The sequence below is a fragment of the Nocardia sp. NPDC049935 genome, from assembly GCF_055586645.1.
Map to the genome: position 1 here is coordinate 453,422 of NZ_JBVJHV010000003.1, position 377,427 is coordinate 830,848.

The 377,427-nt window shown below is 68.7% G+C and carries 335 protein-coding genes, 2 tRNA genes and 2 pseudogenes (1 of these 339 running past the window's edge); 152 read left to right on the forward strand and 187 right to left on the reverse strand.

What is annotated here, in order from left to right:
• The 5 genes from ACZ6SF_RS14975 to dapE all read right to left on the reverse strand — a co-directional run.
• Window positions 1-725, reverse strand: the 5' portion of a protein-coding gene (locus ACZ6SF_RS14975; protein WP_466062662.1) for a glucosyl-3-phosphoglycerate synthase. Its footprint begins 214 nt before the window's first position; the window shows 725 of its 939 coding nt (coding positions 1-725); the start codon lies at window positions 723-725; the stop codon falls past the left edge of the window.
• Window positions 722-1,603 carry a dihydropteroate synthase gene (gene folP / locus ACZ6SF_RS14980; protein ID WP_466062663.1) on the reverse strand — a complete coding sequence of 294 codons (882 nt, stop codon included), beginning with the start codon at window positions 1,601-1,603 and terminating at the stop codon, window positions 722-724. The genes ACZ6SF_RS14975 and folP overlap by 4 nt, the downstream gene beginning before the upstream one ends.
• A gap of 130 nt (window positions 1,604-1,733) precedes the next feature.
• Window positions 1,734-2,318, reverse strand: a complete 585-nt coding sequence (locus tag ACZ6SF_RS14985; protein ID WP_466062664.1) for an LOG family protein — start codon at window positions 2,316-2,318, stop codon at window positions 1,734-1,736.
• Window positions 2,312-3,112, reverse strand: coding sequence for an LOG family protein (locus ACZ6SF_RS14990; protein WP_466062665.1), 801 nt, complete (start codon window positions 3,110-3,112; stop codon window positions 2,312-2,314). The genes ACZ6SF_RS14985 and ACZ6SF_RS14990 overlap by 7 nt, the downstream gene beginning before the upstream one ends.
• Window positions 3,093-4,211, reverse strand: coding sequence for a succinyl-diaminopimelate desuccinylase (gene dapE, locus ACZ6SF_RS14995; protein ID WP_466062666.1), 1,119 nt, complete (start codon window positions 4,209-4,211; stop codon window positions 3,093-3,095). The genes ACZ6SF_RS14990 and dapE overlap by 20 nt, the downstream gene beginning before the upstream one ends.
• A 61-nt stretch (window positions 4,212-4,272) precedes the next feature.
• Here dapE and dapD point away from each other — a divergent pair, with 61 nt between their 5' ends.
• A complete protein-coding gene (gene dapD, locus ACZ6SF_RS15000) occupies window positions 4,273-5,220 on the forward strand; it encodes a 2,3,4,5-tetrahydropyridine-2,6-dicarboxylate N-succinyltransferase (RefSeq protein ID WP_466062667.1) in 948 nt (315 codons plus the stop codon).
• A gap of 422 nt (window positions 5,221-5,642) precedes the next feature.
• Here dapD and ACZ6SF_RS15005 read toward each other — a convergent pair whose 3' ends face one another.
• Window positions 5,643-7,058 (reverse strand): acyl-CoA synthetase, encoded by a 1,416-nt coding sequence (locus ACZ6SF_RS15005; RefSeq protein ID WP_466062668.1) that lies wholly within the window; start codon window positions 7,056-7,058, stop codon window positions 5,643-5,645.
• A 267-nt stretch (window positions 7,059-7,325) separates the two neighbouring features.
• Here ACZ6SF_RS15005 and ACZ6SF_RS15010 point away from each other — a divergent pair, with 267 nt between their 5' ends.
• Window positions 7,326-8,138: an oxygenase MpaB family protein gene (locus tag ACZ6SF_RS15010; RefSeq protein WP_466062997.1), complete on the forward strand. Its 813-nt coding sequence runs from the start codon at window positions 7,326-7,328 to the stop codon at window positions 8,136-8,138.
• Here ACZ6SF_RS15010 and ACZ6SF_RS15015 read toward each other — a convergent pair.
• The gene (locus ACZ6SF_RS15015) at window positions 8,080-8,829 is read right to left on the reverse strand and encodes a TetR/AcrR family transcriptional regulator (protein ID WP_466062669.1); all 750 of its coding nucleotides are present in this window, start codon (window positions 8,827-8,829) and stop codon (window positions 8,080-8,082) included. The two genes, ACZ6SF_RS15010 and ACZ6SF_RS15015, sit on opposite strands and share 59 nt — an antisense overlap.
• 134 nt (window positions 8,830-8,963) lie before the next feature.
• Between ACZ6SF_RS15015 and ACZ6SF_RS15020 the strand changes: the two genes are divergently transcribed.
• Window positions 8,964-9,830 (forward strand): oxygenase MpaB family protein, encoded by an 867-nt coding sequence (locus tag ACZ6SF_RS15020; RefSeq protein ID WP_466062670.1) that lies wholly within the window; start codon window positions 8,964-8,966, stop codon window positions 9,828-9,830.
• 5 nt (window positions 9,831-9,835) lie between these two features.
• On the opposite strand, the gene ACZ6SF_RS15025 is transcribed toward ACZ6SF_RS15020, so the two are convergent.
• The 5 genes from ACZ6SF_RS15025 to ACZ6SF_RS15045 all read right to left on the reverse strand — a co-directional run bounded on the left by ACZ6SF_RS15025 (window position 9,836) and on the right by ACZ6SF_RS15045 (window position 16,983).
• On the reverse strand, window positions 9,836-10,729 hold the full coding sequence (locus ACZ6SF_RS15025) for a proline dehydrogenase family protein (protein ID WP_466062998.1): 894 nt from the start codon (window positions 10,727-10,729) through the stop codon (window positions 9,836-9,838).
• Between the two features lie 76 nt (window positions 10,730-10,805).
• Complete coding sequence (pruA, locus tag ACZ6SF_RS15030; RefSeq protein WP_466062671.1) at window positions 10,806-12,443, reverse strand: L-glutamate gamma-semialdehyde dehydrogenase; 1,638 nt, start codon at window positions 12,441-12,443, stop codon at window positions 10,806-10,808.
• Window positions 12,444-12,525: 82 nt separating this feature from the next.
• Window positions 12,526-13,638 (reverse strand): succinyldiaminopimelate transaminase, encoded by a 1,113-nt coding sequence (gene dapC, locus ACZ6SF_RS15035; RefSeq protein WP_466062672.1) that lies wholly within the window; start codon window positions 13,636-13,638, stop codon window positions 12,526-12,528.
• An 8-nt stretch (window positions 13,639-13,646) separates the two neighbouring features.
• Entirely contained in the window at window positions 13,647-13,970 is a 324-nt protein-coding gene (fdxA, locus tag ACZ6SF_RS15040; protein WP_466062673.1) for a ferredoxin, read from the reverse strand.
• Window positions 13,971-14,403: 433 nt separating this feature from the next.
• Complete coding sequence (locus ACZ6SF_RS15045; RefSeq protein WP_466062674.1) at window positions 14,404-16,983, reverse strand: bifunctional FO biosynthesis protein CofGH; 2,580 nt, start codon at window positions 16,981-16,983, stop codon at window positions 14,404-14,406.
• A gap of 186 nt (window positions 16,984-17,169) precedes the next feature.
• Between ACZ6SF_RS15045 and ACZ6SF_RS15050 the strand changes: the two genes are divergently transcribed.
• Window positions 17,170-17,682 (forward strand): PH domain-containing protein, encoded by a 513-nt coding sequence (locus ACZ6SF_RS15050; protein ID WP_466062675.1) that lies wholly within the window; start codon window positions 17,170-17,172, stop codon window positions 17,680-17,682.
• On the forward strand, window positions 17,679-19,322 hold the full coding sequence (locus ACZ6SF_RS15055) for a PH domain-containing protein (protein WP_466062676.1): 1,644 nt from the start codon (window positions 17,679-17,681) through the stop codon (window positions 19,320-19,322). Before ACZ6SF_RS15050 ends, ACZ6SF_RS15055 begins: the two co-directional genes overlap by 4 nt.
• Here the strand turns inward: ACZ6SF_RS15055 and ACZ6SF_RS15060 are convergent, their stop codons facing one another.
• A complete protein-coding gene (locus ACZ6SF_RS15060) occupies window positions 19,323-19,610 on the reverse strand; it encodes a hypothetical protein (protein ID WP_466062999.1) in 288 nt (95 codons plus the stop codon).
• On the opposite strand from ACZ6SF_RS15060, the gene ACZ6SF_RS15065 reads away from it, so the two are divergent.
• A complete protein-coding gene (locus ACZ6SF_RS15065; protein WP_466063019.1) occupies window positions 19,492-19,833 on the forward strand; it encodes a hypothetical protein in 342 nt (113 codons plus the stop codon). The genes ACZ6SF_RS15060 and ACZ6SF_RS15065 overlap by 119 nt on opposite strands.
• A gap of 52 nt (window positions 19,834-19,885) precedes the next feature.
• On the opposite strand, the gene ACZ6SF_RS15070 is transcribed toward ACZ6SF_RS15065, so the two are convergent.
• Window positions 19,886-20,674 carry an Rv1157c family protein gene (locus tag ACZ6SF_RS15070; RefSeq protein WP_466062677.1) on the reverse strand — a complete coding sequence of 263 codons (789 nt, stop codon included), beginning with the start codon at window positions 20,672-20,674 and terminating at the stop codon, window positions 19,886-19,888.
• Between the two features lie 506 nt (window positions 20,675-21,180).
• On the opposite strand from ACZ6SF_RS15070, the gene ACZ6SF_RS15075 reads away from it, so the two are divergent.
• On the forward strand, window positions 21,181-22,344 hold the full coding sequence (locus ACZ6SF_RS15075) for a mannosyltransferase (RefSeq protein ID WP_466063000.1): 1,164 nt from the start codon (window positions 21,181-21,183) through the stop codon (window positions 22,342-22,344).
• On the opposite strand, the gene ACZ6SF_RS15080 is transcribed toward ACZ6SF_RS15075, so the two are convergent.
• Both ACZ6SF_RS15080 and ACZ6SF_RS15085 read right to left on the reverse strand, forming a co-directional pair.
• Window positions 22,292-22,579: a 4a-hydroxytetrahydrobiopterin dehydratase gene (locus tag ACZ6SF_RS15080; RefSeq protein ID WP_466062679.1), complete on the reverse strand. Its 288-nt coding sequence runs from the start codon at window positions 22,577-22,579 to the stop codon at window positions 22,292-22,294. The genes ACZ6SF_RS15075 and ACZ6SF_RS15080 overlap by 53 nt on opposite strands.
• A 48-nt stretch (window positions 22,580-22,627) precedes the next feature.
• The gene (locus tag ACZ6SF_RS15085) at window positions 22,628-22,804 is read right to left on the reverse strand and encodes a hypothetical protein (RefSeq protein ID WP_449995728.1); all 177 of its coding nucleotides are present in this window, start codon (window positions 22,802-22,804) and stop codon (window positions 22,628-22,630) included.
• Window positions 22,805-22,952: 148 nt separating this feature from the next.
• Here ACZ6SF_RS15085 and typA point away from each other — a divergent pair, with 148 nt between their 5' ends.
• The 4 genes from typA to ACZ6SF_RS15105 all read left to right on the forward strand — a co-directional run bounded on the left by typA (window position 22,953) and on the right by ACZ6SF_RS15105 (window position 28,060).
• Window positions 22,953-24,851, forward strand: coding sequence for a translational GTPase TypA (typA, locus tag ACZ6SF_RS15090; RefSeq protein WP_466062680.1), 1,899 nt, complete (start codon window positions 22,953-22,955; stop codon window positions 24,849-24,851).
• Between the two features lie 95 nt (window positions 24,852-24,946).
• Window positions 24,947-26,680, forward strand: a complete 1,734-nt coding sequence (locus ACZ6SF_RS15095) for an ABC transporter family substrate-binding protein (protein ID WP_466063001.1) — start codon at window positions 24,947-24,949, stop codon at window positions 26,678-26,680.
• On the forward strand, window positions 26,677-27,567 hold the full coding sequence (gene mshB, locus ACZ6SF_RS15100) for an N-acetyl-1-D-myo-inositol-2-amino-2-deoxy-alpha-D-glucopyranoside deacetylase (protein WP_466062681.1): 891 nt from the start codon (window positions 26,677-26,679) through the stop codon (window positions 27,565-27,567). Before ACZ6SF_RS15095 ends, mshB begins: the two co-directional genes overlap by 4 nt.
• A gap of 55 nt (window positions 27,568-27,622) precedes the next feature.
• A complete protein-coding gene (locus tag ACZ6SF_RS15105; protein ID WP_466062682.1) occupies window positions 27,623-28,060 on the forward strand; it encodes a hypothetical protein in 438 nt (145 codons plus the stop codon).
• Window positions 28,061-28,073: 13 nt separating this feature from the next.
• On the opposite strand, the gene ACZ6SF_RS15110 is transcribed toward ACZ6SF_RS15105, so the two are convergent.
• The 4 genes from ACZ6SF_RS15110 to ACZ6SF_RS15125 form a co-directional block, all read right to left on the reverse strand.
• Window positions 28,074-28,790 (reverse strand): DUF1906 domain-containing protein, encoded by a 717-nt coding sequence (locus tag ACZ6SF_RS15110; protein WP_466062683.1) that lies wholly within the window; start codon window positions 28,788-28,790, stop codon window positions 28,074-28,076.
• A gap of 147 nt (window positions 28,791-28,937) precedes the next feature.
• Window positions 28,938-30,113, reverse strand: a complete 1,176-nt coding sequence (locus ACZ6SF_RS15115) for a hypothetical protein (protein ID WP_466062684.1) — start codon at window positions 30,111-30,113, stop codon at window positions 28,938-28,940.
• 70 nt (window positions 30,114-30,183) lie between these two features.
• Window positions 30,184-30,783, reverse strand: coding sequence for a CHAP domain-containing protein (locus tag ACZ6SF_RS15120; RefSeq protein WP_466062685.1), 600 nt, complete (start codon window positions 30,781-30,783; stop codon window positions 30,184-30,186).
• Between the two features lie 114 nt (window positions 30,784-30,897).
• Window positions 30,898-32,340, reverse strand: a complete 1,443-nt coding sequence (locus ACZ6SF_RS15125) for an MFS transporter (protein ID WP_466063002.1) — start codon at window positions 32,338-32,340, stop codon at window positions 30,898-30,900.
• A 67-nt stretch (window positions 32,341-32,407) separates the two neighbouring features.
• Between ACZ6SF_RS15125 and ACZ6SF_RS15130 the strand changes: the two genes are divergently transcribed.
• Window positions 32,408-32,929 carry a MarR family winged helix-turn-helix transcriptional regulator gene (locus ACZ6SF_RS15130; protein ID WP_466062686.1) on the forward strand — a complete coding sequence of 174 codons (522 nt, stop codon included), beginning with the start codon at window positions 32,408-32,410 and terminating at the stop codon, window positions 32,927-32,929.
• A gap of 52 nt (window positions 32,930-32,981) precedes the next feature.
• Window positions 32,982-33,569, forward strand: a complete 588-nt coding sequence (locus ACZ6SF_RS15135) for a TerD family protein (RefSeq protein WP_466062687.1) — start codon at window positions 32,982-32,984, stop codon at window positions 33,567-33,569.
• 87 nt (window positions 33,570-33,656) lie between these two features.
• Here the strand turns inward: ACZ6SF_RS15135 and ACZ6SF_RS15140 are convergent, their stop codons facing one another.
• Window positions 33,657-33,953 (reverse strand): hypothetical protein, encoded by a 297-nt coding sequence (locus ACZ6SF_RS15140; protein WP_466062688.1) that lies wholly within the window; start codon window positions 33,951-33,953, stop codon window positions 33,657-33,659.
• A gap of 299 nt (window positions 33,954-34,252) precedes the next feature.
• Between ACZ6SF_RS15140 and ACZ6SF_RS15145 the strand changes: the two genes are divergently transcribed.
• Both ACZ6SF_RS15145 and ACZ6SF_RS15150 read left to right on the forward strand, forming a co-directional pair.
• Entirely contained in the window at window positions 34,253-35,227 is a 975-nt protein-coding gene (locus tag ACZ6SF_RS15145; RefSeq protein ID WP_466062689.1) for a helix-turn-helix domain-containing protein, read from the forward strand.
• Between the two features lie 99 nt (window positions 35,228-35,326).
• A pseudogene (locus ACZ6SF_RS15150) lies at window positions 35,327-35,422 on the forward strand (DUF397 domain-containing protein); the annotation flags it as partial.
• Here the strand turns inward: ACZ6SF_RS15150 and ACZ6SF_RS15155 are convergent.
• The 6 genes from ACZ6SF_RS15155 to ACZ6SF_RS15180 all read right to left on the reverse strand — a co-directional run bounded on the left by ACZ6SF_RS15155 (window position 35,414) and on the right by ACZ6SF_RS15180 (window position 41,674).
• Entirely contained in the window at window positions 35,414-35,677 is a 264-nt protein-coding gene (locus tag ACZ6SF_RS15155) for a FitA-like ribbon-helix-helix domain-containing protein (protein ID WP_466062690.1), read from the reverse strand. The pseudogene ACZ6SF_RS15150 and the gene ACZ6SF_RS15155 sit on opposite strands and share 9 nt — an antisense overlap.
• Window positions 35,678-35,843: 166 nt before the next feature.
• Entirely contained in the window at window positions 35,844-36,263 is a 420-nt protein-coding gene (locus ACZ6SF_RS15160) for a TIGR03668 family PPOX class F420-dependent oxidoreductase (RefSeq protein WP_466062691.1), read from the reverse strand.
• 61 nt (window positions 36,264-36,324) lie between these two features.
• Entirely contained in the window at window positions 36,325-38,277 is a 1,953-nt protein-coding gene (locus ACZ6SF_RS15165) for a vWA domain-containing protein (RefSeq protein WP_466062692.1), read from the reverse strand.
• Window positions 38,278-38,299: 22 nt separating this feature from the next.
• The gene (locus tag ACZ6SF_RS15170) at window positions 38,300-39,700 is read right to left on the reverse strand and encodes a sigma 54-interacting transcriptional regulator (RefSeq protein ID WP_466062693.1); all 1,401 of its coding nucleotides are present in this window, start codon (window positions 39,698-39,700) and stop codon (window positions 38,300-38,302) included.
• A 39-nt stretch (window positions 39,701-39,739) separates the two neighbouring features.
• Window positions 39,740-40,378, reverse strand: coding sequence for a maleylpyruvate isomerase family mycothiol-dependent enzyme (locus ACZ6SF_RS15175; protein WP_466062694.1), 639 nt, complete (start codon window positions 40,376-40,378; stop codon window positions 39,740-39,742).
• A gap of 249 nt (window positions 40,379-40,627) precedes the next feature.
• Entirely contained in the window at window positions 40,628-41,674 is a 1,047-nt protein-coding gene (locus ACZ6SF_RS15180) for a nitronate monooxygenase (RefSeq protein ID WP_466062695.1), read from the reverse strand.
• Window positions 41,675-41,867: 193 nt separating this feature from the next.
• On the opposite strand from ACZ6SF_RS15180, the gene ACZ6SF_RS15185 reads away from it, so the two are divergent.
• On the forward strand, window positions 41,868-42,329 hold the full coding sequence (locus ACZ6SF_RS15185) for an SRPBCC family protein (RefSeq protein WP_466062696.1): 462 nt from the start codon (window positions 41,868-41,870) through the stop codon (window positions 42,327-42,329).
• A 63-nt stretch (window positions 42,330-42,392) separates the two neighbouring features.
• A complete protein-coding gene (locus ACZ6SF_RS15190; protein ID WP_466062697.1) occupies window positions 42,393-43,046 on the forward strand; it encodes a class I SAM-dependent methyltransferase in 654 nt (217 codons plus the stop codon).
• Here the strand turns inward: ACZ6SF_RS15190 and ACZ6SF_RS15195 are convergent.
• From ACZ6SF_RS15195 to ACZ6SF_RS15240, 10 genes are all read right to left on the reverse strand, one after another.
• Window positions 43,025-43,723 carry an AraC family transcriptional regulator gene (locus ACZ6SF_RS15195; protein WP_466062698.1) on the reverse strand — a complete coding sequence of 233 codons (699 nt, stop codon included), beginning with the start codon at window positions 43,721-43,723 and terminating at the stop codon, window positions 43,025-43,027. The genes ACZ6SF_RS15190 and ACZ6SF_RS15195 overlap by 22 nt on opposite strands.
• Before the next feature lie 109 nt (window positions 43,724-43,832).
• Entirely contained in the window at window positions 43,833-44,249 is a 417-nt protein-coding gene (locus ACZ6SF_RS15200) for a PPOX class F420-dependent oxidoreductase (RefSeq protein WP_466062699.1), read from the reverse strand.
• A gap of 82 nt (window positions 44,250-44,331) precedes the next feature.
• Window positions 44,332-45,759, reverse strand: a complete 1,428-nt coding sequence (locus ACZ6SF_RS15205) for an MFS transporter (protein ID WP_466062700.1) — start codon at window positions 45,757-45,759, stop codon at window positions 44,332-44,334.
• A gap of 73 nt (window positions 45,760-45,832) precedes the next feature.
• Window positions 45,833-46,312, reverse strand: coding sequence for a MarR family winged helix-turn-helix transcriptional regulator (locus ACZ6SF_RS15210; RefSeq protein ID WP_466062701.1), 480 nt, complete (start codon window positions 46,310-46,312; stop codon window positions 45,833-45,835).
• An 82-nt stretch (window positions 46,313-46,394) separates the two neighbouring features.
• A complete protein-coding gene (locus ACZ6SF_RS15215) occupies window positions 46,395-47,180 on the reverse strand; it encodes an SAM-dependent methyltransferase (protein ID WP_466062702.1) in 786 nt (261 codons plus the stop codon).
• A 70-nt stretch (window positions 47,181-47,250) separates the two neighbouring features.
• The gene (locus ACZ6SF_RS15220; protein ID WP_466062703.1) at window positions 47,251-48,243 is read right to left on the reverse strand and encodes a glycine betaine ABC transporter substrate-binding protein; all 993 of its coding nucleotides are present in this window, start codon (window positions 48,241-48,243) and stop codon (window positions 47,251-47,253) included.
• Complete coding sequence (locus ACZ6SF_RS15225) at window positions 48,240-48,977, reverse strand: ABC transporter permease (RefSeq protein WP_466062704.1); 738 nt, start codon at window positions 48,975-48,977, stop codon at window positions 48,240-48,242. Before ACZ6SF_RS15225 ends, ACZ6SF_RS15220 begins: the two co-directional genes overlap by 4 nt.
• Window positions 48,974-50,311, reverse strand: coding sequence for an ATP-binding cassette domain-containing protein (locus ACZ6SF_RS15230; RefSeq protein ID WP_466062705.1), 1,338 nt, complete (start codon window positions 50,309-50,311; stop codon window positions 48,974-48,976). The genes ACZ6SF_RS15225 and ACZ6SF_RS15230 overlap by 4 nt, the downstream gene beginning before the upstream one ends.
• 58 nt (window positions 50,312-50,369) lie before the next feature.
• Window positions 50,370-51,014 (reverse strand): ABC transporter permease, encoded by a 645-nt coding sequence (locus tag ACZ6SF_RS15235; protein WP_466062706.1) that lies wholly within the window; start codon window positions 51,012-51,014, stop codon window positions 50,370-50,372.
• A 285-nt stretch (window positions 51,015-51,299) separates the two neighbouring features.
• Window positions 51,300-52,238 carry a TauD/TfdA dioxygenase family protein gene (locus ACZ6SF_RS15240; protein WP_466062707.1) on the reverse strand — a complete coding sequence of 313 codons (939 nt, stop codon included), beginning with the start codon at window positions 52,236-52,238 and terminating at the stop codon, window positions 51,300-51,302.
• Window positions 52,239-52,538: 300 nt separating this feature from the next.
• Between ACZ6SF_RS15240 and ACZ6SF_RS15245 the strand changes: the two genes are divergently transcribed.
• Complete coding sequence (locus tag ACZ6SF_RS15245; RefSeq protein ID WP_466062708.1) at window positions 52,539-53,951, forward strand: flavin monoamine oxidase family protein; 1,413 nt, start codon at window positions 52,539-52,541, stop codon at window positions 53,949-53,951.
• Between the two features lie 70 nt (window positions 53,952-54,021).
• The gene (locus tag ACZ6SF_RS15250) at window positions 54,022-54,435 is read left to right on the forward strand and encodes a PASTA domain-containing protein (protein WP_466062709.1); all 414 of its coding nucleotides are present in this window, start codon (window positions 54,022-54,024) and stop codon (window positions 54,433-54,435) included.
• A gap of 69 nt (window positions 54,436-54,504) precedes the next feature.
• Here ACZ6SF_RS15250 and ACZ6SF_RS15255 read toward each other — a convergent pair whose 3' ends face one another.
• Both ACZ6SF_RS15255 and ACZ6SF_RS15260 read right to left on the reverse strand, forming a co-directional pair.
• Entirely contained in the window at window positions 54,505-55,530 is a 1,026-nt protein-coding gene (locus ACZ6SF_RS15255; RefSeq protein ID WP_466062710.1) for an aldo/keto reductase, read from the reverse strand.
• 24 nt (window positions 55,531-55,554) lie between these two features.
• Window positions 55,555-56,451 (reverse strand): helix-turn-helix transcriptional regulator, encoded by an 897-nt coding sequence (locus tag ACZ6SF_RS15260; protein ID WP_466062711.1) that lies wholly within the window; start codon window positions 56,449-56,451, stop codon window positions 55,555-55,557.
• Between the two features lie 188 nt (window positions 56,452-56,639).
• On the opposite strand from ACZ6SF_RS15260, the gene ACZ6SF_RS15265 reads away from it, so the two are divergent.
• The 4 genes from ACZ6SF_RS15265 (at window position 56,640) to ACZ6SF_RS15280 (ending at window position 60,792) form a co-directional block, all read left to right on the forward strand.
• Entirely contained in the window at window positions 56,640-57,530 is an 891-nt protein-coding gene (locus ACZ6SF_RS15265; protein ID WP_466063003.1) for an aldo/keto reductase, read from the forward strand.
• 87 nt (window positions 57,531-57,617) lie between these two features.
• On the forward strand, window positions 57,618-58,916 hold the full coding sequence (locus ACZ6SF_RS15270) for an MFS transporter (protein WP_466062712.1): 1,299 nt from the start codon (window positions 57,618-57,620) through the stop codon (window positions 58,914-58,916).
• A 177-nt stretch (window positions 58,917-59,093) separates the two neighbouring features.
• Window positions 59,094-59,675 (forward strand): hemerythrin domain-containing protein, encoded by a 582-nt coding sequence (locus ACZ6SF_RS15275; RefSeq protein ID WP_466062714.1) that lies wholly within the window; start codon window positions 59,094-59,096, stop codon window positions 59,673-59,675.
• A gap of 229 nt (window positions 59,676-59,904) precedes the next feature.
• On the forward strand, window positions 59,905-60,792 hold the full coding sequence (locus ACZ6SF_RS15280) for an RCC1 domain-containing protein (RefSeq protein WP_466063004.1): 888 nt from the start codon (window positions 59,905-59,907) through the stop codon (window positions 60,790-60,792).
• A 19-nt stretch (window positions 60,793-60,811) separates the two neighbouring features.
• Here the strand turns inward: ACZ6SF_RS15280 and ACZ6SF_RS15285 are convergent, their stop codons facing one another.
• Complete coding sequence (locus tag ACZ6SF_RS15285) at window positions 60,812-61,402, reverse strand: isochorismatase family protein (RefSeq protein WP_466062715.1); 591 nt, start codon at window positions 61,400-61,402, stop codon at window positions 60,812-60,814.
• Between the two features lie 132 nt (window positions 61,403-61,534).
• On the opposite strand from ACZ6SF_RS15285, the gene ACZ6SF_RS15290 reads away from it, so the two are divergent.
• The 3 genes from ACZ6SF_RS15290 (at window position 61,535) to ACZ6SF_RS15300 (ending at window position 64,119) form a co-directional block, all read left to right on the forward strand.
• On the forward strand, window positions 61,535-62,518 hold the full coding sequence (locus ACZ6SF_RS15290) for a GlxA family transcriptional regulator (protein ID WP_466062716.1): 984 nt from the start codon (window positions 61,535-61,537) through the stop codon (window positions 62,516-62,518).
• Window positions 62,519-62,573: 55 nt separating this feature from the next.
• Entirely contained in the window at window positions 62,574-62,891 is a 318-nt protein-coding gene (locus tag ACZ6SF_RS15295; RefSeq protein WP_466062717.1) for a hypothetical protein, read from the forward strand.
• 358 nt (window positions 62,892-63,249) lie between these two features.
• Window positions 63,250-64,119, forward strand: coding sequence for a hypothetical protein (locus ACZ6SF_RS15300; protein WP_466062718.1), 870 nt, complete (start codon window positions 63,250-63,252; stop codon window positions 64,117-64,119).
• Between the two features lie 23 nt (window positions 64,120-64,142).
• Here the strand turns inward: ACZ6SF_RS15300 and ACZ6SF_RS15305 are convergent, their stop codons facing one another.
• On the reverse strand, window positions 64,143-65,057 hold the full coding sequence (locus tag ACZ6SF_RS15305; protein ID WP_466062719.1) for a hypothetical protein: 915 nt from the start codon (window positions 65,055-65,057) through the stop codon (window positions 64,143-64,145).
• A 386-nt stretch (window positions 65,058-65,443) separates the two neighbouring features.
• Here ACZ6SF_RS15305 and ACZ6SF_RS15310 point away from each other — a divergent pair, with 386 nt between their 5' ends.
• Window positions 65,444-66,256, forward strand: a complete 813-nt coding sequence (locus tag ACZ6SF_RS15310) for an SAM-dependent methyltransferase (RefSeq protein ID WP_466062720.1) — start codon at window positions 65,444-65,446, stop codon at window positions 66,254-66,256.
• Window positions 66,257-66,316: 60 nt separating this feature from the next.
• Here the strand turns inward: ACZ6SF_RS15310 and ACZ6SF_RS15315 are convergent, their stop codons facing one another.
• The gene (locus ACZ6SF_RS15315; RefSeq protein ID WP_466062721.1) at window positions 66,317-66,802 is read right to left on the reverse strand and encodes a hypothetical protein; all 486 of its coding nucleotides are present in this window, start codon (window positions 66,800-66,802) and stop codon (window positions 66,317-66,319) included.
• A 388-nt stretch (window positions 66,803-67,190) separates the two neighbouring features.
• Here ACZ6SF_RS15315 and ACZ6SF_RS15320 point away from each other — a divergent pair, with 388 nt between their 5' ends.
• A complete protein-coding gene (locus ACZ6SF_RS15320; RefSeq protein ID WP_466062722.1) occupies window positions 67,191-67,661 on the forward strand; it encodes a nuclear transport factor 2 family protein in 471 nt (156 codons plus the stop codon).
• Window positions 67,662-67,840: 179 nt separating this feature from the next.
• Window positions 67,841-69,292: an amidase gene (locus ACZ6SF_RS15325; protein ID WP_466062723.1), complete on the forward strand. Its 1,452-nt coding sequence runs from the start codon at window positions 67,841-67,843 to the stop codon at window positions 69,290-69,292.
• Window positions 69,293-69,304: 12 nt separating this feature from the next.
• Here the strand turns inward: ACZ6SF_RS15325 and ACZ6SF_RS15330 are convergent, their stop codons facing one another.
• From ACZ6SF_RS15330 to ACZ6SF_RS15340, 3 genes are all read right to left on the reverse strand, one after another.
• Window positions 69,305-69,721, reverse strand: a complete 417-nt coding sequence (locus ACZ6SF_RS15330) for a PIN domain-containing protein (protein ID WP_466062724.1) — start codon at window positions 69,719-69,721, stop codon at window positions 69,305-69,307.
• Window positions 69,718-69,969, reverse strand: coding sequence for a type II toxin-antitoxin system VapB family antitoxin (locus ACZ6SF_RS15335; protein WP_466062725.1), 252 nt, complete (start codon window positions 69,967-69,969; stop codon window positions 69,718-69,720). The genes ACZ6SF_RS15330 and ACZ6SF_RS15335 overlap by 4 nt, the downstream gene beginning before the upstream one ends.
• A 116-nt stretch (window positions 69,970-70,085) precedes the next feature.
• A complete protein-coding gene (locus ACZ6SF_RS15340) occupies window positions 70,086-70,730 on the reverse strand; it encodes a dihydrofolate reductase family protein (protein WP_466062726.1) in 645 nt (214 codons plus the stop codon).
• 88 nt (window positions 70,731-70,818) lie between these two features.
• On the opposite strand from ACZ6SF_RS15340, the gene ACZ6SF_RS15345 reads away from it, so the two are divergent.
• Entirely contained in the window at window positions 70,819-71,346 is a 528-nt protein-coding gene (locus ACZ6SF_RS15345; protein ID WP_466062727.1) for a winged helix-turn-helix transcriptional regulator, read from the forward strand.
• Here ACZ6SF_RS15345 and ACZ6SF_RS15350 read toward each other — a convergent pair.
• Window positions 71,343-72,332 (reverse strand): helix-turn-helix transcriptional regulator, encoded by a 990-nt coding sequence (locus tag ACZ6SF_RS15350; protein WP_466062728.1) that lies wholly within the window; start codon window positions 72,330-72,332, stop codon window positions 71,343-71,345. The two genes, ACZ6SF_RS15345 and ACZ6SF_RS15350, sit on opposite strands and share 4 nt — an antisense overlap.
• A gap of 121 nt (window positions 72,333-72,453) precedes the next feature.
• Between ACZ6SF_RS15350 and ACZ6SF_RS15355 the strand changes: the two genes are divergently transcribed.
• The gene (locus ACZ6SF_RS15355) at window positions 72,454-72,858 is read left to right on the forward strand and encodes a VOC family protein (protein ID WP_466062729.1); all 405 of its coding nucleotides are present in this window, start codon (window positions 72,454-72,456) and stop codon (window positions 72,856-72,858) included.
• Window positions 72,859-72,904: 46 nt separating this feature from the next.
• Here ACZ6SF_RS15355 and ACZ6SF_RS15360 read toward each other — a convergent pair whose 3' ends face one another.
• The 3 genes from ACZ6SF_RS15360 to ACZ6SF_RS15370 form a co-directional block, all read right to left on the reverse strand.
• Window positions 72,905-73,993, reverse strand: a complete 1,089-nt coding sequence (locus tag ACZ6SF_RS15360) for a hypothetical protein (protein ID WP_466062730.1) — start codon at window positions 73,991-73,993, stop codon at window positions 72,905-72,907.
• A gap of 185 nt (window positions 73,994-74,178) precedes the next feature.
• Window positions 74,179-75,258, reverse strand: a complete 1,080-nt coding sequence (gene ychF / locus ACZ6SF_RS15365; RefSeq protein ID WP_466062731.1) for a redox-regulated ATPase YchF — start codon at window positions 75,256-75,258, stop codon at window positions 74,179-74,181.
• Window positions 75,255-76,001 carry an oxygenase MpaB family protein gene (locus ACZ6SF_RS15370; protein WP_466062732.1) on the reverse strand — a complete coding sequence of 249 codons (747 nt, stop codon included), beginning with the start codon at window positions 75,999-76,001 and terminating at the stop codon, window positions 75,255-75,257. Before ACZ6SF_RS15370 ends, ychF begins: the two co-directional genes overlap by 4 nt.
• Window positions 76,002-76,126: 125 nt before the next feature.
• On the opposite strand from ACZ6SF_RS15370, the gene ACZ6SF_RS15375 reads away from it, so the two are divergent.
• The 4 genes from ACZ6SF_RS15375 (at window position 76,127) to ACZ6SF_RS15390 (ending at window position 79,164) form a co-directional block, all read left to right on the forward strand.
• On the forward strand, window positions 76,127-76,969 hold the full coding sequence (locus ACZ6SF_RS15375; RefSeq protein WP_466062733.1) for a helix-turn-helix domain-containing protein: 843 nt from the start codon (window positions 76,127-76,129) through the stop codon (window positions 76,967-76,969).
• 4 nt (window positions 76,970-76,973) lie between these two features.
• Entirely contained in the window at window positions 76,974-77,402 is a 429-nt protein-coding gene (locus ACZ6SF_RS15380) for a VOC family protein (protein ID WP_466062734.1), read from the forward strand.
• 167 nt (window positions 77,403-77,569) lie between these two features.
• Complete coding sequence (locus tag ACZ6SF_RS15385; RefSeq protein ID WP_466062735.1) at window positions 77,570-78,658, forward strand: DNA polymerase III subunit beta family protein; 1,089 nt, start codon at window positions 77,570-77,572, stop codon at window positions 78,656-78,658.
• Window positions 78,655-79,164, forward strand: a complete 510-nt coding sequence (locus tag ACZ6SF_RS15390) for a hypothetical protein (protein WP_466062736.1) — start codon at window positions 78,655-78,657, stop codon at window positions 79,162-79,164. Before ACZ6SF_RS15385 ends, ACZ6SF_RS15390 begins: the two co-directional genes overlap by 4 nt.
• A gap of 50 nt (window positions 79,165-79,214) precedes the next feature.
• Here ACZ6SF_RS15390 and ACZ6SF_RS15395 read toward each other — a convergent pair whose 3' ends face one another.
• Window positions 79,215-79,733 (reverse strand): pyridoxamine 5'-phosphate oxidase family protein, encoded by a 519-nt coding sequence (locus ACZ6SF_RS15395; RefSeq protein WP_466062737.1) that lies wholly within the window; start codon window positions 79,731-79,733, stop codon window positions 79,215-79,217.
• Between the two features lie 226 nt (window positions 79,734-79,959).
• Between ACZ6SF_RS15395 and ACZ6SF_RS15400 the strand changes: the two genes are divergently transcribed.
• The 4 genes from ACZ6SF_RS15400 to ACZ6SF_RS15415 all read left to right on the forward strand — a co-directional run bounded on the left by ACZ6SF_RS15400 (window position 79,960) and on the right by ACZ6SF_RS15415 (window position 84,686).
• A complete protein-coding gene (locus ACZ6SF_RS15400) occupies window positions 79,960-82,221 on the forward strand; it encodes a carbon starvation CstA family protein (protein WP_466062738.1) in 2,262 nt (753 codons plus the stop codon).
• Entirely contained in the window at window positions 82,218-82,475 is a 258-nt protein-coding gene (locus ACZ6SF_RS15405) for a YbdD/YjiX family protein (protein WP_466062739.1), read from the forward strand. The genes ACZ6SF_RS15400 and ACZ6SF_RS15405 overlap by 4 nt, the downstream gene beginning before the upstream one ends.
• A gap of 142 nt (window positions 82,476-82,617) precedes the next feature.
• Complete coding sequence (locus ACZ6SF_RS15410; RefSeq protein WP_466062740.1) at window positions 82,618-84,144, forward strand: Ada metal-binding domain-containing protein; 1,527 nt, start codon at window positions 82,618-82,620, stop codon at window positions 84,142-84,144.
• Window positions 84,144-84,686, forward strand: a complete 543-nt coding sequence (locus ACZ6SF_RS15415) for a methylated-DNA--[protein]-cysteine S-methyltransferase (RefSeq protein WP_466063005.1) — start codon at window positions 84,144-84,146, stop codon at window positions 84,684-84,686. Before ACZ6SF_RS15410 ends, ACZ6SF_RS15415 begins: the two co-directional genes overlap by 1 nt.
• 215 nt (window positions 84,687-84,901) lie before the next feature.
• Here ACZ6SF_RS15415 and ACZ6SF_RS15420 read toward each other — a convergent pair whose 3' ends face one another.
• Together ACZ6SF_RS15420 and ACZ6SF_RS15425 are read right to left on the reverse strand one after the other, a co-directional pair.
• Window positions 84,902-88,057 (reverse strand): AAA family ATPase, encoded by a 3,156-nt coding sequence (locus ACZ6SF_RS15420; protein WP_466062741.1) that lies wholly within the window; start codon window positions 88,055-88,057, stop codon window positions 84,902-84,904.
• Window positions 88,054-89,250 carry an exonuclease SbcCD subunit D gene (locus ACZ6SF_RS15425; protein ID WP_466062743.1) on the reverse strand — a complete coding sequence of 399 codons (1,197 nt, stop codon included), beginning with the start codon at window positions 89,248-89,250 and terminating at the stop codon, window positions 88,054-88,056. The genes ACZ6SF_RS15420 and ACZ6SF_RS15425 overlap by 4 nt, the downstream gene beginning before the upstream one ends.
• A 284-nt stretch (window positions 89,251-89,534) precedes the next feature.
• On the opposite strand from ACZ6SF_RS15425, the gene ACZ6SF_RS15430 reads away from it, so the two are divergent.
• Window positions 89,535-90,506 carry a DUF6542 domain-containing protein gene (locus tag ACZ6SF_RS15430; RefSeq protein ID WP_466062744.1) on the forward strand — a complete coding sequence of 324 codons (972 nt, stop codon included), beginning with the start codon at window positions 89,535-89,537 and terminating at the stop codon, window positions 90,504-90,506.
• Between the two features lie 40 nt (window positions 90,507-90,546).
• Here the strand turns inward: ACZ6SF_RS15430 and ACZ6SF_RS15435 are convergent, their stop codons facing one another.
• Window positions 90,547-91,554: a 4-hydroxy-3-methylbut-2-enyl diphosphate reductase gene (locus ACZ6SF_RS15435; protein WP_466062745.1), complete on the reverse strand. Its 1,008-nt coding sequence runs from the start codon at window positions 91,552-91,554 to the stop codon at window positions 90,547-90,549.
• Between the two features lie 177 nt (window positions 91,555-91,731).
• Between ACZ6SF_RS15435 and ACZ6SF_RS15440 the strand changes: the two genes are divergently transcribed.
• Genes ACZ6SF_RS15440 through ACZ6SF_RS15450 form a run of 3 tightly spaced genes read left to right on the forward strand, consistent with a single transcriptional unit; the run spans window position 91,732 to window position 94,033 of the window.
• Window positions 91,732-92,469 (forward strand): lipid droplet-associated protein, encoded by a 738-nt coding sequence (locus ACZ6SF_RS15440; RefSeq protein ID WP_466062746.1) that lies wholly within the window; start codon window positions 91,732-91,734, stop codon window positions 92,467-92,469.
• A complete protein-coding gene (gene xseA / locus ACZ6SF_RS15445; protein WP_466062747.1) occupies window positions 92,466-93,788 on the forward strand; it encodes an exodeoxyribonuclease VII large subunit in 1,323 nt (440 codons plus the stop codon). Before ACZ6SF_RS15440 ends, xseA begins: the two co-directional genes overlap by 4 nt.
• A gap of 2 nt (window positions 93,789-93,790) precedes the next feature.
• On the forward strand, window positions 93,791-94,033 hold the full coding sequence (locus ACZ6SF_RS15450) for an exodeoxyribonuclease VII small subunit (protein WP_466062748.1): 243 nt from the start codon (window positions 93,791-93,793) through the stop codon (window positions 94,031-94,033).
• A 3-nt stretch (window positions 94,034-94,036) separates the two neighbouring features.
• Here the strand turns inward: ACZ6SF_RS15450 and ACZ6SF_RS15455 are convergent, their stop codons facing one another.
• Window positions 94,037-94,606: a DUF4245 domain-containing protein gene (locus ACZ6SF_RS15455; protein ID WP_466062749.1), complete on the reverse strand. Its 570-nt coding sequence runs from the start codon at window positions 94,604-94,606 to the stop codon at window positions 94,037-94,039.
• Between the two features lie 133 nt (window positions 94,607-94,739).
• On the opposite strand from ACZ6SF_RS15455, the gene glpX reads away from it, so the two are divergent.
• The 3 genes from glpX (at window position 94,740) to ACZ6SF_RS15470 (ending at window position 97,756) form a co-directional block, all read left to right on the forward strand.
• A complete protein-coding gene (gene glpX, locus ACZ6SF_RS15460; RefSeq protein ID WP_466062750.1) occupies window positions 94,740-95,783 on the forward strand; it encodes a class II fructose-bisphosphatase in 1,044 nt (347 codons plus the stop codon).
• Between the two features lie 430 nt (window positions 95,784-96,213).
• Complete coding sequence (locus ACZ6SF_RS15465; RefSeq protein ID WP_466062751.1) at window positions 96,214-96,828, forward strand: LGFP repeat-containing protein; 615 nt, start codon at window positions 96,214-96,216, stop codon at window positions 96,826-96,828.
• A 70-nt stretch (window positions 96,829-96,898) separates the two neighbouring features.
• Window positions 96,899-97,756 (forward strand): acyl-ACP desaturase, encoded by an 858-nt coding sequence (locus tag ACZ6SF_RS15470; protein ID WP_466062752.1) that lies wholly within the window; start codon window positions 96,899-96,901, stop codon window positions 97,754-97,756.
• Between the two features lie 66 nt (window positions 97,757-97,822).
• On the opposite strand, the gene ACZ6SF_RS15475 is transcribed toward ACZ6SF_RS15470, so the two are convergent.
• The 5 genes from ACZ6SF_RS15475 to ACZ6SF_RS15495 form a co-directional block, all read right to left on the reverse strand.
• Window positions 97,823-99,223, reverse strand: coding sequence for a class II fumarate hydratase (locus ACZ6SF_RS15475; protein ID WP_466062753.1), 1,401 nt, complete (start codon window positions 99,221-99,223; stop codon window positions 97,823-97,825).
• An 87-nt stretch (window positions 99,224-99,310) separates the two neighbouring features.
• Complete coding sequence (locus ACZ6SF_RS15480; RefSeq protein WP_466062754.1) at window positions 99,311-100,024, reverse strand: ESX secretion-associated protein EspG; 714 nt, start codon at window positions 100,022-100,024, stop codon at window positions 99,311-99,313.
• Window positions 100,021-101,358 (reverse strand): hypothetical protein, encoded by a 1,338-nt coding sequence (locus ACZ6SF_RS15485; RefSeq protein ID WP_466062755.1) that lies wholly within the window; start codon window positions 101,356-101,358, stop codon window positions 100,021-100,023. Before ACZ6SF_RS15485 ends, ACZ6SF_RS15480 begins: the two co-directional genes overlap by 4 nt.
• 47 nt (window positions 101,359-101,405) lie before the next feature.
• Window positions 101,406-102,026, reverse strand: a complete 621-nt coding sequence (locus tag ACZ6SF_RS15490; RefSeq protein WP_466062756.1) for a DUF3558 domain-containing protein — start codon at window positions 102,024-102,026, stop codon at window positions 101,406-101,408.
• A 5-nt stretch (window positions 102,027-102,031) separates the two neighbouring features.
• Window positions 102,032-102,400: a hypothetical protein gene (locus tag ACZ6SF_RS15495; RefSeq protein ID WP_466062757.1), complete on the reverse strand. Its 369-nt coding sequence runs from the start codon at window positions 102,398-102,400 to the stop codon at window positions 102,032-102,034.
• Between the two features lie 299 nt (window positions 102,401-102,699).
• Between ACZ6SF_RS15495 and adh the strand changes: the two genes are divergently transcribed.
• Complete coding sequence (adh, locus tag ACZ6SF_RS15500) at window positions 102,700-104,217, forward strand: aldehyde dehydrogenase (RefSeq protein WP_466062758.1); 1,518 nt, start codon at window positions 102,700-102,702, stop codon at window positions 104,215-104,217.
• The gene (locus tag ACZ6SF_RS15505) at window positions 104,217-104,618 is read left to right on the forward strand and encodes a DUF779 domain-containing protein (RefSeq protein ID WP_466062759.1); all 402 of its coding nucleotides are present in this window, start codon (window positions 104,217-104,219) and stop codon (window positions 104,616-104,618) included. Before adh ends, ACZ6SF_RS15505 begins: the two co-directional genes overlap by 1 nt.
• A gap of 128 nt (window positions 104,619-104,746) precedes the next feature.
• Here ACZ6SF_RS15505 and ACZ6SF_RS15510 read toward each other — a convergent pair whose 3' ends face one another.
• On the reverse strand, window positions 104,747-105,019 hold the full coding sequence (locus ACZ6SF_RS15510) for a hypothetical protein (protein ID WP_466062760.1): 273 nt from the start codon (window positions 105,017-105,019) through the stop codon (window positions 104,747-104,749).
• 108 nt (window positions 105,020-105,127) lie between these two features.
• On the opposite strand from ACZ6SF_RS15510, the gene ACZ6SF_RS15515 reads away from it, so the two are divergent.
• Window positions 105,128-105,511 carry a DUF488 domain-containing protein gene (locus tag ACZ6SF_RS15515; protein ID WP_466062761.1) on the forward strand — a complete coding sequence of 128 codons (384 nt, stop codon included), beginning with the start codon at window positions 105,128-105,130 and terminating at the stop codon, window positions 105,509-105,511.
• A 444-nt stretch (window positions 105,512-105,955) separates the two neighbouring features.
• Window positions 105,956-107,305 carry a PhoH family protein gene (locus ACZ6SF_RS15520; RefSeq protein WP_466062762.1) on the forward strand — a complete coding sequence of 450 codons (1,350 nt, stop codon included), beginning with the start codon at window positions 105,956-105,958 and terminating at the stop codon, window positions 107,303-107,305.
• A 170-nt stretch (window positions 107,306-107,475) separates the two neighbouring features.
• On the opposite strand, the gene ACZ6SF_RS15525 is transcribed toward ACZ6SF_RS15520, so the two are convergent.
• From ACZ6SF_RS15525 to ACZ6SF_RS15535, 3 genes are read right to left on the reverse strand one after another with little or no spacing between them, the layout of a single operon-like run.
• The gene (locus ACZ6SF_RS15525) at window positions 107,476-107,889 is read right to left on the reverse strand and encodes a limonene-1,2-epoxide hydrolase family protein (RefSeq protein ID WP_466062763.1); all 414 of its coding nucleotides are present in this window, start codon (window positions 107,887-107,889) and stop codon (window positions 107,476-107,478) included.
• Window positions 107,890-107,930: 41 nt separating this feature from the next.
• A complete protein-coding gene (gene glyA / locus ACZ6SF_RS15530; protein WP_466062764.1) occupies window positions 107,931-109,226 on the reverse strand; it encodes a serine hydroxymethyltransferase in 1,296 nt (431 codons plus the stop codon).
• Window positions 109,227-109,249: 23 nt separating this feature from the next.
• Window positions 109,250-110,449 carry a DUF885 domain-containing protein gene (locus tag ACZ6SF_RS15535; protein ID WP_466062765.1) on the reverse strand — a complete coding sequence of 400 codons (1,200 nt, stop codon included), beginning with the start codon at window positions 110,447-110,449 and terminating at the stop codon, window positions 109,250-109,252.
• A gap of 182 nt (window positions 110,450-110,631) precedes the next feature.
• On the opposite strand from ACZ6SF_RS15535, the gene coaA reads away from it, so the two are divergent.
• Complete coding sequence (coaA, locus tag ACZ6SF_RS15540; RefSeq protein WP_466062766.1) at window positions 110,632-111,564, forward strand: type I pantothenate kinase; 933 nt, start codon at window positions 110,632-110,634, stop codon at window positions 111,562-111,564.
• Window positions 111,565-111,690: 126 nt separating this feature from the next.
• Here coaA and ACZ6SF_RS15545 read toward each other — a convergent pair whose 3' ends face one another.
• Window positions 111,691-112,479, reverse strand: coding sequence for an isoprenyl transferase (locus ACZ6SF_RS15545; RefSeq protein WP_466062767.1), 789 nt, complete (start codon window positions 112,477-112,479; stop codon window positions 111,691-111,693).
• Window positions 112,480-112,812: 333 nt separating this feature from the next.
• Between ACZ6SF_RS15545 and trhA the strand changes: the two genes are divergently transcribed.
• Both trhA and ACZ6SF_RS15555 read left to right on the forward strand, forming a co-directional pair.
• On the forward strand, window positions 112,813-113,436 hold the full coding sequence (trhA, locus tag ACZ6SF_RS15550; RefSeq protein ID WP_466063006.1) for a PAQR family membrane homeostasis protein TrhA: 624 nt from the start codon (window positions 112,813-112,815) through the stop codon (window positions 113,434-113,436).
• Window positions 113,437-113,501: 65 nt separating this feature from the next.
• Window positions 113,502-115,031 carry an adenylate/guanylate cyclase domain-containing protein gene (locus ACZ6SF_RS15555; RefSeq protein WP_466062768.1) on the forward strand — a complete coding sequence of 510 codons (1,530 nt, stop codon included), beginning with the start codon at window positions 113,502-113,504 and terminating at the stop codon, window positions 115,029-115,031.
• A 14-nt stretch (window positions 115,032-115,045) separates the two neighbouring features.
• Here the strand turns inward: ACZ6SF_RS15555 and ACZ6SF_RS15560 are convergent, their stop codons facing one another.
• Entirely contained in the window at window positions 115,046-117,091 is a 2,046-nt protein-coding gene (locus ACZ6SF_RS15560) for a thioredoxin domain-containing protein (protein WP_466062769.1), read from the reverse strand.
• A 163-nt stretch (window positions 117,092-117,254) separates the two neighbouring features.
• A complete protein-coding gene (locus tag ACZ6SF_RS15565; RefSeq protein WP_466062770.1) occupies window positions 117,255-119,606 on the reverse strand; it encodes a type I restriction-modification system subunit M/S in 2,352 nt (783 codons plus the stop codon).
• A gap of 644 nt (window positions 119,607-120,250) precedes the next feature.
• Between ACZ6SF_RS15565 and ACZ6SF_RS15570 the strand changes: the two genes are divergently transcribed.
• Genes ACZ6SF_RS15570 through ACZ6SF_RS15580 form a run of 3 tightly spaced genes read left to right on the forward strand, consistent with a single transcriptional unit; the run spans window position 120,251 to window position 126,398 of the window.
• Complete coding sequence (locus tag ACZ6SF_RS15570) at window positions 120,251-121,780, forward strand: type I restriction-modification system subunit M (RefSeq protein ID WP_466062771.1); 1,530 nt, start codon at window positions 120,251-120,253, stop codon at window positions 121,778-121,780.
• The gene (locus tag ACZ6SF_RS15575; RefSeq protein ID WP_466062772.1) at window positions 121,777-122,952 is read left to right on the forward strand and encodes a restriction endonuclease subunit S; all 1,176 of its coding nucleotides are present in this window, start codon (window positions 121,777-121,779) and stop codon (window positions 122,950-122,952) included. The genes ACZ6SF_RS15570 and ACZ6SF_RS15575 overlap by 4 nt, the downstream gene beginning before the upstream one ends.
• Window positions 122,949-126,398 carry a DEAD/DEAH box helicase family protein gene (locus tag ACZ6SF_RS15580; RefSeq protein WP_466062773.1) on the forward strand — a complete coding sequence of 1,150 codons (3,450 nt, stop codon included), beginning with the start codon at window positions 122,949-122,951 and terminating at the stop codon, window positions 126,396-126,398. The genes ACZ6SF_RS15575 and ACZ6SF_RS15580 overlap by 4 nt, the downstream gene beginning before the upstream one ends.
• A gap of 138 nt (window positions 126,399-126,536) precedes the next feature.
• Here ACZ6SF_RS15580 and ACZ6SF_RS15585 read toward each other — a convergent pair whose 3' ends face one another.
• From ACZ6SF_RS15585 to ACZ6SF_RS15595, 3 genes and pseudogenes are all read right to left on the reverse strand, one after another.
• On the reverse strand, window positions 126,537-127,445 hold the full coding sequence (locus ACZ6SF_RS15585) for a nucleotidyl transferase AbiEii/AbiGii toxin family protein (RefSeq protein ID WP_466062774.1): 909 nt from the start codon (window positions 127,443-127,445) through the stop codon (window positions 126,537-126,539).
• Complete coding sequence (locus ACZ6SF_RS15590) at window positions 127,445-128,059, reverse strand: type IV toxin-antitoxin system AbiEi family antitoxin domain-containing protein (RefSeq protein WP_466062775.1); 615 nt, start codon at window positions 128,057-128,059, stop codon at window positions 127,445-127,447. Before ACZ6SF_RS15590 ends, ACZ6SF_RS15585 begins: the two co-directional genes overlap by 1 nt.
• 138 nt (window positions 128,060-128,197) lie before the next feature.
• Window positions 128,198-128,362, reverse strand: a pseudogene (locus tag ACZ6SF_RS15595) (DUF255 domain-containing protein); the annotation flags it as partial.
• 70 nt (window positions 128,363-128,432) lie between these two features.
• Between ACZ6SF_RS15595 and ACZ6SF_RS15600 the strand changes: the two are divergent.
• Window positions 128,433-128,831 (forward strand): NUDIX hydrolase, encoded by a 399-nt coding sequence (locus ACZ6SF_RS15600; RefSeq protein WP_466062776.1) that lies wholly within the window; start codon window positions 128,433-128,435, stop codon window positions 128,829-128,831.
• 34 nt (window positions 128,832-128,865) lie between these two features.
• Here the strand turns inward: ACZ6SF_RS15600 and ACZ6SF_RS15605 are convergent, their stop codons facing one another.
• Both ACZ6SF_RS15605 and mca read right to left on the reverse strand, forming a co-directional pair.
• On the reverse strand, window positions 128,866-129,168 hold the full coding sequence (locus ACZ6SF_RS15605; protein WP_466062777.1) for a hypothetical protein: 303 nt from the start codon (window positions 129,166-129,168) through the stop codon (window positions 128,866-128,868).
• Window positions 129,168-130,034 carry a mycothiol conjugate amidase Mca gene (gene mca, locus ACZ6SF_RS15610; protein WP_466062778.1) on the reverse strand — a complete coding sequence of 289 codons (867 nt, stop codon included), beginning with the start codon at window positions 130,032-130,034 and terminating at the stop codon, window positions 129,168-129,170. The genes ACZ6SF_RS15605 and mca overlap by 1 nt, the downstream gene beginning before the upstream one ends.
• Window positions 130,035-130,155: 121 nt before the next feature.
• On the opposite strand from mca, the gene ACZ6SF_RS15615 reads away from it, so the two are divergent.
• Complete coding sequence (locus tag ACZ6SF_RS15615; RefSeq protein WP_466062779.1) at window positions 130,156-130,668, forward strand: DUF4307 domain-containing protein; 513 nt, start codon at window positions 130,156-130,158, stop codon at window positions 130,666-130,668.
• Window positions 130,669-131,134: 466 nt separating this feature from the next.
• Window positions 131,135-131,629 carry a transcription elongation factor GreA gene (gene greA / locus ACZ6SF_RS15620; RefSeq protein ID WP_449996293.1) on the forward strand — a complete coding sequence of 165 codons (495 nt, stop codon included), beginning with the start codon at window positions 131,135-131,137 and terminating at the stop codon, window positions 131,627-131,629.
• 131 nt (window positions 131,630-131,760) lie between these two features.
• On the opposite strand, the gene ACZ6SF_RS15625 is transcribed toward greA, so the two are convergent.
• On the reverse strand, window positions 131,761-132,903 hold the full coding sequence (locus tag ACZ6SF_RS15625) for a cystathionine gamma-synthase (protein WP_466062780.1): 1,143 nt from the start codon (window positions 132,901-132,903) through the stop codon (window positions 131,761-131,763).
• A gap of 104 nt (window positions 132,904-133,007) precedes the next feature.
• On the opposite strand from ACZ6SF_RS15625, the gene ACZ6SF_RS15630 reads away from it, so the two are divergent.
• The 3 genes from ACZ6SF_RS15630 (at window position 133,008) to ACZ6SF_RS15640 (ending at window position 135,357) form a co-directional block, all read left to right on the forward strand.
• Window positions 133,008-134,183, forward strand: coding sequence for an acyl-CoA dehydrogenase family protein (locus ACZ6SF_RS15630; RefSeq protein ID WP_466062781.1), 1,176 nt, complete (start codon window positions 133,008-133,010; stop codon window positions 134,181-134,183).
• Window positions 134,184-134,403: 220 nt separating this feature from the next.
• Entirely contained in the window at window positions 134,404-134,916 is a 513-nt protein-coding gene (locus tag ACZ6SF_RS15635) for a DUF4254 domain-containing protein (RefSeq protein ID WP_466062782.1), read from the forward strand.
• Window positions 134,917-135,018: 102 nt separating this feature from the next.
• On the forward strand, window positions 135,019-135,357 hold the full coding sequence (locus ACZ6SF_RS15640) for a DUF6401 family natural product biosynthesis protein (protein ID WP_466062783.1): 339 nt from the start codon (window positions 135,019-135,021) through the stop codon (window positions 135,355-135,357).
• Between the two features lie 51 nt (window positions 135,358-135,408).
• Here the strand turns inward: ACZ6SF_RS15640 and ACZ6SF_RS15645 are convergent, their stop codons facing one another.
• Window positions 135,409-136,350: a membrane protein gene (locus tag ACZ6SF_RS15645; RefSeq protein WP_466062784.1), complete on the reverse strand. Its 942-nt coding sequence runs from the start codon at window positions 136,348-136,350 to the stop codon at window positions 135,409-135,411.
• A 106-nt stretch (window positions 136,351-136,456) separates the two neighbouring features.
• Window positions 136,457-137,848: a cystathionine beta-synthase gene (locus tag ACZ6SF_RS15650; RefSeq protein ID WP_466062785.1), complete on the reverse strand. Its 1,392-nt coding sequence runs from the start codon at window positions 137,846-137,848 to the stop codon at window positions 136,457-136,459.
• Between the two features lie 124 nt (window positions 137,849-137,972).
• Between ACZ6SF_RS15650 and ACZ6SF_RS15655 the strand changes: the two genes are divergently transcribed.
• The 3 genes from ACZ6SF_RS15655 (at window position 137,973) to ACZ6SF_RS15665 (ending at window position 140,685) form a co-directional block, all read left to right on the forward strand.
• Window positions 137,973-138,434 (forward strand): hypothetical protein, encoded by a 462-nt coding sequence (locus ACZ6SF_RS15655; RefSeq protein ID WP_466062786.1) that lies wholly within the window; start codon window positions 137,973-137,975, stop codon window positions 138,432-138,434.
• Between the two features lie 80 nt (window positions 138,435-138,514).
• Window positions 138,515-139,387, forward strand: a complete 873-nt coding sequence (locus ACZ6SF_RS15660) for an SGNH/GDSL hydrolase family protein (protein WP_466062787.1) — start codon at window positions 138,515-138,517, stop codon at window positions 139,385-139,387.
• Between the two features lie 80 nt (window positions 139,388-139,467).
• Entirely contained in the window at window positions 139,468-140,685 is a 1,218-nt protein-coding gene (locus tag ACZ6SF_RS15665) for an acetyl-CoA C-acetyltransferase (protein WP_466062788.1), read from the forward strand.
• Window positions 140,686-140,828: 143 nt separating this feature from the next.
• Here the strand turns inward: ACZ6SF_RS15665 and ACZ6SF_RS15670 are convergent, their stop codons facing one another.
• Entirely contained in the window at window positions 140,829-141,176 is a 348-nt protein-coding gene (locus ACZ6SF_RS15670) for a hypothetical protein (protein ID WP_466062789.1), read from the reverse strand.
• 416 nt (window positions 141,177-141,592) lie between these two features.
• On the opposite strand from ACZ6SF_RS15670, the gene ACZ6SF_RS15675 reads away from it, so the two are divergent.
• Window positions 141,593-142,804: a helix-turn-helix domain-containing protein gene (locus tag ACZ6SF_RS15675; RefSeq protein WP_466062790.1), complete on the forward strand. Its 1,212-nt coding sequence runs from the start codon at window positions 141,593-141,595 to the stop codon at window positions 142,802-142,804.
• A gap of 102 nt (window positions 142,805-142,906) precedes the next feature.
• Here the strand turns inward: ACZ6SF_RS15675 and ACZ6SF_RS15680 are convergent, their stop codons facing one another.
• Together ACZ6SF_RS15680 and ACZ6SF_RS15685 are read right to left on the reverse strand one after the other, a co-directional pair.
• Entirely contained in the window at window positions 142,907-143,110 is a 204-nt protein-coding gene (locus tag ACZ6SF_RS15680; RefSeq protein WP_466062791.1) for a cold-shock protein, read from the reverse strand.
• Between the two features lie 388 nt (window positions 143,111-143,498).
• A complete protein-coding gene (locus tag ACZ6SF_RS15685; RefSeq protein WP_466062792.1) occupies window positions 143,499-144,008 on the reverse strand; it encodes a MarR family winged helix-turn-helix transcriptional regulator in 510 nt (169 codons plus the stop codon).
• A gap of 124 nt (window positions 144,009-144,132) precedes the next feature.
• On the opposite strand from ACZ6SF_RS15685, the gene ACZ6SF_RS15690 reads away from it, so the two are divergent.
• The gene (locus ACZ6SF_RS15690; protein WP_466062793.1) at window positions 144,133-144,558 is read left to right on the forward strand and encodes a Rid family hydrolase; all 426 of its coding nucleotides are present in this window, start codon (window positions 144,133-144,135) and stop codon (window positions 144,556-144,558) included.
• Window positions 144,559-144,597: 39 nt separating this feature from the next.
• On the opposite strand, the gene ACZ6SF_RS15695 is transcribed toward ACZ6SF_RS15690, so the two are convergent.
• The 4 genes from ACZ6SF_RS15695 to ACZ6SF_RS15710 all read right to left on the reverse strand — a co-directional run bounded on the left by ACZ6SF_RS15695 (window position 144,598) and on the right by ACZ6SF_RS15710 (window position 147,534).
• Window positions 144,598-145,689, reverse strand: coding sequence for a serine hydrolase domain-containing protein (locus ACZ6SF_RS15695; RefSeq protein ID WP_466062794.1), 1,092 nt, complete (start codon window positions 145,687-145,689; stop codon window positions 144,598-144,600).
• Between the two features lie 153 nt (window positions 145,690-145,842).
• On the reverse strand, window positions 145,843-146,262 hold the full coding sequence (locus ACZ6SF_RS15700; protein WP_466062795.1) for a PIN domain-containing protein: 420 nt from the start codon (window positions 146,260-146,262) through the stop codon (window positions 145,843-145,845).
• Window positions 146,259-146,477: a type II toxin-antitoxin system VapB family antitoxin gene (locus ACZ6SF_RS15705; RefSeq protein WP_466062796.1), complete on the reverse strand. Its 219-nt coding sequence runs from the start codon at window positions 146,475-146,477 to the stop codon at window positions 146,259-146,261. Before ACZ6SF_RS15705 ends, ACZ6SF_RS15700 begins: the two co-directional genes overlap by 4 nt.
• 202 nt (window positions 146,478-146,679) lie before the next feature.
• Complete coding sequence (locus ACZ6SF_RS15710) at window positions 146,680-147,534, reverse strand: Bax inhibitor-1/YccA family protein (RefSeq protein ID WP_466062797.1); 855 nt, start codon at window positions 147,532-147,534, stop codon at window positions 146,680-146,682.
• A 322-nt stretch (window positions 147,535-147,856) separates the two neighbouring features.
• Between ACZ6SF_RS15710 and ACZ6SF_RS15715 the strand changes: the two genes are divergently transcribed.
• Together ACZ6SF_RS15715 and ACZ6SF_RS15720 are read left to right on the forward strand one after the other, a co-directional pair.
• Window positions 147,857-149,041 carry a hypothetical protein gene (locus tag ACZ6SF_RS15715; RefSeq protein ID WP_466062798.1) on the forward strand — a complete coding sequence of 395 codons (1,185 nt, stop codon included), beginning with the start codon at window positions 147,857-147,859 and terminating at the stop codon, window positions 149,039-149,041.
• 43 nt (window positions 149,042-149,084) lie between these two features.
• A complete protein-coding gene (locus tag ACZ6SF_RS15720) occupies window positions 149,085-149,546 on the forward strand; it encodes a MarR family winged helix-turn-helix transcriptional regulator (protein WP_466062799.1) in 462 nt (153 codons plus the stop codon).
• Between the two features lie 14 nt (window positions 149,547-149,560).
• Here the strand turns inward: ACZ6SF_RS15720 and ACZ6SF_RS15725 are convergent, their stop codons facing one another.
• Window positions 149,561-150,682: a serine/threonine-protein kinase gene (locus ACZ6SF_RS15725; protein ID WP_466062800.1), complete on the reverse strand. Its 1,122-nt coding sequence runs from the start codon at window positions 150,680-150,682 to the stop codon at window positions 149,561-149,563.
• 237 nt (window positions 150,683-150,919) lie between these two features.
• Here ACZ6SF_RS15725 and ACZ6SF_RS15730 point away from each other — a divergent pair, with 237 nt between their 5' ends.
• Entirely contained in the window at window positions 150,920-151,726 is an 807-nt protein-coding gene (locus tag ACZ6SF_RS15730) for a hypothetical protein (protein ID WP_466062801.1), read from the forward strand.
• Window positions 151,716-153,284: a DNA polymerase Y family protein gene (locus ACZ6SF_RS15735; protein WP_466062802.1), complete on the forward strand. Its 1,569-nt coding sequence runs from the start codon at window positions 151,716-151,718 to the stop codon at window positions 153,282-153,284. Before ACZ6SF_RS15730 ends, ACZ6SF_RS15735 begins: the two co-directional genes overlap by 11 nt.
• 15 nt (window positions 153,285-153,299) lie before the next feature.
• Here the strand turns inward: ACZ6SF_RS15735 and ACZ6SF_RS15740 are convergent, their stop codons facing one another.
• Window positions 153,300-153,830, reverse strand: coding sequence for a hypothetical protein (locus tag ACZ6SF_RS15740; RefSeq protein ID WP_466062803.1), 531 nt, complete (start codon window positions 153,828-153,830; stop codon window positions 153,300-153,302).
• A 147-nt stretch (window positions 153,831-153,977) separates the two neighbouring features.
• Window positions 153,978-154,463, reverse strand: coding sequence for an AMIN-like domain-containing (lipo)protein (locus ACZ6SF_RS15745; RefSeq protein WP_466063007.1), 486 nt, complete (start codon window positions 154,461-154,463; stop codon window positions 153,978-153,980).
• A 311-nt stretch (window positions 154,464-154,774) separates the two neighbouring features.
• Between ACZ6SF_RS15745 and ACZ6SF_RS15750 the strand changes: the two genes are divergently transcribed.
• On the forward strand, window positions 154,775-155,929 hold the full coding sequence (locus tag ACZ6SF_RS15750) for a class I SAM-dependent methyltransferase (protein ID WP_466062804.1): 1,155 nt from the start codon (window positions 154,775-154,777) through the stop codon (window positions 155,927-155,929).
• A gap of 12 nt (window positions 155,930-155,941) precedes the next feature.
• On the opposite strand, the gene ACZ6SF_RS15755 is transcribed toward ACZ6SF_RS15750, so the two are convergent.
• Together ACZ6SF_RS15755 and ACZ6SF_RS15760 are read right to left on the reverse strand one after the other, a co-directional pair.
• The gene (locus tag ACZ6SF_RS15755) at window positions 155,942-156,577 is read right to left on the reverse strand and encodes a response regulator (protein ID WP_466062805.1); all 636 of its coding nucleotides are present in this window, start codon (window positions 156,575-156,577) and stop codon (window positions 155,942-155,944) included.
• Between the two features lie 144 nt (window positions 156,578-156,721).
• Window positions 156,722-158,161 carry an ATP-binding protein gene (locus ACZ6SF_RS15760; RefSeq protein ID WP_466062806.1) on the reverse strand — a complete coding sequence of 480 codons (1,440 nt, stop codon included), beginning with the start codon at window positions 158,159-158,161 and terminating at the stop codon, window positions 156,722-156,724.
• 157 nt (window positions 158,162-158,318) lie between these two features.
• Between ACZ6SF_RS15760 and ACZ6SF_RS15765 the strand changes: the two genes are divergently transcribed.
• Window positions 158,319-159,890: a PspC domain-containing protein gene (locus tag ACZ6SF_RS15765; RefSeq protein WP_466062807.1), complete on the forward strand. Its 1,572-nt coding sequence runs from the start codon at window positions 158,319-158,321 to the stop codon at window positions 159,888-159,890.
• Window positions 159,883-160,137, forward strand: coding sequence for a hypothetical protein (locus tag ACZ6SF_RS15770; protein WP_466062808.1), 255 nt, complete (start codon window positions 159,883-159,885; stop codon window positions 160,135-160,137). The genes ACZ6SF_RS15765 and ACZ6SF_RS15770 overlap by 8 nt, the downstream gene beginning before the upstream one ends.
• Before the next feature lie 62 nt (window positions 160,138-160,199).
• Here ACZ6SF_RS15770 and guaA read toward each other — a convergent pair whose 3' ends face one another.
• The 3 genes from guaA to guaB all read right to left on the reverse strand — a co-directional run bounded on the left by guaA (window position 160,200) and on the right by guaB (window position 165,167).
• Window positions 160,200-161,777 (reverse strand): glutamine-hydrolyzing GMP synthase, encoded by a 1,578-nt coding sequence (gene guaA / locus ACZ6SF_RS15775; RefSeq protein WP_466062809.1) that lies wholly within the window; start codon window positions 161,775-161,777, stop codon window positions 160,200-160,202.
• Between the two features lie 276 nt (window positions 161,778-162,053).
• Window positions 162,054-163,232, reverse strand: a complete 1,179-nt coding sequence (locus ACZ6SF_RS15780) for a GuaB3 family IMP dehydrogenase-related protein (RefSeq protein ID WP_466062810.1) — start codon at window positions 163,230-163,232, stop codon at window positions 162,054-162,056.
• A gap of 396 nt (window positions 163,233-163,628) precedes the next feature.
• Complete coding sequence (guaB, locus tag ACZ6SF_RS15785; RefSeq protein ID WP_466062811.1) at window positions 163,629-165,167, reverse strand: IMP dehydrogenase; 1,539 nt, start codon at window positions 165,165-165,167, stop codon at window positions 163,629-163,631.
• Window positions 165,168-165,435: 268 nt separating this feature from the next.
• Between guaB and ACZ6SF_RS15790 the strand changes: the two genes are divergently transcribed.
• Complete coding sequence (locus tag ACZ6SF_RS15790) at window positions 165,436-165,849, forward strand: DUF5319 domain-containing protein (RefSeq protein ID WP_030522220.1); 414 nt, start codon at window positions 165,436-165,438, stop codon at window positions 165,847-165,849.
• A gap of 226 nt (window positions 165,850-166,075) precedes the next feature.
• Here ACZ6SF_RS15790 and ACZ6SF_RS15795 read toward each other — a convergent pair whose 3' ends face one another.
• From ACZ6SF_RS15795 to ACZ6SF_RS15805, 3 genes are all read right to left on the reverse strand, one after another.
• Window positions 166,076-167,275: an anti-sigma-D factor RsdA gene (locus ACZ6SF_RS15795; protein WP_466062812.1), complete on the reverse strand. Its 1,200-nt coding sequence runs from the start codon at window positions 167,273-167,275 to the stop codon at window positions 166,076-166,078.
• On the reverse strand, window positions 167,268-167,846 hold the full coding sequence (locus tag ACZ6SF_RS15800; protein ID WP_450000385.1) for a sigma-70 family RNA polymerase sigma factor: 579 nt from the start codon (window positions 167,844-167,846) through the stop codon (window positions 167,268-167,270). Before ACZ6SF_RS15800 ends, ACZ6SF_RS15795 begins: the two co-directional genes overlap by 8 nt.
• Before the next feature lie 126 nt (window positions 167,847-167,972).
• Entirely contained in the window at window positions 167,973-168,869 is an 897-nt protein-coding gene (locus tag ACZ6SF_RS15805; protein WP_466062814.1) for a hypothetical protein, read from the reverse strand.
• A gap of 643 nt (window positions 168,870-169,512) precedes the next feature.
• Here ACZ6SF_RS15805 and ACZ6SF_RS15810 point away from each other — a divergent pair.
• Together ACZ6SF_RS15810 and ACZ6SF_RS15815 are read left to right on the forward strand one after the other, a co-directional pair.
• Window positions 169,513-169,806 (forward strand): WhiB family transcriptional regulator, encoded by a 294-nt coding sequence (locus ACZ6SF_RS15810; RefSeq protein ID WP_357427507.1) that lies wholly within the window; start codon window positions 169,513-169,515, stop codon window positions 169,804-169,806.
• A gap of 95 nt (window positions 169,807-169,901) precedes the next feature.
• The gene (locus ACZ6SF_RS15815; protein ID WP_466062815.1) at window positions 169,902-170,510 is read left to right on the forward strand and encodes a sigma-70 family RNA polymerase sigma factor; all 609 of its coding nucleotides are present in this window, start codon (window positions 169,902-169,904) and stop codon (window positions 170,508-170,510) included.
• A 52-nt stretch (window positions 170,511-170,562) separates the two neighbouring features.
• Here ACZ6SF_RS15815 and groL read toward each other — a convergent pair whose 3' ends face one another.
• On the reverse strand, window positions 170,563-172,170 hold the full coding sequence (gene groL / locus ACZ6SF_RS15820) for a chaperonin GroEL (RefSeq protein WP_466062816.1): 1,608 nt from the start codon (window positions 172,168-172,170) through the stop codon (window positions 170,563-170,565).
• A 103-nt stretch (window positions 172,171-172,273) separates the two neighbouring features.
• The gene (groES, locus tag ACZ6SF_RS15825) at window positions 172,274-172,576 is read right to left on the reverse strand and encodes a co-chaperone GroES (protein ID WP_030522227.1); all 303 of its coding nucleotides are present in this window, start codon (window positions 172,574-172,576) and stop codon (window positions 172,274-172,276) included.
• A 502-nt stretch (window positions 172,577-173,078) separates the two neighbouring features.
• Between groES and ACZ6SF_RS15830 the strand changes: the two genes are divergently transcribed.
• The gene (locus tag ACZ6SF_RS15830; RefSeq protein ID WP_466062817.1) at window positions 173,079-174,632 is read left to right on the forward strand and encodes a DUF7159 family protein; all 1,554 of its coding nucleotides are present in this window, start codon (window positions 173,079-173,081) and stop codon (window positions 174,630-174,632) included.
• Window positions 174,633-174,648: 16 nt separating this feature from the next.
• Here the strand turns inward: ACZ6SF_RS15830 and tsaD are convergent, their stop codons facing one another.
• The 7 genes from tsaD to ACZ6SF_RS15865 form a co-directional block, all read right to left on the reverse strand.
• Window positions 174,649-175,692, reverse strand: a complete 1,044-nt coding sequence (gene tsaD, locus ACZ6SF_RS15835) for a tRNA (adenosine(37)-N6)-threonylcarbamoyltransferase complex transferase subunit TsaD (RefSeq protein ID WP_466062818.1) — start codon at window positions 175,690-175,692, stop codon at window positions 174,649-174,651.
• On the reverse strand, window positions 175,689-176,204 hold the full coding sequence (gene rimI, locus ACZ6SF_RS15840) for a ribosomal protein S18-alanine N-acetyltransferase (protein ID WP_466062819.1): 516 nt from the start codon (window positions 176,202-176,204) through the stop codon (window positions 175,689-175,691). Before rimI ends, tsaD begins: the two co-directional genes overlap by 4 nt.
• Window positions 176,201-176,908 carry a tRNA (adenosine(37)-N6)-threonylcarbamoyltransferase complex dimerization subunit type 1 TsaB gene (gene tsaB / locus ACZ6SF_RS15845; RefSeq protein WP_466062820.1) on the reverse strand — a complete coding sequence of 236 codons (708 nt, stop codon included), beginning with the start codon at window positions 176,906-176,908 and terminating at the stop codon, window positions 176,201-176,203. Before tsaB ends, rimI begins: the two co-directional genes overlap by 4 nt.
• A gap of 85 nt (window positions 176,909-176,993) precedes the next feature.
• A complete protein-coding gene (gene tsaE / locus ACZ6SF_RS15850; RefSeq protein WP_466062821.1) occupies window positions 176,994-177,461 on the reverse strand; it encodes a tRNA (adenosine(37)-N6)-threonylcarbamoyltransferase complex ATPase subunit type 1 TsaE in 468 nt (155 codons plus the stop codon).
• The gene (locus ACZ6SF_RS15855) at window positions 177,454-178,473 is read right to left on the reverse strand and encodes an alpha/beta fold hydrolase (protein WP_466063008.1); all 1,020 of its coding nucleotides are present in this window, start codon (window positions 178,471-178,473) and stop codon (window positions 177,454-177,456) included. The genes tsaE and ACZ6SF_RS15855 overlap by 8 nt, the downstream gene beginning before the upstream one ends.
• Window positions 178,474-178,529: 56 nt before the next feature.
• A complete protein-coding gene (alr, locus tag ACZ6SF_RS15860; RefSeq protein WP_466062822.1) occupies window positions 178,530-179,678 on the reverse strand; it encodes an alanine racemase in 1,149 nt (382 codons plus the stop codon).
• A gap of 48 nt (window positions 179,679-179,726) precedes the next feature.
• Window positions 179,727-181,187, reverse strand: a complete 1,461-nt coding sequence (locus ACZ6SF_RS15865; protein ID WP_466062823.1) for an NAD(P)H-hydrate dehydratase — start codon at window positions 181,185-181,187, stop codon at window positions 179,727-179,729.
• Window positions 181,188-181,244: 57 nt separating this feature from the next.
• On the opposite strand from ACZ6SF_RS15865, the gene ACZ6SF_RS15870 reads away from it, so the two are divergent.
• The gene (locus ACZ6SF_RS15870) at window positions 181,245-181,652 is read left to right on the forward strand and encodes a cupredoxin domain-containing protein (protein ID WP_466062824.1); all 408 of its coding nucleotides are present in this window, start codon (window positions 181,245-181,247) and stop codon (window positions 181,650-181,652) included.
• A 25-nt stretch (window positions 181,653-181,677) separates the two neighbouring features.
• On the opposite strand, the gene glmS is transcribed toward ACZ6SF_RS15870, so the two are convergent.
• Complete coding sequence (glmS, locus tag ACZ6SF_RS15875) at window positions 181,678-183,561, reverse strand: glutamine--fructose-6-phosphate transaminase (isomerizing) (RefSeq protein WP_466062825.1); 1,884 nt, start codon at window positions 183,559-183,561, stop codon at window positions 181,678-181,680.
• 36 nt (window positions 183,562-183,597) lie between these two features.
• Between glmS and ACZ6SF_RS15880 the strand changes: the two genes are divergently transcribed.
• Window positions 183,598-184,482 carry a poly(ethylene terephthalate) hydrolase family protein gene (locus ACZ6SF_RS15880; RefSeq protein ID WP_466062826.1) on the forward strand — a complete coding sequence of 295 codons (885 nt, stop codon included), beginning with the start codon at window positions 183,598-183,600 and terminating at the stop codon, window positions 184,480-184,482.
• Between the two features lie 69 nt (window positions 184,483-184,551).
• Here the strand turns inward: ACZ6SF_RS15880 and ACZ6SF_RS15885 are convergent, their stop codons facing one another.
• The 9 genes from ACZ6SF_RS15885 to ACZ6SF_RS15925 form a co-directional block, all read right to left on the reverse strand.
• A complete protein-coding gene (locus tag ACZ6SF_RS15885) occupies window positions 184,552-184,935 on the reverse strand; it encodes a hypothetical protein (RefSeq protein ID WP_466062827.1) in 384 nt (127 codons plus the stop codon).
• Between the two features lie 102 nt (window positions 184,936-185,037).
• Window positions 185,038-186,828 carry a hypothetical protein gene (locus ACZ6SF_RS15890; RefSeq protein ID WP_466062828.1) on the reverse strand — a complete coding sequence of 597 codons (1,791 nt, stop codon included), beginning with the start codon at window positions 186,826-186,828 and terminating at the stop codon, window positions 185,038-185,040.
• Between the two features lie 2 nt (window positions 186,829-186,830).
• Window positions 186,831-187,148 (reverse strand): hypothetical protein, encoded by a 318-nt coding sequence (locus ACZ6SF_RS15895; protein ID WP_466062829.1) that lies wholly within the window; start codon window positions 187,146-187,148, stop codon window positions 186,831-186,833.
• A 318-nt stretch (window positions 187,149-187,466) separates the two neighbouring features.
• Complete coding sequence (locus ACZ6SF_RS15900) at window positions 187,467-187,658, reverse strand: PspC domain-containing protein (RefSeq protein ID WP_466062830.1); 192 nt, start codon at window positions 187,656-187,658, stop codon at window positions 187,467-187,469.
• A 139-nt stretch (window positions 187,659-187,797) separates the two neighbouring features.
• Entirely contained in the window at window positions 187,798-189,183 is a 1,386-nt protein-coding gene (gene glmM / locus ACZ6SF_RS15905) for a phosphoglucosamine mutase (protein ID WP_466062831.1), read from the reverse strand.
• Between the two features lie 195 nt (window positions 189,184-189,378).
• Window positions 189,379-189,891 (reverse strand): 30S ribosomal protein S9, encoded by a 513-nt coding sequence (gene rpsI / locus ACZ6SF_RS15910; RefSeq protein WP_449998393.1) that lies wholly within the window; start codon window positions 189,889-189,891, stop codon window positions 189,379-189,381.
• Complete coding sequence (gene rplM / locus ACZ6SF_RS15915) at window positions 189,888-190,331, reverse strand: 50S ribosomal protein L13 (protein WP_466062832.1); 444 nt, start codon at window positions 190,329-190,331, stop codon at window positions 189,888-189,890. Before rplM ends, rpsI begins: the two co-directional genes overlap by 4 nt.
• 149 nt (window positions 190,332-190,480) lie before the next feature.
• Window positions 190,481-192,340 (reverse strand): hypothetical protein, encoded by a 1,860-nt coding sequence (locus tag ACZ6SF_RS15920; RefSeq protein ID WP_466062833.1) that lies wholly within the window; start codon window positions 192,338-192,340, stop codon window positions 190,481-190,483.
• A gap of 88 nt (window positions 192,341-192,428) precedes the next feature.
• Window positions 192,429-195,065, reverse strand: coding sequence for an FHA domain-containing protein (locus ACZ6SF_RS15925; protein WP_466062834.1), 2,637 nt, complete (start codon window positions 195,063-195,065; stop codon window positions 192,429-192,431).
• A 114-nt stretch (window positions 195,066-195,179) separates the two neighbouring features.
• On the opposite strand from ACZ6SF_RS15925, the gene ACZ6SF_RS15930 reads away from it, so the two are divergent.
• Window positions 195,180-196,613: a neutral zinc metallopeptidase gene (locus ACZ6SF_RS15930; RefSeq protein ID WP_466062835.1), complete on the forward strand. Its 1,434-nt coding sequence runs from the start codon at window positions 195,180-195,182 to the stop codon at window positions 196,611-196,613.
• A gap of 20 nt (window positions 196,614-196,633) precedes the next feature.
• On the opposite strand, the gene ACZ6SF_RS15935 is transcribed toward ACZ6SF_RS15930, so the two are convergent.
• Window positions 196,634-198,310 carry an FHA domain-containing protein gene (locus ACZ6SF_RS15935; RefSeq protein ID WP_466062836.1) on the reverse strand — a complete coding sequence of 559 codons (1,677 nt, stop codon included), beginning with the start codon at window positions 198,308-198,310 and terminating at the stop codon, window positions 196,634-196,636.
• A 192-nt stretch (window positions 198,311-198,502) separates the two neighbouring features.
• Between ACZ6SF_RS15935 and ACZ6SF_RS15940 the strand changes: the two genes are divergently transcribed.
• Window positions 198,503-199,711 (forward strand): DUF7373 family lipoprotein, encoded by a 1,209-nt coding sequence (locus ACZ6SF_RS15940; protein WP_466062837.1) that lies wholly within the window; start codon window positions 198,503-198,505, stop codon window positions 199,709-199,711.
• Between the two features lie 91 nt (window positions 199,712-199,802).
• On the opposite strand, the gene ACZ6SF_RS15945 is transcribed toward ACZ6SF_RS15940, so the two are convergent.
• Entirely contained in the window at window positions 199,803-200,951 is a 1,149-nt protein-coding gene (locus ACZ6SF_RS15945) for an RNA-guided endonuclease InsQ/TnpB family protein (RefSeq protein WP_466062839.1), read from the reverse strand.
• 25 nt (window positions 200,952-200,976) lie between these two features.
• Between ACZ6SF_RS15945 and tnpA the strand changes: the two genes are divergently transcribed.
• The 9 genes from tnpA (at window position 200,977) to ACZ6SF_RS15990 (ending at window position 209,726) form a co-directional block, all read left to right on the forward strand.
• Complete coding sequence (tnpA, locus tag ACZ6SF_RS15950; RefSeq protein ID WP_466062840.1) at window positions 200,977-201,393, forward strand: IS200/IS605 family transposase; 417 nt, start codon at window positions 200,977-200,979, stop codon at window positions 201,391-201,393.
• A 383-nt stretch (window positions 201,394-201,776) separates the two neighbouring features.
• Window positions 201,777-202,931: a TauD/TfdA family dioxygenase gene (locus ACZ6SF_RS15955; RefSeq protein ID WP_466062841.1), complete on the forward strand. Its 1,155-nt coding sequence runs from the start codon at window positions 201,777-201,779 to the stop codon at window positions 202,929-202,931.
• A complete protein-coding gene (locus ACZ6SF_RS15960) occupies window positions 202,903-203,913 on the forward strand; it encodes an ornithine cyclodeaminase family protein (RefSeq protein ID WP_466063009.1) in 1,011 nt (336 codons plus the stop codon). Before ACZ6SF_RS15955 ends, ACZ6SF_RS15960 begins: the two co-directional genes overlap by 29 nt.
• Window positions 203,904-205,286 carry an alanine racemase gene (locus tag ACZ6SF_RS15965; RefSeq protein ID WP_466062842.1) on the forward strand — a complete coding sequence of 461 codons (1,383 nt, stop codon included), beginning with the start codon at window positions 203,904-203,906 and terminating at the stop codon, window positions 205,284-205,286. The genes ACZ6SF_RS15960 and ACZ6SF_RS15965 overlap by 10 nt, the downstream gene beginning before the upstream one ends.
• 53 nt (window positions 205,287-205,339) lie before the next feature.
• Window positions 205,340-206,488 carry a PLP-dependent cysteine synthase family protein gene (locus ACZ6SF_RS15970; RefSeq protein WP_466062843.1) on the forward strand — a complete coding sequence of 383 codons (1,149 nt, stop codon included), beginning with the start codon at window positions 205,340-205,342 and terminating at the stop codon, window positions 206,486-206,488.
• A gap of 98 nt (window positions 206,489-206,586) precedes the next feature.
• On the forward strand, window positions 206,587-207,936 hold the full coding sequence (locus ACZ6SF_RS15975; RefSeq protein WP_466063010.1) for an MATE family efflux transporter: 1,350 nt from the start codon (window positions 206,587-206,589) through the stop codon (window positions 207,934-207,936).
• A gap of 38 nt (window positions 207,937-207,974) precedes the next feature.
• Window positions 207,975-208,433, forward strand: coding sequence for a flavodoxin domain-containing protein (locus ACZ6SF_RS15980; RefSeq protein ID WP_466062844.1), 459 nt, complete (start codon window positions 207,975-207,977; stop codon window positions 208,431-208,433).
• Window positions 208,434-208,615: 182 nt separating this feature from the next.
• The gene (locus tag ACZ6SF_RS15985) at window positions 208,616-209,098 is read left to right on the forward strand and encodes a hypothetical protein (RefSeq protein WP_466062845.1); all 483 of its coding nucleotides are present in this window, start codon (window positions 208,616-208,618) and stop codon (window positions 209,096-209,098) included.
• A gap of 52 nt (window positions 209,099-209,150) precedes the next feature.
• On the forward strand, window positions 209,151-209,726 hold the full coding sequence (locus ACZ6SF_RS15990; RefSeq protein WP_466062846.1) for a TerD family protein: 576 nt from the start codon (window positions 209,151-209,153) through the stop codon (window positions 209,724-209,726).
• Window positions 209,727-209,748: 22 nt separating this feature from the next.
• Here ACZ6SF_RS15990 and ACZ6SF_RS15995 read toward each other — a convergent pair whose 3' ends face one another.
• Window positions 209,749-210,387, reverse strand: a complete 639-nt coding sequence (locus tag ACZ6SF_RS15995) for a TetR/AcrR family transcriptional regulator (RefSeq protein WP_466062847.1) — start codon at window positions 210,385-210,387, stop codon at window positions 209,749-209,751.
• 59 nt (window positions 210,388-210,446) lie between these two features.
• Here ACZ6SF_RS15995 and ACZ6SF_RS16000 point away from each other — a divergent pair, with 59 nt between their 5' ends.
• A complete protein-coding gene (locus ACZ6SF_RS16000) occupies window positions 210,447-211,115 on the forward strand; it encodes a class I SAM-dependent methyltransferase (protein WP_466062848.1) in 669 nt (222 codons plus the stop codon).
• A 37-nt stretch (window positions 211,116-211,152) separates the two neighbouring features.
• On the opposite strand, the gene ACZ6SF_RS16005 is transcribed toward ACZ6SF_RS16000, so the two are convergent.
• Window positions 211,153-211,554 (reverse strand): DUF4345 domain-containing protein, encoded by a 402-nt coding sequence (locus tag ACZ6SF_RS16005; RefSeq protein ID WP_466062849.1) that lies wholly within the window; start codon window positions 211,552-211,554, stop codon window positions 211,153-211,155.
• A gap of 119 nt (window positions 211,555-211,673) precedes the next feature.
• Here ACZ6SF_RS16005 and ACZ6SF_RS16010 point away from each other — a divergent pair, with 119 nt between their 5' ends.
• Entirely contained in the window at window positions 211,674-212,264 is a 591-nt protein-coding gene (locus ACZ6SF_RS16010) for a TetR/AcrR family transcriptional regulator (RefSeq protein ID WP_466062850.1), read from the forward strand.
• 3 nt (window positions 212,265-212,267) lie between these two features.
• Here ACZ6SF_RS16010 and ACZ6SF_RS16015 read toward each other — a convergent pair whose 3' ends face one another.
• A complete protein-coding gene (locus tag ACZ6SF_RS16015; RefSeq protein WP_466062851.1) occupies window positions 212,268-213,095 on the reverse strand; it encodes an NmrA family NAD(P)-binding protein in 828 nt (275 codons plus the stop codon).
• A gap of 102 nt (window positions 213,096-213,197) precedes the next feature.
• Between ACZ6SF_RS16015 and ACZ6SF_RS16020 the strand changes: the two genes are divergently transcribed.
• Window positions 213,198-213,797 (forward strand): TetR/AcrR family transcriptional regulator, encoded by a 600-nt coding sequence (locus tag ACZ6SF_RS16020; protein WP_466062852.1) that lies wholly within the window; start codon window positions 213,198-213,200, stop codon window positions 213,795-213,797.
• Window positions 213,798-213,804: 7 nt separating this feature from the next.
• On the opposite strand, the gene ACZ6SF_RS16025 is transcribed toward ACZ6SF_RS16020, so the two are convergent.
• From ACZ6SF_RS16025 to ACZ6SF_RS16040, 4 genes are all read right to left on the reverse strand, one after another.
• Window positions 213,805-214,455, reverse strand: a complete 651-nt coding sequence (locus ACZ6SF_RS16025) for a nucleoside triphosphate pyrophosphohydrolase (RefSeq protein ID WP_466063011.1) — start codon at window positions 214,453-214,455, stop codon at window positions 213,805-213,807.
• Between the two features lie 122 nt (window positions 214,456-214,577).
• Entirely contained in the window at window positions 214,578-218,192 is a 3,615-nt protein-coding gene (mfd, locus tag ACZ6SF_RS16030; protein WP_466062853.1) for a transcription-repair coupling factor, read from the reverse strand.
• A gap of 398 nt (window positions 218,193-218,590) precedes the next feature.
• Window positions 218,591-219,238, reverse strand: coding sequence for a ScbR family autoregulator-binding transcription factor (locus tag ACZ6SF_RS16035; RefSeq protein ID WP_466062854.1), 648 nt, complete (start codon window positions 219,236-219,238; stop codon window positions 218,591-218,593).
• Between the two features lie 165 nt (window positions 219,239-219,403).
• Entirely contained in the window at window positions 219,404-220,063 is a 660-nt protein-coding gene (locus ACZ6SF_RS16040) for a TetR family transcriptional regulator (RefSeq protein ID WP_466063012.1), read from the reverse strand.
• Between the two features lie 332 nt (window positions 220,064-220,395).
• On the opposite strand from ACZ6SF_RS16040, the gene ACZ6SF_RS16045 reads away from it, so the two are divergent.
• The 6 genes from ACZ6SF_RS16045 (at window position 220,396) to ACZ6SF_RS16070 (ending at window position 225,563) form a co-directional block, all read left to right on the forward strand.
• Window positions 220,396-220,466, forward strand: a tRNA-Gln gene (locus ACZ6SF_RS16045).
• Between the two features lie 43 nt (window positions 220,467-220,509).
• Window positions 220,510-221,982, forward strand: a complete 1,473-nt coding sequence (gene glmU, locus ACZ6SF_RS16050; protein WP_466062855.1) for a bifunctional UDP-N-acetylglucosamine diphosphorylase/glucosamine-1-phosphate N-acetyltransferase GlmU — start codon at window positions 220,510-220,512, stop codon at window positions 221,980-221,982.
• A gap of 15 nt (window positions 221,983-221,997) precedes the next feature.
• Window positions 221,998-222,978 (forward strand): ribose-phosphate diphosphokinase, encoded by a 981-nt coding sequence (locus ACZ6SF_RS16055; protein ID WP_450000821.1) that lies wholly within the window; start codon window positions 221,998-222,000, stop codon window positions 222,976-222,978.
• 119 nt (window positions 222,979-223,097) lie between these two features.
• Window positions 223,098-223,346 (forward strand): hypothetical protein, encoded by a 249-nt coding sequence (locus ACZ6SF_RS16060; protein WP_466062856.1) that lies wholly within the window; start codon window positions 223,098-223,100, stop codon window positions 223,344-223,346.
• A 66-nt stretch (window positions 223,347-223,412) separates the two neighbouring features.
• Window positions 223,413-224,537, forward strand: coding sequence for a hypothetical protein (locus tag ACZ6SF_RS16065; RefSeq protein WP_466062857.1), 1,125 nt, complete (start codon window positions 223,413-223,415; stop codon window positions 224,535-224,537).
• Window positions 224,538-224,645: 108 nt separating this feature from the next.
• A complete protein-coding gene (locus tag ACZ6SF_RS16070) occupies window positions 224,646-225,563 on the forward strand; it encodes a ribonuclease Z (RefSeq protein ID WP_466062858.1) in 918 nt (305 codons plus the stop codon).
• Window positions 225,564-225,567: 4 nt separating this feature from the next.
• On the opposite strand, the gene ACZ6SF_RS16075 is transcribed toward ACZ6SF_RS16070, so the two are convergent.
• A complete protein-coding gene (locus ACZ6SF_RS16075) occupies window positions 225,568-225,954 on the reverse strand; it encodes a cupin domain-containing protein (RefSeq protein WP_466062859.1) in 387 nt (128 codons plus the stop codon).
• Window positions 225,955-226,043: 89 nt separating this feature from the next.
• Window positions 226,044-227,489 (reverse strand): MFS transporter, encoded by a 1,446-nt coding sequence (locus ACZ6SF_RS16080; protein WP_466062860.1) that lies wholly within the window; start codon window positions 227,487-227,489, stop codon window positions 226,044-226,046.
• 66 nt (window positions 227,490-227,555) lie between these two features.
• Between ACZ6SF_RS16080 and ACZ6SF_RS16085 the strand changes: the two genes are divergently transcribed.
• The gene (locus tag ACZ6SF_RS16085) at window positions 227,556-228,218 is read left to right on the forward strand and encodes a TetR/AcrR family transcriptional regulator (protein WP_466062861.1); all 663 of its coding nucleotides are present in this window, start codon (window positions 227,556-227,558) and stop codon (window positions 228,216-228,218) included.
• A gap of 49 nt (window positions 228,219-228,267) precedes the next feature.
• On the opposite strand, the gene ACZ6SF_RS16090 is transcribed toward ACZ6SF_RS16085, so the two are convergent.
• Both ACZ6SF_RS16090 and ACZ6SF_RS16095 read right to left on the reverse strand, forming a co-directional pair.
• Complete coding sequence (locus ACZ6SF_RS16090; protein WP_466062862.1) at window positions 228,268-228,696, reverse strand: hypothetical protein; 429 nt, start codon at window positions 228,694-228,696, stop codon at window positions 228,268-228,270.
• Between the two features lie 248 nt (window positions 228,697-228,944).
• The gene (locus tag ACZ6SF_RS16095; protein WP_466062863.1) at window positions 228,945-229,418 is read right to left on the reverse strand and encodes a winged helix-turn-helix transcriptional regulator; all 474 of its coding nucleotides are present in this window, start codon (window positions 229,416-229,418) and stop codon (window positions 228,945-228,947) included.
• Between the two features lie 114 nt (window positions 229,419-229,532).
• On the opposite strand from ACZ6SF_RS16095, the gene ACZ6SF_RS16100 reads away from it, so the two are divergent.
• Complete coding sequence (locus ACZ6SF_RS16100; RefSeq protein ID WP_466062864.1) at window positions 229,533-230,441, forward strand: NADP-dependent oxidoreductase; 909 nt, start codon at window positions 229,533-229,535, stop codon at window positions 230,439-230,441.
• Between the two features lie 15 nt (window positions 230,442-230,456).
• Here ACZ6SF_RS16100 and ACZ6SF_RS16105 read toward each other — a convergent pair whose 3' ends face one another.
• The 4 genes from ACZ6SF_RS16105 to ACZ6SF_RS16120 all read right to left on the reverse strand — a co-directional run bounded on the left by ACZ6SF_RS16105 (window position 230,457) and on the right by ACZ6SF_RS16120 (window position 235,731).
• A complete protein-coding gene (locus tag ACZ6SF_RS16105; protein WP_466063013.1) occupies window positions 230,457-231,683 on the reverse strand; it encodes a CHAT domain-containing protein in 1,227 nt (408 codons plus the stop codon).
• A gap of 73 nt (window positions 231,684-231,756) precedes the next feature.
• Window positions 231,757-233,271, reverse strand: coding sequence for a tetratricopeptide repeat protein (locus ACZ6SF_RS16110; protein WP_466062865.1), 1,515 nt, complete (start codon window positions 233,269-233,271; stop codon window positions 231,757-231,759).
• A 1-nt stretch (window position 233,272) separates the two neighbouring features.
• Complete coding sequence (locus ACZ6SF_RS16115; RefSeq protein WP_466062866.1) at window positions 233,273-234,382, reverse strand: hypothetical protein; 1,110 nt, start codon at window positions 234,380-234,382, stop codon at window positions 233,273-233,275.
• A complete protein-coding gene (locus tag ACZ6SF_RS16120) occupies window positions 234,382-235,731 on the reverse strand; it encodes a hypothetical protein (RefSeq protein WP_466062867.1) in 1,350 nt (449 codons plus the stop codon). The genes ACZ6SF_RS16115 and ACZ6SF_RS16120 overlap by 1 nt, the downstream gene beginning before the upstream one ends.
• A gap of 132 nt (window positions 235,732-235,863) precedes the next feature.
• Here ACZ6SF_RS16120 and ACZ6SF_RS16125 point away from each other — a divergent pair, with 132 nt between their 5' ends.
• A complete protein-coding gene (locus ACZ6SF_RS16125) occupies window positions 235,864-236,400 on the forward strand; it encodes a lipoprotein LpqH (protein WP_466062868.1) in 537 nt (178 codons plus the stop codon).
• A gap of 98 nt (window positions 236,401-236,498) precedes the next feature.
• Window positions 236,499-237,299 (forward strand): hypothetical protein, encoded by an 801-nt coding sequence (locus ACZ6SF_RS16130; protein WP_466062869.1) that lies wholly within the window; start codon window positions 236,499-236,501, stop codon window positions 237,297-237,299.
• A gap of 52 nt (window positions 237,300-237,351) precedes the next feature.
• Here ACZ6SF_RS16130 and ACZ6SF_RS16135 read toward each other — a convergent pair whose 3' ends face one another.
• Window positions 237,352-238,524, reverse strand: a complete 1,173-nt coding sequence (locus ACZ6SF_RS16135) for an aminotransferase class V-fold PLP-dependent enzyme (RefSeq protein WP_466062870.1) — start codon at window positions 238,522-238,524, stop codon at window positions 237,352-237,354.
• A 252-nt stretch (window positions 238,525-238,776) separates the two neighbouring features.
• Between ACZ6SF_RS16135 and egtA the strand changes: the two genes are divergently transcribed.
• From egtA to egtD, 4 genes are all read left to right on the forward strand, one after another.
• Window positions 238,777-240,150, forward strand: a complete 1,374-nt coding sequence (egtA, locus tag ACZ6SF_RS16140) for an ergothioneine biosynthesis glutamate--cysteine ligase EgtA (protein WP_466062871.1) — start codon at window positions 238,777-238,779, stop codon at window positions 240,148-240,150.
• A 66-nt stretch (window positions 240,151-240,216) separates the two neighbouring features.
• A complete protein-coding gene (gene egtB, locus ACZ6SF_RS16145; RefSeq protein ID WP_466063014.1) occupies window positions 240,217-241,551 on the forward strand; it encodes an ergothioneine biosynthesis protein EgtB in 1,335 nt (444 codons plus the stop codon).
• The gene (gene egtC / locus ACZ6SF_RS16150; protein ID WP_466062872.1) at window positions 241,551-242,381 is read left to right on the forward strand and encodes an ergothioneine biosynthesis protein EgtC; all 831 of its coding nucleotides are present in this window, start codon (window positions 241,551-241,553) and stop codon (window positions 242,379-242,381) included. The genes egtB and egtC overlap by 1 nt, the downstream gene beginning before the upstream one ends.
• Window positions 242,378-243,349 (forward strand): L-histidine N(alpha)-methyltransferase, encoded by a 972-nt coding sequence (gene egtD / locus ACZ6SF_RS16155; RefSeq protein ID WP_466062873.1) that lies wholly within the window; start codon window positions 242,378-242,380, stop codon window positions 243,347-243,349. The genes egtC and egtD overlap by 4 nt, the downstream gene beginning before the upstream one ends.
• A 159-nt stretch (window positions 243,350-243,508) precedes the next feature.
• Here egtD and pth read toward each other — a convergent pair whose 3' ends face one another.
• Window positions 243,509-244,084, reverse strand: coding sequence for an aminoacyl-tRNA hydrolase (gene pth, locus ACZ6SF_RS16160; RefSeq protein ID WP_466062874.1), 576 nt, complete (start codon window positions 244,082-244,084; stop codon window positions 243,509-243,511).
• A 21-nt stretch (window positions 244,085-244,105) separates the two neighbouring features.
• Window positions 244,106-244,714 (reverse strand): 50S ribosomal protein L25/general stress protein Ctc, encoded by a 609-nt coding sequence (locus ACZ6SF_RS16165; protein ID WP_466062875.1) that lies wholly within the window; start codon window positions 244,712-244,714, stop codon window positions 244,106-244,108.
• A gap of 295 nt (window positions 244,715-245,009) precedes the next feature.
• On the opposite strand from ACZ6SF_RS16165, the gene ACZ6SF_RS16170 reads away from it, so the two are divergent.
• Entirely contained in the window at window positions 245,010-246,653 is a 1,644-nt protein-coding gene (locus ACZ6SF_RS16170) for a peptide chain release factor 3 (RefSeq protein ID WP_466062876.1), read from the forward strand.
• Between the two features lie 18 nt (window positions 246,654-246,671).
• Here ACZ6SF_RS16170 and ACZ6SF_RS16175 read toward each other — a convergent pair whose 3' ends face one another.
• Both ACZ6SF_RS16175 and ACZ6SF_RS16180 read right to left on the reverse strand, forming a co-directional pair.
• Complete coding sequence (locus ACZ6SF_RS16175) at window positions 246,672-247,301, reverse strand: nuclear transport factor 2 family protein (RefSeq protein ID WP_466063015.1); 630 nt, start codon at window positions 247,299-247,301, stop codon at window positions 246,672-246,674.
• 341 nt (window positions 247,302-247,642) lie between these two features.
• Complete coding sequence (locus ACZ6SF_RS16180; RefSeq protein ID WP_466062877.1) at window positions 247,643-248,695, reverse strand: Abi-alpha family protein; 1,053 nt, start codon at window positions 248,693-248,695, stop codon at window positions 247,643-247,645.
• A 228-nt stretch (window positions 248,696-248,923) separates the two neighbouring features.
• Here ACZ6SF_RS16180 and ACZ6SF_RS16185 point away from each other — a divergent pair, with 228 nt between their 5' ends.
• Together ACZ6SF_RS16185 and ACZ6SF_RS16190 are read left to right on the forward strand one after the other, a co-directional pair.
• Window positions 248,924-250,246, forward strand: coding sequence for a hypothetical protein (locus ACZ6SF_RS16185; protein ID WP_466062878.1), 1,323 nt, complete (start codon window positions 248,924-248,926; stop codon window positions 250,244-250,246).
• The gene (locus tag ACZ6SF_RS16190; protein WP_466062879.1) at window positions 250,237-251,070 is read left to right on the forward strand and encodes an Abi-alpha family protein; all 834 of its coding nucleotides are present in this window, start codon (window positions 250,237-250,239) and stop codon (window positions 251,068-251,070) included. The genes ACZ6SF_RS16185 and ACZ6SF_RS16190 overlap by 10 nt, the downstream gene beginning before the upstream one ends.
• A 3-nt stretch (window positions 251,071-251,073) precedes the next feature.
• Here ACZ6SF_RS16190 and ACZ6SF_RS16195 read toward each other — a convergent pair whose 3' ends face one another.
• On the reverse strand, window positions 251,074-252,882 hold the full coding sequence (locus tag ACZ6SF_RS16195; protein ID WP_466062880.1) for an ABC-F family ATP-binding cassette domain-containing protein: 1,809 nt from the start codon (window positions 252,880-252,882) through the stop codon (window positions 251,074-251,076).
• Window positions 252,883-253,013: 131 nt separating this feature from the next.
• Entirely contained in the window at window positions 253,014-253,985 is a 972-nt protein-coding gene (locus ACZ6SF_RS16200) for a 4-(cytidine 5'-diphospho)-2-C-methyl-D-erythritol kinase (protein ID WP_466062881.1), read from the reverse strand.
• Between the two features lie 132 nt (window positions 253,986-254,117).
• On the opposite strand from ACZ6SF_RS16200, the gene ACZ6SF_RS16205 reads away from it, so the two are divergent.
• Window positions 254,118-254,321: a heavy-metal-associated domain-containing protein gene (locus ACZ6SF_RS16205; RefSeq protein WP_466062882.1), complete on the forward strand. Its 204-nt coding sequence runs from the start codon at window positions 254,118-254,120 to the stop codon at window positions 254,319-254,321.
• On the opposite strand, the gene rsmA is transcribed toward ACZ6SF_RS16205, so the two are convergent.
• The 3 genes from rsmA to ACZ6SF_RS16220 all read right to left on the reverse strand — a co-directional run bounded on the left by rsmA (window position 254,322) and on the right by ACZ6SF_RS16220 (window position 256,437).
• Window positions 254,322-255,188, reverse strand: coding sequence for a 16S rRNA (adenine(1518)-N(6)/adenine(1519)-N(6))-dimethyltransferase RsmA (gene rsmA / locus ACZ6SF_RS16210; RefSeq protein ID WP_466063016.1), 867 nt, complete (start codon window positions 255,186-255,188; stop codon window positions 254,322-254,324). It abuts the gene before it with no gap.
• A gap of 77 nt (window positions 255,189-255,265) precedes the next feature.
• Window positions 255,266-255,403 carry a hypothetical protein gene (locus ACZ6SF_RS16215; RefSeq protein WP_466062883.1) on the reverse strand — a complete coding sequence of 46 codons (138 nt, stop codon included), beginning with the start codon at window positions 255,401-255,403 and terminating at the stop codon, window positions 255,266-255,268.
• Between the two features lie 200 nt (window positions 255,404-255,603).
• Window positions 255,604-256,437, reverse strand: coding sequence for a TatD family hydrolase (locus tag ACZ6SF_RS16220; RefSeq protein ID WP_466062884.1), 834 nt, complete (start codon window positions 256,435-256,437; stop codon window positions 255,604-255,606).
• Between the two features lie 79 nt (window positions 256,438-256,516).
• On the opposite strand from ACZ6SF_RS16220, the gene metG reads away from it, so the two are divergent.
• The gene (metG, locus tag ACZ6SF_RS16225) at window positions 256,517-258,082 is read left to right on the forward strand and encodes a methionine--tRNA ligase (protein ID WP_466062885.1); all 1,566 of its coding nucleotides are present in this window, start codon (window positions 256,517-256,519) and stop codon (window positions 258,080-258,082) included.
• A gap of 33 nt (window positions 258,083-258,115) precedes the next feature.
• On the opposite strand, the gene rsmI is transcribed toward metG, so the two are convergent.
• On the reverse strand, window positions 258,116-258,961 hold the full coding sequence (gene rsmI / locus ACZ6SF_RS16230; protein ID WP_466062886.1) for a 16S rRNA (cytidine(1402)-2'-O)-methyltransferase: 846 nt from the start codon (window positions 258,959-258,961) through the stop codon (window positions 258,116-258,118).
• Between the two features lie 332 nt (window positions 258,962-259,293).
• Here rsmI and ACZ6SF_RS16235 point away from each other — a divergent pair, with 332 nt between their 5' ends.
• Entirely contained in the window at window positions 259,294-260,913 is a 1,620-nt protein-coding gene (locus tag ACZ6SF_RS16235; protein ID WP_466062887.1) for a dolichyl-phosphate-mannose--protein mannosyltransferase, read from the forward strand.
• Between the two features lie 10 nt (window positions 260,914-260,923).
• Here ACZ6SF_RS16235 and ACZ6SF_RS16240 read toward each other — a convergent pair whose 3' ends face one another.
• Both ACZ6SF_RS16240 and ACZ6SF_RS16245 read right to left on the reverse strand, forming a co-directional pair.
• Complete coding sequence (locus ACZ6SF_RS16240) at window positions 260,924-261,283, reverse strand: GntR family transcriptional regulator (RefSeq protein WP_466062888.1); 360 nt, start codon at window positions 261,281-261,283, stop codon at window positions 260,924-260,926.
• A 29-nt stretch (window positions 261,284-261,312) separates the two neighbouring features.
• Entirely contained in the window at window positions 261,313-262,584 is a 1,272-nt protein-coding gene (locus tag ACZ6SF_RS16245) for an arginine deiminase (protein WP_466062889.1), read from the reverse strand.
• 129 nt (window positions 262,585-262,713) lie between these two features.
• On the opposite strand from ACZ6SF_RS16245, the gene soxR reads away from it, so the two are divergent.
• Window positions 262,714-263,286 carry a redox-sensitive transcriptional activator SoxR gene (gene soxR / locus ACZ6SF_RS16250; RefSeq protein ID WP_466062890.1) on the forward strand — a complete coding sequence of 191 codons (573 nt, stop codon included), beginning with the start codon at window positions 262,714-262,716 and terminating at the stop codon, window positions 263,284-263,286.
• Here soxR and ACZ6SF_RS16255 read toward each other — a convergent pair.
• Complete coding sequence (locus tag ACZ6SF_RS16255; RefSeq protein WP_466062891.1) at window positions 263,210-264,121, reverse strand: SDR family oxidoreductase; 912 nt, start codon at window positions 264,119-264,121, stop codon at window positions 263,210-263,212. The genes soxR and ACZ6SF_RS16255 overlap by 77 nt on opposite strands.
• Window positions 264,122-264,240: 119 nt before the next feature.
• Window positions 264,241-266,385, reverse strand: a complete 2,145-nt coding sequence (locus ACZ6SF_RS16260; RefSeq protein ID WP_466062892.1) for a hypothetical protein — start codon at window positions 266,383-266,385, stop codon at window positions 264,241-264,243.
• Between ACZ6SF_RS16260 and ACZ6SF_RS16265 the strand changes: the two genes are divergently transcribed.
• From ACZ6SF_RS16265 to ACZ6SF_RS16310, 10 genes are all read left to right on the forward strand, one after another.
• The gene (locus ACZ6SF_RS16265; protein WP_466062893.1) at window positions 266,384-266,692 is read left to right on the forward strand and encodes a hypothetical protein; all 309 of its coding nucleotides are present in this window, start codon (window positions 266,384-266,386) and stop codon (window positions 266,690-266,692) included. The genes ACZ6SF_RS16260 and ACZ6SF_RS16265 overlap by 2 nt on opposite strands.
• Window positions 266,693-266,760: 68 nt before the next feature.
• Window positions 266,761-267,204, forward strand: a complete 444-nt coding sequence (locus ACZ6SF_RS16270; RefSeq protein WP_449998487.1) for a GyrI-like domain-containing protein — start codon at window positions 266,761-266,763, stop codon at window positions 267,202-267,204.
• Entirely contained in the window at window positions 267,201-267,656 is a 456-nt protein-coding gene (locus ACZ6SF_RS16275; protein WP_466062894.1) for a GyrI-like domain-containing protein, read from the forward strand. Before ACZ6SF_RS16270 ends, ACZ6SF_RS16275 begins: the two co-directional genes overlap by 4 nt.
• 264 nt (window positions 267,657-267,920) lie before the next feature.
• Window positions 267,921-268,694, forward strand: coding sequence for a hypothetical protein (locus ACZ6SF_RS16280; protein ID WP_466062895.1), 774 nt, complete (start codon window positions 267,921-267,923; stop codon window positions 268,692-268,694).
• On the forward strand, window positions 268,684-270,834 hold the full coding sequence (locus tag ACZ6SF_RS16285) for an Rv1355c family protein (protein WP_466062896.1): 2,151 nt from the start codon (window positions 268,684-268,686) through the stop codon (window positions 270,832-270,834). Before ACZ6SF_RS16280 ends, ACZ6SF_RS16285 begins: the two co-directional genes overlap by 11 nt.
• A gap of 16 nt (window positions 270,835-270,850) precedes the next feature.
• Window positions 270,851-272,713: a bifunctional diguanylate cyclase/phosphodiesterase gene (locus tag ACZ6SF_RS16290; RefSeq protein WP_466062897.1), complete on the forward strand. Its 1,863-nt coding sequence runs from the start codon at window positions 270,851-270,853 to the stop codon at window positions 272,711-272,713.
• Between the two features lie 89 nt (window positions 272,714-272,802).
• On the forward strand, window positions 272,803-273,930 hold the full coding sequence (locus ACZ6SF_RS16295) for a glycosyltransferase (RefSeq protein ID WP_466062898.1): 1,128 nt from the start codon (window positions 272,803-272,805) through the stop codon (window positions 273,928-273,930).
• 210 nt (window positions 273,931-274,140) lie between these two features.
• Window positions 274,141-275,541, forward strand: coding sequence for a hypothetical protein (locus tag ACZ6SF_RS16300; protein ID WP_466062899.1), 1,401 nt, complete (start codon window positions 274,141-274,143; stop codon window positions 275,539-275,541).
• Window positions 275,542-276,602: 1,061 nt separating this feature from the next.
• Window positions 276,603-277,187, forward strand: coding sequence for a hypothetical protein (locus ACZ6SF_RS16305; RefSeq protein WP_466062900.1), 585 nt, complete (start codon window positions 276,603-276,605; stop codon window positions 277,185-277,187).
• Between the two features lie 7 nt (window positions 277,188-277,194).
• A complete protein-coding gene (locus tag ACZ6SF_RS16310) occupies window positions 277,195-299,316 on the forward strand; it encodes a hypothetical protein (RefSeq protein ID WP_466062901.1) in 22,122 nt (7,373 codons plus the stop codon).
• A 138-nt stretch (window positions 299,317-299,454) separates the two neighbouring features.
• Here the strand turns inward: ACZ6SF_RS16310 and ACZ6SF_RS16315 are convergent, their stop codons facing one another.
• The 7 genes from ACZ6SF_RS16315 to ACZ6SF_RS16345 all read right to left on the reverse strand — a co-directional run bounded on the left by ACZ6SF_RS16315 (window position 299,455) and on the right by ACZ6SF_RS16345 (window position 305,925).
• Window positions 299,455-299,898, reverse strand: a complete 444-nt coding sequence (locus ACZ6SF_RS16315; protein ID WP_466062902.1) for a DUF4254 domain-containing protein — start codon at window positions 299,896-299,898, stop codon at window positions 299,455-299,457.
• A gap of 267 nt (window positions 299,899-300,165) precedes the next feature.
• Complete coding sequence (locus tag ACZ6SF_RS16320; RefSeq protein WP_466062904.1) at window positions 300,166-301,380, reverse strand: alpha/beta hydrolase family protein; 1,215 nt, start codon at window positions 301,378-301,380, stop codon at window positions 300,166-300,168.
• Between the two features lie 112 nt (window positions 301,381-301,492).
• Window positions 301,493-301,565, reverse strand: a tRNA-Ala gene (locus ACZ6SF_RS16325).
• An 87-nt stretch (window positions 301,566-301,652) separates the two neighbouring features.
• Window positions 301,653-302,738, reverse strand: coding sequence for a divisome protein SepX/GlpR (gene sepX, locus ACZ6SF_RS16330; RefSeq protein ID WP_466062905.1), 1,086 nt, complete (start codon window positions 302,736-302,738; stop codon window positions 301,653-301,655).
• A 263-nt stretch (window positions 302,739-303,001) separates the two neighbouring features.
• Window positions 303,002-303,652 carry a GNAT family N-acetyltransferase gene (locus ACZ6SF_RS16335; protein WP_466062906.1) on the reverse strand — a complete coding sequence of 217 codons (651 nt, stop codon included), beginning with the start codon at window positions 303,650-303,652 and terminating at the stop codon, window positions 303,002-303,004.
• An 11-nt stretch (window positions 303,653-303,663) separates the two neighbouring features.
• Window positions 303,664-304,923 (reverse strand): molybdotransferase-like divisome protein Glp, encoded by a 1,260-nt coding sequence (glp, locus tag ACZ6SF_RS16340; protein ID WP_466062907.1) that lies wholly within the window; start codon window positions 304,921-304,923, stop codon window positions 303,664-303,666.
• Window positions 304,924-304,959: 36 nt separating this feature from the next.
• On the reverse strand, window positions 304,960-305,925 hold the full coding sequence (locus tag ACZ6SF_RS16345; protein ID WP_466062908.1) for a UTP--glucose-1-phosphate uridylyltransferase: 966 nt from the start codon (window positions 305,923-305,925) through the stop codon (window positions 304,960-304,962).
• Window positions 305,926-306,036: 111 nt separating this feature from the next.
• Here ACZ6SF_RS16345 and ACZ6SF_RS16350 point away from each other — a divergent pair, with 111 nt between their 5' ends.
• From ACZ6SF_RS16350 to ACZ6SF_RS16360, 3 genes are all read left to right on the forward strand, one after another.
• Entirely contained in the window at window positions 306,037-306,621 is a 585-nt protein-coding gene (locus tag ACZ6SF_RS16350) for a 5-formyltetrahydrofolate cyclo-ligase (RefSeq protein WP_466063017.1), read from the forward strand.
• A gap of 115 nt (window positions 306,622-306,736) precedes the next feature.
• Complete coding sequence (locus ACZ6SF_RS16355) at window positions 306,737-307,057, forward strand: FmdB family zinc ribbon protein (RefSeq protein WP_466062909.1); 321 nt, start codon at window positions 306,737-306,739, stop codon at window positions 307,055-307,057.
• Window positions 307,058-307,167: 110 nt separating this feature from the next.
• Window positions 307,168-307,863, forward strand: a complete 696-nt coding sequence (locus ACZ6SF_RS16360; protein WP_466062910.1) for an SAF domain-containing protein — start codon at window positions 307,168-307,170, stop codon at window positions 307,861-307,863.
• A gap of 138 nt (window positions 307,864-308,001) precedes the next feature.
• Here ACZ6SF_RS16360 and ACZ6SF_RS16365 read toward each other — a convergent pair whose 3' ends face one another.
• The 9 genes from ACZ6SF_RS16365 to ACZ6SF_RS16405 all read right to left on the reverse strand — a co-directional run bounded on the left by ACZ6SF_RS16365 (window position 308,002) and on the right by ACZ6SF_RS16405 (window position 316,675).
• Entirely contained in the window at window positions 308,002-308,676 is a 675-nt protein-coding gene (locus tag ACZ6SF_RS16365) for an MspA family porin (protein WP_357426764.1), read from the reverse strand.
• Between the two features lie 71 nt (window positions 308,677-308,747).
• A complete protein-coding gene (locus tag ACZ6SF_RS16370) occupies window positions 308,748-309,422 on the reverse strand; it encodes an MspA family porin (protein ID WP_466062911.1) in 675 nt (224 codons plus the stop codon).
• Between the two features lie 318 nt (window positions 309,423-309,740).
• Window positions 309,741-310,415, reverse strand: a complete 675-nt coding sequence (locus ACZ6SF_RS16375; protein ID WP_466062912.1) for an MspA family porin — start codon at window positions 310,413-310,415, stop codon at window positions 309,741-309,743.
• 80 nt (window positions 310,416-310,495) lie between these two features.
• A complete protein-coding gene (locus ACZ6SF_RS16380; RefSeq protein ID WP_466062913.1) occupies window positions 310,496-311,170 on the reverse strand; it encodes an MspA family porin in 675 nt (224 codons plus the stop codon).
• Window positions 311,171-311,789: 619 nt separating this feature from the next.
• Window positions 311,790-311,978 (reverse strand): hypothetical protein, encoded by a 189-nt coding sequence (locus ACZ6SF_RS16385; RefSeq protein WP_466062914.1) that lies wholly within the window; start codon window positions 311,976-311,978, stop codon window positions 311,790-311,792.
• A gap of 15 nt (window positions 311,979-311,993) precedes the next feature.
• On the reverse strand, window positions 311,994-312,548 hold the full coding sequence (locus tag ACZ6SF_RS16390) for a MogA/MoaB family molybdenum cofactor biosynthesis protein (RefSeq protein WP_466062915.1): 555 nt from the start codon (window positions 312,546-312,548) through the stop codon (window positions 311,994-311,996).
• Window positions 312,548-313,945 (reverse strand): S1C family serine protease, encoded by a 1,398-nt coding sequence (locus tag ACZ6SF_RS16395; RefSeq protein ID WP_466062916.1) that lies wholly within the window; start codon window positions 313,943-313,945, stop codon window positions 312,548-312,550. The genes ACZ6SF_RS16390 and ACZ6SF_RS16395 overlap by 1 nt, the downstream gene beginning before the upstream one ends.
• Window positions 313,946-314,462: 517 nt before the next feature.
• A complete protein-coding gene (locus ACZ6SF_RS16400) occupies window positions 314,463-315,980 on the reverse strand; it encodes a HAMP domain-containing sensor histidine kinase (protein WP_466062917.1) in 1,518 nt (505 codons plus the stop codon).
• 8 nt (window positions 315,981-315,988) lie between these two features.
• Window positions 315,989-316,675 carry a response regulator transcription factor gene (locus ACZ6SF_RS16405; protein ID WP_466062918.1) on the reverse strand — a complete coding sequence of 229 codons (687 nt, stop codon included), beginning with the start codon at window positions 316,673-316,675 and terminating at the stop codon, window positions 315,989-315,991.
• 450 nt (window positions 316,676-317,125) lie between these two features.
• Between ACZ6SF_RS16405 and ACZ6SF_RS16410 the strand changes: the two genes are divergently transcribed.
• The 6 genes from ACZ6SF_RS16410 to ACZ6SF_RS16435 all read left to right on the forward strand — a co-directional run bounded on the left by ACZ6SF_RS16410 (window position 317,126) and on the right by ACZ6SF_RS16435 (window position 322,704).
• Window positions 317,126-319,924, forward strand: a complete 2,799-nt coding sequence (locus tag ACZ6SF_RS16410) for a sensor histidine kinase (RefSeq protein WP_466062919.1) — start codon at window positions 317,126-317,128, stop codon at window positions 319,922-319,924.
• Window positions 319,921-320,328, forward strand: a complete 408-nt coding sequence (locus tag ACZ6SF_RS16415; RefSeq protein WP_466062920.1) for a roadblock/LC7 domain-containing protein — start codon at window positions 319,921-319,923, stop codon at window positions 320,326-320,328. The genes ACZ6SF_RS16410 and ACZ6SF_RS16415 overlap by 4 nt, the downstream gene beginning before the upstream one ends.
• Before the next feature lie 140 nt (window positions 320,329-320,468).
• Window positions 320,469-320,843, forward strand: a complete 375-nt coding sequence (locus ACZ6SF_RS16420; protein ID WP_357429953.1) for a DUF742 domain-containing protein — start codon at window positions 320,469-320,471, stop codon at window positions 320,841-320,843.
• A complete protein-coding gene (locus tag ACZ6SF_RS16425; protein ID WP_466062921.1) occupies window positions 320,824-321,456 on the forward strand; it encodes a GTP-binding protein in 633 nt (210 codons plus the stop codon). Before ACZ6SF_RS16420 ends, ACZ6SF_RS16425 begins: the two co-directional genes overlap by 20 nt.
• Window positions 321,449-322,363 carry an MHYT domain-containing protein gene (locus ACZ6SF_RS16430; protein ID WP_466062922.1) on the forward strand — a complete coding sequence of 305 codons (915 nt, stop codon included), beginning with the start codon at window positions 321,449-321,451 and terminating at the stop codon, window positions 322,361-322,363. The genes ACZ6SF_RS16425 and ACZ6SF_RS16430 overlap by 8 nt, the downstream gene beginning before the upstream one ends.
• A 20-nt stretch (window positions 322,364-322,383) precedes the next feature.
• Entirely contained in the window at window positions 322,384-322,704 is a 321-nt protein-coding gene (locus tag ACZ6SF_RS16435) for a hypothetical protein (RefSeq protein WP_466062923.1), read from the forward strand.
• Between the two features lie 271 nt (window positions 322,705-322,975).
• On the opposite strand, the gene rpmF is transcribed toward ACZ6SF_RS16435, so the two are convergent.
• Genes rpmF through mrf form a run of 3 tightly spaced genes read right to left on the reverse strand, consistent with a single transcriptional unit; the run spans window position 322,976 to window position 324,700 of the window.
• Window positions 322,976-323,149 (reverse strand): 50S ribosomal protein L32, encoded by a 174-nt coding sequence (rpmF, locus tag ACZ6SF_RS16440; protein ID WP_466062924.1) that lies wholly within the window; start codon window positions 323,147-323,149, stop codon window positions 322,976-322,978.
• A 1-nt stretch (window position 323,150) separates the two neighbouring features.
• The gene (locus tag ACZ6SF_RS16445) at window positions 323,151-323,420 is read right to left on the reverse strand and encodes a type B 50S ribosomal protein L31 (protein WP_466062925.1); all 270 of its coding nucleotides are present in this window, start codon (window positions 323,418-323,420) and stop codon (window positions 323,151-323,153) included.
• Window positions 323,420-324,700, reverse strand: a complete 1,281-nt coding sequence (gene mrf / locus ACZ6SF_RS16450) for a ribosome hibernation factor-recruiting GTPase MRF (protein WP_466062926.1) — start codon at window positions 324,698-324,700, stop codon at window positions 323,420-323,422. The genes ACZ6SF_RS16445 and mrf overlap by 1 nt, the downstream gene beginning before the upstream one ends.
• 178 nt (window positions 324,701-324,878) lie before the next feature.
• Between mrf and rpmB the strand changes: the two genes are divergently transcribed.
• The 6 genes from rpmB (at window position 324,879) to ACZ6SF_RS16480 (ending at window position 326,995) form a co-directional block, all read left to right on the forward strand.
• Complete coding sequence (gene rpmB, locus ACZ6SF_RS16455) at window positions 324,879-325,115, forward strand: 50S ribosomal protein L28 (RefSeq protein ID WP_466062927.1); 237 nt, start codon at window positions 324,879-324,881, stop codon at window positions 325,113-325,115.
• A gap of 7 nt (window positions 325,116-325,122) precedes the next feature.
• The gene (rpmG, locus tag ACZ6SF_RS16460; protein ID WP_357429947.1) at window positions 325,123-325,293 is read left to right on the forward strand and encodes a 50S ribosomal protein L33; all 171 of its coding nucleotides are present in this window, start codon (window positions 325,123-325,125) and stop codon (window positions 325,291-325,293) included.
• Entirely contained in the window at window positions 325,293-325,598 is a 306-nt protein-coding gene (rpsN, locus tag ACZ6SF_RS16465) for a 30S ribosomal protein S14 (protein ID WP_466062928.1), read from the forward strand. The genes rpmG and rpsN overlap by 1 nt, the downstream gene beginning before the upstream one ends.
• A 31-nt stretch (window positions 325,599-325,629) precedes the next feature.
• Complete coding sequence (gene rpsR / locus ACZ6SF_RS16470; RefSeq protein WP_466062929.1) at window positions 325,630-325,884, forward strand: 30S ribosomal protein S18; 255 nt, start codon at window positions 325,630-325,632, stop codon at window positions 325,882-325,884.
• A 200-nt stretch (window positions 325,885-326,084) separates the two neighbouring features.
• Window positions 326,085-326,549 carry a hypothetical protein gene (locus tag ACZ6SF_RS16475; protein ID WP_466062930.1) on the forward strand — a complete coding sequence of 155 codons (465 nt, stop codon included), beginning with the start codon at window positions 326,085-326,087 and terminating at the stop codon, window positions 326,547-326,549.
• A 155-nt stretch (window positions 326,550-326,704) separates the two neighbouring features.
• Window positions 326,705-326,995, forward strand: coding sequence for a hypothetical protein (locus ACZ6SF_RS16480; RefSeq protein WP_466062931.1), 291 nt, complete (start codon window positions 326,705-326,707; stop codon window positions 326,993-326,995).
• A gap of 100 nt (window positions 326,996-327,095) precedes the next feature.
• Here ACZ6SF_RS16480 and purH read toward each other — a convergent pair whose 3' ends face one another.
• The 6 genes from purH to sucC all read right to left on the reverse strand — a co-directional run bounded on the left by purH (window position 327,096) and on the right by sucC (window position 334,321).
• On the reverse strand, window positions 327,096-328,658 hold the full coding sequence (purH, locus tag ACZ6SF_RS16485; protein ID WP_466062932.1) for a bifunctional phosphoribosylaminoimidazolecarboxamide formyltransferase/IMP cyclohydrolase: 1,563 nt from the start codon (window positions 328,656-328,658) through the stop codon (window positions 327,096-327,098).
• The gene (gene purN / locus ACZ6SF_RS16490) at window positions 328,655-329,302 is read right to left on the reverse strand and encodes a phosphoribosylglycinamide formyltransferase (RefSeq protein ID WP_466063018.1); all 648 of its coding nucleotides are present in this window, start codon (window positions 329,300-329,302) and stop codon (window positions 328,655-328,657) included. The genes purH and purN overlap by 4 nt, the downstream gene beginning before the upstream one ends.
• Window positions 329,303-329,482: 180 nt before the next feature.
• Window positions 329,483-331,033 carry a cell division protein PerM gene (locus ACZ6SF_RS16495; RefSeq protein ID WP_466062933.1) on the reverse strand — a complete coding sequence of 517 codons (1,551 nt, stop codon included), beginning with the start codon at window positions 331,031-331,033 and terminating at the stop codon, window positions 329,483-329,485.
• 67 nt (window positions 331,034-331,100) lie between these two features.
• Complete coding sequence (locus tag ACZ6SF_RS16500) at window positions 331,101-332,030, reverse strand: DUF5336 domain-containing protein (protein ID WP_466062934.1); 930 nt, start codon at window positions 332,028-332,030, stop codon at window positions 331,101-331,103.
• Between the two features lie 170 nt (window positions 332,031-332,200).
• The gene (gene sucD, locus ACZ6SF_RS16505; protein ID WP_033243525.1) at window positions 332,201-333,115 is read right to left on the reverse strand and encodes a succinate--CoA ligase subunit alpha; all 915 of its coding nucleotides are present in this window, start codon (window positions 333,113-333,115) and stop codon (window positions 332,201-332,203) included.
• 42 nt (window positions 333,116-333,157) lie between these two features.
• A complete protein-coding gene (gene sucC, locus ACZ6SF_RS16510) occupies window positions 333,158-334,321 on the reverse strand; it encodes an ADP-forming succinate--CoA ligase subunit beta (protein WP_466062935.1) in 1,164 nt (387 codons plus the stop codon).
• 675 nt (window positions 334,322-334,996) lie between these two features.
• On the opposite strand from sucC, the gene ACZ6SF_RS16515 reads away from it, so the two are divergent.
• Complete coding sequence (locus ACZ6SF_RS16515; RefSeq protein WP_466062936.1) at window positions 334,997-336,295, forward strand: M23 family metallopeptidase; 1,299 nt, start codon at window positions 334,997-334,999, stop codon at window positions 336,293-336,295.
• A 42-nt stretch (window positions 336,296-336,337) separates the two neighbouring features.
• On the opposite strand, the gene ACZ6SF_RS16520 is transcribed toward ACZ6SF_RS16515, so the two are convergent.
• A complete protein-coding gene (locus ACZ6SF_RS16520) occupies window positions 336,338-336,763 on the reverse strand; it encodes a hypothetical protein (protein ID WP_466062938.1) in 426 nt (141 codons plus the stop codon).
• 97 nt (window positions 336,764-336,860) lie between these two features.
• Window positions 336,861-339,569 (reverse strand): DNA helicase PcrA, encoded by a 2,709-nt coding sequence (gene pcrA / locus ACZ6SF_RS16525; protein ID WP_466062939.1) that lies wholly within the window; start codon window positions 339,567-339,569, stop codon window positions 336,861-336,863.
• A gap of 357 nt (window positions 339,570-339,926) precedes the next feature.
• Between pcrA and ACZ6SF_RS16530 the strand changes: the two genes are divergently transcribed.
• A complete protein-coding gene (locus tag ACZ6SF_RS16530) occupies window positions 339,927-340,238 on the forward strand; it encodes a chorismate mutase (RefSeq protein WP_466062940.1) in 312 nt (103 codons plus the stop codon).
• Between the two features lie 99 nt (window positions 340,239-340,337).
• Here the strand turns inward: ACZ6SF_RS16530 and ACZ6SF_RS16535 are convergent, their stop codons facing one another.
• Window positions 340,338-341,792 carry an NAD-dependent succinate-semialdehyde dehydrogenase gene (locus tag ACZ6SF_RS16535; protein ID WP_466062941.1) on the reverse strand — a complete coding sequence of 485 codons (1,455 nt, stop codon included), beginning with the start codon at window positions 341,790-341,792 and terminating at the stop codon, window positions 340,338-340,340.
• Between the two features lie 478 nt (window positions 341,793-342,270).
• On the opposite strand from ACZ6SF_RS16535, the gene pgi reads away from it, so the two are divergent.
• Window positions 342,271-343,908, forward strand: coding sequence for a glucose-6-phosphate isomerase (gene pgi, locus ACZ6SF_RS16540; RefSeq protein ID WP_466062942.1), 1,638 nt, complete (start codon window positions 342,271-342,273; stop codon window positions 343,906-343,908).
• 4 nt (window positions 343,909-343,912) lie between these two features.
• On the opposite strand, the gene ACZ6SF_RS16545 is transcribed toward pgi, so the two are convergent.
• Complete coding sequence (locus ACZ6SF_RS16545; RefSeq protein WP_466062943.1) at window positions 343,913-345,277, reverse strand: hypothetical protein; 1,365 nt, start codon at window positions 345,275-345,277, stop codon at window positions 343,913-343,915.
• Window positions 345,278-345,453: 176 nt separating this feature from the next.
• Here ACZ6SF_RS16545 and ACZ6SF_RS16550 point away from each other — a divergent pair, with 176 nt between their 5' ends.
• Window positions 345,454-347,073: an acyl-CoA dehydrogenase family protein gene (locus ACZ6SF_RS16550; protein WP_466062944.1), complete on the forward strand. Its 1,620-nt coding sequence runs from the start codon at window positions 345,454-345,456 to the stop codon at window positions 347,071-347,073.
• Between the two features lie 31 nt (window positions 347,074-347,104).
• On the opposite strand, the gene ACZ6SF_RS16555 is transcribed toward ACZ6SF_RS16550, so the two are convergent.
• The 7 genes from ACZ6SF_RS16555 to ACZ6SF_RS16585 form a co-directional block, all read right to left on the reverse strand.
• Complete coding sequence (locus ACZ6SF_RS16555; protein ID WP_466062945.1) at window positions 347,105-348,241, reverse strand: lipase family protein; 1,137 nt, start codon at window positions 348,239-348,241, stop codon at window positions 347,105-347,107.
• A 124-nt stretch (window positions 348,242-348,365) separates the two neighbouring features.
• Window positions 348,366-348,896, reverse strand: a complete 531-nt coding sequence (locus ACZ6SF_RS16560) for a hypothetical protein (protein ID WP_466062946.1) — start codon at window positions 348,894-348,896, stop codon at window positions 348,366-348,368.
• A 140-nt stretch (window positions 348,897-349,036) separates the two neighbouring features.
• Window positions 349,037-349,834, reverse strand: coding sequence for a family 1 encapsulin nanocompartment shell protein (locus ACZ6SF_RS16565; RefSeq protein WP_466062947.1), 798 nt, complete (start codon window positions 349,832-349,834; stop codon window positions 349,037-349,039).
• Entirely contained in the window at window positions 349,831-350,883 is a 1,053-nt protein-coding gene (locus tag ACZ6SF_RS16570; protein WP_466062948.1) for a Dyp-type peroxidase, read from the reverse strand. The genes ACZ6SF_RS16565 and ACZ6SF_RS16570 overlap by 4 nt, the downstream gene beginning before the upstream one ends.
• 49 nt (window positions 350,884-350,932) lie before the next feature.
• Entirely contained in the window at window positions 350,933-351,259 is a 327-nt protein-coding gene (locus ACZ6SF_RS16575; protein WP_466062949.1) for a cupin domain-containing protein, read from the reverse strand.
• Window positions 351,260-351,384: 125 nt separating this feature from the next.
• On the reverse strand, window positions 351,385-351,906 hold the full coding sequence (locus ACZ6SF_RS16580) for a dihydrofolate reductase (RefSeq protein WP_466062950.1): 522 nt from the start codon (window positions 351,904-351,906) through the stop codon (window positions 351,385-351,387).
• Window positions 351,903-352,742 (reverse strand): thymidylate synthase, encoded by an 840-nt coding sequence (locus ACZ6SF_RS16585; protein WP_466062951.1) that lies wholly within the window; start codon window positions 352,740-352,742, stop codon window positions 351,903-351,905. The genes ACZ6SF_RS16580 and ACZ6SF_RS16585 overlap by 4 nt, the downstream gene beginning before the upstream one ends.
• 107 nt (window positions 352,743-352,849) lie before the next feature.
• Between ACZ6SF_RS16585 and cobF the strand changes: the two genes are divergently transcribed.
• The 4 genes from cobF to ACZ6SF_RS16605 are packed head-to-tail and all read left to right on the forward strand — an operon-like array spanning window position 352,850 to window position 357,089.
• Entirely contained in the window at window positions 352,850-353,590 is a 741-nt protein-coding gene (cobF, locus tag ACZ6SF_RS16590; protein ID WP_466062952.1) for a precorrin-6A synthase (deacetylating), read from the forward strand.
• Between the two features lie 36 nt (window positions 353,591-353,626).
• Window positions 353,627-353,872, forward strand: coding sequence for a DUF2630 family protein (locus ACZ6SF_RS16595; RefSeq protein WP_466062953.1), 246 nt, complete (start codon window positions 353,627-353,629; stop codon window positions 353,870-353,872).
• Between the two features lie 9 nt (window positions 353,873-353,881).
• The gene (locus tag ACZ6SF_RS16600; RefSeq protein ID WP_466062954.1) at window positions 353,882-355,384 is read left to right on the forward strand and encodes a dihydrolipoyl dehydrogenase family protein; all 1,503 of its coding nucleotides are present in this window, start codon (window positions 353,882-353,884) and stop codon (window positions 355,382-355,384) included.
• Window positions 355,353-357,089 (forward strand): carboxylesterase/lipase family protein, encoded by a 1,737-nt coding sequence (locus tag ACZ6SF_RS16605; RefSeq protein WP_466062955.1) that lies wholly within the window; start codon window positions 355,353-355,355, stop codon window positions 357,087-357,089. The genes ACZ6SF_RS16600 and ACZ6SF_RS16605 overlap by 32 nt, the downstream gene beginning before the upstream one ends.
• A 69-nt stretch (window positions 357,090-357,158) precedes the next feature.
• Here ACZ6SF_RS16605 and ACZ6SF_RS16610 read toward each other — a convergent pair whose 3' ends face one another.
• Both ACZ6SF_RS16610 and ACZ6SF_RS16615 read right to left on the reverse strand, forming a co-directional pair.
• A complete protein-coding gene (locus tag ACZ6SF_RS16610; RefSeq protein WP_466062956.1) occupies window positions 357,159-358,025 on the reverse strand; it encodes an Fpg/Nei family DNA glycosylase in 867 nt (288 codons plus the stop codon).
• Between the two features lie 9 nt (window positions 358,026-358,034).
• Window positions 358,035-358,625: a potassium channel family protein gene (locus ACZ6SF_RS16615; RefSeq protein WP_466062957.1), complete on the reverse strand. Its 591-nt coding sequence runs from the start codon at window positions 358,623-358,625 to the stop codon at window positions 358,035-358,037.
• Between the two features lie 172 nt (window positions 358,626-358,797).
• Between ACZ6SF_RS16615 and ACZ6SF_RS16620 the strand changes: the two genes are divergently transcribed.
• The 4 genes from ACZ6SF_RS16620 to ACZ6SF_RS16635 all read left to right on the forward strand — a co-directional run bounded on the left by ACZ6SF_RS16620 (window position 358,798) and on the right by ACZ6SF_RS16635 (window position 361,877).
• On the forward strand, window positions 358,798-359,397 hold the full coding sequence (locus ACZ6SF_RS16620; protein ID WP_466062958.1) for a Uma2 family endonuclease: 600 nt from the start codon (window positions 358,798-358,800) through the stop codon (window positions 359,395-359,397).
• A gap of 78 nt (window positions 359,398-359,475) precedes the next feature.
• Entirely contained in the window at window positions 359,476-360,129 is a 654-nt protein-coding gene (locus ACZ6SF_RS16625; protein ID WP_466062959.1) for a maleylpyruvate isomerase N-terminal domain-containing protein, read from the forward strand.
• Between the two features lie 76 nt (window positions 360,130-360,205).
• Window positions 360,206-360,871: a HEAT repeat domain-containing protein gene (locus ACZ6SF_RS16630; RefSeq protein ID WP_466062960.1), complete on the forward strand. Its 666-nt coding sequence runs from the start codon at window positions 360,206-360,208 to the stop codon at window positions 360,869-360,871.
• Window positions 360,872-360,887: 16 nt separating this feature from the next.
• The gene (locus tag ACZ6SF_RS16635; RefSeq protein ID WP_466062961.1) at window positions 360,888-361,877 is read left to right on the forward strand and encodes a MerR family transcriptional regulator; all 990 of its coding nucleotides are present in this window, start codon (window positions 360,888-360,890) and stop codon (window positions 361,875-361,877) included.
• Window positions 361,878-361,929: 52 nt separating this feature from the next.
• On the opposite strand, the gene ACZ6SF_RS16640 is transcribed toward ACZ6SF_RS16635, so the two are convergent.
• The 6 genes from ACZ6SF_RS16640 to ACZ6SF_RS16665 all read right to left on the reverse strand — a co-directional run.
• Window positions 361,930-362,598: an SDR family NAD(P)-dependent oxidoreductase gene (locus tag ACZ6SF_RS16640; protein ID WP_466062962.1), complete on the reverse strand. Its 669-nt coding sequence runs from the start codon at window positions 362,596-362,598 to the stop codon at window positions 361,930-361,932.
• A 13-nt stretch (window positions 362,599-362,611) separates the two neighbouring features.
• On the reverse strand, window positions 362,612-363,085 hold the full coding sequence (locus ACZ6SF_RS16645; protein ID WP_466062963.1) for a MarR family winged helix-turn-helix transcriptional regulator: 474 nt from the start codon (window positions 363,083-363,085) through the stop codon (window positions 362,612-362,614).
• 126 nt (window positions 363,086-363,211) lie between these two features.
• Window positions 363,212-364,432 carry an oxygenase MpaB family protein gene (locus tag ACZ6SF_RS16650; protein WP_466062964.1) on the reverse strand — a complete coding sequence of 407 codons (1,221 nt, stop codon included), beginning with the start codon at window positions 364,430-364,432 and terminating at the stop codon, window positions 363,212-363,214.
• On the reverse strand, window positions 364,383-365,045 hold the full coding sequence (locus ACZ6SF_RS16655; RefSeq protein ID WP_466062965.1) for a TetR/AcrR family transcriptional regulator: 663 nt from the start codon (window positions 365,043-365,045) through the stop codon (window positions 364,383-364,385). The genes ACZ6SF_RS16650 and ACZ6SF_RS16655 overlap by 50 nt, the downstream gene beginning before the upstream one ends.
• 17 nt (window positions 365,046-365,062) lie before the next feature.
• Window positions 365,063-365,974 carry an MFS transporter gene (locus ACZ6SF_RS16660; protein WP_466062966.1) on the reverse strand — a complete coding sequence of 304 codons (912 nt, stop codon included), beginning with the start codon at window positions 365,972-365,974 and terminating at the stop codon, window positions 365,063-365,065.
• A 179-nt stretch (window positions 365,975-366,153) separates the two neighbouring features.
• A partial coding sequence (locus ACZ6SF_RS16665; protein WP_466062967.1) for an amino acid adenylation domain-containing protein occupies window positions 366,154-377,427 on the reverse strand: 11,274 nt, incomplete at its 5' end.

Below are 377,427 nucleotides of genomic sequence, written 5' to 3' on the forward strand. Positions count from 1 at the left end.
ACCCCGAGGTTGACCTGCCCGATGGCGCCGAGGCCGAGACGGTCGTAGGTATCGAGCAGTAATCCGATCTCCACCCCGTAACCCGGGGCGAACGGAACGGCGGTGAGCAGTTCACGGGTGCCCGCGTACTCCCCGCCCAGCGGCTGCAGTACCGGGGTGAGGCCCGGTCGCAGCGCGGCCAGCAGCGGGCGTGCCACCAATTCGGTGACCCGGCCGCCCCCGTGCGCGTCCACGCCGCCGCCGTGTAGCAGCGGACGCCGGTAGTACGCCTTCACCAGATGCAGATCGGGCTTGGTGAGCAGCGGACCCAGCAGTTTCGGCACGAACGCCGGATCCGGATCGATCAGATCGGAATCGACGAAGGCCACCAGATCGCCGCTGGTCACCGCGAGCGAGCGCCACAGCACCTCGCCCTTGCCCGGTACCGGCTCCAGTTCGGGCACGGCCTGTTCGCGGGTGATGACCTCGGCCCCGGCCGCACGGGCGCGTTCGGCGGTCGCATCGGTGGACCCGGAATCCAGTACGACGAGCTCGTCCACCAGAGTGCCGAGCAGCGGCCGGATACTGGCCACCACCTCGGCGACGGTTCTCTCCTCGTTCAATGCGGGCAGCACCACCGAAACGGTGCGGCCGGCCTTGGCGGCGACCAGCTCGGCCACCGACCAGTCGGGGGCGTCCCAGGTATTGGTGGACGCCCAGCCGGGCTCGTGGTGTGAGAGTTTCATACGAGACCTCGCAGAGTTCGTACTGGGGGCCGGACCCCCTGGATCGCGGCGATCATGTCGACAACACGCCGGGTCGCGGCGACCTCGTGCACACGGAAGACCCGGGCGCCCGCCGCGGCCGACCACGCTGTTGCTGCCAATGTGCCCTCCAGCCGTTCGGAAAGTCCGGCACCTAATGTCTCTCCGATGAAATCCTTGTTGCTCAGCGCCATCAAGACCGGCCACCCGCTTTTTACAAGAACGTCCGCTGCCCGCAACAGTGCGAGCCCGTGATAGGTGTTTTTCCCGAAATCATGGGTCGGATCTATGAGGATGGAATCCCTGGCCACACCGGCCGCCGCGGCCGCTTCCGCCGCACCGACCACCGAGTCTGTGACCTCGGCCACCACATCGTCGTAACGGACCCGATGCGGGCGGGTCCGCGGCACCGCGCCCCCGGTATGACTGCAGACGATCCCGGTCCCCGTCTCCGCCGCCACCGTCACCAATTCCGGATCGGCTCCCGCCCAGGTGTCGTTGATCAGATCCGCGCCCTCGGCCACGGCCGCGCGCGCGACGCCGGACCGCCAGGTGTCCACACTGATCAACAGGCCGGGATAGGCCTCCCGGATGGCGGCCACGAACGGCACCACCCGCCGCGATTCCTCGGCCGCGTCCACCAGCTCCCCCGGACCCGCCTTCACCCCGCCGATATCGACCAGATCGGCGCCTTCGGCGACCGCCCGGTCCACCGCTGCCATCGCGGCCGTGTCGCCGAAGGTGGCGCCCCGGTCGTAGAAGGAATCCGGGGTGCGATTCACGATCGCCATCACCAGGGCTCGATCCGTCGCTACCGAACGTCCGCACAACGTCGGTGACGGGCGGACGGGTTCGAACATGTGTCGAGCTTAGTAGCGCATCGGCGCCGATGGGGTCCAGGGTCGAGGTCGGCGACCCGGGAGGAAGTCACAACGCGGCTATATTTCGAGCCCGAGACTGCTGTTCGGCCCTGAACGGCCTGGCCACGTCTCACCGCCCGATGCCGGGCTCCGGATGGTGCGCGGAGCCCGGGCCCAGCGCCGCGAAGGCCGTGCCGAGATCCACTGCCAGGGTGATGCGGTCGAGGGCAGCCTGCGGAACGAATCCCTGCTCACGCAGCTGCGCGAGCCAGGTGAACAGGCCCGTGTAGTGGCCGTCCGGGTCGAGGATCGCCATCGGTTTCGCGTGCTGGCCCAGATGACCGCCGGTCCAGGTCTCGAAGAACTCCTCCAGGGTGCCGATCCCGCCCGGCAGGGTCAGGAAGGCGTCGGCCCGGTCCTCCATCACCTGTTTGCGCTGCCGCATGGTGTCGGTGACGATCAGCTCGTCGGAGTCCACATCGGCGACCTCCCGGTGCACCAGATGTTTCGGGATCACCCCGACGGTATGCGCCCCGCCCGCCCGGGCCGCGGTCGCCAGCGCGCCCATCATCGATACGTTGCCGCCACCGGACACCAGCTGCCAGCCGCGGCGGCCCACTTCCGCGCCGACCCGGGCCGCCAGGTCCAGATACCCCGGATCGGAGGTACCGGCCGAGCAGTACACACACAGTGCGAACGGACGCGGGGTCACCATTCGTCCTTCCTCCCGACCTTCTCGATCGCGTTCGCCGGCTGCGAGCCCTCAACGATCGCCACCACCTCGGCGATATCGTCGGTGACGTGCAGGAGGTCGATATCGCCGGGTGAGATCCGGCCCTCGGCCGCCAGCGATGTGCGGATCCACTCCACCAGCGGCGCCCAGTACCGGGAACCGAACAGGATGATCGGGAACCGGGTGATCTTGCGGGTCTGTACCAGGGTGAGCGCCTCGAACAGCTCGTCCAGGGTGCCGTACCCGCCGGGCAGGCAGACGAAGGCCTGTGAGTACTTCACGAACATGGTCTTGCGTACGAAGAAGTAGCGGAAGTTGATCCCGAGATCGACCCAGTCGTTGAGGCTCTGCTCGAACGGCAACTCGATCCCCAGCCCGATCGAATAACCGCCCGCCTCGGACGCCCCGCGGTTGGCGGCCTCCATCACGCCCGGACCGCCCCCGGTGATCACCGCGAACCCGGCGCTCGCCAGCGCGGCGCCCAGCTCCCGCGCGGCCTCGTACTCCGGATGATCGGCGGCGGTACGCGCCGAACCGAAGACGCTCACCGCCCGGGGCACCTCGGCCAGCGCGCCGAAGCCTTCCACGAACTCCGCCTGGATACGCAGCACCCGCCACGGATCGGTATGCACCCAGTCGCTGTCCTCCCGCTGATCCAGCAGGTGCTGATCGGCGGTGCCGCCCCGGGGAGTCCGGGCCCGGCGGAACATGATCGGCCCGCGGAAGCGGGTCTTGGGTTTACCGGCCATCCCGGGTTCAGCGGAGTCGGTCGACATCGGGGGTGTCCTTCGTGAGGTAGGCGCGCAGCATTTCGGTGACGTCGGTGATCTGGGTGAGGGGGACGTGCTCGTCGCGTTTGTGGGCGAGATTGGGGTCCCCGGGGCCGAAGTTCACGGCCGGAATACCGCGGGCCGCGAAACGGGATACATCGGTCCAGCCGTATTTCGCCCGGATACCCGCCGATCCGTGCGCCCGCACCGTCTCGACCAGCCCGCGGGCGGCCGGCGCGGTGAGACCCGGCAGGGCGCCGGGGGCGGCGTCGGTGATCTCGAAATCCAGGTCGAGACCGGCGACGACCTCGCGCACATGCTCGACCGCCTGATCGACCGTCCGGTCGGGCGCGAACCGGAAGTTCACATCCACCTCGGCCGCATCGGGCACCACATTGCCCGCGACCCCGCCGCTCACACGGACGGCCGAGAGCCCTTCCCGGTAACGGCAACCGTCGATATCCACCTCCCGGGCCCGGTATTCCGACAGCCGGGTCAGCAGCGGCGCGAGCCGGTGGATCGCGTTGTCGCCGAGCCAGGCCCGGGCCGAATGCGCGCGAACCCCGGCGGTGCTCAGCCGGACCCGCAGCGTGCCCTGGCAGCCCGCTTCGATCCAGCCGCCCGACGGTTCGCCGAGAATCGCGAGATCGGCGTCCAGCCATTCGGGCAGTTCGCGTTCGATGACGTTCAGGCCGTTGAACTCGGCCGCGATCTCCTCACAGTCGTAGAAGATCAGCGTCAGATCGTGGGCGGGTTCGGCGATGGTCGCGGCCAGATGCAGGAACACCGCGTCCCCGGATTTCATATCGACCGATCCGCAGCCGTACAGCACCTCGGCCCCGTTCTCGGTGGTGAACCGGCCCGGCACATTGTCGGCGATGGGCACGGTATCGAGGTGACCGGCCAGCACGACCCGGGTGGGCCGGCCGCGATCCGTGCGCGCGAGCACCACGTTGCCGTGCCGGACGACCTCGAAACCGCTGGTCTGGGTGCGCAGCGCGGTTTCCACGGCGGTGGTGACCGCGTCTTCGTCCCGGGAGACGCTCGGGATGTCGACGAGGGCTGCGGTGAGGGCGATGGGGTCGGCACGCAGGTCGAGGGTCACGGCATACGAGCCTAGAGGTGGCCCACCACGCCGGGCCCGTCGGTGGGTAGGCTTCCTGTTCGTGAGCACTCAGGGAGCAACCGCTATCGGCATCGCCACTGTGACCGCGGACGGAACCGTTCTGGATACCTGGTTTCCCGCCCCCGAACTGGGCGATCCCGGCAGCACCGGTACCGAACGGCTCACCGATCCGCCGGCCGAACTCGCCGAACTGGTCGGCCCGGACACCGCGCGCGGTGTCGACGTGGTCGCGGTGCGCACCTCCATCGCCGATCTGTCGGCCGCCCCGGTCGACGCCCACGATGTCTACCTGCGGCTGCATCTGCTCTCGCATCGCCTGGTCCGGCCGCACACGGTGAGCCTGGAAGGACAGTTCGCGCTGCTGTCCAATGTCGTGTGGACCAACCACGGCCCGGCGGCGGTGGAGGGCTTCGAACTCACGCGCGCCAAACTGCGCGCCCGCGGACCGGTCACCGTGTACAGCGTGGACAAGTTCCCGCGCATGGTCGACTACGTGGTCCCGGCCGGCGTGCGGATCGGCGACGCCGACCGGGTGCGCCTGGGCGCGCATCTGGCGGCCGGTACCACCGTGATGCACGAGGGCTTCGTGAACTTCAACGCCGGCACCCTCGGCACCTCCATGGTCGAGGGCCGGATCTCGGCCGGAGTGGTGGTCGGCGACGGCTCCGATGTCGGTGGCGGCGCCTCCACCATGGGCACCCTGTCCGGTGGCGGCACCACGGTCATCTCGATCGGTGAACGGTCGTTGCTGGGCGCGAATTCCGGCCTGGGTATTCCGCTGGGCGACGACTGTGTCCTCGAGGCCGGCCTCTACCTGACCGCGGGCACCAAGGTCACCACCCCCGACGGCACCGTCGTCAAGGCGGCCGAACTGAGCGGGACCGACAATCTGCTGTTCCGCCGGAATTCGCGGACCGGCGCGGTGGAGGTCGTGCCGCGGGCGGGCACCGGTATCGAACTCAACGAGGCACTGCACGCCCACAACTGAGCTGTAATTTTGGAGCAGCTCCGCTGCTCGAGGTTCGGCCCTCCTGAGCGTCTGCTGTCAGCACTCGAGACTCGCGGCTGCGCCGCCTCGCTTCGAGCGCTGACAGCAGACGCGGGCCGAACCCTTTGTGGGCCTAGCTGGACTCGGCGCCGAGGATGTGCCTGACACGGATCGGTGTCGACGCCGGCAGGCGGACCCGAGTGTGACATAAGGCGGCGTGCTGTTCGCGGGGTCCTGCGCTTTATCCGGATGGTCGCATCCGTCAAAGGGTGGGGCCCGCCCGGTTCTGGAGCGACCAGAGGGAGGGAGCGCAGCGACCGACCGCCGGGAGTGAAGAACCGGGATGTCAGGGCCCCACCCTCGAGACGCGGAGCGTCTCCAAAATTACCGCCCCACCCTCGAGCGGCGGAGCCGCTCCAAAATTACAACCGCTTCTTCTGCACCTTGCCCATGGCATTGCGCGGCAGGGCGGTCACGAAGCGGATCTCGCGGGGGCGTTTATGGGCCGAAAGCTGTGCGCTCACATGGTCGATCAGTTCCTGTTCGGCGGGCGCCGGATCACGCGGGACCACGAACGCCACGATCCGCTGCCCCAGGTCGGCGTCGTCGAGGCCGACCACCGCCACCTCCGCGACTCCCGGATGACCCAGCAGCGTGGTCTCCACTTCGCCCGCGCCCACCCGGTAACCACCGGATTTGATGAGGTCCACCGATTCGCGGCCGACGATCCGGTGGAATCCGCCGGCATCGATCGCGGCGACATCCCCCGTGCGGAACCAGCCGTCCTCGGTCCAGCATGCGGCGGTGGCCTCGGACCGGCCGTAGTACCCGTCGAACAGCATCGGCCCGCGGACCTGGAGGCCGCCGATACTCGACCCGTCGTGCGGGACCGGTTGTCCGGATTCGTCGCGCAGCCGGGTCTGCACCCCGTGGACCGGTACGCCCACCCACCCCGGGCGGCGCTCCCCGTCGGCCCGTGCGGAGAGGGTGATCATGGTTTCACTCATGCCGTACCGCTCGATCGGCGCGTGGCCGGTGAGTTCGGCGAGCCGCTCGAAGACCGGGGCGGGCAGCGGCGCGCTTCCGGAGATCAGCAACCGCGCGGCGCTCAGTTGTTTCGCGGCGTCGGGCTCTTCGGTGATCCGGGTCCAGACGGTGGGAACGCCGAAGTACATGGTGCCCGCGGCGGCGGCGTAGTTCGCCGGCGTCGGTTTACCGGTGTGCACGAGCGGGCTGCCGACCCGCAGCGGGCCGAGCAGACCCAGGATGAGCCCGTGCACATGGAACAGCGGCAGTCCGTGCACCAGTACGTCGGCGGAGGTCCACGCCCACGCCTCGGCGAGGGCGTCCAGGCCGGCCGCGATGGCGCCGCGGGCGAGCACCACGCCCTTGGGCGGCCCGGTGGTGCCGGAGGTGTAGAGCACGAAAGCCGGTGCCGCCGGGTCGGGTTCCGGGTAGGTGTGCCAGGAGCGGGCGTGCTGCCGCACCGGCACCACGGGCAGGCCGGTGCCCTCCGGCGCTTCACCGAGCCAGGCCTGGGCGCCGGAGTCGGTGAGCATGTGATCCAGCTCCGCGGCACCGGAGTCGGGCGGCACGGGGACCACCGTCACCCCGGCGATCAGGCAGCCGACCACCGCGAGCACCGTGGGCACCGTGGGCCGGGCCAGCACCGCGACCCGCTCCGCCCGCGCGACCCGTTCGGCCACCGAGGTGGCCGCGCCGAGTAGATCGCTGCGCGACAGTGTCACCCCGTCGACGGTCACCGCGTCCGGGATATCGGCGCCCGCGGCGACGGCGAGGGGATCCAGGGAACTGAGCAGGCGCGGGCCGAGGGACATGGGCCCAAACTACTGGGCCGCCCCGGGCCCTGCCGCGGCAGGCCGCGCGGCCGAATTCGTAGAAGCGAAACATATTCGCGCCACTTTTCGGCGTAATTCGTGAAATGGGATTTCTCCGATGCGACTTGACACAATTGCGCCGTGGCGAGAAGGTGAACCGAAAGATTTCTCACACCCTCGGAAACGGCGACCCGCATGACCCGCTCTCCCCGCGAAGAGCCGATATCCCCCGATTCCACCGGCGACCCACTCCTTTCCGCCGGTGGAATGGGAGACGATTTCGATTTCCGCCCGTATATCGACGGGGCGGCCGTCCTGGGCGCCGCCGCCAATGTGATCATGCAGCTCGCCGTCCCCGGAGTGGGGTACGGAGTGCTGGAAAGCCCGGTGGACAGCGGAAAGCTCACCGTGCACCCGGTGAAACGCACGCGGACCACACTCACCTACCTGGCGGTGGCGCTGCTCGGCGATCCGGACGAACGCACGGCCTACCGCAAGGCGGTGGATACCTCGCACCGACAGGTGCGGTCCACCGCGCAGAGTCCCGTGAAGTACCACGCGTTCGACCGGAACCTGCAGCTCTGGGTGGCCGCCTGCCTGTACTGGGGCGCCCGCGACCTGCGCGATCGGATGCGCGGACGCCCCGCGCCGGAACTCGAGCACATCATCTACCGGCATTCGGCGCGCCTGGGCACCACACTGCAGGTCCCGCCCGAGATGTGGCCGCCGGATATGGCGGCGTTCGACCGCTACTGGGCCGAGAACCTGGCCCGGACCCGTATCGATCCGCCGGTCCGCGAGATGCTCGACGAGATCGTCGATCTGCGGATGTTCCCGCGGCCGGTGCAATGGCTCGGCGCGCGATTCAACCGCTGGGTCACCGCCGGGCTGCTACCGCCGCATCTGCGTGCCGAGATGGGAATGCGCTGGACAGACGGTGACGAACGGCGGTTCGGCCGGATGCTGCGCGCCCTCGGCCGCGTCTGGGCGGTACTACCGGTGCCCGTGCGTAATTTTCCGATCAATGGGTATCTGTTCGACTTCCGCATTCGCCGCCGGTTCGGCATGAAACTCGTGTGACCGCGATATGCGAATTATGAAAACAGTTCGATTCGGAATTCAGGATTCGGTGACGGTACCCGGCACCCGGCACCCGGAACGAGACCACGACATGATCGCGCGCGTACCGGCGCAACGCCTCGTCGTCGCCGAGCGGGATCACGGTCTGCGGAGTGAGGGCCAGCGAGAGCGCGGTCCGCGCGATCATCTCGGCCACCGGCAGCGGATCGTAGGCGGGCAGTTTGCCTTCGTCCTGCAAGCGCGTGATGAACTCGGCGAGATAGTCGCGGCCCAGCTCGATCACCGGGGCGCCCTGGGTGGTGAGATACGGCAGCACGATCTCGGGCTCGGTGTTCAGCAGCCGGTCCAGCAGTTCGTTGCTCCGCAATCCGTCCAGGAACGCGACGAACAGCTCGACGATCTGGTCCTCGGCGCCGGCGTCGCGTTCGACCTGACCCTGGACCGCCGCGTCGACACTCTCGATGAACTCGCGGGTCTGCAGCAGCCCGACGGCCTGGATCAGATCGGACTTACTGGAAAACCGCCGGTACAGTGTGGCGAGGGAGAGCCCGCCGCGCCGGGCGACCTCCACCATGCTGGTGCGTTTGATCCCGAAGTCGAGAAACGCGTGCAACGCCGCGGCGAGAACCGATTGGTCCTGATCGCGCCTGGGCGATCGAACCAGCGGCAACAACTGAGCCAGCGCACCCATCCCGGCACCTTTCCGTGCTCGCGACGTACCGATCAACGACCCGATAAGCATCGCACAACAGCCGCACCGGTTGACGCGACTTAGAGAGAATGAGATGGTTATCATATAACCTTCTCATTGGAAAGAGGTCACCGATGACCGCTCCCTGGCCGGCGTCGCAGAGCGAACCCGAACCGCAGTCCCTGTACGCTCCCGATTTCGATATCGAGGACCACATCGTCGGCATCACCGCCTTCCTCGGCGGCACCGCCAACGTGATCATGCAGCTGGGTTTGCGGCCGGTCGCCTACGGCGTCATGGAGAGCGACGTCAAGAGCGGCAATGTGATGGAGCACCCGTTCAAACGGCTGCGCACCACGCTCACCTACCTCTCCGTGGCGATGCTCGGCAGCGATGAGGAACGCAACGCCTACCGGCTCGCGGTCAACACCTCCCACCGCCATATCCGCACCAAACCCACCAGCCCGGTCAAGTACAACGCCTTCGACCCCAAACTCCAGCTATGGGTGGCGGCCTGTCTCTACTTCGGCTTCGTCGACCTGCTCGAGAAGGTGCAGGGCCCGATGGACGAGGCGACCGCCGACACCTTCTACGCGCACAGCATCCGGCTCGGCACCACCCTGCAGGTGCGCCCGGAGATGTGGCCGCCGAACCGGGCCGCGTTCTGGCAGTTCTGGGAAGACAACCTGAACAACCTCGAGATCGACGACACCACCCGCGCCTACTTCAACGACCTCATCGATCTGAAGATGCTCGCGCTTCCGGTGCGGCTGCTCTCGGCGAAATTCCATCGTTTCGTCGTCTCCGGCTGCCTGCCTCCGCAGATCCGCGAACAGATGCAGATGAACTGGACCGAGGGCAACCAGCGCTGGTTCGACCGCACCATGAAACTCATGGGCGTGCTGCTGAAGTTCCAGCCCCGGGCCATGCGCCAGTTCCCGATGAACTACTACCTGTGGGATATGCGCCGCCGGATGCGCAAGGGCAAACCGCTGGTCTGACCGGCTCAGCGGCCGGCCACCGCGCGCAGGAAGAACGCCAGGTTCGCCGGGCGCTCGGCCAGGCGCCGCATGAGATAGCCGTACCACTGCCCGCCGTAGGGCACGTAGATCCGCACGAAATCGCCCCGGCCGGCCAGCCGGAGCTGTTCATCGGTCCGGATGCCGTACAGCATCTGATATTCGACCTCGCCGCGGAAGCGGCCGTTCCGGGTGACCAGATCGGCCGCGGCGGCGATCAGGCCCGGATCGTGGGAGGCCACCAGCGGCCGGGCGCCGCCCCGCATCAGCAGCCGCAGACAGCGCAGATACGCGTCGTCCACCGCATCGCGGCGCTGATGAGCGACCGTCTCCGGCTCCCGGTAGGCGCCTTTGCACAACCGCACCCGCGCGCCCGCGTCGGCGAGGTCGCGGCAATCCTCCTCGCTGCGATACAGGTAGGCCTGCACGACCGTACCCAGCCAGGGGAAATCGGGCCGCACCTCGCGGATCGCCGCCAGTGTGCGCGCCGTGGTGGTGTGATCCTCCGCGTCCACCGTCACCCACACCCCGGCCTCGGCGGCCTTGGTACACAGCACCCGCAGGTTCTCGGTCGCGATCGCCGGACCGTCGGGCCCGAGTGCCTGTCCCAGCGCCGACAGTTTCACCGACACCTCCAGCGGCGCCGCACCGCGCGGCACCGCCGAGGTGTCCAGCGCGGCCAGATCGTTGATCAGCGCCAGATACTCGGCGACCGCGGCGTCGGCCCGCGACCGGTCGGTGGTGTTCTCGCCCAGGAAATCGATACTCACCGCCCGGCCGCTCGTCAGCAGTTCCCGGGCCGCCGCGACCAGCTCCGACCTGGTCTCCCCCGGGACGAACCGGCGCACCAGCGCGGCCGTCGCCGGGCTCGTGGTGAGCATCCGTTTCACCCGCTCCGAACCCGCCGCCGCGAGGATGGCGGGACGCAACGGGTTCACCGCGCACCTCCGGCGGGCCTCATTCGCGCTCCATATGCGGATAGCGATGGTCGGTATGCGGGACGAAGGTTTCCTTCAGCGCGCGCGGCGCCACCCAGCGCAGCAGGTTCAACGGCGACCCGGCCTTGTCGTCGGTCCCCGACGCCCGGGCCCCGCCGAACGGCTGCTGACCCACCACCGCACCGGTGGGCTTGTCGTTGACATAGAAATTCCCGGCGGCGAACCGCAACACCGCGGACGCCTCCTCCACAGCGTGCCGGTCCTGCGCGAACACCGCACCCGTCAACGCGTACGGCGCGGCCGACTCCACCTCCGCCAGAACCGTCCGGAACGCCCCCGGCTCGGCGTCATCGTAGACATACACCGAAAGAATCGGCCCGAAATACTCGGTCGCGAACGCTTCGTCGCGCGGATCGTCGGCCAGCAGTACGGTCGGGCGGACGAACCAGCCCTCACTGTCGTCGTACGTACCGCCGACCGGCACCGTCACGCCCGCCGACCGCGCCCGCTCGATCGCCCGCACACTCTTGTCGTAGGCCCGGCGGTCGATCACCGCGCCCCCGAAATTCGACAGATCCGCGATATCGCCGTAGCTCAGCTTCTCGGTGATCCCCAGGAAATCATCGCCCATCTCCCGCCACACCGAACGCGGGATATAGGCGCGAGACGCCGCCGAACATTTCTGGCCCTGATACTCGAAGGCGCCGCGGATCAGCGCCGTCCGCAATGCCACCGGATCCGCCGACGGATGCGCGACGATGAAATCCTTACCCCCCGTCTCACCGACCAGCCGCGGATATCCCCGATACCGGCCGATATTCGCCCCCACCTGCCCCCACAGATACTGGAAGGTCGCGGTGGAACCGGTGAAATGGATCCCCGCCAGCCGCGGGTCCGCGAGCGCGACCTCCGACAGTTCCCGCCCGTCGCCGGTGACCATATTGATCACCCCCGGTGGCAATCCCGCCGCCTCCAGCAACCGCATCGTGTAATAGGCGGCCAGGGTCTGCGTGGGCGAGGGTTTCCACACCACGGTGTTACCCATCAGCGCGGGCGCCGTCGGCAGATTCCCGGCGATCGCGGTGAAATTGAACGGGGTGATGGCGTAGACGAACCCCTCCAGCGGGCGATGATCGAGCCGGTTCCACACCCCCGGACCCGATTCCGGCTGCTGGGCGAGGATGCCGCGCGCGAACGACACATTGAACCGCCAGAAATCGACCAGTTCGCACGGCGCGTCGATCTCCGCCTGCGCCACCGATTTCGACTGCCCGAGCATGGTCGCCGCGGCCACCGTCTCCCGCCACGGCCCCGACAACAGATCAGCGGCCCGCAACAACACCGCCGCCCGCTCGTCGAACGGCAACGCCCGCCACCCCGGCGCGGCAGCGGACGCGGCCTCGATCGCCGCGGAAGCTTCGGTATGAGTGGTATCGGTATACGTCCCGAGCACCTGCCGGTGCCGATGCGGTGCCACGATCTCGCGGCGCTCCCCGATACCCGGACGGTGTTTACCGTCGATGACCAGCGGGATTTCGAGGGATTCACCCGAGAGTCCGGCCAGCCTGCCGAGCAGCCGCGCACGCTCCGGGCTACCCGGCGCGTAGGTGTGCACCGGCTCGTTGGCGGGGGTCGGGACAACTGTGACAGCGTCCATACCCCAGGCTAGCGCAGTATTTTTTGTGCGCGGCTTCGCCGCGCGGGGTTCGTGGAACTCGGCGCGGGAATCCCGCGCGAAGTTACAACCGCGTCGCCGCGGCCTCGATGCGTTCGTCGGTGGCGGTGAGGGCGATGCGGACGTGCTCGGAACCCGCCGGACCGTAGAAATCACCGGGGGCCGCCAGGATGCCGCGTTCGGCCAGCCAGTCGAGGGTGTCGCGGCAGGGCTCGCCGCGGGTGGACCACAGGTACAGTCCGGCCTCGGAGTCGTCGATCCGGAAACCCGCCCCGAGCAGCGCGGACCGCAAGATCTCGCGGCGGGCGCGGTACCGCTCCCGCTGCGCGGATTCGTGCGCGTCGTCGCCGAGCGCGGCGGTCATCGCGGCCTGGATCGGATACGGGACGATCATGCCGGAATGCTTGCGCACCTCCAGCAGTTCGGTCACCAGCTCGGGATCCCCCGCCACGAACCCGGCACGGTAACTCGCCAGATTCGAGGTCTTGGACAGCGAATGCACGGCCAGCAGCCCGGTGTGGTCACCGTCGGACACCCGCGGATCCAGGATCGACACCGCCGGCTCTTCCCAGCTCAACCCCAGGTAACACTCGTCGGAGGCCACGACGGCGCCGCGTTCGCGAGCGAACGCCACCACCTTGCGCAGATGATCGACCCCCAGCACCCGGCCGGTCGGGTTGGACGGCGAATTGAGGAAGATCAACGCCGGATTCTCCGGACCCAGCCGGGTGAGCCCGTCGGCCCGCAGCACCCGCGCGCCGGCGAGCAACGCGCCCACCTCGTAGGTGGGGTAGGCGACCTCGGGAATCACCACGAGATCGGCCGAGCCCAGTCCCAGCAGCCGGGGCAGTCCGGCGATCAGCTCCTTGGTGCCGATCACCGGTAGCACCGCGGCCTGATCCACCCCGGTGACACCGAACCGGCGCGCCAGCGCCGTCACGGCGGCGGTCCGCAACTCCGGGGTGCCGTAGGTGGCCGGATATCCGGGGACCGCGGAGGCGGCGCTCAACGCCGACCGGATCAGCGGATCCACCGGATCCACCGGCGTCCCGACCGACAGATCCACCAGACCGCCGGGATGCGCGGCCGCCCGGGCCTTCACACCGGCGATGGTGTCCCAGGGGAATTCGGGCAGACCCGCGCTCACCCGGCGACGGCGGGAAACCTCAGTGCTCACCGCGCGCTCTAGTCCTCGGCCATCGGCGGCAGCTCTTTGATGAACGCCGGATCGAAATCGACCTTGCCCAGTTTGGTCGCGCCGCCGGGCGAGCCCAACTCGTCGAAGAAGTCGACGTTGGCGTTGACGTAGCCGCTCCACTGATCGGGGGTGTCATCCTCGTAGAAGATGGCTTCCACCGGGCACACCGGCTCACACGCACCACAGTCGACGCATTCATCGGGATGGATGTACAGCATGCGGCCACCCTCGTAGATGCAATCCACGGGGCATTCCTCGATGCACGCCTTGTCCTTCACGTCAACGCACGGTTCGGCGATGATGTACGTCACTCCCGCTCCTAGTCTTCCTTCTTCCGGGTAACTGCGCCCGCGCACAAGTATCCCTGGCGCCCCATACGCTACTCCCGGTAAGCCTGGCCTAAATGTTGGAGCGGCTCCGCCGCTCGAGGTTCGGGCTGTAATTTTGGAGCGCTGACGCGCTCGAGGTTCGGCCCTCCTGAGCGCCTGCTGTCAGCACTCGAGACTCGTGGCTTCGCCACATGCGCTTCGAGTGCTGACAGCAGGCGCGGGCCGAACCCTTCTCGGCCTGGGTGAACTCGGCGCTCGGCGGGGCGTTTTTGTGGATCGGCTTTGTTCAGGGGCTTGCGCCGGGGGGCGCTGGTTGGTCGCGATTGTTTTGTGCGTGCGGTTGGGGCTGTTCTGTACGTGGTCGGCCGGTGTGCGTCGCGGTGATGCACACCGGCCGACGAATTCTACTGGGTTTCTACACCAGTTCCAGGCCCGGGACCGGGCCGCGACCTGCGGGGACTCCGTAGGTGGTGGTGCGTTCGCGGACGGGGCGTCCTATTCCTTCCGCTATATCTGTGAGTTCGGCCACTGTTTTCGCTGAGCCGTGCTGGGAGCCGGCCATCCGGGAGATGGTCTCCTCCATCAGGGTGCCGCCGAGGTCGTTGGCGCCGCTGCGCAGCATCACCTGGGTGCCGGTGGTGCCGAGTTTCACCCAGCTGGTCTGGATGTTGTCGATACGGCCGTGCAGCATGATGCGGGCCAGGGCGTGGGCCGCGCGGTTGTCGCGGTTGGTGGGGCCGGGGCGGGAGGCGCCGGCCAGGTAGAGCGGGGCGCTCTGGTGCACGAACGGCAGCAGGACGAATTCGGTGAAACCACCGGTTTCGTCCTGGATACCGCGCAGAACCCGCAGATGCCCGACCCAGTGACTCGGATTGTCGACGTGGCCGTACATCATCGTCGAGCTGGACCGGATCCCCACCCGATGCGCCGTGGTCACCACGTCGATCCAGGCCGAGGCCGGCAGTTTGCCCTTGGTGAGCACCCAGCGGACCTCGTCGTCGAGGATTTCCGCGGCCGTTCCGGGGATGGTGCCCAGCCCGGCCTCCTTCAGCGCGGTCAGCCAGTCGCGCACGCTCTCACCGCCGCGGGAGGCGCCGTTGACGATCTCCATCGGACTGAAGGCGTGCACATGCATCTCGGGCACGCGGGCCTTCACCGCGCGCACCAGGTCGGCATACCCGGTGACCGGCAGATCCGGATCGATACCGCCCTGCATGCAGACCTCGGTGGCACCGTCCACCCACGCCTCCCAGGCCCGGTCGGCGACCTCGTCGGTGCTGAGGGTGAACGCGTCGGCATCACCCTTGCGCTGGGCGAAAGCGCAGAACCGGCAACCGGTGTAGCAGATATTGGTGAAGTTGATATTGCGGTTCACCACATAGGTGACGTCGTCGCCGTTGACGTCGCGGCGCAGCCGGTCGGCCAGTCCGGCCACGGCCTCCAGATCGGGACCGTCGGCGGTGGCCAGCGCCAGGTACTGGGCGTCGGTGAGGCCGGCCGGATCCTTCTCGGCGGCGCGCAGCGCGGCCAGCACATCGGCGTCGAGGCGCTGCGGGGCCGCGGCCAGATCCCGGACCTGTTCCCGGATGGTGTCCCAGTCGCCGAACGCGTTGTCGATATCGCTGCGGGTATCGGTATTGCGGCCGTCGGTGTCGATCGCGGTGTTCAGATCGGTGCGGCCGGCCGAATCCCAGGATTCGTCCGGTTCCTGCCAGGGCAGACCCACCGGACGGGCCGCGCTGTCGGCCAGCCCGGTCTCCGGATCGGTGAGGGCGGCGACGTGCGCGCCGATGCGCGGGTCGATCCACGGGTTACCGGCCCGCACATACTTCGGATGCGCCGAGGTGCGCTCCACCAGCTCGAATCCGGCGGCGGCGGTGAGTTCGGCGAGGGTGTCGAGGTTGGGCCAGGGCCGTTCCGGATTGACATGGTCGGGGGTGACGGGAGAAACCCCGCCCCAATCGTCGATCCCGGCCTCGAGCAGGGCCCGGCATTCCTCGCCGGATACCAGGTTCGGCGGCGCCTGCACCGAGACATCCGGGCCGACCAGCAGCCGGGTCACCGCGACGGTCGCGAGGAATTCGGTCATATCGGCGTCGGGAGCGTGCCGCATGGCGGTGTCGTCCTTGGCCCGGAAGTTCTGGACGATCACTTCCTGGATATGCCCGAACGCCTTGTGCTGTTTGCGGATCGCGGCGATCGTATCGGCCCGCTCGGCCATCGTCTCGCCGATACCGACCAGAATTCCGGTGGTGTAGGGCACCGAGAGGCGGCCCGCGTCGGTGATGGCGCGCAACCGGACCGCGGGATCCTTATCGGGACTGCCGTAGTGGCAGTTGCCCTTCTCGGTGAACAGCCTGGTGGACGTGGTTTCCAGCATCATGCCCATCGACTGGGCCACCGGCTTGAGCCGCGAGATCTCCTCCCACGACATCACCCCGGGGTTCAGATGCGGCAGCAGCCCGGTCTCCTCGAGCACCAGGATGGATACCGCACGCAGATAGTCCAGGGTGGAGTCGTAGCCGCGCTCGTCGAGCCACTGCGCGGCCTCGGGCCAGCGCGCCTCCGGGCGGTCGCCCAGGGTGAACAGGGCTTCCTTACAGCCCAGTTCGGCGCCGCGGCGGGCGATATCGAGCACCTCGTCCGGCTCCAGGAACATGCCCCGGCCCTGCGCGCGCAGTTTGCCCGGCACGGTGACGAAGGTGCAGTAGTGGCAGGTGTCGCGGCACAGATGGGTCAGTGGAATGAACACATTGCGCGAATAGGTGACGGTGGCCGGGCGCCCGGCCGAGGCGAGCCCGGCGTCGCGGACCCGGGCGGCGCTGCGGCACAGGTCGGCCAGATCGTCGCCGCGGGCATGCAGCAGGACCGTGGCTTCGTCGGTGTTCAGGGTGACCCCGTCACGTGCCCGGCGCAGCGCCCGCCGCATGGCGGACGGGGTCGGCACGGGGGTCGGGACGGTCGGTTCTCCTAGATCGGTCACGCCCTCGATCATGCGGCACTCATCCGGAACTGTCTCCTCCCAGGTCGTCGAGCGTTCACAACCGTGGTGTAGTTCGGGCTATTCCGTGCAGGTCACAGCATCTCCGGACATACCGTCGGCGAACGGCGGCCGTCCGCGCGCCGGGTTCGCCGCCGTCGGCGGGAAACGGCCGGCCCGACGCCGTGCCAGGATGAATATATGACGCCGGACAGCCTGCCGCGGTCACCCGATCTCCTGACCGAGCCGTCGTGGCGGCCGAGCCCGCGCGCGAAAACCTTCTGGACCGTGCAGACCGCCCTGGGCTGGTTGTTCGTACTCGCCGTCCTGCTGGTCTGGTTCGCCGTCGACGACGGCCGCCGGCCGTGGCAGCTCGCGGCCGCGGCGATCGCGATTCCGCTCGCGGTCGCCGCCACCGTCGCCGTGCCGCGGTGGCGCTACCGGGTGCACCGCTGGGAGGTCACCGAGGAGGCCGTGTACAGCCGGGTCGGCTGGCTGACCCAGGAGAGCCGGGTCGCGCCGATCTCGCGGGTACAGACCGTGGATACCGAACGCGGGCCGCTGGAGCGGATGTTCGGCCTCTCCACCGTCACGGTGACCACGGCGTCCTCGGCGGGCGCGGTCCGTATCGAACTACTGGACCGGCCGGTCGCCGACAGTACGGTGGCCCGCCTGACCGAGGTCGCCGCGCGACACCGTGGAGACGCCACATGACCGGGCCCGCGGAGTCCGGATCCACCCCCGCACCGGACCCTTCCCCGCCGGACCCGGACACCTCCGAGCCCTGGCTACGCCTGGATCGCCGCATGCTGCTGGTGCATCCGATCCAGGAGATCGTGAAATTCCTGCCCGCGGTGATCGGCGCCGCGATCCTCGGGGTCAGCTCCGGCAATCCGTACTACGCACTACTGGGCCTGGTGCTGGTGATCCCCTACGGCGTCGCGATCTGGTTCACCACGACCTACCGGATCGGGCCCACCCACGTGGAACTGCGCACGGGGGTGCTGCGCCGGAAGCGGCTGTCGGTGCCGCGCGCCCGGATTCGGTCGGTCGATATCGAGGCCGATCCGCTACACCGCATCCTGGGCTTGGCCGCCGTGGTCATCGGCACCGGACAGGAAGCCGGATCCGAGGACAAGTTCACCCTGGACGCGCTGGCCGCCGACCAGGTGCGGCCATTGCGCACCCAGCTGCTGGCGCATACCCGCGAACCCCACCACGCCGCCGGTGAACCCGGTTCGGCCGCACCCGTCGTCTCGACGGCGAAGCCCGCGGAAACCCCGGAGCCGCGGGACGGCCGGGAGATCGGGCACTGGCAGCCCGGCTGGGTCCGTTACGCACCCCTGTCGCTCACCGGCTTCGCGCTGGCGGCCTCGGCGCTCGGCCTGGCCGCGCAATTCGGCTACGGCGCGGCCGAGGTCGAGATCACCCGGGAAACCGTGAGCAGTTTCCGGGATTTCGGCGTCGTGGCACTGCTGATCGCCGGGGTCCTCGCGCTGGCCGCGCTGGTGGTCGTGGTCAGCGCCGCGGCCTGCGCCCACTACCTGATCACCTACTACGGCCTGCGGGTCATCGACTACGGCGGCACCCTGCAGATACGCCGGGGTCTGTTCACCCTGCGCCAGATCACCCTGGACACCGCGCGCCTGCGCGGTGCGACCATCCGCGAACCCCTGCTGCTGCGCGCCGCCCGCGCCGCGCAGCTGGAAGCGATCATGACCGGCGAGAACCCCCGGCAGAAGATCCTGCCGCAGGCCCCGCGCCAAGCCGTCGAACGAACCCTGGCCCATCTGCTGAGCCCGCACCGGCACGACCGGCCGCCCGAATCCGGCGACCGCCTCGCCCACCTGAGCGCGCTGGCCGAGATACCGCTCATCGCCCACGGTCCGGCGGCGCGGCGGCGCCGCCATATCCGAGCCGGCTGGCCCGCCCCGCTCCTCGCGGCCGCCCTGCTGCTCGCGGCCGCGGCCGGATGGGAACTCTCGGCGTGGTGGTGGTTGCTTCCGGTATGCCTCGCACCGGTATGCGCGCTACTGGCCGAGGACCGTTACCGCGGTCTCGGCCATGCGATCCTGCCCGCGACCGCCGGATCACCGACCTGGTTGGTCGTGCGTTCCGGCTCCCTGGACCGGTCCCGGTCCTGCCTGGAGGCGCCCGGTGTGATCGGCTGGTCCGTGCGACAGACCTTCTGGCAGCGCCGTTCCGGTCTGGTGACCCTGGGCGCCGTGACCGCCGCGGGCAAGAAGGTGTACGTCCTCGAGGACCTGCCCCTCGACCGCGCCGGGCCGGTACTGGAGGCCGTCACGCCGGGTATACGCGGACCGCGGCACAGCCCGCAGCCCGCAGCGTCCTGATCAGGTCTGGCTGTGGCGGGTGGGCGCCACCCGCAGCTCCGGTTCGTCGGGCACCACCCGCAGATCGGGACGCTGGTCCGGACTGGAATGGTCGCCCCGCCACGACAGCAGCGACCAGCGCGACAGCCCCGACAACGCCGAGCCCAGGCTGGCGAAGGACCCGCTGGAGATGAGCGACCCGAAGGATCCGATCGAGCCGATCGACAGAATCGAACCGACGCTGCCGATGGACAGGATCGAATACGCCGACCCGATCGACAGAATCGATCCCTCGGACCGGATCGACAGAATCGACCGCGACGAAGCACGGCTCCTACAGGACCGATTCGAAGTATCGACACCCACCATGGCCCCGGTCTACCACAGAACCACCCCCGAGTCGCCCCACCCCGCAACCCTTTTACCGGATGGCCACACCCACATCCCCGAAAGTCGCCCCCGCCGGGCGGGGCCCGCCCCGGTTCTGCAGCGACCAGAGGAAGGGAGCGCAGCGACCGACCGCCGGGAGTGAAGAACCGGGGTTAATAGGGCCCCGCCTCGAGCGGCAGAGCCGCTCCAATACTTCAGCCGACGGTGAAGAATCCGATGGTCGGGGCGAACGTGCAGCTGCGGACCTCGGTTTCGGTGGCCTGGGTGGTGAGCCCGCCGCCGATCACCGCCACGATCCGGCCCGCCCCGGTCTCGGCGATCGCCGAGAGGGTGGCCGGGCCGTCCGGGTTGATCTTGGCCGCATCGGTCAGCGGCTGCGACCCGGATGCGCCGGTGTCGAGATTGCGCCACTGCACCATCAGGGGCTGCGTCTGCTCGGCGGTCGGCCGTTCGGTGCCCAGCGCGGTGAACACGAAACCGGTCTGCCCGGCGGCCGGTCCGGGCGGCGGCAGCTGCGCCGGGCCGGGAACCGCGAGCGCGGTGCCGATCGAGTCGCCGGACGGGGCGATGCAGCCCTTACCGATCGTCGGGTAGAGGAACTGGGCGATCGCCGGACCGGACTCCGGGATCTCGGGCCCGCCACCACCACTGCCGTCCAGGAAGGTGATGACCCGTTCCAGGGTCGATTTGATCTGCGGCGGCAGATTCACCGTGTCCAGAAGAGCCCGGGCCTGGGCCAGGATGGCCGCCTGCGGGCTGCCCGGCGCGGCGATCTCCCGCGCGGCGGAGGCCGGCGCGTTGACGATGGCCGGGGCCAGGGCGGCGAGAACGTCGGTGGGGACCCCTTCGGGGACCATCGGGACGCTGCTCACCGATGCCTCCGTGGCCGGATCCGCGACGGCTGTCGCGGGCGCCACGAGGGAGGCGCTCGCCGCGAAGGCGAGCGCGGACAATGCGATCCGCGATCCTCGGGTGCGAAGCACTGGTCTAGCCGTCCTTACCTCGGGTACATCTGGGCGACGCTGAAAAGCCGTCGTTTCGGGGTCACTCTAAGGACACTGCCGCGCGTTGTACAGCACCGGGGTCGGGATTGCGAGCCCTCTTTGGCTGTGCTACCGAGCGGTAGGGGTAAGTGTAGTGACAGGTGTGAAACCTGAGGCGTTGACAGCCGGGTGTCGCGATAGGTTGCTCAATGGTTACCGGACCCACTGCCCAACGGTTACCGGACTCGCCGGAGACCGCCCCCGGAGCCGTATTCCGCGCCGCGGCCGAGGCTCGCGCGGGACCCGCGGCGGGCCGGGCTAATGTAGTCCGAGCCGGAAACTCCTGCCGACGCGCGCAACCGCACCGGGTCCGGCCGCCGGAGCGGACCTACTCGAAAGCTCCTGGATTGAATCAGCCCAGCGCCCGGACCGACATTCGGGGCTTCGTACCCTTCCGCCTGGCCTCGGCCGCGCTCGGGATCAGCGTGCTGGCGCGCCTGTTGTGGATGCTGCTCACCCCGAACGGGATGAACCTGGTCGATCTGCACGTCTACGTCGACGGCTCGGCCGCACTGCTCACCGACCATCTCTACGATTTCACCTACGCCGAGAAGACTCCGGATTTCCCGCTGCCCTTCACCTATCCGCCGTTCGCCGCGGTGGTGTTCTATCCCCTGCATTTCCTGCCGTTCACGGTCGTGGCGGTGCTGTGGTTGTTCGCGATCGTCGCGGCCCTGTACTGGGTGGTGCGGATCTGCTTCGAGCTGCTGATGGGTCCCGAGGCGCTGCGCGATCCGGGCCGGCGCGCCGCGATGGTCGCGTGGACCGCGGTGGGCCTGTGGTTCGAACCGGTGCGCACCACCATCGACTACGGGCAGGTCAACGTCTTCCTGATGCTCGGGGTGATGATCGCGATCCGCAGCACCAGGTGGTGGTTGTCGGGCGCGCTGGTGGGCGTGGTGGCCGGTATCAAACTCACCCCGGCCATCAGCGGCCTCTATTTCGTGGCCCGGCGACGCTGGGCGGCCGTGGTCTGGTCGGCGGCGGTTTTCGGGCTCACGGTGGCGGCCAGTTTCCTGATCAATCCGGATGAGACCCGGCGATACTTCGGCACCCTGCTGGGCGACGCCGACCGGATCGGGCCGGTGGGGTCGGTGTGGAACCAGTCGCTGCGCGGCGCGCTGAGCCGGCTGCTCGGCAGCGACGTCGGCACCGGGCCGTGGTGGATCGCCGGGGTGCTCGTGCTCGCCGTACTGGGCTGGTTCGCGTGGCGCGCGCTGCGTCGCGACGATCTGCTGGGTACCGCGCTGATCGTGCAGTTGTTCGGCCTGATGGTCTCGCCGATCTCCTGGTCGCACCATTGGGGCTGGCTGCTCCCCGCGGTGCTGTGGCTGCTCTACGGCCCGTTCCGGGCGGTGCCGGGGGCGCGGATCCTGGCCGGGTACTGGCTGCTGACCACGCTGGTCGGCGCCCCCTGGGTGCTCTCCTTCCTGCAGGATTCGATCTGGACCATCTCCCGCTGGGGAGTCTGGTCCTGGCTGGGCGCGGTGGACGCCCTCGGCGTCCTCGCCTTCTACGGATGGACGATCTGGGCCGGCCGCCGGGTGGCGGCCGGGGTCAGCCCGCCAGCCGATCTATCTCCCGGGCCAGCGACACGTCCTGTGCCGTGAGACCGCCCGCGGAGTGGGTGGACAGCGCGAACGTGACCTTGCGCCAGCGGATATCGATATCGGGATGATGGCCGGCGGCCTCGGCCGCCTCGGCGACCCGCCGGACGAGGTCGATTCCGGCGGGAAACGATTCCGCTTCGACGGTCCGGCTGATGACATCACCCGCACGGGTCCACCCGGGCAGGGATTCGAGTGCTTCGGAGATCTCCGTATCGGACAGCAGTGGTGTGGTCATACCGCCGTGGTACCCCGAACGGCGGCGCCTACAACGCACCCGCGCGCCTCAGGCGGCGCGGGCCTTCTTCAGTCCTTTTTTCAGTTCCTTACCGGTCGCGCCCGCGGCCTCCAGGCGCTTCATCCGCATGATGACCACAGGGCATTTCACACAGCGCGTCTTCTTTCGACAGCACTTCTTCTTCGGCTTGAGGCTCGAAACCTCACTCGCCTTGACCTTGCCCATGCGGGTTAGCATACCCTTACCTCTGGGCGGCGCCGACGGCCCACCACGTTCCCGGTAGGGTGTAACCGGCCCAGATGCCCGGCGAGTTTCGAATCCGCCCGGGGCAGGGTCCGGCCGCAAGCAACAGTTAACAGCAGGAGGAACCGGCGTGTCGTCTGCACGCGATTTTCGCAACGTCGCCATCGTGGCCCACGTCGACCACGGTAAGACGACGCTCGTCGACGCCATGCTGCGGCAGTCCGGCGCCTTCGCCGAACGGTCCGAACCGGTCGACCGGGTGATGGACTCCGGGGATCTGGAGCGCGAGAAGGGCATCACCATTCTCGCCAAGAACACCGCCGTGCACCGGCACCATCCCGACGGCTCCGTCACCGTCATCAATGTGATCGATACGCCGGGCCACGCCGATTTCGGCGGCGAGGTGGAACGCGGCCTGTCCATGGTCGACGGCGTGGTGCTGCTCGTCGACGCCTCCGAGGGCCCGCTGCCGCAGACCCGGTTCGTACTGCGCAAGGCGCTGGCCGCCTGCCTGCCGGTGATCCTGGTGGTCAACAAGACCGACCGCCCCGACGCGCGGATCGCCGAGGTCGTCGAGGAAAGCCACGATCTGCTGCTGGACCTGGCCTCCGATCTCGACGACGACGCCGCCGAGGCCGCCGAACTGGCCCTGGACCTGCCGGTCCTCTACGCCTCCGGCCGCGCCGGGAAGGCGTCGAAGGAGCAGCCGCAGAACGGCGAGGTGCCGAACGCGGAGAACCTCGACGCACTGTTCGACGTGCTCTTCGAGAACATCCCCGCCCCCAAGGGCGATGCGACCGCGCCGCTGCAGGCCCATGTCACCAACCTCGACGCCTCCGCCTTCCTGGGCCGGCTGGCGCTGGTGCGCATCCACAACGGCGAGCTGCGCAAGGGCCAGAACGTCGCCTGGATGCACGCCGACGGGGTCAAGAACGTCAAGATCACCGAACTGCTGCAGACCATCGGGGTGGAACGGCAGCCGGGTGAGGTCGCGGTGGCCGGCGATATCGTCGCCGTCGCCGGTATTCCCGACATCATGATCGGCGACACCCTCGCCGATCCGGACAACCCGGTCGCACTGCCCCGCATCACCGTGGACGAGCCGGCCATCTCGGTGGTCATCGGCACCAACACCTCGCCGCTGGTCGGCCGGGTGCAGGGCCACAAGCTCACCGCCCGCATGGTGAAGTCGCGCCTGGACCAGGAGCTGGTCGGCAATGTCTCGCTGCGGGTGCTCGATATCGGCCGCCCGGACGCCTGGGAGGTACAGGGCCGCGGTGAACTCGCGCTGGCGATCCTGGTCGAGCAGATGCGGCGCGAGGGTTTCGAGCTGACCGTCGGTAAGCCGCAGGTGGTGACCCGGCAGGTCGACGGCAAGGTGCACGAGCCCTACGAAGAGCTCACCATCGACTGCCCGGACGAGTACCTGGGCGCCATCACCCAGCTGCTGGCCGCCCGCAAGGGCAAGATGGTGCAGATGAACAACCACGCCGCCGGCTGGGTGCGGATGGAGTTCATCGTCCCCTCGCGCGGTCTGATCGGGTTCCGCACCGATTTCCTCACCGAGACCCGCGGCACCGGTATCGCCAACGCCGTCTCGCACGGCTACGCGCCGTGGGCCGGGGAGATCCGGGCCCGGCACACCGGATCGCTGGTCTCCGACCGGTCCGGCAGCGTCACGCCGTTCGCCATGATCCAGCTCGCCGATCGCGGTCAGTTCTTCGTCGAGCCGGGCGCCGAGACCTACGAGGGCATGGTCGTCGGGATCAACCCGCGCGCCGAGGATCTCGATATCAACGTGACCAAGGAGAAGAAGCTCACCAATATGCGCTCCTCCACCGCCGACGTGATGGAGACGCTGGCCAAACCGCTGCAGCTGGACCTGGAAATGGCCATGGAGTTCTGCGCGGCCGACGAATGCGTCGAGGTGACGCCGGAGTTCGTGCGGGTGCGCAAGGTCACCCTGGGCGCCACCGAGCGGGCCCGGGAACTGTCGCGCCGCAAGGCGCGCGACCGGGCCGCGCTGTAAGCGGAATCGCCGCCGGACGGGTCGGCGCGGGTTTGGGTAGAGTTCCGAAGGTGATTTCGGGGAGGCGCGCGGTGCGGCGCGCCCTGTTAGTGCTCATGGCGGTGCTCGTTCCGGTGCTGGCCGGCTGCACCGCCGACCCGCCGCCGCCCATCGCCAGTACCGACAGTCCCAAGACCGAACCGGCGCAACCGACCAAGAACACGGTCGTGGTGGCCATCGACGACATCGGTATCGGGTTCAACCCGCATCTGCGGTCCAACCAGTCCCCGGCGACGGCCGCGGTGGCGGCCATGGTGCTGCCCAGCCCGTTCCGTCCGACCCCCGACCCCGCGGCGCCCGGCGCCACCCTGTGGGTGCCGGACAACGATCTGCTCGAATCGGCGACGGTCACCGCGCAGGCGCCGTTCACCGTCACCTACAAGCTGAAGGACCAGGCCAACTGGTCCGATGGGGCGCCGATCGCGGCCGAGGACTTCTGGTATCTGTGGCAGCAGATGATCACCCAGCCCGGTGTGATCGATCCGGCCGGGTACCGGCAGATCTCCGAGGTGCGGTCGTCCAACGGCGGCAAAACGGTCACCGTGGTCATGAACGAGCCGTATCCGGCCTGGCCGCAGTTGTTCGCGAATCTGCTGCCCTCCCACCTGATGAAGGACTCCCCGGGCGGTTTCCAGCGGACCCTGGTGGAGCAGATCCCGGTCTCGGGCGGCAACTTCACCATCGAATCCGCCGACCCCGGCCGCGACGAGATCCTGCTGGAACGCAACGACCGGTTCTGGGGCACCCCCGCCCGGCCCGACCAGATCCTGCTGCGCCGCGGCGGTACTCCGTCCCAGCTGGCGGATTCGCTGCGTACCGGCGATACCCAGATGGCGCTGGTGCACGGCGGTGTCGCCACCCAGGCCCAGCTGGCGGCGATTCCCTCGGTGCGCACCGCGATCATGCCGCAGTCCCGGCAGCTGCGGCTGACGCTCAACGGCCGCGACGGTGTGCTCAGCGATCACCGGGTGCGCACGGCGGTGCTCGCACTGCTCGATCCGGCGCTGCTGGCCACGGTCGGCGCGCAGACCGGTAACTGGGTGGAACCGGTGCGCGCCCAGGTGCTCTCCCCCTCCGACCCCGGCTACACCCCCACCGAACCGCCGCGGCTCTCCGCCGAGCAGGCGTTCGATCTGCTGGCGACCGCCGGTTTCGGCCGGGCCCCCGAACCCCCGCCTGTCTCGGCGACCTCCCCCGCCCCGCGACCGCGCTCCCTGGCCCGCAACGGAGAACCGCTGGCGCTGCGCATCGGCGCGGTGACCGGCGACGATACCGCCCTCGCGGTCGCCAATACGGCGGCCGACCAGCTGCGCAGCGCCGGGATCGACGCCTCGGTGCGCCATCTGCCCGCGGACGAGCTGTACGGCAAGGAACTCGTGGACAGCGGCGTCGACGCCGTCGTCGGCTGGGAGGCCACCGGCGGTGACCCGGCGACCGCGCTGGCGTCACGGTACGGCTGCCCACCCGCGGCGCCGGCCGAGACCACCGCCGACGGTGAGGAGACCGAGGTACCGGCGGCGGTGGAGGCGGCCCGGCAGGCGCCGAGCAATCTGTCCGGGGTCTGCCGGCCGGATTTCCAGCCGGCGATCGACGGGGCGTTGCGCGGGGTGGAAGTGCCCCGGACCCTGGGCGAGGCCGAGCCGCGGCTGTGGGCCGAATCGACGGTTCTGCCGATCGTGCAGGACAACGTGGTCGCCGCCGCGGGTCCGTCGGTGGACGGGGCCTCGCTCAGCGGTGCGATCCAGGCGGGGATCTTCGGCGACGCGGCCATGTGGCGGCGGCTACCGTGACCGGCGCCGTCGAGACCGGTGGCCTACTACTGGTCCACGCACATCCCGACGACGAAACCATCACCACCGGGGGCACCATCGCCCACTACCGGCGTCTCGGGGTGCCGGTGACCGTGGTGACCTGCACGCTGGGTGAGGAAGGTGAGGTCGTCGGCGAACGGTGGGCCGGCCTCACCGCCGACCGCGCCGATCAGCTCGGCGGCTACCGGATCGCCGAACTCACCCGGGCGCTGGCCGAACTCGACACCGGACCGCCCTGCTTCCTCGGTGGCGCCGGCCGCTGGCGCGATTCCGGGATGGCCGGTACCCCCGCCGCGGAGCATCCGCGCGCCTTCGTGAATTCCGGTGACGCCCCCGTGGCGGAACTGACCGAAATGATCCTGAGCCGTCGTCCCCGGGTGGTGGTGACCTACGACCCGAACGGCGGATACGGGCATCCGGATCATATTCGCGCCCACCAGGTGACCACCGCGGCGGTGACCGCGGCCGCCGGGCGCGGCTGGGACACGCCCAAGTTCTACTGGACCGTGACCGACGCCGATATGCTCCACGATCACCTGCGGGCACTGGCCCGGCGCACGGTCGACGCGCTGCCCGGCGCACTGCCGGAGGGCTGGCGGCTGGCGGTGGACGACGAGCTGGCCTGTGTACCCGGCGCTTCGGTGACCACCACCATCGATGTCGCGGAGGCGCTGACCGCCAAGCGGGCCGCGCTGCGCGCGCACGCCACCCAGCTCACGGTATCGCCGTCGGGCCGGGAGTTCGCCCTGACCAATATGATCGCCCAGCCGATCCTGCCCGAAGAGCATTTCGTGCTGGCCCGCGGCCGAATCGGCCCGCGCGGGCCGGACGGCCGCGAAGACGACCTGTTCGCCGGTCTGGGATGACGGGCCGCGGCGCCGGGCCGAATAGACTCGACCGTATGCAGCTCCGGGAGTTCCGATGACCAGCGCCACCGACGCGCAGGCCGAGGCGGACCTCGATACGAGGTCCGCGGCCCTCGCCGACCGGGTACTCGGCCCGGTGCTGATCACCGTTCTGGTCGTGGTCGCGGTGATCGCGCTGATCGTCGAAGTGCTGTACCTGCCGCTCTATATCGGCAGCGTCGCGGTACCGGTCACCGCGATACTGGCCGCGCCGGTGAACCTGGCGCTGGTATGGGCGGCCGGCACCGTGACCACACGGTTGTCGGTGCTGTTCCTGCCCATCGGGGCCTGGCTGGCGGCCTTCCTGGTGGCCGCGAGCAGCGGACCGGGCGGTGACGTCCCGCTGCGCAGCGATCTGGGTACGCTGCTGCTGTTCGTCTGCGGCGCGGTGGCGCCGCTGATCTACATGTATGTGCTGGCTAACCGGCCGAAACCGGTCGCGGACCGGTCCTGACGGCGCGGCTCGGTCACCAGGCGCCGTATTGCGCGGTGAGGATGTTGTTCACATCCACTCCCACCCCGTCGACCGTGCGGTCGTCGATCTCGAACTGGTGCAGATGCGCGGCCGGGTGCACGAAACCCGCGGGGGTACCCCAGTCGTGCTGCCAGAACCAGCCGCCCACCCCCGCCACCCGGGCCAGTTCGATGGTGGGCGCGTTGGCGTAGACCCCGGTGTTCTCCCGGCCGAGGACCGACTGCCAGCCGTGCAGGTAGGGCAGGATCATGGTCGCGAAATCGATCGGGGTGGGGTTGTCGTCGATGGAGGCGTAGATGGGCCGGTTCTCCGGGCCGCCCGCCGCCCGGTGCAGTTCCAGTCCACGCGCGGCGTGCCGCTTACCGGCTTCGAGCCCGCCGCGCCAATCCGCGGTGGGCCCCTTGCCGAACTGGTAGCAGGACACGATCGACAGCCCGGCCGCCCGTAGCGCGTCGACTTCGCCTGCCCCCAGCGGTTTCCCGGTCATCCACTCCGCGCCCGGCCGGCGGTCGGAGACATACCGGATGACGCCGAGGTGTCCCGCGTCCCGGATCGCGGCGGCCGACGGCACTCCCCCGGCGTAGTCGAGCAGCGTCCCCAGTGGCGCCGCGGTGGCGCGGGGGCTCCCCAGCGCCGAACCCGCTGCCCCGGCCGCTACGGCGGCGGCGGTGTAACCGAACAGGGCACGGCGGGACAGAGATGAGACCATCGCAGACTCCTTCACACCCCGTGAACGGAACAGCGTGCCCGGTGCGCCTTCCCCATCCGAACCGCGCACCGGGAGCCTCGAACGTGGGGTCATTCCACCACAGGAGGTGCCCGATCTCACGTCGGCTCGCGGAGACCGGCCCGAACCTCAGAGCAGGCGGTCGATGCGCTGGGCGACGTCCACGGTCCGGCCGGCCGGATCGGCCAGTTCCGCGCGGACGACCCGGACCACCTGGGCCACGATCTGCTTCTTGATCCCGGCGAGTACGCCCAGCGTGGCCGCGCGCACCCCCTGGGCCGCGTATTCCAGCCGGACGTCCTCCCGCAGCGGCGGGTCGACCTCCACCACGATGAGCAGCGGGTCGGCGGCGTGGGCGGTGAGAACCAGCGGTATCTCGATATCGGCCCGGTAGTGGTTGGCCTTGAGGACATTGACGGTGATGTCCAGCGATACCGGCACCACCAGATCGAATCGCACCAGCGCGATATCGGCGTCCCCGGGCGGCTCCGCCCCGGTGCCGTCCGGCAGACGATCGCTGATCCGCGGTTCGGCGACCGAACCCCGCACGGTCACCTCGGCCGCCGCCCGGGGGCCGGTGCGCATCGGGCCGATCTCGATCTGCCGTCCGGCCAGCCGGTCGGCGAATTCGCCGACCCGTTCGCTGGTGACGATGCGCGGGAAGAAACGGCGGCCGAATTCGGCGTAGTCGATCCAGTCGAACTCGGTGCGGGTGCGGTGCGGAGATTTCTCCCGGGCCATGATGGCCTCGATATCGTAGATACGGCTGCGCATCACGCCCGGATCCCGCAGCAGGGCGTTCACCCGGTTGGCGACCTCGCGCTGCAGCAGCCCCGAGATCGGGTCGAGCATCCATTCGGCCACCGAATCCGCGGCGGCCAGGCGCAGGAGGACCCGCACATCGGAGCGCCGGACCTGCGGGATATCGATCACCACGAGCAGCGGGTCCGCGGTGCGGGCATGGAAGGTGAGGTCGATCGAGACGACGGTTTCCAGTCCGAGCCGTTTACCGCCGACCAGGATCTTCGCGGCCAGCGAGACCGGTATCCGGACGCCGAAGGTGATCCGCGGCCCCCGGTGCACCACTTCCGGGCGCCCGATCCGGCCGCGGGCCAGGAATCCGGCGAGACCGGCGGGCCCCAGGTTGAAAGGACCGATGGCGAGTTCGCGGCCGGTGATTCCGGCGACCGCCGCCTCGATTCGTGATTCGGTCACCGCGTGGGTGACGAACCTCCTGCCGAATTCGGCGTAGTCGATCCACTCCGGATTGCCCAGTTCGATCGGTTCCATGAGTCGCTGTGACACCTTCACCTCCACCGCTGATGATCACGGTACGCGATCGAGGTTTCGAGTCCGCGGAGTCGTCGGCGCCACGCTACAACCGGCCGTAACCGACGATATCGATATCCGGGACGGCGGCGGGTTCCCAGCGTTCGATGCGCACGATATCGCCCTCGTTCCCACCGATGGTGGTGACCGTCGCGCCGTCGGCGGCCAACACGATATTCGTGTGCTGGCCGTACCGGCTGTCCGGGCCGTAGAGGATCACATCGCCGGTGGCGGGCCGGTATCCCGGATCGAACGCCACGAACCTGCCGCGGCTCTCGTAGTACTCCTGCAGCGTGTACACGCCGGGGATCCGCCAGGAACCGGAGTGGGGGTTGGCCAGCGGCATTCCGGCCGCGCGCAGCACCCAGCTCACGAAGTTCGCGCACCAGGGTTCGTCGTTGCCCTCCGAATAGTCGGCGCCGCTGCCCGGATCGGCGAATTCCGCCTGCGCGGCGGCGACCACGGCCACCTGTGCGGGGGTGAGCGCCGATCGGTCGATCGCGGGGAACTCGGTGAGCCGCTCGCCCACCAGCCCGTCCCCGGACCCCGGCAGCGTGCACGCGCCCACCGTGACCAGCACGGCCAGCACCACCAGCACCACAGCCGGCCACCGCGGCGCAACCCGTACTTCCGCCCGTTCTCGCATCTCGTCCCCTCCCGGACACCGGCATCGCACCTCGTTCGGGCGGCCTCCGGCACAGCATGCCCGCCGGGCCGGCGCGTGGCCACCGGATGGTTATGGCCGGCCGGCGCAAAGGTGTTATCGATCCGCCCGATCGGTCCGCATCGGGATCACGGCGGTGAGCGCGATGGCCACCACGGCGGCGGTGACCGAGATCAGGAACGCGGTATGGAAGGCGTCCCGGGACGGCAGCTGATGGCCACCCAGGGTGATGGTCATATTGGCCAGGACCGCGCTCATCACCGCGGCCGAGGTGGAGGTGCCGACCGAGCGCATGAGCGCGTTCAATCCGTTCGCGGCGGCGGTCTCGGTGATCGGCACCGCGCCCATGATCAGCGCGGGCATCGCCGCGTAGGCCAGACCGACACCGCCCGTGACCAGTACCGAGGCGATCATGATCTGCCAGACGCTGTCCATCAGCGCCGACGCGCACAGATAGCCGATACCGATCACCGCCGATCCGGCGCCCAGTGTCAGTTTCGGACTGAACCGCGCGGAGATCCGGGCCGACACCGGCGAGAGCAGCATCATGACGAAACCGCCGGGCGCCAGCGCGAGACCCGCCGCGACCATGGAAAGACCCAGTCCGTAACCGCTTTCCTCCGGAGCCATCAACAGCTGCGGGAAGGTCAGCGACATTCCGTAGAGCGCGAACCCGACCGCGATCGAGGCGATATTGGTGAACAGCACGCGCGGGCGCGCGGAGACGCGCAGATCGACCAGCGGGTGCCGCCGCCGCAATTCGTAGCGGCCCCAGCCGAGGAACACCAGGATCGAGACCGCGAACAGGGTCAGGATCGAGGTGCTCGTCCATCCCCACTGCGCGCCCTGGGTGATCGCGATGAGCAGGGCGAGCAGGGCGGTCGCGAGGCCCGCCGCGCCGCCGAAATCGAAGGGCGCCGGGGTGCGGACCGGGGATTCCGGGACGAACCGGAAGATCAGCGCGGCCCCGGCCGCACCCATTCCGGCGGCGGCCCAGAACAGGACATGCCAATCGGCGTGTTCGGCGATCAGGGCCGCCAGCGGCAGCCCGATCGCGCCGCCGACGCCGAGGGTCGAACTCATGACGGCCATCGCCGAGCCCACCCGTTCGGGCGGCAGTTCGTCGCGCAGGATGCTGATGCCCAGCGGAATGGCGCCGATCGCCACGCCCTGCAGAGCCCGGCCGGCCACCGAGGGGATCAGCGAGGAGGACATCGCGCACAGGACGGACCCGGCGATCATCGCGAACAGATCCAGCAGCAGGATGCGGCGCTTGCCGAACATATCCCCGAGCCGGCCGCTGATCGGCGTGCAAACCGCCGAGGCGAGCAGGGTCACCGTGATAACCCAGGACGCGTTGGTGGCCGTGGTGTTCAGGAGAGTGGGCAGGCTCGGAATGAGCGGGACGACGAGTGTCTGCATGAGCGAGACCACGATGCCGATGGTGCTCAGGGTGGCGATCAGCAGCGTGGGTGATACCGCCGGACGATCCCTTTCGTCGGATCTGGAGGGGTCGTCGGCTACGGCAGTCACGCTTATGCACGTTACATACCCTGTGTATCCTGCACAATTTGTATTCGGGCGAATCAGGCGACATAGTGTCCGAATGTCCGATTCGGCTGCCTCGCCCGCCGCGACCGCGGCGGACCGCCGGGACCCCGCCGTCCTGGCGCGGCTCGTCCTGGAACTGACCCTGCTGTCCAGGCAATATCCGGCCCCGCGCCGGAATTCGCCGTTCCAGCTGGACAGATCCGCCTATCTGATCCTCACCCGGCTGCAACTCGGGCAACCGCTGACGCTGCGCGAACTGGCCGAAGCGTTCGGTCTCGACGTCTCCACCATCAACCGGCAGGTCGCCGCCATGCTGGACCAGGACCTGGTGGAACGGGTACCCGACCCCGAGGGCGGCGTGGCGCGCAAGGTCCGCCCCAGCGAGAAGGGGATGCGGCTGTTCGAGGCCGATCTCGCCCTGCAGCGCCACGGTGTGGGCAAGGTGCTCGCGGACTGGCCCGACGGCGAGGTCGACCAGTTGGTCCGGCTGCTCGAGCAGTTCAACGAAGGTGTCGAGGGCCTCGCCCGTCACCCCTGGCCGCGCCCCCTGCGCACCACGAATTCACCTGGCGGATAACGGCATACTCGCCGGTCACCCGGTGTTCTCCGGCAGCCGGTACCGTTGAGCCATGATCACGCTCAAAAAAGAAGACGGCGCAGCGGATCTCGCGGGGATCACCAAGCTGAGTGTCGGTGTCAGCTGGGATCCCTCCGCGGGCGCCAGCGGTGGCGCGCTCGGCTGGGCACGCCGCAAGAAGGGGGTGGACCTGGACCTCATCGCCATCCTCATGCAGGGCAACGAGCCGGTCCGATTCGCCGGACTCGATTCGCTGGACCCGCTGGGCAACAACTCGGTGCTGCACTCCGGCGACGAGCAGACCGGCGCGGCCGCCGGTGACGACGAGACCGTGCACGTGACCTTCGCCGATATCCCCGGCGGAATCGACGCGATCATCTTCGTCGCGGCAGCGTTCAAGAAGGGCAGCTCCTTCGAGAAGGCGAACAATATCTCGTTCAAGGTCTACGACGCCTCCGGCGGCAGCAGCCAGCAGGTCGCCGATATCTGGCCGTCGCTGCTGGGCGCCGACAACGCGAACGCGGTGGCCCGGACGTTCCGCAACGGAAACGTCTGGCAGCTCGAGGTACTCAACCGCAAGGGCAAGATCAAGCAGGGCGATAAGCAGGCCCTGCTGCGTTTCGCCATGGGCGGTCAGTAACCGCAGAGCGTGGTCACGCCCGGATGGGTGGCGCGCCGCCCCGCCGATTCACCGGCGGAGGCCGGCGCGCCCACCCCGATTCCGGGATCAGTCCAGCGCATTCAGGCCCACCAGCGTGGCGAAGACCAGTGCACCGTGGCCCTCCCCCTCCTCGCCGGACAGAATCGAGTCCAGCAGTGGCACGTTGGCCGGCATCCCGAAACCGATGTGACCCGCTTCCGCGGCACCGGCCAGGATCGCATGGATAACCGATGCGTAGACCTTGGACCGGCGCACCGCGAGATCCGGTGTGCGATCCAACTGTGCGTCCACAGCTTCGATGACATCCTGAATTACACCGATCTCCAATTCGCGCAGTTCACCGTCCATGTCCACGGTGCTCATACCCCGAACTGCGGGCGGTCGGCCGGGACCAGTCGGTCATGTTCCACCAAGAAAGTTTTGGCCTGAGCCTTCAGGCGGCACACCGTAACCGGGCAGTCGATGTGCTCCTGCATGATGCGGTGGGCACGGTAGACCGTCAGGGTTGACACGGCGCTGTGGCTCAGTGGCGGAAGGGCATTGATCACGGCACCTCCAGTTGTTCGGTCAGATTGTCTTGCGCCGAGACTGCCGTCCGAGCAATATCCGACGCACCACCAAAACAGCTGTTCAGGGAATCTTCTTGGAACTACCAAGCTGTGTTGAAAAGCACGCTCTATGATCGGCGCGTTCTGCAACAGGCGTTCGCGCTGTCATGCAACGGGAGGGAAAGCATGAAGGAGAACCGGTCGCTCGTGGTGGGCGGGACGTTGCCGCGTAGGCAACTGGGCCGATTCCTCAAGGAAGCGCGGGAGGGAACCGGGCTGACGCTCGAACGAGCCGCCGGGCTGATGGAGTGGAACAAGTCGACGCTCAGCCGACTGGAACGCGGTCTGACGGAACGGGTCCGAGTACGCGATGTCCTTGCCTTGTGCGAGAACTACGGGCTCGATGACAGCCAGGCAGCGATGGCGAAGGGGCTTGCCGAACAGGAACCGGCAGAATCCTGGTGGCAAAGCTACAGGGATCTGATCCCGTCCTGGTTCAGCCTCTATGTCGGATTGGAGGCCGGAGCCGAAAAGCTGTCCGTCTACCAGCCGCTGTTGATACCTGGTCTGCTGCAAACACCGGACTACGCACGGGTGATCGAACGTCGCTGTTTCCCGGACGATACCGAGGAGGAGTTGGAACGCAGGGTGCAGGTACGCACCCGGCGCCAGCACATTCTCACCCGCACCCGTCGACCGGCCATCGTCTCATTCCTGCTCCACGAGGCCGTACTACGAACGATAGTAGGAAATCGGCGCATGATGGCCGCGCAGTTGCGGTATTTGGCCGAGATCGGCTCGCGACCGAATGTGGAATTACGAATACTGCCCTTCGAAGCCGGGGTCCCCTTGGGGACGGCGCTTCCGCCCTTCACAATCATGGACTTCGGCACCGATGTACAGGGCAGAATGATCGAGCCGCCGGTGGTCTACTGCGAAAACTACACCGGACGCTTCTACCTCGAAGCGCAGGCTGATGTGCTCAGATTCCGCGAAGCCTTCGCCACCCTACTCACGGCAGGACCGGCCCCCCGGCCGAGCCACGATCTGATAAGGGAGATCGCAAGGAACTTTGCCCGCGGGTATTGATCTGCTCGACGTACTGGTAGTCCAAGCCGCACCATAGCCAAGCCGACGGGCCGACCTGTCGGGGCTGGTCAAGCTGGTAAGTGAACGGTCGCGTCGCGCGACTCGAAGAACCAGGCCGGTCCCGCGCTGGTATTCACTCCGGCCGAATGGGACGCCTTCCTGAGCACGGCCGACACTGGGACAAAGTCACTGTGACTGGTCGAACTCCACAGATGGTGCGATGTTTTTCCGGTCGTTGATCAGCTCGTATTCCTCATCGGTAAGTTCGAAATCGCGCCCGATCTCAACCAGTAATGATCCGATTTCGAGATCATCGGGCGGTGCGGGCGCAACCACGTGAGTAAGGATCGCCCGCACTTCAGCCTCGGCGCTTCGGCCGTTGACGGCTGCTCGTCGGCGCAGCCGCTCACACACATCGTCCGGAAGGTCTCGAATGGTCAGTCTCGCCACTGTGGTTTACCACCTTCGAAATGGGTGTCATCGGTGTCTCAGCGCCCTGTCAGTCGGTAGTAGAGCGGGACAGGCGCTCAGCCACCCAGTCTCGCGCCGGCGGGCCGACTGAGTTAAGCGCAGCAAGATGTCCGGAATCTCGCAGCCATCCAGGAAACCGGACAGGTCAGTCGGGTCCGGCGGACCACCCGGACCACCGGGTGACCTCCAGCGCGAGCACCGGTCCGGGCGGTCGTTGTTCCCGGTACACCGGATACCGCGCGGTCAACTGTTCGATACCCGTGCGGGCCTGCTCGCCCGTGACGATCTCCGCGACGGCATCGGCGCGCGCCCACCACAGGCGCGTCCAGTCCTCATCGTAGAAATCCGCCAGGACGGCGACCTCCGGGTTCGCGGTGATATTCGCGAGCCGGCGCAGTGCCGTGGTGGACTTCGGTTTCGCGTCGACCGCCGTGTAGATGGTGTTGTCGGCGACCGCGAAGACGATGGGCACGATATGCGGCTGCCCCTCGGGGGTCACGGTGGCCAGCCGTGCGACCCGCGACTCGGCGAACCGTGCACGCGCTTGCCCCGCATCCAACCGCATCCGCTCTCCTTTTCCCGGCCCTGGTTTCCCGGTGCGGGTTCACTCTGGTCGGCCGGAGCCCTCAGCGCCGCCGTCCGCGCAGATAGTCGCTGACCACCGCCGCTCCCAGCCCGTCCAGGTCGGGCGCCACCACCCGGCCGCCGCTGCGCCGGGCCACCAGATCTACGAACGCCGCCAGCCGCGGCTCCTCACCGAGCATGAACACCGAGATCGAGGCGCCGAGCTTCGCCAGCGAATCCACCTGCACCATGGTCATGGCCAGGGTGCGGCGGTCCGGCGGCCAGTTGAAATACGCCGTGCCGTCGGCTTCCAGATGCGCGGTCGGCTCGCCGTCGGTGACCACCAGCACCACCGGTACCGCGTCGGGATGGCGGCGCAGATGCCGTCCGGCCAGCAGGAGCGCGTGATGCAGGTTGGTGCCCTGCTCCCAGACCGGTTCCAGCGCGGTCAGTTCCCCGATCTCCACGGTTCCGGCGTGCCGGCCGAAGGTGATGAGGCTCAGGGCGTCGGATCGGAAACGGGTGCTGATCAGGTGTTGCAGTGCCAGGGCGGTGCGTTTCATGGGCACCCAGCGCCCGTCCTGCACCATCGACCACGAGGTGTCGACGCAGAGCGCGACCGCGGCACGGGAGCGCTGCTCGGTTTCGGCGATCTCCACATCCGCGACATCCAGGGTCACCGTCCGGCTGCCGGTGGAGGCCGACCGCAGGACCGCGTTGCGCACAGTGCGCGAGACGTCCCACGGTTCGGTATCACCGAACTGCCACGGCCGGCTCGCCCCGGTGGGTTCGCCCGCCGCACCCGCCAGCGCTGTCTCCCGCTGCCCTTTCCGGGACCGCAGCTGCCCGACGATATCCCGCAGCGCCACCTCGCCGAGCCGCCGCAGCGCCTTCGGGGTGAGGCGCAGCGAGCCGTCGGGCGCGCGGTCGAACAGACCCTGGCGGCGCAGTTCGCGTTCCAGTTCGGCGAGCCGGGCGGCATCCACCCTGGCGTCTTCGCCGAGCTGGCGTTCCAGCATCTCGAGGTCGATATCCTCCAGCCGCGCACCGGGATAGGACTGCGCGAGCTGGTTGGCCAGTTCGTCGAGTTCGCCGAGATCCTGCATCGCCTCGACGGCCTCGCCCATACCCAGCGGGTTGTCACCGCGGAACCGCCGCCCGGATTCCCAGTCCTGGCCCGGTCGCAGCGCCCGCAGGTTCGCGTCGAGGTCGGCGATCTGCTGCGCTATGGCCGGATCGCCGAATGCCTGCCCCATCAGCTCGTTCAATTCCGCGCGCTGCTGGGCAGACATCGAATTCATCATCCGCTGGGCCGCGGCGGCGCGGGCGGCGAGCGTATCGATCAGTTCCTCGGTATCGCGCGGGTTCTCCGGGAAGAACTCCCCGTGCTCGGCCATGAACTCGGCGAACTGCTGTTCGGTGTCCTCGCCGCGGGCGTGCGCGGCGAGCAGATCGTTGAGGTCCGACATCATCCGCCGGACCCGTTCCACATCCTGCGGGGTGGCGTTCTGCAACGCCTGTTTCATGCCCTGGAACCGGGATTCGAGCAGTTCCTCGCCGAGCAGATCGCGGATCTTCTGGTAGTTCTCGCGACCGGTTTCCGAGCGCCACCGGTATTCGCTCAATTCGCTCACCGCTCCCGCGGTGCCCGAAGGCAGGGCGTCCAATTGCATCTCGGCGAACCGGGCGTCGTCGGAAGGGTCCGGGAACAGCGCGCGGCGTTCGGCTTCCAGGGCCTGATCCAGCAGTTCACGGACCTGCTGCAGGGTGCCGTCGAGCCGGTGGTTCCGGGAGATCTCGGCCCGGCGCTGCCACAGCCGGCGGGTCAGTTCCTCCAGACCCGGCAGGTCCTTGGTACCGCGCCGCAGCAGTTCCTCCAGCGCGGACCGCGGGGAGGAGCCCTCCATCACCTCGCGCCCGATCTCGGACAGCGCCTCCCGCAGATCGAGCGGGGGCGCCAGCGGATCGGGCCCGTCGTGGTAGGGCCCGTAGGAGTATCGGTCGCCCGCTGTCATCACGCCTCTTCCATCCGGGCGGTCACCCGCCGTATACCGCCGTGCCCTCGTCGTCGGAGTCCTTGGCCACCTGCCGCGCCAGGTACAGCGATTCCAGCGCGAATTCGACGGCCGAGGCGATCCGCTGCGCCGGGTCTCCGGGATCGACGCCGAGCCGGACCGCCACTTCGTGCAGGACCGGAAGTTCGGGGAGGGCGGAGAGCACCTGCGCCCCCGGGACCCGTTCGCCGGTGGTCACCAGATGGCCTTCGTCCACCGCCTCTGCCAGCGGCCGCAGATCCAGGCCGCCCAGTCGTTCGCGGGCGGTATCGGCGAACGCGCGCCGCAGCATATGGGTCAGATGTTCCTGCTCCCGGCCCTCTTCGCCGGATTCGAATTCCAGTTTGCCGCGCAGCACCGCCGGAACCGATTCCAGATCCACCGGGCGGGCGACGGCCGGATTCTCACCGGTGAGCGCGGCGCGGCGCAGGGCCGCGGCCGCCACAGTCTCGGCGGCGGCGACGGCGAAACGCGCCGAGACGCCGGAACGCTGATCGATGGCCGGGGATTCCCGCAGCCGGCGCACGAACCGCGCCAGCACCTCGATCAGCGGATCGCCCACCTCGGCGACCAGATCGGCTTCCTGCCGCACCAGCGCCATCTCGGCCTCGACGGTGAGCGGGTAGTGGGTCCGGATCTCGGCGCCGAAGCGGTCCTTGAGCGGGGTGATGATCCGGCCGCGGTTGGTGTAGTCCTCGGGATTGGCGGTCGCGAGCAGCAGCACGTCCAGCGGCAGGCGCAGCGTATAGCCGCGGACCTGGATATCGCGCTCCTCCATGACGTTCAACAGCGCCACCTGGATCCGCTCCGCCAGGTCGGGCAGTTCGTTGACGGCAACGATGCCCCGGTGCGCGCGCGGTACCAGCCCGAAATGAATGGTCTCCGGGTCGCCGAGGCTGCGACCCTCCGCGACCTTCACCGGGTCCACGTCACCGATCAGATCGCCGACCGAGGTATCGGGGGTGGCGAGTTTCTCCGCGTACCGCTGCGACCGGTGCCGCCAGGCGACCGGCAGATCGTCGCCGAGTTCGGCGGCCAGGCGCAGCCCCTCGGGGCTGATCGGCTCGAGCGGATGCTCCCCCAGTTCGAGGCCCTCGATCACGGGGGTCCATTCGTCGAGCAACCCGATGATGGTCCGCAGCAGACGCGTCTTGCCCTGCCCGCGCTCGCCGAGCAGCACCACGTCGTGGCCCGCCAGCAGTGCCCGCTCCAGCTGCGGCAGCACGGTCCGCTCGAACCCCACGATCCCGGGCCAGGGCTGCTGCCCGGAGCCCAGCCGGGCCAGCAGATTCTCCCGGATCTCGGCCTTCACACTTCGCGGCGCGTATCCGGCCGCCCGCAACGCGCCCGCGGTGGCGGGCAGGTCTGTTGGCACAACAGTCACCTCATCGACGCTACGACGATTTCGGCCATCGGTCGACAGCTACCCGTGCCCGGACGTCAGCCGGTCGCGTAATACCGGCACACCCGCGCCGGTCAGATCCGCCAGCGCGGCCTCGCGCGCCGAGGAGATCATCAACAATCCGAGGAGCGGGCCCCGCACCTCGGGCCCGGAACCCGTCGTGAAATCGGCGTCGCCGGCCACCAGAGTGAGCCCCGCGGTGAGCTCCTTCCCGCCGCCGAAGCTCGCCGTGGTGCGCAGTTGCAGGCGCAGCGCGTCGAGTACCGCCGGCTCCGGATATGACCGCGTGAGACCGAGCGGGCGCCGGATGTCCTCCCCGTGCACGATCATCTCCACCAGCCGACTGTCGAGCGGGGCGGGCGGGGTGACGGTCCGGTCGATCACGGCCCGCAGCCGGTCCAGGGTCTGCGCGGGGGTGGCGCCGCGTTCCCGCGCGACACCGTTGGCGGTGAACCGATCGAAATCGAATCGTGCGCGGGCGAACTCCCAGGTGAAGCCGAGCCGGGTGGTTTTCGACGACGCGACGATATGGGCCACGACATCGTGCACGGTCCATCCCGCGCACAGCGACGGCGTTTCCCACTGCCCGTCGGTGAGTCCGTCCAGATCGGCGATGAGCGCGATGCGCTCCGCCCGGACGGTGGGCCAGACATCCTGCACAATTCCTCCCTCGGCACGGGTCGGCGGGCCGGACGTCCCGGCGCGGCCGAATCGGGTCGGCTCCCGGCGGAACGGATCGTCGGCCGGACGGGAGCCCGGCCACGGCGCGAACAGAGCGCGGCGGCACCGTGGCAGAGGGCAGAGTACGGCTCGGTACCGACATTTCGCCCGAACCGACGCACCCGCTCGGCCGCGCCGCGCACCCTTCGGCCGCGCCGCGCGTCACCGTCGGCCGAGCCGCGGATCCATTCAGCCGCGCCGGGCACCCGCGGCCAGAGCCTCGTCCCACAGCCGACGCAGGATCTCCGCCGCCGGTTCCGCCGTGGCCCGGCGGTAGCCGCTGCCGGCCCACAGCGCCATATCGTCGGGCACTCCCGCCTCGGCCGCGGCGGCGCGCACCGGGCTGGTGAGGTGGTGCAGCTGCGGATAGGCGGCGGGTGCGTCCGCGTCGTGCGTCGCGATGAACCGGTTGGCCAGACCACGCGCCGGGCGGCCGGAGAAAGCCCTGGTCACGACCGTCTCCGTGAAGCGGGGGTCGACGAGCGCGTCCTTGTGCGCGGCCTTGGCCCCCGACTCCGGGCTCCGCAGCAGCAGCGTCCCGAGCTGGACGGCCACGGCGCCGTGGGCCAGCGCGGCGGCGATCGCGGCTCCGTCGCCGATTCCGCCCGCCGCGATCACGGGCAGCGGCGAGCGGGCCGTGATCTCGTCGAGCAGGGCGTGCAGCGGCGTGGTGCCCGGCTCGTCGCCGATACGGAAGGTCGCCCGATGGCCGCCTCCGTCGGGTCCCTGCACGCAGAGCGCGTCGACCCCCGCCGCCTCGGCCAGACGGGCCTCGGCGGGGTCGGTCACCGTGGCGATCACCGCGGTACCGGCCGCGCGCAGCCGGGCGATGGTGTGTTCGGACGGCAGCCCGAAGGTCAGCGAGACCACCGGCACCCGCTGGTCGACCAGCAGATCCACCTTCTCGCCGAACCGGTCGTCGTCGCGTTCCCGGACCGGAGGCGGTTCGATCCCGTACCGGCCCGCGGTCTCCCGCAGTTCCTCCCGGTAGCGCCCCACGGCCTCGGTGTCGAACGAGTTCCCCTGCGGTACGAACAGATTCACCCCGAACGGCGCCGGCGTCCGTTCCCGCACCGCCCGGACCTGCTCGGCCACGGCCTCCGGCGTCTTGTAACCGGCGGCCAGAAAACCGAGCCCCCCGGCCTCCGCGGCGCTCACCACCAGCTCGGGGGTCGAGGGACCACCGGCCATGGGCGCGGCGATCAACGGGACGGCGAGGTCTGCGAGAGCGAACACGAATCCACCTCCGGGTCGGTACCGGACTCCGACGATATCGCCCGGCCCCCGCCGATCCGCGGGACGGCCTGCCCCGGCACGTCGCCGCCGCGACGCGCTCCGACACGGCCGCCCGGCCATCCGGCGCCGGGAGCCGGAACGGGAGATAATCCCGGCGTCCCCTGGTATCCGCCGACCTCCCGCAGGAGTGGGCATGACCGATACGTTCGTCATCGAACGCGCGACCACCATCGCCGCACCCGAAACCGCGCTCCGGCCGCTCATCGACGATTTCCGCCGCTGGCGCGACTGGTCGCCCTGGGAGGACGCCGATCCGGACCTGCGGCGGGCGTATTCGGGCCCGGAAACGGGCGCGGGAGCCCACTACGACTGGGCGGGCAATCGCAAGGCCGGGGCGGGGTCGATGACCGTGATCACCTCCGAACCCGGTCTCGTCACCATCGATCTGGCCTTCCGCAAACCGTTCAAGAACCGCAACGACGTGGCGTTCCTGCTCGAACCGGCGGGCGACGCGACCACGGTGACCTGGCGGATGAGCGGGACCAAGAACCTCTTCCTGAAGGTGTTCGGGTTCCTGTTCCCGATGGAGAAGCTCGTCGGCCCGGATTTCGAGAAGGGTCTGGCGCGGTTGAAGGTTCTCGCGGAAGGCAGCTGAGCGCCGGTACCGGCGAGCGGTTCGTTCAAGACCCGCCGAGGGGTCACGAACGACACTTCGACCATGAGTGAGCAGACATTCACCCCCGCCATGGGCCGGCTCGGCGCCACCCGCCTCTACGATCCCGTGATCGCCCTGACCCGGGAGCGGCTGTGGCGCGGGCTCACCGCCGCCTACGTCGCGCCCCGGCCCGGCGAGGTGATCGTCGATGTGGGTTGCGGCACCGGATCGCTGGCGCTGCAACTGAGCCGGGTGGAGCCGCGGGCCCGCGTCATCGGCGTGGACCCCGACCCCGAGGTACTGGCCGTGGCCCGGCGCAAGGCCGGGAACGCCGGGGCCGAGGTGCGCTGGCAATCCGGGATGGGCGACGAACTGGTACCGATATTGGGCGCGGAATCGGCCGATACCGTCGTATCCAGCCTGGTGCTGCACCAGTGCCCGCTCTCGGTGAAACGCGGCGTACTCGCCTCGATGGCCGGAGTGCTGCGACCGGGCGGGAGGCTGGTGATCGCCGATTTCGGACTGCAGCGAACGGCGTCGATGCGCCTGGCTTTCCGGATCGTGCAGTTCGCCGACGGCGTCGAGGACACCCGGCCGAACGCCGAAGGCGCACTACCCGGGCTCATCTCCGAGGCCGGGTTCGGCGCGGTACGGGAAGCGGAGGTCGTCGCCACGATCGGCGGGTCGATCTCGATCTATGTGGCGCGCCGGGACTGAGCACGCAGGATCGGCAACACCGCCGCGGGGGTGAGACCCATCATTTCGCGCATCCACCGGGTGAGATGGGCCTGATCGGCGAAACCCGCGGCGACGGCGGCCTCGGACGGCGAGAGTCCCGCCCGCATCTCCTCGGCGGCGTGCCGCAACCGCGACCACGCCCGCTGCCGGGTGAGCGGCATCCCCAGTTGGCGCCGGGCCAGAGCGCGCAGGCGCTGCGGAGACAGCCCGACCCGCGCGGCCACGACCGGAATCGGCACCGAACCGTCCCGGACGGCGTCCAGGGCACGCACCAGCCGGGGGTCCAGTTCCACGGAGGGGCGCGCGCCCGCCCGGGCCATCTCGTCCTCGTCCAGATCGCGCAGTTCCGGAGCGGCGGTGATACCGGCGTCGCAGCGGGCGCGCAGCCGATCGGCGAAAACGCAGTGCGGTTCGACGAAGAAGATGAGCAGATCCTCGTGGGCCCGCAACCGATGCCACACCATCGGCGCCACCACCAGCACCGGGGCCCGGTGTTCGGTTCCCGCGTCGTCGACGATGCCCACATCGCCGCGGCCGGCGACGGCGATCTGGAAGGCGGCGTGCCGGTGGGCGACACTGTCGGTGGTCGAGCCCCGGTACATCGCGTACCCCGCACCCACAACGAAGCGGGGCGACACCCCCGTCCGGGATCTCATCCGTTCGATGCTGCCATCCGGACGGGAATCGCGCGCCGGCCTCGCCTCCCGACACGACGAGGGCGGCCGCCCGGTCATCATGCCGGGCGGCCGCCCTCGGCCGAGTCTCTCAGTTCGTGGCCGACGGGTCCGGGATGGCGAAGCCGGTGATCTTGGTGGGCGTCACCCGGACGATGAAGCGGCGGAGAGCATCCGGTTCGGCGGGCGGCTCCTGCCCGAGATACTTCTGCGACAGCCGCCGCGGCAGGGCTTTCTCCGGGTCGTCGATCAGTTCGGCGGTGCCCTGGATATCGAGGGACCGGTAGGGGTTCGCGGCATCGCTGACCGTGATCGCGATGCGGTTGTCCCGGTCGAGGTTGCGGACCTTACGGCGGCCGGTGGTCGAGGAGAACTGCACGGTGTCGCCGTCTCGTTCGATCCAGACCACCGAGGTGTGCGGGGCGCCGTCGGGCTGGATGGTCGCCACCGTGGCGAAATTCCTGCCGTCCAGCAGTTCACGGGCCGACCGGTCGAATTCCACAGTCATGATTCGTCCATTTCTCTTCGGTGTACTTCGGGTGGATCCGGATGCGGGCCGGTAGTTTTCGGATGCCCGCATGAAGATCGGGTCACAGAGCGGGTACCGGCGCCGGTACCGGTGCGTCCGCGGTGGCCGGCGGCCGCAGTACCGCGGAGGCCACCAGCAACGCCGCGACCAGCAACCCGGCCGCGATACCGAAGGCCAGCCGGAATCCACCGGTCAGCGCCTCGGCGTTCGATGCACCGCCGGCGAGGAGGGTGGCCGTGCGCGCGGCGGCGAGCGTGGACAGCACCGCGACACCGAGCGCCATCCCGATCTGCTGGGTGGTGTTGAACAGCCCGGACACCAGACCCGCGTCACCGGCGTCGGCGCCGGACATGCCCAGCGCGGTGAGCGCGGGCAGCACCAGCCCGAATCCGGCGATCAGCAGCATCATCGGCAGCAGGTCGGTGAGATAGGAGGCGTGCACCGGCAACCGGGTGAGCCAGAGCATCGCCCCGAGCAGCAGGGTCAACCCGGCAAGCAATACCGCGCGCTCACCGAACCGGGTGTTCAGCCGCGCCGAGACGAACAGCGAGACCCCGCCGATCGCCACCGCGGCCGGGAGCATCGCGACCCCCGTCCGCAGGGCGCCGTATCCGAGTACACGCTGCAGGTACAGGGCCACCAGGATCTGGAAGGCGAACATCGCCGAGACTGTCAGCATCTGGACGGCGTTCGCGCCGGAGACACTGCGCGACCGGAAGATCCGCAGCGGCAGCAGCGGATCGCGCACCGTGTGCTGCCGGACGGCGAACGCGACCAGCAGGGCCACCGATACCGCGCCCAGGCCGAGGGTGCGGCCCGCGAGCCAGCCGTACCGCTCCACCCCGACGATCGTGTAGATCCCGAGCATCAGTCCCGCGGTGACCAGTACGGCGCCCGTGACATCGGCCCTTCCGGCCGGTTTCGCCGCGCTGTCGGCCGGTAGCACTTTCACCGCCAGCGCCAGCGTGGCCAGGCCGATCGGGATATTGATGAGGAAGATCCAGTGCCAGCCGAAGGCGTCGGTGAGCACACCGCCCAGCACCTGGCCGAGTGCCGCGCCCGAGGCGCCGGTGAAGCCGAACACGCCGATGGCGATCTTGCGTTCCCGGGCCTCGGTGAACAGCGTGACCAGGATGCCCAGCCCCACCGCGGCGGCGAACGCGCTGCCCACGCCCTGCGCGAAGCGCGCCGCGATCAGCAGCGCCGGGGTGGTGGCCGCCCCGGCGACCAGCGACGCGGCCGTGAAGACGGCGTTGCCGAGCAGGAACATCGACCGGCGGCCGAGCAGATCACCCAGCCGGCCTGCCAGCAACAGCAGCCCACCGAAGGCGATCAGATAACCGTTGACGACCCAGCTCGATCCGGCAGCGGTGAAGCCGAGGTCGCGCTGGATCTCCGGTAGCGCCACGGTGACGATGCTGCCGTCGAGGATCGTCATCAGCGTCGCCGCCGACAACACCGCCAGCGCGAGGCGATTGGGGTAACTCATGGTGCTCTCCTGTCCGGAACCCGACAAGAGAGACTGTAATAGATAGTTTCGTTGCGGACAATCTATTCGAGAACTATTGCCGCGCGCGGCGTGCGCCGGCGGGCGCCTCCGGCGCTGCGGCGAGATGCCCCTCGGTCAATCGCCGCAGCGCACGCAGCAGAATTTCGCGCTCGCCGGAGGGCAGGGATTCCAGCGCGCCGCGATGCACACCGTCGACGATCTCCTGACTGCGGGCCGCCATCTCCCGCCCCGCGGCGGTGACGGCAATGATCCGCGCCCGCCGATCGGTGGCGGCGGGACGGCGCTCGGCCAGTCCGGCCTTCTCCAGCGCGTCGACGGTGACCACCATCGTGGTCTTGTCCATATCCCCGATCACCGCCAACTGGGCCTGGGTCCGCTCCTCCTCCAGGGCGTGGACCAGCACACAGTGCATCCGGGCGGTGAGCCCGATCTCGGCCAGCGCGGCGGCCATCCGGCCGCGCAGAACATGGCTGGTGCGGTCCAGCAGGAAGGACAGGTCCGGTTGGGCTGCGACAGGGGCCATGGCGGTCATGACCACATAATAGTTCCGTTATAGACGATCCGCCTCGGCCCGCGGGCAGGCCGACCGATCGCGAAGCGCGAACGCCCTACCGTCAGGGCTTGCGCGCGACCCCGGCGTACCCGGGGATCTTCTTGTCCATCGACACCGGCGGTTCGATCGGCGGACGCCACCGGTGGATCGGCACGATCCCCGGTTCGAGCAGGTCCAGCCCCTCGAACAGCGTGGCGACCCCGGCCTTGTCACGGGGTTCGCAGAACAGGCCGCGGTCCCGGTACACCGCCGCCGTCGTCGCGACGCCCTCCGGATCGAAATCACCGGTCAGATAGGTCATAGCCAGGTACGAGCCCGGCGGCAGCGCGTTCACCAGTGTTTCGGTGACCGCGTTCGCCCCGGGCACGAAGTTCAGCAGCGCGACCATCGACAGCCCGATGGGCCGGTCGAAATCCAGGGTCCGCCGCGCGGCCTCCAGGATCTCCTCCGGACGGGTGGCGTCGGCCTGGATGTAATCGGTGTGCCCCTCCGGCGTCCCGACCATCAGCGCCCGGGCGTGGGCGAGCACCACCGGATCGTTGTCGACATAGACCACCCGCGCCTCCGGGGCGATCTCCTGGGCGACCTGGTGCAGGTTCGGCTCGGTGGGGATTCCGGTGCCGATATCGAGGAACTGGCGCACCCCCGCCTCACCGGCGAGGAACCGCGTGACCCGGTGGATGAAACCGCGATTCTGCTGGGCCGCGAGCCGCACATCGGGCAGCGCCGCCAGCACCTGCTCGGCGGCCTCGGCATCGGCCGGATAGTGGTCCTTGCCGCCGAGGTAGTAGTCGTACATCCGCGCGACATGCGGTTCGTGCTCGTTGAGGCCGGCCCTCGGTTCCATACCGGTCAACCTACAAGACCGGCAACGCCTCTCGCGACCGCGAGCTACCCACCCGGTGGAACCACCGCGCCTAGGGGTCGACGATCAGACCTTCGCTCTTCAGCCAGTCGTAGGCGACATCGGACGGATCCTCGCCGTCGATATCGACCCGGCCGTTGAGTTCCTGCATCAGATCGTCGGTGAGGCGCTGGGAGATGGTGCCCAGCAGTTCCCGCAGCTGCGGATACTGCTCGATCACCTCCTCCCGCACCACCGCGGTGCCGCTGTAGGGCAGGAAGAATTTCTTGTCGTCCTCGAGGACCACCAGATCCAGATTCTTCACCCGGCCGTCGGTGGTGTAGATCATCCCGAAATTACAGGGCTGCCCTTTGGCCGTGGCCGTGTACACCACTCCCGCGTCCATCCGGGTGACATTCCCCGCCGGAACGCCGTCCGGCGCGTTGTACGGGATTCCGTATTTCTCCAGCATCGGGACGAAACCGTCGGAACGGCTGAAGAATTCGTCGTCGACGCAGAAGGTGCGTTCGGCCACCGGCAGCGCCGCGACATCGGACAGCGATGTCACCCGCAGCCGCTCGGCGGTGGGTGTCGACGCGCCGAAGGCATAGGTGTCGTTGAAATTGGCCGGCGGCAGCCACTCCAGGCCGTTCTCGCTCTTCTCGATATCGTGCACCCGCTGCCACAGTTCCTGCGGGTCGGAAATGGTCTCGGTCTGATTGTGATAGGTGACCCAGCCGGTTCCGGTGTATTCCCAGAGAATATCGGCGTCGCCGTTGAGCTGGGCCTGCCGCGAGGACGCGGAACCGGGGGCGCCGGTCAGGTCGGCGATATCGGCGCCGGCCGCGGCCAGATAGGTGGCGGTGATCTTGCCCAGCAGCACACCTTCGGTGAAGCTTTTCGAGGTGACGGTGAGTTTCGCCCCGTCCAGCGGGCGCGCGCCGTCGGGTAGCCGGGCGTCGTGGAATGTCCCGGAAGAGCTCACCAGACCGCATCCCGCCAGCAGCGATACCGTCGCGGTGAGCACGCCGATCAGGGTGACCAGCCGGGTACGGGACGCTGTCATGACACACCTCGCGGGGTCGCGGCCAGTTCGACGAGCCTGCCCAGCCAGTCGATGATCAACGCCAGCAGCGCGACCAGCACGGCGCCGGAGATGAGCAGTTTGGGCAGGAACAGGGTGACGCCGGTGGTGATGAGCGTGCCGAGGCTGGTCGCGCCGATGAAGGTGCTCAGCGTCGCCGTGCCGACCAGGATCACCAGCGCGGTCCGCACCCCGTTGAGAATGACCGGCACCGCCAGCGGCAGTTCGACCTGCAGCAGCGTACGCGCGCCGGAGAATCCGATACCGCGCGCCGCCTCGATGGTGCGCTGATCCACCTGCCGCAATCCGACGATGGTGTTCTGCAGGATCGGCAGCACCGCGTAGACGACCAGACCGACTATCGCCGTGCGGAATCCGGTGCCCAGCCAGAAGGTGAACAGCACCAGCAGACCGACCGCGGGTGCCGCCTGACCGATATTGGCGATATTGACCGCCAGCGGCTCGAACCGCCTCAGCGTGGGGCGGGTCAGCGCGATACCGAGCGGAATGGCGATGACCACCACGATCACCGTCGCCACCACGGTGAGTTTGATGTGTTCGAGAATCGTGGTCTGCAGACTGGACCAGCCGAGCGAGGCCGCTTCGGTGGGTGTGAGGGTCGCCGAGCGGTACCAGAGGATATAGCCGATTCCGACCACCGCGATGATCAGCGGTTCGAACCAGACGTCGATCGGCAGGCGCCGCAGCCGGTTCACGACGGGCCGGCCTTCCCGTTCTCGCCTGTCACCGTAGGGGGCTCGGAACCGGTTTCGTCTCCCGGCGGGAGGGGCGATTCGTCGTCGGCGGCGATCACCGGGGTCGGCGCCGGATCGGTGCCGTCCACATAGGTGGTGTAGGAAACGTCTTCCGCGTCGTCGCGGATCTCCGCGAGCTGATCCCGGATCAGATCGGTGACCCGCCCGATACTCAGCGACCCCACCACCGCCCCGCGTCCGTCGGTGACCAGGGTGGCGCCCTGGCTGGTCGCCAGCATGGCGTCCAGCGCGTCGTTCAGGGTCGAGGACCGTGCCACCACCGGCAGCCGCCGGTCCAGGAAGTCCGAGACCTCGGGTTTGGTCGCCAATTCGGTGATGGTGGGCCACGATCGCGGCCGCCCGGCCGAATCCACCACCACCACCCAGGTGTGCCCGGCGGCCTGCGCGCGATCGATCACCGCCTGCGACGGTTCACCGATCCGGGCGGTCACCACGTCGTCGGATTCCACATCACGCACCCGCTGCACGGTGAGGTAGGCGAGTTTCGCGCCGGATCCGACGAATTCCTCCACGAACGGGGTCGCGGGATCGGTGAGGATCTCTTCGGGCCGCGCGTACTGTTCGACCTTGCCGCCCTCGGAGAGAATGAGCACCTTGTCGCCGAGTTTGGTGGCCTCCTCGAAATCGTGGGTGACGATCACGATGGTCTTGCCGAGTTCGTGCTGGATCCCGATCAGGCTGTCCTGCAGCCGTGCCCGGGTGATCGGATCGACCGCGCCGAACGGTTCGTCCATCAGCAGCACCGGCGGATCGGCGGCCAGCGCGCGGGCCACTCCCACCCGCTGCTGCTGCCCGCCGGACATATCCTTCGGCAGCCGGTCGGCGTAGACGGCCGGGTCCAGGCCGACCAGGTCGAGCAGGTATTCGACCCGTTCGGCGATCCGTTTCTTGTCCCAGCCCAGCACCCGCGGGATGGCGCCGATATTGCGGGCCACCGTCCAGTGCGGGAACAGCCCGCCGGACTGGATCACGTAGCCGATCGACTGCCGCAGTTTATCGGGATCCTCTCTGGTCACGTCACGGCCGTCGATGAGGATCCGGCCCTCGGTGGGCTCGATCAGCCGGTTGATCATCTTGAGCGTGGTGGTCTTCCCGCAGCCCGAGGGCCCCACGAACGCGACCATATGGCCGGCCTCGATCTCCAGATCCAGGCGCTGGACGGCGGGTTTTTCCTGGCCGCGGAACCGTTTGACCACACCGTCCAGGTGGATGGCCGCACCGGTCACATTGCGTTCCGGCGTCCCGGGGACGGGCCGGTCGGTCACCTCGGTCACAGCGCCTCCTTCGGAGCGGGTGCGTACGGTCCGGGCGAGCCGCAGCGGGGGTAGGGCGTCATGACAGTCCCTTTGCGATCGTGAGGCGTCCGAGCAGGACGAGCAGCGCGTCGAACACCAGCGCGATGACGACGATGAGAACGGTTCCGGTGAGCGCCATCTCGAGGGCGTTGGCGCCGCCGAGCCGTGAGAGCCCGTTGAAGATCAGCGATCCCAGACCCGGCCCGAGCACATAGGCGACGATCGCCGCGACCCCGACGATCATCTGGGTCGACACTCTGATCCCGGTGAGGATCACCGGCCAGGCGATCGGCAGTTCGACGGTGAACAGGATGCGCCAGCGGGAAAACCCGATCCCCTGCGCGGATTCGATCACCGAGGCCGGCACCGAGCGCAGTCCCACGATCGCGTTGCCGATCACCGGCAGCATGGCGAAGAACGCCAGCATCAGGAAGGAGGGCATCACGCCCAGCCCGAACGGCACCAGCAGCAACGCCAGCAGCGCCAGCGACGGAATCGTCAGCGCGACCCGGCTCGAGGTCAGGGTCAGCGAGGACATGAGCGGCAGCCGGTACACCGCGATCGCGATAAGAATCGCGACGACGGTCCCCGCCAGAACGGTCTGGAACGCCAGGGACGCATGCTGATAGGTGAGGAATGCCAGCGTCTCCCCCCGGCCCTGGAGGTAACTCCATAGATTCACGGGATTCCCCTCGTCATCCGATTACCGGCCGGCCCCGGGTGGCGTCGTGATCGCCGGACGCGCGAGCCCTCGAGACTAGTGGATACCGGGCCTCCGGCCCCGCACGGCGCGCGGCGGGCGATATCCCGGGGGTCCCGGTAGTCCCGGAGATCACGCGGCCACCGAAAACACTCTGACACAGATACTCCGGTCGCGCCGGATGAGCGCATAGCGCGCCGCGGGTGCGCCCGGCAGCGCGACCACGCCGGATACGGCCGCGCGTTCACCCCGGGTGCGAGCGCGGATTCACGCGGCACGCGGCAGCGGACCGGAGGCCGAATAGTTCCCGGCGTCACCGGCGACGACCGTGCTCGGCACACCGTCGACACCCACCGGGATCTCCCCGGCCAGCGTGATGCGGGTCAACCGGCGGTGCTCGCTGCCGTCGTAGTCGTCCACCGCGTAGTGCTGTGTGGCCCGGTTGTCCCAGATCGCGACATCGCCCGGGGACCAGTTCCACCGGGTCGTGTTCTCGAGGCGCGTCACCCGGTCCTGGAACAGCCGGAACAGGGTCTGGGATTCCTCGGCGGTCAGACCCACGATCTGCTTCACGAAATGCCCCAGCAGCAGGGCGCGTTCCCCGGTCTCCGGGTGCACCTCCACCACCGGGTGCTCGGTTTCGAAATAGCGCGATTCGAATTCGCGCCGGTACGCCTTGACCCCGTCGTCCGGATTGTCCTCGCCGGTGGCCGCGTAGTCGTAGAGGTTGGTGTGCCGGGCGCGCAGTCCCTCGGCCAGCCGTTTCAGCGGCTCCGGCAGGGCGTTGTAGGCCGCGACGGTGGACGCCCAGGTCGTGGACCCGCCGTAGCTCGGCAGGGTGACCGCCCGCAGGATCGAGGCCTTGGGCACCCGGTCCACGAACGTCACATCGGTGTGCCAGCTGTTGGACCGGCCGTGCCGGGAGTCGATCGCCAGGCTCTTCACCCCCGCCGAGGTGACGGTGGGATGCGGGGTGGTCGGCGCACCGAGCAGCCGCGCGAACTCGTACTGCCCGTCCTCGGTGAGATGGTGCTGATCGCCGAAGAAGATCACCTTGTGCTCGTGCAGCGCCGCGCGGATCGCGGCGACGACCTCGGCGTCCAGACCGCCACCCAGCCGCACACCGTCGATCCGCGCGCCGATATGGGTACCGAGCCGGGTCACCCGCACGGTGGTCCGGGTATCGGGGGCGTAGTCGACGGTCATAACCAGGGCCTTTCGCTCGACCTGATGATCAGGACATACGAAACCACCGCCGCGCGCCGGTGCCCACCATTTCGGTCACCGGGATCGAAAGCCCCCGCGACCACTGTCCCACCCTCGGGACCGCCGGGTCGTGGTCTCGGTGCCTGCCCCGAGTGGCCGCGCTGCCCTAGAATTGCCCACACAACTCGATGCTCGAATCCGATCTCTTTCGCGCTGACGCACCCCGCTCCTCCGGGTGCGTCCGAGGTACGCCCGCTATCGCGGCGGGCTCGTACACACCTTCGACTCGAGGCGGCGCTCATGACAGACGTCGACTTTTGTGTAATCGGCGGTGGGTTCGCCGGAATCACCGCCGCGCTCCGGTTGAAACAGGCCGGACATTCGGTGACCCTGCTGGAGGCGCGTGACCGCCTGGGCGGGCGCACCTTCACCGAAACCCGCGCCGACGGATCCTGGATCGACCGCGGCGGCGCCTGGGTGGGCCCCGGTCAGGACCGGATCCAGGCCCTGATGAGGGAGTTCGCGGTGCCCGCCTACAAGCAGTACACCGGCGGCGAGGCGATGATGCTCGTGGACGGCAAACAGCACCGCTACACCGGCACCATCCCGTGGTCGATGAGCCCCTGGGTGGCGATGAACCTCGGCGCGGCCCTGCTCGACCTCGGGCATCTGTGCAAAACCATCCCGCTCGACGCCCCCTGGACGGCGGAACAGGCGCAGCGCTGGGATCGCATCACCCTCGAACACTGGCTCAACACCCACGTCGTCTCGAAAGCCGCCCACGAACTCCTGGAAACCGCTCTCGCCGGCGCCTACACTTCCGCCGGTTCCGAGGTCTCGCTGCTGTTCGCGCTCTATCAGATGGCGTCCGGGGGCGGTCCCGCGTTCGTCCTGGGTATCGAGGACGGTGCCCAGGATTCCCGGCCCGTCGGCGGAATGGGCGCCCTCTACCGGCCGATGGCCGCCGAACTCGGGGACGCGGTCCTGATGTCGCGGCCGGTCCATCGCATCGAGCAGGACCGGGCCGGGGTGAGCGTGCACGCGATCGACCGGGTCATCCGCGCCCGGCGGGCGATCGTGGCCGTCCCGCTGGCGATAGCGAGCCAGATCCACTACGAACCGATGCTGCCCGTCGACCGCTCCTTCCTGCACCAGCGGATGCCGAGCGGCGCGATCATCAAGACCTCCGTCGTCTACGACGAACCGTTCTGGCGGACCGCCGGACTGTCCGGGCAATCGGCCGCACCGGGCTCCCCGGCGAGCATCACCATCGACGCCTGCGCCGATACCGGCAGTCCCGGGATCCTGTGCGTGATCACCGAGGGCCCCATCGCCCGGCGGATCGGCGCGGCCGATGCCGCCGGGCGGCGCCAGACCATCCTCGCCGAACTCGCCGACCGTTTCGGCGAGCGGGCCCGCACCCCCGACGACTACGTCGAACAGGACTGGAGCACCGAGCGCTACTCCGGCGGCGGCATGCTCAGCCACGCTCCCACCGGTGTGCTGACCCAGTTCGGACCCGCCCTGCGCCCGCCGTGCGGACGGATCCACTGGGCCGGAACGGAGACCTCGGCGGTGATGTGCGGATGGGTCGACGGGGCGGTGCGGTCGGGCGAGCGGGCGGCACACGAGGTGCGGGAATACGAGATGGTCGCCGCGGCCGGCCGACCCGTCCCACGCCCGGTACCCGGCCCGCCGCCCGGCAGGTTGTAACGCGGTATGGCCCCACCCGCGATTGAACGGTGATCTGAGTCACAGTAGATATCCGGGTGAAGGGACAAGCATGCACAGAATCGCGGCGTACCTGGTCATCGCGGCGGCAGTGACGGCCACGGCGTGCGGGGCGACGGAAACACAGACCGCCGACGTGAAAACCGCCGTCCCCCCGGCACGTACCACCCTCCTCGCGACACCCGAACAACCCGAGCCCGCCGCCGACAGTCCGGGCCGCAGCGATTCCGTCGCCGTCCCCATGCCGGCCGTGCTGTGCATGAATCTGCAGGACGCCCAGGACCGTATCCAGGCCGCCGGAGTGTTCTTCTCCCGCAGTGAAGACGCCACCGGAGCCGGCCGTAGACAGATCCTGGACCGCAATTGGATCGTGGTGGGCCAGAATCCGGCGGCCGGTCTGCCGGTGAGCGAAGGCGATGCCGTGCTGTCGGTCGTGAAAGCGGGCGAACCGGGCGACTGCTCCTGAATCACGCGCGGGCCCGGCCGGCCCACGATCAACCGGATTCGTCCACCGCCGCGCCGCCGGAACCGAACGCTACCCGGACCGGCGGCGCTGGTCGGTACGCAGCTCGAAATCGCCGTAGCTGTTATCGGCCGGATTCACCGTGACACCGGGAGCCACGATGTCGTCGATCGCGTCGAGGATATCGGCCGACAGCGTTACCTCGGCGGCGGGCAGGAACGCCTCGAGCTGTTCCATGGTGCGCGGCCCGATGATCGCGGACGTGACCCCGGGATGATTGATCACGAAGGCGACGGCGAGTTCGATCAGGGTGAGCCCGGCCTTGTCGGCAAGCACCGCGAGCTGCTCGACGGCGTCGAGTTTGCGCCGGTTGGCCGGGCTGTCCATATCGAAACGGGCCGCGGGACGGGCCGTCGAAGCCGGGCCCGCGGAGGCTTGCGCGCGGTAGCGGCCGGACAGCCAGCCACCGGCCAGCGGACTGTAGGTGAGCGTGCCCATCCCGTGACGACCCGCGGTGGGCAGCACATCCTCCTCGATACCGCGGACCAGCATCGAATACGGCGGCTGCTCGGTCACGAAGCGTTCCAGGTGCCGTTCCCGCGACGTCCACTGCGCCTCCACGATCTGGGAGCCGGCATACGACGAAGACCCGAGATAGCGGACCTTGCCCTGACGCACCAGATCGGAGAGCGCGCCGAGGGTCTCGGCGACGTCGGTGTCCGGACTCGGCCGGTGCACCTGGTAGAGGTCGAGGTAGTCGGTGCCGAGCCGCCGCAGGGAGTTCTCGACCTCGCGGATGATCCAGCGCCGCGAGCCGCCGCGCTGATTCGGGTCGTCCGGGCTCATCGGCATGAAGAATTTGGTCGCGAGGAATACCTCCTCGCGACGCCCCTTCACCGCCTTGCCGACGATCTCTTCGGATACCCCGGCCGAGTACACGTCGGCGGTGTCGACGAAATTGATCCCGGCGTCGAGGGCACGGTGGATGATCCGGACCGAATCGTCCACATCCTCGTTTCCCCACGGGCCGAACATCATGGTTCCCAGGCACAACGGACCTACCTGGACACCGGTGCGGCCGAGCGGTCGATACTGCATGAGACGGTTCTCCTCATCCGGTCGTCAGTTGTTGCCCGGAGCCGTGGTGGGCGTGCTCACCCAACCGGCGAGCAGGCTCAGCGCGTCCCGTTCCGGCGACTCCGGTTGCGGTGTGTAGATATTGATGCGCAGGCCGGGGTCGGCGGGCAGTTCCAGCGCCTCGTACGGCAGCGCGAGATCACCGACCAGCGGATGGTGGATGCGCTTGACGCCGGAGCGATGGATCTTCACGTCGTGGCGCACCCAGCGGCGGGCGAACTCGTCGCTCTTGGTCGTGAGTTCGCCGATCAGATCGGTCAGGGCCTTGTCCTGGCGTGCCCGCCCCGTCTCGGACCGCAGGAACGCGACCGCGTCGTCGGCGACCTGGCCCCAGTCGGGCCAGAAATCCCGTGCCGCCGGATCGAGGAACAGGAATCTGGCGGTATTCGCGGGCCCGCGCAGCGCGAACAGCGGCGAGTCGAAGACCGGCGCGTACAGCGCCCGGCCCAGCGCATTGGCCGCCAGGATGTCGAATCGCGCGTTGCGCACATACGCCGGGGCGTCGGTCATCGCGTCGATGATCCGCAATACCGCGGGCCGCACTCGCGAGGTCGTCGCGGTGGGCCGGCGGCCGGACGGGGTCGCCGCGCGGGCCAGATCGTAGAGGTGGGCGCGTTCGGCGTCGTCGAGCCGCAGCGCGTGGGCGAGCGAGTCGAGTACCGAGTCCGAGGCGCCGCCCAGATTGCCGCGTTCCAGGCGGATGTAATAGTCCACGCTCATTCCGGCGAGCAGGGCCACCTCCTCGCGACGCAGCCCGCTCACCCGCCGGCTACCACTGTTCACCACGGGCAATCCGGCCTGTTCCGGGGTGATGCGGGCCCGCCTGGTCCGCAGGAACTCGCGGACTTCGGCGGTCAGGTCCCTCCTGCTGTGATCTGCCACGAGTGTGACTCCTTCGTATCGCCGCGGGACACATGGTTCACGGTAGATGCGCCACCGCCCACCTGCGAGGTACTGCCGTTACCTGTCCGGACGGTATCTCCCACCCGCGCGGCGGAGCGGGTTACATGGAGTGGGCGGTCCGGCTCGCGCCGGCCGTCACGAGACCCAGTCCGTCCGGAGGAAAGGTTCTGCCGATGCACACGCTCACCCTCAACAACGGCGTCCGGATGCCCGCCCTCGGGCTCGGCGTGTACCAGACGCCGCCGGAGGAAACGGTCGCCGCCGTCACTGCCGCGCTCGACCTCGGTTACCGGCATATCGACACCGCCGCGGCCTACGGCAACGAACGCGAGGTCGGGCAGGCCCTCCGCGATTCCGGGGTGCCGCGCGAGGACGTGTTCCTCGAGACCAAGATCTGGATCAACGACTTCGGTTACGACGAGACCCTGCACGGTTTCGACAAGAGCGCGGCCAAACTCGGCGTCGACCGCATAGACCTGCTCATCCTGCACCAGGCCCTGCCCTCGGACTTCGATCGGACCCTGGGCGCCTACCGGGCCCTGGAACGGCTGCTCGCCGACGGCAGAGTGCGCGCCATCGGTGTCAGCAATTTCATGGTCGACCACCTGACCGGCCTGCTCGATGCCACCGCGGTGGTCCCCGCCGTCAACCAGCTCGAGATCCACCCCTACTTCCAGCAGCGGGCCGTGCTCGATTTCGACGATAAGCACGACATCCTCAACCAGGCGTGGTCGCCGATCGGCGGGATCACCTTCTATCCGGGCTGGGGCGAGGACCGCAAGAACGTCCTGGCGGATCCGGTCGTCACCGGTATCGCCGCGACCCACGGCAAATCGCCCGCTCAGGTACTCCTGCGCTGGGGCCTGCAGCAGGGCCGTTCGGTGATCCCCAAATCCACCAAACGCGGCCGGATCGCCGAGAACATCGACGTCTTCGATTTCGAACTCACCGAATCCGAACTCGCCGCGCTCGACGCCCTGGAGACCGGCCGGCGTGGCGGCCCCGAACCGGAGGCCGTCACGCTCGCCGATTTCAGCCGTCCCATTCCCGAGGCGTGACCCGGTTCGGTCACGCGCGCCGGCACCTGCGGCCGCCCGTCCGATCCGCCACCGGTGGGTCCGCCGGAGATCTGCCAGGATGACCGGATGAGAACCACGGCCCGCCCCGGCACGCTCTCCGCCGGGACCCTGGTTCTGCTGACAGCTCTCTACTTCGCCCAGGGTCTGCCCTACGGCTTCTTCACCCAGGCCCTGCCCGTTGTCCTCCGCGAATCCGGTTTCTCTCTAATCGAGATCAGCGCGACCGGCGTCCTGTTCGCTCCGTGGGCCCTGAAATTCCTGTGGGCCCCCTACGTCGACCACTACGGCACCCGGCGGCAGTGGCTGCTGTCGTTGCAGCTCATCGCGTCGGCGGTGACGCTCGTCCTGGCCTGCCTGGACCTGTCGGCATCGCTGCGCTGGCTGCTGATCGGGATCGCCGTGGTCAACGCCGTCTCCGCGACCCAGGACATCGCGACCGACGGCCTCGCCGTCCAACTCCTCGGACCCCGGCAACGCGGTCTGGGCAACGGTATCCAGGTGGGCGCCTACCGCATCGGCATGATCGTCGGCGGCGGCGCGCTGCTGTGGCTGTTCGCACTGGCCGGCTGGCGGACCCTGTTCGTGGCGATGTCGATTCTGCTGCTGCTCACCGCGATCCCGGTGTGGTGGTCGCCGCGCACCACGATCCGCAGCACCTCGGACCGGGCGCCGGCGAGTCCGGGCCGGTTGGCCGCCGGCTGGTGGAAGCGGCTGCGGCAGCCGGGGATGATCGTGTTCATCCTGCTGATCGGCGGTTTCAAATTCGGTGATTCGATGGGTTCGGCGATGGTCGGCCCGTTCATGTCCGATTCCGGGCTCACCCTGGGGCAGATAGCGCTGATCAAAGGCGCCCTGTCCTCGGCCGGCGCGCTCGCGGGCGCGGCGCTGGGCGGCTGGTTGTGCTTCCGGTACGGCCGGCGCAACGCGCTGTTGATCGGCGGTGTCACCCAGACGGCGAGTCTGGCGCTGTATCTGGTGTCCGCGCTGGAGATCGGCGGATTCCCGCTGATCGTCACCGCGAGCACAGCCGAACATATTCTCGGCGGCGCCGCGACCGTCGCGGTGTTCACCCTCATGATGGACGCCTCCGACCCCGACCACGCCGGTAGCGACTACACCCTGCTGGCCTGCGCGGTCGTGGTGGTGCAGGGGATCGCGGGATTCGCGGCGGGCACGGTCGGCGAACTGCTCGGTTACCCGGCGCTGTTCGGTACGAGCCTGGTGTTGTCGGGAATCGGTTGCGCGGCACTCGTCCTCGCGACCGACCGGGGCGCCGGGCCCGCCAGAGTACGCGCGGCGTGGACGAATCCGGCTCGCCCTGCCTCCGATCCACGACCGGAGCTCGACAGGGACCCCACCGCCTGAACCACAGCGAGACACGGCCCGAGAAGCCGCCGCCGCCCGGGCACGGCTCGCCGGTCCGGCGGCGGCACAGCGGCCCGGCGCTGCGTTATCGTCGGCTCCTCACGGTGGTCGGACTGCGCGACAACAGTCGGCCCCGGCGTCCCATACCGACCTGAAGTGCGCTGATAGGGAGGCCAGATGGATATCACCGACCTGATCCTCGACGACCATCACGAGCAGCGGCGGCTGTTCGCCATCCTGGAGCAGATCGACCGCCGGGATACCGACGTCCTCACCGCGATATGGGACAGGCTGGCCGCGTTCCTCGAACTGCACGCACAGGCGGAAGAGGAGATCTTCTACCCCGAACTGCTCCAGGTGGGCCGCGCGGCCCGGCGCACGGCCACGGTCCGGGAGGAGACCCTCGACGCCATCCACGACCACAACGACATCAGGGACGCTGTGGCGGAGGTCGGCCGCCACGAGGTGGGCACCGATGACTGGTACACGGCCGTCGCTGCGGCGAACACCGCCAACAGCGATCATATGGCCGAGGAAGAGCGCGAAGGTCTCACCGATTTCCGCCGCCTGGCCGGGCTGCCGCTCCGTCATCGGCTCGCCGTCGCCTTCGCCGCGTACGAGGCGCGCAACTACGCCGGAGTCCGGTCGGTCGACAAGGATCCGGAACGCTACGTCCGCACGGCCACCGCGACCGCCCGGCCCCCGGTGAGCGGATCACTGAGTGTCGGAACCCTCAAGCGGAGCCGCCCGGCCACCTGATCCACGACGCGGAACGTCGAGGACTTCACCGACCGGGGTCCGGCGATCGTCGATGACCGATTCGGTGATCCGGCAAGCCATACCCTGACCCTGCGGGTGCGAGAACGGCGGGAACAGCGGTTTACGATCTGCCCGGCCGGGACGATCCGGTCGAACACCCGGGACGCTGCGCAGTCCGGTCGGGAACGAGACCTGCGGGCGGGGTGCGACGAGCGATCGGAGTAGACAGATTTCGAGCTACGACCCGGCACTTCGCCGGCCGGGCCGGGAATCGCGTGCCACCGTCGCCGCCGGTAGGCGGCATTCGGTCGGGTTGCGTTCGGACGGGACCGTCGTCGCTGTCGGCAACGGCTCCGCCGGTGAGTGCGATGTCCACTCGTGGCGTGATGTCGTCGCGGTGGCAGCCGGGAATGTCCACGCCGCCCGGAACACCGGTAGATCCCACACCCTCGGGTTGTGTTCGGACGGAACCGTACTGGCCACGGGCTGGAACGGCGACGGGCAGTGCGCGGTCGGCGAGTGGCGGGGAATCGTATCGATCGCGGCCGGCTGGCGATTCTCGCTGGGACTGGGTACGGAGGGCACGGTTTCCGCCGCCGGTCGCCGCGCCGAAGGTCAGGGCGAGACCGGGGATTGGCGTGAGATCGTCGCCCTGGCCGCCGGGGACTGGCATTCGGCCGGGGTACGGGCCGACGGCACCGCGGTCGCCGTGGGCAACAATCGGTTCGGGCAGTGCGAGGTCGCCGGGTGGCGGGACCTGACCGCGATCACGGCGGGATACCTGCACACGGTGGGCCTGCGCGGCGACGGAACCCTCACCGCGACCGGGCAGCGCGGCTCGGGCGCGTGCGATATCGAGGACTGGACCGAGGTCGTATCCGTCACGGCGGGTAGCCATCACACCGTCGGTGTGCGCCCGGACGGCCGGGTGCGGGCGACGGGCGACAACAGCCACGGGCAGTGCGAGGTGGCCGATTGGTACGACATCGTGGCGGTCGCGGCGGGCGCCGCCCACACCCTCGGCCTCCGGGGCGACGGCACCGTTGTCGCCGTGGGAGACCGTGCGGACGGCCGATGCGATATCGGCGAGTGGGCGGGTATCCGCACTCCGAGATAACCGTCCGGGCCCGTCGCCCTCAGCCGAGGTCGGCGGCGGTCCGCACCACGACCCCGTACAGGTCGGCGACCGTCGCCAGCGCCGCGTGGTGCAGCTGATCGGCGGGGACATCGGCCACCACGGTCCGCAGCGGCCGGGTCGCGCAGGCATCGGCGACCACGGTGGGCGTCTTCCCGTGGAGGAAGGCGCCTTCCGTAGTGAACTGGACACACATGTTCGTCATGAACCCGGCCACGACCATGTCTTTCTTGTTCGCGGCGTCGACCAGGCGGGACAGGTCCGTGCCCACGAACGCGTTCGGCGCGGTCTTGACCACCACGGCCTCCCCGTCGAGCGGCGCCACCGCGGGGTGGATCCGGCCGATCTCGGCGTCGATATCGTAGGGGGTGCCCGGTCCGCCGTCGTTGACGATGTGGATGACCGTGGCTCCGGCCGCGCGGGCCCGGGCCAGCAGATCGGCGGCCGCGGCGAGGGCCGGCTCCCAGCCGTCGAGTTCCATCACGTCTCGGGTGTAGGTGTTCTGGTAGTCGACCATGAGGAGGGTCGAGTCGGCCAGCACCGCGGGGGTGTCGTCGAGCCCGTTGAGCCGGCGCAGGGTGGTTGTCGTCATATGCGGAGTCCTTCGGAGAAGTGGTGTTCCGGCCGCGTATCGCCGGGCACCGTTCACGCTAGGAGCCGGGCGGTGGTGTCGGCAATGTCGGGTAACCTGCAAAAACCGACATCGACACCGGAGGGAGGGCGCGTGCCCGAACGACTCGTCGTCGTCACCCTGTTCGACCGGATCGACCTGCTCGACGTCACCGGACCACCGGAGGTCTTCGCCCTCCTGCAACGGGAGATGGACGAACCGACCGGTTACGAGGTCGTTCTCGCCGCGGAGACCACCGATCCGGTGACCACGTCCGCCGGGGTGCGGATCCTGCCCGATACGACCTTCGCCGCGGTCGCGGACCGGCCGATCGACACCCTGGTCGTCCCCGGCGCCGTCGAAGTCGGCGAGGACCGCCGCGTCACCGCGCTCGTGGATCCGGTGGTCGTCGGGTGGGTGCGGAAGCTGGCCGGGAACACGCGGCGGGTCGCATCGGTATGCGTGGGCGCCCACGTTCTCGCCGCGGCCGGACTCCTCGACGGCCGGCGTGCGACGACCCACTGGTCCACCGCCGCCCAGCTCGCCGCGGACCACCCCGAGATCACCGTCGACGCCGATCCGATCTTCATCCGGGACGGTGCCGTCTGGACGGGAGCGGGCCTGACGGCGTGCCTCGACCTGACCCTCGCGCTGGTCGCCGAGGATTTCGGGCACGAGTACGCGTTGCGGGTCGCCCGGCAGCTGGTCATGTACCTCACACGGCCCAGCGGGCAGAGCCAGTTCAGCGTGCCCCTGCGAAACGTGTCGACGACCAGGCGCGTCGACGAGTTGCGGCACTACATCGCCGAGCACGCGGCCGAACCGCTGACCGTGGCCGGCCTCGCCGCCCATATCCACGTCGGGGATCGCCAGCTCACCAGGATCTTCAAACAGGAACTCGGCACGACCCCGGCCGCCTACCTCGAATCCGCGCGGGTCGAATCGGCCCGCAACCGCCTGGAGACGAGCGACGACACCCTCGCGAGGATCGCCACATCATGCGGCTTCGGCACCGTGGACACGCTGGGCCGGGCGTTCCGGCGCACTCTCGGTGTCACGCCGGCGGAGTACCGGAGCCGGTTCCGCCGGTCCGAGTAACACGCGAGCAACCTGAGCGATGTGATCCAGACAACATCAATTCAGGAGGTTCGGAATGCTTACTGCGAAGCGACTTGCCGCCGGCGCCGCCGTTGTCACCGCGACCGCGGCCACCGTACTCGCCGGCGGTGGCGTTGCCCAGGCCGATGTCCCGGTGTGGCAGGCCAACTGTCACGTCTACAACATCTTCAACACCGGCGGGATGGCCAACTGTGAGCTGCCGACCTGGCATCAGGTGAAACTCACCTGCGTGGCCTGGCCGGTTCCGTTCACCTATTGGAAGTACGGCCCGGTCCAGTACGGGCAGAATCAGTCCTGGGCCAGCTGCGATTCACCGGGCGCGCTGGTGAACATCGAGGTCATCCAGGCCTGATCCACCCGCACCCGAACCCCTGCCGCGGCGGTTCATCCGACCTCGGACGATCCGTTCAGGACCCGCGAACGTACAGCCAGCGACGGTAGCGGCGAAGTGCGCGTTGCTGAAGCAGAGTCTCCTTCAGCAGCGCCACCTTGGGGTCGATCCCGGATCGCGTGCGCCGCCCGGCACCGAGGCGGCGAAGTGCCGACGCACCCGGGCCACACTCACGGCGGACGCGACGGCCCGGTCCTGGATTTCCACCGGTGCGAGTTCGCGGCGGGCACTATCGTGAATGGAGTCGCCTTACGGTCCCGGCGTTGCCCCCCTCCGCGATCCGATCTCTGCCCGAACGCGGCTGGATATGCTGGCGGCCATGGAACGGCCCGCCCCGAGTTCTGGACCGTCGTACGACGAAGCACTGCGAATCGCGCGCGATCTCGTGCAGGATTCCGGCCCACTCGTTCCCTACCACCACAAGGATCTCGAGAACGCCCACTTCGGTCGGGGGTTCGCCTTCCGGCACAAGTTCGCCACGGCTCGCGGCGAAATGAGCGGCTACGTCCTGGTGACTACGGAAGCCCACGCCAGCGGGATCCTCTGGGAAGGTGAACCCACCGTCGATTCGGTGATCGCCGAACACCTGGCCCGAGCTGAACACGCCAACAGAGATATCCTCGACACCGAACTCACGGACGCGCACAGACTGGCCCTCGCGGCCTACGACCACGGCCTCACCCGCATAGACCAGCTGCCGGGCCGCGCGGAGATCGATCCCGAAACAGCCGATTACGCCGAGTTCGTTCTCATCGCCCTACGATCCAGCCGCCTCACGGACAGTTCCGGCCGTAATATTCTCGCCCGCAATGATTTCCTCCTCCAGCCTCCCGTGCCCGGCCGGAGATACACCCGGCCCTGCCCGAACTGCGAGCAGCCGACCCGCTACGAGCAACGCTATCCCCGCGCGGTCTGCGGCGACTGCAAGACTCGCGCCACCGACCGCACCGGGCGCCGGGTGACCGGCTTCAACACCCATATGAGTGGCGGAATGGTCGCCTACTACACCGATACCCTGGACAGTTCGGACGCCGCGGATTCCGGAGGAGAAGAGTGCGGCGAGGTCACCCGAACCGGTAGGTGCCTGGTGGACGGACACCCCGCGACCATGGAAGAGGCACGTTTCGGCGGAATCGTCGTCCAGCTGATATCCGACCATCGCACCGGACCGGATACCTCCGCTGTGTGATGCGGGACCGAACGCACCGCCCGCTACGTGGTCGGTGAGATCGGGACGACAAAGGCGTCGAGGTTCACTACGCCGTGGCCGCCCGGGCCGGCAGCGGTAGCGATTTCGACATGAGTCGGCGCAACCCCGGCCTCACTCTGGATGAATCGGGCGTAAGCGTCCAGTCCAGCGGTACGGATGGCGTCCGGCCGCATATCGGCTGTCGCGGAGTGGGCGAAGGTGTGCTTTTGGTGATCGATACCGACCAGGTGAGGGACGGTCAGCACCCAGATGCCCGGCTGCCCGGCAGCACGAATCTTGTCGATATCGGGCACTAGCCACTTCCGAGTTGCGTCGATCGAGTTGTGCAGGATGTTGCTGACGAAACTGGATTTGTACTCGACTCCCGTTGGACCGATGGCGAGATCGGCCCGCCGATGAGCCCCCACGGTAGCTTCACGCCGTATCGCGCCTGCTGGAATACCCAGGCGTAGCAGCTGGTACGCCGTCTCCTGAACCCACGCGGCCTCGGTCTGAGGGACGGTCAGTGCGAACGCCATCCGATCGATCGCAGCGGAATCCTCGCCGATCGCCTTCAGCGCGGCGACCAGGGCGGAGAAAGCTCCATCGAAAGAGTCGGGATCCGGAACAACGACCTCTTGCGCGAGGGCTGCGACGACAGCCTTGCCGAGGCGCGACGGTATACCGAAGCCACCCCCGCTGACGTCGGTGAACAATTCTTCGGCCGCCTCGTCGGCGCTGTCGAAGGTCCGATAGAGGTTACCGATCAGGGAAGCGACGACGGCTGCGTATTCGGCAGCCCTGATGCGCATATCGGAGGCGGAATCCACAGCACGCGAGGCATCGATGTGAGCGCGCATGTCCAGGCTTTCGCACACGGCCGCAACAGCTCGCGGTGTCACTGACCACAACATGCGCCGCCGTTCGAAATTCACCACCAGCGGATGATATGACGCGCATTCACGGCCGACCAGCCTGCTCGAGAATCCGACAGCAACGAATCCTGCTGACCTGGCGCGCGGTATCGAAGCCGGCCTGCACACAAGGACGACCGATCGTCGTCCCCCGCAGCCGAGAACACCGGCGGGCGCGGAGGCTCGATCCCACTGCGCGAAGTCCGTCCACGACCGGCGCCGCGGAGATCACTCCCCAGCACGCGGAATACGTGCCATCCGTGACTCGCCTGTCTTATTCCGAAAACATCTACCGCGGAGTTTGATTCGGAGCATCCGCAGAAGCGGGGCCCGGACGGCAACGCTGTCGCAGGAGGACCGAGTTGGCTAGGCTGAGCGACGGTAGAGCCGATTGTGATGGAAGGCCGTTCATGTACACCGAAGAACAGTCCGGGAGCACACCTTTCGACGACGGAGCGCCGACGGCCGCGCGGGTGTACGACGTGATGCTGAACGGTAAGGACAACTACCGGATCGATCGTGAGGTGGCCGAGGCGAGCCTCGCCGTGATGCCGGAGCTGAAGGAGATCGCGCTGCACAACAGGGCGATCCTGCACCGGGTCGTGCGCCATCTCGCGGCCGAGAAGGGGATCACGCAGTTCCTCGATCTCGGCTCCGGTCTGCCGACCGCGCGCAATACCCATGAGGTGGCGCAGGAGGCGAATCCGGACGCGAAGGTCGTCTACGTCGATATCGATCCGATTGTGCTCGCCTACGGCCGCGCGCTCCTGGAGAGCAACGCGAACACCAGGGTGGTCACCGGCGATATCCGCAAACTCGACCAGGTTCTCGCGCACCCGGACGTCCGGGAGCTGATCGACTTCGGCAAACCGGTATGCGTCATGCTCGTCGGAATCCTGCACCATATTCTCGACGAAGAGGATCCGAACGGAATCGTCGCGACCCTGCGCGATGTGGCACCACCCGGTTCGTACTTCTTCATCACCAATTTCACCCGGCTCAGCGACACCCCGGAAAGCGATGAGCTCGAAAAGGTGCTGCTGTCACAGCTCGGAACGGGTCGCGTACGGACGCCCGCGGAATTGGCGGCGTATTTCGACGGACTGGAAATCCTTCCACCGGGTATCGTTCCGCTTCCGCTGTGGCGACCGGATGAGATCGTCACCGACGCCACGACGGTTGGTGTCCGTTTCATGACCGGTGGTGTCGGGCTGAAGAAGTGAGCCGGCCCATTCCATTCGGCCACGGCTACCGCTGAGTTGAGGGCCGGTCGCTCGAATTTTTCAGCCGACCCGTTCCACCTCGCCGCGCATCGCGGCGAACTCACTTCGGGCGACCTGCACCGACGCGGTCGGCCAGATCACCGTGCCCACGGTGCGCCGATCCGCCCACGCACATACGGCAACCGGGTAGTTGAAGCCGTGCGGGTCGTTCACGCGTTTCTGACCGGCGCATTTCGCCAGTCCGCCCAGCGGGCCCTGGTCCACGGTCACGGGGTTGACGGTTTCCAGGTCCGGCGGGCTCAGCACCCCGCCCATCCCGCGCAATCCGTCCGTGGGAGTGCTGCCGATGATCCGGTCCACCACGGTCTCGAGGTCTCCCTCGATCCGGGCGGTGCCCGCCATCAGGATGAGCCCGCTGGGCGTGGTGCCCTTCCGATAGAGGCCACTGATGATGTTGCCGACACTCGGCACCGCTTCCCGGAGACGAGCCGATTCGGCGGCGTCGGCGGCCCGGTCCACATCGTCCGGAGGCCTGATGATCTTCACCCGGCCGCCGAGCGAATCCGGGAGAACCAGCGAAACCGATTCCGCCCGCGCGGGTTCCGGACTCGTACACCCGACGCTCGCGCACACCGCCGCAATCGACACGATCGCGGCCGCATACCGTGCACTCCCGCACCGCACAGGGGTCTCCTCATCGTCGCGAGCTTCGCATCGCGCTTCGAGCCCGGCGATTTCAGGTGTCGGTGGCGCGATATCCATCAGGCTCGGTTGCCGGAATTCGGCAGCTCGGATATCGAAAAGCACGATATCCGGCGAACCTGTTGCTCGGCAATCGGATTCGGAGCCCTAGGCGGACTGCCGCTATGCCCCACCGGAATTTCGAAACGCTCGTGCGGCACCTTCATCAACTACTCTCGGTAGTAGGTGTTCGGTGCTCGAACTGATCGGGGATTCGATGCAAGACGATGCGGTGAGAAGATTCTGCACGGCCACCGAGGCCGGAGACCTCGACGCGGTGATAGCGACACTCGCACCCGACGCCGAGTTGATCTCGCCGTTGTTCGCCCGCGCGGTGTTCCGCGGTCATCATGATCTGCGCGTGCTCATTCACGCCCTGCTCTCCGTTCTCACGGGACCGACCTGGCATCACCGGGTGAGCGACGGCACTCTGACAGTCGCCCTGTCGAGCGCGCGCGTCATGGGGGTCCGCATCGATGACGCCATGGCGATCGAGGTCGGCCCCGATGGACTCATTCGCCGGATAACCCCGCATATTCGCCCGTGGCTGGGGTCGACCTTTCTGGCAGTCGGGCTGGGGCCGAAACTCGCCCGGCATCCGGCGGTGATCCGCCGCGCCGTGCGGCGGTCCCGACCGGCCCCCGGCGGTTACCACGATGACTGAGATATCCATCCCGTTGTGCGAAATCGCATCTCATGGCCTGCGCCGATGCGCCGGTCCACGGCCGGCACCCTGACCTGGGGACCACGGATCGAGAGCCTGATATCGCGGCGGGTCCGTGCTTTCCCGTTGTGCGAAGCGGCATTTTATGGCCTCCGCGGCAGGCCCATAACGTCGCGTTCATGGAATGGAGCTATCTTTCGGCCGAAGAACTCTCGGCTGCCCTGGGCGCCGGTGAGGTGACGTCGGTGGAACTCACCGATGAGGCGATCGCCCGCATCGAGCGCGACGACAAGGCGACCAACGCGATCTGTGTACCGGACTTCGACCGCGCCCGGGCCACCGCGCATCGCGCCGACCGGGCGCGGGCACGCGGAGAGGATCGGCCGCTGCTCGGTATCCCGGTGACGGTCAAGGAGTCGTACGATATCGCCGGACTACCCACGACCTGGGGTATGCCGCAGCACGCGACCTACGTACCGGCCGAAGACGCGGTACAGGTGGCACGGCTGAGAGCGGCCGGCGCGGTGGTGCTCGGGAAGACGAATGTGCCGCTGGGGCTGCAGGATATCCAGAGCTTCAACGAGATCTACGGCACCACCGTCAACCCGTGGGATCACCGACGCACGCCGGGCGGATCCTCCGGCGGATCGGCGGCGGCCCTGGCGTCCGGTTTCGGCGCGCTGTCACTCGGCTCCGACCTCGCCGGTTCGCTGCGCACGCCCGCGCATTTCTGCGGTATCTACGCCCACAAACCGACAGTCGGTCTGGCGGCGACCCGCGGGATGGTCGCGCCGCCCGGCCCGGCACTGCCGACCGATCTCGACCTCGCCGTCGTCGGTCCGATGGCACGCACCGCCCGCGACCTCGCACTCCTGCTCGACGTGATGGCCGGACCGGACCCGCTGACCCACGGCATCGCCTATGACGTATCGCTGCCGCCCGCGCGCCACGAGCGGCTCGCCGACTTCCGGGTACTGGTCCTCGAGGAACATCCGCTCATCCCCACCGGGGCCGCTGTGCGGGCGGGTGTGAACCGGGTGGCCGACGCGCTTGCCGACAGCGGCGCCCGCGTCGAACGGCACAGTCCGCTGATACCCGATCTGGCCGAGTCCGGAACTCTGTACACACAATTGCTGTTCTCGGGCTCGGTCGCCCGTTTCCCCATCGACGCGTACGAACAGCTGCGGACCCGCGCCGCCGCACTGCGCGCGGACGACCGGAGTCTCGACGCGGCGCGGCTGCGCGGCATGGTGCTGACCCACCGCGACCGGCTCGAGGCCGACAACCGCCGTGAGCTCCACCGCCACGGCTGGCGACGGTTTTTCGCCGAGTTCGATGCCGTGGTGTGCCCGATCACGCCGACCCCCGCGTTCCCGCACGACCACGACCCCGATCTGCTGGCACGCCGGATCGATATCGACGGCGCCGCGTACCCGTACTTCGATCAGCTCGTCTGGGCCGGTCTGGCGACCATGCCCGGCCTGCCCGCCACCGCCGTCCCCGCGGGCCGCTCCCCCGACGGCCTGCCGGTGGGAGTGCAGCTCATCGGCCCGATGTTCGAGGACCGCACCCCCTTGCGGCTCGCCGAACTACTCGAGCAGAAGATCGGCGGCTTCTGGACACCGAACTGATGCCCACATCGCTCAGTCGGCGGTTCCGGGCTCGACGATCCACTCCGCTTCCAAGTCGCTCACCGAGGAGATCATGTCGAAGTCGCCGTCGTAGTGCAGGACCGTAGCCCGGTGCCGTTCGGCGGTTGCCGCGATGAGGACGTCGGCCAGCGACAGAGCCCGGTGAAAGCCGGCGCCCAGCGCCAGCCCCTGGATCTCCAGCGCGCGCTCGAATTCCTCGTCGTTGCAGGGCAAGTAGTCGAACCCGCGAAGCAGAGTGCGCAGGCGAAGCGCCTCGGGCTTGCCGCGTGCCGAGTACAGCACCTCATACTCTGTCGGGGCACACACCGCGAGGAGCCCCGCGTGGTCCAGCTCATCCAGTCGTTGCCGCACCGCGGGCGTACTCCGGCGGGCCAGCGCGGACTTGTCGATCAGGTAGCGCCCCTTCACGCCACCGAGGCTCCGTTCCCGCGCTCGAGGGAGCCGTCCGGCTTCCGTGGCCCGGTCTGTGACCGGATCTCCGCGAACGCGTCCTCGAACTCACCCTCGTCGATGGCGTCGAAGAGTTCTCGCCGTAGCCGCAGCTTCACGCCCTCCTCCATCGCCGCCCGCACTGCCGCCGCCTTGGTTTTCACCCCGTATACCCGCATCGCCTGTTCGACGATCTCCTCGTCGAGATCAATGACAGTCCTGGCCATCGGACATCCCTCCTCAGCTCGCCCGCACTGTCACGATATCAATCAGAGCAACAAAATGACATCACAAAGGGGGCAGCTCGCCGTATACAAACCAGCCGGCCAACCCACCGCCACCCTTACTCGCCGCGATTCCTGTTCCACAGCTGATGCGTCAGACCGCTGGATGTACTGATCGATTCCACACTGAATCGCTCTTCCAGACCGGCGAGGTGATCCCAGATCCGCACACCGGCACCGAGCACGATCGGAATGATCGACACGTGCAGGAAATCGATGAGGTCGGCCTGGAGGAATTCCCGCACGATGGACGGCCCACCGCCGATCCGGACGTCCAGCCCGCCGGCCGCGTCTTGCGCCGAGCGAAGCGCTTCCTGCGGTGAGGCATTCACGAAATGGAAGCTGGTGCCGTTGTCGAACTCGAGTGTTTCGTGCGGGTAGTGGGTCAGAACGAATACCGGGGTACGGAAAGGCGGTTCATCGCCCCACCATCCCCTCCAGCCGTCGTCCGGCCATTCACCCGACTGCGGGCCGAACTTGCGACGGCCCATGATCTCCGCCCCGACACCCTGGCCCCACATGCTGAACATGGCGCGATCCACGGTCACCGGTTCGTCGATTCCGTGAATGCCGTGGATGACACGTCCGTCGAATTTGCCGAAAAGCGCCCCCGCTCCGCCGATCGGCGCGTCGAGCGTCACGTGATCGCCGGCGGCGTACCCGTCGGAGGAGACGAAGAGGTTGTGGACTCGTGTACGGGACATATCGACTCCCAGACAAGTAGTTGCAATATGAAATCACTCGCCACCGTAGCGTAGGGTGGTTTCTATCTGCAAGCACTTTGGAGGTCAGGTGGCGAGGGAACAGCCCCGATCAGGGTGCGCGATCAATGCCGCTGTCGAGGTACTGGGCGATGCCTGGAGCCTCATCGTGCTCCGGGATATCGTGTTCGGCGGTCGCCGGCACTTCCGTGAGCTCCTGACGCGCAACGACGAGGGCATCGCGTCGAATATCCTCGCCGCCCGCCTCCGAAATCTGGTCGAGGAGGGCCTACTCACCCGCGACCACGCGACACGGGGTCAGCGGGCAGCGTATTCACTCACCGAGGCGGGGATTCAGACGGTTCCGGTGATGGTGGCCCTCGGGACCTGGGGCATGCGTCATCGCCGCACGTCTCACGAATTGACCATTCGCGCGCGCATCCTGGCCGAGTCCCCGGACCTGGTCGACGAACTCATCGACGAACTCCGCGAGGTTCACCTCGGCATTCCGCGACGCGCCCCCGGACGGCCCCGAGCGTCCGAACGCCTCCGGCAAGCGTTCGAGGCCGCCACCGCGGAAACAACGTCCGCATCCATCTCCAGCGACGAACCCGCCTAGCGGTCCGCACCGGATGCCGCACGAAGCATCCTCGTCGCCGCGGCCCGCACCCGGTAGCGGAGTTCGTCCGGGTGATCGATCACCACCTCGCAGTCCAGTGCCGCGAGGACGGCGGGGAGCCAGTCGAGACTTTCGGCACGGATTTCGGCTCGATGCCAGGGCGGGCCGGAATCACCGGCGATGTCCACCGCGTGGTCCAACCGCTCGAGCCGGGCGACGCTGGGCGGCAGATGTGCGCGGATGCTGCTTTCGGTCGCTCGGATCCGAAGTACCACCCGCCAGCGGTAGTCCGCGTCGGCGAAGTGCGCGACGAGCCGGTTCGCCGCGTCGGGCCGCCGGGGTGCGGCGAAGGTCTCCGGGAGCAGGCGTGCCGCACGAATCCGGTCGACCCGGAACGTACGCTCCTCGCGCTTCTCAGAGTCGAGCGCCACGAGATACCACCGGCCCGTATGCGCCACCACACCGTAGGGATGAACCCGGCGCCGTGACGGGACACCGTCGCCGTTGCGATAGCGCAGGTCGACGACCCGCCGCAGGCTCACCGACTCGGCCAGGGCGAGCATCACGGCGGGATCCGGATCAACGACCCCGGGCCGGGTGCCGCGCGTCATCATCTCTAGCGCGGCAGCTATCCGCTTCGCGTCATCGGGCCGCATCGCTCGCTTGATCTTGGACAACGCGGTCTGTACCGCGATCTCGGGTTCACCCGGCTCCGCCTGCGCATGCGCCAGTCCGAGAAAGACCGCCACCACCTCCGCACTGCTGAACATGATCGGAAGGACACGCCGGCCGGGTGCGAGCCGATAACCGCCGTACCGGCCTCGCACGGACTCGACGTGCACCCCCAGACCGCTCAGTCGCGCCACGTCCCGGCGCACCGTCCGCTCATCGACACCGAGGCGTTCGGCCAGCTCCGCCACGGTGCGCATTTCCGCGGACTGCAGCAACTCCAGCAGTCGCAACGCGCGCGCGGTGGGATCGGCCATGACATCGATCATCCTCGTATACCGGACAGATATCGCCCGGTATAGCGCATACGTTCACCCCGTGGCCGACCCCATGAGCCACCCGGACCACCCGGCACTCTCGTGACGAGGAGAAACAGCGATGCAACTGGCAGCCACCCGGATCTTCACCGACGACCTGGACGCACTGGTCACGTTCTACGAAAAGGCCACCGGTATCGGCGCCGCGCGCCTGCACCCGATGTTCGCCGAAATCCACACCCCGACCGGCACTCTCGCGATCGCCGCCGCCGAGACGGCGCGACTACTCGGGAACGATGTCGCCGAGGCCCGCGCCAACCGCAGCGTCGCCCTGGACTTCCTGGTCGACGACGTCGAGGCCACCTACCGGGCGCTCCGGGAAGTCGTCGACACCATCCTCGGCGAACCGACGGATATGCCGTGGGGCAACCGCTCGCTTCTCGTGCGGGACCCGGACGGCAACCTGATCAACTTCTTCACACCGATCACCGAGGCGGCCCGGGACCGGTTCGCGAACCGAGGATGATGCCACTGTTACGTGCGGTCTGCGCGACGCCACTGGCAGCGACGGGTCACAGATCAGCGGTACTGGTCGATACTTCGAGCGCGTGGAGAGATACGTAACGCTGCCGCTGAGTGAACGCGGAACCGCGTCCAACTCCTTGGTGGCGCAGTGGGTCGACCAGTTGCCGATGCAAAGGGTCACCAGCGTGCGTCAGCAGAAATACCTGGTAAGCACCCCCGATCCAGCCCAGCGAACGCGACTCGTCGATCACACGAGCGACCTTGCGATCCATTACGTCGGCAGATTCACGCAAACGATCCGCCGATGCGGCGGACCACTCGACGTTGTCGCGCCGATGCCGGATGTGGGGAATATCCGGTTGAATATGAGAGTCGACGTAGAAGGCAATTCGCTCAACCGGGCGGAAAAATCTACCCGGTTGACACACATATGCGTTGCAGCGCTGATAAAGAGGCCACGCGTCTTTGGCAGCGACGACCGCTGTATCAGCGACAGCTATTGGTCGTAGCGCGTACTGGTCCATGGCGGTGCTCACCCCCTGCAACCATTTCGCAGCCGAGGAATCGATGAAGGCCGTGACCTCGAGCACCCTCCGGATTTCGAACGGCACATCCACATTCAGCAAGCTGTCATGGTGGGCGAGTCGATTACGGAACTTCCGGACACCCTCGACAGCGACCGCAAGTTGCTTTCGCTGTCCGGACGAGTTCGGGAAAGCTCGGCGTAGGCAATCGCGCCAGAGCTGCTCGTACCGCCGACCCAGCAGCCCAGACCAGAACCCGAAGCTGAGCCCGGCAACGATCTGATGGCGTGATTCACGCTTCATCGGCCGCAGACGCGCCCTGACCACATCTACCGCCTCTGAAAGATCGGCTCCCTCAGGGATCGGCATCAGGAACCACGGTATGCCGATCGATGGCTCATCGAAGTATGCGCGCAGCTCCCGATCCAAGGCATTCCGAAGCAAGACTTCGAGGTGTCCGACTACTTCGAAGGAGGCTGCGGCCGTACGACTGGACCAACTGTAGAGCTCGAGCGCTGCACCGCGATCACCGCCTGCAGCCTTGAGAAAAGGGTCGAGCCTCTGCTCGGACAGCAGATCCCACACATCTGTTGCGACATAGTCCCCGGACACGCTCGAATGCTATCCTGGTTCTGAACGCCCCAGTGCCGCCTCTGAAGCAATTCATGCGCCTGGGGCTCCCTAATGCGGTCGCCAGAAAGTCCAACTGATTCAGCGGCTCGTGGTCAGCCGACCAGGTTCCGTTCACCCTCCCTCGCGTTCGAACAAGAACGCGCGGGTACCGCACACGAACGCGGCTACACGTTGAAGCGGAATTCGACTACGTCGCCGTCGGTCATGACGTAGTCCTTGCCCTCCATCCGAACCTTGCCCGCCGCTTTCGCGGCGGCCATGGATCCGGCTTCGATCAGGTCGTCGTAGGCGACGATCTCGGCCTTGATGAACCCGCGCTCGAAATCGGTGTGGATGACCCCGGCGGCCTTCGGCGCGGTGTCGCCCTGGCGGATCGTCCACGCGCGGGCCTCTTTCGGGCCGGCGGTCAGGTAGGTCTGGAGGCCGAGGGTGTGGAAGCCGGCGCGGGCGAGGGCGTGCAGGCCGGGTTCGGTCTGGCCGATGGATTCCAGCAGTTCCATCGCCGATTCCTCGTCGAGTTCGAGGAGTTCGGATTCGACCTTCGCGTCGAGGAACACCGCGTCGGCGGGGGCGACGGAGGCCTTCAGCTCCGCGACCTTGGCTTCGTCGCTGAGCACCGACTCGTCCGCGTTGAACACGTACAGGAACGGTTTGGTGGTCAGCAGCGACAGTTCCGCGAGCAACTCCCCGTCGATCTCCCCGGCGGCGTGGAACAGGGTGCGGCCGCTGTTGAGGATCTCCTGCGCCTGCTTGGCGGCGTCGGCGTAGGACTTGCGGTCCTTCTTGACCTTGGCTTCCTTCTCCAGGCGGACGACGGCCTTCTCGAGGGTCTGCAGGTCGGCGAGGATGAGCTCGGTTTCGATGACCTCAATATCGGAGGCGGGGTTCACCGCACCGTCCACGTGCACCACGTCGTCGTCGGCGAATACGCGCACGACCTGGCAGATGGCGTCGGCCTCGCGGATGTTGGCGAGGAATTTGTTGCCGAGCCCGGCACCCTCGGAGGCGCCTTTGACGATGCCGGCGATATCGACGAAGGACACCGTGGCGGGGACGACACGGGCGGATTCGAAGAGTTCGGCGAGTTTGTCCAGGCGGGGGTCGGGCAGCGGAACCACGCCGACGTTGGGCTCGATGGTCGCGAAGGGATAGTTCGCGGCGAGCACGTCGTTGCGGGTCAGCGCGTTGAACAGCGTCGATTTTCCGACGTTGGGCAGGCCGACGATTCCGAGGGTGAGACTCACGAGGACAGCAGTGTACGCGGGTGGGCGGCCGTGCCGTGCGTGCGGGCTCCCGCGCGCAGTCCCGCGGCGAAGACGGTGAACTTCGGGCGGTCGCCGGGCCGCTCGGCGATTTCGAGGAGTTCGACGGCGCGTTCGTGCTGAACCGCGCGGACGGCGAACCCGGGGACGAGGCCCAGCGCCCACCAGGGCGGGTTCAGCGCCTGTTCGGCCAGACGGCCGGCAGCCTCGGTGCGCTCTAGGCGGGTGGCGAGGGCGTCGGTGAAGTAGTCGGTGAACTCGGGCCAGCTGCCGGGCAGGGGGCGGGTGGAGATGCCGTAGCTCCGGTACCAGCCGCAGCACTCCTGGTAGAGGCGTTCGCGGGCGTCCGGGGTGAGTGGGCGGACGTAGGTGTCGATCGCGGTGACGAGGGTGTCGACGTAGGTGGCGTGCTGGAAATGGAACAGTTCGGGGGTGAGGGCGTGGTAGCGGGCGCCGGTGTGGTCGCGACCCTTGACGTGCTCGTGGGCGTAGCGGATGACGTGGGCGGGGTCGGGGCGGCCGTGGCAGGCCAGGGTGATCATCCGGTCGACGGTGCGCTGCTTGTGCGCCCACAGGCCGGTGTGGACGTGTTCGGTGAACGAAGCGGCGATGGCGGGATGCAGGATCTGCAGGGTGACGGCGCGGGGCAGCGTGAGCAGGAAGCGGCGGTCGGGGAGATACCTGCGCAGCAGGGATACGTGATCGGCCTGCGTCGGAGTCTTCATACCGCGCTCCCCTCGAACCGGTTCCCCTGGCCGGAACCCACGATGAGAGTAATGAAACATTATCCTCTCATCGTGTCAAGACCGAGGGGCGCGCCCCGGCGCCGGACCGGCGTAGCGTGACAGCTATGGAGCCGACCTCCCAGGTGGTGACGGCCCACCCGGCCCCCGCGCTCACCGCCTTCATCGACCGCTATATCGGCTACCGTCTCACCGGCTACGAGGCGGGCCTGCACCGTGGGCTGCCGTCCCGGCATATGACCTTCATCGTCGCCATCGGGCCCGCCATCGATGTGATCACCCAGACCGACGCCCGCCAGTCCCCGGACGAATACCGCTGCGTGCTGAGCGGTCTGCAGGACACCCCGGCGATGATCGCCCACACCGGCACCCAGGAGGGCGTGGCCATCGAACTCACACCGCTGGGCAGCCGGGCGCTGTTCGGGCTGCCCGCCGCGGAATTGTGGAGCACCTCGATCGAATTCGCCGATCTGGTCGGCTCGCCGGGGCGGCAACTGTGGGAGCAGTTACAGGAGACGTCCGCGTGGCCGGAACGGTTCGCGGTCTGCGACCGGGTGCTCACGCGGCTGCTGGTGCCCGAACGCGCGGTGGGCCCGGAGCTGACCTGGGCGTGGCGGGCCGTGGCGGGATCGCACGGGACGATCGGGGTGGAAGCGCTCGCCGAACGGGTCGGGTGGAGCCGCCAGTACCTGACGAAACGGTTCACCGGCGAATTCGGTTCGAGCCCGAAGGTCGCGGGGCGGGTCGCGCGGTTCGAGCGGGCCAAACAGATGCTGCTGCACACCCCGTCGTTCGTCTCCATCGCGCAGGTGGCCGCGGCCTGCGGTTATTACGACCAGCCGCATCTCAACCGGGAGTTCACGCGCCTGGCCGGCTGCAGCCCCACCCGGTGGCTGACCGAGGAGATTCCATCCGTCCAAGACCAGGAGCCCGCCCCCGAGCCAGGCTGAAACCATGACCTCGACAGAGAAAACCACCACGACAACCACCCCCGCACCGGCCGTGTGGCCGTGCCTGGCCTTCCGGGACGCCCGCGGCGCCGCGGACTTCCTGGTCCGGGCGTTCGGCTTCGAACTGACGGCCATGTACTCCCGGGACGACGACCCCGCGGTGATCGAACATGCCGAACTGCGCTGGCCCGAAGGCGGCGGCATCATGTTCGGCACCGCGGACAAGGGCGGCGGACTGCCCGAACGCCGCACACCGGGAACCGAATCCGTCTACGTCGTCTGCTCCGACCCGGACGCGCTGTACGCGCGGGCCACTGCGGCCGGCGCGGAAACCATCCGGGCCATGAAGGACGAGGACTACGGGTCGCGCGGGTTCACCGTCGCCGACCCCGAGGGCAACTACTGGAGTTTCGGAACCTATCGCGGGCAATGAGCCGCGTCGCTGCGCCGGATCCGGCCCGGAACATGGTTCGCTGTTCGCGGTTGCCGCGGCCGGTGTCGAGCCCCTGCCGCGGCGCCTTCCGAGGCCGGACCGGCGGTCGGAAAGCCACGCGGCCCGGGCCTTGACCTTCAGGTTGCTCGAAGCCCGATGATGGGCGGGTGCCCGAATCCGACCTGCTCACCATCGGTGCGTTCGCCCGCTCGTGCGGTATCACGGCCAGCGCGCTGCGCTTCTACGACGACTCCGGACTGCTGGCGCCGGCGGGCGTCGACGACGCCACCGGATACCGCTACTACTCGCCCGCCCAACTCGATCGCGCGGTCGCGATCCGCCGGCTGCGCGATATCGATATGCCGCTCGACGCGATCGCGGGGGTACTCGCCGCCGACCCGCACACCGCCGCCGAACTCATCGACGACCATGTCACCGGTCTACTGCGCCGCACCCAGCAGGCGCGCCGGACCGCCGAGGTCGTGAAGGCCGCACTCGGCGAGCCCGCCGGCTGGTGGGTGGCGTCGGTGCGCGGTCCGGTGCTCGCGGCGGCGGTCGAACAAATCCTGGCCGCCACCGGCACCGACCCGGAGCTGCCGATACTGGCCGGGGTCCGGCTGGAGGCGACATCCGAATCGCTCACACTCACGGCCACCGACCGCTACCGGTTGTCGACCCGCACGCTTGTTCCCGAACAGGCCGGGCCGGCCGACTGGGCCGCGACGGTCGACGGGGCCGATCTGAGCGCCGCGCTCCAAGAGATCCGGGCCGCCCACCTGGTGGATATCGAGGCCGGTGAGCACCGCGTCCGGTTCCGTTCGGCCGACGGCGGAATCCGCGGCTGCCGGACCCTCGCCGAGCCCTTCCCCGACCATCGGGGCCTGCTGGCCGGGCTGCCCGCCGCACCGACCCATGCGGTGGTCTCGAAGCACGCGCTGATGGGGGCGCTGGAACAGCAGCGGGCGCGGTACCTGCGGATGGCGCTCGCGCCGGATTCGCTGGTTCTCTCGGGCAACCCGGAGACCACGCCCACACAGCTGTCCGCGCTGGTCACCGGACCACCCGCCGATCTCGTCTTCGGGTTCACCATCCTGCACCCGGCCGTCGCCACCGCCATCGGCCCCGATGTGCGGCTCGATATCGGCGGCCCGAACGACCCGATGGTCGTGCGGTCCGCGGACAACGGCGACCTCACCACCCTGGCCATGCCGGCCGACCCCACCCAGATCGACACACAGAACGGATCCCGCGGTTGACCTCCACCGATCTCTCCCCCGACCCCACCATCAACGCCATCACCGAGGCCGTCACCCTGGGACGGTCGGGCGATATCGCCGCCGCCCGCGACCACCTGCTGGAGATCTGGCGCGGTATCGGCGTGACGGGCGATCCGCTGCACCGATGCACCCTCGCGCACTATCTGGCCGATCTCTACGACGACCCCGCGACCGCCCTCGCCTGGGATATCCGCGCCCTCGACGCCGCCGACGCACTCACCGACGATCGGGTCCGGTGGCACCACGAGAGCTTGCGGGTCGCGGGGTTCTACCCGTCACTGCACCTGAATCTGGCCGACAACTACCGGCGCCTCGGAGCGTGGGAGGCAGCGCGTGAACATCTCGACGCGGCCCGCGGCCGGCTGGACGCGCTCACCGACGACGCCTACGGCGCGATGATCCGGACCGCGCTCGAGGAGGTCGCCGCCGCGGTGACCGCGCGCTCGACCGACCGGCGAGCGAGCGCCCCGGGCCCCCACGCCTGACGCTCCCGGCGACCCACCCCGGACGGTCGGCGGCGACTGTCCGGGGCTCACTACGTGGCGAGCTTCGCGAGATCGGGCGCGTAGACGGCCATCCAATGTGGGCGCAGCCGGTAGAAGACCACCTCCTCATCCCATTCGAAGGCGTCACCGCCGTAGAAGTCCTTGAAGTACGCGAGCAGTTCCGGCCACTCCGGATCCGGCTCACCATCCGACGGATTCAGGACCTCCGCGACCCCGTGGGTGAAAACGCCCAGATCCTCACCGCGCATATGCGCGGCGCTGGCTCCCGGCCGGGCGGCGAGGTGCCGGGCCTTGGCGGCGGTGCGGGCGGTACCGAAATACCAGCGGCCGTGCAGGAAATGCCCGTCCTCCCCGCTCACCCGCGGCTCCCCCTTCGCGGTGACGGTCGACAGCGCGAGGGTGCACATACCGGTGAGCACCCCCGTGACCTGTTCGGCGGTCAGGGTGCGCTCGGCATTGATGATCGAGCGGAGATGGCTTGTGGAACCCGCCAGAGAGGTGTCGAGCAGGGCTTGCAGTGCGGTGAGTTCTTCCGGGGTTTCGCGCATTGCCCCACCGTAAGCGCGCGGACTCCGCTTACGAATGACCGAAATTGCGCTGTCCGAGCGGGGCATCGTCGCGCGCGGAAATCGCGGCGGCCGATCGGACCACCCTCCCGCGCGGTCTCCGTTCGGCGCGCCGCGGCGACCGTTCGTCGCATTCGTCCGACCACCCGGTACCTATCGGTTACGTTCATGTCACCGGCATGTTCACTCGCTGTACAGGAGTTGCCCGATGGGGACCATCGAATATCTGCGGACCGACCCGGACCGACCACCCGTGGGTGTCGTCGACCGGTCCCCGATAACTCCCGCGAAGAAGGCGATCTTCGCGGCGATCGCGGTACTGGGCGCGGCGGCCTGGACGATCCTGGCGATCTCGCGCGGCGAATCCGTGAACGCCGTGTGGATCGTGATCGCCGCGGTCTGTACCTACATCATCGCCTACCGGTTCTACGCGCGGCTGATCGAATACAAGGTCGTCAAGCCTCGCGACGATCTTGCCACACCCGCCGAGATCATGGACAACGGCAAGGACTTCATGCCGATGGACCGGCGGGTGCTGTTCGGGCACCATTTCGCGGCCATCGCGGGAGCCGGGCCGCTGGTCGGACCGGTGCTGGCGGCGCAGATGGGCTATCTGCCCGGCACGATCTGGATCATCGTGGGCGTGGTCTTCGCCGGGGCGGTCCAGGACTATCTGGTGCTCTGGGTGTCGATGAAGCGCCGCGGCCGCAGCCTCGGGCAGATGGCCCGTGACGAACTCGGCGTCATCGGCGGCGTGGCCGCCATCATCGGCGTGCTGGTGATCATGATGATTCTGCTGGCGGTGCTGGCGCTGGTGGTGGTGAACGCGCTCGGCGAAAGCCCGTGGGGCGTCTTCTCCATCGCGATGACCATTCCCATCGCCCTGTTCATGGGCGTCTACCTGCGGTATCTGCGACCCGGGCGGGTCGGCGAGATCTCGGCCATCGGTTTCGTGCTGCTGATCCTGGCGATCATCGCGGGCGGCTGGGTCTCGGAGAACGAGACCTGGGCCGGCTGGTTCACCTTCTCGCCGGTGACCATCTCCTGGATGCTGATCGGCTACGGCTTCGTGGCCTCGGTGCTGCCGGTCTGGCTGCTGCTGGCGCCGCGCGACTATCTGTCGACGTTCATGAAGATCGGCACCATCGGCCTGCTGGCGGTCGGCATCCTGGTCACGCTGCCGGTGCTGAAGGCCCCCGCCATCTCGGAGTTCGCGACCTCGGGCACCGGCCCGGCCTTCGCTGGCAGCCTGTTCCCGTTCCTGTTCATCACCATCGCCTGCGGTGCGCTGTCCGGGTTCCACGCGCTGGTGTCGTCGGGGACGACGCCGAAGCTGCTGGAGAAGGAATCGCACGCCAAGATGATCGGCTACGGCGGCATGCTGATGGAGTCGTTCGTGGCGGTGATGGCGATCATCACCGCGTCGATCATCGATCAGCACCTGTATTTCGCCATGAACGCACCGGCCGGCGCGACCGGCGGCACCGCGGAAACCGCGGCCGCGTACACGAACGGCCTGGGCCTGTCGGGCCCGCCGACCACCGGCGCCGCACTGGATCAGGCCGCCATCGATGTGGGCGAGGAATCGGTGATCTCCCGGACCGGCGGCGCGCCCACGCTGGCCATCGGCATCTCCGAGGTGTTCTCCGGATTCCTGGGCGGCGCGGGGATGAAGTCCTTCTGGTATCACTTCGCGATCATGTTCGAGGCGCTGTTCATCCTCACGACGATCGACGCGGGCACCCGGGTGGCCCGGTTCATGCTCTCGGATTCCATCGGCAATCTGCGCGGCCCGGCCCGCAGGTTCTCCGATCCGTCGTGGCGGGTGGGCGCCTGGCTGTGCTCGGCCGTCGTGGTCGCGGCATGGGGTTCGATCCTGCTCATGGGTGTCACCGATCCGCTGGGCGGTATCAACGCGCTGTTCCCGCTGTTCGGTATCGCCAACCAGCTGCTGGCCGCGATCGCGCTGACCGTGGTGCTCACCATCCTGGTGAAGAAGGGGCTGACGAAATGGGCCTGGATACCGGGTATCGCCCTGGGCTGGGACCTGATCGTCACCATGACCGCCTCCTGGCAGAAGATCTTCTCCGCCGACCCGAAGGTGGGGTACTGGAAGCAGAACAGCATCTGCCGGGCCGCCCGCGACGCCGGTGAACTGTGCCTGACGGCGAAAACGCCCGACAACGTGGACGCGGTGATCCGCAATACGTTCATCCAGGGCGTGCTGTCGATCGTCTTCGCGGTGCTGGTGCTGATCGTGGTGCTGGCGGCGGTCCGGGTCTGCTACCGGGCGTGGAAGTCCGGTGGCACCTCCACCACCGAGTCTCCGGAGGAGCCGTCGAAGATCTTCGCGCCGAGCGGTTTCCTGGCGACCTCGGAGGAGAAGAAGGTCCAGGCCGAATGGGACGAGCTGGTCGCCAAGGGTGAAGCGGCGGTGCCGGGCGCGGCGCACGCGGAGGTCCGGAGTTGACCCTGCCCGCCACGGCGAACCCGCGATCGGCCGCCCCCGGACCCTCCGGCGGGCGGCGGGTCGTGGCCGCGATACTCCGGGGCATACGGGCGGTGCTCTGGTACGTGGATTCCGTGCTCGGCGGTCAGGACTACCGGCGGTATGAGGCGCATATGCGGCGGGTGCATCCCGGTGAGCCCGTGGCCGGTGAACGCGAGTACTGGCGACAGCGATATGCCGACGCCGAACGAAATCCGGGTGCCCGCTGCTGCTGAGCTGCGATCTTCCCGGTCCCGGGGACGGCTGCGGCCGCCCCCGGGCCGGTGCCGGAGCCGGCGGATTTCCGCCGCCGACACTCCGGCGCCAATGTCTGTTTTCCGCTAGCCACCGGCCGGGGGAGCTGACATCGTGGGTCGGGTGAGCATCACGGCCCTGGACTTCGAGCGCTGCTACCGCGCGGTGGCAGCCCGCGACTCCCGTTTCGACGGGCAGTTCTACACCGCGGTCCGCACCACCGGGATCTACTGCCGCCCCTCGTGCCCCGCCATCACGCCCAAACGCGTGAATGTCTCCTTCCTCCCGACCGCCGCCGCGGCCCAGCAGGCGGGCTACCGCGCCTGCCGGCGCTGCCTACCCGACGCGTCACCCGGTTCGCCGCTGTGGAACACCCGCGCCGACCTCGCCGCCCGCGCCATGCGGCTCATCGGCGACGGCGTCGTGGAACGCGGCGGAGTGCCCGCGCTGGCCTCGGCGCTGGGGTATTCGCAGCGCCAGCTCACCCGCGTGCTCACCAGCGAGTTGGGCGCCGGTCCGCTCGCACTGGCCCGCGCGCACCGGGCGCATACCGCGCGACTGCTCATCCAGACCACGGCCATGTCGATGTCGGATATCGCCTTCGCCGCGGGTTTCGCCAGTATCCGGCAGTTCAACGACACCGTGCGCGAGGTGTTCGCGGTCAGTCCCAGCACCATGCGCGCCGAGGCGCAGCGGGCCGGGCGCGATACCGGGGTGGCCGCCAACGGCACCCTCACCCTGCGCCTGCCCTACCGCGCCCCGCTCGACAAGGCCTGGCTGGACTGGTTCCTGTCCGCCCACGTGGCGCCCGGTCTGGAGTTGTGGCGGCCGGGTCCCGACGGCGAAGGCCACTACCTGCGGACCATCCGCACCCCGCACGGCCACGCCGGCATCGATCTGACCGTGCTGCCCGGATACGTCCGCGCCGAGCTGACATTGCGCGATATGCGCGATCTGGCGCCCACGGTCGCCCGGGTCCGGCATCTGCTGGATCTCGACGCCGATCCGGTCGCGATCGACGAGGCGCTGCTCCCGGCGCCGGACGGCGTCCCCGCCGAGACACCCCGGTTCGTGCCCGGCATCCGGGTTCCCGGCTGTCTCGACGGCCCGGAACTGCTACTCCGCACCATGATCGGGCAGCAGATCTCGATCGCGGCCGCCAATACCCACACCGCCCGCCTGGTGGGCGCGCTCGGTGCGGCGGTGGACGGACCGGTGCCGCGGTTGTTCCCGGAACCGGCGCCGATCGCCGAACGCGCCGCGGAAGTACTGACCGGGCCCGCCCAGCGCATCCGGTCGATCGCCGCCGCGGCGGCCGCGCTCGCCTCGGGCGATCTGGTGCTGCATCAGGGCCGCACCGCCGCCGAACTGCGTCGCGATCTGCTGACGCTGGACGGGGTGGGGCCGTGGACCGCCGACTACGTGACCATGCGCCTGCTCGCCGACCCCGACATCCTGCTCGGCACCGACCTCGTCGTCCGCCGGGGCGCGCAGCGCTACGGCATCGATCTCTCCGATACGGCCCGCTGGTCACCGTGGCGGTCGTATCTGTCCATGCAACTGTGGCGGACCGAACTGCGCACCCGGACCGGGCGCGCGCCGGGCACCGGGAGATCCGCCGCATCCGATCCGAAAGCGAGTACCGAATGATGACCGCTCCCACCACGACCCGCCCGGCGGCCGGCCGCACCGCCACCCGCACCGCCGATACCGCCACCGTGCGGACCCCGCTCGGCCCGTTCACCACCATCGTGGCGGCCGACGGCGCGGTCCTGGCATCCGGCTGGACGGCGGCGCCCGAAGACCTCCGCACCCTCATCCATTCCAGTCTGCGCCCCGCCGAACTGCACGAACGCGTCGAACTCGGCGCGGTGACCGCGGCCGTCACCGCTTACCACCGCGGTGACCTCACCGCCATCGACAGTATCGAGGTCCGCCAGCAGTCGGGGGAATTCCTGCGCCACGCCTGGGACGTACTGCGCGCGGTACCCGCCGGGCGGCCGATCTCCTATACGGATTTCGCCGCGCGCAGCGGCCGCCCGGCGGCCACCCGGGCCGCCGCCAACGCCTGCGCCCGCAATGCCGCGGCACTGTTCGTTCCCTGCCACCGGGTGCTGCGCACCAACGGCAGCCTGGGCGGTTTCCGCTGGGGGCTCGATATCAAGCGCCGGCTCCTCGACCTCGAGGGGTGAGCGGCGGGTCACATCCGGAGGCCGGAATAGCCGCGAGGGTCGCGCCGTTGGAACACACTGCCGGCGTCCGGACAGCCCCGGGCCTCACCCTTCAGTCGCTACGAGCGACCACTCGCCGAGAGGCGCTTGTGGGGCGTCGGCACCTTTCTCGACGCGACGCCGCCGGTCGTTCCCGACCGGCGGCGTCGCGCTGTATCCGGGCCCGTGAGCGCCGCTCAGGCGATGGTCGCGTGCAACCGCGAACCGTCGCGCCCACGGATGACGTGCAGGCGGCTGGGGATGCGCTGGCGCATTTCGTCGACATGGCTGACCACGCCCACCACCCGGCCGCCGGCCCGCAATTCGTCGAGCACCCCCATCACGGCGTCGAGGGTTTCGGCATCCAGGGTGCCGAACCCCTCGTCGATGAACAGCGTGTCGAGGATGATTCCGCCCGCTTCGGCGGCGACGGTATCGGCCAGGCCGAGGGCCAGCGACAGCGAGGCCATGAACGTCTCACCACCGGACAGCGTGCGGGCGGGACGGATGGCGCCGGTGTAGTCGTCGCGGATATCCAGCCCCAGCCCGCCACGGCGGCCGTGGGTTCCGGCGCGATCGGTATGCACGAACTCGTACCGGCCACCCGACATCCGGCGCAGCCGTTCCGATCCCGCCAGGGCGACCTCCTCCAGCCGCGCCGCCAGGACATACGACCGCAGTGACATCCGGCGGTTGTTCTCGCCCCGGCCCGCGACCACTTCGGCCAGATCGGCCAGCTCCTGATGTGCCCGCTGGGCCGGAGCGATCAGATCGACCGCGGCCCACAGCTGCCCGCACAGGGTTTCCAGCCGGGTCACCCGGTGCACGGCCGCCGAATGGACGGCGACCGCCTCGTCCAGCGCGGTGCGCGCCTTGTGCACCGCCTCCGCGAGACCGTCCGGGTCGCGGGGTTCGGCCGCGGCCGCCGCCCGGACCTCCGGTTCGTCCAGCACCGACTGGGCGGCCGCACGCATCTCGTCGGCGGCGGTGAGGGCGACGCCGATCGCCTCCTGGCGTTCCCGGGGCCGGGTGGCCGCCGCGATCAGCGGGGCGTACAGCCGCAGGACGGCGAGCAGTTCCTCGGGGACGAGACCTTCCCGCTCCGCCCGCCAGACCGTCGCGTCCGCCACCTCGGTACCGTCCTCGTCCGGCCCCCGGAGAGTGATATCGCCCGCGGAGCTGGTGGGCGGTACGAGACCCGCTGTCACCGCCAGCCGTTCGACCCGGGCCGCGCAGGCGGCCACCCGCCCCCAGGCCGCACGCGCGGCGGTGAGGGCGTCGCGCCGATCGGTGGCGGCGGTGATCAGACGGTGCAGGCGCTCGCGGCGGCGGCCCAGGGTCTCGTCCAGTCCGGCCGCGGTGCGGAGTTTGCGTTCGATTTCGGCGAGCCGGGTCCGGGCGGCCTCCGCCTGCGCGGCCACCGCGCCCGCCCGGGTCTCGGCGGCGCGCAGCGCGTCGTGCAGGCCGGTCTCCTCGGCGCGCAGCCGGGCGAGTTCGGCGGCGCACGATTCGGCGGTCGCGGCCAGCTCCTCGGCATCGGCGAAACGTTCGGTGGCCGTGCGCAAAGCGGCGGCGAGTTCGACGCGGTCGGTATCGCCGCCGTGCGCGAGCAGCGCCTCGATATCTTTCTCGATCCCGGCCACCTCGGCCTGGGCGCGTTCCCGGGCCGTCTCCGCCGCCTGTTCGGCGGTGACCGCCGCCGCCTCGTCCGCCCGGGACACCGCGCTGTCGGCCGGCTGCGCGGGTCGCGGATGCTCGGCCGACCCGCATACCGCGCAGGCCTGCCCGTCCACGAGCCGCCCGGCCAGTTCCGCCGCCATCCCGGCCAGCCGGCGCTCCCGCAGATCCACGACGAGTTCCCGGGCCTCCAGATGCCGTACGCGGGCCGAATCCAGCGCCACCCGCGCGCGATCCAGACCGCCGCGCGCACCGGCCAGATCGACGGCCGCCTGCGCCGCGGCCTGCAGCCGTGCGGATTCCGCGCGCAGTCCGGGCAGCGCCGCCGCGGCGTCGTCGGCCTCCCGGGCGCGCGCCTGCGCCGCGGCGAGGACCTCCGGCATCCGCTCCCGTTCACCGGTGAGGTCGGCCGACCGCTCGCGCAGTTCGGCCACGGTGCCGTCCAGTTCGCCCACTTCGGTGCGCAGTTTCCGCGCGACACCCGCGTCGGCGTGGATCTCACCGAGTTTGCCGAGCAGGGCGCTCCAGCCGCGGATCGCGGTATCCAGTGCGAGGTCTTCGTCGGCCTCGGCCGGATCCTCACCGCCGGGAAACGGCCGCACGAGGTGGATGCCCGGGATATCCGCACTGCCGGGTTCCCGGGTGAGCTCGGTGAGTCGCGCCGCGGCCGTGGAAGCGTCGGTATCCCGGCCGCGCGCCGCCCGCACCGCGCCGTCGGCCTCGCCCAGAGCCGCGGCGACCGGCTCCGCACGTCGCGCCCGGTCAAGTTCGGCGCGGTCGGCGTCGCGGCGGGCGGAACCGTCGGCGTAGTCGTCGAGCTGACGGCGGGCCAGCGCGAATCGCTGTCGCCGCTCGGTGGACCGGCGTTCGCTCTCCGCCTGTTCGTCGGCCTCGGCCGATTCCGCCCGCCGCAGGTCCAGTTCCCCGACCGCGAGTTCCAGATCGTGCCGGGAGGTCCCCAGCAGGTCCTGCGACCATTCGACGGCGTCGAGGATATCGATCCGCTCGGTGCGGTCGATTCCGGCCGTCACCGCGACCCGGGTGATCAGATCCTCGACATTGCGCTGCTGGGTGCCGATCTGCTCGCCCGAGTTCTTGCGCTGCGCGGTCAGCCACTGTTCGGCGGTACCGAACCGGCCGGTATCGAACAGCTTCTCCAGCAGCCGCTCCCGGTCCTCGTTCTCCGCGCGCAGGAACTTCGCGAAATCGCCCTGCGGCAGCAGTACCACCTGGAAGAACTGATCGGCGCTCATGCCGAGCAGCCGCAGCACCTCGTCACCGATCTCGGCTATCCGGGACAGATTGGCGCCCCGCCCGTCCAGCCACTCCAGGGTGGCCTTGGCGTTCTCCACCCGGGTTCCGCTGCCGCGGAGTTTGGGACGTTCGAATTCGGGGTGGCGGGTGAGACGCACCCGCCGTCCGCCCAGTGTCGCCTCCAGGACCACCTCCGGGCGCGTCTGGGCGGGGGCGTGATCGGAATGCAGCCGTTTGTCGCCGCGCGCACCCGGCACCCGCCCGTACAGGGCGAAGGCGATGGCATCGAGGACGGTGGTCTTTCCGGCGCCGGTCTGCCCGTGCAGCAGGAACAGACCGTCGGCGCCCAGTGCGTCGAAGTCGACCACGGCGCGCTCCGCGAACGGACCGAAGGCCGTCATCTCCAGCCGGTGCAGTCTCATGCGGTGAGTTCCGCGTCGGCCGGAGGGTGTTCCGGACCGTCCGGCCGGAGGGGTTCGGCTTCCCGGACCGCCGCGGCCATCGCCCGGTCCACCCACGCCATCTCCGACGCCGACGGTTCGCCGCGGACGTCGGTGAGGAAGGTGCGCGCGATCTCGGTATCGTCGCGGCCCCGCACCCGCTCCCGGTATTTCAGCGCCGGATCGCCCTGCGGGCGGTCCCATTCCATATGCACCGCGTAGGGAAACCGCTCCCGGAGCTTGCGCATCCCGTCCACGGGCCGGGCGAAATCGGTGAGCGTCACCGAGACGTAGTGCTCGGCGGCCGCGGCGTAGGCCGGATCGGTCAGCAGTTCCTCCAGCGTGCCGGTGAGCCGGCTCAGACCCCGGACCAGCGGCAGCTCCCGCTCCCGGATCCGGGCCGGGCCGGCGGCATCCAGGTCGACCAGCCAGACCTTCTTGCGGTGTGAGCTCTCCCCGAACGAATACGGCAGCGGCGACCCCGAATAGCGCACGGACTCGGCCAGGGTCTGCGGGGAGTGCAGATGCCCGAGTGCGACATAGTCGAATCCCGGATCGGTGAACATGCCCAGCGGCACCGTCTCCACCCCGCCCACCGAAATCGAACGCTCCGATCCGCCCGCCGCGCCGCCCACCACGAACGCGTGGGCGAGCAGTACGGTCCGGATACCCGGACGGTCCCGCCGATCCGCGGCGATTCGGCCCAGCACCGCCGCGAGCACCTCGGCGTGCGAGCGGGCCTGCGGCACCTCCAGCTCGGCGCGGCAGATCTCCGGCTCCAGATAGGGGATCCCGTAGAACGCGACCTCGCCGTGCGCGTCGGACAGCAGCACCGGCCGGGCCGAATCGGACACCGTGGTGCGCAGATACAGTCCGCCGGCCGCCGCGAAGCTCGCGCCCGCACCCAGCCGGGCCGGTGAATCGTGGTTTCCGGAGGTGGCCACGATACGGGCGCCCGCCGCGCGGATATCCTCGAATCCCTTGTTGCACACAGCGATAGCGTCCGCACTCGGGATCGAGCGGTCGTAGACGTCACCCGGTAGCACCACCGTGTCCACACCCTCGGCGGAAACGATCCCGGCGATCGCGTCGAGGACCCGCGCCTGATCGGCCAGCAGGTCCACGCCGTGAAAGGTGCGCCCGATATGCCAGTCCGACGTATGCAGGATTCGCATGACCGCGAACTTAGGGCAACTCACCGACAGCTTTCAACGCGAACGCCGATACCCGGTCCGCCACACCGGCAACACGCCGAGAGCGGCCGGCCGTTCTCGGCACGACAGGCACGGACAGCACGACACCGGCGAGCGAATGTCTCCATTGCGCCGTCGTGGCAGTCGCCACCCATCACCCTTGACGCGTATGAATACGCCCGCCGACCACCGTTTCCGCACAATCGCGACCCCGGACCGGCCGTGCCGTAACACGGTCGACCCTTCCGGACGATAGTGTTCAATACGTGGCTGCTTCCCAACGAGTGAATTCCCGGGTGCCCGCGCCGCAACGTTCGTTATTGCCGACGGTGCCGGGTGTCCCGGCCTATGCCGCGGTTCTCATCGCGGCGGCCTGCACATTCGTGGGTTTTGTGATCGACGCCCTCGGCGACGTCACGGACCTCACCGGCACCTTCAGCGCGTTCTACATCCTCGGCTGCGTCGCCGCGGCCGCGGCGGTACGGTTCCGCGGGCTCTTCACCACGATGGTCTTACCGCCGCTCCTACTGTTCGTCGCGGTCCCGATCGCCTATCGCCAGATCACCGGAAGCAGCACCGCCTCCCTCAAGGACATCCTGCTGAACCTGGCGATCCCGCTGGTCCACCGCTTCCCGCCGATGATGCTGGCCACAGTGCTGGTGCTGATCATCGCCGGAATCCGGATCGCGCAGTACCGCTCGGAGAAATCGGCGCGCGAAACGGCCGAGGCCCGGCGCGGTACGAGCTGGGGGCGCAGCGAACGGCGCGGGGCGCGCGGGGAACCGAAGAAGCGCGCGGAGAACCGGCCCCGCCGCGAAACCGCGAACCGAACCGGCCGCGGTCAGCCGAAACGGCCCGTGGGAGGCGAGGGAAAACCGGCGCGCGGGGGTAAACTGTCGCGCGCGGAAACCCTGGCCGCCCGCTCGAAGGCCAACGCCAAGACCAAGACGAAGGCGCGACCCTCGCGGCCCGAACACCCCGAGCCCGATTACACCCACGACGAACCCCCGCGCCGCGGTGGTGGCCGGGGACGCCCGCCCGCCGAACCGGCGGCCCGCTCCGCGGCTGCGCCGCGTACACGCGAGGTCCGTGGACACCGGCCGGCCCGCACACCCGCCGCCCCGGTCCAGGAAGAACCGGTACGAGCCAACGCCCGTCGCGCCGAACCGCCGCGGCAACCGCAGGCGGCCCGGGTCCGGGAGCCGATTCCGGAACGGCGGCGGCCCGACCGCCGGTGAGATCGTCCCGCCCGGGTCCGCCCGGGCTGGACGGGCCCGGCTAGCGCCGGGCGGCCCGCAACTCGCGGGGCAGTGCGAACACCAGGGTCTCGTTGGCGGTGGTCACCGGTTGCACCTCGCCGAATCCGTATTCGGCCAGCATGTCCAGCACCCCGCGCACCAGGATCTCCGGCACCGAGGCCCCGGAGGTGATACCGACCGTGCCGACCCCCTCCAGCCACGCGGGATCGACCTCCCGCGCGTAGTCCACCAGATGCGCCGCGCGCGCTCCGGCGCCGAGCGCGACCTCCACCAGGCGGACCGAGTTCGACGAGTTCCGGGAGCCGACCACGATCACCAGATCGCATTCCGGGGCCATCGCCTTCACCGCGACCTGGCGGTTCTGGGTGGCGTAGCAGATATCGTCGCTCGGCGGATCCTGCAGCGCCGGGAACTTCTCCCGCAGCCGCGAGACGGTCTCCATGGTCTCGTCCACGCTGAGCGTGGTCTGCGACAGCCAGATCACCTTGGACTCGTCGCGCACCGTCACTCCGTCGACGGCGTCCGGGCCGTCCACGAGCTGGACGTGTTCGGGGGCCTCACCGGCGGTTCCCTCGACCTCCTCGTGGCCCTCGTGGCCGATCAGCAGGATGTCGTAGTCGTCGCGGGCGAAACGTTTGGCTTCCTGGTGGACCTTGGTCACCAGTGGACAGGTGGCATCGATGGTGCGCAGATTGCGTTCGGCCGCGGTCGCGTGCACCGCCGGGGAGACACCGTGCGCCGAGAAGACGACGAGTTCGCCCTCCGGCACCTCATCGGTGCTGTCGACGAAGATCACACCGCGTTCCCGCAGGGTCTCCACGACATGACGGTTGTGCACGATCTCCTTACGCACGTAGATGGGGGCGCCGTGTTTCTCCAGCGCCTTCTCCACCGTTTCGACCGCGCGGTCCACACCTGCGCAATAACCGCGCGGTTCGGCGAGCAGCACTCGTTTTCCCTCCGGGGCGAGGGTCGCCGCGCCGGCCGAACGAGCGATTCCGACATTCAACGGTATTGCCGAGGACATGCCCCACAGGATACGTGCGCCGCCGGGCCCCCGCTCCGCGCGTGCGCCTCCCCACACACCCGGTGCGCGCGCCCCGGTGGCAACCCGGCGGGCGTCGCGGGCCCGATGTCACGCCACGGACGCCCGTATCCGCCCACCCTCTTTTGCGGAGCAGGCGATATCGGGCAGGCTAGTACCATGTTTCGACCACCGTTCCTGGCCCGCGTCGCCGCCGGAGCCGCCGTCTATGTCCTCGAAGAGACACGACGGCTACCGTCGGCGGCGGTGAAACTGCCCGTTACCGCAGTGAGCCAGCTGCTGCAGACGGGTATGCATGTCCAGCAGTTCGTCACCAGTCTCGCGATCAAGGGCGACGCGGTTTTCGACCGCATCGTCAACCGCCCGGAACAACAGCCGGAATGGGCCACGTTCGAGGAGGACGACGACCTGCCCGTCCGCACGCCCGGCGCCGCCGCGCCGGCCGGAAGCACCGGCTTCGACCGCTTCGAATCCGATCCCCTCGAGGTCGAGCTCGCGCTCCAGGAGACCCTGGCGGGCCTGCGCGCCATCCAGAACGGCAACTCCGTACCCGACGCGCTCGCCTTCGACCCGGAACCCGGAACCGCGGGCGAACCCACCGAGGCCGCCGAGCCCGAGCCCACGGCCGCCGCCGCGGAGTCCGCCGCCGCCTCCGAGCCCGCCGCCGACCCGGAACCCGCCGACCCGGAACCCCCCGCGACTGCCGAACCCGAACTCCCCGAGGTCGGCGCGCGCTACGACTACCCGAATATGAGCCTCGCCCAGCTGCGTGGCCGGCTGCGCACGCTCACCGTCGCCGATCTGGTCGCCCTGCTCGACTACGAACAGCGCACCCTGGACCGCGCCGCCTACGTCACCATGCTGACCAACCGGATCGCCACCGTGCGAGCCCAGTGACCGACGCCGATCCGGCGCCCGCCCGGACCGGTTCCGGCCGGGCCGGGCAGGCCGCCCCCGCCAACTCCGCCGAACACCCGTGGCCGGTGCGTTCGGTGTCGATGAAGGTGTCCCAGTGGATCGACCGCCTCGGCACCATCTGGGTGGAGGGGCAGCTCACCCAGATCAACCTGCGCCCCGGCACCCGCACCGCGTTCCTCGTCCTGCGCGATCCGGCCGCCGATATGTCGCTGTCGGTGACCTGCGATCCCACTCTGCTCCGCAACGCCCCGATCCCGCTGCAGGAGGGCAGCCGGGTGGTGGTGTACGGCAAACTGTCCTTCTTCCCCGGCCGCGGCACGCTGTCGCTGCGGGTCACCGAGATCCGGCCGGTAGGGGTCGGGGATCTGCTGGTCCGGATCGAACGGCTCAAAGCGCTCCTGGACGCCGAGGGTCTGCTGGACCCGCGCCTCAAACGACCGCTCCCCTTCCTGCCGGGAACGATCGGGTTGATCACCGGCCGCGGTAGCGCCGCCGAACACGATGTGCTGAGTGTGGCCCGGTCGCGCTGGCCCGCCGTCCGCTTCGACGTCCGCAATACCGCCGTACAGGGCCCGTCGGCCGTCCCGCAGATCCTCGACGCCCTCACCGCGCTCGACCGCGACCCGGCCGTCGACGTGATCGTGCTGGCCCGCGGTGGTGGCAGCGTGGAAGACCTGCTGCCGTTCTCCGACGAGACGCTGTGCCGCGCGATCGTCGCCGCCACCACCCCGATCGTCAGCGCCATCGGTCACGAACCCGACTCTCCGCTCTCGGACCTGGTCGCCGATCTGCGGGCGGCCACCCCCACCGACGCCGCGAAACGCGTGGTCCCCGACGCCGCCGCGGAGACGGCACTGGTGCGCGAACTCCGCGCCCGGTCGGCGGCGGCGCTGCGCGGCTGGGTGCGCCGCGAAGCCGCCGCCCTCGCCCAGCTGCGGTCCCGGCCCGTCCTGGCCGACCCGCTGCGCGACCTGACCCATCGCCACGACGAAGTGGAACGACTCCGCGACGCGACCCGCCGCAATATCGAAGGCCTCGTCCGCGGCGAAACCACCACCACCGACCACCTGCGCCGCCAGCTGACCGCGGTGGGCCCCGCCGCGACCCTGGCCCGCGGCTACGCTGTCGTGCAGCGGGTCGCGGGCACCGACCGGCACGTGGTGCGGGCCATCGAGGACGCGCCCGCCGGAAGCCGGCTGCGGATCCGGGTCGGAGACGGTGCGATCTCCGCCGCCGCGCTCGGCACCACCCCGCTGGGCGGCGGGAAATCCCGATCCGACGAATCAGAGAGGACGTGACCGTGCCCGAATCCAGCGGTACCGGCGAACTGGACGATATCGCCGGCCTCGGCTACGAACGCGCCCGTGACGAACTCGTCAACGTGGTGAAGATGCTGGAACAGGGCGGTATGGATCTCGACGACGCCCTCGCCCTGTGGGAGCGCGGCGAAGCGCTGGCCAACCGGTGCGAACAGCATCTGGCCGGTGCGCGGCAACGGATCGAGAACGCGCTGGCCGACGCCGGCGACACCGACGACGACTGACGGTTACCGGGCCTCCAGCGGCCGGGCCGCCGTCACCGCGCCCGCCAGGGTCTCGAACGCGGCGGGATCTCCGGCGCCGCGGATCAGCACCCGGGCCGCGCCCAGATCCGCGATCCACGCGGGTTCGGCGTCGGGCTCCGCGTAGACCACCCACTTCTGGCCGCCGACCTCCTGCGTACCGGTGGCGAAGCGGCCGCCGATGATATGCCGGGCCAGGACGTCCTCGGTGGCGTCGCTCTGATCGAGCTCCATATAGGTGCCGGCGCCGGTGATGTAGCCGATGGTGCTCACGACGCCGCCACCGGTCCCGGTGATGGTGTCCCGGCTACCCGAATTGGGTTTCCAGTTCGCGGGCAGAGCCGGCTCCCGGACCGGGAAGGAAAGATTCTGCGCGTCCGAACGCAACGCCGCCGCGGCATCGAAACTCGGGATCGTGCCCTGCGTCGGCCCGGTCGCCGAGAAACTGCACTGGCTGGTGACACCGGCGAACACCACGGCGATCAGCACCAGCGGGATCAGTGAGAAGAACAGGTCCCGGTAGTCGTGCAGGATGCGTGGCTTTTGATACGACACGCTCCCAGTATCCACCGCGGGCGGCGACCCGCCCCGCACCGCCCCCGGTACTGCCGTACCAAGGTGATCATCGGCCGCTATGACGTCGATGCAACAATTGTCCGGTAGTCCCGACGCCAAGGAGGCACCCGCTATGACGGCATCTTCGACCGCCCCGAGCCGCCGCGAGGCGCCCGACCGCAACCTCGCGCTGGAACTGGTCCGCGTCACCGAAGCCGGTGCCATGGCGGCAGGCCGCTGGGTCGGGCGCGGCGACAAAGAGGGCGGCGACGGAGCGGCCGTGGACGCCATGCGCCAGCTGGTCAGCTCGGTATCGATGCGCGGCGTGGTGGTCATCGGCGAGGGCGAGAAGGACGAAGCGCCCATGCTGTACAACGGCGAGGACGTCGGCGACGGCACCGGGCCCGATGTCGACTTCGCGGTCGACCCGATCGACGGCACCACCCTGATGTCCAAGGGTTCCCCCGGCGCCATCTCGGTGCTCGCGGTCGCCGAACGCGGTGCCATGTTCGACCCGTCGGCCGTCTTCTACATGCACAAGATCGCGGTCGGCCCCGACGCCGCCGATGTCATCGATATCACGGCGCCGATGGCCGAGAACATCCGCAAGGTCGCCAAGGCCAAGAACGCGTCGGTGTCCGATATCACCGTCTGCATCCTCGACCGCCCCCGCCACGGCGCCCTGATCCAGGAGGTCCGCGACGCCGGCGCCCGGATCCGGCTCATCTCCGACGGCGATGTCGCCGGCGCCATCGCCGCCGCCCGCCCCGACTCCGGCACCGATATCCTCGTCGGCATCGGCGGCACCCCCGAAGGCATCATCGCCGCCGCCGCCATGCGCTGTATGGGCGGCGCCCTGCAGGGCAGACTCGCCCCCACCGACGACGACGAACGGCAGAAGGCCATCGACGCCGGCCACGACCTCGACCGGGTGCTCCAGACCGAAGACCTGGTCGCGGGTGAGAACGTCTTCTTCTGCGCGACCGGCGTCACCGACGGCGACCTGCTGAAGGGCGTCCGGTACTACGGGGGCGGCGCCTCCACGCAGTCCATCGTCATGCGGTCCAAATCCGGCACGGTCCGCATGATCGACGCCTACCACCGCCTCACCAAACTCCGCGAATACTCCTCGGTCGATTTCCACGGCGACGAACACGCGGCCCCGCCGCTGCCGTGACATGGCGGCGCCTCCGGCGCCGCGGGGTTGCGGGCCCCTTGTGTCCCGTGTTTCAGCCCTCGAGACTCGCGGCTTCGCCGCCTTGCTTCGAGGGCTGAAACACGGGACGGCCCGCAACCCTTTTAGGGCCTCGCTGGACTCGGCGCTCGGGGTGGTCGGGGTCGGGGTCGGGGTCGGGGTCGGGGTCGGGGTCGGGGTCGGGGTCGGGGTCGGGGGGTGAGTATCGGTGGGGATGGGCGGTTGATTCAGCTAATTCTTGGCATATAGCCTGTGGGGCTTTGTTGCGGGTAATATTCCGCTTGACCACCGAACCGGTGGCGTTGCGGGATCTCGCGATCGGTAGCCGTGACGTTGCCGTACGAATGAGCCGGAGTGATGGGTTTCCACAGTTCTGGCTGTGCATCACCCGGCCTGTCGCGAGAGGATGGACATGCACCACTTCGCTCGACGTTCGGCCGGATTCACCGTCGCGCTCGCCGCCGCGGGCCTGCTCATCGCCGGATGCGGTGACGACGACACCTCGGTGTCGGATACCGTCGGCTCCCTGACCTCGGCGGTGATGCCGGGTGGGGGTACCAGTGGCAGTCCGTCTCCGGGCGCGGAGGGGTCGGCCACCGAGACCAGTGGCGCCGAGGGCTCGGTCACCCCGGACGAGGATCCCAACGCCGATGCCGGTGAGACCACCGTGCAGACTCCGGACGGGAACGAGGTGACCGTCAAGGGTTCCATCTACCAGAAGTACACCGAGGCCGGTGGCCCGACGGGCACGCTCGGAATGCCGGAGGGCGAGGAGGAGGTGGTCGCCGACGGCGGCCGCTACCAGGACTTCACCGGCGGCACCATCTTCTTCAGCGAGGAGACCGGCGCCCATATCGTCTGGGGCGATATCCGCGAGGCCTGGGAGCAGAACGGCGGCGCCGAGGGCCAGCTCGGCTTCCCGGTCTCCGATGAGGAAGACACCCCCGAGGGCAAGATGAGCGAGTTCGAGGGCGGCACCATCACCTGGAATTCGTCGGACCGTTCCACCACGGTCACCGAGAACTGATTCGGCGTCGATCGGGACGTCCGCAGTGGTGGACGTCCCGTTTCGTCGTCCGACCCGCTACCGTGTGTGCGTGCAGAATCTGTTGACCGACCGCGACCTGCTGGAATCCCTCGCGGTCGAGGTGGAACTGACCGTGCGGCGCCACACCGAGATCGCCGACGAATGGCAGCCGCACGACTTCGTCCCGTGGGACGACGGCCGCAACTTCGCCTTCCTCGGCGGTGAGGACTGGGAGCCCGCCCAGGCCGAGCTGAGCGAGACGGCGCGGCTGGCGCTCACCGTCGGCGTCCTGATCGCCGACAACCTACCCGCGTATCACCGCGAGCTCGGCAAATACCTGCGCACGGGCGCCTGGTGGCGCTGGGTCGGGCGCTGGACCGCCGAGGAAGCCCGGCATTCCGTCCTGATCCGCAACTACCTGATGGTCACGCGCGCCGTCGATCCGGTGGAGCTCGAACGGTTGCGTATGGGTCATATGACCGACGGTTTCCGGCGCGAGCCGATGCATCTGCTCGATGTGCTGGCCGCGTGCGCGTTCGAGGAGGCCGCGGCCGCGGTCCGGCACCGCAACACCGCGGCCTTCGGAGAGAACCCGCTGGTCACCGCGATCAGTGAACGGATCGCCAAGGACGACGAGGCGCAGGCCGAGGTGTTCGCCGAGCTGCTCGCGGCCGGGTTCGCGGAAGCTCCCGACCAGGCCATGCGCGCGGTCGCGGATCAGGTCGCCGCTTTCCGGGTGCCTTCGGTGACCCTGCCCGGCGGCCGCAACAGCGACGAGGCCCTGGCCGAGGCCGGTATCTACGATCCGGCGAAGCAGGACGAACTGGTTTTCGCGCCGCTGCTGCGGCGCTGGGATGTGTTCGGCCGCACCGATCTCGGAGAGTCCGGGATCGCGGCCCGCGAGGAACTCGCCCGCTTCCGCCCCTGAAACCGCTCCCGGCGCGGCGAACCGCGGTTCGCCGCGCCGGTTTTCACCGCGCCGTTGCCAGTGCGCTCAGTCGCGATCGGTGTTGGTCATCGACAGCACGTCGAGCCGGCGATCGAGCTCTTCCTCGCTGAGCGCCTCCCCGATCAGGCCGCGGTCGATCACCGTCTGCCGGATCGTCTGCTGTTCCCGCAGCGCCTGTTTGGCGACCGCGGCCGCCTCCTCGTAGCCGATCGCCGAGTTCAGCGGGGTCACGATGGACGGCGAGGATTCCGCGAGCGTGCGCAGTCGTTCGGTATTGGCCGTGAGCCCGTGGACGCAGCGGTCCGCGAACAGCCGCGAGACCGCGGCCAGCAGGCGGATGGATTCGAGGACGTTGCGCGCCATCACCGGGATGTAGACATTCAACTCGAAATGCCCGCCCGCACCCGCGAACGCGACCGCCGCGTCGTTGCCGACCACCTGCGCCGCGACCTGGGTCACCGCCTCCGGCAGCACCGGGTTCACCTTGCCCGGCATGATCGAGCTGCCCGGCTGCAGATCCGGCAGTTGCAGCTCGCCGAGCCCGGTCAGCGGGCCCGAACCCATCCAGCGGATATCGTTGGCGATCTTGGTGAGACTCACCGCGACCGTACGCAGCGCACCGGAGACCTCCACCAGCCCGTCGCGGGCCGCCTGCGCCTCGAAATGATCTTCGGCCTCGGTGAGCGCGTCTATCCCGGTGGCACGCACCAGTTCCGCGACCACCTTCGTACCGAACCCGGCCGGCGCGTTGAGCCCGGTTCCGACCGCCGTCCCGCCGATCGGCAGTTCACCGAGCCGCGGGAGCGTCGCCAGCAGCCGTTCCATTCCCGCCGCCACCTGGCGGGTATAGCCGCCGAACTCCTGACCCAGCGTGACCGGCACCGCGTCCATGAGATGGGTGCGACCGGATTTGACCACGGTGCGCCACTCCCCGGATTTGTCCAGCAGGGCGAGCCGCAGATGTTCCAGCGCCGGCAGCAGATCCTTGATCACCGCCTCGGTGGCGGCCAGGTGGGTCGCGGTCGGGAAGGTGTCGTTGGAGGACTGCGACATGTTCACGTGATCGTTGGGGTGGACCGCGACCCCGTTCCGCGCCGCGATGGAGGCGATCACCTCGTTGGCGTTCATATTCGAGCTGGTGCCCGAACCGGTCTGGAACACGTCGATCGGGAACTGGTCGTCGTGCCGTCCCTCGGCGATCTCCCCCGCCGCCGCCACGATCGCCGCCGCCTTGTCCGCGTCGAGCAGCCCGAGGTCCCGGTTCACCACCGCGCAGGCGCCCTTCAGCAGCCCGAGCGCCCGGATCTGCGCCCGTTCCAGACCACGCCCGCTGATCGGGAAGTTCTCCACCGCCCGCTGCGTCTGAGCCCGCCACAACGCGTCCACAGGAACGCGGACCTCACCCATCGTGTCGTGCTCGATGCGGTACTGCTTCTCCTCGCTCATAGTCCCGACCCTATGCCGCACCCCGGCGATGTTGGCGTGCCACGCGTGAGGTCTGGGTCACCGGTTCCCGGCAGCCGCCGGGCCGGATCAGGTAGCGGTGGCGGCGAGCAGCCTCTCGATCTCCCGGCGCAGATCGGCAGGCGAGACCGGTGCGATATGGAAGTCCTGGTAGCGGTGCCCGTAGAGGTAGCGGCCGTCGTCGGCCACATCGAACCAGCTCAGATAGCGCGGCGGTGGCGGCGACGGGTCACGCAGCCGATGCCGGGCCTCCAGGAAACCCGAACCGGCCCGTGGCGCCTTCAGCAGCCGGCGCATCCGGTCGGCCGGCTGCGGTTTACCGCCGTTCCAGATCTCGTGGGTTTCGCGGAGCCGGTCGATGCTCTCCACCAGCGGCGGCCGGGTCCCCTTCGGCACATCACCCAGAATCTGCAGGAAAACCCTCGGCACGTGCGTCACCGGCCCGATCTCGACCACGATCTTCCCGTCGAAATCGGTATCCACACCGGGAAACTGGACTACCGTCACCCCCGCCGTACCCGCGAACCCACCGAACGCCCTGATCCTGTGCCGCCGACTGCCCGACAGCGTGAGCGTCGCTTCGGGATCCGCGGCCACGCCCAGCGCCGCTGCCAGTTCCGGATCGGCGCCCCGCGGATACGCGGTCTCGATCCGGGACGCCAGCAACCGGAACTCGTCCTCCCACCGCACCGACGACCGCAATTCCAGCGGGTACGGATAGCGGTCCCGGCCGGTCTCCTTCCAGACGTGCATGAACTCGTCCGGGGTGAACTCCCACTTCACCGCCTGGGGCCACGTTCATCGCGGTCGTCGGCGGGTTGCGCGGCCGGCGCATCGGCGCCCAGCACGCCGCTCAACGCGTCGATCGGCGCGCCGAACAGTTCCTCCTCGCGATCGCGGATCAGATAGTCGGGCGTCGTGTGCTCCGCGTCGTCCTCCCCGCGCCGCCCGGCCGCCCCGGGCGACATCATCCCCGGCATCCCCGACATCGCCCGGCTCGTGCCCGCCGCCGAGGCCGCCGCCGCGGCGGTGCCACCCGGCGAAACATTCTGCACGCCGGGAGTACTCGTCACCGTCTTACCCGGGGTCTGCGACTGCGGTGTACCGCCCGGACCGCTCGGCGATCCGGAGGGGGTTCCCGATGGCACCGAAGGCGACCCCGTGGTGGTGGTCGACGGTGTGGTGCGCTGCGGATCCCCGGTCGGCGTCCCGGTGGTGGTCCCGGCCGGTTGCTGAGTGGTCGGGTTCTCGTTGGTACCGGCGGTCGTGGTCTGCCCTTCCTCCTCCGTACCGGGGGTTTCCGGCGTCTCCCCCTCGCTGGGGTTCTCGCCGCCCGGTGTCTCACTTCCGGGAGTTTCGCTGCCCGGGCCGGTGGAAGTGTTGGTGCCGCCGGGATTTCCCGACGTTCCGTTCGGGTTGGTGGTACCGGGCGAGTCTCCGTCGCCGGGAGCCTGTACCGGGACGAACGAAGGAACCCCGTCACCGGCGGGTTGGTAGGTGGGTTTGTAGGCCATGTTCATGACCTCGACCGCCACCAGTCGCTGCTCTTCCTTGTATCGGTCGAATGCCGCCGCGGCAGCCGGGTCAGTCGCGCCGAGGACTGTTTGCGCGACCTGTGCCGGATCAACCACGGAGGTTGCTATTGCCGGGTTCGTAGTCGGGGCCTGGGTCGGCAGCGGAGGTACAGATTTCTTCACAACCTCCGCGCCGTACGCTGCGGCCTTGATACGAAAACCAACTGAGCGGAAGACTTCCTGTACATCGGTTGCTTGGTCATAGAATTTTCGCGCGGCCTGACCTGCGGAATCAGCGAAGTGTCCATCCAAACCATCGGAGAGTTCACGCTGGATCGCAATGTTCGCACCGAGCAGGGCACCGCTCAGGGAATTCGCCATTTCTTCGTAACGGTCCGCCACCTGGTGCATGATGCCAGGAGTCATTACGGTGACGTTGCTGTGAATGTCCTCGTGCGAGAAGCCTTCGAACTGTTCCATCTCGGTGATATATGAGGGATCCTTACCGCCGTGCGATACCTGGGCACCGAATTGCTCTGCCCCGGATTGGCTCCGTTGGCCTGCCAAACGAGACTGCACCGCCGCCGGGTCGATGCCCAGCACAGGTCCGAAAATTCCGAGCGGTGAGTTGGATTCGTCTCCACTCATAATCAGTTCTCCGGGCCTATCTCCGGTTCAAGGGCTTCCGCAATTTCCATAACACCGTCACAACGCTGCAATCCCGCTTGTGAGCCTTCGAACGTCCTTGCCGAACTGAACATCACGAAGCCGACCTCGGTGCGGACATGAATGCTGCATACTCCCGGCATTCCAGGATCCTGGACCCGCAATGCTTGTCGTCCATTGACGGTGATGGGTTCACTGTAGGCCCCGTTCTTCTGCAGGTCTTCCTCCCAAGTCACATTTCCAGAGTTGATCTGCAGATCGCGAAGTGGGCCTTTGAAGTCGCAGGTGAGGAAGATATATTCGGCCACGAGATCGTCGCCGCGACGACGCGTTTTCGGATCGAGCCCCGCCGCGGTCACCGCCTGATCGCTGATCCACGTACACGGATCGAACACGACCTCGGGCCGCCCTTGAGTGGTGTATTCGTTCTGCTGAGGCGGTGGCTGCAGCTTCGCCTCGGTCAGTGTGGGCCGCGTGGACGAAGAGGCTTCGGCCGCAGAGGTTTCTCCGGCCACCTGCCCCGCTGCCCCTTCTACGTTCTGCGAACAGCCTGCTATGGCAGCCGCAGCGAGCAAGACAGCTGGCGCTGTCAGCAACTTCGACATTCCGCTCATTTCCCGCTCTCCGCCGCTGCCGTGATGGCACGCTGGTTCATTTGATCGGCTTCCTCGAATGCGCCCCCCGCCTGCAGATAAGCCGCAGCCATCCGCAACGCGGCCTCTTTCATTCCCAACAACGCGTTGAACCCATCGTCGGCCTTCCACCGGAAGCCACGTTGAAGCGCCTGAGCCGAGCCGAACCCTCCGAAGCCATCCACCTCGTTGAGGCGTCGAGCCACTTCGATCTGCGCGTCCAGACACGTATCGACCAACCGCGTGTACACCGCCGCGCACCGCTCCGCGGCCCCCCGCTCCATCCGGAACGTCCCCGCCACGGCCTGCTGATACAGCGCGGTCGCGGTCCCCTGCCCCACTTCCATAGCGCTCGGCCCACCCTTCACGTGATTTCACTCAACATACTGGACGCGGCCCGCCCCGGATCGGTTCCATCGGCCCGCTCGACGGCGCGAATCGGCCCGCGTTCACGGATGCGCAGGACACGCCGCACTACGTGGGCCGTCCCTTGGACGTCGGCACGGAGCGTGCACCGGACCGCGGCATCTCGGTGTGAACTTTCCGAGTGAACACGACGCGCCGTTCACTTACACGCGGCATAGTGAGGTAGGTCACTGCTTTTATCGAGTGACTATCAGTGCACGCGTCGAACGAGGAGCTCGTCATGACCTACGCCAAGCCCGGTGCCGACGGCAGTATCGTCAGCTACGCCCGCCGCTACGACAATTTCATCGGTGGTGAGTGGACAGCGCCGGTCGAGGGCAAATATTTCGACAATCCTTCGCCGATCGACGGCGAAACCTTCTGCGAGGTAGCACGTTCCACGGCACCGGATGTGGAACTGGCGCTGGATGCGGCGCATGCCGCCAGCGACGGCTGGGGCGCGACCTCGGCCACCGAGCGGGCCAATATCCTGAACAAGATCGCCGATCGGATCGAGGAGAATCTCGAGGCGCTGGCGGTTGCCGAGACGTGGGAGAACGGGAAGCCGGTCCGCGAGACCAAGGCGGCCGATCTGCCGCTGGCGGTCGATCATTTCCGCTATTTCGCCGGGGCGATCCGTGCTCAGGAGGGCGGGATCAGCGAGATCGATGCCGATACGATCGCCTATCACTTCCACGAGCCGCTGGGCGTGGTCGGGCAGATCATTCCGTGGAATTTCCCGATCCTGATGGCCACCTGGAAGCTGGCCCCCGCGCTGGCAGCCGGGAACGCGGTGGTGCTGAAACCGGCCGAACAGACCCCGGCGTCGATCATGAAAGTGGTCGAGCTGATCGCCGATCTGCTGCCGCCCGGTGTGCTGAACGTGGTGAACGGGTTCGGTGTGGAGACCGGGAAACCGCTGGCGTCGAGCCCGCGGGTGGCGAAGGTGGCGTTCACCGGTGAGACCACCACGGGGCGGCTCATCATGCAGTACGCCAGCGAGAACATCATCCCGGTGACGCTGGAGCTGGGCGGTAAGAGCCCGAACATCTTCCTGCCGGATGTGATGGCGGCCGACGACGACTTCCTGGACAAGGCGGTCGAGGGCTTCGTGATGTTCGCGCTCAACCAGGGCGAGGTGTGCACCTGCCCGTCGCGGGCGCTCATCCATTCGTCGATCTACGACGAGTTCATGGCCCGCTGTGTCGAGCGCACCAAGGCGATCGTGAGCGGTGACCCGCTCGACGACGCCACCATGATCGGCGCGCAGGCCAGCAACGATCAGTACGAGAAGATCATGTCGTATATCGATATCGGCAAGAAGGAAGGCGCCGAAGTACTCACCGGCGGCGGTTCGCGTTCGGTCGAGGGCTACCCGAACGGCTTCTACGTGGAGCCGACGATCTTCAAGGGCAGCAACGATATGCGCATCTTCCAGGAGGAGATCTTCGGTCCGGTGGTATCGGTGGCGACCTTCGATTCCACCGAGGAGGCCCTCAAGATCGCCAACGACACTCTCTACGGGCTCGGCGCCGGGGTGTGGACCCGCGACGGCAACACCGCCTACCGCCTCGGTCGCGGTATCAAGGCCGGCCGGGTGTGGACGAACTGCTACCACGCCTACCCGGCGCACGCGGCGTTCGGCGGCTACAAGAAATCGGGGATCGGCCGGGAGAACCATTCGAAGATGCTGGACCACTACCAGCAGACGAAGAATCTGCTGGTGAGCTATTCGGCGCAGAAGCTCGGATTCTTCTGATGCCGGACCCGAACCGGGTGGAACTCACCGAGTCCGCGTCGACGCTGCTGCACGAGCTGATCGAACGGCACGGACCGGTGATGTTCCACCAGTCCGGTGGGTGCTGCGACGGCAGCGCGCCCATGTGTTACCCGCGCGGTGAATTCCGGGTGGGCGGCCAGGATGTGCTGCTCGGTGAGGTGGATGTGGACACACCGTTCTGGATGAGCGCAGACCAGTACGAGTACTGGAAACACACTCATCTGACGGTGGATGTCGTGCCGGGGCGTGGGAGCGGGTTCTCCCTGGAGGCGCCGGAGGGTGTCCGGTTCCTCATCCGCTCGCGGCTGCTCACCGACGAGGAGTTCCTTCGGCTCGAGAGTTTGCCTCCACCGGCGACCGGCGCCGAGTCCCTGGATTGACGCCGGCCGAGAGCCCGGCCGGATACCGACGCCGATCACCGGCATCGTATGTTCAACCGGCCGGGCCGACCCTCCCGCGACAATGAGCCCCCGACATCCCGCCGGGCGGGTCCGGGGTCACACCTCGATCAGGAATGTTCCTTCAGGTACTCCAGGTAGAAGCCGCGCAGGGCCTCGGCCAGGTCGCCCTCGCCCGCGTGGACGTAGTCGTCCAGCATCGGCACCACCCATTTGATATCGGCTTCGCTCTCCCCGACCCGGCCCGCCGAGGCCTCGGCGGCGGGGATCCGGGTGAGCAGCTCCCAGAGGAAGCGGATATCACCACGACGCACGGCCTGTTTCACGGCGCGATCGTGCAGTTCCTTCGACGAGAGGTCGTCCAACTCCGCGTTCGTGCTCATACCGCCGACTCTAATCCCGCGCGTGCGCGCCGGGCCGATTTCCGGTCGCGGCGGAATTCACCGCGTGGCACCGGCCCGCGGCGGGCGTGGGCGTGATGCGATGGAGCGATGAGCGACGAGCCCCCGGCCACACCACCCGGGTTCCGGATCAAACGGGTGTACGAGGCGCCGGATCCGGACGACGGCTACCGGGTCCTGGTGGACCGGCTCTGGCCGCGTGGCGTGGCCAAGAGCGCGGCGCGGATAGATGAATGGCCCAAGGAGCTGACACCGTCCAACGAACTGCGCCGCTGGTATCACGAGAACCCGCCGGGCCGCCGGGCGGAGTTCGTCGCGCGTTTCCGGGAGGAGTTGTCGGACCGGACAGCGCACGAGGCCCTCGTCCGGCTGCGCGGCCTGGCCCGGACCCGGCCGCCGGTCACCCTGGTGACCGCGGTCAAGGATCCGGAGCACAGTCACGTGCCGGTACTGCTGGAGTTCCTGGGGCAATAGCGGAGCCGTTGTCATCGATGATCCGCCGGATCCGGTGGCGGCAGCCGGGCAAATCCGAGGCGAACGAGGTGGCGCGACGGCGAAACCCCGCTGCCGGCGGGTCCGCGACCGTCGTACGCCCGAAGCTTCCCGGAATTGTCCCGAGGTGACAAATACCGCTGTTCACCTGCGAAAATCCGCTTAACCAGGACCGTGTTCACAGCGAATTCATCAAACCCACCCGCATTTCTCCGAGCGCAACGGGCAGGTTACGAGGTAGCTTCGGTGTGGCGGGTCGCGCGTTGCGGCTCGCTCGGGAGGTCCTGACCGTGACTGAGCAACTCAGTACGAGGGGGCCGGCACCCGGTCCTCGTGGCCGCTGACGCACTCCGCCAGCCGTCATCCGGACCTACCGGCCCAGCGAGACTGTCTGTGTGGGTGCCGCGCAGACCATAGGAGCCTACCGTGACTGATAATCGCTCCGTATCCGCCCCCTCGGCGAATTCTCGCTCCATTCAGAAAGGTTTGAAAACCTTCGTCATCGACACCTCGGTGCTGCTGTCCGATCCCTGGGCGGTGACCCGGTTCGGTGAACATCAGGTGGTGTTACCGCTGGTCGTGATCAGCGAACTCGAAGGTAAACGGCACCACCACGAACTCGGCTGGTTCGCCCGTGAGGCCCTGCGCATGCTCGACGATCTGCGGCTGGCCCACGGACGCCTGGATGAACCGTTACCGATCGGCACCGACGGTGGCACCATCCAGGTGGAACTGAACCACACCGATCCCACGGTGCTGCCGGTCGGTTTCCGCACCGACACCAACGATTCCCGCATCCTGGCCTGCGCACTGAACTTCGCGGCCGAGGGATGCCAGGTGGTGCTGGTGTCCAAGGACATCCCGATGCGCGTGAAGGCCAGCGCGGTAGGTCTGCGAGCGGAGGGATACCACGCACAGGACGTGGTGACCTCCGGCTGGTCGGGCATGGTCGAGATCGACACCGTCACCGAGGTCGTCGACCGTCTCTACAGCGAGTCGGTGGTCGATCTCGACGAAGCGCGGGAACTGCCGTGCCATACCGGTATCCGGCTGCTGGGCAGCAGTTCCAGCGCCCTGGGCCGGGTCACCGCGGACAAGCGGGTGCAACTCGTGCGCGAACGGGAGGCCTTCGGGCTGCACGGCCGCTCCGCGGAACAGCGGGTGGCGCTGGATCTGCTGCTCGACGAGAGCATCGGCATCGTCTCGCTCGGCGGCCGCGCCGGTACCGGTAAATCCGCGCTGGCGCTCACCGCCGGCCTGGAAGCGGTGCTGGAGAAGCGGACTCAGCGCAAGGTCGTGGTGTTCCGCCCGCTCTACGCGGTGGGCGGGCAGGAACTCGGCTATCTGCCCGGTACCGAGAACGAGAAGATGGGCCCGTGGGCCCAGGCCGTTTTCGACACCCTCGACGGGCTGGCCAGCCGGGAGGTCATGGAGGAGGTACTGAGCCGGGATATGCTCGAAGTCCTTCCGCTGACCCATATCCGGGGCCGGTCGCTGCACGATTCGTTCGTGATCGTCGACGAAGCCCAGTCACTGGAACGCAATGTGCTGCTGACCGTCCTGAGCCGGCTCGGCAGTGGTTCCCGCGTGGTGCTCACCCACGATGTGGCCCAGCGCGACAATCTGCGGGTCGGCCGGCACGACGGTGTCGCGGCGGTGATCGAGAAACTCAAGGGGCATCCCCTGTTCGCCCACATCACCCTCACCCGCAGTGAGCGTTCGCCCATCGCGGCGCTGGTGACCGAGATGCTCGAGGAGTACGGCCCCAACGCCTGAGTTGTGTTCATGGCGCCGACTCCGTCGGCGCGGGGTTCGGCCCATGAGCGTCGGCTCTCGGCCCTCGGGACTCGTGGCTTCGCCACATACGCTTCGAGGACCGAGAGCCGACGCGGGCCGAACCCTTTCAGGGGCTCGCAACGCGCCGCGGAATCGGTGGTCCCTCGCGGTTACTTTCCGAAAATCGCCTTGACGATGCCGACGGCGGTCCCGCGGAGGAAGTTCTCCCAGCTGAAGTGGTCGTGCCACAGGATGATCCGGCCGTCGCGGAGTTCGAAGGTGCCCATCACCCAGAACTCGATGGTGAGCGGGCCGAATCGCAGGAAGTCGGTGCGGTCGGTGAGGACGATATCGCCGTCGGCGGCGATATGGTGCATCGTCGCCCAGAACCCGAATTCCTCCCGCTCCAGACCGCGCAGCAGCTTGCCGACCCGGCGCGCCCCGCGCACATCCGGCAGCGACGTGTTCTTCCAGACGATATCCGGATGCACCAATTCGAGCGCCTCGTCGAGCGCTCCCACCTCCATGGCGGTGAAGAATTCCCGGACCGTGGTGACGGCGTCCTGCCTCAGCTCGCTCTCCATGACCCGAGCCTAGGGATATCGGACGCCGCCGCCTACCCCCTTCAGCCCAGCAGGTTCCAGTCTTCGAGATCCTGGTACAGGGGGAAGTCCTGAGCGAGTTTCTCGACCCGGCCGCGCAGGGCGTCCAGATCGGCGCCGCCGGCCAGCGCGGTGGCGATGATATCGGCGACCTCGGTGAACTCGGTATCGCCGAAACCGCGGGTGGCCAGGGCCGCGGTGCCGATCCGCAGGCCGGAGGTGACCATCGGCGGGCGCGGGTCGAACGGGACCGCGTTGCGGTTGACGGTGATGCCGACCTCGTGCAGCAGATCCTCGCCCTGCTGGCCGTCGAGATCGGAGTTGCGCAGATCCACCAGCACCAGGTGCACATCGGTGCCGCCGGTGAGCACGCTGATGCCCTTACCCGCCACATCGGCCCCGGTCAGGCGTTCGGCCAGGATCTTGGCACCGGAGACGGTGCGCTGCTGGCGCTCGGCGAACTCGGGGGTCCCGGCGATCTTGAAGGCCACCGCCTTGGCCGCGATCACATGCATGAGCGGGCCGCCCTGCTGGCCCGGGAACACCGAACTGTTCAGCTTCTTGGCGTAGTCCTGTTTGGCCAGGATCAGCCCCGACCGCGGACCGCCGAGAGTTTTGTGCACGGTGGACGACACCACATCGGCGTAGGGCACCGGCGAGGGATGCAGACCGGCCGCGACCAGCCCGGCGAAATGCGCCATATCGACCCAGAGGTAGGCGCCGACCTCGTCGGCGATCTCCCGGAACGCCGCGAAGTCCTGGTGCCGCGGATAGGCCGACCAGCCGGCCACGATCACCTTCGGCTTCGACTCGCGGGCGATGGTCCGGACGTTCTCCATATCGACCCGGTGGTCCTCTTTGGAGACTCCGTAGGAGTGGACCTCGTAGAGCTTGCCGGAGAAGTTCAGACGCATCCCGTGGGTGAGGTGACCGCCGTGCGCCAGATCCAGGCCGAGCAGCCGGTCACCGGGATCCATCAGCGACATCAGCACGGCGGCGTTCGCCTGGGCGCCGGAATGCGGCTGCACGTTCGCGAAATCCGCGCCGAACAGGGCCTTGGCGCGTTCGCGGGCCAGATTCTCCACCACGTCGACGTGTTCGCAGCCGCCGTAGTAGCGGCGCCCCGGGTAACCCTCGGCGTACTTGTTGGTGAGCACACTGCCCTGCGCCTGCAGTACCGCGCGCGGCACGAAGTTCTCCGACGCGATCATCTCCAGGGTGTCGCGCTCACGGGCGAGCTCACCCGCCATCGCGGCCGCGAGCTCCGGATCGAGTTCACCGAGGGACTGGGTATTGACAGAGGCGGTTGTCTGCGTCACCACGCCAGTGTATGGGCAGCCGCCTACGCGGCCGTACGAAGGGTGGAGGGGATCAGGGGTTCGTCCAGCAGACGGCGGAAGCGGTCCGCGCGCTCGTCCTCACCGGCCGCCCGGTCCAGCCACCCGCCGAGCAGTTTGTATCCCTCCACGTAGGTGCTGGTGTAGGCCCGCCACAGCGGGGAGGACAGGAAGCGCAGACTCTGCCGGGCCCGTTCGGCGGTGGTCAGCGACCAGCGTTGCAGGAAGGCCGCCACCTCGTCGACGTCCTTGCCCTGGTCGTGCAGCATGAGGGCGGCGTCCTGCCGGACACCCAGCAGCTGTCCCGACGCCTCGGAGAGCCGTTCGGCGCGCTCACCGTCGAACCGCAGACCCAGGTCGGCGTAGATCTCCTGCGCCCAGACACCCCATCCCGGTCCGACGATGGACCGGAGCGCCAGGTCGGCCAGTCCCTCGGCCATCAGGCACTGCGGGGTGTTCACCAGGAAGATGGTCTGCTCGCCCTGACCGGCCGCCACCAGACCGGCCTCCTTGCGGCAGTGCTCGGTGTGATGCCCCGGATACGCCTCGTGGGCGATCAGCTTGGGCAGCATCGCCATGGGCTGGCGCAGATCGGAGTTGATCGCGACCTTGGAGTGGTAACCGCCCAGGTAGTAGTTGAACCCCGACCACGGTTTGTCGCCGACCACCTCATAGGTGACGTGTTCGCTGTCGGGTAGCGGATACCGGGCCCGCACCAGTTCGCGCAGCGCGCCGGAGAAGGCGTGCACGCACTCTTCCAACCGCTCCGGGGCGATCTCGTCGGCCTTGCGGTGCGCGGCCATCCGCTCGGCCAGCGGGCCCGAGCCGCCCAGCACCTCGTCGATCTTGCGGTGCGCTTCCCGGTACTGCGCCTCGTCCCCGAGCGTGATGTCGACATCGAAATAGGCGCTGACCTCGTCGACGAAACCGATATCGTCCCCGGCGAACTTACGGCCGGAGCATTCCAGCGCCCGCAGATGGACATCGAGGAAATCGGTCCGCTGCGGATCCAGTCCCGCGGACGGCAGTTCGCCGCGCAGCCGGGCGGCGGTCCGGGCGAGTTCGCGGGGTTCGGGAGCGGGCGCGTTCTCCACGTCCCGGCGCAGCTGCGGATCGGCGGTGTAGGCGTCGACGAATCCCTCCTCGAGCCGGTCGAATGCCAGACCGAGCCGCAGGTATTCGGTCACCAGGGGGTGGGCGCGCATGGTCCCGACGATAGCCGCGGACCGACCCCCTCGTCTGTCCGATTCCCCCACGGGGGCAGAATTCAGCCATGAGGGCACAGTCAGCGGGCCGTACCGACCGGAGTCGGGACGGCCACCACGACGGTCTCTTGCACGAGCGGCGCCGCGAACACCAGTGTCCGGCAGAGTGGAGCGCTGAGTAGATGGCCAAGGCGAGTGAGCCGAGCCCGTATGTGGAGTTCGACCGGAAACGGTGGCGCGAACTGCGCAAATCGACTCCGCTGGTGCTCACCGAAGAGGAACTGATCGGCCTGCGCGGCCTGGGCGAGCAAATAGACCTGGAAGAGGTCGCGGAGGTCTATCTCCCGCTCGCCCGGCTCATCCACCTGCAGGTGGCGGCCAAGCAGCGGCTGTTCGCGGCCACCGCGACCTTCCTCGGTGAATCCCATCCGGATAAACAGGTGCCGTTCGTGATCGGGGTCGCGGGCAGTGTGGCGGTGGGCAAATCCACCACGGCCCGCGTGTTGCAGGCGCTGCTGGCGCGCTGGGATCACCATCCGCGGGTCGACCTGGTGACCACCGACGGATTCCTCTATCCCACCGCCGAACTCACCCGGCGCGGCATCATGCATCGCAAGGGGTTCCCGGAGAGCTACGACCGACGCAAACTGCTGCGTTTCGTCACCGAGGTGAAATCGGGTGCCGAAGAGGTCTGCGCGCCGGTTTATTCACATATCTCCTACGACATCGTGCCCGGCGAGTTCCACTGTGTGCGCCAGCCCGACATCCTGATCGTGGAGGGGTTGAACGTCCTGCAGACCGGCCCACGCCTGATGGTGTCGGACCTGTTCGATTTCTCGATCTACGTCGACGCGCGGATCGAGGATATCGAGAGCTGGTATGTGCGCCGGTTCCTGAGCCTGCGCGAAACGGGTTTCGCGGATCCGAAGGCCCATTTCCACCACTACGCGAAGTTCTCCGATACCGAGGCGACGGCGGCGGCCAAGGACATCTGGAACTCCACCAACCGCCCCAACCTGGTGGACAACATCCTGCCCACCCGCCCCCGCGCGACCCTGGTCCTGCGCAAAGACTCCGACCACGCCATCAACCGCCTCCGTCTACGCAAGTTGTGATCTGGATGCGGTTCGGCCCGCGTCGGCTGTCGGACCTCGAAGCGCATGTGGCGAAGCCACGAGTCTCGAGGTCCGACAGCCGACGCTCAGGAGGGCCGAACCTCGAGCGGCGGAGCCGCTCCAAAATCACGTTCCGTAGCGGCGGTGGCGGGCGGCGTAGTCGCGGAGGGCGCGCAGGAAGTCGACGCGGCGGAATTCGGGCCAGTAGACCTCGGTGAACCAGATCTCGGAGTAGGCGCTCTGCCAGAGCAGGAAACCGGAGAGGCGTTGTTCGCCGGAGGTGCGGATCACCAGGTCGGGGTCGGGCTGGCCGGAGGTGTAGAGGTGCTGGCCGATCGCGTTGACGGTGATCGACTGGACCAGGTCCTCGCCAGTTTCGCCGGCGGCGATCTCCTGGCGGACCAGCTGGCGGACGGCGTCGGCGATCTCCTGGCGGCCGCCGTATCCGATGGCGACGTTGACGTGGGTTCCGGTGCGGTCGCGGGTGCGCTCGGTGGCGGTGCTCATCCGTTTGGCGACGAGCTCGGGAAGCCCGTCGAGGGTACCGACGATACGGACCCGCCAGTTCTGTTCGGGGGCGGCCAGCTCCTCGACGACATCGGTGATGACCTCGAACAGGGTTTCCAGTTCTTCTTGGCCGCGACGCAGGTTCTCGGTGGAGAGCAGGTAGACGGTGACCAGCTCGATACCCTCGGCCTGACACCAGCTGACCAGTTCGGCGACCTTGAGTGCGCCGACGCGGTGGCCGTGGGTGATATCGGTGAACCCGTTCTCCCGGGCCCAGCGACGGTTGCCGTCGCACACCACCGCGACGTGGCGGGGATGCTGTTTGTCCGCGAGCTGCTTGGCCAGACGGGCCTCGTAGACGCGATACGGAAAGCCCCGCAGCCGACTCGGAAATTCCACGACGCCCAACAGTACGCCTTTTCCGGGTTTCCTCTGTACTTGTGGGCTACGCGGTCGGCGCCCGTCCGGTGTGCCGAGCCGGTAGAGTGACAGCCGAGAAACCTACGCTCGCGTAGGTTACCCGCCGGTTCGGAACGTGCACCCGTGCCCGGACCCGAGCGGCTCGCGCACCCGACCTCAGGAGGTTCCGTGTCCGACTCGGCCCCCGCCGGCCCCTACCCGGATCACGGCGACGGCGATCCGCCCGACACCGCCCTCGGCCAGGCGCCGCCCACCGACACCGCCGTCGAGGATCCGATCCCCAATCCCGCCGATTCGCTCGCGGTCCTGGTCAAACCCCGCATGCGCGGCTGGATCCACACCTGGGCCACCGGTATCGCGGCGCTGGCGGTGATCGCGCTGGTCGCCGTCGCGACGACGGTGTCCACGACGGCGGTGGTGGCGACGCTGGTCTACGGGCTCACCATCTGCGCGCTGTTCGGGGTGAGCGCGACCTATCACCGCATCACCTGGAAAACCGTGCGCGCGCGGGTCCGGATGAAACGCGCCGACCATTCGATGATCTTCCTGTTCATCGCCGGCACCTACACGCCGTTCGCGCTGCTCGGTCTCCCCGGGCGCACCGGCCGCATTCTGCTGGTGGTGGTCTGGGCGGGAGCGCTGGCGGGTGTCGCGCTGAAACTGCTGTGGCCGCACGCGCCGCGCTGGGTGGGTGTCCCGCTGTATCTGCTGCTCGGCTGGGCGGTCGTCCCGGTGGGCGGCGAACTGTACCGGTCGGTGGGTCTGCCCGCGGTGATCCTGCTGGTCGCGGGCGGGCTCGCCTACAGCATCGGCGCGGTGCTCTACGCCACCCGCTGGCCCAATCCCTGGCCGAGCACCTTCGGTCACCACGAGTTCTTCCACGCCGCGACCGTGCTCGCGGCGCTCTGCCATTACGCGGCCGTATGGCTGGTCCTGCTCGGCTAGGCTGCTCTTTCGTGTCCTTCGATACCGGCCGCCTGCGCTACCGCGGCCACGGCGGGTAGCTCGGCATGACCGATATCACCGGGCGGTTCCGGCCACGCTCCGGGGCGGTCGCCCGGCTCATGCTGTGGTCCGTGCGGGCCCGCTGGGGGCTGGCGACGATGGTCATCGCCGCCCATCTCAGCGGTCTGGCGGTGATCGCCACCCAGCTCATCCTCATCGGTTTCCCCGGACGCCTCGGCGACGATCTGGCCCGCGGGCTGATCACGGTCTCGATCTATCCGGTGGTCGCCTTCCTGATCGGTATCGGCCTGGCGATCCGCGACCGCGACGCCTACTTCGCGTGGTTCGACCGTTCCGGGAAACCCACCCCCGAAGAGGCGCGGCGGTTACTGCATCTGCCCGCCGGAGTGACGATGCGATCGCTGGTGATGTGGGCGCCGGGGGTCGTGCTCTCGGCATCGCTGCTGGCCCGGTTCACCCCCGAGAACGATTTCACGGTCCTGCTGGCCATGTTCACCATCGGCGGTCTGGAATCGGCCGGTCTCACCTATCTGATCGTCGACCGCCTGATCCGTCCCGTGGTGCCCATCGTGGCCGGGGTGCTCGGCGCGACCATGCACTGGAGTTCCTCGGTGTTCGCCCGGGTCGTGCTGGCGTGGGCGGTATCCGGCGCGATGCCGCTGAGCGCGCTGATCGTGGTGCTGGCCGATCCCGCCACCACCGAGGACCACCGTATCCGCACCGGAATCTATCTGGCGGCCATCAGCCTCGCGGTGGGCGTACTCGCCACCGCCGCGCTGGCCCGCGCGGTGGCGACACCGCTGCGGACCCTGCGGATCGCGGTGGACCGGATCACCCGGGGCGATCTGGACGTCCGGGTGTCGGTGGGCAGTGCCAGCGAGATCGGCCGGCTGGAACATTCGGTCAACGAGATGTCGGCCAACCTGCGCGAGCGGCTGCGCATGCGGGATGTGTTCGGCCGCCACGTCGGCGAGGAGGTGGCCGAGCGGGCACTGGCCGGCGGGGTCGATCTCACCGGCGACGTCCGCGAGGTCTCGGCGCTGTTCGTGGACGTCACCGGGTCGGTCGCGATCTCCACCGGGCTGCCGCCGCAGGAGTTCGTCGCCAAACTCAACCGGCTGCTGGCCACGGTGGTGGCCGCGACCGAGGACAACGACGGCCTGGTCAACAAATTCGAGGGCGACGCGGCGCTCTGCATCTTCGGCGCCCCGATCGCGCTGGCGGACAACGCCACACCCGCGCTGCGGGCGGCGCGGCGTATCCGCGACGAGGTGCTGGCGGCGGGTGAACTCGATATCGGGATCGGGGTGGCGCGCGGCCGGGTCTTCGCCGGTGACGTGGGCACCGATACCCGGCGGGAGTTCACCGTGATCGGCGATGCCGTGAACGCGGCCGCCCGGCTCACCACCCGCGCCAAGGAGGTGCCGCGGCGGATCCTGGTATCGCAGAGCGTGATCGACGCCGCGTCCGAGAACGAGCGAGCCGGGTGGGAGAAGTACGGATCGGTCGCCCTACGCGGTATCAGCGAACCCGCGCCCTCGTGGACCGATATCGACCCGCAGGCGCGGGGATAGGTCCGGCCGAACCCTCAACCGATGGCGCGGGTCAGCGCGGCCCGCAACTCCTCCGGCGTGGTGACCGGCAGATCGCAGACCGTACCGCGACAGACGTACGCGGCCGCCGTACCTTCCACCGAGGGGCGGTCGGCCAGCAACGGGACCGTATCCACAGCGGCCCGGATCACGATCGTCCCGCCGGGCGCGTGATCGCGGGTCACGGCCAGCAGTTCCGTATCGCCCACCGGGTCGTATCCCGGAGTGGTGGCGATGGCGACCTGCAGCGGCCCGCTCAGCGCGGCCTCGGCGACGGTGAGCCACTGCCCGGCCGACCGCGGCGCCTTCGCCAGCACCACCGCGCCCCGCGCGAGGGTCTGCTCGGCCAGTTCGCGGTAGCGGCCGGCCCGCTCGGGCTCGACCACCGCGGACGCGGTGAGCAACGCCTCGGCCAGCACCGATGCCCCCGCCGGGGTGGCGCCGTCGATGGGGTCGCGGGGGCGGGCGATCAGGGTTTCGGCGTCGTCGGCGGTATCGAACCAGCTGCCGGGTTCCTCCGGATCGGCGAAATGGGTGATCGCGGCGTCGAGGACGCGGTGGATATCGGGCAGCCAACCCGCCGATGCGGAGTACTGGTGCAACGCGAGCAGCGCGGTGGCCAGCCAGGCGTAGTCCTCGAGCACGCCGGGCGCGGTACCGGGCACTCCGCCGAGCGAGGCGCGCAGGACCCGGTCGCCGGCCATATGGATGTCCAGGATCGCCCGGGACAGTTCGTGGGCGGCGTCGAACCAGTCGCGGCGATCCAGGGCATGGGCGGCCTCGCACAGCGCGGTGATCGCCATACAGTTCCAGGCCGTCACCATCTTGTCGTCGCGGTCGGGCTGCGGACGCCGGTCGCGGGCCGCGCGCAGCGCGGTGCGGGCACGGTCGAAACGCTCCGGGTCCTGCGGGTCGCGCGCCAGGGTGAGCACCGAACTGCCCTGCTCGAAGTTACCGGCCGTCGTGACCCCGAAGACCTCACCGGCCCAGGCGCCTTCGATCGGGCCGAGCTCGCCGATCAGTTCGGCGGGATTCCAGACGTAGGTCGCGCCCTCCACCCCGGGCATACCCGCTTCCACATGGGTATCGGCGTCCAAGGCGGAGGCCAGACCGTGGGCGGTGGACAGATCGTCGAACAGGAACGCCACCAGTTCCTCGGTGATCCGGCGCGGTAGCGGATCGTCGGGGGTGCGGCGGGCGAGGTGGGCGTAGAACCGCAGCAACTGCGCGTTGTCGTAGAGCATCTTCTCGAAATGCGGGACCACCCAGGCCGCGTCCACCGAATAGCGGGCGAACCCGCCGCGCAACTGGTCGTAGATGCCGCCGCGGGCCATCGCCGCCGCGGTCCGGTCGACCACCGTGCGGACCTCGGGATCACCGGTGCGCTCCCAGCTGCGCAACAGCCCTTCCAGCAGGGCGGCGGGCGGGAACTTCGGCGCCCCGCCGAAGCCACCGTGCGTCGCGTCGAAATCGCTCACCACCGCGGCGACGGCGTGATCGAGCAGATCGGCGGTGACGGTCAGCTCGGACCGCGGGATTCCCCCGGCCTGGGCGCGCAGAGCCTCGGCGACCTGTTCGGAGGCGGTATCCACATCGGCGCGGCGGTGACGCCAGGTATCGGTGATCGCGGTCAGCAGCTGGGTGAACGACGGCATCCCGCCGCGCGGCGCCTTCGGGTAGTAGGTGCCGCAGTAGAACGGTTCCCCGGCGGGGGTGAGGAAGCAGGTCATCGGCCAGCCCCCCTGCCCGGTCATGGCGACGGTGGCGTTCATGTACACCGCGTCCAGATCGGGGCGCTCCTCCCGGTCGACCTTGATACACACGAATTCGTCGTTCATCTGCGCCGCGGTGGTGTCGTCGGCGAACGATTCATAGGCCATCACATGACACCAGTGGCAGGACGCGTACCCCACCGACAACAGAATCGGCACATCCCGCGCCGCGGCCTCGGCCAGCGCATCGGCATCCCATTCGCGCCAGTGGACCGGGTTGTTCGCGTGCTGACGCAGGTACGGAGAGGTGGCACCGGACAGACGGTTCATACCCTCCAGCCTTCCACAGTCACCCGCGACCGCGCCCCGGCAAACCGGTGCACGATCTCTCGACAGCCGGGTCTCGCTGATCGGCTGACCACCACTGCGGATTCGACAGCCTGGCCGCCTCTTGCCCACCTTCCCGCGCCCAGAAGCCCGTTGAAGACAGGTTTCAGTTTATTGCGGGATCGCTGACTGTTCCCGAAGGAACAGGCGGACCACCCAACCCTACGACCCCGGCAGCCAAGCCATCTGTCAGTACCGCGCGGACCTGTGCAGCGGCGTCCGCGAGTGTGCGGAGCCCGGCGACCTGATCGTCGACGGCATTCATGGTTGTGCCGATCCAGCGTTGTTCCTCCAAGGAAGGAAGGATGATCGTCTGACAACCCAGCGCATCCTTGCTCAAGGTAGCGACCGCAGTGCCGGTCATACGGGCGGCTATGTCGGCCAGAATCCGAGGACTCGACAGGTAGACGAGCAGGTAGAGCGGATCCACCTCGGCAGTGCCCTGGGCTCGAATTCGAACCAGGTTATTACCCAACAACATCCGAGACCGATCGGCGTCGACAATGGCCGGGGGGATCATGGAACCGGAGCGGGCCAGCAGAATATCGTTCGGTTCGAGGAGGTACTTGCCGAGCCGGTCGGCCGCCCTCTCACCGATCGCCTCGGCTGAGGTGGCATCGACCCGGAAGTCGCGCAGATGTTTCCGCTTCACCACCGGCACCGAGCGTTCCTCAGCGGCCTCTCCTTTCGGCATGAGATCATGCGAGAGTCCAGGTTGAATGTCACAGATCGCGTCCAGCCGGACTACTCGCCGGGCCTCCGGATCGTCTCGTAGAGGTCCGTCATCTGAACACAGCCGATCGAGCACGGCCCGCGGCGCGGTCGATTCCCGCGATCGCCCGAATTCGGCGATCGCTCGATCGATATCGCCCAGCAGCGCATCGGTCCCGTTCTGCGCCGCACGACGGATATAATCCGCGGGGCGCAGCCCGAACCCTGCCTCACCGACCATGTCCAGGTCCGCGTTGATCGCCGACCCACCCCCCGCCAGTTCCACGACGTGCTCCGGCGGCAGGGAGCGCCGATTACGGAAGCAGTCGGTGATCGCTGCCACCGCGTCGTCCGGCAACCGGATGCGGTTACCATCCCGCACACCCATGTTCCCCGCGTCCACTAGCAACACAGCTTCGAAGTCCGACACGCCACGGGCGACGATCCACACCGATGCCGCGATATCGGTGTTCGGGAATATTCTGGCCGGCAAAGTGACCACTGCGTGTACCGCGCCCGCTGCCACCATTCGACGACGGATTTCCATCTCGGAGCGGTCGGCGGAGACTGCTGCCTGCGCCGGCATCAGCACCACTGCCACGCCGTCCGGCGCCAGACTCGCCACAGCGTGCTGCAGCCAAGCGAAGTTGTCATTGTGTGACGGCGGAACACCGAAATCCCAGTCTTCGGGTCGATAGTCCGAGCGGCGTTCGGTCCGATTGTTGAACGGCGGATTTGTCAGGACTATGTCCGCATGGACACTGTCGGAGTCCTCATCTTCCCACGGCGCCGAATCCCCCTGCCGAAAGTCGCCGGTTCGGCCCGCGATCGCGGTCCGCATGGCAGCTATCCGCAGTGATTGCATTGCCTGACCGATACCCCGGACACGGACATCTGCGTCCGGACCACACTCGCCTATAGCGGCCAGCAGCAATTCACCACCGCGGGCATATGGGTCGTACAACAGACCGGGCACCCGGCCTTCGGCGGTCGCGAGCGCTGACATAAGAGCGGCCGACGAGGCTGGTGTGAAGTACCCGGCGCTGCCCGAGTCTGTAATGGCGGCGTAGCGGTCGACCAGGCTGGAGAATGCATGCGGACCCAGGTTTTCGCATCCGTCGAGCATTTCCCGCACATCGCGGACCCGTCGCGTGTGCAGACGTTCCATTACTGGACGCACACCCGGTGCGATGGCGTGCGAGCGGAGCACGGCATCGATGCGCCAACCTGCCTCTCGGAGCAATTCCTCACCCTGTTCCGGCCCTGCCGCACGCCGCAACTCGCGCCAGGAGTCGTTATCGCGCACCCGAAGAAATATCAGGCACATCAGAATGACCAGGTAGTCCGGTTCGGACACCGATCCCGCACGCAGCCGGAACCCGATCGGCCCCAGCAGATTCGCCAGCACGCGATTCCGGCTCTCCGCATCGACTTCACTGTGGATCGCGGTGGCGTGTTCCGCTTGCTCGGCAGCGAAGCGGTCCCGGACCCGCTGCCCGTAGGTGATTCCCGCCGGCTCCCGCCCCGCATCCCGCTCCTTGTCTGGAACGGTACGGTCCGCCAACCAGTCGACGATCTGGTCGAGCCGGTAGTACGCGCCTCGGTCATCGGAGCCTTCCGGTCGCGGAAAGGTCGCGGGATGCCGTTTCTCCCACATGGTGACGGTAGGCCGACGCACCCCCGCCAACCTGGCGATATCCGGCTTGTGGACATAACTGAGGCGCTGCGTCCGGTCGGCGTGGTTCAATTCTGGTCCTCGGGTGAATCGTGTTCCTGATGGCAGTCGGCGGGGCATGCGTCCGGTGCGCCGGGGTCGCAATCGCACCGCCAGGCCGGTTCGGTCCCTTCAGCCGGATCCTTCGGCAGCAGACGAGCGAGTACGCCGCCGGCGTCCCGGCGACGCGACCGGTCTGGATGCCATACCGCGCACAGCGCGGCCATGAGTCGTTCCGGCCCGAGGTGAGTGGCCCACCAGGCGACGGCGGGCGTGGCTGAGATGGCGATCAATTCCAGCATCATCGGCGGCATTCCGTTCCGGGCCGCCGAGACCGGCAATGTAGCGCCGCCGGCAGCGGCGCGAGTCGACGAGTCATGACCTCTCGTTCAGGGCGTAGTAGCGGGTTGACACCAAGGACGGTATCGTCTCCGGCACCGCTCGATCGATAATCTGATTATCACTAGACCAAGCCGACTCAGCAAGATTGCACATGGAGATCCAGAAGAATTCTGGTAAATATGCACTTCAAAAGGCATTCACAGCACCGGCGTAACAGGCTTGCGCACGCTGACACATATCTGAGCACTGTCCATGGTCAGCGTGTCAGTTCGTCAGTGTCTCCGGACCGATTGCTCTCCGTACCGCCCTTACCGACCCTTCGATAGGGTTCACCGGTGATCACCGGCGAACTCCGCACCAAGATAGACAGCCTCTGGGATGCCTTCTGGTCTGGCGGCATCTCCAACCCCCTCGAAGTGATCGAGCAGATCACCTACCTGATCTTCCTGCGGCGATTGGATGACATCCAGACCGTCAAGGAGCGCAAGGCGAATCGCACATCCAGCCCGATCGATCGGCCGATCTACACCGACGAGACCGACTCGCTACGGTGGTCGAACCTGAAGAACCTCCACCCGGACCTGATGTTCCCGCGGTTCCAGGACGGGGTGTTCCCCTGGCTGCGCGATCTGAGCGGCGCGGACGCCAGCGACGAATCCACCTACGCCCACCACATGCGCGACGCCCGCTTCACCATCCCTACCCCGGGCCTGCTCGGCAAGGTGGTGGACCTGATCAACGAACTTCCGCTCGACGCAGGCGACACCAAGGGTGATCTGTACGAGTACATGCTCGGCAAACTCGCCACCGCCGGCCAGAACGGCCAGTTCCGCACCCCTCGCCACATCATCGAGCTCATGGTTCGCATGATGGCCCCCGGCCCAAACGACGAGGTCTGCGATCCGGCCTGCGGCACAGCCGGCTTCCTAGTCGGCGCGGCCGAGTACATCGCCCAGACCCACCATGAGGACCTGCTCGATCCGGCCATCCGCGACCACTACGACCACGGTATGTTCCACGGCTTCGACTTCGACCGCACCATGCTGCGCATCGCCAGCATGAACCTGCTCATGCACGGCGTCGACCAACCCGATATCCGCTACCGAGACTCCCTGGCCGAAAGCGCCGCCGGCGAGGCCGACAAGTACTCCATGATCCTGGCCAACCCACCCTTCGCCGGCAGCCTCGACTATGCGACCACCGCCAAGGATCTCCAGGCCATCGTCAAAACCAAGAAGACCGAGCTGCTCTTCCTGGCCTTGTTCCTGCGCCTGCTCAAGCCCGGCGGCCGGGCCGCCGTCATCGTCCCCGACGGCGTGCTGTTCGGATCCACCAAGGCGCACAAAGAACTTCGCAAGATGCTGGTGGAGGGTCACAAGCTCGACGCCGTGGTTAAACTGCCCAGCGGCGTATTCAAACCCTACGCGGGCGTGTCCACCGCCATCCTGTTCTTCACCAAAACCAACAGCGGCGGCACCGATACCGTGTGGTTCTACGAGGTCACCGCGGACGGCTTCAGCCTCGATGACAAGCGCACCCCACTGGTGCCTGAAAACCAACTCGGCGCGGCCCCCACCACTGCTCTTACCGAAGACGAACACACCAAGAACAACCTCCCCGACGTGTTGGCTCGCTGGGCGCTGCGCAACGGCAGCGAACACGACAGGCCCCGCACAGCCCAGAGCTTCTGCGTACCCAGGGCCGACATCTCCGCCCAGGACTACGACCTGTCACTCAACCGGTACAAGGAGATCGTCCACGAGGAAGTCGAACACCGGCTGCCAATGGAGATCATCGAGGAATTGGACCGGATCGAGGCGGAGATTCAGCAAGGCATGTCGGAGCTGAAGGGGATGCTGGGGTGAGCGCGCTACCCAAGTGGCGGCAGGTTTCACTGGGCGACATCTGCGATTTCAAATATGGAAGGAGCCTGCCGAGCAGCACACGACTACCAGGCGATGTGCCCGTCTATGGCTCCAACGGACAGGTCGGCGTCCATAACCAGAAATTGACTGGTGGACCTACAATCATAATTGGACGCAAGGGATCATTCGGTGAAGTCCATTTTAGCCGTAACTCGTGTTGGCCAATTGACACAACATATTATGTTGATAATTCAGCCACCAAGGTAGATTTGCGTTGGCTCTTCTACCGTATCGGCTCCCTCGGCCTAACCGAACTAAATCGCGCTGCAGCCGTACCAGGACTAAATAGAGATGATGCATATCGGTTGAAAGTACTGCTCCCGCCGATGGAGGAACAGCGGCGGATTGCGGAGATACTGGATCGGGCAGATGCGCTGCGGGCAAAGCGGCGGCAGGCCATCGCCCTCCTCGACGACCTCGCCCAAGCCCTCTTCCTCGACATGTTCGGCAATCCGAGGACCGATTGGCAGGAGGTTGCCGTCGAGAGTCTCGCAGCACCCGAGCGAAACTCGATCCGCACAGGCCCGTTCGGTAGCCAACTTCTTCACGAAGAGTTTGTCGACACCGGAATTCCCGTACTTGGTATCGACAATGCCGTCGACAACGAATTCAAATGGGGTAAGCCGCGATTTATCACCGCCGATAAGTACGAAAAATTAAGACGTTACACCGTTCGCCCGGGCGATGTACTCGTCACCATCATGGGCACGTGCGGTCGATGTGCTGTCGTTCCAGACGATATACCTGTCGCAATCAACACCAAGCACCTCTGCTGCATAACGCTCGATCAGCAGAAGTGTTCGCCTGATTTTCTGCACAGCTACTTTCTCCGCCATCCCGCTGCGCGCCGATATCTCGAGCGCACAGCAAAGGGCGCGATCATGGCCGGCCTGAACATGGGCATCATCAAGGCGCTGCCGGTGGTACTGCCCCCAATCAACTTGCAACGGGAATACTCAGATTGGCTGCGTACGATCAAGAGCGCCAAGCAACTGGCGGCCTCGCACCTCGCCCACCTGGACATCCTCATCGCCTCCCTCCAGTCCCGAGCCTTCCGCGGCGAACTCTGGCAAACTGGCCTCGATCACCTTGAGGGGGAAGGATTGTCGTGAGCAACTTCGCATTCCTGCGGGCAGAGTGGCCGAATCTGTTCGAGGAGGCCGTGCGGGCCGAGCGGGCTGGGGTGGCCGATCCCCGGGTGGCGTGCATATGTGCCCGCAGGACGCTGGAGTTGACCGTCGAGTGGTTGTACGACGCCGATTCCACGCTCAAGAAGCCGTACTACAACGATTTGAACGCCAAGATCAACGATCCGTCCATGGTGGCGCTGGTCGGGCTCGATATGCGGACGAAGATGGAGCTGATCCGCAAGACCGGCAATAGCGGGGTGCACGGGAAGAAGCCCATAGCCGAGAAGTCCTCGATGGAGACTCTGGGTGAGTTGTTTCAAGTGATGTACTGGGTGGCCCGGCGCTATGCCCGCAACCCCGCGAATCTTCCGCCTGCGGCATTGGCTTTCGACCCGAACCTGGTGCCCCGGCCGGTACCCGCGGAGGTACGGCGCAAGAAGCAGGCCGAGATTCAAGCGATGTTGGCCGAATTCGAGCAGCAGCGCAAAGATCTTGCCGCCCAGCGAGCGGCGAACGCCGATCTCGAGGCGGAACTGGCCGAGTTGCGGGCGCAGGTCAAGGCAGCCAAGCAGGTCAACCAGAAGATTCCCGACACACACGACTACACCGAGAACCTCACTCGGAAGCGGTACATCGACCGTCTACTGGCCGAGGCCGGATGGCAGCTCGACAGTCTGGAGGATCGGGAGTATCCGGTCACCGGGCTGCCGACACCGAGCGGCAAGGGTCGCGTCGATTATGTGCTGTGGGACGACAACGGCAAGCCGTTGGGGCTGGTCGAAGCCAAACGGGCATCGAAAGATCCGGATATCGCCGGCAAGGAGCAGGCACGCCGGTACGCCGACGCACTGGAGCAGAAGACCGGTCAGCGTCCGATTATCTTCTACACCAATGGTTTCGAGACCTGGATCTGGGATGACCAACTCTATCCGCCGCGCCGAGTACAGGGTTTCTACACGAAAGACGAGCTCCGGCTGCTCATTCAGCGGCGAGCCGGTCGCAAGAAACTGGCCACCGAAACCATCAACGAGCAGATCGTCGACCGGCATTACCAGACTCGCGCCATCCGCCGGATTGCGGGCAGCTTCGAGTCCGATAATCGACGCCAAGCCCTGTTGGTGATGGCGACCGGAACGGGCAAGACCCGCACGGCCATCGCCCTGGTCGATCTGCTCGCCCGAGCGGGCTGGGTGAAACGGGTGCTGTTCCTGGCCGACCGGCAGGTCCTGGTGAATCAGGCCGCCAAGGCGTTCAAGACCCATGTTCCGGGCCTGACCACGGTGAATCTGCTGGACGAAAAGAAGGCCACCGGCCGGGTGTACGTGTGCACCTATCAGTCGATGATGGCACTGGCCGACGAAGCCGACTCCAACGACGTCAAACGTTTTGGACCGGGCCATTTCGATCTGGTCATCATCGACGAGGCACACCGGTCGGTGTATCAGAAGTACGGAACCCTGTTCACCTACTTCGATTCACTGCTGGTCGGATTGACCGCCACCCCGCGCGACGATATCGACCACAACACCTACCAGCTGTTCCACCTCGAAGACGGGATGCCCACCGACCACTACGACCTCGATGAGGCAGTGGCCGACAAGAACCTGGTGCCACCCACCGTTGTGGATGTGCCCCTGAAATTCCCGCGGCTGGGCATCAGGTACGACGAACTCCCACCCGACGAGCAAGACCAGTGGGAAACCACGGACTGGGCCCCCGACGACGGCGATATCCCCGACGTTATCGAGGCCGACGACCTCAACAAATTCCTGTTCAACGCCGACACCATCGACAAGATGCTGGAAACGGTGATGGAATTCGGGTTGAAGGTCGATACCGGCGATCACATCGGCAAGACCATCGTATTCGCCCGTAATACCAAACATGCCAAGCTCATTGCCGAACGCTTCGATACCCTGTACCCGCATTACCGGGGTGACTTCGCGACCATCATCACGAGCAAGGCAGACAATGCGCAAAGCCTCATCGACAAGTTCGAGAAGCCCGGCAGCGCGCCCTATCTCGCTATCTCGGTCGATATGCTCGACACGGGGCTGGATGTGCCCGCCGTAGTAAACTTGGTATTCGCGAAGCGAGTGCGCTCGAAGACCAAGTTCTGGCAGATGCTCGGACGCGGGACCCGGCTGTGCGAGAACCTTTTCGGCCCCGGACAGCACAAGACCGGATTCGTCGTGTTCGACCTGGGCCAGAATGTCGAGTACTTCAACCAGAACCTTCCCACCACAGCCGGCCGGTCGACGCTCTCTTTGCGCGAGAAGCTGTTCCGGCAACGTGCTGACCTGTTGTTGGAGCTGGATCAGCTGGAGAATCCCGGCGATACACCGGCCGAAATCCCGACAGGTGAACCGGAAAGCATCGGTGATGTGCGTTGGCAGTTCGCGCAGGCACTGCACCAGCAGGTGGCCGGAATGAATCCCGACAGCATCGAAGTACGCCACAAATTGCGGCAGGTCGAAGCCTTTGTCGATCCCGCCACCTGGCAGCGGATCACACCGCCGAAGCGAAGGGAACTCGATGAGATAGCCGGGCTGCCGACCGAATTCGTGGAGGATGGCAACAGCCCTCAGGCCAAACGCTTCGACTACCTCATGCTGCGGCTGGAGTACGCGTGTCTCACCGGAGAGCCAAGCTTCGCTGCGCTGCAAGACCAGGTGCGCGATATCGCAATAGAATTGCTCAGCCCGGCATTGCAGAACATCCCGGCAGTCTCGAAGCATCATGACTTCCTCGAGGACGTCTGCTCCGATGCCTGGTGGGATGATGTCACCCTGCCCATGCTCGAGACTGTGCGCCGACGCCTGCGTGCCCTGGTCGCCAATATCAAGCCAACGCGGCGCAGCCCGGTCTACACCGACTTCACCGACGAGCTCGGCCAACTGCACATCCAGGAACTCACCGCGCTCAGCGGCATTCGTGGCAAGTCACGATTCGAGGCGAAAGTCCGCGCTTACCTCACCGAACACGCCGACCAGATCGCGGTGCAGAAGCTGCGCCGTAACCGGCAGATCACCACGATGGACGTCGCCTTTCTGGAGCAAGTATTCCTCGCCGAGGGCTTCGGCACGGCAGAGGACCTGGAGCAGGCGAAGTCCGAGTACGACGGGGAGCTGGGCCTATTCGTACGCGCGATCGCGGGCCTCGATGAAGAAGCCGCCATCGCCACGTTCGACAAGTTCCAGGCTGGTCGCACACTCTCGGCGAATCAGCTCGACTTCGTCAAACTGTTGATCAAAGTGATCACCAAGAGCGGTGTCGTCGATGTCGGCGCCCTCTACGATCCCCCGTTCAGCAGCATGGCTCCACGCGGCCCCGAGGAGTTGTTCTCCGACAAAGATCTCGACGCGATGCAGGAAGTGCTCACCCACCTGCGTACCACAGCCATACCCGTCGATACGCAGACAGCTTGACAGGTTCCATGCTCAGCACGGACCGGCTACAACCCTGGATGTGACGCAGTGGCAACTATCGACATGACACTCCTACGATCACGCCGTAACTACGCTCGTAGGGCCGGAACTGGCGATTGGAACCAATCCGATCATGCGCTATGCACCGGGCTCCCATCGCAGAGCTCCGGCCACCCATGTTCCACCGATCACTCTGCCTTCGATAAGCGGGTCCGCAAACTCGGCGACCAGTTCGAAAACGTGGAGGAATAGGTCAGGGTAACCAGCCCCCGCTGGGCCCTGACGACGGCGCCAAGCCGCGTACGAGCGCTGACGGAGCTCGGGAAGCCGGATCACCGAACTACTGAGTGATCTCAATGTGATTCCTCGGTAGGCAGCGGTGGCCTCCAGCGCGTCCGCCAGTTCGTTGCCGAGGAGGTCATTGGAGGAGATCAAGCGATGCAGGTCTGCGTAGTCGCGATCGCGGGTGTTCAGGTCGCCCAGTGCCACCGCGGTCGACAGCTTCTCGGCGATAACCGTGGCGAGCGGATATCCGAAAAGCTGAAAACTGGTGCCATCGAGCTGTTGCGGATACTCGATGAGCATTGGCTCCGGAGTGACCGGATCTCCGAAACTGACATCGAGCTGGAGCTTGAGGCGCGCCCGAGAAATGGAAGCGGCCATCGTCATACGTAGCCCGTGGTACTCGTCGTCCTCCCGGATCTGAACAGTCTTCAGTGTGCTGGGATCGAAAAGGACCCCATCATCTATCTCAGTCGCTGCGATCATCGAGATCCGCCGAACGATCTCATCCTCATCGCCACTGAAGAACCGGCCGAGGATGTCGATATCGCGGGTCATCCGGCGAGCACCGAACTGAGCCAGCAGTAGGCCACCCTTGAGAACGAAGAACCGTCCGCCCATCGGTGACACCGCAAGCCGGAACAGGAAGCGCTCGAGTACATACTCGATCATGAGCTCGTCGGTTGACCGTGCAGTACGGCGAGCCAGATTGCGCAGGTCGTTGTAGATTCGGCCTGCTGTGCTGTCACGTGCCGGATTGGGCATCAGGCGGTCACCGCTTCGACAGCGGGGCGAATGATTGATATCGCATTGAGTTCACCGGCGATGCGCTGCAGCTCGGCCACGCCCGCGGAGCCGGCACGACGTAGGTAGCGGCCGAGTGCGGCCAACGCGAGAGTTTCACCGATGCGGTGGCGGTGACGCATTGCGTCGACCACGGAGCGAGCGGCGTCATACACCGGGATGGTTTCGCCCGGCGCCGCCTCGTAACGCTCGACATTGAGTGCAAAGGTCCTTGCCGAATACTGGGAGACGACAACAGGAGGAAACGAGATCGAAGGCCGACGGGCGCCCCGCGCCACAGCGATATGCACCGCCCAAGGAATATCGTCGATCAACTCGTGCAGCGCGAGAGCGGATTCACCACATACAACCGCATGCGGCGCCCGTGTACACACCGCGAGAAGATCGATGTGTGCGGACTTCGCGGCATCGGTGCGGCGATAGACACCGCGTGATAGCTCGTCCACCTCCCCGCGGTCCAGTAAGAGCGATAGGTCCCTGGAAGAAAGCCCGGCTTGACGCGCCTCCGCCGAAGTGAAGGTCGGCGGCAGCCCACCCAACCTGGCCGACAGTCTCGAAGACCCAGTAGAACCCATGCATTAAATCGTACCCACAGGACAGAGCTATGGGTGCGAATTGATACAAGCCGACCTATTTACCGACCCGGACCCAGCTTCCACCCGCACCCAACGTACCGCCATCTAACTGCATGAATGCCACTTGTAACCCTTAACCATCACATGACACCAGTGGCAGGACGCGTACCCGATGGAGAGCAGGATCGGCACATCGCGGGCCGCGGCTTCCGCGAGGGCGTCGGTATCCCACTCCCGCCAGTGCACCGGGTTGTCCGCGTGCTGACGCAGGTACGGGGAGGTCGCGCTTCCGAGCCGGTTCACCCTTCCACCCTCTCACGGGTACCGGTCACCTGCCGAGCACCGCGGGCGCCGGAACTCCTACCGTGGACGCGTGATCAGAACCGCCGCCCTGGCCCATATCCGCGACCGTCGCCTGATCCAGACCCGCTCGGCCGGAAAGACCGTGTTCTATATGGCCGGCGGCAAGATCGATCCCGGGGAGAGTCCGCTACAGGCCCTGCACCGCGAGGTCCGCGAAGAACTCGGGGTCGGCGTCGACGGGGTGCGCGAACTCGGCGTGTTCCGCGCCGAGGCCTACGGGCACGCCGCCGGAACGCGGCTGCATATGACATGTTTTCTGGCCGATATCAGCGAGGAGCCGCGCCCGGCGGGCGAGATCGCCGAGTTCCGCTACTTCACCGGGAGTGAGTACGCGGCGATGCCCGAAGTCGCGCCCGGGTCGCTACTGGTGTTCCGGCGACTGCACGAACTCGGCCTGATCGACTGGTGAGCGCCCGGACCGGCCACTCGCTCGCCGGTCGCCGCTAGGTGGACCGGTCGCCGTCGCCGGAGACGCCGTTGGTGGTCGATTCCGGCCGCCGCGCGACACCGTGCTCGGTGCCCTCGTCGGCCTCCTGATCCGGTTCCGGATGTTCGGGCTCGAACGTCTCCGGAAGGTTCTTCAGGTGCTTGTTCATCGAACGGACCAGCAGGAACGTACCGATCAGCAGGATCAGGACCACGGCCAGACCCAGCGGGGAAGCCTTGCCGAACTCCGGGCCGGTCGGCGTGCCGGGAGTCTGCGCCAGCAGGGTGGCGGTGAGGGCGGGGAACTGGGACACCGGCATCAGCGGTGCTCGTCGGTGATACCGGTGAACAGGTCCGTCTCCGGGATATCGGTACGCACCCGGGTCTTGGCCAGTTCGAATTCCTCGGTCGGCCACAGCCGCTGCTGCATTTCCAGCGGAATGGCGAAGAACGCGCCGTTCGGGTCGACCTGGGTGGCGTGCGCGCGCAGCGCGTCGTCGCGGCGCGGGAAGTACTTACCGCATTCGACCTGGGTGGTCACCCGGGCCATGATGTCGCCGCGCTCCACCGCGTACTTGCGGGACCGATCCAGCCACTCCTGCAGCGGGAAGGGCTCGCCCATCTTCGCGAACTCCTCGGCGAACACCTCCATCCGACGGATGGTGAACCCGTGGTCGTAGTAGAGCTTCAGCGGGGTCCACGGCGCACCGGCGTCCGGGAACTTCTCCGGATCCCCCGCGGCCTCGAACGCGGCCACCGATACTTCGTGGCAGCGGATGTGGTCGGGGTGTGGATAGCCACCCATCTCGTCGTAGGTGGTGATGACGTGCGGCTTGAACTCCCGCACCACCCGCACCAGCGCCTCGGTGGCCTCCTCCAGCGGGACCAGCGCGAACGAATCCTCGGGCAGCGGCGGCAGCGGATCGCCCTCGGGCAATCCCGAGTCGATGAATCCGAGCCAGGTCTGCCGGACCCCCAGGGCGGCGGCCGCGGCCGCCATCTCCTCGCGCCGGATCTCGTTCATCCGCTCCAGTACGCCCGGCGTATCCATCGCCGGGTTCAGGATGCTGCCGCGTTCACCGCCGGTCAGCGTGACGACCAGGACATCATGTCCTTCGTCGGCGTACCGGGCGGTGGTGGCACCACCTTTACTGGATTCGTCGTCGGGGTGTGCGTGCACCGCCATGAGGCGAAGGCCACTCACTTCTCGTTCACCGTCGCTCTCGGTCGCGGGTGGTCGGACTCCATTACCTATAGTTCCATCTGGACCGATTCTGTTCCGACCTACCCCCCGGGAGCACGAAATCATGACCGAGCCCACGCCGGAAACCCCGCGCACCGGGTCGACGGCGGCTTCCGAGGCCCCCGGCGCGGGCGACACCGGCGCCGCGGAAACCGCCGCGGACCGCTACGCCTACCGTTACGGTCGCCGCAGCGGCGGCCCGGTGAATCTGCGCCGGTGGGGTGCCGCGCTGACGGTCGTGGTGGCGCTGGCCGGGATCGGGGTCGCCTATCTCGGCTGGAAACAGTTCGGCCCCAAGGACATCGAATCCGAGCAACTCGGCTACTCGGTGATCGACGACTCCTCGGTGGAGTTGCGTATCCGGCTGACCCGCGCCGACCCCACACAACCGGTGGTCTGCGTGGTCCGGGCCATGGCCCGCGACCTCACCGAGGTGGGCCGCCGGGAGGTCGTGGTGGAACCGTCGGCCGGGGAGGAGACGGTGAAGGTGAGCACGGTGATCGAGACCAGTGAGCCGCCCTCGTCCGCCGCCATCTACACCTGCACCGACGATGTCCCCGGTTATCTGAAGAGGTAACGCGGTAATTCTGGAGGCGCTCCGCGCCTCGAGGGTGGGGCTGTGATCTGGAGACGCTCCGCGTCTCGAGGGTGGGGCCCTTACATCCCGGTTCTTCACTCCCGGCGGGCGGTCGCTGCGCTCCCTTCCTCTGGTCGCTCCAGAACCGGGCGGGCCCCACCCAGGGCGTGCGACGCTATTTGTGTGACTTGCCGGTAAAAACTTCTCCGACCTGCATTTTTGTGATTCATGCTAAAATGGCCTCACACACGGTTCCGGGGCTCGGAGCCGTGTTTGCTGCATTGGCGGCCAGCGCGGTCGATACCGGGTCGGCGTGAGTGTCCCGGCGTCAGACCTGTCGGGGTTCTCCGAAGTTTCCCGCAGATCGCGATAGCCGTCGGCTGATGCATGCCTGCCCACGGCGGGTTGTGCCGCAGTGATCAGGGAATCCCGGCCTGCCGGGGACAACTACTAGGGAGTGATCGAGATGACTGAGACCCAAGTGACCTGGCTGACCCCGGAGTCGCACGACAGGCTCAAGAGCGAACTCGACGCGCTCATCGCCAATCGTCCGGTCATCGCCGCAGAGATCAACGAGCGCCGCGAAGAAGGCGACCTCAAGGAGAACGGCGGCTACCACGCGGCTCGGGAAGAGCAGGGCCAGCAGGAGGCCCGCATCCGGCAGCTGCAGGAACTCCTGAACAACGCCAAGGTCGGCGTGGCGCCCACCAAATCCGGTGTCGCGCTGCCCGGGTCGGTCGTGAAGGTCTACTACGACGGGGACTCCGACGACACCGAGACCTTCCTCATCGCGACCCGCGAGGAAGGTCTGGGCAACCCGGACCTGGAGACCTACTCTCCCAGCTCGCCGCTGGGCGGTGCGCTGATCGACGCCAAGGTCGGCGAGACCCGTGAGTACACGCTGCCCAACGGCAACACCATGAAGGTGACGCTGGTCAGCGCGGAGCCCTACCACAGCTGAGCCCGGCTCCCGGGCCGCGGCCCGGACCCCTGCGGACACAAGCGGCCGCATCCGATGTCCCGGATGCGGCCGCTTGTTCATGTCCTGTGCACATCTCCTGGTCTCCGGACCGCCGGGCGGTCCGGGTCCGGTCAGTTCAGGGCTTGTTCGAGATCCGCCAGCAGATCGGCGATATCTTCGATGCCCACCGATAGCCTTACCAGATCGGCCGGCACCTCGAGTTCGGAACCCTCCGTTGAGGCATGGGTCATGGCCGCCGGATGCTCGATCAGCGATTCCACCCCACCCAGCGATTCGGCGAGGGTGAACACCTCGGTCCGGGAGCAGAGGTCGCGGGCGGCCTCGATACCACCGGCCAGCCGCACCGAGATCATCCCGCCGAAGCGGCGCATCTGTTTATCGGCCACGGCGTGGCCGGGATGCTCGGGCAGCCCGGGGTAGATGACCTGGGAGATCGCCGGATTCCGGGTCAGGAATTCGGCGAGCGTCTCGGCGTTGTCGCAGTGCCGGTCCATCCGCAGCGACAGCGTTTTGGTCCCGCGCAGGGTGAGGAACGCGTCGAACGGGCCCGGGACCGCGCCGGCGCCGTTCTGCAGGAACGCGAACGCGGCGTCGAGTTCGGCATCGTCGGTGATCAGCGCACCGCCGATCACATCGGAGTGGCCGCCCAGATATTTGGTGGTCGAATGCAGCACCACATCGGCGCCTAGCAGCAGCGGCTGCTGCAGGTACGGGGTGGCGAAGGTGTTGTCGACGACGAGTTTCGCGCCCGAGGTGTGCGCGATATCGGCCAGCGCCGGGATATCGCCGATATTGAGCAGCGGATTGGTCGGCGATTCCACCCAGATCAGCTTGGTGTTGGGCCGGATCGCGGCGCGCATCGCGTCGACATCGGTTACCGCGGCCGGGGAGTGTTCGATCCCCCACTGGGTGAACACCTTGTCGATGAGCCGGAAGGTGCCGCCGTAGGCGTCGTCGGGGATGACGATATGGTCGCCGGGCCGCAGCATGGCCCGCAGCGCGCAGTCGGTGGCCGCCATCCCGGAGGCGAACGCCCGGCCGTGGCGGCCGGACTCGAGGGCCGCGAGGTTGGCCTCGAGCACCGTCCGGGTCGGGTTGCCGGTGCGCGCGTATTCGTAACCGTCGCGCAGACCGCCCACGCCGTCCTGGGCGAACGTGGAACTGGCGTATATGGGCACATTGACCGCGCCGGTTCGCGGATCGGGTTCGTATCCGGCGTGCACAGCCCTGGTGGTGAAGCCCAGCTCGCTCATAGCCCCACCCTAGAGGTCGCGCTCCCCGCGCTCGCACACCGGTCGGGCCGGTGTGGCGCAGCTCGCTCACGGGCCGCCGGGACACTGCCGATTACCCTGGGCCCATGCTTACCCTGGCCGAACTCTTCGCGACCGATTCCCTGCTCACCGCCGAGGAACGGGAGATCCGCGATACCGTGGCCGCCTTCACCGAGCGGCGGGTCCGGCCGCATATCGCGGAGTGGTTCGAAGCCGGTATCTTCCCGGTCCGCGAGATCGCGCCGGAACTCGGGAAGATGGGCGTACTGGGCATGCATCTGGACGGGTACGGCTGCCCGGGACTGCCCGCGACCGCCTACGGGCTGGCCTGCGCGGAGCTGGAGGCGGCCGATTCGGGGCTGCGGTCGCTGGTCTCGGTCCAGGGGTCGCTGGCGATGACCGCCATCCACTCGTTCGGCTCCGAGGAACAGAAACAGCAGTGGCTGCCCGATATGGCCGCGGGGAGCGTTCTGGGCTGTTTCGGGCTCACCGAACCGGATTTCGGCTCGAACCCCGGCGGTATGCGTACCCGGGCCCGGCGCGACGGCGCGGACTGGGTGCTCAACGGGTCGAAGATGTGGATCACCAACGGGTCGGTGGCCGATATCGCGGTGGTGTGGGCTCAGGTGGAGGTCGACGGGCGGAATCGGGTCCGCGGCTTCCTGGTGCCGGCGGGGACGCGCGGGTTCACGGCGCGGGAGATGAAGGGGAAGCTGTCGCTGCGTGCCTCGATCACCGCGGAACTGGATCTGGACGAGGTCCGGTTGCCGGCCGACGCGGTGCTGCCCGGCGCCACCGGGCTCTCCGCGCCACTGTCCTGCCTGGGAGAAGCCCGGTTCGGAATCATCTTCGGGGCGCTCGGCGCGGCCCGCGATTGCCTGAGCGCGACCATAGAATATTCGCGAACTCGCGAGGTTTTCGACAAATCCCTCGCCGCGTATCAACTGACGCAGGCGAAATTGGCGGATATGGCGCTGGAATGGGGAAAAGGACAGCTGCTGGCGCTGCATCTGGGCCGGTTGAAGGACCGCGGCGAACTGAGCTCCGAGCAGGTGAGCGCCGGAAAGCTGAACAGTTCCCGTGAGGCCCTCGCCATCGCCCGGGAATGCCGCACCATTCTGGGCGCCAACGGGATCACGCTGGATTATCCGGTGCTGCGGCACGCGAACAACCTCGAATCGGTACTCACCTACGAGGGCACCGCGGAGGTGCATCAACTGGTACTCGGCAAAGCACTCACCGATACCGCGGCTTTCCGCTGAGACAGCCGGTCCGCGCACCCGGATTCCGGTGGAATTCGCCCGCTGACCGGCCGTCTGCGCAAGATCTCACAGCCCCGTCCACGGCGGCGGAGGACATTGTTACCAACCGTCACCCTCGAGCCATCTCGGTGTCACCCATTGGCCGAGCCGGCAGCGCACCCTGAATATCGCACCCGAGACGAGTCGGGAAACGTCCAGGTGTATTACACGGAGGTGCGTAATGAACTCGCAGTCGCCCGGACCGGGCAACAGAAGACCGCCCATCACGGCCAAGGCCGTCGGTGTGAAGGCCGTGCGGAATTCACGCGAACGCATCTGCCGATTACCCGATCAGCGCGAATTGGTGGCCGCCTTCACCTATCCGGGCGATCCGCGGTCCGGCGAACCACTGCTGGTCTGGGCGCAGGCCCTCGCCGACCTGCATCGGCGCCGCCACGGTGATCCGCTGGTCACGGCCGGTATCGACTGCCGCCGGGCGGAGGTCGTGGAAATGATCGATCGCTGGGTGAGCATCGAAACGGCCGCGAATCGCGGCCGGCGGCTGCGAACCGGATCGCCGGGTTCGACCATCGATCGGATGGCCGCCGCGCATGTGCACGCGAATCATCTGCTGCACAATTCCGAATGCGTCTCCGACGACCGCGTGCACGCGGCCTGGTATCGGCTGGCACTGCTGGCCGACGAATGGACGGATCTGGTAACCGGCGCCGAGCCGGTCCGGCGCCGGGCCTGACCTCCCCGCCGGTTCTTACCCGATTCGCGCCGGGAATATCCTCGGGCCAGTGCGCGATTTATCACAATCCGATATATCGGCACGCATTGTTACCATTGTGTCATGTTCGTTCCGGGTCCCCGTTTGTTCGAAGCCTCCGCTCGTCGTTTCCTCGAGGGGATGTACCGAACCCACGGGGCCCCGGCACAGGCCGCGGCCGCGGACCTTCCGGGTCTGACCGCGGAACTGGACCAGCACGCCGCCGCGGTGCGCGACATCCTCGAACTGGGTGTCGGTACCGCCGACCAGGTGTCGCCTACCGTGCTGCTGGCCGGCTATATCCGCGGGCTGATGGACGATATGACCGCGCCGCTGGTCGCCCCCACCGATTGGGCCACCGCCGATTGGCTGCATATGCGACTGGCCGGGGCCTGCCTGCACGCCGGCTTCCCGGCCCCGTAGACGGCCTTCCGCCGTGAGCCGGTCCGGCCCACGGCGGAAGAGGACGTACCGCTACCTGAGGTGGCGCGGTTCACCGCCACCGTAGGGCGGCTCACCGCCGTACGGGTTGCCGTACTGCTGCCGGTAGTCGCTGCCCGGCATCTGCCGCCCGAACTCGTCCGGTTCACCGCGGAAACCGCCCTGAGCGGGCTGCGGCTGATCCCATTCCGCCGGGCGTGCGCCGGCGGTCGGACCGCGACCCTGCTGCGGCATCCGCTCGCGTTCCCGGGACGCGTCCTCACGACCGCGCTGATAGGCCTCCGCGTGACCGCGTACCGCGGGCATCTCCTCCTCCAGGCCGCTGAGCCAACCCTCCCAGCGCTGCTGCATCGGGCGCACCAGACCGCCGCCGACGCCGACCACCAGGATTCCGCCCAGCGTGGCGAGGACCGCGATCAGCACCGGTGTGGTGACCGCCGTGGCCACCCCGATCTGATTCAGCGCGGCGATGATGCCGATACCCCAGATGAACACCGACGCGATCCGCGCGAGCATCGGGCCGTAGCTGAGCCCGCCCAGCGCGTTACGCGCCAGATCGCTTACCGCGTGCGCGATCGCACCCGCGATCACCACGATCAGGATGGCGACCGCGAGTCGCGGCAGCCAGGCGACGATCCCGTTGATCAGGTTGCTCACCGGGTTCGGGCCGAAGACCCCGAAGCCCATCTGCAGCGCGATCAGCAGAATCGCGTAGAAGGCCAATCGCCCGAGGAGATCGGACGCGTCGTATTTGCTGCGCGAGAGCATCCGCTGGATCCCGCCCCGCTCGACGAGCCGATCGAAACCCACTCGCTCGAGAACTTTGTCGACGATCTTCTCGACCACCTTGGCGATGATCCAGCCGATCAGCAGGATGACCAGGAAGCCGAGCAGCTTGGGGACGAATGTCGCGATCGAGCTCCACGCGTCAGAGAATCCCTGCTGGAAATCGATTGCCAAACTCGAGGTTCGCACAAGCCCTTCCCTTCGTTCTCCGAACGAACGTGACGTTTGCCACGAACGGCGTACAGCTCGTTATACCCCGGGAGAACTGGCGGAACCTGAGATTGCGAAAAATTTGCTAACGCGCGGACCTGCCGGTGCTGAGGAAGCCCAGCAGATCGTGGCGGGTGATCACACCGACCGGTTTACCGTCCTCGACAACCATGAGCGCGTCGGTATCCGACAGCGCCTTGGTGGCGGCCGAGATCGGCTCACCGGACCCGATCAGCGGGAACGACGGGCTCATATGCTGGGCCACCGAATCGGTGAGATGCGCTTTCCCGGAGAACACCGCCGACAGCAGATCCCGTTCGGAGACGCTGCCCGCGACCTCACCGGCCATCACCGGCGGTTCCGCGCCGACCACCGGCATCTGCGACACCCCGTATTCGCGCAGGATCTCGATGGCATCGCGCAGGGTCTCCGAGGGATGGGTGTGCACCAGATCGGGCAGCTTGCCCGATTTGCCGCGCAGCACATCACCGACCAGTGTCTCCGCGGTGGATCCGTCCAGCGGAGTGCGCAGGAAACCGTACGAACTCATCCACTGGTCGTTGAAGATCTTCGACATGTACCCGCGCCCGCCGTCGGGCAGCAGCACCACCACCACGGCCTCCGGATCGCGGCGCGCCACCTCGAGTGCCGCCACCACGGCCATCCCGCACGAACCGCCGACCAGCAGTCCCTCCTCGCGGGCCAGGCGGCGGGTCATATCGAAGGAATCCGCGTCGGAGACGGCGATGATCTCGTCGGGAATCGCGGGGTCGTAGGCGGTGGGCCAGAAATCCTCGCCGACGCCCTCCACCAGATACGGCCGGCCGGTCCCGCCGGAGTACACCGACCCCTCGGGATCCGCGCCGACGACCTTCACCTTGCCGCCCGAGACCTCCTTGAGGTAGCGGCCCGCGCCGGTGATGGTGCCGCCGGTGCCGACACCGGCGACGAAATGGGTCACCGTACCGTCGGTATCGCGCCAGATCTCGGGACCGGTGGTCTCGTAGTGGCTCTCCGGGCCGCCGGGATTGGAATACTGGTTCGGCTTCCAGGCGCCGTCGATCTCGCGCGTCAGGCGGTCGGAAACGCTGTAGTAGCTGTCGGGGTGGTCCGGAGGCACCGCGGTCGGGCACACCACGACTTCGGCGCCGTAGGCGCGCAGCACATTGCGCTTGTCCTCGCTGACCTTGTCCGGGCAGACGAAGACACAGTGGTAGCCGCGCCGCTGCGCCACCAGCGCCAGACCGACGCCGGTGTTGCCGGAGGTGGGCTCGACGATGGTCCCGCCGGGACGCAGCTCCCCGGACTTCTCCGCCGCCTCGATCATCTTCACCGCGATCCGGTCCTTGGAGCTCCCGCCCGGGTTCAGGTACTCGATCTTGGCCGCCACGAGCCCCGCGCCCGCCGGCGCGACCGAGTTCAACCGGACCAGCGGGGTGTTACCGATGAGGTCCACGACATGATCCGCGATGCGCATACCCCCATCGTTGCAGAGACGTTGCCGGAGAGTTCGGTGCGGTCCCGGGACCCCGGGCGGCAGTGGTGACGGTCACCGCGCAAATCCGGCGGGCACGCGCCCGAACATCTAGGATCCGGTACCTATGAGGCTGCCGAAGTTCGCGCGCGCCACCGCGATTCTGGCCGGCTCGGCGTTCGCGCTGATCGCCGCGCCGGGGGCACCGGCCGGTGCCACCACCGTGTCGCTGCCGACCGTGCCCACACTCGCCTACGGCGGACTGTGCGGAACCAGTATCCGCACCTGGGCCGATACCGGACCGCAGTGGCCGGGCCGCGCGATCGTCAATGTCAGGGCCGATCCGGTCACCGGTATCGGTCCGGGTGTGCATCCGTTCGCACCGCTGTGCGAGGTGCTGACCACCGTGTCCTGGCGCAATCTCGATACCGGCGCCACCGGCAGCTACGTGAACAACGTGGTGACCGGTATCTACGGCAGCATCCAGTACTCCCTGTTCCAGGACACCGGCCCGGGCCGGGTCGAGGTCACGGTCACCACGAACCACGCGAGCGTTCCGGCGCGCGGCAGTTTCGTCGTCCCGGCCTGATCCCTCGCGCCGGACGCGACCGCGAATAGTTGCGGCGCACACCTCGCGCGACACCGGAGTCGTCAATAAAATCGCTGCACATGGGCGAGACACGGATCGGATGGCGCACGGCCGTAGTGGCCGGCGCCGCGGCCACGCTGTTCGGATCCGGGGCGGGTACCGCGTCCTGGGCCACCTACCGGTTGCTCACCTCGCAGGCCGGTACCGCGCGCGGCATGATCGGCCGCGATACCTCCAAGCCGCCGGAGGCCGACGGTATCTACGCACCGCACGGCTACGAGACCTGGCGCAATGGCAAGCACGCCGACCTGCATCTGATGATCTTCGGTGATTCCACCGCCGCCGGTCTCGGCTGCCGCAGCGCCGCCGAGGTGCTCGGGGTCCGGATGGCGCACGGCCTGGCCGATGCCACCGGCCAGCGGATCCGGTTGAGCACCAAGGCCATCTCCGGGGCCACCTCCAAGGGACTCGCGGGGCAGGTGGACGCGATGTTCGTGGCCGGCCCGCCGCCGGACGCGGCGGTGATCCTCGTCGGCGCCAACGACGTCACCAAGAAGCATTCCGTCGGCCGGTCCGCGCAACGGCTGGGCGCCGCGGTCAGCCGCCTGCACGGCGCGGGCAGTGTCGTCGTGGTCGGCACCTGTCCCGATCTGGGCAGCGTCACCGCCATCCCGGAACCCCTGCGCACCGTCGTGCACCGGTGGAGTGTCCGGCTCGCCCGCGCGCAGGCCGCCGCCACCCGGGCGGCGGGCGGGCGCACCGTGGCGATGGGCACCCTACTGGCCAAGGATTTCCGGGCCGCCCCGGAGCAACTGTTCTCCGCCGACGGGTTCCATCCGTCCGCCGCGGGCTACGCCTTGGCCGCCACCCATCTGCTGCCCGAGTTGCTGAATGCGCTCAATGAACGGGATATGGCCACCGCGGATATTTCCCCGCAGCCGACCGGGACGTAGATTCGAGAGGATCGTACCCGTGAGTAGCGCTCGATCCGGCCGGTTCGGAGAAAGCGCCACTCCTCGACAAAGGAGTCCTCATGCCTGAGGCCGTCATCGTTTCCGTTGCTCGTTCCCCCATCGGCCGGGCCAACAAGGGATCCCTTGTGAGCATGCGGCCCGACGACCTCGCCACCCAGATGGTCCGCGCCGCGCTGGACAAGGTCCCCGCGCTGCAGCCCGCCGATATCGACGATCTCATGCTCGGCTGTGGGCAGCCGGCCGGTGAAGCCGGATTCAATATCGCCAAGGTCGTCGCCACCCAGCTCGGCTACGACTATCTGCCCGGCACCACCGTCAACCGGTACTGCTCCTCGTCGCTACAGACCACCCGCATGGCGTTCCACGCCATCAAGGCCGGCGAGGGTCACGCGTTCATCTCCGCCGGTGTGGAAACCGTGTCCCGGTTCCCGAAGGGCACCGCCGACGGCTGGCCCGATACCCACAACCCGCTGTTCGGCACCGCCGAAGAGCGGACCGCGACCTCCGCGCAGGGCGGAGTCGCCTGGAAGGACCCCCGCACCGACGACACCATCCCCGACGTCTACATCGCCATGGGCCAGACCGCGGAGAACGTCGCCTCGTTCACCGGTATCTCCCGCGAGGACCAGGACCACTGGGGCGTGCGGTCCCAGAACCGCGCCGAAGAGGCCATCAAGGCGGGCTTCTTCGAGCGTGAGATCACCCCGGTGACCCTGCCCGACGGCACCGTCGTCTCCACCGACGACGGCCCCCGCGCCGGCACCACCTACGAGAAGATCTCCCAGCTCAAGCCGGTCTTCCGACCCGACGGCACGGTGACCGCCGGTAACGCCTGCCCGCTCAACGACGGCGCCGCCGCCCTGGTGGTCATGAGCGATACCAAGGCCAAGGAACTCGGCCTGACCCCGCTGGCCCGCATCGTCTCCACCGGTGTCTCCGGCCTGTCCCCCGAGATCATGGGCCTGGGCCCGATCGAGGCGGTCCGCCGGGCGCTGAAGCTGGCCGGTAAGACCATCGGCGATATCGACCTCTACGAGATCAACGAGGCCTTCGCCGTGCAGGTCCTGGGCTCGGCCCGGGAACTGGGTATGGACGAGGACCGTCTGAACGTCTCCGGCGGCGCCATCGCGCTGGGCCACCCGTTCGGCATGACCGGCGCCCGCATCACCGCCACCCTCATCAACAACCTCCAGACCCACGACAAGCAGTTCGGCCTGGAGACCATGTGCGTGGGCGGCGGCCAGGGCATGGCGATGATCATCGAACGCCTGAGCTGACGGCACCGCCTCCGGCGGCGCGGGGCCGGATGTGAGCAGTCCGGCGTGTGCGGTGGCCGGAGCGGACGCCGATCCGTTTCGGCGATAGCGATCGCGGCCCCCGGATCACGGAAAGCCATCCGTGATCCGGGGGCCGTTTCGCGTCATTCCCGGCTCCCGCGTGTGGCCTCCGGGTCCAGTTCCAACGGCAATCGCCGGGGCTCGGACCAACGGTCGATCGGTCCGGTGGAGGTCAGCAGGTCGACGAGACAGGTGGCCACCCTCCACCCGAGAGTCTCGCGGGCCTCCCGGTCGCTCAGATGCGGTGCCACAACCACTTCCGCGCCATGATCCAGCGCATGCTGCACAGCGATCCTCGCCGAGAGTTCCGGTCCGGTATCCGCGTAGACCGTATGAACCACCCGAAGCCCGTGCGCCCGGACCAGCCGCTCGATTTCCGAGCTGTCGCACCCCACCCGGCAGAACGCGATCGCCCGCCTCCCGCTCGTCACCGCTGCCCCTCCGCCGCGTAATCAACAGCCGCCTCGAACCGCGGGCAACGATGCCCGGCATGGACATCCATCAACCGATGGGCGTGGGCGTACCCACGGATCGGCTCCCGCGAACAACAGTGGCCGGTGGGAGGGGCGGCGGGTAACGCTCGAAGGCCGTCCACGAGTCTGCGCAATATCGCCGGGTCGTCGGCGACCCACACCTGACCCGTTTGCCATAGGCGAACTGTGGCCGCCATGGCGAGATTGTGTGGTGCGCGGGTGGGCAGGGACGGTGACTCCTCACGCATGGGGCACCTCTTCGGTGTTGTTGTCAGCGGGCTTGATTCGCCATAAAGGCTTGTAGCGGCCAATCCACTGAGGGGACAAAACCTTTGGCACCATGGAGGAAAGGCTCGATCCAGGATGTGATTGTGATGAGCAGCGATCAGAAGAATGGCGGCGTGGGGGCGCGCATAGCCGAAGAACGCAAATTGGTCGGCTGGACTCAGTCCCGTCTGGCTTCCGAGGCGAATGTCTCGACGTCTCTTGTCAAAGCTGTGGAGCAGGGAAGAGCCCCTGCCTCACCTGCTTTCATCGCCGCATGTGGCCGTGCCCTGAAAGTGGGCGTCACCGCACTACTCGAACAACCGTATCCGCGAACGACCCGCGACGAGCAGACCGTGCACGCCGGGATTCCGGATATCCGGCGAGAACTCGCGGTGTACCGGATCCCGCCCGACGATATCCCGCCCCGCGCAACGGATGAACTGGCCGCAGAGGTAGCCCGCGCATCGCGGATGCGGCACACCGTGAACCTGGGCGAACTGGGCCGGCTCCTACCTTCGCTACTGCACGATCTGCGGGTTGCCTGGTATTCGAGCAGCGGCTCGGGCCAGGAACGAGTATTCGGGCTCTTGGCCGAGACCTACGCCGCCACATCCCAGGTGGTGTACAAGCTCGGCTATATCGATCTGGCTTCACTTGCGGTGGATCGCTACGAGTGGGCAGCGGCTCGGTCCGGTGACGACCTGGCGGTGCTGGCGGGTGACTATCAACGCGCCGGTGAAATGATCGGTGTAGCCGATTGGGCGGGTGCCGAGCGGTTTCTGGAAAGCAGCAGGAGGGCGATCGAGCCCGAGATCGGCAAGGGCGACCCCGCCACGCTATCGATGTGGGGCAATCTGCACCTGAAGTCGGGCCTCGCCGCAGCGCGAGCCGGACGAAGGGATACCGCCGACGCCCACCTCGCCGAGGCAACGGAAACCGCCACGCGGATCGGTGTGGACCGTGACGACTACCGGCTGTGTTTCGGACCGACGAACGTTCAGATCTGGTCGGTGGGGTTGGCGGTCGAGATGCTGGACGGTACCGAAGCCGTGAAACGGTCGGAGAAGGTGCGGCTGACGCCGAGCACCCCTCGGGAGCGGGCCGGCCATCATTACATCGATCTGGCCCGGGCATATCTTCTGCACGGCGATCGCAACGGCGCGTTCTCGGCATTGCAGGCAGCGCGTGGAATCGCGCCGACACAGACTCGGTACCACCCGATGGTGCATGAGACGGTGCGCGCCTTGGCGCGGCAGGAGGCCCGATCGACCGAGACCCTGCGCGGGTTCGCGGCATGGTGCGGGGTAGGTGGGAAGTAGTGCTCGCCGCTACCGCCTAACGGAAACAAGACCGGCCGCCCGCACTGCGCCCGGAAAGCAAGAAACCCGCGCCGTAGCGCGGGTTTCCGTATCGGCCGACTCCTAGATGGCGCGGACGTTCTGAGCCTGCGGGCCCTTCTGGCCCTGCTCGATCTCGAACTCTACGCGCTGCCCCTCGTCGAGGGATTTGAAGCCGGAGCCGGAAATCGCGGAGTAGTGGACGAAAACATCAGGACCGCCACCGTCTTGCGCGATGAACCCGAAGCCCTTTTCGCCGTTGAACCACTTCACACTGCCTTGCGACATACTTTTCTATAACTTCCTGTTGCGAGCCGAGCGATCACATCAACAACCCGTGCCCGTCGCCCAGCATGTCACAGACCGGCCGCTACTCCCCAGAATGGTGAGGTACCGCACGCCCGGGGGCTGTTCGGAAGATGGGCGTCAGCGGCCGGTGCGGCCGGGCACTGGGGCTCCGCGACCGGTCGCGGGCGACGGCTCATCCACCACAGCAGCACGGCGGTACAGCAGAGGGGTCCACGACGAACACCGGCCCGGTGGCCGCCAGGTCGGGATCGTGAAACCGCACCTGCGTCCACTGATCGCCGAGGAATTGTGCGGTGGACTGGAACGCGGTGCGGAACCCCGCGCACGCCCAAAATGGCGATGGCCCCGATCGGAGCGGGGGCGGTCGTCAGCCGAAGTCGTCGGGGACGATGTGGAGTTTGTCGGCGATGCGGGCGAGCGCCTTCTGGTCGGTGGTGTTGAGCGAGTCGAGGACGAGGCGGCGGACGGCGCGCAGGTGTGTGGGCGCTGCCCGGTGCACGAGGTCGAAGCCGGTGTCGGTGAGTTCGGCGAGGGTGTAGCGGCCGTCGGCCGGGTCGGGGGTGCGCACGATCCAGCCGCGCTGTTCACAGCGTTTGACGACATTGGACAGGCGGGAGAGCGATCCGCTGGCGAGGAAGGCGAGTTCGCCCATCCGGAGCGTGCGCCGCGGAGCCTCGGAGAGATGGCTGAGCACGAGGTACTCGAACAGGGTGAGTCCGTGTTCCTGCCGTAGCGGCGACTCCAGCTTGCCGGGCAGCAGCAGGATCAGCGAGATCAGCCCTGTCCACGCCGCCTTCTCCTGCTCGTCGAGCCATCGGAGTTCCTCGTGGTCCGCCGAGTCGCCGGCGCCGCTCGTACGCCCTTCCGTGCCGCTCATAGGTCTTTCCCGCTCTCCGGCAAAGTCGTCATCACTTTTCGCTTGAAATAATAACGGGCAGCCATGAGTTCATGTGTGAAGTAACGCAACGGGGAACGCACCCCCAGGACAGGATGGGAACACCATGAGCACCGTCACCTTCGGCGTCACACCGGGCTACGGCGAGAAGCTGCACGAGGCCCACGGCTACAGCGGGGCCGTACGCGTCGGCGACCGGGTCGAGACCTCCGGGCAGGCCGGGGTGGATGACGATCTGGTCATCCCCGACTCGCTGGAAGACGAGATCATCCGAGCCTTCGACAATGTGGAGCGCACCCTGGCCACGGTCGGCGCGACCTGGAAGGACGTCATCCACGTCAACTCGTATCACAAGGTGGCGCCGGGTGACGACGCCATCGGCGACGACCACAACAGGGTGATGACCGAACAGTTCCGCCGTCGCCTCGGCGGACGCGCGCCCATCTGGACCGAAACCGGCGTCACGGTTCTCGGCCTCGCCGCCATGCGGGTGGAGATCCGTGTCACCGCCATAGTCGGTTCCGGGAACTGACCCGCCACCTCCGGGCGAACCGTACGCGCCGCCGGTCGCTCAGCTCGGCGACGGGGCGGCGCAGAAGGTGTGGTCCAGGAAGACGTCCACGGCCTCGTCGGGATCACCGGTGAAATCGGGACCCAGTGCGATCGTGGCCTGCCGGCTCCGGTCTTCGGCGGTGAACGACCAGGCCGCGGTGGCCAGGGCGTCACCGTCGTTGCCGTATACGCGTATCCCGCACGAGGTGGTGCGGATCCGGAGACCGAGACCGTAGGTGGAGCCCTCGACGCCCGGGGTCCGCATCGCGTCGAGAAGTGGAGCGGGGACCATCCGGCCGTCGAGCAGGGCGTCGAAGAAGCGGTTGAGGTCGGCGGTGGTCGAGATCATCTCGCCACCGGCGCCGAATACCGTCGGGTTCATGTCGGTGAAGTCGGTGAGCCCGTGCTCCGTAGGCACATATCCGCGCGGGCGGGGTTCCGGAATCGAGACCACCGAACCCGGTACGGAGGTGCCCGCCAGGGACAGCGGCCGGATGATCCGGTCGCGGATCTCGGTGGCGTAGGTGTGGGTGGTGAGGCGCTCGATGAGCATGCCCAGTAGCGCGTAGCCGGTGTTCGAGTACGCATAGGCCGAACCCGGCGGGAAATCCGGCGGATGCGCGAACGCGCGCTCGATCAGTTCGCCGGCCGACCAGGTTCGCCACCGGTTCTCGAAGAACGCCGGCCGGGGCGGGAACGGCAGCGTCTCCACGTAGTCGTACAGCCCGCTGGTATTGGCGAGCAACTGCCGGACGGTGACCGGCGGGGCGCCCGGTACGACCCCGGGCAACCAGTGTTCGACCCGATCGTCCAGACCCAGGCGTCCCTCGGAGACGAGCTGCAATACGACGACGGCGACGAACGTCTTGGTGATACTGCCGATACGGAAATGCCCGTCGACCGGCACGGGCACCGTGGTCCCGCGCTCGGCGACGCCGCTACCTCCGCGCCACACACCGTTCTCGTCGGCTACCTCGGCTACCGCCCACACCGCGGTATCGGATCGGAGCCGCGTCAGCGAGGTCTGCCACCGGCCGGTATCCGGCGACCGCGGCGAGGTGGCGGTGACGCACGCCGTCACGGATACCACGCACGCGGCGACCAACGGCACGACCCACCGCCTACCTCGGAATCTCATTCCTCGTGCGTGAACAACATTGCGCAGACCCATATTCAGCATGATCGGAGCCGGTATACGGAAGTGTCCTCACCCCCGAGAGTGAGATTCGGCAGGCGATGTGGCCCCCTGAGATGAGACGAACGCTCAGCCTGCGGTTCCGCGGGGCACAATCCATTCGGTCGGCTGACCGGTGATGCCGCCGATGATGTCGAAATCGTGGTCGTAGTGCAGCACGGTGAGGTCGGCCAACTCGGCTGTGGCAGCGATGATGAGGTCCGGCAGCGGGCGGCGGTGTTGGCCTCGCTGAGCAAGCTGGCGTTGGACGTCGAGAGCACGTTTCATGGCGGCGCCATCGGTGGCCGCCCAAGGCAAACTTTGGAGCGCGGTGTTCAGGCGGAGGTAGTCACTACTGTTGCGCGCCGAGTAGAGCAGTTCGAGAGCGACCATTTCACAGACTGCAAGGCGCCCGGACGCCATCTCGCGATCCAACCGCCGAGCTGCTTCTTCGGAGTTGTATCGCTGAGCATGGGCGGATTTATCGGCGAGGTAGACCGGGCGTGTCACTCCCAGGCTCCGCGCATGGTCTCCGGATCGAGATCGAGGTCGAGGGCCCGGAATGTATCGACGGCCTGCGCACGCCGACGCTCGGCAAGAACATGCGCGAGGGCGCGGTTGACGGTCTCGGTTTTGCCGTGCGTACCGAGCACTTCCGCGGCTTCTTCCCAGTTGTCATCTAAATCAATGGTTGTACGCATCTCGACTGCCTTCCAGTGATGCATTGAGAATCCCTGCCAGGATATCAAAACTCGCTCGCATCATTCATCATGTGTGCAGTCGACTACGCATCCATGGTCCTCGACCGGATCTACGCTCGGCCGCCACATCCTCGACAATGCCGCCAACCGGGCACCCAACAGAAAATGGCCCCGCGTAGGGGGCCATTTTCATGGAGCCTGTCGCCACCAGGGTGGCGCGCTGCTACTAGTCGCTCTGGAAGTAGCTCAGCAGGCGCAGGATCTCGACGTAGAGCCAGACCAGGGTGACCGTGAGGCCCAGCGCCACACCCCAGGCCGCCTTCGGCGGGGCCTGGGCGCGGATGAGCTGATCGGCGGCGTCGAAGTCCAGCAGGAAGCTGAACGCGGCGATGGCGATGACCACCAGGCTGAAGATGATCGCGATCGGGCCGCCGTCGCGCAGGCCGAAGCCGCCGTCGGTGAAGAAGCTCGCGATCAGGTTGCCCACGACCAGGACCAGGATGCCGATCATGGCGCCGATGAGCATGCGGGTGAACCGCGGGGTGACCCGGATGGCGCCGGTCTTGTACACGACCAGCATGCCCGCGAACACACCGAAGGTGCCGAGGATGGCCTGGCCGATCATGCCCGCGCCGCCCGCGCCACCGAAGCTGATATCGGTGAACATGAACGACAGGGCGCCGACGAAGACACCTTCGGCGACCGCGTAGGAGAGCACGAGAGCCGGGTTGTCGGCCTTGTTACCGAAGGTGGCGACCAGGACGAGGACCAGGCCGATCAGGCCACCGCCGATGACGAACAGCGGAGCCAGCCCGGTGTTGGCGCTGGTCAGGATATAGGTGACCAGCGCGGAGAGGGCGAGGACGCCGAGCGTGATACCGGTTTTGGTGACCACGTCGTCGATGGTCAGCGACCGGGTCGGCGCCTGCGGGTAGGGCTGCTGCTGATACTGCGGGGGATGCTGCTGGTTGCCGTACTGGTAACCCAGCTGACCCGCGCCGGCGGCGGCCGAGCCGAAGCTCGCGTAGCCGGTTTCCTGCTTCGGCAGATTCTTGAATACCGGATTGCTTGTGGCGCGCACCGCAAATCCCTTTCTCGGAGTTCGTTGGCCATACCGGAGCACGACCGTCGGCTCGAGCTGTTACTCGATATCCAACTGTCCATCCAACGATCACCACCCCTGGCGGAGTTCCCGGGCGGGACGACAAGACAGACAAACCGGACCTTACCGCCGGTCGGGCCGGTATGAGTCCCGGACCGGTGGATGACATGCGCCCGGATTGCCGGGCACGACCTGGGTGGATACGGATTTCCGCTGCTCACAGAGTGTCGTATCCAATTACGCAACACCCTTGCCTATAATCGTGGCGCCCAGCGAACGCCACTCATCGAAACGAGGCGATATGCCCCCAGGAGATCTCCGGCACCGGTGGAGCGTCCGGATGCTCGCCCTCGCGGCGGCGGCCGGTTGCGCGACCGCCTTCCCGGCGCCGAGCACCCCCGCCACGGCCGCACCTCCGGAGATCACCTGCGGCTGGAGTCCGCGGATCAACGCCGACACCTTCAACGTCGCCTTCCCGGACACCTTCGCCAACTACTGGATGACCCTGGTCCCCGCCGCCCCCGGTACGAGCGTGACCTTGCGCGGCGAGTTCCCGCACGCGCGCTATATGTCGTTCGTCTCCTACTCGGGGCTCGGAGAGGCCACGGGCGTGATCACCGATACCGCCATCACCCCCGACCCCGGTTCGGCGAACCCGTTCCCGGCCGGAGCCGAACGCCAGGAGCCGAACCGCTCCTACACCGTGCGGGTGGTAGCCGGTGAGCGACCCGCGAACCCCGAACCCAACACCCTCTACGCCCCGCCCTCGGGCGGTGTGATCCCGGTGCTGTACCGCGTCTACCGGCCCGACGCCGGGCGGGACGCGATGGGCGGCACCGGCCTGCCCCGGACCACCGTGCGGACCGCCGGCGGCGGGTCCTACGACCTCGCCGACTGCGGGACGAGTACCAGCGCATTCGATCCGCACGGTGTGTTCGCCCAGGGCCGCGCCCGGCTCGGCGGGCGGGCGGTCCCGCCGCCGCACGCCCCGCAGTGGGCGGGCCGCGAAGGCGGCGGCCTGTTCCCCAACCCGGACAACAAATACCTGGCGACCCTGCTCGATACCGGCCGCACCGCGGTGGTCCGCGGCCGGCTGCCCGAAACCCCCGATACCTATCCGGATTCGTCGCGGATGGATCCGGCGCAGTTGCGCTACTGGTCGATGTGCAGCGGTGACGGTCCGTCGACCGGGACCATCGGCTGTCTCGTCGACGACGAACTCCCGGTCGACGCGAACGGCGAGTACACCATCGTGGTCTCGGCCCCGGAGCACCGGCCGGACCCGGCGTGCGGGGTGGCCTGGCTGCCCGCGAATTCCGGCGAGACGCTGCTGATCATGCGGAACATGCTGCCCGCCGGAGACTTCCCGAACGCGGTGCAGAATGCGGACCCCGAGAATCCGGAACCGGTGATGGGCCCGTACTACCCGCAGGTCACCTATTCCGACAGCGCGGATCCGGCGGGAGTCTGCCCGGCCACCCGGTGACGGCCGGGCGAGCGACGGCCGGGCTCCGCGAGAATCGGTCACCATGACCGAGTTCACCGCCGCGGCGTCCGCGCCGTCCGTGCTGCTGTACCGGCTGACCCGCGCCACCAGTGTGCGGCTGGCCGCGGCGTTCGCCGCCGCCGGAATGCCGGATCTGCATCCACGGCACGCCCTGCAACTCTTCCCACCGCTGCTCGCGGGCGGGCAGCGGGTGTCGGAGCTGGCGCCGCGGATCGGAGTGACCCGGCAGGCCACCGCACAGGTGGTCGGCACGCTGGAACGCGGCGGATATCTCGTCCGCGCCGCCGACCCGACCGATCGCCGGGCGAAACTGGTGTGCCTGACCGATCGTGGCCGGGCGGCGTTCGGGGTACTGCGCGACAGCATGGTCGCGGTGGAACAGGACTGGACGCGCGCCCTGGGGCCGGGCCGGGTCGCGGAGTTCCGGGAGATGCTCGAACTACTGCTCGACGAATCCGGTAGCGGCGGAACACTACCCGGCTGAACCGATCGGCCCGGCTACATCACCAGTACGAGGATCACGACGATGATGAGCAACCCGATCAACAGGCCGATGGTGACGGCCACGGTGGGGCTGGGCGCGGACTGCCCGCGACCGGCCTGGGGCGCGACGGCGGTCGCGACGGGTTGCTGCGGCGCGGCGCGGCGGGGCAGCGGCCCGGACCGGGGACTGCGCAGGCCGGCCGCGGAGTTGCGGGCCGCCCAGGCCGGAATCGTGCCGTCCTCGGTGCGCACCGGTGCGCCGAGGATGTTGTCGGCGGCGCCGGGGCCGAAAGCGGCGGCGAGGATTTCGTCGCGCGCCTGCGCCATGGTCGGGCGGCGTTGCGGGGCGGGTTCCATCATATGCAGCAGCGCGCGGGTCAATACGCCGCTGCGGGCGGGCGGAATGATCTGCGCCATGGCGGCACGTTCCACGATGGCGTCGCTGTCGTCGTCCATCCCGAACGGCGGCTGCCCTTCGATGGCGGTGTAGAGGGTGGCACCGAGGGAGAACACATCGCTGGCCGCGGTCGGGCGGGCGCCGCGGGCCACCTCGGGCGGCAGGTAGGCGGGGGTGCCGGTGATCATTCCGTCCGGTTCGTCGGAGGCCTCGTTGACGCTGCGGGAGATACCGAAATCGCTGAGTTTCGCCATCCCGACCCCCGGGCCGCGATCGGCCACGAGGATATTGCCCGGTTTGATATCGCGGTGCACGATACCGACGTGATGGGCGGCGGCCAGGGCGTCGGCCACCTGCGCGCCGATCTGGGCCACCTCGATCACCGGGAGGGTGTTCACCAGGCCCAGCGCCCGGGCGACACTGCGTGAGGGCAGATGCTCGATCACCAGCCAGGGCTCACCGGCCTCGAGCACCACGTCGTAGACGGCGATGGCGTGCTCGTGGGAGAGCTTGGCGGCGACCCGGCCCTCGTGCACGATCTGGTCCCGGACCCGGCGGGCCTCGGCCTCGTCCAGCCCGGCCGTGGACAGCACCTGCTTGATGGCGACGTCACGGTCCAGCAACCTGTCGTGGGCCAGCCATACCGCTCCCATACCGCCACCGCCGAGCTTGGACTGCAGGCGGTACCGGCCGGCCACCAGATAATCCGGGCCGACGATGGGGCGGGGGCGATCGATCATGGGAGTGAGACTAGCCGAATTCGGTGGTAGCTGGCCGGATTCGGAGCGGGACCGCCCGTCGGGTGACCGCGTTCACGACACACGGTCGTAGCTATGCCCGATGGGCTTCCGGGGGCAGGTTTCCCCGACTAGGCTATCGAATGTATGTTCGATAGCGGTAGTAGCTGGGGCGGTGCCGACCACTTCGGTGCGCCGGCCCGGACCTCCGGCGCCGGGACCGGGAAGTGGGTGAGAACTGTGGCGGCACGACCACCGAAGGCCAGCGGCGCACGGCTGCGTGAACTGGCCGAACTGCGCCGGGCGCGGGCAGCGAGCGGCGCGGGCTGCGCGCGCCCGGCCATGGTTCCGCCCCGGACGGGTCACGCGACCTCCGTTCCGGTCGCACCGGCCTCCGCGGTCCGGCGCGAGATCCTGCCCGTCCCCTCCGCCCTCGCTCCCCTGCTGCCCGATCACGGCCTGGTCAAAGGCACGGTGGTGGCCTATACCGGCGCCGGAGCGCTACTGGCCGGTCTGCTCGCCGCGGTCACCGGGCCGGGCGGGCACGCCGCCGCGGTGGGGCTGCCCCGGCTCGGTCTGCTCGCCGCCGCCGAGATGGGCGCGCGGCTGGACCGCCTGGCCGTGGTCGCCGACGCCGGACACGATCCGGCGGAGGTGGCCGCGGTGTTGCTCGACGGCATGGAACTGGTGGTGCTCGGTCTCGGCGGCGCTTCGATACCTCCGTCCCGCGCCCGGGTACTGGCCGCGCGAGCACGGGGAAAGGGCGCCACCCTGCTCGTCACCGAGGGAGCCTGGCCCGCCCCGGACCTGCGGCTGGAAAGCCGGGTGGCCGGTTACACCGGACTCGGGACGGGCAGCGGGCGGATCCGCTCGATCAGCCTCGATATCGAGGTCCGCACCGGCACCGGCGCTCCGAGCCGCGGCCGGCTGGCCGCCCGGCCGCTGGGCGGGCGGGTGGAATGGATCGCGCTCGCCGACACCGCCGGCGCCGCGGCCGCACCGGAACGTCCGGTGACAGCAGAACAGGAGAGCCCGGTTGCCTCCTGATCGGTCCTCGTCGCGCCGGGTCCTGGTGGTGTGGTGCCCGGATTGGCCCGCGGTCGCCGCGGCGGCCGGAGCGGGGCTGCCGGCGGACCGGCCGGTGGCGGTACTGCACGCGAACCGGGTGGTCACCTGTTCGGCCACCGCCCGGGACGCCGGGGTGCGGCGCGGTATGCGCAAACGCGAAGCCCAGGGCCGCTGCCCGGAACTGTTCGTCGCGCCACCCGACCAGGACCGCGACGCCCGCCTCTTCGAACCGGTGGCCGCGGCGATCGACGCGCTCGCGTCCGGAGTAGAGGTACTGCGCCCCGGACTGCTCGCGCTCGCCGCCCGCGGCGTGATCCGGTATTTCGGATCCGCGGAGGCGGCGGCCCGGCGGTTACTGGCCGCCGCGGCCACCGCCGGGGTGGAGGCGCGGATCGGTATCGCCGACGAACTGCCGACCGCGATCATCGCCGCCCGGCACGGCACGATCGTGGCGCCCGGCGGCGACGCGCGATTCCTGGCGCCGCTGCCGATCGGCGAACTGGCCGCCGAACCGGGCCCCGCGGAACGGGAACGGGCGGCCCTGCTCGACCTGCTGCACCGGCTCGGCCTCCGCCGGATCGGCGATTTCGCCGCGTTGACCTCCGCCCAGGTCGCCTCCCGTTTCGGCAGCGACGCCGTACTCGCCCATCGGCGGGCGCGCGCGCTGCCCGAACGCCCCCCGGCTCCCCGGCAACTCCCCCCGGACCTGGAGGTCCGGCTGCCCTGCGACCCCCCGATCGACCGTGTCGACGCCGCCGCCTTCGCCGGCCGGCTGCTGGCCACCCGGCTCACCGCGGCGCTGGCGGCGGCGTCCGCGGCCTGCACCCGGCTCGAGATCCGCGCCGAGACCGAAACCGGCGAACAGCTGTCACGGGTGTGGCGGTGCGCCGAACCGCTGACCGCCGACGGGGTGGCCGACCGCGTGCGCTGGCAGCTCGACGGCTGGCTCACCCGCCCCACCGGCGCGCCCACCGCACCGGTGGTTCTGCTGCATCTGGTCCCGGTGGAGGTGGTGCCCGCCGCCGCGCTACAGCTGGGCCTGTGGGGCGATACCGGTACGGGCGACGAACGCGCACTGCGCGCGCTGGTCCGGGTACAGGGCCTGCTGGGCGGTGACGCGGTGCGGGTCGGAGTGCTCAGCGGCGGACGCGGGCCCGCCGAACGGGTCACCATGGTCACCTTCGGCGACGAACCCGCCCCCGAGACCGATCCGGACCCGCCCTGGCCCGGGCGGATTCCCGAACCGGCACCCGCGGTGATCATGCTCAACCGCCCGCCTGTGACCCTGGAGACCGCGGACGGCGCGCCCGTCCGCGTCACCGCCCGCGGACTGTTCAGCGGACCGCCCGCCCGGTTGCGCTGGGGCCGGTCGAGCTGGCGGCTCACCGCCTGGGCCGGGCCCTGGCCGCTCGACGAGCTGTGGTGGTCGCCGGGGACCGCGCCCGCGGCCCGCGCCCAGGTGGAACTACCCGGACCGCACAGCCTGCTGCTGCTCTTCCGGGACAACCGGTGGTGTGTAGAGGGACTCTACGAATGAGCGGGCGGAACCCGGTCAGTAACCGTCGCAGGAGTCGAAGGCCGCGTCCTTGTCCGCGTTGAAGGTGTCGATCTGGCCGTTGACCTCTTCGACCGAGGCGTTGCGTTCCAGCAGATCCGCCAGCGACCGCAGATTGTCGCGATAGGTGCGCATCGGGGTGGACACATCGTTGGGGACGTCGGGGTTCAGTTCCCCGTCGATCGTATCGGCGGTGTTGCGCAGCGCCGTCATCGCGGCCTGCTTCTTGGGCTCGAGATCCGGCGCCTTGTTATCGCTGGCGTCGATATAGGCGTTGAAGGCGTCCACCGCGGGATTGTTGTTGTCCCGCAGCGCCTCGCAGACCTCGGTGGCGGCCGCGGCCGCGGCGGCGGCGCGCGAGGACGAGGCGGCGGCCGAGGAGGACCTGACCTCGGAGGTGTAGAGCTGCAGCTCGGACTGGTTCACTTCCGCGGTACCGGTCACGGTATTCGAGCAGGCCGCCAGGAAGCCACCGGCGACCAGCGCGGTCAGCGCGGCGGCCAGACCGGCTCGTTCGAATCGTCGCATCGCTCTGCAACTCCCCTCGGATGCCCACGAACCCCGTATTTTCGCCCCGGCGCGCCGGACATCTGAGCCGCCGATGCTGTCAACCGTACTGGGTCGGGTCCGATTTCGGCCCGCCAGCCTCCGATTGATGATCAACCGAGATCCGCCCTACCCGGTGGCGATATCGATGACCAGGCGATTCGGCATCGGATCCGCGACCACGGTGAAGCCCGGCTCGTCGCCGGCGACCCCCACGAACGACTGGGTGACCCCCTCGAACACCGTGGTCCGGTACACCCCGGCGACACCCGGCACCGCGGGATCGGTGGCGGGGTCGGGCCCGGCGTAGGGCGCCACCCCGGTATCGAACGGATACCCCGACCCGGTGATCCGCACCTCGAGTACGGAGTCACCCGCCACCTCGAGTTCGCGCCCGCTGCCGTCCTGGACGGCCCGCCCGGTGTACCAGACGCTGAAACCCGGCGTCCCCTGTCCGTCCAGGTAGTACTCCACCCGGTCGAACCCCGGATGCCGGCTGAGCCGGACATCGGTGACGGTCAGTTTGGCGCCCGGCGAGGCCTCGGCCTGTTTGGGCACCGTATCGTCCGGCGCCGGGACCGCCTGCCCGGGCAGCGGCAGCGGCAGCGGCGGCACGGGCAAACCCGGGATATCCGCCTCCGAGCTGGGTAGAGCCGGCGCCGCCTCCGGAGAGCTAACCGGTGGTGTGGACCCCGAGTCGGCACACCCCGCGAGACACCCCAGCATCACGGCAACCACCAGAACACGCCCGGTACGCATGATCCCGATGCTAACCGCAGTGCCCACTGTCCTGCGGTAACGCCTCCTCGCACGGTGTGCCCCGGCCGCCCCCGGCCACCTGTTCACGACCGTGAACACACCCGCCGCACACGGTATGTACCGGGGTGGGTCCGCACCGCGGGGCAACGATCTAGCACACTTGTCCCGTGCGAGACGTGGAGGACCTACTCGAAAGGTTGCGCCGCTATCCGGATGTGGAGGCCACCAACCTCTATGCCGTCGATGCCGCCGACCGCCTCTTACTCGACGTCGCCGCCGACGCGCTGACCGAAGCGGCCCTCGGCGGCGGGCGGGTCGTGGTGATCGGCGACGGTTACGGCGCGCTCACCCTCGGCGCCGCCACCGCACACGATCTGCACGGTATCCGGGTCCACCAGGACCTGCTGACCGGCGAACTCGCCCTGGCCGCCAATGCCCGCGGACTCGGACTCACCGACCGCTACACCGCCTGTCCACTCGACGCGAACCTGCTGACCGGCGCGACCGTGGTCCTGCTGCGGTTGCCACGCGTCCTCGCCGGCCTCGACGAAATCGCCGAGGCCATAGCCCGTTACGCACACCCGGACGTCCAGGTGTTCGCGGGCGGCCGGGACAAGTACCTGACCAAGGCGATGAACGACGTACTGGGCGAATCGTTTTCCGAGGTCCGGGCCAGCCGGGGCCGCCAGAAGTCCCGCACCCTGCTGGTCCGGGGCCCTAAACCGATGGGGGAACCGCGGTTCCCCCTGCGCGAGCACATCGGCGAATTCGATATCGACGTGGTCGCCCACGGCGCCGCCTTCTCCGGGGCACGCCTGGATATCGGCACCCGGTTCCTGCTCGAACACCTGCGGGCCATGAAACCCGACGCCCGCGACGCCGTCGATCTGGGTTGCGGCACCGGAATACTGGCAGTCTCCCTCGCCCGGTCCCGGCCGGGGCTCGCGGTCGTCGGCACCGACCAGTCCGCGGCCGCGGTGGCCTCCGCGACCGCGACCGCGGCCGCCAACCACGTCGCCGATCAGGTCCGGGTGGTGCGCGACGACGCCATGTCCGGCGCCGCCGACAACAGCGCCGACCTGGTCGTCTGCAATCCGCCGTTCCATGTCGGCGCCGCCGTGCACACCGGCTCGGCCATCAAGATGTTCGCCCAGACCGGCCGCGTCCTCCGCCCCGGCGGTGAACTGTGGACCGTGTACAACAACCATCTCAATCACCGCACGGTCGTCGAACGGATGGTGGGCCGCACCGAGGTGATGGGCCGCAACCGGAAGTTCACGGTCACCCGATCCGTCCGCGGCCTGCACGATCCGCTCCGATAACCCCGGAGCGGATCAGTCGATCCGCCGCCGGTGCGCCCAGCGGGTGAGCGCGTTCCGATTGGACTGCTGGGTTTTGCGCAGCACATTCGACGCGTGCGTCTCCACCGTCTTCACCGAGATGAACAGCTTCTCGGCGATCTCGCGGTAGGTGTAGCCCCGGGCCAGCAGCCGCAACACCTCGAGTTCCCGCGGGGTCAGCGAATCCAGCTCGGGATCCAGCGGCGGTTCGGGCACCGGGGACCGCCCGGTGAACGAATCCAGCACGAAACCCGCCAGCCGCGGACTGAACACGGCATCGCCCCCGGCCACCCGCCGGATACCGTCGGCCAGTTCGGCGCCCGAGATCGTCTTGGTGACATACCCGCGCGCACCGGCCCGGATCACCGCGATCACATCCTCGGCGGCATCGGACACACTCAGCGCCAGACATACCGGCCCACTGTCGATCCCGTGCAGTACGGCGACCCCGCCGCCGTCGGGCATATGCACATCCAGCAACACCACATCGGGTTCGGTGGCGTTGATCCCGGCCACCGCCTCGGCCACGGCACCGGCCTCCCCCACCACCTCCATATCGGCCTCCCGGCCGAGTTCGGCCCGCACACCGGACCGGAACACCGCGTGATCATCGACGAGAAAAACCCGCACTCGCGCCCCTTCTGTACTTTTGGCGCCGCCTTCGGCGGCGCGGGGTTGCGGCCCCCCGGGGCCGCAACCCATTGTGGGCCTCGTCTGGCTGGGGGCGGTGGGAGGTCGGGGAGAACCGGCGGGCGGAGGTCTCGGTGCGGAGTCTCACCGGCGTGCGGTTCGCGGGCCTGCCGGACCGGGGCCGGTGGCGAATTCCGGTGAGGTCGCGGTGACCGGCCGGGCAGCGGGCGTCCGGGGGGCCGCGGAATCGCGGTCGGTGACTTCCGCGCCGCTTCCTTCCGAATCGCCGGAATCGGTGCGCGGCATGACTATGCGGACCTCGGTACCGCGACCGGGAGCGGAGACGATCTCGACCGTGCCGCCCCGGCGTTCCACCCGGGCGCGGATCGAACGGGCCAGGCCGTGCCGGTCCTCGGGGATCGCGTCGGGGTCGAAGCCGGTGCCGCGGTCGCGGACGAAAACGGCGACCTGATGCGGTTCGGCCTCCGCGAACAGATCGATATCGGCGACCCCGGCATGTTTCGCGGCGTTCACCAGGGCCTCCCGGGTGGCGCCGAGTACGGCGGTGAAATGTTCACGCGGCAGGCCGGATCCGGACTCCTCGCCGTCCATCGCGACGTCACCGACCGTGACGGGCGTGACCTTCACGCCGTGCTGGTCCTCGACCTCGCCGGCGATGGTGCGCAGTGCCGCGGCCAGGCTGGATTCGGCGGGGCCGGAATCGGCGAACAGCCACCGGCGCAACTCCCGTTCCTGACTGCGGGCCAGGCGCAGCACCTCCTGCGAATCACCGGCCTGGCGCTGGATCAGCGCCAGCGTCTGCAGCACGGAATCGTGCAGGTGGGAGGCGATCTCTTCGCGTTCCTCGTTCCGGATGCGGGCGGCGCGCTCGGCATTGAGCGAACGCATCAGCCGCAGGCCCAGCGGCACCATGAGCAGGCCCACCCCGATCAGGGTGGCCGCCACCGCCAGCAGCGCCGACCCCAGCGAACCCCAGTCGACCTGCGACAGCACCACCACGGTCAGCCCCGCCACCACGAGGGTGACACCGGCGATGATGCGCGACCAGGTCACCACGGACGGTTTCGCGGGCAGCCCCACCAGCGACCGGGGGCCGTCCGCGTCGTACTCGCGCCACACCAGGGCCGCGCCGATCGCGATCACCACCAGCGGTGCGACCACCCGCGCCGCCGTACCGCTGAACGCCCAGGACACCGCCACCGACAGACCGAGCCCGAGCAGCGCCAGCCCGATCGCCTGCCGGCGCTCGGTACCCGAGGGAGTGGCATCGTCCGCGCCGCCCGGCGTGAAGATCCACAGCAGCCCGTAGGCCACGATCCCGGCGCCCGCCAGCGCCGACAGGAGCACGAACGCCATCCGGACCTTGAGCACGTCGATACCGAGGTGATCGGCCAGGCCGCCGGCCACCCCGCCCACGATCCGGCCGCCGGATCGGCGGACCAGCGGCGCGGAACTACCGGGGCCCGCCCCAGTGATTCCACCGGGGCCCGCCCCAGTGATTCCACCGGGGCCCGCCCCGACGGCGGCCCCCCGCGCGTAGAAGGCAGGTCCGAACGGGCACATACCCTCGATACTGGCACGTGAGCACCCCCGCGACCATCGGGAAACACCCTGATATCGGCGTCACCGGGCGCTATCGGCGGTGGTAGGGAACTTTTCCGGAGCAACTTCAGGGTTCCCCCCGATGTGTGCCGGGCCACCCCGGGCGGACCATGGGCTCATGACGAAAACGAGCTTCGGGGATCAGCTCCAGCAGATGTGGCAGACACGGCCGGCCCGGCTGCCCCGCCACGGGCCGATCGCCGGAGTCGCGGCCGGATTCGGGCACCGGTACGGGATCGACCCGGTCCTGGTGCGGGTGGCGTTCGTCGTCTCCACGATCTTCGGCGGCGCCGGAATCGTCCTGTACCTGATCGGATGGTTGCTCTTCCCGGAACCGGGCGACCGCGCCTCGATGGCGGAATCACTCACCCGCCGGGGCCCCGGTTCACCCGGTCAGACGAAGACGATCGTGCTGATCGTGGCCCTGGCCATCGCCGTGAGCACCATGGGCCCGGTGGGGATCGGTCTCGGCGGATCGGGTGTGATCTCACTCGCGCTCATGCTGGCCGCCTGGTGGATGCTCTATATGCGGGCCCCGGTCCCGCCGCCGCTGCCCGCCGGCCCCCCGGCGCCCGAACCGCTCGCCGGCCCCGGGACCACCGGCTACCCCGGCGCGGTGTTCCCGCAGGGCGGTGCCGAACAGTACCCGTACGACAGCGGTCTCTACACCCCCTACACCCGCCTTCCCGACCACTACGTCCCGGACTCGCCGGCCCCGGGCACGGACGAGACTCCGGCGAACCCGGCACCCGGTTCCACCGGCACGGCGGCGCCGAAATCCGCCGCACCCGCGACCGGCGGGAAGGTCGAGCTGAACAAACCGGGTACGGATCCGGCGGCACGCGCGGAGACTCCGGCCTCGGCACCCGCCGACGCCCGGGCCGCCGCCGAGTCCGGCGGCACCGGGCAGCCCGAAGCCGCCGGCCCGCCTCGGCCGGCGCCCGGCGCGCCCACGGGCGGTACGACCATCGATAGGAACAAGTCCGGCGCGACGGGCAACCCCGGCGCCTCGCATCCCACCCGCACCCCGCCCTCCTGGGACCCGCTGGGTGTCGCGCCGCTGGCCTGGGATCTGCCCGAACCCGCACCCGCCCGCACCGTCACGACCACCGTGGACAAACGCCCGCGGTCCCGCTACACGCCGGTGGTGCTCGGGCTCGCCATTCTGGCGGCCGCGATCGCGGGCGCCGCGCGGATCGCCGGCGCGGACTGGATGACACCCGGACGGATAGCCGCCGTCGCCCTGGTGGTGGTCGGCCTGGGTCTGGTGCTCGGATCGTTCCGGCGCCGGGGACACGGGCTCCTGGTGGTCACCGCGCCGCTGGCGGCGTTCGTCGTACTGGCGGCGGTGATCGGACCGGTCGATTTCGGCAACCCCACCATGGGTGATCGCACCTGGGCTCCGGCCTCGGCCGCGGAGGTCCGGCCGGAATACGCCGTCACCATGGGATCGGGCACGCTCGATCTGCGCGGTATCGAGTTGTCCGGCAACAAGACCGTGGATATCGAGGTGCAGATGGGTGAGGCGGTGGTCCTTATACCCGAGAACATGAACGTACGCACCGACTGCACGGTCCGGATGGGTGAGGCGACCTGCCCCGACGGCCTCACCGGCCCCGGCGGCGACGCACCGGTGCTGGATTTGAACGTCCAGGTCCGGATGGGAAACGCGGAGGTGCGTCGTGGCTGATCGACAGACGAACCGGGAACCGGGGGCACAGACCGGAGCGACACCGTGCGCCGGGAACGGGCCCCGCGGGCGATTCTCCCCCGGACTGCTCATCGCCGGTCTGCTCGCGCTCCTCGCGGGAGTCTGGGCACTGGCCGGCCCGGACAACTGGGGCTTCGCGTCGATGATCCCGATGGGCTGGATCCTCGTGGCCGGCGCGATCGTGGCCGGCCTGGCGCTGGTGATCTCACCCAGGAAGCGCCGCTGAATTCAGTGCGACGAACAGCGATGCGGCCGGACCCTCGGGGTGCCGGCCGCATCGCTGTTCGCTCATTCCCACTCGATGGTGCCCGGGGGTTTGCTCGTCACGTCCAGCACCACCCGGTTGACCTCGGCGACCTCGTTGGTGATCCGGGTCGAGATCCGTTCCAGTACCTCGTAGGGCAGCCGCGTCCAGTCCGCGGTCATCGCGTCCTCGCTGGACACCGGTCGCAAGACGATCGGGTGCCCGTAGGTGCGGCCGTCGCCCTGGACGCCCACGCTGCGGACATCGGCGAGCAGCACCACCGGGCACTGCCAGATCTGCCCGTCCAGCCCGGCCGCGGTGAGTTCCTCCCGCGCGATCGCGTCGGCCTGCCGCAGGGTGCGCAACCGGTCCTCGGTGACCTCACCGATGATTCGGATCGCCAGACCCGGCCCCGGGAACGGCTGGCGGGCCACGATCTCCTCCGGCAGCCCCAGTTCCCGGCCGACCGCGCGGACCTCGTCCTTGAACAGCAACCGCAACGGTTCGACCAGCTCGAATTCGAGATCATCGGGTAGGCCGCCCACATTGTGGTGCGATTTGATGTTGGCGGTCCCGGTACCGCCGCCGGACTCCACCACGTCCGGGTACAGCGTGCCCTGGACCAGGAACTCCACCGCCGGCGCGGATTCCCCGGCGGTCTGTTCGCCGACCACCTCGCCCACCGCGTCCTCGAAGGACCGGATGAACTCCCGGCCGATGATCTTGCGCTTCTCTTCCGGATCGGTGACGCCCTTCAGCTCACCGAGGAATTTGTCCACAGCGTCCACCGTCACCAGACGGGCACCGGTGGCGGCCACGAAATCCCGCTGCACCTGCTCACGTTCACCCGCCCGCAGCAACCCGTGGTCGACGAAAACGCAGGTGAGCTTATCGCCGATGGCCCGCTGCACCAGCGCCCCCGCGACCGCGCTGTCCACACCACCGGAGAGACCGCAGATCGCGTGCGCGTCTCCGATCTGCTCCCGCACCCGCTCGACCATCGCGTCGGCGATATTGGCCGGCGTCCACTCCGCCGCGATACCCGCCATCTCGTGCAGGAACCGGCTCAGCACCTGCTGTCCGTGCGGCGAATGCAACACCTCGGGGTGGTACTGCACACCCGCCAGCCGGCGCGCCCGGTTCTCGAACGCCGCGACCGGCGCGCCCACGGTCGTACCGGTGACCTCGAACCCCTCCGGCGCATCGGTCACCGCGTCGCCGTGGCTCATCCACACCGGCTGCCGCCCCGGCAGCCCCTGGTGCAGCAGACCGCCGTCGATATCCAGCTCGGTCCGGCCGTACTCGCGGGTGCCGGTATGGGCGACCGTGCCTCCCAGCGCCCGAGCCATCGCCTGGAACCCGTAGCAGATACCGAACACCGGGATATCGAGGTCGAACAGGCGGGGATCCAGCGCCGGCGCCCCCTCCGCGTACACACTGGCCGGGCCGCCGGACAGGATCACCGCCAGCGGCTTCTTCTCCGCGATCTCGGCCACCGTCGCGGTATGCGGAACCACCTCGGAGTAGACGCTCGCCTCCCGGACCCGGCGGGCGATCAGCTGCGCGTACTGCGCACCGAAGTCGACGACAAGAACGGGTCTCTGGGAGTGTGTCACCCGCATGAGTCTAGTAAGCCCCGAACCACGCCCCCGACCTGCCCACCCGCCGTACGCCCACCATCCACAGGCGCCAACCGTCCAGCACCGACCCCACCGCCCACTCACGAGCGACCAAGCGCATGCCCACCCCACCCCGGCCGGCCGCCTCCGCCGGGGTGGGGCCCGCCCGGTTCTGGAGCGACCAGAGGGAGGGAGCGCAGCGACCGACCGCCGGGAGTGAAGAACCGGGATGTCAGGGCCCCACCCTCGAGCGGCGGAGCCGCTCCAAAATTACAACAATTACGCGCGGACGCTCAGGCCCACCTTCTGGAATTCCTTCAGGTCGGAGTAACCGGCCTTGGCCATCGACCGGCGCAGCCCGCCGACCAGGTTCAGCGAACCGAAGGGGTCGTCGGACGGACCCGTGAGGACCTGTTCGAGGCTCGGCCGGACCGTCGCCGCGGGGGCCGGGCCCAGGCCCAGTTCGTCGGCCAGATCCCACGGCTGGTCCAGCGACAGCAGCGACCCGCGCGGAACCGAGGGGTGCGCCGCCGCCGAGGGCCAGTACCAGCCGCGACCGGGTGCCTCGGCGGACAGGGCCAGCGGCGCGCCGAGCATGGCGGCGTCGGCTCCGCAGGCGATCGCCTTGGCCAGCTGACCGGAGGAGTTGATATCGCCGTCCGCGATCACGTGGACGTAGCGGCCGCCGGTCTCGTCGAGATAGTCCCGCCGCGCCGCCGCGGCGTCGGCGATGGCCGTGGCCATCGGCACCCCGATACCCAGCACCTCACCGGTGGTGGTGGCGCCGGGCTGGGAGCCGTAGCCGACGATCACCCCGGCCGCGCCCGTGCGCATCAGATGCAGCGCCGTGCGGTGATCACTGACGCCGCCCGCGACGACCGGCACATCGAGTTCGGCGATGAAGGTCTTGAGATTCAGCGGTTCACCCGCGTTCACGTGCTCGGCGGAGATGATGGTGCCCTGCACGACCAGCAGGTCGATACCCGCCTGCACCAGGCCGGGCGTGAGCGCCTGCGCGTTCTGCGGGCTCACCCGCACCGCCACGGTGACACCGGCGGCGCGCACCTGGGCGACCGCGGCGGCGAGCAGATCCGGCTGCATGGGCGCGGCGTGCAGTTCCTGCAGGAAGGCCACCGCGCGCTGATAGCTGCCCTTGTCGGCGAGTTCGAGCAGCTGATCGATCTTGGCCGCGACATCGGAGTGCCGCGCCCACAGTCCCTCACCGTTGATGACGCCGAGCCCGCCGAGCCGGCCCACCTCGACGGCGAACTCCGGGGAGACCAGCGCATCGGTGGGATGGGTGAGGAACGGGATATCGAAACGGTAGGCGTCGAGCTGCCAGGACAGCGATACCTGACTCGCCGACCGGGTGCGGCGCGAGGGAACGATATCGACATCGTCCAGTTCGTAGGTCCGGCGAGCCGTCCTACCCATCCCGATCTCGACCATATCGCGCACGAAATAACTCCTGTGTCATTGGAGCAGCTCCGCTGCTCGAGGTTCGGCCCTCCTGAGCGCCTGCTGTCGGCACTCGAGACTCGTGGCTTCGCCACATGCGCTTCGAGTGCCGACAGCAGGCGCGGGCCGAACCCTGTGTGGGCCTCGTAAGACTCGGCACCGGTGGCTCTTGCGTTTCAGCTGGTGAAGCGCATTTCGCCAGTAAACTTTACACACCGGGCCGCGGGTCGATTCGGACGACCGAGCGGGAGGCCGGGTATTCGCTCACGCGGAGACCTCGCTCTGGGTGGTCGCCTGCCGACCGGCTACCGCCCGGGTATCGCGAGGCAGCTCGGCGCTCTGGGCCGGGGGTGGCGGTCTGCCCGCCGGAGAACCGGCGGGCGCGCCCTTCGCCGGCTACCGGCCGGTGTAGTTGGGGGCCTCCACGGTCATGGTGATGTCGTGGGGGTGGCTCTCCTTCAGACCCGCCGCGGTGATCTGGACGAACTGGGCGTCCTGCAGGCCCGCGATGGTGTGCGCGCCCGTATAGCCCATGGCGGCCCGCAGACCGCCGACCAGCTGGTGGATCACCAGGCTCACCGGTCCGCGGAACGGGACCCGGCCCTCGATGCCCTCGGGCACCAGTTTGTCCTCGGCCAGCACATCGTCCTGGAAGTAGCGGTCCTTGGAGAACGACTTCGCCTGGCCGCGGCCCTGCATCGCACCGAGGGAACCCATACCGCGGTAGCTCTTGAACTGTTTACCGCCGACCAGGATCAGCTCGCCGGGCGATTCGGCGGTACCGGCCAGCAGTGAGCCGAGCATCACGGTGGAGGCGCCCGCGGCGATCGCCTTGGCGATATCACCGGAGAACTGGATGCCACCGTCGGCGATCACCGGGACACCGGCGGGCCCGCAGGCGGCGACGGCCTCCAGGATCGCGGTGATCTGCGGGGCGCCGACTCCGGCGACCACCCGGGTGGTGCAGATGGAGCCGGGGCCGACCCCGACCTTCACCGCGTCGGCGCCCGCCTCGACCAGGGCGGCGGCGCCGGCGCGCGTGGCGATATTGCCGCCGATGACCTGGATACGGTCGCCGACCTCGGCCTTGACCTTGCTCACCATGCTGAGCACCTGCCGCTGATGCCCGTGCGCGGTGTCCACCACGAGCACATCGGCGCCGGCGTCGGCCAGGGTCATGGCACGCGACCACGCGTCGTCGCCGACGCCGACCGCGGCGCCCACCAGCAGCCGGCCGTCACGGTCCTTGGTGGCGTCGGGGAACTGATCGGTCTTCACGAAGTCCTTGACCGTGATCAGCCCGCGCAACCGGCCCTCGCCGTCGACGATCGGCAGCTTCTCGACCTTGTGGCGGCGCAGCAGCCCCAGCGCGGCCTCCGCGGTCACGCCCTCCTGGGCGGTGATCAGCGGCGCCTTGGTCATCACATCGGCGACACGCCGATCCTGATCGACCTCGAAACGCATATCGCGGTTGGTGATGATCCCGACCAGCGCGCCCTTCTCGTCCACCACCGGCAACCCGGAGATACGGAAGCGGGCGCACATGGCGTCGACCTCGGCGAGCGTATCGGTGGGGCGGCAGGTCACCGGATCGGTGACCATCCCGGCCTCGGACCGCTTGACGGTCTCCACCTGGCCCGCCTGATCGGCCACGGAAAGATTGCGGTGCAGGACGCCCATACCGCCGGCCCGGGCCATGGCGATCGCCATCCGGGCTTCGGTGACGGTATCCATGGCGGAACTGACCAGCGGGGTGCGCAGCCGGATCTCGCGTGTCAGCTGACTCGTCGTCTCGACCGCGCTCGGAATCAGGTCCGAGGCGGCGGGCAGCAGCAGGACATCGTCGAAGGTGAGGCCGAGCATGGCGATCTTGTCCGGATCGTCACCACCCGTATGAGGGCGGACGGCACGCTCGCCCGGTACGGGATTACTCATTCGGATCGACCCCTCCTGGACGTCGGCGGCGCTATCGGGGTACGGCGATCCGATAGCGAACTGTTACTGGGATTGGCTCACGACGCCGGCTCGATTCTTCCGGCGGGTGGCCGGGTGATCGGGAGCTCGTCGGCGCCTGACACCATGGTATCGGTCCCCCTGGACCGCGGATCAACTGAGGGCGGTGCCGATCGATCGACGGGCGACAGTGCAAACTGACGGCGCGGACGGCTGGCGCAGACCACCCTGTTCTGCGTACCGTGGGGATGTGCGTGACCATCTACCACCTGGCTTGCCGCCGGATCCGTTCGCCGGAGACCCCGCCGACCCGTCCGCCGCGCTCGATGCCATCGAGCCGGGGGAACCGCTGGATCCTCATGAGCGCCTTGCGGTCGAAGAGGATCTCGCCGATCTCGCAGTCTACGAGGCGCTACTGGCCCACCGCGGTATCCGCGGGCTGGTGGTGAGCTGCGAGGACTGTCGGCAGGATCACTATCACGACTGGGACATGCTGCGCGCCAATCTCCTACAGCTACTGGTCGACGGCACGGTTCGCCCGCACGAGCCCGCCTACGACCCGACTCCGGAAGCGTACGTCACCTGGGATTATTGCCGTGGTTACGCCGATGCCTCGATGAACGAGGCATTCCACGGCGACGGGTTCGACGCTTTCGACAGCTGAGTCCGGCGCCGGTCTCCACCGGCCCCGATCGGCCGCCACGAGACGGCCGATCCGTTTTCGTATGTCCGGATAACCCCACCCGCAACCATCGAGCACACCGTCACTCGCACACCGCACATCCCGCACCACCGACGATGAGTGGCCATCCACGGATGGATGGCCACTCATGAAAAGCCGATCGCGACGCGATCGGTTTTTTCGTCTTCTGTTGTCGCCGGCACCGGGCTCAGTTGGGAGTGACTCCCGGAACAGTGCTGGGCAGGATCTGCGGGATCGAGGGCACCCCGGTCTGCGGTAGCTGCGGGGCGGGCGGTTCGACCGGTCCGGGGGAACTGACCGTGGACGGCGCCATAGTGGGCGGCTCCACCGAGTCCGCTCCGGGCCCGGCCGGGGTGGTCGGGCCGGGAGCGTCCGGTGCGGTGGTGTCGGCCGAGCCGCCACCGGGCACCGAGGTGTCGGGCGCGGGGGTATCCGGCGCTCCGGTATCCGGCTTGCCGGCGTCGGGGCCTGGCCCGGGACGCTCGGGTGCACCGGTATCGGGTGCGACCGGCCGGTCACCACCCGGGGAGCCACCGGGCGAACCCGGGAGATCCATCGGGAGCTGACTTCCGCCGCCGGGGGTGGTGGTCACCGTGTTACCGGGCCGCTGGGTGCTGTCGCCGGGAGCGGCCGGGCCACCGGGGGCCGACGGCTCGATCGGCGCGGCCGGATCGGGAGCCGGTATCGACTGCTCGAGTTGCGCCGCGATATCGGGCGCCTTCTCACGGACCACCTCGAAGAGCTGGTTCCACCGCTCGACCAGTTCGTTGCGCTTGACCGGGTCGTTGACCTGGGTGGCGTTGGCCGAAGCCTGTTCCAGCCGGGCCCGCGCCTGCTCGGGCTTGCCCTGTTCGAGCAGCGTCTGCGCGGCGGCCAGATTGTCGTCCGCGTACTGCACCACGGTGCTCTGCGCCTGCTCGCTGAAGACCACCTCTTTGACGCGCCACAGCGCGTCGCCGGGTTCTGCCTGGTAGGAGAACGCCGAGAGGCCGCCGAACACCAACGCCAGCGCCGCCGCGGTGGTGGCTATCGGGCGCAGCAGGCGCAGACGCCCGCCGGATTGCGCGCCGATCCGTGCCTGCCGGGCGCCGATCTCCTGGTTCACTGCCGCGACCACGGTGTCGAGATCGGGCGCGTCCGGTAACGGCGGGGCCACGATCTCGGCCCGCCAATCCGCCAGCAGTGTCGCCAGCTGGAGTTCCTCGGTGCTCTCGGTGGGTATGGGACCGCCACGGGCGATAGCGTCGATCAGTTCGTCGTCATGACGGACCGCGACGATATCGACCGGTTCGGAACCGGCACCGGAGCCCTCGGCGTAGGGATCGGTGTTCCGCGATGCACGCCGCGCCCATTTGTCGCCCCGACCGCGCCCGCCATCCCTAGCCATACATTTCACCTGCCCTCGCCACTTGTGCCTTCAATTTTGCGAGCGCCCTGTGCTGGGCAACCCGTATCGCCCCCGCCGTACTGCCCACGGCGGTTGCGGTTTCTTCTGCCGACATACCCATGACCAAGCGCAGGATCAGGATCTCCCGATGCTTTTCCGGCAACGTGGCCAGCAGAGTGTTCATCTGCCGGCTGGTTTCCGATTCGAGAGCTCTCTGCTCCGGCCCGTGGTCGGTGGATATGACATCTGGTACTTCGGCCATCGCTTCCGCCTTGTTACGGGAGGCGTTGCGATGGGCGTCGGCGACCTTGTGCGAAGCGATTCCGTAGACGAATGCCATGAACGGTCTGCCCTGGTCCTGATACCTGGGTAGCGCGGTCATGACCGCTAGACAGACCTCCTGCGCGACATCGTCCGCGGAGAGTTGTCCACGCTCCGCGGCACCGATCCGCGCGCGGCAATAGCGCATCACCAGCGGGCGGACCATTTCCAGTACCTGAGCTAAAGCGGACCTGTCGCCCTGCGCAGCGGCGGCGACGGCGCGGTCCAACTCTTCGCCCGTATGCGTCATCGTCAGCGATTTTCCTGGCGTTACAAGTGGCACGGTCAGTGCTGACCGGTGCTTCCGCCGGTCCAGCGGAACGGGATCAACAATAGGACACTGCCCGGGGCGCGGGTCGAGACGGTGGAACCTGGCTTACCGTCCGGCATCGCGAAATCGACCGCCACGCTGCGCGATCAGGGCGTGACACGCGGCAGCGTCGCGCGCGGCCGTGTCGCGGTCGTTATCCGGGAGACCGGTCCGCAACATCGCGCAGGCCCAGCGCAACGGCACCAGACCCGCCCGCGCGCATTGCGCGTCGACCTCTCCGGCCAGCGCCGCGGCACGCGCGAGATCCCCCGCCGCGCCGGCCGCGGCGGCGACCAGCAGCCGTGACTTCACCTCATGTCGCAGCGACGGTCCGCGCGCCGCCAGGTCGAGCGCGGCCTCGGCGGCGGGCAGCGCCTCGGCGGCGCGCCCCTCGGCGAGCGCGGTCTCGGCCCGCACCCAGTGCAGGCGGACCCGGGCCCGGGGCCGCTCGGCGCCCGGGTCGGTATCGAGCAAGGCGGCGCAGCGGTCGAGCAGCCGGGCCGCCAGCGGCGTGCGGCCGATACCCAGCGCATCGGCCGCCAGACCGGTCAGCGCGTCGGCGGCGGCGTCGAGGCGATCGGGAACACCGCGGTATCCGTCACCGCGAGCAGGGCCGGGCACATCGTCGTGGCGGGCGGAGAGTCCGGGCAGGACCAGGACGGCCGCGCGCCCGTCCTCGTGGGCGGCGTCCGCGTGCCGGCCGAGCTGACGCCGTAGCGACCCCGCGGTGGAGGCCGTCAAGGAGAGCAGAACGGGATCGGTGGTCGCGGTCCGGAGCCTCCGCAGGGCCGTGCGCGCGGCGGCGTAATGCCCCGTGCCGCCCAGGGCCACGGCGCGCCACCACAGTTCGAGACCGTCGGCAGGCTCCCGCAACTCGGCAGCGGACCCGCCGGGGGACGCGCCGAACGCGGCGTCGGCCGCGGTGGTGGCGGAGATCTCGGGGCGGGAAACAGCGACGGACACCGGTGCACTGTACCGGCCGCCGAACGGAGCTACCGGAAATATCCGCCGCACCCACCGGCGATCCACAGGGCCAGCTATCTTCCAGCATTTTTCGAATCGAGCGTGTTTCTATCAGGTTAAACTCATCCGATCAATCCATGAGCACATCTGCATCGAATTCGTCGCCGTTTCGGATAATTAACCTGCACGCCGCCCGCAGGCCATCTGTGATCGTATCGAGATCAGCAGGGCGGTCCGCGTTCTCCGGTGAAAATTCGGTCCGGACCGATCCGGCCGCCGGGACCATCGCGGCTACCTGCGAAAATGCCGACTAGCACCGACGATGGCGAGGACGCGGCCGGGGGCAACCACACAGTATCGCCGCGCGATTAGCGGAAGTAAACAGTCCACGAGGTTAAATTCTCAGCGCAAAATATACGACAAATCAGAGCGTCGAACTATTGACGGAATTTCCCTGGGGCCCCTAACGTAACTCATCGCCACGGAAGGCGCCGGATGAAATCTCCGGCACCGACGGCAACGGTGCACCATGGCCGACGCATGTGGCTCCGGTGTTCACGCGAATGCCGGGTACCACGAAATAAGTTGACCCATCACTCGCTCGACAATGCCGACGAGCTCGCGTCTACGAGGAGTTCAACCCATGCCCATGCCCACCCACCTTCCCGGACCGAACGCCGATGTCTGGGACTGGCAGATGCGCGGTTCCTGCCGGGGTGTGGACTCGGCGGTGTTCTTCCATCCCGACGGCGAACGCGGCAGAGCCAGGGCCGCCCGTGAGATGCGCGCGAAGGAGATCTGCCGGACCTGCCCGGTGCTCATGCAGTGCCGGTCGCATGCGCTGAAGGTCAGTGAGCCCTACGGCATCTGGGGCGGTATGTCGGAAACCGAGCGTGAGATGCACGCCCGCCGCAACCGCCGCCGGATGGCGGTGTAGCCTCCCCGGCCACTTCCGGCCCGCGGGCACGACACCACAATTTCCCCGGGGCCGCATGCACTCTCGGTCATAGCTTGGCGTTATTGTTATGACCGATGACACAGGAGAGTATCGAGCTCTCAGCGCTGTTACAGCGCTGCGGCCATTCGGATGCCGAAGCGTTCGCCGAGTTCTACGACCGGACCCGCAGCAGGGTCTTCGGTCTGGTGCTGCGCGTGCTACAGGATCCCGGGTTCGCGGAGGAGACCACCCAGGAGGTCTACCTGCAGACATGGCGGACAGCGGCGAATTTCGATCCCGGCCGGGGATCGGCGGTGACCTGGCTGATGACCCTGGCCCATCGGCGCGCCGTCGACCGGGTACGCGCCGAACAGGCGCATACCCAGCGTGAGATCGCCTACGGGGCCCGGATACTCGGACACGAGTACGACGAGGTCATCGAGGAGGTCGAGCGCATCCTCGACCACCAGGCCGTGGTCGTGGGCCTGCGCTCCCTCACCGAGACGCAGCGGGAGGCGATTTCGCTGGCGTACTACGACGGGCGCACCTACGCCGAAGTGGCGCGTCAGCTCGATATCGGGCTGCCGACCGTGAAATCGCGCATCAGAGACGGTCTGACCCGCTTGAAGAAGAGTATGGGCGCGCCGCCCTCGATCACCGACCGGCGGCCGATGAGAGAACGGGCCGTTCACATTCCGGGTTGAATGTGAACGGCCCGTTCTCTTTGCCCCGCGAATCCGGGGTCACGGCCTGCGGTCAGTGGGCGTGGCCGTGCCCGTGGTCGTCTTCTTCCTCGGCGGGCTTGTCCACCACGGCGCTTTCGGTGGTGAGCACCATCCGCGCCACCGACGCGGCGTTGATCACCGCGGAGCGGGTCACCTTGACCGGATCCACGACGCCGTCGGCCAGGAGATCGCCGTAGCTCAGGGTCGCGGCGTTGAAGCCCGCCGCACCCTCGGCGACCTTGCTCACGACCACGGAGCCGTCCACACCGGCATTGCTGGCGATCCAGAACAGCGGCGCCCGCAGCGCACCACGCAGCACCTCCGCACCGACGGCCTCGTCGCCCGACAGTCCGGCGATCAGCCCGTCGAGCCGCGCGCCCGCCTGGACCAGAGCCGACCCGCCACCGGCGACGATGCCCTCTTCGATCGCGGCCTTGGCAGCGCTGACCGCGTCCTCGACCCGGTACTTGCGTTCCTTGAGCGCGGTTTCGGTGGCCGCGCCGACGCGGATCACCGCGACACCGCCGGCCAGCTTGGCCAGCCGCTCTTCCAGCTTCTCCCGGTCCCAATCGGAATCGGTGGCCTCGATCTCGCGGCGCAGCTGGGCGCTGCGCGCGGCGATATCGTCCTTGGTGCCCCCACCGTCGATGATGGTGGTGGTGTCCTTGGTGACCACGACGCGCCGGGCCGAACCCAGTACCTCGAGGCCGGCTTCGCGCAGGTTGATCCCGAGATCCGGGTTGACGACCGTTCCGGCGGTGACGACGGCCAGATCGTCGAGGAACGCCTTGCGGCGGTCACCGAAGAACGGCGCCTTGACCGCGACGGCCTTCAGGGTCTTGCGGATCGAGTTCACGACCAGGGTGGACAGCGCCTCACCCTCGATGTCCTCGGCGATGATCAGAACCGGCTTACCGGATTCGGCGATCTTCTCCAGCAGCGGCAGCAGGTCGGGCAGGGAGCTGATCTTCTCGCGGTGCAGCAGGATCTGCGCATCCTCGAAAACCGCTTCCTGGCTGTCACCGTCGGTGATGAAGTACGGCGACAGGTAACCCTTGTCGAACTGGACGCCTTCGGTGACGACCAATTCGGTATCCAGGGTGGAGGATTCCTCCACGGTGACCACGCCGTCCTCGCCGACGGTGGTCAGCGCCTTGGCGACCATTTCGCCGATGACCTCGTCGCGCGAGGACACGGTGGCGACCTGGGCGATGGCCTGCTCACCGGAGACCGGGGTGGCCGCCGCCAGCAGCGCCTCGGAGACCGCGTCGGCCGCCTGGGCCAGACCGGCGCCGATCGCGATCGGGTTGGCGCCCGCGGCGATGTTCTTCAGGCCTCCACGCACCATGGCCTGCGCCAGCACGGTGGCAGTGGTGGTGCCGTCACCGGCGACGTCGTTGGTCTTGGTGGCGACGCTCTTGACGAGCTGCGCGCCGAGATTCTCGAAAGGATCGTCGAGATCGATATCACGCGCGATGGTGACACCGTCGTTGGTGACGGTCGGCCCGCCGAACGATTTGGCCAGCACCACATGCCGGCCGCGCGGCCCCAGGGTGACCTTGACCGCGTCGGCGAGTTTGTCGACACCGCGCTCCAGCGCCCGGCGAGCCTTCTCGTCGAACTGGATCTGCTTTGCCATATGTCTTCGCTCCTGTATCTGGTGCGCTTCGAATGTGACACAACGCACTCCGCCCCGGGTCGGATGTTCGACACCGGGGCGGAACGCATGCGCGGCAGTCGAATTACTTGCCGACGACGGCCAGCACGTCGCGCGCGGACAGGATCAGGTATTCCTCACCCTGGTACTTGATCTCGGTACCGCCGTACTTGCTGTAGATGACGGTGTCGCCCTCCTGGACATCCAGCGGGATGCGCTTCTCACCTTCGTCGTCCCACCGGCCGGGGCCGACGGCGACAACGGTGCCTTCCTGCGGCTTCTCCTTGGCCGTATCGGGGATGACCAGGCCGGAGGCGGTCGTCGTCTCGGCCTCGTTGGCCTGGACGAGGATCTTGTCCTCGAGCGGCTTGATGTTCACGCTCGCCACGTTGAGCCCTCCACTTTCAGGGGATAACGGTCGTCCGGAACTGTTGTCCCGGACCGTCGATTCGGTCACGATGCTGACCCTGCGCAAAGCCCCGTCGTCGCGGGTGCCGGGACCGCCTGCTCAGTAGTCAAGCCTGGCACCGGGCAACAATCGGTGCCAGCTAGCACTCTATACATGCGAGTGCCAGCGCTCAAGGCCGGGCGGTGCCAATACCGCGAAGATTCGTGACGAGTCGATTGTGTTGTCACGAACACGCCACGAACCGTGCCCGCTGGTGAGCGGGTTGAGATCACGGATCCCCGGGTAGACCAGAGGAAAGAGGGCTTCCCAATAATTCTCGAACTCTGTAACGTTCGGATAACAGATCGTGACACCATGTGTGATGGTTGTTCGTGAAGCCCCCGCTCACCGCAGACGGCGGCGGCTTCGCGAACAACTTTCGGCATGTCCGGGGTAGCCCGCACAGCGAGCCGGGTTCCGCTCGAAGGGAGGTGAAGGGAATATGCGCACATCGCTCGGCATCTCCGCCGGCGACGAAGTGGTGTGCTCCGCGCTGGTGACCACCGCGGCCAACGGGGCGCGGCGTTTCGACTACCGGGTCGTCTCGGCCGAGGCACATTCCGATCTGGGCGATCTGGTCGCCTCCTCGATCGAGCTGATGACCACCCAGCTACCCGCCTCCCACCAGCACGAGGCGATCTTCGGCACACAGGTCCCCGCCGCCCGCACCTCCGGTCTCGACGTGGTGGCCGACCGCCCGCCCACCGGGGTCGCGGTCGCCTACCGCAGCAAGGAGCAGGCGCACGCCATCCGGCTGGCCACCGGCAAGCACCGGCAGCCGCAACTGGTTCCGGAGACCACCGCCGCGCTCACCTTCCTGCGCGATACCGGCCTGCTCGACCGCTACGCCACGGTCGCCGTGATCGATCTGGGCGCCTCCGGCTGTACCGTCTCGGTCGCCGAACCGGCCGACGGCCGGGTGCTGCACAGCGCGCGGTCCACCGGCGTCAGCGGCCGCGCGATCGACGATCTGCTCTACCGGCATCTGCTCGATCAGCACTACGCCAAACGCGGCACCCGGCCCAACCGCAGCGTGCTGGTGAACCGGGCGCGGACCGCCAAGGAACATCTGTCGGTCGCCCAGGCGGTGACGGTCGACCATATCGCCGGTCGCCCGCTGAAACTCACCCGTCCGGATTTCGAACTGCTCACGGCCCGGCTGATGCGCGAACTGACCCGCTTCGCCACCATGACCTTCGGTATGGCCGACCGTGCGCCGGAGGCCGTCGTGGTGATCGGCGGCGGCGCGAATATCCCGGCGGTCCTGGAAACGCTGCGGACCGAACTCGATCTGCCCGTACTGACCGTGCCGGATCCCGACGCGGTGATCGCCAAGGGCGCCGCGCTACTGGCCGATACCGCGCGATCCAACGCGCCGATCGGTGCGCTCACCCCGGAGAAGTCGGGAAATACGCTGCTCAAGGCGTTCGGCACGGTGGCGGGAGCCATCGTGGTGGTGGGCCTGATCGTCGGCTACGGGGTGAACACCATCGCCCCGAGTTCCGACGAGGAGGTCTCCCCCGCGGGCACCACCAGCAGTGCGCAGGTGCCGCCCACCACCACCGCCGCGCCCACCACCACCGTGGCACCGACCACGGTGCAGGAGGTTCCGCAGCAACCGGTCGACGAGACCACCGAGCCGACCGACGAGGCCCCGTACATGGCGGAGCCCACGGAACCTCCCTACACACACAGCGAGTCGACGACGACCACCGCGCCGACCACGACCACCACCGGCTCCGCCCAGGCCGGCCCGGAGCCCTCGCAGCCGACCCTGCGGCCGGATCCGAACCTGCCGCCGATCCCCTTCCCGGAGGGGCTGGGTCCCGGGATCCTGGCACCGCAGCCGTCCGAGGAATCGCCCACCACGGACGCTCCCTCCACCTCCGACGCGCCGCCGCCCGGTGGTGGTTCGCAGAGCACCGAGACCACCATTCAGATCACGCCCCCGGTGCCCGCGCCGCCGCGGTTGCCGGGATCGGGTTCCGCGGGATAGGCCTGCCGGCCGGCGTTCAACCCACCTGGCTGACCGAGACCGGTAGCCCCGGATCCGACGCCACCGACAGCGGTGACGGCGCGGCCCCGCCGCCGATCACATGGGCTCCCAGCGCCGCGATCATCACCCCGTTATCGGTGCACAGCCGCGGTTTCGGGATGCGCAGCGTCAGACCGGCCGCGGCGCAGCGCTCTTCGGCCAGCGAGCGGATCCGGGTGTTCGCGGTGGCCCCGCCACCGAGCACGAGGGTGTCCACGCCGACGTCCCGGGCGGCGCGCACCGCTTTCATCGTGAGTACATCCGCGACCGCCTCCTGGAACGAGGCCGCGATATCCGCGATCGGCAACTGTTCGGTCGCCACACCCTGCCGGTGCTGCCCCTCGACGTACCGAGCCACCGCGGTTTTCAGGCCCGAGAAGGAGAAGTCGTAGCGCGGATCGCGCGCGCCGGTCATACCGCGCGGGAAGGCGATCGCCGCCGGATCTCCGCTTCTCGCGGCCGCATCGAGGGCGGGGCCGCCGGGATAGCCGAGGTCCAGTAGCCGGGCCACCTTGTCGAACGCTTCGCCGGCCGCGTCGTCGACGGTGCTGCCGAGTTCGACCAGCGGCTCCGACAGATCGCGCACCTGCAGCAGATGGGTGTGCCCGCCGGAGACCAGTAGCGCCACGCAGGGCGGCATAGGACCGTGTTCGAGCGTATCCACCGCGACGTGCCCGCCCAGATGATTCAGAGCGTAGAAGGGGATATCCCAGGCCGCCGCATACGCTTTCGCGGCCGCGACACCGACCAGCAGCGCGCCGGCGAGCCCGGGCCCGATCGTCACGGCCAACGCGTCGGGGGCGGTGATACCGGCGGTGGCCAGCGCGCGCCGCATAGCGGGCACGATCGCCTCGAGATGGGCGCGCGAGGCGATCTCGGGCACCACGCCACCGAACCGGGCGTGTTCGGCCACGCTGGAGGCGACCTCGTCGGCCAGGAGTTCACAGGTGCCGTCGGGGTGACGGCGGACGATTCCGACGCCGGTCTCGTCACAGGAACTCTCGATTCCCATAACGATCACGACAGCACCTCGTCGGGGGTGCGGGTGAACCCGGCGGCCGTATCGGCGAGCGCGGGCCGGCGCATCGTATAGGCGTCGGCGCCGCTGGGGTGGTAGTAGTTCTTGCGCAATCCGATGATATGGAATCCGTGTTTGGCGTACAGCGCGATCGCGGCGGCGTTGTCGGTGCGCACTTCCAGGAATACCGGACCACCGCGGCGCCCCGCCTCGGCCAGCAGCGCCTCCAGCAACACGGTGCCGATACCGGCGCGATGGCACGTCGGATCGACGCCGATGGTGTGCACCTCGGCCTCTGGGTGTTCGGCGTCACCGAGCAGCGCGATACCCGCGTAGCCCACCATGTTCCCGGCGTCGTCGCGGGCGGTGATGTAGCGGTTGTACCGGGCCGCGAGTTCGGACCGGAACGCCACCGCCTGCCACGGATCGTCCTCGGGGAACAGGAGTTGCTCCAGCTCCACGCACCCGTCGATATCGGCCGGCGCCATGGGTTCGATGCGAATACCCAACGTCATGCTCCCATCCGGTCGAGGGTGCGGTAGCTGCGTTCGACCGCGTCGGGCCGGCGCAGGTACAGCGGAACCAGAGGTTCGGGCGCCGCGCCGGACAGCAGCGCCGGCGCGGCCACGCGGACCAGCCCGGCGGGCGAGGGCGTCCGCACGTCCAGTGCGGGCAGGTCGAACAGCGGGGTGTGGTCCGGGGATCCGGCGATCACCGTCGCCCCGGCGGGATCCAGATCGGCCGGTTTTCCCACCTCGGGGCCGGCGGTGCGGTGCGCACCGCGGTCGCGGTACCGCGCGGAGTACACCTCGCGGCGCCGGGCGTCGGTGACGACCAGTAGTTCGTCGTCGGCGCCGAGCCGGGCCGCGCACTCGGCCGCGACGGCATCCAGGCTGCACACTCCGTACACCGGGATCCCCAGCGCGTCACCGAACGCGGCCGCGGTCGCCATCCCGACCCGCAGGCCGGTGAACGGTCCCGGGCCGATACCGGCGACCACCGCCGCGATATCGGCGCGGGCGGCCCCGGCTTCGGCCAGGCATTCCAGGATCAGCGGGGTGAGCGCCTCGGCGTGGGCGCGGGCATCGACGAGTACCCGGGCGGCGAGCGTGCGCGGGTGAGCGGCGTCCGGCGCGGACGCACCGGCGGCCACCTGCTCCAGTTCGACCAGCCCCGCCGTGACGGCAGGCGTCGCGGTGTCGACAGCAAGTGCAAGCATGATCTGGTCAACGATACCGGGTGACCTGCCCCACACGGTGACGGCGCACGGCGCCCGGCCGGTGGTCACCGGCGCGCCGCGCACGCTATTCGCCGGGGCCGGTATGCACCCATTCCCAAGACGCCCGGCGCACTTCGGATTCCGGTTCGCGCGACATCCGCACCAGCAGATGCCGGCCCGCCAGACGCTCCACGACCCCGCTGCCCCACTCCACCACCACGACCGCGTCGTCGAGTTCGGTATCCAGGTCCAGCGCGTCGAGTTCGTCCAGGCTGCCCCCGAGCCGATAGGCGTCGACATGCACCAGCGGCACCGGCGGTCCGCCCGCCCGCGCACCCGGCGGATGCCGGCGCGCGATCACGAACGTCGGCGAGCTGACCCGGCCGCCGACCCCGAGTCCGGCGGCGATACCGCGGGTGAGCGCGGTCTTCCCCGCGCCCAGCGGCCCGTCGAGCACCACCAGATCGCCCGCGGCCAGCGTCGCGGCCAGTTCGCGTCCCAGCGTCTCGGTATCGGCGACGGTGGGCAGTTCGCGTTCACCGCGTTCAGCCACCGGTCGCCTCCGACAGATCGTCCTCGCCGAACACTCCCGCACGCACCAGTAGCCGATCCAGGGCGGCGTTGGTCTGTTCGGGGTACTGCAGTTGCGGCATATGCGCGCATTCGGTGATCCGCACGAGTTCGCAGTCACCCAGTTCGCGTTTCAGGGCACGCGAATTGCGGAACGGAATCACCAGGTCCCGGGTACCGCCGACGACCAGCGTCGGGATATCGCGCAGCACCGGCAGGGCCGCGGCCTCATCGTGGAGTTCGATCGCCTTCAGGAACTTCACCACCGATTCGACCGGCGTGCGGTCGATCATCATGGTGGCGAAACGGGACAGTGTGGGACTCACGGGTCCGTGGAACGAGCTCACGTGCAGGATCGGCGTGATGAGGTGCCGGGCCGTCACCCGTCCGGCCTGCACCAGCGCGGGCGCGGTATGCACGGCCAGCCGGAAACCGTCGATCGCCGGGTTGCGCAGCAACTGCCCGATACCCGCGGAACTCACCTCGGCGGCCGCGGTGGACAGCAGGGCGACCGCCCGCACCCGCTGCGCGAACAGTCCGCCGGCGTGCGCGGCCGCGGCCAATACCGCCATCCCGCCCAGCGAATGCCCGACCAGGATCAGCGGACCGCGCGGCGCGCGGGCATCGATCACCGTCAGCAGATCGCGGCCGAGCTGGTCGACGGTGCAGCTCTCGGTCTGCGGTGTTCCCGAACGCCCGTGCCCGCGGAGATCGAACATCAGCAGCCGCAACCGCGACCCCCAGCGTTGCGCCAGGTGACGGCGCTGGAAGTGGAAGGACTCCATACTGTTGCAGAAGCCGTGCACGAAAACCACGGTGGCATCGGCATCGGCCGAACCCCACTCGCGGGTGGCCAGGCACACACCGTCGTCGGCGATCACCTCACCGGCGCGGTCGAGATCGATCAGCGCGAAGTTCTCGTCCCGGTATTCGTCCCGGACCGGCGGCCACAACACCTTCGCACCGGCCCGGCGCAGCGCGTGCGCCCCGGCCATGGCCCCGACGACACCGGCCGTGGCCAGTCCGCCGCGCAACAGTGTCGTCCGTGCTTTCACCGCGCTCCTCCCCGGTACCGACGGTGTACCCGTCCGCGAGGCGAGCACACCACTTCGTAGTGGATCGTGCCCAGCAGGTCGGCCCAATCCTGGGCATGGGGTTCCCCGTGATCGCCGGGTCCGAACAGGATCGCGGGATCACCCTCGGCGACGCCGTCGGCGTTGTCCCCCAGATCGACCACCAGCTGGTCCATACACACCCGGCCCCGGTTGGGCCGGCGGCGGCCGCCGACCCACACCTCCATCCGCCCACCCAGCGGACGGAAGACACCGTCGGCGTAGCCGGCCGGGATGAGCGCGACGGTGGTGTCGGCGGGCGCGGTCCACTCGTGCCCGTAGGAGACGCCTTCGCCCGCGGCGACATGTTTGACCAGGGCCACCTCGGCCTGGAAGGTCATGGCCGGGCGCAGGCCGAAGTCCCCGATATCGGGAACCGGGGTCAGGCCGTAGACGGCGATACCCGGACGCACCATGTCGAAGGCCAGATCCGGCCTGGTCAGTGTGGCCGCGGAATTGGCCAGATGCACCAGTTCCGGTTCCAGGCCGTGGTCCTCGGCCGCGGCGATGGCTTCCAGGAACCGGTCCCGCTGGAGGTCGATCACCGGATGATAGGGCTCGTCGGCATGCGCGAGGTGGGAGAAGATCGCCCGGAACCGCACGGCTTCCTCGTCGACGAGTTTGCGCAATGTGGCGAGCACCACGGGATAGATATGTGGATCGACGCCGTTGCGGTTGAGGCCGGTATCGACCTTGAGTGTGACGGTGGCGGGCCGGCCCAGTTCGCGGGCCGCGACGGCGACCGCGTCCAACTGTTCCGGGGACGAGACCCCGATCTCGATATCGGCCGCGATCGCCGCGGCGTAATCCGCGTCATAGGCATTGAGCCAGCACAGGATCGGCGCCCGGATCCCGGCCGCGCGCAGAGTGACCGCCTCTTCCACCGTGGTGACCCCGAGTTCGGCCGCCCCCGCGGCGAGCGCCGCCCGCGCGACCTCGACGGCCCCGTGGTTGTAGCCGTCGGCCTTGACCACCGTCATCACCGCGGCATCGCCGGCGTGTGCGCGCAGCACGCCCACGTTGTGCGCGATGGCGTCCAGATCGACAACGGTCTCCACTTGCCCATTCACAGTTGCCGATACTGCCATCTCCGCGAACGGCCCGGGCGGCGGCCACCCGGGGCGTCCGGGCCCGCCTCAGGCCGACAGCGCCCGTAGGGTGGCCACCGCCTCCGGGATGCGGCGCAACAGCGGCGTGGCCGATATCGGCGCCGCGCCCGCACTCCCCGGTACCGCGGCATGCGCGGCCAGCCCGGCGGCCAGGGCGTGCACCCGGGCGGCCGCGGCGGCCGCCCAGACGGGTTCACGACCGGCGGCGAGCAGCGCGCCGATCACCCCCGACAGCACATCGCCCGCGCCCGCCGTCGCCGCCCAGGAACCGCCCGCTTCGTTGACCAGCACCGGACCGCCCGGTTCGGCGACCAGGGTGGCGCGCCCCTTGAGCAGTACGGTCACCTGCCACGCCTCGGCCAGTTCCCGGACCGCGGCGACGCGATCGGCGCCGGGCTCGTGGCCGGCCAGCCGGGCGAACTCCCCGGCGTGCGGAGTGAGCACGGTGGCCGCCCGGCGGTCACGCACCAGCCCGGGTTCGCCGGCGAGCAGGGTGAGCCCGTCGGCATCGATCACGACCGGCACGTCGGCGGCGAGGACGTCGGCGAGCCGGTCGCGGGCAGCGGTATCGGTGCCGGCACCGGGGCCGAATACCCACGACTGCACCCGTCCGGCGTCCGCGAGCCGGGGCACCGCCACGACCTCGGGCCGATGCGCCAGCACCGCCGAGTACGCGGAACCGGCATAGCGCACCATCCCGGATGTCGCCGCCACCGCCGCGCCCGTACACAGCACGGCCGCCCCCGGATAGGTCTCGCTGCCCGCGCAGATCCCGGTGACCCCCTGGCTGTACTTGTCGTCGGCCGGGCCCGGCACCGGCCAGCCCGCGCCCACCGCCGCCGGATCCAGAGCGGCGAGCCGGGGTTCGGGCAGCCGTAACCCGATGGGCACCAGGTCGATTCGGCCACACTGCGGAGCCGCCAGGGCGTGTACCGGTTTCCGGGCGCCGAAGGCCACGGTGACCTCGGCACGCACGGCGGGTCCGGTGATCGCGCCGGTATCCGGATTTACCCCGCTCGGCAGATCCGCCGCCACGATCGGAACATCGAGTTCCGCAACGATTCTCGCCGCTTCCGGGCGCAGCGGCCCCCGTCCGGAGATCCCGACGATGCCGTCGATCACCAGGTCCGCGCCCGCCAATTCCGTAGTGGCCCGCGCTGTCTCGGTGCACACCCGGCCCCCGGACCGCCGCAGCGCGGCCAGGCCGGCGGTATGCGCCCGATCCGGATTCAGCAGTATCGCGACGACCGCCACCCCGCGCCTGCGCAGCATCGACCCGGCCCACAACGCGTCGCCGCCGTTGTCCCCGGACCCCACCAGCAGGCCCACGGTCCGGCCGGCGACTCCGCCACAGCGGGCACGCAGTTCGGCCGCGACCACTCCGGCCAGCCCATAGGCGGCGCGTCGCATCGGTTCCCCCGCGGGAACCCGGGTGAAGAGATCCGCCTCTGCCGACCGCACCTCGTCGGCGGTGTAGTAGCCGGTCACCGAACACACCTCCATAGTCGGATGGGCCGCGACTTCAGCAGACTACGCTTGACTTTCATGCCCAGACCCCACCTGTCCGTACTCGCTCCGGCCGCCGGGTTCCTTCTGGTCGCGGCCCTGATGTCGGGTTGCGGCTCCGGCGGGCCGGACGAAGCGCCCACCGGCGGGACCGCCTCGTCCGGCGAGCACGACCACCAGAGCCCGGAGGCGGCGGTCACCATTCGCGTGGAGGAGGACCGGTTCTCCCCGGACGAGGTCACCATTTCTCCCGGCGACACCGTCACCTGGCATTTCGACGGCGACCTGCCGCACGGCGTCCAGGGCATCGGCGATAAGGCCATGAGTATCAACAGCCCATTGCTCGAGGTCGGCGACTGGAGCCACACCTTCACCCAGCCGGGCGAGTACCGCTACCTGTGCCCGATCCATCCCGGAATGCGCGGAACGATCATCGTGGAGGCGTAACCGGCGGGCGCCGGTTACGCCTCGGCTATTCCACGGTGACGGATTTGGCCAGGTTGCGCGGTTTGTCCACGTCGTAGCCGCGCGCCTGCGCCACCTCCGCGGCGAAGATCTGCAGCGGCACGGTCGACAGCAGCGGCTGGTACAGGGTCGGCGCCGAGGGGATCTCGATCAGATCGTCGGCGAACGGCCGCACCAGATCGTCGCCTTCCTCGGCGATCACGATCGTGCGGGCGCCGCGCGCCTGGATCTCGCGGATATTGCTGAGCAGTTTGGAGTGCAGTACGCCGCGCCCCTTCGGCGACGGCATGACCACGATCACCGGCAGCCCGCCCTCGATCAGCGCGATCGGCCCGTGTTTGAGCTCACCCGCCGCGAAACCCTCCGCGTGCATATAGGCGAGTTCCTTGAGCTTGAGCGCGCCTTCCAGCGCCACCGGGTAACCGACGTGGCGGCCCAGGAACAGGATCGTCCGCTCCTGCGCGAGTTCGCGGGCGATCGCCCGGACCTGCGGCGCCGTCTCCAGCACCCGGTCCACCAGCTTCGGCATCGCCTCGAGTTCGGCGAACTCGCGCGCCACCTCGTCGGGGTACTTGGTGCCGCGCGCCTGCGCCAGCGCCAGCCCGACCAGGAGGTTCGCCGTCACCTGGGCGAGGAACGCCTTGGTGGAGGCCACGCCGATCTCCGGCCCGGCCCGGGTGTAGAGCACCGCGTCGGATTCGCGGGGGATCTGCGCGCCGTTGGTATTGCAGACCGCGAGCACCCGCGCCTTCTGGCTCTTGGCGTGCCGCACCGCCTCGAGGGTGTCGGCCGTCTCACCCGACTGCGAAACCGCGACCACCAGTGTCGAGCGGTCCAGCACCGGATCGCGATAGCGGAACTCGCTGGCCAGCTCGACCTCGACCGGCAGCCGTGTCCAGTGCTCGATGGCGTATTTGGCGACCAGGCCGGAGTGGTAGGCGCTACCGCACGCCACCACGAACACCTTCTCCACATCGCGGAGTTCCTGATCGGAGAGGCGCTGCTCGTCGAGCACGATCCGCCCCGCGCGGCTCGGCGTCTGATCGAAGTGACCGATGAGCGTATCGCCGACCGCGCCGGGCTGCTCGTCGATCTCCTTCAGCATGAAGTAGTCGTGACCGCCCTTCTCGGCGGCGGCCAGATCCCAGTCGATGGTGAACGGGCGCGACTGCACCCCGTCGGTCTCACCGTGGAAATCGGTGACCCGGTAGCCGTCCGCGGTGATCACCACGGCCTGCCCCTCGCCCAGCTCCACGGCCTCCCGCGTGTGTTCGATGAACGCGGTGACATCGGAGGCGATGAACATCTCGTTCTCGCCGACGCCCACCACCAGCGGCGTCGAATGCCGCGCCGCGATGATCGTGTCCGGATGGTCGGCGTGGGTGAACACCAGCGTGAACGCACCCTCGAGCCGCCGCAGCACCGACAGCGTGCTGGCCTCGAAATCACCGGCGGTCGGCCCGTCGGCGTAGGCCCGCGCCACCAGGTGCACGGCGACCTCGGTATCGGTCTCACTCAGTAGTTCGACCCCGGCGCTCTCCAGCTCCCCGCGCAACTGCGCGAAGTTCTCGATGATGCCGTTGTGCACGACCGCGAGCTTGCCGCTCACATCCCGGTGCGGATGCGCGTTGCGGTCGTTCGGCGCGCCGTGCGTGGCCCACCGGGTGTGTCCCATACCCGTGCTGCCCGCGAACGCACCGGCGCCCGCGGCGCCCAGCGCCTCTTCCAGATTGCTCAGCCGGCCGGCGCGCCGTTCGATCGCGCTGCCACCGGCGCCGTCGAGAATCGCCACGCCCGCGGAGTCATAACCTCGGTACTCCATGCGGCGCAAGGCAGCGACGACGACGCCCAACGCGTCCCGGTACCCGACGTACCCCACGATTCCGCACATGGCTACTCACAGTACTTATCCGCTAACGTTCTCGTCGTGTCGGCGTCTGTGAAATCGCTAATGAGCACTCTGACCAGCCGCGGCCCACACCGGGTGCTCCGCGGGAACCTGGCCATCGCGGGCCAGCCCGGGGTGGTGTACACCCCCGAGAGCGGTAAGGACCTACCCGCCCTCGCCTTCGGCCACGGCTGGCTGAACCGTGCCGGAAACTACCGCACGCTGCTGGAACACCTCGCGTCCTGGGGGATCGTGGCCGCCGCGCCCGATACCGAGCGCGGGCCGGTTCCGTCACATCTGAACCTCGCCACCGATCTGCTCACAACCCTCGATATCTGCACCGGAGTCCGGCTCGGCGACGGCGCCCTCACCGTGCATCCCGAACGCCTCGCCCTGGCCGGTCACGGTATGGGCGCGGGCGCCGCGGTCCTCGCCGCGTCCCAGCGCCGGGTCGCGGCGGTGGCCCCGCTGTTCCCGGCCCCCACCTCCCCCGCCGCCGAATCGGTGGCGCCCGCCATCGACTCCCCCGCTCTCATCCTCGCCGGGGTGAGCGATATCGATTCGATGAGCTCCAACGCCGTCCCGCTGGCCGTCGAATGGGGCGGCCCCGCGATCCTGCGCACCCTCGAAGGCGCCGGCCGCAACGGACTCTCCGAGGGCCGCCGCCTCCTGGCCGCGGTGGGCGGCGGAAAGCACGAACCGAAAACCACCCGCACCACCCGGGCCCTGCTCACGGGCTATCTACTGCACACCCTTCTCCGGGACAAGACCTACGCCGCCTTCGCCGACCCGGACACCTCGATCAAGCACACCCACGTCATCGACCCGGCGGCCGCCCTCCTCGACCAGGAGACGCACCGGCAGGAAGCGGCCCACCCCGACCCCGCGACCATCGGCAAACTGGTCCGCACGATCCGCAAATAACCCCGGTCGGCGTCCTCCCGCGGACGAGCGGCCCGGCCCCCGCAACCTGGTCGCCGCCGTGCGCCGCGTTCAGACCAGCCAGCTGTTACGCCGGTAATAGTCCGCTTCGTCATCACCGTCATCGTCGATCGGCGCCACGACGCTGTTCCGGCGGCGCGCGGCGGCAGCGCGCGCGATCGCCTCACGTTGGTCCGGATCTCCGAGCTGCCCTACCGTCACCGGGGAGCCGCCTTCCCGAGTACGGTGCCGTTCGCCATTCGGATGCGGCCACCCGGTGGCTTGTCGTTCCTGCGGGGTCGCGCCGAGTCGCCGCTCGTGCCCGCCGTCCTCCTGTTCGCCCCTGGGCTCGGTCGTCGCCTGCCGGGAGTCGCGCGATTCGGCTGCGTATCTTTCGGCCGTGTCACGGCTCCGAGCTTCCCGCTGCGCCCTCGATTCCGCCATCCGCTCCACCATGCGGTCGGCATACCGGCGGCATTCCTCGCCGATTCGTTCTACCTCGCTCGCCATATCCACCTCACCGAACTTGCCAGGGCGCTGTCACCGGATTCCGGGCGTTCACAGAGGACCCGCCTCGGCCAGTTGCGCACCGGTCTCCACAGGAGGAGCGGGTGGCGGGGCCGTTACGACAGGTTCCGGGGTCTCCGTCCCTGGATCTTCCTCCTCCGGCGACTGCACCGGGTAATCCTGCGGCCGGTGCTCTCCGTCTTCTTCCTTCGGCGCGGCCGGGACCGCCGGCGCACCGGCCGGTGGGCCGGCGGGCTGCTGATTCTCGGTCTCCGGAAGCACCGGAGCGCCCGGGGCGTCTTCGGTGACGATCGTCGGCTTGCCGTCCGGGCCGATTTCGACCCTGTAGGTCACCGGATCGCCTTCGGCGCTGTCGACCACCAGATTCAGCTGCCCGGCGGGACCCACCTCCAGCTTGTAGCTTTTGCCGTCGAGCTCGATGCCCTTTTCGGTCTCGGCATCCGGTTCACCATCACCGTCGGCGTCCTTGTCCGGTTCGCCGTCGCCGTCGAGGTCCTTGTCCGGTACCCCGTCACCGTCGGCGTCCTGGTCGGGATTGCCGTCCCCATCCAGATCGACGTCGGGCTCACCGTCTCCGTCGGTATCGATCGTCTGCTCGGCTTGTTCCCGTAATTCCTCGAGGGTGCTGGAGATCTGCTGAGTCGCGGAACCGACCAAGCTGTTCAGCCCCTCCGACAACTGGTTACCGATCCCTGACGAGGCGAGTTGCGTACCCAGTGAAGCAAGGGTCGACAGCGGGTTTTCGGTGGTACTCGGAGTTGTGGACGGCGTCGTCGTCGAGGGAGTGGTCGTCGTCGTGGATGGACTGGTAGTCGTAGACGGGGTGGTGGTCGTCGAAGGGGTCGTGGTTGTCGAAGGCGCACCGGTGGATGAGGGCGTCGTGGAATTGGGCTGTCCCGACGGGTCACCGGACGGATCGGTCGTCTGCGAAACCTTCGGACAGGGGTATTTGGTCTCGTTCAAGCCCTGGAACGACTTCACCAGTTCATCGTGAACACCTGCCACCTGCCGGTTGGTCTCGTTGCAGGCGGTCACGAATTCCCTGATATTCGACTCGTATTCGGCTCTGAAGGGGTCGTTGAGCCACTGGATGCAACGGTCCCTCATCTTGGTGGCCTTCTCGTGGAGTTTCACATCGGTCGCGTTCGAGGTTTCGCTGGCCTTTCCCACGGCTCCTGACGAATCGATCCCCTCTCCCGTTACATCGGACCAGTCGAGCCGAGTGGCACTGAAAGCGCATTCGGGGAAGATTCTGTTGACCTTGTCGAGCAGCGAGTCACCGAACCAACTGGTGGTAGTTGTTTCGAATCCCTTGGCGAAGGTGATGATGCTGTCGATATCCTCCGGGGTCTTGTTGTCGACCTTCAGATCGTCGCCTATCAAAATCCCTTCGGCAGCTTTGGCTTTGATCGCGACCGCCTCACGCAGAGCCTGTGGCGCCGCGTCCATTTCTTCGTGCACCTTGCGCACGATATTGATATCGGTCTCCGAGAGCTGGAGCTGCCGCGCCATCATGTTCGAGGCCGCGGCCGCGGCATCACCCCACCACACCGTAGGTAGGGTCTGGGCGAACGTCGCCTGTTGATTGCGCTCTGTGGCGACCATGCCGAGCACCGTCTTCAAGGCGTCGGCGGACCGCCGGAACGCATCCTCGTTCAGGCCGTTGTGCTGATAGCAGAGTTCGTGCAGGGCGGCGTACGGCTTGAAGTCGGGCGACTTCGTGTCGCCCACCCACCGGAGGTAGCGGACTTCCAGGATTTCGAAGTACCGCAGAGCGCCGGATCCGATTTTCAGCAGTTCGGTACAGGTACGGGTTTCCATGATCAGCTCGCCGCCTGCTGGGTTTTATCGGAATTCTCCTTGTCGACCGTCGACATCTCGATCACGGTCTGCCCCATCGCGTCACCGGTGAGTTGTGTCGCCTCGGCCCAATCGTTCAGCCACTGCTGAACCACTCCGAGCCCGGCATGAATGGCATCCCCCTGAGTCTTGTACGCGAATCCGGTATCGCCGGGCGCGATCATATTGTCGGCGACCCCCTTCACCTGACCCTTCACCACGTCGGCGCTGGTCCGCATATTGTTCGCCAGACCCACCAGAGCGTCGGATTGCATTCCGACCGATTGGTCACCGGTACTCACGGATTTCCCCTCCGTCCTGCCCGCCCCGCCCGGGAGGTCTCCCCCGATCGGCCCTGCGGCGCTCTACTACTTCCTTCGACGCTCCGGTCCAGGTGCCGGTTCCCGACGGATCGGACGCCGGGTGCGCCTATCCCCCCACTCGTCCCTGGTCCCTCTGTCGCGACTCCCGGTCCGTCCGGGTTCCGATGGCACTCCCGGTCGGCATCCGGATATACGTTGCGCCCATCCTTCCATCCATACCGGTACAACGCAGCCCCGCTCCCGGTACGGGAACGGGGCCGGTGGCCGTCATGGGGAATGCCGTGGTCGGGGGTCCTGTCAGCGTTTCGGCATCATCAGCCACAGGACCAGGTAGATGAGGAACTGCGGGCCGGGCAGTACGCAGGACAGGACGAAGAGCAGCCGGACGATACCGGAGCTCCAGCCGAAGTACTCGGCGATACCGCCGCAGACACCGCCGATCCACTTATCGGTGGTGGAGCGGGTGAAGCGGCGCGCGGGGGCGGTCATGGCGGTCCTTTCGGTAGCGGGTACTACATCTCCACTATCCGGACCGGTGGTCCCGGGCCGCATCGGTAGCGATACCGATGCCGACCCTGAAATTCCGGGGTGCCCGGCTCAGGGTCGGCCCTGAGCCGGGCGGGCGCGGTCACACCGAGGCGACCCGTTTCGCCAGGTCATCGGCCAACTGCTCGGCGCGGTCGTGATCGGTGGCCTCCACCATCACCCGGACCAGCTGTTCGGTTCCGCTGGGACGCAGCAGGATTCGGCCGCTATCGCCGAGCAGTTCCTCGGCGGCGCGCACGGCTTCCAGGATGCCGGGATCGGCGGTGACGGCGGCCTTATCGGTCACCGGGACGTTCACCAGCACCTGGGGCACCTTCTGGACCACCCCGGCCAGTTCGGCCAGCGATTTCCCGGTCGCGGACATCCGGGCCATCAGCTGCAGGCCGGTGAGGACGCCGTCGCCGGTGGTGCCGTATCGCGGGAACACCACATGACCCGACTGTTCGCCGCCGAGGGTGAAACCGCCGGCGCGCAGTTCCTCGAGAACGTAGCGGTCGCCGACACCGGTGGTGCGCACGGTGATCCCGGCCGCGCGCATGGCCAGATGCAGGCCGAGGTTGCTCATCACGGTGGCCACCAGGGTGTCCTGGGCCAGGGTTCCGGCCTCGCGCATACCGACGGCGAGGACGGCCATGATGGCGTCGCCGTCCACCGGTTCGCCGTGGGCGTCCACCGCGAGGCAGCGGTCGGCGTCGCCGTCGTGGGCCAGGCCCAGATCGGCGCCGTGCTCCCGGACCGCGCGCTGCACCTGTTCGATATGGGTCGATCCGCAGCGGTCGTTGATATTGAGGCCGTCGGGTTCGGCGTTGATGGCCACGACCTGGGCCCCGGCTTCCCGGTAGGCGGCGGGGCCGACCTCCGACGCGGCGCCGTAAGCGCAGTCCACGACGACGGTCAGTCCGTGCAGGTCCCGGCCGGTGCTCTCGACCAGATGCTCGACATAGAGTTCGTGGGTGCCGCCGACACCGAATCGGTCGGGCAGATCGGCGCCGGGATGGCGGGCTCCGGCGGCGTTGAGTACCCGGCCGATGGCCGCACCGGTCGGGCGGGCGAAATCGCCGGCGGTCACCCGGGCCTCGATCCGCTCCTCGACCGCGTCCTCGAGTTTGTGGCCGCCCGCCGCGAAGATCTTGATCCCGTTATCGGGCATCGGGTTGTGCGAGGCGGAGATCATCACGCCGAGACTGGCCTCGTACAGGCCGGTCAGATAGGCGACGGCGGGGGTCGGCAGTACCCCGACCGGTAATACGTCCATTCCGGCGGCGGTGAGCCCGGCGGTCACCGCGGCCTCCAGCATCTCCCCGCTCGCACGCGGGTCGCGACCGACCACGGCCACCTTGCGGTGACCGGACCGGACGTCCGCACCCAGTACCTGCGCCGCCGCCCCGGCGACCCGCAGCGCCAGCTCCGGGCTCAACGAATCGTTGGCCAGCCCGCGTACGCCGTCGGTGCCGAACAAATGTCCCATACTTCGACCTGTCCCTCGTCAGTGAGTCCACGGCGCGACGACCACTGCCGAACTGCCCTCGACGGCCGGCCGACGAACACCGCGGTACATATAGCACGAGAGCAGGCGACCAGACTCCGGCTGGCTGCCTGCTCTCGTAGCCGACACCGGCACGTCCGCCCGCATACAGCGAGCGGACGGCCGGTACCGGTGATATCAGCGCTTCGAGTACTGCGGCGCTTTACGGGCCTTCTTCAGGCCGTACTTCTTACGCTCGGTGGCACGCGGGTCACGCGTGAGGAACCCGGCGCGCTTGAGCGCGGGACGGTCCTCCGCGTTGACCACGGTCAGCGCCCGGGCGATGGCGAGGCGCAGCGCGCCGGCCTGGCCGGAGGGGCCGCCGCCGTGCAGGCGGGCGTACACATCGAAGGATTCGACGCGCTCGACGGTGACCAGCGGGGACTTCACCAGCTGCTGGTGCACCTTGTTCGGGAAGTAGTCCTCGATCGAACGGCCGTTCAGCACGAAGTTGCCGGTGCCGGGGACCAGGCGCACCCGCACCACGGCCTCCTTGCGGCGGCCGACGGTCTGCACGGGCCGGTCCAGCGGGGCCGCGTACTCGACGAACTCGGCCTCCTCGTCGTAGACCACGCCCTCGTCCAGGACCTCGGCGGCGGCGTCTTCGACAACCGCTTCGTCGTATTCGGTGAATTCCTCGGGAGCGGTCACTGGGCCACCTGCTTGATCTCGAACGGAACGGGCTGCTGAGCGGCGTGCGGATGGTTCGGGCCCGCGTACACCTTCAGCTTGCCGGCGATGGCGTTGCCCAGCTTGTTCTTGGGGATCATGCCCTTGACGGCCTTCTCCACCAGACGGTCGGGGCGGGTGTCGAGCACCTCACCGACAGTGCGGGACTTGAGGCCGCCGGGATGCCCGGAGTGGTGGTAGATACGCTTGCCGTCGCGCTTGTTGCCGCTGACGGCAACCTTGTCGGCATTGATGATGATGACGAAATCGCCACCGTCCATATGCGGAGCGTAGGTCGGCTTGTGCTTGCCACGCAGCAGATTCGCTGCCTGAACGGCAAGACGGCCGAGCACTACGTCAGTGGCGTCGATGACGTACCACTGCCGGGTCACGTCACCCGCCTTCGGGCTGTACGTAGGCACAGTGCTTCCCTGTCTGTCGTCGGTGCTGCCGGCCAGTTGTGCGGCGAGGGGTTCCCGGCGGCCGGTTGAGACCCGGGACTCGGTGTTCCGCACACCAGCGGACCACGATACCAGTCGGGTATCGGGCCCGGAAATCGGCCCGGAGCGGGTCAGACGTCGAACGGCGGGCCGGGATCGGCGACCCCGGGACGTCCGGGCACCAGGTAGCGCAGGGTGTCGATACCCGGAGACTCACATCCGTCCGCGTTCTCCTCGGCGGGCTCGGGGGCGCGCTCCCCGGTGGAGGGCGCGGAGGGGACGCGGGCATACAGCGACCGGCCCTCGGCGCCGGTTTCCCCGGATCCGGCCGAACCCGGCGGTTCGATCGTCACCCGCGGCATCGGCACGCACCCGGCCGCCGTGGTCGAGACGGGCGCCCCTCCCGGTACCTCATCGGAAGCCCGGACCACCCCGGGCTCGGGAGGCGCCGCCTGGGCCTGCGCGACTCCGGAACCGTCGGCGCCCCATACCGAGGCGGCCAGGGCGGCCGCGCCGATCACGGCGTGGGCACCGAACAGGTTGTCCTTCATCTTGTTCCAGAGCTTGCCCTTGGGTTTGTCACCCTCGGACTCCGCCTGGTCACCGGCGCCGGGACCGCGGGCCGGCCCCGGGGGGCCGCCGGGGAACCCCGGCTGCGGCACCGGCTGGGCACCGGTATCCGGGTCCGGCGGCCGGGTGAAGCGACTGGCCGGTCCGGATATCGGCGGCGGCAGGTCACCGCGGTCGACCTTGACGGTCGGTTCCTGCCCGGATCCGATCTCGGAGGGAGCGGGCTGCTGATTCGAGGGGCCGTACGGCGAGAGTCCGGGCGACCCGCCCGCGCCGGGCGGGTTCCCACCGGGTGCGAGCCGATCGGATCCGGCGGCCGGCCGCTGGGGTCCGCCCTGGTCCGGACCCGGCCGGGGCGGGTACTGGGCCTGGCCCGGCTGGTTTCCGCCGGACCGTCCCGGCGCTCCCCCGTATCCGGCGCCGCCGGGAACCGGCGGGTTCTGCGGCGGGTACGGCCCGCCCGGTGCGGGTTGCCCCGGTCCGGGTGGCGCGTAACCCGCTCCCGGGCCGGGACGTTCCGGAGGCGGGCCGGGGTTGGGGTACGGCTCGGGTTCCTCGTCGTCCTCGGTCTCGGTGACCAGCAGATGGGTCGCCCCGAGAACGAGTGCGTGCATCGGATGTTCGGCCTTCTTCAGGCGTTGGCCCAGATGGTTACGGAACGCGAAGCGCAGGGTTTCGTTGAACACCACCTGCCCGGCCAGCAGAACCGTCGAATTGTCGGCGCCCATCGCCCGCGCCGCGGCCATGACCTCGATCACCGTATCGTCGGCGATGCGCGGGTCGTGGGTGGATTCGGGATCGATCGGCACGTACACCGATTCGGTGGGCCGCTCCTCGTCACCGTGCACCGCGACGACCAGGACATTGGCACGGCCGTCGACCACTTGGCCGTCGAAATGCACCGCGGTCGCGCCGAGTCCGTCGGGCAGGGCAGGGTCGGGCGGGCGGACCAGGCCCAGGGCGCGGACATAGCCCGACAGCGCGATGGATTCCGGGATCGGTTCCACCTCGACATCGAGCTGTTCGACCAGCTGGGCGTAGGCGTCGATCTTGGCGTCGGGCCAGTCGTCCGGGTAGGGCAGGGCGACCACATCCGGTTTGCCGCGCAGATAGCTTCCGACCGCAGCCAGCGGGTTGTAGAGGCGGGCGCGGAAGACGAGTTCGGCCGGCCAGGTCGCGCCGGCGATCACGATCTGCGGATGCCCGAGGATGTCACGCACATCCGGGATCGCCATACCCAGATCCGGGCGCTGTTTGTCCACGCCCGCGGTGTAGAGCCGGCCGGAGGCGTCGGCCAGCAGATAGGCGGGCGGGTTGTAGCTGCCCTCGACCTGTACTGGGCGGATGGGCACGCCGGATCCGCCCGCGGCCACGGACACCACATCCCACCCGAGATGTACCGCCCCAACTCGCACCATCACAGGCATCAGTGTGCCTGGTGTGCGGTCGTCGCGCTCGCCGCCCCCACCCACGGGTGGAGCGGGCGGGCGGCGGGGCCGGTCACCGGTCTCATCCGGCGGACTTCTTCAGCCGCAGACGGCTCCAGGTCAGCAGCGCCAGCACCACCGTGATGGCCACCACCATGCCGATATCCAGGAACCATGCGCCGCGCGCATGCTCCCAGAACCCGTCTTGTTGCGATTGGACGAACAGTGCGCGAACATCCACCGTCGACGCCGCCGCGGCGTATCCCCAGCGCGACGGGAACAGCCACGAAACCTGTTCCAGCACTACCCGGTCGGTGACCGGGATCAGGCCGCCGGCCATCACGAGCAGACCCATGATCGCCACCACCAGCAGCGGCATCACCTGTTCGCTGGACTTGGCCAGACTCGACAGCAGCAGGCCGAAGACGACACAGGCGACGGCGGTGGCCGCGATATCCAGATAGAGTTCGGCGCCGCCCACGGCCAGCACCGAACCTTCCTCGGGCCGCTTCTTGCCCAGCAGTACGAATCCGATCATGACCGCCGACTGCAGCAGGACGGCCAGCCCGAAGATCACGACCTTCGCCGTGAGATAGGCCCCCGGCCGCAACCCGACCGCCCGCTCCCGGTGGAAGATCGTGCGTTCGCCCACCAGATCACGCACCGAGAGGGTGGCGCCCATGAAGCAGGCGCCGAGGATGAGCACGACCAGCAACTGCTGCGGTTCGGAGCTGCCGGCCCGGATGAAACTGCCGTCGTCGGCCTGGGTCAGCGGCGGTTTCGAGAATCCGTACTGTCCCGGCACCACCAGCGACAGCCCGCCGAGTACGAACGGCAGCAGCACGAGGAACGCGAGATAGCCGCGGTCGGCGAGGATCAGCCGGATCTGGCGCCGGGCCAGCGTCGAGAACTGCTTCCAGGCGCCCGATTGCGGGGGCGAGCCGGTACCGCCCTGCTGCGCCGCGGGTGGCGGCGGTGGCGGCAGCGCGGCCTGTCGTGATCGGAAGTGCGCGAACGCGGCGTCGGGGTTGGCCGCGACATCGGCGAAGATCTTGGCCCAGTCGCTGGTGCCCAGTGCGGATTCCACCCCGGCCGGGTTACCGGCGTAGGCGGTTTTGCCGCCCGGGGCCAGCAACACGACCTGATCGCACATATCCAGGCACGCGACCGAATGGGTCACCACGATCACCACCCGACCGGCGTCGGCCAGTTCGCGCAGCATCATCATGACCTGCCGGTCCAGGGCGGGATCGAGTCCGGAGGTCGGTTCGTCGAGAATCAGCAGCGAGGGACCGGTCAGCAGTTCCAGCGCCACCGAGGCGCGTTTGCGCTGGCCGCCCGAGAGCCGGTCCACCCGGGTGTCGGCGTGTTCGGTGAGCGAGAGTTCGCGCAGCACACCGTCGATGACCTGGCGGCGATCGTCTTTGGACGAGTCCGGCGGCAGGCGCAGTTCCGCCGCGAATCCGAGCGCCTGGCGCACCGTGAGCTGACGGTGCAGCACATCGTCCTGCGGGACCATGCCGATACGGGAACGCAGCGCCTGGTATTCGGCGTGCAGATCGTGACCCTCGAAGGTCACCACGCCGCCGGAGGGTTGCGTACTACCCGCGATCAGCCTGGACAGGGTGGATTTACCGGCGCCGGAGGGGCCGATCAGCGCGGTCAGGGTGCCGCGGGCCGCCTGCATGTTGACATCGACGAGCAGTTGTTTGTTGCCCTCGACCGTGAACCCGACCCCGTGCACGCCCAGGCCCTGTTCGGCGACCGGCCGCTGCCGGTGCACCAGTGTCCCCTGCTGCACTTCGAAGTCGATATTGCCGATGGTGATGATGTCGCGTTCACGCAACACCGTGCGCTGCTGCCGGACACCGTTGACGAAGGTCCCGTTGGCCGATCCGAGGTCCTCGAGGATCAGCCCCTCGGCGCCGCCGGCGAGCCGCGCGTGTTTACGGGAGGCCAGCGGATCGTCGACCACGATCTGGTTGTCGGAGGTACGGCCGATGGTCAGGCCACCCGGCGGCAGCCGGTCCGCGCGCGCCACCGGCCCCTCCGTGGCGCGGTGGCGCACCGGCGGCACCGCGGCCAGACTCGCCTTGGCGGTCATGTTCACATTCGCGGGCCGGGGCCGTTCGACCGCCGGCTGTCCGCCGGTGCCGGGGTGCGACGGCCGCGGCGGCTGCTGACCACGCGGCGGGGTCCACTGCGGATGCGGTTGGTGCGGTGTGGGGTGGGGGGTGTTCGGAATGGGACCCGATCCCGGCCCCCGGGGCGGGACCTGCGGCTGGGCACCGGACTGCGGACGATTCTGCGGGGTCGGCGGGCGCTGCTGCGGCGGGACCGGGGTCCGCGGCAGTTGCTGCGAGGGCCGCTGTTGCGGTTGCTGCGGCGGCTGGGGCTGCTGCGGAACCCCCGACGGAACCAGCCAGAGCAGCGGTCCGCTGATCGCGTCACCGAGTCTGATCTGGGTCGGCCGGTCGATCGGCACGGGCCGGCCGACCCGGCGCGCATCGACGAACACCCCGTTGGTACTGCCGTTGTCGGTGAGCACCCAGGCTCCCGACTGCCAGGCGAGCGTCGCGTGTACTCGCGAGACCAGCGGACTGTCGACGAACAGCGTCACCTCGGGCGCGCGGCCCAGGGTGATCTGCTGACTCGAATCGAAGACACGTTCGGTTCCATCATGGCGCACCGTGATGGTGCGCACCCCCGGTGCAGACATGCAGCGGATACTATTCCATTACCCGGGCATCGGAGGTGCCCCCGCTGAGGGGCGACTTCCCCCGTTCCGGCGGGTAATGCCAGCACTGTATCGGCCGAATTGGGGGAGGAATCCATGCCGAGATTTCGCGCTGTCGCCGTGGCCGTGGCGGCACTGTGCGCGCTGTTGCTGGTCACCGGGTGCACGCGGTCGGTCGACGGCCGGGCGGTCTCCATCTACGACAACCCCTTCCAGGTCGCCGGGCTGCCGACCACGAGCGGTCCCAGCGGTCCGCGTGAGAACGCGCCGCCGCCCGCGTTGAGCGCGCGCAACGGCGACGGCGGCGAGATCGACACCCTGGCGCTGAACGCCGTCACCGATGTCGAGGCGTACTGGAGCGAGCACTACGACGCCGAATTCGAGGGCGCGTTCGAACCGGTGCAGAAGCTCATCTCCTGGAGCGCCCGCGATTCCCGCAAGGACTCCGTGGAGTTCTGCACCGAATCCACCTACCGCATGGTCAACGCCGCCTACTGCCGGCTCGACAACTCGATCGGCTGGGACCGCGCCCTGCTGCTGCCCACCATGTCCGAGACCTTCGGGCAGATGGCGGTGGTGATGGTGATCGCCCACGAATACGGGCACGCCATCCAGAACAACGCCGATATCGTCGACGACGACGATCCGGTGATCGTCAAGGAGCAGCAGGCGGACTGTTTCGCCGGCGCGTATATGCGCTGGGTGGCCGAGGGTAGATCCGACTACTTCACCGTCAACACCTCCGACGGCCTGAACTCGGTGCTGGCCGCGACCGTCGCCATCCGCGATTCCGATCCCGACGACCCGGAGAGCGTGCACGGTTCGGCCTTCGAGCGGGTGACCGCGGTGCAGATCGGTTTCACCGACGGCGCCAAGGGGTGCAAGGGCATCGATATGGACGAGATCGAACAGCGCCGCGGTGACCTGCCACAGAGTTTCGACGGCGCCTCGGGGGAATTCGAGATCACCGAACAGAGCCTGGTGGAGCTGGGCAAGGCGCTGGCGGTGATCCTGCCGACCGATGACGAGCCGACCTACTCCTACGACGGCGCGGAGGTCTCCTGCCGGGACGGCGTCTCCACCGAACCGGTGACCTACTGCCCGGCGAGCAACACCATCGCCACCAACGTCGAAGGGCTCGCCGAACGCGGTACCGCCGACGACGATTCCGATGTCTCACTACCGGTCAAGGTGACCGGCGACTACAACGGCTACGTCGTATTCATCTCCCGCTACACGCTGTCGGTGCAGAAGAACCGCGACCAGGATCTGGTGGGCGCGAAGACAGGACTGCGGGCCGCATGCCTGTCCGGCGTGGCCACGGGTGAACTCGCGCAGCCGGGGCGCTCCCAGGGCGATATCACCCTGGCCGCGGGCGATCTGGACGAAGCCGTCTCCGGTCTGCTCACCGACGGGCTGGCCGCCAGCGATGTCGAGGGCAAAACGGTGCCGAGCGGGTTCTCCCGGGTCGACGCCTTCCGCGCGGGTGTGCTGGGCGGCGAGGAGACGTGCAGCGCCCGGTACGAATAGGCCCGATAGGTATCAGCCGGTCAGGACCCGAAGGGCGGCGGCGCGGCGGATTCGTAGCGCAACATGCGCTGTCCGATGAGGATCTCGGTGCCCGGGACCAGGACCACCGGCTGATACGGCGGTACCCGGACCCATTCGCGGTAGCCGGTGGCGCGGGTGCGGGTGCCGTTGGTGGAGCCCCGGTCCACCAGGGTCACATCCCAGTTGACCAGCAGCAGTTCCGCATGGGCCCGGGACATGCCACCGGAGTTGTCGACGACCTGCAGCGGGGTGAGCCCGCGCCGCGCCTGGTCCGAACCCTCCGGATCGCGACCCAGCACGGAATCGGTGTCGAGTAGATAGGTCGCGCCGTCGTCGAGGACCAGGATGCCCAGCGGCGGCCGCACCACCTCGATGAGCGGCTGGGTCTGATCCACCGGCATACCGCAGACACTGCAGAAGGCGGCCCGCGGATCGGTGGGATGGGCCCGCGCGCATTTGAACCCCATGACCTTCACCGTCAGCGCGGTGCCCTTCGCGGTGGCCTCGGTCCGGCGGCGCAGTTCGGCGTCCAGCGGCGGCACCCGGCGCTCCGGCGGGCCGTGCAGTGGGGAGCCGTGGGAGACGGGCAGATCCACCCGGGGTGTGGGGTGGGCCGGGAGCGGTCGTGCGGGCGGTTCACCGTGGCGCGGACGAGATTCCGAGGTCTCGTCGAACTCACCGGGCAGCGGAGGCGGGGGCGCCGGATTTCCCGCCCGCTGCCGGCCGCTGATCTCGGTCTCCGCGTGATGCGGATCGGTGGCCGGGGATCCACCGGTGGGTTCGCTCCCGGCCGCGGCCGGTCCGGCGATATCGCCACGCTGCGAGAGTTCCACACTGTCCAGCATGGGCGCGGCGGCCGCGGTCGGGACCTCGTCGGGAACGGCCACCGGGGCCGGACCGAGTGTGGGAGAGCCGGGTATCGGCGTCCGGCCCGCGTCACCCGCCGGGTCGCGAAGTGCGGGCCGCCCGGATGATTCGGCCGTCCGCGGCGCATCCTCGGCGGCCCGGGTGCGCGGAATCTCGGCGGTCGCCGCGGAGCCCGCCGGGATCGCGGGACCGGTCGTCACCCGCGGTGTCTTCCTGCCGAGCGAGACACCGCTCGATCCGGCCGGAGCGGATATCGGCTCGGCGCGGGCCGGCGACCACGCGATCACCGCCGCGGCCTCGGCGACGCCTTCGACCAGCCGCCCGATCCCGCGGACCCGGGGCAGCGCGGGCAGCGCGTCGTCCGGTGCGGCGTGGTCGTCGACGAAGAGCGCGACCGCACGGGCCGGGATCACCGCGGCGCGGTCCACCGTGAACACCGCGTCTCGGCCGTGGAAGTACTCGGTACGGTCGCCGTCGACCATCGCGGTGATACCGCCGTGCAGGAAGATCGCGACCCGGTCCGCACCGGCCGCCGACAGGATGCCGAAATCCACCGATGCGCCCCGGCCGGTCCGATCCGCCTGCGCCATGAGCCATCTGGTGACCGCCCGGGCGATCAGAGCGCCGGGTTCCTCGGGTCGGCGCACGACGGCCTCGTGCACGAGTTCCGCGAGGGAGACCAGCGCGCGCAGCGCCGGGGAGTCCTCGGTGGGCCTGCCCTGTTCCCGATGCGCCACCAGCACGACCGCGCCCGCCACCCGGGCCGCGGCATGCGGTCCGGGCACCACCTCGACCTGCTGATCCCGCATTCGGATCAGCCTTCGCCTAACGTGCGCCCGGGGTCGTCTGCCACCAGACCAGGGTATGGCACGGCCGCGATCGGCCTCTTCGGCACGGCCGCGAGCGGTCGCCGGGGCGAGGCCGGGGGCGGTCGTCCCCGGGATCAGGCCGCGTCCGGTAACTTCGACAGCGCAGCTTCGATCGGAACGAGGGGCCGGCCCATGGTTCGGATATCGCGCGCCACCACCGTCACCGCGGTCACCGCCCTCCTGGTGGCCGGCCTGACCGCCTGCGTTTCGGTGCCCGGTAGCCCGGTCCCGGGGGAAATCGATGTGCGCACGCTCTCGGTCGGCGATTTCCCGGTCGACCGGTTCACCTACCCGCAGGACGCGGGTGAGCACGGCCCGATGCTGGAGGGCATCCGGATGTCGGAGGCGGTGGCGACCAGCACCCAGGTCGATCCGTCGCTGAAATACGGCCGCGGGTCCAAGGTTCTCCCGGATTCGGCCACCGCGATCGATTTCCTGGCCAATGTCTCCGAGCCGATCCTGAAGAACCGCAAGATGCTGGTCGGGTACGCGTCCAGCGGGGCCGATCGCGACGATCCGGAGGGCCGGACCCGCCCGAACCCCGATGCCACCGCGATCACCCTGGTGGCATTGCGTTTCCCGGACCGTGCGAGCGCGGGCAGGGCCGCGACCGAACTCGAGGCCGCCGATATCGCGGTCTCGCCGGACAACCGGCCGCTGAAATCGCAGAAGTTTCCCGACGCACTGGTGCACTGGCGGCCGGGCGTCGCCAATATCGGGGCCTTCCTCGCCCATGAGGAGTTCGTGGTCTCCCTGTTCGTCCAGCGCCCGAAGGCCGACAGCGCAGATCTGGTGTCGTGGGTGGAGAAAACACTCACCGCCCAGCTGGACCGGCTGAACCGGTTCCGGCCCACACCCACCGCCGATATCGCCGATCTCCGGGTGGATCCGGAGAATCTGCTGTCCCGGGTGGTCGTGGCCGACCGGAAGGGGCAGGTGCCCGATCCGGACCGATTCGCCGTCTACGGGCCGAATTATCTGATCAACGACGCCGACGACCAGATCGCCCGGACCCGGCTCCTGGAGCAGTCCGGATTCGAGAGCACCGCCTACGCCGACGGCAGTTCGGTGGCCCGGGTCCGTGATCCGGCGGGGGCGCAGGTCCTCGTGGACGGTTTCGTGGAATCCGCGGGCGACGTATACGAACCCATGTCCGCGCCCGCGGAGATCCCCGGCGCGAAATGCCTGGAGCTCAACGGAAAAGGCGATCCGCAGCGCCAGTACCGCTATCGGTGTTTCGTTCCCTACAAGCGCTATGTGGGCGTCGTCTCCAGTGATGACGAGACCGAGATCGAGCAGAAGGCGTCCGCTCAGTACGCCCTGCTCGCGAACAGCCTTTGACGTCCGCCCCGCCCTGAAAGCGCGAGGATTCCTGCCAGCGCCCTGACGGGCGCTCTCGGTAGGTTCCTGTTTCACTGGGACTCGCTCTCCGCTAGGCGGAAAGACTTACAGCCCCTCCACAGGCGTTTAACCTCTCGGCCCGTCCGGCCGCGAGGATGTTGATCGCCGCATTCAGATCGCGGTCGTGGACCGTGCCGCAGGTGCACGTCCATTCCCGAACATGCAACGGTTTCTTGTCCCCGACCGCCCCGCACACTGAGCACATGCGCGTGGACGGGAACCAGCGGTCCACCTTGACGAAGGTCCGCCCACCCCGGGCGGCTTTCTCCTCCAACATGCGCGTGAACATGCCCCACCCGGCGTCGTGAACCGACTTCGCCAACCTCGTGCGCGCGAGACCTTTGATGCTCAAGTCCTCCACGTACACCGCTTGGTTTTCGCGGATGATCCGTGTCGTGTTCTTGTGCGCCCAGTCTCGGCGTGTGCCGGACACCCGCGCATGGGCTTTCGCTACACGTATGCGAGCCTTGGCCCGGTTCTTGGAGCCCTTCTCCCTGCGGGACAACGCTTTCTGCGCCTTGCGAAGCCTGCGTTCGGCTTGCCGCAGGAAGCGAGGCGAGTCGATCGTTTTGCCGTTCGACATGACAGCGAACGTCGTGAGCCCGAGATCGATGCCGACCTCGGCGTCCAGCGCGGGCAACGGTTCTTGGTCGACTTGCACCACAAACGACGCGAAATAGCGGCCCGCAGCGTCCTTGATGACCGTCACACTCGACGGATCGGCCGGAAGCTCCCGAGACCAGGCGACTTTCACGTCTCCAACCTTCGGCAGCCGCAGCTTCCCACCGGGGGTGACCGCGAACCGGGAGTTCTTCGTGAAGCGGATGGCTTGCCGATTGTCGCGCCGGGACCGGAACCGAGGCGGCCCGACCCGTGCGCCTTTCCGCTTCCCGGTAGTCGACTGGAAGAAATTCCGGTATGCGGTGTTCAAGTCGGCCAATGCCTGCTGCAGCACCACCGACGAAACCTCGCCCAGCCAAGCCCGGCCGGGATCTTTCTTCGCTCCGGTCAACGCTTTCGACAGTTCGCCGTCCGTGATGTACGGCAAGCCATCCCGCCGCGCTGTTTCCCGCGCCGCCAGTGCGTCGTTGAACACAACCCGAGCGCACCCGAACGCGCGAGCCAGTGAAATCTGCTGGCCGGGCGTCGGATAGACGCGGAAGTTGTACCGGAGCTGCACGAAACCCAGAGTACCGTATTGGTTTATGGCCGATGAGAACCATATACGTACCGGTAGACACTGTGTTTTCGCGCTCCACGTTCATTTGGTTTTCGTCACCAAGTATCGGCACGGAGTGTTCACCGACCGTCATCTGACCAGGCTGGAAGAGATCATGCGGGCAGTGTGTGCCGACTTCGAAACCGAATTGGTCGAGTTCAACGGCGAACCCGACCATGTGCACCTGCTCGTGAACTTCCCACCCAAGGTCGCGATATCGAAACTGGTGAACAGCCTCAAAGGCGTGTCCTCGCGCAGGATGCGCCAAGAGTTCCCCGAACTGGCCCGGCATTACTGGCGGGCAAAACGCTTGTGGTCGGGTTCTTACTTCGCGGGTTCGGTCGGTGGCGCCCCGATCTCGATGCTGCGGCAGTACATCGAACAGCAGGCACGCCCGATTTAGGGCACGCTCGGGCCTTGCCGGCCCTCCCGCGTGGGCTTTCACCACCGCCCTGAAGGGCGGCGCACTAGCCCACATTCCGGTAGCCACCCGCGCGGCGCCTCGGCGTGGTCGTAATTCGTTGTGGCGCGGACACTCTCGACGCGCGGCGCGCCGAACCGATTTGGCCGCTAGGACAGGCTAGCCTTACCGTGTTCTGCGTCTCATCGCGGCACTCACGCCGGATGGTCACATACCCGCCCACCAGTACGTTGAGTGTGTTATACCGATTAGCTATCACATGCCGGAGTTAGGTAACCCTTGCCTCGGCGCGGCCGACGCACTACCTTCGCATTTCGATTCGTCAGCACGGTACTCCGACCACGATTCCGAGAAGGGAAGATTTGGTGAAAAGCGTTCTCTCCGAACGTAAGACGCTTCACCCACCTATTATCGAAGATATCGAGCACCGTGAGTTACCCGAGACCGCCGCGGTGGCGGTACGCGAACTGGCCGCTGAGATCGCTCTCACACTCGCCGCCGAAAGAGCCGGACGCACCCTCGCCGGCCCGGCGCTACGCGCACTCATCGAGGCCCGGGCCGCCGACCTCCCCGCCGAGGTCCGGACCGCCGTCCGCCCACCGGCGACCGCGGCCGGAGCCTGCGTCCTGAGCCGGCTGCCGTCGACCGACGACGAAATCGGCCCCACCCCACCGGATTGGGAGACCGCGGCCGTCTGGAGCGCCGACCCGGATCGCCCCGGCTGTTCCTTCGAATGGGATATCGCCATGCTGCTGCTCGCCGCGGCAGCCGGGGAACCGTTCGGCTGGGCCGGTCAGCAGGACGGCCGGCTGGTCAACAACATCGTGCCGGCCGCCGGGCACGAATTCGAGCAGTCCGGGGCCAGCAGCACCGTTCTGCTCAGCCCGCACACCGAAGACGCGTTCCATCCACAGCGGGCGAATCTGCTGATGCTGGGCTGCCTGCGCAATCCCGACCGGGTGGGCACCACCGTCTCGTCGGTCCGGCGGACCCGCCTGACACCGGCGCAACAGGACGTCCTGTGCGTACCGACGCTGCCGATCCTGCCGGATGTGTCCTACGGATCCGGTTTCGACCGCGCCACTGCCGTTCCCGTCCCCACCCTGTGGAACGCGCCCGGCGAGGAAACCGGCCACGATGCGCTCACCCTGCGGTACGACCCGGCCTACACCCCGCTCGACGCCGCCGATCCGGAGTACCGCGCGGCCTACGCGCGACTGGAAAGCGAGCTCGAAAGAGTCTGCGTCCTGGCCACTCTGCGGCCCGGTGAGCTGCTGCTACTGGACAACGATGTGACCGTCCACGGGCGGGTGCCCTTCGCGGCGCGCTACGACGGCACCGACCGCTGGCTGAAACGAGTGAATATCCGGCTACCCGAACGCCCGCGCCGCGCAGCCGAATCCGGGGAGAATGGATACGGTCAGCAGATCGTCGCACCCTTCGCGCCACCGTCGTCGCACCGGGTGCGAGAAGAGCGGAACGGTGCAGCAGATGATCGAGGATCCGTTGAGCACACGTGACCGAGCGACCCCCCTGCGCGTCCTGAGCCGCAGTGACCTCGCCGATGTACCGGTGGCTCCGGCCGACGTGGTCCGGGCGGTCGAAGAGGCCTATATCGCCCTGGCGGCGGGAGATTCCGACAATCCGCGCAAGCTCAGCGTCGCCAATCCGGACGGCTGGTCGGTCGCCTACGCGATGCTCGGCCGCGACGGGCGGCGCCGGGTGGTCGCCATGAAGAGCTCCTACAAATTCGATCCCGGTCACGACCGCACCACCAAGCGCTACTACACCACCATCACGCTCTACGACGACACCACGGGCGCGCCCATCGCCATGATGGACTGCTCCCGGGTGGGCGCCCTGCGCACTCCGGCGGTATCGGCGCTGCTGGTCCGCGAAACACTGTCCCGTGACGCGGATACCGTGCTGCTCGTCGGCACCGGTACCCAGGGCCGCAACGCGCTGCCGCATCTACTGGCCGCCAATCCGCAGTTGCGCAAACTGATGCTCTACGGCACCCATCCGGAGGGTATCGAGGCGGTACACCGGCAACTCGCCGAGTACGCCCCGCACGCCGTCCTGGATACCGTGGACGATCCGTACGCGGCGGCCCGCGGCGCCGATGTCGTGCTGGCCACCGCCGGTCCGGGCACCGAGGTGGCGATCGAATCCGAACACCTCAAACCCGGGTCGGTGGTGGTGCTGGTGGGCTACGGCCTGGCCCCCTCGACCCTCGGAGACGCCGACCGGGTGGTCGCCACCAGCGCCGAGCAGATGGCGCTGACCGGTACCGATATGGCCGATGAGAACGGTGTACTCCGCCGGGTGGACGCGGAACTCCCACAGATCCTGAGCCGCCGCGCCGACGCCCGCCGCGGCCAGGACGAACGGATCTTCGTCTACAACAGCGGCCTGGTGCTCACCGATATCGCGGTGGCACACGCCCTGGCCGAACGCGCCATCGCCGAGGGGCGCGGTACCGAGGTGGCGCTATGGGACTGACCGGTTCCGACGCCCCCGCCGGAACCGGTACCGAAGCACCGGACGGTTTCGCCGATACCGTGGCCGCCCCGGTGCCCGCCCACCGCGACCCCTGGGAACAGCGAATTCTCGCCGATCCGCAGCTGCTCGGCGATATCGCGTTCGCGGTGGGCGGCCCGTTCCACCTGATGTATCCAGCGCGCGTGGCGGCGAATATCCGCGCATTCCAGGACGTGTTCGCCGGCCACCGGGTAACGGGTGCCGTCTATTACGGCAAGAAATCGAACAAGGCGGCCTGCGTGGCCCGGGCGTGCGCGACCGCGGGCGCCGGAATAGATATCGCGAGTACGGGGGAACTCACCGCCGCCCTGAGCCAGGGCGTCACCGGTCCGGAACTCATGGTCACCGGCCCCGAGAAGTCCCGGGAACTGCACTGGCTGGCCGCCCGGCACGGGTGCCTGATCGCGGTGGACGGTCCCGGTGAACTGGAACGAATCGCCGAACTGGGGATTCCGGCCCGTGTCCTGCTGCGAGCCCTGCCGGCCGCCTCGGCGAGCCGGTTCGGGATGACGGACGGCGAACTCGATCACGCTGTCGCCGCCGCGGCCGGATTTCCCTCGATATCGCTGGAGGGATTCAGTTTTCATCTCTCCGGATACGATGCCGGGCCCCGCGCGGACCTGGCGGCGCGACTTCTGCGGCGCTGCCTCGACGCGCGCGCCCAGGGGCATCCCGCCACCACCGTCTCCATCGGCGGCGGTTTCGGGGTGGATTACGTCGCCGCGGCCGAATGGTCGGATTTCCGTGCGCGGGTCAACCGCCGGTGGTTCCATTCCGGCCGGGCGTTCGAGTCGTACTATCCCTATTCTTTTCCCGAACCGGGTGCGGCGATGCTGGCCGCGATCCTGGACAGCGATGATCTCGCCGGACGGTTGCGGCGCAGCGGAACGACCCTGGCCGTCGAACCGGGCCGCGCGCTGCTGGACCGGGCCGGTAGCACGGTGTTCCGGGTCCAGGGCGCCAAAATCCGCCACGAGCACGGCCGGCCCTACCGGGTCCTGACCGTCGACGGCACCAGCCTCAGCCTCTCGGAGCAGTGGTTCGACAGCGAATACCTGCCCGATCCGGTGCTCTGGCCCGAAGGCCCCGGCACCCCGACACCCACCGTGGTGGGCGCCGCCACCTGTCTCGAATCCGACATGCTCAGCTGGCGCCGGATACCGCTGCCGCGGCCCGCCGCCGACGGCGATCTGCTGGTCTACCCGAATACCGCCGGGTACCAGATGGATTCCAACGAATCGCCCTTTCACGAATTACCTCTCCCACCGAAGGTGGTGCTGTCCGAAACCCCGGACGGCCGGTATCGCTGGGCACTCGATCACACCTGTCGATGAGGCCGCAGCCCCGGCCTCTGCACTGCCCGCTATCGATGCCCAGGAGATCCGCCATGCCCCTCGTCACCCGCGTCACGGACCTGATCGGCCGCACCCCGCTCTTCGAACTGGCGACCACCGAATCCGGCACCCGATTATTACTGAAACTCGAGCAGTTCAATCCGACCGGCGCCGCCAAGATCCGCATGGCACGCGAAATGGTGCTGGACGCCGAACGCCGGGGCCTACTCGGCGCGGACGGGCATATCATCGAATCGACCTCCGGGAATACCGGGCTCGGCCTGGCGGTGGTGGCCGCCGAACGCGGCTATCGATTCACCGCGGTGGTCGATCATCACGCGAGCAAGGACAAATTGCGGGCCATGCGGGCCATGGGGGCCGAACTGGTGTTCGTCGCCGACGCCGGGGACGACACGCTCGCCACCTCCGCCCGCGAAGACCATGCCGAGGCCATGGCGGCCGATGATCCCGACGCGTATTTCACCGAACAGCACAACAACGACGCCAACGCGGTCGGGTACTACGCCGTGGCCGACGAATTGCTCGCCGAAGTGGACCGGGTGGATATCCTGCTGTCCGCGGTCGGTACCGGCGGCTCGCTGTTCGGTACCGCGACCAGGCTGCGCCAGCTGGGTTGCGTCCCGCGCGTGGTCGGAGTGGAACCGGTCGGCTCCATCGCCTTCGGCGGGCCGGGCGGGCCGTACTGGCAGTCGGGTACCGGCACCCCGCCGGGCGCCACCATCGGCACCGCGGTGGATTACGACCTGCTCGACGAGGGTGTCAAGGTCACCGACCGGGACGCGTTCGCGACCTGCCGCGCGATCTCGCGCGAACTCGGCCTGATGCTGGGCGGATCGGCCGGCGGATCGGTGCACGCCGCGCTGACCAGGCTCGAGGAGTTCCCGCCCGGATCGACGGTGGTCACGATCGTCTGTGACGGCGGCGAGAAATACCTCGACACGGTGTTCGACGACGACTGGATGGCGGCGCGGGAACTCCTCGACACGGCGGCCGAACGCGATGTCCATGCCATGCTGAACCGTTATGCTCCCGCGGGCCGCGGAACTCATCCGGTTGGACCCGCGGTTCTGGGCAATACCGATGCGGGAAACCCCCGCGCGGTCCGGACCACCCGGACCGCCGGCCGCCACGACCACGACGAACAGACGGAGGATTCGGACACTATGGTGCGGGCCCGGTGATCAGCACACCCCCCTCGCGAAACCGCCCCGGCAGCGGGCGGCTCGCCGCTCCCGACACCCGGCGGCTCGCCGCCCCCGACACCCGGCGGCTCGCCGCCCTGGCCTCCCCGATCGCCCTCACCCAGCTCGCCCAGGTCGCGGTGTCGACCACCAATATCGCTCTGATGGGCAGCCTGGGGGTGCGCGAGGTGGCGGCCGGTGGGCTGGCGCTGGTGCTGTTCAACCAGATCCGCACCATGTGCGTCGGCCTGATCACCGGCAGCGGTAACCAGATCGCGGGCGCGATCGGCGCCGCGGAGAAACGCGGCACCGATCCCGACCCCGAGGTCCGCGATGTGGTGCGGTCGAGTTTCCTGATCGCCACCGCGGCCGGGCTGCTGGGCGGCGCGATCCTGATCGGCCTGGGCTGGTCGCTGCAGTGGCTCGGCCAGGACGCCGGCGTGATGGCGGATGCCCGGCCGCTGATGGTGGCGCTGGCCCCCGGCCTGCTGCCCTGTCTGTGGTTCCAGGTCCTGCGCCAGTACACGGTCGGTATGCAGCGGCCGCAGGCCCTGCTCCCGGTGACGCTCGGATCCATCGCGGTCAACCTGGTACTCGCGCTGGCCCTCATCCACGGCTGGGCGGGTCTGCCGGCGCTGGGTCTCACCGGTATCGGTGTCGCGACCTCACTGGTGTTCCTGCTGATGTTCGCGGTGTTCTGGATGATGGTCCGCCGCGACGCCGAACTCGGGCGCACCCTGCCGGTGCGGCCGCTGCCGGTACGCAAGCGGACGGTGCTGGCCGAACTGCGGCTGGGGACGCCGATCGCCCTCACCTACGGCTCCGAGGCCGGGATGTTCTCGGTACTCGCGCTGGTGATGGGCGCGCTGGGCCCGGCGGCGCTGGCCGCCCACAATGTGGTGTACCAGGTGATCTACATCGTCTTCCAGGTCGCCATCGGTATCTCGCACGGCGCGTCGGTGCTGGTCAGCCACAGCGTCGCCCGCGACGAGACCGCGCCCGCGCGCGGGCTCGCCTGGCTCTCGCTGCGGTTCGCCGCGGTGATCGCGGCGGTCACCGGTCTGGCCTACGCCTTCGTCCCCGACCTGGTGCTGCGGCCTTTCCTGGATCTCGCCGATACCGAAACCGTCGAGGCCGCGCGAACGCTGCTGCTCATCGGCATCGTGCTGCAATTCTTCGACGCCGCCCAGAACATCGGCACCGGCCTGCTGCGCGGCCTGCAGGCCACCGGCGCGGGTTTCCGGTTGTCGCTGGTGGGCTACTGGATGGTGGGACTGCCCACCGCGGTGCTGCTCGCGTTCCCCGCCGGCCTGGGCGCCGCGGGGGTGTGGTGGGGGCTCACCGCCGGGCTGGCGGCCACCGCCGTCCTGATGCTGCGCAAGTACTTCAGCCTGCTGGACCGGCACGACGCCACCGTGACTCCCCGCGCCCGCGAGACCGTAAGTTAGGATTGCCTCTCCAAACTTTTCACAGAAGGAGTGGGCACGTGCGGGTTGTCGTCCTGTTCGGATCGGAAATGGGCACGGCGGAGGACGTGGCGGACGGGATCGCCGACGAGTTGTCCGGCCATGAGGTCGAGGTCGTCGATATGTCCGAGTTCGCTGTCGACGATCTCGACCCGGCGACCTTCCACATCGTGGTGTGCTCCACGTATGGCGAAGGCGATCTCCCCACCGGCGCCGAACCCTTCTTCGAGGCACTCGACGCCCGCCGCCCCGATCTGACCGGCCTGCGGTTCGCGGTATTCGGACTGGGCGATTCGGTGTACGACACCACCTTCAACCGCGGCGGGGAGATCGCCGCCGCGAAACTCACCGCCCGCGGCGCCGTGCAGGTCGGCGAGCACGGCCGCCACGACGCCTCGGGCGAGATCAAACCCACTGCGCTGGGCCGCGAATGGGCACGCGCCCTCCCGCTCGGCACCGGAATCCTCACTCCCACTTGATCTACCGCTTCGCACCCCGTGGCCGCATGCGGCGGGCGGGATGTCAGGGCCCCACCCTCGAGCGGCGGAGCCGCTCCATGTACCCAGCGGTACTTCCCCCGCGCGTGTCGGCGCCGACCTCTAGAATGATGGCGTCGCGGCATTTCCTCCGCCGCGACGACGTCGATCCAGGAGGGGACGATATGGCCGCCGGAATCAGTTCCACGGAAAACCCAGCGACCGACCATCCGGAGCTGGATGCGCTGCCGGAGTGGCCGCAGGAGACCATCGCCGTCCTGGTTACCACCGATCCGGCGCCCCATGCGATTCCGGTGTCGTGGCCGGTGCGCGCGGGCGATCGCCGCATTCTGCTGAGCCTCAAATTCGATCGCGGGTCGCTGGCCCGGCTGCGGGAGCGGCCGCAGGTCGCCCTGCTGATCCTCGGCGGCGGCAATGTGGCATTGTGTGCGCGGGGCGCGGCCAAGGTCATCGCCGAGGAGATGCCCGGCGCCGACGACTATGTGGCGGTCCGGCTCGATATCGACACCATCGACGACCACCGGCAGTCGGCCTTCATGGTCGCCCAGGGCATTCAGCGCACCGTCCTGGACGACAGCGAATTGCACGCCCTGGAGCACCGGGTCGCGACGCTGAAAACCTGGGCGGAGAACGAAGAGAAGAACTGACGCCGGACGCTGCCGGGCGGGGACCGGCGCGAGGCGTCACGGGAAGGAGATCATGAGCGTCAATCTGGCCAAGGGCGGCAATGTCTCGCTGTCCAAACAAGCCCCCAACCTGACCAGGGTCGCCGTCGGACTCGGCTGGGATGTGCGCACCACCACGGGCGCCGACCACGACCTCGACGCCAGCGCCCTGGCCACCGGGCCGGATCTGAAGGTCCTCTCCGATCAGCACTTCGTGTTCTACAACAATCTCCGCTCCCCCGACGGCTCGATCGAGCACACCGGCGACAATCTCACCGGCGCCGGCGACGGCGACGACGAAGTGATCAATGTCGATCTGGCGAATGCGCCGGAGTCGATCACCAATATCTTCTTCCCGGTCTCCATCCACGACGCCGACCAGCGCGGACAGTCGTTCGGCCAGATCCGCAACGCCTATATCCGCGTCGTCGATCTGGGTACCGGCGCGGAACTCGCCCGCTACGACCTCTCCGAGGACGCCTCCTCGGAGACGGCGATGGTGTTCGGCGAACTGTACCGCCGGCAGGGCGAATGGAAGTTCCGCGCCATCGGCCAGGGCTACGCGTCGGGGCTGGCGGGGATCGCCCGCGACTACGGCGTGAACGTCTGACGCGCGCGTAAACGTCCGGCGCTCAGCCGGTATCGGCGCAGAGCTGGGAAACCAAGGTTGTGCGGGCCCACTCTTCCCATTTCTCCGGTGACCAGTCGCGCTCACCGACGAAGACCAGATAGAGCTGCGGGCTGAGCACGCCGAACAGTAGGTCCGCCGCCTCCTCGGCGGAAAGGCCCGGTCGGACACCGGACTTGCCGACCAGGGCCGCGGCCGCCGCGTACTGCACGGTGTAGCGCGGGTCGGGACCGTCGGGCCATTGCGCGGCGATCTCCGGATCGGTGGCCGAGGCGGCCGCGATGAGCGGCATGATCGGGGCGACCCGGCCCAGGATTTCGCGGGTGCCGTGTACGTGCGCCCGCAACTGCCCGGCCGCCGTGCCCTCGGCGCACGCGGCCCGGAACCATTCACGATCCATCGTGGCGACCGGTTCGGCATCCCCCGCGATGGATGTATCGACGACGTCCTTGAACAGGGTCCGCTTGTTGTGGAAGACGAAGTAGACCGTCTGCACGGCCACACCGGCCCGGTCTGCCACTTCCTGCAGACTCGTCGCCCCGTACCCCTGCGCGACGAACAATTCGCGCGCCGCGTCGACGATCTTGCGGCGGGTGCGGCGTGCGCGCTCACCGCGTTTGTCCGGCCGCTTGACTGCATCCATACCGCAAGTGTATCTCTAGAAATCATCACTAGAGTTGAACTCTAATTTGTGGAGGATCGATGAACCAGCCCGAGACGACCCCGAGGCCCGGTCCGGCCCCGACCGCGACCGAGCAACACCGCGAAGAGGAAGCCGTCCATCGCGCGCTGGCGGACTTCTACCGCGCCGGCAGGGCGCCATGGGATACCGGCGTCACGCCGCCGGAACTGATCGCCCTGATAGAGGGCGCGGACCCGGTGACGCCCGGCCGCGCCCTCGAACTCGGCTGCGGCACCGGGACGAACGCGATCTATCTGGCCCGGCACGGCTGGGAGGTCACGGCCGTCGACCTGATCGACAGTGCCGTCGACGAGGCCAGAGCGAAGGCCGCGGCCGCGGAGGTGACGGTACGACTCCTATCGGGAGACGCCACCCGGCTCGACGAACTCGACGCGCCCGGCCCCTTCGAGCTGTTCTTCGATCTGAGCTGTTACTGCGGGATACCACTGCACCGCCGGAGCGCGTATGCCACCGGACTCACCGAGCGCGCCGCTCCGGGAGCTCGGTTGCTGATGTTCGGGTACGGCCCCGAACCGGCCGGCGATTCGAGGTCCCCGCTCGAATCGTGGGCGGCGGGCGTCACCGCCGAGGAACTCCGCGACGGGTTCCCCGACTGGGAACTGCTCGACGTCACACCGGGTACGAACTCGGTGCCGACCTCTTGGTTCACTTTGCGCCGCAGGGCCTGACGATCCCGGCGGCGACGGCGTGAACGGCCGAGACGTATCAGGCGGTGGCCGCCACCGGAGCCGGACGGGCCTCGACTCCGCGGACCAGCCAGAAGTAGAGCGGCGGCAGCACCAGCTCGAGAACGGTCAGACCGATGACGAACGGGTGCGGCCAGCCGTGCGCGGCCACCGAGAAGAAACGGGACAGACCACCCACGAACATGATCCCGGCCAGCCACCGGACCGCGTTACCGTGGATCGGCGACTGTCGCACGGCCCATATCCAGGCGAGTCCGTAACCGGCGAATATCGCACCGAAGAAGCGGTTCTGGTTATCGTCGGTCGCGGTGAGGGCCCCGGTATCCGGGACCGCGTCCGGGCCGATGACGATATGCGCGATCCCGATCAGGGTGCAGATCACGCCCATCATCCAGCACAGCGATCGCAGTGTCTTTTCCATTGCGCACTCCCCATCGAAGCCCCTGCGCGCCCCACGAACCCGCGACGCAGAGTTAGTTGACGTGTGTCTACTAAGACCTTAAGGCCGCTGGTAGACACACGTCAACTAACCTGGGCGAAATGAGCACCCGCCGTCGACTCGCCCCGGAAGAGCGCCGTGAACTACTGGTCGGCGCCGGTGAGCGCCTGTTCGCCGAGCGGGCCTACGACGACGTCCTGATGGAGGATGTGGCGGCCGCGGCCGGAGTCTCACGAGCCCTGCTGTACCGCCACTTCCCCAACAAGCGCGAGCTTTTCGCCGAGATCTACCGCCGCGCGACCGCCCGGCTCCTCGACGACACCGTCCTGGACTCGCGGCGGCCGCTGGCCGACCAGCTGGCCGCCGCCCTGGACATCCATTTCGACTATTTCGAGGCCAACGCCCATTCGGTGATCGCCGCCAACCGGCAGCTCGCCGGCGATCCCACTGTGCAGGCCATCATCTGGGGCGAACTCGGCGAGCTGCGACACCGCATGGTGACCGTCACCGGACTCACCGGCCGTCACCGCGATACGGCGTCCGCGGTGATCATGAGCTGGCTGACCTTCGTCCGGGTGCTCACGGTCGACTGGCTCGAGCAACGCTCCTGCACTCGCGACCAGCTCCGCGATATCTGCCTCGGCGCCCTCGGCGGAGCGCTGGGACCGATCCTCGCCCCGGACGCGCCCTGAGAATCAGACGCCGAACGCCGAACCGTGGTCGGCCAGGAACCGGGCCAGCGTACGAGGCGGACGGCCGGTGATCTCCTGGACCGTCGGATGGATTCGCGCCCAGGCCGGCCCCATCGCGGCCTGCATGGCGGGCAGGTCGGTGGCGTAGGGCTCCGGGACACCCTCGCCGGCCAGCCGCGCGGCCAGCTCCGCGACCGGCAGATCCACATAGCGGATCTCGCGACCGAGCACGGTCGTCATCACGGCGGCGATCTCGTCGTGGGTGGGCGATTCGGGCCCGGTCAGGATGTAGTCGCGGGATTCACCGACCGGCGCGGTCAGGAGCGCGGCCGCCACATCGGCGATATCCCTGGCGTCGATGTAGTTGATCGCCTGCGCGCCGTAGGAGCCGTGAAAACGGTCGTGCCGCAGTTCCGTGAGGAAGTTCTGCATGAAACCCGTGGGCTGCAGAATCGCATACGGCACACCCGAGGCCCGGAGATGTTCGTCGACTTCGCCGTGGATACCGCCGGCCAGCCTGCCGCCCGGTTCGGCGCCGAGCACCGATACCGACACGATCTGCGCCACACCCGCGGCCCGGGCCCGGTCGATGACCTCGGTGAATGTCTCGACGAAGCGCGGAAACGGCAGGGCGTTGAGGAACAACCGGTCGCCGGGCGCCAGCGTCGCGACGACCGATTCCGGTTCGTTGAAATCGCCGGATACGGTCTCGACGCCCAGTTCGACCGGCCGACGCACCACCGCGCGCACCTCCGGGCCGGTGCCCCGGCCTCGCAATCGCTCGATCAGCGCCCCGCCGATCGTTCCGGTACCACCCGTGACCACGATCATGATCTCTCCCTGCAACGAACAGAAGCGGAACCGGAACGACCGATTCCTCTTAATCCGGACGCTACACTAAGCGGAATTCACTCGTCCAGTTCTGGAGGAACCATGCGCGCGGACGCCAGGCGCAACCTGGACAAGATCGTCGCCGCGGCCGCCGATGTCGTGGCCGAATACGGCGTCCACGCTCCGATGAAGGCCGTCGCCGACCGGGCCGGCGTCGGAGTCGGCACCCTCTACCGCCGTTTCCCCGACCGCGACGCCCTGATCTCGGCCGTCGGCCTGCACTACCTGACGTCGATCGCCGAGGCCCTGTCCCGTATCGCCGACGAGAACACCGACGCCTGGGCGGCCATCCGGCAGTTCGTCATGTGGGTGGCCGAATCAGGCCGGGGCGCACTGGCCGCCGCGCTGGCCGAACTACCCGAGGACGCGTTCACCGCCAACACCGAGTTCGCCGAAGAAAGATTCCGCTGGGTACAACGCCTCGATGAGCTGGTCCGGCGGGCGCGGTCGGACGGCGCCATCCGGCCGGATGTGCGCGCCGACGATATCGTGTATCTGCTCAACGTCTTCACCTGCCATCCCGGCGCGCTGCCGGGGCCCGCCGCCGCCCGGCCCACGAAGTACCTGCACTACCTACTCGACGGTATGCAGGCGAGCGCGGCGACCCCGCTCCCGCAACAGGAATCCGGCGCCCGCTCGTAATCGGCGGTCAGGTGGCGTCGGTCCAGTATTCGAGCCAGTCCGCGGGCGCGAGCGGAAGCCGGGCGCCGCGGGCCTGTTCGGCGCGGTCCTCGGCCCGGCGGATGGCGGCGGCGAAGGCCAGAGTCGCTTTGCGCAGCAGCTCTTCCGCGCTCTCCGGGCCGCCCAGGTGGATCACCCGGAGCGCCTGCGGGATCAGTTCCGCGGGCAGCCCGGCGCGCGCGCTACGGGAGCGCACCTTCTCGGCCAGCGCCAGGGCGGGCTGCGCCATGGCGATACCGTCGAGGCAGGAACGCCGCGTCTTCTCGGCGGATTTCCGTTCTTCCCAGGCCTTTTCCTGTGCCGCGACCTTCTCCTCCACGGTGGCCGCCGCCCCGGCCCCGGACTCCCGCGGGCCGGCCACCAGATGCGGGCTGCGGTGCACCAGTTTGGTCACCAGCGTGGCCGCCACATCGTCGACGGTGAATTCCCCGGCCGCCTCGGCGATCCGGGAGTGGAACAGCACCTGCAGCAGCAGATCGCCCAGTTCCTCCCGGATGGTCTCGGCGTCCTCCTGCTGAATCGCGTCGAGCAGTTCGTAGGTCTCCTCGAGCAGATACGGGCGCAGCGAATCGTGGGTCTGGGTGACCTCCCAGCCGCCGAACCGCCACAGCCGATCCATCACCTCGACGGCCTCGGCCAGACCCGCCGCCACCGTCGCGGTCTCCCGGTCGAGGACACCGGGTTCCGGGCCGACGGGTTCGGGCCGCGCGTCGGCCCGGCCGGAGGATCGGTGCTCGGCGGTCATCGGGCCGGGGAGACCTCGGTCGCGACGGTGAGATCCACCGCACCGGCGGCCTTACCGTCGAGAGCGAGCAGCAGGTCGGCCAGGTATTGCAGCAGGGCCACATCGCGGAGCCGGTCGGCGCCGACGCTGTCGCGCACCCGCGGCAGCGGCAACTGCACCACCCCGCTCGCGGCCCGGTAGTTCGCGCTGGGGTAGATCCGCTTGAGCCGCAGCTGTTTCGAATCGGGCAGCGACATCGGCGAGACCTTCACCGTGGTGCCGGTGACCGCGATCTCGGTGACGCCGTACTCGCGCGCCAGCAGCCGTAGCCGCGCGACCGATACCAGCCGGCCGACCTCCACCGGCAGCGGGCCGTAGCGGTCGACCAGTTCTTCCACCACCCCCGCCAGGGCCGGATCATCATGGGCGGCGGCGAGTTTGCGGTACGCCTCCAGCCGCAGCCGGTCGCTGGCGATGTAGTCGGGTGGGATATGCGCGTCCACCGGAAGGTCGATGCGGACCTCTTTGGTCTCCTCGGTGGTGATCGGTTTCCCGTCGGCGGCCGCCCGGTACGCCTCCACCGCCTCGCCGACCAACCGCACGTACAGGTCGAACCCCACCCCGGCCACGTGCCCGGACTGTTCGGCGCCGAGCACATTGCCCGCGCCGCGGATCTCCAGATCCTTCATGGCCACCGCCATACCGGCGCCGAGATCGGAGTTCTGGGCGATGGTGGCGAGCCGGTCGTAGGCCGTTTCGGTGAGCGGTTTCTCCGCGGGATACAGGAAATACGCGTATCCGCGCTCGCGGCTGCGCCCGACCCGCCCCCGCAGCTGATGCAGCTGCGACAGCCCGAGCGTATCGGCCCGTTCCACGATCAGGGTGTTGGCGTTGGAGATGTCGAGCCCGGTCTCGATGATGGTGGTACACACCAGCACGTCGTATTCGCGCTGCCAGAACCCCTGCACCGTGCGCTCGAGGGTGTCCTCGTTCATCTGCCCGTGCGCGACCACCACCCGCGCCTCCGGCACCAGATCCCGGATCCGCTTGGCCGCCTTCTCGATCGAGGACACCCGGTTGTGCACGTAGAACACCTGGCCGTCGCGCAGCAGTTCCCGGCGGATCGCCGCGGTGACCTGTTTGTCGTTGTAGCCGCCGACATAGGTCAGCACCGGATGCCGTTCCTCGGGCGGCGTGAGGATCGTCGACATCTCCCGGATCCCCGCCAGGCTCATCTCGAGCGTGCGCGGGATCGGGGTCGCCGACATGGTCAGGACGTCCACATGGGTGCGCAGGGCCTTGATGTGTTCCTTGTGCTCGACCCCGAAACGCTGTTCCTCGTCCACGATCACCAGGCCGAGGTTCTTCCAGCGCACCCCGGTCTGCAGCAGGCGGTGGGTGCCGACCACGATATCGACCTCCCCCTCGGCCATCCCGGTGAGCACCTCGCGCGATTCGGCGGGATCGGTGAACCGCGACAGTCCGCGCACGGTCACCGGGAATCCGGCGATCCGCTCAGTGAAGGTCTGCAGATGCTGCTGCGCCAGCAGGGTCGTGGGCACCAGGACCACCACCTGCTTACCGTCCTGCACCGCCTTGAACGCCGCCCGCACCGCGATCTCGGTTTTCCCGTAGCCGACGTCGCCGCACACCACGCGGTCCATCGGCACGGCCTTCTCCATATCCGATTTCACATCGGAGATGGCGGTCAGCTGATCGACGGTCTCGGTGAACGCGAACGCGTCCTCCATCTCCCGCTGCCACGGGGTGTCCGGGCCGAACGCGTGCCCCGGCGCGGCCTGGCGCGCGGCATACAACTGCACCAGTTCGCCCGCGATCTCCCGGACCGCCTTACGCGCCTTGCGTTTGGTGTTCGCCCAGTCCGCGCCGCCCAGCTTCGACAGGCTGGGCATCTCCCCGCCCACATACCGCGACAGCTGGTCCAGCGACTCCATCGGTACGAACAACCGGTCACCGGGCTGGCCGCGTTTACCGGGCGCGTACTCGATGACCAGGTATTCCCGGCGCGCCCCGCCGACCGTGCGCTCGATCATCTCCACGAACCGGCCGATCCCGTGCTGATCGTGGACCACCATGTCCCCGGCGTTCAGCGCCAGCGGATCGACCTGGTTACGGCGCTTCGCGGGCAGCCGCTTCCCGTCCCCCGGCGCGGTGACCCGGTTACCGGTGAGATCGGATTCGGCGACCACCACCAGACCGGCGTCACCGAAGATCACCCCGTCGTGTAGCGATCCGCACAGCACGCCCACCACTCCGGGCTCGGGTTCCGCCCCCGCGGCCAGTTGCGCCGCCGGCACCTCCGCCTCACCGAGCCGTTCCAGCGTGCGCTGCGCGGTACCGTGCCCCGCCAGCACCACCACCGCCCGGCCGCCGGTCAGCACATGCGCCCGCAACGACGCGAAAATGGTCGCCACCAGCTCATCGGACCCACGAGCCGTCGGCCCGGTCTGCACCGGCAATTCGATTTCGGCGGGATCGCCCGACGCGAGCGGGCTCAACGTCCACCAGGGCAGCTCACGCTCGTCGGCGCTGTCCCGGATCTCCGCGAGCGGCCGATACGCCGAGGCGGCCAGGTCCAGCCCGTGCGCGCCCAGCGGCGCGTCACCACCGAAGGACGCCGCCGTCCACGACGCCTCCAGGAACTCCTCCCCGGTACGCATCAGATCGGCGGCACGGGTGCGGACCTTCTCCGGATCGCACACCAGCAGATGGGTGCCGCCCGGCAGCTGTTCGGTGAGCAACCGCAGCTCACCGGGCTGCAGCACCGGCAACAGCGCTTCCATCCCCTCTACCGGGATGCCCTCGCCCAGTTTGTCCAGCATTTCCACCAGCGCCGCGTCCGCCGGATTGGCCGCCGCCACCGCCGCGGCCCGCTCCCGCACCGCGGCGGTGAGCAGCAACTCCCGGCACGGCGGCGCCACCACCGCGGACAGCGAGGTCTCCCCCAGCGATCGCTGATCGGCCACCGAGAACGGCCGCAATTCGGTGATCTCGTCGCCCCAGAACTCCGCCCGGACCGGGTGGTCGGCGGTCGGCGGGAACAGATCCAGGATGCCGCCGCGCACCGCGAACTCACCGCGTTTACCGACCATGTCCACCCGCGTGTACGCGAATTCGACCAGCCGCGACACCAATTCGTCGAAATCGGCCTCCCCGCCGATCCGCAACACGATCGGTTCGATATCGCCCAGTCCACTCGCCATCGGCTGCATGAGCGACCGCACGGTCGTCACCACGACCCGCAACGGCTCCGCGAAAACCGGGTCCTCCGGATGCGCCAGCCGCCGCAGCACCTCGAGCCGGCGCCCCACCGTGTCCGCCCCCGGCGACAGCCGCTCGTGCGGCAGCGTCTCCCACGAGGGGAACTGGGCCACCGCGGCCCCCAGCATCTCGGTGAGTTCCAGCGTCAGATCATCGGCTTCCCGCCCGGTCGCCGTCACCAGCACCACCGGCCGCTCGCCGGCCACGGTCGCCGCCACGAACGACCGCACCGCCGTCGGCGCCACCAACTCCACCGGCGACTGCCCGAGCATCCCCGAAACGGTCCGCAACGCGGCATCGGCACCGGCCACCGCGGCCAATCCCGCCAATGGTGGACGAGGGGCAGACATGTTCTCTCCTGAATGCGAAACGAAACAGTTCTTTCCCGGCCGACAGGAGTTTATCGGCGCACCCTCGAGCGGGAACCGCCGGTCCGGTCGCAGCAAGACCGAGACCCCCCGGCCCACCGTCCAGCGAGGAGAGAAAAGTCGCGGCCCTGATGACGAACCCCGCCTCTACCCACCCAAACCCTCCGAACACATACCCCATACCGACCATCGCATGAATCCGAACGGACCACACCACCGCCCGAACCCCACCCTCACCCCGCCTTCAACGCCCCCGCGGAACGGGTTCGGCCCGCGTCTGCTGTCGGCCCTCGAAGCGCATGCGGCGCAGCCGCGAGTCTCGAGGGCCGACAGCAGACGCAAAAGAGGGCCGAACCTCGAGCAGCGGAGCTGCTCCAAAATTACGGCACGTACCTGCGGAGACGGCGGGCCGCGAACTCCCGGAAGTAGGACACCTTGTCATCCGGGACGATCGAGGGAAGCAGGAAGTACCAGGCCCGCTCCATCCGCGAGGCCATCTGATCGATCGACTCCGTCCCCACCGCCACGATATGGATCCCGGTGGTCAGCCCATAGAGCAGCAACCCGATGGAGTCCGGGTCCAGATCGGGTTCCAGGTCCCCCTGCGCGATCGCCTTCTCGGCCAGGTGGCGGTAGGTCTCGCCCCAGTTCTTGGCGATGTTGTCGCCGTTGGCGCCGCGGTAGTCGCCGATCTGGTGGGTGAGTTTGAGCATCGCACCGACCATGGGGTCGTTCATGGACAGATCGGCGACCACGTAGGTGATACCGATCGCGGCTTCCAGCGCCGGCACCCGGGAGTCGAAGAATCCTTTGCAGGAGGCGGTCAGCCGCTCGTTGCCCTGATCCACCACCGCTCGCGCGAGTTCTTCCTTGGACCCGAAGTGAAAGTACAAGGCGCCCTTGGTCACGTTGGACTGCGCGATGATCTCGCTGAGGCTCGCATTGGCGTAACCCAAGCGCAGAAAGACATCGGCAGCGCCCGCCAGGACGGAATCGCGGGTGATCTCCGCGCGCGCTTGCCTAGCCATCAGACCCGCCTGTCATCCCAATAACCAGCCATCCTGAAGTAGACCGACATTGTCGAAGTAGACCGACTCACCGCCCGAACAGCACCCAAAGGATGGGTGAACCGTACCATCCGTGTTCGCTACGTCTCTCGATTCGACGGCCCACCGGAGTTCGCGGGCCGTTCATCAGTGGTTGCCCGAACTCTGCTGCCCGCCGGGCGAGTTCGCCGGTAGCGGGCCGGGAACGGCGGGCCATTCCGAGCTCAGCTGCGGGTCGGCCTCGAGGTGGCTGAGCCCGTTCCAGCACAGATTGACCAGATGCGCGGCCACCACTTCCTTGGAGGGGCTGCGCACGTCCAGCCACCAGGTGGCCGTGGTCGCGACCATCCCGACGAGCGCCTGCGCGTAGAGCCCGGCGAGGCTGATATCGAAGCCGCGGCGTTCGAAATCGCCGCCCAGCAGATGCGCGACCTGGTTGACCGCTTCGTTGAGGAGGCTGGAGTAGCGCCCGTCGGTGGAGGAGACCGGCTGGTCGCGCACCAGGATGCGGAATCCGTCGGTGCGCTGCTCTATATAGGTGAGCAGGGCCAGCGCCACCTGTTCGAGCCGCACCCGCGACCGGTTGTTGGTGAGCGAGGAGGTGATCATGTCCAGCAACATCGACATCTCACGGTCGACGACGACGGCGTAGAGCCCTTCCTTACCGCCGAAGTGCTCGTAGACGACGGGCTTGGACACCTGGGCGCGTTGCGCGATCTCTTCGATGGAGCTGGCGTCGTAGCCGCGTTCGGCGAACAGCGCGCGGCCGATCTCGATCAGTTGCTGCCTGCGCTGGGTGCCGGTCATCCGCTGCCGTGCCCGGACCTGCTCGGTTGCCTCTTTGGTCTCCCCGGCCGTTCTCGGGTCTCCCGACGACACGTTCCCGCCTCCCTGGTTACCGGGGTCGCCGATACCGCGTATCCGCGACCAAAACCATCGAGATCAACTGTCTCAGACCCGCGGCGGCCGGGGTTACCCGGGCGGTGCCGGGGGCCGGGCGGTCACGGTCGGAACCGCCGGAGCACGCGCCCGGCGTGTCGCCACCACCCGCGGTTCGACGGATCCCGGTGTGGCATGCGAGTATCGTTGCCGTGCCGGGGCACAGCGGCGGGTGGTAGGGATACCCACCGGTGTGACAGTCCGCCGTAGTGTAATGGCAGCACCTCTGATTTTGGTTCAGATAGTTCAGGTTCGAGTCCTGGCGGCGGAGCAGCTCGCGTGCACGATGACCATCGTCGGCCCGAGGGAGATCAATGCAGGAGCAGACCGCCGTCATCGTGCTAGCCGCAGGTGCCGGTACGAGAATGCGGTCGAAGACACCCAAGGTGCTACACCCGCTCGCGGGTCGCAGCATGTTGGCTCATGCGCTGTACGCCGCGCACGCGATCGACCCCGGCCATCTGGTGACGGTGATCGGCCACGATCGGGAGCAGGTGGGCGCCGCGGCCGCGGCGGTGGCCGCGGAACTGGACCGGGTGATCGTGCCGGTGGTGCAGGAACAGCAGCTCGGGACCGGGCATGCCGTCCAGGTCGGGCTGTCGGGACTGCCGGATGATTTCACCGGCGATGTGATCGTGACCTCCGGGGATGTCCCGCTGCTGGACGGCCACACGCTGGCGGCGCTGCTCGACGAGCATCGCAGTTATTCCGAGCGGCCCGCCGTCACCGTCTTGACCTTCGTCCCGGACGACCCGAACGGCTACGGCCGGATCGTGCGCGACCCCGACGGCGAGGTCGCCGAGATCGTCGAGCACGCCGACGCGACCCCCGAACAGGCCGCGATCCGTGAGGTCAACTCCGGTGTGTACGCGTTCGACGCCGGCGTACTGCGCACCATGCTGGGCCGGTTGTCCACCGCCAACGCCCAGCACGAGCTGTACCTCACCGATGTGCTGAAACTCGCCCGCGAGGCCGGGCATCCGGTACAGGGCGCCCGGCTGGTCGATTCGGCGAAGGTCACCGGTGTCAACGACCGGGTGCAGCTGGCCGCGGCGGCGCGCACCCTGAACCGCTACATCCTGGAACGGCATATGCGCGCCGGGGTGACCATCGTCGATCCGGCCACCACCTGGATCGATACCGATGTGCGGATCGGCCGCGACACCGTGGTGCGTCCGGGCGTCCAGTTGCTGGGCACCACCGAGATCGGCGAGGACGCCGAGATCGGCCCGGACACCACCCTCACCAACAGCGCGGTCGGTGACGGCGCCAAGGTGATCCGTACGCACGGCGAGGGTGCGACCGTCGCCGCGTTCGCCACCGTCGGCCCGTTCAGTTATCTCCGGCCGGGGACCTCGCTGGGCGAGTCGGGCAAGATCGGCGCGTTCGTGGAGACGAAGAACGTGGAGATCGGCCGGCATACGAAGATCCCGCATCTGACCTATATCGGCGACGCGACCATCGGCGAGCACAGCAACATCGGAGCATCCAGTGTGTTCGTGAACTACGACGGGGTGAACAAGCACCGGACCACGGTCGGGTCACATGTGCGAACCGGCAGCGATACGATGTTCATTGCCCCGGTGACCGTGGGTGACGGCGCCTATACCGGGGCAGGTACTGTGCTGCGGGAAGACGTCCCGCCGGGCGCGCTGGCCGTATCCGGCGGAACGCAGCGCAATATCGAGAACTGGGTGCAGCGGAAACGTCCGGGTACCGCTGCAGCGGAGGCGGCGGCGAAGGCGCTCGCGGCCGATGAGAACACCGGATCGGGCAACAAAGCTTAAGGATGGCAACCAGCAGTGACCGCGTCATGGATCGACAACCAGAAGAACCTGATGCTCTTCGCCGGACGGTCGCACCCCGAACTGGCCGAGCAGGTGGCCAAGGAACTCGACGTCCATGTCACCCCGCAGGTCGCGCGTGATTTCGCGAACGGGGAGATCTTCGTCCGCTTCGAGGAGTCGGTACGCGGTTCCGACGCCTTCGTACTGCAGAGCTTCCCGGCCCCGCTGAACCAGTGGCTGATGGAACAGCTCATCATGATCGACGCGCTCAAGCGCGGATCGGCCAAGCGCATCACCGCGATCCTGCCGTTCTACCCCTACGCCCGCCAGGACAAGAAGCACCGGGGCCGTGAGCCCATCTCGGCCCGCCTGGTCGCCGATCTGCTCAAGACCGCGGGTGCCGACCGTATCGTCACCGTCGATCTGCACACCGATCAGATCCAGGGTTTCTTCGACGGCCCGGTCGACCATATGCATGCCCAGTTGCAGCTGGCCGAGTACGTCCGCAACAACTACAGCCTCGACAACATCACCGTGGTCTCCCCGGATTCGGGCCGCGTCCGGGTGGCGGAGAAGTGGGCGGATTCGCTGGACGGCGCGCCGCTGGCGTTCATCCACAAGACCCGCGATCCGCTGGTCCCCAACCAGGTGAAGTCGAACCGGGTCGTCGGCTCCGTCGAGGGCCGCACCTGCATCCTCATCGACGATATGATCGACACCGGCGGCACCATCGCCGGCGCGGTGAACGTGCTGCGTGAGGCCGGTGCCGGCGATGTGGTGATCGCGGCGACCCACGGTGTGCTGAGCGCTCCCGCCGCCGAGCGGCTGGCCTCCTGCGGCGCTCGGGAGGTCGTGGTGACCAATACCCTCCCGATCACCGAGGACAAGAAGTTCCCGCAGCTCACGGTGCTGTCCATCGCGCCGCTGCTGGCCCGCACCATTCGCGAGGTGTTCGAGAACGGTTCGGTGACGGGCCTGTTCAACGGCAACGCCTGATTCTTCTCCCGAAAGGCCCCGGACCTGCTGGTCCGGGGCCTTTCGCCGTCTCGGACGGTCTTCGACACCGGCTGCCGTCATCCCTGGACCGGGCCCCGCATCGGCGCATACTGGTTGGTATGGATCGTGAACCCCAGAACCCCGATATGGGCGACGACTTGCAGGAGGACGATATCCGCGAGTACACGCGCTATATCGAGGACCCCCCTTCCGACCTGCACATTCGCTATCGGGAGAACGATGACGACGGCCGTCTGGGAATCACCGAGGAACTCGCGCAGGAGCAGGGCCGCCGGCGTCGTCCCGATCCCGACGACCGTCCCGCCGAGGCCGCCGCCATCCATATCGAGGAGGAACCCGAGCACTGACAGCGCGCTGCGCCCGCACCGCGGTACCGACTTCCGAGCCCTCGACGATACGAACGAGGAGACGCGATGAGTACACCGCAGGACCCGCGATACGGCGGCGAAGAGCCGCAGGACGAGCGCCCCGGATCCGCCGCCGGGGAGGAGCCGGAGTCTCCGGGCGCACCGAAGTCCGCCGACGAGACCGCCGCGGACCGTCCGGAGCCGGGCGCCGGCGCGGACGAGCCCGCCGACAGCGGCGCGCAGCCCTCGCCCCACGATCCGCCCACCGAATACCTGCCCAAGATCCTGCACCGGGAGTCCCGGCCCGCCGGCGACCGATCCCGTACCGAGGATGTCCCCGGTGGGCAGCAGCCGCCCGCCGACGAGGGCAGCGCGGCATTCGCCCAGGGATGGCAGCCCGGTACCGGTGAACCGGAACAGCGGCCCGGCGCGGGTCCGGGCGGTGGCGAGGTCCCGCCGCAGGCGTGGTCGGCCCGGCCCGAGGAACAGTCGCCGGGGCAGGCCTGGCAACCGCAGTCGCCCGGTGAGGGGCAGTACCCGGGATCGCAGCAGGGGTATCCCCAGGGCGGTACGCCCTATCCGCAGCAGGGCGGCACCCCTTATCCCCAGCAAGGTGGCACACCCTATCCCTCGCACGGTGGCGGGACGCCTTATCCGGCACAGGGCGGGACGCCCTATTCCACACAGGGCGGGACGCCCTATCCGGCACAGGGCGGGACGCCCTATTCCACACAGGGCGGTGGGACGCCGTATCCGTCGCAGGGCGGCGGAACCCCCTATCCGTCACAGGGTGGATATCCCGAACAGTCCGGATGGCAGGGCGGTGAGCAGCCCGCGTGGAGCGGCGACCCGGGTGCGCAGCCGGGGTGGGGCGGTACGCAGCAACCGCCCGGCGGCTACCCCGCCTATCCGCAGCAGGAGTATCAGCCCTACGGCGCCACCCAGCCACCCGAACGCACCGGCCCGCAGATCCTGTCGATCATCGGCTTCGTCTGCGCCGGAATCTCCCTGCTGTTCTGTCCTATCCTGTTCGGGCCCGCCGGGATCATCTTGGGCGTGGTGGGGCATATCCGGGGTGAATCGCTGGGCAAATGGGCGGCGATCGCGGCGGCGGTGTGCCTGGCGGCGGGCCTGCTGCTCGGGCTCCTGGTCACCGGGGCCGATATGGTGCCCAACGAATCGGCCGGGTAGCAGCGCCGCATCGGGCCCGGACCGGCCGGGCCCGATATGGTCGTTGCCATGTTCGTCCACTGTCCGGCCGGCCGCCGCGGTCCGGTGCCCGGGCTCGCGCGCGGGTAGATGTCGCAGCGTGAACTCGTGGTGCTCGGCACCGCGAGCCAGGTACCGACGGCCCGGCGCAATCACAACGGCTACGTGCTGCGGTGGGGTGCCGAGGCCGTCCTGTTCGATCCCGGCGAGGGCACCCAGCGGCAGATGATCCACGCCGGTCTCTCGGCCACCGATCTGACCCGGATCGCGATAACCCATTTCCACGGCGACCACAGTCTGGGACTGGCCGGAGTGATGCAGCGGATCAATCTCGACCGGGTCCCGCATCCGATCGATACCTACTTCCCGGAGTCCGGGCAGCGGTACTTCGACAATCTGTGCTCGGCGACCGCCTATCACCGGACCGTCGAACCGCGTGTCCACCCGATCGCCGGGCCCGGGCCGCTACCGGCCCCCGGCGCACCGTTCGCGCTCACCGCCGAACGTCTCGACCATCCGGTCGAGACGTTCGGATATCGCCTCACCGAACCGGATTTCCGCTCGATCGTCCCGGAACGGCTGGCCGAATTCGGACTGTCCGGTCCGGTGGTCGGCCGGCTCCGGCGGGAGGGTGAAATCGCCTGGCGCGGAGGGACGGTGACCCTGGACGAGGTCAGTGTTCTCCATCGGGGGCAGAGCTTCGCCTTCGTCATGGACACTCGCGACTGCCGGGGTGCCCGGCTCCTGTCCGCCGGAGCGGACATGCTGGTCATCGAGGCGACCTTCCTCGAGTCCGAGGCGCAGCTCGCCGCGGAGTACGGCCATCTCACCGCTGCCGGAGCCGCCCGTATCGCGGCCGCCTCGGGGGTGCGGAAACTGGTGCTGACCCATTTCTCGCAGCGCTATCGCGGCACCGACGCCCACCTCGCGGAGGCCCGGCGGGAATTCGGCGGCGAGATCGTGGTCGCCGCCGATCTGGATCGGATACCGCTGCCGCCCCGCCGGTGACGGGCTACTCCGCGACCGGTTCGAGCCGGGTCCCGTCACGCCACCCGATCGACATGACGTCCGAGGGGCGGTCGAGTTCGATGCGGTGCCAGCGATCCCGCGGGACGATATAGGCCGATCCCGCCGGCAGCGGCACTTCGGTATCGGTCCCACCGGGAAGCTCCGATCGCAGATACAGCCGTAGCGCACCGGCGAGGCAGCACACCGCCTCCTCTGATTCGGGGTGCTTCTCCCATTGGTCGGCGTGCAGGTCGGCAAGGGTCTCCACGTGGAAAACAGCGAGCTGCCATTCGCGCGCACCGGTGGTCATCCGCCGTTCGGTCTCCTCGACCCCACCCTCGGGGTGGAAGCGCAGCGCGCGTGCGAACAGATCGATCGATTCGTTGTTCATCAGGTTCCTCTCCTCGGAATTGTTTTCGTCGAACACATTTCGGCCGACGGACCGCCGGTCAACGCCGATCGGGGCCGTGGATTCGGCGGTCATACCGCGTGAGCAGCGGATCCGCGGGACGCCGGTGTGGTGGGTGACGGCGCCGGTGGATCGCGTCGGACAGGCAACACCAACGCCGCCGTGGCGGCCGCGAAGGCGAACACGACCGCGCACACCGCCAGTGCGAGGGCGTAACCGCCGCCGACTGCCACGGGGTCGGTCGCGCCACCCGTCCGGCCCGCCGCCACTGTGGCCAGCACCGCGACACCTACACTGCCGCCGAGTTGCCGGGAGCTGTTGAACAGGCCCGAGGCCATACCGGCTTCGGCGACGGCGACGCCGGTACTGGCCGCGACGGCGGCCGGTGCCAGGCACAACCCGAGCCCGAATCCCGTGAGCAGCGAGGGCCCCAGAACGTCGATGAGAAACGACCCGTCCGGACTGATGGCCGCGAACCATCCCATACCCAGCGCCGCCAGCAGCCCTCCGGTGATCAGGGCCGGGCGCGGCGAGCGGGCCGCGCCGATTCGCGTGGCGACCACCGTGCCGGCGACCGTCACCACCGAGAACGGCAGGAATGCGGCTCCAGCGGCGGCGGCGCTCATGCCCAGCACCTGCTGAAGGTAGAGCGACACCAGATAGAACGCTGCGAACTGCCCTGCCGCGGCGAGGAAAACGAAGAGGTTCGCGCCGGATACCCAGCGGTTGCCGAATATCCCGAGCCGTATCAACGGCGCGGCGGCACGAGCCTCCACGAGGATGAACGCGGCGAGGAAAAACACCCCGGCCCCCACCGTGACCACCGTGTGCAGGGCGAACCACCCGTAGTGGTCGGTACGGATCAACCCGGCCAGTACCAGTCCGATCCCGGTCGTGGCCAGGACGGCGCCGAACAGGTCGGGGCGAGAGTCGTTCGCCGACCGTTGGTGTGCCGGGATCCCCCGCCACGACGCTCCCAACGCGACCAGCACGATCGGGATGTTCACGATCATCACCCATCGCCAATTCGCGTACTCGGTAAGTACTCCGCCGACCAGCACACCGCTCGCGCCACCTACCGCGTTGACCGCGCTCCACACTCCGAGAGCTCGGACTCGGGCGGGCCCTTCCGCGAAGGTGGCGGTCAGGATCGCCAGCGCCGCGGGCGCCAGTGCCGCCGCGGCCACCCCCTGTCCGGCGCGGGCGGCCACCAACTGCCACGGCGCCTGTGCAAGTCCGCCGAGCAGCGACGCGACACCGAACATCGCCAGGCCGGCGGTGAGCAATCGACGACGGCCGAACAGATCGCCCGCGGTACCGCCCAGCATCAGAAATCCACCGAACGCGAGGGCATAGATGTGCACCACCCAGGCCAGATCCACGAGAGCGAACCCGAGATCGGCACGAATCGACGGCAGCGCCACATTCATCACCGCCATGTCCAGAGCAACCAGGAACTGCGCCGCCGCGACCGCGACCAGGGCTGCGACCGCCCGCCCAGTAGTGTTTTTATACATGTATAAAAACTAACTCGGCGACACTCCCGTGTCCAGAGCCGACCCGAGATGCGCGAGGATGTCCCCATGGCCCCCTCGTCGCCGCGCACCGGCCGGCCCCCGAAGCTGTCGCGTTCGGAGATCGTGACCGCTGCCGATGCGGTCGTCACGGCACACGGCGCCGACGCGCTGACCATGCGCCGCGTCGCCGGCCTGCTCGGCTGCACGCCGATGGCGCTCTACCACCACGTCCGCGACAAAGACGAACTGCTCCGGCTGCTGCTCGAGGACTACGCCGACGGTGCGCAATGGCCCGAGCTACCGGAGCACCCCCGCGAACGGATAATCGTCGCCGCGACCGCGATGCACGACGTACTCGCGGCGCGCGCCTGGGTCGTGGAGGTACTCGCCGCCGACGATCTGCTCGGCGTCTCGGCGCTGTGGGCGCCGGAGGCGATCATCGACGGGGCGATCGCCTGCGGACTCACCGTGGACGACGCGGCCCGTGCCTACCGCATGATCTGGCAGTACACCGCCGGAGAGATCATCATCCGGGCCCGCTCGGCGCGCCGAGCCGCCGGCGATCGCCCCACCTTCCGAGAACAGGTCTTCGCCGAAATCGACGCGGACGCATTCCCACGGCTGGCCGAACTCGGTCCGCGCTGGGTCGCGCTCACGGCCGAGGACACCTACGAGCGTGGCCTCCGGGCGCTGGTAGCCGGGCTGACCGGTGTTTCCGACGGATCCTGACCCCGGGATCGCAGCGTCGAGCCAGGTTTTCGTCAGGGTCCGGACACGGCTACTCGCCGGTGCGATCCCGGTCCTCCACCGTCCGGGCATGGAAGGTGACCACGACCGAGACCGAACCGTCGGGGTCACGGCGCACCCGGGGGCCTACATTCACCACGTGATAAGGGAATTCGGCGCCGTCGAGACAGACCCTTTTGGTACGGCGATCGATGCCGATCACCGCGAAGTCGGGTGAGGACGCGGCGGGTGCGGATTCGGCGAGTTCGCATTCGCCGACCAGCTGGGAGCGCAGGAGCAGAACGGAATTACCGGGCGCGGTGATGCGGTCGGCGACCCGCTTCGCCACCACCCGGCACATCGCGAAAGCACCGTCGATGGCGAGGGATTCGACCAGTAGCCAACGGTCGTCATCGATCCACAGCTGTCCCACCGCCGGCGTGACGGGCGGTCCGGCGGAAGCGCTACCGATGGTGTCCATCGGGATCTCCTGTCGAGTTCGTGGGCCTCGGTGCGGCCCGGTTCGAGAAGGGGCGGCCGATCGGCGGCGCACACCTCGAAATCGACTCTTCGCGACATCGACTCATGACAACCCCCTGCGGATGCGTTTTTCCGCGCGCATAGTAACGCCGGGCGGGGTGGCCGGAGAAGAGATTCCGGGAACCGGAGTTGAACACCGAAAGTGCGGTGCGATAACGACTTTCGCTATCCGAATGATCCGCGAATGGTCTATTCCGATAATTCGGATCGCGGCGTTCCGCCCGCCGGCGCCGCGGCCTCGAATTCTTCGCGATGCGCGAGCACCTCGTCCATATGCGCCTCGGCCCAGAATTTGATCCCCCGCATCACGTCGTGCAGCGAGAGGCCGAGCGGGGTCAGCTCGTAGGTGACGGTGACCGGCACGGTCGGGGTGACGGTCCTGGTGAGCAGACCGTCGGCTTCGAGGCCGCGCAGCGTCTGGGTGAGCATCTTCTGGCTGACCCCGGCCAGCCGGCGTGACAACTCGGAATAGCGCATGGGTCGCGGCTCCCCGCCGCATTCTCCGACGGGATGGGGACCACCGCTCCCCAGCGCCGCCAGCACGAGCGCCACCCATTTGCCGGAGATGCGGTCGAGCAGCCGGCGGCTGGGACATTCGGCGTAGAACGCGTCGTAATCCTGTTTGGCCAGCTCACGCTGCTGTGAGGCCGTCATCGTGGGCATCGGCCGGTCCTTCCTACCTGGCGGTGACCTACGCACTCTCAGGTGCGTACTTCCCGTTGGAGAGTTACCCATCCATTGTGGAGTAACAGGTTCGATATCTCCAGAGGAGCTCAGATGTCCACCACTTTTCGCGCCGCGGTCGTCCGTAACCCGGGCAGCCCCGATTCCATCGAGATCGTCGACGTGCCACTGACCGCACCCGGCCCGGGCCAGGTCCGGGTCGCGGTGGAGGCGGCCGCCGTCAACCCCGTCGACCTGGCACTGGCCGACGGGGTGTTTCACCGGTTCGGCCTGATCGGCCGGGACGGGCCCGTCGGCCTGGGCAGTGATTTCGCCGGTGTCGTCGCCGAAACCGGCAGTGGCGTCGATCTCGCCGTCGGCGCCCGGGTCGCGGGCATGGTCGGCGGGTTCGACCGTGACCTCGGCACCTACGCGCAGCAGTTGATCGTCGACGCCGGCGATATCGCGGTCGTGCCCGGCGGATTCGATCCGGCCACCGCCGCCACGGTCCCGCTCAACGGGCTCACCGCGGCGCAACTGGCCGACCTGCTCGGCGACGGCGACGGCCGCACCCTGCTGGTGACCGGGGCCGCGGGCGCGGTGGGCGGGTATCTGATTCCGCTCGCCCGGGCCCGCGGCTGGCAGGTGACCGGGCTGGCCCGCGCCGAGGACGAGGTGTTCGTGCGCGGGCTGGGCGCCGAGTTCACGACGGCCGCCGCGCCGGGTTTCGACGCTGTCGCCGACCCCGCGGTACTCCAGGAACAAGCGCTCGCGCTGGTCCGCGACGGCGGTCTCTTCCTGGGAGTCCGGCCCGGTCAGGAACCGGCACCGGAACGCGGCGTCACCGTCGGCGCGGTCTCCGTCCGGCCCGACGGCGCGCGGCTCGCCGAACTGCTGGAAGCGGCGGCCGACGGCCGGCTGCCCGCCCGCGTTCATACCGTCGTACCGCTCGAGCAGGCCGCCACTGCCCATCGTGAAGTCGCCAAGGGCGGTATACGCGGCAAATTCGTGCTCGCGCCCTGAACGACCGCACCGGGATCAGGTGACGAAGGTGGCCGGCGCCGACCACAGCACGGGAGAATCGTGGACGGCGCCGCCCGTACGCCATGCGTGCAGCCTGGTGTGCTGCCACTGCGCCAGCGCCCGCACCGGGTCCGGGGCGTCGTGGGCCGCGTCGACCGCGCAGACGGTGTCCTGCAGTGGAGTGGCGCCGTCCGCGCGCCCGAACAGGTGGACGGCCAGATCGGTGGGCAGCGGCCAGCGGGTGGCGGTGACCAGTTCGGCGCCGCCGGTGATCATCGCGGCCACCAGGCCGAGCGCTTCGGTGAACCGCGAATCGCCGCCGCTCTCGCAGGCGATGAGCGCGACCCGGCCCGGTATCGGCCACAGCTCCGGCCCGGCGGCGGGCCGCGGATCGAGCGTATGGGTGCCCAGCAGCAGGTCCTTGGCCGAGAGCGGGCGATGGGTGCGTTGCGGTTCGGCGAACCCGACCGTTTCGGCGGTGCACGCCAGATGCAGTTCGGCGTTCTCGCTCTGCCCGGATTCGGGTGCCGCGGCGGTGACATGACCGACGTAGAGCAGCCGGGAGGCGCCGGCGCGCAGGGTCCGCGACAACCAGGCGCGGTCGAGGTCGGTGCGCCGGAACAGCGCCACCGCGTCGCCGGCCTCGGGCCGTAGCCGGCCCGAGCGCAGATGCGCCGCGACCCGTTCGGCGAGCGGGCCGGTTCCGTCCATCCGGCCCAGCACCGATCCGAGCGCGGAATCGGCACGGAACCCCGGTACCCGCGGATCGAGCACCGCCACCACCGGCAGGTCCCGCGACGCGTTCCACGACCGGGGGCCGCGGTTCGGCGCGTGCACCACACCCGCGGGCGGGAGCAGCGCGATATCGGCGATATCGAGCAGACGCAGCGCCGGATCGGGAGCGAGGATCTCCCACGGCACCTGCGCGACGCGAGGTGAGGGTTGCAGCCGGATCAGCGGGCGCGTACCGCGCTGATACAGGGCGTACAACCGCGCCGCGAGATCGTGCGGCAGCAGCGCCCGCGACAGATCACGGGCCAGCCGGTACTCCGTATCCGGCGCGGCGAGGGCGCCGGTGGTCAGTGCCTTTTCGAGCCGATCCGGCAGCCGGGGGTCGGGTAGCGCGGCGGCCAGATCTCCGATCACCGCGTCGATCGCCGGCCCGGGCAGGACCGCGACACCGGGCGGGCCGGGATCGCCGTCCCAGCGCCAGGACACATAGAGATCGCCGGCGTCGGCCATCCGCACCACCACCGCGGGCCGGCCCGTCACCGCGGCCACCTCCGTCCACCGGTACGCCCGGTCGTGGATCGATTCATACCGGGATCACCCTGTTCTCCCGCACCGGATATCCGTACCGCTGTTCGGCGACGGCGAGGTGGTCGGCGAGCGCGATACGTCCGCCGGGGCCCACGGCCAGCCGGGGCGGCGGAGTGACCGGCAGACCGGCGGACGCGGCGATATGGGCGAGCGCGGCGCCGAGATGCAGCGGGCCGGCCGGTTCGGCGGAGGCGACCGGCGGATCGGGTAGGTCCAGCGGGAACTGCGGTCGGGTGGTGTCCCGCACCCCGCCGGGATCCAGTGTCGTTCCCGCGCACTGTGTTTCGATGAGATCGGCGAGCAGCGGGCCGTCGCCGCAGAGATGGGCGAATCGGAAGGCCAGGCGGGTCGCCGGATCGGCCACCTCACGATTCCATCGGTCGCGCTGACCGCCGTTGGGCAGGGTGTAGCGCACCGCGTCGATCGCGATCGCCGCGGGTACCGCCAGCGCCCGGCCCAGTGCGAGCAGCTCCGGGGCGGGGGTTTCCATCTCGTCGACCACCGTTTCCAGCAGTGCCGCGTGCCAGTAGTCGAGCTGGGCACAGTGCAATCCGAGACCGCGTTCGGCGTACACCGTGAACGCGGACGCCAGCAATTGCTGCCCCTCGCCGATCCGGCCCCGGAGGTAGGCCAGGGTGGCCAGCCGGGAGCGCACCGCGGCCGAATCCAGGACCGCGCCGGAGGTCTCGAAGCAGTCGAGGCTGCGCGCGTACCACTGTGCGGCGGAGTCGAATTCGCCGCGACGCTCGGCGAGGAACCCGCGCACTTTCCAGCCGACGCCCGCCCGGTACCCCAGTCCGGCCCGTTCGTAGTACTCCTGGCTCGCGCGGGCCAGTTCCTCCGCCTCGTCCGGGCGGTCCAGCCGGGCCAGGATCTGGGCCAGGTTCTGCTGGGTATCGGCGACGGCGTTGTGGTCACCGGCCGCGGTGAAGGCCGACAGCGCCTGATGGGCGAAATCCACTCCGAGGTCGCGCCGGCCGGTCTCGAAATACGCCCCGGCCAGGTTCATCAGCGGATGCCCGGCCAGATGCGGCGCGAACCGTACTGCCGCGTCGAGGGATTCGGTGCCGATCTCGATGACCCGGGTCCAGCGGCCGCGGTGGGTGGCGACCGCGGTCAGCGACAGCAGGCACGACACCCGCAGCACCCCGAGATCCGGGCTGCCGGCGAGCAGATCGCGCGCCTGTTCCAGGACGGCCTGTGCCTCGTCGAGCTCACTGAGATGCTGCAGGGCCTGCGAATAGTTGATCAGAGTGGAGGCGCGCTTCTCGACGGCGTCCGCCGGAATCTCACCCAGGGCCCGCTGATACCGGACGGCGGCGCCCCGGTGGTCGCCGAGTTCGTCGTACATACTCGCGGCGTTGATCAGCGCACTGGTGCGGACCCCGTCGGTGGTGGTCCGCACGGCGTGCTCGAAGATCCGCAGCGCCTCGGCCACCTCGCCACGCTGATAGGCGGCGGCGCCCTCGTAGAGGAGTTCCAGGCCGGGCGGGCTGTCCGCATCGCTCATCTCAGAAGTCCGAATCCGATTCGGCCGCGGCCGTTTCCGCCCGCAGCGGGCCGGTGGTGGTTTCCGGTGGCCCGGCCGCCCCGTTCCGGCCGGGCGGTCCCGGCTCGGTGTGACCCGCCCGCCGCAGCCGGACGCGGGCGAGTTCGCGGATACGCTGCCGGTCCCGCGCGGCCCGCTCGTCCGCCGCACCGGGTACGGCATCGGGGGACGCCGTACCGCCCGGCGCCCCGGCGGGTTCTCCGGGGCCGACACCCGGTACGAAGATCTCGACGCCCGTCACCGTTCCGGCCGGCACCGGCACCTCGGCGATCCAGCTGTCGAACCCGGGTTCCAGCGCGATATCCACCGGCCCCCGCGGGGTGCGGAGCCGGGCCAGCGGGCGCAGATGGTCCGGGACGCCCGCCGGCGCCCCCGGCGCGGCCAGGGCCGCGATATGCGCGGTCGTGGCCCCGGCGGTCCGGAAGAGTTCCCAGGACACCGCCTGTTCCGAGGCGTCGAGCACACCGGCCGGGCAGTACCGCCAATCCCAGCCGCCGCTACCGCGTCCGAGCGAGAGCGAGCCGCCGCGCGCGGGGCCGCCGGCGGCCAGCGCGTAGTCACCCGCCCGGGCGGGCCGCTGATCTGCCCGTGTCGCGGCGGCGGGGTCCGGCGTGCGGGCGTCCGCGCCGTCGACGATTCCTTCGCACAGTTCGGTCAGCTCTGTGATCTCGAGCTCGAGCAGCTCCGGGTCCAGCGCGGCGATACCGTCCACGGCCGAGGCCGGCCACCAGCGGGCCGCCCAGTGCGCGTAACCCAGCCGGCGCACCGCCGCGGCGAGTTCGGGCCGCTCGGGCCGCACCGGCATTTCCACCGGGACGGTGTACTCGTCCGCCGCGACCGCGACCCGGGCACCGTAGACGGCCCACAGCCATTCCTGAGCGGCGTCCAGATCATGCAGGGTGGCGGCCGGAATCCAGTGCTCGGCAGGCACACTCCAGCTCAGATGGCCGCCGATCACCTCCAGCACCGCCGTGTCCACACCCGGATCCGAGTCGGTGGTCAGCGGCGCATCGGCCGGGGCGATGATCCACAGGTCCGGCCGGACCCGCCGCACCACGACCGTCCCGGCCATCACACCGCCCTCGGTTCGGCCGATTCGGTGTCCGCCACCCCGCCCACCGGCTGCGCGCTCAGCACTTTCCGCACCCGGGCGCGATGGTCCAGCACCACGGAACGGGCCACCCCGTCGAGCAGATCCCACAGTTCCCCGGGATCGGTGACCGGCAGCTCACGCACATCCCGGCCGTGCAACCGGACCCACAGCCGCCGCAGATACGGTCGCCAGGGTGTCCGCAGGTCGGCGGCGATATCGCCCAGCGGATGCGGTTCCGCGGATACCGGCCGCACCGCGAGCCGGCGCGCCTGCAGCACATAGGCCTCGCGCCGCCACCGGCCGTTGACCGTCCGGTGGGCCTCCGAGATCCGGTCCCGGTCATCGGCCGGGCCACCGATCGGCGCCAGCCCGAGCGCGAGCTCCACCCCCGTCGCCGCGGCCACCCGCAGCGATTCGCCGAGCAGGGCCCACGGCGCGCAGCTGCGGGCGATCTCGGTGGTGACCAGGTCCGGTATCGGCGGGAGTTCGCCACGTTCGGTCGAGACCTGCAGCACCGTGAACACGCGTTCGCAGACCGTGCGGTCGAAGGGGGCGCCCAGACCGGCGGTGGAGGCCGACTCCCCCAGTTCGGGGCGGCGCGGAGCCGGATACCTGGTCAGGCCCAACGCGTACGCGTCGTACTCGGCGCCGCGCTCACGCCACAGTTCGATTCCGGTATGTGTTCCCGCGTTGGCGGCCGCGAGTTCGCGCAGCAGCCGGTGACCGGCGCCGGAATCGGGACCGGTGCGGGTCGCGACGGCATGGTCGAGCAGCTTCCGCGGCCCTTCGCCGCGCACCATCGGCACCGCGGGCGGGACCGGCCGGCGGTGCCACGCCTTGCCGAGCAGATCCGCCAGTTCGGCGGCCCGGTCGGGATCGGTGAGGTGGTCCCGCAACGCCTGGGTGGTACGTCCGGCGGCGAAGCCGTGGATCTCGCGCAGCACCGCTTCGGCCCGCAACCTGTCGCGGTTCGGGTCGGGATGGCCGCGGGTCACGGCGAGTTCGAAACACCGCTGGAAATACAGATCCTGGGCGTTGCCCTCGGTGATACGCAGCCGGCGGCGGGTCTGCTTGAGCAGTATGAACCACGCCGCGGTCGCACGCAGCGCGTCGGCATGGGCGTGGACCCGGGCCGCCAGCAGGGTCGCGCCGTCGTCGGTGAGGATCGCGCCCGCGCAACCCGGGTACCGGACCGGCCGGATGACGAGCGGGTCGAGGATCGCCTTGACGGTCCGGCGCAGCGGACCGCCGTGCGGGCCGCTCAACGCCTCGACACCCTCGAGACCGCGCCACACCTCATCGAGCACCATGGCCCGCGGTCGTCGCATGTGCCCAGGTTATCGGAGTACGGGCGGGGGTGCCGAGGCGAAACTCGAGATCGGTAGGCGGCGCGCGATTCCTACTTTTCTCGTAACGGCCCCGGACACCGGGCCCGCATCACCGAGAGAACAGGAAACATCATGAACGCCAACCTCTTCCGCATCGCCGCCGTCACCGTCGCCGCCTCCGCGGCCCTGCTTGTCTCCGCCTGCGGCGACGACTCCCCGAGCGCCCCGGCCGCCCCGGCGCCGGGCACCCCCGCCGCCACCCAGACCGCCCCCACCGGCGGATCCTCGGCCGCTGTGGTCGACGGCGCGGCGCTGGAAGCCGATTTCGAGACCACCTGCGCGAAACAGGGCAACACCCTGGCCCTCGCGCTGACCGATACCGACAACAGCAAATACGGCCAGTTGAGCGTGAGCGCCAGCGTCCTCGACGACACCACGGTCCAGGCGGTCGGTATCGCCGGCAGCCAGGGCGGCTCCGCCGGGATGCCCTACGCCGTCGGGTACGGCAACGGGCAGCCGGGCGGATCGGCGAAGGTCACCAAGGACGGCGATACCTACACCGTCACCGGCGAGGGCGTCGGCGCGCCCGATATGGCCGACCCGATGGCCGGGCCGTCCACCGCGACCTTCGAGATCACCTTCGCCTGCTCGGACATCGTCGGCGGCTGACCACCCCGGCCCGGGTCTCCGGCTCCGCGTCGCCCCGGTCCCCCGGACCGCGGCGACGCGGTGGCCAGGTATCCGGACCACCACACACAGGAGAAATCATGATCCGCACCCTGCGCGCCCTCGCTCTCGGCTTCGCCGCCCTCGCTCTCGGCGTCTATCTCTGGCACGGCCTCACCTTCGAGCCCGGCAGCTGGGAACCGTCCTATCTCGCCTGGCTCAACGGGTTCCTGGCCCTGCCGATCATCGCGTTCACGCTGGTGGTCACGACGTTCGCCTTCACCGGAAGCGGGATCGTCACCGCCCTCACCGGCCACAACACCGGCGAGTTCCGCGACGCGCCCCTGGGCCTGGGCACGGTGAAATCCTTCGGCCACACCGGCGTCACCCTCAACGACCAACCGCAGATCCGGATCGAGTTCAGTGTCGAAGGGGCCGACGGCAAAATCTTCGACGCCACCACGAAAACGATTGTGCCGCTGACCGAACTGGCCCTGCTCACCCCGGGCGTGGTGCTGCCGGTCCGGTACCGGCCGGACCGGCCCGGGACCGTGCAGCTGGATCTCTCCGGCGACAGCGCCGCCGCCCAGCGGGTGATGAACGAATCGATGATCCGCAAAGGGTTCACGACCCGCGAGAAGATCGATATCGCCGCCCGCGGGATCACCGCGCAGGCGGTGGTGCAGTCACTGTCGGTGCCCGGCGAGATCCGCGGCGGGCACTCGCTGGTCACCGTGGGGCTGGCGGTCACCCGGCCCGACGGCAGCACCTTCACCACCTCGTCGGACAAATTCCTGCCGCCGGCCGCGATCGGCAATGTGCAGGTGGGCCGGATCGTCACCGCGCACTATCTGCCCGAGAACGAGCGGGAGGTGGTGCTGAGCATCCCGGTCAACGCCTGACCGACAGAGGGACCCGTCCCGGGTGGGACGGGTCCCTCCGCGTGTCCGGCGATCACAACGCGGCGACGGCGGCCACGAAACGGTCGAGTTCGTCGCGGCTCACGAAACAGTGCGGGGACGCGCGGACCAGAGCATCCAGCCCGCGAGCGGACATATCGAGCAGAGTCGATCCACGATGGCTCACGCTCACGGTGATGTCCTCGTCCAGTAACCGGTCCCGGACCGGCACGGGATCCAGCCCGTCCACGGTGAAGGAGACGATGCCGCTGTGCTCCACCCCGAGATCGCGCACGGTGATCCCGGGCAGCTCACCCAGCGCGCCCCGCAGATATCCGGCGCGCTCGGCGATCGCGGCATAGACCTCGTCCGGGCCGAGATCGAGAAGGTACCGCACCGCCGCGCCGAGACCGAGACGGGCCGCCACATCGTGCTCCCAGAACTCGAACCGGGTGGCGTCGGCCGCCAGGCGGTATTCCTGCGGCCCGGTCCACTGCGCGCTCAGCAGATCGACCCGGGACGGTTCCAGCGAGTCCACCAGTTCCGGCCGTACGTAGAGGAAACCGGTGCCCCGGGGGCCGCGCAGCCATTTGCGGCCGGTGGCCGACAGCGCGTCCACCCCGAGTTCGGCCACATCCAGCGGTAGCTGCCCGGCCGACTGGCAGGCGTCGAGCACCACCAGGGCCCCGGCCGCGCGCGCGATCCGCGCCGCCGCGGCGACCGGATTCACCAGACCCCCGTTGGTCGGCACATGCAGCAGCGACACCAGCCGGACCCGCTCGTCCATCATCGCGGCCAGGGCGTCGAGGTCGATCCGGCCCCATTCGTCGCTGGGGATCGGTTCCACCCGGGCCCCGGTGACGCGGGCGCGCTGCAGCGCCGCGACCGCGTTGCTGGCGTAGTCGGCGCCGGAGAGCAGGATGCGGTCGCCGGGCTGCAGCGGGACCGCGTAGAAGAAATCGCTCCAGGCGCGGGTGGCGCTGTCGCTGAGGGCGATGGTGCCGGGAGTGGTGTTCAGCAGGGCCGCGATCGCGGCCTTGACACCGGCCAGATCGTCGAGCCGTTCGTTCGCGGCCCGGTACCCGCCGATTTGTGCCTCGCGGCGCAGATGTGTGATCACGGTCTCGGTGACGATCCGCGGCGGAAGCGAGGAGCCCGCGCTGTCGAGGAATACCGATCCGGTGCCGACGCCGGGGGTGTCTTCACGTACTCGCTGATCATCCACCATGTCACCGACCCTATGCGCTGCCGGTCGCCGCGGGCATCCGGGCGGGTTGCCGGATCCGTGACCCGTTCGCGCCGAAAATGTGTCCGCCCCCGTCGCTACTCTGGATCCCACGCGCGCCGCACCCGTGGCCGCCGCCGCGCCCGGTTCGGTCCCGGGCCCGGTCGGCATCCCGCCGACAACCGAAGACGAGCCCTGCAGTACCGGCGACCGGATACGCGAGATCAACAAGCGAGAAGCCGCATGGAGGTTGGTATGGCGGTCACCCTCGAACACCCGGACTGGACCAGCGATTCACACCCACACCCGGCCCTGACCAGCCGTGCGGCCGCCGAGGCCTATCTCGGCGGGGTCTGTTTCAAACTCGGGCCGCCCACCCTGATCGGCGCCGAACTCGAATGGTTCACGGTGTGCGATGCCGGCGGCCGCGCCGCGCGCACCACCCCGCCGCAATCCCCGGCCGCCACATCCCGGCAACGTTCCGGCGGCGCCGCACCGCAGCACAGCGATCCGGCACGAGATTCCGCTTTTTCCGGACGCCGCCCCACCACAGACCTGCTCGCGCAGGCACTCGGCGCCCATGCGCCCCGGTCGATCGCACCGGATTCCCCCGCTCTTCCCCTCCCCGGCGGCAGCCGGGTCACCGTCGAACCCGGCGGGCAGATCGAACTGTCCAGCGCCGCCGTCGCCGAGGTCACCGATCTGTGTGCCCGGCTGGAGGCCGACCGCCGCCGCTTGGCGGCGCTGCTGGCCGACCGGTCCGTCCGGATGGTCGCCGCCGCGGCCGACCCCGTCCGGAGTCCGCGATGTCAGCTGCGGCTTCCCCGCTACCGGGCCATGGAGGACTATTTCGCCCGGATCGGCCCGTTCGGCAGGCTGATGATGAGCAATACCGCCGCCGTGCAGGTCAGTGTCGATACCGGCGCCGACGAGGCCGAGCTGGGCACGCGCTGGGCGGCCCTGCACGCCGTCGGGCCGGCCCTGGTCGCGGCCTTCGCCTGTTCTCCGGTACTGCGCGGCGCACCGGACGGGCAGTGGGCGTCGCAGCGGATGCGCACCTGGCTGCACCTGGATCCGGCCCGCGCCTGCCCGCCGACCGCCGACTGGGCCGACCCGGTCACCGGATATGCCCGCTGGGCCCTCGACGCCCCCCTGCTGTGTGTCCGACGACCGGAACCCGACGCCCACGGCGGATGGTCGGCACCACCGGATGCCACCTTCGCCGATTGGCTGTCGGGCGCGCTGGACGACGCTGTCGGCCGCCGGCCCGGTATCGGCGATCTGGACTACCACCTCACCACCCTGTTCCCGCCGGTGCGTCCGGGCGGCCATTTCGAGGTCCGCTACCTCGACGCCCAGCCCGGTGCGGACTGGACCGTACCCATCACCGCGATCCACTCGCTGCTGTCCACCCCCGCCGCGGTCGCCGACGCCGCCGCGGCCGCGGCGGGCACCGCGGACCGGTGGCTCGACGCCGCGCGCCACGGCCTGGCCGATCCGGAACTGCGGGCCGCGGCAGCCGCGGTACTGGAGGCCGCCGCAGACCACGACCGGACCGCCGACCCCCGCCTGCGCGCGGCGGTGCGCCGCTGCGCCGCCGGTAATCCACCGGGAGGCGGCGATGACTGAGCGCACCGGCCGCCCACGAGACCATCGCACCGAGAACACGCCGTCGAGCGGAGCATCATCGTGACCATCGCCCATCCGAACGCCGACCGCGCCGAAACCGATCGGCTACGCGACACCATCGCCGCCACCCTGACCCGCGCCCGGCAGCGCACCGCCGCCCTCACCGATTGCCTGGACGAGGCCGAACTCGCGGCCCAGCATTCCCCGCTGATGAGCCCGCTGGTCTGGGATCTGGCCCATATCGGCAACCAGGAGGAACTGTGGCTGGTGCGCGATGTCGGCGGCCGGGAGGCGGTGCGCGCCGATATCGACGAACTCTACGACGCGTTCAAACACGCCCGCCCCGACCGCCCCGGGCTGCCGCTACTCGATCCGGGTCAGGCCCGCGGCTACGTCGGCACCGTGCGCGACAAGGTGTGGGATGTCCTGGAACGCACGCCGTTGCGGGGTGACGAACTGGTGACCGGCGGGTTCGCGTTCGGCATGATCGCCCAGCACGAACAGCAGCACGACGAGACCATGCTCGCCACCCATCAGCTGCGGGCCGGGGCCCCGGTGCTGTCGGCGCCGGCGCCGCCCACCGCGGCCACCCCGGTACGCGGCGAGGTGGTGATCCCGGCGGGTGAGTTCGTGATGGGCACCTCCACCGATCCGTGGGCCCTGGACAACGAGCGGCCCGCGCACCCGGTCTTCGTCGCGGCCTTCGCGATCGACGCCGCCCCGGTGAGCAACGCGGAGTATCTCGCCTTCGTCGAGGATCGCGGCTACGAGCGGCGCGAGCTGTGGTCGGCGCGCGGCTGGTCGCACCGGCAGGAGGCCGGGCTCACCGCGCCCCAGTTCTGGGAACGGGATTCCGGCGGGCAGTGGTGGCGGCGCGTTTTCGGCGTCCGGCGTCCGCTGCGCCCCCAGCAGCCGGTGGTGCATGTGTGCTGGTTCGAGGCCGAGGCGTACGCGAACTGGGCCGGCAGGCGACTGCCCACCGAGGCCGAATGGGAGAAGGCGGCCCGCTTCGACCCGGCCACCGGCCGCACCCGCGCCTATCCGTGGGGCGACGCCGAACCCGGCCCCGCGACCGCCAACCTCGGGCAGCGGCATCTGGAACCCGCCGACATCGGCGCGTATCCGGCGGGCGCCACACCGGCCGGGGTCCATCAGCTCATCGGCGACGTCTGGGAGTGGACCTCGTCGGGATTCCATCCCTATCCCGGATTCCGGGCCTTCCCGTACCGGGAGTACTCCGAGGTCTTCTTCGGCGGCGACTACCGGGTCCTGCGGGGTGGTTCGTTCGGGACCGACCAGGTGGCCTGCCGCGGCACCTTCCGGAACTGGGATCATCCCATCCGCCGGCAGATCTTCTCCGGTTTCCGGCTGGCCCGCACCCTGGGCCCGGAGCAGGCCTGATGTGCAGGCATCTCGGCTATGTGGGTCCCGCCGTCGCGGTGGGTGAACTGCTGATGCGCGGCCCGCATTCGCTGCGCACCCAGTCGTGGGCGCCCCGGGATATGCGCGGCGGCGGAACCATCAACGCCGACGGGTTCGGAGTGGCATGGTGGGCCGGCGATACGGTCACCCGCTACCGCAACGCCGACCCCATCTGGACCGATCCGGCCGTGGAAGAGGTACTACCGCAACTGACCTCGCACGCCGTGCTCGCCGCGGTGCGCTCGGCCACCGTCGGAATGCCGCTGGACCGCTCGGCGTGCGCGCCACTGCTGTGGGACCGCTGGGCGTTCAGCCACAACGGGGTGGTCCCGCGATGGCGGACGGTTCTCACCGCGGTGCTGTCGGATCTCGACGTGGCCGCGACCCGGGCCGGGCTGACCCGCCGCTACGAGACCAGCCATCTGCTCGAGGCCGAGGCGCAGACCGATTCGGCCGCGCTGTGGGTACTGCTGTGCCGCCTGCTCGATCCGGAACCCCCCGCCGGTCTCGCCGAAACCCCCGCCACCGCGTTACGGCTGCTCACCACGACGGTCTTGCACCACGCACCCGATGCCCGCGTCAACCTGCTGCTCGGCAACGGCGACGCGCTCTGGGCGACAACCTGCTATCACTCGCTGTCCGCCCTGATCACCGATGATTTCGCGATTCTGGCGTCCGAACCCTACGACGACGACCCCCGCTGGCAGGCGCTGCCCGACTTCAGCCTGGTCCACGCCGAACCCGGCGCCCTGCGTATCGAATCCCTGGATATGGCCGAATCCCCCGCGACCGAAAGCCTGACTCGATGACCGAACCCATCGTAGAAGTCCATCTCACCGACGCCGATCTCACCGCGGCTCTGCGCGCCGATGCCCGGCGCGGCCTCACCGACAGCCCGAAATGGCTGCCGCCGAAATGGTTCTACGATGCGCGCGGCAGCGAACTGTTCGAGCAGATCACCGCCCTGCCCGAGTACTATCCGACCCGCACCGAACGCGCCCTGCTCGACAGTGTCGCCGGCGCCATCGCGCGGACCGCGCAGGCAGAGGTGCTGGTGGAACTCGGCTCCGGCTCGGCGGCCAAGACCCGCATCCTGCTCAACGCCCTCACCGGCGAAGGTCCGCTGAAAACCTATGTACCGCAAGATGTCTCCTCGTCCGCACTGCGCGCATCGGCCGCCGAGGTGGCGGCGGAGTTCCCCGGCCTGGCGGTGCACGGCGTGGTCAGCGATTTCACCGACACCCTGGCCACCCTGCCGCGCGGCGGCCGCCGGATGATCGCCTTCCTGGGCGGCACGCTCGGCAATATGGTCCCCGCCGAACGGGCCGAATTCCTCGGCGGTATCCACGATGTCCTCGAACCCGGCGAACAGTTGCTGCTGGGTGTGGGCCTGGTGGTGGATCCGGCGATCGTGGTTCCGGCCTATGACGACGCGGCGGGCGTCACCGCCGAATTCAACCGGAATGTGCTGCGGGTGCTGAATTCCCGGCTGCGCGCGGATTTCGACCCCGAGGCGTTCCGCCATATCGCGCATTGGGATCCGGACAACGAATGGATCGAGATGCGGCTGGAGTCGACGGTGGATACCACCGTCACGGTCGCCGACCTGGACCTCACCGTGCGCTTCGCCCGCGGCGAGCAGATGAGGACCGAGATCTCGGCGAAATTCCGCCTCGACGGCCTGAGCGACGAACTCCGCACCACCGGCTTCGTACCCGAACACGCCTGGACCGACCCCGACAACCGATTCGCCCTGGTCCTCGCAGCCCGAAAGTAATCCGCCAGGGCGGGGCCCGCCCGGTTCTGGAGCGACCAGAGGAAGGGAGCGCAGCGACCGACCGCCGGGAGTGAAGAACCGGGTTAACAGGGCCCCGCCCTCGAGCGGCGGAGCCGCTCCCAAATCACAGCCCTCGAGCGGCGGAGCCGCTCCAACATTTCAGTGCAGGCGGTTCTGGGCGGCTTCCAGGCCCATTCGCAGCAGCAGTTCGACCGCGTCGGCCGCCTGCTCGACCACCACCGGCACTTCCTTGCGTTCCACCGCGGAGAACGGTTTCAGGACGAAATCGGCCGGGTCCTGCCGTCCCGGCGGGCGCCCGATACCGATCCGGGTGCGCAGATAGTCCTTGGTCGTCAGCGCCCCCGACACCGAACGCAGACCGTTGTGCCCGCCTTCGCCGCCGCCGCGTTTGAGCCGGATCTCCCCGAAGGGCAGGTCCAGTTCGTCGTGGACTACGACGACCTCGGTGGGCGGTACCGAGAAGAATCGGGCCAGCGCGGCCACCGGTTTACCGGACAGGTTCATATACGACCGCGGTTTCGCGATCAGCACCTGCCGCCCGTCGAGCCGGGCCTGCACCACGTCGGCACCGGATTTCTTGTGCACGGTGAACCGGCCGCCGACCCGCTCCGCGAGCGAGTCGGCGACCAGGAAGCCCACATTGTGCCGGGTGCGCTCGTAGCCGGGCCCCGGGTTGCCCAGGCCGACGACGAGCGCCGGCGCGGTATCGGCCACGGCGGCGCTACGTGCGGAGTCCTATTCGGCGCTCTCGCCCTCGGCGGCCTCGCCCTCGGCGGCTTCCGGCTCCGGCTCCGCGACGGCGCGGGCCTCGACGACGTTCACGATGAGGGTCTCGGGATCGACGGCCAGGCTGACGCCCTTGGGCAGCGCGATCTGGGCGGCGGTGAACTGGGTGCCGGCCTCGGCACCGGCCACGGAGACCTCGAGCGATTCGGGGATGTTCAGCGCTTCGGCCGATACGGTGACGGCGGTGGCGTCCTGGGTGACCAGGGTTCCCGGGCCGGCCTCACCCGTCACGGTGACGGGGACGTCGGCGGTGACCTCTTCGCCGCGCTTCACGATCAGCAGATCGGCGTGCTCGATGTAGCGGTGGATGGGGTGCACCACGACCGATTTGGTCAGGGCGAGCTGCTTCTTGCCGTCGATGCTCAGGTTCAGCACCGCGTTGGTGCCGTGCTGGCGCAGGATCGCGGCGAACGACAGCGCGTCCAGCGACAGATGCTGGGGATCGGACTGATGCCCGTACAGGACCGCCGGAACGTTGCCCGCACGGCGGGTGCGGCGCGCGGCGCCCTTGCCGAACTCGGTGCGGATCGTCGCTTCGAGAAGGTTGACGTCGGACATGACTGGATAACTCCTACGGCTCTACCGGGCGTGTGGGCGGTGCCAGGGATATCGCGCCCCTGGTCGGTGGTCTGCTCGTCAGGCGAAGACCGAACGCAGACGGCCGGAAGCCGGGCCGCGTCGATCACGGTGCCGCAGAAAATGCGAACCCTCGCCGAGACAACCCGAATACTGTAACTCAGCTGCCGCATAAGTCCTGAATCGGGTGGTGAGCGACACGACGAAAGCCGGTCGGCGCCGTCACGTACCCTGGACAGGTTGCCACTTCCCGCACTTCGCCGAAAGGGTTTCTCCGTTGACCGCCTCCACCGAGGGCTCCGCCGCGCCCACCGCGCGCGGGTTGGCCGCCGAGGTGTCACGGCGCCGCACTTTCGCCGTCATCTCCCATCCCGACGCGGGTAAATCGACCCTCACCGAGGCACTGGCGCTACATGCCCGCAAGATCTCCGAGGCCGGCGCCATCCACGGCAAGGCGGGCCGGAAATCGACGGTGTCGGACTGGATGGAGATGGAGAAGGCGCGCGGGATCTCCGTGAGTTCCACCGCCCTGCAGTTCAACTATCGTGCCGCCGGATCCGATATCGACCACGTCATCAACCTGGTCGACACCCCCGGTCACTCCGATTTCTCCGAGGACACCTACCGGGTACTCACGGCGGTGGATGCCGCGGTGATGCTGATCGACGCGGCCAAGGGCCTCGAACCGCAGACGCTGAAGTTGTTCCAGGTGTGCCGCCACCGGGGTATCCCGGTGATCACGGTGATCAACAAATGGGACCGTCCCGGGCGGGCGCCGCTGGAACTGCTCGACGAGATCGACGAGCGGATCGGCCTCACCCCCACACCGCTGTTCCTGCCGGTGGGTATCGCGGGTGACTTCCGCGGCCTGCTGCGCCGGGGCGCCGACGGCGCGGCCGGGGAGTACATCCACTTCACCCGGACCGCCGGTGGCGCCACCATCGCGCCGGAGGAATCGCTGACCCCGGAGGCCGCCGAGGCCCGGGAGGGCGCGGCGTGGACCACGGCGGCCGAGGAGAGCGAACTGCTGTCGGCCACCGGCCAGGACCACGACCAGGAGTTGTTCCTGGCCGGCCAGACCTCCCCGGTGATCTACGCCTCGGCCATGCTGAACTTCGGCGTCCGGCAACTGCTGGAGACCCTGGTATCCCTGGCTCCCGCACCCGGCTCCCGCGCCGCGGCCGACGGCACCCCGCGCGAACCCGCCGACCCGTTCAGCGCGGTCGTGTTCAAGGTGCAGGCCGGTATGGATACCGCACACCGCGACCGGCTGGCGTTCATGCGGATCGTCTCCGGCGAGTTCGAGCGGGGCATGGTGGTCACCCACGCCCAGACCGGCCGCCCGTTCGCCACGAAATACGCGCTGACGGTGTTCGGCCGCGAACGCGCCACTGTCGATACCGCCTATCCCGGCGATGTCGTGGGCCTGGTGAACGCGACCGCGCTGGCTCCGGGGCATACGCTGTTCGTGGACAAGAAGGTGGAATTCCCGCCGATTCCCTCGTTCGCGCCCGAGCATTTCGCCGCGCTGCGCGCGCAGAGCGCCGGTAAGTACAAACAGTTCCGCAAGGCGATCGATCAGCTCGACTCCGAGGGCGTGGTGCAGGTGCTGCGCAACGACGCCCGCGGCGACGCCTCGCCGGTGCTGGCCGCCGTCGGGCCGATGCAGTTCGAGGTGGTGACCGCCCGGATGCAGGGCGAGTTCGGCGTCGAGACCCAGCTCGATCACCTCGCCTATACGATCGCCCGCCGCACCGACGCGGAATCGGCGGCCGAACTCGACCGTCAGCGCGGCGTGGAGGTGTTCACCCGCAGCGACGGCGCCGTCCTGGCGGTGTTCAGCGATAAGTGGCGGTTCCAGTACATCCAGAAGGAGATGCCGGAACTCACACTCGAACCGCTGGTCGCCGCCGCCGACTGACCGCGCCCGTTCCGGCGGTCAGCCGACCGCCCGCTCCTCCGGACCCGGGTACTCCTCACCGAAGCCGGTCTGCTCGGGTTCCGGGCCCTCGCTCATACCCGGGTGGTCCCGGGGGTCGCGTTCGACGGCTTCGACCCCGCTCGCCTGCTGGATCAGGCCCCACCGGTTGGCGGTGAGCCGCAGGCTGGGCAGATCGCTGAGCGAGAGCACCACCTCGTAGGTGCGCTGATAGCCGGTATGGGAGATACGCCACTGCCCGTCGTCGCACCGGATGTAGTCGTCGGTGTAGAAGGCGGCGCCGCGCAGGAGCATATTGTTCTCGGGAATGAGCACGGTATCGGACAGGTACCAGATTCCCTTGGCCCGATCTCCGTTCACATCGATCTCGGGATGATCGCAGCGGTGTTCGGTGATCACATGCGGGCCGAGTGTATTGCGCATGAATGTGAGAAATGCGTCCCGGGATTCGAACTGCAGATATTCGCTGTAGGTGGCCGTGGCCTCCGGGATCATCGTATCGGCGAAATCGTCCCAGAGTTTTGTGTCCAGGGCGCGCAGATACCGGAATTTGAGGCGATGGATAGCGAGGACATCGTCGGGATCGCCCGCGGATTTCGGGCGCTGATCACTCGGCCGCGACGGCCCCATCGTCAACGGCACATCGGCATCGGGCTCGAGCCGCGGTGGGAGCGAGACGTCGAGTCCGGCTCCCAGCGCGGCGGCGAGCGCGGCGCCGGAGAAGGCCATGGTTTCACTGCTCTGGCCCGGCCGCCGCGGAAATCCCCCCGGGCGCGGCCCGGGATCGTTGCGCTCCTCGCCCTGGTCCATATCTCCACCATCCCACCTGAAATGGACAAATAGGGAGGTTATTCAGGTTTGCATCGGATTGCTATACAGCGACGGCGGTATTACGGGATCCGGGTTCCGCCCGGTCAGCACGACAAAATCACTGGTAGAGCCGTCGCGGCAGCCTTTCGGCGGCCCGGAAATCAGGGCCGGTCGCCGGTGCCGATGGTGAAGCAGGTGCGACAGAAATCCTCGCCGAACTCGGTCAGCCGCAGGCTTTTGCGCACGATTTTCGGCGCCCGGCCCGCCTTTTTCAGAGCGGCCTCCACGATGGGCTGGACCTCGAGGACCATATAGCGGCTCAGCACCACGGGATCGTCGGAATTCTCGGTGAGCCCGAGACGGCTCAGATTGATCAGATAGGAGCGGGAGCGGTCCATGTACCGCACCCCGGCCTGCTCCGGAACCGAGGTCAGCCCGCCGGCGATCAGCTCCGACCCGATGCCCAGCGGGCGGTTGGTCCGGACATCGACCGTCGGCTGGGGTCCGTTGAGCGCCATATAGCGCAGCACCCGGGCTTCGTCGGGGGCCAGTTCGTCGAGGATCCGGTCGTAGGCGGGGTGCACCTCTTCGGTGAAATACACATCGGCGGAGCGGGCGAGCAGCGCGTCCCCGCGCTTGCGGAGTTCGGCGACGGTGGACGAACGCAGATAGGAGCCCACCGCGACCGTCTGCTGGGCCGGGGTCTGCCCGGTGGGGACGTAACTGACGATCTCGCGCACCGAGCCCTCGGTGACCCCCAGCGCGCTGCGCGCGATCGACCGCAGCGCGTTGCCGGTGCGTTCGGCGATCTCGGCGGAGGACTCCCCGTCCAGCGCCGCCTGGGTGATCTCCCGGGTGACCTCGTAGGAGGTCTCCACCGCCCACTGGCCGCCGCGGACCACGCTGCCGGCCGCCAGCCCGGCGGCCCGGAACACCCCGCGGATGAGCCGCGCCTCGTTGCTGATCTGGCGCTGTTCGACATCGGCGCTGCGTTCGACACTCGACGGCGGCCGGCGCACGACGCTCCCGGCGGGACCGGGGGTGCTCGCGGTACGCCGGGGGCCGGCCTCGGTGGCGCCGGGGCGCAGGCCGTTACCGGCGGGACGCCGCCCGGTCTCCGGCGCGGAACTCCGGCCGGAAGCGGTCGGCGAGCTCCGGTCCAGGGCTCGGGAACCGGCCCGGGGGAACTCCTGTCCGGTCCTGTCGTCTGCCACGTCTACTCCGATATCGCCAGATGAACGAATCCGCTCACCGATTATTGCCCATTCACCGTGATCGCCCGGCGCCGGACCGTGAATCCGGCGTACGTCTGAGACACTAATGTGCCGCGCCCGGAAGCGCCGACGACGCCGACGACCGTCGCGGCGCGATGGATGCCGGGCAGTGGTGCTAATTTCGAGGTCCCGGTGAGGCGGCGATCACCGGGAGCAGGAGGGTCTGTCGTGTTGGAGAGTGTGTTCGGGGTGCACCCGACGATCCTCCTGGAATTGATCACAATTCCCCTGTTCACCGGCGTTATCGGTTACATCACCAACTGGACCGGCGTACTGATGCTGTTCCGGCCGATCGCTTTTCACGGTATCCGGGTTCCCGGTCTGCGCTACCTGTACCCGTATCTGCCCAAACGGATCCAGATCCTGCCGCTGCTCAGCCACGACGGTAGATTCGGCTGGCAGGGCATCGTGCCGTCGCGGGCCGACAAGATGGCCAGTATCGCGGTGGACAAAGGGCTTTCGAAGCTCGGGAGCGTCGCGGATTTCTATCGTGAGCTGGAACCCGACGCGCTGGCCGAGCACCTCGCCGGCACCGCCGAGGCGCAGATCCGCGATATCGTCGAGAACATCCTGCGCCGCGACCATCCGCAGCTCTGGTACAACCTCCCCACCCAGGTCCGGGAGATGGTGCACGAGCGGGTGCGCCAGCAACTGCCGGATATCCTGCGGGAACTCACCGAGGAACTCGGCGCGAACATCGACCAGCTGCTGGATGTCAAACAGATGGTCATCCGCTATTTCCAGGCCCGCCCACAGCTGCTCAATCAGCTGTTCCAGGTGCTGGGTGCCAAGGAATTGCGATTCATGCAGAATTTCGGCCTCTATTTCGGCGCCCCTATGGGTGTGGTGCTGGTGGGAATCCTGCATCTGACCGGCTGGCCCACGCTGGCGGTGCTGCCCATCGGCGGAGTGATCATCGGCTGGGTGGTCAACTGGGTGGGCCTGAATATGATCTTCGCTCCGGCCGAGCCGAAATGGTGGTGCCCGTGGCGGCAGGGGCTGCTGATCAAACGGCAGGACGAAATCACCGCGGGGTATGCCGAACTGGTCTCGACCCAGGTGATGACCGTGGCCAATATCGGTGACGAACTGCTGAACGGCCCGAAATCCGACCGCACGCTGCAGATGCTCGAAGACACCCTGCGTCCCGCCGCCGACCGCGCGCTGGGCCCGGCCCGCGGCGCGGTGAAACTGGTTCTCGGCAGCCGCGAATACCAGTCCCTCACCCAGACCCTGACCTCGGAGGCGATGGCCATCGCGCCGCTCGCCTTCGCCGACGAGGATTTCAATCAGCGGCAGGGCAAGCAGATCAGCGCCTATATCGCCAAACAGATGTCGGAGCTCTCGCCCGACGATTTCGTCGATATGCTGCGGGCCGCGATCAAACAGGACGAGTGGCTGCTGTTCGTGCACGGCGGCGTGCTCGGCCTGTTCGCCGGCTACGCGCATATCCTGGTCTTCGGAACGGGGGTGGCGACGACATGGCTGTGAATCGGGAGCCGGAAGAGACCGGCACATCGAGCAGACCGTACGGGCCCGGCGGACCGGCCGCCGCGGCACGCGCGGTGGGTGGCGTGGCGCGGGTCGCGGTATCCGCCGTCTCCGGTACCGCCCGATGGGGCGTGCACACCGCGCTCGACGTCACCGAAACGGTGGTCCGGGGCAGTATGGCCGGGCTGCCCCCGGCCGAGATCCGCACCGAGGCCGCGCGGCAGGTCCGCGAAGCCCTGCGCGAGGCGCTCGGGGTCCCCGCCGCCGAATCCGGGCCGGACGAATCCCGCAGCGAGCGGTCGCTGCGCGAACAGGGCGCCGCGCTGCTGCGGCTGGCAGCCAGCCCCCAGGACCCCGACGAGGGCCATCCGGCGTTCGCCCGGATCCTCGCCGAGCTCACCTCCGACGAGGCCCGCATCCTGCGCCTGCTGCGGGTGCAGGGGCCGCAACCGGCGGTGACCGTCCGGGGCGGCCGGTCGTCGTGGCGGGGCACACGTAACGCCGAGCCCCGCACCGTACCCGCCGACCTCGGGGTCAGCATGATCGGCGAGAACGCCGGGCTGCGCCACCCCGACCGGGTACACCGCTATCTCGCCAACCTCCGCCGTATCGGGCTGATCGAGCTGATGCGCGATTCGGTGGGCACCCCCGAGCGCTATCAGCTGCTCGAGGCCCAGAGCGCTGTCGCCGACCTGCTGAAACAGGCCGGCGGGCGGGGCCGGCTCCAGCACCGCGGTATCGCGCTCACCGCGTTCGGCAGCGAGTTCGTGCAGGCCAGCCTGCCGATCGCGGGCGAGGACGGACCGGCCGCGGGCACCCGCTGACCGTCAGACCTGTTCGGCCAGCTCCATCCACCGCTCCTCGGCCGTCTCCTTCTGCGCTTGCACATCCTTCAGCTCGGCGCCCAGGCCCACCAGTTTGTCGGGTTCGGTCGCGGCCGCGGCGAGCGCGGTATGCAACTTCGCCTCGCGCTCACCCAGTTTGTCGATGGCGCGTTCCAGGCGGGTCAGTTCCTTACGGGCCGCGCGGTAGGCCGCGGAATCGGTCTGCGCCGCCGCCGTCCCGGAACCCTCGGCCGGACGCGCCGCGGGCGTGCCCGCCGCGAGTTCGGCCCGGCGGCCGAGGTACTGCGTGATGCCGCCGGGCAGGTTCGTCAGCTTGCCGTCGCCGAACAGCGCCCAGGTGGTATCGCAGATCCGTTCGATGAGGTAGCGGTCGTGGCTGATCACCACGAGCGTGCCCGCCCAGTTGTCCAGCAGATCCTCGAGCTGCTGCAGGGTGTCGATATCGAGATCGTTGGTCGGCTCGTCGAGCAGCAGCACGTTCGGCTCCGACATCAGGATCCGCGTCAGCTGCAACCGGCGGCGTTCACCGCCGGAGAGATCCCGGACCGGGGTGCGCTGCCGGGCCGGGTTGAACCCCAGCCGTTCGGCGAGCTGCCCGGCCGAGAGTTCCAGCGCCTTGCTGCCCTCGCCGAGGGTGATGCGCATGGCGATCTGCTGTACCGCCTCCAGCACCCGCATATCGGTGGGCAGATCGTCGAGTTCCTGCCGCAACCAGCCGATCCGTACGGTCTGGCCCTGGATCCGGCGACCGGCCACGGGTTCTTCGTCACCGGCGAGCGCGCGCAGCAGCGTGGTCTTCCCGGAACCGTTCACGCCCACCAGACCGACCCGCTCCCCGGGCGCCAGGCGCCAGGTCAGATCCTGCACCAGTTCGCGGCCGTCGGGCGTGGTCAGGGTGGCGTCCTCGAGTTCGACCACCACCCGGCCCAGCCGTTTCTTCGCGAACGCGGCCAGCGAGACGCTGTCGCGCGGCGGCGGCACATCGGCGATCAACGCCTCGGCCGCCTCGACGCGGTAGCGCGGTTTGGAGGTGCGGGCCTGCGGACCCCGGCGCAGCCAGGCCAGCTCTTTTCGGGCCAGGTTCTTGCGCCGGGCCTCGGTGGCATCGGCCTGCCGGGCGCGTTCGGCGCGGGCGAACACCCAGTCGCCGTAACCGCCCTCGTAGGTCTCCACCCGGCCGCCGACCACTTCCCAGGTACTGGTGGCGACGGTATCCAGGAACCAGCGGTCGTGGGTCACCACCACCAGCGCGCTGCGCCGGGCCAGCAGATGTTCGGCCAGCCACTGCACACCTTCGACGTCGAGATGGTTCGTCGGTTCGTCCAGCACCAGCAGATCCAGTTCGCGCACCAGCGCGGCGGCCAGTGCCACCCGCCGGCGCTCCCCGCCGGACAGATTGGTCACCTTGGTGTCCAGGCCCAGGTCCGCGATACCGATACCGTCGAGGATCGACCGGATCCGCGGGTTGGCGGCCCATTCGTGCTCGGCGATATCGCCGGTGGGCGCGTCCTCGGCCAGGCCGGCCAGCACCACCTCGCCGACGGTCGCGTCCTCGGGGAGCACCCCGCGCTGGGTCACCACGGCCAGCCGCAGCCCGCCGAGCCGGCTGACCCGGCCCGCGTCGGGCTCCTCGATACCGGTCAGCACCTCCAGCAGCGTGGTCTTTCCGCCGCCGTTGAGGCCCACCACCCCGATCCGGTCACCCGCGTGGACGCCCAGCGATACCCCGTCGAGCAGGGGCTTGATCCCGAAACTCTTGCTGACCTGTTCGAGGTTGATCAGGTTGGACATGGATCCTTCCGCCTCCGGCTCTCCCACCGCGCGCACGGCGGCTCGGCTCAGCCTATCGAGCCGCCGGTCGAGACCGGATCGCGCCATCGGCAGCGGCGCCGGCGCCACGGACCGGCCGGGCCGGACACCGCTCAGGCGCGCCGGGGTCCGGGCGCGGGCGGTTCCGGGATCGGGTGGGGCGGTTCCTCCTGGTTGGTCACCCGGGCGCCCGGTACCGGCCCGGTGGCCGTGCGGACGCTGCGCGCCACCCCGGCGCCCGACAGCTCCGCGGCCACCGCGACCGCCGATTCGGCCGAATCGCAGAGGAAGGCGCAGGTCGGGCCGGAACCCGACACCAGCCCGGCCAAGGCGCCGACCTCGACTCCCGCGCGCAGCGTACGGCGCAATTCGGGGCGCAGGGAGACCGCGGCGGCCTGGAGATCGTTGCCCAGCAGCGGCGCGAGCTGTTTCGCGTCACCGGAGGCCAAGGCCTGCATGAGTTCCTGGGGTTCGCCGAGCCGCGGCGGGGTGCCCTGGACCCGCAGCCGGTCGAGTTCGGTGAACACCTCGGGGGTCGAGAGACCGCCCTTGGCCAGGGCGAGCACCCAGTGGAAGGCGTTGCGGGACAGCACCGGGAGCAGCCGTTCGCCGCGACCGGTGCCGAGCGCGGTGCCGCCGTGCAGGGCGAAGGGGACGTCGCTGCCGAGTTCGGCGGCCACCGCGGCGAGTTCGTCGCGGTGCAGGCCCATCTCCCACAGTTCGTTCAGCCCGACCAGGGTGGCCGCCGCGTCGGCGCTGCCCCCCGCCATCCCGCCGGCCACCGGAATACCCTTGTCGATGGTGATTTCCACCAGTGGGGACCGGCCGGCGAGCTGGGCCATCCGGACCGCGGCCTTCCAGGCGAGGTTGGTGCGGTCGGTGGGGACCTCCGCGGCGCCTTCGCCGGTGACCCGCAGGGTGAGCGAGTTGGCGGGCGCGATCTCCAGGTCGTCGGCGAGCGAGAGCGCCTGGAACACGGTGGTGAGCTCGTGGTAGCCGTCTGCGCGCAGGTCACCCACTCCCAGATGGAGGTTGACCTTCGAGGGCGCCCGTACGGTGACGGGACTGGGCACAACGGACAGCACGGTGACCCAGCCTAACGGCTGTCCCGGTCCGAGGGCAGCCGATGGCCGGGCATCCCACCGTTGCCGATTGGTACCCCCAGGGGGTATATTGGCCGTACCGTCCCACGAGGGACCCGCACGAAGGAGACGCCAATGCCCACCACCAGCACCTACACCGTCACCGGCATGACCTGCGGCCACTGCGTGCAGTCGGTGAAATCCGAGATCGGCAAGATCGACGGCGTCACGAGTGTCGATGTCGACCTCGAATCGGGCCGGGTCGTGGTCGCGGGCGAGGTATCCGATGCCGCGGTCGCGGCCGCCGTGGACGAGGCGGGGTACGAGATCGCCGGCTGATCAGGACTGCGCGGCGAGCCGGACGAACGCCGCGGTATCCAGGGTCTCCCCGCGGGCGGCCGGAGCGATTCCGGCGGCGACCAGCCGCCGCTCGGCCTCCGCGGGGCCACCCGCCCAGCCCGCCAGCGCCGCGCGCAATGTCTTGCGACGCTGCGCGAAGGCCATATCGATGACCTCGAAGACACGGGCACGATGCCGCTCGTCGACCGGCCACGGCGGTTCGGCGAACCGATCCACCCGCACGAGCCCGGATTCCACCTGCGGCACCGGCCAGAACACCTGCCGCCCCACCGACCCGGCCTTGGCCACCGTGCCGTAGAAGCCCGCCTTCACACTCGGCACCCCGTACACCCGGCTACCGGGCCGGGCCGCGAGCCGGTCGGCGACCTCGGCCTGCACCATCACCAGCGCGGTCGACAGCGCGGGGAATTCGGCGAGCAGGTGCAGCAGCACCGGGACCGCGACGTTGTAGGGAAGATTCGCCACCAGGGCGGTCGGCGCGGTGGGCAGCGCGTCGGCGCGCACCCGCAGCGCGTCACCCGGCACCACGGTCAGCCGGTCGGCCAGCGCCCCGGCCCGCTCTCGAACCGTGGCGGGCAACTGCCCGGCCAGTACGGGATCGATCTCGACCGCCACCACCGTGTCCACCACATCCAGCAGGGCGAGGGTGAGTGAGCCGAGCCCCGGCCCCACCTCGAGCACGGTATCCGTTCGCCCGACCCCGGCGGCGGTCACGATCCGCCGGACGGTATTGGCGTCGTGGACGAAGTTCTGGCCGAGCTGTTTGGTGGGGCGCACCCCGAGCCGCTCGGCCAGTTCGCGCACCTGCGCGGGCCCCAGCAGAGCAGCCTGGCCACGCGCCATCATCTCGGCATCCGACACCGGGAAAACCTACCAACCCGGCCGGACGCCGACGGCCGGGCAGGGGCCCGGCGGATGAAGATTCAGGCGGCCTGCGGCAGATCCACGACGGATACCGCCGCGGCCGGAGCCGAACGGGTCCGGTCTCCCGCGGAGTCGTGCGTGGCGATGGCCGCGCCGGCGCCGACGATCAGAGTGAGCAGTACAGCGGCGATAACCATGTACAGCAGGGGCGAACGTGAGGAGTTGATCCTCGTAAAGGGTGACACGGTAACGGGACGATAACGAAGGTCGTGGCCGGCGACAACCGGAACCGGCCGGCTCATCGCCCGCGCGGCCCGAACCCGCGCGGTGCCCCAGCTAGACGCGATGCGGCCCGGAAAACTGTGATTCAAATCACTTCGTTTGCGGGTCCGGTGGCTCAGCCCGCGAGCCGGTACACGCGCTGCGCGTTGGCCGTGCTGATCTCGGCCAGTTCCGCCGGGTCCTGCCCGCGGAGTCCGGCGACCGCCCGCACCGTGTAGGGCAGGCAATACGGCTCGTTCGGCGCGCCCCGGTACGGATGCGGCGTGAGGTACGGGGCATCGGTCTCGACCAGCAGCAGATCGTCGGGCACCACCTTCACCGCCTCCCGCAACTCGTGCGCGTTCTTGAAGCTGGCCGTCCCCGAGAAGCTCAGCACGTACCCCTCGGCCACACACGACAGCGCCATATTCACGTCCGAGGAGAAGCAGTGGAAGATCACCGTCTCCGGCGCGCCCTCGTCCAGCAGCACGGTCAGCAGATCGTGATCGGCCTCCCGGTTGTGGATCATCAGCGGTTTGCCGATCCGTTTGGCCAGGTCGATATGCCAGCGGAAACCCTCGATCTGGGTGTCGATATCCGCGCACCCCTCGAGTTTGCCGGGCCAGTAGTAGTCCAGTCCGGTCTCCCCGACCGCCACCACGCGGGGATCCGCCGCCAATTTCTCCAGTTCGGTCCGCGCGGCGTCGTCGAGCGCGTTCGCCCGGGTGGGATGCAGCGCGACCGCCGCGTACACCCGCTCGTCCCAGCCGGCCGCCCGGACCGCCCAGCGGGCGGCGTCCAGATCGTCGGCGACGGTGACCACCCGGCCGACCCCGGCGGTGGCCGCCCGGTCGACCATCTCCGCCACCGAGGCCGCGTCGGTGGCACCGCAGGCGTCGAGATGGGTATGCGCGTCGACCAGCGGGGGCAGCGGTTCGGGCAGCGGGGGCGCCGGACGTTTCGCAGTCACGCGCACCACAGTAGAGACCCGTTCCCGGACCCGCCCCGCGGCGGCCGCGCTGCGGTCCTCATGATGGAATCGACATACCATGAGCGCAGTCGATCGCCCCGCCTTCTACCTCACCACGGCCATCGCGTACCCGAACGGTGCGCCGCATATCGGGCACGCCTACGAGTACATCTCCTCGGACGCGCTGGCCCGGTTCAAGCGGCTCGACGGGTACGACGTGTTCTTCATGACCGGAACCGACGAACACGGTCAGAAGATGCAGCAGACCGCCGCCGCCGAGAACATCCCGGTGGAGGAACTGGCCGCCCGCAACTCCGATGTGTTCGAGCGGATGGACAAAACCCTCGACGTCTCCTTCGACCGCTTCATCCGCACCACCGACGCCGACCACCAGATCGCCAGCTTGGCCATCTGGCAGCGGATGCTCGACAACGGCGATATCTATCTGGGTAACTACTCCGGCTGGTACTCGGTGCGCGACGAGGCGTTCTACACCGAGGAGGAGACCACGCTGCTCGACGACGGCAGCCGTATCTCCACCGAGTCCAAGACCCCGGTCACCTGGACCGAGGAATCCAACTTCTTCTTCCGGCTCTCGGCCTACCAGGACAAACTGCTCGCCCTCTACGACGAGCACCCGGAATTCATCGCCCCCGCGACCCGGCGCAACGAGATCGTGAGCTACGTCAAGGCCGGACTGCAGGATCTGTCGATCTCGCGGACCACCTTCGACTGGGGTGTCCCGGTCCCCGGCCACCCCGATCACGTCATGTACGTCTGGGTGGACGCGCTCACCAACTACCTCACCGGTGTCGGGTTCCCCGATACCGATTCCGCCGCCTTCCAGAAGTACTGGCCCGCCGATGTGCACATCATCGGCAAGGACATCACCCGCTTCCACACGGTCTACTGGCCCGCGTTCCTCATGTCGGCCGGTATCGAACTGCCGAAACGGGTTTTCGTCCACGGGTTCCTGTACAACAAGGGCGAGAAGATGTCGAAATCGGTCGGCAACGTCGTCGACCCGCTCACCCTCGTCGACACCTACGGCCTCGACGCGGTGCGCTTCTTCCTGCTGCGCGAGATCTCCTACGGCCAGGACGGCAGCTACAGCCACGAGGCGATCGTCTCCCGCATCAACGCCGACCTGGCCAACGAGTACGGCAACCTGGTCCAGCGCAGCCTCACCATGGTCGCCAAGAACTGCGGCGCCGCCGTGCCCACGCCGGGTGAGTTCACCGACTCCGACCGTGCCCTGCTCGACCGCGCGAACGGGCTGCTGGAACGCTGCCGGGCCGAGTTCGATGTGCAGCTGATGCATCTGGCACTCGAGCAGATCTGGCTGACCCTGGGCGAGACCAACCGGTATTTCAGCGCCCAGGCCCCCTGGGCCCTGCGCAAATCCGGCACCGAAGAGGATCTCGCCCGGATGGCGACGGTGCTGTATGTGACCCTCGAGGTGGTCCGGATCGTGGCCATCCTGACCCAGCCGGTGATCCCGGGGTCGGCGGCGAAGATCCTGGATCTGCTCGCCCAGCAGGGCCGCGAATTCGCCGATATCGCCACCCCGCTGGTGCCCGGCGTCGCACTGCCCGCGCCGGAACCGGTGTTCCCCCGCTATGTGGAGCCCAAAGCCGACGAGTGATTCCGATACCCGGCCGCTGCGCGCGGCCGGGTATCAGTCCAGCGTCGCGCGCCGGGCCGCCAGCACGGCGTCGTAGAGTTCGCGCCGCGAGACGCCGGCCATCTCGGCGATTTCCGCGCTGGCGTCCTTGAGCCGCAACCCGGCCGCGGCCCGCTCCTCCACCTGCGCCACCAGATCCTCCGGATCCGCCACCGTCGGCGCAGCACCCTCCAGCACCACCGTGATCTCGCCGCGGGCGCCGTCGACGGCCCATTCCGCGAGCTCGGCGAGACTGCCCCGCACGACCTCCTCATAGGTCTTGGTGAGCTCCCGGCACACCGCCGCCCGCCGCTGTCCGCCCAGCACCTCCACCGCATCGGCCAGGCAGTCCGCCAGCCGGTGCGGCGCCTCGAAGAACACACACGCCCGCTGCTCGGTGACCAGCGCGGCCAGCCACTCCTTGCGACGCCCCGGTTTGCGGGGCGCGAACCCGTCGAAACAGAACCGGTCCACCGGCAGCGCCGACAAGGCCAGCGCCGTCGTCACCGCCGACGGCCCCGGCAGGCAGGTCACCGGCAGACCCTGTTCCGCGCACGCCGCCACCAGCCGGTACCCCGGATCACTCACCGACGGCATCCCCGCATCGGTCACCAGCAGGACGGTCCGCCCGTCGCCGATCTCGGACAGCAGGGCCGGCACCCGGGCGGTCTCGACATGGTCGTAGAAACTCACCACCCGCCCCCGGATCTCCACCCCCAGCGCCGTCGCCAGCGACCGGGTGCGGCGGGTGTCCTCCGCAGCGACGATATCCGCGCTGCCGAGCGCCTCCCGCAACCGCGGCGACGCGTCCCCGATATCGCCCAGCGGTGTCGCCGCCAAGATCAGCCCACCGTCGGTCACCACACTCCCGTCCCGGCCCGGCCGGTCCGAACCTGTCGATGTCGGCAGCCTAGCCGTGCCCCCACCCCACACCCACGAGGTCCTCCACCGCCCCCGCCGTCCGAACCCCCACGCGCTCCCCGCCACCCACCGATACCGACGCCCCCGGCCTCACTCCTCCCGGCGCCGAGTTCAGCGAGGCCCCCCGAGGTCGAGGCCCGTCCCGCCGTTCAGGCCTCGAAGCGCATGAGCCGAAGGCTCGAGTCTCGAGGCCTGAACGGCGGGACCCCCGGGGGCCTCGACCCCGCGACGCCGAAGGCGTCGCCAAAAGACACAGCCCATAAACTCTCAGCGTGACCCAGCTGACCGAACTGCGCCCCAGCGGGCCCCGGCGGCCGCCGAATAGCTGGTCGAGTCCGGCTCCGCTGCGGCCCGCCCCCGATTTCGGTCCCCTCGATACCGCCCGCGGATGGGTGGTCAGCCTCTTCTTGACGGTGATCGCGGCCATTACGCGGTTCACCATGCTCAACTATCCGACCGATGCCGGCACCCCGGTGTTCGACGAGAAGCACTACGCCCCACAGGGGTGGCAGTTCCTCACCGGCGGCATCGAGGACAATCCGGGGTACGGGCTGGTGGTCCATCCGCCGGTCGGCAAGCAGATGATCGCGCTCGGCGAGGCGCTGTTCGGGTACAACGGCTGGGGCTGGCGGTTCACCGCGGCCCTGGTGGGCACGGTGCTGGTACTGCTGGTGATCCGGATCGTGCGGCGGATGACCCGTTCCACCCTGCTCGGCGCGCTGGCCGGGATTCTGCTGATCGCCGACGGGGCGACATTCGTCTCGTCGCGGATCGGGATGCTGGACATCTTCATCACCTTCTTCGTCACCGCCGCGTTCGGCTGCCTGATCGTGGACCGGGACGAGGTGCGGGCCCGGTTCGCCCGGGCCGACGCCGAAGGCCGGATCGGCGAAACGCCGTGGGGCCCACGGCTGGGAGTGCGCTGGTGGCGTTTCGGGGCCGGGGTGCTGCTGGGCCTGGCCTGCGGCACCAAATGGTCGGGGCTGTACTTCATCGCCGCGTTCGGGCTGATGAGCGTGCTCTTCGACCTGTCCGCGCGCCGCGCCTACGGCGTGCGGCGACCGGTGTACGGCACCGCGATCCGCGATATCGGACCCGCGCTGTACGCGCTGGTGGTGATCCCGCTGGGCGTCTATCTCGCGAGCTACGCCGCGTGGTTCCGGGAGGAGACCGCGGTCTACCGCTTCATGGCCGGGAATCCCTCGGCCCCCGAGGACGGGATCGGGACGGGCGGCTTCTGGTCCCATGTGGCGCCCGACGCGATGCGCTCGCTGTGGTACTTCCACTCCCGCACCCTGACGTTCCACTCCGAGCTCACCAACTCGGCCGGTAACCATCATCCGTGGGAATCCAAACCCTGGACCTGGCCGATGGGCCTGCGCCCGATGCTCTACTACTACGCCGACGACGGCGTCACCGGTTGCGGCCAGACCGAATGTGTGAAGGCCGTGATGCTCATCGGCACCCCCGCGCTGTGGTGGATCGCGCTACCGGTCCTGGCCTGGGGTCTGTGGCGCTGGATCGTCCGCAAGGACTGGCGGTACGCGGCGGTGCTCACCGGCTACGGCGCGGCGCTGCTGCCCTGGTTCCTGACCCTGGACCGGCAGATGTACTACTTCTACGCGGTTACGCTGGCGCCGTTCCTGGTGATGGCGGTGGCGCTGGTGCTCGGTGATGTGCTCGGCACGGTCCGGCGGCCCGCGACCCGATGGACGGGCGGGGCGCCGCCGCCGACGGAACCGAGCGAACGGCACAGTCTGGGCCTGCTGGCGGTCTGCCTGTACACGGCGCTGGTCATCGCGAACTTCATCTGGCTGTGGCCGATCCTGACCGGACTCCCCATCACCACCGGCAACTGGCAGGACCACCTCTGGCTCCCCAGCTGGAGGTGACGGGGAACCGTCAGGTGGCGAGGGCGGCTTCGACGTAGCGGAGTGCGGCGGCGGCGTCGAGGCCCAGGCGGCGGATGATGGCGACGTATTCGGAGGCGGCGCGGCCGGCGGCGTCGGCGGTGGGGTCGCCGGAGGAGGCGATGAACGAGCCCAGGCGGCCGCGGGTTTCCAGCACTCCGTCCTGTTCCAGTTCCCGGTAGGCGCGGGCGACCGTATTGGGGGCCAGGCCGAGCTGGGTCGCCAGCGCGCGCACCGTCGGGATCTTGGTACCCGCGGCCAGCTCACCGGCCCGGACCCGGGCGATCACCGCGAGCCGTAGTTGTTCGTAGGGTGGGACGCCCGAATCGTGCGACACCGTGATCTCGAACATGGCTCGTTCTTACCGCATCCGGCGGGGTTTCATAGCGGATCACGCGCAAGCGGGCAGGACAGGCAGCGTGGCCCGCCGCGCCCCGACCCCAGCTCCGAACCGGGGATGCGCAGCACCTCGATACCGGAATCCTCCAGCCGGGCGTTGGTCATCTCGTTGCGCTCGTAGGCCACCACCACCCCGGGGCTCAGGGCGAGGGTGTTGTTGCCGTCGTCCCACTGTTCGCGCTCCGCGGTGACCCCGTCCAGCCCGGTGTCGATCACCCTCAGTTTCCCGATCCCCATGGCCGCCGCGGCGGCGGGCAGGAAGGGTTCGGGCCCGGTCACCACACAACCGCCGGAATCGTCGTCGCGTCGCAGCGTGTAGGCGGTGAGGCTTTCGCGCACACCGGGGTACATCACCACCGCGTCGGTATCGACCATGGTGCAGACGGTGTCCAGATGCATGGTGGCGCGGTTCTGCGCGATCGGCACCACCAGCACGGTCTGGGCCAGCCGGTCGTCGAACAGGCTGCGCGCCAGGGCCTCCGCGCCCGCCGGTGAGGTGCGCTCGCCGACTCCCACCGCCACCACTCCGGGGGCCAGCAGCAGTACATCGCCGCCCTCGATCGGGGCGGTATGCGATTCGTAGGCCCGCCGCACCCCGAGGAAGCGCGGATGGAAGGCGTAGATCAGATCGGTGAGCGAGGTCTCCCGGGCCCGGGCCGGCAGCGCCAGTGCGGTGATGGCCACCTTCGGGCCGATCCAGAACGAGGAGTCGCGGGTGAACAGCAGATTGGGCAGCGGGTCGATCACGAAATCGCCGCCGTGGTGCATCCGCCGGACCAGGGAGGTGTTGTCGGCGGCGAACGGCAGTTCGTCGAAGGTCATACCCGCCATCAGGATCCGGGCGAGTTCGGGCGCCGGTATTCCGCGCAGATGAGCGGCGAGATCGCCGGCGAGGCCGTGCCCGAGCCGGCGGGTGTGCACCGCGGCCGAAATACCCTGGATACGAGCCGCGCCGCTGACCGCGAGGGTTTCGGTGAGCACATCGGCGAGCAGCACCACCTCGACCCCGTGCGCGCGCAGCACGCCCGCGAAGAGGTCGTGTTCCTGCTGGGCCCGCTCCACCCAGGGGATGCCGTCGAACAGCAACTGATCGTTGTTGCGCGGGGTCAGCCGGCGCAGTTCGTCGCCGGGGCGGTGCAGCAGAACCGCGCCCAGCCGGCCGACTTCGCTCGTGACCCCGTAGGCGGGGCCCGTCTGGTTCTCGTTCCGAGTTCGGGCGGCGGCGACCGGATCGGGAGCGACATCAGATCCCATGACCCGAGATTAGTGCGCGCACGCGCGGCGGGCACGGCGGCGCCGCGAGATGTTCGCGGGGCAGTTGCCCCGATTCCGCACACACTCCCGGCAACCTGAAGTATGGTTCAGGATGAAGGAGGAGTATCGATGCCGACACCGGATTGGACCACGAAGGAACTGACGCCCGGCCAGCTTTCCGAGCGTAGCGGAGTCGCCGTGTCCGCGTTGCATTTCTACGAACGCGAAGGCCTCATCTCCAGCCGCCGGACCAGCGGAAACCAGCGTCGCTACACGCGTGAGACGCTGCGCCGGGTGGCGTTCATCCGGATCTCCCAGCGAGTCGGGATCCCACTCAGCGATATCCGCGCCGCCCTGGACCGTTTGCCGGAAGGTCGCACGCCCACCCGCCACGATTGGGAGACACTGTCCACGGCCTGGCGGGTCGACCTCGACGAGCGGATAACCCAGCTGGTCCGGCTGCGCGACAACCTCACCGGCTGTATCGGCTGCGGATGCCTGTCACTCGGTAGCTGCAAACTCGTCAACGAGTACGACCGGCTCGGCGCCGAGGGCCCCGGCGCCCGCGTCCTCGATGTTCACCTGAACTGCCCGGACCCCGGCCTGCCCGACGCCTGCGATCCGCTCACGGCGACTCCGGCGACTCCGGATCCGCGGCTGTGCGCACCCGATCCTGATTCACCGACTGCTTCAGCGTGCTGAACTGGTGGTTGGCCTGCCGCATGAGCAGTTCGTAGGGGAACGCGAATTTCCGCTTCCACCAGTAGCCGAACCGGATATCGAAGGAGCTGTACACCAGGAACCGGTTGCGCTCGATCCCCTTCAGGATCGCGGCGGCGACCTTCTCCGGCGCCACCGCGTGCCGGGTGAACAGTGAGGTCACCTTCTGCACCCGCGGATGCTCCTTGTCGACCCCGACCAGATCGAAGGTGCGTACCAGCGGTGTCGCCACCGCGCCCGGCGTCACCACATGCACCGAGATCCCGTGTTCGGCCAGCTCGAACCGCAGCACCTCCGACAGTCCACGCAGACCGTACTTGCTCGCGCTGTAGGCCGCGTGCCACGGCAGCGCCAGCAGTCCGGCCGCGGACGAGACGTTCACCAGGGCGCCGGGCCGGCCCGCGCGCACCATCGGCGGGACGAAACGCTCGATGACGTTGATCGGGCCCATCAGGTTGATATCGACCATCCGGCGCCAATGCCGGATCTCCAGGCTGTCGACCGTGCCCCAGATCGACGTCCCCGCCACGTTCATCACCACATCGAGGCTGCCGAAGCCCTCGTGCACGGCCGCGGCGAATTCGGCGACGGCGTCGTGATCGGAGATGTCCAGCGCCTTGGCCAGCAGTACGGTCCCGCCGCCGCCTTCGACCTCGGCAACGGTCGCGGCCAGCCCGTCGGCATCGATATCGGTGAGCACCAGCCTCGCCCCGCGGGCGGCACAGGCCAGCGCGGTGGCCTTGCCGATCCCGCTGGCAGCGCCCGTGATCAGCGTTTTCGCGTCTTTCACCGATTTCCTGCGGTCGACCCGCCCCATGCTGACACTCCCGATCGTCGGACTGCGCTGTCGGCTGCAGCGTACCGATCCGGAGGCGGCGCGGCACCACGGAACGGCGGCCGGCGACGTGCGGACCGATCACACGGGTCGCCGAGCCGTCAGTGGTCCCAGGGATCCAACCCGAACTCGGGAATTGTGTGGTCGAGGTTGGCCAGACGCTTCACCGAGGCCGCGAGCGCGTTCCGAGTCGAGGCGGTCGGGTTGCGCTCGTAGGCGCGGGCAACAGCGTAGTGCTCGGTCGCCAGCTGGTGCGCGATCGCGGTCCTGGTATCCCGGCCGACATGGTTCCATTCCCGGGGGCTGATGTTGGCGCGCAATGCCCGATCGGAATCCCAGTGCTGTCGCACCCGGTCGATGAATCCTTGATCCACGGCCGCCCCCGGACGCGGCTCCAGCGTATGCCTGGCCAAGCTGTCGGCATCGGTAACCGCCTGCGCCGCGAACGCCGCCTCGGCATCCGTTCCGGCATGGTTCATCACCGCGTTCCCCGCCGCGACCGCTTTCTGCAACGGAGGAAACCCGTACGGATTGCGCAACCTCGTCGAGTCACGTACCGCACGCGCGCGCAGCGCCTGGTTGATCCGATCGTGAGTCGCGCCCGCTTCGAGCAGGACCGGGGGTATGTACTGGTAGGGCACACGATTGTTATCCAGGTACTTGATCGCACGGGACAGTCCGAGTTCGGTCTCGATCCCACCCCATTCGTCGGCCTCGCGCCGCGTCAGCAGGCGCCAGTTCTGCCGCGACATCGCCCGCCACTGGTGTCCCTGCAACCGGCTCTCGGCCGTAGCGATGTTGACCCGTTCGTTCTGCATCTTGCCGATTGCCAGCGGATTCAACGGGTTGAGAGTTCGACCGGCCAGCCAGGCTGTCAGCGGCGACGCGTTCACCGTGTTGAGCGCGGCGAGCCCGGCGATCATCCCGATCCCGGACCCGCCACCCGAACTCTTACCCCCGCCGCCACCGGATCCGCCCGCTGTGCCCTGCAGGGTCCGGGTGACCCGGTTGGTGATCAGGTCGGAGCCCCGGCTCAATGCCCGGGCCAGCCGGCCGAACTGCAATATCGCGACAACCTCGACGATTGCCGCGATCACCAGCACCGCGATCACCTGTCCGCGCGCTTGCTGGAAAAGATTGCCCAGAAACAGCAGATAGATCCCGACGAACACCGTGTAGGCGCACATGCGGGCCGCTGCGATACCCATGTTCACCAGGTTGCGCACGAGGAAGCTCTGGGTGGGGCCGAAGACGAAACCACCCGCCGCGAAGCCGAATATCGCCATGAACCCCTGGTAGATCGCATCGAGAGCGGCCCGCATCAGCCGGATCGACAGCACCACCGCGAACAGCAACAGGATGGTGGCCGAGACCAGCAACAGCAGACCGGTTCCGATCTGACCCACTTCCGGATGGGCGGCCGCGGCCGCCGCGGAGGTATCGCCGCACGCCTGCAGTGCCCGGCGAGTGCGCTCGGGATCGCCGGCCGACACTCCCGCGGACCATGCCGGTGCGCAGGCCGATCGATCGTCGACGATATGCCCGAAATTCCAGATCTGAACCGGCCGCCGCGCGAAGTTGTCCGCCAGATCGCGTTGAAAGGCTCCGAGTTGAAGATCCGGATCGCGCGTGGTCGATCCATCCAGACCTGACGCGACGGCCATTCCGAGATCTCGCCCACGGGCCAGCAGCCCATCGGAATCCAATACCGCCGCGAGCGGTGCGGCCAGGAACAGCGGTCCCAGGATCGCGACGGCAAGCATTGTCAGCGTCTGCATCACGGCGCGAGCGGGAAACCCGCGCACGATGAACCAGGCCACGAAGAACGCGCCGATACTCGCCGCGGTCACCAGCACGATCGGGGTGGCGATCTGGACGCTCACGGCGGCGGCCGTTCCGCGCAGAGCGTCGGCGAACAGGTCCAGCCAGGTGAAGCCGAGGACGAAGCCGATGAACCAGATCGCGGTGGTCACGATGATCATATAGCCGACGAATTCCAGGCCCAGGACGGTCCACACCATGGTTGTGCCGGGATCGAACAATCCGCCGTGATCGGCGACGAACACATAGTCGGCCAGCGCGACCCCGTCGGAATCCCGGACATTCATCCAGGCCACACCGTCCATCCGGCTCGGCGCGGTCACGCCGGAGCCGTCCTGCGCCAGCGCCACGGCCCCGAGGGCGCCCGGGAGCACCGCCGAGAGCAGGAAGACGGCGAGGCAGCGCCTCAGGACTCTGCCGATCATGCTGGCATTGGTAATGACGCCGGATGAAGTTCCGCTGAACGATCAATGGCGGATCACGCCCACACCGATGAACTACGGAACAATATCCGGTGCACCGGCCAGCCCTGGGAATAGCGGTAAAATGCGCCAATTACCTTGCGGAATACGACTACTCGACGGTCTCGCCGAATTCGATCACCGGATATCGGCGGGTGGCGCGGACATTGCCGGAGAAGCCATGCTGGTGGGCTGGGCACATTCCGGCCCGATCGGGTCGCCCGCCACGCGCGCCGTCCACGCGCGCAGCAGCCGGGGCGCGGCCGGTTGATAGCATGGCGAGCCGGCCGACCAATCGGTCGGCTCGCCCACCAGGAGACATCTCGAAAGAGTCTTTCGATGCAGTTTGAAATCGTCGAGCGGGACGAGACGTGGGTTGCCGGGCTTCCGGTACGCAGCCCCAAGCGAGCGCTCGGTGAGCTGCGCGACCGCGACCTCGAGGGCGCATGGGCCTCGGTCCTGCACCACGAACTCGGCGGACCGCTGGCGACGGCCTATACGGACTATTCACCGGATCTGGGCACCTACAACACCCAGATCGTCGGCTATCAGTGCGGCTCGTTCGACGAGGTCACCCGCGGACATCTGGTCGCGCGGCTTCCGCGTGGCAGCTATGCGAAGTTCAGTTCGGTCGGTAACTTCCCGCAGATCATGATCAGTTTATGGGCGCAGATCGCGTACGCCGAGGAAAACAACCAGATCAAACGGACCTTCTCCGGTGACTTCGAGTTCTACCCACATGCCTACAAGATCGACCTGTATCTGGCGGTAGAACCTCGATGAGCTACACGATCGTGGTACGCGGCGAGTCCGTGTACGCGGGCCTGGTGTTTCCGAAGGTCCGGCCCAGTTTCAAGGTGAGCAACAGCGAACTCATCGAGTTCCTCAAGGACCGGCTGCGCGAACGGGCCGCCGGCAGCACCGAACCGGCCGATTCCGGGCGTCCGATGTACACGGTGTACGTCCGCACGCCCACCGGGACCTACAACGCGCTGGTCTGTTTCGAGTACCCCGAACCCGGCGCGGCCCAGGTGGGCGATGTGCTGGTCCGGGTCCCGCGGGGCGTGTACGCCCGCTTCGTCCCCAACGGCGACTATCACGATCCGGTCGAGGACGTCTGGGCGCAGGTCGACGATGCCACCGCTTCGGCGGAGATCACGCGCGCCTACCGCGAGGAGATCGAGATCTGGCACGGCTCGGAATCGGTCGAGTTGTTCATCTCGATCACCGCCTGAGTATTTCGCCGACAAGTCGTTGCCGACCGGTAACTAACTGAGAACCAACCGGTCTGGTGGTAACTCCACATTCTGGAATCGACCGGGTTGACCTGCAATAACAAATCGGGCGCGGATCAGTTTTCGGAAGAGTAACCAGAGTTCTGGTCAATTGTGTTTCGATGACGGATACTGCACAGGGCACGCCGACGAGCCGGGGCGTCGACGGGCCTGGACGAATAATCCGCGCACTCACCGGGTGCGCGGCGAAAGAGTAGGAACTGCATGGCTGTCGAAACAATCGCAGTCGGCCTGGAAGACCCGTGCCGCGGCCGCACTGCGGGATTTCGCGACAACGCATCCGGATACGAAATCTGCGTTACCACCCCGCACCACTCCCCCGAACTCTGGCGGAAATACCTCGCCGGCGCGCGGGAAACCTACCGCCACTTCGGCAACGAATCGGCACTGGAATACGAGACCGTCCGCGACGGCTCCTCCACCACGCTTTTCTTCGCCGCCACCGACGCCGCCGGGGAGGTGGTCGGCGGACTCCGGGTCCAGGGGCCCTACACCTGGGTCTCGGACGCGGCCTCCCTCGCCCCGTGGACCGGCCGGCCCGGCGCCTCCGAACTGAGTCTGATGATGGCCCGGCGCATCCCACGCGGGGTGGTCGAATCGCGTGCCGTATGGGTCGCCCGGGATGCACCCCGGCGCCGTGACCTGGCCGCCGCGATATCGCGCTGTATGGCGCACGCGCCCCTGCTGCTCGACGCCCGCTACGGATTCGCCACCGTCGCCTCGTTCACGACCGAACGGCACCGCGCCAGCGGCGGGGTCCTCGCCCAGTCGATCCCGCCGGTGCCCTACCCCGACGAGCGCTATCACACCCTGCCGATCTGGTGGGATACCCGGACATATCGCATATTTGCTGATAAGTTGCAGTATCTGCTCATGCGTGGTGAACTTCGCGCTATGGGATTAGCTGAGCCGCGGACGAGGCGGTCGAATCGACCCTTCGGCCACGGTGGGGAGGAATGCTACGCATATGGTCGGTGAGGCAGATCTCGGGGTGGAATACCGTCCACTGATCCTGAATCCGGGGGATCCCGACGACGAACGCGCGCTCGCGGGGCTGCGCGGCACCCCGCATATCGAGATCAATGATCTGCGGGGGCTGCTGGCCACCGAATTCGACCGGCTCAACGACCCGCCGGATACCGGGGAGACCGCCGACGACGACCGCTGGATCTACTACCCGTGGCGGCGCAGCGTCCTGGTGCTGCCGGGCCCCCGGACCTTCCGCGCGATCCGCCTGGACCGTAACCGGAACAAGCTGACCCGGGCCGAACAGGAGCGCCTGGCCACCCTCACGGTCGGGGTACTGGGGCAGAGCGTGGGGCACGCGATCGCCTACACCCTGGCCCAGGAAGGTGTCTGCGGCGCACTGCGACTGGCCGATTTCGACGAACTCGAACTGTCCAACCTCAATCGCGTACCCGCCACCCTCTTCGATATCGCGGTGAACAAGGCGATCGTGACGGCCCGGCGGATCGCCGAACTCGACCCCTACCTCCCGGTGGAGGTGCGCGGGGCCGGTGTCGACGCCGATACCGCCGACGAATTCCTCGACGGGCTGGGAGTCGTTGTGGAGGAATGCGACTCCCTCGATATCAAACTGCTCATCCGGGAAGCGGCCCGGCGCCGGCGGCTCCCGCTCATCATGGAGACCAGCGATCGCGGGCTCCTCGACGTGGAGCGCTTCGATCTCGATCCCGAGCGCCGCCCGTTCCACGGTCTGCTGGGCGATACCGCCGCCGAACAACTGCGCGGGCTCTCCACCCGCGACAAGGCCCCGTACGTCGTGGGCCTGCTCGGCGCCCGCGACCTGTCGGCCCGGATGGCCGGCAGCCTCGTCGAGGTCGGCGAGACCCTGAACAGCTGGCCGCAACTCGGCGGCGACGTGGCGCTCGGGGCGGCCAGTGTCGCCACGGCGGTCCGCCGGATCGGCCTCGGACGTCCGTTGCGATCGGGCCGCACCCGGCTCGATGTGGAACAGGCGCTGGACAGCCTGGCCGACCCCGATATCGATATCGAGATCTGCGACGCCGAGGGCGAGATCGACCGGCTCCCGGACGCGACGACCGACCGCATCCTGGCCTGCGCCCAGCGTGCGCCCTCCGGCGGCAATATCCAGCCCTGGTCGCTCCGGGCCGCCGACGACGAGATCCGGATCCGGCTCGACACCCGGTACACCACGGCCATGGATATCGGCTACCGCGGCAGCGCGGTGGCCCTGGGCGCCGCCGTGTACAACGCCCGGGTCGCGGCGGCCGCGCACGATGTACTCGGCCCGTACGAATTCCTCGAGGATTCGCTGTCCGATACCCCGCTGACCGCGATCCTGCGCCCCGGCACCGGTACCGATCCGATACTGGCCGCCGACTACACCTACACCCTGGCCCGCGAGACCAACCGCAGGCTCGGCTACGGCGGGCAGATCCCGGCCGCGGTACTCGACGGGCTCACCACGGCCGCCGCGGCCGAGGGAGCACGGGTGCGGATGGTCGCCGATTCGGCGGGACTCCGGGACACCGCGACGGTCCTGGCCGAATCCGATCGCATCCGCTATCTCACGCCGCTGTTACACAAGGAGATGTTCGCGGAGATGCGGCACCCCGGCGACGACCTCGCCGACGGTATCGACACCCGATCGCTCGAACTGGCCCCGGACGAGCGCGTCGCCCTGCAGATCGGCCGACGCGCCGATGTGATGGCCCAGTTGCACAGCTGGTCGGCCGGCGCGGCGCTGGGCGACTACGCACGGGACAGGGTGCGCTCCAGCTCCGCGGTCGTGGCCGTCACCTTCGACGGCGCGGCGGCGGCAGACTCCGCCGTCTTGACCGGTTATGCCCGCGCCGGCGCCGCTGTCCAGCGCGTCTGGATCCAGGCGCAGCGGTCCGGCCTGGCGGTGCAGCCCATGTCCCCGGTCTTCCTGTTTTCCCGAACCCGTACCGAACTGGATGCGCTTTCGGCGGCATACGCGGATAGACTGTCCACACTTCAGGATCGCTTCCTGGAAATACTGGACGTGCCGGAACATGAAAGCGTGGCGCTGGTATTACGCCTGAGTTACGCGGCAGCTGCCAGCGTGCGGAGCCGACGCCGCCCGGTAACGGGCGGGGACATCCGCGGATAGTGTGATCGGAGATCAGGTGCCTCGGCGGACACTCGACTCGCTGGTGACCGAAGTCGCCGCGGAGCTGATGGGCGTCGATTCGGCGACGATGGTATCGGCCACCGAACAGGTTCTGGCGATGCTCATCGACTATTTCGATGTCGATTTCAGCTACCTCCGCCACAACGATCCCAAGAACCGCGCCACCGTCCTGGTCGCCGAGTGGCCCCCGCGCCAGGACGTGCCCGAACCCGATCCGCTCAAGGTCGTGTACTTCGACCAGGCCGATTCGGTGTTCAAATCGCTCGAGCACGCCACCGAGCCGTTCCTGATCCCGGCCAGCGCCGCCGACTACCAGCAGACCATCCACTCGGCGTCCGGGCTGGGCGATATCAGCTCCGCGGCGGTGCCCCTGGTATCGCGGGGCCGTTCGACCGGGCTGCTCGGGTTCGTCAAGGTCGGCGACCGCGACTGGAGCACCCGCGAGCTCAACGTCCTCAAGGCCATCGCCACCCTCTTCGCCCAGTTGCAGGCCCGGGTGGAGGCCGAGGAACAGCTGCGTTTCATCGCCCTGCACGACGATCTGACCGGCTTGGCCAACCGCCGCGCCCTGCTCGAACATATGGAACAGCGCCTGCGGCCGGGCAGCCCCGGCCCGGTCGCTGCCTTCTTCCTGGACCTCGACCGGCTCAAAGCGCTCAACGATTTCCTCGGCCACACCGCCGGCGACAAATTCATCCGGACCCTGTCCGAACGGCTGCGCGAGAACCTCGACCCCCACGATATGATCGCCCGCCTCGGCGGTGACGAGTTCGTGATCGTGCCCGCCAAACCCATCGACACCGTCGCCGCCGAACACGAGGCGACCCGGATCCAGGAGCTGATCAGCCGCCGCGTCACCGTGGGCGGGGAATCGGTCAGCCGCGGGGCCAGCGTCGGGGTCGCGGTCGGCATCCCGGGTGAGACCACCGTCTCCGACATCATGCGCCGCGCCGATCACGCCCTGCTGTCGGCGAAATCCGGCGGCGGCAACGGCGTCGCCCTGTTCACCGACGCCATGCGCGCCCAATTCGAACTCCAGGACGATGTGGAGCTCAACCTGCGCGGCGCGGTCTCCGACGGCTCCCTGGTCCTGCACTACCAGCCCGAGGTCGATCTGCGCACCGGCCGGATCGTGGCCATGGAGGCCCTGGTCCGCTGGGAGCATCCCACCCGGGGTCTGCTGCCGCCCGGCGCGTTCGTCACCGTCGCCGAGGCCACCAACCTCGCCGGTGAACTCGGCCGCTGGGTCATCCGCACCGCCTGCGCCCAATTCGCGCAGTGGCGGCGCCAGGGTCTGGCCACGAATATGGTCATGCGGATCAACGTCTCGCCGGTGCAGCTGGTGAGCCTGGACTTCGTGGAACGCATCGAGGACGTTCTGCGCCAGTTCGGGATCGACGGCAGTTCGATATGCCTCGAGATCACCGAACACGTGGTGGTCCAGGATCTGGCCCGCACCCAGGTGACGCTGCGCGGACTCAAACGGATGGGCGTACAGATCGCCATCGACGACTTCGGGACCGGCTACTCCTCGCTCTCGCATCTGAAAGCACTGCCGGTGGACGCGGTCAAGATCGACCGCGGTTTCGTCCAGCGCCTCGGCGCCAGCACCGACGACCTGGCCATCGTCAAATCGATCATCGGCCTGGCCGGGTCGTTCGGGCTCGGGGTCGTCGGCGAGGGCGTGGAAACCCCCGTCGCCGCCCGCACCCTGGTCGGACTCGGCTGCTACCGCGCCCAGGGCTTCCTCATCGCCCGGCCGCTGCCCGCCGAGGAGGTCGGTGAGCATCTCACGGTCGGGCGGATCCCGCTCAACCTCGATCTGCCCCGGGTCGGCCGGGGATTGCCCGCCCAGTAGCGGCCGGGCGAACAAAAAACACCGTTCGTTCACCGGGGATTCAGCGGCCCGGTTCCACCGGTCACCCGGCCCGGGCCACGATCGGCGACGTGCGCATTGTGCAACTGGCGAATTTCTACGGTCCGCGCTCGGGCGGGCTGCGGACCGCGCTGCACCATCTCGGTGAGGGATATGTGGCGGCCGGGCACGAGGTCGTGCTGATCGTTCCCGGCCGGCGCCGCGCCGAGGAGACCCTGCCGACGGGGGTCCTGCGGATCACCCTGCCCGCCGTCGAGATCCCGTGGACCGGTGGCTACCGGGCCGCCGAGCCGCGCCGGGTGGCCGATGTGCTCACCGGCCTGCGCCCGGATGTGCTCGAGGTATCGGACCGGCTGACCCTGCGTGGTTTCGGCCGGTGGGCGCGCCGCCGCGATATCGCCGGGGTGATGATCTCCCATGAACGCCTGGACCGGCTGCTGGGCCAGATCATGCCCGACCGTTACGCCCGGCGCTGCGCCGATATCGCCAACCGCCGCACCGCCGCCGACTACGACCGGGTCGTGTGCACCACCGAGTTCGCCCGCGCCGAATTCCGGCGCATCGACGCGCCCAATGTCGAGATGGTGCCGCTCGGTGTCGATCTGGACCTGTTCAGCCCGCAGCGCCACGACCTGGGCCTGCGGGCCGACCTCGGGCTCCCCGGGCAGCCCCTGCTGGTCCACTGCGGCCGGTTGTCGGTGGAGAAACGCGCCGACCGCAGTATCGAGGCGATCGCCGAACTACGCCGTGCGGGCGTGGACGCGCGACTGGTGGTGGCCGGCGACGGCCCCCGCCGCGACGCCCTGGAGCGCCTGGCCCGTGGTCTGCCCGCCCTTCCCGGCGGGATGCCGGCGGTACATTTCACCGGATTCATCAGCGACCGCAGCGATGTCGCGACCCTGCTGGCGACCGCGGATATCTCGCTGGCTCCCGGCCCACACGAAACCTTCGGGCTGGCCGCGCTGGAAGCGCTGGCCGCGGGTACCCCGGTGGTGGCCAGCCGGTCCTCTGCCCTGGCCGATATCGTCGTCGGCGATTGCGGCGCCGTCGCCGACAACGATCCGGCGGCGTTCGCGGACGCGGTCACCGATGTGCTCGCCCGGCCGCCCGCGCAGCGGCGCGGCGCGGCCCGCGAACGGGCCGAACAGTTCACCTGGCCGGCGGCGGTTTCGGGGATGCTGGCGGTCCTCGACCGCTGATCTCCGGCGGCGTACCCCGGAGCTGCCGGCCACTATTGCCATGGTTGGCAATACAGGTGGATTGCGCTCGAATGCGCATTGCGCCATCTTCGATCGAAGCGCGATCCTGCCCCGCACGTCGCAGCGATTGCCGGTGGTGCTGCCGCGGCTGCCCGGGGCGAGAGTGCGGAGGGACGCTTGCGCAACGTTCCGCTGACATGGGAGTGAGCTGTGATCGATTCCCGAGGTGCGGAGCTCGCGGAGTTGGCCGATCGGATCGTCACCGGCCTGCGTGGGCTCGCGCCGCCGGGAAGGCACCGGCTGACGGCCTCCTTCGCGATGACCGTTGTCGCCGAGTCGGCATTGTTCGTAGCCGATGACGGCGATCGACCGGTTCGGTGTCAGGTGTCGGAGGCGATATGGGAGTCGGTGCGCCACCACCGGCAACTGTCGGCCGCGCTGGGAAACGGGCCGTGGTGGCGGATGACGGTCGACATCGACGCCGACGGGGCCGAGGTCGTCACCGATCAGGACGCGGAGCCGTTTCCTGGTGAGCAACTGTTCGCACCGCAGGCGTATCTGGCCGATCTGGAACGCTATCCGCGCAGCCGGCTGCCCGTGTGGCTGGCTGCCTATATCGGACGCGGCGAACGGCAATCGCGGTCACCGCGTATGGCCGCGGACGCTGTGCGCGCGGATAGGAAAGCGGACGTGCGGCCGACGCCCGTGACCGGCGAATTACCGGATCTGGCGGTCATGTGGGCACGGTGGTCGGTGCTGGCCGCGGCCTTCGTGGCGGCCGGATCGGAACGGGGGCCGCGAATCGGCCCATCGGTCGCCCTCTTCGAAAGCGCGGCACACAGCGGTTCGACGCTGACGCTGCTTCCCGGCGACCGGGCAGTGCTGTCGGGCGGCGTGTGGGATGCGCCGATACTGGATGCCGCCTACAACGGGCACGGCCCGATGCCGCGGCTGTTCGCCGGTGCACCGGACTGGGTGGTCGACCCGGTGCTGAACCCGCGAGTGATAACCGGCATGCTGTCGTTTTGCTACTGGTGGGACCAGGGGCAGTGGTACCGCGGTGAATCCGCCCCGATCGCCGAATGCGCGGCGGCGATACCCGCCGTATGGACGGCCGAAGCAGTGGCCAAGGTGGTGGCCGGTGTGCTGGAGAACTCATCGCCGGACTCCGCCGAGCAACTGGTGTCGGCCGCGCAGGCCGCGGCGGTCACACGTGCCGCGATCGCGCACGTCGCGAGCGAGAATTCCGGGCTCGATATCGACGGTGCCCTGTTCCAGTTCGTACTGGCCGATCTCATTGCGGGGGAAGTCGCCGGGATTCACGAAGCCGAGGCGCTGAACCTGGTCCGTGACCATATCCGGGGGCGTGGCGAAGACACGACCGGATACCCGCTGTCGACCTTGTGGGCGGAACGGATCAGCGTCGGCTGGATGGTGCGGTCACCGGTGCCGAAGGGAGAGATAGCGCTCGACCGGGCGGTCTTCTATGTCGCGGACGACGGTGTCGTGGAGCGTTCGAGCTCATCGGTGCCCTTGTCCGCCTTCCTCACCGACTTCGAGCGGCGGTTCCGGCTGCGGGTGGGTGGCCCACCGGTCCGAGGTGGGAGATGAGCGGCGAACTTCGCTTGGACTCGGCCGGCCTGCGCGCCCGTGGCGCGCGGCTGGCCGAGATCGCGGATCGGATGAGGCAGACCCACACCGGGCTGCAAGACTGCCTGGAACTGGCGGAAGGCAGCTGGGGTGACGACCATATGGGTCGCATGTTCGCCGAGCAGTTCACACCGCACGCCGATCAAGTTGTGAAAACCGTGCAGGCGATGGCCGAACATCTCGGCAATACCGCGTCCGGAACCATGAAGGCCGCAAGCGAGTTCGATAATCAGGATGCCGACAACGCCGCGCGGGTGGCCGCCGCGGCCCGGGATCGAGGGTCGAGATCGAATGACCCCGCCGCGCCGGGCTCCGACGATGCTGCCGGCTCGGTGTCCCCTGTCGATATCGGGCGGCCGGGCCCGTCCGATCCCGCCACGGTCCCGCCCGCGCTGAATTCCGCGGGATATCCCGTCGGCGTGGAACAAGGCCCGCCGAGTGGTCTGCACCGGCCCGGTGGCACACCGGCGCCGGACGTATCCCCGGGACGGGCCGTACCGGATGACAGCCGGCAGGCGCAGGCGCCGTGGAGTCGTTCTCGGCCCGAATCCGCTCCGGCGACCAACGGGGCAGCCGATACCGCCGGCGGGCGGTCTCCATCGTCGGCATCTCCACAGTCCTCCGCGGTATCACCCCCGCCCTCCTCCGCGGTGTCACCCCCACCCGGCCGGCCGAACGCACCTCGAGGGCCGGAGGCGCCGACCGGCAATCGCGCCGCCGCGACACCGGGTCCACGGCGCGACACCCCGTGGACCGAGCAACCCGCGCGGACGCCAGGACCGACCCAGGCGCCGGGCTCACCGGGAAGACCCGGTACTCCCGGAGGCGCCGGTGCACCCGGTAGCGCCAATTCATCCGAGAACTCACCGGCGAACCCTCGGCCCGGTTCCCCACCGCGACCGAACGCTCCGGCGGGAGATAAACCCGGCGAATCCGACCGGCCCGCCCGCCGCACGCGGCCGGCACCCGACCCCGAGATCGCACGGCTGGCACGCGAGTTGGCCGAGCGACACGATGTCCAGATGACCGGGTTCGATACACCCGGCCTCCGGCTTCCCGCGGTACAGGCCTTCCTGACCGCGGTGGACCGGGTGCTCACCGGCTATCCGATGATCACGCTGGAGATCGTGGCGGTGGCCGAGCTCGACAACGAACCCGAGACGGTGCGGTGGAGCTGCGAACCCGGCGAAAGGCCGGCCGGCACCAGGTCGATGACGCTCGACCGGGGCGCCGCACAACGGCCGGAGACACCCCCCGAAACCGAGGAACCGGCAGCACCGCGGATCTATCCGGCGACCCTACGGGCCTTCGGACGCGCCTTCGATGCCGCCGGGCACGGTTTCGCGCGCAGACAGGCGCAACGTGTCCTGATCGCGGAGTACCTGCGTACCCGGCCGCAACCGCACCCGACGCTCGCCGAGGCGGTGCGTGGATACCGGCTGTGGCGGGCCGAATTGGCAGGAAGCCCCAGTACGCCGGGCACCTTCGATCTGGACGAGGCGCTGGGGGTGGCGTTCGCGGAAGTGGTCCAGCACGGCGCGGCGGCAGGGATTCAGGCCCAGTTGCTGTACGCGGTACTGGTCGCCGCGGCAGCCCCGCCGGAGTAGGCCGGGGATGGACGGTTCGCTGTTCAGCCCGGTCGTGGAGCTGCGGAACGCCTTCGAAAGCCTGCCGGGCTTCCTGCGCACGCCGATCGAGATGGTGGCGTTCGGCGGAGAACTTCCCCGTGCGGAGATTTCCACATTGCGCCGCACGGCCGCCGAATTGCGCGCCCGCAGTCTCGAATTGGAGGAGTGCGCGGGCGATATCGAAACCCTTTTGGCACAGGAGGATTCGGTAGGCCAGCTGGCGACGCAGCTACGCGAGACCTTGCGCTCCTACCGGAAGAGCGCTTCCAGGCTCGGCGAGGACGTGAACGCCCTCGCCGATCAAGCGCAGGCGGCGGCCAATGACGCGGAGAAGTGGCTGTGCGTGATGTTCTCGTTCGGAATCCACCTGGCGTGGCGAATCTTCGGATTGATGAGCACCGCCACGGCAGCAGGACCGGGCGGTGCGGTCGCGGCGGCGCCGGCGGTGGAGGGCATGCTGGTGGAGGGGCGTGTCAAGGTCGCCGTGATGCGCACCGGCCTGGAGCGGGCCATTCAGGCCGGTGGCGCGAGGACTGCCGCCCGGCTGAGCGGTATGAGCGCCGCGCAGTTCGCCACCATGCTGGGCAAGGCCGTCGCGCTGCCCGTGGGTGTCGACGCGGGAGTGCAGGCGATGCAGGTTGCCACCGGCGATCGGACCGCCGCCGTCATCGGGTCGGACGGTACCAATCCAACGGGTATCGATCTGACCTCGATCGGGGTCGCGGCCTTGGCGGGCGCGGGTGGAGCGACCGGCGGCATGGTCGCGGGCCGCTTCGCTCCGATGGTGTTTCCCCGGATCGAGAGCAGTCGCGTGGCCATGGGTTTGGTGCACGGCACGGCGGGGGCGATCGCGGGCCTGGGCGCGGCGTCGATGGTCGCCGGTTGGCCGCAGCATTACACCCAGGTGCTGGGGCCCCTGCTCAACGGCGCCTTCGCCGGAGGCGTGTATGCCCGCGGCGCTGCCAGGCCTCCAGCGATCGACGGCGTCGGGACCTTCACACCGCCCGACGCGATCTCGGCAGGGCACGACAGGAGCACCGCGGCGGGACGGCGCCCGATCGAGGTGTCACCCGAATCGAAACGTGGGTGGGAGGCGGCGAAGCGCGCCTGGGCCGCGACTCCGGAAACGACGCGGGCCGGAGGTGAGCGCGGCAGGGCAACAACCCCCGAGATCACCCCTGAGTCGGTGGCCGCGGAGCAGCGAACACCCAGCGGACGGCCCGCATCCGTCTCGGCCGACCGGGCTGCCGCGGGGCCACCGGGATCGCAGACCGCTGTCCGGCCCCCGGCATCCGAGACCGGCCCGGTACGACCGGGAGCCAATTCCGAACCGGCCGCTCCGGTCCAGCGCTCGAATCCGGACAAAGCGCCTGCTGCCGAGAAAACGGCAGCACCGCGATCGGTCGCGGCCGTGGGAGAAACCGCTCCCCCGCCGAAGATTCCGGAGAACAGCACGCCACGGCCCACCGACGGCATTCCCGGAAAGCCGGGCACCCCGGGCGAACAGGTCGCGCAGGCGAAGACCGAGCACAACCCGTCCGGAGAACGCGCCGCTGTCGCTGACGGTGACGGCAACCAGGCTCCGGCGCGGACCCAGCCGGCCGCCGACGGCGATTCGGGATCACCGCCGGGCGTTCGCGACGACAGCGGATCGCCGGTCGACGGCGAGCAGACGCCCCCGCAACGCGAGACAACTACCGACGACACCGGTCCGGACGGCACCGGCGAGACCGCCGGACCGCGCAGCGATCATGATCGGGCAGTCGATCTGCTGAACGACTTCCATTCGAGTTCCGGTGATCACGTCCCGGAGAGTCAGCGCCTGCACAACCTTCCGGACGAGGTGGTGCGGGCGGGACTGTTCGACAGCGATCCGCACCAGTCGATGCTCGCCACCATGGAGTTCATCCGGCGCGGCACGGTCAGCGACGCGGTGCCGGGAGGAATGATACTGCGGGTCGAGCAGGTGGAGGCGGTATTCGCACTGGCCTCACGGCCGGTGGAGATGAAACCGGGCGAGGGCAAATCGCTGGTGTTCACCGCCGCGGCGATACAGCGCGCGGTGCACAACGATTCGGTCCTGCTCGTGACCACGACCGACGGGCTGGCCAATCGAGAGGTGGTCAAATACCAGAAGTTGCTGCACGGGTCCGGGATCGACGTATTCCGGGCCGATCAGCACAGTGGCTTCGGGCCGATCACGGAGGGCCGCCCCGCGATCGTCGTCGCGACCGGCGAGACGGTCGGGCATTTGGCCAATGCCGGCCACCGGCCACCGCGACATGTGCTGATCGACGAGATCGACGGGATCATCGACCGGGGGGAACGGCAGTTCCTCCGATCCGAAGGTGCCGAGCAGGCCGCGCCCGAGGCAACGGCCCAGCAGGTGTTCGCCGCACACGACTTCCTGGCCGACGCGCTGGCGAACCGGTCGTTGTCGCATACGGATTTCGGCCTCACCCGAATCGCGGAGGAGGTCGGCGTCCATCCGGACGGCACACCCGAGATCAAGTACTGGTACGACGGGCAACCCGAACTCACGCCCGAGGGGCGGGCGAAGGTCGAGGCGCTGCCCGGTGGCAAGGACTGGCTGGACGGCATGGGAGCCTCCCGGCTGGAGACCGCGGCCCACGCCGAATTCCTCGTCCGCTCGGGTGTCCACTACGAGATGGACACGGGCAAGATCGTCATCATCGATCAAGCCGAACACGGCCTGCAACGCAACCCGAAGACCTCGAGCGAATCCCGGTGGAGCGCGGAGCCGGGTAAGGCGAGTCTCGCCCAGGCCATCGAGGCGAAAGAGATCCGCGCGGCCGAGTCCCGCGGGGTGAGCGCCCAGGACCATCGGATCGTCGTGCGCGCGGACGCGGATTCCGCCAAACGTATCGACTCGGTCGAGATCTACCGCGCGGGCGGCGAGTTCTTCGACGAGGTGACCGGCGCATCCGGCACGCTCGCGGACCTCAACCCGGTGTTGCAGAAGATATACGGCCTGGAGCCGGCGCACGAGGTCGGGCGGTCGCAGACGCACCGGCTGGTGGAGGGCGTCCCCGATGTGGTCGAAAGCACCCACGCCAAGTTGCGCACCATCGCGGAGTACGCGAACGAGATGCGGGCCGGGGGTGAGGGCCGGTATCAGCAGATCCTGTGTCATCGCAACGATCTGGTCGAGCGGCAGGTGGACGCGCTGGTGCGCGCGGGAGTGCCCCGGGACGCGATCGAAGCGGTCGACGCGCGGCGGATCATCGGGTGGGGGGCCGACTGGGAAGCCCAGTTGCAGCGAGTTTTCGACAGCGCCGGTGAGCAGGGCAAGATCCTGGTGATCAACCGGCAGGGCCAGCGCGGCGTCGATATCTCGGTATCCGATGCCGTGCAGGCACAGGGCGGCATGCATGTGTGGATGACCGAGGCACCGGAGCAGTCCTATATCCACGAGCAGGCCAAGAACCGCACCGCGCGTAACGGCGACCGCGGCAGCGCGCAGGTGGTGATGTCGCCCCAGGACGAGCTGATCCGCAATGCCATGCACCTGCGCGGGGTCCGTGAAGCCGTGGTGCACTACGAACAGGCCGCGGCCGCCCACGCCGTCGATCCCACCCCGCAGACCCACGACAGGCTCGTCGCGGCGAACAACGCCGTCCGTGAGCTGGCACCCGAACTACAACAGCGTGCGCTGCGTCATTCGACCGCCGAGTTCATCCGGCACCACGCGTTTTCCACCGCACTGCCCGTCCTCACCCTCGCCGAGGCCGAGACCGGGCACTACCGCGACGGCGTCGACTTCGACCGCCTGGATGAGCCGGCGGACCGGACGGCACGACTGGCCGGGCTGCTGGGGCTCCCGGCTCCGGCCATCGAGGACCGGATCGCCGCACTGCAACGCGACGGTGCCGTCGAGCCGCTTCGCGAACTGCTGGAGCGCTCCGGTATCGCGCCCGCCGCGGTGGAGGCGCTACGGCAACAGGTCGAGGCGACCGCACCCGCGACAGCCCTGCAACGCGCCCTGTTCACCGATGAACAGGCCTTGGACCATCTGACACCGTTGCGGAACCGGCTGGCCGCCGAACTCGGTGTGCCGATCGCGGATATCGACGGCGCCGAAGGTATGCGCCTGCTCGAACCCATGTCGACCGAAGCGAGGGATACCCTCGCCGCGGCGCTGGGCTATCCCGCCGCATCCATCACCCCTGCCCTCGCCCGCGACATACTCGGCGAAGTGGTCGGTGACCACCTGACGGGCACGAATTCCGGACCGGCCGATACGCGCGACAACGCAGCGGAGGCCGTGCGGGATTCCGGGCAACGGGGTCGGGAGACCCCGGACGCGGTGACGCAGGATTCCGGGCCGGCGGCGGGCCGGGACATCCCGGACGGGGCCGACCCGGTTTCCGGGCCGGCGAGCCGAGATATCCAGGACACGGTTGCCCGGATCCAGGATGCCGGACAACGAGCAGCCGAGGATATCGTCGCCGCCGCGTCGCGGTATCTGGCCCTCGCGGCGCTGCTCGATTCGGTCGTGCAGATCCATCGCCGCAGTCCCAACAGTTGTGTCAACAACGCAGTGACCGGGATGCGCGTATTGTGCCCCGGCAACGCCGGTGGCTTCCGGATGCCCGCCGCCAGCCTGGAGGGCCACGACCGCGAGACGGTACGCCAGATATTCGGTGCGGGCCTGGCGCCGGCCGAATCGCTGGACCAGGTGGCCGAATCGCTGAAATCCCGGCCCGGTGGGATCACCGTCCTGGTCTACAAATGGAAGGACACCCGGGCCGCGGGAAGAAGTGTCGAAGCAGACGACCATATGGTGCTGCTGGTCAACGACAGCACCTCGGTCGACGATCCGAACCTGGTCGTGGTCGACCTGGCCGCGTCACCGGACCGGCACGCCGATACCGACTACGGCCCCGCCGACCTCCGAAACCGCCGCACATTGCTGAACAAAGCCGCGAACTTCGAGGAATGGCGCCGTGAGCAGCAGGTATACCTCAACCGGTTATCGGTGGACCAGCGACGCTTCGAAACCATCGAATTCGATCGGGACGGCAACCTCGTTCCCCGTTTGCACCCAGGTGCGCCGTCGGCCGAGATCCTGCCCCTGTCCCGGCAAGTCGTGGTTCCGCCGGCCATCGTGGACGAAATCAACGCGGCGTTCGACGGGCGGCCCGGCCTCGGTGAGCCTGCTCCGGTGGGGCCGGACACCGCCGACAGTACGCGACAGCGCGCAGGCTCACGGGCCGGGAGCCGCCCACCCCGGCCGCTTCCGTCGGTACATAGCCTGGTCCAAGATCGTGACCTGCTGAAAAGCCTGCGTTCGCGGCGTGACGAGCTGCGAACGCAGCTGCGCCGGCTCGGTGGCGCAGCTGTCGAGCCGTTCGGCAGAGGGCCGGTCGAACAGCTCTACCTGAAGCTGGGTGACGAACTTCGCGCGGATCCCGGGTCGGCGGCGGACCGGCGGCGCCTGGTCGAGCTGATCGAGAGGTACAGCGAGCTCGATTCGCTGGTCGTAGCGGCCGACGAAAGCCTTCGCGTCGCAGGAGTCCGGCGCTACGACGACGGCTCGGCCGAGGCGATGCCGTTCTACCGGCCCTGGGGCGGCACGGTCGAAGAGTTCGACGCCCTCTCCGATGCGGACAAGCACGCTGTCGCGAAGGCCGAACTATCGGAAGACGCACTCGATTTCGACACCGCGGGCGCAGGGGCGGCGTACGCCCGGACCCACCTCGGCAAGATCCCGGCCGAGCATGCCGAGTCGATCGCGTGGGCGAAACAGGATGCCAACGGGACATCGCTGTTCGGATATTCGGCGGTCGGCCGGTACGCGGCGGCGCCCTACCAGGAGAAGAGGCTCGACGATCCGGCCCGGCCGCATGTACCCCACCTCGATGCCGCCATCCTCGGCAACCGGACAACCGTCGATGCCTGGGTTGTCGCCGAGACCGTCCTGGACCCGGCCGACAATGCAGACCCGGCAGGTATGCGCGGCCAATTGAACGACGTCAAGGGCTATCTGCCCGCCGAAATGGGCAGCACACCATCGGCCCGCCTGGGGGATTCCGATGTCGTACATCTGCGGGTGCCCGCCGGGACTCCGCTACTCGGTACCGAAGCCGTTACCCGCACTCCCGAAGTCCTGCTCATGCGCGGGGTTCGGTACGTCGTGACGCGCGCATTCGCCGACGAGGACGGTCTGGCCCATGTGTACGGGTTCGTCCTGGCCGAAGAATGGGGCCCGGTTTCGGGGGATGCGGCCGCCGCCGCGCCGGACAGCATCGGCAGCAGGCCGTCGGAGAACCCGGCCGAATCACGGGTCGAGTCGGTGCGGGCGGCCTTGGCGGGCACACCGCTGGAACCGCGGACCGCGGCAGCCCTGGAAGTGGTCACCGCGATGCTGGAGACGGCCGAGGGCACCGCGACCGTGCGCACGAACCTGGGTGGCGAGGGAGACGCCCGATGGGCGGTGGTGGAAGTGGTCGACCAGAGCCGGACCGCGCCGAAGCGGGACCTGCCGGACAAGGAAACCGGGCTAGTCACCGTGACCGACACCGGGCGGTTACTCCAGCTCTTCGACGAGAAATCCCGTACCTGGGGCCTGGAGATACTCGAGAACGGCGACCGGATCCGGCGGTTCACCCTTGCTACACCGGCGGTACCCGACGGACCGTTGCACGCCGTCCCCGAGCCGGAGGTCGACCTGGTCTTCACCCGTGAAGAAGTGGGACCGAGTGGTGGTGTCGTGCGCCGCACGGTGGTCGATCTGCTGCGGCACGGCGAGTGGGACGAGACACGGACCGAACTGGTCCGCGTTGCGGTTTCGGAGATCTTCGGCAACGTCTCCATGTATGCGAAAGAGGGTGGAGCCAGGGTTCGGATGTCGTTCGCGGGTGCGAGCAACGACGAACTGGTCGTGGAGATCACCGATGAATCCCGTGGGACACCCGGCTGGAAGTTCACCGACGACGAGACCTCCACCTCGGTCACGGAGGTCGCGACCGACCCGGCCGACGACTACGATCCCGCGGCAGCCGACGCGTTCCTGGACGGTATCGATCTCGACGCCCTCATGGCGAACGAGTTGGACGGTCCCGAACTCGGTGCCGACCGGACCGAGGGCACCCACGGCAGGGGCGGGGTTCTCGTCATGGCGATAGCATCCACGCTCGGCTACGAACTGGCCGCCTACGGCGCGCCCGGTAAGACCGTCGTGATGCGGTTTCCCAAGAATCCACCGGATCGGCCGAACCCGGATTCCGGCGGACCCACCGATGCGATAGGCGCGCGACCGCGGGACACCATAGGGAGCAGACCACATGAACCGAATTTGCTCCCGGCACTCGTCACCGAGGGCCTGTTTTCCGCTGTGGTGCACAGCGAACCATTGCCGGGGGCGCGTGGGGTCACACTCGAGCGGGTGAGTTTCGGCAACGGTTATCAGTGCGTCCGAGAGACCTACGACGATGCCGACGAGGCGGCGAAGCAGTGGCTGATATCGGAAATCGGCGGTGCGATGGGCGCGCCTCTCGCCGGCACGTACCCGGACCCCGACGACAGCACGGTGCTGTATCGCGAGATTGTTCCCGCGCGCACGGCCAATACTGTTCTGCCGCAGAAGTGGGCGCGAGCCTACGATCTCGGATTGATCGACGAAGATCCGGCGGATGCGATGCGCGCTGCGCTCGGCCCCGTCGATCGCGGGTACCTGGATTCGGTATCGGGTGAGCTGCTCGGACTGCTGGATGCGGTCACCGGGGCCCGGCGCGGCACGCTCCACTGGAATATCGGCGCCGATCACGAGGTGACCGGCGGTCGGGCGGCAATCGACTCCGAGGCTGCCGCGCCGAGCCCGTTCGCTGCGAAGTTCAAGCGGATCGTCGACGACCGCGCGCTGTGGCAGGACCATTCGATCCCACGGGCGGCGATCACCGCGATGCGGGAACAGGTGGCCTATCTGCAGCCGCGGATCGAGATCTTCTTCGGCACGCAGCAGGACATGTTGTCCGATATCCACCAGCGAGTGCTGACCGAGCTGGTCCATGCGGAGCGGCACGCGCTACACACACCGGACGAGGCGGCGCACGTCAGCGGATTGAGCGCCGACGCACAGGCCACGGCACGGTTGGTAGAGGAGTTCGATCTCGACCATCCATACTTCACCATCAGCGGTTTCGACCATCCCAGGGTGCCCGTCGACGCGGTCCGGGAAGTTCTCGAGACGCTGGCCGGCCTGCTCACCCGGTACCGGAATGCGCCCGGTTCGGCCGAGCACATGACCGATATTCGCGGTTTGGCCATCGAATTTCTGGACTCCGAGCTGATCCACGCCGAGATGACGGGTCGAACGGGTAAACCCCGGGCCCGATGGATGCGGCTGAACCTGTCCCGGGTGGCCGACCGGGAGTCGGCGCTGAAGGACGACGCAGCAGACCGCGATACCGGCTTTCATCCGAGCAGCGGAAAACCCTACCGCGACGATGTGATCCACGAATTCGCACACGCGATCGACGATGCCACCGGCGAGCGGCTCAGCCGGGAAGTCGAGAGCGTGCTGCGGCAAGCCTGGGCGGCACTGTACATCGCCCGCCTGATCACCGAACCGTTCGAGGTATGGCTACAGCGCCTACCCGCGGCGGCCTTCACCGATCGGACGAAGGACACACTCGACCCGGCCGAAGCGGTCGCGGTCGGATTCGCCGATGTCGAGATCAACGGCCCCGTCGTCGGCAGCCCGCAATGGGTGATCCACCACTTCGTCACCACACTTGCTCCACCGGAAATCACCCCTGAACTGGTGGTGAATCTTCCTTCCGCTATCGCGGCACCGAATAGTACGGGAGTTCCGGCCGTACCGTCGTCGACGCGGGATCCGGACCGGATCGGCAGTAGGCCGGTTTCCGGCCACGACGGCACTCGTCACGAACCACCGCGAGATCTGAGCGCACTGTCCGAGGAGGCGCACGCAGCCCTGGCTGTACCGGGCGCCGCATTCCGCGATCTCGGTTCCACCGATCAGATCGCCGAGCAGCTGATACGGGACGGACTTCCAGGGCAGACCGCGGTGGTGCTCGAGCGCATCGAGGGGGTGGAACGCGCCAGGACCCTCGTCTACGACGGCCGCCGAGTCGTCGAGGTACGCGATCCGGACACCGACGACGGCATGCTCCACGAATTCGAACCAGGGTCGACCACGGCCGAGCAGACCCGCGCACTGGTGTATTCACCGGTGGATCCGGCGGATCGGACCGAGGCGGAACAAGCTCTGGGCAGACTGCTCGGCCGATACGACTCCGACAGGTTTCCCGAGCAGTATCCCGGCGGTATCCCCGACCGGCCCGCCCGCGCGGCCGCGGCACTGGACTTCGACCGGCCCCGCACCATCGCCGGACCGTTGCCGGAGCACGTGTGGTCGACCTTGGCGCAGCTGTATCCCCCAGAGGTGTCGAGTTCACGCGGCGCGCCGCGATCGGCCCGCACCGCGGCACTCGAGGTGTGGGGCAACCGTTACTTCCCCCGGCAGCCCGCGCCCGCCGACGAAACGCCCGCCGAATACCTGGCTCGCCGCGGCGATGACGCCATCGTCACCTACTCGAACACCTACCGCGCCGGTGACCACGACGGCATCCACGGATGGGTGGACCAGGAGGGTGTTCTCCTGTTCCAGATCGGCGCGGCGGAGGGCACACCGTCCGGTCAGCAGATGTTCCGGGACATGATGTCCGAGATCGGCTCTCAGGTACGAGCCATCCGGGCGCCGTGGTCTGCGGGCGACAGCCACACCGACAACCTCGACACCTTCAACGCGTACCTGCAGGATCTACAGCTCTCCCCCGAGGATGCCGCCCGCCGGACGTTCACCGGCAAAATGGCCGGTGAACTGGGGTTTACCGAGGTGACCGTCAACCACCTGCTGGGCCCCCACGGGGAACACCTCATCGTAGATGTGACGTTTTCCGAGCCCGGCCGGATCACGGACGGTGCCCGTGGCCTGAGCGAGGAAATCACTTCCGACACAGACATATACGGCCGGGACCGGGACAGCGGGCGAGACACACCGATCGGATCGCGCCCTCAGGATCCCGGCGCGCTGCGGGCGACGGTCACGCCGGATCGTCTCGACGCGGTACGTGCCGGGGTGGCCGCCGAAATCACCGCCGCGCGGCAGAACCCGGGTACCACCGCCGGCGATCTGGCCCGGCTCGATAACCTCGCGAACCACCTCGATGAACTGCATGCCGACTTGGACCGGCCCGCTTCGGCCCACACACCGCAGCGGCTACGGCTCCTGGTTCACCTGTTTCAGGCCGCGGAAGAGCGCGCGGCGGCGTATGCCGAGGCCCGCGATGTGATGGACGGGAAATCGGGCACCGGGTTGGCGGACGCCCTCGACCGCTACGCCGCCGCGAACGAGCGGGTCCGCACACTGAGCGAAGCCCTGAACGCCTTCCCGGGGCAGGCCGAGCCCCTCCCCGGCACCGCCCCGTGGTCGGCACGGCAGTGGGAGCCGTGGTACACGCTCCCGCGAGCGGCCGAGACGCCATCGGAGAACCCCTATGCACAGGACAGGACCGAGGATCGCGCTCCAGCGGAGCCAACGCCCGTCCTCGCCTTCCCCGAAATGCAGCGGAGTACGGCAGAGCACCTCGCGGCGACAGCGGGCCGGGCGGAGAGTCCTGATGCCGGACAGATCCCACCAGCGTCGCCGAGCATCCGGTTCGGTGACGGGACGGAATTGGATCTCGCACAGCTGTATCGGACAGCGGAGAACGTCTTCGCCGAAACCGTCCGGGCCGGCGAGGTCGCGGACCGGGCGATCCGGCAAGCCGAAGAAGCCGAATCACGCGCCGCCGAGGAAGGCACACCGGCGACCGAGGAGTTGGTGGAACTCACCCGGCACAGCCGCGAGATCGCGGAGGCGCTCTCGGAAAAGTACCGAAAGCTCCAGGACTCGTACGAGTCTTTGGACGAACTGATGATGTATGCGGAGACGCGCCCCCCGGCGATCGACCCGGATCGGCTCCGGATGCTCGTCGGACACTTCCACGATGTCACCGCCAACCCGAGCCGGGTCACCACAGATCTCGGCTCTGTTGCCGGTTCGAGCGATATCGGTATCGGACCCGCGGGCGACGGCCATCACAACAACCAGGACGCCTACGCGGTCGCGAAACTCGTAGTCGGCGGCCGGCTGGTCCAAGTGGCTGTGGTCGCCGATGGCACGTCGACATCGACGAAGAGTGAACTCGCTTCGGCCACCGCCGTCGGCACCGCGCGCGACCACTTGGTCGAAGCACTACGACAGGTCGGGTCCGACGGCCGGTTCGACCCGCTGGCCATGGTGCGAGCGGCGACAGCGGCGGCCGCCGACGCGGTGGAGGGGCTGGGCCGGCAACTCGGAACCACGGCGGCGACACCACCGGCCTGCACGATCACGGTGGCGCTGGTGGAAGAGAACCAGCTCACGGTCGACTGGCGCGGCGATACCCGAGCGTACTGGCTCACGCCGGATGCCTCGGGTTCCCGGCGGCTCACCGAGGACGATTCCATCGTTCCGATGCTCATGCGCGACGACGGCGTCCGGCCACCCCTCACGGAGGAAGAAGCGCTCGCGCTGCAGTTCTCCCATACCCTGCATCGCTACCTCGGCAACCCCGAAGGCGACGCCGGCGAATCGCACGCCTACACGGTGCCGATCAAAGGTCCGGGTCTGCTGTTCATCGGCACCGACGGCGCATGGGGAAAGAATTTCGCGGCCGAATCGCTCGCGGCGACCGTGTACGGCGGTATGGCTACCAGGCCGGGTTCGCTGTCCGCCGGGCTCGAGGCCGTCGAACAACATGCGATCGATGCGCGCGACCGCGACAACGTCACCGGCGTCCTGATCGACCCGGCCGCGCCGGTTCAGCGGCAAGAAGGTACGAGAGAGGCCGGCCCGGTCGCGGGGCCGGCCCGATCCCCCGGGCGCACCGAAGCGCCGGGCCGAACCGATGATCGGATCGGCAGCAGGCCGGAGCGGGAGACCACGGCACTCGATGTCGCGGTCACGCCCGGTGACACCCGGCTGGTCGCCCGGCTTCGCCGACAACTGGGGGAACTGCTGCACGACTGGCGGGCCGGTGATCAGATCGGTCCTGCCCAACTCCTGGTATCCGAACTCGCCGCCGCCGGCCTGGACAGCGGCGAGCCGTTCCGGGTCACGGCGAATATCACCGGGGAACCCGGTAACCGCTCACTCCGGGTGGAGGTGACCGGTGCGGACCTGCGCCCCCGCACCGTCGAACGTACCGGCGAGCGGATTCCCCTGGGTTGGGTGCAGGGGAGCCTGAGATCGTTGAGCCACCGGTCCGGCACCGACGCCGATGGGCACACCGTAGCCACCTGGTTCGAGATGGACGAACGGATAGCCGAACCCGGGCCCGGTGACACGCTGCGGTCGGCGCGGCAGCACGACCCGATGTCCCGCGAAGGCGATTCCGGCGACCCCGCGCCGAACCCGCAGCGCCCGGAGTCGACGATCGCGTACATCGAGGGTTTCACCGCACGTACCGGAATCAGGGTTCATAGCGTCGACGAATCGATACCGATCAGCGTAGCGAGGCGATTCTTCGGGACGATCGAAAAGGAGATCGCGCTCGTCGAACGGTTCCGACCAGACCTGCGGCTCCCACTGAAAGATATCTATGTGTCGGACCTCGGTGAGTTCCGAGTAGCCGAAGCCAGGGCTCGCTCTATGAGCGTGAACTACCGCAAACTGACCGCTACGGGACTGAATGAATGGATTTCGCGGGAGACCGATTTCCGGGCGGGTGGCCGACGCAACCTGCTGGAGGCCCTGGCCAAACACGAACTCCACCACGTATTCCACAATATCGATGATCGATTCACCGGGATCCGGATCAATCGACTTCTGGCGGACGCATACCGGCACTTCGCCGATCGTGGCCTGGTGACCGTTACCTACCCGGATTGGCTGGCCCAGCTGAGCCGCTACGCCCGGTCTGTCGACGGTACCGCGCGTCCGGACCTGGTCAACGAGATAGAAGTGTGGGCGGAGGCGTCCGTCCAGGCCGACTACGAGAACCCGGCCGATCCGACCCATCCGGCCTATGTGGTGGACGGGGTGCGCTGGGGAATCACCTACCAGGAACTGGGCGACTGGGCGGCCCGGATCAACGACGGGGCCGGTCCGGCACCGCGGCGGGAACCGGACCGCGCGCCGTGGGAGTCCCGATTCGTCGCAGGCCCGGATACCGAAGGTACGAACCCGTCGCCGACCGACCTCGTATCCCCCGGCATCAAGGAATCCGTGAACCCGCTCGACGGCGCTCAGGTGGTGCGGTCGGTCCTCGAGAGTTCTTCGCGGCCGGTGCAATGGAATCCACTGGCCGCTCAACTACCGGATGATGTTCTGCTCGCCGCGGCGGCTGTCACCGATATCGCCATCGGTGTGATCCGTTCCAGATGGGAGGAAATCGGTGCCGACTATGTTCGCTCGGGCTGGCGGGTCGGCGGCGGTCTGCTGTTTCGTGGAGATCCACGACCCGGCGACGAAGTCTGGGGCGCTGGGTTTGTGCCCAAAAAGCAAAAGCGCGACGGCGAAGTCGTCTACACCACGGCGCGGGTGGACCGTGCGGCCGTGTACGGCGAAGCGGTATCCCGCGACAATCTACTTAAATTCGAAATGGTGCACCGCATCTACGTCATCGATGCGCCCGGCGGCTTCGGGGTGGTAGACGAGTCCGGGGGCGTCGTCTCGGTCCATTGGCCGGGCGGCGTGCGCGGTGACCGCATCATGGGCTGCTTCGAAATCCCGGCAGCGGTGTGGCATGGCGAATTCGCCGCTATTGCCGACGAACTGCCTCGGTTCTGGCAACCGAACCCCGGGTACCTGCCGCACGCCGGTGGTCCCGAGGCCGCTGTTACGCAGGTCGCGCCCGAGATTCCCGAACGGCCCGCACCAGAACGGTCAGAGCTGATAGTCAGTGGACCGGATTCCGTGCTCGCGGCCGAATGGCGCATCCGAGATCTCCTGCAGTACTGGCCGGCCGAGCATGCCGAAACCGCTGAATCGCTGGTTCGGGAGTTGGGTTTTCGAATCCTCGAGGCCGGTTCGGTCGGCGTGCTCCTCATTCAGATGACCGGTAGCCAGGGCGATCGTGTTCTGCGCGTCGACGCGGCCGGCCGTGCGCCGGAGTCCGAGACGGCAACCCACACCGGCGAAACCGTACCCTCCGACCCGGCACTCGAGTTGCTGAACACCCACGCGCAACGGTGGGACCGGACGGTTTCGGATGGAAATGAGAACCTCTGGTTCGAACTCGACGAGGCCGCGCCCACAGCCGAGATGCCGTCGGACTCCGCTCCCGACGACGGCCGGATCGGTAGTAAACCGACGCCCGGCGGCGACGCCGAAATACGACGAACGACCTCCGCGACCGGACCCGAAGCCGCGGCCCTTTATGTGCCGCGAGTCGGTGACCTCGCCGCGGAGATGCGCGGCCTCGGCCCGAGCTTCGCCTATATCGAGGACCTGTTGCGCATCGCCGAGGGCGAACAGCACGGAAGCGACTGGATCGACAGCCCCGACTACTGGGACTGGCAGTTGAACTGGCTGCGGGAACGCAGTCCCCGCCTGAGCATGCTCGCCGCCTTCTCGGGGGCGGCATTGGAGGCGGAAGTCGCTGTAGGCCTGCCCAATACCGGTCCGGGACCGCTGCTCATCGAGCAGGCCCGCCCGCTGACACCAGGAGAAACGCTACACCTCTACAAATACCGGACGATGCCGTCCGATACACCGGAGCAACCCAGCGGCCCCGATATCGCGCAACGTGCGAGCATCATCGGCAATATCCAGCGTGAGCTCTCGCTGGACGAAATCGCGCAGTACACCTATCTCGCGATGCTCGCCGCGCGACCGTTACTCCAAGCCGATCGCGACCTCACCCGGCAATTCCTGACACCGGCCGAATTCGGGCATTTCGATCCGATCCCTCGCAATGGGTTGTACGGGGCGAACTACCCGGGCTGCCGAGCCCTGCCCCGGGACCAGCGGGCCTACTTCCGGGCGCGCTTCACCGGTGACGCCCTGCTGCCCCAGATCGCGTGCCGGGCGGTGTACGACCGCTTCCTGAACCATTGGATCGAGCCATACCAGCTTCGTCACGCCGAACAATTGCGCGACGGGTTCCGTGGTACCTCCGCGGCGCCGGAAGATCACGTCGGCCGGTGGTTCGCTTCGGTCGTCGCGGAGACACTGGCCGCACCGCCCGATGCCGCGCCCGATATCCTCGGCCACGCCCTGCGTACGTACCTCCGCCGCCGCACCGGTATATCCGCACCAGCCGACGACGCGCTGTGGCATTTCGTGTCCACGACCGCCGAGCTACTGGCAGGCGACTTCGACTTCGGGCACTATCTGCAGCGACGCAACCATCCGGAAACCGAGGGGTACACACGGACGGTGCGCGAAGTCGTTCTGGAACGGCATACACCGGCGGCCCTCGCCCGAGTGCCTTTCATAGCCAATGTCATCGGCGCGGTCCCCCGGGACTCCGCTGACGATCACGGGCGGGCACAGCACGAAACCGCGGCATCCACCTCCCAGCCGAACAAGACACCGGACCCGACGGGCCCGGCTCGGGAAACCCCCTGGACCGGCAGCCGGTCCGGCGGCTCCGAAGCACCCACGAACATAGGCCCGGAATCCAGCCTACTGCCCGAGACGCTCCGGATGGCGGAACAGCTCGGCGTGGCCCCGGAGATGATCACCGCGGCCTCGGTATCGAACGCGATCAACCCGATCCAGGAGGTTCTGAAGGGTCTCGATCCCGCGGCACAGCGTCGCGTGGCCGACGCGATCGGCACACCCGAGCTGCGGAATTGGCTTCGTGAACGCATTACGGTGGACTCGGAGGCGCGCGATGCCCGTGATCGCGGCGCCCCGTTCCTGCGAATCGCGGAGTTGAACGGCCGTTTGATGGCGCTCGACAGCGCCCTGCCCGACGTCCTGGGCGTCACAACGGTGGCCCCGGAGCTCGGACAAGTTCCGGGCACGAAGCCGAACGTCCGAGAAGCCTCGAATCACAAGCTGCCGCCGCCCGAACTGGACGTCGACCCCGGCCCAGAAGCGACCGAGGACGTTTTGCACGAGATACGGGCCCTCGCCGCAATCGCCGGAAATTCCGGGTTCACCGGCTTCGTCACGGCGGTAGATCATTTCCTCGAAGCCGCCTTCACCGCGAGCCACACCGCCAGACCGGCGCGACCGGAACTCATCGCGAAACTCCCGGCCGCGGAACGCGGGACCGCGCTGCTGGCGTATCGCGCCGCGGGGGCGCGGGCTACAGCCGAATCCATCTTCGGCCCGGCGGCCGATCCGAGACGCGAAATGGCGAAACGCCAGGCGATTGTCAACTGGTGGGAGCGGCTGACTCCGGACCAGCGGATCGCGGTCGTCCAGGACGCCCCGGAGGCCGTGCAGCGCAACGGCAGGTCGCCCGTCGTATCCCGGGAGTTCTCCAACACGGCCAGTGAGCTGGTACTGCGGCGGGTGGTGGTCGAGCTCGCCGCACGTCCCGTCACGGAATTGGATGCCACCGAACTCCAGTTGCTGCAGTATGCGCGAACCCTCTGGGACGATCTGCTCCGAGCCGAGCAGCGGGCCGCGCCGGGGTTCGCGGTGACACTGCTGCAGTTCGACCCCGAGAACCTTGTCGGCCTCGTCGGATACGCACTGGCCGATTGCGAGATCGTGCACAGCCCGTTCTGGACTGTGCGCGTCGGCCCCGGTGACTCCACCTGGGTGGACCGCCTCTTCCAACCGGGCCCGGGTGAGGGGGTCACAGCGGCACACCCGGGACGGCGGCGCGGCGGCGAACCCGGCCACGATTTCGATATCTCTGTCGGACCCCGCGGAGCTCTCGGCGTGCGACTGTCCGAGTCCGAACAGATCCGCGCGGCAACCCGGGCCCGGGCGGAGTTCACCCGGTGGTTGACCACCCGCAACGAATGGCGCACCGCCGAGGGCGCCGAAACGGCGGCGGCGGTGATCGAAGCCCGGGTGCGCACAGCGCTGGCCGGTAACACCGGTGAGGTCAGGGTGGTCGGCCGGATCGGCGGGGGCGCCTACGGCGAACGCGGACTTGTCGTCGAGGTCATCGACAGCAACCCACACCCGTCCACGCGGCAGCATGGTCCGGCACCCGGCAAGGATTACGAGACCGGAGTGATCCGGCTGGACGATGTCGAATCGACCTGGTTCCGGTTCGGCGAGTCGATGATCTCCCCACTGCTGCCGCCGGGAGTCGCCGCGTACGAGGCACTGGGCGCGCGGACCGTGCACAGCCACAACCCCGATCCCGAATTCCTCAGCGGGCGGATGGCGCTGCACCGCCTCGGAGTCTCGGCCGAGGTAGCGCCGGATTTCCAGCAGACGCACCGCCCGCCGTACCCGGCGCCGCTGCCGTGGCCACCTGGTGCGGTCGGCGCGATCACCCTCGATCCGTCGCTCGGGGCCGGAGAGTCCACATACGCCGCCGCGGTCGCCGCGTGGTCGGCACAGTACCGCGCGCTCGGCCTCGGTCTCGCGGAGAACAAGCCGCTGACCACCACCAACCCGGGTTTCCTCGACCCCGGCGAATACACCTGGGCCCGGTACGCCGGCGGTGCGGATATGGTCCGGGACGGCGCATACCTCCTGCGCATGCTGCGTGCGATCAAAGATGCGGTAGCCGGTGTCCACGAGACCTTCCTTCCCGCAACCGATACCGGCCGGCACCCGGCCGGACCCGCCGAAGATCTCGTGCACGTGACAGTCGACCTCACGGAGCGCACCTTCAGCGCTCGGCTCGATCCGGCCGCCGCCCATGAGTTCGGACTCCCGCAGGACCCGATCGAAGGCCGCTGGCGGGTCCGCGACGGCCTCGTCCTGGCCGTCGCCTGGCTTCCGCAGCGCACCGCCACCCCGACGACAGCCGGAGACGCATCCGACACAGCGCAGCAACGAATCGGTGCACCGCCGCGCCCGCGATCCGCCGGCCTACCCGGATTCATGGGGGTGCCCGATCCCGAGGACCCCTTCGGCGAGGCCCGCAACCCGGTACCCGGCCGTAATCGGGCACAGCGGCGTGGCTGGGTCGAAGGGCTCGCACAGCCGCACGCCACCGGTGGCGGATGGCCGCGCGGCGGTAGGTCGCCGAAACCGGTGGGCGCGGACGGACAGCCGATATCCGAATCGCACGACCTCGCGCCCAGTGCTCGAAGGGCTCTGGAGCGCGCCGAGCAGGAGGCCTCGGAAGTGGCCGCCGAGTTGTTGCGACCGGCGGACGAACTCGGCGTCGATCTGACGCACGTGTACCGGGAAGACGCCGACCTGATCGCGCACGAAATCGGCCGATTGGCCGAGATCCAGGCCCGCCGGATGGATGCCGTCCTGCGCCGTCACGTCCTCGACCGAGTGACGGCCCGAGTGCTCGCCCACGGTGCGGCGGTAGCCGATGTCCGGAACAAATTCGATCGGATACGCAGTCACATCAACGCGTGGCGCGGGTACGTCGACGAGGTGCGTGAGGCACTGGCGGTTCTGGTGGCCGACGATATCCTCGCGGCGGCGGGCGCGCGCCGGCTGGAACGCGGTATCGGGCTCATCCACGGCGGCGACGGTTCCCTGCGCATCGTCGTGGCCTCACCGCTGCGGGGGCAGAAAGAACTCCTCGGCGAGGTGGCTCCCGCGCTGCGGGAGATGGCGGCCTCGGACGGCATCCCGATCGACCATTGGCTGGTGCGAGTCGGCCGGGACGGCCGGATAACCGTGGAAACGGTGAACGGAATTCACGACAAACCGGAATCGGGCCTGAAGTACTATCTCGATGCGGACGATATCGCGTGGATGAAGGATCTCGTCGACGAGCGGACATTCGAAGAGAAGGTGGCCGCGGCGGAGGAGTCCGGAGTCGGCAAACCCAAGATCCTCAAGCAGGATTCGGGCGACTCGACGATGTCGGAACAAGTCGTGCTCCTCACCTATCCCAACGGCTTCCGAGTCATCGAGAAAACCGTTCGCGATATCGACCAGGCCGACGCCGAAGAGCTCGGAAGCCTGATATCGCGGCTGGCCGGTTCGGCCGCCCCTCCCGTGCTGCGCCGAGACGAGCGCGGACTCGTGCTACTGATCGGCTACGTGCCCGACGTACGCGACCACCCGATGGACTACTCGTCGGTGCGGAGGTTCAAGCACACGCCGGGCTGGCGGCGGTTGGTGCTGTCGGAGAAACTCCTTCGGACATGGGACCGTTTCGAGGGTGAGAACCTGGGCGTCGACCACCGTGTCCGGCTGGTGCCCATCGATTTCAGCAATTCCTTCCTGAATCCTGAACTCGATTTTCCGATCGCACGACTGTTCGCCGGGGCCCTCGCCTTCCCGCCGCAGGAACTGGATGCGGTCCGCGAGGCGATCATGGACGCGGAGTCGGCGTTCGAGCGGAGGGACCGGCCGTCCTGGTATTCCGACGTCGTCTCCCATTTCACGCGGTTCCAGGAGTCGCAGGAGCCGACGCAACCGCCACGCACCACGCTAGACGGCACAGTGCGCCTGCTCGAAAAGCTACGCGATGACACCGCGCACCTGCTCGGGGTCCGTCCCGAGCAGGACACTGCGCAGGCTTGGCGAACAGTTGTCGCGGATCTGCGGGCCGATCCCTTCTTCCGGCGCGACAACCGCATGCTTCGCCAGATCGACATCCTGGACGGATTCGTCAAGTTGCATCTGCATGGCCGGCTACTGCAGGTCCGGGCCGACGAACTCGACGAGGACACCTGGCCGGGCCTCCTCGAGGCGTACCTCGACGGCCTGTCGCAGCGCCTCGGCGATCTGGCGGACGGCACCGCCACCTACCCGATGCCGAATGGCGAGTCCGATGCCGAATGGCAGGCACGCTTCGACCGCGAAATCGCGGCATCCGGCCGCGACGACACCGGAAAAACCGGCAACAGTGATCCGGTGGGGTCCCGGCTACCCGAGTCCTCCACCCCGGTCGACCGCGGTACTTCCGACGGAATCGGCGCACGCCCACGGGGCGCGCCGGACCAGGCCGCGGCACCGGGCCATCACCCACGACCCGAGAAGTGGGGCCACTCGCGCAGTTCGCCGGAGAACCTGGACCGCGCCCGCGCGGCACTGGGCGCGGCACTCGGGGTCCCGGCCGAGCATGTACAGATTCCACTGCTCCGTCAAGCACTCACCTTTGTGCAGGCCCCGTTGCCGGACCTGGGCACGGATGCCTGGGACAACGTCTGGCACAGTCCCCGACTCGGTGAATTACCCCTGCTACTGGGTGAGTGGATGACCGGCCACGCCGAACTGGGGCCGGCGCCGAGCCACGCCGAGAAGTTGCGGCTACGCGGCATCAGCGGACAACTGGAGCGGACATTGTCCGACGTACTCGGTGTCGCGGTACCCCGCACGCCGTTGTATCCCACCGCGGATACCGTGTCATTGCAGAAACTGGTGGCCTATTCCGGCGACCCCGTGCTGCGGCACGCCGTGGACATGATCGACGATTTCCTCGAACTGGTCACGCGTGCCGAATGGAATCTCGGGCGGCCGAGCGGGCCACCGGCCGAACTGGCGCGAACTTTCCAGGGGCTGCACCATGTGCCGATCAAAGGCGTCGACAAACTCGGCGCCGAGGATTTCGGCGAACTGGTGCATCTGCTGCACACGCTGCTGGATCGGTATCCCACGCGGTTACGCGGTGTGCGGCTCATATACAGAGTCTTCGACGACGACACCGTTCTCATGGCCCAGGCACGACCCCGTGTCGTCGAGCGCGAACTCGAGGGCGCCGAATTGCGTGTGTACATATCGCAGGCGCACGCTCAGGCGATACCGCTGGAATCCCTGCGCGCGGCCGTGCTCGAGGGATTCGGGAGCCTGCTGTCGGCGGCCGGACGGTGGCGGGCCGAAACGCATTCACGTGCTGTCCTGCGGCAGATCAGGTCACCCGAGGAGGTCGAGAACACGGACGACTCCGCCGAGTGGGTACGCGATCAGTTCGGCCCGGAGGGATTGGATGCGGACGGGAATCTGGATGTCCGGCGAATCCTGTTCGGATCGTTCGCGCGCGTGCATACGGAATTCCTGGGCGATGACCTTTCCGCGCCGCCGGTCACCGACGGTCAGCGCGTGTTGTACGACTTGCTCGTCGGCATGGCCGAACAATCCGATTTCCGCAGCGAATATGCCTTCCGCGCCCCGTCGACCGAGGCGGAGAAGGCACTGCTGCGGCAGAAGCACGAACTCGTCGACACCGTGCGGACCACCCTCGGTATCGACCTCGTCGGGCACGAGATGGTCGATATCGACCTCGAAACCGTCCGGGATATCGCCGGCGAGTTGCTGTCCCACCGCGACGAGTTCGGTGATGTGACCGACCTCCACGAAATGGCGATCGTCCCCTACCACGACGAAAACTGCTTCGGCTATACCAACTCGTCGGTGCTGGGAAGGTCCACCGTCGTGCTGAACGAGCGATGGCTGGTCGACCGCGAGACCATGCGCCTGACGATCAACGCCCTGATCGAGGACGGGCATTTCATCGGGCCTCCCGACCAACCTGTACGCCTGATCCTTGCCCACGAACTCGGACACGTCCTCTACGACTTCGTACAGAACAACCGGGACCCGGTGGATGAACCCGAGACGCTGCTGCAATGGGACCTCGCGACGGTGATCCACGAACTGCACACCTTGTTCCAGGACTCCGATCCGGCCGACAACTCCTACGAAGCCTTCCTCGTCTGGCTGGAAGAAGTGCTGAGCGGGTACAGCTACCGCCGCGACCGCAGTATCGATATCGATGAGGCATTGGCCGACGCCCGTGCGACCGCCCGCACGCTCGGGCCGGCCGCTCCGGAGGCGCAACGGATCATGAGCGCCCATCTCGAACGGCTGGTACGCACCCAGCTCGCACGGCGGCTCGCCGCGGCCCCGGCGAGCGACCAGACCGACCCCGGACTCTCGCCGCCCGAGGACAAACCGTCGCGCACAGCCGATACGACCGCGTCGACACCGTGGCAACGCCGGCGGCCCGGTCGGCCGGATCGGCCCGGCCCAGCGTAGGAAGCCGGGCCGCCGGCTCGATGAGCACAGGTCCGCTCGATGCCGCCTTCGCCGTCACCGGCACGGCTTCTCGGACGAAGCGGGATGATCCGCCCGGTCCGGTGACCGCGCCGGGCGGGCCCGGTTGCCGGACAGCGATCACATACGGGCGGGCAGCTGCCGCCGGCCGCCGAGGATTTCCCCGATCAGCTCCGTATAGCCGTCGATCAGTTCGGCTAGTCGATGCCATCGCTTCCGGGCCGCGTGGTCGCGGCGGCCGTCGAATTCGACCTCCTGGTTGGCATCGACCCACCCCCAGGCCAGCCGGTCGATCACCGCGCCGAGGGTTTCGGCGTGGACCAGGCCCACACCGCCGCGTGGCACGGCGCGGGCGCCGACCCACTCGTCGATGTCCTCCATCAATTCCCGTCGCCGGTGGTCCATCTCGGCGACGAGCCGGAGATCCCGCATGGTCAGCCGCCGCGTATGCAGGGCGGCCAGCGCGTGCGCCGACCGGAGCAGAACGTGATCCTCGAACCTGGTCCCCTGGAAACTGCACAGCAACTGCGTCGCCGTGGGCAGGATCCGGGGAGATGCCGTCACCCCCGTCCCCTTTCGAACGTCACCCGGCACCATCACACTCTGTTCAACCATGATCGACTCTCGATTCGGTCGTACCGCATATCGGACAGGATTAAGTTCAGTGGCTGACAATAGCTGAGCGATATGGCGATTCGCGGGAAGAAACGCACTATTGCGTTCGCGAATATGAGATGCCGAGCGTCCGGTGCCATCGAGGTTCGGTCCGAAACCGTTGCCGTGCATCACCTTCGAATCGCGGCACGGCGGGCAACCGGGTGGCTTACGGGTTTACAAGGCTCGGGCCATCGGCACGACGAGCGGATGGGTCGCGGCCGGATCGTCGACCAACTCGGCCGGCAGACCCCGCAGGAAACGATCGAAGACCCCACCCAGCAGATCACGGGTCGCCGCGATCACCCGCTCACGTGGCGCCGGCCCCAGGTTGAATCCGCCCGGGCCACCCAGCCCCGGCACATCGGGAACCCACTGCGGCACCACGGCTTCGGCATCGCTGAACCCGAAGTGCCCGGTCCCGGTGAGCGCGTACTCCCGATGCCAGGCCGCGCGCGGTGTGGCGAAATAGGCGTTCCAGAACCTTTCGCGCCCTTCCCGGCTCGCCGCATGCTCCGAGCTGACGATACTCAGCAGCGGGCGACCCGGATCGGTGGTCGTGATCCGCGAGGGGCCGTTGCCGTACAGCATGGCGCCGTCGAGATTGACCGCCGCGTCGATACGCGGGTCGTCCAGCAGTACCTCGGTGGCGGTCGCTCCGCCCATCGAATGACCGACGACTCCGGTCCGGGACGGGTCGAGGACTTCGGCGAGCCCGGCGGGCAGCGGACGGCCGTCGGCATCGGCGGTCCGGGTTCCGGCGGCGACGGCCTCGGCTTCGTCGACGACGAACCGGATATCCGCCGACCGGACGTCGATGGCCGCCTTCAATCCCGCGTCCGAATAGCTGTCCCGGGCCGAGAGCCCGGCGACCCGGCCGCCGGGCTCGGCCGTCAGCAGGGCGTCGCCGGTGTGATCCACCGAGACCACGGCGTACCCGCGGCTCGCGAGATCCTCGGTCAGCGCGGAATACGTGGATCGCGGCATCATGTACCCGGGCGAGAACACCACCAGCGGGAGGGCGCCGGACTGCCGGTCGACCGGCGCGTTCGCGACCGCGTGCCGGGTCACCCCGGCCGATGGGATCCCGAGATAGGGAGTCCGCGCGCCGCCGGAAGGGGCCGCGGGATAGGTGATAGTGACGCTGATCGACCGCGGCACGCCGGGCTGCCACGGATCGGGCCGGTCGTCGACCAGTCGTAGCTCCACGGCGCCGACCGCGGCGCCCACCGGTTCCGGAGTGACCGGCGCCGCCACGGCCGCGACGGGCACCAGCCAGGCCGTGAGGGCCGCCACCAGAACGGCGGCCGATCCGCCGAACACCGACCTCAGGGCGGGAAGCGGGCGTCGAGACGAGAAGGCGGGCCCGGTTTCGCGCCGGAAAACGATCATCGGGTCAGATTAACCATTCCGGACCGATGGGCGGTGTCCCAGAATCCGGGACCACCGGGAGACGAAACGCAGAATCCCGGCCGTCGAACCGACGACCGGGATTCTGCGAGGGTGGAGCTAGGGAGAATCGAACTCCCGACCTTCTCGATGCGAACGAGACGCGCTACCAACTGCGCTATAGCCCCGTGCGGCTCGGTGAACCGCGCTGTGCCACTCTAGCAAACCGGGTAGCCGGACACCGAATCGAGGGTACGACCTGCGGTTTTACCTGTTCAGGCGCCCGCCGCCCGGCGGATATCGCCGCCGGTGGCCCGGTTGCGCACGGTCCGGGCGACACCGGCGTCGTAGGCGTCCAGATGCTCGAACACCGGATCCTCGTCATCGGGTTCGAGCAGGTGGGAGCGGCGCCGCAGCGCACGCGCGGTATCGCGATCCATACCGGGGCGCGCCGACCGCGCGGGCATCTCACCGGACGGTGATCCGTGCTCCATCGGGTCCTGGTAGCGCCCGGACAGCCGCGCGCTGCGCCGCCGCCGGATCTCCTGCTCCACCCGGACCTGTTTGCGCAGGTAACCGAGATAGGTCACCAGGGACAGCGCCGCACCGCCGCACCCCCACCAGAGGAGCGGGGAGACGGCCACTGCCAGCCCGCCGCAGAGGACGGCGGCCAGCACCAGCCCGACCACCGCGCGCTGACGGAAGGTGTAGCGGGCCGCGCGCGCGATGGCATCGGCCTCGGGGTCGTAGCCGCCGCGTCCACGCCGGGTCGGTACGAACTCCGCGTCCTCGTCGTCGAATTCCGGCTCCACGGGCGGCCGCGGCGCGGTCGCCCGGACCGGCGGAATACGCGCGGGCACCGTATCGGGCACCGGCCCGGCCGGTTCCAGTTCTCCGGTGTGCGCGGGAGAGTCGGCGATATCGTCTTCGCCCGGGTCCCGGTCGGGCTCGAAAACGCGATCACCGCCGAAGCCGTCCATTCCGGACTCCGTCTCACCGGCATCGGTCTCGTCCGGGGCCGCTTCGGCATCGTGGTCGAGGTAGTCGGCAGCCACGTCGTCGAATTCGGCACTGCCGCCGGGTTGTGCCTCCTCCGCCTCGGCGCCGGCCCCCTCGGCCGCTGTGCTCATCGAGTCCTCCGCATCGTTGCCGTGGTGACGCTTCCGGGGGGTTCGGCCGGCCCGCTTCTTACGGGCACGCCCACTTCCTTTGCGCCGCTTGGAATCTCCACGGTGCAGAACTCGCGTGGCCAGGGCGGTATCGGTGGTCCGGCGGATCCGGGGATGCCGGTCGGCGAGGATGGGAAACAGGACGAAGACCCACAGCACGACCAGGCCGATCCACAGGATCGAGTTCGGCATCGTCGTCAGCACCTCCGTCCCGCCTGGTCGTCGTCCGAGCCCACGCCATGAACCGTGTGCGCCCCGGCGCCGGAGTTCTTCCCCGCGGGTACGTCTCGCAGATCGTGGTACGAGCTTCCGGCCGGTGGCGCAAGACGCACCACCGACGTCCGTAGGTTAATTCCGAGTAGGGGTAGAACACGGCAGGCGCGCCGTGCACATACGCCACATGAGTCACATTTCCACCATCGCGGTTCCGGACAGGCCGGTTCGCGGCCGCCGGTTCACCGCAGCGTCAACCGCCCTTCCTTGGCCAGGCGGTCGACGACCCTGCCGGGCAACTCTTCCACCGTCATTCCGACCAGCAGATGATCGCGCCAGTCGCCGTCGACGTCGAGATACCTTCGCAGCAGCCCTTCTTCGCGAAATCCGACGTTGCGCAGCACCGCCTGGCTGGCCAGGTTCTCCGGACGCACCGTCGCCTCCACCCGGTGCAGGCCCACCGGACCGAAGCAGTGGTCGAGACCCAAGGCGAGGGCGGCGGTCGCGACACCCTTCCCGCCGAGATCACTGGCCACCCAGTATCCGATCCACGCCGAGCGCAGCGCGCCGCGCACGATATTGCCGACGGTGAGCTGACCGCTGAACGATCCGTCGACCTCGATCACCAACGGGATCATCGCGCCCCGGCGCGCCTCGGCCTTCAGGCTCGACCACAGCGGCGGCCAGTTCGAGGCGTGATTGCGGGCATCCCAGGCCCCGCGCCCGGTGGGTTCCCAGGGCTCCAGATGATCTTGATCGCGCTGCCGGATCCGGCTCCACGCCGCGGCATCCCGCAACCGCACCGGACGCAGGGTCACCTCGCCGGCCGGCACCCGGACCGGCCCGAGGCGCGCAGGCCACCCGGGGTGCTGGGTGGCCCGGAACACATTCATGGACTCCACTTCTAGCCGCGCTGGGCCAAGAACGCGACTCGAACCTTGTCACCGGTGCGAATTTCGGTGTCGTCTGGCTCGACCACGATCAGGCTGTTGGCCTCCGACATGGCCGCCAGCAGGTGCGACGAGGCGGCCGCGCTGTTGCCCAGCGGTTGCACCAGATACTCACCGGTGGCCTCGTCACGCATCAGCTGGGCGCGCAGATAACCCTTACGACCGGCCATGGACTGGATGGGTGTGATGGTGCGGGCCCGCACGATCCGCCGCATCGGCTGCCGCCGGCCCAGGGCGATCCGGATCAGCGGCCGGACCATCACCTCGAAGACCACCAGCGCCCCCACCGGATTGGAGGGCAGCAGGAAGGTCGGCACCTCGTCGCGGCCGAGCCGGCCGAACCCCTGCACCGAACCCGGGTGCATGGCGATCCGCGCGATCTCCAGCTCGCCCAGCCCCTCCAGGGCCTCACACACCTGGTCGGAGGCCCAGCCGCCGACCGCACCCGCGATCACCACGACCTCCGCGCGCACCAGCTGCCCCTCGACGACATCACGCAGCCGGCGGGGATCGGCGTCGACGATGCCCACCCGGTTCACATCCGCGCCCGCGTCGCGGGCGGCCGCGGCCAGCGCATAGGAATTCACGTCGTACACCTGGCCCGGGCCGGGGGCCCGATCGATATCGACCAGTTCCTCCCCGATGGAGATCACCGACAACCGCGGCCGCGGATGGATCAGCACCTTGTCCTGCCCGACGGCGGCCAGCAGGCCCACCTGCGCGGGTCCGATGATCGTGCCCGCCTGCACCGCCACATCGCCGGGCTGGACATCGTCACCGGCGCGGCGCACATAGTCGCCCGAACGCACCGGCTCGAACACCTTCAGCCGGCCGCGACCGCCGTCGGTGAAATCCAGCGGGAGCACCGCGTCGGCGAGGGTCGGCAGCGGCGCGCCGGTGGCCACCCGCACCGTCTGGCGCGGCTGCAACCGGATCGGCTGCCGCGACCCCGCGAGCACCTCGCCGACCACCGGCAACGTCAGGTCGACCAGTTCACCGTCCTCATCGCGGATATCGGCGCCCGCGGACGCCACGTCCACGCTGCGCACGGCATAGCCGTCGATGGCGGCCTGGTCGAAGCCTGGGAGCGGTCGTTCGGTGACCACATCCTCGGCACACAGCAGCCCTTGGGCCTCGGAGATCGCGACCCGCACCGGTCGCGGCGCGACGGCCGCGGCCGTCACTTTGATCTGCTGATCCTCAACAGAGCGCATCCAGCCCTTCCCGATGTCCTCGCCGCAGCGGCGATCTCATTCGTCCGCGGTGAGTTGCGGGTTCCAGTCCGGACTCAGCCGGTGCTGGAGCCACTCGCGCAGGGCGGGACCGTACTCCTCGCGCTCCAACGCGAAATCCACCGCAGCACGAAGATAGCCGCCCGGGTTGCCCAGGTCGTGGCGCGACCCACGGTGGACGACGACATGGACCGGATGGCCTTCTTCGATCAGCAGCGAAATCGCGTCCGTCAGTTGCAGTTCCCCGCCCGCGCCCGGGCCGATGCGGCGCAGCGCGTCGAAGATCGCGCGATCGAGCAGGTAGCGGCCCGCCGCGGCATAGGTCGACGGCGCCTCGTCCAGACCCGGCTTCTCGACCATGCCCTTGACCCGGAGCACATTCGGGTTCACCGCGTCCGGGACCGGCGCCACGTCGAACACCCCGTACGCGCTCACCTGTTCCTTGGGAACGTCGATGGCGCACAGCACCGAGCCGCCGCGTTTACGGCGCACCCGGTTCATCACGTCCAGCACCCCGTACGGCAGTACGAGGTCGTCGGGCAGCAGTACCGCGAGCGTGTCCTCGTCGTCGTCGAGAACGGCCTCGGCCTGGGCGACCGCGTGTCCGAGCCCGAGCGGCTCCTCCTGCACCACCGAGGTGACCGCGAGCAGTCCGGGCGCCTTGCGCACCTTTTCCAGCAGCTGGAACTTCCCGCGCTCGGCCAGGGTGCCCTCCAGCACCAGGTCCTCCACGAAATGCGCGACCACACCGTCTTTACCGGGGGAGGTCACGATCACGAGCCGTTCGGCGCCGGACTCCGCCGCCTCGCTGGCCACCAGTTCGATACCCGGGGTGTCGACGACGGGGAGCAATTCCTTCGGGACCGTCTTGGTCGCGGGCAGGAACCTCGTTCCGAGCCCGGCCGCGGGTACGACGGCTGTCCGGAATCCCCCGCCGGTCGCCCGGACGTCTCCGTTGCCCTGCTCTGCGGCCACTTCTGTCATATACACACCCTATCCATCTGCGGCGCCGTCCAAACGGCTGTCCACCGGCCCGCCGCGGACTTTCCGGACGAATTCGGCACCGTCTGAGAGCCTATGGTTGTCGCCGTGCCGATGCCCGATCAGATCGACAAACAGGCCTGGCGCGCGACCATCCGCGCCCGGCGTGCCGCCGTGCCCGATTCCGTGCGCGCCGCCGAGGCGGCCGCGCTCGCCGAAGCCGCGGGCCGGCTCGAACCCGCCGAATGGGTCTGCGCGTACGTGCCCGTCCGCGGCGAACCCGGTTCCGTGGCCCTGCCGCAGGCGCTGCGGGCGGCCGGAAGCCGGGTGCTGCTGCCGGTCACCGCGGCGGCCGGCCCGCTCTGCTGGGCAGAGTTCACCGAGGTAGAGGCCCTGCAGCCGGCAAGATACGGCCTGCTCGAACCCACCGGACCGCTCCTCGCGCCCGAAACGGTGGCCCGCGCCGGACTCCTGCTGATCCCGGCCCTGGCGGTCGATCACCGCGGTGTCCGGCTCGGCCAGGGCGCCGGGTACTACGACCGCACACTCGGGCTGGCCGACCCCGGGGCGCGGCGCGTGGTCGTCGTGCGCGACGACGAGGTGGTGCCGCGGCTGCCCGAGGAACCGCACGATATCCGGATGGGCTGGTCGCTGACCCCCGGCGGAGGCCTCCGGCCGCTCGGTTCCGAACCGGCCTGAGCCACCGGCGGGTGGTATTCGGCACAACCGGCCCACCAGGGGAATCATCCGGCAATTGGCGCTGTTGGCACTGTGGCCTGTAGAGTGCTAATTCACGAATACTGCGGAGGACCCTGTGCCAACCTATTCATACGCGTGCACCCAGTGCGACAACCGCTTCGATATCGTCCAGTCCTTTACCGACGATGCGCTCACGGTCTGCTCGGAGTGCTCCGGGGCGCTGCGCAAGCTCTTCAATTCGGTCGGCATCGTATTCAAGGGCAGTGGTTTCTACCGGACCGACAGCCGTAGCGGCGCCGGCAGCGCCAGCGAACCGGGCGCCAAATCCGACAGCTCCACCTCCGGCTCGTCGTCGTCCTCGGGCTCGACGTCGTCCGGCTCCACCGGCAGCGGTTCCTCCGGCACCACCTCCACCCCGGCCGCCGCGGCCAGCTGATTCCCGCCGTGTGCCGGCTCCGGCCGGCCTGCCCATCCACAACGCGGGAGTTGTCCACAGGCGGCCGCTGAGCCGCCTCTCCCGCCGATCCGCGACCATAGGCTCGATTCATGAGCCGTCTACGCACCCGCGCCGGCGCCACCGGCGGGCGGGCCCGGCTGGGTTCCGGTGACAACTGGCGCGAGGCCTTCGACAACCGCCCGCCCTGGATGGACGCGACGCTCGCGCGCCGAGTGCTCGCCGCACTGTGCGCCCTGGCGGCCGTCACGCTGTTCCTCCGCGGTGACCCCGGCGGGGCGCGAGTGCCGGTTGTCGTCGCCGCCCGCGATCTACCTCCGGGCCATCTGCTGAGCGCCGCCGATCTGCGGCACGCGTCCTATCCCCCGGAGGCGGTCCCCGACGGTGCCGCCGGCGATGTCGCCGCTCTCACCGGTGCGGTACTCACCGCGGCGCTACGCGCGGGGGAAACACTCACCGATGTGCGCGTGGTCGGTCCCCGGCTGGCCGAGGTCGCCACCGGAGCGCCCGACGCCCGGATCGTGCCGGTCCGGCTGGCCGATACCGCGATCGCCGATATCCTCCGCGCCGGAGACCGGGTCGACGTGGTGGCCGCCGGCGCCGAGAACCCCGAACTCGCGCACACTCTGGCCACCGATGCCGCCGTGGTACTGGTGTCGGGCGGTGCGGGCGAATCCCCGGCGAGCCGAAGGGCCGAACGGGTGGTGCTGGTAGCCATGGACGCCCGGCGCGCGGCCGCCGTGGCGGCCGCCTCGCTCAACAGCGCGCTCACCGTGATCTTCCACTGACACCGGCCGGCGCGGCAGCGGGGCCGGCGAGATCCCCCGGCAGCAGAAGGGACCTGCCGCGGTGCGCGGCAGGTCCCTTCCGACGAGCATGATCCGGCGCGAGCTACCCGGCCCGGCCGGATACGGCCCGGAACCGGTTCAGCCCAGGCTGAACGGCTGACCCCACAGGGTCACCACGGACATCACATTGTCGGTCTCGACCTTGACCTTCACGAAGGCCCGGGCCTGGGCGTAGCCGCCGCAGCCGCTGAGGCCGATGGTCTGATCCGACCAGGTGACCGAACCGCTGTTGCCCTTGAACTTGTTGTTGGTGGCGTGATCCTCGTTGCCGTAGTCGTCCGGCTTCTCGATATCGAGGACGTAGAACGCCTTCGCCTGGCCGGGGCCGAGGGTCAGGTTGCCGCCGCCTTCACCGCTGGGGCTGACGTCGACGGTGTCACCCTCGACGCTCACGTCGGCGCTGGCGCCGGCCTCGGCGCCGCCGCCGTCGATGTTGACCTGGCAGCCCACGACGTAGCCGGGGTAGATCTTGCCGCCGACGTCTTCGCCACCGGCGATCTCGACCTGGGCGCTACCGGAGGTCCACGCGTTGCGGTGGACGGGGGTGGAACCCATGGACGGGCTGATGTTGGCGGACTCGCCGACCAGGCGCACGGTCACCGAGGTGCCGTCGGACAGGGTCCGGACGATTTCGCCGCCGGGCAGCGGGATGAAGGTATCGGCATTGGCCGCGCCGGTGGAGAACAGGCCCAGCGCCACCGAGGCAGCCGCGCCGACGCCGGCGAGGCGCGCCAGATTCTTACGGTTGAACATGTGTTTGTGCCCCTCTGGGGTTGAATTCGCTACAGCGAGAGATGTGGTGGGTGAATTCGACCGGTGCCGGATCAGCCGATGCTGAACGGCTGCCCGTAGAGGGTGGTCTTCGAGTAGTGGTCACCGATGATCTCGACCACGGTGTACGCACGGGCCTGCGCGTAACCCGCGCAACCCTGGATCTCCATCTCGACGTCCTGGTACTCGACGGAGTAGACGCCGGGCTTCTCGATGTCCTTGAACTCGATCTGGACGAACTTGACCTCGCCCGGTCCCAGTTCCACGCCGACCGAGCCGCCGACGCTGCCGCCGCCGACCTCGATGCCGACCGAGCCGCCCAGGCCGATGGCATCGTCGGCGATGCTCACCTGGCAGCCGACGATGTAGCCGGTGTTGATCTGCGAAGCGCCGTGGGTGGACGAGTTGTTGGTGCCGTCCTCGCCGGTCGGGCCGTTGTTCGGGCCCGCTTCGCCCTCGGGCGTCACCGAGACGTCCGCGGTGGCGTTACCCGAGACCCACACGGTCCGGCCCGCACCGTTGGCCGCCATCGACGGCGAGACGAGCGCGCTCTCGTGGGTGCGGGTGATTTTGACACCGGGGCCCAGCTTCTCACCGTCCGGCAGCGGAACGAAGGTGTCCGCGTTCGCGGCACCCGTGGAGAACAGACCCATGGCCACAGCAGCGACAGCGCCGACGCCCAGAGCGCGCGCGCCGCAGCGCAGACCGGTGGTGCGGTTCTTGCTCATATTTCCCCTCATCAAGGTTTACAGCGACACCCGACATCTCAGCGAGCGAGGTCGGGGCGGCCCAAGAACAGGCTTCATAGAGCTTGGGTTACGGCTGTAGCCACTAGATGAACCCGAAACCACACAGCCGGTGAACACTTGGCTACCGTGCCGCCGACGTAGTGTGGCGTCCGTGTGATTCCCAGGTAGCCGGAAGGTGACGCGTGCTGGGGAAACGCCACCCTAACACCGCCTATCGCGAATTGCGCGGGCACGAGACAGGCCCGCCGCTACTGCGACGGGCCTGTTTCCGTGCCACTATGGCGGTTTGATCCTCGATCAGCCGAGACTGAAGGGCTGGCCCCACAGCGTGACGTAGCTGATCACGTTCTCGGTCTCCACCTCGACACTGATGAAGGACCGGGCCTGGGCGTAACCGCCGCAGCCGTTCACACCGATGGTCTGATCCGACCAGGTCACCGAGCCGCTGTTGCCCGAGAACTTGTTGTTGGTGGAGTGGTCCTCGCTGCCGTAGTCGTCCGGACCCTCGATATCGAGGACATAGAACGATTTGGCCTGGCCGGGTCCGACGGTGAGATTGCCGCCGCCTTCACCGCTGGGGGTGACGGTGACGGTATCGCCTTCGATGGCCGCGTCGGCGCTGGCTCCGCCTTCGACGCCGCCGCCGGCGATGTTGACCTGGCAGCCCACGACGTAGCCGGGGTAGATCTTGCCGCCGACGTCCTCGCCACCGGCGATCTCGACCTGGGCGCTACCGGAGGCCCACGCATTGCGGTGAACCGGTGTAGCGCCCATGGACGGGCTGATGTTCGCCGACTCGCCGACCATGCGCACGGTCACCACCGTGCCGTCGGACAGCGTCTTGACGAGTTCCCCGCCGGGCAGCGGGATGAAGGTATCGGCATTGGCCGCTCCGGTGGAGAACAGGCCCATGGCGATGGTCGCGGCGGCGCCGACGCCGGCCAGGCGCGCCAGTTTCTTACGGTTGATCATGGTTACACCCTTCGAGGGGAATACCCGCGGAGCCCGCGAGCTGAGGTTCGTTTCGATACGACGTGGACGGGCCCGGGTGCTCAGCCGATGCTGAACGGCTGGCCGTACAGGGTGGTCTTCGAGTAGTGGTCACCGATGATCTCGACAACGGTGTACGACCGGGCCTGCGCGTAACCGGCGCAGCCCTGGATCTCGATTTCCGCATCCTGGTACTCGACCGAGTACCGGCCGGGCTTGGTGATGTCCTTGTAGTCGATCTGCACGAACTTGACCTCGCCCGGGCCCAGCTCCACGCCGACCGAGCCGCCCAGGCTGCCGCCGTCGACGGATACGCCCAGCGAGCCGCCCAGGCCGATCGCGTCTTCACCGATGCTGACCTGGCAACCGACGATATAGCCGGTGTTCAGCTGCGAAGCGCCGTGGGTCGAGGAGTTGTTGGTGCCGTCGGCACCGGTCGGGCCGTTGTTCGGGCCGGGCTCGCCTTCGGGGGTCACCGCGACATCGGCGATGGCGTTACCGGAGACCCAGACGACGCGGCCCGCGCCGTTGGCCGCCATGGAGGGCGAAATGGTGGCATGTTCGCCGGTCCGGGAGATGGTGACTCCCGGGCCGGCCTTCTGGCCGTCGGGCAACGGCACAAAGGTATCGGCGTTGGCAGCGCCCACCGACAGTAGGCCCACGGCGCACGCGGCCGCGGCACCGACACCCGCGATCCTGGCGCCATAACGTACACCGTCGGTGCGGTTCTCGCTCATATTTCCCCTCATCATGTCGGACAAACAGCAGGCCTTCGAGACTCGGACACACAGGGCTCTCCGGCTCCGACCAGTGTTTCGCTCGTTTGTTACCTACAGGTGACCTGTTGTTATTTCGGTGCAACACCGCAAATCGGACATTGCACACCGTGCGACCGGCGGGATCCGAATTGGTCCGATCCCGCCGGACCGCCATTGCGGCGGTCGACGCACAGATTTTAAGAGGTCGATAACAGATTGGACAAAGGTTGCTTTCGCTATACATTGATGTGATCTATATCACACCACTGCGCGGCGTCGCGTGCACGTGCACGTAGAGGCAGGTCAGATAGGTCGCAACATGCGAATATCCAGTCGATTGAGCGCACGAAAAGCGCTAAGAAAATCCACCCCGCAGCAAACCGGCACACCGGACGGACCGCATTATAAATCTCCGTGAACGGAGAACTGGACAAATCAGAAAAATACCCGGAACTACATAATCGCCCGGAAATACCCGGTTAACCCGGTATTCAACCGGAAGCCGTTGAGCGCCAACACCTTCCGTTCACCTCGGCGGTGCGCAACGGGCGTCGACCGGACTGCCGAACACCCGGACGCAAACCCCCGGGGGCCGCCCTCAGCCGTGATGCGGCGGGACCTGGCCCCGCAGCCACTCGTCGCCGTCGCGCTCCGAGGACGGCGACTCGTCCCATTCATCCCGGGTGGTGGAGGGGAGCACATCCCCGAACACCCGGTCCACACGCGCGAGGTCCCCCGCCCGGCGTCGCGCCCGGCGGGGGACCTCGGGGGTCTCACCCTCACTCATACCGCTCGCACCGGCTCACTCCAGCAGCCCGGACAGTTCGCCGATCACCCGGCTCGCCAGCGGGCCGAGCGTCGCCATCCCGTCGCGGACCGCGGCCCGGGTCCCGGGCAGGTTCACCACCAGGGTGCTCCCCGAGATACCGGCCAGCCCGCGCGAGAGGCCGGCGTCCAGCGAACCCGCCACGCGGCCCGAGGCCCGCAGCGCCTCACTGATACCGGGCAGATCCCGGTCCAGCACCTCGGCAGTCGACTCCGGGGTCACATCGCGCGGCGACATCCCCGTACCACCCACCGAGATCACCAGATCCACCCCACCGATCACCGCGGTGTTCAGCGCGTTCCGGATCGCGACCTCATCGGCTTCCACCGATACCGACGCGTCGACCAGGAAGCCCGCCTCGGTGAGCAGTTCGGTGACCAGCGGGCCCAGCGAATCCTCGCCGCCGTGAGCCGTCCGATCGTCCACGACCACGACCAATGCGCGCCCCGCCACAGGAGCATCGATTTCCATACCGCTCACCGTAGCGCCGACCTCGATCGACTCGTCCCTGCCCCCGGTCACCAGCTGCATCACCGGCCTCCTTCCACCGTCGCGGCAACGAGGGTCACCTCGACCGTCTTGGAATTGCCGCCCTGCCCATCGGTATACGTCACCTGCACCTTGTCGCCCGGCTGCTTCGACCGCACCGCGGCGACCAGCGCGTCACCCGAATCTATCGTGCGATCGTCGAGCCTGGTGACGATCGACCCGGGCGGAATACCCGCCTCGGCCGCCGGACCGTTGGGCGCGACATCGAGAACCCGGGCCCCGTGCACGGATTCGTCGCGCTGCACGGTCATCCCGATCTGCGCGTAGGTGGCCTTACCGGTCTTGATCAGCTCATCGGCCACCCGTCGCGCCTGATCGACCGGAATCGCGAACCCGAGCCCGATGGAACCGCTCTGCTGACCGGCGGCCCCCGACGAACCCAGGCTGGCGATCGCCGTATTGATACCGACCAGCCGCCCCGCCCCGTCCACCAGCGCGCCCCCGGAATTACCGGGGTTGATCGCGGCATCGGTCTGGATCGCGTCGATCACCGGATTCGGCACGGTGGGATCGCTACCGCCCTCACCCGTCGTCGACACCGGACGGTTCAGCGCCGAGACGATACCGGTGGTCACCGTTCCCGCCAGCCCCAGCGGAGAGCCGATGGCCACCACCGGCTGACCCACCTGCAAACCGGCGGAACTGCCCAGCTCGATCGGTTTCAGATCGGTTTTCCCGCGCACCTGGATCACCGCCAGATCCGAGACCGGATCCGCGCCCACCAGGGTCGCCGGAGCGGTGCTGCCGTCGGCGAACGACACCTGCATACCGCCACCCGCGCCACCGCCCGCGGCCACATGGTTGTTGGTCAGGATCAGTCCGTCGGAGGACAGCACCACCCCGGAACCCTCCCCCTGCCCGCGGTTACTGGCCACCTCGATCATCACCACCGACGGCAGCACCTCCTGGGCCACCGACTGCACCGAACCGGCGGGCGCGTTCGCCGCATCCCGGATATCCGGCGCGGGCGCGTCCAGCGCGTTGGTCACCGCGGGCCCCTCACCGGAATCGGCGACCAGGGCGCCCACCACGCCTCCGATACCGCCGCTCACCAGAGCCAGAGCGAGACCACCGGCCACCAGACCGGTCCGCAACGAACTCTTACGGGGAGCGGGCGCCGGCGGCACGGCCGCATAGAACTGCCCGGAATCACCGGGCGGCACACCGCCACCGAAACCCGGTCCCGGATACCCGGGCGGCGCCTCTCCCGGGAATTGCGCGGCACCGGGAAACTGCTGTCCCGGGATCGTGGGCGGACCGGGCACCGGCCCACCTCCACCCGGCCCCGCGCCGGGCGGCGGACCCGTCGGCGGCGGAGGCGAGGGCGGCACCGATCCCGATTCCGGACGATCCGGACGATTGGTCGAATCCTCGGTCATAGTTTCTCGTTTCTGCTGCTCATATCCGCTGTCCAGCGTGCCGACAAGGACTGAGAACGAACTGAGAGGGGGCTGTGTTTATTGGCGGCGCCTTCGGCGCCGCGGGGTTTCGGGCCCCTTGTGTCCCGTGTTTCCGGCCTCGAGACTCGCGGCTTCGCCGCCTTGCTTCGAGGCCGGAAACACGGGACGGCCCGAAACCCTTTGATGGCCTCGCTGGACTCGGCGCCGATGGGGTGGCGGGTACGGGGTGGGGGTGGAGGTGAGGGGGCTGCCGGGGGGGATGCGCAGGTGGCGGTCTGTGGCGGCGCGGCTCCTGAACGGCGGGGGCATCACCGGCCGGTCTGGTCGGATGGAGGGCACCGCCGACGACGGGCAGTTGGTATGGGCCGGTCTCTGCGGGAAGGGCGGTTGCTGAGGCACGGGGCGAGGCATTCACGGCTCCTCCTGTCTGGTCACGGCGGCAACCGCCGGCCGAATGGGGAATCCGGCCGGTAGGTATTATTTGTTTACCCGGCAATTATGCGCTGTCGGGGGTTTCCGGGCGATATTCTTCCGGCGGCGGGTTTTCTCCGGGCAACACGATTCGGATCAATGCGCCGCCGCGGTCCGAACTATCTATGCCGATGGTGCCGCCGTGTTTGGTGACCACCTGTTTCACAATTGCCAGGCCCAGGCCGGAGCCGGGCATGGATCTCGACGCTGTGGTGCGATAGAAACGCTCGAAAACCAGTTCGCGTTCGGCGGCCGGAATACCTGGGCCGGCATCGTCTACGGACAGTTCCAGCAGGCCGCGGCCGGTTTCGGCCATCACCACCCGAACCGGTTGATCCGGTGGGCTCCATTTCGCGGCGTTGTCGAGCACATTGAGAATTGCGCGTTCCAGCGCGGCCTCGTGTCCGTAAACGAACCAGGGGCGCAATTCCGCGTCGAATCCGACGGCGCTGCGACGGCGGACTCTTTCCAGGGAGCGTTCGGTGACCTCACCGAGGTCCACCCGCTCGTACACCGTTTCCGGGGCATCCTCGCGGGCGAGGTCCACCAGATCGCCGACGAGGTTGGACAGTTCCTCGATCTGGGCCATCACATCGGAACGCAGTTCGGCCATATCCTCTTCCGGGATGGCGGGGGCGTCGGGGTGGCTCGAGGCGATCAGGAGCTCCATATTGGTGCGCAGCGAGGTCAGGGGGGTGCGCAGTTCGTGTCCGGCGTCGGCGACCAGGCGTCGCTGCCGGTCACGGGATTCGGCGAGCGCGCGCAGCATGGTGTTGAAGCTCTCGGTCAGCCGGGCGAGCTCGTCGTCGCCGGTGACCGGGATGGGGGTCAGATCGTCGGTACGGGCGATGCGTTCGGTGGCGGCGGTGAGCCTGGCGATGGGCCGCAGGCCGGTACGGCCGACCGTGGTCCCGGCGCCGGCGGCCAGCACCACCCCGCACGCGCCGACCGCGAACAGCAGCCAGGCCAGCCGGTCCAGTACCTCCCGGGTCGGCTCGAGGCGCTGCGAAATGATCAGGGTGACCCCGGAATCCATCCGCTCGGCCAGAACTCGCTGGCTGTTGTAGGTGCGCAGCGAGGAATCGCGCCGGCCCTGGGCGACCGCGATCTCCTCGGTACCGATGGGCGGGGTGGTGGGCTGCGGCGGCATATAGACCGGCAGGCTCGCGCGTTGCGACGGGTCCTGGTTCGCGGCCGGATAGATCAGCGCGACGCCGATATCGTTGGAGAACAAGGTCGCGACGCCGAGCGACTGGAAGGCCATGCTGTCGATATCGCCGCTGATCATGGTTTCCGCGCGGGCCCGGAGCTGGGCATCCACCTGGCCGTACAGCGCGCGGGCGACCATGGCGTAGGCGGCGATCGAGGTGATCGCCACGAAGATGGCCACCAGCGAGGCGGCCAGCAGGGTGACCCGCCACCGCAGCGAGACGGTGCGCGTCAGCGGTGTCGGTGGACGCATGGTGGGCGGCTCGTCCGGCCATGGGCCGCCGAGTGGTGCGACGGTATGTTTCTTCGTCGCCGAACGTGGAGTGCGTGCCATATCCGTGCTTACGGGGGCGTCTCGCGCAGCACGTACCCGACACCGCGGACGGTGTGGATCAGCCGCGGTTCGCCGTCGGCCTCGGTTTTGCGGCGCAGGTAGCCGATATAGACCTCCAGCGCGTTACCGGAGGTCGGGAAGTCGTAGCCCCACACCTCTTCGAGGATGCGTCCGCGGGTCAGCACCCGGCGCGGATTGGCCATCAGCATTTCCAGCAGTGAGAATTCGGTGCGGGTCAGCGAGATGGCTCGGCTACCCCGCGACACCTCCCGGGTGACCGGATCCATGGAGAGATCCGCGAACTTCATCGCCTCGGAGATCTCTCCGATATCCGGCGCCCGGCGGCGTAGCAGCGCCCGCAGCCGGGCCAGCAACTCCTCCAGTGCGAACGGTTTGGGCAGATAGTCGTCGGCGCCGGCGTCGAGCCCGGCGACCCGCTCGGATACCGAGTCGCGCGCGGTGAGGACGAGGATCGGCAGATCGTCGCCGGTACTGCGCAACCGCCGGCAGACTTCCAGCCCGTCCAATCTCGGCATCATCACATCGAGGACCAGCGCGTCCGGGCGTTCCGCGGTCGCCTTCTCCAGTGCGTCGATACCGTCCACGGCCAGATCGACGGTGTAACCGTTGAAGGTCAGCGACCGGCGCAGCGATTCCCTGACCGCACGATCGTCGTCGACCACCAGTATGCGCATATCACCAGTTTGACGGCAGCGACTGAGAGGCTACTGAGAGGGCCCATCACCCGGCGCGTGCCGCTACCACGGACTTCTTCCCGCGCCTTTCGATTTTCTGAACAAACGTCCAGAACGTTAAGGGCGATTCCGCCGATTCGCCGACCGGTTCCGGGCGGCGGGAGAACCCACCCGGCATCCGTCGCGGTTACCGCCCGGCGTCACTACCTGCGAATTCATCCGATAACCGGATCTCTCATTACCGAGTTGTGATATGTGACGAAACCTGTTCCCCATACGCTATATTCGCGGTATAACCGTCTGAACGCCCCGATTGCCGACCGGTAGCATGCACGGTATGTTTCGAGCGGTAAAAACCAGACCTCTGGTCGGTTCGTTGTGGATTGAATCATAACTGAAACGGCCACGCACCAAATGAGGTCGATCGTGATGCGGAGGCGACAGAGGCGGATGGAAACACCGCGACCGTGGCAATTCAGCCTGTCCAACTGGTCGGTCACCCGCAAGGTCGGCATCGTGCTCGTGTTGCCGGTCGTCCTGGCGACCCTGTTCGCCGTCCTGCGGATCAACAATGAGCTGCGCACTCTGGAGCAGCTCGAGGCAGCGACCCAGCAGTCCCGCATCATCGGGCCGATCGTCGACTACAACGCGGCCGCCGAACATCTGGCGGTGACCGCGACGGCCAACAGCACGGGCGATTCCGAATCCCAGGCCACCGCCGCGCTGGCCCGGTTCGACTCCGCCCACCAGGCCCTCGAACGATCCCTGGACGCCAATCGGATCCGCCCCGAGGTCTCCCGTGAGCTCGCGTCCGCGCTCACCGTCGGCAGCACCATGCGCAGCGGCCTGAGTACCGGAACCCCGGCCATGGTCGGCGACCAGGCCGACGAGATCGCGGTCCGGATCGGTAACGCCCTGGCCCAGTCGCCCACGGTCGAAGACCTCTCCATCCAGCGCTACTTCCTGCAGGTCAGCGCCATCCAGAACGCGCGCAGGTCGTTGACCGCGCAGCGCCTGGTCATCAGTTCGCCGACCGCGGAGGACAATCCGGCGATGCGCGCCCGGGTGCTCACCTCCGGCGGCGCCGAACTGACCATGATCCACCAGTACGGCCAGATCATGCCGGATGTGGCCGGCAATATGCGTCCCCTGCTGGACGCGGTGCAGACCCGGCTGGCGATCTTCAGCCAGGGCACCCAGGGCGCGCTCACCGATCCCGCGGCCCGGGAATCGCTGCAGACCAGTTCGCAGGGCTACGAGACCACCACCGGTCAGCTCACCGCGACCATCACCGGCGCCCTGCACCACGCGACCGTCTCCGCGCAGAACAGCGCGCTGCGGGAGACCGCGCTGCTGATCGCCGCCCTCCTCGGCGGTCTGACGCTGGCCCTCGCGGTCGCCCGGACGCTGGTCGTACCGGTCCGCCGCCTGCGCCGGGACGCCCTCGAGGTCGCCCATGTCCTGCTCCCCGAAGAGCTCGAACAGGTCCGCGGCGGCGCCGAGACCCCCGAGATCCAGCCGGTCGGCGTCCAGGGCACCGAGGAGATCGGCCAGCTGGCCCGCGCGGTCGACGAAATGCACCAGCAGGCCCTCAAACTCGCCGGCGACCAGGCCCGTCTGCGGGTGCAGATCGGCAATATGTTCGAGACGCTCTCGCGGCGCAGCCAGTCGCTGGTGGAACAGCAGCTCGGCATCATCGAGGACCTCGAACACGACGAGGACGATCCGGAGCGGCTGCAGAACCTCTTCCGTCTCGACCATCTCGCCACCCGGATGCGCCGTAACGGCGACAACCTGCTCGTCCTGGCCGGTACCGCGCTGCGCCGCGGCCAGCTCGACCCGGTGCCGCTCTCCGATATGTTGTGGAGCGCGGTCTCCCAGGTGGAGGACTACCAGCGGGTGGAGATCGGCCATGTTCCCGACGGCGTCGTCGCCGGTGAGCCCGCGGTCGATATCGAACATCTGCTCGCCGAGGTCATCGACAACGCGCTGCGCTACTCCCCGCCCAACACCCCCGTGGCGGTGACCGTCTCGCGCGCCGTCGACGGCGGCTACCTCATCGAGATCACCGACCGCGGCCTCGGCATGGCCACCGAGGATCTGCAGGCCGCCAACGCCCGGCTGGCCTCCGGTGGTGAGATCAACGTCGAAACCGCGCGCCGGATGGGCCTGTTCGTCGTCGGCCGGCTCGCCAAGCGGCACCAGATCACGGTGGGCCTGCGCCGCACGTCGACCATGGCCCAGCAGCCCGGTATCACCGCCAGCCTGCACCTGCCGGGTCTGCTGGTATCGCCCGACACCGGGGCCGACAATCCGAATACCCTCACCGCGGATCTCGCGCTCTCGCCCCCGCCGCTGCAGCAACCGCCGTCGCGTCAGCTGACCCCGGTACCGCCGATCTCGGAATCCTGGCCCTCGCGCACCGGATCCCCGCTGCGGACGCCGGCGACTCCCCCCGCGCTCACCTCCGCACCGACGCTGACCTCGGCGCCGTCATTGGATTCGACACCGAGCCACACCTTCGGCACGACGCCGACCGGTCTGCCGCAGCGGCGTCCGGGCGCGGAGGGTCCGGTGGGCACGGGCCCCGGTAACGGCAACGGTGCACGAGACACCTTCTCGGCCTTCGACCCGGTGCCCGAGCCGGAGCCGGAGCCGCAGCCCGAGCGCGAGAGCACGCCGACCGGTCTGTGGGCGGAAACCTACAAGACCCCGTCGTACCCGGCCCCGGTGGATTCCCGTAACAGCTGGTCCGCGCCGCCCGCCGAGAACCAGGCCTCGCATACCTCCAGGTCCGGTCTGCCCATCCGGCGCCCGGGCATGGACCACGAAGACCCGTTCGGCCGCCCCGCCGAACGGCTGGGCGAGCCGGTCCCGGCCGCCACCACGACTTCCCAACGGCTGCAACCGGTCGGCGGCGAAACCCCCACTCCGATCTATCAGCGTATGGTGTCGGAATGGCTGGTCGAACCGGCAACACAAGAACAGCCACGCCAGGACTGGACAACTCCGGCCGATATCGGCTGGCTCGCCGCGGAGGACGCGGCCACGCCGAGCTCGGATTCCACCACCGCGAACGGGCTCCCCATCCGCCGGCCGGGCGCGCAGCTCGTACCCGGCGGGCTGGCTCCCGTCGAAGACGAGGCCCCGCGGAATCCGGATGAGATCCGGAGCAATCTGACCAGACATCTGAGTGGGGTCCGCACTGGGCGGGCCGACGCGCAGCACAATGACGGAGGGGTTCCATGACCGACCCGAAGAGCAACACGGACGAGAATCTGAACTGGCTGGTCGCCAGATTCACCCGCGACGTTCCCGGTGTCTCGCATGCCGTCCTGGTCTCCGCCGACGGCCTGCTGCAGGCCGTGAGCCCCCATCTGCCCGCCGATCGCGCCGAACAGCTGGCCGCCGTCACCGCCGGACTCGCCAGTCTGTCGACCGGTGCGGCGCAGTTGTTCGACGGCGGCAAGGTGATGCAGTCGATCGTGGAGATGCAGCGGGGCTACCTACTGGTGATGAGCGTCGGCAACGGCTCCCATATCGCGGTGCTCGCGAACAAACAGCACGATATCGGCCGGATCGGATACGAGATGGCCCTCCTCGTCGACCGCGTCGGCGCGGCCGTCAGCGCTACTGCCCGATCTACCGTCTGAACACAATGTCGCAATTCGGCCAAGGCATGCCCAATTACCACACCGGTGGACCCGATTACGGGCCCGGAGCGCACAACTTCGGACCGGGCGCACAGAACTTCGGACCCGGATCGTCGCAGTACAACACCGGTACGTACCGGATGCCCGGCACCCCGCCGTCCAACAGCTCCCGCCGGGCCGGACGGGTCCGTCCGTACGCTCTCACCTCGGGTCGCACGCAGCCCGCGGTGGATCTGCCGATGGAGGCGGTTATCGAAACCATCTCCTATCATGCACAATTCGATTGGCCGTCCGGCGACATCCGGTCCGAGATCCTGCGTCTCGGAACCCATCAGCTGTCGGTTGCCGAAATCGCCGCGCATCTCGATCGCTCGCTCGGTATGGTCCGCGTCGTCATCGGTGACCTCGTCGTCGACGGCAACCTGCGAGTGCATTCGACTTTGACCGAGCAGGCGAGCTACGACGAGCGCCGGTCGCTGATGGAGAGGACATTGCGTGGACTCCGAGCCCTATAGCAAGACCCAGGGTGGTGCCGCGGCGGAATCCGATACCCGCGTCGCCTCGACCAAGATCGTGGTCGCCGGGGGATTCGGCGCGGGCAAGACCACCTTCGTGGGCGCGGTCTCGGAGATCGTGCCGCTGCGCACCGAGGCGATGGTCACCAGTTTCTCCGACGGTGTCGACAATCTCGAGGACACCCCCGATAAGCAGACCACCACGGTGGCCATGGATTTCGGGCGGATCATCCTGCCCGGCAACCTGACGCTCTACCTGTTCGGTACGCCCGGCCAGCGCCGGTTCTGGTTCATGTGGGACGACCTGATCCGCGGCGCCATCGGGGCCGTGGTCCTGGTCGACACCCGCCGGCTCGAGGACAGTTTCGCCGCCGTCGACTTCTTCGAGGCCCGGAAACTGCCGTTCCTCATCGCGGTCAACAGGTTCCCCAATTCGCCCCGGTTCGCCATGGCCGAACTCCGCGAGGCGCTCTCGGTGCGCGAAGGGGTTCCGATCGTGGATATCGACGCCCGGGACGCCAAAGAGGTCCGCCAGTCGCTGGCGGCGGTCACCGAGTACGCGATCAGCCGTCTGAAAGCACAGGAATACCAAGGAGTCGCCCGGCATGGCTGACACGCTTGCCGTCGAGACGGTCGCGACCGTCGATCTGTTCACCATGGGGTACTGGCTGGTCCTGCTGACGGTCACGATTTCGGCCGTGGGCATGTTCGTCGGTCTCGCCTGCGCGGTGAACGGCCGGCGTTCGGTGCGGTTCCGGCCGATCTGGATCGCCGCCGCCGCGGTCGCGATCGGTGGTGTCGGCATCTGGCTGTCGTTCGTGGTCGCCCTGCTCGGAGTCTCGATTCCGGGCCAGATCCTGCGGTTCGATATATCCGAGCTCACCGTTTCGCTGTTGTTCTCCGTCGGCGCGGTGTTCGTCGGGCTGCTGCTCGCCGGTCGCGAATTCCACCTGCAGCGGATGGCCTATGCGGCCGGCGCCCTCGGAATCGGTTTCGGTTCCATGCTGTGGCTGCAGCTGACCTCCGTCGATGTGCAGGGTTCGGTGTCGGTGACGTACTGGCTCTTCCTGATCGCGATCGTCATCGCGGTGGGCGCGTCCTCGCTGTGCCTGTTCCTCTTCCAGCGGTTCCGCTTTCCGGCGGCACGGGTGGGATCGGTCCTGATGTTCGCGGCGGGCGTCGCGGCGGTGTACTTCACCGGGATCGCCGCCCTGGAGTTCCGGCTGGACCCCGACGCGGCACCGGCCGAGGGCATGGAGCTCTTCGGCTACGCGTTCCCCATGTTCGTGATCGGCCTGCTGGCCCTGGCCGTCCCGATCACCGCGGTCCTGGTGGCGCCGGAACGCCGCGATGTCAAGCCGGCGGCGCGCAAACCCGCTCCCCCGGCCGCGCCGGGCGGCGGCCCGGCCGGTGACGATCCGTTGATTCTGCCCGCCGACGCCGATCCGCGCGGTCCCCGGCCCTCCGCCGCGGCGGCGCTGGCCCAACGCGACCGGCCGCTGCCCGAACCCGCACGCTGATCCGGCCGGACACCGAATCCGTGCGGGTGGAACAGGAAACGGTACTGCGCGAGCTGTGGGCACAGCTGCGCGCGCTGCGCGGCGAGGTGGCCGAGTTGCGGACCGAGATCAGTGAGATGGAAGCCACCGTCGCCGATCTCGCGACCCGCGTGGACCGCCCCGAACGAATCATCCTGCCGTGGCCGGTTTCGCTGATGTTGTTGCCCGCCGCCCTGGCACTGGCCCTGCTGCGACAGCTGAACGCGCTGGCAGAAGCGCTGTCCATGGAATGTGTCGCCCGCACGGAGAACGAGGGTGACGAGGCCGAGATACCGGGTGAAAACCCTCAGAAGTGGCGATGAGCGGGTCTCCCATTGCTGGGAGACCCGCCCTCACGCACGAGGATAATCGGTATGGACCGGTGAAACAGCCCTAGGACAAGTTTTTCCGGCGAACACTGTGCACGAGTACGGTTTCCCGGCGCTCGACCGGCCCGCGGTCCGCAATCGGTCAGCTAGCAACAAACCAGGTCAGCGCCACCGTGTCGCTTGCCGGACGATTGCCCGGAGGCCCCTCGTCTGCCTCCGGCAACGCTGCGGCGAGGGCGATTTCACATCTAGGGGGCCTGACGTATCAGAGGCGTTCGGGGTCGATGAGTCCCCGCTGGACCGCACGCGCTACCCGGCGCGGCACCCGATAGACGATCCCACCCACGGTCACCGGCACCAGGCTCGGTGCGACCGCCTTCCAATTCGCCCGGCGGCTACGCGTATTCGACCGCGACATCTTCCGCTTCGGTACCGCCATGTCAACGTTCCTTCCGGGCCGATGCGGTACGTGTGCCGTACCGGCGGTGGAATTTCTCGACCCTGCCCTGCGTATCCAGCAACCGCTGGGCACCGGTCCAGAAAGGATGCGAATCCGCCGTCACGTCCACCACGATCAACGGATAGACGGAACCGTCCGACCAGGTGACGGTCCGATCGCTGGTCGCGGTGGACCGGGTCAGGAACTGCTTGCCGGTCCCGGAGTCCTCGAAGACCACCGGGTGATAGTCCGGGTGAATACCGGGTCTCATCATTTCTCCTTCCGGGCGTGTTCGCCCGTCTCACCGCGCCCGTCACCGGCGGTGGCGGGATGCGGTTCCTCCGATTCACAGGGGTCGGCGTGCCATTCCCCGAAGGGGTCCTCCCACTCGGCCACCTGGTGGGGCGCGCGATCGACCAGACGCAGTTCGTCGTCGTCGACCAGCGCCCAGTGCAGGGCGGTCCGGATCTCGTCCGGATCGCCGCCGTAGACGAGGACGGTGAGCGAGATATCGCGGTCACCGAATCTGTCATCCCAGCCCAGTGCCGCTATCGCACGGCGTTCGGGGTCGGCCTCGGCGAATTCGGCCGGCGACATGGCCGCAAGCCACCTCCCGGCGCCGCCCACCCGGAGCCCGCCGCCCGCCGATTCCAGCCACACCACCTCGTCGGGTTGCGTGGCCAGCCAGACGCGACCACGAGCGGTGACAACCCCGTAGAACAGCACGTCCAGCGCCTCGTGCAACCGCTCCGGATGAAACGGCCGGCGAGCCGCGAACTCGATCAGTTCGACCCCCTCGGCGGGTCCCAGCGGCGGCCGGCCGCGCAGCAACGGGGCGTGAGCGTCGAAAACCGCTCCGCGCCTGGACTCCGCGGGAATCCTGCCGAGCAGGTCCTCGATCGCACCGGGTGTCACCGCGTCGTCCCACGACACCGGGGCCATCGGTACCAGTCGCCGCAGCACCGCCGCCAGCGTGACGCGATCCGAAGTGGTCACATCCTCACCTCCGGTGATCACCACCGCATCGGCGAAAGCCACCTGACCCACGGCGAGCTGCGCCACCGTGCGCTCGTCGTCGGCTCGGGCCCAGCCGTGGTCGGCCAGGGCATCCTCGCTGGTCGCCGCCGGGAGCCAGGTCCGCGCATCGATTCCGGTGAGCACAGCGGCCACCCGCACATCGCGCCCCGCGGGACCGTCGACCCGTCCCACGATCCCGGTCACAGTGATATCGGTGATTCCCTCGCACACCGATTCCGCTTCGAAGGCCGGGTCCAGGGCCAGCACGATTCGATGGACCGAATCACGGGCTGCCAGCATGCACAGCAGGGGCAGCAGGTCCGCCCGCAGCGTGCAGGACACACAACCGTGCGCGAGCTCGTGCACCGTTTCGGTTGCCATCCCACCCTGGTGCACAATCCGCCGGACCACGCCCTGATGCAGATCGGCGAGGTCGTGCCGGATCACCACGGTGCCCGCCGCCGCACCGAGTGCCCCGGCGACGAGATCGACCGACCCGGCCGGATCGCCGTGCAGTCCCGCGACCACTACCACCGGGGTACGGCGGTCACGCCTTTCTGGAGCCTGAGCGGAGTGGGACACCACGACCCTTTCGGTAATGATTTTCAATAAATACTCAGGACACGGTACAGTGCGCGATCGGGGTTGTCGAAAACGATTGTCATTGTGATCGACGACCGGGACAGTCCGCGAGAATCGGAAGGAGAGCCGTATGTCGGCGCATTGTCAGGTCACCGGCCGCAAGCCCGGGTTCGGCAAAGCGGTCTCGCATTCGCATAAGCGAACGAACCGGCGCTGGAACCCGAACATCCAGCGCAAGACCTACTACCTGCCCAGTGAAGACCGGCGCATCACGCTGACGGTATCGGCCAAGGGCATCAAGACCATCGACCGCGACGGGATCGAGGCCGTGGTGGCCCGCCTCCGCGCCCGCGGCGAACGAATCTGAGGACACGATGGCATCGAAATCGACCGATATCCGGCCGGTGATCAAGCTCCGCTCGACCGCGGGCACCGGCTACACCTACGTCACCCGCAAGAACCGGCGCAACGACCCCGACCGGATGGTGCTGAAGAAGTACGACCCGGTGATCCGCCGCCACGTCGACTTCCGAGAGGAACGGTAATGGCCAAGAAATCCAAGATCGCGCGGAACGAACAGCGCCGGGAGATCGTCGAGCGTTACGCCGAGCGGCGGGCCGAACTGAAGGAAATCATCCGGAAACCGACCACTCCCGACGACAAACGCCTGGCCGCACAGGCCGCCCTGCGCCGCCTGCCCCGCGACGCCAGTCCGGTACGATTGCGCAATCGGGACACCGCCGACGGGCGACCGCGCGGTTATCTCCGGAAGTTCGGCCTGTCACGCGTGCGTGTACGCGAGATGGCACATCGGGGAGAGTTGCCCGGTGTGCACAAATCGAGCTGGTAACCCCGCAGATCTCGTGAGTTAGGAGCCGGTCATGGCAATCAAACGAGGCCCGTCGAAGAAGGCCCGCGCCGAGCAGGCCCGCAAGCCCAAGAAGAACCCGCTGATCGCCGCCGGTATCGAAACGGTCGACTACAAGGATGTGAACCTGCTCCGCACGTTCATCTCCGACCGCGGCAAGATCCGCAGCCGCCGGGTCACCGGCCTGACCCCCCAGCAGCAGCGGCAGGTCGCCATCGCGGTGAAGAACGCCCGCGAAATGGCACTACTCCCCTTCACCAGCAGGTAGGACTAACGCGCGAGAATCCACCCCAGAACGTCACCGACCTCCAGCACCTGGACCCACCGATTGGTAAACGGGTTCGGCCCGCGTCTGCTGTCGGCCCTCGAAGCGCATGCGGCGAAGCCGCGAGTCTCGAGGGCCGACAGCAGACGCAAAAGGGGGCCGAACCTCGAGCGGCGGAGCCGCTCCGAAATTACAGTGGGCGCATGGTCGTATCGCGGGGATTCCTGGTAGTTCTGGCCGTCTGTGCCGCCGTCACGCTGACCTCCTGCGGGGGCGACGACGACTCGGCCGCGGCACCCGCCGCCACCTCCGCTCCCCCGGCCACCGGCGCGGAACCGCCCGCGGCGCCGACCGAGGTTCCCGGGGCCGACCCCGGGCAGATCTTCACCGCCGACCCCAACCTGGTGGGGGCCCACCCCCTCCCCTTCACATCGTGGACGCGGGTCGGCGCGGACCGCATCGCCGTCCACTTCGAATCGGGAGTTCCCGAGTGCTACGGCGTGAACGCGGCGGTCACCGAGGATTCCGACACGATCACGGTGGCGCTGCAGGAGGGCACCCGTGCGGACGCCACGGGCAAGATGTGCGTGATGATGGCCGTTTTCGGCACCCTGGAGATCCAACTCGACGCCCCGGTGGGCAGTCGCCGCGTTCTCAGCGCCGTGTGAAGGTCCCGGCCGTCCTGCGCACGGCCGCAACATATTCCGTGCCACGAATTCCACGGGCATCGAAATCGGTGGCTGCCCGGCACTCGGAATCCGCAATAGCGTGCTTTCCCGGATAGACCGACGGTCGCGCAGCGGCCGCAGAAGGGAACACGGATATGCAGAGAACTCTTGCCCGCGGCATCGTCGCCTTGGCGATCGCCGCCGGCTCGGTGGCCGGCACCGCTACCGCCACCGCGGGGCCCGGCCTCCCCCTCGAACCGGCCGCCCCGATGTCCACATCGCAACCGGTGAACGACGGTTCCACCGGTTCCGCTCTCGGTCACGAGGGCAGCGGCTCGGCGCTCACCGGACCGATGTCCTCGGGTTCCGCCGAGGCGGCCGGAAGCTTGTTCATGCTCCTCGGCGCGCTCTTCGGAAACCCCGGGTGCGAACCGATGCTCTGCTAGCGATGGTCCCGATAGCCGCCCGTGTCAGCAGTCGCGACCGGGCGAACCGCCTCTGACCACGAGGCGAAGAGGCGCCGGAGTATTCCGGCGCCTCGTGTCGTCAGTGGGCGAAGTGCCGGGCCCCGGTGAAGTACATCGTGACCCCGGCCTCGCGGGCCGCGTCGATGGTGTCCTGATCGCGCACCGAGCCACCCGGCTGCACGATCGCGCGGATCCCGGCCTGCAGCAGGAACTGCGGGCCGTCGGGGAACGGGAAGTAGGCGTCGGAGGCGGCCACCGACCCCTTGGCCCGGTCACCGGCACGCTGTACGGCCAGGCGCACGGAATCGACCCGGTTGACCTGTCCCATTCCCACCCCCACCGAGGCACCGTCGTGGGCCAGCAGGATGGCATTGGACTTCACCGCCCGGCAGGCGCGCCAGGCGAATTCGAGATCCGCCAGAGTCGCGTCGTCGGCGGGTTCGCCCGCGGCGAGGGTCCAGTTGGCGGGATCGTCGCCGGTGGCGTCGACCGCGTCCCGGTCCTGTACCAGCAGGCCACCGCTCACCGGCCGCAACTCCACCCCCTGCGGCGCGGGCGGTTCGGCGATCAGGATCCGCACGTTCTTCTTACGCTGCAGCACCTCGACCGCGCCGTCGGCGTAGGAAGGCGCCACGATCACCTCGGTGAAGATCTCCGCGACCTGCTGCGCCATCGCCACCGACACCTCACGGTTGGCCGCGATGACTCCGCCGTACGCGCTCACCGGATCGCAGGCGTGCGCTTTGCGGTGCGCCTCGGCGATATCCGCGCCGGTCGCGATTCCACACGGATTCGCGTGCTTGATGATGGCCACCGTGGGCGCGGCGTGGTCGAAGGCGGCGCGCCAGGCCGCGTCGGCGTCGGTGTAGTTGTTGTACGACATCTCCTTGCCGTGCAACTGCTCCGCCTGCGCCAGCCCGCGGCGACCCGAGTCGTCGGTGTACAGCGCGGCCCGCTGGTGCGGGTTCTCGCCGTAGCGCAGTACCGCGGTGCGCTCCCAGCTCCCGCCGAGCCAGGACGGGAAACCCGCGTCCTCGTCCGCCTTCTCGACCAGGGTCTCCGCCATCCAGCTCGCCACGGCCACGTCGTAGCTCGCGGTGTGCTGAAACGCCTTGGCGGCCAGCGCGGTACGTTCGGCCAGGGTGAAACCGCCCTCGGCGACCGCTTTCCGGACCCCGTCGTAGTCGCCGGTGTTCACCACCACCGCCACCGACGGATGGTTCTTCGCCGCGGCGCGCACCATCGACGGACCGCCGATATCGATCTGCTCCACGCACTCGTCGGGCGTCGCGCCACTGGCCACCGTCGCGCTGAACGGATAGAGGTTCACCACCACCAGCTGGAACATCTCGACACCGAGTTCGGTGAGCTGGGCCAGGTGTTCGGGTTTGCGGGTATCGGCGAGGATGCCCGCGTGCACCTTCGGGTGCAGGGTCTTCACCCGGCCGTCCAGCGTTTCCGGGAACCCGGTCAGTTCCTCGACCTTGGTCACCGGGACACCGGCGTCGGCGATACGGGCGGCGGTCGACCCGGTGGATACCAGTTCGACCCCGGCCGCGTGCAACGCGGTCGCCAGTTCCACCAGCCCGGTCTTGTCGTAGACGCTCACCAGCGCCCGGCGGATCGGTGTGCGCTCACTCACCGGAGAACTCGCTCATCTGGGATATATGCCTTTCTTCCATCGGAGACAATTCCACGGGTGGCGACGGCGGCGACGATCTCCACCAGCAGGCGCCGTTCCACGACCTTGATTCGTTCGTGCAGCCCGGCCTCGTCGTCATCGGGACGCACCGGGACCGGCTCCTGGGCCAGGATCGGCCCGGTGTCGACACCGGAATCCACCAGATGCACCGTCGAACCGGTGACCCGGACACCGTAGGCGAGGGCGTCGCGCACCCCGTGCGCGCCCGGGAAGGCGGGCAGCAAAGCCGGATGGGTATTGATGATCCGGCCGCCGAAGCGGTCCAGGAACACGGGGCCGAGCAGTTTCATGAAACCCGCCGAGACCACCAGATCCGGCGCGTATCCGGCGACGGCCGCGGTGAACGCGGTATCCCAGGAGGCGCGGTCGGGATGGTCGCCGACCGCGATCCGGAAGGTGGGGATCCCGGCGGCTGCGGCATGTTCGAGGGCGGTGCAGTCCCGGTCCACGCCCACGGCCAGGATCTTCGCGGGATAGGCCGGATCGGCGGCGGCTTCGATCAGCGCGCGCAGCAGCGAGCCGGTCCCCGAGGCGAGTACCACCAGGCCGGCCGGGCTGGAATCGGTGCGTTCCGGGGCGGTCAGGGCTCTACTCCTGGCGTGAGAAGGGACAGCGACTGAGCCCGCTTCGCAAGCGGCGACAGAACCGCCGCTGCGGGGCGGTAGCGCAGCCACCGGCGGCGGGAACGAACCCACGGCACGGATAGAGCCTAGTAGACGCGTTCGACGGTCCGTCCGGCGCGGTCGGCTGCCGGGCCCGGGCCCCTACCGGCCCTCATGGGAGTCGTCGTCGAGCAGATCGGACTCGACCACCTCCGCGTCCAGGATCTCGTGCCCGGCGCCCTCGGAATCCGACAGCGACCCGGTCCGGCCCGGTCGTGGATCGTCGTCGACGATCTCCACCTCCAGCGGCGGTTCCGGGCCGACCTTCTCGGTCCGGGGGGCGTCGAGGAGATCGGCGTAGCGGCCGGACCCGGCTCCCGCGTCCGCGGGCAGTTCGGGAAGCCGGCCGGCGGGCAGGGCCCGGGGGTCGTACGAACGCTGTGGGGAGTCCGGTTGATCATCGCCGAAGTCGGTATCGTCCGGATCGAACAGGGCGTCGGGATGGCGCAGCAGCGGGGTCGGGAAGGACACCAGGAAGGTCCGGGCGTAGAACAGGCCCGCGTAGCCGGGTATCGCCAGCCAGGCGAACACCGCCAGCGCGAAGACCGGCAGTTCCACGCCCAGTCCGCCGAAATTCCCGAGGTCGCCGCCGGAGAGCGCCGCGGCCACGGTGAGCGCGAAACTGCCCAGGCCCGCCGACGCGAGCAGCGCCCACGGGGCGCCCGGCCGGTCGTAACTCACCCGGGCCGATTCGACGCCGCCGTACACACCGATCGCGGCGGGCACGATGAGCAGTACCGCCCACCAGAGCGCCGCCGGTCCGGTCGGTACCGCGGCGAGTACCGGTACCGCGGGGATGGGACCACCCACCACCGTGAACACGCCCACCGAGGCGTCGCCGAACTGGACTCCGGGCCCCACCAGCACACCCACCCCGGCGATCACCGCGTTGGGCAGATACAGCAGCGAGAGCAGCGTGAGGCCGAGTACATCCACGAACCCGTCGGCGTTGCCGTAGGTCTGCCCCACCTGCGACCAGTGGACCAGCAGTCCCAGCACGATCAGTACGGCGGCGCCGGCGAGCAGCCGCAGCGCCGACCGTCCCGCGACATAGGCGGCGGCGATCACATCGTAGGGAAGACTGTCGAAAATCCGCGCCCGGCACCGGAAGGCGACGCCGGCGAGGGTGGCGAGCAGATGCAGGGCCAGGACCCAGACGAACGCGGCCAGTGGGTTGGGACGCTGCAGGGCAATGGAACCCGACGCGTCCTCGGTGACCGCCAGGCAGACCGCGGTGATGAGCAGCGGACCGCCCACCGCCGCCCCACACAACCAGCCGAGATCGGCCCTGGTGGGTTCGGTATCGACGGCGCCGGTCGCCTCCCGGGCCGCGGCCCACATCAGCAGGGCGGTCGGCAGCACCGGCAGCAGGCTCACGGTGGTGGTGCCGATGAGCAGCGGCACCTGATGCACCGCCAGCCAGCCCGCGGCGATGGAACCGCTGAGACCAGTGAGATCGCTACCCGCGGTGAGCAGGGTCGCCAGCATCGTGACCACGATGGCGGCCAGCGCGAAGGCCGCGGGCCGGAAGGCGACATAGAGCAGTACCCGGGCGCGATCGGGTGAGAGCGGACCCGGTTCCCCGGCCGGTCGCGCCGAATTGCGGCGTGCGCCCCGGAGCGGGTGGGACGACGAGCTACGCGGGGCACTCATGGATTTCAGAGTGGCAGTTGCCCCGGCACGCGCGCTTCAGGCGCGCCGCGCCGGGGGCCGCCGGGGATCACTTCTGGTCGTCGGACTGCCGGAACGCGCGGGTGGCGTCGGCGGCCGGATCGGCGGGCTGCTCGCCGCCGAAGGGCTGGGCCTGCTGACCGGGCTGCTGCGGCTGCTGCTGGCCGTAGGACTGCTGCTGCGGCTGCTGACCGTACGGCGAGGGCTGCTGCTGGCCACCGGCATACGGCGACTGCTGCGGCTGCTGGCCGTACCCCTGCTGCGGCTGCTGCCCATAGGGCTGCTGACCGTAACCCTGCTGGCCCTGGGCCTGCTGGCCGTAGGAGGCCTGCTGCTGCTGACCGCTGCTGTACTGCTGGCCGTACCCCTGCTGCGGCTGCTGACCGTAACCCTGCTGCTGGTACTGCTGCTGGCCGTAACCCTGCTGGCCGCCGGGGAATCCGCTCGGCGTGGACGGGCGCGGCGCCGGCGGCTTGAGGATTCCGACGTCGAACAGCACCACGGCGACCGCGAGACCGGTCTGCACCAGCGCCAGGACGAGGATCAGGTACAGCCCGATCTCGGCCTTGGCGCCCTCGGGCAACGTGAACATCTGGAACAGGATCGTGAAGAACGTGCCCCCGGCCACGGCCGCGGCGGCGCCGACCCAGTTCTGCTTCGGCAGCAGCGACAGACCCGCCAGCAGACCCGCGATCAGCAGCAGTCCGCCGATCGGCGCTTCCTGGTACTCGAACAGGTTCAGGCTGGTATCCGCCGACGAGGGCAGGTCCAGATCCGAATCGGCGCCCACGTAGGACAGGAAGCCGAGCAGGAAGGCGAGCACGCCCACCGCGGCGGCACCGATGGTCAGGAAGAACGGCAGTCCTTTCCCGTCGGCCCCGGCGGCGCTCGCACCACCGGCCGCCTGCTGGCCGGGGTTGGGCGGAACGGAGGGCGGAACGGGTGCGTTGTACCCGGAGCCCCCGGTCGGGTATGACATGTCGTCATCTCCTAGGTCGAGTCATACGTACTTGACGGCTGAATTCCCTTTGACGCTACTGCACGCACGCGCGGGGGTCATCACCGCAGGATTCGAGGCGGCGGCCGTGACGCACAAAGGCCGCCCGGTGTTCACCCGGGCGGCCTTCGTGGTTCGGCACGACCACCGGATCAGGCGGAGACGGCCGCCTTCTCCAGGATCTCGCGCGCCAGGGCGGCGGTCTCGGACGGCGTCTTGCCGACCTTCACACCCGCGGCCTCCAGCGCGTCCTTCTTGGCCTGGGCGGTGCCCGAGGAGCCGGAGACGATGGCGCCGGCGTGGCCCATGGTCTTGCCCTCGGGGGCGGTGAACCCGGCCACGTAGCCGACGACCGGCTTGGTGACATTGGCCTGGATGTAGGCCGCGGCCCGCTCCTCGGCGTCGCCGCCGATCTCACCGATCATGACGATCAGCTCGGTCTCGGGATCCTTCTCGAACGCCTCGATGGCGTCGATATGGGTGGTGCCGATGACCGGGTCGCCGCCGATGCCGATGGAGGTCGAGAAGCCGAAATCGCGCAGCTCGTACATCATCTGGTAGGTCAGGGTGCCGGACTTGGAGACCAGGCCGATCGGGCCCTTGCCGGTGATGTTGGCCGGGGTGATGCCGACCAGCGCCTCGCCGGGGGTGATGATGCCGGGGCAGTTGGGGCCGATGATCCGGGTCTTGGCGCCCTTCTCCACGTTGTAGGCCCACGCGTAGGCGGTGTCCTGCACCGGGATGCCCTCGGTGATGACCACGAGCAGCGGGATCTCCGCGTCGATGGCCTCGATGATGGCGTCCTTGGAGAACTTCGGCGGCACGAACGCGATGGAGACGTCGGCCCCGGTCTTCTCCATGGCCTCGGCCACGGTGGCGAATACGGGCAGTTCGACCGCGTTGCCGTCGGAGTCGGTGTGCGCGACGGTGGTGCCCGCCTTACGCGCGTTCACACCGCCGACGACCTGCGTGCCCGCCTTCAGCATCAGGGCGGTGTGCTTGGTGCCCTCGCCACCGGTGATGCCCTGGACGATGACCTTCGAGTCCTTGTTGAGGAAGATAGACATATTTCTGTTTGTCCTTTACTGGGCGTGCCCTGGTAGGTCGACTCAGCGGGCCGCGAGTTCGGCGGCCTTGTCGGCGCCTTCGTCCATGGTCTGCGCCAGCGTCACCAGCGGGTGCGCGGCCTCGGCGAGGATCTTGCGACCCTCCTCCACCCGGTTTCCGTCCAGGCGGACCACCAGCGGCTTGTTGGCTTCGTCGCCCAGGATCTCGAGGGCCTTCACGATGCCGTTGGCCACCGCGTCACACGCGGTGATACCGCCGAAGACGTTCACGAAGACGCTCTTGACCTGAGCGTCGTTGAGGATCACGTCGAGGCCGTTGGCCATGACCTCGGCGGAGGCGCCGCCGCCGATATCGAGGAAGTTGGCCGGCTTGACACCCTTGTGGTTCTCGCCCGCGTAGGCGACGACGTCCAGGGTGGACATGACCAGACCGGCGCCGTTGCCGATGATGCCGACCTCGCCGTCGAGCTTGACGTAGTTGAGGTCGTTCTCCTTGGCCTTGAGCTCCAGCGGATCGGTCGCGTCCCGGTCCGCGAACTCGGCATGGTCGGGGTGACGGAACTCGGCGTTCTCGTCCAGGGTGACCTTGCCGTCGAGCGCGAGGATCTCGTTGTCCGGGGTGCGGACCAGCGGGTTGACCTCGACCAGGGTGGCGTCTTCGTTGACGAAGACCTCCCACAGCTTCTGGATGGTCACGGCCGCGGCGTCCAGCACATCGGCGGGCAGGTGGCCCTGCTCGGCGATGGAGCGCGCGAACGCGAGATCGACACCCTCGACCGCGTCGACGGGCACCTTGGCCAGCCGGTCGGGCTTGGTGGCGGCGACCTCTTCGATCTCCATACCGCCCTCGACCGAGCACATGGCCAGGTAGGTGCGGTTGGTGCGGTCGAGCAGGAAGGAGATGTAGTACTCCTCGGCGATATCCTTCGCCTCGGCGACCAGGATCTTCTTGGTGATGTGGCCCTTGATGTCCAGGCCGAGGATGTTGTTGGCGTGGGTCAGCGCGTCGTCCGGGGTGGCGGCGTACTTCACGCCACCCGCCTTACCGCGGCCGCCGACCTTGACCTGGGACTTGATCATCACCGGTTTGCCGATTTCGACGGCGATCGCCTGCGCGTCATCGGCTGTGTCGGTTACGCGGCCTTCCGACGAGGGCACTCCGTGCTTTACGAAGAGCTCCTTCGCCTGATATTCGAAGAGATCCATGTACTCACCGTCTCGTCTGCGTTGCTATGACAACGTCTTTGTTGGCGGCCCGACGTCGGTAGCGGGTCGCTCGGACTCTAACCACTCATAGGGACGGCCGATCGGGCACGTTCATCCTAAGTGGCGCAGGTCACGGGCCTCGCCGCGGGGACCTGAAACCCGCAGGCCAAGGCTACCGGCGAGTAGCTTTCGGCGCTTTCGCAGGCGGTCCGGCAGATGCGGTCCGGCAGCCGTGAACGCGTCGCGTGAAATCACCATCCAGAGTTTCCGTCGGTGAGCATTTGATCCACCGAAAGGTGATCAATGTCACAGTAACGTTTGAGTACGGCCTACCGCTTGCCGCGTCGCAATCGTTTCGTTACCGTCGAACCGGTTGATGTCACAGCTCGATCACGAGCGTTGCTCAGGCGTGGACGCTTGCGCACCCGGTTATCGCGCGAGTAGAGATCTCCAGGATTATGCTCCCGTGAGCAGGTTGAGAGAGGACGGCAGCTTGACGCAGCACCCCGCTCCGCAGTCGCAGGGCCGTTCGGCGGTCGCCACCCCGGGGCCGCATCGCACCATCACCGGGGAATCCACCGGTGCCGTCGTTCGCAATCGGATCGGCCGATGAACCACCGCGGGACCCTGAACCCTCAGTACGACAACCGAACCGGCCGGCGTCATCGTGATCCCGTGGATCAGGGGCCGCAGCCGTTCAACGCCTTCGGCGCTCCCGGGGACAGCCGCTCACGCCGCCGCCCGCTGAACACCGCCGCCGCGTCCGCCGCCGCCGATTCGCATCGCGCCGCAGCCGACGATTTCTGGGCCACCAATCAGAGCTGGGCCGACTCGCAGGCCGCCGCGCAGCAGTGGGACGCGCCCGTCGAACAGCAGACGTGGAACGCGGCCCCGGAACAGCACTCCTGGCCCCCCGCGGGGCAGCAGTCCTGGGACGCACCCGCCGAACAGCAGGCATGGGACGCCCCCGGTGGCGATTGGGCCGGTGCCGACCAGCACGACGACGGCGGCTGGCAGCGGGACGAAAAGCCCGCCTGGCACAGCGATCCCAACTGGAACACCCATCAGAGCTGGTCCGATCCTCAGCCCTGGGCCGAGGATCCCGCGCCCCGGGAGTCCGCGGACCGCGCGCTGCCCGGTGATCGGGTCCGGCCGGCCACGATCGCCGAAGCGCTCGAGAGCGTGTCCGACGATGCCGAGCCCGTCGAGGGGACCAAACAGTCCCGCTCGCGCGGCGCGCACCGGGTGGCCGCTCCGCCGTCGGCTCTCAAGGGCCGGGCCGCCGTTGTCGCGGTCGCGGCCGGCGCGGTCGTCGCCGCCGGTCAGTGCGCCACCGCCTCGCCCGGTGAGCAGAAACAGCAGCAGGCCACCGATTACGAGGCCGCGGGCTCGGTGCACGAGATCGCCGCCCAATCCATGGCCACCGAGGATCCCGCCGCCGTGGGCGATACCAAATCGCCGCAGATGCTCGGCGCCGGCGCCCCGGTGGACGCGGGCCGGTTCGGTGAGATGCTCGCCAACGGCGCCCAATTCGCGCACAACCTGGCCCAGGCGGAAGAAGCCAAGTTCCGCCCCCTGTTCGCCCGCTTCGCCAGCGGCTCCTACACCTCCGGATTCGGTGCCCGCTGGGGCGTGCAGCACCTGGGTATCGATGTGGCCGGCCCGATCGGCACCCCGATCTACGCGGTGGCCGACGGTGAGGTCATCGACGCCGGCCCCGCGTCGGGCTTCGGCATGTGGGTTCGGCTGCAGCACGCCGACGGCACCGTCACGGTCTACGGGCACGTCGATACCACCACGGTCACGGTCGGCGAATACGTCTTCGCGGGCGATCAGATCGCCACCATGGGCAACCGGGGCTTCTCCACCGGCCCGCACTGCCATTTCGAGGTCTGGCTGAACGGCAGCGACAAGGTCGACCCGGTGCCCTGGCTCGCCACCCGCGGTATCGGCCTCAACGGCAGCGGCGACTGACGCGCGGTCCCCGAGCGGGTCGTTACCCGCCCCGGCGGGCGGTCAGGGCGCCGCGGTGATCGCCAGTCCGATCAGCGCGATCACCTTCGCGGCCTCCAGCCCGATGTACCAGTAGTGCGCCGTGGATCGCGGTAGCTCCTCACCCGCGAGCACCCGATCCGACCGGCGTGACAGCGGCGGCCGCACCACGGCCAATTGCACGATCAGGATTCCGACCGCCACCGCCGCCCACGTCCGGACCGCGCCACCGGGCCCGAGGACGACCAGGGATACCACCAGCAGCACGGCGAGCACCGACTCCACGGTGTTCAACGCCCGGAACACGATCCGGCCGATTCCCAGGCCGAGTTCGGTGGTGACCCCGGGCGCCCGGAATTTCAGCGGCGCCTCCAGGAACGAGATCGCCAGCACCATCCCGAGCCAGAGCATCGGCAAGAACCACAACAGATGCTGCGCAACGGACTCCATGATCGAAATCTAACCCGCGCGGACCCGCCGCGGGCCGGTACCGGGCACCCCTTCTGTGGCCACGGCAACCGGCGCAGCGCCGGCTCCCGCGACGCGGCTAGAGCTTCGTCAGGGTCTGGCTGAACTTCGGGATGAGCCGGATAGTGCCGCTGCTGCCGAAATCGATCGTCACGCTGGCCATATCGCCCATTCCGTCGGCCGAGACCACCCGGCCGAGACCGTATTTGTCGTCGCTCACCCGGTCACCGACGGCGAGCGACAGGCCGACATTGTTGCGGGCGACCCGCCGGCCCGGGCCGCTGTCGCGTGGACCGGGTCGCGGCTCCCGCGACTGCGGCCAGCCGCCGGTCCAATCGGAATCGTCGGACTCCGCGCCGCGCCGGCGCCCGAAACGTTCCGGCGCCGAGGGACGCTTCGGCTCCAGCCGCTGCCAATCGATCAGATGATCCGGGACCTCCTGCAGGAACCGGGACTCCGGGTTGAACACCGGCTGCCCCCACCCCGATCGCACCACCGCGCGGGTGAGGTACAGCCGGCGCCGGGCGCGGGTGATGCCCACGTACGCCAGCCGCCGTTCCTCCGCCAATTCCGCCGGATCACCGAGAGCGCGCAGATGCGGGAACTGCCCGTCCTCCCAGCCGGTGACGAACACCACCGGGAATTCCAGCCCCTTGGCGGTGTGCAGGGTCATCATGGTGACCATTCCCGACCCCTCGTCGGGGATCTGATCGGTATCGGCCACCAGCGATACCCGTTCCAGGAACGCGGCCAGCGATCCCGGCTCCGGTTCGCCCTCACCGGTTTCCGGCAGCATGCCCTCGGCCCGGGCCGCTTCCAGCGCATTACGTGCCTCGGAGCTGAATTCGCGGGCCACGCTGACCAGTTCGTTGAGATTGTCCAGCCGCGCGCCGTCCTGCGGATCGTCGGACGCCTCCAGTTCGGCGCGGTAGCCGGTGCGATCCAGCACCGCCTCCACCACCACCCCGACATCGGGGAAATCCAGTTCGTCCATTTCGCCGGCGGCCCGGATCTGTTCCAGCAGTGCGACGAATCCCGCGATGGCATTACGGGCCCGGGTGTTGAGCAGCGCGACCTCACCGGCGGCGGCATCACGCAACGCCTCGGCGAAACCGATACCCCGCTGCTCGGCGTGCACGGCCACGCACGCCTCCGCGCGATCGCCGATCCCCCGCCGCGGCGTGTTGAGGATGCGGCGCAGGCTCACCGCGTCGTCCGGGTTCTCCAGAACGCGCAGATAGGCGACGATATCGCGGACTTCCTTACGCTCGTAGAACCGCACCCCGCCGACCACCTTGTACGGCAGGCCCATCCGGATGAAGATCTCCTCCAGCGCCCGTGAGTTGTTGTTCGTGCGGTAGAACACCGCGATATCGGAGTAGGCGACCTCGCCCGCGTCGACCAGCCGGTCGATCTCGCGGGCCACGAACGCCGCCTCGTCGTGCTCGTTGTCGGCGACGTAGCCGGTGATGAGTTCGCCCTCACCCGCCTCGGTCCACAACCGTTTGTCACGGCGGTTGGTGTTGCGGGCGATCACCGCGTTCGCGGCGGACAGGATGTTCTGGGTGGAGCGGTAGTTCTGCTCGAGCAGGATGGTCTCGGCATCGGGGAAATCGCGTTCGAACTCCTCGATATTGCGGATGGTCGCGCCCCGGAACGCGTAGATCGACTGGTCGGCGTCACCCACCACGCAGAGTTCACTGGGCGGTACCGCCCGCGGATCCTCCTCCCGGTCGGCGGGATCCGCCGCGGCGGCGGCGCCGGCCTCGGAATCCGAGGCCTCGGTGGCGGTCTCGCCGTCGCGGCCGTGATGGCCCACCAGCTCCCGGACCAGCACGTACTGCGCGTGATTGGTGTCCTGGTACTCGTCCACCAGCACATGCCGGAACCGGCGGCGGTAGTACTCGGCGACCTCGGGGTGCTTCTGCAGCAGCAGCACCGTCTCGCCGATCAGATCGTCGAAGTCCAGCGCGTTGGCGGCGCGCAGCCGCCGCTGGTATTCGGCGTAGACCCGGGCGACGACGCGGGGCAGATCGACGTCCTCGAATTCGGCGTCGGCGCCCGCCTTCTCGGGGCCGATCAGTTCGTTCTTCAGATTCGAGATGGCGGTGGCGAGCAGGCGCGCCGAATACTTCTTGGGATCGAGTTCCAGATCGCGGCCGATCATGGTGAGCAGACGGCGGGAATCGTCGGCGTCGTAGATGGAGAAATTCGAGTTCATCCCCGGCAGCAGCGCGGCCTGGGTGCGCAGGATGCGGACACAGCTGGAATGGAAGGTCGACACCCACATACTCGCGGCCCGCGGACCCACCAGCTCGATGACCCGCTCGCGCATCTCGGCGGCGGCCTTGTTGGTGAAGGTGATGGCGAGCACCTGCCCCGGAGTGACCCCGCGCGCGGCGAGCAGATAGGCGATCCGCCGGGTCAGCACCGCGGTCTTGCCCGAACCCGCGCCCGCCACGATCAGCAGCGGTGGACCGGTGTGCAGCACCGCCGCGCGCTGCTGCGGGTTCAGCCCCTCCAGCAGCGCGGCGGCCTCGTCTTCGCGCCGCTGGGCCGCATCCGTACGCCGCTGGGTCTGTTCGGCCTGGAACCGGCGCTGCAGCGCGGCCAGCCCACCCTCCGGCGCGGACCCGCCGGGCCCGCGCGCGGCCGGGATATCGAGGCCGGGTAGCTGCGGCGCACCCTGCGCATGCTCGGACGCGCCGGGCTCCGGCGAGCCGGCACCGGAGTGCTGTGCACGGGGAGTGGGCGAATCCGAACGAGGTGCTGCCGCTGTGGTGTCCATCGTCTGTTCACGCTACCGCCGCGACCCGACACGATCGAACACTCGGCCGAATTCACTGCCGCGACCGGCTACTGTGCCGCAACCCGGCGCCTCGCTCGCGGTATACCCAACCGTGACCGTTTTGCATACCTCGCATACCGTGGCAAACTGGCATTATGGTTTGCCCTGTAGCGCAACAACCGCTCCGGCCGTACGGACCGCGGCGCCGCAGACGGGGATCCTGAGTCCCATTTGGGCAGGTAGGGGGGCCAATAAGCAAGGTCGGACCCGCCGGGTCTTTTCACGGTGAAGGAGCTCTGGACCGGTAACACGAAGCGCCTCGGCGCCGATCCAGGTTCTGACACGAGGAGATGAATGATGAGCACACCCGCTACTGCGACCGGGTCGGATTCGACAACCGGCTCGGAATCGGAGCTCCCTCGGACCGAAGCCGAGATCGAGAAACTCCGTAAGGAGATCGATCAACTCGACGCGGACATCCTGGCGGCGATCAAGCGCCGGACGGAGATCTCGCGGGTTATCGGACGAACCCGGATGGCCTCCGGCGGTACCCGGCTGGTCCACAGCCGGGAGATGAAGGTGCTGGAACGGTTCAGCGAACTCGGCCAAGAAGGCCATACGCTGGCGATGCTGCTCCTCCGTCTCGGTCGCGGCCGACTCGGCCGCTAGGCCGCACGAACCACTGCGGCGGCCCGCAGACCGCCGCACTCCCACGAACCGCCCCGGGTGATCGTGCCCCGGGGCGGTTCGTTTGCTCGGCTTCCGCTGCTACTGCATGGCGATGTACTTGGTCGACAGATACTCCTCGATCCCCTCGGTACCGCCCTCCCGGCCGAAACCGGACGCCTTCACTCCGCCGAACGGGGCCGCCGGATCGGAGATCACCCCGCGGTTGACGCCCACCATGCCGGTCTCCAGCCCCTCGGCGACCCGCAGCGCCCGATCCAGGTCCCGGGTGTAGACGTAGCTCACCAGCCCGTACTCCGTATCGTTGGCCGCCGCCAGGCCCTCCTCCTCGGTATCGAAGGCGACAATGGGCGCGACCGGCCCGAAGACCTCCTCCCGCAGGATCCGGGCGTTCGCGGGAATATCGGTGAGCACGGTGGCCGGATAGAACCAGCCCGGACCGCCCGGCGCCTTACCGCCCACACGCGCTGTCGCACCACCGGATACGGCGTCGTCCACCAGTTCGGACACCGTGGTCAGCTGCTCCTCGTTGATCAGCGGGCCCAGCGTGGTTTCCGGATCGGTGCCCGGCCCCAGCCGGACCTTCTCGGTCACCGCCGCCACGAACTTGTCGGTGAACTCCGCCAGCACCCCGCGCTGCACATGGAACCGGTTCGCCGCCGTACACGCTTCCCCGCCGTTACGGAGTTTGGCCAGCATGGCGCCTTCGACGGCGGCATCGATATCGGCATCGTCGAACACCACGAACGGCGCGTTGCCGCCGAGTTCCATCGAGGTCCGCAACAGCCCGCCCGCCGACTTCTCCACCAGGGTGCGCCCGACCTCGGTGGATCCGGTGAAGGTGAGCTTGCGCAACCGGGAATCATCGATCAGGGCCTGGGTCACCGCACCCGACCGGCGCGAGGTGATCACCGACAGCACGCCGTCGGGCAGACCGGCCTCCGAACACAGCTGTGCCAGCAACAGCATCGTGAGCGGGGTCGCCGAGGCCGGTTTGACGATCATGGTGCACCCCGCCGCCAGCGCCGGGCCGATCTTGCGGGTCCCCATCGCCAGCGGGAAATTCCACGGGGTGATCGCGAGGCAGGGCCCCACCGGCTGTTTGTGCACCATGATCCGCCCGGTCCCGGACGGGGCATGCAGATAGCGGCCGCTGACCCGCACCGCCTCCTCGCTGAACCAGCGGAAGAACTCCGCGCCGTACCGTACTTCGTTGCGGCTCTCCGGCAGCGCCTTCCCCATTTCCAGGGTCATCAGCAGGGCGAACTCCTCGGCCCGCGCGGTGACCCGCTCGAACACCGCGCGCAGGATCTCCCCGCGCTCCCGGGAGGGGGTCGCCGCCCAATCCGCCTGTACCGCGGCCGCCGCATCCAGCGCCCGGATGGCGTCCTCGGGAGCCCCGTCCGCCACCTCGGCGATGACATCGCCGTCCGCCGGATTGTGCACGGCGAAGGTCCCGCCGCCGGCGGCGTCGACCGGCCCGCCGATCCACAACTTCTTCGGTACGGATGCGAGTACTTCTGTTACTGAGGCCATACCCCGAGCCTATGTCGCGGGGGCCGGGAAATCGCCGGCTCCGGGGGACAGGCTGTAATTTTGGAGACGCTCCGCGTCTCGAGGGTGGGGCCCTGACATCCCGGTTCTTCACTCCCGGCGGTCGGTCGCTGCGCTCCCTTCCTCTGGTCGCTCCAGAACCGGGCGGGCCCCACCCTGGACGGATGCGACCATCCGGAGGAGACGGGAGATCCTCGCGAAAGCACGCCACACCCTCGCGACACGTGGCCTGGTACCGCCGTCACCACCGGGTTCCCATTCGAAGCGGGCTCATCCTCGGAATGGGCCACTTCCCGACCGCCGAGCATGCGAGGCTCCCGAAAAGGGTCGGCCCGCATCTGCTGTCAGCCCTCGAAGCGAGGCGGCGAAGCCGCGAGTCTCGAGGGCTGACAGCAGATGCTCAGGAGGGCCGACCCTCGAGCGGCGGAGCCGCTCCAGAGTTACAGTACGCTCGGTGGGTGTGAGCGTCGACATAACCGCATCGGCGGCATGGCGGAAATTGCACGATCATCACGGTGCGACGGCCGCCCTACGGCTACGGGACCTGTTCGCCGACGATCCGGCGCGCGGCCGGGATCTGACCCTGACCGCGGGTGAGTTGCGCATCGACTACAGCAAGCACCGGGTGACCCGGGAAACGCTGCAGCTGCTGGTCGAACTGGCCCGGGAGGCCGGGGTGGAGGCCCAGCGCGACCGCATGCTGCGGGGTGAGCACATCAACACCTCCGAGGATCGCGCGGTCGGGCATACCGCGCTGCGGTTGCCCGCGGGGTCTTCGCTGACCATCGACGGCGAAGACGCCGCGGCGGCGGTCCACGAGGTGCTCGGCCGGATGCGCGTTTTCGCCGACTCCGTGCGCTCGGGGCAGTGGCGCGGCGCCACCGGCGAGCGGATCCGCACGGTGGTGAACATCGGAATCGGCGGTTCGGATCTGGGACCGGTGATGGTGCATCAGGCGTTGCGCCACTACAGCGACGCCGGGATCGACGCGCGGTTCGTCTCCAATGTCGATCCCGCCGATCTGGTGGCCACCCTGGCCGGCCTGGACCCGGCGGCCACCCTGTTCATCGTCGCGTCCAAAACCTTCTCGACCCTGGAGACCCTGACCAACGCGACGGCGGCCCGGCGCTGGCTGGTGGCGGCGCTGGGCGAGGACGCGGTGGCGAAACATTTCGTCGCGGTGTCCACGCATGCCGGGCGGGTGGCGGAGTTCGGTATCGACACCGCGAACATGTTCGGTTTCTGGGATTGGGTCGGCGGCCGGTATTCGGTGGATTCGGCCATCGGGCTTTCGGTGATGGTGACGATCGGCCCCGATCGGTTCGCCGAGTTCCTGGCCGGGATGCACACCGTGGACCGGCATTTCGCGACCGCGCCGCTGGAGGCCAACGCTCCGGTGCTGCTGGCGCTGCTGGGTATCTGGTACGCGAATTTCTTCGGCGCCCAGTCGCGGGTGGTGCTGCCGTATTCCAACGATCTGGCGCGTTTCCCCGCCTATCTGCAGCAGCTCACGATGGAGTCGAACGGTAAATCGGTGCGCGCCGACGGCACCCCCGTGACGACCTCCACCGGGGAGATCTTCTGGGGCGAGCCCGGCACCAACGGCCAGCATGCCTTCTATCAGCTGCTCCACCAGGGCACCCGGCTGATTCCGGCCGATTTCATCGGATTCGCCCGGCCCACCGACGATCTGCCCACCCGCGACGGCACCGGCAGTATGCACGACATCCTGATGAGCAACCTCTTCGCGCAGACCAAGGTGCTGGCGTTCGGGAAAACCGCCGAGGAGATCGCCGCCGAAGGGACCCCGCCGGAGGTGGTACCGCACAAGGTGATGCCCGGGAACCGGCCCAGCACCACGATTCTCGCGCCGCGGCTCACCCCGTCGGTACTGGGTCAGCTCATCGCGCTCTACGAACACCAGGTGTTCGTGGCGGGGGTCGTCTGGGGTATCGACAGCTTCGACCAGTGGGGTGTGGAACTCGGCAAGCAGCAGGCACTGGAACTGGCGCCGCTGCTCACCGCGGCCGATGATCCCGGACCGCAGGACGATTCGTCCACCGACGCGCTCATCCGCTGGTACCGCACCAACCGCTGACCGGCTACCACGGCGCCAGCGGCAGACCGGCCCGCGCCGCGATCCCGGTGGCGAGCCGGTGCAGCGCACCGGAATCGGCCACCCGCTCGGGGTAGAGCCCGGTGAGGGTGAGGATGTAGTCGTCGCGGAAGCGGCACAGATATCCCGACAACCGGGTGCGCGGGCGGCCGGCGTAGGTCAGGCCCGGGTGGATGGCGCGGGTCGCGACGCCGGTGCACTCGTGGGCGCCGAACGTGTGCAGGGCGGGCGGGAGGACTCCGATATTCGAGCACAGGATGTCGCGTTCACCGGCACCTCGCGACAACCGGTGGGCCACCCGGTCCGGTACCAGGTGCAGGAACTCCTCCGGTAGTCCCGCCGGACTCGACATCCGGTGCTCGTAGGCGGCCCGGCTCTTCGCCCTGATCTCGCCCGGGCCGTCGGCGGGCCGGACCACGATCTCGGTCACGGCGAGGTCGTTGTCGACACGGGGTTCGTCGCGGGTGTCCACGGGCAGGCTCGCCGCGATCCGGTCGCGCGGGAAACCGGCGGCCCACAGGGTCTGCGCCACCAGCCAGATGAACAGGCTGTTCGCCGTACCACCGGTCCCGGCCGCGATCCGTTCCCATTCCGTCGCCGAACAGCGCAGGATCAGTCCGCATACCGGCAGTGCGCCGGAAGTCCGGGGCAGTTGCGGCCGGACCTCCGCGGCTACCGGGGGCGGGCCGCTCGTCGGTATCGCGGGAGTCCGGTCGCCCGCGGCCGCGCAGGGCGGGTTCGGCGGATCGGGGACGCCGGCGCCTCGACCGGCCGCCCGGACCGCTGTGCGCAACCCGTGGACCGCGACACCGGAGGTACCCCGCAGCACCCGGCCCCAGACCCGCGCCGCATCCGCCCAATCCGAGCCCGGAAGCTCTGCCTCCGGCGCACCGCCCGGTTCCGCGGGCCGCCGGACCTCGGCCAGCGCCCGCTCCGCCGCGATGATCAACCCCCGCGCGTCGGCGAGGACATGGGAGCAGGTGAGGGCGACCACCGTTCCGCCGTCGTCGACCGGTGCCGCGGACAACCGCCACCCGGGTCCCCGGGCCGGATCCAGATCCGCGCCGAACGTATCGGCCCAGCGCACGATCTCGGCGGTGGGCAGCGGCGCCCCGGCATAGTCGAGGCGGTGGGCGCATTCGTTGCGCCGCCACTGTGCGCGCGCCCCGGGCACCCGGGACCGCACCACCCGGCGGCCGAGCGACCCCGTGCGCAGCGCCTCGTGCAGCCGGTCCAGTTCGGCGGGCGGCACGCGGTCGCCGGTACGCCACAGTCCCTGGAGTGCGATGGGTGTGCCCATACCTCGATGGGTACGCAGAAAGATCTCGTCGACAACGCTCAGCCTGCGCATCCGCCCAGGCTATCGGTTATCCGGCTCCGAGCCCGAGACGGTGGGCGGACGCCTCGGTGAGATCCCGGGGGGGTGTCCACCATCGCGATCAGGGCTCGCACGGCCTCGGAAAGCCGGTACCGACCGGTCGCGATCCCGCCCGTGCCGGTATGTGACCGGCGTCGCATAATCGATGGATGCCCACGCACGAGGTCAGCAACCAGGTTCCGCCGATCACCCCGTTCGACTTCTCCCGGGATCCGGCGCTGATCACCGGGTTGCACCGCGAGGGCGGGGGCTGGGCCGAGGACGACGTCCGGGCGCTGGGCGTTCTGTCCGGCAGCGAAGAGGTGCAGGAATGGGGCCGGCTCGCCAACGAGTACCCGCCCGTCCTGCGCACCCACGACCGCTACGGGCACCGGATCGACGAGGTGGAGTTCCACCCGCACTGGCACGACCTGATGACGGTCGCGGTGGAACACGGCCTGCACGGCACCCCGTGGACCGAGGAACGCCCCGGCGCCCATGTGGCGCGGGCCGCGAAGTTCTACGTCTGGGGCGCGGCCGACGCGGGCCATATGTGTCCCGTCTCGATGACCTACGCGGTGATCCCGGCGCTGCGGCACAATCCGGAGCTGGCCGCGAAGTACGAACCGCTGCTGGCCGCGCGCACCTACGATTTCGGCCTGCGCGAACCGTCCACGAAGGCGGGGCTCATCGCCGGTATGTCGATGACCGAGAAACAGGGCGGGTCCGATGTCCGCGCCAACACCACCACCGCCACGCCGCAACCCGACGGCTCCTACCGGATCGTGGGCCACAAATGGTTCACCTCCGCGCCGATGTCGGATATGTTCCTGACCCTCGCGCAGGCGCCGGGCGGACTGTCCTGTTTCTTGCTGCCCCGGGTGCTGCCGGACGATTCCCGCAACCCGATCCGTCTGCAGCGGCTCAAGGACAAACTCGGCAACAAGTCGAACGCCTCCGCCGAGATCGAATACGAGGACGCGACCGGCTGGCTGGTGGGCCCGGAGGGCGCCGGCGTGAAGACCATTATCGAGATGGTCAATATGACCCGGCTGGACTGTGTGATCGGCTCATCGGTCGGGATGCGCGTGGCGGCGGCACGCGCGGTGCATCACGCCCGGTACCGGAAGGCGTTCGGGGCCGCACTGGTCGATCAGCCGGCCATGCGCAATGTGCTCGCCGATCTGGTGATCGAATCCGAGGCCGCGACCACGGTGATGCTGCGGCTGGCCGGCGCCACCGACCGTGCCGCGGGCGATCCGGCCGAGGCCGCGCTGCGCCGGATCGCGCTGGCCGTCACCAAGTACTGGGTGTGCAAGCGGTCGCCGGCGCATGCGGCGGAGGCGCTGGAATGCCTCGGCGGCAACGGCTACGTCGAGGAATCCGGGATGCCGCGGCTGTACCGGGAGGCGCCGCTGATGTCGATCTGGGAGGGGTCGGGCAATGTGGCCGCGCTCGACGCGCTGCGCGCGATGGGCACCCAGCCGCAGACGGTGGAGGCCTATTTCGACGAGGTATCGCGGGCGCGCGGGGAGAATCCGCACCTCGACCAGGCGATCGACCGGGTCGGCAAGGAACTCGCCGACCGGACCGATATCGAGTACCGGGCGCGGCGGGTGGTCGAGCTGATGGCACTGGTCCTGCAGGGCGCCCAGCTGGTGCGGCACGGCCACCGCGCGGTGGCGGATGCCTTCTGCGCCTCCCGGCTCGGCGACGACTGGGGCGCCGCCTTCGGCACCCTGCCCGTGGGGGTGGACACCGCGGCGATCATCGAACGCGCCTACCTCTGACCGCCGCGACCGGGCCACCCCGGCGGGCCACTCAGTGCGCCGGGAGTACCTGTCCGAGGAAGCTCAGGGCGCGGTCCAGGCCGCCCGAGTTCGCGAGATCGTCGTGTCCGGCCTCGAGCAGCTGGACCTCGTGCCGGGTGCCGTTCTGCGCGAACTGGGCGGTGAGCGCGAGGGTGAGCGGGAGCGGGACGACGGTGTCGTAGTAGCCGTGCACCACCAGGATCGGATCCTGGTAGCCGCTGACCGGCACCCCCATGTACCCGCGCATCGCCGACGCGAATTCGGGATCGTCGAGCGGGCGGGCGAGCAGTTCGCCGATCTTCGCCGTGGCCAGCATCGCGCCGGCGCGGGCGTTGCAGCGCGCGGCGAGCCCGTCGACGAAGCGCTGTCCGTCGGGGGTCAGGTACTCGTCGACGTCGACGTCGAGTTTCGCGCCGGTCATCCCGGCCAGCACCATGGGGACGGCGCGGCCGGTGAAGCCCGGCATCTCCGGCTGGCCGGGCCGGGAGCGCAGGAAGATCGTCTCGAGGTTGCTGGCCGGGGCCAGGGCCGCGGTGCCGCGGAAATCGAGTTCGGGCGCGTACGACGGGGCGAGGTGACCGGTACCGAGCGCGGCGTGCCCGCCCTGCGACACCCCGGCGACCGCCCAGCTCGGGGAGAGGCCGGTGAAGGCGGCGTGCGCGGCGCGGACCGCGTCGACCGTCGCGGTGGCCTCGGTACTGGTCTGCAGGTAGGGATGCGGTCCGGGCGAACCCGGGCTCAACCCGATGTAGTCGGGCGCGACGACGGCATATCCCGCGTCGTTGAGCCGCGACACCGCCGGGGCGGTGCCCTGCTCCAATTGCCCGGACCCGGTGAGCCCGCATTCCTGGCCCAGGCCGGAGGTGCCGTGATCCCACGCAACCACCCGCCACCCGCCCTCGGGGGGCGCGCCGCCCGGGAGCCGGACCACGGCCTCGGCCGGCACCAGATCACCGCCCGGTCCCGTGGTGACGTATTCGATCCGGTGGACCTCGCTCAGCCCGCCCCAGTCCCGGCCGAGTGGTTCATCCGTCAGCAGCTTTCCCGGATGCCAGGCCGTTTCGGCCTGCGCTGCCGCCGGTATCCCGGCGCACAGCGCCGTGACGAAGGTCAATACCCCCACGATTGCCCGGGCGAAGTGAAGCATTCCTCTCCTCTGCCGTACGGCGTTCGGGTCGTCCATGGCTGTCGCGTTCTCCATGGTCGCAGCCCTCCACTGAGGCAGCCGGGCGGGTGTCGCGTTCGGGCCGATGGCCCGGGTGCGCCCGGTATCAGCGGGTCGGTGGCGCGATCTGCCAGTGCCGTTCGAGCGCTCCCGCGATATCGGGCAGAACGGTCACCGGAATACGCTTGAGCCGCAAAATATTCCGTATCTGGTTGATCTGTTCCCGCTTACGGAGATCATATGCACCAGAAACCGGACCACTTACCGGTGGAATCGAGAGAAGCACGATCTCGCTGTGCGGTTCCTCACCTTCGGTCAGGTCGAGCGCCAGCGACCAGCGGGACTGTTCGTCGAGCCCGAAACGCCCCGCGATCACCCGTTCCCAGTCGATAGCGGTGACCGACCACGGCGTACGCCGGTGGATGGCCTTCTCGGTCAGCACCACGGCGTCCCGTTTGAACAACGCGACCAGAAGGGCCACCGCCAGCACGGCGCCGAGCGCGATCCCGGTGACGATCCGGCTCAGCCCGAACAGCGATACCGTCGGAATCGTCACCACCACGATCACCGCGACCGCGGCCAGGCTGTAACCCACGATTCGTTCCGTGGGCACCACACCCGCGTGCACCCTGTGCATACCGACGACTCCGTTTCACCCCGGGAACTGGTGTTGCAGGCCACACCGTACCGGACCACGGCCCGCCCGCCGGGCGGCAGCGGGTCGCCCCGGCGACCCCATCGCAGCGCGACGGCGGCTCAGCGCAACGCCCCCGCGACTCAGCGCAGCGCGACGGCGGCTTCGGCGGAGTAGACGTGGAAGGTCATGCTCTGCTGGAAGTAGAGCCGGACGGTGTCGGCGTCGTGGGACAGGTAACCGATGGACAGGTCCTGGCCCAGGGTGAGATCGAAATCGCCGCCACGGGTGGTGAGCACGAAGGCGCCGTCGATGGCGGGCGCCCAGATGATCTCCCCCTCCGGAACCAGGCGTTCCAGATGAGTGCGCAACGGATGACCGTGGTTGGAGGTCTCGCTCACCTTGGTGTACAGATCGGCGCTGAGCAGCACCGAATAGGGTCCGTCGACACCGGCCAGCCGCAACTGGCTCACCGCGAGCGCGATCACCTCGGGGACCCCGAACACATCGTCGGGCAGGGCGATCTCCTTGTTCGAGGAACCCTCGCGCATCCCTGTGATGCCGGCCGCCGCGTAGCCCTCGAACACGGCCCTGTCCTCCGCGAAGGCGATATTGCGCGCGGCGTCCTTGACCGGATCCAGGTCGGTGTCCTGGGCTCCCCGCTCGACGTTGTCGAGTTCTTCGCGGGAGAGCGTGAACGGCACCCGCAGTTCGACCAGCGGCGCCACCACCCGCTGCCGGGCCTGCACGCCCTCGTGCGGTGCGGTGATCGGGGTGGTGTGCCCCAGACCCCGTGCCGAATAGTCGGCGCCGTGCGGGCCGGACAGGTCGACCACGCGCCGTCCGGCGTTATGACGTTTGAAGGTGCGGGAGGCCTCTTCCTCGATCACCGACCAGGCCGCGTCCGTGATCGGCGCGAGTTCGCGATGCAGGTTGTTCATTCGGTCCTACTCCTTTTCAACGTGCCGATACCGAGGGAACCGTCCGCTACCGGCGGTGCGACCGGCCCGGGTTCCGGGGGCTCGACCGGTTCCGCCGCGTGCGCCTCGGCGGGCGCGGCGGGCAGGTCGTCGAAGAAGTCCTGCGACGGGACGAAGAACAGGGTGCCCGTCACCGCGGTGGAGAAATCGAGGATCCGATCGTGGGTGGCCTCATCGGTGCCGAGGAACATCCGCTCGAGCATGATCTCGGTGGTCCGGGGTGTCGCCGAATAGCCGACGAAGTACGTTCCGAACTCCCCGTCGCGAATGCTCCCGAACGGCATGTTCGCGCGCAGGATCTCACGCTCGGTTCCGTCCGGCTCGATCACCTGGTTCACCGCGATATGCGAATCCGGGGGTTTGACGTCGTCGTCGAGTTCGAAATCCTCGAGTTTGGTCCGGCCGATGACCAGTTCCTGCTCCGGGACGGGCAGGGCCCGCCAGGCCGTCATATCGTGCAGGTATTTCTGCACGATCACGTAACTGCCGCAGGTGAAGTCCGGATCGTCGGCGCCGATGAGCGCGGCCACCCCGGCACCCGAATCGGGCAGCGCGCCCTCCGGATTCTCCGTCCCGTCGACGAAACCGAGCAGATCGCGCTGCTCGAAATAACGGAACCCGACGGTCTCGTCCACGATCGTGGCCGCCCCGGCCAGCCGGTCACCGATGGCCATGGCGAGTTCGAAGCACGCGTCGTGCACCTGGGCCCGGATATGGAACAGCAGATCACCCGGGGTGGCGGGAGCCCGGTGCAGCGGGCCGTCGTAACCGGGGAATTCGTGCAGTTCGGCGGGCCGCGGACCGGTGAACAGCCGGTCCCAGGCCGCGGAGCCGATTCCGGTGATACAGCCCAGCCCCGCACCGGGCAGCCGGAAACCGATCGCGCGGCGCAGACCCGGCAGGTCGGCGAGCAGATCCCGCACCGCGTCCTCGCCGCCCGGTTCTATGGTGGCGACGAGAAAATGCGCGGCCGGGGTGAGCGGTTCGAGAATAGGCTGCGGCTGCCCCATGATCGCCAACATTACCGCCGAACCGGCGGCGCGCCGGGCAACGGGGCGGTTACTTCGCGACCGTCAGCAGGAAGGCCACATCGTCGATCGCCCGCACACTGTGCCGGGCTCTCGGCACCACCAGCAGATCGCCGGCCGAACCCTTCCACTCGTTGTCCCCGCTGTGCAGGGTCAGGGTGCCGGTGAGGACCAGCAGCGTGGCCTCCCCCTGGTTGTCGTGTTCGGCCAGGCTCTGCCCCGCGCACAGCCCGACCACCGTCTGTCGTAGCGAATTCGCGTGGCCGCCGTAGATGGTCTGGGAACTCCGGCCGCTGGTGACCGTTGCGGCCAGCTTCAACTGCTGCCGGGCGACCGCTGTCAGCGATTTCTTGTCCATGGGACCGCCTTCCGCCTCCACGTCCCCGCGACCGGGCTGATGATCGCGGGCGGTACCGCCGAGTATGCCCGACCCGGGTCCGGCATTCCGGCGTTTCGCGAGGCCGGGACGGATATCCCGGCTTGTCAGCGCCGGATGAACCGCCGGATCCGGTAGCGCAGTCCGGACGAGGAGGCCAGCCAGCGGTCGGAATCGCCGGACCACCATTCCGGCCCGAGTTCGGGGGCGTGCGCGTCACCGGCGACCGCGGTATCGACCTCGGTGATCGACAGCTCGGTCGCGTGCGGCAGCGCGTACCGGTAGATCTCGCCGCCGCCGATCACCCAGGTGGTGGCGGGTGCGGCCAGCTCCAGCGCCGCGGCGACCGAACCGGCGGTTTCGGCGCCCTCGGCCACCCAGCCGGCCTGCCGGGTCACCACGATATTGCGGCGGCCGGGTAGCGGGCGGACGCGTTCGGGCAGTGAATCCCAGGTCCGGCGGCCCATGATCACCGGATGACCGGTGGTGGTCTCCTTGAAGCGGACCATATCCTCGGGCACCCGCCACGGGATGGTGTTGTCCACCCCGATCACGCCGTCGGGGGTCTGGGCCCAGATCAGTCCGATCACGCGGGCCGGTTCGGGCACGGGTAGCGGCGCGGCGGTCATACCGCCACCGGCGCCTTGATCGCCGGATGATGGCGGTAGTCGTGGACCCGCACATCCTCGTAGCGGTAGCCGAACAGCGAGTCCGCCGGCGCCAGTTCCAGCGCCGGGAAGGGATACGGGTCCCGGGTCAGCTGCTCGGTGACCTGCTCGACGTGATTGTCGTAGATATGGCAGTCTCCGCCGGTCCAGATGAACTCACCGGGTTCGAGACCGGCCTGCCGGGCGACCATCGCGGTGAGCAGGGCATAGCTTGCGATATTGAAGGGCACGCCGAGAAAGAGATCGGCGCTGCGCTGGTAGAGCTGGCACGACAGCCGCCCCTGCGCGACATAGAACTGGAACAGCGCGTGACAGGGAGCCAGCGCCATCCGGTCCAGGTCGGCGACGTTCCACGCCGAGACGAGCATGCGCCGGGAGTCCGGGTCGGTGCGCAGGGTGTGCAGCACCTCGGTGATCTGGTCGATATGGCGGCCGTCGGGAGTGGGCCAGGACCGCCACTGCACGCCGTAGACGGGTCCCAGCTCGCCGTCGGGCCCGGCCCATTCGTCCCAGATGCTGACACCGTGCTCCCGCAGCCAGCGCACATTGGAATCGCCGCGCAGGAACCACAGCAGTTCGTACACGATCGATTTGAGGTGCACCTTCTTGGTGGTGATCAGCGGGAACCCGGCCGCCAGGTCGTAGCGCAGCTGGTGGCCGAACACACTGCGGGTGCCGGTACCGGTGCGGTCGCCCTTGGGCGCGCCCGTTTCCAGCACCGTGCGGAGCAGGTCTTCGTATTGGGTGTCCGGAGCGCGTCGCGGGTCCGGGACGTGACTGTTCGCTGCGCTGACCACGCGCCGAGCTTACTTCCGGACCGGCGGCGCGGCCCAGCCGACCCGCGGCCGGACCGGAGTCCCTGGGCGCCCTCCGGGCCGGCTCCCCCGCCTGCCAAGCTGGCTTCATGCGCGAGCTGTATGTGATCGGTATCGGCGCCGGTGACCCCGACCAGGTGACCGTGCAGGCCGTGAAGGCCCTCCGCCGGGTCGACGTCTTCTTCGTAATCGGCAAAGGGGACGAGAAACAGCAGCTCGTGGCCGTGCGCACCGCCATCCTCGACGAACACCGCGACCGCCCCTACCGCATCGTGGAGATCCCCGACCCGCCGCGGGACCGGACCCCCGACGACTACCGGAGCACGGTCGCGGATTGGCACGAACGACGCTCTGTACTGCTGGAGGAGGCGTTCGCCGCGGTCGAGGGGGTGGGCGCCGTTCTGGTCTGGGGTGACCCCGCCCTCTACGACAGCACCCTGCGCATGGTGGAACGCGTCCTGGCCCGCGGCGCGCTGAGCTTCGAGTACAGCGTGATCCCGGGCGTCACCAGCGTCCACGCCCTCGCGGCCCGGCATCGCACCGTCCTGCACCGGATCGGCGAACCGGTGCACATCACCACCGGCCGGCGGTTGCGCGAGGAGGGGCTCGCGCCGGGTTCCACGGTCGTGATGCTCGACGCCGACTGCTCGTTCACCACCGTGCCCGCCGAGACGCTCATCTGGTGGGGCGCCTACCTGGGCATGCCCGAGGAGTCCCTGATCGCGGGCACGGCCGGCGAGGTGGGGCCCGAGATCGCGCGGCGACGCGCGCGGTTGCGTGCGCGCAACGGCTGGATCATGGACATCTATCTGCTGCGGAGTCCGGAATGAGCGGTCCGGCGCCACGCGGGTCGTAGCATGGGCGGCATGACCGAACAGGACCTACTCGGGCGGATCAAGGAACTGGTCGACCACGAGCACGACCTGCGGTCGCGGGCCTCGCGCGGGGAACTCGATCCCGAGGTGGAGCGGCGGCGGCTGGCCGAAGTGGAGGTCATGCTGGACCAGTGCTGGGATCTGCTGCGGCAGCGGCGCGCCCGGATCGACGGCGGCGAATCACCGGACGAGGCCCAGCCCAGATCGCCGGGCCAGGTCGAGGGATACCTCCAGTAGGCGACGCGGATGTCCGACCGCGACTCCGGCGCCACGGAATACGACGTCATCGTGCTGGGCGGTGGGCCGGCGGGCGAGAACGCCGCCGATTACGCCGTCGCCGGTAGCGACCGCACCGCGGTCATCGTGGAACCCGAGCGCGTCGGGGGCGAATGCTCCTACTGGGCGTGTGTGCCGAGCAAGGCGCTGCTGCGCCCGGCGCACGTACTGGGCGCGGCGCACGGACTACCCGGTATCGACGCCCGCGGCCCCGACCTCGCCGCCGTCCTGCGCCGCCGCGACGAGTTCGTCCATCTGCGCGACGGCGACCACGACGATTCGAGCCAGGTCGCCTGGGCCGCCGGCCGGGGTATCGACGTGGTCCGCGGCGTGGGCCGGCTCGACGGCGAACGCCGGGTCACCGCCGGTGACCGGGTGCTGCGCGCCCGGCAGGCCGTGGTCCTGGCCACCGGCACCCGGGCCGCGATTCCCGATGTCCCCGGCCTGCGCGAGGCGCTGCCCTGGACCTCCCGCGACGCCACCAATATGCACGAACTCCCGAAACGGGTGGTGGTGATCGGCGGCGGTGTGGTCGCCTGCGAGGCCGCGACCTGGCTCTCGGCGCTGGGAGCCGAGGTCACGCTGCTCGTGCGTGGTGACAGGCTGCTCGCCGCCACCGAACCGTTCGCCGGGCAGCGGGTGGCGCAGGCCCTGATCGCCCGCGGGGTCCGGATCCTGTTCGGCACCGCACCGCGGCGCGTACAGCGCCCCGCCGCGGCCGATCACGGCGAAGGCCGGGTCCACGGCGGTCCGGTCACCGTGCACGCCGCGGGACCCGACGGGGAATCGACACTGCTCGCCGACGAACTCGTGGTGGCGGCCGGACGCACCCCGAACACCGGCGATATCGGGCTCGAAACCGTCGGCCTCCCGGCGGGTTACGTACCGGTGGACGATCAGCTGACGGTGACCGGGGTTCCCGGCCGATGGCTGTACGCCGTCGGCGATATCAATCATCGCGCGGCACTGACGCATATGGGCAAATACCAGGGCCGGGTCTGCGGCGACGTGATCGCCGCACGCGCGGAAGGGCGTTCGCTCAGCGCGCCGCGGTACCGGGCCGGCGCCGACCACTACGCGGTGCCCCAGGTCGTTTTCACCGATCCGGAGGTCGCCGCGGTCGGGCTCACCGAGGCGAAAGCCCGCGAAGCCGGATACAAGGTGCGGACGGTGGGGCTCGATATCGAGGTGGCCGGCTCCGCGCTGACCCGCGACGACTACAGCGGCCATGCGGCACTGGTGATCGACAACGCCACCGACACCGTCCTGGGCGCGACTTTCGTGGGCCCCGAGGCCGGCGAGCAACTGCACGCCGCGACGATCGCGGTCGCCGGGAAGGTTCCGCTGGACGCACTGTGGCACGCGGTGCCCGCGTTCCCGACGGTGAGTGAATTCTGGTTACGACTGTTGGAGACCGATCGGTCGTCGTTACCATCGGCAGATGAGCGTAACCGAACAGATCACGACCACTGACGGGGTCGTCCGGGGCCGTCGCGGGCGCCGGGTGATGTATTGGCGGTCGCTCCCCTACGCCGCACCGCCCGTCGGTAACCTGCGGTTTCGGGCCCCACAGCCGGTGCAGCCGTGGACCGGTGTGCGCGACGCCACCTATTTCCGGGCCGCCGGTATCCAGCCTCGCTTCGGCGTGCGGCTGGGCCCGCGCAAACAGCAGGAGATGAGCGAGGATTCGCTGACACTCAATGTCGTGGCACCTGTCACACCGGCGGTGCGCCCGCGACCGGTGCTGGTGTTCATCCACGGCGGCGGCTACCTGTTCGGCACCTCGGCGCTGCGCCTGTACTCGGGTGTGCAGCTGGCCGCCGACGGCGATGTGATCGTGGTGTCGATCAACTACCGGCTGGGCGCGTTCGGGTACGCCGATTTCACCGAGTTCTCCACACCGGACAACCCCTACGAATCGAATCTGGGCCTGCGTGACCAGATCGCGGCGCTGCGGTGGGTCCAGGCCAATATCGGCGAATTCGGCGGCGATCCGGACAATGTGACGATCTTCGGTGAATCCGCCGGGGCGCACGCCGTACTGAGCCTGCTGGCCACCCCCTCGGCCGCCGGACTGTTCCACCGCGGGATCGCGCAGAGCGCGCCCGCCGATTGGGGACTCACGGTCTCGGAGGCCCGGGAATTCGCCCGCCGCGTACTGGACAAACTGGGTATCGCCCCGGAGAACGCGAACCGCGCCCTGCGCGAAGCGGATCCGCACGATATCCGGCACGCCTTCAACCGCGCCTCCAACGCGGCGATGTCGGAATTCCCGGGATTCTTCCCGGCCGCCCCGGTCGCCGACGGCGATCTGCTGCCCTACACCCCCATCGACGCCTTCACCGGCGGGCACACCCACCGGGTCCCGCTGATCATCGGCACCTGCCGCAACGAGGGCGCGCTGTTCAACAAGTTCACCGATACCCTGCCCACCCGGCCGGAGCGCCTCAAACGCGCGCTCGCCGCCGCCGGACCGGAATACTATCCGCGGGTCTTCTCCACCTATCCCGGTTTCCCGGCGCCGGACGCGGCCATCCGCGCGGGCGGCGACTACTTCTTCTGGCGGCCGTCCCTGGCGGTGATGGAGGCCCACAGCCGGCACTCCCCCACCTACGCCTACCGCTACGATTTCGCCCCCCGGCTGTTCCAGCTCTACAAACTGGGCGCCACCCACGCCACCGACCTGCTGCCGACCTTCGGCGCGGTCTACGAACCCTGGAGCCGGGCACTCACCGCCGGCGGCAGCCGCCGCGGACTCCTGGCGGTGACCCGCCAATTCCAGGACAACTGGCTGAATTTCGCCCGTACCGGCGCACCGCTGCCCGCCTGGCCGAAATACACCGAGGACACGCGCAGCACCCTGGTCATCGATGCGCCCGGCCGAGTCGAACACGATCCGGACAGCGCGCGGCGCAAACTCTGGGAAGGGGTGCGCGCACCGCAACTGGTGCCCGTGGGCACCGGGGTGCCCGGGCCGCCCGCCGGCTCTTCCGATTCCGATACCGATTCCGATTCCGAGAGCGACGGCACCCTGCTGGGCGGTATCGCCGCCGAACATCCCGCCGCGGCCACGGCGGCCGAGGCCGCGGTAGCGGCCGCGGAGTCCTTGACCGACGAGCCGGACGACCCCGCCGCCGAAGTGGATACCGGAAACGACAGTAGGAAAACCGGGGACTGACCGCCTACGACAACGGACCGGGCCCGGGCCGGGCCGCCGCCGCGCTCCGGCTCGCGGCGGACTCGTGCGTTACTTCAGCAGCCGCGACATCCGGCGGTCGGCGAGAATCCTGCCGCCCGTCTGACAGGTGGGGCAGTACTGGAACGACCTGTCCGTGAAGGCGACCTCACGGACGGTGTCCCCGCATACCGGGCAGGGCAGGCCGGTACGGCCGTGTACCCGCATCCCGGACCGTTTCTCGCCCTTGAGCCGGGCCGCGTCCTGGCCCACCGACCGGGCGACGGCGTCCAGTTCGACCGTCCGCATCGTCTCGTACAGTTCCGCCACCTTCTCCGCCGGCAGGTTCTTCGCGGTGGCGAACGGGGAGATCTTGGCGGTGTGCAGGATCTCGTCGGAGTAGGCGTTACCGATCCCGGCCAGCAGCGTCTGGTCGACCAGCACATTCTTGATCCGCCCGGGCGCGGCGGCCAGCATCGCGGCGAACTCCGGCTCCGTGATCGCCAGGGCGTCCGGTCCGAGCCGCGCGATCCCGGGCACCTCCGCCGGATCACGCACGATATAGACGGCCAGCCGTTTCCTGGTCCCGGCCTCGGTGAGATCGAAGGCCGGTGTGGAGCCCTCCGGCGTGAAGAAATGCACCCGTAGCGCGAGCGGGCCGCGCCCGGGTTTCGGCGGAGCGGCGCCGGGGTTGTCGATCCAGCGCAGCCACCCCGCCCGCGACAGATGGGTGATAAGCCACAGATCCCCGCAGGCCATTCCCAGGAATTTCCCCCACCGCCCGGCGTCGGTGACATCGCGACCGGACAGCGCCGTCACCGGCGGGTCGAACGTTTTGATGGCGCTCAGCGCGGCCACATCGATGCGCCCCACCACCGCGCCGACCGCGTGCTCCCGCAGGAACTGCGCCAACGCCTCCACTTCCGGTAGTTCGGGCACAGGGTCAGGCTACCGGGGGTCTCCGACATCGGAGATGTCCGAAACCCGGCCGACATCCGAGATGTCCGAAACCCGGCCGACATCGGAGGCTTCCAGACGCCGGGAGATACCGGTGCTGGTCACCGCCACCAATGTCCCGACCAGCACCAGATCGAAGGCCATCTGCACGGTGGTCGCGATCCGCGCGGCCTGTCCGGCGGCGTGGATATCACCGAAGCCGACCGTCCCCAGCGTCGCCATCGTGTAGTACAGCGCGTCGTTGCGGGTCCGCAGATCCGTGAACTGCCCGGGGTCGCGCGATTCGAGTACGAAGTAGAAGAGCGCGAAGAACACCACCACCAGCGACAGCAGATACAGCAGCCCGTCGACCCGGTGACCGGTGTCGTGACTGGTCTGCAGGAACTGCCCGATCCTGCGGTAGGCGAGCCACCCCAGCCCGGCCACACCGGCGGCGAACAACAGCACCGTCACCACCCGGGTCGGCCAGAAACCCGGCAGTTCCCAGGTCACCGGGACGAAGTAGTAGAACAGCAGGGCACACACCACGGTGCCCAGGTTCCGCCACACATGAGTCCGGCCGCTGATAGCGCGAGATGCCATTGGGTCATGATCGGCCGCGATCGGCGCTCTGCCCGGCGGGCACGCCGGGGCCGGGCGAATTCCCCCCGTTCGGCCCGCCGGGAAGATCGGCGTCCGAATGAATCCGCAGGTCACGGTCCCATGCCATACTGGGCAGGTCAGTCGATCACCGTGCGCAGAGCGAGGGAAGCAGATGACCGCCGACCCCATACCGACGGACTCCCGGCCGTCCCTGGGTTGGCCGGTGCCGCCACCCGAGGGTTACTTCGCCGAAGACCTCGACCGGCTGCCCGATCTGCCCTCGCATACCGAACTGATCGACGGGAGTCTCGTTTTCGTGAGCCCGCAGAAGTTGTTCCACATGTGTGTCGTCGACTTCCTGCGGTGGGAGTTGAAGCGCCAGGCACCTCAGGGTCTGATCGCGCTTCGGGAGATGACGGTCACGCTCGGCCCTCGCCAACGACCCGAACCGGATGTGATGGTCGTATCGGCCGGTGCTTCGTCGGACCCCGAGGCGACCACGTATCGGCCGACCGATGTGGTCCTGGTGATCGAGGTCGTCTCCCCCGACTCCATAGAACGCGATCGCAAGCGCAAACCCCAGCTGTACGCCGAAGCCGGTATCCCGCATTTCTGGCGGGTGGAGAATGTCGACGGCCGGGCCGTCGTGTACACCTACGAGCTCGACCCGGCGACGGCGAAATACGCGACCACCGGCATCCATCACGACAAGCTGAATATCACCGTGCCCTTCGATATCGACCTGGACCTCACCCGCGCGACCGAGCCCTGATCGAACCGATTCCGCCGGCAGAGCGCGTATGAGGCGAATCGGTTCGCTCCGCCGGGTGGGTACTGCTAGCTTGCGGCCGTGGACTTCTCCCATTCCTGGACAGCGCTGCGCGCGGCGGTCGCCGAACTCTCCGACGAGGATTTCGGCCGTCCCTCGGGCTGCGCCGGCTGGCTGGTCCGGGACCTGGTGTGCCACTTGATCATCGATGCCCAGGATGTTCTGATCACCCTCGTCACCCCCACCGACAAGGAACCGACCCGCGACGCCACCACCTACTGGGATATCGCCGAGACACCGCCGACCGGCGCCGACCCCCTCGACGCGCTGATCGTCCGGCTGGCCGCCGCATACCGCCAGCCGCGTCTGCTGGAACTGCATTTCGACGATGTGGGCTCCGCCGCCGGCCGCGCGGCCGCCCTCGCCGATCCGGCGATCGTGGTGAGCACCCGCGACCAGGCCCTCACCATCGACGACTATCTCACCGCCTACATCCTGGAATCGACCCTGCACCACCTCGATCTGATCGCTCATCTCCCGGACGCCACCCGCCCACCCGACCGGGGTCTGGCCCGCTCCCGGGCCCTGCTCGAGGAGATCGCCGGCGCGGCGTTTCCCGCGTCGTTCTCCGATACCGACGCGCTCCTGATCGGTACCGGCCGCCGCGAACCGACCGATTCGGAGCAGACCGAGCTCGGCGATCTGGCCGGGAAGGTTCCGCTGATCCTCGGGTGAACCGCCGGTGGATCGGCCCGGGCTGCCGGACTTGACCTTCACATCGTGACAAGGTCTTGAGTGGTCGGCGAAGGAGGTGGTTGTCGTGAACACAACCCACCACGGCGAGCCGGATGCTCGCCTGATCGCCGCGCTCACCGGCACCGACTCGTCGATCCGGCTGCGGGCGGCGCTCTCGGCCGGCACCGCGGCCGACCCGCGCCTGCTGCGGACCCTGATCGAGCGGTGTGCGGTGGAACCGGATTTCTTCGTCCGCGACATGCTCACCTGGGCGTTGTGCCGGCTACCGGCCGAGATCACCGTGCCGCCGCTGCTGGCCGAACTCGGATCGGAGACGGCGCAGGCGCGCAGTCAGGCGCTGCACACCCTGTCCAAGATCGGTGACGGCAGCGCCTGGCCCGCGGTCGCCGAAATGCTGCACGATGCGGACGACGAGGTCGCTCTCAGCGCGTGGCGGGCCGCCGTCGTACTCGTCCCGTCCGATTCGGAGCCCCGGCTGGCCGCCGAACTGGCCGCCGAACTCGGCCGTGGCGACCGGGCGGTACGGCTCGGGCTGAGCCGGGCGCTGGCGGCGCTCGACGAGGCCGCCGTCCCGGCCCTGGACGCCGCCGCGACCAGCGCCGATCCGGAGATCCGGGCCCACGCGGCGGCCACCGAGCAGCTGCGGCTGGACCCCGACAGCGGGTTCACCCTCGCGACGGAGCTGGCCAAGCGGGTCGTCGCGGCCGGTCCGGACGTATGAGGGGAAGGGCGACGCCATGTTGATCGGCGAGGTTTCGCGGCAATCCGGGGTCAGCACCCGCATGCTGCGTCACTACGACCGGCTGGGGCTGGTGGTACCCACCGGCCGCACCTCCGGTGGGTACCGCGAATACTCCGCCGCCGATATGCGTCGCCTCTTCCGCGTCGAATGCCTCCGGACCCTGGGACTCTCGCTGACCGAGGTCGGGCAGGCACTCGACGAGCCGGGTTTCTCGCCCACCGAATTGGTGGGTGAGCTCATCCGGCACACCCGTGCCCGGATCACCGCGCAGGAGGAGTTGCTCCGCCAACTCGAGCGGGTGGAGGCGGCCGCGCCGGCACAGTGGGGTGATGTGATCGGCCTGGTCACCCTGCTGCGGGCACTGGAATCGGAATCCGGGGGCCGCCGCCAGCAGGCGATCCTGGCGCAGCACCGGGGTACGGCGCTACCCGTCGAATCGCTGGTCGAGGCGACGCTGGCGGAGGACGATCCGAATGTCGCCGGGGCACTGCTGTGGTCGCTGGCCAGGGCCGGCGGCGAGGGTCTGCCCGAGCTGGCCGCCGGTCTGGATTCGCCGCGGGCCGAGGTGCGCCGGCGGGCGATCGCCGCCATCGCGGCGGTCCCGGTGGCACAGGCCTCGGACCTGCTGCGGCGTGCCCTGGACGATCACGACGTGACCGTCCGTGACCGGGCCGCGCTCGCGCTCGGATCGCGGCGGGTCACCGAGGCGGTGCCCGCGCTGCTCGAGATGGTGGCGGCGGGGCGCTCCGATGTGGAGGCCGCCGAAACACTGGGCCTGCTGGCCGAGGCGGGAGCGTCGGCCGAGGAGATGGTTCGCGCCATGCGGGCGACCCTCACCGGTACCGCCGACACCGCCGTACGGCTGCGGATCACGCAGGCCTTCGCCGAGATCCCGGGCGACGCGGCCCGCCGTGCTCTCACCGACCTGACCGGCGATGCCGACCGGACGATCGCCGGGACAGCTGCCGCGATCCTGCACCGGTAACCGTCGCGCGCACGACCTCGGCGCCCCCGCCCGAGCGGTGTCCGGATTCTGGTCAGGCGGTGACCTGATGCTCCGGCCGGTCGCGGCGAGTGTGCAGATCCCAGTAGGCGCGAGCGATATCGTCGGGTGCGGCGTGCGGAATTCCCTCGGCGGGGGGTGTGGCGCCGATGAAGACGTTGATCGCCACGGTCGCGGCGAAGACCCCTTTGCCCGCGAGGACGTTATGGAGATTGCGCGCCCAGTTGCGCAGACCCGCCTGGGCGATATTGGTGGTGGCCAGCATCGGGTAGGGGTCGATCGCCCCGCCCCCGACCGTGAACAACAGGGTGCCCGTGCCGTTTTCCAGCATGTCGGGCAGGACCGCCCGAGTGGCGGCCACCGCGCCGAGGAGTATCTGGTCGAGCTCGGTTTGCAGATTGCCGGCGTCGACATCCTGCGGTTCGACCATGGTCAGACCGGCATGCGGTGAGAATTCGAGAACGTCGATACCGCCTAACTCGGCGGCGGCGGCCGCGAGGGCGGCGGTGAGGGCGGCGCGGTCGGCGGTGTCGGCCGGAAAGGCGCCCGCCGTGATCCCGGAAGCGGACAGTTGCGCTACGAGTTCGTCGAGATTGCTCTTGTTCCGGGAGATCAGCGCGACCCGGTAGCCGTGGCCGCCGAAAACTTTCGCGATGGACAGCCCCAGTCCGGGACCCGCGCCGACGATGGCGATAGCGGGCATGAAAACTCCTCGTTCAGTGATGGCCGGGATCGATGGCACGCAGGATCCGATCGGATATCGCGCGCAGCTGGCGCTGCTGAGCCTTGGTGAGGGGATCGAAAACGAGGCGACGGACCTCGTCGACATGGGCCGGGGCGCTGGCGGCGACCTTGTCGCGGCCGAGGTCGGTGAGGGTGGCGACCGTGGCGCGGCCGTCGTCCGGATCCGGTGACCGGTGCAGATACCCGCGTTTCTCGAGTTTGATCACCACATTCGACAGCCGTGTCAGGGTGCTGCCCGTGTAATGCGCGATCCGGCTCATACGCATGGCCTGGCCGGGCGCGGACGACACCGCGGCCAGCACCATGTAGTCGAAATGCCCGAGGGCGGCGTCACGCTGCATCTGGGCTTCCAGCGCCGCCGGCAACCGGGTCAGCAGGTAGGCGAACGCGTACCAGTCACGCTGTTCGTCGGGGTCGAGCCACCGTGGCGGCCGATCGGAGTCCATGCCCCCACATTAACTCCAATATTGGAGTAATCGAGTGTGTCGTTCGATACAAAGTTGGAGTGAATTCACGCCCTTCCCCGGAGACCGGCGGTGTCGGGGAGCCCGAAACCGCCGGTCACGTCCGGGTCAGGCGATCTTGTCCAGCGCCGGCGCGGATTCGCCGATGGTGGCCGCGGATTCGCCGATGAGCCGGCGCAGGAACGCCTCCTGCTGGCGGCGGCCCGATACGCAGGCCCGGTCGCGCCCACCGGCGCTCAGGCGCGCGGTAGCGGTGCGGACGAGGTTGACCGGGAATCGCACCACCGGATACCACGGCAGGGTGTAGGGCAGGCCCAGGGTCCGCATGGCCTTCGGGCCGAGGAACGCGCTGGTGACCGAGAGGTGCTGGGCGCGGGCGATCCGGCCGCGCACCCCGGCCAGATTGGGATAGGACCAGTGCAGCGGGTCGTCGGCCATCGGCAGCGCCAGCTGACGGCTGGTGTCGTCGGGGTTGGTGATCGCGGTCAGGCAGTGCTGCAGGATCGCGACGCCGTCCCGGAACCCGGTGGGCAGCCACCGGTCCTCGACACCGATCAGCCAGCCGACGTACCGGGTCAGATGGGCGGCGGCGGCCATATCGGCGCGCGACGGCAGGATACCCATCGCCATCCCGCCGACGAACGGCGCCAGCAACGCGCCCACCAACGTGGCGGCCATATCGGTCTGGTTGATCGGCAGTCCCCAGTCCTGCCCCTGCCAGTCCGGCATCGCCGCGACATGGCGGCGCACCATGGCGTGGATGAACCGGACGTGCAGCGTGGAGCGATATCCGACCTCGAACTTGCCCATCCCGTTCTCGGCGGAGACGTCCATCGCCCACTGCAGGGTTTCGGCGAACCGGCGGGCCGGGCCCTTCTCCAGGGCGCCGGTGCGCAGCAGGGTCTTGTTGAAACCGGAGGCCAGGTAGCCGCCCAGGAAGGACACATCGCGGGCGAAGTAGAGGCCGTCGGTACCGCCGGAGCGGAACACCTGCTCACCGCGCCGTAAGAGGTCCTGATCGACCCACGCCGGGGTGTCCTCGACCGCGGCGAAGAACGTCCGTAGCGGTTCCGGAGCGTCGGGGACGCTGTCGATACCGTGGGCGAGAGCCCGGTCGAACAGGGGCCGGGTCGTGCTCATTCCCTGCGCGTACATCCAGTCGACCAGGGTGTCCATCGGCTCGTCGCCGACGAGCAGCGATTCGCCGAGGAGCCGCCAGCGCTGTGGCGAGGGCGCGCCGATGCCGAGCAGCAGGGCGAACGGGCCCAGACCGGGCGCCCTACCGGGCCGGTCGGGATGCCGGGTGGGGATCGAGACGGGTGTCGTCATGAGTGATTTCCTCACTGGGAGCGGCGATACCGCGCTTCATCAGCGGCACGATGGTGGTGCGGACGAAGGCGCGCGCCTCGTCCGGATCGGTGAAATCGACGCCGCCGACGCCCGGGGTGAGCATCAGCGAATGCGCCAGCCGGGCGATCATTTCGGCGATCGGCCGGGGATCGTAGCGAGCGACCAGCCCGGCGTCCTGGGCGAGGGTGAGCATGCCGACGATGTAGTCGATGCCGAGCGCGACCAGCCGCTGCCCCTGGACGGTGTAGAAACTCAGCGCTTCCTCCGGCGCGACGCGCAGCAGATGGGTGACCAGCCGGTGGATCCGAGTCTGCAGCAGGACGTACAGAATCGTCTCCTCGATCTGGGCATCCACCCCGTCCGAGGTGGCGGCGAGCGCGGTGACCTCGTCGAGCATCCGCTGGGTCTCACGTTCCAGCACCGCCTCGACGAGGTTGTCCTTGCCGTGGAAACGCCGGTGGATGGTGATCCGGTTGATCCCGGCCCGCCGCGCGATGTCCTCGAGCCCCGCCCGGCGGATCCCCACCTGCAGGATCCGCTCCAGGGCGGCGTCCATGATCACCTCGTCGACGCTGTCGCGATCACCAGCCATGTAACCAATATACGAAACTAGTTACATTGCATCAAGGGCTCGGTCCTCTCGCCAACCCGCCGCCACGCGAAGAGCGCGATCCCCAGCATCGCCGCGAACCCCACCCAGAACGGCCCGGCCGGCCCCAGCAGGCGAGCGAGGAAACCACCGAGGAGCGTCCCGAAGCCGAACTCCGACAGGCCCAACCGGGTGTGCGCGTAGAGCACGAGGGTCGCGAACGCCGCGCAGAACGGGATCTGCATCAGCCCCATCACCACGATCAGGTTCCGCAGCCGCCGATTCCGGCGGATCCAGGCGATTCCCTCGCGGATCTCGGTCCACAGTCCGGTGTGCTCGGCCGGCGGCACCGAATGCGGACGGATACTCGTCGCGACGGCCGCGGCCAGGCAGAAGGCCGCCGCGTTGACGCCGAAGGGCGCGGCCGCCGAGACGGCGAACAGCCAGCCGCCCAGGGGTTTCGCGAGCCACATATTGACCAGCGAGAACGTCAGCCCGAGGCGAGCGTTGGCGGCCGGCAGCAATTCGTCGGGCACCAGGGCGGGCAGCCGTCCCGCCGCCGCGGTATCGGCGAGGGTCTCTCCCGTTCCCAGCAGGAACAGCACGCCGTACAGCAGGGGCAGGGAGACGGCTCCGGCGGCGATCGCGACCGCCAGCGCACCGACGAGCGCGGCACGCAGAAGGTCGGCGGCGACGATCAACCGCCGCCGGTCCATCCGATCCGAAACCGCACCGCTGAGCAGTACGAACAGCAGCCAGGGCAGTTGCTGTGCCAACCCGGCGCAGGCCACGGCGACGGGATCATGGGTCAGTGAGGCGATGAGCAGCGGTCCGGCGACGGCGGTGAAACCATCGCCCAGATTGGATACCGCGCTCGCGAACCAGAGTTTGTGGAAGTCCGCGCCGAAACGCGCGGAGGTACGGGCAGACAAGGGGGAAGCTCCTTGCGAAGGGCCGGTGAGTGATCCGTGAGCCGCTTCGGAGCGTGCAGTCGAGTCAGACCTACGCCGAAGCGAGGATCCTGGCCATACGCATGAACAACCTCCCCTGTTTCGTCCGAGGATACGCGTTCCCGGCCTGCCGGGTGGCGCGCACGCCACCCGGCTTCCGGTCAGCTCTCGACGACGGTCACCTCCGCGGGCGCCTCGTCCGGCCGCGCACCCGCCGGGACGAACCAGTGGGTGACCTCGCCCGATTCCACATCCTCGAGCGGATCGTCCCCGGCCGGCAGTACCGACAGGGCTCCGGCGGTGGCGGCGACGAGGAATTCGTCGATCGCGGCGGGTCCGGAGGATTCGGTGGTGTAGGTCGTGGACTCGTAGTCGACCTCGTTCGACTCCCGCAGCCCCGCCGCCCGGTCCAGCGCCTCGGTCTGGGTGAGGTGGCGAACCTCGTCACCGGTGACCACCACGAACGCCGGGTGGTCCTCGCCCAGCGGGCGGGCCCGGTCGGCGTAGGACACCGGATGCGCGGGCGCCTCGGCCAATTCGGCGGCGGTATCGATCGCCTCCGGATTGAGCCATCGCAGCGAACCCGACGCGGTATCGCCCAGCACCAGAGCGGCGCCCGCGGCGGCGACCCGGTCGGCGGGCAGATCGGCCGCGAACAGCAGTGCCGCACCGGCCTTCTGGACCGCCCACGCCGCCACCACGGAATCCACCGACCGCCGGGTCGTGACCGCGACGGTATCGCCGGGGCCGATCTCGCGGGCGATGAGCAACCGCGCCAGCTGCGAGGACCGCCGGTCCACCACCTGGTAGGCGATCTCGTCCGCACCCACCAGCAGCGCGGGGGCGGCGGGATCCTCTTCGACCACTTCGGCCAGCGCCTTGCCCACGGTGCGGGCGCCCACCCAGCCGGCCGCCGGTTCGGCGACGGCGGGGCGCGCGTCGGCGACCAGCCGGGCCCGTTCGGCGGCGTCGAGGATATCGATATCCCCGACGACGACGCCCGGGTCGGCGGCCAGCGCCTCGAGCACCCGCAGGAAGCGGGCGGCCAGGGTGCCGGTTTCGGCCTCGGTGAACCGGTCGCCGGCGTATTCGAGCGAGAAGCCGAGGTGTTCCTCGTCGGTGACCATCAGCGTGACCGGATAGTTGGTGCCGCCGTGGAAGTCCAGGCCGGTCACCGACATCCCGTCGATCGAGCTGACCCGCTCGATGGATTCCCGGTCCACCGGGTAGGACTCGAACACCAGCAGGGTGTCGAACTGGGCGCCCGGCCCGGCCGCGCGCTGGATCTCGGGCAGCCCGGTCTGGTGGTACTCCAGCAGATCGGCCTGTTCCCGCTGGATCCGGGTGAGCAGTTCGGTGACGGTGGCCCGCTCGTCGATACGCACCCGCACCGGCAGGGTGTTGATGAACATACCGACCATCGACTCCACCCCGGGCAGTTCGGGCGGACGACCGGAGACGGTCGCGCCGAACACCACATCGCCGCGGCCGGTGAGCCGGCCGAGCACGATCGCCCAGGCGGTCTGCACGAAGGTGTTGACCGTGATCCCGAGCGACGCCGCCAGGTCCCGGATCCGCTGGGACAGCTCCGGATCGAATTCCGGGGTGACCCGCCCGTTCGGCGCGGCCCCGGGTTTCGGTTGCGGCGCCAGCAGGGTCGGTTCGGTGACGCCGGCCAGGGCATCGGTCCACGCGTTCAGGCCCTCGGCGAGATCACGATCGCCGAGCCAGGCCAGGAACTCCCGGTAGGAATGCGCGGCGGGGAGCGAACTCGCGTCGCCGTGCAATGCGTAGAGCATCAGCAGATCGCGCAGGATCAGCGGCAGCGACCACCCGTCGAAGACGATGTGATGTGCCACCACGGCCAGGTGCGCCCGCTCGCCGGTATCGCGGATCAGCGTGAACCGCAGCAGCGGCGCTACCGCGAGATCGAAGCCGGCGGCCCGGTCCGCGGCCAGCAGCCGGATCCGTTCGGCCTCGCGTTCGCCGTCGGGCAGGTTCCGCAGATCCAGTTCCTGCCACGGCAGTACGACCTGGTCCGCGACGATCTGTACCGCGCGCCCGGCCTGATCGGTGGTGAACCCGACCCGCAGGCTGGAGTAGCGGTCCAGCAGCGCCTGCCCGGCGGCCCGCAGCCGGGCCCCGTCCACGGCCCCGCCGAGTTCGATGACCGCCTGCTGGGCGTAGACGTCGCCGCCGCCCGATCCGGAAAGCTGCGACAGGAACAGCATGCCGGACTGCAGCGGCGAGAGCGGCCACACGTCCGACAGCCGCGGGTATTCCTGTTCCCAGCGGTCGATATCGGTCTGTTCCACCGTGACCAGCGGCATATCCGACGGGGTGTACCCGCCGGCGCCGCCCTGTCCGGCGTGCCGGGCCAGTGCGGTGAGCGCGGTGAACCACAGATCGGCCAGCTCCTGCACCCGTTTCCGGGACAGCAGACCGGTCGGGAAACCGAAGGTGGCCGACAGGCGCCCGTCCTCGCCGACGACCGCGTTGATCTCGACCGTCGCCGGGGCCGGCAGCCGGTGCGCGCGGCGGGTCAGCGGTTCCACGAACCCGTCCACCGGGCTCCAGCCGTGACCCGAATCGGTATCGGCGCCACGGTGATCGCTGAACCGGAACGTGATCGGGGCGGGGCCGGTACCGCGGTAGCCGACACCGGCGCCGGGCACCGCGCGCAGCTGTTCCTTCACCGATTTCACCGTCGTCCCCAGCGCGGAGCCACCGGTGAACGCGGCGTCGAGGTCGATACCCGCGAGGTCGAGGCGGACCGGGTGGGTGCCGGCGAACCAGCCGACGGTGCCCAGCAGGTCGGCGCCGGGCAGGGCGTCGGCACCGCGGCCGGAACGTTCCAGTTCGACGAGTGCCGCCGGACCGCCGGACCAGCGCACCACGGCCAGCGCCAGCGCCGACAGCAGCGCGTCGAGCTGATCGCCGTGGTAGAGACCGGGGATATCGGCCAGGATCGCGGCGGCCGTCTCGTCGGGGACGGCCACCCGCACCTGATCCATGGTGACGACAGTGTCGACGGCCGGATCGAAATCGCGTTCCGTCGGCAACGCCGCGACGCCGCGGTGGAGACCGCGCCAGTACGGTTCGGCCGCGCGGTCCCGGGCCGCTTCGGCGATACCGTGCGACCAGGCACGCAACGAGGTCGCCACGGCCGGCAGCACGATCGGGCGGCCCGCCGCCGCAAACTCAGGGCGGCCCGCCGCCGCGGCCTCGGCGGCCGTACCGAGATCGCGGCCGATGATGCGCCAGGACTGTTCGTCCACCACGAACCGGTGCGCGACGGCCAGCAGCATATCGGCGCGCTCGGCATTACCGGCGAACCAGACGAACTGCACCATGACGCCCTGTTCGGGGTCGAGCCGGTCGATCGCGGCGTCGAGTTCGGTCGCGGTGATCCGGATGAACTCACCGTCCTCGACCTCCGCGGCCACCGGAACCCGGTGCAGTACCGCGGAGGCGTGCACCGATCCGGGTTCGCCGATCACCACCGCGTGCCCGCTGCCGGTGCGGTGCACCCGGGCGCGCAGGGCGTCGTGGGTGTCCAGGACCGCGGTGATCGCGGCCGACAGCGCCGGTTCGGTGAGACCGGCCGGCAGCCGCCAGGCCACCGACTGGGCGTACCCGGCATACGGCGCTCCACCGGCGAGCACCGCCGCGATATTCGGCGGTATCGGCATCTCCCCGACACCGCCGCCGGGCAGTTCCGGCAGCAGCGGACGCGCCGGTTCCAGGTCCACGACCGCCACCGCGGCCAGCCCGGCCACTGTGCGCTGCTCGAACACGTCACGGGCCCGGAATTCGACACCGCGGGCGCGGGCCCGCGAGACGAGCTGGATGGACAGGATGCTGTTACCGCCGAGGGCGAAGAAATCGTCGTCGACACCGATCTGCTCCATATCGAGCACCTCGGCGACCACTTCGGCGACGATCTGCTCGGCCCGGGTGGACGGCGCGCGGTAGGCCGACGCGGCGAACTCCGGTTCCGGCAGGGCCTTGCGGTCCAGTTTGCCGCTGGTGTTCAGCGGGAATTCGGCCAGCCCGATGATCAGTGCCGGAACCATGTACACCGGCAGGGTCTCGCCGACGGCCTCCAGCAGCACGGCCTGGTCGATCTCCGCGCCCGGCGCCGGGACCGCGTAGGCGATCAGCTGGTCGCCACGCTGGGTCGGCAGCACCAGCGCCACGGCCTGGCGTACCGACGGCTGCGCCAGCAGCGCGGCTTCGATATCGCCGAGTTCGATACGCTGACCTCGCAGTTTCACCTGGAAATCGCTGCGGCCGATGTAGTCGAGCACCTGCCGTCCGCCGGCGGGCTGCCAGCGCACCAGGTCGCCGGTGCGGTACATCCGGGTGCCGGGTTCGAACGGGTTCGCCACGAACCGGTCCGCGGTGAGATCCGGCCGCGCGATATAGCCGCGGGCCAGCTGATCACCGGCGAGATACAGCTCGCCGACCACGCCCGGGGGCACCGGGTGCAGCCGCGAATCCAGCACATGTACCCGGGTGTTCCACTGCGGCACACCGATCGGGACGGAGGCCCCCTCGGTCTCGGTCGCGGGCCAGTAGGTCACCGAGACCGCGGCCTCGGTGGGGCCGTACAGGTTGTGCAGGGCCGCACCGGAGATCGCCTTCATCTCCGCGACGGTCGACGGCGGCAGCGCCTCGCCGATCACGAAGACATCCCGCAGGGTCGGGACGGTCCCGGCCGGGGTGTGGGTGGCGAACACCGACAGCAGCGACGGGACGAAATCGGCCACGGTCACCCGGTTCGCCGCGATGGTCTCGGCCACATAGGCCGGATCGCGATGGCCGTCGGGGGTGGCGACCACCAGGGTCGCGCCCGCCCGCAGCGGTATGAAGTTGGCCCACAACGAGATATCGAAGGTGGCCGGCGCCTTCTGCAGGTAGACGTCCGCACTGCCGAGGGGGTACTCGGCCAGCATCCACTCGATCTGGTTGTTGATCGCGCGATGCGATACCGCCACGCCCTTCGGGCGCCCGGTCGAACCGGACGTGAAGATCACATACGCCGGGTTCTCCGGACGCACCGGGCCGCGCAGTTCCGCCGCGGTCAGCGGGAAGCCGTCGTAGCCGGAGGTGTCCACGGTGTCCAGATGCAGCACCGGGGTGCCGTCGGGCACCGCGACCGCGTCGGCGGTCCGGCTCAGCACACAGACCGGGCGCGCCGTCTCCAGGACATAGCCGATCCGCTCGGCCGGATGGTCCGGATCCAGCGGCACATACGCACCACCGGCGGCGATGATCGCGTACATGCCGATCATCAGGTCCGCCGACCGCCGGACGGCCAGGCCCACCAGCGATTCCGGGCCCACGCCCTCGGCGATCAGCAACCGCGCCAGGCGGTTCACCCGCTCGTCGAACTCGCGGTAGGTGAGCCGCTCGTCCTCGTAGACCACCGCGATCCGGTCCGGATGCGCCGCCGCCGTCCGGGCGTACCCGGCCGTCAGCAGTTCCGGTTCCACCACGTGCGCGGTCGCGTTGCGTTGCGCGAGCTCGGAGCGCTCGTCCGCACCGAGGACGGTGAGGTCCCCGACCGCGGTATCCGGGGCGGCCACGATCTCGGCCAGCATCCGGACGAAGCGGTCCATGAAGCCCTGCGCCGTATCGTGGTCGAACAGATCGGTGGCGTAGGTCAGATGGCCGCCGATACCGCCGGCGGCGCCGGTCTCGTCGTAGACGTCGCCGACGATCAGATGCAGATCGAACTGCGACATCTCGGTATCGAATTCCAGCCCGGCGACCGAGAGACCCGCGAGTTCGAGCGCGGCCCGGCTCTGGTTCTGGAACGACAGGCCCACCTGGAACAGCGGATGGCGGGCGGTGGAGCGCTGCGGGTTCAGCAGTTCCACCAGCCGCTCGAACGGCACATCCGCGTTGGCGAAGGCCGCGATATCGGTCTCGCGCTGGCGCGCCAGCAGATCGGTGAACGCCTCGCCGCGATCCACCCGGGTACGGAACACCAGGGTGTTGACGAACATACCGATCAGATCGTCGAGGATCGCGCTGCCGCGACCCGCGATCGGCGTACCGACGGCGATATCGTCGCTGCCCGACAGCCGTGACAGCAGCACCGCGAAGGCCGTGTGGACCACCATGAACAGGGTGGCTCCCCGCTCGTGGGCCAGCCGGACCAGTTCGCGATGGGTCTCGGCGTCGATCCGGATCTCCACCCGGCCGCCGTGGTAGCTCTGCAGCGCCGGCCGCGGACGGTCGGCGGGCAGATCGAGCTGGTCGGGCAGATCGGCCAGCGCCGTACGCCAGTACTCGACCTCGGCATACGCCAGCGATTCGGGATCGTCCTCGGCGCCGAGCACTTCGCGCTGCCACAGCGCGTAATCGGCGTACTGCACCGGCAGCGGCTGCCAATCGGGCGCGGTACCCGCGGTGCGGGCCGCGTACGCGAGCATCAGGTCACGGGTCAGCGGACCCGCCGACGAACCGTCACCGGACACGTGGTGCACGGTCAGCGCGAGCACGTACTCGTCGGTGGCTCCGGTGATCTCGAAGACCGCGATCCGCAGCGGCGGCGCGGCGGTGACATCGAACGAGGTCGACAGCACCTCCAGCACGGCCTCCTCGATACCCTCCGGCGCGACCGCGCGGGTCTGCAGTTTCACCACATCGCTGCCCGCGGGCAGGATCACCTGCACCGGGCCCGAATCGGTTTCCGGATAGTAGGTGCGCAGGATCTCGTGCCGGTCGACCAGATCGGTGATCGCCGCCCGCAACGCGGGCAGATCGAGCCGGCCCGAGAGCCGGACCGCCACCGGCACGTTGTAGGCCGCCGATTCGCTGTCGAACCGGTTCAGGAACCACATGCGCTGCTGGGCCGGGGAGAGCGGGATCCGCTCCGGACGCGGCCGAGCCGTGAGCGGCGCCCGGCCGCCCCGGCCCGTCTGCGCCTGCACCCGGGCCGCCAGCGCGACCACCGTGGAGGCCTCGAACAGCGTGCGGACCGGCACCTCGGTATCGAGGGCGGCGCCGAGCCGGGCCGCCACCTGGGTCGCGATGAGCGAGTTGCCGCCGAGGGCGAAGAAATCGTCGTCCAGCCCGATCCGCCGGGCCCCGGACAGCCCCAGCACCTCGGCGAAAACACCGGCCACGATCTCCTCGACCGGTGTGGTCGGCGCCCGGAACCGCCCGGATTCCAGGACCGGTTCCGGCAGCGCCCGGCGATCGAGTTTGCCGGCCGGGGTCAGCGGGATCTCGTCCAGGACGACGATCGCGCTGGGCACCATATAGTCCGGCAGCACACCGGAAAGATGTTCGGTCAGCGCCGCGGTATCCACCGTCGCACCCGCGACCGGCAGCACATACGACACCAGGATCGTCGCCCCGGAATCGGCTTCCCGGCCGAGCGTGACCGCGAAATCCAGTTCCGGCCGGGCCGCCAGCGCGGCGTCGATCTCGCCCAGTTCGATACGGAACCCGCGCACCTTCACCTGGAAGTCGTTGCGGCCCACGTATTCCACGCTGTCACCGAGCCAGCGCACCACGTCGCCGGTGCGGTAGAGCCGCTCACCCGGCGCGCCGAACGGGTCGGCGACGAACCGGCCGGCCGTGAGCGCGGGGCGCGCGTGATAGCCGCGGGCCAGCTGGATACCGCCGAGGTAGAGCTCGCCCGCGACACCCGCGGGAACCGGCTGCAGCCGGGCGTCCAGCACCAGCGCGCGCATACCCCGGATCGGGCCGCCGATGGTGACGGCCTCGCCCGGAACCAGCGCGTCGCTGATATTCGACGCGACCGTGCTCTCGGTCGGGCCGTAGGCGTTGAACATCGCGCGATCCGCCGCCCACCGGCCGACCAGATCCGCCGGGACCGCCTCGCCGCCGACCACGATCGCGCGCACCTGCGACAGTGCGCCCGGATCGAGAGAGGCGAGCACCGAGGGTGTCATGAAGGCATGGGTCACCCCGGTGGTGCGGATCAGTTCGGCCAGTTCCGCGCCGCCGAACATCATCGACGGCACCAGGACCTGCGTCCCCGCCGCACCGACCGCCAGCAGCAGTTCCAGGATCGAGGCGTCGAAGGACGGGGAGGCGAAGGCCAGTGCCCGGGTGGAGGTGTCCAGCCCGAACCGGCGGACCTGTTCGGTACCGAAGTTCCGCAGACCGGCGTGGGTCACCGCGACGCCCTTGGGCAGACCGGTGGAGCCGGAGGTGTAGATCATGTACGCGGTGTTCGCGGTGCGCAGCGGTGCGCGCCGATCGGTATCGGTGATCGCGTGCGGCGAACTGGCCTCCACCTCGGCGGCGAGATCCGGATCGTCCAGCACCAGCCAGCCGCCCGGCGGCACCGGAAGCTGTGCCACATCGGCCGCCTCGGTCACGCCGAGCGCGGCGCCGGAGTCGGTGATCATATGGGCGATGCGGTCGGCCGGGTAGCCCGGATCCACCGGCACCAGCACGGCGCCGGATTTGGCGATGGCCCACAGGGTCAGCACCGAGTGCCAGGAGCGGCGCAGCGCCGAGGCCACCGGGACCTCCGGACCGGCGCCCCGGGCGATCAGCACCCGGGCCAGTTTGTTGGCGGCCGTATCGAGTTCGGCGTAGGTGTAGGAAACACCGTCCGCGACCACCGCGATACCGCCGGGGTTGGTGGCCGCCGCGGTCACCAGGATCTCGGCCAGGGTGCGCGGCGGTTCGGCCGGACCACCGGTGCGGGTGGTCAGCGTCCGCCGTTCGGTGGCGTCGAGCAGTGCCAGTTCCCCGACCGCGGTCCCGGCATCGGCGACCACGGCCGCCAGCAGCCGCTGGAAGCGGCGGCCGAACTCGACCACCGTCGCTTCGTCGAACAGATCCCGGGCGTAGCCGAATTCGGCGGCCAGACCGCCCGGCGCGCCGTCGGGCCCGGTGATCTCGCGGACCGTCAGCTGCAGATCGAACTTGGCGATCTGGGCGTCGGGGTCCAGGCCGGTGAAGGTGAGACCGGGCAGTTCGAATTCGAGTTCACCGAAGTTCTCGAACGAGAGCACGACTTGGAACAGCGGATGCCGGCCCGCGGAACGCTCCGGGTTGAGCACCTCGACGAGGCGTTCGAACGGGATATCGGCGTGCGCGAAGGCCCGCAGATCGGTGTCCTTGTTCTCGGCGAGCAGTTCGGTGAACGACGCCTCCGGCCGCACCCGCGACCGCAGCACCAGCGTGTTGACGAACATGCCGATGAGGTCGTCGAGTTCGGCTTCGCCGCGGCCCGCGATGGGCGTGCCGATGGCGATATCGTCGCCCGCCGACATCCGGGCCAGGAATACCGCCAGCGCGGTGTGCACCACCATGAACAGCGTGGCGTTCCCGGTGCGCGCGAGTTCGGCGAGGCCGGCGTGGGTGTGCGCGTCGACGAGGAATCCGGTCTTCCCGCCGGCGAACGACTGCTCGGCCGGGCGGAGCCGGTCGGTGGGCAGGTTCAGTTCGTCGGGCAGATCGGCCAGTTCCGCGGTCCAGTAGGCGAGCTGTGTACCCGCCACCGAGGCGGGATCGTTCTCGTCGCCGAGGATCTCGCGCTGCCAGATGCTGAAATCGGCGTACTGCACCGGCAGCGGCGACCAGCCCGGCAGCAGACCGGCCGCGCGGGAGGCGTAGGCGGTCATCACGTCACGGGTCAGCGGGCCCATCGACCAGCCGTCCGCGCTGATGTGATGCGCCACGAACACCAGCACGTAATCACCGTCGGCGATCCGGAACAGGGTGATCCGCAGCGGCACCTCGTCGCGGACGTCGAAGCCGGTGGCGGCGACCGCCACGATCCGTTCCTGCACCTCGTCGGCGGTGACCGGGATCGGGGTGAGATCCGGTACGGCCTGATCGACCGGAAGCACCCGCTGTTCCGGCTGCCCCGCGGACGCGGGGTAGACGGTGCGCAGGACTTCGTGCCGGGTCACCACATCGGTGACCGCCTGGCGCAGTGCGTCCGCATCCAGTTCCCCGGTCAAGCGCACGGCGGCCGGGATGTTGTAGGCGGCCGAAGCCGTATCGAACTGGTTCAGGAACCACATCCGCTGCTGCGCCAGCGACAGCGGGATCCGCTCCGGCCGCGGACCCGCGACCAGCGCCTTCCGTCCACCGGTTCCGGCGTGCTGTTCCACCCGCACCGCCAGTCCGGCGACCGTCGCGGCCTCGAACAGCACCCGCACCGGCACCCGCGCGTCGAGCGCGGCGCCGATCCGTGCGGTCACCTGCGTGGCCAGCAGCGAGTTACCACCAAGGGCGAAGAAATCGTCATCCGCGCCGATCCGCTCGACCCCGAGCACCTCGGCGAACACATTCGCCACGATCTCTTCGACCGGCGTCGACGGAGCCCGGAACGCCTTGGCCTCGAACTCCGGCTCCGGCAACGCCTTCCGATCCAGCTTGCCGTTCACGTTCAACGGCAACGCGTCCAGCACCACGAACGCCGACGGCACCATGTACGACGGCAACTGCGCCGCGAGTTCGTTCTGGACCCGGGCCGTATCGACAGCGCCGCCCGCGGGCACCAGATAACCCACCAGCCGATCACCGGTGCGCACATCGGATTTCGCGATCACCGCCACCTGCGCGACCTCCGGCAACGCCAGCAACGCCGCCTCGATCTCACCCAGCTCGATACGGAAACCACGAATCTTCACCTGGAAGTCCGTACGACCCCGGTACTCCAACTCCCCGGCCGCGTTCCACGCCACCAGGTCACCGGTCCGGTACATCCGGCTGCCCGCGTCGAACGGGTTCGCGACGAACCGTTCCGCGCTCAGATCCGCGCGTCCGAAGTACCCGCGTGCCAACTGCCCGCCCGCCAGGTACAGCTCACCCGCGACACCGTCGGGCACCGGCCGCAGCCGGTCGTCGAGCACGTACACGCTGCTGTTCCACTGCGGCACACCGATCGGCACACTGTGCCGGTCGGCCGCGGTGACCCGGTGCGTGGTGATCGAGACCGCGGCCTCGGTCGGGCCGTAGAGGTTGAACAGTTCGGTGCGCGGATGACCGGTCAGCACACGCTGCGCGGTCGCCCCGGGCAGCGCCTCACCGATCGCCATGACCCGCCACAGCGAATCGGCCAGGCCGTCGGCCAGCAGCGCGTCCAGCATCGAGGGCACCACATGCAGGGTGGTCACCCACTCACGCCGCATCAACTCGTTCAGATACGACGGATCACGATGCCCCTCGGCCGAGGCGATCACCAACCGGCCACCGCAGACCGCGGCCGACCAGAACTCCCACACCGAGAGGTCGAAGGTGGCGGCGGTCTTCAGCAGGACCGCGTCGGCCGCGTCCATCCCGAACTCGGCGACCACGTACTGCAACTGGTTGGCGATGGCCGCGTGCGCTACCGCCACACCCTTCGGCCGCCCGGTCGAACCGGACGTGAAGATCACGTAGGCGGTGTGCTCGGGGCGCAGCGGAGCGACCCGCTCGGCATCGGT

What these genes read in the sequence shown, in the direction of transcription:
- rsmA (WP_466063016.1), bottom strand. Translation starts at nt 255,188, where the DNA reads ATGATGGCGCGTGGCCAGGCTGCTCTGCTGGGGCCCGCGCAGGTGCGC.
- ACZ6SF_RS16105 (WP_466063013.1), bottom strand. Translation starts at nt 231,683, where the DNA reads ATGGCCGACGCCGGCGATCTCTATGTGTCCTGGCGCTGGGACGGCGAT.
- ACZ6SF_RS16085 (WP_466062861.1), top strand. Translation starts at nt 227,556, where the DNA reads ATGGCCCCCTCGTCGCCGCGCACCGGCCGGCCCCCGAAGCTGTCGCGT.
- ACZ6SF_RS16285 (WP_466062896.1), top strand. Translation starts at nt 268,684, where the DNA reads ATGGTCGGTGAGGCAGATCTCGGGGTGGAATACCGTCCACTGATCCTG.
- ACZ6SF_RS16430 (WP_466062922.1), top strand. Translation starts at nt 321,449, where the DNA reads ATGGCTGACACGCTTGCCGTCGAGACGGTCGCGACCGTCGATCTGTTC.
- ACZ6SF_RS15440 (WP_466062746.1), top strand. Translation starts at nt 91,732, where the DNA reads ATGTTTCGACCACCGTTCCTGGCCCGCGTCGCCGCCGGAGCCGCCGTC.
- ACZ6SF_RS15285 (WP_466062715.1), bottom strand. Translation starts at nt 61,402, where the DNA reads ATGACGACAACCACCCTGCGCCGGCTCAACGGGCTCGACGACACCCCC.
- pcrA (WP_466062939.1), bottom strand. Translation starts at nt 339,569, where the DNA reads ATGGACACCACAGCGGCAGCACCTCGTTCGGATTCGCCCACTCCCCGT.
- ACZ6SF_RS15605 (WP_466062777.1), bottom strand. Translation starts at nt 129,168, where the DNA reads ATGCCGGTGTCCCAGTTCCCCGCCCTCACCGCCACCCTGCTGGCGCAG.
- ACZ6SF_RS15275 (WP_466062714.1), top strand. Translation starts at nt 59,094, where the DNA reads ATGGATATCACCGACCTGATCCTCGACGACCATCACGAGCAGCGGCGG.
- ACZ6SF_RS15990 (WP_466062846.1), top strand. Translation starts at nt 209,151, where the DNA reads ATGAGCGTCAATCTGGCCAAGGGCGGCAATGTCTCGCTGTCCAAACAA.
- glmS (WP_466062825.1), bottom strand. Translation starts at nt 183,561, where the DNA reads ATGTGCGGAATCGTGGGGTACGTCGGGTACCGGGACGCGTTGGGCGTC.
- ACZ6SF_RS15020 (WP_466062670.1), top strand. Translation starts at nt 8,964, where the DNA reads ATGACCGCTCCCTGGCCGGCGTCGCAGAGCGAACCCGAACCGCAGTCC.
- ACZ6SF_RS16195 (WP_466062880.1), bottom strand. Translation starts at nt 252,882, where the DNA reads ATGTCCAACCTGATCAACCTCGAACAGGTCAGCAAGAGTTTCGGGATC.
- ACZ6SF_RS15310 (WP_466062720.1), top strand. Translation starts at nt 65,444, where the DNA reads ATGTACACCGAAGAACAGTCCGGGAGCACACCTTTCGACGACGGAGCG.
- ACZ6SF_RS15490 (WP_466062756.1), bottom strand. Translation starts at nt 102,026, where the DNA reads ATGTCGAAGTTGCTGACAGCGCCAGCTGTCTTGCTCGCTGCGGCTGCC.
- ACZ6SF_RS16190 (WP_466062879.1), top strand. Translation starts at nt 250,237, where the DNA reads ATGGCTGTGAATCGGGAGCCGGAAGAGACCGGCACATCGAGCAGACCG.
- ACZ6SF_RS15435 (WP_466062745.1), bottom strand. Translation starts at nt 91,554, where the DNA reads ATGTCCTCGGCAATACCGTTGAATGTCGGAATCGCTCGTTCGGCCGGC.
- ACZ6SF_RS15560 (WP_466062769.1), bottom strand. Translation starts at nt 117,091, where the DNA reads ATGAACCGTCTGTCCGGTGCCACCTCTCCGTACCTGCGTCAGCACGCG.
- ACZ6SF_RS16615 (WP_466062957.1), bottom strand. Translation starts at nt 358,625, where the DNA reads ATGGCATCTCGCGCTATCAGCGGCCGGACTCATGTGTGGCGGAACCTG.
- ACZ6SF_RS16395 (WP_466062916.1), bottom strand. Translation starts at nt 313,945, where the DNA reads ATGACCGAGGATTCGACCAATCGTCCGGATCGTCCGGAATCGGGATCG.
- ACZ6SF_RS16070 (WP_466062858.1), top strand. Translation starts at nt 224,646, where the DNA reads ATGTCGCAGCGTGAACTCGTGGTGCTCGGCACCGCGAGCCAGGTACCG.
- ACZ6SF_RS16400 (WP_466062917.1), bottom strand. Translation starts at nt 315,980, where the DNA reads ATGGCACGCACTCCACGTTCGGCGACGAAGAAACATACCGTCGCACCA.
- rpmF (WP_466062924.1), bottom strand. Translation starts at nt 323,149, where the DNA reads ATGGCGGTACCGAAGCGGAAGATGTCGCGGTCGAATACGCGTAGCCGC.
- glpX (WP_466062750.1), top strand. Translation starts at nt 94,740, where the DNA reads ATGACGGCATCTTCGACCGCCCCGAGCCGCCGCGAGGCGCCCGACCGC.
- ACZ6SF_RS15660 (WP_466062787.1), top strand. Translation starts at nt 138,515, where the DNA reads ATGGGCGAGACACGGATCGGATGGCGCACGGCCGTAGTGGCCGGCGCC.
- ACZ6SF_RS15625 (WP_466062780.1), bottom strand. Translation starts at nt 132,903, where the DNA reads ATGAGCGAGCTGGGCTTCACCACCAGGGCTGTGCACGCCGGATACGAA.
- ACZ6SF_RS15810 (WP_357427507.1), top strand. Translation starts at nt 169,513, where the DNA reads ATGCCCATGCCCACCCACCTTCCCGGACCGAACGCCGATGTCTGGGAC.
- ACZ6SF_RS15585 (WP_466062774.1), bottom strand. Translation starts at nt 127,445, where the DNA reads ATGCCCAATCCGGCACGTGACAGCACAGCAGGCCGAATCTACAACGAC.
- ACZ6SF_RS16560 (WP_466062946.1), bottom strand. Translation starts at nt 348,896, where the DNA reads ATGCACAGGGTGCACGCGGGTGTGGTGCCCACGGAACGAATCGTGGGT.
- ACZ6SF_RS16065 (WP_466062857.1), top strand. Translation starts at nt 223,413, where the DNA reads ATGAGTACACCGCAGGACCCGCGATACGGCGGCGAAGAGCCGCAGGAC.
- ACZ6SF_RS16360 (WP_466062910.1), top strand. Translation starts at nt 307,168, where the DNA reads ATGAGCCGTCTACGCACCCGCGCCGGCGCCACCGGCGGGCGGGCCCGG.
- ACZ6SF_RS16100 (WP_466062864.1), top strand. Translation starts at nt 229,533, where the DNA reads ATGTCCACCACTTTTCGCGCCGCGGTCGTCCGTAACCCGGGCAGCCCC.
- greA (WP_449996293.1), top strand. Translation starts at nt 131,135, where the DNA reads ATGACTGAGACCCAAGTGACCTGGCTGACCCCGGAGTCGCACGACAGG.
- ACZ6SF_RS16445 (WP_466062925.1), bottom strand. Translation starts at nt 323,420, where the DNA reads ATGAGACCCGGTATTCACCCGGACTATCACCCGGTGGTCTTCGAGGAC.
- ACZ6SF_RS15815 (WP_466062815.1), top strand. Translation starts at nt 169,902, where the DNA reads ATGACACAGGAGAGTATCGAGCTCTCAGCGCTGTTACAGCGCTGCGGC.
- ACZ6SF_RS16240 (WP_466062888.1), bottom strand. Translation starts at nt 261,283, where the DNA reads ATGTTCGAGATCACGGTGTCGCACGATTCGGGCGTCCCACCCTACGAA.
- ACZ6SF_RS16175 (WP_466063015.1), bottom strand. Translation starts at nt 247,301, where the DNA reads ATGGGGCCGTCGCGGCCGAGTGATCAGCGCCCGAAATCCGCGGGCGAT.
- ACZ6SF_RS15970 (WP_466062843.1), top strand. Translation starts at nt 205,340, where the DNA reads ATGCCCCTCGTCACCCGCGTCACGGACCTGATCGGCCGCACCCCGCTC.
- groL (WP_466062816.1), bottom strand. Translation starts at nt 172,170, where the DNA reads ATGGCAAAGCAGATCCAGTTCGACGAGAAGGCTCGCCGGGCGCTGGAG.
- ACZ6SF_RS16265 (WP_466062893.1), top strand. Translation starts at nt 266,384, where the DNA reads ATGCTGGCATTGGTAATGACGCCGGATGAAGTTCCGCTGAACGATCAA.
- ACZ6SF_RS16020 (WP_466062852.1), top strand. Translation starts at nt 213,198, where the DNA reads ATGCGCGCGGACGCCAGGCGCAACCTGGACAAGATCGTCGCCGCGGCC.
- ACZ6SF_RS15340 (WP_466062726.1), bottom strand. Translation starts at nt 70,730, where the DNA reads ATGTCCCGTACACGAGTCCACAACCTCTTCGTCTCCTCCGACGGGTAC.
- ACZ6SF_RS15705 (WP_466062796.1), bottom strand. Translation starts at nt 146,477, where the DNA reads ATGCATCACTGGAAGGCAGTCGAGATGCGTACAACCATTGATTTAGAT.
- ACZ6SF_RS16025 (WP_466063011.1), bottom strand. Translation starts at nt 214,455, where the DNA reads ATGGATCGGCTGTGGCGGTTCGGCGGCTGGGAGGTCACCCAGACCCAC.
- ACZ6SF_RS16545 (WP_466062943.1), bottom strand. Translation starts at nt 345,277, where the DNA reads ATGCGCAGGCTGAGCGTTGTCGACGAGATCTTTCTGCGTACCCATCGA.
- ACZ6SF_RS16535 (WP_466062941.1), bottom strand. Translation starts at nt 341,792, where the DNA reads ATGGCCTCAGTAACAGAAGTACTCGCATCCGTACCGAAGAAGTTGTGG.
- ACZ6SF_RS16550 (WP_466062944.1), top strand. Translation starts at nt 345,454, where the DNA reads ATGCCCACGCACGAGGTCAGCAACCAGGTTCCGCCGATCACCCCGTTC.
- ACZ6SF_RS15395 (WP_466062737.1), bottom strand. Translation starts at nt 79,733, where the DNA reads ATGCGCGAAACCCCGGAAGAACTCACCGCACTGCAAGCCCTGCTCGAC.
- ACZ6SF_RS15870 (WP_466062824.1), top strand. Translation starts at nt 181,245, where the DNA reads ATGCCCAGACCCCACCTGTCCGTACTCGCTCCGGCCGCCGGGTTCCTT.
- ACZ6SF_RS16645 (WP_466062963.1), bottom strand. Translation starts at nt 363,085, where the DNA reads ATGGACTCCGATCGGCCGCCACGGTGGCTCGACCCCGACGAACAGCGT.
- ACZ6SF_RS15615 (WP_466062779.1), top strand. Translation starts at nt 130,156, where the DNA reads ATGACCGAGCCCACGCCGGAAACCCCGCGCACCGGGTCGACGGCGGCT.
- cobF (WP_466062952.1), top strand. Translation starts at nt 352,850, where the DNA reads ATGCGCGAGCTGTATGTGATCGGTATCGGCGCCGGTGACCCCGACCAG.
- ACZ6SF_RS15465 (WP_466062751.1), top strand. Translation starts at nt 96,214, where the DNA reads ATGCACCACTTCGCTCGACGTTCGGCCGGATTCACCGTCGCGCTCGCC.
- ACZ6SF_RS15270 (WP_466062712.1), top strand. Translation starts at nt 57,618, where the DNA reads ATGAGAACCACGGCCCGCCCCGGCACGCTCTCCGCCGGGACCCTGGTT.
- ACZ6SF_RS15140 (WP_466062688.1), bottom strand. Translation starts at nt 33,953, where the DNA reads ATGAGCACCGTGGACATGGACGGTGAACTGCGCGAATTGGAGATCGGT.
- ACZ6SF_RS16605 (WP_466062955.1), top strand. Translation starts at nt 355,353, where the DNA reads ATGAGCGTAACCGAACAGATCACGACCACTGACGGGGTCGTCCGGGGC.
- alr (WP_466062822.1), bottom strand. Translation starts at nt 179,678, where the DNA reads ATGGCAGTATCGGCAACTGTGAATGGGCAAGTGGAGACCGTTGTCGAT.
- ACZ6SF_RS15930 (WP_466062835.1), top strand. Translation starts at nt 195,180, where the DNA reads ATGCCGAGATTTCGCGCTGTCGCCGTGGCCGTGGCGGCACTGTGCGCG.
- ACZ6SF_RS16205 (WP_466062882.1), top strand. Translation starts at nt 254,118, where the DNA reads ATGCCCACCACCAGCACCTACACCGTCACCGGCATGACCTGCGGCCAC.
- ACZ6SF_RS15890 (WP_466062828.1), bottom strand. Translation starts at nt 186,828, where the DNA reads ATGGAAACCCGTACCTGTACCGAACTGCTGAAAATCGGATCCGGCGCT.
- ACZ6SF_RS16215 (WP_466062883.1), bottom strand. Translation starts at nt 255,403, where the DNA reads ATGGTTATCGCCGCTGTACTGCTCACTCTGATCGTCGGCGCCGGCGCG.
- coaA (WP_466062766.1), top strand. Translation starts at nt 110,632, where the DNA reads ATGGCCAAGGCGAGTGAGCCGAGCCCGTATGTGGAGTTCGACCGGAAA.
- ACZ6SF_RS16115 (WP_466062866.1), bottom strand. Translation starts at nt 234,382, where the DNA reads ATGGCCGGGACGGTCGTGGTGCGGCGGGTCCGGCCGGACCTGTGGATC.
- ACZ6SF_RS15325 (WP_466062723.1), top strand. Translation starts at nt 67,841, where the DNA reads ATGGAATGGAGCTATCTTTCGGCCGAAGAACTCTCGGCTGCCCTGGGC.
- ACZ6SF_RS15415 (WP_466063005.1), top strand. Translation starts at nt 84,144, where the DNA reads ATGACCGCTCCCACCACGACCCGCCCGGCGGCCGGCCGCACCGCCACC.
- ACZ6SF_RS16260 (WP_466062892.1), bottom strand. Translation starts at nt 266,385, where the DNA reads ATGATCGGCAGAGTCCTGAGGCGCTGCCTCGCCGTCTTCCTGCTCTCG.
- ACZ6SF_RS15935 (WP_466062836.1), bottom strand. Translation starts at nt 198,310, where the DNA reads ATGCGGGATCAGCAGGTCGAGGTGGTGCCCGGACCGCATGCCGCGGCC.
- ACZ6SF_RS15795 (WP_466062812.1), bottom strand. Translation starts at nt 167,275, where the DNA reads ATGGCTAGGGATGGCGGGCGCGGTCGGGGCGACAAATGGGCGCGGCGT.
- ACZ6SF_RS16165 (WP_466062875.1), bottom strand. Translation starts at nt 244,714, where the DNA reads ATGTCCGACGTCAACCTTCTCGAAGCGACGATCCGCACCGAGTTCGGC.
- ACZ6SF_RS15425 (WP_466062743.1), bottom strand. Translation starts at nt 89,250, where the DNA reads ATGCGAATCCTGCATACGTCGGACTGGCATATCGGGCGCACCTTTCAC.
- ACZ6SF_RS15015 (WP_466062669.1), bottom strand. Translation starts at nt 8,829, where the DNA reads ATGGGTGCGCTGGCTCAGTTGTTGCCGCTGGTTCGATCGCCCAGGCGC.
- ACZ6SF_RS15190 (WP_466062697.1), top strand. Translation starts at nt 42,393, where the DNA reads ATGAGTGAGCAGACATTCACCCCCGCCATGGGCCGGCTCGGCGCCACC.
- mca (WP_466062778.1), bottom strand. Translation starts at nt 130,034, where the DNA reads ATGGCGGTGCACGCACACCCCGACGACGAATCCAGTAAAGGTGGTGCC.
- ACZ6SF_RS15635 (WP_466062782.1), top strand. Translation starts at nt 134,404, where the DNA reads ATGAACTCGCAGTCGCCCGGACCGGGCAACAGAAGACCGCCCATCACG.
- ACZ6SF_RS15215 (WP_466062702.1), bottom strand. Translation starts at nt 47,180, where the DNA reads ATGGAACCGAGGGCCGGCCTCAACGAGCACGAACCGCATGTCGCGCGG.
- ACZ6SF_RS15940 (WP_466062837.1), top strand. Translation starts at nt 198,503, where the DNA reads ATGGTTCGGATATCGCGCGCCACCACCGTCACCGCGGTCACCGCCCTC.
- ACZ6SF_RS15370 (WP_466062732.1), bottom strand. Translation starts at nt 76,001, where the DNA reads ATGAAGACTCCGACGCAGGCCGATCACGTATCCCTGCTGCGCAGGTAT.
- trhA (WP_466063006.1), top strand. Translation starts at nt 112,813, where the DNA reads ATGCGCGGCTGGATCCACACCTGGGCCACCGGTATCGCGGCGCTGGCG.
- ACZ6SF_RS15045 (WP_466062674.1), bottom strand. Translation starts at nt 16,983, where the DNA reads ATGATCGAGGGCGTGACCGATCTAGGAGAACCGACCGTCCCGACCCCC.
- ACZ6SF_RS16000 (WP_466062848.1), top strand. Translation starts at nt 210,447, where the DNA reads ATGAACCAGCCCGAGACGACCCCGAGGCCCGGTCCGGCCCCGACCGCG.
- ACZ6SF_RS15535 (WP_466062765.1), bottom strand. Translation starts at nt 110,449, where the DNA reads ATGCGCGCCCACCCCCTGGTGACCGAATACCTGCGGCTCGGTCTGGCA.
- ACZ6SF_RS15690 (WP_466062793.1), top strand. Translation starts at nt 144,133, where the DNA reads ATGAGCACCGTCACCTTCGGCGTCACACCGGGCTACGGCGAGAAGCTG.
- ACZ6SF_RS15300 (WP_466062718.1), top strand. Translation starts at nt 63,250, where the DNA reads ATGGAACGGCCCGCCCCGAGTTCTGGACCGTCGTACGACGAAGCACTG.
- ACZ6SF_RS16310 (WP_466062901.1), top strand. Translation starts at nt 277,195, where the DNA reads ATGGACGGTTCGCTGTTCAGCCCGGTCGTGGAGCTGCGGAACGCCTTC.
- ACZ6SF_RS15985 (WP_466062845.1), top strand. Translation starts at nt 208,616, where the DNA reads ATGGCCGCCGGAATCAGTTCCACGGAAAACCCAGCGACCGACCATCCG.
- rpsN (WP_466062928.1), top strand. Translation starts at nt 325,293, where the DNA reads ATGGCCAAGAAATCCAAGATCGCGCGGAACGAACAGCGCCGGGAGATC.
- metG (WP_466062885.1), top strand. Translation starts at nt 256,517, where the DNA reads ATGAGCGCAGTCGATCGCCCCGCCTTCTACCTCACCACGGCCATCGCG.
- ACZ6SF_RS16530 (WP_466062940.1), top strand. Translation starts at nt 339,927, where the DNA reads ATGAGCACACCCGCTACTGCGACCGGGTCGGATTCGACAACCGGCTCG.
- ACZ6SF_RS16500 (WP_466062934.1), bottom strand. Translation starts at nt 332,030, where the DNA reads ATGTCATACCCGACCGGGGGCTCCGGGTACAACGCACCCGTTCCGCCC.
- ACZ6SF_RS15760 (WP_466062806.1), bottom strand. Translation starts at nt 158,161, where the DNA reads ATGTGCCCGTTCGGACCTGCCTTCTACGCGCGGGGGGCCGCCGTCGGG.
- ACZ6SF_RS15630 (WP_466062781.1), top strand. Translation starts at nt 133,008, where the DNA reads ATGCTTACCCTGGCCGAACTCTTCGCGACCGATTCCCTGCTCACCGCC.
- tsaB (WP_466062820.1), bottom strand. Translation starts at nt 176,908, where the DNA reads ATGCTTGCACTTGCTGTCGACACCGCGACGCCTGCCGTCACGGCGGGG.
- ACZ6SF_RS14990 (WP_466062665.1), bottom strand. Translation starts at nt 3,112, where the DNA reads ATGTCGACCGACTCCGCTGAACCCGGGATGGCCGGTAAACCCAAGACC.
- ACZ6SF_RS15830 (WP_466062817.1), top strand. Translation starts at nt 173,079, where the DNA reads ATGCGCACATCGCTCGGCATCTCCGCCGGCGACGAAGTGGTGTGCTCC.
- ACZ6SF_RS15965 (WP_466062842.1), top strand. Translation starts at nt 203,904, where the DNA reads ATGGGACTGACCGGTTCCGACGCCCCCGCCGGAACCGGTACCGAAGCA.
- ACZ6SF_RS16345 (WP_466062908.1), bottom strand. Translation starts at nt 305,925, where the DNA reads ATGACAGAAGTGGCCGCAGAGCAGGGCAACGGAGACGTCCGGGCGACC.
- glmU (WP_466062855.1), top strand. Translation starts at nt 220,510, where the DNA reads ATGCAGGAGCAGACCGCCGTCATCGTGCTAGCCGCAGGTGCCGGTACG.
- ACZ6SF_RS15900 (WP_466062830.1), bottom strand. Translation starts at nt 187,658, where the DNA reads ATGACCGCCCCCGCGCGCCGCTTCACCCGCTCCACCACCGATAAGTGG.
- soxR (WP_466062890.1), top strand. Translation starts at nt 262,714, where the DNA reads ATGCCGACACCGGATTGGACCACGAAGGAACTGACGCCCGGCCAGCTT.
- ACZ6SF_RS16370 (WP_466062911.1), bottom strand. Translation starts at nt 309,422, where the DNA reads ATGAGCAAGAACCGCACCACCGGTCTGCGCTGCGGCGCGCGCGCTCTG.
- ACZ6SF_RS16595 (WP_466062953.1), top strand. Translation starts at nt 353,627, where the DNA reads ATGACCGAACAGGACCTACTCGGGCGGATCAAGGAACTGGTCGACCAC.
- ACZ6SF_RS15220 (WP_466062703.1), bottom strand. Translation starts at nt 48,243, where the DNA reads ATGACAGCGTCCCGTACCCGGCTGGTCACCCTGATCGGCGTGCTCACC.
- ACZ6SF_RS15085 (WP_449995728.1), bottom strand. Translation starts at nt 22,804, where the DNA reads ATGGGCAAGGTCAAGGCGAGTGAGGTTTCGAGCCTCAAGCCGAAGAAG.
- ACZ6SF_RS15400 (WP_466062738.1), top strand. Translation starts at nt 79,960, where the DNA reads ATGGGGACCATCGAATATCTGCGGACCGACCCGGACCGACCACCCGTG.
- ACZ6SF_RS16655 (WP_466062965.1), bottom strand. Translation starts at nt 365,045, where the DNA reads ATGGCTGGTGATCGCGACAGCGTCGACGAGGTGATCATGGACGCCGCC.
- ACZ6SF_RS15210 (WP_466062701.1), bottom strand. Translation starts at nt 46,312, where the DNA reads ATGACCGCCATGGCCCCTGTCGCAGCCCAACCGGACCTGTCCTTCCTG.
- ACZ6SF_RS15640 (WP_466062783.1), top strand. Translation starts at nt 135,019, where the DNA reads ATGTTCGTTCCGGGTCCCCGTTTGTTCGAAGCCTCCGCTCGTCGTTTC.
- ACZ6SF_RS16520 (WP_466062938.1), bottom strand. Translation starts at nt 336,763, where the DNA reads ATGGAGTCCGTTGCGCAGCATCTGTTGTGGTTCTTGCCGATGCTCTGG.
- ACZ6SF_RS16335 (WP_466062906.1), bottom strand. Translation starts at nt 303,652, where the DNA reads ATGAATGTGTTCCGGGCCACCCAGCACCCCGGGTGGCCTGCGCGCCTC.
- ACZ6SF_RS15075 (WP_466063000.1), top strand. Translation starts at nt 21,181, where the DNA reads ATGCTGCTCACCCCGAACGGGATGAACCTGGTCGATCTGCACGTCTAC.
- sucC (WP_466062935.1), bottom strand. Translation starts at nt 334,321, where the DNA reads ATGGATCTCTTCGAATATCAGGCGAAGGAGCTCTTCGTAAAGCACGGA.
- ACZ6SF_RS15655 (WP_466062786.1), top strand. Translation starts at nt 137,973, where the DNA reads ATGAGGCTGCCGAAGTTCGCGCGCGCCACCGCGATTCTGGCCGGCTCG.
- ACZ6SF_RS15525 (WP_466062763.1), bottom strand. Translation starts at nt 107,889, where the DNA reads ATGGAGAGCGAGCTGAGGCAGGACGCCGTCACCACGGTCCGGGAATTC.
- ACZ6SF_RS15855 (WP_466063008.1), bottom strand. Translation starts at nt 178,473, where the DNA reads ATGGCCGGGGCGCACGCGCTGCGCCGGGCCGGTGCGAAGGTGTTGTGG.
- ACZ6SF_RS15135 (WP_466062687.1), top strand. Translation starts at nt 32,982, where the DNA reads ATGATCACGCTCAAAAAAGAAGACGGCGCAGCGGATCTCGCGGGGATC.
- ACZ6SF_RS16380 (WP_466062913.1), bottom strand. Translation starts at nt 311,170, where the DNA reads ATGAGCGAGAACCGCACCGACGGTGTACGTTATGGCGCCAGGATCGCG.
- ACZ6SF_RS16620 (WP_466062958.1), top strand. Translation starts at nt 358,798, where the DNA reads ATGACCGCCGACCCCATACCGACGGACTCCCGGCCGTCCCTGGGTTGG.
- ACZ6SF_RS16375 (WP_466062912.1), bottom strand. Translation starts at nt 310,415, where the DNA reads ATGATCAACCGTAAGAAACTGGCGCGCCTGGCCGGCGTCGGCGCCGCC.
- tnpA (WP_466062840.1), top strand. Translation starts at nt 200,977, where the DNA reads ATGGCCGATGAGAACCATATACGTACCGGTAGACACTGTGTTTTCGCG.
- egtC (WP_466062872.1), top strand. Translation starts at nt 241,551, where the DNA reads ATGTGCAGGCATCTCGGCTATGTGGGTCCCGCCGTCGCGGTGGGTGAA.
- ACZ6SF_RS16320 (WP_466062904.1), bottom strand. Translation starts at nt 301,380, where the DNA reads ATGATCGTTTTCCGGCGCGAAACCGGGCCCGCCTTCTCGTCTCGACGC.
- ACZ6SF_RS15925 (WP_466062834.1), bottom strand. Translation starts at nt 195,065, where the DNA reads ATGTCTGCACCGGGGGTGCGCACCATCACGGTGCGCCATGATGGAACC.
- ACZ6SF_RS15240 (WP_466062707.1), bottom strand. Translation starts at nt 52,238, where the DNA reads ATGACCGTCGACTACGCCCCCGATACCCGGACCACCGTGCGGGTGACC.
- ACZ6SF_RS16135 (WP_466062870.1), bottom strand. Translation starts at nt 238,524, where the DNA reads ATGGTGGATGATCAGCGAGTACGTGAAGACACCCCCGGCGTCGGCACC.
- egtD (WP_466062873.1), top strand. Translation starts at nt 242,378, where the DNA reads ATGACCGAACCCATCGTAGAAGTCCATCTCACCGACGCCGATCTCACC.
- ACZ6SF_RS15110 (WP_466062683.1), bottom strand. Translation starts at nt 28,790, where the DNA reads ATGGTCTCATCTCTGTCCCGCCGTGCCCTGTTCGGTTACACCGCCGCC.
- rpmG (WP_357429947.1), top strand. Translation starts at nt 325,123, where the DNA reads ATGGCATCGAAATCGACCGATATCCGGCCGGTGATCAAGCTCCGCTCG.
- sepX (WP_466062905.1), bottom strand. Translation starts at nt 302,738, where the DNA reads ATGCCGAACTCGATCCTGTGGATCGGCCTGGTCGTGCTGTGGGTCTTC.
- ACZ6SF_RS15130 (WP_466062686.1), top strand. Translation starts at nt 32,408, where the DNA reads ATGTCCGATTCGGCTGCCTCGCCCGCCGCGACCGCGGCGGACCGCCGG.
- ACZ6SF_RS16350 (WP_466063017.1), top strand. Translation starts at nt 306,037, where the DNA reads ATGCCCGATCAGATCGACAAACAGGCCTGGCGCGCGACCATCCGCGCC.
- ACZ6SF_RS15590 (WP_466062775.1), bottom strand. Translation starts at nt 128,059, where the DNA reads ATGGGTTCTACTGGGTCTTCGAGACTGTCGGCCAGGTTGGGTGGGCTG.
- ACZ6SF_RS16600 (WP_466062954.1), top strand. Translation starts at nt 353,882, where the DNA reads ATGTCCGACCGCGACTCCGGCGCCACGGAATACGACGTCATCGTGCTG.
- ACZ6SF_RS15095 (WP_466063001.1), top strand. Translation starts at nt 24,947, where the DNA reads ATGGCGGTGCTCGTTCCGGTGCTGGCCGGCTGCACCGCCGACCCGCCG.
- ACZ6SF_RS16415 (WP_466062920.1), top strand. Translation starts at nt 319,921, where the DNA reads ATGACCGACCCGAAGAGCAACACGGACGAGAATCTGAACTGGCTGGTC.
- rpsR (WP_466062929.1), top strand. Translation starts at nt 325,630, where the DNA reads ATGGCAATCAAACGAGGCCCGTCGAAGAAGGCCCGCGCCGAGCAGGCC.
- ACZ6SF_RS15995 (WP_466062847.1), bottom strand. Translation starts at nt 210,387, where the DNA reads ATGGATGCAGTCAAGCGGCCGGACAAACGCGGTGAGCGCGCACGCCGC.
- ACZ6SF_RS16385 (WP_466062914.1), bottom strand. Translation starts at nt 311,978, where the DNA reads ATGAGTGAGGGTGAGACCCCCGAGGTCCCCCGCCGGGCGCGACGCCGG.
- ACZ6SF_RS15050 (WP_466062675.1), top strand. Translation starts at nt 17,170, where the DNA reads ATGACGCCGGACAGCCTGCCGCGGTCACCCGATCTCCTGACCGAGCCG.
- ACZ6SF_RS15355 (WP_466062729.1), top strand. Translation starts at nt 72,454, where the DNA reads ATGCAACTGGCAGCCACCCGGATCTTCACCGACGACCTGGACGCACTG.
- ACZ6SF_RS16075 (WP_466062859.1), bottom strand. Translation starts at nt 225,954, where the DNA reads ATGAACAACGAATCGATCGATCTGTTCGCACGCGCGCTGCGCTTCCAC.
- ACZ6SF_RS16635 (WP_466062961.1), top strand. Translation starts at nt 360,888, where the DNA reads ATGTTGATCGGCGAGGTTTCGCGGCAATCCGGGGTCAGCACCCGCATG.
- ACZ6SF_RS16420 (WP_357429953.1), top strand. Translation starts at nt 320,469, where the DNA reads ATGCCCGGCACCCCGCCGTCCAACAGCTCCCGCCGGGCCGGACGGGTC.
- ACZ6SF_RS16495 (WP_466062933.1), bottom strand. Translation starts at nt 331,033, where the DNA reads ATGAGTGCCCCGCGTAGCTCGTCGTCCCACCCGCTCCGGGGCGCACGC.
- ACZ6SF_RS15765 (WP_466062807.1), top strand. Translation starts at nt 158,319, where the DNA reads ATGACGAAAACGAGCTTCGGGGATCAGCTCCAGCAGATGTGGCAGACA.
- ACZ6SF_RS15255 (WP_466062710.1), bottom strand. Translation starts at nt 55,530, where the DNA reads ATGCAGTATCGACCGCTCGGCCGCACCGGTGTCCAGGTAGGTCCGTTG.
- adh (WP_466062758.1), top strand. Translation starts at nt 102,700, where the DNA reads ATGACCTACGCCAAGCCCGGTGCCGACGGCAGTATCGTCAGCTACGCC.
- ACZ6SF_RS16035 (WP_466062854.1), bottom strand. Translation starts at nt 219,238, where the DNA reads ATGGCTAGGCAAGCGCGCGCGGAGATCACCCGCGATTCCGTCCTGGCG.
- ACZ6SF_RS15195 (WP_466062698.1), bottom strand. Translation starts at nt 43,723, where the DNA reads ATGAGATCCCGGACGGGGGTGTCGCCCCGCTTCGTTGTGGGTGCGGGG.
- ACZ6SF_RS15475 (WP_466062753.1), bottom strand. Translation starts at nt 99,223, where the DNA reads ATGAGCGAGGAGAAGCAGTACCGCATCGAGCACGACACGATGGGTGAG.
- ACZ6SF_RS15065 (WP_466063019.1), top strand. Translation starts at nt 19,492, where the DNA reads ATGAGCGACCCGAAGGATCCGATCGAGCCGATCGACAGAATCGAACCG.
- ACZ6SF_RS16555 (WP_466062945.1), bottom strand. Translation starts at nt 348,241, where the DNA reads ATGCTTCACTTCGCCCGGGCAATCGTGGGGGTATTGACCTTCGTCACG.
- glp (WP_466062907.1), bottom strand. Translation starts at nt 304,923, where the DNA reads ATGCGCTCTGTTGAGGATCAGCAGATCAAAGTGACGGCCGCGGCCGTC.
- ACZ6SF_RS15375 (WP_466062733.1), top strand. Translation starts at nt 76,127, where the DNA reads ATGGAGCCGACCTCCCAGGTGGTGACGGCCCACCCGGCCCCCGCGCTC.
- ACZ6SF_RS15420 (WP_466062741.1), bottom strand. Translation starts at nt 88,057, where the DNA reads ATGAGACTGCACCGGCTGGAGATGACGGCCTTCGGTCCGTTCGCGGAG.
- ACZ6SF_RS16475 (WP_466062930.1), top strand. Translation starts at nt 326,085, where the DNA reads ATGGTCGTATCGCGGGGATTCCTGGTAGTTCTGGCCGTCTGTGCCGCC.
- ACZ6SF_RS15720 (WP_466062799.1), top strand. Translation starts at nt 149,085, where the DNA reads ATGACCGAGTTCACCGCCGCGGCGTCCGCGCCGTCCGTGCTGCTGTAC.
- ACZ6SF_RS16005 (WP_466062849.1), bottom strand. Translation starts at nt 211,554, where the DNA reads ATGGAAAAGACACTGCGATCGCTGTGCTGGATGATGGGCGTGATCTGC.
- ACZ6SF_RS15165 (WP_466062692.1), bottom strand. Translation starts at nt 38,277, where the DNA reads ATGACAGCGGGCGACCGATACTCCTACGGGCCCTACCACGACGGGCCC.
- ACZ6SF_RS16060 (WP_466062856.1), top strand. Translation starts at nt 223,098, where the DNA reads ATGGATCGTGAACCCCAGAACCCCGATATGGGCGACGACTTGCAGGAG.
- ACZ6SF_RS15960 (WP_466063009.1), top strand. Translation starts at nt 202,903, where the DNA reads ATGATCGAGGATCCGTTGAGCACACGTGACCGAGCGACCCCCCTGCGC.
- ACZ6SF_RS15715 (WP_466062798.1), top strand. Translation starts at nt 147,857, where the DNA reads ATGCCCCCAGGAGATCTCCGGCACCGGTGGAGCGTCCGGATGCTCGCC.
- ACZ6SF_RS16095 (WP_466062863.1), bottom strand. Translation starts at nt 229,418, where the DNA reads ATGCCCACGATGACGGCCTCACAGCAGCGTGAGCTGGCCAAACAGGAT.
- ACZ6SF_RS16365 (WP_357426764.1), bottom strand. Translation starts at nt 308,676, where the DNA reads ATGTTCAACCGTAAGAATCTGGCGCGCCTCGCCGGCGTCGGCGCGGCT.
- ACZ6SF_RS16405 (WP_466062918.1), bottom strand. Translation starts at nt 316,675, where the DNA reads ATGCGCATACTGGTGGTCGACGACGATCGTGCGGTCAGGGAATCGCTG.
- ACZ6SF_RS15555 (WP_466062768.1), top strand. Translation starts at nt 113,502, where the DNA reads ATGACCGATATCACCGGGCGGTTCCGGCCACGCTCCGGGGCGGTCGCC.
- ACZ6SF_RS16090 (WP_466062862.1), bottom strand. Translation starts at nt 228,696, where the DNA reads ATGGACACCATCGGTAGCGCTTCCGCCGGACCGCCCGTCACGCCGGCG.
- guaB (WP_466062811.1), bottom strand. Translation starts at nt 165,167, where the DNA reads ATGAGTAATCCCGTACCGGGCGAGCGTGCCGTCCGCCCTCATACGGGT.
- ACZ6SF_RS15885 (WP_466062827.1), bottom strand. Translation starts at nt 184,935, where the DNA reads ATGGTGGAGCGGATGGCGGAATCGAGGGCGCAGCGGGAAGCTCGGAGC.
- ACZ6SF_RS16570 (WP_466062948.1), bottom strand. Translation starts at nt 350,883, where the DNA reads ATGGGGCAGCCGCAGCCTATTCTCGAACCGCTCACCCCGGCCGCGCAT.
- ACZ6SF_RS15205 (WP_466062700.1), bottom strand. Translation starts at nt 45,759, where the DNA reads ATGAGTTACCCCAATCGCCTCGCGCTGGCGGTGTTGTCGGCGGCGACG.
- ACZ6SF_RS16080 (WP_466062860.1), bottom strand. Translation starts at nt 227,489, where the DNA reads ATGTATAAAAACACTACTGGGCGGGCGGTCGCAGCCCTGGTCGCGGTC.
- ACZ6SF_RS15010 (WP_466062997.1), top strand. Translation starts at nt 7,326, where the DNA reads ATGGGAGACGATTTCGATTTCCGCCCGTATATCGACGGGGCGGCCGTC.
- ACZ6SF_RS15510 (WP_466062760.1), bottom strand. Translation starts at nt 105,019, where the DNA reads ATGAGCACGAACGCGGAGTTGGACGACCTCTCGTCGAAGGAACTGCAC.
- ACZ6SF_RS16255 (WP_466062891.1), bottom strand. Translation starts at nt 264,121, where the DNA reads ATGGGGCGGGTCGACCGCAGGAAATCGGTGAAAGACGCGAAAACGCTG.
- pruA (WP_466062671.1), bottom strand. Translation starts at nt 12,443, where the DNA reads ATGGACGCTGTCACAGTTGTCCCGACCCCCGCCAACGAGCCGGTGCAC.
- ACZ6SF_RS16125 (WP_466062868.1), top strand. Translation starts at nt 235,864, where the DNA reads ATGAACGCCAACCTCTTCCGCATCGCCGCCGTCACCGTCGCCGCCTCC.
- ACZ6SF_RS15665 (WP_466062788.1), top strand. Translation starts at nt 139,468, where the DNA reads ATGCCTGAGGCCGTCATCGTTTCCGTTGCTCGTTCCCCCATCGGCCGG.
- ACZ6SF_RS16270 (WP_449998487.1), top strand. Translation starts at nt 266,761, where the DNA reads ATGCAGTTTGAAATCGTCGAGCGGGACGAGACGTGGGTTGCCGGGCTT.
- egtA (WP_466062871.1), top strand. Translation starts at nt 238,777, where the DNA reads ATGGCGGTCACCCTCGAACACCCGGACTGGACCAGCGATTCACACCCA.
- ACZ6SF_RS15055 (WP_466062676.1), top strand. Translation starts at nt 17,679, where the DNA reads ATGACCGGGCCCGCGGAGTCCGGATCCACCCCCGCACCGGACCCTTCC.
- ACZ6SF_RS14985 (WP_466062664.1), bottom strand. Translation starts at nt 2,318, where the DNA reads ATGGTGACCCCGCGTCCGTTCGCACTGTGTGTGTACTGCTCGGCCGGT.
- ACZ6SF_RS15245 (WP_466062708.1), top strand. Translation starts at nt 52,539, where the DNA reads ATGACAGACGTCGACTTTTGTGTAATCGGCGGTGGGTTCGCCGGAATC.
- ACZ6SF_RS15495 (WP_466062757.1), bottom strand. Translation starts at nt 102,400, where the DNA reads ATGGAAGTGGGGCAGGGGACCGCGACCGCGCTGTATCAGCAGGCCGTG.
- rpmB (WP_466062927.1), top strand. Translation starts at nt 324,879, where the DNA reads ATGTCGGCGCATTGTCAGGTCACCGGCCGCAAGCCCGGGTTCGGCAAA.
- ACZ6SF_RS15740 (WP_466062803.1), bottom strand. Translation starts at nt 153,830, where the DNA reads ATGCGACGATTCGAACGAGCCGGTCTGGCCGCCGCGCTGACCGCGCTG.
- ACZ6SF_RS15800 (WP_450000385.1), bottom strand. Translation starts at nt 167,846, where the DNA reads ATGACGCATACGGGCGAAGAGTTGGACCGCGCCGTCGCCGCCGCTGCG.
- ACZ6SF_RS16565 (WP_466062947.1), bottom strand. Translation starts at nt 349,834, where the DNA reads ATGAACAACCTGCATCGCGAACTCGCGCCGATCACGGACGCGGCCTGG.
- ACZ6SF_RS16650 (WP_466062964.1), bottom strand. Translation starts at nt 364,432, where the DNA reads ATGACGACACCCGTCTCGATCCCCACCCGGCATCCCGACCGGCCCGGT.
- ACZ6SF_RS15005 (WP_466062668.1), bottom strand. Translation starts at nt 7,058, where the DNA reads ATGTCCCTCGGCCCGCGCCTGCTCAGTTCCCTGGATCCCCTCGCCGTC.
- ACZ6SF_RS16305 (WP_466062900.1), top strand. Translation starts at nt 276,603, where the DNA reads ATGACCGGGTTCGATACACCCGGCCTCCGGCTTCCCGCGGTACAGGCC.
- ACZ6SF_RS15250 (WP_466062709.1), top strand. Translation starts at nt 54,022, where the DNA reads ATGCACAGAATCGCGGCGTACCTGGTCATCGCGGCGGCAGTGACGGCC.
- ACZ6SF_RS15120 (WP_466062685.1), bottom strand. Translation starts at nt 30,783, where the DNA reads ATGCGAGAACGGGCGGAAGTACGGGTTGCGCCGCGGTGGCCGGCTGTG.
- ACZ6SF_RS15160 (WP_466062691.1), bottom strand. Translation starts at nt 36,263, where the DNA reads ATGCGGTTGGATGCGGGGCAAGCGCGTGCACGGTTCGCCGAGTCGCGG.
- ACZ6SF_RS15200 (WP_466062699.1), bottom strand. Translation starts at nt 44,249, where the DNA reads ATGACTGTGGAATTCGACCGGTCGGCCCGTGAACTGCTGGACGGCAGG.
- rimI (WP_466062819.1), bottom strand. Translation starts at nt 176,204, where the DNA reads ATGACGTTGGGTATTCGCATCGAACCCATGGCGCCGGCCGATATCGAC.
- ACZ6SF_RS16580 (WP_466062950.1), bottom strand. Translation starts at nt 351,906, where the DNA reads ATGACCGCCGCGCCGCTACCCGTGCCCGAACCGGCCCGCGTGATCGGA.
- ACZ6SF_RS16390 (WP_466062915.1), bottom strand. Translation starts at nt 312,548, where the DNA reads ATGCAGCTGGTGACCGGGGGCAGGGACGAGTCGATCGAGGTCGGCGCT.
- ACZ6SF_RS16575 (WP_466062949.1), bottom strand. Translation starts at nt 351,259, where the DNA reads ATGGACAAGAAATCGCTGACAGCGGTCGCCCGGCAGCAGTTGAAGCTG.
- ACZ6SF_RS16120 (WP_466062867.1), bottom strand. Translation starts at nt 235,731, where the DNA reads ATGCGACGACCGCGGGCCATGGTGCTCGATGAGGTGTGGCGCGGTCTC.
- ACZ6SF_RS16280 (WP_466062895.1), top strand. Translation starts at nt 267,921, where the DNA reads ATGGCTGTCGAAACAATCGCAGTCGGCCTGGAAGACCCGTGCCGCGGC.
- glmM (WP_466062831.1), bottom strand. Translation starts at nt 189,183, where the DNA reads ATGGGACATTTGTTCGGCACCGACGGCGTACGCGGGCTGGCCAACGAT.
- ACZ6SF_RS15685 (WP_466062792.1), bottom strand. Translation starts at nt 144,008, where the DNA reads ATGAGCGGCACGGAAGGGCGTACGAGCGGCGCCGGCGACTCGGCGGAC.
- ACZ6SF_RS16245 (WP_466062889.1), bottom strand. Translation starts at nt 262,584, where the DNA reads ATGGGATCTGATGTCGCTCCCGATCCGGTCGCCGCCGCCCGAACTCGG.
- ACZ6SF_RS16015 (WP_466062851.1), bottom strand. Translation starts at nt 213,095, where the DNA reads ATGATCGTGGTCACGGGTGGTACCGGAACGATCGGCGGGGCGCTGATC.
- ACZ6SF_RS15505 (WP_466062759.1), top strand. Translation starts at nt 104,217, where the DNA reads ATGCCGGACCCGAACCGGGTGGAACTCACCGAGTCCGCGTCGACGCTG.
- ACZ6SF_RS16110 (WP_466062865.1), bottom strand. Translation starts at nt 233,271, where the DNA reads ATGAGCGATGCGGACAGCCCGCCCGGCCTGGAACTCCTCTACGAGGGC.
- ACZ6SF_RS16640 (WP_466062962.1), bottom strand. Translation starts at nt 362,598, where the DNA reads ATGCCCGCTATCGCCATCGTCGGCGCGGGTCCCGGACTGGGGCTGTCC.
- ACZ6SF_RS15725 (WP_466062800.1), bottom strand. Translation starts at nt 150,682, where the DNA reads ATGATCGATCGCCCCCGCCCCATCGTCGGCCCGGATTATCTGGTGGCC.
- ACZ6SF_RS15380 (WP_466062734.1), top strand. Translation starts at nt 76,974, where the DNA reads ATGACCTCGACAGAGAAAACCACCACGACAACCACCCCCGCACCGGCC.
- ACZ6SF_RS15675 (WP_466062790.1), top strand. Translation starts at nt 141,593, where the DNA reads ATGAGCAGCGATCAGAAGAATGGCGGCGTGGGGGCGCGCATAGCCGAA.
- ACZ6SF_RS16410 (WP_466062919.1), top strand. Translation starts at nt 317,126, where the DNA reads ATGGAAACACCGCGACCGTGGCAATTCAGCCTGTCCAACTGGTCGGTC.
- ACZ6SF_RS15335 (WP_466062725.1), bottom strand. Translation starts at nt 69,969, where the DNA reads ATGGCCAGGACTGTCATTGATCTCGACGAGGAGATCGTCGAACAGGCG.
- ACZ6SF_RS15515 (WP_466062761.1), top strand. Translation starts at nt 105,128, where the DNA reads ATGAGCGACGAGCCCCCGGCCACACCACCCGGGTTCCGGATCAAACGG.
- mfd (WP_466062853.1), bottom strand. Translation starts at nt 218,192, where the DNA reads ATGTCTGCCCCTCGTCCACCATTGGCGGGATTGGCCGCGGTGGCCGGT.
- ACZ6SF_RS16275 (WP_466062894.1), top strand. Translation starts at nt 267,201, where the DNA reads ATGAGCTACACGATCGTGGTACGCGGCGAGTCCGTGTACGCGGGCCTG.
- ACZ6SF_RS16040 (WP_466063012.1), bottom strand. Translation starts at nt 220,063, where the DNA reads ATGACCGGCACCCAGCGCAGGCAGCAACTGATCGAGATCGGCCGCGCG.
- ACZ6SF_RS16010 (WP_466062850.1), top strand. Translation starts at nt 211,674, where the DNA reads ATGAGCACCCGCCGTCGACTCGCCCCGGAAGAGCGCCGTGAACTACTG.
- ACZ6SF_RS15650 (WP_466062785.1), bottom strand. Translation starts at nt 137,848, where the DNA reads ATGCGCATCGCGGATCATGTCGTGGACCTCATCGGTAACACCCCGCTG.
- ACZ6SF_RS15295 (WP_466062717.1), top strand. Translation starts at nt 62,574, where the DNA reads ATGCTTACTGCGAAGCGACTTGCCGCCGGCGCCGCCGTTGTCACCGCG.
- guaA (WP_466062809.1), bottom strand. Translation starts at nt 161,777, where the DNA reads ATGCGGGTGACACACTCCCAGAGACCCGTTCTTGTCGTCGACTTCGGT.
- ACZ6SF_RS15185 (WP_466062696.1), top strand. Translation starts at nt 41,868, where the DNA reads ATGACCGATACGTTCGTCATCGAACGCGCGACCACCATCGCCGCACCC.
- folP (WP_466062663.1), bottom strand. Translation starts at nt 1,603, where the DNA reads ATGTTCGAACCCGTCCGCCCGTCACCGACGTTGTGCGGACGTTCGGTA.
- sucD (WP_033243525.1), bottom strand. Translation starts at nt 333,115, where the DNA reads ATGTCTATCTTCCTCAACAAGGACTCGAAGGTCATCGTCCAGGGCATC.
- ACZ6SF_RS15350 (WP_466062728.1), bottom strand. Translation starts at nt 72,332, where the DNA reads ATGGCCGATCCCACCGCGCGCGCGTTGCGACTGCTGGAGTTGCTGCAG.
- ACZ6SF_RS15105 (WP_466062682.1), top strand. Translation starts at nt 27,623, where the DNA reads ATGACCAGCGCCACCGACGCGCAGGCCGAGGCGGACCTCGATACGAGG.
- ACZ6SF_RS15080 (WP_466062679.1), bottom strand. Translation starts at nt 22,579, where the DNA reads ATGACCACACCACTGCTGTCCGATACGGAGATCTCCGAAGCACTCGAA.
- ACZ6SF_RS16480 (WP_466062931.1), top strand. Translation starts at nt 326,705, where the DNA reads ATGCAGAGAACTCTTGCCCGCGGCATCGTCGCCTTGGCGATCGCCGCC.
- ACZ6SF_RS16130 (WP_466062869.1), top strand. Translation starts at nt 236,499, where the DNA reads ATGATCCGCACCCTGCGCGCCCTCGCTCTCGGCTTCGCCGCCCTCGCT.
- ACZ6SF_RS15025 (WP_466062998.1), bottom strand. Translation starts at nt 10,729, where the DNA reads ATGCTCACCACGAGCCCGGCGACGGCCGCGCTGGTGCGCCGGTTCGTC.
- ACZ6SF_RS15680 (WP_466062791.1), bottom strand. Translation starts at nt 143,110, where the DNA reads ATGTCGCAAGGCAGTGTGAAGTGGTTCAACGGCGAAAAGGGCTTCGGG.